This window comes from Nocardioides silvaticus (assembly GCF_003160695.1).
GTDB lineage: Bacteria > Actinomycetota > Actinomycetes > Propionibacteriales > Nocardioidaceae > Nocardioides > Nocardioides silvaticus.
Genome location: NZ_QGDD01000001.1, coordinates 454,719 through 908,565, shown reverse-complemented (window position 1 = coordinate 908,565; position 453,847 = coordinate 454,719). Strand labels below are relative to the sequence as shown.

Annotated in this window: 427 protein-coding genes, 2 tRNA genes and 1 riboswitch (2 of these 430 only partly in view); of the genes, 257 read left to right on the top strand and 172 right to left on the bottom strand. The window is 71.5% G+C overall.

Annotation, left to right across the window (positions count from 1 at the left end; translation table 11 throughout):
- The 3 genes from DJ010_RS04180 to DJ010_RS04170 all read left to right on the top strand — a co-directional run.
- Positions 1 to 1,053, top strand: partial view of an aldehyde dehydrogenase gene (locus tag DJ010_RS04180; protein WP_109692319.1) — the 3' portion only. Its footprint begins 378 nt before the window's first position; only the last 1,053 of its 1,431 coding nucleotides appear in the window; its start codon lies off the left edge, out of view; it ends in the stop codon at positions 1,051 to 1,053.
- Between the two features lie 76 nt (positions 1,054 to 1,129).
- On the top strand, positions 1,130 to 2,893 hold the full coding sequence (locus tag DJ010_RS04175) for a DUF2207 domain-containing protein (RefSeq protein ID WP_109692318.1): 1,764 nt from the start codon (positions 1,130 to 1,132) through the stop codon (positions 2,891 to 2,893).
- 82 nt (positions 2,894 to 2,975) lie between these two features.
- Entirely contained in the window at positions 2,976 to 3,536 is a 561-nt protein-coding gene (locus DJ010_RS04170; protein WP_109692317.1) for a LemA family protein, read from the top strand.
- Here the strand turns inward: DJ010_RS04170 and DJ010_RS04165 are convergent.
- Positions 3,533 to 4,156: an alpha-ketoglutarate-dependent dioxygenase AlkB gene (locus DJ010_RS04165; RefSeq protein WP_245927177.1), complete on the bottom strand. Its 624-nt coding sequence runs from the start codon at positions 4,154 to 4,156 to the stop codon at positions 3,533 to 3,535. The genes DJ010_RS04170 and DJ010_RS04165 overlap by 4 nt on opposite strands.
- A 133-nt stretch (positions 4,157 to 4,289) precedes the next feature.
- Here DJ010_RS04165 and DJ010_RS04160 point away from each other — a divergent pair, with 133 nt between their 5' ends.
- Positions 4,290 to 5,012, top strand: a complete 723-nt coding sequence (locus tag DJ010_RS04160; protein ID WP_281271111.1) for a GntR family transcriptional regulator — start codon at positions 4,290 to 4,292, stop codon at positions 5,010 to 5,012.
- Positions 5,013 to 5,036: 24 nt separating this feature from the next.
- Here DJ010_RS04160 and DJ010_RS04155 read toward each other — a convergent pair whose 3' ends face one another.
- Positions 5,037 to 5,402, bottom strand: a complete 366-nt coding sequence (locus tag DJ010_RS04155; RefSeq protein ID WP_109692314.1) for a DUF8819 family protein — start codon at positions 5,400 to 5,402, stop codon at positions 5,037 to 5,039.
- A 93-nt stretch (positions 5,403 to 5,495) separates the two neighbouring features.
- On the opposite strand from DJ010_RS04155, the gene DJ010_RS04150 reads away from it, so the two are divergent.
- From DJ010_RS04150 to DJ010_RS04140, 3 genes are read left to right on the top strand one after another with little or no spacing between them, the layout of a single operon-like run.
- Positions 5,496 to 5,816, top strand: coding sequence for a hypothetical protein (locus DJ010_RS04150; RefSeq protein ID WP_146207256.1), 321 nt, complete (start codon positions 5,496 to 5,498; stop codon positions 5,814 to 5,816).
- A gap of 1 nt (position 5,817) precedes the next feature.
- Positions 5,818 to 6,585: a hypothetical protein gene (locus DJ010_RS04145; RefSeq protein WP_109692312.1), complete on the top strand. Its 768-nt coding sequence runs from the start codon at positions 5,818 to 5,820 to the stop codon at positions 6,583 to 6,585.
- 29 nt (positions 6,586 to 6,614) lie between these two features.
- On the top strand, positions 6,615 to 6,887 hold the full coding sequence (locus tag DJ010_RS04140; protein WP_109692311.1) for a DUF4031 domain-containing protein: 273 nt from the start codon (positions 6,615 to 6,617) through the stop codon (positions 6,885 to 6,887).
- On the opposite strand, the gene DJ010_RS04135 is transcribed toward DJ010_RS04140, so the two are convergent.
- The gene (locus tag DJ010_RS04135; protein ID WP_109692310.1) at positions 6,870 to 7,487 is read right to left on the bottom strand and encodes an HD domain-containing protein; all 618 of its coding nucleotides are present in this window, start codon (positions 7,485 to 7,487) and stop codon (positions 6,870 to 6,872) included. The genes DJ010_RS04140 and DJ010_RS04135 overlap by 18 nt on opposite strands.
- A 50-nt stretch (positions 7,488 to 7,537) precedes the next feature.
- On the opposite strand from DJ010_RS04135, the gene DJ010_RS04130 reads away from it, so the two are divergent.
- Positions 7,538 to 7,843 carry a chorismate mutase gene (locus DJ010_RS04130; protein ID WP_109692309.1) on the top strand — a complete coding sequence of 102 codons (306 nt, stop codon included), beginning with the start codon at positions 7,538 to 7,540 and terminating at the stop codon, positions 7,841 to 7,843.
- A 4-nt stretch (positions 7,844 to 7,847) separates the two neighbouring features.
- The gene (locus tag DJ010_RS04125; protein ID WP_245927174.1) at positions 7,848 to 8,129 is read left to right on the top strand and encodes a DUF2087 domain-containing protein; all 282 of its coding nucleotides are present in this window, start codon (positions 7,848 to 7,850) and stop codon (positions 8,127 to 8,129) included.
- Here the strand turns inward: DJ010_RS04125 and DJ010_RS04120 are convergent, their stop codons facing one another.
- Positions 8,130 to 9,785, bottom strand: a complete 1,656-nt coding sequence (locus DJ010_RS04120; protein WP_109692308.1) for a DNA repair helicase XPB — start codon at positions 9,783 to 9,785, stop codon at positions 8,130 to 8,132.
- Between the two features lie 157 nt (positions 9,786 to 9,942).
- Positions 9,943 to 12,204, bottom strand: coding sequence for a helicase-associated domain-containing protein (locus DJ010_RS04115; protein WP_109692521.1), 2,262 nt, complete (start codon positions 12,202 to 12,204; stop codon positions 9,943 to 9,945).
- A gap of 30 nt (positions 12,205 to 12,234) precedes the next feature.
- Here DJ010_RS04115 and DJ010_RS04110 point away from each other — a divergent pair, with 30 nt between their 5' ends.
- Positions 12,235 to 13,056 carry a PP2C family protein-serine/threonine phosphatase gene (locus DJ010_RS04110; RefSeq protein ID WP_109692307.1) on the top strand — a complete coding sequence of 274 codons (822 nt, stop codon included), beginning with the start codon at positions 12,235 to 12,237 and terminating at the stop codon, positions 13,054 to 13,056.
- Complete coding sequence (locus DJ010_RS04105) at positions 13,053 to 14,768, top strand: hypothetical protein (protein ID WP_146207255.1); 1,716 nt, start codon at positions 13,053 to 13,055, stop codon at positions 14,766 to 14,768. The genes DJ010_RS04110 and DJ010_RS04105 overlap by 4 nt, the downstream gene beginning before the upstream one ends.
- A gap of 24 nt (positions 14,769 to 14,792) precedes the next feature.
- Here DJ010_RS04105 and DJ010_RS04100 read toward each other — a convergent pair whose 3' ends face one another.
- Positions 14,793 to 15,383: a GNAT family N-acetyltransferase gene (locus DJ010_RS04100; RefSeq protein WP_109692305.1), complete on the bottom strand. Its 591-nt coding sequence runs from the start codon at positions 15,381 to 15,383 to the stop codon at positions 14,793 to 14,795.
- Positions 15,380 to 17,509, bottom strand: coding sequence for a S8 family serine peptidase (locus tag DJ010_RS04095; RefSeq protein WP_158282920.1), 2,130 nt, complete (start codon positions 17,507 to 17,509; stop codon positions 15,380 to 15,382). The genes DJ010_RS04100 and DJ010_RS04095 overlap by 4 nt, the downstream gene beginning before the upstream one ends.
- A gap of 166 nt (positions 17,510 to 17,675) precedes the next feature.
- On the opposite strand from DJ010_RS04095, the gene DJ010_RS04090 reads away from it, so the two are divergent.
- Positions 17,676 to 18,071: a cold-shock protein gene (locus DJ010_RS04090; protein WP_109692303.1), complete on the top strand. Its 396-nt coding sequence runs from the start codon at positions 17,676 to 17,678 to the stop codon at positions 18,069 to 18,071.
- Between the two features lie 162 nt (positions 18,072 to 18,233).
- On the opposite strand, the gene DJ010_RS04085 is transcribed toward DJ010_RS04090, so the two are convergent.
- Entirely contained in the window at positions 18,234 to 19,712 is a 1,479-nt protein-coding gene (locus DJ010_RS04085; protein WP_245927173.1) for an MFS transporter, read from the bottom strand.
- A gap of 77 nt (positions 19,713 to 19,789) precedes the next feature.
- Here DJ010_RS04085 and DJ010_RS04080 point away from each other — a divergent pair, with 77 nt between their 5' ends.
- A complete protein-coding gene (locus DJ010_RS04080; RefSeq protein ID WP_245927172.1) occupies positions 19,790 to 20,566 on the top strand; it encodes a DUF3027 domain-containing protein in 777 nt (258 codons plus the stop codon).
- A 58-nt stretch (positions 20,567 to 20,624) separates the two neighbouring features.
- On the opposite strand, the gene DJ010_RS21960 is transcribed toward DJ010_RS04080, so the two are convergent.
- The 3 genes from DJ010_RS21960 to DJ010_RS04065 are packed head-to-tail and all read right to left on the bottom strand — an operon-like array spanning position 20,625 to position 22,085.
- Positions 20,625 to 21,185, bottom strand: coding sequence for a SecDF P1 head subdomain-containing protein (locus tag DJ010_RS21960; RefSeq protein WP_158282919.1), 561 nt, complete (start codon positions 21,183 to 21,185; stop codon positions 20,625 to 20,627).
- Positions 21,182 to 21,799: a class I SAM-dependent methyltransferase gene (locus tag DJ010_RS04070; protein WP_109692301.1), complete on the bottom strand. Its 618-nt coding sequence runs from the start codon at positions 21,797 to 21,799 to the stop codon at positions 21,182 to 21,184. Before DJ010_RS04070 ends, DJ010_RS21960 begins: the two co-directional genes overlap by 4 nt.
- Positions 21,792 to 22,085 (bottom strand): DUF2530 domain-containing protein, encoded by a 294-nt coding sequence (locus tag DJ010_RS04065; protein WP_245927171.1) that lies wholly within the window; start codon positions 22,083 to 22,085, stop codon positions 21,792 to 21,794. Before DJ010_RS04065 ends, DJ010_RS04070 begins: the two co-directional genes overlap by 8 nt.
- An 84-nt stretch (positions 22,086 to 22,169) precedes the next feature.
- Here DJ010_RS04065 and DJ010_RS04060 point away from each other — a divergent pair, with 84 nt between their 5' ends.
- The 10 genes from DJ010_RS04060 (at position 22,170) to trmB (ending at position 31,667) form a co-directional block, all read left to right on the top strand.
- Positions 22,170 to 22,619 (top strand): MarR family winged helix-turn-helix transcriptional regulator, encoded by a 450-nt coding sequence (locus DJ010_RS04060; protein ID WP_245927170.1) that lies wholly within the window; start codon positions 22,170 to 22,172, stop codon positions 22,617 to 22,619.
- A 1-nt stretch (position 22,620) separates the two neighbouring features.
- Entirely contained in the window at positions 22,621 to 23,922 is a 1,302-nt protein-coding gene (locus DJ010_RS04055) for an MFS transporter (RefSeq protein ID WP_109692299.1), read from the top strand.
- Between the two features lie 12 nt (positions 23,923 to 23,934).
- Entirely contained in the window at positions 23,935 to 25,404 is a 1,470-nt protein-coding gene (locus DJ010_RS04050) for an NCS2 family permease (protein WP_109692298.1), read from the top strand.
- A gap of 225 nt (positions 25,405 to 25,629) precedes the next feature.
- On the top strand, positions 25,630 to 26,004 hold the full coding sequence (gene rpsL / locus DJ010_RS04045; RefSeq protein ID WP_109692297.1) for a 30S ribosomal protein S12: 375 nt from the start codon (positions 25,630 to 25,632) through the stop codon (positions 26,002 to 26,004).
- A 1-nt stretch (position 26,005) separates the two neighbouring features.
- Positions 26,006 to 26,476 (top strand): 30S ribosomal protein S7, encoded by a 471-nt coding sequence (gene rpsG / locus DJ010_RS04040; RefSeq protein WP_109692296.1) that lies wholly within the window; start codon positions 26,006 to 26,008, stop codon positions 26,474 to 26,476.
- Positions 26,477 to 26,555: 79 nt separating this feature from the next.
- Entirely contained in the window at positions 26,556 to 28,670 is a 2,115-nt protein-coding gene (gene fusA / locus DJ010_RS04035) for an elongation factor G (RefSeq protein WP_109692295.1), read from the top strand.
- An 85-nt stretch (positions 28,671 to 28,755) separates the two neighbouring features.
- On the top strand, positions 28,756 to 29,949 hold the full coding sequence (gene tuf / locus DJ010_RS04030; protein WP_109692294.1) for an elongation factor Tu: 1,194 nt from the start codon (positions 28,756 to 28,758) through the stop codon (positions 29,947 to 29,949).
- Positions 29,950 to 30,181: 232 nt separating this feature from the next.
- Positions 30,182 to 30,610: a DUF4190 domain-containing protein gene (locus DJ010_RS04025; protein WP_211318642.1), complete on the top strand. Its 429-nt coding sequence runs from the start codon at positions 30,182 to 30,184 to the stop codon at positions 30,608 to 30,610.
- Complete coding sequence (locus tag DJ010_RS04020) at positions 30,607 to 30,930, top strand: DUF4190 domain-containing protein (protein WP_109692293.1); 324 nt, start codon at positions 30,607 to 30,609, stop codon at positions 30,928 to 30,930. Before DJ010_RS04025 ends, DJ010_RS04020 begins: the two co-directional genes overlap by 4 nt.
- On the top strand, positions 30,927 to 31,667 hold the full coding sequence (gene trmB, locus DJ010_RS04015; RefSeq protein WP_245927169.1) for a tRNA (guanosine(46)-N7)-methyltransferase TrmB: 741 nt from the start codon (positions 30,927 to 30,929) through the stop codon (positions 31,665 to 31,667). The genes DJ010_RS04020 and trmB overlap by 4 nt, the downstream gene beginning before the upstream one ends.
- Here trmB and DJ010_RS04010 read toward each other — a convergent pair.
- Entirely contained in the window at positions 31,639 to 32,376 is a 738-nt protein-coding gene (locus tag DJ010_RS04010; protein WP_109692292.1) for a tetratricopeptide repeat protein, read from the bottom strand. The two genes, trmB and DJ010_RS04010, sit on opposite strands and share 29 nt — an antisense overlap.
- A 227-nt stretch (positions 32,377 to 32,603) precedes the next feature.
- On the opposite strand from DJ010_RS04010, the gene phoH2 reads away from it, so the two are divergent.
- From phoH2 to DJ010_RS03980, 6 genes are all read left to right on the top strand, one after another.
- A complete protein-coding gene (gene phoH2 / locus DJ010_RS04005) occupies positions 32,604 to 33,971 on the top strand; it encodes an RNA 5'-3' helicase PhoH2 (RefSeq protein WP_109692291.1) in 1,368 nt (455 codons plus the stop codon).
- A gap of 202 nt (positions 33,972 to 34,173) precedes the next feature.
- Positions 34,174 to 34,836, top strand: a complete 663-nt coding sequence (locus tag DJ010_RS04000; RefSeq protein ID WP_109692290.1) for an aggregation-promoting factor C-terminal-like domain-containing protein — start codon at positions 34,174 to 34,176, stop codon at positions 34,834 to 34,836.
- A 299-nt stretch (positions 34,837 to 35,135) separates the two neighbouring features.
- Positions 35,136 to 35,450 carry a GlsB/YeaQ/YmgE family stress response membrane protein gene (locus DJ010_RS03995; protein ID WP_109692289.1) on the top strand — a complete coding sequence of 105 codons (315 nt, stop codon included), beginning with the start codon at positions 35,136 to 35,138 and terminating at the stop codon, positions 35,448 to 35,450.
- Positions 35,447 to 35,944: an HIT family protein gene (locus tag DJ010_RS03990; protein ID WP_109692288.1), complete on the top strand. Its 498-nt coding sequence runs from the start codon at positions 35,447 to 35,449 to the stop codon at positions 35,942 to 35,944. The genes DJ010_RS03995 and DJ010_RS03990 overlap by 4 nt, the downstream gene beginning before the upstream one ends.
- Positions 35,945 to 35,985: 41 nt before the next feature.
- Positions 35,986 to 36,186, top strand: coding sequence for a hypothetical protein (locus DJ010_RS03985; RefSeq protein ID WP_109692287.1), 201 nt, complete (start codon positions 35,986 to 35,988; stop codon positions 36,184 to 36,186).
- Positions 36,187 to 36,216: 30 nt separating this feature from the next.
- The gene (locus DJ010_RS03980) at positions 36,217 to 37,062 is read left to right on the top strand and encodes an ERCC4 domain-containing protein (protein WP_146207254.1); all 846 of its coding nucleotides are present in this window, start codon (positions 36,217 to 36,219) and stop codon (positions 37,060 to 37,062) included.
- A 10-nt stretch (positions 37,063 to 37,072) separates the two neighbouring features.
- Here DJ010_RS03980 and DJ010_RS03975 read toward each other — a convergent pair whose 3' ends face one another.
- The 11 genes from DJ010_RS03975 to DJ010_RS03925 all read right to left on the bottom strand — a co-directional run bounded on the left by DJ010_RS03975 (position 37,073) and on the right by DJ010_RS03925 (position 50,500).
- Positions 37,073 to 38,461, bottom strand: coding sequence for a class II fumarate hydratase (locus DJ010_RS03975; RefSeq protein WP_109692285.1), 1,389 nt, complete (start codon positions 38,459 to 38,461; stop codon positions 37,073 to 37,075).
- Positions 38,462 to 38,513: 52 nt separating this feature from the next.
- Positions 38,514 to 39,515: a hypothetical protein gene (locus DJ010_RS03970; RefSeq protein WP_146207253.1), complete on the bottom strand. Its 1,002-nt coding sequence runs from the start codon at positions 39,513 to 39,515 to the stop codon at positions 38,514 to 38,516.
- Between the two features lie 13 nt (positions 39,516 to 39,528).
- Complete coding sequence (locus DJ010_RS03965; protein WP_109692283.1) at positions 39,529 to 41,454, bottom strand: hypothetical protein; 1,926 nt, start codon at positions 41,452 to 41,454, stop codon at positions 39,529 to 39,531.
- A gap of 41 nt (positions 41,455 to 41,495) precedes the next feature.
- Complete coding sequence (locus tag DJ010_RS03960) at positions 41,496 to 41,789, bottom strand: TFIIB-type zinc ribbon-containing protein (RefSeq protein ID WP_109692282.1); 294 nt, start codon at positions 41,787 to 41,789, stop codon at positions 41,496 to 41,498.
- A gap of 67 nt (positions 41,790 to 41,856) precedes the next feature.
- Positions 41,857 to 43,023, bottom strand: a complete 1,167-nt coding sequence (locus tag DJ010_RS03955; RefSeq protein ID WP_109692281.1) for an amidohydrolase family protein — start codon at positions 43,021 to 43,023, stop codon at positions 41,857 to 41,859.
- Positions 43,024 to 43,110: 87 nt separating this feature from the next.
- On the bottom strand, positions 43,111 to 43,755 hold the full coding sequence (locus DJ010_RS03950; protein ID WP_109692280.1) for a response regulator: 645 nt from the start codon (positions 43,753 to 43,755) through the stop codon (positions 43,111 to 43,113).
- Entirely contained in the window at positions 43,752 to 44,924 is a 1,173-nt protein-coding gene (locus tag DJ010_RS03945; RefSeq protein ID WP_109692279.1) for a sensor histidine kinase, read from the bottom strand. Before DJ010_RS03945 ends, DJ010_RS03950 begins: the two co-directional genes overlap by 4 nt.
- Before the next feature lie 3 nt (positions 44,925 to 44,927).
- On the bottom strand, positions 44,928 to 46,985 hold the full coding sequence (locus DJ010_RS03940) for an MMPL family transporter (RefSeq protein WP_245927168.1): 2,058 nt from the start codon (positions 46,983 to 46,985) through the stop codon (positions 44,928 to 44,930).
- Positions 46,986 to 47,202: 217 nt separating this feature from the next.
- Complete coding sequence (locus tag DJ010_RS03935) at positions 47,203 to 49,212, bottom strand: hypothetical protein (protein WP_109692277.1); 2,010 nt, start codon at positions 49,210 to 49,212, stop codon at positions 47,203 to 47,205.
- A gap of 113 nt (positions 49,213 to 49,325) precedes the next feature.
- On the bottom strand, positions 49,326 to 50,210 hold the full coding sequence (locus DJ010_RS03930) for a homocysteine S-methyltransferase family protein (protein ID WP_211318641.1): 885 nt from the start codon (positions 50,208 to 50,210) through the stop codon (positions 49,326 to 49,328).
- On the bottom strand, positions 50,207 to 50,500 hold the full coding sequence (locus tag DJ010_RS03925) for a virulence factor (protein ID WP_109692276.1): 294 nt from the start codon (positions 50,498 to 50,500) through the stop codon (positions 50,207 to 50,209). The genes DJ010_RS03930 and DJ010_RS03925 overlap by 4 nt, the downstream gene beginning before the upstream one ends.
- Before the next feature lie 220 nt (positions 50,501 to 50,720).
- Here DJ010_RS03925 and DJ010_RS03920 point away from each other — a divergent pair, with 220 nt between their 5' ends.
- Together DJ010_RS03920 and DJ010_RS03915 are read left to right on the top strand one after the other, a co-directional pair.
- A complete protein-coding gene (locus DJ010_RS03920; protein ID WP_245927167.1) occupies positions 50,721 to 52,115 on the top strand; it encodes an alkaline phosphatase PhoX in 1,395 nt (464 codons plus the stop codon).
- A 35-nt stretch (positions 52,116 to 52,150) separates the two neighbouring features.
- The gene (locus DJ010_RS03915; protein WP_109692274.1) at positions 52,151 to 52,792 is read left to right on the top strand and encodes a class I SAM-dependent DNA methyltransferase; all 642 of its coding nucleotides are present in this window, start codon (positions 52,151 to 52,153) and stop codon (positions 52,790 to 52,792) included.
- 63 nt (positions 52,793 to 52,855) lie between these two features.
- Here DJ010_RS03915 and DJ010_RS03910 read toward each other — a convergent pair whose 3' ends face one another.
- On the bottom strand, positions 52,856 to 53,347 hold the full coding sequence (locus DJ010_RS03910) for a hypothetical protein (RefSeq protein WP_109692273.1): 492 nt from the start codon (positions 53,345 to 53,347) through the stop codon (positions 52,856 to 52,858).
- 66 nt (positions 53,348 to 53,413) lie between these two features.
- Positions 53,414 to 55,099, bottom strand: a complete 1,686-nt coding sequence (locus DJ010_RS03905; RefSeq protein ID WP_109692272.1) for a fumarate hydratase — start codon at positions 55,097 to 55,099, stop codon at positions 53,414 to 53,416.
- A 28-nt stretch (positions 55,100 to 55,127) separates the two neighbouring features.
- On the opposite strand from DJ010_RS03905, the gene DJ010_RS21745 reads away from it, so the two are divergent.
- Positions 55,128 to 55,376 (top strand): hypothetical protein, encoded by a 249-nt coding sequence (locus DJ010_RS21745; RefSeq protein ID WP_146207252.1) that lies wholly within the window; start codon positions 55,128 to 55,130, stop codon positions 55,374 to 55,376.
- Positions 55,377 to 55,425: 49 nt separating this feature from the next.
- A complete protein-coding gene (locus tag DJ010_RS03900) occupies positions 55,426 to 56,499 on the top strand; it encodes an NAD(P)-binding domain-containing protein (RefSeq protein WP_109692271.1) in 1,074 nt (357 codons plus the stop codon).
- Between the two features lie 13 nt (positions 56,500 to 56,512).
- Here DJ010_RS03900 and DJ010_RS03895 read toward each other — a convergent pair whose 3' ends face one another.
- Genes DJ010_RS03895 through DJ010_RS03885 form a run of 3 tightly spaced genes read right to left on the bottom strand, consistent with a single transcriptional unit; the run spans position 56,513 to position 57,834 of the window.
- Positions 56,513 to 56,854, bottom strand: a complete 342-nt coding sequence (locus tag DJ010_RS03895) for an ArsR/SmtB family transcription factor (RefSeq protein WP_109692270.1) — start codon at positions 56,852 to 56,854, stop codon at positions 56,513 to 56,515.
- Entirely contained in the window at positions 56,851 to 57,336 is a 486-nt protein-coding gene (locus tag DJ010_RS03890) for an SRPBCC domain-containing protein (RefSeq protein ID WP_109692269.1), read from the bottom strand. The genes DJ010_RS03895 and DJ010_RS03890 overlap by 4 nt, the downstream gene beginning before the upstream one ends.
- 33 nt (positions 57,337 to 57,369) lie before the next feature.
- Complete coding sequence (locus DJ010_RS03885; protein WP_109692268.1) at positions 57,370 to 57,834, bottom strand: SRPBCC family protein; 465 nt, start codon at positions 57,832 to 57,834, stop codon at positions 57,370 to 57,372.
- Positions 57,835 to 57,965: 131 nt separating this feature from the next.
- Here DJ010_RS03885 and DJ010_RS03880 point away from each other — a divergent pair, with 131 nt between their 5' ends.
- Entirely contained in the window at positions 57,966 to 58,268 is a 303-nt protein-coding gene (locus tag DJ010_RS03880) for a DUF1905 domain-containing protein (protein WP_109692515.1), read from the top strand.
- Here DJ010_RS03880 and DJ010_RS03875 read toward each other — a convergent pair.
- Positions 58,240 to 58,644, bottom strand: a complete 405-nt coding sequence (locus DJ010_RS03875; protein ID WP_109692267.1) for a VOC family protein — start codon at positions 58,642 to 58,644, stop codon at positions 58,240 to 58,242. The genes DJ010_RS03880 and DJ010_RS03875 overlap by 29 nt on opposite strands.
- 23 nt (positions 58,645 to 58,667) lie before the next feature.
- Here DJ010_RS03875 and DJ010_RS03870 point away from each other — a divergent pair, with 23 nt between their 5' ends.
- Positions 58,668 to 59,483, top strand: a complete 816-nt coding sequence (locus DJ010_RS03870) for an arylamine N-acetyltransferase family protein (protein WP_211318640.1) — start codon at positions 58,668 to 58,670, stop codon at positions 59,481 to 59,483.
- Here the strand turns inward: DJ010_RS03870 and DJ010_RS03865 are convergent.
- The 5 genes from DJ010_RS03865 to DJ010_RS03845 form a co-directional block, all read right to left on the bottom strand.
- Positions 59,480 to 60,676 (bottom strand): ABC transporter ATP-binding protein, encoded by a 1,197-nt coding sequence (locus DJ010_RS03865; RefSeq protein ID WP_109692266.1) that lies wholly within the window; start codon positions 60,674 to 60,676, stop codon positions 59,480 to 59,482. The two genes, DJ010_RS03870 and DJ010_RS03865, sit on opposite strands and share 4 nt — an antisense overlap.
- Positions 60,677 to 60,680: 4 nt before the next feature.
- The gene (locus tag DJ010_RS03860; protein WP_109692265.1) at positions 60,681 to 61,511 is read right to left on the bottom strand and encodes a carbohydrate ABC transporter permease; all 831 of its coding nucleotides are present in this window, start codon (positions 61,509 to 61,511) and stop codon (positions 60,681 to 60,683) included.
- 4 nt (positions 61,512 to 61,515) lie between these two features.
- Positions 61,516 to 62,472, bottom strand: a complete 957-nt coding sequence (locus DJ010_RS03855; protein WP_109692264.1) for a carbohydrate ABC transporter permease — start codon at positions 62,470 to 62,472, stop codon at positions 61,516 to 61,518.
- On the bottom strand, positions 62,469 to 63,803 hold the full coding sequence (locus tag DJ010_RS03850; protein ID WP_109692263.1) for an extracellular solute-binding protein: 1,335 nt from the start codon (positions 63,801 to 63,803) through the stop codon (positions 62,469 to 62,471). Before DJ010_RS03850 ends, DJ010_RS03855 begins: the two co-directional genes overlap by 4 nt.
- A 79-nt stretch (positions 63,804 to 63,882) precedes the next feature.
- Positions 63,883 to 64,842, bottom strand: coding sequence for an alpha/beta fold hydrolase (locus DJ010_RS03845; protein WP_109692262.1), 960 nt, complete (start codon positions 64,840 to 64,842; stop codon positions 63,883 to 63,885).
- Positions 64,843 to 64,901: 59 nt separating this feature from the next.
- Here DJ010_RS03845 and DJ010_RS03840 point away from each other — a divergent pair, with 59 nt between their 5' ends.
- Complete coding sequence (locus DJ010_RS03840; RefSeq protein ID WP_109692261.1) at positions 64,902 to 65,732, top strand: esterase/lipase family protein; 831 nt, start codon at positions 64,902 to 64,904, stop codon at positions 65,730 to 65,732.
- A gap of 147 nt (positions 65,733 to 65,879) precedes the next feature.
- On the opposite strand, the gene glpX is transcribed toward DJ010_RS03840, so the two are convergent.
- The 5 genes from glpX to DJ010_RS21740 form a co-directional block, all read right to left on the bottom strand.
- On the bottom strand, positions 65,880 to 66,890 hold the full coding sequence (gene glpX, locus DJ010_RS03835) for a class II fructose-bisphosphatase (RefSeq protein WP_109692260.1): 1,011 nt from the start codon (positions 66,888 to 66,890) through the stop codon (positions 65,880 to 65,882).
- 62 nt (positions 66,891 to 66,952) lie between these two features.
- A complete protein-coding gene (locus DJ010_RS03830) occupies positions 66,953 to 67,927 on the bottom strand; it encodes an ABC transporter ATP-binding protein (protein ID WP_245927166.1) in 975 nt (324 codons plus the stop codon).
- The gene (locus DJ010_RS03825) at positions 67,924 to 68,730 is read right to left on the bottom strand and encodes an ABC transporter permease (protein WP_109692258.1); all 807 of its coding nucleotides are present in this window, start codon (positions 68,728 to 68,730) and stop codon (positions 67,924 to 67,926) included. The genes DJ010_RS03830 and DJ010_RS03825 overlap by 4 nt, the downstream gene beginning before the upstream one ends.
- Complete coding sequence (gene modA / locus DJ010_RS03820) at positions 68,727 to 69,470, bottom strand: molybdate ABC transporter substrate-binding protein (protein WP_158282918.1); 744 nt, start codon at positions 69,468 to 69,470, stop codon at positions 68,727 to 68,729. The genes DJ010_RS03825 and modA overlap by 4 nt, the downstream gene beginning before the upstream one ends.
- Positions 69,467 to 69,862, bottom strand: a complete 396-nt coding sequence (locus DJ010_RS21740; RefSeq protein ID WP_158282917.1) for a TOBE domain-containing protein — start codon at positions 69,860 to 69,862, stop codon at positions 69,467 to 69,469. The genes modA and DJ010_RS21740 overlap by 4 nt, the downstream gene beginning before the upstream one ends.
- Before the next feature lie 124 nt (positions 69,863 to 69,986).
- Between DJ010_RS21740 and DJ010_RS03810 the strand changes: the two genes are divergently transcribed.
- Entirely contained in the window at positions 69,987 to 70,565 is a 579-nt protein-coding gene (locus tag DJ010_RS03810) for a DUF4245 family protein (protein ID WP_158282916.1), read from the top strand.
- A gap of 31 nt (positions 70,566 to 70,596) precedes the next feature.
- Here the strand turns inward: DJ010_RS03810 and DJ010_RS03805 are convergent, their stop codons facing one another.
- Genes DJ010_RS03805 through DJ010_RS03795 form a run of 3 tightly spaced genes read right to left on the bottom strand, consistent with a single transcriptional unit; the run spans position 70,597 to position 73,787 of the window.
- Positions 70,597 to 70,830 carry an exodeoxyribonuclease VII small subunit gene (locus tag DJ010_RS03805; protein ID WP_109692255.1) on the bottom strand — a complete coding sequence of 78 codons (234 nt, stop codon included), beginning with the start codon at positions 70,828 to 70,830 and terminating at the stop codon, positions 70,597 to 70,599.
- Entirely contained in the window at positions 70,820 to 72,058 is a 1,239-nt protein-coding gene (gene xseA / locus DJ010_RS03800; RefSeq protein WP_109692254.1) for an exodeoxyribonuclease VII large subunit, read from the bottom strand. Before xseA ends, DJ010_RS03805 begins: the two co-directional genes overlap by 11 nt.
- Before the next feature lie 25 nt (positions 72,059 to 72,083).
- A complete protein-coding gene (locus DJ010_RS03795; protein WP_109692253.1) occupies positions 72,084 to 73,787 on the bottom strand; it encodes an NAD(P)/FAD-dependent oxidoreductase in 1,704 nt (567 codons plus the stop codon).
- A 36-nt stretch (positions 73,788 to 73,823) separates the two neighbouring features.
- Here DJ010_RS03795 and DJ010_RS03790 point away from each other — a divergent pair, with 36 nt between their 5' ends.
- The 4 genes from DJ010_RS03790 to DJ010_RS03775 are packed head-to-tail and all read left to right on the top strand — an operon-like array spanning position 73,824 to position 76,566.
- Complete coding sequence (locus DJ010_RS03790; RefSeq protein ID WP_109692252.1) at positions 73,824 to 74,732, top strand: PfkB family carbohydrate kinase; 909 nt, start codon at positions 73,824 to 73,826, stop codon at positions 74,730 to 74,732.
- A 55-nt stretch (positions 74,733 to 74,787) separates the two neighbouring features.
- Positions 74,788 to 75,606: a tRNA pseudouridine(38-40) synthase TruA gene (gene truA, locus DJ010_RS03785; protein ID WP_109692251.1), complete on the top strand. Its 819-nt coding sequence runs from the start codon at positions 74,788 to 74,790 to the stop codon at positions 75,604 to 75,606.
- On the top strand, positions 75,603 to 76,319 hold the full coding sequence (locus tag DJ010_RS03780) for a class I SAM-dependent methyltransferase (RefSeq protein WP_245927165.1): 717 nt from the start codon (positions 75,603 to 75,605) through the stop codon (positions 76,317 to 76,319). The genes truA and DJ010_RS03780 overlap by 4 nt, the downstream gene beginning before the upstream one ends.
- Positions 76,312 to 76,566: a hypothetical protein gene (locus tag DJ010_RS03775; RefSeq protein WP_109692250.1), complete on the top strand. Its 255-nt coding sequence runs from the start codon at positions 76,312 to 76,314 to the stop codon at positions 76,564 to 76,566. The genes DJ010_RS03780 and DJ010_RS03775 overlap by 8 nt, the downstream gene beginning before the upstream one ends.
- On the opposite strand, the gene DJ010_RS03770 is transcribed toward DJ010_RS03775, so the two are convergent.
- On the bottom strand, positions 76,556 to 77,230 hold the full coding sequence (locus DJ010_RS03770; protein WP_109692249.1) for a maleylpyruvate isomerase family mycothiol-dependent enzyme: 675 nt from the start codon (positions 77,228 to 77,230) through the stop codon (positions 76,556 to 76,558). The two genes, DJ010_RS03775 and DJ010_RS03770, sit on opposite strands and share 11 nt — an antisense overlap.
- A 38-nt stretch (positions 77,231 to 77,268) precedes the next feature.
- Between DJ010_RS03770 and DJ010_RS03765 the strand changes: the two genes are divergently transcribed.
- From DJ010_RS03765 to DJ010_RS03740, 6 genes are all read left to right on the top strand, one after another.
- Positions 77,269 to 77,940 carry an SIMPL domain-containing protein gene (locus DJ010_RS03765; RefSeq protein WP_109692248.1) on the top strand — a complete coding sequence of 224 codons (672 nt, stop codon included), beginning with the start codon at positions 77,269 to 77,271 and terminating at the stop codon, positions 77,938 to 77,940.
- A 57-nt stretch (positions 77,941 to 77,997) separates the two neighbouring features.
- Positions 77,998 to 78,531 (top strand): SigE family RNA polymerase sigma factor, encoded by a 534-nt coding sequence (locus tag DJ010_RS03760; protein ID WP_245927164.1) that lies wholly within the window; start codon positions 77,998 to 78,000, stop codon positions 78,529 to 78,531.
- Between the two features lie 127 nt (positions 78,532 to 78,658).
- Entirely contained in the window at positions 78,659 to 79,693 is a 1,035-nt protein-coding gene (locus DJ010_RS03755) for a hypothetical protein (protein WP_109692246.1), read from the top strand.
- Between the two features lie 127 nt (positions 79,694 to 79,820).
- On the top strand, positions 79,821 to 81,536 hold the full coding sequence (locus tag DJ010_RS03750) for an ABC-F family ATP-binding cassette domain-containing protein (RefSeq protein ID WP_109692245.1): 1,716 nt from the start codon (positions 79,821 to 79,823) through the stop codon (positions 81,534 to 81,536).
- Positions 81,533 to 82,570 (top strand): GNAT family N-acetyltransferase, encoded by a 1,038-nt coding sequence (locus DJ010_RS03745; RefSeq protein ID WP_109692244.1) that lies wholly within the window; start codon positions 81,533 to 81,535, stop codon positions 82,568 to 82,570. The genes DJ010_RS03750 and DJ010_RS03745 overlap by 4 nt, the downstream gene beginning before the upstream one ends.
- The gene (locus DJ010_RS03740) at positions 82,570 to 83,598 is read left to right on the top strand and encodes a GNAT family N-acetyltransferase (protein WP_109692243.1); all 1,029 of its coding nucleotides are present in this window, start codon (positions 82,570 to 82,572) and stop codon (positions 83,596 to 83,598) included. The genes DJ010_RS03745 and DJ010_RS03740 overlap by 1 nt, the downstream gene beginning before the upstream one ends.
- Positions 83,599 to 84,187: 589 nt before the next feature.
- On the opposite strand, the gene DJ010_RS03735 is transcribed toward DJ010_RS03740, so the two are convergent.
- From DJ010_RS03735 to DJ010_RS03720, 4 genes are all read right to left on the bottom strand, one after another.
- The gene (locus DJ010_RS03735; protein WP_109692242.1) at positions 84,188 to 85,378 is read right to left on the bottom strand and encodes a S1C family serine protease; all 1,191 of its coding nucleotides are present in this window, start codon (positions 85,376 to 85,378) and stop codon (positions 84,188 to 84,190) included.
- A gap of 78 nt (positions 85,379 to 85,456) precedes the next feature.
- Positions 85,457 to 86,254: an S-methyl-5'-thioadenosine phosphorylase gene (locus DJ010_RS03730; protein WP_109692241.1), complete on the bottom strand. Its 798-nt coding sequence runs from the start codon at positions 86,252 to 86,254 to the stop codon at positions 85,457 to 85,459.
- A gap of 16 nt (positions 86,255 to 86,270) precedes the next feature.
- On the bottom strand, positions 86,271 to 87,560 hold the full coding sequence (locus DJ010_RS03725; RefSeq protein WP_109692240.1) for a citrate synthase: 1,290 nt from the start codon (positions 87,558 to 87,560) through the stop codon (positions 86,271 to 86,273).
- Between the two features lie 19 nt (positions 87,561 to 87,579).
- Positions 87,580 to 88,467, bottom strand: a complete 888-nt coding sequence (locus DJ010_RS03720) for a bile acid:sodium symporter family protein (protein ID WP_109692239.1) — start codon at positions 88,465 to 88,467, stop codon at positions 87,580 to 87,582.
- 229 nt (positions 88,468 to 88,696) lie between these two features.
- On the opposite strand from DJ010_RS03720, the gene rplM reads away from it, so the two are divergent.
- From rplM to DJ010_RS03695, 5 genes are read left to right on the top strand one after another with little or no spacing between them, the layout of a single operon-like run.
- Complete coding sequence (gene rplM / locus DJ010_RS03715; protein ID WP_109692238.1) at positions 88,697 to 89,140, top strand: 50S ribosomal protein L13; 444 nt, start codon at positions 88,697 to 88,699, stop codon at positions 89,138 to 89,140.
- Between the two features lie 26 nt (positions 89,141 to 89,166).
- A complete protein-coding gene (rpsI, locus tag DJ010_RS03710; protein WP_211318639.1) occupies positions 89,167 to 89,685 on the top strand; it encodes a 30S ribosomal protein S9 in 519 nt (172 codons plus the stop codon).
- A 13-nt stretch (positions 89,686 to 89,698) separates the two neighbouring features.
- On the top strand, positions 89,699 to 91,063 hold the full coding sequence (glmM, locus tag DJ010_RS03705; RefSeq protein WP_109692237.1) for a phosphoglucosamine mutase: 1,365 nt from the start codon (positions 89,699 to 89,701) through the stop codon (positions 91,061 to 91,063).
- Positions 91,064 to 91,105: 42 nt separating this feature from the next.
- Positions 91,106 to 92,011 (top strand): ABC transporter ATP-binding protein, encoded by a 906-nt coding sequence (locus tag DJ010_RS03700; RefSeq protein ID WP_211318638.1) that lies wholly within the window; start codon positions 91,106 to 91,108, stop codon positions 92,009 to 92,011.
- On the top strand, positions 92,008 to 92,796 hold the full coding sequence (locus DJ010_RS03695) for an ABC transporter permease (protein ID WP_109692236.1): 789 nt from the start codon (positions 92,008 to 92,010) through the stop codon (positions 92,794 to 92,796). Before DJ010_RS03700 ends, DJ010_RS03695 begins: the two co-directional genes overlap by 4 nt.
- A gap of 4 nt (positions 92,797 to 92,800) precedes the next feature.
- Here the strand turns inward: DJ010_RS03695 and coaA are convergent, their stop codons facing one another.
- On the bottom strand, positions 92,801 to 93,772 hold the full coding sequence (gene coaA, locus DJ010_RS03690; protein WP_109692235.1) for a type I pantothenate kinase: 972 nt from the start codon (positions 93,770 to 93,772) through the stop codon (positions 92,801 to 92,803).
- A gap of 43 nt (positions 93,773 to 93,815) precedes the next feature.
- Between coaA and glmS the strand changes: the two genes are divergently transcribed.
- The 13 genes from glmS to DJ010_RS22885 all read left to right on the top strand — a co-directional run bounded on the left by glmS (position 93,816) and on the right by DJ010_RS22885 (position 106,146).
- Complete coding sequence (gene glmS / locus DJ010_RS03685) at positions 93,816 to 95,660, top strand: glutamine--fructose-6-phosphate transaminase (isomerizing) (protein WP_109692234.1); 1,845 nt, start codon at positions 93,816 to 93,818, stop codon at positions 95,658 to 95,660.
- A gap of 8 nt (positions 95,661 to 95,668) precedes the next feature.
- Positions 95,669 to 96,022 (top strand): holo-ACP synthase, encoded by a 354-nt coding sequence (locus tag DJ010_RS03680; RefSeq protein WP_109692233.1) that lies wholly within the window; start codon positions 95,669 to 95,671, stop codon positions 96,020 to 96,022.
- Complete coding sequence (locus tag DJ010_RS03675; RefSeq protein ID WP_109692232.1) at positions 96,019 to 97,485, top strand: bifunctional ADP-dependent NAD(P)H-hydrate dehydratase/NAD(P)H-hydrate epimerase; 1,467 nt, start codon at positions 96,019 to 96,021, stop codon at positions 97,483 to 97,485. The genes DJ010_RS03680 and DJ010_RS03675 overlap by 4 nt, the downstream gene beginning before the upstream one ends.
- A gap of 16 nt (positions 97,486 to 97,501) precedes the next feature.
- Positions 97,502 to 98,668, top strand: a complete 1,167-nt coding sequence (gene alr / locus DJ010_RS03670) for an alanine racemase (RefSeq protein ID WP_109692231.1) — start codon at positions 97,502 to 97,504, stop codon at positions 98,666 to 98,668.
- The gene (locus DJ010_RS03665; RefSeq protein ID WP_109692230.1) at positions 98,665 to 99,765 is read left to right on the top strand and encodes an alpha/beta fold hydrolase; all 1,101 of its coding nucleotides are present in this window, start codon (positions 98,665 to 98,667) and stop codon (positions 99,763 to 99,765) included. Before alr ends, DJ010_RS03665 begins: the two co-directional genes overlap by 4 nt.
- Positions 99,762 to 100,709, top strand: coding sequence for a tRNA (adenosine(37)-N6)-threonylcarbamoyltransferase complex ATPase subunit type 1 TsaE (gene tsaE / locus DJ010_RS03660; protein WP_245927163.1), 948 nt, complete (start codon positions 99,762 to 99,764; stop codon positions 100,707 to 100,709). The genes DJ010_RS03665 and tsaE overlap by 4 nt, the downstream gene beginning before the upstream one ends.
- A 159-nt stretch (positions 100,710 to 100,868) precedes the next feature.
- Positions 100,869 to 102,167 (top strand): glycoside hydrolase family 16 protein, encoded by a 1,299-nt coding sequence (locus DJ010_RS22620; RefSeq protein WP_146207250.1) that lies wholly within the window; start codon positions 100,869 to 100,871, stop codon positions 102,165 to 102,167.
- A 43-nt stretch (positions 102,168 to 102,210) separates the two neighbouring features.
- The gene (gene tsaB / locus DJ010_RS03640) at positions 102,211 to 102,858 is read left to right on the top strand and encodes a tRNA (adenosine(37)-N6)-threonylcarbamoyltransferase complex dimerization subunit type 1 TsaB (protein ID WP_109692226.1); all 648 of its coding nucleotides are present in this window, start codon (positions 102,211 to 102,213) and stop codon (positions 102,856 to 102,858) included.
- Positions 102,855 to 103,313, top strand: coding sequence for a ribosomal protein S18-alanine N-acetyltransferase (rimI, locus tag DJ010_RS03635; RefSeq protein ID WP_109692225.1), 459 nt, complete (start codon positions 102,855 to 102,857; stop codon positions 103,311 to 103,313). Before tsaB ends, rimI begins: the two co-directional genes overlap by 4 nt.
- Complete coding sequence (gene tsaD / locus DJ010_RS03630) at positions 103,310 to 104,362, top strand: tRNA (adenosine(37)-N6)-threonylcarbamoyltransferase complex transferase subunit TsaD (RefSeq protein WP_109692224.1); 1,053 nt, start codon at positions 103,310 to 103,312, stop codon at positions 104,360 to 104,362. The genes rimI and tsaD overlap by 4 nt, the downstream gene beginning before the upstream one ends.
- Before the next feature lie 2 nt (positions 104,363 to 104,364).
- The gene (locus DJ010_RS03625) at positions 104,365 to 105,177 is read left to right on the top strand and encodes an acyl-CoA thioester hydrolase/BAAT C-terminal domain-containing protein (RefSeq protein WP_109692223.1); all 813 of its coding nucleotides are present in this window, start codon (positions 104,365 to 104,367) and stop codon (positions 105,175 to 105,177) included.
- Positions 105,178 to 105,271: 94 nt separating this feature from the next.
- On the top strand, positions 105,272 to 105,658 hold the full coding sequence (locus DJ010_RS03620; RefSeq protein ID WP_109692222.1) for a DUF5994 family protein: 387 nt from the start codon (positions 105,272 to 105,274) through the stop codon (positions 105,656 to 105,658).
- Positions 105,655 to 106,146, top strand: a complete 492-nt coding sequence (locus tag DJ010_RS22885) for a DUF5994 family protein (RefSeq protein ID WP_109692221.1) — start codon at positions 105,655 to 105,657, stop codon at positions 106,144 to 106,146. Before DJ010_RS03620 ends, DJ010_RS22885 begins: the two co-directional genes overlap by 4 nt.
- A gap of 83 nt (positions 106,147 to 106,229) precedes the next feature.
- On the opposite strand, the gene DJ010_RS03610 is transcribed toward DJ010_RS22885, so the two are convergent.
- The 5 genes from DJ010_RS03610 to DJ010_RS03590 form a co-directional block, all read right to left on the bottom strand.
- A complete protein-coding gene (locus DJ010_RS03610) occupies positions 106,230 to 107,609 on the bottom strand; it encodes an HNH endonuclease (protein WP_109692220.1) in 1,380 nt (459 codons plus the stop codon).
- A 543-nt stretch (positions 107,610 to 108,152) separates the two neighbouring features.
- A complete protein-coding gene (locus DJ010_RS03605; RefSeq protein ID WP_109692219.1) occupies positions 108,153 to 109,268 on the bottom strand; it encodes a hypothetical protein in 1,116 nt (371 codons plus the stop codon).
- 160 nt (positions 109,269 to 109,428) lie between these two features.
- On the bottom strand, positions 109,429 to 110,664 hold the full coding sequence (locus tag DJ010_RS03600) for a hypothetical protein (protein ID WP_109692218.1): 1,236 nt from the start codon (positions 110,662 to 110,664) through the stop codon (positions 109,429 to 109,431).
- On the bottom strand, positions 110,661 to 111,200 hold the full coding sequence (locus DJ010_RS03595; protein ID WP_109692217.1) for a SigE family RNA polymerase sigma factor: 540 nt from the start codon (positions 111,198 to 111,200) through the stop codon (positions 110,661 to 110,663). Before DJ010_RS03595 ends, DJ010_RS03600 begins: the two co-directional genes overlap by 4 nt.
- Before the next feature lie 92 nt (positions 111,201 to 111,292).
- Complete coding sequence (locus tag DJ010_RS03590) at positions 111,293 to 111,730, bottom strand: Fur family transcriptional regulator (RefSeq protein ID WP_109692509.1); 438 nt, start codon at positions 111,728 to 111,730, stop codon at positions 111,293 to 111,295.
- A 142-nt stretch (positions 111,731 to 111,872) separates the two neighbouring features.
- Here DJ010_RS03590 and DJ010_RS03585 point away from each other — a divergent pair, with 142 nt between their 5' ends.
- From DJ010_RS03585 to DJ010_RS03570, 4 genes are read left to right on the top strand one after another with little or no spacing between them, the layout of a single operon-like run.
- Positions 111,873 to 112,625 carry a hypothetical protein gene (locus DJ010_RS03585; protein WP_109692216.1) on the top strand — a complete coding sequence of 251 codons (753 nt, stop codon included), beginning with the start codon at positions 111,873 to 111,875 and terminating at the stop codon, positions 112,623 to 112,625.
- Positions 112,622 to 113,083, top strand: coding sequence for a phage holin family protein (locus tag DJ010_RS03580; protein ID WP_109692215.1), 462 nt, complete (start codon positions 112,622 to 112,624; stop codon positions 113,081 to 113,083). Before DJ010_RS03585 ends, DJ010_RS03580 begins: the two co-directional genes overlap by 4 nt.
- Positions 113,056 to 113,652 (top strand): DUF3618 domain-containing protein, encoded by a 597-nt coding sequence (locus DJ010_RS03575; RefSeq protein ID WP_109692214.1) that lies wholly within the window; start codon positions 113,056 to 113,058, stop codon positions 113,650 to 113,652. Before DJ010_RS03580 ends, DJ010_RS03575 begins: the two co-directional genes overlap by 28 nt.
- Positions 113,653 to 113,697: 45 nt before the next feature.
- Positions 113,698 to 114,684, top strand: a complete 987-nt coding sequence (locus DJ010_RS03570) for a YihY/virulence factor BrkB family protein (RefSeq protein WP_109692213.1) — start codon at positions 113,698 to 113,700, stop codon at positions 114,682 to 114,684.
- A gap of 18 nt (positions 114,685 to 114,702) precedes the next feature.
- Here the strand turns inward: DJ010_RS03570 and DJ010_RS03565 are convergent, their stop codons facing one another.
- The gene (locus DJ010_RS03565; protein ID WP_146207249.1) at positions 114,703 to 115,524 is read right to left on the bottom strand and encodes a hypothetical protein; all 822 of its coding nucleotides are present in this window, start codon (positions 115,522 to 115,524) and stop codon (positions 114,703 to 114,705) included.
- A 75-nt stretch (positions 115,525 to 115,599) separates the two neighbouring features.
- Here DJ010_RS03565 and DJ010_RS22385 point away from each other — a divergent pair, with 75 nt between their 5' ends.
- Entirely contained in the window at positions 115,600 to 116,193 is a 594-nt protein-coding gene (locus DJ010_RS22385; protein ID WP_211318634.1) for a TetR/AcrR family transcriptional regulator, read from the top strand.
- Positions 116,193 to 117,614 (top strand): cytochrome P450, encoded by a 1,422-nt coding sequence (locus DJ010_RS03555; protein ID WP_109692211.1) that lies wholly within the window; start codon positions 116,193 to 116,195, stop codon positions 117,612 to 117,614. The genes DJ010_RS22385 and DJ010_RS03555 overlap by 1 nt, the downstream gene beginning before the upstream one ends.
- Before the next feature lie 66 nt (positions 117,615 to 117,680).
- Here DJ010_RS03555 and DJ010_RS03550 read toward each other — a convergent pair whose 3' ends face one another.
- Both DJ010_RS03550 and DJ010_RS03545 read right to left on the bottom strand, forming a co-directional pair.
- The gene (locus DJ010_RS03550; protein ID WP_109692210.1) at positions 117,681 to 118,853 is read right to left on the bottom strand and encodes a class I SAM-dependent methyltransferase; all 1,173 of its coding nucleotides are present in this window, start codon (positions 118,851 to 118,853) and stop codon (positions 117,681 to 117,683) included.
- Between the two features lie 12 nt (positions 118,854 to 118,865).
- Positions 118,866 to 121,043, bottom strand: a complete 2,178-nt coding sequence (locus tag DJ010_RS03545; RefSeq protein ID WP_109692209.1) for an MMPL family transporter — start codon at positions 121,041 to 121,043, stop codon at positions 118,866 to 118,868.
- A 216-nt stretch (positions 121,044 to 121,259) separates the two neighbouring features.
- On the opposite strand from DJ010_RS03545, the gene groES reads away from it, so the two are divergent.
- The 4 genes from groES (at position 121,260) to DJ010_RS03525 (ending at position 125,071) form a co-directional block, all read left to right on the top strand.
- Positions 121,260 to 121,559, top strand: a complete 300-nt coding sequence (gene groES, locus DJ010_RS03540; RefSeq protein ID WP_109692208.1) for a co-chaperone GroES — start codon at positions 121,260 to 121,262, stop codon at positions 121,557 to 121,559.
- Positions 121,560 to 121,689: 130 nt separating this feature from the next.
- Positions 121,690 to 123,309, top strand: coding sequence for a chaperonin GroEL (gene groL, locus DJ010_RS03535; protein ID WP_109692207.1), 1,620 nt, complete (start codon positions 121,690 to 121,692; stop codon positions 123,307 to 123,309).
- Between the two features lie 100 nt (positions 123,310 to 123,409).
- Positions 123,410 to 124,168 (top strand): DUF1684 domain-containing protein, encoded by a 759-nt coding sequence (locus tag DJ010_RS03530; RefSeq protein ID WP_109692206.1) that lies wholly within the window; start codon positions 123,410 to 123,412, stop codon positions 124,166 to 124,168.
- Between the two features lie 24 nt (positions 124,169 to 124,192).
- Entirely contained in the window at positions 124,193 to 125,071 is an 879-nt protein-coding gene (locus DJ010_RS03525; protein WP_146207248.1) for a GNAT family N-acetyltransferase, read from the top strand.
- A gap of 27 nt (positions 125,072 to 125,098) precedes the next feature.
- On the opposite strand, the gene DJ010_RS03520 is transcribed toward DJ010_RS03525, so the two are convergent.
- From DJ010_RS03520 to DJ010_RS22610, 4 genes are read right to left on the bottom strand one after another with little or no spacing between them, the layout of a single operon-like run.
- Complete coding sequence (locus DJ010_RS03520; RefSeq protein ID WP_109692204.1) at positions 125,099 to 126,313, bottom strand: ABC transporter permease; 1,215 nt, start codon at positions 126,311 to 126,313, stop codon at positions 125,099 to 125,101.
- Positions 126,310 to 126,972 carry an ABC transporter ATP-binding protein gene (locus DJ010_RS03515; protein WP_109692508.1) on the bottom strand — a complete coding sequence of 221 codons (663 nt, stop codon included), beginning with the start codon at positions 126,970 to 126,972 and terminating at the stop codon, positions 126,310 to 126,312. Before DJ010_RS03515 ends, DJ010_RS03520 begins: the two co-directional genes overlap by 4 nt.
- A 23-nt stretch (positions 126,973 to 126,995) precedes the next feature.
- Positions 126,996 to 128,069, bottom strand: a complete 1,074-nt coding sequence (locus DJ010_RS22615; RefSeq protein ID WP_245927162.1) for a peptidoglycan-binding protein — start codon at positions 128,067 to 128,069, stop codon at positions 126,996 to 126,998.
- Positions 128,066 to 128,611, bottom strand: a complete 546-nt coding sequence (locus DJ010_RS22610) for a hypothetical protein (protein WP_245927161.1) — start codon at positions 128,609 to 128,611, stop codon at positions 128,066 to 128,068. Before DJ010_RS22610 ends, DJ010_RS22615 begins: the two co-directional genes overlap by 4 nt.
- Positions 128,612 to 128,772: 161 nt before the next feature.
- On the opposite strand from DJ010_RS22610, the gene DJ010_RS03505 reads away from it, so the two are divergent.
- The 4 genes from DJ010_RS03505 to DJ010_RS03490 are packed head-to-tail and all read left to right on the top strand — an operon-like array spanning position 128,773 to position 133,106.
- The gene (locus DJ010_RS03505) at positions 128,773 to 129,429 is read left to right on the top strand and encodes a response regulator transcription factor (RefSeq protein ID WP_109692507.1); all 657 of its coding nucleotides are present in this window, start codon (positions 128,773 to 128,775) and stop codon (positions 129,427 to 129,429) included.
- Entirely contained in the window at positions 129,426 to 130,661 is a 1,236-nt protein-coding gene (locus tag DJ010_RS03500) for a HAMP domain-containing sensor histidine kinase (RefSeq protein ID WP_109692202.1), read from the top strand. The genes DJ010_RS03505 and DJ010_RS03500 overlap by 4 nt, the downstream gene beginning before the upstream one ends.
- Positions 130,662 to 130,713: 52 nt before the next feature.
- Entirely contained in the window at positions 130,714 to 132,108 is a 1,395-nt protein-coding gene (locus DJ010_RS03495) for a cytochrome ubiquinol oxidase subunit I (protein WP_245927160.1), read from the top strand.
- A complete protein-coding gene (locus DJ010_RS03490) occupies positions 132,105 to 133,106 on the top strand; it encodes a cytochrome d ubiquinol oxidase subunit II (RefSeq protein WP_109692201.1) in 1,002 nt (333 codons plus the stop codon). The genes DJ010_RS03495 and DJ010_RS03490 overlap by 4 nt, the downstream gene beginning before the upstream one ends.
- Here the strand turns inward: DJ010_RS03490 and zwf are convergent.
- A complete protein-coding gene (gene zwf, locus DJ010_RS03485) occupies positions 133,075 to 134,553 on the bottom strand; it encodes a glucose-6-phosphate dehydrogenase (RefSeq protein WP_109692505.1) in 1,479 nt (492 codons plus the stop codon). The two genes, DJ010_RS03490 and zwf, sit on opposite strands and share 32 nt — an antisense overlap.
- A gap of 55 nt (positions 134,554 to 134,608) precedes the next feature.
- Here zwf and guaB point away from each other — a divergent pair, with 55 nt between their 5' ends.
- A complete protein-coding gene (gene guaB, locus DJ010_RS03480) occupies positions 134,609 to 136,111 on the top strand; it encodes an IMP dehydrogenase (protein ID WP_109692200.1) in 1,503 nt (500 codons plus the stop codon).
- Between the two features lie 66 nt (positions 136,112 to 136,177).
- Here the strand turns inward: guaB and DJ010_RS03475 are convergent, their stop codons facing one another.
- On the bottom strand, positions 136,178 to 136,810 hold the full coding sequence (locus DJ010_RS03475) for a TetR/AcrR family transcriptional regulator (RefSeq protein WP_158282915.1): 633 nt from the start codon (positions 136,808 to 136,810) through the stop codon (positions 136,178 to 136,180).
- Between the two features lie 55 nt (positions 136,811 to 136,865).
- Here DJ010_RS03475 and DJ010_RS03470 point away from each other — a divergent pair, with 55 nt between their 5' ends.
- Positions 136,866 to 138,626, top strand: coding sequence for a hydroxysqualene dehydroxylase (locus DJ010_RS03470; RefSeq protein WP_109692198.1), 1,761 nt, complete (start codon positions 136,866 to 136,868; stop codon positions 138,624 to 138,626).
- A gap of 86 nt (positions 138,627 to 138,712) precedes the next feature.
- Here DJ010_RS03470 and DJ010_RS03465 read toward each other — a convergent pair whose 3' ends face one another.
- Entirely contained in the window at positions 138,713 to 140,029 is a 1,317-nt protein-coding gene (locus DJ010_RS03465) for a choice-of-anchor P family protein (RefSeq protein WP_109692197.1), read from the bottom strand.
- A 101-nt stretch (positions 140,030 to 140,130) separates the two neighbouring features.
- Complete coding sequence (locus DJ010_RS03460) at positions 140,131 to 142,179, bottom strand: AAA family ATPase (protein ID WP_109692196.1); 2,049 nt, start codon at positions 142,177 to 142,179, stop codon at positions 140,131 to 140,133.
- A 70-nt stretch (positions 142,180 to 142,249) separates the two neighbouring features.
- Between DJ010_RS03460 and DJ010_RS03455 the strand changes: the two genes are divergently transcribed.
- Both DJ010_RS03455 and DJ010_RS03450 read left to right on the top strand, forming a co-directional pair.
- Positions 142,250 to 143,356, top strand: coding sequence for a GuaB3 family IMP dehydrogenase-related protein (locus tag DJ010_RS03455; protein WP_109692195.1), 1,107 nt, complete (start codon positions 142,250 to 142,252; stop codon positions 143,354 to 143,356).
- Positions 143,353 to 144,852 carry an MFS transporter gene (locus DJ010_RS03450; RefSeq protein ID WP_109692194.1) on the top strand — a complete coding sequence of 500 codons (1,500 nt, stop codon included), beginning with the start codon at positions 143,353 to 143,355 and terminating at the stop codon, positions 144,850 to 144,852. The genes DJ010_RS03455 and DJ010_RS03450 overlap by 4 nt, the downstream gene beginning before the upstream one ends.
- Before the next feature lie 6 nt (positions 144,853 to 144,858).
- On the opposite strand, the gene DJ010_RS03445 is transcribed toward DJ010_RS03450, so the two are convergent.
- From DJ010_RS03445 to DJ010_RS03435, 3 genes are read right to left on the bottom strand one after another with little or no spacing between them, the layout of a single operon-like run.
- Positions 144,859 to 145,590, bottom strand: a complete 732-nt coding sequence (locus tag DJ010_RS03445; protein WP_109692193.1) for a dienelactone hydrolase family protein — start codon at positions 145,588 to 145,590, stop codon at positions 144,859 to 144,861.
- A gap of 10 nt (positions 145,591 to 145,600) precedes the next feature.
- The gene (locus DJ010_RS03440) at positions 145,601 to 146,731 is read right to left on the bottom strand and encodes a DUF1214 domain-containing protein (RefSeq protein WP_109692192.1); all 1,131 of its coding nucleotides are present in this window, start codon (positions 146,729 to 146,731) and stop codon (positions 145,601 to 145,603) included.
- A complete protein-coding gene (locus DJ010_RS03435) occupies positions 146,728 to 147,366 on the bottom strand; it encodes a TetR/AcrR family transcriptional regulator (RefSeq protein ID WP_211318633.1) in 639 nt (212 codons plus the stop codon). The genes DJ010_RS03440 and DJ010_RS03435 overlap by 4 nt, the downstream gene beginning before the upstream one ends.
- Between DJ010_RS03435 and DJ010_RS03430 the strand changes: the two genes are divergently transcribed.
- The 10 genes from DJ010_RS03430 to DJ010_RS03385 all read left to right on the top strand — a co-directional run bounded on the left by DJ010_RS03430 (position 147,365) and on the right by DJ010_RS03385 (position 160,781).
- Complete coding sequence (locus tag DJ010_RS03430) at positions 147,365 to 148,639, top strand: sulfotransferase family protein (RefSeq protein WP_109692190.1); 1,275 nt, start codon at positions 147,365 to 147,367, stop codon at positions 148,637 to 148,639. The genes DJ010_RS03435 and DJ010_RS03430 overlap by 2 nt on opposite strands.
- A gap of 60 nt (positions 148,640 to 148,699) precedes the next feature.
- A complete protein-coding gene (locus DJ010_RS03425; RefSeq protein WP_109692189.1) occupies positions 148,700 to 149,848 on the top strand; it encodes a phosphotransferase family protein in 1,149 nt (382 codons plus the stop codon).
- A complete protein-coding gene (locus DJ010_RS03420) occupies positions 149,845 to 150,999 on the top strand; it encodes an Rv3169 family protein (protein ID WP_109692188.1) in 1,155 nt (384 codons plus the stop codon). Before DJ010_RS03425 ends, DJ010_RS03420 begins: the two co-directional genes overlap by 4 nt.
- A 77-nt stretch (positions 151,000 to 151,076) precedes the next feature.
- Positions 151,077 to 152,531, top strand: coding sequence for an aldehyde dehydrogenase (locus DJ010_RS03415; RefSeq protein WP_109692187.1), 1,455 nt, complete (start codon positions 151,077 to 151,079; stop codon positions 152,529 to 152,531).
- A 336-nt stretch (positions 152,532 to 152,867) separates the two neighbouring features.
- A complete protein-coding gene (locus DJ010_RS03410; RefSeq protein ID WP_109692186.1) occupies positions 152,868 to 153,866 on the top strand; it encodes a phosphotransferase family protein in 999 nt (332 codons plus the stop codon).
- 4 nt (positions 153,867 to 153,870) lie between these two features.
- Complete coding sequence (locus tag DJ010_RS03405) at positions 153,871 to 154,629, top strand: class I SAM-dependent methyltransferase (RefSeq protein ID WP_109692185.1); 759 nt, start codon at positions 153,871 to 153,873, stop codon at positions 154,627 to 154,629.
- Between the two features lie 79 nt (positions 154,630 to 154,708).
- Entirely contained in the window at positions 154,709 to 156,343 is a 1,635-nt protein-coding gene (locus DJ010_RS03400) for a succinic semialdehyde dehydrogenase (RefSeq protein ID WP_109692184.1), read from the top strand.
- A 1-nt stretch (position 156,344) separates the two neighbouring features.
- Positions 156,345 to 158,075, top strand: coding sequence for a GMC oxidoreductase (locus DJ010_RS03395; protein ID WP_109692183.1), 1,731 nt, complete (start codon positions 156,345 to 156,347; stop codon positions 158,073 to 158,075).
- 473 nt (positions 158,076 to 158,548) lie between these two features.
- Complete coding sequence (gene guaA, locus DJ010_RS03390; RefSeq protein ID WP_109692182.1) at positions 158,549 to 160,120, top strand: glutamine-hydrolyzing GMP synthase; 1,572 nt, start codon at positions 158,549 to 158,551, stop codon at positions 160,118 to 160,120.
- 94 nt (positions 160,121 to 160,214) lie between these two features.
- Positions 160,215 to 160,781 carry a hypothetical protein gene (locus DJ010_RS03385; protein WP_109692181.1) on the top strand — a complete coding sequence of 189 codons (567 nt, stop codon included), beginning with the start codon at positions 160,215 to 160,217 and terminating at the stop codon, positions 160,779 to 160,781.
- Here DJ010_RS03385 and DJ010_RS03380 read toward each other — a convergent pair.
- A complete protein-coding gene (locus DJ010_RS03380) occupies positions 160,778 to 161,221 on the bottom strand; it encodes a MarR family winged helix-turn-helix transcriptional regulator (protein ID WP_245927159.1) in 444 nt (147 codons plus the stop codon). The two genes, DJ010_RS03385 and DJ010_RS03380, sit on opposite strands and share 4 nt — an antisense overlap.
- Before the next feature lie 50 nt (positions 161,222 to 161,271).
- Between DJ010_RS03380 and DJ010_RS03375 the strand changes: the two genes are divergently transcribed.
- Positions 161,272 to 161,688 carry an organic hydroperoxide resistance protein gene (locus DJ010_RS03375; RefSeq protein ID WP_109692180.1) on the top strand — a complete coding sequence of 139 codons (417 nt, stop codon included), beginning with the start codon at positions 161,272 to 161,274 and terminating at the stop codon, positions 161,686 to 161,688.
- Here DJ010_RS03375 and DJ010_RS03370 read toward each other — a convergent pair.
- Both DJ010_RS03370 and DJ010_RS03365 read right to left on the bottom strand, forming a co-directional pair.
- On the bottom strand, positions 161,669 to 162,205 hold the full coding sequence (locus tag DJ010_RS03370; RefSeq protein ID WP_109692179.1) for a gamma carbonic anhydrase family protein: 537 nt from the start codon (positions 162,203 to 162,205) through the stop codon (positions 161,669 to 161,671). The genes DJ010_RS03375 and DJ010_RS03370 overlap by 20 nt on opposite strands.
- 31 nt (positions 162,206 to 162,236) lie before the next feature.
- On the bottom strand, positions 162,237 to 163,586 hold the full coding sequence (locus DJ010_RS03365) for an FAD-dependent oxidoreductase (protein ID WP_109692178.1): 1,350 nt from the start codon (positions 163,584 to 163,586) through the stop codon (positions 162,237 to 162,239).
- Between the two features lie 86 nt (positions 163,587 to 163,672).
- On the opposite strand from DJ010_RS03365, the gene DJ010_RS03360 reads away from it, so the two are divergent.
- The 4 genes from DJ010_RS03360 to DJ010_RS03345 all read left to right on the top strand — a co-directional run bounded on the left by DJ010_RS03360 (position 163,673) and on the right by DJ010_RS03345 (position 168,009).
- Positions 163,673 to 164,635, top strand: coding sequence for a LysR family transcriptional regulator (locus DJ010_RS03360; protein WP_109692177.1), 963 nt, complete (start codon positions 163,673 to 163,675; stop codon positions 164,633 to 164,635).
- Positions 164,636 to 164,659: 24 nt separating this feature from the next.
- A complete protein-coding gene (locus DJ010_RS03355) occupies positions 164,660 to 165,544 on the top strand; it encodes a DUF1295 domain-containing protein (RefSeq protein WP_109692176.1) in 885 nt (294 codons plus the stop codon).
- Positions 165,541 to 166,662 carry an FAD-dependent oxidoreductase gene (locus tag DJ010_RS03350; protein ID WP_109692175.1) on the top strand — a complete coding sequence of 374 codons (1,122 nt, stop codon included), beginning with the start codon at positions 165,541 to 165,543 and terminating at the stop codon, positions 166,660 to 166,662. Before DJ010_RS03355 ends, DJ010_RS03350 begins: the two co-directional genes overlap by 4 nt.
- Positions 166,663 to 166,761: 99 nt before the next feature.
- A complete protein-coding gene (locus DJ010_RS03345; protein ID WP_109692174.1) occupies positions 166,762 to 168,009 on the top strand; it encodes an endonuclease/exonuclease/phosphatase family protein in 1,248 nt (415 codons plus the stop codon).
- On the opposite strand, the gene DJ010_RS21945 is transcribed toward DJ010_RS03345, so the two are convergent.
- Entirely contained in the window at positions 168,002 to 168,148 is a 147-nt protein-coding gene (locus DJ010_RS21945; protein ID WP_158282914.1) for a GPGG-motif small membrane protein, read from the bottom strand. The genes DJ010_RS03345 and DJ010_RS21945 overlap by 8 nt on opposite strands.
- Positions 168,149 to 168,255: 107 nt before the next feature.
- Positions 168,256 to 168,717 carry a DUF5709 domain-containing protein gene (locus tag DJ010_RS03340; protein ID WP_245927158.1) on the bottom strand — a complete coding sequence of 154 codons (462 nt, stop codon included), beginning with the start codon at positions 168,715 to 168,717 and terminating at the stop codon, positions 168,256 to 168,258.
- Between the two features lie 41 nt (positions 168,718 to 168,758).
- Between DJ010_RS03340 and DJ010_RS03335 the strand changes: the two genes are divergently transcribed.
- The 4 genes from DJ010_RS03335 to DJ010_RS03320 are packed head-to-tail and all read left to right on the top strand — an operon-like array spanning position 168,759 to position 173,161.
- A complete protein-coding gene (locus DJ010_RS03335; protein ID WP_109692173.1) occupies positions 168,759 to 169,370 on the top strand; it encodes a DUF4126 domain-containing protein in 612 nt (203 codons plus the stop codon).
- Between the two features lie 25 nt (positions 169,371 to 169,395).
- On the top strand, positions 169,396 to 170,811 hold the full coding sequence (xylB, locus tag DJ010_RS03330) for a xylulokinase (RefSeq protein ID WP_109692172.1): 1,416 nt from the start codon (positions 169,396 to 169,398) through the stop codon (positions 170,809 to 170,811).
- Positions 170,808 to 171,971: a xylose isomerase gene (xylA, locus tag DJ010_RS03325; RefSeq protein WP_109692171.1), complete on the top strand. Its 1,164-nt coding sequence runs from the start codon at positions 170,808 to 170,810 to the stop codon at positions 171,969 to 171,971. Before xylB ends, xylA begins: the two co-directional genes overlap by 4 nt.
- 2 nt (positions 171,972 to 171,973) lie before the next feature.
- The gene (locus tag DJ010_RS03320) at positions 171,974 to 173,161 is read left to right on the top strand and encodes an ROK family transcriptional regulator (RefSeq protein ID WP_158282913.1); all 1,188 of its coding nucleotides are present in this window, start codon (positions 171,974 to 171,976) and stop codon (positions 173,159 to 173,161) included.
- Between the two features lie 17 nt (positions 173,162 to 173,178).
- On the opposite strand, the gene DJ010_RS03315 is transcribed toward DJ010_RS03320, so the two are convergent.
- From DJ010_RS03315 to DJ010_RS03300, 4 genes are all read right to left on the bottom strand, one after another.
- On the bottom strand, positions 173,179 to 174,405 hold the full coding sequence (locus tag DJ010_RS03315; RefSeq protein WP_109692169.1) for an ROK family transcriptional regulator: 1,227 nt from the start codon (positions 174,403 to 174,405) through the stop codon (positions 173,179 to 173,181).
- Between the two features lies 1 nt (position 174,406).
- Positions 174,407 to 175,726, bottom strand: a complete 1,320-nt coding sequence (locus DJ010_RS03310; RefSeq protein WP_170124605.1) for a sugar ABC transporter permease — start codon at positions 175,724 to 175,726, stop codon at positions 174,407 to 174,409.
- An 11-nt stretch (positions 175,727 to 175,737) separates the two neighbouring features.
- Positions 175,738 to 176,547 carry an ATP-binding cassette domain-containing protein gene (locus DJ010_RS03305; RefSeq protein ID WP_109692168.1) on the bottom strand — a complete coding sequence of 270 codons (810 nt, stop codon included), beginning with the start codon at positions 176,545 to 176,547 and terminating at the stop codon, positions 175,738 to 175,740.
- A 108-nt stretch (positions 176,548 to 176,655) separates the two neighbouring features.
- Entirely contained in the window at positions 176,656 to 177,759 is a 1,104-nt protein-coding gene (locus DJ010_RS03300; protein WP_109692167.1) for a sugar ABC transporter substrate-binding protein, read from the bottom strand.
- A 165-nt stretch (positions 177,760 to 177,924) separates the two neighbouring features.
- Here DJ010_RS03300 and DJ010_RS03295 point away from each other — a divergent pair, with 165 nt between their 5' ends.
- A complete protein-coding gene (locus DJ010_RS03295; RefSeq protein ID WP_109692166.1) occupies positions 177,925 to 178,524 on the top strand; it encodes a GNAT family N-acetyltransferase in 600 nt (199 codons plus the stop codon).
- Here DJ010_RS03295 and DJ010_RS03290 read toward each other — a convergent pair.
- The 4 genes from DJ010_RS03290 to DJ010_RS03275 all read right to left on the bottom strand — a co-directional run bounded on the left by DJ010_RS03290 (position 178,521) and on the right by DJ010_RS03275 (position 186,777).
- Entirely contained in the window at positions 178,521 to 181,094 is a 2,574-nt protein-coding gene (locus tag DJ010_RS03290) for a bifunctional FO biosynthesis protein CofGH (protein WP_109692165.1), read from the bottom strand. The two genes, DJ010_RS03295 and DJ010_RS03290, sit on opposite strands and share 4 nt — an antisense overlap.
- A 93-nt stretch (positions 181,095 to 181,187) precedes the next feature.
- On the bottom strand, positions 181,188 to 183,326 hold the full coding sequence (locus tag DJ010_RS03285) for an MMPL family transporter (RefSeq protein ID WP_109692164.1): 2,139 nt from the start codon (positions 183,324 to 183,326) through the stop codon (positions 181,188 to 181,190).
- Positions 183,327 to 183,400: 74 nt separating this feature from the next.
- A complete protein-coding gene (locus tag DJ010_RS03280) occupies positions 183,401 to 185,557 on the bottom strand; it encodes an MMPL family transporter (protein ID WP_109692163.1) in 2,157 nt (718 codons plus the stop codon).
- 179 nt (positions 185,558 to 185,736) lie between these two features.
- Positions 185,737 to 186,777, bottom strand: coding sequence for an LLM class F420-dependent oxidoreductase (locus tag DJ010_RS03275; RefSeq protein ID WP_109692162.1), 1,041 nt, complete (start codon positions 186,775 to 186,777; stop codon positions 185,737 to 185,739).
- 91 nt (positions 186,778 to 186,868) lie between these two features.
- Between DJ010_RS03275 and npdG the strand changes: the two genes are divergently transcribed.
- Entirely contained in the window at positions 186,869 to 187,564 is a 696-nt protein-coding gene (gene npdG, locus DJ010_RS03270) for an NADPH-dependent F420 reductase (RefSeq protein ID WP_109692161.1), read from the top strand.
- Positions 187,565 to 187,960: 396 nt separating this feature from the next.
- Here the strand turns inward: npdG and DJ010_RS03265 are convergent, their stop codons facing one another.
- From DJ010_RS03265 to DJ010_RS03240, 6 genes are read right to left on the bottom strand one after another with little or no spacing between them, the layout of a single operon-like run.
- Positions 187,961 to 188,998 (bottom strand): hypothetical protein, encoded by a 1,038-nt coding sequence (locus tag DJ010_RS03265; protein ID WP_109692160.1) that lies wholly within the window; start codon positions 188,996 to 188,998, stop codon positions 187,961 to 187,963.
- Positions 188,991 to 189,521: a SigE family RNA polymerase sigma factor gene (locus DJ010_RS03260; protein WP_109692159.1), complete on the bottom strand. Its 531-nt coding sequence runs from the start codon at positions 189,519 to 189,521 to the stop codon at positions 188,991 to 188,993. The genes DJ010_RS03265 and DJ010_RS03260 overlap by 8 nt, the downstream gene beginning before the upstream one ends.
- Before the next feature lie 48 nt (positions 189,522 to 189,569).
- Positions 189,570 to 190,481: a hypothetical protein gene (locus DJ010_RS03255; protein ID WP_146207247.1), complete on the bottom strand. Its 912-nt coding sequence runs from the start codon at positions 190,479 to 190,481 to the stop codon at positions 189,570 to 189,572.
- A 4-nt stretch (positions 190,482 to 190,485) separates the two neighbouring features.
- Positions 190,486 to 191,031 carry a YbaK/EbsC family protein gene (locus DJ010_RS03250; RefSeq protein WP_211318631.1) on the bottom strand — a complete coding sequence of 182 codons (546 nt, stop codon included), beginning with the start codon at positions 191,029 to 191,031 and terminating at the stop codon, positions 190,486 to 190,488.
- Positions 191,022 to 191,294: a hypothetical protein gene (locus DJ010_RS03245; protein ID WP_109692157.1), complete on the bottom strand. Its 273-nt coding sequence runs from the start codon at positions 191,292 to 191,294 to the stop codon at positions 191,022 to 191,024. The genes DJ010_RS03250 and DJ010_RS03245 overlap by 10 nt, the downstream gene beginning before the upstream one ends.
- Positions 191,291 to 192,499: a PspC domain-containing protein gene (locus DJ010_RS03240; protein WP_158282912.1), complete on the bottom strand. Its 1,209-nt coding sequence runs from the start codon at positions 192,497 to 192,499 to the stop codon at positions 191,291 to 191,293. Before DJ010_RS03240 ends, DJ010_RS03245 begins: the two co-directional genes overlap by 4 nt.
- Before the next feature lie 144 nt (positions 192,500 to 192,643).
- On the opposite strand from DJ010_RS03240, the gene DJ010_RS03235 reads away from it, so the two are divergent.
- From DJ010_RS03235 to DJ010_RS03220, 4 genes are read left to right on the top strand one after another with little or no spacing between them, the layout of a single operon-like run.
- Positions 192,644 to 193,933, top strand: a complete 1,290-nt coding sequence (locus DJ010_RS03235) for an ATP-binding protein (protein ID WP_109692155.1) — start codon at positions 192,644 to 192,646, stop codon at positions 193,931 to 193,933.
- A gap of 1 nt (position 193,934) precedes the next feature.
- Positions 193,935 to 194,591 carry a LuxR C-terminal-related transcriptional regulator gene (locus DJ010_RS03230; protein ID WP_109692154.1) on the top strand — a complete coding sequence of 219 codons (657 nt, stop codon included), beginning with the start codon at positions 193,935 to 193,937 and terminating at the stop codon, positions 194,589 to 194,591.
- 8 nt (positions 194,592 to 194,599) lie between these two features.
- Entirely contained in the window at positions 194,600 to 195,478 is an 879-nt protein-coding gene (locus DJ010_RS03225; RefSeq protein WP_211318630.1) for a M15 family metallopeptidase, read from the top strand.
- A gap of 30 nt (positions 195,479 to 195,508) precedes the next feature.
- Positions 195,509 to 195,865, top strand: a complete 357-nt coding sequence (locus tag DJ010_RS03220; RefSeq protein ID WP_109692153.1) for a hypothetical protein — start codon at positions 195,509 to 195,511, stop codon at positions 195,863 to 195,865.
- A gap of 44 nt (positions 195,866 to 195,909) precedes the next feature.
- On the opposite strand, the gene DJ010_RS03215 is transcribed toward DJ010_RS03220, so the two are convergent.
- Positions 195,910 to 196,566 (bottom strand): TetR/AcrR family transcriptional regulator, encoded by a 657-nt coding sequence (locus DJ010_RS03215; protein ID WP_158282911.1) that lies wholly within the window; start codon positions 196,564 to 196,566, stop codon positions 195,910 to 195,912.
- A gap of 123 nt (positions 196,567 to 196,689) precedes the next feature.
- Here DJ010_RS03215 and DJ010_RS21730 point away from each other — a divergent pair, with 123 nt between their 5' ends.
- Positions 196,690 to 197,307 (top strand): TetR/AcrR family transcriptional regulator, encoded by a 618-nt coding sequence (locus DJ010_RS21730; protein ID WP_146207245.1) that lies wholly within the window; start codon positions 196,690 to 196,692, stop codon positions 197,305 to 197,307.
- Positions 197,308 to 197,497: 190 nt separating this feature from the next.
- Entirely contained in the window at positions 197,498 to 199,984 is a 2,487-nt protein-coding gene (gene pcrA, locus DJ010_RS03210; RefSeq protein ID WP_109692151.1) for a DNA helicase PcrA, read from the top strand.
- Here the strand turns inward: pcrA and DJ010_RS03205 are convergent, their stop codons facing one another.
- Positions 199,985 to 200,986, bottom strand: a complete 1,002-nt coding sequence (locus tag DJ010_RS03205) for a M23 family metallopeptidase (RefSeq protein WP_211318629.1) — start codon at positions 200,984 to 200,986, stop codon at positions 199,985 to 199,987. It lies immediately after the preceding gene.
- A gap of 278 nt (positions 200,987 to 201,264) precedes the next feature.
- Here DJ010_RS03205 and sucC point away from each other — a divergent pair, with 278 nt between their 5' ends.
- On the top strand, positions 201,265 to 202,431 hold the full coding sequence (gene sucC, locus DJ010_RS03200; RefSeq protein ID WP_109692149.1) for an ADP-forming succinate--CoA ligase subunit beta: 1,167 nt from the start codon (positions 201,265 to 201,267) through the stop codon (positions 202,429 to 202,431).
- 10 nt (positions 202,432 to 202,441) lie between these two features.
- Positions 202,442 to 203,338 carry a succinate--CoA ligase subunit alpha gene (gene sucD, locus DJ010_RS03195; RefSeq protein WP_109692148.1) on the top strand — a complete coding sequence of 299 codons (897 nt, stop codon included), beginning with the start codon at positions 202,442 to 202,444 and terminating at the stop codon, positions 203,336 to 203,338.
- A gap of 71 nt (positions 203,339 to 203,409) precedes the next feature.
- On the opposite strand, the gene DJ010_RS03190 is transcribed toward sucD, so the two are convergent.
- From DJ010_RS03190 to DJ010_RS03170, 5 genes are all read right to left on the bottom strand, one after another.
- Positions 203,410 to 203,775, bottom strand: coding sequence for a VOC family protein (locus DJ010_RS03190; protein WP_109692147.1), 366 nt, complete (start codon positions 203,773 to 203,775; stop codon positions 203,410 to 203,412).
- Positions 203,776 to 203,815: 40 nt separating this feature from the next.
- On the bottom strand, positions 203,816 to 204,544 hold the full coding sequence (locus tag DJ010_RS03185) for a hypothetical protein (protein WP_146207244.1): 729 nt from the start codon (positions 204,542 to 204,544) through the stop codon (positions 203,816 to 203,818).
- A 9-nt stretch (positions 204,545 to 204,553) separates the two neighbouring features.
- Positions 204,554 to 206,602 carry a hypothetical protein gene (locus tag DJ010_RS03180; RefSeq protein ID WP_109692145.1) on the bottom strand — a complete coding sequence of 683 codons (2,049 nt, stop codon included), beginning with the start codon at positions 206,600 to 206,602 and terminating at the stop codon, positions 204,554 to 204,556.
- Positions 206,595 to 207,107: an RNA polymerase sigma factor gene (locus DJ010_RS03175; protein ID WP_109692144.1), complete on the bottom strand. Its 513-nt coding sequence runs from the start codon at positions 207,105 to 207,107 to the stop codon at positions 206,595 to 206,597. The genes DJ010_RS03180 and DJ010_RS03175 overlap by 8 nt, the downstream gene beginning before the upstream one ends.
- Positions 207,108 to 207,270: 163 nt before the next feature.
- A complete protein-coding gene (locus DJ010_RS03170) occupies positions 207,271 to 209,163 on the bottom strand; it encodes a SigE family RNA polymerase sigma factor (protein ID WP_109692143.1) in 1,893 nt (630 codons plus the stop codon).
- 73 nt (positions 209,164 to 209,236) lie between these two features.
- Here DJ010_RS03170 and DJ010_RS03165 point away from each other — a divergent pair, with 73 nt between their 5' ends.
- Positions 209,237 to 210,529, top strand: coding sequence for a cell division protein PerM (locus tag DJ010_RS03165; protein ID WP_109692142.1), 1,293 nt, complete (start codon positions 209,237 to 209,239; stop codon positions 210,527 to 210,529).
- A 3-nt stretch (positions 210,530 to 210,532) separates the two neighbouring features.
- On the opposite strand, the gene DJ010_RS03160 is transcribed toward DJ010_RS03165, so the two are convergent.
- On the bottom strand, positions 210,533 to 210,889 hold the full coding sequence (locus tag DJ010_RS03160) for a hypothetical protein (RefSeq protein ID WP_146207243.1): 357 nt from the start codon (positions 210,887 to 210,889) through the stop codon (positions 210,533 to 210,535).
- A 95-nt stretch (positions 210,890 to 210,984) separates the two neighbouring features.
- On the opposite strand from DJ010_RS03160, the gene purN reads away from it, so the two are divergent.
- The 5 genes from purN to DJ010_RS03135 all read left to right on the top strand — a co-directional run bounded on the left by purN (position 210,985) and on the right by DJ010_RS03135 (position 214,871).
- Positions 210,985 to 211,602, top strand: coding sequence for a phosphoribosylglycinamide formyltransferase (gene purN, locus DJ010_RS03155; protein WP_170124603.1), 618 nt, complete (start codon positions 210,985 to 210,987; stop codon positions 211,600 to 211,602).
- 13 nt (positions 211,603 to 211,615) lie between these two features.
- Positions 211,616 to 211,689: riboswitch (ZMP/ZTP riboswitch) on the top strand.
- Between the two features lie 30 nt (positions 211,690 to 211,719).
- Entirely contained in the window at positions 211,720 to 213,300 is a 1,581-nt protein-coding gene (purH, locus tag DJ010_RS03150) for a bifunctional phosphoribosylaminoimidazolecarboxamide formyltransferase/IMP cyclohydrolase (protein WP_109692140.1), read from the top strand.
- A gap of 27 nt (positions 213,301 to 213,327) precedes the next feature.
- Entirely contained in the window at positions 213,328 to 213,663 is a 336-nt protein-coding gene (locus tag DJ010_RS03145; protein ID WP_146207242.1) for a hypothetical protein, read from the top strand.
- A 12-nt stretch (positions 213,664 to 213,675) separates the two neighbouring features.
- Complete coding sequence (locus tag DJ010_RS03140; RefSeq protein WP_109692138.1) at positions 213,676 to 214,530, top strand: bifunctional methylenetetrahydrofolate dehydrogenase/methenyltetrahydrofolate cyclohydrolase; 855 nt, start codon at positions 213,676 to 213,678, stop codon at positions 214,528 to 214,530.
- A 14-nt stretch (positions 214,531 to 214,544) separates the two neighbouring features.
- Positions 214,545 to 214,871, top strand: a complete 327-nt coding sequence (locus DJ010_RS03135; RefSeq protein WP_245927157.1) for a DUF3017 domain-containing protein — start codon at positions 214,545 to 214,547, stop codon at positions 214,869 to 214,871.
- A 103-nt stretch (positions 214,872 to 214,974) separates the two neighbouring features.
- Here DJ010_RS03135 and DJ010_RS03130 read toward each other — a convergent pair whose 3' ends face one another.
- On the bottom strand, positions 214,975 to 215,961 hold the full coding sequence (locus DJ010_RS03130) for a malate dehydrogenase (RefSeq protein ID WP_109692136.1): 987 nt from the start codon (positions 215,959 to 215,961) through the stop codon (positions 214,975 to 214,977).
- 93 nt (positions 215,962 to 216,054) lie between these two features.
- Here DJ010_RS03130 and DJ010_RS03125 point away from each other — a divergent pair, with 93 nt between their 5' ends.
- Positions 216,055 to 216,753: a hypothetical protein gene (locus DJ010_RS03125; protein ID WP_109692135.1), complete on the top strand. Its 699-nt coding sequence runs from the start codon at positions 216,055 to 216,057 to the stop codon at positions 216,751 to 216,753.
- Between the two features lie 19 nt (positions 216,754 to 216,772).
- Here DJ010_RS03125 and DJ010_RS03120 read toward each other — a convergent pair whose 3' ends face one another.
- Positions 216,773 to 217,807, bottom strand: coding sequence for an MIP/aquaporin family protein (locus DJ010_RS03120; protein ID WP_109692134.1), 1,035 nt, complete (start codon positions 217,805 to 217,807; stop codon positions 216,773 to 216,775).
- A 180-nt stretch (positions 217,808 to 217,987) separates the two neighbouring features.
- Between DJ010_RS03120 and DJ010_RS03115 the strand changes: the two genes are divergently transcribed.
- Entirely contained in the window at positions 217,988 to 220,177 is a 2,190-nt protein-coding gene (locus DJ010_RS03115; protein WP_109692133.1) for an NADP-dependent isocitrate dehydrogenase, read from the top strand.
- Between the two features lie 3 nt (positions 220,178 to 220,180).
- Positions 220,181 to 220,855, top strand: a complete 675-nt coding sequence (locus DJ010_RS03110) for a DNA alkylation repair protein (protein ID WP_109692132.1) — start codon at positions 220,181 to 220,183, stop codon at positions 220,853 to 220,855.
- Positions 220,856 to 220,867: 12 nt separating this feature from the next.
- On the opposite strand, the gene DJ010_RS03105 is transcribed toward DJ010_RS03110, so the two are convergent.
- Both DJ010_RS03105 and DJ010_RS03100 read right to left on the bottom strand, forming a co-directional pair.
- Positions 220,868 to 221,509 carry a ribonuclease FAU-1 family protein gene (locus DJ010_RS03105; RefSeq protein WP_109692131.1) on the bottom strand — a complete coding sequence of 214 codons (642 nt, stop codon included), beginning with the start codon at positions 221,507 to 221,509 and terminating at the stop codon, positions 220,868 to 220,870.
- Positions 221,510 to 221,549: 40 nt separating this feature from the next.
- A complete protein-coding gene (locus tag DJ010_RS03100) occupies positions 221,550 to 222,155 on the bottom strand; it encodes a class I SAM-dependent methyltransferase (protein WP_109692130.1) in 606 nt (201 codons plus the stop codon).
- 45 nt (positions 222,156 to 222,200) lie between these two features.
- On the opposite strand from DJ010_RS03100, the gene DJ010_RS03095 reads away from it, so the two are divergent.
- The 9 genes from DJ010_RS03095 to DJ010_RS03055 all read left to right on the top strand — a co-directional run bounded on the left by DJ010_RS03095 (position 222,201) and on the right by DJ010_RS03055 (position 232,740).
- On the top strand, positions 222,201 to 223,082 hold the full coding sequence (locus tag DJ010_RS03095) for an oxygenase MpaB family protein (RefSeq protein WP_245927156.1): 882 nt from the start codon (positions 222,201 to 222,203) through the stop codon (positions 223,080 to 223,082).
- A gap of 273 nt (positions 223,083 to 223,355) precedes the next feature.
- Positions 223,356 to 223,694: a hypothetical protein gene (locus tag DJ010_RS03090; RefSeq protein WP_109692129.1), complete on the top strand. Its 339-nt coding sequence runs from the start codon at positions 223,356 to 223,358 to the stop codon at positions 223,692 to 223,694.
- A gap of 147 nt (positions 223,695 to 223,841) precedes the next feature.
- Positions 223,842 to 225,062, top strand: a complete 1,221-nt coding sequence (locus tag DJ010_RS03085; RefSeq protein WP_109692128.1) for an MFS transporter — start codon at positions 223,842 to 223,844, stop codon at positions 225,060 to 225,062.
- 49 nt (positions 225,063 to 225,111) lie between these two features.
- A complete protein-coding gene (gene trpS / locus DJ010_RS03080) occupies positions 225,112 to 226,191 on the top strand; it encodes a tryptophan--tRNA ligase (protein WP_109692127.1) in 1,080 nt (359 codons plus the stop codon).
- Between the two features lie 4 nt (positions 226,192 to 226,195).
- Complete coding sequence (locus tag DJ010_RS03075) at positions 226,196 to 226,708, top strand: 2'-5' RNA ligase family protein (protein WP_109692126.1); 513 nt, start codon at positions 226,196 to 226,198, stop codon at positions 226,706 to 226,708.
- Between the two features lie 43 nt (positions 226,709 to 226,751).
- On the top strand, positions 226,752 to 227,810 hold the full coding sequence (locus tag DJ010_RS03070; protein ID WP_245927155.1) for a YihY/virulence factor BrkB family protein: 1,059 nt from the start codon (positions 226,752 to 226,754) through the stop codon (positions 227,808 to 227,810).
- Between the two features lie 102 nt (positions 227,811 to 227,912).
- A complete protein-coding gene (locus DJ010_RS03065) occupies positions 227,913 to 229,754 on the top strand; it encodes an ELWxxDGT repeat protein (protein ID WP_109692125.1) in 1,842 nt (613 codons plus the stop codon).
- Positions 229,755 to 229,846: 92 nt separating this feature from the next.
- Positions 229,847 to 231,700, top strand: a complete 1,854-nt coding sequence (locus DJ010_RS03060; protein WP_109692124.1) for an ELWxxDGT repeat protein — start codon at positions 229,847 to 229,849, stop codon at positions 231,698 to 231,700.
- Positions 231,697 to 232,740 carry a TIGR03032 family protein gene (locus DJ010_RS03055; RefSeq protein WP_109692123.1) on the top strand — a complete coding sequence of 348 codons (1,044 nt, stop codon included), beginning with the start codon at positions 231,697 to 231,699 and terminating at the stop codon, positions 232,738 to 232,740. Before DJ010_RS03060 ends, DJ010_RS03055 begins: the two co-directional genes overlap by 4 nt.
- Here the strand turns inward: DJ010_RS03055 and DJ010_RS03050 are convergent.
- The 3 genes from DJ010_RS03050 to DJ010_RS03040 are packed head-to-tail and all read right to left on the bottom strand — an operon-like array spanning position 232,734 to position 236,260.
- Positions 232,734 to 233,477: a succinate dehydrogenase/fumarate reductase iron-sulfur subunit gene (locus DJ010_RS03050; RefSeq protein ID WP_109692497.1), complete on the bottom strand. Its 744-nt coding sequence runs from the start codon at positions 233,475 to 233,477 to the stop codon at positions 232,734 to 232,736. The two genes, DJ010_RS03055 and DJ010_RS03050, sit on opposite strands and share 7 nt — an antisense overlap.
- An 11-nt stretch (positions 233,478 to 233,488) precedes the next feature.
- Positions 233,489 to 235,510 (bottom strand): fumarate reductase/succinate dehydrogenase flavoprotein subunit, encoded by a 2,022-nt coding sequence (locus tag DJ010_RS03045; protein WP_109692496.1) that lies wholly within the window; start codon positions 235,508 to 235,510, stop codon positions 233,489 to 233,491.
- Positions 235,511 to 235,546: 36 nt separating this feature from the next.
- Positions 235,547 to 236,260: a succinate dehydrogenase cytochrome b subunit gene (locus DJ010_RS03040; RefSeq protein WP_109692122.1), complete on the bottom strand. Its 714-nt coding sequence runs from the start codon at positions 236,258 to 236,260 to the stop codon at positions 235,547 to 235,549.
- A 288-nt stretch (positions 236,261 to 236,548) separates the two neighbouring features.
- Here DJ010_RS03040 and sdhC point away from each other — a divergent pair, with 288 nt between their 5' ends.
- From sdhC to DJ010_RS02985, 11 genes are all read left to right on the top strand, one after another.
- Positions 236,549 to 237,259: a succinate dehydrogenase subunit SdhC gene (sdhC, locus tag DJ010_RS03035; protein ID WP_245927154.1), complete on the top strand. Its 711-nt coding sequence runs from the start codon at positions 236,549 to 236,551 to the stop codon at positions 237,257 to 237,259.
- A 2-nt stretch (positions 237,260 to 237,261) separates the two neighbouring features.
- Entirely contained in the window at positions 237,262 to 239,127 is a 1,866-nt protein-coding gene (locus DJ010_RS03030; RefSeq protein WP_211318627.1) for a fumarate reductase/succinate dehydrogenase flavoprotein subunit, read from the top strand.
- Positions 239,128 to 239,135: 8 nt separating this feature from the next.
- A complete protein-coding gene (locus DJ010_RS03025; RefSeq protein ID WP_211318626.1) occupies positions 239,136 to 239,942 on the top strand; it encodes a succinate dehydrogenase/fumarate reductase iron-sulfur subunit in 807 nt (268 codons plus the stop codon).
- A gap of 91 nt (positions 239,943 to 240,033) precedes the next feature.
- On the top strand, positions 240,034 to 240,588 hold the full coding sequence (locus DJ010_RS03020) for a hypothetical protein (protein WP_109692120.1): 555 nt from the start codon (positions 240,034 to 240,036) through the stop codon (positions 240,586 to 240,588).
- Entirely contained in the window at positions 240,581 to 241,465 is an 885-nt protein-coding gene (locus DJ010_RS03015; RefSeq protein ID WP_109692119.1) for a sulfotransferase family protein, read from the top strand. Before DJ010_RS03020 ends, DJ010_RS03015 begins: the two co-directional genes overlap by 8 nt.
- Positions 241,462 to 243,423 (top strand): delta-60 repeat domain-containing protein, encoded by a 1,962-nt coding sequence (locus tag DJ010_RS03010; RefSeq protein WP_109692118.1) that lies wholly within the window; start codon positions 241,462 to 241,464, stop codon positions 243,421 to 243,423. Before DJ010_RS03015 ends, DJ010_RS03010 begins: the two co-directional genes overlap by 4 nt.
- A gap of 345 nt (positions 243,424 to 243,768) precedes the next feature.
- Positions 243,769 to 244,368, top strand: a complete 600-nt coding sequence (locus tag DJ010_RS03005; RefSeq protein ID WP_211318625.1) for a sugar transferase — start codon at positions 243,769 to 243,771, stop codon at positions 244,366 to 244,368.
- A 13-nt stretch (positions 244,369 to 244,381) separates the two neighbouring features.
- Complete coding sequence (locus DJ010_RS03000; protein ID WP_158282910.1) at positions 244,382 to 245,638, top strand: glycosyltransferase; 1,257 nt, start codon at positions 244,382 to 244,384, stop codon at positions 245,636 to 245,638.
- Between the two features lie 7 nt (positions 245,639 to 245,645).
- Complete coding sequence (locus tag DJ010_RS02995; RefSeq protein ID WP_158282909.1) at positions 245,646 to 246,833, top strand: glycosyltransferase family 4 protein; 1,188 nt, start codon at positions 245,646 to 245,648, stop codon at positions 246,831 to 246,833.
- Positions 246,830 to 248,782 carry a delta-60 repeat domain-containing protein gene (locus tag DJ010_RS02990; RefSeq protein WP_109692114.1) on the top strand — a complete coding sequence of 651 codons (1,953 nt, stop codon included), beginning with the start codon at positions 246,830 to 246,832 and terminating at the stop codon, positions 248,780 to 248,782. The genes DJ010_RS02995 and DJ010_RS02990 overlap by 4 nt, the downstream gene beginning before the upstream one ends.
- Complete coding sequence (locus DJ010_RS02985; RefSeq protein ID WP_158282908.1) at positions 248,779 to 251,025, top strand: flippase; 2,247 nt, start codon at positions 248,779 to 248,781, stop codon at positions 251,023 to 251,025. Before DJ010_RS02990 ends, DJ010_RS02985 begins: the two co-directional genes overlap by 4 nt.
- Here DJ010_RS02985 and DJ010_RS02980 read toward each other — a convergent pair.
- The 3 genes from DJ010_RS02980 to DJ010_RS02970 are packed head-to-tail and all read right to left on the bottom strand — an operon-like array spanning position 251,011 to position 254,211.
- Positions 251,011 to 251,862, bottom strand: coding sequence for a sulfotransferase family protein (locus DJ010_RS02980; protein ID WP_109692112.1), 852 nt, complete (start codon positions 251,860 to 251,862; stop codon positions 251,011 to 251,013). The two genes, DJ010_RS02985 and DJ010_RS02980, sit on opposite strands and share 15 nt — an antisense overlap.
- Positions 251,859 to 253,286 (bottom strand): O-antigen ligase family protein, encoded by a 1,428-nt coding sequence (locus DJ010_RS02975; protein ID WP_109692111.1) that lies wholly within the window; start codon positions 253,284 to 253,286, stop codon positions 251,859 to 251,861. The genes DJ010_RS02980 and DJ010_RS02975 overlap by 4 nt, the downstream gene beginning before the upstream one ends.
- A complete protein-coding gene (locus tag DJ010_RS02970; protein WP_109692110.1) occupies positions 253,276 to 254,211 on the bottom strand; it encodes a sulfotransferase family protein in 936 nt (311 codons plus the stop codon). The genes DJ010_RS02975 and DJ010_RS02970 overlap by 11 nt, the downstream gene beginning before the upstream one ends.
- A 100-nt stretch (positions 254,212 to 254,311) precedes the next feature.
- Between DJ010_RS02970 and DJ010_RS02965 the strand changes: the two genes are divergently transcribed.
- Positions 254,312 to 255,091, top strand: coding sequence for a YveK family protein (locus tag DJ010_RS02965; protein WP_109692109.1), 780 nt, complete (start codon positions 254,312 to 254,314; stop codon positions 255,089 to 255,091).
- Between the two features lie 3 nt (positions 255,092 to 255,094).
- Here DJ010_RS02965 and DJ010_RS02960 read toward each other — a convergent pair whose 3' ends face one another.
- On the bottom strand, positions 255,095 to 256,171 hold the full coding sequence (locus tag DJ010_RS02960) for a beta-galactosidase (protein ID WP_158282907.1): 1,077 nt from the start codon (positions 256,169 to 256,171) through the stop codon (positions 255,095 to 255,097).
- A gap of 72 nt (positions 256,172 to 256,243) precedes the next feature.
- On the opposite strand from DJ010_RS02960, the gene DJ010_RS02955 reads away from it, so the two are divergent.
- The gene (locus DJ010_RS02955) at positions 256,244 to 256,609 is read left to right on the top strand and encodes a VOC family protein (RefSeq protein ID WP_109692107.1); all 366 of its coding nucleotides are present in this window, start codon (positions 256,244 to 256,246) and stop codon (positions 256,607 to 256,609) included.
- 803 nt (positions 256,610 to 257,412) lie between these two features.
- On the top strand, positions 257,413 to 258,792 hold the full coding sequence (locus DJ010_RS02950; RefSeq protein ID WP_109692106.1) for an HNH endonuclease: 1,380 nt from the start codon (positions 257,413 to 257,415) through the stop codon (positions 258,790 to 258,792).
- 169 nt (positions 258,793 to 258,961) lie between these two features.
- On the opposite strand, the gene DJ010_RS02945 is transcribed toward DJ010_RS02950, so the two are convergent.
- Positions 258,962 to 259,417, bottom strand: a complete 456-nt coding sequence (locus DJ010_RS02945; protein ID WP_146207240.1) for a hypothetical protein — start codon at positions 259,415 to 259,417, stop codon at positions 258,962 to 258,964.
- Between the two features lie 96 nt (positions 259,418 to 259,513).
- Between DJ010_RS02945 and DJ010_RS02940 the strand changes: the two genes are divergently transcribed.
- From DJ010_RS02940 to DJ010_RS02890, 11 genes are all read left to right on the top strand, one after another.
- The gene (locus DJ010_RS02940) at positions 259,514 to 261,247 is read left to right on the top strand and encodes a methylmalonyl-CoA mutase family protein (RefSeq protein ID WP_245927153.1); all 1,734 of its coding nucleotides are present in this window, start codon (positions 259,514 to 259,516) and stop codon (positions 261,245 to 261,247) included.
- Positions 261,244 to 263,394, top strand: coding sequence for a methylmalonyl-CoA mutase (gene scpA / locus DJ010_RS02935; protein WP_109692103.1), 2,151 nt, complete (start codon positions 261,244 to 261,246; stop codon positions 263,392 to 263,394). Before DJ010_RS02940 ends, scpA begins: the two co-directional genes overlap by 4 nt.
- Positions 263,395 to 263,401: 7 nt before the next feature.
- Complete coding sequence (gene meaB, locus DJ010_RS02930) at positions 263,402 to 264,385, top strand: methylmalonyl Co-A mutase-associated GTPase MeaB (RefSeq protein WP_109692102.1); 984 nt, start codon at positions 263,402 to 263,404, stop codon at positions 264,383 to 264,385.
- A 142-nt stretch (positions 264,386 to 264,527) separates the two neighbouring features.
- Positions 264,528 to 265,622, top strand: coding sequence for a ScyD/ScyE family protein (locus DJ010_RS02925; RefSeq protein ID WP_158282906.1), 1,095 nt, complete (start codon positions 264,528 to 264,530; stop codon positions 265,620 to 265,622).
- A 91-nt stretch (positions 265,623 to 265,713) separates the two neighbouring features.
- Positions 265,714 to 266,922, top strand: a complete 1,209-nt coding sequence (locus tag DJ010_RS02920; protein ID WP_109692493.1) for an amidohydrolase — start codon at positions 265,714 to 265,716, stop codon at positions 266,920 to 266,922.
- A gap of 136 nt (positions 266,923 to 267,058) precedes the next feature.
- Positions 267,059 to 268,129: a BMP family lipoprotein gene (locus DJ010_RS02915; protein ID WP_211318624.1), complete on the top strand. Its 1,071-nt coding sequence runs from the start codon at positions 267,059 to 267,061 to the stop codon at positions 268,127 to 268,129.
- Between the two features lie 111 nt (positions 268,130 to 268,240).
- On the top strand, positions 268,241 to 269,767 hold the full coding sequence (locus DJ010_RS02910) for an ABC transporter ATP-binding protein (protein ID WP_109692100.1): 1,527 nt from the start codon (positions 268,241 to 268,243) through the stop codon (positions 269,765 to 269,767).
- Entirely contained in the window at positions 269,767 to 271,005 is a 1,239-nt protein-coding gene (locus DJ010_RS02905; RefSeq protein ID WP_245927152.1) for an ABC transporter permease, read from the top strand. Before DJ010_RS02910 ends, DJ010_RS02905 begins: the two co-directional genes overlap by 1 nt.
- Positions 271,002 to 272,339 carry an ABC transporter permease gene (locus tag DJ010_RS02900; RefSeq protein WP_109692099.1) on the top strand — a complete coding sequence of 446 codons (1,338 nt, stop codon included), beginning with the start codon at positions 271,002 to 271,004 and terminating at the stop codon, positions 272,337 to 272,339. The genes DJ010_RS02905 and DJ010_RS02900 overlap by 4 nt, the downstream gene beginning before the upstream one ends.
- Positions 272,340 to 272,347: 8 nt before the next feature.
- On the top strand, positions 272,348 to 272,734 hold the full coding sequence (locus tag DJ010_RS02895) for a cytidine deaminase (RefSeq protein ID WP_109692098.1): 387 nt from the start codon (positions 272,348 to 272,350) through the stop codon (positions 272,732 to 272,734).
- A gap of 24 nt (positions 272,735 to 272,758) precedes the next feature.
- Positions 272,759 to 274,045 carry a thymidine phosphorylase gene (locus DJ010_RS02890; protein ID WP_109692097.1) on the top strand — a complete coding sequence of 429 codons (1,287 nt, stop codon included), beginning with the start codon at positions 272,759 to 272,761 and terminating at the stop codon, positions 274,043 to 274,045.
- A 9-nt stretch (positions 274,046 to 274,054) separates the two neighbouring features.
- Here DJ010_RS02890 and DJ010_RS02885 read toward each other — a convergent pair whose 3' ends face one another.
- The 3 genes from DJ010_RS02885 to DJ010_RS02875 are packed head-to-tail and all read right to left on the bottom strand — an operon-like array spanning position 274,055 to position 277,098.
- Positions 274,055 to 274,675: a hypothetical protein gene (locus tag DJ010_RS02885; protein ID WP_109692096.1), complete on the bottom strand. Its 621-nt coding sequence runs from the start codon at positions 274,673 to 274,675 to the stop codon at positions 274,055 to 274,057.
- Positions 274,672 to 276,759, bottom strand: a complete 2,088-nt coding sequence (locus tag DJ010_RS02880) for a WXG100 family type VII secretion target (RefSeq protein ID WP_109692095.1) — start codon at positions 276,757 to 276,759, stop codon at positions 274,672 to 274,674. Before DJ010_RS02880 ends, DJ010_RS02885 begins: the two co-directional genes overlap by 4 nt.
- A 36-nt stretch (positions 276,760 to 276,795) precedes the next feature.
- Positions 276,796 to 277,098, bottom strand: a complete 303-nt coding sequence (locus DJ010_RS02875) for a hypothetical protein (RefSeq protein ID WP_109692094.1) — start codon at positions 277,096 to 277,098, stop codon at positions 276,796 to 276,798.
- 110 nt (positions 277,099 to 277,208) lie between these two features.
- Between DJ010_RS02875 and DJ010_RS22880 the strand changes: the two genes are divergently transcribed.
- The 3 genes from DJ010_RS22880 to DJ010_RS02860 all read left to right on the top strand — a co-directional run bounded on the left by DJ010_RS22880 (position 277,209) and on the right by DJ010_RS02860 (position 283,642).
- The gene (locus DJ010_RS22880) at positions 277,209 to 281,771 is read left to right on the top strand and encodes an FtsK/SpoIIIE domain-containing protein (protein WP_109692093.1); all 4,563 of its coding nucleotides are present in this window, start codon (positions 277,209 to 277,211) and stop codon (positions 281,769 to 281,771) included.
- 86 nt (positions 281,772 to 281,857) lie between these two features.
- A complete protein-coding gene (locus tag DJ010_RS02865; RefSeq protein WP_109692092.1) occupies positions 281,858 to 283,354 on the top strand; it encodes an MFS transporter in 1,497 nt (498 codons plus the stop codon).
- Positions 283,355 to 283,402: 48 nt separating this feature from the next.
- Entirely contained in the window at positions 283,403 to 283,642 is a 240-nt protein-coding gene (locus tag DJ010_RS02860; protein WP_109692091.1) for a hypothetical protein, read from the top strand.
- A gap of 92 nt (positions 283,643 to 283,734) precedes the next feature.
- Here the strand turns inward: DJ010_RS02860 and DJ010_RS02855 are convergent, their stop codons facing one another.
- Together DJ010_RS02855 and DJ010_RS02850 are read right to left on the bottom strand one after the other, a co-directional pair.
- On the bottom strand, positions 283,735 to 284,094 hold the full coding sequence (locus tag DJ010_RS02855; protein WP_109692090.1) for a hypothetical protein: 360 nt from the start codon (positions 284,092 to 284,094) through the stop codon (positions 283,735 to 283,737).
- Between the two features lie 81 nt (positions 284,095 to 284,175).
- The gene (locus tag DJ010_RS02850) at positions 284,176 to 284,880 is read right to left on the bottom strand and encodes a hypothetical protein (RefSeq protein ID WP_158282904.1); all 705 of its coding nucleotides are present in this window, start codon (positions 284,878 to 284,880) and stop codon (positions 284,176 to 284,178) included.
- 118 nt (positions 284,881 to 284,998) lie between these two features.
- Here DJ010_RS02850 and DJ010_RS21940 point away from each other — a divergent pair, with 118 nt between their 5' ends.
- Positions 284,999 to 285,544 carry an RNA polymerase sigma factor gene (locus tag DJ010_RS21940; protein WP_158282903.1) on the top strand — a complete coding sequence of 182 codons (546 nt, stop codon included), beginning with the start codon at positions 284,999 to 285,001 and terminating at the stop codon, positions 285,542 to 285,544.
- A 78-nt stretch (positions 285,545 to 285,622) separates the two neighbouring features.
- On the top strand, positions 285,623 to 286,534 hold the full coding sequence (locus DJ010_RS02840; RefSeq protein WP_109692087.1) for a glycoside hydrolase family 16 protein: 912 nt from the start codon (positions 285,623 to 285,625) through the stop codon (positions 286,532 to 286,534).
- Positions 286,535 to 286,639: 105 nt separating this feature from the next.
- Here the strand turns inward: DJ010_RS02840 and DJ010_RS02835 are convergent, their stop codons facing one another.
- Positions 286,640 to 286,942, bottom strand: a complete 303-nt coding sequence (locus tag DJ010_RS02835) for a WXG100 family type VII secretion target (protein ID WP_109692086.1) — start codon at positions 286,940 to 286,942, stop codon at positions 286,640 to 286,642.
- 243 nt (positions 286,943 to 287,185) lie between these two features.
- Between DJ010_RS02835 and DJ010_RS02830 the strand changes: the two genes are divergently transcribed.
- The 10 genes from DJ010_RS02830 to DJ010_RS02790 are packed head-to-tail and all read left to right on the top strand — an operon-like array spanning position 287,186 to position 296,012.
- Entirely contained in the window at positions 287,186 to 287,917 is a 732-nt protein-coding gene (locus tag DJ010_RS02830; RefSeq protein ID WP_109692085.1) for an SAF domain-containing protein, read from the top strand.
- Positions 287,914 to 288,693, top strand: a complete 780-nt coding sequence (locus DJ010_RS02825) for a CpaE/TadZ family protein (protein WP_109692084.1) — start codon at positions 287,914 to 287,916, stop codon at positions 288,691 to 288,693. The genes DJ010_RS02830 and DJ010_RS02825 overlap by 4 nt, the downstream gene beginning before the upstream one ends.
- Before the next feature lie 8 nt (positions 288,694 to 288,701).
- Positions 288,702 to 290,018, top strand: a complete 1,317-nt coding sequence (locus tag DJ010_RS02820) for a TadA family conjugal transfer-associated ATPase (RefSeq protein WP_109692083.1) — start codon at positions 288,702 to 288,704, stop codon at positions 290,016 to 290,018.
- Positions 290,015 to 290,884, top strand: a complete 870-nt coding sequence (locus DJ010_RS02815) for a type II secretion system F family protein (protein ID WP_109692082.1) — start codon at positions 290,015 to 290,017, stop codon at positions 290,882 to 290,884. The genes DJ010_RS02820 and DJ010_RS02815 overlap by 4 nt, the downstream gene beginning before the upstream one ends.
- The gene (locus DJ010_RS02810; protein ID WP_245927151.1) at positions 290,881 to 291,798 is read left to right on the top strand and encodes a type II secretion system F family protein; all 918 of its coding nucleotides are present in this window, start codon (positions 290,881 to 290,883) and stop codon (positions 291,796 to 291,798) included. Before DJ010_RS02815 ends, DJ010_RS02810 begins: the two co-directional genes overlap by 4 nt.
- 52 nt (positions 291,799 to 291,850) lie before the next feature.
- A complete protein-coding gene (locus tag DJ010_RS21725) occupies positions 291,851 to 292,039 on the top strand; it encodes a TadE/TadG family type IV pilus assembly protein (protein WP_146207239.1) in 189 nt (62 codons plus the stop codon).
- Between the two features lie 52 nt (positions 292,040 to 292,091).
- The gene (locus tag DJ010_RS02805; protein WP_245927150.1) at positions 292,092 to 292,442 is read left to right on the top strand and encodes a TadE family protein; all 351 of its coding nucleotides are present in this window, start codon (positions 292,092 to 292,094) and stop codon (positions 292,440 to 292,442) included.
- Positions 292,439 to 292,849 (top strand): TadE/TadG family type IV pilus assembly protein, encoded by a 411-nt coding sequence (locus DJ010_RS02800; RefSeq protein WP_109692080.1) that lies wholly within the window; start codon positions 292,439 to 292,441, stop codon positions 292,847 to 292,849. The genes DJ010_RS02805 and DJ010_RS02800 overlap by 4 nt, the downstream gene beginning before the upstream one ends.
- Entirely contained in the window at positions 292,846 to 293,256 is a 411-nt protein-coding gene (locus DJ010_RS02795; protein ID WP_109692079.1) for a pilus assembly protein TadE, read from the top strand. Before DJ010_RS02800 ends, DJ010_RS02795 begins: the two co-directional genes overlap by 4 nt.
- Complete coding sequence (locus tag DJ010_RS02790) at positions 293,253 to 296,012, top strand: AfsR/SARP family transcriptional regulator (protein WP_109692078.1); 2,760 nt, start codon at positions 293,253 to 293,255, stop codon at positions 296,010 to 296,012. Before DJ010_RS02795 ends, DJ010_RS02790 begins: the two co-directional genes overlap by 4 nt.
- Here DJ010_RS02790 and DJ010_RS02785 read toward each other — a convergent pair.
- Positions 296,005 to 296,460 (bottom strand): MaoC family dehydratase, encoded by a 456-nt coding sequence (locus DJ010_RS02785; protein ID WP_109692077.1) that lies wholly within the window; start codon positions 296,458 to 296,460, stop codon positions 296,005 to 296,007. The two genes, DJ010_RS02790 and DJ010_RS02785, sit on opposite strands and share 8 nt — an antisense overlap.
- Before the next feature lie 77 nt (positions 296,461 to 296,537).
- Here DJ010_RS02785 and DJ010_RS02780 point away from each other — a divergent pair, with 77 nt between their 5' ends.
- A complete protein-coding gene (locus tag DJ010_RS02780; protein ID WP_109692489.1) occupies positions 296,538 to 297,617 on the top strand; it encodes an adenosine deaminase in 1,080 nt (359 codons plus the stop codon).
- A gap of 18 nt (positions 297,618 to 297,635) precedes the next feature.
- On the opposite strand, the gene DJ010_RS02775 is transcribed toward DJ010_RS02780, so the two are convergent.
- From DJ010_RS02775 to deoC, 6 genes are all read right to left on the bottom strand, one after another.
- On the bottom strand, positions 297,636 to 298,154 hold the full coding sequence (locus tag DJ010_RS02775; protein ID WP_109692076.1) for a hypothetical protein: 519 nt from the start codon (positions 298,152 to 298,154) through the stop codon (positions 297,636 to 297,638).
- Positions 298,138 to 298,794 carry an ATP-binding protein gene (locus DJ010_RS02770; protein WP_109692075.1) on the bottom strand — a complete coding sequence of 219 codons (657 nt, stop codon included), beginning with the start codon at positions 298,792 to 298,794 and terminating at the stop codon, positions 298,138 to 298,140. Before DJ010_RS02770 ends, DJ010_RS02775 begins: the two co-directional genes overlap by 17 nt.
- A gap of 25 nt (positions 298,795 to 298,819) precedes the next feature.
- Positions 298,820 to 300,592 carry a hypothetical protein gene (locus tag DJ010_RS02765; protein ID WP_109692074.1) on the bottom strand — a complete coding sequence of 591 codons (1,773 nt, stop codon included), beginning with the start codon at positions 300,590 to 300,592 and terminating at the stop codon, positions 298,820 to 298,822.
- A gap of 455 nt (positions 300,593 to 301,047) precedes the next feature.
- On the bottom strand, positions 301,048 to 301,917 hold the full coding sequence (locus tag DJ010_RS02760) for an aldehyde dehydrogenase family protein (RefSeq protein WP_109692073.1): 870 nt from the start codon (positions 301,915 to 301,917) through the stop codon (positions 301,048 to 301,050).
- Positions 301,917 to 303,350: an aldehyde dehydrogenase family protein gene (locus DJ010_RS02755; RefSeq protein ID WP_109692072.1), complete on the bottom strand. Its 1,434-nt coding sequence runs from the start codon at positions 303,348 to 303,350 to the stop codon at positions 301,917 to 301,919. The genes DJ010_RS02760 and DJ010_RS02755 overlap by 1 nt, the downstream gene beginning before the upstream one ends.
- A 2-nt stretch (positions 303,351 to 303,352) precedes the next feature.
- A complete protein-coding gene (gene deoC / locus DJ010_RS02750; RefSeq protein WP_109692071.1) occupies positions 303,353 to 304,321 on the bottom strand; it encodes a deoxyribose-phosphate aldolase in 969 nt (322 codons plus the stop codon).
- 84 nt (positions 304,322 to 304,405) lie between these two features.
- On the opposite strand from deoC, the gene DJ010_RS02745 reads away from it, so the two are divergent.
- A complete protein-coding gene (locus DJ010_RS02745; RefSeq protein WP_109692070.1) occupies positions 304,406 to 304,996 on the top strand; it encodes a hypothetical protein in 591 nt (196 codons plus the stop codon).
- Between the two features lie 6 nt (positions 304,997 to 305,002).
- On the opposite strand, the gene DJ010_RS02740 is transcribed toward DJ010_RS02745, so the two are convergent.
- Positions 305,003 to 306,688: a phospho-sugar mutase gene (locus DJ010_RS02740; protein ID WP_109692069.1), complete on the bottom strand. Its 1,686-nt coding sequence runs from the start codon at positions 306,686 to 306,688 to the stop codon at positions 305,003 to 305,005.
- 64 nt (positions 306,689 to 306,752) lie between these two features.
- Between DJ010_RS02740 and DJ010_RS02735 the strand changes: the two genes are divergently transcribed.
- The 5 genes from DJ010_RS02735 to DJ010_RS02715 are packed head-to-tail and all read left to right on the top strand — an operon-like array spanning position 306,753 to position 311,949.
- Complete coding sequence (locus tag DJ010_RS02735) at positions 306,753 to 307,499, top strand: hypothetical protein (RefSeq protein ID WP_109692068.1); 747 nt, start codon at positions 306,753 to 306,755, stop codon at positions 307,497 to 307,499.
- Complete coding sequence (locus tag DJ010_RS02730) at positions 307,496 to 308,380, top strand: hypothetical protein (RefSeq protein WP_109692067.1); 885 nt, start codon at positions 307,496 to 307,498, stop codon at positions 308,378 to 308,380. The genes DJ010_RS02735 and DJ010_RS02730 overlap by 4 nt, the downstream gene beginning before the upstream one ends.
- Positions 308,381 to 308,402: 22 nt before the next feature.
- The gene (locus tag DJ010_RS02725; protein ID WP_109692066.1) at positions 308,403 to 308,846 is read left to right on the top strand and encodes an SRPBCC family protein; all 444 of its coding nucleotides are present in this window, start codon (positions 308,403 to 308,405) and stop codon (positions 308,844 to 308,846) included.
- Positions 308,839 to 310,431, top strand: coding sequence for a fatty-acid--CoA ligase FadD1 (fadD1, locus tag DJ010_RS02720; protein ID WP_245927149.1), 1,593 nt, complete (start codon positions 308,839 to 308,841; stop codon positions 310,429 to 310,431). Before DJ010_RS02725 ends, fadD1 begins: the two co-directional genes overlap by 8 nt.
- Positions 310,432 to 310,488: 57 nt before the next feature.
- The gene (locus tag DJ010_RS02715; protein ID WP_146207238.1) at positions 310,489 to 311,949 is read left to right on the top strand and encodes a sulfatase-like hydrolase/transferase; all 1,461 of its coding nucleotides are present in this window, start codon (positions 310,489 to 310,491) and stop codon (positions 311,947 to 311,949) included.
- Between the two features lie 65 nt (positions 311,950 to 312,014).
- On the opposite strand, the gene DJ010_RS02710 is transcribed toward DJ010_RS02715, so the two are convergent.
- Positions 312,015 to 312,839: an ABC transporter permease gene (locus tag DJ010_RS02710; RefSeq protein ID WP_109692064.1), complete on the bottom strand. Its 825-nt coding sequence runs from the start codon at positions 312,837 to 312,839 to the stop codon at positions 312,015 to 312,017.
- Positions 312,836 to 313,879: an ABC transporter ATP-binding protein gene (locus DJ010_RS02705; protein WP_109692063.1), complete on the bottom strand. Its 1,044-nt coding sequence runs from the start codon at positions 313,877 to 313,879 to the stop codon at positions 312,836 to 312,838. Before DJ010_RS02705 ends, DJ010_RS02710 begins: the two co-directional genes overlap by 4 nt.
- 61 nt (positions 313,880 to 313,940) lie before the next feature.
- Here DJ010_RS02705 and DJ010_RS02700 point away from each other — a divergent pair, with 61 nt between their 5' ends.
- On the top strand, positions 313,941 to 314,903 hold the full coding sequence (locus DJ010_RS02700; protein WP_211318623.1) for a helix-turn-helix transcriptional regulator: 963 nt from the start codon (positions 313,941 to 313,943) through the stop codon (positions 314,901 to 314,903).
- A gap of 123 nt (positions 314,904 to 315,026) precedes the next feature.
- Here DJ010_RS02700 and DJ010_RS02695 read toward each other — a convergent pair whose 3' ends face one another.
- The 3 genes from DJ010_RS02695 to DJ010_RS02685 are packed head-to-tail and all read right to left on the bottom strand — an operon-like array spanning position 315,027 to position 317,843.
- Positions 315,027 to 315,827 (bottom strand): purine-nucleoside phosphorylase, encoded by an 801-nt coding sequence (locus DJ010_RS02695; protein ID WP_109692061.1) that lies wholly within the window; start codon positions 315,825 to 315,827, stop codon positions 315,027 to 315,029.
- 19 nt (positions 315,828 to 315,846) lie between these two features.
- Positions 315,847 to 317,361 (bottom strand): serine/threonine protein kinase, encoded by a 1,515-nt coding sequence (locus tag DJ010_RS02690; protein WP_109692060.1) that lies wholly within the window; start codon positions 317,359 to 317,361, stop codon positions 315,847 to 315,849.
- 29 nt (positions 317,362 to 317,390) lie between these two features.
- A complete protein-coding gene (locus DJ010_RS02685; protein WP_109692059.1) occupies positions 317,391 to 317,843 on the bottom strand; it encodes a gamma-glutamylcyclotransferase in 453 nt (150 codons plus the stop codon).
- A 34-nt stretch (positions 317,844 to 317,877) separates the two neighbouring features.
- On the opposite strand from DJ010_RS02685, the gene lpdA reads away from it, so the two are divergent.
- The 15 genes from lpdA (at position 317,878) to DJ010_RS02610 (ending at position 332,137) form a co-directional block, all read left to right on the top strand.
- The gene (lpdA, locus tag DJ010_RS02680; RefSeq protein WP_109692058.1) at positions 317,878 to 319,272 is read left to right on the top strand and encodes a dihydrolipoyl dehydrogenase; all 1,395 of its coding nucleotides are present in this window, start codon (positions 317,878 to 317,880) and stop codon (positions 319,270 to 319,272) included.
- Positions 319,269 to 319,835: an HAD family acid phosphatase gene (locus DJ010_RS02675; protein ID WP_109692057.1), complete on the top strand. Its 567-nt coding sequence runs from the start codon at positions 319,269 to 319,271 to the stop codon at positions 319,833 to 319,835. Before lpdA ends, DJ010_RS02675 begins: the two co-directional genes overlap by 4 nt.
- Positions 319,836 to 319,876: 41 nt before the next feature.
- Positions 319,877 to 321,292: an NAD(P)H-quinone dehydrogenase gene (locus DJ010_RS02670; protein ID WP_245927148.1), complete on the top strand. Its 1,416-nt coding sequence runs from the start codon at positions 319,877 to 319,879 to the stop codon at positions 321,290 to 321,292.
- Between the two features lie 26 nt (positions 321,293 to 321,318).
- Positions 321,319 to 321,840: a ribose-5-phosphate isomerase gene (locus tag DJ010_RS02665; RefSeq protein WP_109692055.1), complete on the top strand. Its 522-nt coding sequence runs from the start codon at positions 321,319 to 321,321 to the stop codon at positions 321,838 to 321,840.
- Positions 321,841 to 321,842: 2 nt separating this feature from the next.
- Positions 321,843 to 322,685, top strand: a complete 843-nt coding sequence (locus tag DJ010_RS02660) for an Fpg/Nei family DNA glycosylase (protein ID WP_109692054.1) — start codon at positions 321,843 to 321,845, stop codon at positions 322,683 to 322,685.
- Positions 322,682 to 323,728: a PP2C family protein-serine/threonine phosphatase gene (locus DJ010_RS02655; protein WP_109692487.1), complete on the top strand. Its 1,047-nt coding sequence runs from the start codon at positions 322,682 to 322,684 to the stop codon at positions 323,726 to 323,728. Before DJ010_RS02660 ends, DJ010_RS02655 begins: the two co-directional genes overlap by 4 nt.
- A gap of 55 nt (positions 323,729 to 323,783) precedes the next feature.
- Positions 323,784 to 323,857, top strand: a tRNA-Gly gene (locus tag DJ010_RS02650).
- A gap of 46 nt (positions 323,858 to 323,903) precedes the next feature.
- Positions 323,904 to 323,976, top strand: a tRNA-Pro gene (locus DJ010_RS02645).
- 37 nt (positions 323,977 to 324,013) lie between these two features.
- Positions 324,014 to 325,450, top strand: a complete 1,437-nt coding sequence (tig, locus tag DJ010_RS02640) for a trigger factor (RefSeq protein WP_158282902.1) — start codon at positions 324,014 to 324,016, stop codon at positions 325,448 to 325,450.
- 61 nt (positions 325,451 to 325,511) lie between these two features.
- Entirely contained in the window at positions 325,512 to 326,714 is a 1,203-nt protein-coding gene (locus DJ010_RS02635) for an alpha/beta fold hydrolase (protein ID WP_109692052.1), read from the top strand.
- A 60-nt stretch (positions 326,715 to 326,774) separates the two neighbouring features.
- The gene (locus DJ010_RS02630; RefSeq protein ID WP_109692051.1) at positions 326,775 to 327,257 is read left to right on the top strand and encodes an SRPBCC family protein; all 483 of its coding nucleotides are present in this window, start codon (positions 326,775 to 326,777) and stop codon (positions 327,255 to 327,257) included.
- Between the two features lie 335 nt (positions 327,258 to 327,592).
- Complete coding sequence (locus DJ010_RS02625) at positions 327,593 to 328,198, top strand: ATP-dependent Clp protease proteolytic subunit (RefSeq protein WP_109692050.1); 606 nt, start codon at positions 327,593 to 327,595, stop codon at positions 328,196 to 328,198.
- Between the two features lie 4 nt (positions 328,199 to 328,202).
- A complete protein-coding gene (locus DJ010_RS02620) occupies positions 328,203 to 328,811 on the top strand; it encodes an ATP-dependent Clp protease proteolytic subunit (protein WP_109692049.1) in 609 nt (202 codons plus the stop codon).
- 104 nt (positions 328,812 to 328,915) lie between these two features.
- Entirely contained in the window at positions 328,916 to 330,202 is a 1,287-nt protein-coding gene (gene clpX, locus DJ010_RS02615) for an ATP-dependent Clp protease ATP-binding subunit ClpX (protein WP_109692048.1), read from the top strand.
- A 1,125-nt stretch (positions 330,203 to 331,327) separates the two neighbouring features.
- Positions 331,328 to 332,137 (top strand): methylenetetrahydrofolate reductase, encoded by an 810-nt coding sequence (locus DJ010_RS02610; RefSeq protein ID WP_211318622.1) that lies wholly within the window; start codon positions 331,328 to 331,330, stop codon positions 332,135 to 332,137.
- A gap of 33 nt (positions 332,138 to 332,170) precedes the next feature.
- Here DJ010_RS02610 and DJ010_RS02605 read toward each other — a convergent pair whose 3' ends face one another.
- The 5 genes from DJ010_RS02605 to DJ010_RS02585 are packed head-to-tail and all read right to left on the bottom strand — an operon-like array spanning position 332,171 to position 336,998.
- Positions 332,171 to 332,809 (bottom strand): DUF1638 domain-containing protein, encoded by a 639-nt coding sequence (locus DJ010_RS02605; RefSeq protein WP_109692046.1) that lies wholly within the window; start codon positions 332,807 to 332,809, stop codon positions 332,171 to 332,173.
- Positions 332,748 to 334,700, bottom strand: coding sequence for an ASKHA domain-containing protein (locus DJ010_RS02600; RefSeq protein ID WP_211318621.1), 1,953 nt, complete (start codon positions 334,698 to 334,700; stop codon positions 332,748 to 332,750). The genes DJ010_RS02605 and DJ010_RS02600 overlap by 62 nt, the downstream gene beginning before the upstream one ends.
- Complete coding sequence (locus DJ010_RS02595) at positions 334,697 to 335,572, bottom strand: dihydropteroate synthase (protein ID WP_109692045.1); 876 nt, start codon at positions 335,570 to 335,572, stop codon at positions 334,697 to 334,699. The genes DJ010_RS02600 and DJ010_RS02595 overlap by 4 nt, the downstream gene beginning before the upstream one ends.
- A complete protein-coding gene (locus tag DJ010_RS02590) occupies positions 335,569 to 336,234 on the bottom strand; it encodes a corrinoid protein (protein WP_109692044.1) in 666 nt (221 codons plus the stop codon). Before DJ010_RS02590 ends, DJ010_RS02595 begins: the two co-directional genes overlap by 4 nt.
- Positions 336,231 to 336,998, bottom strand: coding sequence for an IclR family transcriptional regulator (locus DJ010_RS02585; protein WP_109692043.1), 768 nt, complete (start codon positions 336,996 to 336,998; stop codon positions 336,231 to 336,233). Before DJ010_RS02585 ends, DJ010_RS02590 begins: the two co-directional genes overlap by 4 nt.
- A 101-nt stretch (positions 336,999 to 337,099) precedes the next feature.
- On the opposite strand from DJ010_RS02585, the gene DJ010_RS02580 reads away from it, so the two are divergent.
- On the top strand, positions 337,100 to 338,539 hold the full coding sequence (locus DJ010_RS02580) for a trimethylamine methyltransferase family protein (RefSeq protein ID WP_109692042.1): 1,440 nt from the start codon (positions 337,100 to 337,102) through the stop codon (positions 338,537 to 338,539).
- Complete coding sequence (purU, locus tag DJ010_RS02575) at positions 338,539 to 339,432, top strand: formyltetrahydrofolate deformylase (protein WP_109692041.1); 894 nt, start codon at positions 338,539 to 338,541, stop codon at positions 339,430 to 339,432. The genes DJ010_RS02580 and purU overlap by 1 nt, the downstream gene beginning before the upstream one ends.
- A gap of 487 nt (positions 339,433 to 339,919) precedes the next feature.
- On the opposite strand, the gene DJ010_RS02570 is transcribed toward purU, so the two are convergent.
- Positions 339,920 to 340,234 carry a GIY-YIG nuclease family protein gene (locus DJ010_RS02570; RefSeq protein WP_109692040.1) on the bottom strand — a complete coding sequence of 105 codons (315 nt, stop codon included), beginning with the start codon at positions 340,232 to 340,234 and terminating at the stop codon, positions 339,920 to 339,922.
- Between the two features lie 693 nt (positions 340,235 to 340,927).
- Between DJ010_RS02570 and DJ010_RS02565 the strand changes: the two genes are divergently transcribed.
- The 13 genes from DJ010_RS02565 to arfB all read left to right on the top strand — a co-directional run bounded on the left by DJ010_RS02565 (position 340,928) and on the right by arfB (position 357,293).
- Positions 340,928 to 341,698 carry an IclR family transcriptional regulator gene (locus DJ010_RS02565; RefSeq protein ID WP_109692039.1) on the top strand — a complete coding sequence of 257 codons (771 nt, stop codon included), beginning with the start codon at positions 340,928 to 340,930 and terminating at the stop codon, positions 341,696 to 341,698.
- A gap of 82 nt (positions 341,699 to 341,780) precedes the next feature.
- Positions 341,781 to 343,388, top strand: a complete 1,608-nt coding sequence (locus DJ010_RS02560; protein WP_109692038.1) for a BCCT family transporter — start codon at positions 341,781 to 341,783, stop codon at positions 343,386 to 343,388.
- Between the two features lie 144 nt (positions 343,389 to 343,532).
- Entirely contained in the window at positions 343,533 to 345,011 is a 1,479-nt protein-coding gene (locus DJ010_RS02555; RefSeq protein WP_109692037.1) for an aldehyde dehydrogenase family protein, read from the top strand.
- A 22-nt stretch (positions 345,012 to 345,033) separates the two neighbouring features.
- Complete coding sequence (gene betA, locus DJ010_RS02550) at positions 345,034 to 346,737, top strand: choline dehydrogenase (protein ID WP_109692036.1); 1,704 nt, start codon at positions 345,034 to 345,036, stop codon at positions 346,735 to 346,737.
- The gene (locus tag DJ010_RS02545) at positions 346,734 to 347,813 is read left to right on the top strand and encodes a quaternary amine ABC transporter ATP-binding protein (RefSeq protein WP_109692035.1); all 1,080 of its coding nucleotides are present in this window, start codon (positions 346,734 to 346,736) and stop codon (positions 347,811 to 347,813) included. Before betA ends, DJ010_RS02545 begins: the two co-directional genes overlap by 4 nt.
- The gene (locus tag DJ010_RS02540) at positions 347,810 to 349,852 is read left to right on the top strand and encodes an ABC transporter permease (RefSeq protein WP_109692034.1); all 2,043 of its coding nucleotides are present in this window, start codon (positions 347,810 to 347,812) and stop codon (positions 349,850 to 349,852) included. The genes DJ010_RS02545 and DJ010_RS02540 overlap by 4 nt, the downstream gene beginning before the upstream one ends.
- Positions 349,853 to 349,897: 45 nt before the next feature.
- The gene (locus DJ010_RS02535) at positions 349,898 to 350,887 is read left to right on the top strand and encodes an ABC transporter substrate-binding protein (protein ID WP_109692033.1); all 990 of its coding nucleotides are present in this window, start codon (positions 349,898 to 349,900) and stop codon (positions 350,885 to 350,887) included.
- 108 nt (positions 350,888 to 350,995) lie between these two features.
- Positions 350,996 to 351,670, top strand: a complete 675-nt coding sequence (locus DJ010_RS02530) for a hypothetical protein (RefSeq protein ID WP_109692032.1) — start codon at positions 350,996 to 350,998, stop codon at positions 351,668 to 351,670.
- Between the two features lie 144 nt (positions 351,671 to 351,814).
- A complete protein-coding gene (locus DJ010_RS02525) occupies positions 351,815 to 354,325 on the top strand; it encodes a GcvT family protein (protein WP_109692031.1) in 2,511 nt (836 codons plus the stop codon).
- Entirely contained in the window at positions 354,322 to 355,092 is a 771-nt protein-coding gene (locus DJ010_RS02520; RefSeq protein WP_109692030.1) for an electron transfer flavoprotein subunit beta/FixA family protein, read from the top strand. The genes DJ010_RS02525 and DJ010_RS02520 overlap by 4 nt, the downstream gene beginning before the upstream one ends.
- On the top strand, positions 355,089 to 356,075 hold the full coding sequence (locus tag DJ010_RS02515) for an electron transfer flavoprotein subunit alpha/FixB family protein (RefSeq protein ID WP_109692029.1): 987 nt from the start codon (positions 355,089 to 355,091) through the stop codon (positions 356,073 to 356,075). Before DJ010_RS02520 ends, DJ010_RS02515 begins: the two co-directional genes overlap by 4 nt.
- A 142-nt stretch (positions 356,076 to 356,217) precedes the next feature.
- Complete coding sequence (locus DJ010_RS21720) at positions 356,218 to 356,424, top strand: hypothetical protein (protein ID WP_146207237.1); 207 nt, start codon at positions 356,218 to 356,220, stop codon at positions 356,422 to 356,424.
- A gap of 470 nt (positions 356,425 to 356,894) precedes the next feature.
- The gene (gene arfB / locus DJ010_RS02505) at positions 356,895 to 357,293 is read left to right on the top strand and encodes an alternative ribosome rescue aminoacyl-tRNA hydrolase ArfB (protein WP_109692027.1); all 399 of its coding nucleotides are present in this window, start codon (positions 356,895 to 356,897) and stop codon (positions 357,291 to 357,293) included.
- 80 nt (positions 357,294 to 357,373) lie between these two features.
- On the opposite strand, the gene DJ010_RS02500 is transcribed toward arfB, so the two are convergent.
- The 11 genes from DJ010_RS02500 to valS all read right to left on the bottom strand — a co-directional run bounded on the left by DJ010_RS02500 (position 357,374) and on the right by valS (position 366,821).
- Entirely contained in the window at positions 357,374 to 357,865 is a 492-nt protein-coding gene (locus tag DJ010_RS02500; protein WP_109692026.1) for a nucleoside deaminase, read from the bottom strand.
- 73 nt (positions 357,866 to 357,938) lie between these two features.
- On the bottom strand, positions 357,939 to 358,379 hold the full coding sequence (locus DJ010_RS02495; RefSeq protein WP_109692025.1) for a VOC family protein: 441 nt from the start codon (positions 358,377 to 358,379) through the stop codon (positions 357,939 to 357,941).
- A gap of 75 nt (positions 358,380 to 358,454) precedes the next feature.
- Positions 358,455 to 359,048 (bottom strand): GNAT family N-acetyltransferase, encoded by a 594-nt coding sequence (locus DJ010_RS02490; RefSeq protein ID WP_109692024.1) that lies wholly within the window; start codon positions 359,046 to 359,048, stop codon positions 358,455 to 358,457.
- A complete protein-coding gene (locus DJ010_RS02485; protein ID WP_109692023.1) occupies positions 359,041 to 359,616 on the bottom strand; it encodes a putative glycolipid-binding domain-containing protein in 576 nt (191 codons plus the stop codon). The genes DJ010_RS02490 and DJ010_RS02485 overlap by 8 nt, the downstream gene beginning before the upstream one ends.
- Before the next feature lie 37 nt (positions 359,617 to 359,653).
- Positions 359,654 to 360,223, bottom strand: a complete 570-nt coding sequence (locus DJ010_RS02480; RefSeq protein WP_109692022.1) for a dihydrofolate reductase family protein — start codon at positions 360,221 to 360,223, stop codon at positions 359,654 to 359,656.
- 45 nt (positions 360,224 to 360,268) lie between these two features.
- Positions 360,269 to 360,646 (bottom strand): Type 1 glutamine amidotransferase-like domain-containing protein, encoded by a 378-nt coding sequence (locus DJ010_RS22600; RefSeq protein ID WP_245927147.1) that lies wholly within the window; start codon positions 360,644 to 360,646, stop codon positions 360,269 to 360,271.
- A gap of 15 nt (positions 360,647 to 360,661) precedes the next feature.
- Positions 360,662 to 360,931: a hypothetical protein gene (locus tag DJ010_RS22595; RefSeq protein ID WP_245927146.1), complete on the bottom strand. Its 270-nt coding sequence runs from the start codon at positions 360,929 to 360,931 to the stop codon at positions 360,662 to 360,664.
- A 90-nt stretch (positions 360,932 to 361,021) separates the two neighbouring features.
- Positions 361,022 to 362,248 (bottom strand): glucose-1-phosphate adenylyltransferase family protein, encoded by a 1,227-nt coding sequence (locus DJ010_RS02470; RefSeq protein WP_109692021.1) that lies wholly within the window; start codon positions 362,246 to 362,248, stop codon positions 361,022 to 361,024.
- A gap of 76 nt (positions 362,249 to 362,324) precedes the next feature.
- Positions 362,325 to 363,470: an excalibur calcium-binding domain-containing protein gene (locus tag DJ010_RS02465; protein WP_109692020.1), complete on the bottom strand. Its 1,146-nt coding sequence runs from the start codon at positions 363,468 to 363,470 to the stop codon at positions 362,325 to 362,327.
- Positions 363,471 to 363,599: 129 nt separating this feature from the next.
- Entirely contained in the window at positions 363,600 to 364,067 is a 468-nt protein-coding gene (locus DJ010_RS02460) for a pyridoxamine 5'-phosphate oxidase family protein (protein WP_109692019.1), read from the bottom strand.
- Positions 364,068 to 364,199: 132 nt separating this feature from the next.
- Complete coding sequence (valS, locus tag DJ010_RS02455) at positions 364,200 to 366,821, bottom strand: valine--tRNA ligase (RefSeq protein WP_109692018.1); 2,622 nt, start codon at positions 366,819 to 366,821, stop codon at positions 364,200 to 364,202.
- A gap of 60 nt (positions 366,822 to 366,881) precedes the next feature.
- On the opposite strand from valS, the gene DJ010_RS02450 reads away from it, so the two are divergent.
- Both DJ010_RS02450 and DJ010_RS02445 read left to right on the top strand, forming a co-directional pair.
- Positions 366,882 to 368,036 (top strand): SpoIID/LytB domain-containing protein, encoded by a 1,155-nt coding sequence (locus DJ010_RS02450; RefSeq protein ID WP_109692017.1) that lies wholly within the window; start codon positions 366,882 to 366,884, stop codon positions 368,034 to 368,036.
- Positions 368,037 to 368,103: 67 nt separating this feature from the next.
- On the top strand, positions 368,104 to 369,273 hold the full coding sequence (locus DJ010_RS02445; RefSeq protein ID WP_109692016.1) for a calcium-binding protein: 1,170 nt from the start codon (positions 368,104 to 368,106) through the stop codon (positions 369,271 to 369,273).
- Positions 369,274 to 369,885: 612 nt separating this feature from the next.
- Here DJ010_RS02445 and DJ010_RS02440 read toward each other — a convergent pair.
- Together DJ010_RS02440 and DJ010_RS02435 are read right to left on the bottom strand one after the other, a co-directional pair.
- Positions 369,886 to 373,278 (bottom strand): pyruvate carboxylase, encoded by a 3,393-nt coding sequence (locus tag DJ010_RS02440; protein ID WP_109692015.1) that lies wholly within the window; start codon positions 373,276 to 373,278, stop codon positions 369,886 to 369,888.
- Positions 373,279 to 373,283: 5 nt separating this feature from the next.
- On the bottom strand, positions 373,284 to 374,294 hold the full coding sequence (locus tag DJ010_RS02435; protein ID WP_170124602.1) for an AraC family transcriptional regulator: 1,011 nt from the start codon (positions 374,292 to 374,294) through the stop codon (positions 373,284 to 373,286).
- A gap of 120 nt (positions 374,295 to 374,414) precedes the next feature.
- On the opposite strand from DJ010_RS02435, the gene DJ010_RS02430 reads away from it, so the two are divergent.
- The 6 genes from DJ010_RS02430 to DJ010_RS02405 all read left to right on the top strand — a co-directional run bounded on the left by DJ010_RS02430 (position 374,415) and on the right by DJ010_RS02405 (position 381,572).
- Positions 374,415 to 375,890: a DUF1254 domain-containing protein gene (locus DJ010_RS02430; protein WP_109692014.1), complete on the top strand. Its 1,476-nt coding sequence runs from the start codon at positions 374,415 to 374,417 to the stop codon at positions 375,888 to 375,890.
- Between the two features lie 65 nt (positions 375,891 to 375,955).
- The gene (locus DJ010_RS02425) at positions 375,956 to 377,467 is read left to right on the top strand and encodes a long-chain-fatty-acid--CoA ligase (RefSeq protein ID WP_109692013.1); all 1,512 of its coding nucleotides are present in this window, start codon (positions 375,956 to 375,958) and stop codon (positions 377,465 to 377,467) included.
- Between the two features lie 49 nt (positions 377,468 to 377,516).
- Positions 377,517 to 378,107, top strand: a complete 591-nt coding sequence (locus tag DJ010_RS02420; protein WP_109692012.1) for a hypothetical protein — start codon at positions 377,517 to 377,519, stop codon at positions 378,105 to 378,107.
- A 6-nt stretch (positions 378,108 to 378,113) separates the two neighbouring features.
- On the top strand, positions 378,114 to 379,808 hold the full coding sequence (locus DJ010_RS02415; RefSeq protein ID WP_109692011.1) for a PHA/PHB synthase family protein: 1,695 nt from the start codon (positions 378,114 to 378,116) through the stop codon (positions 379,806 to 379,808).
- Positions 379,805 to 380,653 (top strand): poly(3-hydroxyalkanoate) depolymerase, encoded by an 849-nt coding sequence (gene phaZ / locus DJ010_RS02410; protein WP_211318619.1) that lies wholly within the window; start codon positions 379,805 to 379,807, stop codon positions 380,651 to 380,653. The genes DJ010_RS02415 and phaZ overlap by 4 nt, the downstream gene beginning before the upstream one ends.
- 22 nt (positions 380,654 to 380,675) lie before the next feature.
- Positions 380,676 to 381,572: a calcium-binding protein gene (locus DJ010_RS02405; protein ID WP_109692010.1), complete on the top strand. Its 897-nt coding sequence runs from the start codon at positions 380,676 to 380,678 to the stop codon at positions 381,570 to 381,572.
- On the opposite strand, the gene DJ010_RS02400 is transcribed toward DJ010_RS02405, so the two are convergent.
- Both DJ010_RS02400 and DJ010_RS02395 read right to left on the bottom strand, forming a co-directional pair.
- The gene (locus DJ010_RS02400) at positions 381,533 to 381,937 is read right to left on the bottom strand and encodes a type II toxin-antitoxin system PemK/MazF family toxin (RefSeq protein WP_109692483.1); all 405 of its coding nucleotides are present in this window, start codon (positions 381,935 to 381,937) and stop codon (positions 381,533 to 381,535) included. The genes DJ010_RS02405 and DJ010_RS02400 overlap by 40 nt on opposite strands.
- Positions 381,938 to 381,956: 19 nt before the next feature.
- Positions 381,957 to 382,889, bottom strand: coding sequence for an NAD-dependent epimerase/dehydratase family protein (locus tag DJ010_RS02395; protein WP_109692009.1), 933 nt, complete (start codon positions 382,887 to 382,889; stop codon positions 381,957 to 381,959).
- 135 nt (positions 382,890 to 383,024) lie between these two features.
- Here DJ010_RS02395 and DJ010_RS02390 point away from each other — a divergent pair, with 135 nt between their 5' ends.
- A complete protein-coding gene (locus DJ010_RS02390; protein WP_109692008.1) occupies positions 383,025 to 383,726 on the top strand; it encodes a TetR/AcrR family transcriptional regulator in 702 nt (233 codons plus the stop codon).
- 5 nt (positions 383,727 to 383,731) lie between these two features.
- On the opposite strand, the gene DJ010_RS02385 is transcribed toward DJ010_RS02390, so the two are convergent.
- The 3 genes from DJ010_RS02385 to DJ010_RS02375 are packed head-to-tail and all read right to left on the bottom strand — an operon-like array spanning position 383,732 to position 387,524.
- On the bottom strand, positions 383,732 to 385,195 hold the full coding sequence (locus DJ010_RS02385) for a PH domain-containing protein (RefSeq protein ID WP_146207236.1): 1,464 nt from the start codon (positions 385,193 to 385,195) through the stop codon (positions 383,732 to 383,734).
- A complete protein-coding gene (locus DJ010_RS02380) occupies positions 385,192 to 385,686 on the bottom strand; it encodes a PH domain-containing protein (protein WP_109692006.1) in 495 nt (164 codons plus the stop codon). Before DJ010_RS02380 ends, DJ010_RS02385 begins: the two co-directional genes overlap by 4 nt.
- Positions 385,687 to 385,733: 47 nt before the next feature.
- Positions 385,734 to 387,524, bottom strand: a complete 1,791-nt coding sequence (locus DJ010_RS02375) for an acetyl/propionyl/methylcrotonyl-CoA carboxylase subunit alpha (RefSeq protein WP_109692005.1) — start codon at positions 387,522 to 387,524, stop codon at positions 385,734 to 385,736.
- Between the two features lie 168 nt (positions 387,525 to 387,692).
- On the opposite strand from DJ010_RS02375, the gene DJ010_RS02370 reads away from it, so the two are divergent.
- A complete protein-coding gene (locus tag DJ010_RS02370) occupies positions 387,693 to 388,889 on the top strand; it encodes an acyl-CoA dehydrogenase family protein (RefSeq protein ID WP_109692004.1) in 1,197 nt (398 codons plus the stop codon).
- A 94-nt stretch (positions 388,890 to 388,983) separates the two neighbouring features.
- On the opposite strand, the gene DJ010_RS02365 is transcribed toward DJ010_RS02370, so the two are convergent.
- Entirely contained in the window at positions 388,984 to 389,592 is a 609-nt protein-coding gene (locus DJ010_RS02365) for a Maf family protein (protein WP_109692003.1), read from the bottom strand.
- Between the two features lie 95 nt (positions 389,593 to 389,687).
- Between DJ010_RS02365 and DJ010_RS02360 the strand changes: the two genes are divergently transcribed.
- Together DJ010_RS02360 and DJ010_RS02355 are read left to right on the top strand one after the other, a co-directional pair.
- Positions 389,688 to 390,206 carry a sigma-70 family RNA polymerase sigma factor gene (locus DJ010_RS02360; RefSeq protein WP_109692002.1) on the top strand — a complete coding sequence of 173 codons (519 nt, stop codon included), beginning with the start codon at positions 389,688 to 389,690 and terminating at the stop codon, positions 390,204 to 390,206.
- Entirely contained in the window at positions 390,199 to 391,410 is a 1,212-nt protein-coding gene (locus DJ010_RS02355; protein WP_109692001.1) for a hypothetical protein, read from the top strand. Before DJ010_RS02360 ends, DJ010_RS02355 begins: the two co-directional genes overlap by 8 nt.
- A 10-nt stretch (positions 391,411 to 391,420) precedes the next feature.
- Here DJ010_RS02355 and DJ010_RS02350 read toward each other — a convergent pair whose 3' ends face one another.
- Genes DJ010_RS02350 through DJ010_RS02335 form a run of 4 tightly spaced genes read right to left on the bottom strand, consistent with a single transcriptional unit; the run spans position 391,421 to position 395,600 of the window.
- The gene (locus DJ010_RS02350) at positions 391,421 to 392,503 is read right to left on the bottom strand and encodes a DNA glycosylase AlkZ-like family protein (protein WP_109692000.1); all 1,083 of its coding nucleotides are present in this window, start codon (positions 392,501 to 392,503) and stop codon (positions 391,421 to 391,423) included.
- 7 nt (positions 392,504 to 392,510) lie between these two features.
- Entirely contained in the window at positions 392,511 to 394,181 is a 1,671-nt protein-coding gene (locus DJ010_RS02345; protein ID WP_109691999.1) for a DUF885 domain-containing protein, read from the bottom strand.
- Between the two features lie 52 nt (positions 394,182 to 394,233).
- Positions 394,234 to 394,584 carry a DUF4345 family protein gene (locus DJ010_RS02340; protein WP_109691998.1) on the bottom strand — a complete coding sequence of 117 codons (351 nt, stop codon included), beginning with the start codon at positions 394,582 to 394,584 and terminating at the stop codon, positions 394,234 to 394,236.
- A 26-nt stretch (positions 394,585 to 394,610) separates the two neighbouring features.
- Positions 394,611 to 395,600, bottom strand: a complete 990-nt coding sequence (locus DJ010_RS02335; RefSeq protein ID WP_109691997.1) for a helix-turn-helix transcriptional regulator — start codon at positions 395,598 to 395,600, stop codon at positions 394,611 to 394,613.
- An 86-nt stretch (positions 395,601 to 395,686) separates the two neighbouring features.
- On the opposite strand from DJ010_RS02335, the gene DJ010_RS02330 reads away from it, so the two are divergent.
- Positions 395,687 to 396,802 (top strand): epoxide hydrolase family protein, encoded by a 1,116-nt coding sequence (locus DJ010_RS02330; protein ID WP_109691996.1) that lies wholly within the window; start codon positions 395,687 to 395,689, stop codon positions 396,800 to 396,802.
- A gap of 71 nt (positions 396,803 to 396,873) precedes the next feature.
- Here the strand turns inward: DJ010_RS02330 and DJ010_RS02325 are convergent, their stop codons facing one another.
- Together DJ010_RS02325 and DJ010_RS02320 are read right to left on the bottom strand one after the other, a co-directional pair.
- The gene (locus DJ010_RS02325) at positions 396,874 to 397,110 is read right to left on the bottom strand and encodes an acyl-CoA carboxylase epsilon subunit (protein WP_109691995.1); all 237 of its coding nucleotides are present in this window, start codon (positions 397,108 to 397,110) and stop codon (positions 396,874 to 396,876) included.
- Complete coding sequence (locus DJ010_RS02320; RefSeq protein ID WP_109692482.1) at positions 397,110 to 398,723, bottom strand: acyl-CoA carboxylase subunit beta; 1,614 nt, start codon at positions 398,721 to 398,723, stop codon at positions 397,110 to 397,112. Before DJ010_RS02320 ends, DJ010_RS02325 begins: the two co-directional genes overlap by 1 nt.
- Before the next feature lie 76 nt (positions 398,724 to 398,799).
- On the opposite strand from DJ010_RS02320, the gene DJ010_RS02315 reads away from it, so the two are divergent.
- The 13 genes from DJ010_RS02315 (at position 398,800) to DJ010_RS02255 (ending at position 408,288) form a co-directional block, all read left to right on the top strand.
- Positions 398,800 to 399,612 carry a biotin--[acetyl-CoA-carboxylase] ligase gene (locus DJ010_RS02315; RefSeq protein ID WP_245927145.1) on the top strand — a complete coding sequence of 271 codons (813 nt, stop codon included), beginning with the start codon at positions 398,800 to 398,802 and terminating at the stop codon, positions 399,610 to 399,612.
- A gap of 24 nt (positions 399,613 to 399,636) precedes the next feature.
- Positions 399,637 to 400,164, top strand: coding sequence for a PH domain-containing protein (locus DJ010_RS02310; protein WP_109691994.1), 528 nt, complete (start codon positions 399,637 to 399,639; stop codon positions 400,162 to 400,164).
- On the top strand, positions 400,157 to 401,137 hold the full coding sequence (locus DJ010_RS02305) for an adenylate/guanylate cyclase domain-containing protein (RefSeq protein ID WP_245927144.1): 981 nt from the start codon (positions 400,157 to 400,159) through the stop codon (positions 401,135 to 401,137). Before DJ010_RS02310 ends, DJ010_RS02305 begins: the two co-directional genes overlap by 8 nt.
- Positions 401,138 to 401,245: 108 nt before the next feature.
- Entirely contained in the window at positions 401,246 to 401,584 is a 339-nt protein-coding gene (locus DJ010_RS02300) for a winged helix-turn-helix domain-containing protein (RefSeq protein ID WP_109691993.1), read from the top strand.
- Between the two features lie 28 nt (positions 401,585 to 401,612).
- Positions 401,613 to 402,773, top strand: a complete 1,161-nt coding sequence (locus tag DJ010_RS02295; protein WP_109691992.1) for a 5-(carboxyamino)imidazole ribonucleotide synthase — start codon at positions 401,613 to 401,615, stop codon at positions 402,771 to 402,773.
- A gap of 6 nt (positions 402,774 to 402,779) precedes the next feature.
- On the top strand, positions 402,780 to 403,301 hold the full coding sequence (purE, locus tag DJ010_RS02290) for a 5-(carboxyamino)imidazole ribonucleotide mutase (RefSeq protein ID WP_281271109.1): 522 nt from the start codon (positions 402,780 to 402,782) through the stop codon (positions 403,299 to 403,301).
- Positions 403,302 to 403,334: 33 nt separating this feature from the next.
- On the top strand, positions 403,335 to 403,769 hold the full coding sequence (locus DJ010_RS02285; protein ID WP_109691991.1) for a CoA-binding protein: 435 nt from the start codon (positions 403,335 to 403,337) through the stop codon (positions 403,767 to 403,769).
- A 73-nt stretch (positions 403,770 to 403,842) separates the two neighbouring features.
- Positions 403,843 to 405,015: an acyl-CoA dehydrogenase family protein gene (locus DJ010_RS02280; RefSeq protein WP_109691990.1), complete on the top strand. Its 1,173-nt coding sequence runs from the start codon at positions 403,843 to 403,845 to the stop codon at positions 405,013 to 405,015.
- Positions 405,016 to 405,046: 31 nt separating this feature from the next.
- Entirely contained in the window at positions 405,047 to 405,904 is an 858-nt protein-coding gene (locus tag DJ010_RS02275) for an SDR family NAD(P)-dependent oxidoreductase (protein ID WP_109691989.1), read from the top strand.
- Between the two features lie 54 nt (positions 405,905 to 405,958).
- Complete coding sequence (locus tag DJ010_RS02270; RefSeq protein ID WP_245927143.1) at positions 405,959 to 406,735, top strand: class E sortase; 777 nt, start codon at positions 405,959 to 405,961, stop codon at positions 406,733 to 406,735.
- 109 nt (positions 406,736 to 406,844) lie between these two features.
- Positions 406,845 to 407,468 carry an LPXTG cell wall anchor domain-containing protein gene (locus tag DJ010_RS02265; protein ID WP_109691988.1) on the top strand — a complete coding sequence of 208 codons (624 nt, stop codon included), beginning with the start codon at positions 406,845 to 406,847 and terminating at the stop codon, positions 407,466 to 407,468.
- 155 nt (positions 407,469 to 407,623) lie between these two features.
- Entirely contained in the window at positions 407,624 to 408,133 is a 510-nt protein-coding gene (locus DJ010_RS02260; protein WP_109691987.1) for a hypothetical protein, read from the top strand.
- A gap of 11 nt (positions 408,134 to 408,144) precedes the next feature.
- Positions 408,145 to 408,288, top strand: coding sequence for a DUF1059 domain-containing protein (locus DJ010_RS02255; protein ID WP_109691986.1), 144 nt, complete (start codon positions 408,145 to 408,147; stop codon positions 408,286 to 408,288).
- Positions 408,289 to 408,339: 51 nt separating this feature from the next.
- Here DJ010_RS02255 and DJ010_RS02250 read toward each other — a convergent pair whose 3' ends face one another.
- The gene (locus DJ010_RS02250) at positions 408,340 to 409,224 is read right to left on the bottom strand and encodes a crotonase/enoyl-CoA hydratase family protein (protein WP_109691985.1); all 885 of its coding nucleotides are present in this window, start codon (positions 409,222 to 409,224) and stop codon (positions 408,340 to 408,342) included.
- Positions 409,221 to 410,459, bottom strand: a complete 1,239-nt coding sequence (locus DJ010_RS02245) for an LCP family protein (RefSeq protein ID WP_158282901.1) — start codon at positions 410,457 to 410,459, stop codon at positions 409,221 to 409,223. The genes DJ010_RS02250 and DJ010_RS02245 overlap by 4 nt, the downstream gene beginning before the upstream one ends.
- A gap of 24 nt (positions 410,460 to 410,483) precedes the next feature.
- Between DJ010_RS02245 and DJ010_RS02235 the strand changes: the two genes are divergently transcribed.
- Positions 410,484 to 410,993, top strand: a complete 510-nt coding sequence (locus DJ010_RS02235; RefSeq protein WP_109691983.1) for an acyl-CoA thioesterase — start codon at positions 410,484 to 410,486, stop codon at positions 410,991 to 410,993.
- Here the strand turns inward: DJ010_RS02235 and DJ010_RS02230 are convergent.
- Positions 410,982 to 411,881 carry a LysR family transcriptional regulator gene (locus DJ010_RS02230; RefSeq protein WP_109691982.1) on the bottom strand — a complete coding sequence of 300 codons (900 nt, stop codon included), beginning with the start codon at positions 411,879 to 411,881 and terminating at the stop codon, positions 410,982 to 410,984. The two genes, DJ010_RS02235 and DJ010_RS02230, sit on opposite strands and share 12 nt — an antisense overlap.
- Before the next feature lie 64 nt (positions 411,882 to 411,945).
- Between DJ010_RS02230 and DJ010_RS02225 the strand changes: the two genes are divergently transcribed.
- On the top strand, positions 411,946 to 412,890 hold the full coding sequence (locus DJ010_RS02225; protein ID WP_109691981.1) for a threonine ammonia-lyase: 945 nt from the start codon (positions 411,946 to 411,948) through the stop codon (positions 412,888 to 412,890).
- Between the two features lie 154 nt (positions 412,891 to 413,044).
- Complete coding sequence (locus DJ010_RS02220; RefSeq protein ID WP_109691980.1) at positions 413,045 to 414,502, top strand: LCP family protein; 1,458 nt, start codon at positions 413,045 to 413,047, stop codon at positions 414,500 to 414,502.
- On the opposite strand, the gene DJ010_RS02215 is transcribed toward DJ010_RS02220, so the two are convergent.
- Positions 414,499 to 415,299 (bottom strand): inositol monophosphatase family protein, encoded by an 801-nt coding sequence (locus DJ010_RS02215; protein WP_170124601.1) that lies wholly within the window; start codon positions 415,297 to 415,299, stop codon positions 414,499 to 414,501. The two genes, DJ010_RS02220 and DJ010_RS02215, sit on opposite strands and share 4 nt — an antisense overlap.
- 32 nt (positions 415,300 to 415,331) lie before the next feature.
- On the opposite strand from DJ010_RS02215, the gene DJ010_RS02210 reads away from it, so the two are divergent.
- Both DJ010_RS02210 and DJ010_RS02205 read left to right on the top strand, forming a co-directional pair.
- Complete coding sequence (locus DJ010_RS02210) at positions 415,332 to 416,249, top strand: glycosyltransferase family 2 protein (RefSeq protein ID WP_245927142.1); 918 nt, start codon at positions 415,332 to 415,334, stop codon at positions 416,247 to 416,249.
- Entirely contained in the window at positions 416,246 to 417,142 is an 897-nt protein-coding gene (locus tag DJ010_RS02205; RefSeq protein ID WP_109691978.1) for a glycosyltransferase family 2 protein, read from the top strand. Before DJ010_RS02210 ends, DJ010_RS02205 begins: the two co-directional genes overlap by 4 nt.
- Here DJ010_RS02205 and DJ010_RS02200 read toward each other — a convergent pair.
- Positions 417,048 to 418,178, bottom strand: a complete 1,131-nt coding sequence (locus DJ010_RS02200; RefSeq protein ID WP_109691977.1) for a phosphatase PAP2 family protein — start codon at positions 418,176 to 418,178, stop codon at positions 417,048 to 417,050. The genes DJ010_RS02205 and DJ010_RS02200 overlap by 95 nt on opposite strands.
- Before the next feature lie 68 nt (positions 418,179 to 418,246).
- Between DJ010_RS02200 and glf the strand changes: the two genes are divergently transcribed.
- Complete coding sequence (gene glf / locus DJ010_RS02195) at positions 418,247 to 419,431, top strand: UDP-galactopyranose mutase (RefSeq protein WP_109691976.1); 1,185 nt, start codon at positions 418,247 to 418,249, stop codon at positions 419,429 to 419,431.
- A 70-nt stretch (positions 419,432 to 419,501) separates the two neighbouring features.
- On the opposite strand, the gene DJ010_RS02190 is transcribed toward glf, so the two are convergent.
- A complete protein-coding gene (locus tag DJ010_RS02190) occupies positions 419,502 to 420,614 on the bottom strand; it encodes an endonuclease/exonuclease/phosphatase family protein (RefSeq protein WP_158282900.1) in 1,113 nt (370 codons plus the stop codon).
- A 223-nt stretch (positions 420,615 to 420,837) separates the two neighbouring features.
- Here DJ010_RS02190 and DJ010_RS02185 point away from each other — a divergent pair, with 223 nt between their 5' ends.
- The 5 genes from DJ010_RS02185 to DJ010_RS02165 all read left to right on the top strand — a co-directional run bounded on the left by DJ010_RS02185 (position 420,838) and on the right by DJ010_RS02165 (position 426,972).
- Positions 420,838 to 422,166: a phospholipase D-like domain-containing protein gene (locus DJ010_RS02185; protein WP_158282899.1), complete on the top strand. Its 1,329-nt coding sequence runs from the start codon at positions 420,838 to 420,840 to the stop codon at positions 422,164 to 422,166.
- Positions 422,167 to 422,230: 64 nt separating this feature from the next.
- Positions 422,231 to 423,367: a hypothetical protein gene (locus DJ010_RS02180; protein ID WP_146207233.1), complete on the top strand. Its 1,137-nt coding sequence runs from the start codon at positions 422,231 to 422,233 to the stop codon at positions 423,365 to 423,367.
- A complete protein-coding gene (locus DJ010_RS02175; protein WP_109691972.1) occupies positions 423,367 to 424,569 on the top strand; it encodes a hypothetical protein in 1,203 nt (400 codons plus the stop codon). The genes DJ010_RS02180 and DJ010_RS02175 overlap by 1 nt, the downstream gene beginning before the upstream one ends.
- 185 nt (positions 424,570 to 424,754) lie before the next feature.
- Complete coding sequence (locus DJ010_RS02170) at positions 424,755 to 425,741, top strand: endonuclease/exonuclease/phosphatase family protein (RefSeq protein ID WP_146207232.1); 987 nt, start codon at positions 424,755 to 424,757, stop codon at positions 425,739 to 425,741.
- A gap of 31 nt (positions 425,742 to 425,772) precedes the next feature.
- Positions 425,773 to 426,972: a polysaccharide pyruvyl transferase family protein gene (locus DJ010_RS02165; protein ID WP_109691970.1), complete on the top strand. Its 1,200-nt coding sequence runs from the start codon at positions 425,773 to 425,775 to the stop codon at positions 426,970 to 426,972.
- On the opposite strand, the gene DJ010_RS02160 is transcribed toward DJ010_RS02165, so the two are convergent.
- The 3 genes from DJ010_RS02160 to DJ010_RS02150 are packed head-to-tail and all read right to left on the bottom strand — an operon-like array spanning position 426,956 to position 429,928.
- Positions 426,956 to 428,542, bottom strand: coding sequence for a class I SAM-dependent methyltransferase (locus tag DJ010_RS02160; protein WP_109691969.1), 1,587 nt, complete (start codon positions 428,540 to 428,542; stop codon positions 426,956 to 426,958). The genes DJ010_RS02165 and DJ010_RS02160 overlap by 17 nt on opposite strands.
- Entirely contained in the window at positions 428,539 to 429,672 is a 1,134-nt protein-coding gene (locus DJ010_RS02155; protein WP_109691968.1) for a hypothetical protein, read from the bottom strand. The genes DJ010_RS02160 and DJ010_RS02155 overlap by 4 nt, the downstream gene beginning before the upstream one ends.
- 10 nt (positions 429,673 to 429,682) lie before the next feature.
- Positions 429,683 to 429,928, bottom strand: a complete 246-nt coding sequence (locus DJ010_RS02150) for a DUF6752 domain-containing protein (protein WP_245927141.1) — start codon at positions 429,926 to 429,928, stop codon at positions 429,683 to 429,685.
- Between the two features lie 76 nt (positions 429,929 to 430,004).
- Between DJ010_RS02150 and DJ010_RS02145 the strand changes: the two genes are divergently transcribed.
- Positions 430,005 to 430,748 (top strand): phosphocholine cytidylyltransferase family protein, encoded by a 744-nt coding sequence (locus DJ010_RS02145; RefSeq protein WP_245927140.1) that lies wholly within the window; start codon positions 430,005 to 430,007, stop codon positions 430,746 to 430,748.
- 5 nt (positions 430,749 to 430,753) lie between these two features.
- On the top strand, positions 430,754 to 431,800 hold the full coding sequence (locus tag DJ010_RS02140) for an iron-containing alcohol dehydrogenase family protein (RefSeq protein ID WP_211318617.1): 1,047 nt from the start codon (positions 430,754 to 430,756) through the stop codon (positions 431,798 to 431,800).
- On the opposite strand, the gene DJ010_RS21935 is transcribed toward DJ010_RS02140, so the two are convergent.
- A complete protein-coding gene (locus DJ010_RS21935; protein ID WP_109691964.1) occupies positions 431,772 to 433,199 on the bottom strand; it encodes a hypothetical protein in 1,428 nt (475 codons plus the stop codon). The genes DJ010_RS02140 and DJ010_RS21935 overlap by 29 nt on opposite strands.
- 42 nt (positions 433,200 to 433,241) lie before the next feature.
- Positions 433,242 to 434,414, bottom strand: a complete 1,173-nt coding sequence (locus DJ010_RS02130; RefSeq protein WP_109691963.1) for a hypothetical protein — start codon at positions 434,412 to 434,414, stop codon at positions 433,242 to 433,244.
- A gap of 94 nt (positions 434,415 to 434,508) precedes the next feature.
- Between DJ010_RS02130 and DJ010_RS02125 the strand changes: the two genes are divergently transcribed.
- The 4 genes from DJ010_RS02125 (at position 434,509) to DJ010_RS02110 (ending at position 441,043) form a co-directional block, all read left to right on the top strand.
- Entirely contained in the window at positions 434,509 to 436,551 is a 2,043-nt protein-coding gene (locus DJ010_RS02125) for a glycosyltransferase (protein ID WP_109691962.1), read from the top strand.
- Positions 436,552 to 436,708: 157 nt separating this feature from the next.
- Positions 436,709 to 437,626, top strand: a complete 918-nt coding sequence (locus DJ010_RS02120; protein WP_170124600.1) for an ABC transporter permease — start codon at positions 436,709 to 436,711, stop codon at positions 437,624 to 437,626.
- Position 437,627: 1 nt separating this feature from the next.
- Positions 437,628 to 438,398 carry an ABC transporter ATP-binding protein gene (locus DJ010_RS02115; protein ID WP_109691960.1) on the top strand — a complete coding sequence of 257 codons (771 nt, stop codon included), beginning with the start codon at positions 437,628 to 437,630 and terminating at the stop codon, positions 438,396 to 438,398.
- Positions 438,399 to 438,955: 557 nt separating this feature from the next.
- A complete protein-coding gene (locus DJ010_RS02110; RefSeq protein ID WP_109691959.1) occupies positions 438,956 to 441,043 on the top strand; it encodes an FG-GAP-like repeat-containing protein in 2,088 nt (695 codons plus the stop codon).
- A 29-nt stretch (positions 441,044 to 441,072) separates the two neighbouring features.
- Here the strand turns inward: DJ010_RS02110 and DJ010_RS02105 are convergent, their stop codons facing one another.
- Positions 441,073 to 441,795: a TIGR03089 family protein gene (locus DJ010_RS02105; protein ID WP_109691958.1), complete on the bottom strand. Its 723-nt coding sequence runs from the start codon at positions 441,793 to 441,795 to the stop codon at positions 441,073 to 441,075.
- 97 nt (positions 441,796 to 441,892) lie between these two features.
- On the opposite strand from DJ010_RS02105, the gene DJ010_RS02100 reads away from it, so the two are divergent.
- Positions 441,893 to 442,987, top strand: a complete 1,095-nt coding sequence (locus DJ010_RS02100; protein WP_109691957.1) for a mannose-1-phosphate guanylyltransferase — start codon at positions 441,893 to 441,895, stop codon at positions 442,985 to 442,987.
- A gap of 1,394 nt (positions 442,988 to 444,381) precedes the next feature.
- On the opposite strand, the gene DJ010_RS02095 is transcribed toward DJ010_RS02100, so the two are convergent.
- From DJ010_RS02095 to cofD, 3 genes are read right to left on the bottom strand one after another with little or no spacing between them, the layout of a single operon-like run.
- Positions 444,382 to 445,146 carry a DUF3105 domain-containing protein gene (locus DJ010_RS02095; protein WP_109691956.1) on the bottom strand — a complete coding sequence of 255 codons (765 nt, stop codon included), beginning with the start codon at positions 445,144 to 445,146 and terminating at the stop codon, positions 444,382 to 444,384.
- A 53-nt stretch (positions 445,147 to 445,199) separates the two neighbouring features.
- Positions 445,200 to 446,138 carry a coenzyme F420-0:L-glutamate ligase gene (locus DJ010_RS02090; protein WP_109691955.1) on the bottom strand — a complete coding sequence of 313 codons (939 nt, stop codon included), beginning with the start codon at positions 446,136 to 446,138 and terminating at the stop codon, positions 445,200 to 445,202.
- Complete coding sequence (cofD, locus tag DJ010_RS02085) at positions 446,138 to 447,160, bottom strand: 2-phospho-L-lactate transferase (protein WP_109691954.1); 1,023 nt, start codon at positions 447,158 to 447,160, stop codon at positions 446,138 to 446,140. Before cofD ends, DJ010_RS02090 begins: the two co-directional genes overlap by 1 nt.
- 211 nt (positions 447,161 to 447,371) lie before the next feature.
- On the opposite strand from cofD, the gene DJ010_RS02080 reads away from it, so the two are divergent.
- The 3 genes from DJ010_RS02080 (at position 447,372) to DJ010_RS02070 (ending at position 452,081) form a co-directional block, all read left to right on the top strand.
- Positions 447,372 to 447,629 (top strand): WhiB family transcriptional regulator, encoded by a 258-nt coding sequence (locus tag DJ010_RS02080; protein WP_109691953.1) that lies wholly within the window; start codon positions 447,372 to 447,374, stop codon positions 447,627 to 447,629.
- 109 nt (positions 447,630 to 447,738) lie between these two features.
- Complete coding sequence (locus DJ010_RS02075) at positions 447,739 to 450,627, top strand: glycosyltransferase (RefSeq protein ID WP_109691952.1); 2,889 nt, start codon at positions 447,739 to 447,741, stop codon at positions 450,625 to 450,627.
- Positions 450,624 to 452,081, top strand: a complete 1,458-nt coding sequence (locus DJ010_RS02070; protein WP_109691951.1) for a DUF5719 family protein — start codon at positions 450,624 to 450,626, stop codon at positions 452,079 to 452,081. The genes DJ010_RS02075 and DJ010_RS02070 overlap by 4 nt, the downstream gene beginning before the upstream one ends.
- A 353-nt stretch (positions 452,082 to 452,434) precedes the next feature.
- Here the strand turns inward: DJ010_RS02070 and DJ010_RS02065 are convergent, their stop codons facing one another.
- Positions 452,435 to 452,893, bottom strand: coding sequence for a metallopeptidase family protein (locus DJ010_RS02065; protein WP_109691950.1), 459 nt, complete (start codon positions 452,891 to 452,893; stop codon positions 452,435 to 452,437).
- A gap of 51 nt (positions 452,894 to 452,944) precedes the next feature.
- On the opposite strand from DJ010_RS02065, the gene DJ010_RS02060 reads away from it, so the two are divergent.
- Positions 452,945 to 453,313, top strand: a complete 369-nt coding sequence (locus tag DJ010_RS02060; protein WP_109691949.1) for a DUF3499 domain-containing protein — start codon at positions 452,945 to 452,947, stop codon at positions 453,311 to 453,313.
- A gap of 35 nt (positions 453,314 to 453,348) precedes the next feature.
- A protein-coding gene (locus DJ010_RS02055; RefSeq protein ID WP_109691948.1) for a phosphomannomutase/phosphoglucomutase crosses the window boundary here: on the top strand, positions 453,349 to 453,847 show its start. It continues 878 nt past the right edge of the window; the window shows 499 of its 1,377 coding nt (coding positions 1-499); it begins with the start codon at positions 453,349 to 453,351; the stop codon falls past the right edge of the window.

Genomic DNA, 453,847 nt, shown 5'->3' with positions numbered 1-453,847 from the left:
CTGCCGATGGACAGCGGCCACCACGCCTACTCGCTGTTCCAGCCGGCCGGCGTCGTCGCCGCGATCTCGCCGTGGAACTTCCCGTTGATGCTCGAGTCCTGGAAGGTCGCGCCGGCGCTCGTCTGGGGCAACACCGTCGTGCTCAAGCCCGCCGAGGACACCCCGAGGTCGGCGACCCTCCTGGCCCGGCTCGCCGTCGAGGCCGGCCTGCCGTCCGGCGTCCTCAACGTCGTGCACGGCTTCGGCCCCGACTCCGCGGGTGCGGCGCTCACCGAGCACCGCGGCGTCGACCGGATCACGTTCACCGGCGAGTCCGGCACCGGCCGGGTGATCGGCCGCGCTGCCGCCGCGCACCTCACCCCGGTGAGCTTCGAGCTCGGTGGGAAGGGCGCCAACCTGGTCTTCGACGACGCCGACCTCGACAACGCCGTCTCGTGGTCGATCAAGGCGATCTTCACCAACGCCGGCCAGGTCTGCCTCGCGGGCTCGCGGCTGTTCGTCCAGCGCGGTGTGTACGACGAGTTCCTCGCCCGCTTCGTCGCCGCGGCCGAGGCGCTGCGGATGGGTGATCCCAAGGACCCGGCGACCGAGCTCGGCCCGCTGGCGTCCGAGGAGCACTGGAAGAAGGTGAGCGGCTACCTCGACGAGGTCGCTGCGGGTGGGTCCGGGCGGATGGTGACCGGCGGCCCGGCCGACGGGTGGTTCGTGCGACCGACGGTCGTCGTCGACGCGCCCCTCGACGCCCGGGTCGTGTGTGAGGAGGTGTTCGGCCCGGTGGTGACGATCCACCCGTTCGACACCGAGGAGGAGGGCGTCCGGACCGCCAACGACTCGCCGTACGGCCTCAACGCGATGGTGTTCACCGAGAACCTCTCCCGGGCCCACCGGGTGTCGGCGGCACTGCGCGCCGGCACGGTGTGGGTGAACTGCTTCTTCATCCGCGACCTGCGCGCGCCGTTCGGCGGCGTGGGGGACTCCGGCGTCGGCCGCGAGGGCGGCAGCTTCAGCCGCGAGTTCTTCACCGAGCCCAAGGCCGTGGTGATGCAGGTCTGACCGTCCGTCCAGGCTTTACCGACGACGGCTCTCGAGTTCGGGTCGCAGCCCGCGCTGCTGCCCTAGCCTGTCGGCCATGAAGCGCCTTCTCGCCTCGGCGGTCGCGTTCGCCTTCATGGTCGTCCTCCTCTGCATCCCGGCGCTCTTCTACGACATCGACTTCGAGTCGACCGACGTGGCGAGCGAGGACACGACGATCACGTCGTACAAGGCGGAGTTCACGGTCGGCGAGGACGGCGGGCTCGACGTGGTCGAGCGGCTGCGCGTGAACTTCCCGACCGCCGGCAAGCACGGCATCTTCCGGTTCTTCGACCGGGTCGTGCCCTCCGACCCCGACGTCCGCGCGCTGGTCGAGGACTTCGAGGTCACCGCCGACGGCGAGGAGACCGACGTCCAGCACACCGTCGAGCAGGGGCGCTACGACAACTACCGGATCGGCGACGCCGACAGCACGCTGTCGGTGGGCGAGCACGTCTACGTGCTGAAGTACCACGTCGAGGGCGCGCTGACGCCGGGCGGCGACGAGGTGTCCACCGACACGGAGTTCTACTGGAACCTGATCCCCGCCGGCTGGCAGCAGGACATCCTCCAGTCGGTTCTCACCGTGCACCTCCCCGAGCCAGCGGAGGAGGTCCGGTGCTACGTGGGTGTCGGGAAGGTCGAGGACGGCGCCCGTGAGTGCAACGTCCAGGGCGTCGGCACTCGTGACCTCACGGTCCGCACCGACGGTCTCAACTCCCACACACCGGTGACGCTGCTGGCCGGGCAGGACCTGCCGACACCTGAGCAGGCGACGCTGCCGTGGCCGGCCCGCTACGACAACGTCTTCGGCACCAGCGAGTCGACGCTCGGTGCGCTGGCGCTGCTCGCGCTGCTAGCCGGCGGAGTCGGCATGCTGCTCAACTGGCTCGCCTACGAGCGGAAGCCGCGGTTCCCGCTCCAGTACGCGCCGCCGGAGGGGATCGGTCCGGCCCAGGCGCAGTTCATCCTCCAGGAGCGCGTCGACCGGCGCGCCTACGTCGCCAGCCTGATGCACGCCGCCGAGCACGGCGCGGTCGACCTCCAGCGCGGCCAGGACCGGAGCTGGACGATCGCCGACAAGGCCGGCCCGCAGGGCTGGGCCGGCCTCGACCCGGTCACCCTGAGCGTCGCGGGCATCCTGTCCGGCCCCGGCAGCCACTTCGTGGCGCGGCCCAAGGACGTGCAGGGCGGGCAGGTCCTGCAGAGCCAGGTCTCGTCGTTCACCGCGGCGACCAAGCTGTGGGCCACCGCCAACGGCCTGCTCGTGCGGGCCGGGATCGGGGGCCTCGGCGGGCTCCTGGTGCTCGTCGGCTTCGGGCTCGTCGTCACCGCGGTGTTCTGGCGGCCGTTCAACTGGCCGTCGATGGCCGCGCTGCCGATCGCCGCGTTCACCGCGGGCGCGGTGGTCCTCCTCCAGTCCGGCTCCGCCACCAAGCGCACCCACGCCGGCCGTGAGCTGTGGTCGCGGGTGGGCGGCTTCAAGCGACTGCTCTCGACCCCGTCGGCCAAGGACCGGTTCGACTTCTCCGGCCGGCAGGAGCTCTACACGGCCTACCTGCCCTACGCGGTCGCCTTCGACTGCGCCCAGCAGTGGGCCCAGAAGTACCGCGTCGAGACCGGCCAGGAACCGCCGGCGCCCGGCTACTTCTACGCCTCCGGCTACGGCGCCGCGCACTCCGTCGACTCGATGGTCGGCGACTTCGACGGCGCGCTCAGCAGCGCGATCTCCTCCTACGAGGCCACCCAGAGCTCGTCGTCCGGCGGCGGCGGGGGCGGTGGCGGTGGTGGCGGAGGCGGCGGTGGAGGCGGCTCGTGGTGAGCGCCGGCGGCGTCGTACGCGCTCGCGCCGACGACGGACAACGCCTAGATTCCCTGCAACTTCGAGAGAGGGTCCCCAGCCCATGATCTACGTCATCATCGCCATCGCGGTCCTGGTCCTGCTCGGCATCTTCTTCGTCGTCGGGTTCAACCGGCTGCGCAAGCAGGACGTCGGCGCCCAGGAGGCCCTCGGGGGCATCGACGTCCAGCTGACCCGACGGGCCGAGCTGATCCCCAACCTGGTGCAGACGGTCAAGGGGTACGCCGCGCACGAGTCGGACGTCTTCGCGGAGGTCACCAAGGCGCGGGCCGGCCTGGCCGCCGCGGCGGCCGGCGACGACGTGCCGGCGAAGGCCGCCGCCGACGCCGCGATGCAGCAGGCCCTGCTCCGGGTCAACGCGGTCGCCGAGGCCTACCCGGACCTCAAGGCCGACGCGAGCTTCCGCGACCTGCAGGACCAGCTGGCGAAGACCGAGGACCAGATCGCCTTCGCGCGGCAGTACTACAACGACGCCACCGCTCAGCTCAACCAGTCGGTGCGCACCATCCCGTGGATGTTCTTCTCCGGCGTCGCCGGCGTGAAGGAGCGGGAGTTCTACGACGCCCCGACCGAGCACACGGCGGCGCCGGGAGTGGAGTTCTAGAAGACGTTGAGGGGTCGGTACTGCACGGACATCCGCGGACCGGCCGAGGCGACCTTCGGCACGGCGTGCTCCCAGGTGCGCTGGCAGCTGCCGCCCATGACCAGCAGGTCGCCGTGCCCCATCTCGAAGGCGAGCGTCTCGGCACCGTCGGCGCGGTCGCGGGGGCGCAGCGCCAGTCGCCGGGGGTCGCCGATGGAGACGATCGCCACCATGGTGTCGTGGGTGTTGCCGCGGCCGATCCGGTCGCCGTGCCAGGCCACGCTGTCGCGGCCGTCGCGGTAGTAGCAGCAGCCGGCCGTGCGGAACGGCTCCCCGAGCTCGGGCAGGTAGTGCTCGGAGAGCGCCTCGCGGGCGGCGGTCAGGACGGGGTGGGGGAGGTCGTCGCCGATCATGTAGGTGCAGACGAGCCGGGGGACGTCGACGATCCGGTCGTACATCCGGCGTCGTTCCGCGCGCCAGGGCACGTCGGCGACCATCGTCGTGAAGACGTCGTCCGCCTCCGGCAGCCAGCCGCGGGCCACGTCGACCCACGCACCTGAGCCGAGCTCGTGCCGCTCGATCCCGTCGAAGCCGAGGTCCCCCGCCGGGCCGGGGGCGAAGAGGGTGCTTTGGAAGTCCACCCGTCGAGGATACGGCATTCTTCGAACATCTGTTCGCACCACTCGGACGTGTTGTTGCAGACGCCCGCGACGATCTGCGGGGTATTTCACGGTTCCGGGGACGCCCTGTCCCGTGCCGTCCTAACCTTCGAGGGTGGAGACAGTCGACAGGGGGACGGCTGACCGACGCGCACTGAAGCACGTGGCAATTCGGGAGTACGTGCGGGAGCTGGTCTCGGGAAGCGCGCCTGGGACAGCTGCCCCATCAGAGCGGGACCTGGTCGAGCGGTTCGGCGTGGCACGGATGACCGTGCGGCAGGCGTTGGACGCACTGGTGTCCGAGGGAGTGCTCCAGCGCTTCCCCGGCCGCGGGACGTTCGTGGCGCCACCTCGCCGGCAACCGAGCCGGATCGCCAGCTTCACCGAGGACATGACCGCACGCGGCACCGTCGCCGAGAGCCGCACCCTCCTCGCCGAGAAGGTGCGTGCGCCAGCCGGCGTCGCCCGCGCGCTCGCGATCACGCCCCGCGAACCGGTGTTGCGCTGGCGCCGGCTGCGCCTGGCCGACGGCAGCCCGGTCTGCCTCTCCGACGCCTACCTGACTGCGGCCCTGGTGCCCGGCCTGTTCGACGGCCCGGACCTCCCCGACAGCCTGTACGACGAGCTCGCCTCGCGCGGCCGCCGTCCCACCTGGGCCGAGGACTCGCTCTCGGCCGGGGTCGCCACCCCCGAGGAAGCCGCGCTGCTGGAGTGCCCGGAGGGGTCGGTCGTCATCCGGCTCACCCGGCGCGCCCTCTGGGAGGACCGGCCGATCGAGATCTCGCGAAGCGTCTACCGCGCCGACCAGCACACCATCTCCTTCCAGCTCGGCGGCTGAGCGGACCGGACCCACGCGCGGGGCTCAGCCGCCCAGGTGGCCGAGCTGCGCGACGACGGTGCCCGACTCCTCGCACACCCAGGCCGGATCGGGTCCGCCGAGGTCGGGCTCGATGTGCAGCGCGTGCAGGGGCGCGTCGCCGCACTGCCGGCACACCGGCCAGAGGCCGGCCAGGTCGGTGCGGCCGTGCAGGTCGACGAGCGCGTCCTGCACGTCTTGGGCGATCAGCCCGCCGACGTAGTCGACGCCCTCGGCCCACTGCTCCAGCCACCAGCGGCGCTGCGAGCAGGCCTCGTCGAGCGCCGACACGGTGACGGCGTTGGCGACGCCGCGGGCCTGCAGATCGGCCAGCACCGAGGCTCGGGCATCGAAGATCACGCGGTCGTCCACAGGGTCATTGTGCTGCGGTTTGGCAAACCCCCGGGTGCGGGCACCCGACGCGCGACGCTGCGCGGGCGGCGTCGTACCGAAGGGAGCATGCCCATGACCGACCAGATCGACATCACGTCCTGGACCGACCTCGACGGCCTGCCGGCCGACCTCGACGTGCTCGCCGCGCAGGCGCAGCAGGTCTTCACCCACGCGCGCACCTGGGTCTGCCAGCGCGGCGGGTTCGAGCCGAGCCCGGTCTGCCTGCTGGCGCCGCTCGCCGACCTGATGGACGTGGTCGCCCGGGCCTTCACCGAGGTGGAGGAGATCGCGGTGGCGGACTGGCGGTCGATCCGGGACGCGGTGGTGGCGACCACGGCCGACCTCAAGGCCGTGGACGCGCAGGTCGCCGACCGGATGCCGGCGGTGGCCTGACGTGCTGGCCGCGACGCCGCTCGACCTCCCGGCACCCGCGCTGGGCGGGCACACCCGCCCGCACGACGCCGGGTTCGAAGCCCTCGACGCGGCCCTCGGTCGCATCCGCGACATCGCCAACCTCGGCATCGAGGCGCTCAACCAGGCCGGCCTCGGCCTGCGGAAGCTGCCCGAGGGCAGCCTCGAGGAGCTCCTCGTGCTGCCGTTGACCGGCGACTACCGCAGGATCCGGCAGAACGCGCTCGCGACCGGGCAGGTCCGCGACGCGCTCGGCACCTACGCCGACAACGCCACGCTGCTGTCGCTCGCGGCCTCCCCGCGGTGGGACGGCGAGGCCGCCGCCGCGTTCCTCCTCCGCGTCAACGGCCACGCGCTCGCTGCCCGCGGGTTCGGTTTCCTGGTGGCCGAGACCGCGCCGCTCTTCGACCTCGTCGCCGACGGGAGCGAGCGGCTCGCGATCGAGGTGGAGGAGCTGGTGATGGAGCTGGTCGAGGTCGGCGGGCGGCTGGTGCGCAAGCTGCTGTCGCGCGTGGCCGGGCCCGTGGGCTGGGCGACCTGGGCGGCCGAGCTCGCGCTGAAGGGCTTCGACGCCGTCACCGACATCATCGAGGACATCGAGCGGGTCCTCCGGATCGTCGACCGGCTGCTGGAGCTGAAGGGCGAGGTGACGGCCTGGGTCGAGGAGCAGCGTGAGCGGCTGTCGCTCCTGCTCGAGCTCGTCGACCTCGCGCGGCGCGAGCTCCCGGCCGGCGGAGGCGGCTCCTGGTGAGCCCGGGCGGGCGTGGATAGCCTCCGGGGGTGATCCTGATCGACCCGCCGAACGCCGCCGGGCACGGTCGGCTGTGGTCGCACCTGGCGAGCGACGACTCCTACGACGAGCTGCACGCGTTCGCGCGGCTGGCCGGGATCCCCGAGCGCGGCTTCGACCGCGACCACTACGACGTGCCGGCGGAGTGGTACGACGACGTGGTCGCCCTCGGCGCCAGCCCGGTCAGCTCGCGCGAGCTCGTGAGCCGATTGCGGGCGGCGGGCCTGCGGCGACGCCGGCCCCGCTCACGCAGCCAGGACTGACAGCTCGCGCTCGACGTTGCGGCGGGCGTCGTCCTCCCAGTGCGCGAGCGCATAGTCGGTATGGAAGAGCCGCGGCTTGGCGACCAGCTCGCGCAGCACGACCGCCCGGCCGGCGGTGAACACGTCGTCGGGCAGGTGGGCGTACTCGGTGCGCACGGCCGCGGCGTACTCGTCGTACCGCTGGCGGGGCGCGGCCAGGATGCCGAGGTCGGCGTCCGACAGCGCGCAGCCGTTGGCGTCGGTGTCGTCGGGCCGGTGCGACTCGGTCAGCCGCACCAGGCGCGCGACCTCGGCGACGGTCGCGGCGTCCACCAGGCCGGGCAGTGCCTCCTCCGCCCACGCCGCCGAGCGCTCCTCGGCGTCGCGCTCGCCGTCGTAGACCGCGTCGTGGAACCACGCGGCCAGCAGCACCGGCACCCGGTGGTACGACGCGCCCGCCCCGGCCAGCTCCTCGAGGCGCGCCAGCACCTCGCCGAGGTGACGGACGTCGTGGTAGCCGCGCGACTCCTCGCCGTAGGCCGCCAGCAGCGAGTCGCGCAGGTCGGGTGCGTGGGGGAGCGGCCACGGCAACGGGGAGGCCTCGGTCTGTCTGCCGTCCATCGTCCCTGATTGTGGCCCATGCGCCCGTGGATCGGGAGGGTTCGGGAAGGATGGGTGCTGTGACTCCCGACGACGCCCGTGAAGAGCTCCTGCGACTGCGCGCGAGCATCGACAACCTCGATGCCGCCCTTGTGCACCTGCTCGCCGAGCGGTTCAAGTGCACCGAGCAGGTCGGCCGGCTCAAGGCTCACGCCGGCATGCCGCCGGCCGACCCGGAGCGCGAGGCGGTGCAGATCGCGCGGCTGCGCGCGCTGTCGGAGAGCTCCGGCCTGGACCCGCACTTCGCGGAGAAGTTCCTCAACGTGATCATCGCCGAGGTCATCCAGAACCACCGGCAGTTCCTCGACGAGGAGTGAGCCGGTGGCGCGCCCCGTGGACGAGTCCGAGACGCTGCGGCGGTTCTTCTCGGCCGACGGCCGGCTCCACACGATGCCGACCAAGCACGTCAAGCGCCGGTTCGTGCTGGACCACGTCGCGCAGCGGTTCGAGCCGGGCCGGAAGTACGCCGAGCGCGAGGTCGACGCCGTGCTGAAGGAGGTGCACGAGGACCACGCGGCGCTGCGCCGCTACCTCGTCGACGACGGGTTCCTCACCCGGGAGGCCGGCATCTACTGGCGGTCCGGCGGGACCGTCGAGACCTGATCAGGCCCCGGCGAGGTCGACCGCGTCGATGATCCGGTAGGCGTAGCCCTGCTCGGCGAGGAACCGCTGACGGTTCTGGGCGAAGTCGGCGTCGACGGTGTCGCGCGAGACCAGCGTGTAGAACCGGGCGACCTTCCGCTCGCCGTCGGGGCCGGGGTCACCGGGCCGCAGCAGCCGGCCGAGCCGCTGCGCCTCCTCCTGGCGCGACCCGAACGACCCGGAGACCTGAATCGCGACCTCGGCGCTCGGCAGGTCGATCGAGAAGTTCGCGACCTTGGAGACGACCAGCAGGTCGATCTCGCCGTGCCGGAACGCGTCGTACAGCCGTTGCCGCTCGCGGACCGTGGTGTCGCCGGTGATCATCGGCGCGTCGAGCGCGGCGCTGAGCTCGTCGAGCTGCTCGAGGTACTGCCCGATGACGAGCGTCGGCTGGCCCCTGTGCCGCGCGACGAGGTCGCGGGTGACCGCGACCTTCTCGCGGGTGCAGGCGGCGAGGCGGTAGCGCTCCTCCGGCTCGGCGGTGGCGTAGGCCAGGCGCACGGCGTCGGGCAACGTGACCCGCACCTCGACGCAGTCGGCCGGGGCGATCCAGCCCTGGGACTCGATGTCCTTCCAGGGCGCGTCGTAGCGCTTCGGCCCGATCAGCGAGAAGACGTCGCCCTCGCGGCCGTCCTCGCGGACGAGCGTCGCGGTCAGCCCGATCCGACGCCGCGCCTGCAGGTCGGCGGTCATCCGGAAGATGGGCGCCGGCAGCAGGTGCACCTCGTCGTAGACGATGAGGCCCCAGTCCCGGGCGTCGAAGAGCTCGAGGTGCGGGTAGACGCCCTTCCGCTTGGTCGTCATCACCTGGTACGTCGCGATCGTGACCGGCCGGATCTCCTTGACCGCACCCGAGTACTCGCCGATCTCGTCGGCGGTGAGCGACGTGCGTCGTACCAGCTCGTCCTTCCACTGCCGGGCGCTGACGGTGTTGGTGACGAGGATCAGCGTGGTCGCCCTGGCCTGCGCCATCGCGGCCGCGCCGACGATGGTCTTGCCGGCACCGCACGGGAGCACGACGACGCCCGACCCGCCGTGCCAGAACGAGTCCGCCGCCTCCGCCTGGTAGGAGCGCAGCTCCCAGCCGTCGGTCTCCAGGTCGATCGGGTGCGCCTCGCCGTCGACGTAGCCGGCGAAGTCCTCGGCCGGCCAGCCGAGCTTGAGCAGCACCTGCTTGAGGTTGCCGCGCTCGGAGGGGTGCACCGCGACGGTGTCGTCGTCGATGCGGTCCCCGAGCATCCCGGCGACCTTCTTGGCGCGCAGCACCTCCTCGAGCACGGGACGGTCGGTGCTCGCGAGGACCAGCCCGTGCACCGGGTGCTTCTCCAGCCGCAGCCGCCCGTAGCGCGCCATCGTCTCCGCGACGTCGACCAGCAGGTTGTGCGGGACCGCGTAGCGGCTGTAGGTCAGCAGGGTGTCGATGACCTGCTCGGCGTCGTGGCCCGCGGCGCGCGCGTTCCACAGGCCCAGGGGCGTGAGCCGGTAGGTGTGGATGTGCTCGGGGCTCCGCTCGAGCTCCGCGAACGGCGCGATCGCCCGCCGGCAGTCGTCCGCCTGCTCGTGGTCGACCTCGAGCAGCAGCGACTTGTCGGACTGCACGATGAGAGGCCCGTTCATCGGGGTCCCCGCGGAGTTGTTCGACGGGGGAGCGAAGCGGAGGAGTCGAAGAACTCCGTGGGGTGAATGATCACCGCACGAGTTTACGGGGCCGACCTACCGGGGTTTCTTGTCGTGCGATCCCGGAAAGCGCGACAAGATTTCCCGGTGCGACGGGTCACGGAGCGGGGGTGACGCGGGAGATCCGGTGCACGGCGAAGGTGCGGACGTCGTCGGCGGTGCGGTCGTGCGCGGTGAGCTGCCCGCCCTCGACGGAGATCGGGTCGACGGTGCGCTCGCCGACGACACCCTGGTTGTCGGTGAAGCCGATGACGACGGCCGTCCGGCGCTCGATGGCGTCGCGGAGGGCGGACAGGGCGCCGGCGGGGGAGACGGCGGCGGCGGGGCGGACCCGCGCGGCGGCGTCGCCGGCGCGGAGCGAGCGGACGGCGGCGGCGACCTGGGCGGCGTGGCGGGCGTCGTCCTGGGCGGCCACCCGCTGGCGCGGGGTCCGGGCACGCAGCACGTCGGGCCGTCCCACGCGCACCGTGCCGTCGGGACCTTCGACGACCGGTGCGACGCCCAGCTCGCGGAGCCGCACCAGCAGCACGTCGACGGGCGTGGTGCTGACCAGCACGGTGGGCGCGAGCAGCCGGAGCCCGAGCGAGGCCGCCTTCGGGTGGCGGACCAGCGCAGCGAGGGCGGCCTCGTCGTCGGACCGGACGAACGACTCGGCGTAGCCGACCCGCACCTGCCCGAACGTGCGCACCGCGTCGTCGACGAGGTAGGTGAGCGGCTGCGGCACCGGGGTCCGCGAGACCGAGGCGAGGAAGGCGTGCACCTCCGCGGCCGTCCACCCGGCGTCGAGCGCGCGCCGCAGCGAGGACGTGGTGAACCGGTAGACCGTGGCGGCGCCGCGCGACTCGATGTCGGCGACCAGCTGCAGCGACCGGGCGATGCCCGACTCCACCGGACCGGGCGCCACGGCGGTCAGGTCGGCCTGGATCAGCACGTGGTCGACCGGCTCCGGCAGGGCCGCGGCCAGCAGGGGAGTGGGGTCGTCCCCGGCGACCAGCGCCCGGCCGTACGGCGACAGCGCGTCCAACCCGGTCACCCCGAGCGCCGCCGCCTCGGCGAGGGTCCACGCGACCTGGTCGGCGCGGGAGCGCGGCCGCCGTGGGCGCAGCCAGGTCAGCCGGGCGACCAGCGACGGCAGTCCGGTGCCGGACGCGAGGGCGTGACCGGGCGGAACCTCGGCGAGCGCGGCCAGCGTCAGCGCGCGCGTCTCGGGCATCAGCATCGAGGACAGCTCGGGAGTGAGGGCGTTCCACGGCTTGTCGTCGGTGCCGCGGCTGCCGACGAGGCCGGGCAGCCGGGCGCTGGTCAGCCAGGCGCGGGCCAGGGTCGTCCAGCGGGCCGCGGGCTCCGCGTCCAGCCAGGTGTCGAACGCGTCCGTGGGCACCCACACCGGGTTGCCGTCGACATCGGCGCGGGTGGCGACCAGCCCCGCGGCAGAAGCGGTCTCGACCACGAGTGCGGTGTCGGGCTCGGTCAGCTGGAGGTGCGCGGCGGCGGCCTTGAGCTCGCGCACGCCGAGGCCGCCGGTGCGCAGCGCGGTCGCCGGCCGGGTGCTCCACCACTCGAGCAGCAGCTCGGTGCGCCGGCAGAACTCGCCGGCCGCCCCGGCGGCCGCGCTCTCGGTCAGCCGGGACGGGCGCTCGGCGGTGGCGAGGTCGGGGACGAGATCGACCGGCCCGGTCGTCGTACGACCTCCGCGGAGGGCGAGCCCGACCTCGCCCGGCACCACCAGCAGGTCGTCCCGTCCAGGCGTCAGCAGGCCGCGCGACAGCAGCTCCTCGGCCGGGGTGGCGGCGTCCTCGGGCCGGAGGTTGCGGCGAGCGGAGCCGGCGGTGGCCTCACCGCCGGCCGCGACGACGTGGTCGAGGAGCGCCCGCGCCTCCTCCGACAAGGCGTCGAGCCGCTCACGGACGACGTTGAGGGGCGCCGCGTCCGGGGTCCGCGGCCGCAGGCCGCTCACGCCGCCGTCGACGCCGCCCGCGAGGCAGTCGGCCACGCCGGAGAGCGGGCGCAGCCCCTCCGGGGAGTCCCAGGCCAGCGCCAGCGCGCGGAGGCGGGCCAGCGTGGCGGCGACGTACGACGTCTCCGCGTGGACGATCCCCACCAGCTCCTCGTCGGTGGTTTGGCCGGCGACGACCAGGGCATCAAGCACCGAGAGCTCGCCCCGGGTGAGCGAGTCCAGGGCGCGCGCCACCGAGCTGCGGATCGTCGCGCGTGACGCAAGCTGAGAGAAGTCGTGAGGGGCGGGCGTGGTCAGGTCCGGTCGAGAAGTCAGCAGTTCCGCCACCTGGTCGTCGGTCCAGGACCGCAGCTGCTCGGCGAGCGAGCGGTGTCCCGCCGTCCGCGTCGCCTCGTCGCCCACCCGACCAACGCTACCGATCGCGGTCACGCGGTGACCCGGGTCGACCTCGAGTACGGCGCCGCGACCCACGTCGGGCTCGTCCGCACCGACAACGAGGACGCCCACCTGACCGTCCCGCCCGTCTTCGTCGTGGCCGACGGCATGGGCGGTCACGACGCGGGTGACGTCGCGAGCTCGTTCGTCGTCGAGGAGTTCGCCCGGCTCGCGGACGAGGGTCTCGACGCGGCCTCCGCCGCGCGGACCGTCGCCGCGGCGCTGGACGCGGTGCACACGCGGATCGACGAGTTCGACGCCGAGCAGCAGGCCGCCGGAGACCCGTTCTTCAGCACCGGCACGACCGCGGTGGCCGCGGTGCTCGTGGCCGACGTCGACGCGCCGTACTGGCTGGTCGCGAACCTCGGCGACTCCCGCGCCTACCGGTTCGCCGCCGGCGAGCTGGTCCAGGTGACCGTCGACCACAGCCTGGTGCAGGAGCTGGTCGACGCCGGCACGATCGAGGCGGACGACGCGCCCGACCACCCCGACAGTCACATCGTGACCCGCGCGCTCGGCGGCCCGGTCCACCACGAGCCGGATCTCTTCACCGTCCCAGCGGAGGAATCCGGGCGCATCCTGTTGTGCTCCGACGGGGTGAACGGAATGCTCGCCCACGACGACATCGCTCGGATCCTGGGTGAGCACCCGGACCCGGCGACGGCGGCGGACGAGGTGGTCGCGGCCGCGGTCGCCGCCGGTGGTCGCGACAACGCGACCGCCGTCGTGGTGGATGTGGTGGGATTGACCAGGGAGGAGCCGCACGTCGCCGACGTGCAGCGTTCAGCTACGAAGCAGGAGACGGGGGCACACCCATGAGTGCGATGAGCTCGACCGGTGCGGCAGGCGCCTGGTCCTACCGCGTCGGCCCGTGGTTCGCGGCGTTCGGCCCGCGGGTGACGGTGCTGCTGCCCGAGTCGCAGCGCGACCAGGTCGTCGGCGTCTGGTCGCTGGTCGACGGCGGGGCCGGGTTCGACGACGTGCTCGACGCCCTCCTCGCCTCCGGCCTGAGCCGGCTCCCCGGGTTCGTGCTCGTCAGCACCGACGAGGGTCCCACCCGGGTGCTGCTCCGCGGCGCCGGCGTGAGCGCGATCCTGAAGTCCGACGCCGACGAGGTCGCGATCGACGGCAGTGCCAGCGGGACCTGGGTGGAGCGCAGCGTCGACGGCGTCACCTCGCTGTCCGTCGCGCTCGCCGCCGACGATGCCGACGAGTCTTCGGAGGCCGGTGCCGAGCAGCCCGCGACCGACTTCACCGTCGTGACCGGTCTGGTGCGGGTCTCGCGCATCGACCGCCCGCCGTACGTCGAGCCGGCGGCGGCCGAGCCGGCGGCGGCCGAGGAGCCGGCCGCTGCGGCGGTGGCGGACGTGCCGGCCGACGAGGGCACGCCCGAGTCCCTCGACCTCTCCGCCGGCCTGCCTGCCGACCTGTCTGCCGACGCCGAGCCGACCCCGCTGGCCGACGACGCCGCGCCGGCGGAGCTGGCCGACGTGGCCGAGTCCGCCGAGGCGTCGCCGGTCCTGGCCGGCGACGAGCCCGCGATCGACGAGCCTGCCGTGGCGGTCGCCGAGGAGTCGTCGCCGCTGGACGAGGCGGCGCCGTTCGAGGACTCGATGGCGGTCGACAACGCGCCCGCGCCGCTGGACGAGCCGGCGCTGATGGACGAGCCGGGCCCGTTCGCCGCGGCGTCCGCGGAGCCCGAGCTCGAGATGCCTACCGACGGCGACCCGCTCACCGACCCGATGCCGCCGGCTCCCACACCCGCGCCGGCGCCGACCGACTGGGTGACGCCGTGGGACAGCCCGCCGCCCGCGCCGGAGGCCCCGGGTGTCCCCGAGGCGCCGGGGTCGTCGGAGTCGTCGGAGTCGTCGGAGCCGTCGGAGCCGGCGATGGCCGACGAGCCCGGCGGCCTGACCGAGGAGATGCCGGCTCCCGGCGCGGACCCGATGGTCGACAACGCACCCGCACCGGCCGGCGAAACCGAGGTCGCGCCGTCGCCGTACGCCCCGCCCCCGCCGGCGGGTGACGCTCCTGGCGTCGACCTCCCGCCGCCCCCGCTCCCGGTGGGCTCCTGGGAACCCGTCGGCGGCCCGCCGCTGCCCCCGCCGGCCGAGTCGCCCGCGGCCCCCGCCGCCGACTCCGGGATGGTGGACGCGCCGTCGGCCGCTCCCGCGAGTGACGCCGTGGCGAAGCTGATGATCAGCGACGGTCAGCAGGTGCTGGTCGACCGCGTGATCCTCATCGGGCGGGCGCCCGAGGCGCGGCGGTTCACCTCGACCGAGCAGCCGCACCTGGTCACGGTGCCGAGCCGCCTGCACGAGATCTCCTCGACCCACGTCGAGGTGCGTCCGGGCACCGGCGCCGACCAGGGCGCTGCCGTGGTCACCGACATGGGCTCGACCAACGGCACCGTGCTGGTGCAGCCGGGCCTCGGTCCGGAGGACCTCAAGCCGGGGATCGCGGTCCAGCTGGTGCCGGGCGCGATCATCAACCTCGGCGACGGTGTCACCATCCAGGTGACGCGGCCCTGATCCGCCGCTGACGCTCGGACGGCGTCAGCCGGCGGTCGGACGCGGCCACTCCTCGCGGAGCAGGCCGTAGAACGCTTCGTCGGTCCAGGTGCCGTCCGGCTCCGGCCAGCTCTTGCGCAGCAGCGCCTCGCGGGTCATGCCCAGCCGCTCGCACAGCGCTGCGGACCGCAGGTTGCGCGGGTCGAGGTGGGCGATGAGCCGGTGCAGCGGGTAGTGGCTGAAGGCCAGGTCGATGAGGGCGGTGGCGGCCTCGGTGGCGAAGCCACGACCGGCGTGCTCCGGCGCGAACGCCCAGCCGATCTCGCCGACCGACGGCGCGGTGTCCTCGTCGGCGCGGGTTCGCAGCCGCAGGATCAGGTCGCCCACGAGGACGTCGTCGTGGACGACCGCGAGCGAGAGCACGTCGTCCGGCTCCGACGGCGCCAGCCGCTCGGACATCCGCTGCACCCGGGCGGCGAGGGCTTCCTCGTCGGCGGCCGGGAACGGCAGGTAGCGGCACACCTCGGGGTCGGTGTAGTAGCGCAGCGCGTCGAGGTCGTCGAGGGTGACGTAGCGCAGCACCAGCCGCTCGGTGCGGATCGGGAGCGGCGGCGGGTCGAGCCGGGGCGCGGTCATCGGGTGATCACCACGGCCAGGCGGGTGCGGTCGCCTTGGGCGCTGTGCCAGACGACGGTGCCGGTGTCGGTCGCCAGTGGCGCCGAGCCCAGGCTGAGCCGGAAGGTGAGCGTCCGCCCCGGGCGGACCAGTGCCGCCGACGGGCTCACCCGCACCGGGCTGTCGAACCCGTTGAGGTGGGCGGTGAGCCACAGCGGGCGGTTGCCGGTGTTGGTGATCGTGCGGCGTACGACGAGCCGGCCGGTGCGCATCAGGGCCTGCGGCAGGTCGAGGTCGGACCGTCGTCCGGTCAGCCAGCCGCGGTAGTGACGAGGATCGACGAGGTAGGCCATCGGCGGCACCCGCCGGACCTGCACCTGTCCGGTCCCGGCCCGGAGCCCGGCCCGGTGCCCGATCGGCGCGGTCGAGGTGAGCAGGGCGGACCGGACCTCTGCGGCGTCGTTCCGCGGGTCGCCGATCAGCACGGCGGCGACCCCGCTGGCGTGGGCGGCGGCCGCCGACGTACCGCTGACGACGTCCCAGCCGCCCGCCGTCGCCGCGAGCACGCCGGTGCCCGGCGCCACGACGTCGGGCTTGATCACCGACCAGGTCGGGTCGCCGCCGCTGCTGAACCGCGCGACCCGGGCCGGAGTGCGCTCGCGGCCGCGCGACTCGAGCCGGACCTCGGCGCGCGGGTGCTGACGCGCCCAGGCGGTGAGCGCGCGACCGTCGGCGGCCGACAGGTGCACGGTCGGCACCTCGTGGAGGTCGGCATCGGTGGAGCCCGCACGCCGGTTGACGAGCACCATGCCGGCGCCGTCGGCGAGGCGGACCGTGCGCGACTTCGTCAGGCGGGGCAGCCGGCCGCGCTCGCACAGCACGACCGCGCCGTGCACGGCACGGACGTCGAGGCTGCCGGGGGCGCAGACACGGGCGTCGTCCGTGGACGCGCCCGGCGCCGCGGCGTCGGCCCCGACCACCAGCCGGGCCGGACCGACCGGCGCGGTCGCCGCCATCGCGCCCTCGAGCCGCGGACCGCGGCGGGCGACCACAGCACCGACCCGGCGTGCCGAGGTCGAGGCGCCGACGGTGACGACCCAGGGGGAGGGGTGCGCGGCGTACGCCTGCGTGCCCTCGTTGCCGGCTGCCGCCGTGACCACGATCCCGGCCTCGGTCGCGCCGAGGAGCGCGCGCTCGACGGTGTCGACGGTGTCGGCCGGTCCGGCGACGGACAGGTTGAGGACGTCGACGCGGTCGGCGGTGGCGCGGTCGATGGCGGCGACCAGGTCGGCGGTCGCGCAACCGTCGTCGACGGGGTCCGGCGCCGACCAGCACGCCTTGTAGACGCCGATCCGCGCCTGCGGTGCGACGCCGGAGAACCGACCGAGCGCGTAGCCGCGCGCCCGCACCGCGACGTTGGTGGTGCCGGCCGCGATCGACGCCGAGGCCGTGCCATGGCCGTCGGTGTCGCGGGGGGAGAGCGCCGCCGTGGACCGGAGGGCGTCGCTGCCGAAGCCGGAGACGAAGTACTCGGCGCCGACGATCTTCGTCGAGCACTCGTCGGAAGACCAGGCCGGGTCGTCGGGGGCGTCGGCGCAGGAGCCGTCGTAGCGGCGTGGCTGCCGGCCGGGGGAGGCGGGCTCGGCGAACGCAGGGCTCGCGGGGTCGATGCCGGTGTCGACGAAACCGATCACGGTGCCCGCTCCGCCTGCTCCACCCGACCACCGGCCGGGCCGGCCCGGGGCGCCGGCCGCCTCGAGCGCGCCGGCGGGGGCACTCGCGACCTCGGCGAGCGGGCGGACCGCGTTCTCCTCGACGAGGGCGACCCGGTCGTCGCCGACCAGCACGTCGTGCTGCTCCTCGGTCAGCTCGACGGCGAACCCGTTGAGTGCGGTCGTCCACTGGTAGACCGGATCGGCGGCGTCGACGTCGTCGAGCACCCGCTCCTGGAGCGCGAGCATCCGCTCCGCGACCTCCTCGGCCGGTGCGGCGCCCCGGTGACCGGCGGTGCCGGGACCGCGCAGGGTGACCAGGTGCAGGGTGGTGTCGCCCTCGCCCCCGTCGTCCGCCTCGCCGAGGGCAGCGGGCGTTGCGGTCAGCGTGGCCACGGCCACGGTGACGGCCGTGGCGATCGCGGCGGCACGCATGGGTCGACATCCTTCCTGCATCCGGAGCCGTTCATTGTGACCCACCGGCCCGGGAGAAACGAAAGCAACGGTAAAGCGGTTCGTGGTCGTCCGGTGCGATCCCCTACGATTTCAGGCTGCGCTCCGGAATCGGCCGGAGCGCGCGTGTGAGAGAAGGGTCGAGACCGTGCCGACTGGCAAGGTGAAGTGGTACGACGCGGAGAAGGGCTTCGGGTTCCTCTCCCAGTCCGACGGGCCGGACGTCTACGTCCGCTCCGATGCGCTGCCCGAGGGCGTCACGACCTTGAAGGCCGGGACCCGGGTCGAGTTCGGCATCGCCCAGGGTCGCCGGGGCGACCAGGCCCTCCAGGTCCGCGTCCTCGACGCTCCCGCCTCGGTCGCGCGCAACCAGTCGAACGCCAAGCGCAAGAAGCCCGAGGAGATGGTCCCGATCGTCGAGGACCTGATCCGCCTCCTCGACGGCGTCGGCGAGGCCTACCGCCACGGCCGCCACCCCGACCGTCGTACGGCCCAGCCCGTCGCCAAGCTCCTCCGCGCCCTCGCCGACGAGCTCGAGAGCTGACCCCCTGACCCGTTGATTCCTCCCTCGTGGCGGGTCGAATCGTCTCTCGTGGCGGGTTGAATCGTCTCTCGTGGCGGGTCGAGTCGTCCCTTGTGGCGGCATCGCCACCATCCACGACTCAACGCGCCAGGACGCAGGAATCAACCCGCCACAACACCCGATTCAACGCGCCACGAGGGACGAATCAACGGGGGGTGCAGGGGGTTTCGGTTTGCCGGAGCGGTTGGCGAGGACGACGAAGGTCCAGGCGCCGAGGAGCACGGCGACGAAGGGGAGGCCGAAGGCGTTGACGGCGGGGTAGGAGAGCACCACGCCGAGGAAGCCGCCGATCACCCAGGCCAGCTGGAGGGTGGTGTCGCCCTTGGCGAAGGCGCTGGAGTGAGCCCGCACCGGGACGTCGGTCTGGATGGTGGAGTCGAGCGAGACCTTGGCGAGGTACTGCATCAGGCCGGCGGTGAGGCCGAGCACGACCAGCGGGACGAGGCTGTAGGCGACCGCCGCGAACAGGACGGCGGCGATGTCGGCGAACAGCGCGACGACCACCATCACCGCCGGGTTGATCTTGCGGGCGAGCGAGGCGACGAGGATGCCGAGGGTGTTGCCGAGGCCGGCGGCGCCGACCACCAGGCCGACCAGGATCGTCGCCCGGGTGGTGCTCTCCCAGCCCTCGAGCGGCTCGGAGGCCAGCACGAAGGTCATGAACATGACCATGAACCCCGACAGCAGCCGGGGACCGCAGTTGGCGCGGAGCGCGAAGGCGACCTTCGGTGGTACGCCGGAGCCCTGCGGCGCCCGGCCCGGGCCACCGCGACGGATCTCGATCGAGTCCTCGCCCGCAGTGGAGTCGACCTTCGCCGGCAGCAGGATCGCCGCGACGGTGCCGAGCACGAACACCAGGAAGGCGTACCGGCAGGCCCACTCCGGCCCGAGCCAGTAGGAGAAGCCGGCCAGCGGCGCCGAGACCGCGGCGCCGACCACGCCGGCTAGGGAGACCCGGCCGTTGGCCTTCACCAGGGTGATCTCGGGTGGGAGCAGCCGTGGAACCGCAGCGGCTTTCGCGACGCCGTACGCCTTGGAGGAGACGAGTACGCCGAGCGCGGCGACGTAGAACCAGGGCGAGCCGCTCGTGAGCGTCCCGGCCAGGACCCAGCACAGGAACGCGCGCAGCGCGAAGGTGCCGCCGATCGCCCAGCGGCGGCCGTGGCTGAACCGGTCGAGGAACGGCCCGATCAACGGGGCGACGATCGCGAACGGCACCATCGTCAGACCCAGGAACAGCAGCACCGGGCCGCGCTCGCCGCTGGTCGCGCCCGCGAAGAAGATGGTGCCGGCCAGGGCGATGGCGAACGCCGAGTCACCCGCCGCGTTGCACGCCGCCAGCTCGATCAGCCGGTTGAGGCCGGAGCGCTCCGCCCCCTGGGCGCCGGCAGCACGCCGCGCGCGGCGGAACGTCGCCCGCCCGAACCGGCCGGTGCCGCGCGCGAACCCGCGCAGCCCGCGCGCGGTGGCGAGCGCCCCGGTGCCGACGCTCTGCCCGACCGTGCGGGTCTGCCCGGCCGCGTCGGCGGGGACCATCGTCGGCGGCGGCTCGTCCGCGCCGGGCCCGCTGGGAGGCGGGTAGTCGGGCGGTGGCGAGGTCACGCGTCTATCTTGCCTGCTCCGACGCCGCTTCATGCCCCGAGGTGACGGCGAGGTCGCGGATGAGCGAGACTTGCCGCGTGACCACCACCGAGCGCAAGGCGAGCGACGCCGTCGCCGTCGCCGCCGTCGACGAGGCGCGTGCGGCCCTCCTCGAGGACGTGGACGCCGCGGACGTCGGCGAGTACCTCGGTCACCAGGTCGACGGCCAGCGGGTCGTCACCCACCTCTTCGGCTGCACCCGCCGCGGCTACCTCGGCTGGCAGTGGGCGGTCACCGTCGCCCGCGCGTCGCGGCAGAAGAAGGTCACCGTCGACGAGGTCGTGCTGCTGCCCGGCCCCGACGCGATCGTCGCGCCGGCCTGGGTGCCCTACCGCGAGCGGATCAAGCCGGGCGACCTGTCACCGGGTGACCTGCTCCCCGTCGCCGACGACGACCCGCGGCTGGTGCCGACGTACTCCTTCGGCGACGACCCGCTCGACTCCGACGCGAAGGCGCAGGTCCGCACCGTCGCCAAGGACCTCGGCCTCGGCCGGGTCCGCACCCTCTCGCCCGAGGGCCGCGACATCGCCGCCCAGCGGTGGTACGACGGCGACGCCGGTCCCGACTCCCCGCTGGCCAAGTCCGCGCCCGAGTCCTGCACCACCTGCGGCTTCCTCGTCCGCCTGGCCGGTCCGCTCTCGGAGATGTTCGGCGTCTGCGCCAACGGCGACGCCAACGACGACGGCCGGGTCGTCTCGTTCGACCACGGCTGCGGCGCCCACTCCGAGGTCCGGCTCAGCAAACGGCACGCGACCGTCCCGCCCGCGCCCCCGGTCGTCGACAACATCAGCCGCGACGACCTCGAGACGTTCTGAGCCCCACCGCGCGAGCGTGTCGCGGTCGACGCGGCCTTCGAGCAGGTCGTCCAGCGTCCTACGGCGCCAGCAGGTCGGCGAGCTCCTCGGCCTCCTCCTCGGTGTAGTCGCCCGCGAGGCGCACCACCCCGTCGTCGACCGGCTCCTGCACGGCGGGCGCGGCGAGAACGACGCCGTCGAGCACGATCCCCATCGGCGCGTAGGTGGGGACCAGCTCAGCGGTCAGCGCGGCGAACGCACGGGTCCCCTCCTCGTCGAGGGGCAGCTCCACCTCCCACTGCGCCGCGCCGTTGCGGTTCCTGACCTCCGCCCCGGCGACGCCGCCGGTGATCTCGGGCGCGCCGAGGAGGAAGGACCGCTCGGCGTCGTCGCCGGTGCCACACGCCATCAGCAGGTCGCCGTCCAGGCCGACGGCCTCGGCCGGGCAGGTGAAGCCCGCCCATGCGGCGCAGGTCGGGGCGTCAGCACGGCAGGCGCCGTCGAGGTGGGAGCTCGTCACCACCTTCCGGAACTCGACCTGCGCCCCGTCGGGCTCCGGCGTGGGGGAGTCGTCACCGCACCCGGCCAGCGGCAGCACCAGGGCGGCGAGCGCCACCGCGAGCAGCCGGGGCGGGCTCATCGCGCCGCGCGGAGGACCCAGACGGCGTAGAGGTCGTCGACGGGCCGCAGGTCGTAGCCGCCGAACCGGTGGTCGACCACCAGCCCCGCCTCCGCGACCTCGGCCGCGAACTCCTCCGGCGTCAACCGGCGCGCGGTCTCGGGGCCGCCCTGCAGGTGGAACCCGACGAGCAGCCGGCCGCCGGGCGCCAGCAGCTCCCCGAGCCGGCGCAGCACGGCGACCTCGGTGCCCTCGGCCACGAACGTGATGACGTTGCCGACGCAGACGACCAGGTCGAACTCGGTCGGCGCGCCGGCCGCGTCGAGCACCTCGTCGGTGAGTCCGAGGATGTCGCTGGTCAGCACCTCCACCTCGGGATAGGTACGACGTGACTGCTCGACCAGCCGCGGGTCCGGCTCCGCCGCCACGACCCGGTGTCCCCGGCCCTGCAGGTAGGCCGCGACCCGGCCCATGCCCGACCCGGCGTCGAGCACCCGGGCCCGCCTGCCGACCAACGCGTCGGCCAGCCGGGCCTCACCGTCGACGTCGGCGCCGGACTCCACGAGCTCGGCGAAGCGCCGGCCGTAGCCGAGGTTCCGCTCGCCGCCCTGCGCCCAGCGCGACTGCTCAGCCATCGACCGGAGCGTGGCGCTCGGTGCGGAAGCGGCGCCGGCGCTTGCAGTACTCCATGCCGAGCAGTCCCAGGCCGACGCCGGTCAGGCACATCCACAGCAACCAGGTGGTGCCCTCGTCCTCCAGCCGGCCGTAGAACGGCAGCAGCCCGAGGAAGCCCAGCAGGAACAGCGCGGTCCCGACCTGGACCGTCCGGACCCCGTCGACGTCGAGGGGCTCGACCGGCGCGATCAGGTAGGTGCGGTTGCCGAACTCGTGATGGGTCGGCTGCTCGTCGCGCAGTTCCACGGCCTCATCGTAGATCGCCGGTGTGCGGGCGGTCACACACCGACCGAGAAATACTTAGCAAAGGTAATGACTTATGCTAACGACATGCCCACCACGGAGAATGTCGTCCGCACCGACGCCGGGCTCGCCAGCGAGCTCCGGCTCTCGGTCATGCGACTCCGTCGGCGACTGGCCGGCGAGCGTCACCCCGACAACCTGCTGAGCATGGGCCAGCTGGCGATCCTCGGCGCGCTGTACCGCAACGGCGACCAGACCGTCGGGGAGCTGGCGGCCATGGAGCGGGTCCAGCCGCCGAGCATGACCCGCACGGTGAACTGCCTGGCCGACGGCGGGTACGTCGAGCGCCGGTCGCACCCCTCCGACGGCCGCCAGGTCGTGGTGACCCTCACCGAGGAGGGTCGGGCGGTGCTGCTGGCCGACCGGGCGCGCCGCGACGAGTGGCTGGCCCGTCAGCTCGCCGGGCTCACCGCCGAGGAGCGCGCCGTGCTGCGCAAGGCGACCCCGATCCTGCAACGGCTGGCCCAGGCCGACTGAGATCTCGACGACTCGATCACCGACATCCGACAAGGAGGACCCCACGAGTCCCACGTTCCGCTCCCTGTCCCACCAGAACTACCGCCGCTACTTCGCCGGCAGCCTGGTGTCGAACGTCGGCACCTGGATGCAGCGCGTCGCACAGGACTGGTTGGTGCTGACCATCCCGGGCAACGGGGGTGCCGCCCTCGGCATCACCACCGGGTTGCAGTTCCTGCCGATCCTGCTGCTCTCGCCGTACGCCGGCGTCGTCGCGGACCGCTTCCCCAAGCGCCGGCTGCTCCAGGTCACCCAGGCCACGATGGCGCTGGCCTCGCTCGCCCTCGGCGTCATCGCCGTGCTCGGCGTGGCGGAGACCTGGCACGTCTACCTGATCGCGTTCGCGTTCGGCATCGGCGCCGCGTTCGACGCTCCGGCCCGACAGGCCTTCGTCTCCGAGATGGTCGGCCCCGACGACGTCACCAACGCGGTCGGCCTCAACTCCGCCGCGTTCAACACCGCCCGCATCGTCGGGCCGGCCCTGGCCGGCGTGCTGATCGGGCTCTTCGGTGGCGGCATGGAGGCGACCGGCTGGGTGATCCTCGTCAACGCGGTGTCCTACGCCGCGGTGATCTGGCAGCTCGAGCGCATGGACACCCGGACGCTGCACTCGCCGAAGCCGGTCGGCCGGAGGCCGGGGATGCTGCTCGAGGGCCTGCGCTACCTGCGTGGGCAGCCCAAGATGCTGATGATCCTCGTCCTGGTCTTCTTCGCCGGCACGTTCGGCATGAACTTCCAGATGACCTCCGCCCTGATGGCCACCGAGGTCTACGGCAAGGGCGCGAGCGAGTTCGGGATCCTGGGCTCGGCCCTGGCGGTCGGGTCGCTCAGCGGGGCGCTGATGGCGGCCCGGCGGCCGAAGGTGCGGATCCGGCTGCTGGTCTTCTCGGCGGCCGCGTTCGGGGTCGCGGAGATCGTGGCCGGCTCGCTGCCGTCGTACGTCGCCTTCGTGCTGTTCTGCCCGCTCATCGGGCTGGCGACGATCACCCTGCTCAACTCCGCCAACGCGACGCTCCAGGTCGAGTCCGACCCCGAGCTGCGCGGGCGGGTGATGGCGATCTACATGACGATCGTGATGGGCGGCACCCCGGTGGGTGCCCCGATCATCGGCTGGATCGGGGAGACGTACGGCGCCCGCTGGACGCTCATCGTCGGTGGGGTGCTCGTGCTCGTGGGGGTCGTCCTGGCGCTGCTCGTGTACCGGTCGACCTCGGCCGCGTCGCGACTCGCCGCGGAACCGCTTCCGGTGCCTGTCCGCTCTTGACATGCTGCCCCCATGAGCAGCGAGGCGACCTCTGGCACCGACAGGTCGGGCACGTCGGGCATCGACCGCTTCTTCCGGATCTCGGAGCGCGGCTCCAGCGTCGGGCGCGAGGTCCGCGGCGGGATCGTCACGTTCCTGACGATGGCCTACATCATCGTCCTGAACCCGATCATCCTGCTCGGCGGCACGGACATGAACGGCGACCTGCTCGCCGGCGGCGACGGGGCGCAGATCGCCGCGGCCACGGCGCTGGTCGCCGGTGTGCTGACCATCCTCATGGGGGTGGTCGCGAACTTCCCGATCGCGTTGGCGACGGGCCTCGGGCTCAACGCGTTCGTCACCTACTCCGTCGCCAGCCAGATGACGTGGGCGGACGCGATGGGCCTGGTCGTGATCGAGGGCCTGATCATCCTGGCGCTGGTCTTCACCGGGTTCCGCAAGGCGGTGTTCGACGCCGTACCGGCGCAGCTCAAGGTCGCGATCGCGGTCGGCATCGGCCTGTTCCTGACCATCATCGCGCTGGTCGACGCCGGCTTCGTGCGCAGCACGGGGATCGGCGCGCCCCCGATCCAGATCGGCATCGGCAACCAGCTGCAGGGCTGGCCGGTGCTGGTGTTCTGCTTCGGGTTCCTGCTCGTGATCGCGCTCTACTCGCTGCGGGTGCCGGGCGCGATCCTGATCTCGATCCTGGTGACGACCGTGGTGGCGATCGTCGTCGAGGCGGTCGCCGAGGTCGGTCCGACGTTCGTCGACCCCGCGACCGTCAACCCGGTGGGGTGGAACCTGAACGTCCCGGCCGTGCCCGACGAGGTGGTCGCAGTGCCCGACCTCGGCCTGCTCGGCGAGTTCAGCCTGCTCGGCTCGTGGGAGAACGCCGGGTTCGTCACCGTGTGCCTGCTGATCTTCACCCTGCTCATCTCGGACTTCTTCGACACGATGGGCACGATGACCGCGATCGGCGAGGAGGCCGGCCTCCTCGGCGAGGACGGCGCCCCGCCGAACACGCAGCGGATCCTCGTCGTCGACTCGCTCGCCGCCGCGGCCGGTGGCGCCGCGGGCGTCTCGTCGAACACCTCCTACATCGAGTCGGCGTCGGGCGTGGCCGAGGGTGCGCGCACCGGGCTCGCCAGCGTGGTGACCGGGATCCTCTTCCTGCTCGCGACCTTCATCGCTCCGGTGGTGGAGGTGATCCCCAACGAGGCCGCCGTGCCGGCGCTCGTCCTGGTCGGCTTCCTGATGATGCAGCAGGTCAAGGGCATCGACTGGGACGACGTCGAGATCGCCCTGCCGGCCTTCCTCACGATCGTGCTGATGCCGTTCACGTACTCGATCTCGGTGGGCGTCGGCGCCGGGTTCGTGACCTACGCCTTCCTCAAGCTGGTGCGCCGGAAGGCCGGCGAGCTGCATCCGTTGCTGTGGGTCGTGGCGGCCCTGTTCGTGGTCTACTTCGCCATCAGCCCGATCACCGGCTGGCTCACCTGATCCGTCAGGTAGTCACCCTGACTTTTTCAGGCGTGCGCAGTTTTGCGCTCGCCTGGGGCGGCCGGTAATCTCGTTCCTTGTGTCTGGACCCCGGACACGTCGCGCGCGCCCTGAGTTCCGCATCGGTTCTCCGACGGCGCATCCCACGGCACAAAGCAGCAACGCATCACCACGTGCCCGGCAAGGTGCTGGGTGCTGAGAGCAGACAGGAAAGGGAACCACCAGGTGCCCACCATCAACCAGTTGGTCCGCAAGGGCCGCCAGGACAAGGTGTCGAAGAACAAGACGCCTGCCCTGAAGGGTTCGCCCCAGCGACGCGGTGTGTGCACCCGCGTCTACACCACCACCCCGAAGAAGCCGAACTCCGCCCTCCGCAAGGTCGCCCGTGTGCGCCTGAGCAGCGGCGTCGAGGTCACCGCCTACATCCCGGGTGAGGGTCACAACCTCCAGGAGCACTCGATCGTGCTCGTTCGCGGCGGCCGGGTGAAGGACCTTCCCGGTGTCCGCTACAAGGTCATCCGCGGCGCCCTGGACACCCAGGCCGTGAAGAACCGCAAGCAGGCTCGCAGCCGCTACGGCGCCAAGAAGGAGAAGAGCTGATATGCCGCGCAAGGGCCCCGCTCCGAAGCGACCGCTCGACGTCGACCCGGTCTTCGGGTCGCAGCTGGTCACCCAGCTCGTCTCCAAGGTGCTGCAGGACGGCAAGAAGCAGGTCGCGCAGCGCATCGTCTACTCCGCTCTCGAGGGCACCCGCGAGAAGACCGGCACCGACCCGGTCATCACGCTGAAGCGCGCGCTCGACAACGTGCGTCCCGCCATCGAGGTCAAGTCCCGCCGCGTCGGCGGTGCGACCTACCAGGTCCCGATCGAGGTCAAGGGCAACCGCGGCACCACGCTCGCGCTGCGCTGGCTCGTGGGCTACGCCCAGGAGCGCCGCGAGAAGACCATGAGCGAGCGGCTGATGAACGAGATCCTCGACGCCTCCAACGGCCTCGGTGCCGCGGTGAAGAAGCGCGAGGACACCCACAAGATGGCCGAGTCCAACAAGGCCTTCGCCCACTACCGCTGGTGACGGCGCCGGGAGGGCGCCGTACGACGGAGCCCTCCCCGGCACGCACCTGCCCACTACTTCCTAAGGAACGCTGACTCACGTGGCAGTCGACATCACGACGGACCTGAACGTCGTCCGCAACATCGGCATCATGGCGCACATCGATGCCGGCAAGACCACCACCACCGAGCGCATCCTCTTCTACACGGGCATCACCTACAAGATCGGTGAGGTCCACGAGGGTGCCGCGACGATGGACTGGATGGAGCAGGAGCAGGAGCGCGGCATCACGATCACGTCGGCCGCGACGACCTGCTGGTGGAAGAACCACCAGATCAACATCATCGACACCCCCGGCCACGTGGACTTCACGGCCGAGGTCGAGCGCTCGCTGCGCGTCCTCGACGGCGCCGTCGCGGTCTTCGACGGTGTCGCCGGCGTCGAGCCGCAGACGATGACCGTGTGGCGGCAGGCGAACAAGTACTCCGTGCCCCGGATGTGCTTCGTCAACAAGCTCGACCGCACCGGCGCTGACTTCTTCCGCTGCGTCGACATGATCGTCGAGCGCCTCAACTCCACCCCGCTGGTCCTGCAGCTGCCGATCGGCGCCGAGTCCGACTTCATCGGCGTCGTCGACCTGGTCGAGATGAAGGCCAAGGTCTGGCGCGGCGAGACCCAGATGGGTGAGGACTACGTCGTCGAGGACATCCCCGCCGACATGCAGGCGCAGGCCGAGGAGTACCGCGAGAAGCTCGTGGAGACCCTCGCCGAGGCCGACGACGACATCATGGAGGTCTACCTCGAGGACGGCGACACGTTCGACGTCGCGACCCTCAAGGCCGCCATCCGTCGCGCCACGCTGGCCGACAAGGTCAACCCGGTCCTGTGCGGCACCGCGTTCAAGAACAAGGGCGTCCAGCCCCTGCTCGACGCGGTCGTCGACTACCTGCCCTCGCCGCTCGACATCGAGGCGATCGTCGGCCACAAGCCGGGCGACGAGGAGACCGCGATCGAGCGGAAGCCCTCGGACAGCGAGCCGTTCTCTGGCCTCGCCTACAAGATCGCCTCCGACCCGCACCTCGGCAAGCTGATCTACGTCCGCGTCTACTCGGGCAAGCTCGAGGCCGGCGCGACCGTGGTCAACTCGGTCAACGGCCGCAAGGAGCGGATCGGCAAGGTCTACCAGATGCACGCCAACAAGCGTGAGGAGATCGCGTCGGTCGGCGCCGGCCAGATCGTCGCCGTCATGGGCCTCAAGGACACCCGCACGGGTCACACCCTGAGCGACCCCAACAACCAGGTCGTCCTCGAGTCGATGACGTTCCCGGCCCCGGTGATCGAGGTCGCGATCGAGCCCAAGACCAAGAGCGACCAGGAGAAGCTCGGCACGGCGATCCAGCGGCTCTCCGAGGAGGACCCGACCTTCGTCGTCAAGACCGACGAGGAGACCGGCCAGACCATCATCGCGGGCATGGGCGAGCTCCACCTGGAGATCCTCGTCGACCGCATGAAGCGCGAGTTCCGCGTCGAGGCGACCGTCGGCAAGCCGCAGGTCGCCTACCGCGAGACCATCCGCGGCACGGTCAACAACCACTCCTACACGCACAAGAAGCAGACGGGTGGTTCCGGCCAGTTCGCGAAGGTCGTCGTCTCCCTGGAGCCGAACAAGGACCCCGAGACCGGTCTCGGTGCGGGCTACGAGTTCGCCAACAACGTCACCGGTGGTCGTGTGCCGAAGGAGTACATCCCCTCGGTCGACCAGGGTGGTCAGGAGGCCATGGAGTTCGGCGTGCTCGCCGGCTACCCGATGGTCGACGTGAAGTTCACCCTCGAGGACGGCGCCTACCACGACGTCGACTCCTCCGAGCTCGCGTTCAAGATCGCTGGTCTGCAGGCGTTCAAGGAGGCCGCGCGCCAGGCGCGCCCGGTGCTCCTCGAGCCGATGTTCGCCGTCGAGGTCACCACGCCCGAGAGCTTCCTCGGCACGGTGATCGGTGACATCAACAGCCGACGCGGCCAGATCCGCGCGCAGGAGGAGCGTCACGGCGACATCGTCGTGGCCGCCCTTGTGCCGCTGTCCGAGATGTTCGGGTACGTTGGCGACCTGAGGTCCAAGACCTCCGGCCAGGCTTCGTACTCGATGGAGTTCGACTCGTACGCCGAGGTTCCCACGAACATCGCCGACGAGATCATCAAGAAGGCCCGCGGCGAGTAGTTCGGCTGAACTACGACGAGCACGGCCCTCGGCAACACCCCTTTAGTACGAGTCAAGTAACACACCAAACCAGGAGGAGCCCCCAGTGGCTAAGGCGAAGTTCGAGCGGACCAAGCCGCACGTGAACATCGGCACGATCGGTCACATCGACCACGGCAAGACGACGCTGACTGCAGCGATCTCGAAGGTGCTGCACGACAAGTACCCGGACCTCAACGAGGCGTCGCCGTTCGACTCGATCGACAAGGCTCCCGAGGAGCGCCAGCGCGGCATCACGATCTCGATCGCGCACATCGAGTACCAGACCGAGGCGCGCCACTACGCGCACGTCGACTGCCCCGGTCACGCCGACTACATCAAGAACATGATCACCGGCGCGGCCCAGATGGACGGCGCGATCCTCGTGGTCGCCGCCACCGACGGCCCGATGCCGCAGACGCGTGAGCACGTGCTGCTCGCCCGCCAGGTCGGCGTGCCGGCCCTGGTCGTGGCGCTCAACAAGTGCGACATGGTCGACGACGAGGAGCTCATCGAGCTCGTCGAGATGGAGGTGCGCGAGCTCCTCTCCGAGTACGAGTTCCCGGGCGACGACGTGCCGGTCGTGCGCGTTGCTGCCTTCCCGGCGCTGAACGGCGACGAGAAGTGGGGCGAGTCGGTCGCCGAGCTGATGTCGGCCGTCGACGAGTACATCCCGACCCCCGAGCGTGACACGGACAAGCCGTTCCTCATGCCCGTCGAGGACGTCTTCACGATCACCGGTCGCGGCACCGTGATCACCGGCCGCATCGAGCGGGGCATCGTGAAGGTCAACGAGGAGGTCGAGATCATCGGCATCCGCGAGGGCTCGCAGAAGTCCACCGTCACCGGTGTCGAGATGTTCCGCAAGCTGCTCGACGAGGGCCAGGCCGGTGAGAACGTCGGTCTGCTCCTCCGCGGCACCAAGCGCGAGGACGTCGAGCGCGGCATGGTCGTGATCAAGCCGGGCACGACCACCCCGCACACCAACTTCGAGGCGTCGGTCTACATCCTCTCGAAGGAGGAGGGCGGCCGTCACACGCCGTTCTTCAACAACTACCGTCCGCAGTTCTACTTCCGGACGACCGACGTGACCGGCGTCGTGACCCTCCCCGAGGGCACCGAGATGGTCATGCCGGGCGACAACACCGAGATGGCCGTCGAGCTCATCCAGCCCATCGCGATGGACGAGGGCCTGCGGTTCGCCATCCGTGAGGGTGGCCGCACCGTCGGTGCCGGCCGGGTCACGAAGATCACGAAGTGACCTTCTGAACCAAACAGAAAGCCCCCCGAGCCCGCTAGGGCTCGGGGGGCTTTCTGCTTTGGTTGCGAGGGTCCCGCGTGACTTCGTAGGAGCCGACCCGGCGGATCCTCTGCGCCGGCGCGAAGCGCCCCCACCCGGAGGATGCGCCGTGTCGGCGACCCCCGCCGACGGCGCGCGGCCCGAAGCGACCTGGCGCGTTTCCGACCGCACCGGGAATGGGATGATTCCGCGCATGAGTGATCTGCCGCCCCCGGGACCGCAACAGCCGTCGCAGGAGCCGGTCCCGCCGGCTCCTCCGTACGGCGCGCAGCCCCCGCCGTACGGCACCCAGCCGCCGCCGAACCCCTACCAGCCGTACGCGCCCGGCTACGGCCCGACGGGGGTGCCGCAGTGGGCGCCGGACCACCCGCAGGCGACGACCGTGCTGCTGCTCGGCATCCTCGGGCTGGCGCTGTGCCAGCTGTTGGCGCCGTTCGCGTGGATCAAGGGCTCGCGGGTCAAGAAGGAGATCGACGCGGCGGGCGGCGCCTACGGCGGTCGCAGCCAGGTGCAGATCGGCTACGTGCTCGGCATCGTCGGCACCGCGCTCCTCGGCATCACCGTGGTGGGCTTCTTCCTCTACATCGTCATCGTCGTCATCGCGGTCGCGAGCAGCGCATGAGCGCCCAGCCGCCACCGAGCGCCTATCCGCAGTACGGCGCCCCGCCGCCGCGCGCGCCCGACCACCCGCAGACCACGACCATCCTTGTCCTCGGCATCATCGGCGTGACGTTCTTCCAGCTGTGCGCGCCGTTCGCGTGGTACCTCGGCTCCAAGGCCAAGCGCGAGATCGAGGAGTCGAACGGGGCGATCGGCGGCATCGGCATGGTCAACCTCGGCCGGATCCTCGGCATCGTCGGCACCCTGCTCGTCGCCGTCAGCGCGCTGATCATCATCGTGGCGATCATCATCATCGTCGCGACCGCGGCCGGATCCGCGTGAACGACGAGCACGGCGTCAACCCCGCGCGGCCGCACCAGAAGCTGACCGCCGACGGCCGGCGAATGCGCGAGGTGCTGACCTACAGCCGGCGCGGCAGCAGGTTCACGCCGCAGCAGGCGGCGGCGTGGGAGACCCACCACGAGGACTGGGTGATCCCCGACGAGGCGGTGGACGAGGCGGGCTTCTCGCTCGACTCGTGGTTCGGCAGGGGACCCGAGGACCGCGAGGGCCTGATCGTCGAGATCGGCTCGGGCGTGGGGGAGGCGACCGCGGCGCTCGCCGCGCAGCGGCCGTCGTACGACGTGCTGGCGCTGGAGGTGTGGCGCCCCGGTGTCGCAGCGACGCTCGGGCGGTTGGCCGAGGCCGGGGCCGGCAACGTGCGGCTGTGCGGCGTCGACGCGGTCTGGTCGCTCGAGCACCTGCTCGGCCCCGGCAGCGTCACGGAGCTGTGGACGTTCTTCCCGGACCCGTGGCACAAGAAGCGGCACCACAAGCGGCGCTTGGTGACACCGGCGTTCGCCGCGCTGGCGGCGGCCCGGCTCCTGCCGGGCGGCGTGTGGCGGCTGGCGACGGACTGGGAGGACTACGCCGAGCAGATGGTCGAGGTGCTCGACGCCGAGCCGGCGTTCGAGGGCGGCGTCGTGGAGCGGTGGGCGGAACGGCCGGTCACCAAGTTCGAGCGGAAGGGCGTGGCCGCCGGTCGCGCGATCACGGACCTGGCGTACCGGCGTCGCTGACGCCCGTGAGGATCGCGATCTCCTCGTCGACGTAGGGGTCCTCCTCGCCGGCCTCGATGAGCTCGGCCTGGAGCTGACGCTGGATCTCGAGCGCCTGCTCGGTGCTGCCGAGGTTGCGCAGCGCCCAGGCGACCATCCACCGGGCGATGCGGATCTCGCCCGGCGTCCCGGTCGCCCGGCGGGCGTCGAGCGCGTCCTCGAACGCGGCGAGCGCCTCGCCCCAGGCGCCGGCGTCGGCATGGACCATCCCGACGTTGTTCTGCAGGGAGGCGACCCAGCGGCGAGCGCGGGGGTCCTCGGCGGCCTTCGCCACGACGAGCGCGGCGTAGGTCGCGTCGAGCCGCTCGGCCCCGGGCACCACGAGCGCGACCATGTGCAGAGCGTCGACGTGGAGCTCCTCGAGACCCTCCCGCAGCGCGGTGGTCGCCGCCTCCTCGAAGAGCGGCCGGGCCCGGTCCGCGTCGCCCGCGGAGCGGTGGAGGCGACCCCGTTCCAGCACCAGCCGTACGGCGACCTCGGGGGGCTGCTCCGGGGCCAGCTGGTCGAGCACGGCGTGCCCCTCGTCGTACCGCTCCTGGAGGCCGAGCGCCCGCGCCACCTGGGTCAGCCAGATGCCGCGCTCGGGGCCGGCCGCGGAGTCCGCCGCGTCGCGGAACCGCTGCTCCGACCCGGACGGGTCGTCGAAGTCCCAGAGGTCGCTCGGGTGCACGCTGCGATCCTCCCACCGTCCCCCGGGGGTCACAGAACGTTCACACCCCCGTTCGGGCGTGTCGCCCTGAACGGGGGGTGGGGCGGCGTACTTTCACAGGCACTGGCGGGTGGGGAAGCCCGCCACATCGGGAGGCCCGACGTGACCCACCACGGCTGCGCAACCCGGTCCCTCTTCAACGAATAGGGCCGGGCGCGGCAGACGCGTGCGGTCCGGTGAGGTGCGAAGTGCCTAACCAGAAGTCCCGTGCCGCCGTCGGCCCCGACACCACCACGTCCACCGCTCCTGCTCCGGCGTCCGGTCGCCGGACCTACGTCCTCGACACCAGCGTGCTGCTCGCCGATCCCGGCGCGCTCCGCAGGTTCGCCGAGCACGAGGTGGTGCTGCCCGTCGTGGTGATCACCGAGCTGGAGGGCAAGCGGCACCATCCCGAGCTCGGGTACTTCGCCCGCAGTGCGCTGCGCATGCTCGACGAGATGCGGATCAGCCACGGCCGTCTCGACACCCCGGTCCCGGTGGGGGAGGAAGGCGGCACCGTCCGCGTCGAGCTCAACCACACCGACGTCGCGTCGCTGCCCTCCGGTTTCCGGTTGGGGGACAACGACACCCGGATCCTCGCCGTCGCCCGCAACCTGGCCGACGAGGGCCACGACGTCACGCTGGTCTCCAAGGACCTGCCGCTGCGGATCAAGGCCTCCGCGGTCGGCCTCAACGCCGAGGAGTACCGGGGCGAGGTCATCCACGACTCCGACACCGGCTACTCCGGGCTGGCGGAGCTCGACGTGGCCGCCGAGGAGCTCGACGAGCTCTACGACGACGGCACGCTCGACCTCGAGGTGGCGCGGGACCTGCCGTGCCACCAGGGGCTGGTCCTGCTCTCCGACAGGGGTACGGCGCTCGGCCGCGTCGGTTCCGACAAGCAGGTGCACCTGGTGCGGGGCGACCGGGAGGCGTTCGGCATCCACGGCCGGTCGGCCGAGCAGCGGATCGCACTGGAGATGCTGCTCGATCCCGAGGTCGGCATCGTCTCGCTCGGCGGCCGGGCCGGCACCGGAAAGTCGGCGCTGGCCCTGTGTGCCGGGCTCGAGGCGGTCATGGAGCGGCGCCAGCACAAGAAGGTGGTCGTCTTCCGGCCCCTGTTCGCCGTCGGTGGTCAGGAGCTCGGCTACCTGCCCGGCTCGGAGTCGGAGAAGATGTCGCCCTGGGCCCAGGCCGTCTTCGACACCCTCGGCGCGCTGACCTCCAACGACGTGATCGAGGAGGTGCTCGACCGCGGCATGCTCGAGGTGCTCCCGCTCACCCACATCCGCGGCCGCTCGCTGCACGACTCGTTCGTCATCGTCGACGAGGCCCAGTCGCTGGAGCGCAACGTCCTGCTGACCGTGCTCTCGCGGATCGGCGCCAACTCCAAGGTGGTGCTGACCCACGACGTGGCCCAGCGCGACAACCTCCGCGTCGGTCGCCACGACGGCGTCGTCGCCGTGGTCGAGAAGCTCAAGGGCCACCCGCTCTTCGCCCACGTGACGTTGACCCGCTCCGAGCGCTCGCCGATCGCCGCCCTGGTCACCGAGATGCTGGAGAACGTGGTCGTCTGATCGAGCAACAGATCCGCCTCCGCTGTGACGGATGTGAATCCTGTGACGACGAATCCCGATTGCTTCCACAAATGTCGCGGGTTGGTTTGCGACTGCTCGGCAAGTCAGGCAGGGTGTCGGGGGTTGCCACTGGTCCAGGTCCAGCGACCTGGACCTTCCTCGGGGGCAACCTTCACTTGTTGTCGACCACGGATTGCGCCTCTTGTCCTCTCACGCGAAGCCTGCCCCCAAGCACCGCGGGACCCCCAAGCACGCTCACCTCAAGGAAACCCCGAAGCGCGCCGCTCGCAACGCCGTCGTCATGTCCGGTGTCGCGCTCGCCGTCACCGGCATCACCATCGGCGGTGGCCTGCTGAGCAAGGGCGGCACCGAGCTGCCCAGTGCCGCTGCGGACCTCGACTCGGCGGTCAAGGACCTGTCGGTCGACGGGGGGACGTCCGAGCCCCGCGAGCGGGTCGCTGTGATCTCGCGCAACGACCGCCGGGGCGCGGCAGACCCGACCAAGCAGGCGGGCCTGGTCACGGACGAGGCCGCTGCGGTCACCGAGTCGGAGCAGCTGTCGGAGTCCGACCCGCGCGACATCGCACGCGCCCTGATGGCCGACTTCGGCTTCAGCCAGAGCCAGTTCGGCTGCCTCGACTCGCTGTGGACCCGCGAGTCCAACTGGAACCCGTACGCCGACAACCCGACCTCGTCGGCCTACGGCATCCCGCAGTCGCTGCCGGGCGAGAAGATGGCGTCGGCGGGCAGCGACTGGGCGACCAACCCGGTCACCCAGATCAAGTGGGGCCTCGGCTACATCCGCGACCGCTACGGCAGCCCCTGCAGTGCCTGGGGCCACTCCGAGGCCGTCGGCTGGTACTGAGCTGGATGGCGCGAGCGTGTCGCTCCTTCGTCGCGCCACGCTGCCGCGCCGCGGTTGACGCGGTCACAGGCTGAGGCTGCTCGGCGTCCAGTCGTCGGCACGCGGAAAGCGGCATGCCCGGCGCTCCGGTCGCTCGTCCCTCGCTCCCTCCCGCGCCATCGCGCGCCGTTTTCCGCGATGGCCTCCGCGCGGGTCGCCGGCTGGTAGAGCGCCCCCTTCCGCGCGTCCCGCGGCGTGTGGGGCATGATCGAAGCATCTCGGACATGCGCACCCGCGCGTCCCGGTGAAGGAGAACCTTGATGGACGTCCTCTGGCTGATCATCGTCACCGTCATCGGCGGTGCGATCATCGGAACGCTCGGCAAGATGGTCGCGCCCGGCGACCGCGACAAGATCCCGTTCTGGTTGACCGTGGTCTGCGGCATCGTGGGCATGCTCGTCGGCAGCTACCTCTACTGGTGGCTCTTCGGCCACAACAACGGCTCGTTCGACGGCCACGAGGCCACGCCGACCAACGCCACCAACGGCATCGACTGGCTCCGCCACCTGTGGCAGGTCGCCGCCGCAGCGGTGACGGTGATGGTCGCCGCGGTCGCCACGGGCCGCAGCAGGTGACCTCGGGCGGCACCGACTTCCGCTCCGACCGCGTCGGTACGGCGCTCGCGGGCACCAATCCCACGGTGCTCCGGCGGCTGCGTGCCGGCTTCGCCGTGATCGGCGACGTGCAGCACCTGCCGGGCTACTGCGTCCTCATCACCGACACCCCCGGCGCGGACCAGCTCACCGACCTGCCGCCGGAGCGGCAGCTGCACTTCCTCGAGGACATGGCGGTCCTGGGTCGGGCCGTGGCGACGGTCTGCGCCCGGCGCGACCCGGAGTTCCGCCGCATCAACCTCGAGATCCAGGGCAACACCGACGCCTTCCTCCACGCCCACGTCACTCCGCGCTACAGCTGGGAGCCGCCGGAGATCGTGGGTTGGCCCGCCGCGCTCCATCACTGGACCGGCCTGATGACCGGGGGCGAGCCGCCGCTGCTCGGGCCCGACCACGACGACCTCCGCCGCGAGCTCGGGGAGGAGATCGACCGGCAGCTCGCAGCCGTCTCGTGAGCAGCAGGTATGCGGATCGCGACAGTGGGTAGCGACGGCCGGTGAACGAGGCACCGACGAAGTACAGCCGTCAGCAGTTCGTGCGCTACCAGCACGTGATCGACGGCCGACCCAACAGCGAGATGGAGAACGCCGTCACGGCCTACTCCCAGCAGTTCCCCAAGGTCGACCTGGACCAGCTGATGACCTTCGCGCAGTGGATGGACGAGCGCCGCGAGGCGGAGCCCACCGCACCTGCCTAGCCGCTGCTTCACCACGCTGCTGTGACCGACGTGGCTCCGGTCCTGGTCGACCACCGTGAGCGCGGCAGCGTGATCCCGGAGGCGCTGCGGGCCGCCGGCCTCGAGGTGCGGTCGACCGACCTGCCGGTGGGCGACTACGTCCTCGGACCGGGCCTGGCGGTGGAGCGCAAGGGCCCGAACGACCTGGGCGCCTCGATCCGCGACGGACGCCTCTTCGACCAGGCCGTGCGCCTGCAGTCCGCCTTCGCCCAGGCCGTGCTGGTGCTGGAGGGCGAGCCCCGGGGGATCGCCGGCGACTCCTGGCGCGGTGCCGTGTGCCGGCTCATCGAGGACGGTTTCACGGTCCTGCACAGCCTCGACGCCGAGGACAGCGCGGCGTGGATCATCCGGCTCGCCAAGCGAGCCCGTCGCCCCGGACCCACCGCCCCCACGGACGGCCCGCGCCGTTCACCACGCCACCCGTCCGCGCAGGCCGAGGCGATGCTCTCGGTCGTCCCCGGCATCAGCACGACCATGGCACGCAGCCTGCTCGTCGCCCACGGCAGCATCGCCGCCGTGGCCGCCGCGGCACCGGAGGGACTGCTCGCGCATCCCGGCATCGGCCCTGTACGCGCTGCCCGGCTGGCCGAAGCGTTGCACGGCTCGTACGTCCTGCCGCACGACCGGGAGCCGGAGCCCGGCCGCCCGCCTCGCGGCGCTCGCCCGCCGCGTCGGTGGCTCCTCCTCGAGCCCGACGCGACCACGGAGGCCCAGTCCTTCGACCGGCGCGCCATCGCCGTGCGCGCCCTGGCCTCGGCAGTCCCCGGCACGCAGCTGGTCGACGGGCTCACCGGCGAGGTGTCGGCGACAGCCGGCTCCTCGGAGGGTGCCGGCTGAGCCGGACGCCTCAGGGGTGGGTCATGCTCTCCACGTCGAGCGCAGCGTCGAGCTGCTCCATCGTGAGCTCGCCGCGGTCGACGTACCCCATCGCGAGCACCGTCTCCCGGATCGTGGCGCCGTCGGCGAGGGCCTGCTTGGCGATCTTGGCGGCGGCCTCGTAGCCGATGTATCGGTTGAGCGGAGTGACCACCGAGGGAGAGGACTCGGCGTACCGGCGCATCCGGTCGGCGTCGGCGGTGATGCCGTCGATGCAGCGGGCGGCGAGGGTGCGGGTCGAGGTCGACAACAGCCGGACCGACTCCAGGACGTTGCGCGCGAGGACCGGCATCGCCACGTTGAGCTCGAAGCTGCCGCTCGCACCGGCGGCGGTCACGGTGGCGTCGTTGCCGATCACCTGCATGCAGACCATCAGCGTGGCCTCGGGGAGGACCGGGTTGACCTTGCCGGGCATGATCGACGACCCGGGCTGGAGGTCGGGAAGGTGGATCTCGGCGAGCCCCGTGGTCGGTCCGGAGCCCATCCAGCGCAGGTCGTTGCAGATCTTGGTGAGGCCGACGGCGATCGTGCGCAGCACGCCGCTCAGCTCCACCAGCGAGTCGCGGGTGCCCTGCGCCTCGAAGTGGTTGCGCGCCTCGGTGAACGGCTGGCCGGTCTGCTCGGCGAGCGCCTCGATGGCCGCGGCCGGGAAGCCGTCGGGGGTGTTGATGCCGGTGCCGACGGCGGTGCCGCCCAGCGGCAGCTCCCGCACCCGAGGGAGTACGGCGTCCAGCCGCTCGATGCCGTAACGGATGGTGGCCGCGTAGCCACCGAGCTCCTGCCCCAACGTCACCGGCGTCGCGTCCATCAGGTGCGTCCGGCCCGACTTCACCAGGCCGGCGAACTCCGTCGCCTTCGCCTCGAGCGACTCCGCGAGCACGACGAGCGCGGGCTGCAGCTGCTCGACGACGGCGGTCGCGGCCGCCACGTGGATGGCCGTCGGGAAGGTGTCGTTGCTCGACTGGCTGGCGTTGACATGGTCGTTGGGGTGGGCCTCGACGCCGGCCTCGCCGCACAGCGAGGCGATCACCTCGTTGGCGTTCATGTTGGAGCTGGTGCCGGACCCGGTCTGGAAGACGTCGATGGGGAACTGGTCGTCGTACCGACCCGCCGCCACCTCCCGGGCGGCCGCCACGATCGCGTCGGCGACCTCGGCCGGCAGCACGCCGAGCCGACCGTTCGCCGCCGCCGCCGCGGCCTTCACCTGGCCGAGGGCGTGGACCAGTGCGGGCTCGATCGGGGTGCCGCTGATCGGGAAGTTCTCGACGGCGCGCTGGGTCTGGGCCTTCCACTTGGCCGAGGCCGGCACGCGGACCTCGCCCATCGAGTCGTGCTCGACCCGGAAGTCGTCATCGCTCATGGCACCGACAGTACCCACGCGGGGCCGGAGCCTCCGGGGGTCGGCCGACCGGTCACCGCTCGGTCGGGCAGGGCGCGTCGACCTCGTAGACGATGAGCACGCCGTCGCCGGCCTGCACCTGGCCGTAGCCCCCGAAGCCCTCGTTGCCGCGGGTCTGCCAGCCGTAGAAGAACTCGTTGCCTCCCTCGGCCTCGATGCCGGCGTCGAACGAGGCGTCGAGGTAGGGGCACGGGCTGGGCTGGCGGTCGACCTCGACGTAGTCGCCGCCCTCGTCGGCGAGGAGGACGACCTCGACGTCGGTGCCGTTGCGGACCAGCTGGAGGCGCGAGGTCGCCCCGTCGGTCTCGAGGTCGGTCTGGGCGAGGATCTCCTCGTCGCCCGCGGACTCGCCGGCGGTCGCCGTACCCGTGTCGTCGTCGGCCTCGCCTGCGGAGGAGTCGTCGTCGCGCAGGACCAGCAGCGCGATCGCGACGACGGCGACGACGGCGAGGGCAGCGGCGACGGCGAGGAGCAACGGGTTGGCACGGCGGCGCGCGGTCGCGCTCGGCGGCTCGACCGACGGCGTCGGCTCGCTGATGACGTGGGTCGCCACCGGCGGTGGCGGCGCGGGCACGGTGACCGGCGGCGCAACGGGCCGGGTGGGACCGGGGTCGGCCGGCGCGTCGGAGGAGCTCGGTCGCCCGGCCGTCGGCGTCGCCTCCGGGCCGGGCGTCGGCCGGGTGAGCACCAGGTCGACCGGTACGACGCCCAGCGCGTGCGCCAGCGCCGAGAGCGCCCACCGGGCGCCGCTGGTCTCGGTGGTGCCGCGGTCGCGCGCCAGCAGGTCGCCCTGCATCGCGATCGCGGTCGACGGGTCAACACCGAGGTCGAGCTGCTCGACCAACCGCTGCAGGGCGCCCGTCGCGATCGCACCCACGAGGAGGCTCACCTCGCCGGTGGTGGCGGAGCCCTCCGGCACGAAGTCGTCGAAGGCGGCGCGGAACGCGACCGGGTCGTCGAACACTTGTGGTCCGACCTCGGCCCGGAGCTCGACGAGCTCGTCGTGCAGCGCCACAGGGCACAGCATGTCAGAGCGGGAGGCCCCCGGTGGACGTGTAGGCGCGGAGCCGTTCGGCGAGGTACCCGCCGTCGTCGTCGGCCGACGCGGACTTCTTGCCCTGGTCGCCGCCGTTGGTCACGCCGTCCTCGGCGGCGTCGCACGGGCAGGTCATCGACGCCGGGTCGATGTCCACGCCGAAGACGATCCCGATCACGCCCGCGTCCCGCAGCGCGACGAGGTTGGCGAAGGTGTCGTCGGCGAGGATCCACTGCGCCCAGGTGTCGCGGTAGTGGTAGCTGTTGTCGTCCAGCGTCCGGTAGACGGTGTTGCCGACCGGCACGTTGTCGATCACCACCCGGGTGTCGGTCGCGGTCGAGATGCCCTCGACCCAGGTCAGCAGGACGTCGAAGAAGGTCGCGTCGGGCTGGTAGTCCGGGCCCTGCGACCCGCCCTCGGCGTACGTCAGGATCGTGTCGAGGAAGTCGAACCGCGCCCCGAACGTGGCATAGGAGTCGCCGAAGCTCATCGCCCAGGCGGCGACGTCCTCGGCGGCCGGTGGCTCCGGCAGCAGGTCGTGACCGACCTGCCAGGGCGAGACGGTCATGCCAATGCGTACGTCGGGCGCCAGCTCGTCGCGCAACGCCAGCCAGCCCTGCGCCCAGCCGGCGAACGTGTCGGGCAGGCCGTCGAGACCTTCGACACCGGACGAGGCCACGGATGCCGGGATCTCCGAGGCGTCGGCGGTCCCCTGGGACAGGATCTCGCCGGGAGCGTCGGGCTCGACGACGAGCTCGATCGGTCCGCCGGCGCTGCCGAGCCCGGTGAGGAGGTCGCGGACGTTGGTCCAGTACGCCGCCATCAGGTCGACGTCGTCGATCAGGTCGAGCAGCTCCTGCTCGCTCGCCTCACCACCGCCGACCTGGCGGAGGGTGTAGTACTTCACCCGCACCGGGATGCCCTGGTCGGTGAGCGCCTTCACCCGCTGGGCGGTGCGTTCGGGGCCGGTGGCCCGCTGGATGTCGGGATCGGTCGGGTCGCCGCCCCCGAAGATCTCCGTCCCCGTGCCCTCGCCGAACGCGGTGGGCACGGTGGTGTGGAGCGTCGTCGGCATCCGCACGATGAACTGGAACGTGCTCGGGGAGCCCGCTGGGAGCGCGGGCAGCTCGGCAGGCGCCGGCGGGAGCTGCGCGCCACCGCTGCCGGCATCCTCTCCGCCGGGAGAGTCGCCGGCCGCTGCGCTGTCCTGAGCGTCGGTGCTCTCGCCCCCGCTCTTCTCGTCGTCGCCGCCGAGCAGCACGAAGCCGGCGACGACGGCGATCGCGATGACGACGGCGACCGCGAGGACGATCGGGACCAGACCCCGCTTCCTCCCGGGCTGGGACCCGCTCCCGCCCGAGGGCGGAGCCGGCGCCGGGCTCGGCGCGAGGGCGGTCGAGGGCGGGGCCGGCGCTCCCGGCGGCGCGGGCGGCGGCGTCGTACCCGCTGTCGCGGTGGTCGCGGCGTGCGGCGGCACGTACGTCGGCGGCAGGTCCGCCGGCGCCACCGGAGCCGAGGCCGGCGTCGGCCGGGACGGCTCGCGCGCCGCGTCCGGCTGGGCGGGGCGGCCCAGGGCGGTCGGCCGCGTGGCCACGCCGCGGTCGGTGAGACCGCGGGCGTACGCGAGCACCGACAGCGCCCAACGGGCACCCTCGGTCTCCACCGTGCCCCGGTCGCGGGCGAGCCGCTCGGACTCGGCCGCGATCGCGGTCGGGGGGTCGGCATTCAGCTCGAGCTGGCCGACCAGCCGCTGGAAGGCGCCGGTCGCGATCGCGTCGACCAGCAGCCTCAGGTCGCCGGGGGTCGCCGCACCCTCGGGAACGAAGTCGTCGAACGCGCCACGGAACGTGTCCGCATCATCGAAGACGTGCGGACCAACCTGCGTGCAGAGCTCGCGAAGCTCGTCCTGGAGCGGCACGCTCGCGATGCTACTCGCGCGGAACCCGTCCGGTCAGTCCGTCAATCGAACAGTTCGCTGAGCCAGCTCTCCTTCTTGCGCTTCTTGTAATAGCCCTGCTGGGGCGGGTAGCGGTGCTGCTCGCGGCGGTCGTCGTACTGGTCGTACCGCGGCTGCTGCACCGGAGGCGCCTGCGGTGCCGGCGCGGCCGACTGCTCCATCGAGACCGACCGCTCGATGATCTTGTCGAGCTCGCCGCGGTCGAGCCACACCCCCCGGCACTCCGGGCAGTAGTCGATCTCGATCCCGCTCCGCTCGCTCATCACGAGCGTGGCTTCGTCGTTGGGGCAGCGCATCGGGTCTCCTCGCGTCGGGTGCTTCTCCGTGTCCAACGTAGCCACTGCCGGGGTGGTTCCCGTCGCCTCACACTGTGATGCCGAACAAGCTCTCGGCATTGCGGAACGCGATCTTCTCCTTGTCCTCACGGGGGAGGTCGACAGCCCGGAACCAGTCGGTGCCTTCCTTGATGCTCTCGATGAAGGGGTAGTCGGTGGCGAACATCACCCGGTCCACGCTGATGTACTTCAGCAGGAGGTGGAGCAGGTCGTCCTGGAAGAACGCGCTGGTGGTGAACCAGAAATTGTCCTGGAAGTACTGCTCGAAGGGCTTCTCGAGGGACTTCTCGGTCGGCTCGCCCATGTCGTTGGCGATCCGCTCGTAGTAGAACGGGAGGCCTTCGCCCATGTGGCCGACGATGATCTTCAGCCGGGGGAACCTGTCGAAGACCCCGTAGGCGATCATCCGGACGCACTGGATCAGCACCTCTTGGTGCCAGCCGAGCCCAGACCCGCTGAAGATGTAGTCCTGGTACTCCTTCGTGTACTGCGACCGTGTCGTCCTGAAGTACACGTCGTAGACATCGTCGGCCGGATACCCGGGATGCAGGTAGATCGGCACGTCGAGAGCCTCAGCACGCGCCAGCACGGGCTCGAGCTCGGGATGATCGAGGTACTTCCCCGTGATGTGTCCGTTCGTCAGTGCACCCAGGAAGCCGTCCTCGCGGACCGATCGTTCCAGCTCGTCCGCCGCGGCCTCCGGACCCTGCAGGGGCAGGGTGGCGAAGGCCTGGAAGCGGCCCGGGTACTGGGCCATCGGCCCCTCCACGAGCAGCCGGTTGAGGGCATGGGCCATGTCGATCCCCTCCTGCCCGGCGACGTTCTGCACCGACGGCGTGTGTGCAGAGAGGATCTGGACGTCGAGCCCCCCTGCGTCCATGTCGCGGATGCGGCGTTCGCCCAGGTCGGCAAGACCGATCTCCGTGAGGAACGTGATGTGATCCTGGTTGATGGAGTTCAACTCCAGCAGCTCGGAGGTTGTGAAGGTCTCCTCGGTGCCGATGAACTTCAGGTCTTGGTCGCGCAGCGTGAGGTCCTTCTCGGTGAGCGAGACCTCCGAGTGCTCTCGGCTGTCGTCGCGTGCCGCGAGGGCCGTCGCGGTCAGTCCTGCGCCGGCGCCGAAGGCAGCGGCGCCGGCGACGAAACCGCGGCGCCCGAGCAACCGGCGGCCCGAGTCTTCTCTGATCTTCTCCATGCAGATCACTCTTCTGGGTCCGCCCGCCCGGGTCGTCCGCCTACGGCAGACACCTGTCCGTACTCCGCGCGGAGTACGGAGCGCCCGTTAGAGGAGCCCGGCTTCGTAGGCGGCGATCACGAGATGGACGCGGTCGCGAGCGCCCACCTTCGCCAGGATGCGGGCCACGTGCGTCTTGGCGGTCAGCGGGCTGACGACGAGCTCGTCCGCGATCTCCTGGTTGCTCCGGCCGACGGCGACCAGCCGCAGCACCTCGCGCTCGCGTGCCGTCAGTCTCGCCAGCCGCTCGGGCGCCGGGGCCTCCGGGCGGCTCAGCGCCCGGGCGACGACCGCCCTGGTCGCCCCGGGCGACAGCAGCGTCTCGCCGGCCGCCACGATGCGGATGGCGTCCAGCAGCGTGTCCGGGCGGGTGTCCTTGGGCAGGAATCCGCACGCGCCGGCGCGAAGGCCGCGCAGGACGTTGGCGTCGGTCTCGAAGGTGGTCAGGATCAGCACCTTGCTGCCGCTCGCTGCATCGTCAGCAACGATCTGCGCGGTCGCGTCGATGCCGTCGGTGCCCGGCATCCTGATGTCCATCAGCACGACGTCGGGGCGCAGCGCCCGGGCCAGCGTCACCGCCTCCTCGCCGGTTCCGGCCTCGCCGACCACCTCCATGTCGTCCGCGGAGCCGACCAGCAGCGCGAACGCGCTGCGCACCAGGACCTGGTCATCGGCGAGCAGGACCCGGATCACGAGGGCACCCGCCAGCTGTCGGGCAGCGGCAGGCTGGCCGACACCTCGAACCCTCCGGACCTGCCGGGTCCGGCGGACAGCTCGCCGCCGACCGCCTGGGCTCGTCCTGTCATCCCGGCGATCCCGAAGCCTCCCTGCGTCGCCGTCGACTCAGGTCGCGCGGGTCCTTGGTCGAGGACGGCGATCCGCAGCCGGTGGTCGTCCTGGTCGAGCCGGACGGTCGCGCGCCCGGCCGTCGTGTGCCGGATGACGTTGGTGAGCGACTCCTGGATGATGCGGTAGGCCACGACCGACACCGTCGACGGCAGGTCCTCCGGGAGCCGGGTGGCCTCGACGTCGACGCGGACACCGGCCGCCTCGGCCATCTCCACCAGGCGGTGCAGCTCGCCGAGGTGCGGCGCCGGCTCGGTCGGCTCGCCCTCCCCGCCGTGCAGGACGTCCAGCACGGCGCGCAGCTCGTGGAGGGTGGCGCGGCTCGTGTCGGACAGGTCGTGCAGCGTGCTGGACAGCTCTTGCAGCGACGCGTCCTTCTTCGGCAGCTGGTCGATCAGGTGGGCAGCGACGGACGCCTGGACGTTGGCGACGGCGAGGCCGTGGGCCAGGACATCGTGCAGCTCGGCAGCGATGAGGACCCGCTCGTCGGCGACCCGTCGCTCGATCTCGTCGGCACGCTCCTGCTCCAGCCGTGCGGCGACGGCGGCCTTCCAGCTCTCACGGAAGCGGACCGCCAGCCCGGCGAAAAAGGCCATGAAGAGCCAGCCGACGCCGAGGAGGGCATCGCTCAGGGCCCCCGACGTCTCGTCGGCAAGGACCGGCACGGTCACCGCGGCCACCGCCACCAGGGCGGCGACGGGCCGCCGCTGCGGCTCGCTGTAGCGTGCCGCCGCGAACGCCGCGACGAGTGAGGCCGGCATCGTGGCCTCGTGCGGATAGTCGAGGAGGTGGTACGGCGTCGACACGGCGAGCACGACGAGGACGACGAGGATCGGCCGCTGCCGACGAGCCAGCAACGGCACCGACATCGCGCCCAGCAGCACGACCGCCCCCGCGTCCACCCTGCGCTCGCCGTCGAAGTCGACCGCCTGGAGCACGATGGCCGCGACCACGCCGAGCACGAACGCCGCCGCCGCCAGCAGCCGGTCGGCCACTGGCGGGCGGAGCGTCGTCATCGTTCACACGGGTTCATCGACCCGGTCCTCCCGGTCCTCCCGCGTGCGCCAAAGGCTGCTGGGCCACCAGATCCGCGGACCCAGCGACATCGTCAGTGCGGGAACCACGATGGAACGCACCAGCAACGTGTCGATGAGGACACCGACGGCGACCAGTATCCCAATCTCGATGAGCATGACGAGCGGCAACGAGGCAAGCACCGCGAACGTCGCTGCCAGTACGACGCCGGCCGACGTGATCACCCCACCGGTCACCGCGAGGCCGCGCTTGGTGCCCTCCACGGTCCCGTGCCCCACCACTTCCTCACGGACCCGGCTCATCAAGAAGATGTTGTAGTCGACGCCGAGCGCGACCAGGAAGAGGAACCCGATCAGGGGCACCGACGACTCCCAGCCGCCGAACCCGAGCACCCGGTCGAACAACAGGTTGCACAGTCCCAGGGCTCCGAAGAACGACACCACGACGGTGGCCACCAGCACCAGCGGCGCCACGACCGCGCGCAGCAGCAGCCCCAGGATCACGAGCACGACCAGCAGGATCAGCGGCATCACCCGGTTGCGGTCACTGGTGTTCGTCTCGTCCGTGTCCAGCAGCTCGGCACTCGGTCCGCCGACCAGCGCAGCGTCACCGGCCACCTCCTCGAGGTTGCCTCGCAGCCGCTTGATCGTGGCCGTCTCGCCCGCGCTCTCCGGCGAGTCGACCGGGATCGCCGAGATCTCCACCCAGTCCTCGCCGGCCCGATCGATCTCGGCGCTGACAACCCCGGACGTGTTCCGGACGGCGGCGAGGACTTCATCGCTCGTGTCCGGTCGGCTCATCACCGTGACCGGCTGGCCGCCCTGACCGGGGAAGTGATCGTCGATCAGCTTCGCACCGGTCACGGAGTCCGGTGAGGACCGGGCGAACTGATCCAGCTGCGGCAGGGAGCCGCTCGCACCTATCAGGCCCAGCGAGAGGGCGCCGAGGACCACCAGCGGCACGGCCCAGCTGACGACCCGACGACGATCGACCAGCTCGCCCAGCCGCGCCCATCGAGAGCCCGCTGCCTGCGGCTCAGCACCGAGTCGCGGCACGAACGGCCAGAAGACCCTGCGCCCGAGCACCACCAGCAGGGCCGGGAAGAAGGTGAGCATGACCAGCAGCGAGACCGCGATTCCCGCCGCACCCACGGGGCCGAGACCGCTGGTGCTGTTGAGGTCTGCCACCAGCAGGCACAGCAGGCCGGCTGCGACGGTCCCCGCGGAAGCGGCGATGGCCGGGGCGGCCGCCCGCAGCGCCGCCTGCATCGCGTCGACCGGCCGCTCGTGGTGGTGCAGCTCCTCGCGGTAGCGCGACACCAGCAGCAAGGCGTAGTCGGTCCCGGCGCCGAAGACCAGCACGACAAGCAGCGCCGAGCTCATGCTCGTGATCGTGAAGTCGAAGACCTGGGTGAGTGCATACACCGCACCCATCGACATGACCGCCGCGACCCCGACCGAGACGAGCGGGACCAGCCATAGCAACGGACTGCGGTAGGTCAGGATCAGCAGGAGCGCCACCACGAGGGTGGTCGCCAGCATCAGCTTCGCGTCGACGGTGTCGAACACCTCGTCCATGTCGGCGCCGATCGCAGACGGACCGGTCACGTAGACGTTCAGACCGTCCGGCCGGTCGGAGAGAAGCTCACGGGCATCGGCCACCGAGGTGGCCTCGGCCTCGTCGGTGACCCACGTGCGGTCCAGTGGTAGCCCGAAGACCAGCGCCGTGCCGTGGGAGGACTCGACGATCTCCGGACGTACGGCAGGGTCGTTGCCGAAACGCTCCGCCAGCTCGGCGTAGCCGCGCGCGGCCGCCTCCCGATCCGCCGGCCCGATGCCCTCGGCTCGTTCGTACACGACCACGAGCAGGCCGTCCCCACCACCGGGCAGGCCGGCTTCGGCTTGGAGCACCTTGGTCGACTGAGCACTGACCGGCAGGTAGTCGGCCTGGTTGTCGCGCGTCACCGAGTCGAGCTTGCCGGCCAGCGAGAAGCCGCCCACCACCAGCCCGATCCACACAGCCAGCATGAGCCACGGCAGCACGGACCTGGTCCGTGATCCTCGTGGCCCGGTGTCGAATCCTGGAGGGCTTGGCACCCGTAGCTCAGTCGTCATGATGACCAGGCTTCCAACCCAGCGGGGTTGAGGCGTCCGGCCGCGGCAGACACTTCGCCGTACTCCGTGCGGAGTACGGGCCTCCCGCAGGCGCTGCTGAGGCTGAGGGTTCCGCCCAGGTCCCAGGCGGGGGAGCAGGGTCGAGCTACCCCCGTGCTTGTCGCCGGCGGGCGCGTCCGCGAAGCAGCGCGCGGCCGAGCAGTGCCACGCCTGCCAGCAGCACCAGCCCGCCGGCGAGGAGACCTCCACCCACGGACGTGCTCCGCTCCGCGGCGTCGGACGCCTCGCCCGCTGCGGTCGTGGCGCCGTCGAGGTCTCCCTCGGCCAAGAGGTCGTCGGCCGCGGCGGCCTTGTCGTCGAGATCGAGCACGAGGGCACCGAGGGCCGCCACAGGGTTGCGCGACTCGGCTGCGGCCGCGTCGGCTGCCCCTACGGCCTCGACCGCCTCAGCCGCCCTCGGCAGGGTGTTGGAGAGCTCGTCGTACGCCGCCGCGCTCCCGGCGTCCTGGTAGAGCGCAACCAGCGACTCCGGAAGCTCCATGTCGTGGCGCTGGGCAGCCTCCTGGACCTCGAGGACGGCCGGTCCGAGGTCGGCAACCTGGGTGAGGGCCTGCTGGGCCTGCTCGAACTCCCAGTCGGTCATCGTCGCACGCACCCCGAGGGGCGGGGCCCACGGGCCGTCGGCGTCGTCGACGTCCTGGTAGTCCGCGAGGGCGCGACGGCGGTTCTGGAGGACTTTGCGTTCCCCTGGAGTGAGCGCCCACGTGCTGAAGACCCGGGGCGCCCCCTCGTCGCGGCCCAGCACCTGCACCAGGTCGAGGAACCGCTGCCATCCGGTGCGGCTGGCAGCGAGACGAGTCTCGCCGGGGACGGCGTAGGCGCTCTGCCCGGCGATGGCCGCGGCGAGCACCGTGCTGCGGGTGTCGTCGTCCAGGCCGTCGAGCAACGCCTCCATCGCCCGGTACGACGCGGGGTAGCCGTAGCCGTCGGTCGGCTGCGCGCGTCCACCCGCATCGCCCCAGGTGTTGAGCGGCACGGCCTGCTTGCTCGTGGCTGTGACCGGCCTCGGCCGGGCCGGCTCATCGCCCTGGATCTCGACAGCCCGAGCGGCGAGGTACTGGGCGATCCCTTCGTAGAGCCACCGCTCCTCGAACGAGGTCGACGAGACCCAGGCGTGCAGGAGCTCGTGGTAGAGCAGTTCCTGGTCGAGGCTCTCGCCGATCACGATGGAGCCGTCGGAGCTGTCGAACCAGCCGTCGTAGCCGCGGACGTTGACGGACAGGTCCTCGCGGACCGTCGTGAGCCCGCCCGGCCACGGGGTGCCGACCAGATCCGCCAGCACCGGGACCCCCGACGTCATCCGCGAGGCGACGAAGCGCAACCAGCGCTTGTCGTCGCTGAAGGCCTGAACCTCGACGTCCTGGTCGCCGAGTTCCACCGTCCTGGTGCGCGCGATGTCGAGGTCGCGAGCCGAGACCACCTCCCAGAAACCGTCCCCGGCCTCGGCCGTCGCGGTGTAGGTGACGGTCCCGCCGCCCGTGCCCTTGCCGTCGTCGAAGGCGTCGGTGGTCGCGTCGAAGCTCATCGATGCCGGCAGCACCACCTGGACGGTGTTCTGGCCGGGGTCGCCGCGTCCGTACACAGCGAACGTCGCATAGCCCGGCCCGACCCGCGTCTGGTTCTTCGAGCGTGGCTCCTCGCCGTCGAGTACGAACGAGACGGTGAGGGTGCGGCTCTGGCCGTAGAGCAGGTTGGAGGGGAAGTCGATGGTCGCGAGCGCCGTGCTCGGGTCCTTCGTGGGCTCCCGGGTCACCGAGAGCGGGGAGCCGTCGGAGACGGCCGTCAGCTGGGCCGCCTCCGTTGGGACCGGGATGGTGATGAAGGGCAGGTAGAAGTACTGGATGTAGTTGCCGGTGCGGTAGCTCGGCCGGTCGTTGCGCACCGTCATCGTCATCGTGGCCCGGACGACCTCCTCCTTGGGCTGGAGGACGTAGCGGCTGGTGGAGTCGACATCGATGCCGTCGTCGGCGTGGGCCGTGGGGGCGGCCAGCGCCACGGTGGCGGCGGCGACCGCGAGGGCGCGACGTCCGCGAGCGGCGTACGTCGTCAGTCCCTGCCGCGGGCAGGCGGACGCCGCCGAGCTGAAGACCCGCATTGAGGTTCCCCCGTTCCTGTGCCCGACCCGGATGGCGACTGGCAGCGAGGTGCCATTGTGCAGGGTCGTCCTCGCGCACGCCCTGGGTCGTCGGTGACCGCTCGGACAGTCGCTCAGGTCGGGATCAGCGTGGCGCTCATGGCGGCGATGTGCGCCGGCGTCGAGCCACAGCAGCCACCGACCAGGTCGATGCCGATGTCCGCCAGCCGGGTGGCGTGTGCAGCCAGGTCGTCGGCGGTGGCGTCGTACTCGAAGTGGTCGCCCACCACCTGCGGGAGGCCGGCATTCGACTGGGCGACCAGGAGCAGGTCGCCGGTGCGGCTCTGCGCCATCTCCGCGGCGATGACCTCCATCTCCTCGGGACCGCGGCCGCAGTTGGCGCCAGCAGCGTCGGCGCCTGCCGCGGCCAGGTGGGCCACTGCGTCGCCCGGGCGGACGCCCATCATGGTGCGCAGGTTGGTGTCGAAGCTCATCGTCACCGCGACCGGAAGGTCGGGCGCGACCTCGCGCGCCGCAGCGAGGGCAGCGTCGGCCTCGCCGAGATCGCTCAGCGTCTCGACCAGCACCAGGTCGATCCCACCCTCGACCAGCGCAGCGAGCTGCTCGGCGAACAGCGCCTGCGCCTCCTCGGGGGTCAAGGTGCCCAAGGGCGCCAGCAGCTCGCCGGTCGGGCCGAGGTCGCCGGCGACCAGCAGGCCGTGCTCGTCGGCCACCGATCGCGCGAGCTGCGCCGCCGTCCGGTTCACCTCGGCCACGCGGTCGCCGAGCCCGTGCATGTCCAGCCGCGGCCGGGTGCCGCCGAAGGTGTTGGTCGTCAGCAGCCGCGCTCCCGCTTCGGCGTACGCCGCGTGTGCCGCGCGGATCGCGTCGGGGTTCTCGAGGTTCCAGAGCTCACCGGGTGCACCGTCCTCGAGGCCGCTGTCCTGGAGCAGCGTGCCCATGCCGCCGTCGAGCAGGACGGGGCGGTCCGCGCCCAGCAGCGCCGCGAGCCGGTTCACCGGCCCAGCCCGTCGAGGTAGCCGGCGATCCGGTCGGTCGGCCACTCCGCGTCGAGCTCGGCGGCGACCCGGTCGAGCACCTCGGCCGGAGTGCCGTCGGCCTCGGTCCAGGGGGACCGGTCCCATCCCGCGAGGTAGTCGTCGGCCCCGGTGTCGCCGAGCCGCATTGCCGCCTCGTCGATCGCCTCCTGGAACCGCGCTGCGAGCTCGGCCTTCACGGTCTCGTCACCCGACCGGGCTGCGACCATCGACGGCAGCTCACGCCACCGGGTCACCTGGTACTCCGTCATGCGTCCGAGCCTAGGTCCGCCGCCGCGGCTCGACGCGCGGGTCCGGCGAGTGAACACCACCGCCAGTCGGCTTGCTGTCGACCATTGCCCCACCTGCACGCGCTGCTTAGTCTGAGGGCTTCACCCGGACTCCAGGCGGGAGCACGCCATGTCAGTGGATCGCAGGACTCTGGTCAGGTCGGCAGCAGCACTTTCTGCGGCCGGCCCCTTCGGCGGGTTGGTGGCGCAGCAGGCCGCGCAGGCGGCTCATGTCGCGCCCCGCGCAGTGGACCTGGTGCCGGTCGAGGACAAGCGCGACGGGAAGGTGCGGCTGCACCTGCCACCGGGGTTCAAGTACCGCTCGTTCCACGACACCGAGGCGCCGGTGGTGCTGCACGACGGCACCGAGCTGCCCGGACGGCACGACGGGATGGGGGCGTTCCGGGGACCGGACGACACCTTCATCCTGGTGCGCAACCACGAGGTCAACAACCCGCGGCCCGCGTTCGGGCCGGGGAAGCCCTACGACCCGATGGCCGGCGGCGGCACCACCACGATCCAGGTCACCAGGCGCGGCGAGGTGCTGCGCAGCTTCACCAGCCTCAACGGCACGATGATGAACTGCTCCGGCGGCCGGATGCCCTGGGGCGCCTGGGTGACCTGCGAGGAGACGGTCAACGGGCCCGACGTGGGGCCCGACTTCACCGGCGCGTCCAACGTGCCGCTCACGAAGCCGCACGGCTACGTCTTCGAGGTGCCGGCGAAGCACCGGCAGAGCGCCGGTCAGTCGACCCGCAAGCCGATCCGCAACGCCGGCCGGTTCGCGCACGAGGCGGTCTCGTTCGACCCGAAGGACGGCTACCTCTACCTCACCGAGGACAACTTCGCCTTCGCCTCGGGCTTCTACCGCTACCGGCCGCCGGCCCACCCGATGAAGGCCGGGCGGCTCAAGGACGGCGGCAGGTTGCAGATGCTCAAGGTGAAGGGCACGCGCAACGCGCACCTCGAGGGACATCAGGTCGAGGGCGCGACGTACGACGTGCAGTGGGTCGACATCGACGAGCCCGACGTCCTCTACCCCTACGAGCCCGGCGAGGTCGCCCCGACGCCGAACGACACCGCACTCACCCACGTGAGCAGCCAGGGCTGGGCCAAGGGCGCGGCGTACTTCTCCCGCTTGGAGGGTCAGGTCTACGACAGGGGTGTCGTCTACTTCACCTCGACCCAGGGCGGCGGGCTGGCCGAGGATGGGTCCCACGACCCGGCCGGGTTCGGCAACGGGTCCGGTCAGGTGTGGGCCTACCACACCCGCTCGAAGCGGCTGCGCGCCCTGTTCCAGTCCTCTGGGCCGCTCCAGCTCGACCTGCCCGACAACATCACCACCTCGCCGCGTGGGACCCTCGTGGTCTGCGAGGACAACACCAACGACAACTTCATCCGCGGGCTCTCGCCGAACGGCCGGATCTGGGACATCGCGCTCAACCGGCTGCGCAGCAGCACCGACGTCGACCGCAGCAACGACGAGTTCGCCGGCTCCACGTTCAGCCCGGACGGCCGCACGCTGTTCGTGAACATCCAGGCCAGCGCGGGCATGACGTTCGCGATCTGGGGGCCGTGGCGCTCGATCGGGGTCTGAGGGCAGCCGTACGTCGTCGTGAAGGGGCCGGGGCGATGAGTGCTGACGAGACCACCAGCGACTGGTTGCTCGAGGGCACGACGGATCCGGACGAGGTCGCGGGCCGGTACGACGCGTGGGCCGAGAGCTACGACGACGACCTCGTCTCCTGGTCCTACCAGGCTCCCGGGGTTGCCGCAGAGGCCGTGATCGCCCACCAACCGGAAGCGCGCACGGTGCTCGACGTGGGCTGCGGCACCGGACTGGTCGGCAAGGCGCTCCGCGCACGGGGCTGCGCGGCGCGGATCGTCGGGCTCGACATCTCGCAGGCGTCCCTGCGCGTCGCTCACCAGACCGGCGCCTACGACGCGCTCGACCGGGCCGACCTGCAGCAGCCGCTCGGCGTCGAGGACGACAGCATGGATGCGCTGGTGTGTGCCGGGGTGATGACCTACCTGCCCGACGTCGAGGCGGTGTGGCGGGAGTTCGCCAGAGTTGTCCGGCCTGGCGGCATCATCGTCGTGACCCAGCGCGAGGACCTGTGGGAGCCACGCAGGTGCCAGGAGGTCGTCGACCGACTGGCGACCGACGACGTGTGGACGGCGCTCGACGTCAGCGGCCCGGCGCCCTATCTCCCCCACGCAGACGGGGGCCTGGCCAGCCTCGGTTGCTACTACCTCCTCGCCCGGGTTCGTTGATCCGGACGACTTTGCGCCCACTCGGAGACCTGGGCCCGCGCGGCGAGGTGCATCCGCTGCTGACTAGGCGGGTGTCAGCTGCCGGTCCGTCTGACGACGGTCGGTGAGGGCCGGGTGGGTGCTGACCAGGAGGAGAGCTGCGGCCAGGCCGAGGAGGATGAACGCGGCCAGGTAGAGGTTCGCGACGTGGTTCAGTTGCCCGGGATCGAGATGGACCCCACCGACGCGCTGGTCGTGCGGGTAGGAGTTGGCGACGAGCCAGACGGAGGGGGCCAGCACTGCGAGGCCGGCGACCGCGCCGACGCCGGAACCCCAGGCCGGCTTCAGCACGAGGGGCAACGACGCCAGCAGGAGGATCGCTGCGGGGGAGAGGACCATCGCGGCGACGAGGATGCCGAGGCTCCAGAGGCCGGCGTCGCCGCCGGCGTCGAAGATCGCGGTCGCCTCGGCGTCGTTGGCACGGACGAAGAAGGCGAAGCCGGCGACCAGTGCCACGAGGGCGAGCAGGCGGAGCCACAGGGCGTGGGGGACGCGCGGGGGAGGACGATCGGTCATGCATCGATCCTCGACCGAGGCAGCACGGATCGCCTGAGTATCCAGGCTCAACTCCCGGCAGGCGGCCTACTCCGCCGAGCGCACCCGGATCCCGGAGATCGGCACGGTGACCGCGCCGGAGGGGTCGGTGAAGAAGTCGTTGCCCTTGTCGTCGACGACGATGAAGGCGGGGAAGTCCTCGACCTCGATCTTCCAGACCGCCTCCATGCCGAGCTCGGGATACTCCAGCACCTCGACCGACTTGATGCAGTCCTGCGCGAGACGTGCGGCCGGGCCGCCGATCGAGCCGAGGTAGAACCCGCCGTACTCGTTGCACGCCTCGGTGACCTGCTTGCTCCGATTGCCCTTGGCGAGCATCACCATCGAGCCGCCGGCGGCCTGGAACGACTTCACGTAGGAGTCCATCCGGCCGGCGGTGGTCGGGCCGAAGGAGCCGGAGGCGAAGCCGTCGGGGGTCTTGGCCGGGCCGGCGTAGTAGACGGGGTGGTCCTTCAGGTACTGCGGCATCTCCTCGCCGGCGTCGAGCCGCTCCTGGATCTTCGCGTGCGCGATGTCGCGGGCGACGACGAGCGGGCCGGTCAGCGAGAGCCGGGTCTTCACCGGGTGCTGCGACAGGGTCGCCAGGATGTCGGACATCGGTTGGGTGAGGTCGATCTTCACCACCTCCCCGCCCTGGATCAGGTGCTGCTCCTCGGTGTCGGGGAGGTACTGCGCCGGGTCGGTCTCGAGCTGCTCGAGGAAGACGCCCTCGGCGGTGATCTTGCCGAGGGCCTGCCGGTCCGCGGAGCACGACACCGCGATCGCGACCGGGCAGGACGCCCCGTGGCGGGGCAGGCGGACGACGCGGACGTCGTGGCAGAAGTACTTGCCGCCGAACTGCGCGCCGATCCCGAACGACTGCGTCAGCTCGAACACCTGTCGCTCGAGGTCGAGATCTCTGAAACCGTGGGCGCTCATCGAGCCCTCGGTCGGCAGGTTGTCGAGGTAGTGCGCGGAGGCGTACTTCGCCGTCTTCAGCGCGAACTCCGCGCTGGTGCCGCCGATCACCACGGCGAGGTGGTACGGCGGGCAGGCGGCGGTGCCGAGCGAGCGGATCTTCTCGTCCAGGAAGCTCAACATCCGCTTCGGGTTGAGGATCGCCTTCGTCTCCTGGAACAGGAACGACTTGTTGGCCGAGCCGCCGCCCTTGGCCATGAACAGGAACTTGTACTCCGGCGTCCCGTCCTTCGCCGGCGTCGAGTAGAGCTCGATCTGCGCGGGCAGGTTGGTGCCGGTGTTCTTCTCCTCGTACGTCGTCAGCGGGGCCAGCTGGCTGTAGCGCAGGTTCAGCTTCGTGTAGGCGTCGAACACGCCCCGGCTGATCGCCTCCGCGTCGTCGGACCCGGTGAGCACGCCCTCGGACTTCTTGCCCATCACGATCGCGGTGCCGGTGTCCTGACACATCGGCAGCACGCCGCCGGCGGAGATGTTGACGTTCTTCAGCAGGTCGAGCGCGACGAAGCGATCGTTCCCCGACGCCTCGGGGTCGTCGATGATCTTGCGCAGCTGGGCGAGGTGGGCCGGGCGCAGGTAGTGGCTGATGTCATGCATCGCCTCGGCCGTCAGCCGCTGGATCGCGGCCGGGTCCACCCGCAGGAACGTCTGGCCGTCGGCCTCGAACGTCGAGACCCCCTCGGTCGTGACCAACCGGTAGGGGGTGTCGTCCTTGCCGGTCGGGAGGAGGTCGGAATACCGGAATTCTGCGTCAGCCACGACGAAGCAGCGTAGCGTCCCTCCTCTGATGAGCCGTAAGCCCGATCCCCTCGGTCCCTACGCCACTCCCGAGGAGCTGGCGAGGGGACAGCGTCGCGCCACCCTGATGCTGGTGATCGGCGCCGCCGCGCTGGTGCTGGCCGTCGTCGCCCGCCGCTACGTCCACGACGAGGCCCTGGTCCGCACCTACCTGTTCGCGGGCGGGCTGCACCTGCTGGCCGCCGTCGGGCTGATCGTCCGCATCTCCCGCACCGGCGACTTCGAGCGGGTGGACTGACCGCAGCGGAGGCGCGGCATAACCGGTCGGCCCGGTTGGTTGACCCATCATGCAGGTGTACGACGCCGTGGTGATCGGAGCGGGCCAGGCCGGCCTCTCCGCGTCGTACCACCTCAAGCGGCTGGGCGTCGACCACGTCGTCCTCGACGCCAACGAGCGCGCCGGGGGAGCGTGGCAGCACCGCTGGGACTCCCTCTCGATGGACGACGTCCACGGCGTCGCGGACCTGCCCGACTCGCCCGCGCCGAGCCGTGGCGAGGACCGCGCCAACAACGTGATCCCGGGCTGGTTCGGCGACTACGAGCGGACCCACGACCTGCCGGTCGTTCGCCCGGTGCGCGTCGACCGCGTCGAGAGGGACGGCGAGCTGTTGGTGGTCCGCGCAGGCGACCGCTCCTGGACGACCCGCACCCTCGTCAACGCGACCGGCACCTGGAGCCAGCCGTTCGTGCCGCACTACCCCGGCATCGAGACCTTCCGCGGCGAGCAGCTGCACACGGCCGACTATCCGGGCGCCGCGCACTTCGACGGCAAGCGGGTGCTGGTCGTCGGCGGCGGCGCCTCGGCCGTCCAGTTCATCGGCGAGCTGGCGCCCCGCACCGACGTGCTGTGGGTGACCCGCCGCGAGCCGGTCTGGCGCGACGACTGGGACGAGTCGGTCGGACGGGAGGCGATCACGCTCGTCCAGCAGCGCGTCGCCCAGGGCCTGCCGCCCGCCAGCGTCGTCAGCGTCACCGGCCTCGGCCTCCGCCCGCAGGAGCAGGAGGCCGCCCGGCTCGGGGCGTACGACGCGCGCCGGCCCATGTTCGAGCGGATCGAGCCCCACGGGGTGCGCTGGTCCGACGGCGCGTTCGAGCCGGTCGACGTCATCCTCTGGGCAACCGGCTTCCGCCCCGCCGTCGCCCACCTCGCGCCGCTGCACCTGCGCAGCCCGCGCGGCGGCATCGCGCTGCTCACCCTCGGCAAGGACGTGCAGACCGCAGTGACCTCGGCGGTCGACCCGCGGGTGCAGCTGGTCGGCTACGGGCCCTCGGCGAGCACCATCGGTGGCAACCGGGCAGGCCGGGCCGCCGCGACCGCCGTGCGCAGCTTCCTGAGCGAGGACGCCCGCGCCCTGGCTTGACGCCGGGAGCGGCTCATTGCTCCTCGGCCGCCCGCTGGATGCGCTCGGCGATCCTCTTGATCCTCCGCAGGCGGTCATCCCAGGCCGCCCCGACCTCGGCCAGCTCGGCCGCGGCGCGGGCGAGCTGGACCTCGTCGACCCGGTAGCGGCGCTCCCGGCCGACCTGGTCGCCGTGGACCAGGCCGGCGCGGTCGAGCACGCCGAGGTGCTTGGCGACGGCCTGCCGGGTCACCGGCAGCTGCGCCCCGAGGCTGGTCGCCGTGCCGCCGCCCTCGGCGAGCAGCAGGTCGAGCATCCGGCGACGGGTCGGGTCGCCGATGGCCGACCACAGCTCGTCGGCGACCGCCGTGGTCACCGGGCCACCCCGACGGCGTACGTCGTGAGCACGCCCAGGAAGTGGTCCCAGCCGTTGCTGTGGTCGGCGTGCACCTCGCGGGCCTTCGCCTCGGTCCAGCCGCGCTCGCGGAAACCGGACTCCCGGAACGAGAGCAGGGTGCCGGTGCCGGACGGCTCCAGCTCGAACACCACCAGGTTGGCCGTCGTCGGCCCGGGCTCGACCCCCTCCTCGTGGGTCCACCAGAAGGAGAACAACCGCGACGGCACGGCGTCCGCCACCTGGAAGCGGACCCGTTTGCCGCCGGTCTCCAGGTCGCCGAAGCCGAGCCAGCCGGGCTCGCCGGCCGCGAACTCCGCGTCGTCGGCCCACCACTCCCGCACGTGCGCCGGGTCGCTGATCACGGCGAACACCACGTCGGGCGAGGCTTCGATGTGGAGCGACCGCTCGATGGTGGCATGCTCCCCGACATCCTCGGCATCCCCGGCTCTGCTGGCGGCCATGGCGGTCAGTCTCCCATCCGGTGCGCACATCGGTCAGTGCCAGTCGCTGATCGTCACATCGCGCGGCGAGGGCGCGCCGGTGCCGGTCTCGACCAGCTGCTTGAGGCTCAGCAGGTAGCTGGCCCACTTGGTGCTGCAGTGGTGGAGGAACTCCACCTCCTCGGTCCAGCCGACGTGCCCGAAGTTGACGATGGTGTAGCCGCCGTCGGCCTCGGTCAGCTCGAACTGCGCCCGGGTGCCGCGCCACTCCGCCGGCTCCTCACCGGTGAACCGCCACACCACCCGCTTGCCCGGCTCGAGCTCCTCGACCTCGAACCGGATCGAGCCGACGAGCTCGCCGGAGTCCCGGCGGAAGGTCACCTCGACCTCGCTGCCGACGGTGTCCGGGCCGCTGGTCTCCTCGGTCCACCACGCCGCGACGCCCTCCGGCGTCGCGATCGCCCGGTAGACCTCGTCGATCGGCGCGACCGCGCCGACCCGGTGCCAGATGTCGATCATGTCCTCGTTCCTCTCGTGCAACCTTTGGTTGCATAAAGGTAGAACATCGAGACCGATTACGCAACCGATGGTTGCGCATTCATCTCCGGTCGAGCCGGTCGGTGTCGCCGGCCGGCTCTACGCTCACCTTCGTGGAGTTCGAGTTCTCGGCGACCGTGATCGAGTGGCGCGGGCCGGCGCCGTACTACTACGCGGTCATCCCGGTCGAGGAGAGCCAGGACGTCAAGGAGTCGGCCAAGGGCCTGGAGTACTGGGGCCAGGTGCCGGTCGCGGCCCGCGTCGGGCACACCGACTTCACGACCGCACTGTTCCCCAAGGACGGGCGTTACCTGCTCCCGCTCAAGGACGCCGTACGACGGGCCGAGGGCATCGAGCTCGGCATGACCCTCGAGGTCGGGATGGACCTCAGGCGGACGGCTCCTCGAACAGGGTGAGGTGCACGTCGGCCGGAGCGTCGAAGCGGGCGTTGATCGACTCCCAGGGCGTCCGGGTCGGCGGCGCGACGCGGATCGCTCCGCCCTCCTCCGCCGCGACCGTCGCGGCCTCGCAGTCGTCGACCTCGAGCGCGACCCGGAAGTGCGGTGCGACCCGTTGGCCCACCTCGACCTCGTCGATGAAGTCGATCTGGGCGTCGTTGCAGAGCTCGAGCGTCGCGCGGCCGGCATCGAGGATGGTCACCTCGGCGCCACCGGGTCCCGAGTACGCCTCGGCGGTCGGCATGCCGAGCGCGTCACGGAAGAAGGCGAGCGCCTGTTCGTAGTCGGTGGCGTGGACGACGAGGCGGAGCTGGCGAACTGTCGGAGCGGTCATGTCCGGCAGCCTACGATCGCCGTGTGACCGAGGACACCTGGCAGATCGACCGGCTCGACCTCGACGGCTATCTCGGACGGCTCGGGGTGGCTCGGCAGTCGCCGACCCGCGAGGTCCTCGACGAGCTGCACGAGGCGCACGTCCGGGCTTTCACCTTCGACAACATCGACGTGCTGCTCGACCAGCACCCCGGCGTCGGCCTCGAGGCGCTCAACGAGAAGTTCGTCGAGCGGGGGAGGGGCGGCTACTGCTTCGAGCACGCCACGATCTTCGCCGCCGCGCTCGAGCGCCTCGGCTACGACGTACGACGCCACCTCGGCCGGGTCGGCGACCCGGCGACCGGCCAGGTGCAGGGACGCACCCACATGACCGTGGAGGTGGTGCTCGACGGCGAGCGGCTGCTCTGCGACCCCGGGTTCGGGATGAGCCTGGTGCGGCCGGTGCCGATCGGCGACGGCGTCGAGAGCGACCAGCGCGGCTGGCCCTACCGGGTGGTCCGCACACCCGACGGCGGCTGGGGCGTCCTCCGGCTGCGCGAGCAGGGGTGGGAGCACGCCCACACCGTCGACGAGCTGCCCGTGCTCCCGGTCGACGTCGTGATGGGCCACCACTTCACGAGCACGTTCCCGACCTCGCACTTCCGGCACGGCCTGATGGTCACCAAGCACACGCCGGGCCAGCACGTCTCGGTCACCGCCACCACGGTGACCACGCGCCGTCCGGGCAAGCCGACCGAGCACCGCGAGCTCGAGGCCGGCGAGCTCGCGACGTGGCTGCAGACGCTCGACGCCGGCCTCACCGAGGACGAGGCCGAGCGGCTGCTCGCCCGCTTCTCCTAAACCGTCGCCTCCGCCTCGGCGATCCGGCCCGCGTTGTCGCGGTCGACGGTGAGGTTCTCCCCCGTCGAGGGGTCGAAGAGGTGGATCTTGCGGGCGTCCACCCAGATCTCGGCCTCGTCGCCCTCCCTGATCCGGCTGGCGCCGTCGAGGTTGATGACCAGCTGGGTGCGCATCGCCTCGCCGTCGAGGTCCTTCTCGAGCTGCTGCAGCTGCGCGGCGACCTCGGGCGGAGCCTCGAACGGGATGTAGGCGTAGGTCTCGTTGCCCAGCCACTCGACCACGTCGACCTTCGCCCGGAACGTCGACTGCGAGCCGCCCTCGTTGGCGATCGAGGCGTCCTCGAAGTGCTCGGGCCGGATGCCGGCGATGAGCAGCCCCTTGCCGGCCGCGCGCTCGGCCTTGTCGGCCGGCAGCTCGACGGTGCCGAACGGCAGCTTGACCTGGTTGCCGCTCACCTCGGCCGGCAGGAAGTTCATCGGCGGGGAGCCGATGAAGCCGGCCACGAAGAGGTTGCCGGGGTTCTCGTAGAGCTCCCGTGGCGTCGCCAGCTGCTGGAGGATGCCGCGCTTGAGCACGGCGACCCGGTCGCCGAGCGTCATCGCCTCGGTCTGGTCGTGGGTGACGTAGACGGTGGTGATGCCGAGCCGCTTCTGGAGGCGGGCGATCTCGGTGCGCATCTGGCCGCGCAGCTTGGCGTCGAGGTTCGACAGCGGCTCGTCGAAGAGGAACGCGTCGGCCTGGCGGACGATCGCGCGGCCCATGGCCACCCGCTGCCGCTGACCACCGGAGAGGTTGCCGGGCTTGCGCTCGAGGTGCTCGTCGAGCTCGAGCGTCGAGGAGGCGTCGCGGACCAGCCGGTCGACCTCGGAGTTGTCCATCTTGGCCAGCCGCAGCGGGAACGCGATGTTTTCGTAGACGGTCAGGTGCGGGTAGAGCGCGTAGTTCTGGAACACCATCGCCAGGTTGCGCTCGCGCGGCGCCAGGTCGTTGACCCGCTTCTCGCCGATGAGCAGGTCGCCGGAGGTGATGTCCTCCAGGCCCACGATCATCCGCAGCAGGGTCGACTTCCCGCATCCCGACGGGCCGACGAGGATCACGAACTCGCCGTCGGCGATGTCGATCGACACGTCGTTGACCGCCGGGAAGCCGTCGCCGTACTTCTTGACGAGGTTCTTGATGGTGATGGCAGCCATGGTGTTATCCCTTCACTGCGCCGGAGGTCAGGCCGGCGACGATCTTGCGCTGGAAGATCAGGACGACGACGATGATCGGGATCGTCGCGATGACGGCCGCGGCGGCCAGCAGGGACGCCGGGCGGTTGAACGGGTCGGAGCCCACGAAGAACGCGAGCGAGGCGGGGATCGGCCGTGCGGCCTCTGTCGAGGTCAGCGAGATGCCGAAGACGAAGTCGTTCCACGCGAAGAAGAACGTCAGGATCGCGGCGGTGAAGACACCCGGCGCGGCGAGCGGGACGATGACCTTGCGGAACGCCTGCCAGGAGGTGGCGCCGTCGACCTGGGCGGCCTGCTCCATCTCCCAGGGGATCTCCCGGAAGAACGCCGACAACGTCCAGATCGCCAGCGGCAGCGTGAACGACATGTAGGGGATGATCAGACCGGGCCAGGTGTCGTAGATCCCGAACGCCCGCCACATGTCGAACAGCGGGCCGACGAGGGACACCACCGGGAACATCGCGATCGCGAGCGCCATCGTCAGCACCAGCTTCTTGCCGGTGAACTCGAGCCGCGCGATCGCGTACGCCGCCAGCGTCGCGACGATCACCGAGAGCACCGTCGCGATCAGGCTGATGCCGATCGAGTTGAAGATCGCGCGCCGGAACTGGTCGTTGTCCCAGACGGCACGGTAGTTCTCCCACCCGGCGAAGGTGCCGTCGCTCGGCAGGAACCCGGGGTTGCCGTTGGTGATCGAGAGCTCGTCCTTGAAGGACATCGAGATGATCCACGCCACCGGGAGGAGGCACCAGACCAGGATCACCAGGACGCCGACAGCGATGCCGAACTTCTTCATCGCTTCATCCCTCCTGCCGGGCTTGCGCCAGGTCGACTCGGAACAGCTTGATGATGAGCCAGGCGATCAGCAGCACGGAGAGGAAGAGCAGCACCGAGAGTGCCGATCCCATGCCGAGCTGGAACTGCTCGATCGTCTGTCGGTAAGTCAGGAAGCTGATGGACTGCGTGTCCACCGCGCCGTTGGTCATCACGAAGATGTTGTCGAAGATGCGGTAGGCGTCGAGGGCCCGGAACAGGATCGCGACCATGATCGCGGCCCGCATGTTCGGGATGATGACCTTCCACAACCGCTGCCACCAGCTCGCGCCGTCGACCTTGGCCGCCTCGATCATGTCCTCGCTCACCTGGGCCAGGCCGGCGAGGAGGAGCAGGGACATGAACGGCGTGGTTTTCCAGATCTCCGAGATGCAGATCGCGATGACCGCCGGCGTGGTCTCGCCGAACCAGTTGAAGTCGTCGCCGATGAACGGCAGCCAGCCGTTGACGAACCCGTTGGTGTAGGAGAACGCGAACTGCCAGGTGAAGCCCGAGACGACGGTGATGATGCCGTAGGGGATGAGGATCGAGGTCCGGACGATCCCGCGTCCGAAGATCACCCGGTGCATCACCAGCGCGAAGATGAACCCGATGACGAGCTCGATGGCGACGGTCACCACCATGTAGAGCACGGTGATGCCGGTCGACTTCCAGAACAGCGGGTCGGTCAGCGCGGTCAGGTAGTTCTGGATCCCGATGAAGTTCCGGTCGTCGGGTGCGGTGAGCGCGTAGTCGAAGGTCGAGAGCCAGATCGCGCGCACCATCGGGAACGCGGTGACGATCAGCATCAGCACGATGGCCGGCGCGACCAGCTTCTGCCCGAGCCGGTTCTCCGCACGGGTCCGGTCGCTGTCGACCTTCTTGGTCGGCTTGTCCGACTTCTGCTCGGGCATGGCCGCCGCGGGCACGTTGGTCGACGTCATAGCAGCGCCTCTCCCTTCAGGACCGCCTCGAGGTACTCCGCGGAGTTGTCGGGAGTCGAGTCGGGGTCGACCGACGTCGGCGAGTGCCATCGTTCCTGGATCGCGCCGGAGATCAGGGCGTAGAACGCGCTCTCCGGGCGGGGCCCGCCCTCGTCGACGCTGGTCCGCCAGAGCTCGACCAGGTCCTCCGGGTAGGAGCCGTCGGAGATGACCTCCTCGTAGGCCGACTCGGTGGAGGGCATCAGGCCGTCGGTCAGCGCGAGCTCCACCTGCGCGTCCTTCTGGGTGATGCACTGCGCCGCTGCCATCGCCTCGTCGGGGTTCTCCGAGTAGGCGCCGACGCCGATGTCGATGCCGCCGACGGGTGGCTTCGACTCCTCGCCCTCGACCGTCTGTGGGTAGCGGGCCCAGCCGAGGTCCTCGAGCTGCTCCGGGGAGACCGTGTCGGCGTAGTTCTTGTAGGCGAAGGTCCAGTTGACCATGAACTCGCCCGGCCCCTCCTCGGGATACATCAGGCCGAGGCTGGTGCCTTCGTTGGAGACGCTCAGATCGGGCTGGGCGGCCTCGGACTCGGCGAGCCGCTGGATCACCTCGGCAGCGGCGCGGCCGGCGTCGGAGTCGATCTCGACCGAGGCGTCGCGTCCCTTCTCGGTGTCGGCCACGATCTCGCCGCCCGCGCCCTGGACGAGCGCGTTGATCCACACGACGTAGGCCTCGTACTTGTTGCCCTGCACGCCCACCGTGCCGCCGTTGTCGGCCGCGGCGTCGATGACCTGCTGCCAGGTGACCGGTTGGCTCATGTCGAGGCCGGCCTGCTCGGCGAGCGTCTTGCGGTACCAGAGCACCTGGGTGTTCGCCCACAGCGGGAGGGCGTAGACCTTGTCGTCCCAGGTGACGGTCTCGGCGGGTCCTTCGAGGACGTCACCCTCGATCTCGCCCCAGTGGTCCTCGGGGATCTCCTGCAGCCAACCGGCGTTCGCGAACTCGGCGACGAACACCGGGTCGAGGTTCATGATGTCGGTCGAGGAGTCCTCAGCAGCGAGCCGTCGGGCCAGCTGGGTCCGCTGCTCGGTCGCGCTGGACGGCAGCAGCTGCACGTCGATCTCGTAGTCGTCGGTGCTGCACTTCTCCGCCCACTTCTCGAAGGTGGCGACGCCGTCGGGGTTGACGTACCAGTTGAGGACCGGCTTTCCGTCGTCGCCGCACGCAGCCAGCAGTGTCGCGGTCAGACCGAGAGCGGCGGCGGTCGCCAGGCCGCGGCGCGCACTGCGTCGAGATCCCCTTCGCGTCGTCGGAGCGAGAGACGCTGGGTCGCCCGAGTGATTCGTCATTGAACCCTCCCGATTGGATGTGACGGCAGCCACACTGCCCCGGAAGTTCAGTTCTTGTCTAGGCCGGTTCGAGCGACGACTACGGGGTAACGCGGTCCGCCGTCCGTCGTACTGCGGAGGCGATCGTCTCGAAGAGCGGCTCCGGGAAGTCGTGTCCCATCCCGTCGATCAGGAGCAGCTCGCTGCCGGGGATCGACATCGCCGTGGACCGACCGCCGGACACGTGGACCATCCGGTCGGCCAGGCCGTGGATGACGAGCGCGGGCATCTTCAGCTGCCGCAGCTGCGCCGTCCGGTCGGGCTGGGTGACGACGGCGACCATCTGGCGGAGCGTGCCCTCGCGGCTGATGCCGCGGTCCCAGGTCTCGTGCCCGCGCCGCTCCAGGTCGTCGGGGTCCTTGGGGAAGCCCGGGGAACCGATGATGGCCCAGACCTTGCGGCTGCCGGCGATGTAGGCCTCGCGGTCCGGGCCGCGGCGCGCGATCAGCGTCGGCAGGAGTGCGGGGCTCTGCCAGCCGACGGTTCGCCGGCCGGTGGTCGACATGATGCTGGTCAACGATCGCACCCGGTCGGGCCGGGCGATCGCCATCGTCTGCGCGATCATGCCGCCCATCGACGCGCCGACGACGTCGGCGGACTCGATGCCGAGGTGGTCGAGCAGGCCGAACGCGTCATCGGCCATGTCGGCGATGGAGTACGGCGCCGCGACCGGCCGGCCGAGGAACGCGCGGACCAGCATCCGCCGGTCGACCCGACCTCGCATCCGCGAGGAGCGGCCGGTGTCGCGATTGTCGTAGCGGATGACGAAGAACCCGCGCTCCGCGAGCAGCTCGCACAGCTCGGTGTCCCACCAGTTCATCGGCCCGCCGAGGCCCATGACGAGGAGCAGCGGGTCGGCGTCGGGGTCGCCGAAAGTCTGGTAGCAGATCTCGACGCCGTTGGCCAGCGGGGCGAACAGCTCCTCCGACACGCGGATGGCGGTGCGGTCGGCGGCGGCGTCGGCGGTGTGGTCGGCGGCGTGGTCTGCTGGGGAACTCATGCGTTCCAGTTTGCCGAATGACTGACAGTTAACGATTCAACATCCCTAGGATCGGGTACATGAGCGACGTGCTGGCGTCCTACCTCCTGCCCGACGGCTTCGGTCGTCCGGCACTTGCCGCCCTCTTGCGCGAGGGCAGCGTCGTCACCGAGGCCGGCAGGTTGGCCGTGCACCGGGGCGCGACGCGACGGACCCGCCGGCGTACGCCGTACGCCTCCCGGAGCGTGGCGCGGGCCGCCGAGCCGGTGCTGCTCGTGCCCGGATTCATGGCCGGCGACTGGACGCTGACCCAGATGGCGGCCGGGCTCCGCGAGCGTGGGTTCCGCACCTACCGCTCGCACATCCACGCCAACATCGGCTGCACGCTCAACGCGGCGGCCCAGGTCGAGGCGCACCTCGAGCGGATCGCCGAGCGGCGCGGCTCGCGGGTGCAGGTCGTCGGGCACAGCCTGGGCGGGATGATCGCCCGCGGCATCGCCGTCCGCCGCCCCGACCTGGTCTCCGGCATCGTCACCATGGGCAGCCCCATGCTGGCCCCGGCCGCCCACCACAAGCTGCTGACCCGCGGCGTCTCCGTGCTCAACCGGCTCTCGGCCGTCGGCGTGCCCGGCGTGATGTCGCAGGAGTGCGTCTCCGGCTCGTGTGCCGAGATCAGCTTCATGGAGTCGCGCCAGTCGCTCCACGAGAGCGTCGCGATGACCAACATCTACTCCCGCCGCGACGGCATCGTCGACTGGCGCGCCTGCATCGACCCCGACGGCGTCGCTGTCGAGGTGCGGGCCTCCCACATCGGCCTCGCCGTCGACCCGCGGGTGATCACCGTGGTCGGCGAGTCGTTGCTCCAGCAGTCGTCGCGGGTCTCGGTGCTCAGTGCGGTGGAGACTGCCTGAGGCCGCCTGTCAGCCGTAACCCCTGACCGCGTCGACTGCGCGGCCGGCAGCGTGTCGGGAGGCTTCGTCGCCGGTTGCGACCTGCAAGCCGACGACGGCCGGCCAAGACCCGGCGACGACGCCGGAGACACGCTCGGCCAGTTGAGGTCAGTCGAAGTCGATCGAGCTGAACTTCCGCAGCTTCTGCAGCTGGTGCTCGCTGGTGATGGTGCGGATGGTGCCGGAGCGCGAGCGCATGACGAGGGACTCGGTGACGCAGCCGCCGGCGCGGTAGCGGACGCCCTTGAGGAGCTCGCCGTCGGTGATGCCGGTGGCCACGAAGAAGCAGTCGTCGCCGGTGACCAGGGTGTCGGTGGTCAGGACGTGGTCGGCGTCGAGGTTGTGGCCGGCGTCGATCGCGCGCTGGCGCTCGGCGTCGTCGACGGGCCACAGCCGGCCCTGGATGGTGCCGCCCATCGCCTTGATCGCGCAGGCGGTGATGATGCCCTCGGGAGTGCCGCCGACGCCGAGGAGGAGGTCGACCCCGGAGTTCGGTCGGGCGGCGGAGATGCCGCCGGCGACGTCGCCGTCGGTGATGAACTTGATGCGGGCGCCGGTCGCGCGGACCTCCTCGACGAGCGTGGCGTGGCGGGGGCGGTCGAGCACGACGACGGTGACGTCGGAGGCCGCGATGCCCTTGGCCTTGGCGACCTGGTTGATGTTCTCGGACACGGGGTAGCGGATGTCGACGACGTCCGCCGCCTCCGGGCCGGCCACGAGCTTCTCCATGTAGAAGACCGCGGAGGGGTCGTACATCGAGCCGCGCGGAGCGACCGCGAGCACGGCGATCGCGTTGCCCATGCCCTTCGCCGTCAGCGTGGTGCCGTCGATCGGGTCGACCGCCACGTCGCACTCGGGGCCGGTGCCGTCGCCGACGCGCTCGCCGTTGTAGAGCATCGGCGCCTGGTCCTTCTCGCCCTCGCCGATCACGACCACGCCGTCCATGCCGATCGTCGAGATCATCACGCGCATCGCGTTGACGGCGACGCCGTCGGCGCCGTTCTTGTCGCCGCGGCCCACCCAACGACCGGCGGCCATCGCGGCCGCCTCGGTCACCCGCACCAGCTCGAGGGCGAGGTTGCGGTCGGGGGCCGGCGGCGGCACGGCGAGAGAGCTCATGGGCCGAACCTTACCGGGCAGTACATTTCGTCCGCATGTCCCGAACCCCGGTGCGGACGGGGTCAGGAGGTCGCGTCGTACGTCGTCACGGCGGTCTCCTTCACCGACAGCCACACCTGCTGTCCCGGCACCAGAGCGAGCTCCCGCGAGGCCGCCGGGGTCACGTCCGCGATCAGGTCGCGGTCACCGCTGACCTGGATGCGGATGGCGTCGCCGTGGGGTGCCGCACCGCGGACCACGCCCTGCCAGCGGTTGCGGGTCGAGTCGGCCGGCGCCTGCAGCCCGACGGTCACCGCGGCCGGCGAGAACGAGCGCAACCGGTCCCCCTCGCGGATCACGTTCAGGCCGACCAGGCGGGCGACGTGCTCGGTGCGGGGCCGGGCCGCGACCTCGTCGGGAGCGCCGTGCTGGACGACCCGGCCCTGGTGGAGGACGGCGAGCGAGGTGGCCAGGGTGAGGGCGTCGAGCGCGTCGTGGGTGACGAGCACGGTGACGCCGCGGAACTCGGCGAGATGGCGGCCGAGCTCGATCCGCAGCATCGCCGCCACACCGACGTCGAGGCCTGTGAACGGCTCGTCGAGGAGCAGCAGGTCGGGGTCGGTGACCAGGGCCCGGGCGATCGCCACCCGCTGCGCCTGACCTCCGGAGAGCTGCGCCGGACGCCGGTCGGCGAGGTCGGCGACAGCGAGCCGCTCGAGCCAGTCGCGCGCCCGGGCCCGCGCCGCCCGGTTGTCGGCGCCGCGGGACCGCAGCCCGAACGCCACGTTGTCGAGCGCGGAGAGGTGCGGGAACAACCGCTGGTCCTGGAAGACCACGCCGACGCTGCGCTCCCGCGGGGTCCGGCCGAGCAGGTCGGCGCCGTCGAGCACCGCCCGACCGGTGGCGGGGACGAGCCCGGACAGCGCGTGCACGAGCGTGCTCTTGCCGGCGCCGTTGGGCCCGACGACGGCGACCACCTCGCCCGGTCCGACGGCCAGCGCGGCATCGAGGCGGTCGGGCACGACCAGGTTCGCGTCCAGGCCGGTCCGGGCGGTCACGGGGCGGCCACCAGCCACTTGTCGCGCAGTGCGACCAGCACCGCGACCGAGACGACGAGCATCACCAGGCTGAGCGCCAGCGCAGCGTCGGCGTCGGACTGCCGGGCGACGTAGATGAGCGTCGGCATCGTCTGCGTGGTGCCCGGGTAGTTGCCGTTGAACGTGATCGTCGCGCCGAACTCGCCCAGCGACCGCGCCCAGCCGAGCACCATCCCGGCCGCGATGCCGGGCAGCGCGAGCGGCACCGTGACCCGGCGGAACGTGGTCCAACGGGTCGCGCCGAGGGTCGCCGCGGCGTCGTCGTACGCCGTGCCGGCAGTCCGCAACCCACCCTCGATCGCGATCGTCACGAACGGCAGCGAGACGAAGACGTGGGCCAGCACCACGCCCCACGTCGTGTAGGGGAACGCGAAACCGGTCGCGTCGAGCAGCGGCTCGCCGAACAGGCCGGAGCGGCCGAACGCGGCACGGAGCGCGACGCCGGCGACGACCGGCGGCAGCACCATCGGCACCGTGACCAGCGCCCGCACCAGCCGCCGCCCGCGGAAGTCGACCCGGGCCAGCAGCCACGCCAGGGGCAGCCCGAGCACGAGGCAGAACAGCATCGCGACCGTCGAGGTCACCAGGGAGAGCCACAGTGCCTCCTGGAGCGGCTCGCTGCCGAGCGCGTCGACCAGGCTGGCGGGGTCGGTCGCCACCACCATCGCCGCGAGCGGCAGCACCAGGAGCAGCACGGCCGCCGCCGCTGGAAGCATCAGCACCAGCGGGGGACGGCCCAGGGTGTCGGTGCTCGTCGTGCTCATGGGGTGGCGAAGCCGGCTTCCTGGAGCGCCTCGCTGCCGACACCGCCGAGCACCAGGTCGACGAACGCCTCGGCCAGGTCGTCGTCAGGCGCCTGCGTCAACGTGGCGATGTAGTACGACGACGGGACGGACTCGGCCTCGGGCACGGGGATCGTCACCACGTCGGCGCCGGCCGCGATCGCGTCGGTGCGGTAGACGAGGGCCGCGTCGGCCTCGCCCGCGATCACCTTGTCCAACGTGGAGCGGGCGTCCTCGTCGAGGCTGTCGGGCTCGAGGTCGAGGCCCACGCTGCTCAGCAGGTCGATCGCGGCGCGTCCGCACGGCACCTCGTCGGCGCACCGCACCCAGGTGGTGCCGGCGAGGTCGTCGAGACCGGTGATGCCCGCCGGGTTGCCGGCCGGGGTCGCCAGCACCAGGACGTTGCCGGCGAAGATCGTGGGCGGGTTCGCGGACCCAGCGTCCTCGGCCACCGCCATCGAGGTCTCGTCGGCGGTGGCGAGCACCGCGCCGGGCGCCCCGTCGGCCGCCTGCTCGGCCAGGGCGGTGCTCGAGCCGAACGAGAGCTCGACGTCGACGTCGTGCTCGGCCTCGAAGTCCTCGGCGAGCTCGGTGAAGACGTCGGTCAGCGACGATGCCGCCAGGACCTGCAGGGTGTCGTCGGCGTCGGCGTCGGCGCCGCACCCGGGGAGCGGGGAGAGCAGGGCGAGCGCGGCGGCCGCGGCCGCCCACCGGCGGCTCACGGTCGCTCCACCACGACGCTGGTCGACTTCACCGACGCGATCGCGCGCACGCCCGGCTCGAGGCCGAGCTCGGTCGCCGCCTCGGCGCTCATCAGCGACACCACCCGGTAGGGGCCGCAGACCATCTCGATCTGTGCCATCACGGTGTCCGTGACCACCCGGGTGACGATGCCGGTCATCCGGTTGCGGGCGCTGACCGACCCGGCGCGGGTGCGGTCCCGCTCGGCGGCGTCGACCAACGACGCGGCGAGGGTCGCGAGGTCCGGGCCGGGGACGACGGTCCGTCCGCCGTCGGCGCGGCTCGGCAGCCGGCCGGCATCGACCCAGCGTCGTACGGTGTCGTCGCTGACGCCGAGGACTTCCGCGGCCTCCGCGATCCGGTAGTCGGTCATGCGGAGAGTATTCCGCATCTGCGGATCAATCGCACGGGATCGCTTCCGCAGGTGCGGAAGCTGCGGACGTACCTCGCGGGCCGACGGGCAGCCTCGCTCAGGGGGCTGGGAGGATGGAGCCGCTATGAGTGCGTCGACCGAGGGCCGTCCGGGCAAGTACGAGCGCTCCGCCGGCGGCCTGGTCATGGCCCTGGTCGTCACCGTGGTCGCGGTCGGCGGGCTGATCTGGCTCCTCGGGCTGTTCCGGCCCGACACCGACAATCGGCCCGAAGAGCTGGCCGACTACCTCGCGATCGTCGAGGAGGCCCAGGACGCCAAGCTCGACCCGATCTACCCGGAGTCGCTGCCGCAGGGGTGGATCACCACCAAGTTCGAGGTCGAGCCGGGCACCGACCCGGCGCTCGAGACCGGGCTGTTCACCGACGAGGAGAAGTTCGTCGGCATCCAGCAGGAGGCGGCCGAGCCCTCCGACCTGGTCCGCCGGCTGGTCGACGAGGACGCGACCGCGACCGACATCTTCACCGCCGAGGGCTCGGTCGCCGAGGCCTGGCAGGGCTACGAGGACGACGGCGGCGACTCGGCGTACGTCGCCGAGGTCGGCGACCAGAGCGTGCTCGTCTACGGCTCGGCGTCGGCCGAGGAGCTGCAGGGCCTGATCGAGCGGCTCACGACCGCCCCGGTCGCCGGCCCGGTGGTGAAGTAGCGGCGAACGACGCACCGAGACGCGCTGACGATCAGCCGTCGTCCTCGTCCTCGTCGCCGACGACCGCGTCGAGCCGGGCGCGCGCACCGTCGAGCCACTCCTGGCAGATCGTCGCCAGCTGCTCGCCGCGCTCCCAGAGCGAGAGCGACTCCTCGAGGGTGGTGCCGCCGGCCTCGAGGCGGCGGACCACCTCGACCAGCTCCTCGCGTGCCTCTTCGTAGGACGGACGCTCCTCAGTCCCCTTCTTCTTGGACTCAGTGGCCATCGGTCTCCTCGAGCAGCTCGGTGCGGGTGGTGGTCACGTGGATCCTGCCGTCGGCCACGCGGACGCTCATCGCCGCCCCCGCGGTGACGCCGGCGGCCGAGGTCACGACGTGGCCGGCGTCGTCCTGGAGCACGGAGTAGCCGCGCTGCAGAGTCGCCAGCGGCGAGAGCGCCCGGGCCCGCGCGCGGTGGTGGGCGATGTCGTCGGCGGCCCGGTCGAGCCGGTGGCCGAGAGTGCGGCGCATCCGGTCGCAGAGGCCGGCGAGCTCGTCGTCACGGCGGTCGAGGAGCGTGCGCGGGTCGGCGAGCGCGGGCCGGGACCTCAGCGCGTCGAGCCCGGCCTGCTCACGGGCGACCTGGGCGGCCAGCCCGCGACGCAGCCGGTCGCGGGCGTGGGCGACGCCGTTGGCCTCGGTGGCGACGTCGGGCACGATCAGCTTGGCGGCGTCGGTCGGCGTCGACGCGCGGACGTCGGCCACCAGGTCGAGCAGCGGGGTGTCGGGCTCGTGACCGATCGCGGACACGACCGGGGTCCGCGCCTTCGCGACCGCGCGGATGAGCCCCTCGTCGGAGAACGGCAGCAGGTCCTCGACCGAGCCGCCGCCGCGGGCGATCACGATCACGTCGACGTCGGCGCGGCCGTCGAGCCGCTCGAGCGCCTCGATGACCTCGAGCGCGGAGCGCTGCCCCTGCATCGCGGCGTAGACGGTCTCGAACGCGACACCTGGCCAGCGGCGGGTGGCGTTCTCGACGACGTCCTTCTCCGCGGCCGACCGGGGCGCGGTGATCAGCCCGACCCGGCCGGGCAGGAACGGCAGCCGACGCTTGCGCTCCTGGGCGAACAGACCCTCGGCGGCCAACAGCTGACGGCGCTGCTCGAGCCGGGCGAGCAGCTCGCCCAGCCCGACCATCCGGATGTCGCGGGCGTAGAGGGAGAAGGTGCCCCGGTTGGCGTAGTACGACGGCTTGGCCTGGATCACCACGCTCGCGCCCTCGACGAGCGGCGGTTGCAGGCCGTCGAACAGGACGCGGGAGCAGGTCACCGGCACCGAGATGTCGGCGATCGAGTCGCGCAGGGTCAGGAACACCGTGCCCACGCCGGGCCGCCGGTTGACCTGGGCGACCTGGCCCTCGACCCACACGACGCCGAGCCGGTCGATCCAGCCGGCGACCGCGTTGGCGATCGTCCGCACCGGCGCCGGCTTCTCCAGCGACGTCTCCAGGGCCATGGCCCGAACCTAGTGGAGACCCCCGTCAGGTCGGCTGGGAGCCGGCGAGGTACCCGTGCACCAGCGGTACGACGGACGACCCCTCGCCGCTCGCGGCGGCCACCCGCTTCATCGAGCCGGAGCGGATGTCCCCGACGGCGAAGACCCCGGGCACCGTCGTACCCAGGCTCGGCGGCGGCACCCCGTCGACCCACTGGTCGGTGGGGACGTCGCGCCCGGTGAGGATGAACCCGCGCTCGTCGCGGGCGACGGCGTCGGGCAGCCACGAGCAGTGCGGTTCGGCGCCGAGCAGCAGGAACAGGCCGCCGGCGGCCATGGTGTCGCTCGTCCCGTCCCGCCGGTCGCGCAGCGTGAGCCACTCGAGGCGTGACGTTCCGCCGCCGTCCACGACCTCGGTGAACGGCCGCACCGAGATCCGGCGGTGATAGCTGATCTCCTTGATGAGGTAGCTCGACATCGTCTCCTCGAGACCGGCCCGCCGGATCACGATCGTCACCGACCGGGCGAACCGCGCCAGGTGGATGGCCGCCTGACCGGCGGAGTTGCCGCCGCCCACGACGACGACGTCGGCGCCCTCCATCTCGCGCGCCACCGACATCGCGCTGCCGTAGTGGACGCCGAGCCCGATCATCGCGTCCAGCGACTCGACACCGAGCTTCCGGTAGCTGACACCGGTCGCGACCACGACCGCCTTCGCGTGGACGTCGCCGCCGTCGGTGTGGACGATGTGCGGCGCGCCGTCGGGTCCCGGTGTGAGCCCGGCGACCTCCCAGCCGGTGAAGAACCGGGTGCCGAACCGGATGGCCTGCCCTCGCGCCCGCTGGGCGAGGCGCATGCCCGAGACGCCGCGCGGGAAGCCGAGGTAGTTGCGGATCATCGAGCTGGTGCCGGCCTGGCCGCCGATCGCCTCGGACTCCACCGCGACCGTCGTGAGACCCTCGCTGGCGCCGTACACCGCGGCGGCGAGGCCGGCCGGACCGGCACCGACGATGCAGAGGTCGACGATCGTGTGCGCGCCCTCGGGGTCGATCGAGTCGGGGCGCCCGTAGATCTTCGCCGCGACGTCGCGGACGGAGGCGGGCGCGATGACGCCCCCACGCAGGTGCCTCACCAAGGGGTACGTCGGCTCCGCGCCGCCACCCTCCGCGCGCCACTGGGCGACGACCGCGGCCCCGATCTCCGACTCGGGGGCGAACGTCGCGCTCGGCATGCCCATCCGCGCGAAGAACTCGCGGATCGACACCGCGAGGGCGTCGCCGGGCTCGGCGACCACGTCGGCCGTCGTCACCTCGGGGGCCGCGACCGTCGAGCCCCAGTCGGACAGGAGCTCGCAGACCGCCGTGTGGAACTCCTCGTCACGAGGGCCGCGGGGGAGCAGCAGGTAGGCGTCGTACTTGCCGGTGGCGAGGCCCGGTCGTAGCTCGTCGGCATCGGCGATGAAGTGGTCCCAGTGCGCGGCGACCAGGCGGCGCGAGGTCGGGACGACCTCGCGCCAGCGGTGCAGCGCGGCGAAGAGCGGGCCGTCGGGCAGCCGGGACTCGGTGACGAACAGCGCGATCGGCCGCCCCTCGGCGACCAGCTGCTCGGCGATGATCTCGGCGTCCTTGGCGGAGGTTGCGGTGCGGAGGTCGTAGTCGCGGGCGTAGCGGCCGAACTCGTCGAGCAGGAAGTCGGTGCGCTCCGGGGAGACGAGGATGATGGCGGGGTGGCCCGGTGGGGACTGGCTCACGCGAAGAAGTATGGCGAGGACTGGCAAGGTGTGGCCATGGACGGCGTCGCGCTCGTGGTCGGTGAGGCGCTGGTCGACGTGGTGGAGTCCCCGGACGGATCGGTCGTCGAGCGGCCCGGCGGGAGCGCGGTCAACGCCGCGGTCGCGCTCAGCCGGCTGCAGCGGCCGGTGCTGCTGGCGACGTCGTTCGGGCCGGACGAGCGCGGCCGGGCGCTGTCCGAGCACCTGGGCGCCAGCGAGGTGCAGCTCGCCACCAACCCGAACCTCGTGCAGCACACCTCGCTCGCCCGGGCCAGGATCGGGGCGGACGGCGCGGCGTCGTACGACTTCGACGTGGTGTGGCGACTCGGACCGGTGTCGGTGACCGACGTCCAGGTGCTGCACGTGTGCTCGCTCGCGCCGCTGCTCGAGCCCGGGGCCACGGTGGTGGCCGAGCTGGTCGAGCGGCTGGCCTCGACGACGACGGTGACCTACGACCTCAACGTGCGGCCGGTCATCACCGGCACCGGGCCGGACATCGTCCGCCGGGTCGAGGAGCTGGTCGCGCGGGCCGACCTGGTCAAGGCGTCCGACGAGGACCTGGCCGCGCTGTGGCCGGACCGGGACGGCGTGGCGCACCTGCTCGGGCTCGGCGCCAAGCACGTGGTCCTCACCCGCGGTGCCGCCGGTGCGGAGTGGGTGAGTGCGGACGGCGAGCGGGTGGCGGTCGTGGCGCCGGCCGCGGAGGTCGTCGACACCATCGGCGCAGGTGACACGTTCGGCGCCGCGGTCCTCGACGCGGTGTGGGACGACCTCGGCGCGGGCCGGTTGGGGGCGCTGACCGACCAGCAGCGGACCGCCGCGCTGCACCACGCCGCCCGGTGCGCCGCGATCACCGTCTCCCGCGCCGGCGCCGACCCGCCCTGGCGCGCCGAGCTCGATCGCAACGGGGAAATTCGTCGTTGACCGCTCGGATCGGGGACGAACTTCCCCGGTGCGTGGCGCGTGGAACACTGACCCCGTGCGGCTCCGGATCGACCTCGCCTACGACGGCACCGACTTCCACGGCTGGGCCGCACAGCCGGGGCTGCGGACGGTGCAGGGGGAGCTGACAGCGGCGCTGGCGACCGTGCTGCGGGTGCCGGCCGGGGAGCTGCAGGTGGTGTGCGCGGGACGGACCGACGCGGGGGTGCACGCGCGCGGGCAGGTGGCACACCTCGACCTGCCCGACGACCACGCTGCGGCCGGCGACGAGCTCGGGCGCTTGGCCCGGCGGGTGAACGGCGTGCTGGCGCCCGACCTGCGGGTGCACCGGGTGACGGTGGCGCCCGAAGGGTTCGACGCCCGGTTCGGCGCACTGTGGCGGCGCTACGCCTACCGGATCGCGGACGCGCCCGAGGTGGTCGACCCGCTGGTACGACGGCACGTGCTGACCTGGCCGCGGCCGCTCGACCTCGGCCTCATGAACACCGCGTCCGGCTACCTGACCGGCCTCCACGACTTCGCGTCGTTCTGCAAGCAGCGGGAGGGGGCCACGACGATCCGCACCCTGCTCGAGCTGTCGTGGAGCCGTGACGAGTCCGGGGTCGCGGTCGGCCTCGTCCGCGCCGACGCGTTCTGCCACTCGATGGTGCGCGCGCTGGTCGGCTGCCTGGTGGCGGTCGGCGAGGGACGTCGGTCGCCGGCGTGGGCGCGCGAGATCCTGGAGGCACAGCAGCGCGACCCCGCGGTCGCCGTGCTCCATGCGCACGGGCTCACCCTCGAGGAGGTCGCCTACCCGCCCGACGCGGAGCTCGCGGCGCGGGTGGAGCGGACGTCGGCGAAGCGAGAACGCCTGTGAGCGAGGACCACTACTTCTCCGCCGACCCGGCGGCGCCGTTCCAGCGGACGGCGGTGCGGGCGGAGGTGTGGGGTGAGGAGCTCGCGCTGACCAGCGGGTCCGGCGTCTTCGCGCAGGGCCGGCTCGACATCGGCACGTCGGTGCTCTTCCGCGAGACCGAGCCGCCGGCGCCCGGGCGGGTGCTCGACCTGGGCTGCGGGTACGGCGTGATCGGGCTGGCCATCTGCGCTGCGTGGTCTCGACAGGCTCGACCAGCAGGAGGCGCTCGACCAGCAGGAGGCGCTCGACCAGCAGGAGGCGCTCGACCAGCAGGAGGCGCTCGACCAGCAGGAGGCGCTCGGCCAGCAGGCACGGTGACCGCCGTCGACGTGAACCGCCGCGCCGTGCTGCTGGCCAACGAGAACGCGGCGGCGCTCGGTCTGGCCGACCGGTTCGCGGCGATGACGCCGGAGGAGGTGCCGGCCGACGCGACGTTCGACGAGATCTGGTCGAACCCGCCGATCCGGATCGGCAAGGCCGCACTGCACGACCTGCTGCTGACGTGGCTGCCGCGGCTGACGCCGGAGGGCCGCGCGACCATGGTCGTCGGCAAGAACCTCGGCGCAGACTCGCTCCAGCGCTGGCTGGGGGAGCAGGGCTACCCGACCGCGCGGCTGGCGAGCGCGAAGGGGTTCCGCGTGCTCGAGACGAGGAGGGCGGGGAGCGATGGCTGAGGAGCAGGTGCCGACGCTGTCCGAGGTGGCGCGGATCCTCGACCGGGACGGGCTGCTCTCCCACGAGCGGGCCGCGGTCCTGCAGCAGGCCGCGGCGCCGGACCGGCCGGAGCGCTACAAGTGCAGTCACGTCGAGCACCGCGGCGGCGGCTGGCAGCACCCGTGGCCGGACGAGGCGATGTATCCGCACGCCTGCTGCCGGATCGACGACCACTGCCCGGCGGAGTGGGGCCGGATCAGGGAGTGACGGCGGTCTCGAGCAGCCGCGCCGCCACCGGATCGTCGACCGGCGCGCGCTTCCACACCGCCAGCAGCAGGTACGACGCCGGGCCGCCCACCTCCGCCACCGGCTCGCCCTCGCCGATCTCGACGGGCGCGGCCTCGTGGTCGGTCGCCCGGAACCGGAGCTTGCCGGCCAGCGGGGCGATCCGGTCGAGCCGCACCTGCCGGGGGTAGAACACGGTCGCGACCTCGTCGACACCGTCCCACGCGAGGACCGGATCGAGGCCGTCCGCCCACGCGGCCCCACGCCCGGCCGAGGCGAGGGCGTCGTAGGTGTGCACGATCGTCTCGTGCACCTGGCGGCGCCGCCAGAACCCGGTCACCTTCGACGGTCCGAACGCCCAGCAGGGCTCGTCGGGGTCGCGGGAAGCGAGCACCTCGACCAAGCGGGCCGCGGCGTCGCGGTACCAGTCGACGAGACCGGCCGGCGCCCCGTCGTACGTCTCGTTGCCGTCCGGCGTCCCGTCGACGACCGCGTGTGCGGCCCACAGGTGGGTCTCGCCGAGGTGGACGACCAGGTCGGCGAGGGTCCAGTCCGGGCACGACGGGACGGCCGCGTCGAGGTCGCCGGCGGCGACGGTGTCGGCGAACCGGCCGGTGGCGTCGCTCAGCAGCGGGATCCAGTCCATGCCGCGGATCCTGCCAGCCGCTGGGCTAGGTTCCGTCCATGACCACCGAGATCACCGTGCGCGGCTCCTACTCGGCGTTCGAGCCGCCCCAGCGCGGCACCGTGCAGGCACGGCTGGCGTTCGAGGGGCCGAAGATGCAGCCGGTCTACGACCGCGTCGTGCGGGACCTCGAAGCGGTGAAGGCGTCGATCGTGCCGCTGCACAACCCCGAGGTCGGGCCGGTGACGTGGTGGTCGACCCAGCACGTGCGCACCTGGTCGCAGCGGCCGTGGAACCAGGACGGCAAGCAGCTCCCGCTGGTCCACCACGCGAGCGTCGGCATCGAGGTGAAGTTCCGCGACTTCGGCGAGCTGGCGCGGTGGGTCGGCCGGCACGTCGAGCACACGGCAGGCTTCAGCCTCGACGGTGTCGCCTGGGCGCTCACCGAGAAGCGCAAGCACGAGCTGTCCCGCCAGGTCCGCGCCCGGGCCGTGCAGGACGCGGCGTCGCGTGCGCAGGAGTACGCCGACGCGCTGAGCCTCGGTCAGGTCCGGCCGGTCGCGCTCGCGGACGCCGGCATGCTCGGCGACGGCCTGCGCCCGACCGGGCCGACGACGGAGATGGCTTTCATGCGTGCCGGGAAGGCGGCCGACAGCGACGCCGTGCTGGCGCTGTCGCCGGACGACATCGAGGTCAGCGCCGTCATCGACGGGCGGTTCGTCGCGGGTTGACCTGACCGCTCGCAACAGGATCCGCCTGACGAGCGTCTGTAGGGCGTGGAGGCAACGGTGGACGAGCTCGGTGCCCGGCAGGCCCTGTCGTCGTTCGACGACTGGGTCGCGGCCCGCGGACCGGCGCTGCTGCGACTCGCCTACGTGCTGACTGGCAACGCCGCCGACGCCGAAGATGTCGTGCAGGACGCGCTGTCCCGGGCACTCCCGCGGTGGGACCGGATCGCGCACGCCGACGACGTCGACGCCTACGTGCGACGGATGGTCGTCAACGCCCACACGTCGTGGTGGCGGAAGTTCCGTCGGCGGGAGTCGCCGGCGGCCGAGGTGCGGCCCGACGGCGCCGATGGCGTGGTCGCGGGTCCGGGCGAGGGGCTGGGGTCCGACGAGCGCGCCCGGCTGTGGGCGGCCTGCCAAGCCCTGCCCGTCGACCAGCGCACCGCGGTGGTCCTCCGCTACTACGAGCAGCTCGACTACGACGAGATCGCCGCGTTGACCGGCGTCCGCGAGGGCACGGTCCGCTCGCGGGTGTCGCGTGGGATCGCCGTGCTGCGGGAGTCGATGGGCGAGACGGGAGAACGTGATGAGTGACTTCGACGAGCGGCTGTCCGCCGTCCTCACGGCGGAGGCGGAGCACGCCCCGCCCGTTGCCGGACTGGCTCGGGAAGCACGGCGACGGCACGTCGTACGACGTCGGCGGCGGGTCGCTGCCGGGACCGTGACCGCTGCACTGGTCGTCGCCGCGCCCGTCGCCCTGCTGGCGGTTGGGGGAGGCGACGACGCCGACGTGGCGAACGATCCGCCCGCCGGGGCGTGGCGGACCGTGACGCACGGCGACGCTCGCGCCGACATCCCGGGCGACTGGACCGACCACACCTGCGACTTCGACGGCTTCACCGCTGAGGTCTATGGACCTGACGAGAAGGCGGCGTGCCAGTTCGAGAGCTACCTCGCCTTCTACGGCAGTGCGACGTTCGATGCCAGGCGCCCGCCCGGGATCTTCGGCAAGCAGGGCTACGTCTATGCGGGTGACTTCGCGGTGTCGGCGGCAACGGAGACCGTCGGGCTGACCCGCCGCCTGCTCGCTTCGGCCCGGTCGGAGAGTGACCCGCCGATCGACGGCTCCGAGTGGCAGACCGTTGGAGCCGTTGGCCTGCGCTACGACGTGCCGGCATTCTGGGGCCTAGGACCCGACGCCGACCTGAGCAACTACGCCGTCTGCGCCGTGACAGGTGATCGTGACGCTCCACCCACGGAACGAGAGGACGAACCGGCAACCTACGGCTCGACAAGCTTCGTCGCTGACCGGTGGATCCAGGTTGTGGCGCCTACCCAGGCGCTGGCCGACCTTGTGACGTCGACCGTCCGGGTGGAGCCTCGTAGCGACGACGTCGGGTGCGTCTCAGGATCGGCGAGCGACGGCGACGAGGGAACGTCCGGGCCGACCGACGACTGGCAGCGGTTTGCCGTGGAGGGCGTCAGGTTCGACGTGCCGGATCCCTGGCGCGAGCTGGACTGCCCGGGTAGCGGCATCTACTTCGGCCCTGACCCGAATCGGTGCGGACGCAACGACTACCTCACCTTCTACGCGCGGGCTTGGTTCGACCCGGCGATGGGCCCAGCTGAGATCGTCTCCGGCCACGAGGGCGGAGACACACTCTGGGCCGGTTACGTGTTCGCCGGCGACTGGGCGGTCTATGTCCGGACGTACGACCCGCAACTGACTCAGGACATCCTCGCGACTGTTCGATAGCAGCCGGTTCCTACCGCCCGCGGAGCGCACCGAACACCGAATGGCAGCGACCGCACCGCGGAGGGAGCGATCGCCCTCCGAATAAACCGGCTGCGGATCGAGAGGCACTGACGGACAATCGCACCTTGTGGGTCACGTAGAGGTTGCCGGAGTCCGGTACGAGCTCCCCGACGGTCGGGTGCTGCTGGACGACATCTCGTTCCGGGTCGGCGACGGCCAGAAGGTCGCGCTCGTCGGCGCCAACGGCGCGGGCAAGACCACGCTCCTGAGGATCATCACCGGCGAGCTCACTCCCCACGCGGGTGCGGTCACCCGCAGCGGCGGGCTGGGCGTCATGAAGCAGATGGTCGGAGCCGGCCTCGGTGCGGAGCCGACGGTGGGGGACCTGCTGCTCTCGATCAGCCCCGAGCGGGTCCGCACGGCGGCGGCCGAGGTCGACCGGTGCGAGCGGGCGCTGATGGAGGTCGACGACGAGAAGACCCAGCTCGCCTACGCCCATGCGCTGTCCGAGTACGCCGACGCGGGTGGCTACGACATCGAGGTCACCTGGGACGTGTGCACCGTGAAGGCGCTGGCGATCCCCTACGACCGCGCGAAGTACCGCGAGCTGCGCACCCTGTCCGGCGGCGAGCAGAAGCGGATCGTGCTGGAGTACCTGCTGGCCGGCCCCGACGAGGTGCTGCTGCTCGACGAGCCCGACAACTTCCTCGACGTGCCCGGCAAGATCTGGCTCGAGGAGCGGATCGCCGGCTCGGACAAGACGATCCTCTTCATCAGCCACGACCGCGAGCTGCTCGCCAACACGGCGACCCGCGTCGTGACCGTGGAGCTGGGAGCGGCCGGCAACTCGGTCTGGACCCACCCCGGCGGTTTCGCGAGCTATCACGAGGCGCGGAAGGACCGGTTCCTCCGGTTCGAGGAGATGCGCCGCCGCTGGGACGAGGAGCACGCGAAGCTCAAGGCACTGGTTCTCCGCTACAAGATCAAGGCGGAGTACAACGACGGCCTGGCCAGCCAGTACAAGGCCGCGCAGACCCGGCTCCGGAAGTTCGAGGAGGCCGGCCCGCCGACCGAGCAGCCGCGCGAGCAGCAGGTCAACATGCGCCTCACCGGCGGTCGTACCGGCAAGCGTGCGGTCGTCTGCGAGGACCTCGAGCTCACCGGGCTGATGAAGCCGTTCGACCTCGAGGTCTGGTACGGCGAGCGGGTGGCGGTGCTCGGCTCCAACGGCTCGGGCAAGTCCCACTTCCTGCGGCTGCTCGCCGGCGGTGGGTCCGACCCCGACGTCGAGCACCGCCCGGTCGGGGTCTCGACAGGCTCGACCACCGAGCAGTCGATCCAGCCGGTGAACCACGCGGGCTCGGCCAAGCTCGGCGCACGCGTCCGGCCCGGCTGGTTCGTGCAGACCCACGAGCACCCCGAGCTCGTCGGACGCACCCTGCTGGAGATCCTGCACCGCGGCGAGGGCACGCCGAACGGCCGGCAGGGCATGGGGCGCGAGCAGGCGAGCCGGGTGCTCGACCGCTACGAGCTCAGCGTCGCCGCGGAGCAGAAGTTCGAGTCGCTCAGCGGTGGTCAGCAGGCGCGGTTCCAGATCCTGTTGCTCGAGCTCTCGGGAGCGACGCTGCTGCTGCTCGACGAGCCGACCGACAACCTCGACGTCGCCTCCGCCGAGGCGCTCGAGGACGGGCTGGAGGCGTTCTCCGGCACCGTGCTCGCAGTGACCCACGACCGGTGGTTCGCGCGCGGGTTCGACCGGTTCCTGGTCTTCGGCGCCGACGGCGGCGTCTACGAGTCCGACAGTCCCGTGTGGGACGAGGGAAGGGTGGCACGAGTCCGATGACCCGTGAGGCACTGCAGATCAAGGTCGTCGACTCGTTCGACGACGACGAGCTCCGCACGTGGCTCGACATCGTCAACGATGTCGACGAGTTCGAGCGCGGTGACGCGTCGACGCCGTGGACGTTCTTCGAGCTGTCCGTCGGTGCGCGAGAGCCGAGCAAGGCGTGGCGCAGGGTCCGGCTGCTCGGCTCGGTCGACGGCACCGCCGTCGCCGCCGGCCAGGTGCAGATGCCGCTGCTCGACAACCTGACCGCGGCCGAGATCGACGTCAACGTGCTGCCCGAGCACCGGCGCCAGGGGATCGGCACCGAGCTGCTCGCCGAGTGCGAGCGGATCGCCCGGCAGGAGGGCCGCACCCGGTTCGACGCGATGACGGCGTGGCCCTACGACGGCCCTGCCGACGGAGCGGGCACGTCGGGTGTCGAGTTCGGTCGGGTGCACGGCTACGTCTTCGGGCTGGGCGACGTCCAGCGCGAGGTGCTGCTGCCGGTCGACGCGGCAGTCCTGGACGCCCTCGAGGCGGAGGCGGCGTCGTACGCCTGCGACTACGAGCTGCGCACCTGGAGCGGCCCGTTCACCGACGACGACCTGCTGCTGAGCTATCTCGAGCTGTCGGCGAAGCTCATGATCGAGGCGCCGATGGGCGACAACGAGTACGAGGAGGAGGCGGTCGACGTCGAGGCGCACCGGATGCACGAGTCGACCGTCGCCAAGCAGGAGCGGGTGAAGTTCACGACCGTCGCGTTGGCACCGGACGGGAAGGTCGCCGCGTTCACCGACCTGATGGCGCCGTCGCACGACGCGACGTACGTCTTCCAGTGGGGCACCCTCGCCGACCGCGCCCACCGCGGCCACCGGCTCGGCCTCGCGGTGAAGATCGCCAACCTCAAGGCGCTCCAGGCCACCGGTGAGTACGACGGACGCCGGCTGGTCACCTGGAACGCCGAGGTCAACGACCACATGATCGGCATCAACCACCGGATGGGCTTCCGGCCCGTCGCGCGGGCCGGCGAGCTCCAGAAGAAGATCGCGTAGTGGCGCTCGAGATCACCGCCGTCGACCCGCTCGACGTCGGTGCCATCCACGCGTGGGTGGATCTCAACACGTCCGTGGTCCGTCACGAGGTCGGGGAGTCGGGCGCGATGTGGACCGCGCCCGAGATGGTCGCCGCGCTCCAGAAGCCGTCGAAGGGCCGGAACGAGCTGATCTACCTCGGCACCGCCGACGGCACGCTGGTCGCGACCGGCTGGATCACGCTGCCGATGATCGACAACCTCACCTCGGCCGACCTCTACGTCGCCGTCGTGCCCGAGCACCGCCGGCGCGGGCTCGGGTCCGCGATGCTCGCCCACCTGGAGCAGGAGTGCGCCGCGCGCGGCCGCACCCGGCTCGACGCCATCACCGACTGGCCCTACGACGGCGCGGCGGACGGCACCGGCGCGCCCGGGGTGGAGTTCGGCAAGGCGCACGGCTTCGCCTTCGGTCTGGGTGACGTGCAGCGGGAGCTCCAGCTCCCGGCCGACGTCGAGGTGCTGACCCGGCTCGCGGCCGAGGCGGCGTCGTACCACTCCGACTACGAGCTGCGGACCTGGTCAGGCCCCATCCCCGACGACCTCGTGCTGAGCTATCTCGAGCTGTCGACCCGCCTCAACACCGAGGCGCCGGTCGGCGACCTCGAACGCGAGGACCAGACGGTCGACATCGAGGCCCACCGCAGCGCCGAGCGGACCCTGGCCGAGCAGCAGCGGGTGCCGTGGCACACCGTCGCCCTCGACCGCGACGGCAATGTGGTGGCCTACAGCGACCTCATGGTCCCCGCCACCGACCCCCACTGGGTCCACCAGTGGGGCACACTCGTCGACCCCGCCCACCGCGGCCACCGCCTCGGCGTCGCGGTCAAGGTCGCGAACCTGCTGGCCTACCAGGAGGCCCACCCCGAGGACCGTCGCCGCGTCATCACCTGGAACGCCGAGGTCAACCGGCACATGATCGCGATCAACGAGCAGATGGGGTTCGTCGCTACCGCGAGGGGTGGGCAGTTGCAGAAGAAGACGCTGCGCTGAGCTTGATGGGTTGCGCCGGTCGGTGCGTGTCGGGCGTGGCCTGCAGGTCGGGCCGGAGCGGGTCGTGGGCCCCGGTCGGCTTCAAAGCCGGGCCTTTTCCGCCGGCCAGATCAAGCAGGGCTCGGTCGCCCGAGTCCACGCAACGCCGGCCGGGCACGCCGAGGCCGACGAGACCGCCTTCGGAGCCGGCGGGGCCCGGACTCGCCCACCGGGGCCCACGCCCCGCACCGGTCAGGGTGGGCAGGCCACGCCCGCGCCACACCCGGCTCCACGACGGGGTGGATGTGGTTGGTCATGTGCCACGCGGCCGGTCACCGGCGAACCCGACAGGTGAGACCCACCCACCCCGAGGGGTCGGTCGTGCTCGCCGGGCGGTGGGGCCGGGAGGTCCAGGTCAAGCGGGAGGGTCGCGCCGGCGGGGCGTGGATGGGTCTGGCTGCGGCGCCCAGCACCGCGGGAGCGAAGCGACCGCGCTGCTGGGGGACGGATGTGGTTGCCCCGCCGGCGCGAGCCCTCCCGCGCAGGCCGAGGACCTCCCGGCACCACCGCCCGACCGACCACGACCCACACATCAAGCCGCGCAGCGGCCCTATGCGTCGGACCCGAGCTGCAGCTCGGTCGTCTGCTGGTCGCCGTCGCGGACGTAGGTGACGGTGACCTTGTCGTCGGGGCGGTAGGAGCGGATGGTCGCGACGAGGGCTCCGGGGGAGTCGACGGGGTGGTCGTCGATGCGGGTGATGACGTCGCCGTCCTGGAGGCCGGCGTCGGCGGCGGCGGAGCCCTCCTCGATCGAGGAGACGGCGGCGCCGGCGACGCCCTCGGGGGCGGGGCTGACCTGGATGCCGAGGCGGGCGTGGGTGGGGGTCTCGCCGGCGCGGAGCTGCTCGACGATCGGCACCACCTCGTCGATCGGGATGGCGAAGCCGAGGCCGATCGAGCCGGCGTCGGGGTCACCGCCGTCCGGCGTACGGATCGAGGCGTTGATGCCGACCAGCTCGCCGGCCATGTTCACCAGTGCGCCGCCGCTGTTGCCGTGGTTGATCGCGGCGTCGGTCTGGATCGCGGGGTAGGCGACGGAGTTGCCCTCTGCGTCGCGCCCCACCTCGACCGGGCGGTCGAGGGCGCTGACGATGCCGCTGGTCACCGTCGAGTCGAGGCCGTACGGCGAGCCGACGGCCACGACCTGCTCGCCCACGTCGAGGTCGCCGGACTGGCCGATCGTCACCGGCGTCAGCCCCGACACGTCCTCGGCCTGCACCAGGGCGGTGTCGGTCAGCGGGTCGGTGCCGACGACGGTGGCGGGCGTGGTCGACCCGTCGGCGAAGGACACCGTCACCTGCGCGGAGTCGGGGTCGATCGAGCCCGCCAGCGAGACCACGTGGTCGTTGGTGAGGATCAGCCCGTCCTCGGTGAGGATCACGCCGGACCCGCTGCCGCCGCTGCCACCGCCGGTCACGTCGAGCGCCACCACCGACGGCAACACCTTCGACGCCACCTGCTCGACGCTCCCGTCGGGCGCGTCTGTGTCGGCAGTGTCGGCGGTGTCGGCGACCTGGAGCGGCGCGGACGCCGGGGTGCCGCTGTCGTCTGAACCGCCGTCGTCGTCGAGCGCGGACCACAGCGCCGCGCCGCCCAGTCCCGCACCTCCGCCGATGACCAGCGCGCCGGCCAGGACCGCAGCTGCGAACCCACCGCGACGCGGACGCGGCTCTCCCGGGGGCGGCGGCGGTGTCAGGGAAGGCGGCGGTGGCTGGTACGACGGAGGTGCGGAGATCGTCATGCAGCCAGGGTGCTCAGCGTGCCTGTGAAGTCTCTGAGACGGCCTTTTGATTTTCCTCAGAGGTCAGGAGCAGCGCCCTCACGTGCCCGGCACCTCGTAGGTCAGCTCGACGTCGTCGGCCCAGGTGGCGCACGAGCATCCTGCCGGGTCCGGGAGGGCCGCCACGGTTTCGGTGAGCAGCCCGGTGAGCCGGTCGAGGTTGGCGCGGAACCGCGCGAACACCTCCTCCTGGCCGACTCCGGCACCGGACTCGGCGCCGGCGTCCATGTCGGTGACGAGGGCGATCGAGGCGTAGCACATCTGCATCTCGCGGGCGAGGGCCGCCTCCGGGCTACCGGTCATGTTGACCAACGTCCAGCCCTGCGCCGCGTAGTGCTGGGACTCGGCGCGGGTGGAGAACCGTGGACCCTCGATCACGACCATCGTCCCGCCGTCGACCAGGTCGGGCCCGCTGGCCAGCACGGCGCCGCGCAGCCGGCCGCAGTAGGGGTCAGCGAACGGGAGGTGGCAGGCGCCGGTCTCGACGTACGACGGCACCCGGCGGAACGTGCGGTCGACCAGCTGGTCGGGCACGACCACGTCGCCCGGGGCGACCTCCGGCCGCAGGCCGCCCACCGCGCACGGGGCGAGCACCTGGCGCACCCCGAGTGACCGGAGCGCCCACAGGTTGGCGCGGTAGTTGATCGCGTGCGGCGGGTGCTCGTGGCGCATCCCGTGCCGCGGGAGGAAGGCCACCTCGCGCCCGGCGACCCGGCCGATGCTCACCAGCGCCGAAGGCGCGCCGTACGGCGTGTCGACGGTGACCGACTCGGCGCCGTCGTCGAGGAACGCGTAGAAACCGGTGCCGCCGATGACGGCGACGTCCGCGGCGCTCACGGCTCTCGCCGGCCGGTCAGGCCCAGCGCTCCTCGCGCGGGGTGAAGGTCAGGCCGCGGTCGCCGGTGTAGATCTGCTTCGGCCGCGCGATCTTCTGGTCCTTGTCGCCGATCAGCTCCTGCCACTGGGCCAACCAGCCCGGCGTCCGGCCGATCGCGAACAGCACCGTGAACATCTCCGGCGGGAACTGGAAGGCCTCGTAGATCAGGCCGGAGTAGAAGTCGACGTTCGGGTAGAGCTTGCGCTTGACGAAGTACTCGTCCTCGAGCGCGATCTTCTCCAGCTCCTGGGCGATCTCGAGCAGCGGGTTGACGCCGGTGACCTCGAAGACGTCGTCGCAGGCCTTCTTGATGATCTTCGCCCGCGGGTCGTAGTTCTTGTAGACCCGATGGCCGAAGCCCATCAGCCGCTCGTTGCCGTCCTTCACCCCGGCGATGAAGTCGGGGATGTTGTCCTTGCTGCCGATCCGGCGCAGCATCCGCAGCACCGCCTCGTTGGCGCCGCCGTGCAGCGGGCCGAAGAGCGCACCGATGCCGGCACCGACCGCGGAGTAGGGGTCGACCTGCGAGGAGCCGACCGAGCGCACGGCGTTGGTCGAGCAGTTCTGCTCGTGGTCGGCGTGCAGGATGAACAGCACGTCGAGGGCCCGGGCCAGCCGCGGGTCCGCCTCGTAGCGGTGCTCGCTCATCTTGAACAGCATCGAGAGGAAGTTCTCGGTGTAGTTCAGCTCGTTGTCGGGATAGATGTACGGCTTGCCCTGGGCGTGGCGGAACGCCCACGCGCCGAGGGTCGGCATCTTGGCGATCATCCGGACGATCTGGATGTGCCGGTTGTCCGGGTCGGCGATGTTCGACGCCTCCGGGTAGAACGTGGACAGGGCTCCCGTCGACGCCATCAGCATCCCCATCGGGTGCGCGTCGTAGCGGAAGCCCTGCATGAAGCTCTTGACGTTCTCGTGCACGTAGGTGTGGTACGTGATCTCGTGGACCCACTTGTCGTACTGCTCCTTGCTGGGCAGCTCGCCGTAGATCAACAGGTAGGCCACCTCGAGGAAGGTGGAGTTCTCGGCCAGCTGCTCGATCGGGTAGCCCCGGTACTCGAGGATCCCCTTCTCACCGTCGATGTAGGTGACGGAGCTGCGGCAGGACGCGGTGTTCACGAAGCCGGGGTCGTACGTCGCGAGGCCGGGCTGGTCGTCGGCCGTCTTGATCTGCCCCAGATCGGCCGCCCGGATGGTGCCGTCGGTGATCGGGATGTCGTACTCCGCGCCGGTGCGGTTGTCTCGTACGGTGAGAGAGTCAGTCACGCCTTGAACCGTAGTCGAGTCATGTTCGAGCCGGTACCCGGTGTCCCGGTTCGTGGTGCAGGCGCCGCAGCAGGAAACCGGCCGCGAGGGCGAGCGGGAACATGAGGACGCCGTACACCGCAGCCGGCACGGCGAGCGCCTCGCTGTCCAACACGCTGATCGCGACCGCGATCGCGAGCGTGCTGTTGTGGATACCGACCTCGAACGCCGAGGCCAGCGCCTGCTGCGGCTCGACCCCCAGCACTCGGGGCAGGACGTAGCCCAGCGTCAGGCTGATCGCGCAGAACACGACGGCGACGACACCGATGTCGGCGAGGTAGTCGGCGAGGTTCTCGCGCTCGGCCAGGAGCGCGCCGGCGATCACCAGGGCCAGCACCACCGCGGAGGCGATCCGCACCGGCTTGTCGGCGCGGTCGGCGAAGGCCGGCGAGGAGCGACGGACGACCATCCCGATCGCCACCGGCACCAGCACGATCGCGAAGACCTGCAGGGTCTTGCCGAGCTGGAGTCCCACGTCGTCGGCGTCGGCCGGGTCGAAGTGGGCGAGTGCGAGGTTGACCACGACCGGCAGCGTGACGACGGCGAGCACGGAGTTGACGGCCGTGAGGGTGATGTTGAGGGCCACGTCGCCGCGGAACAGGTGGCTGAACAGGTTGGCCGTCGTACCTCCCGGGGACGCGGCGAGCAGCATCATCCCGACCGCCAGCAGCGGGTCGAGGTCGACGAGGGTCACGAGCCCGAAGCACACCGCGGGCAGGACCAGCACCTGCGCGGCCAGGGCGATGACGACGGCACGCGGCGACTGCCCGATCCGGCGGAAGTCGCCAACCGTCAACGACAGTCCGAGACCGAACATGATGATGGCCAGCGCGACCGGCAGCGCTACGGTCGTCAGTGCGGAATCCATCGGGCGCCCTCCCCAGGGTCGAGGAGACGTCATAGTCGCACGCCTGAGCATTTGGCGGATACCGCGCGCCGCCCGTAGTCTTGTCCGTCGCGTCTACTGCCGCTCCCGCGCGCGGGGGCAGTCTCCGACCACAGCACCTATGTCTGGGTACGGAGCAGTGTTCGTCAGCAGACGCCGCGGCCGGAGCCTTCGGCCGTGTTCCACACGAACGACAGAAAGTGACGCAGCCATGCGCACCTATGCCCCGAAGCCCGGCGACATCGAGCGCCAGTGGCTCGTGATCGACGCGACGGACGTCCCGCTCGGTCGCCTCGCCACCACGGCCGCCAACCTGCTGCGCGGCAAGCACAAGCCCATCTTCGCGCCCAACGCCGACACCGGTGACTACGTCATCATCGTCAACGCGGAGAAGGTCTCGCTCAGCGGCAACAAGCGGACCGACAAGATGGTCTACCGCCACTCCGGCTTCCCGGGTGGTCTGACCGCGACCCCGATCGGCGAGGTCCTGGACAAGGACGCCCGCAAGGCCGTCGAGAAGGCTGTCTGGGGCATGGTCCCGAAGAACCGCCTCGGCCGTCAGATCGTGAAGAAGCTGAAGGTGTACGCCGGCCCGGCCCACCCGCACCAGGCCCAGCAGGCCGTTCCCTACGAGATCAAGAAGATCTCCCAGTGACTGACTCGACTTCGAAGGACCAGAACGTGGCTGACACCGCCGACATGACTGACAACACCGAGGTCGAGGAGACCTTCGAGTCCGACGAGCAGGGCCTCGCCTACACCAGCGAGTCCACGCCGTCCGAGGCCGCCCTCGCCGCCCGTCCCGCCACCATCGCCCCCGGCGCGGCCACCGGCCGTCGCAAGGAGGCCGTGGCCCGCGTCCGGATCGTCCCGGGCACCGGCGTGTGGACGATCAACGGCCGGACCCTCGAGTCGTACTTCCCCAACAAGCTGCACCAGCAGGTCGTCAACGAGCCCTTCGCCGCCCTCGGGCTCGAGGGTCGCTTCGACGTGATCGCCCGCATCCACGGCGGCGGCATCACCGGCCAGGCGGGTGCGCTCCGCCTCGGTGTGGCCCGGTCGCTCAACGCGATCGACATCGACGCGAACCGGCCGACCCTGAAGAAGGCCGGTCTGCTGACCCGCGACGCCCGCGCCACCGAGCGCAAGAAGGCCGGCCTCAAGAAGGCCCGCAAGGCCCCGCAGTACAGCAAGCGCTGATCCGGGCGATCCGGTGGTCGAGCCTGTCGAGACCCGGATCTTCGGCACCGACGGGGTCCGGGGCCTGGCGAACGGTCATCTGACCGCAGAGCTGGCCCTGGACCTCGGCGTCGCGGCCGCCCGCGTGCTCGTCGAGCACGGCGGGCTCGGCAGCGGTCGCCAGCGGCCCCTGGCCGTGGTCGGCCGGGACACCCGGATCTCCGGGCAGTTCCTCGAGCACGCCGTCGTGGCCGGCCTGGCCTCGGCCGGGGTCGACGTGCTGCGCCTCCGCGTGCTGCCGACCCCCGGCGTCGCCTACTTCACCGACGCCCTCGGCGCCGACGTCGGCGTCGTGATCTCCGCGTCGCACAACCCGATGCCCGACAACGGCATCAAGTTCCTCGCCCGCGGCGGCGTGAAGCTCGACGACGCGCTCGAGCGCGAGATCGAGGAGCACCTCCGCCAGGAGTGGGAGCGGCCGACCGGTGCCGACGTCGGCCGGGTGACGCCGTACGGCCCGACAGCCGAGGAGTACGCCGCGCACCTGGTGGCCACGCTCGACAAACCCCTGGCCGGGCTCCGGGTCGTGCTGGACTGCGCCCACGGCGCGGCGAGCGAGGTCGGCCCGATGGCGCTGGCCGCCGCCGGCGCCGAGGTCATCGCGATCGGCGCCGAGCCCGATGGGCTCAACATCAACGAGGGCTGCGGCTCCACCCACCTCGAGCTGCTGCAGCGGGCGGTCGTGGAGCGCGGGGCCGACGCCGGCTTCGCCGTCGACGGCGACGCCGACCGCTGCCTGGCCGTCGACCACACCGGCACCGTGGTCGACGGCGACCAGATCATGGTGATCCTGGCGCTCGCGATGAAGGAGTCCGGCGACCTCGTCGACGACACCCTCGTCGCGACCGTGATGAGCAACCTCGGGTTGGTCCAGGCGCTCACGGCCGCCGGCGTGACCGTGCGCCAGACCGCGGTCGGCGACCGTTACGTGCTGGAGGACATGCGGGCCGGCGGCTACACGCTCGGCGGCGAGCAGTCCGGGCACGTGATCATGCGGGCGCACGCGACGACCGGCGACGGGCTGCTGACCGCCCTGCACGTGATGCAGCGGATGGTCACCACAGGTCAGAGCCTCCAGCAGCTGGCGGCCGCGATGACCCGGCTGCCCCAGGTGCTGGTCAACGTTCCCGGCGTCGACAAGGACCGCTGCCACGACGCCGAGCTGGTCGCCGCGGTCGCGGCCGCCGAGGCCGACCTCGGCGACTCCGGCCGGGTGCTCCTCCGCCCCTCGGGCACCGAGCCTCTGGTGCGGGTGATGGTCGAGGCGCCGACCGCGGAGCAGGCTCGCTCGGTGGCCGACGGGCTCGCCGGCGTCGTCCGCGCCCGGCTGTCGCTCTGACCCTGCCACCCTTCGGTTCGGGCGGTCTGCAAGGCTCGGCGCATGATCTCTGCGCCGACCCTCGTGGTGGAGGGGCTGACCAAGCAGTTCGGGCCGTTGCGCGCGGTCGACGACCTCAGCTTCGAGGTTCGTCCCGGCGCCGTCACCGGCTTCCTTGGACCGAACGGCGCCGGCAAGACGACCACGCTGCGGATGCTCCTCGGGCTCACCCGGGCGACCGCCGGGCGGGCGCTCGTCGGTGACCGGCCGTACGTCGAGCACGAGCGGCCCGCTCGCGTCGTCGGCGCCGCGCTGGAGGCGTCGAGCTTCCACCCCGGCCGCACCGGCCTCGCCCACCTCCAGGTGTTCGCACCGCAGGTCGGGGTGTCGAAGGCGCGTTGCGCGGAGGTGCTGGAGGCCGTCGGCATGGGTCACGCCGCGAAGCAGCGGGTGGGCAAGTACTCGATGGGCATGCGGCAGCGGCTGGGCCTGGCGACCGCGCTGCTCACCGACCCGCCGGTCATCGTGCTCGACGAGCCGACCAACGGGCTCGACCCCGAGGGCATCGTGTGGATCCGCGGGCTGCTGCGGACGTTCGCCGCCGAGGGGCGCACCGTCCTCGTCTCCAGCCACCTGCTCCGCGAGGTGGAGGCGAGCGTCGACGACGTGGTGGTCATCGCCCACGGGCGGCTGCGGCACGCCTCGCCGCTGGCCGGCCTCCGTGCCCAGGCCACGCCGGCGACGTACGTCGAGTCGCCCCGACTCGATGCGGTGACCGCGCTCGCCGCCGACCGCGGCTGGACGGTCGCGCCGGACGGCGCGGGCCTGCTCGTCGAGGGCGGCACCGCCGCCGAGATCGGCGGGGGCGCACACGCGGCCGGCATCGAGCTGCACCAGCTCGTCAGCAGGGACGCGGACCTGGAGTCGATCTTCCTCGAGCTGACGCGGACGGAAGGGGGCCAGCGATGAGGGCGGCGCTGGTCGCGGAGTACCGCAAGCTCGTCACCACCCGAATGTGGTGGATCCTGCTCCTGGTGATGGGCTGCTACCTGGTCTTCATCGCCGCCATCATCTCGGCGACGTTCGCGCTGGTGCCGCAGGAGGACGCCCCGCTCGTCGGCGAGGACGCCGCGCGGGCCGTCTACTCGGTCGTCAACAGCGTCGGCTACGTGTTCCCGCTGGTGGTCGGCAGCCTGGCGATGACCACGGAATTCCGCTACCAGACGATCACCCAGAGCCTGCTGGTCGAGCCGGACCGCACGACGTTCCTGCTCGCCAAGCTGGTCTCCGTGCTGCCCGTCGGGCTGCTGCTCGGCGTCGTGGGTGTGCTGGCGACGGTCGCGGGTGGCGCGCCACTGCTGGAGCTCGAGGGCGACGGCGCGATGCTCGGTGACGCCGACGTGCTGAGCGGGCTGCTGCTCGGTGTGGTCGTCGTCGCGCTCTGGGCGATGATCGGCGTCGCCTTCGGGGCGCTGGTGTCCAACCAGATCGCGGCGATCGTGATCATCCTGGCCTTCACCCAGTTCGTCGAGCCGGTCGCCCGCCTGGTGCTCTCCCAGGTCGACGCGCTGTCCGCGGTCTCGGCGTACCTCCCCGGTGGCGCCGCCGACTCCCTCATCGGCGCCACCTTCTTCGGCGACCCCGCGAGCGTCGACCTGCTCCCGCGGTGGGCGGCGGTGCTCGTGATGCTGGCCTACGCGGCGGCGTTCGCGATCGCGGGCCGGCTCACCACGCTGCGCCGCGATATCGGCTGACCAGTCAGATCTTCCGCAGCCGCACGTAGCGGACCGAGTGGTCGGCGTCCTTGCGCAGCACGAGCGTCGCGCGGGAGCGGGTGGGGAGCACGTTCTGCTCGAGGTTGGGGCCGTTGATGGTGTCCCAGATCCGGCGCGCCTCGTCGACGGCGACGTCGTGGGTGAGCTGGGCGTACTTGGCGAAGTAGGAGTCGGGGTCGCGGAACGCGGTCTCGCGCAGGCGGAGGAAGCGGTCGACGTACCAGTCGCGGATGTGAGCGACGGCAGCGTCGACGAAGATCGAGAAGTCGAAGAAGTCGGAGAGACCGAGCCCGGCGCGGCCGTCACCGCGGACCCGGGCCGGCTGGAGCACGTTGAGGCCCTCGAGGATGAGGATGTCGGGACGGTTGACGACGATCCGCTCGTCCGGGACGACGTCGTAGATCAGGTGGGAGTACTTCGGCGCGCGCACCTCGTCCTTGCCGGACTTGATGTCGACGACGAACTTCATGAGCGCGCGCCTGTCGTACGACTCCGGGAACCCCTTGCGCTCCAGCAGGCCGCGACGCTCGAGCTCGGCGTTGGGGTACAGGAACCCGTCGGTGGTGACCAGGGCGACGTTGGGGTGGGCCGGCCAGCGCGCGAGCATCTGCTGCAGCACGCGGGCGGCGGTGGACTTGCCTGCGGCGACGGAGCCGGCCAGGCCGATGACGAACGGCGTCCGCGGGGGAGTCGTGCGGTGGAGGAACTCCTCCTGGGCGCGGTGGAGGTTCCCCGCCGCCTCGACCCGGAGGCTCAGCAACCGCGAGAGCGGCAGGTAGACCTGGACGATCTCGTCGAGGTCGAGCTGGTCGCCGAGGCCCCGGAGGGCGACGATCTCGTCCTCGGTGAGCGGGCTCTCGGTCTCCGAGGCGAGGGCGGCCCAGGTGGCGCGGTCGAGCTCGAGGTACGGCGACGACTCGCGTGAGTGGTCGTCGCCGTTCTCGTGGTCGCGCATGGCGACGATTCAATCAGTCGCCCATCTCGTAGAGTTGACTGCCATGTGCGGGATCGTCGGTTACGTCGGGCCGAAGCGGGCCCAGGACGTCGTGATAGACGGCCTGCGACGGCTGGAGTACCGCGGCTACGACTCCGCCGGCATCGCCGTCGTCCACGAGGGAGAGCTCGCCCTCGCCAAGCGCGCCGGCAAGCTCGCCAACCTCGACAAGGTGCTCGCCGACACCCCGTTGCCGCCGGCGCACACCGGCATCGGCCACACCCGCTGGGCCACCCACGGCCGGCCGAACGACGTCAACGCCCACCCGCACACCGGCGGCGCCCGCCGGGTCGCCCTGGTGCACAACGGCATCATCGAGAACTTCGTCGAGCTCCGGTCGCGCGTGGAGGCCGACGACCACGTCTTCCTGTCCGAGACCGACACCGAGATCGTGGCGCACCTGGTCGAGCTCCAGGTGCAGTCGGGTGTCGACCTGCCGACCGCGATGCAACGGGTCTGCCAGCAGCTCGACGGAGCGTTCACCCTGGTCGCCGTGGACGCCGAGGACCCCGACCGGGTCGTCGCGGCCCGGCGCAACAGCCCGCTCGTCGTCGGGCTCGGGGAGGGCGAGAACTTCCTCGGCTCCGACGTCGCCGCCTTCATCGAGCACACCCGGGAGGCGCTCGAGCTCGGCCAGGACCAGATCGTCACCATCACCCGCGACGAGGTGACCGTCAGCGACTTCTGGGGGCGTCCCGTGGAGGCCCAGCGGTTCCACGTCGACTGGGACCTGTCGGCGGCGGAGAAGGACGGCCACGACTGGTTCATGCGCAAGGAGATCTTCGAGCAGCCGCGCGCCGTCGCCGACTCGCTGATCGGCCGCCGGACCACCGGCGGGCTGCTCCAGCTCGACGAGATGCGGCTCGCCGACGAGGAGATCCGCGACCTCGACAAGATCATCATCATCGCGTGCGGCACGTCGTTCTACGCGGGAATGGTCGCGAAGTACGCCATCGAGCACTGGACCCGCACCCCGGTCGAGGTCGAGCTCGCCTCGGAGTTCCGCTACCGCGACCCGATCGTCGACGCCACCACTCTGGTCGTCGCGATCAGCCAGTCCGGCGAGACCGCCGACACCCTGCAGGCGATCCGGCACGCGCGCTCGCAGCGGGCCAAGGTGCTGGCGATCTGCAACACCAACGGCTCCTCCATCCCGCGCGAGTCCGATGCGGTCATCTACACCCATGCCGGTCCCGAGATCGGCGTCGCGTCGACCAAGGGGTTCCTCACCCAGCTCGTCGCGTGCTACCTGCTCGCGCTGTACGTCGCCCAGGTCAAGGGCACCCGGTTCGGCGACGAGATCGACGAGATCATGGTGCAGCTCGAGGCGATGCCCGGCCACATCGAGACGGTGCTCGCGCAGAGCGACGCGGTCTACGAGCTCGCCCGCGCCCACACCTCGACCCGCTCGGTGCTGTTCCTCGGCCGGCACGCCGGCTACCCGGTGGCGCTCGAGGGAGCGCTCAAGCTCAAGGAGCTGGCCTACCTCCACGCGGAGGGCTTCGCTGCCGGCGAGCTCAAGCACGGACCGATCGCGCTCATCGAGGACGGACTGCCCGTGCTCTGCGTCGTACCGCCCCGCGGCCGCGACCAGCTGCACGGCAAGATGCTGAGCGGCATCCAGGAGGTCCGCGCCCGCGGCGCCCGCACGATCTGTCTGGCCGAGGAGGGTGACAGCACGATCGAGCCGTACGCCGACGACCTGGTCCGCCTGCCCCGGGTGCCCGTGCTCCTCCAGCCCCTCGTCGCGATCGTGCCGCTCCAGCTGTTCGCCTGCGAGCTCGCGACCGCGCTCGGGCACGACGTCGACCAGCCGCGCAACCTGGCCAAGTCCGTCACGGTCGAGTAGGCGGCATCGTGGCGGTGATCGGCGTCGGCATCGACGTGTGCGAGCTCGACCGCTTCGCGGCGTCCATCGAGCGCACACCGGCGCTCGCCGTACGTCTCTTCACCGAGGCCGAGCGGACCCTGCCGGTCGCTTCGCTGGCCGCCCGCTTCGCCGCCAAGGAGGCGCTCGCCAAGGCGCTCGGCGCCCCGCGCGGGATGGAGTGGCACGACGCCGAGGTGATCCGCGAGGAGTCCGGCCGGCCGGTGTTCGAGATCCGCGGCACGGTCCGCGCGCAGGCCGATGCCCTCGGCGTGCAGCACATCCACCTCTCGCTCTCCCACGACGCCGGCATCGCCTCGGCGATGGTCGTCCTCGAGTCATGATCCGCGCCCACACCGTCGAGCAGGTCCGGGCAGCCGAGGCGAGGCTGCTGGCCCAGCTGCCGGAGGGTGCGCTGATGCAGCGAGCGGCGCACGGGCTGGCCCACGCGGTGCTCGACCTGCTCGGCGGCGGCTACGGGCGGCGGGTGCTGTTGCTTGTCGGGTCCGGCGACAACGGCGGCGATGCGCTCTACGCCGGTGCGGTGCTCGCGCGGCGGGGAGCGTACGTCGAGGCGTGGCTGCTCTCGGACAAGGCCCATGCCGCCGGAGTGGCTGCGCTCGGACAGGCCGGAGGCGTCGTACGGCGTCTCGATACGTCCTCGGCTAGCGCCTCGGACTACCCGACGACCGAGCAGCCCCGGTCGTCGAGTAGGGAGCGAGCGCAGCGAGCGACCGTATCGAGACGCAGTGACTTCGACGTGGTCGTGGACGGCATCGTCGGGATCGGGGGCCGCCCGCCGCTGCGGGAGGGGGCGGCCGCCGCGCTGGAGGCGGTCGCCGGAGTGCCGGTGGTGGCCGTCGACACCCCGTCGGGGGTGGACGTCGACGGCGGCGAGCTGGTCGGGCCGCACGTGGTAGCGGACGTGACGGTCACGTTCGGCACCCACAAGGTCGCCCACCTCGTCGACCCGGCCTCGACGGCCAGCGGCGTCGTCCACCTCGTCGACATCGGGCTCGATCTGCCCGAGCCCGCCCTCGAGGCGCTGCAGCCCGCCGATGTGGCCGCGCTGGTGCCGCGGCCCGGCCCGCACGCGCAGAAGTACACCCGCGGCGTGGTCGGTGTCCGCGCCGGCTCAGCGGCGTACCCGGGTGCCGCGCTGCTCTGCGTGGCCGGCGCGGAATGCGGGCTTGCGGGCATGGTCCGGTACGTCGGCGATCCCAGCGTCGCCGACCGGGTCCGGGCTGCGCGTCCCGAGGTCGTCGGCGACGGCCGGGTGCAGGCGTGGGTCGTCGGGTCCGGCAGCCACGACGGTGCCGAGGAGGCGCTCCGCGCCGCGCTTGCGGACGACGTGCCCCTGGTCGTCGACGCCGACGCCCTCGCGTTCGCGGACCGGGTCGGCGCTGCCCCGGCGGTCCTCACGCCCCATGCCGGCGAGCTCGCCGCGATGCTCGGCGTCGAGCGCGACGAGATCGAGGCGGCACCGCTCCGGCACGCCCGAGCCGCCGCCGAGAGGTACCGCACCACGGTGCTGCTCAAGGGCCGGCACACGCTGGTCGCGGAGCCGGGCCGCCCGGTCCGGGTCACGACGTCCGGCACGCCGTGGCTCGCCACCGCGGGTGCGGGGGACGTGCTGAGCGGCGTCATCGGTGCGCTGCTCGCCGCCGGCCTCTCGCCGTACGACGCCGCGTCGGTCGGCTCCTGGCTGCACGGCGCGGCGGCGACCCTCGCCTCCCAGGGCGGACCGATCGTCGCCGGCGACGCGGCCCGCGCGCTGCCGGCGGTCGTCGCAACGCTGGTCGGGTGATGGAAGGATCGGTCCCATGTCCGAGGAGCCGGCCGAGATCGTGGTCGACCTGGCGGCGATCCGGCACAACGTCGGTGTCCTCCGCAGGCTGACGGGGGTGCCGCTGATCGCCGTGGTGAAGGCCGACGGCTACGGCCACGGGCTCGAGCAGGCGGCGCGCGCCGCACGCGACGGTGGCGCGGAGTGGATCGCCGTCGCGACCGTTGCGGAGGCGGTGCGACTCCGTGACGCCGGGTACGGCGGGCCGCTGCTCTGCTGGCTGACGGTGCCCGGCACGGACCTGGTGCGGCCGGTCGCCGAGGGGATCGACCTGACGGCGTACTCCGTCGCCGAGCTCGACGACATCGCCGCCGCGGCCGCTACCGCGGGTCGCCGCGCGCGCGTGCAGCTCAAGGTCGACACCGGCCTCAACCGAGGTGGCGCGTCCCGCGCAGCCTGGGCGGAGCTCTTCGCCAGGGCGCGGGACGGTGAGCGCGCCGGCAGCTGGAAGATCACCGGGCTGTTCTCGCACTTCGCGTGCGCCGACGAGCCCCGCCATCCCGCCAACGACCGCCAGGAGCAGGCCTTCCGCGCCGCGGTCGCGCTGGCGGAGGACTCGGGACTCCGGCCGGAGCTGCTCCACCTCGCCAACTCAGCGGCAGCGATCCTGCGCCCCTCGTCGCGGTTCGACGCCGTGCGCTGCGGCTTGGCGATCTACGGCCTCGACCCGGCACCGGGGGAGACGCCGGCGGACCTGGGCCTGGTGCCGGCGATGACCGTGCGCACCCGGCTCGCCCTGGTCAAGCAGCTCGAGCCCGGCGACGCCGTCTCCTACGGGCACCACTGGGTCGCCGACCGCGCGACGACGTTGGGGCTGGTGCCGCTGGGCTACGGCGACGGGGTCCCGCGCCACGCGTTCCAGCCCGGCTCGCCCGGCACCGCGGCGGAGGTCGCCGTCGGCCGCCGGCGCCGGCCGCTGCGCGGCCGGGTCTGCATGGACCAGTTCATGGTCGACCTCGGCGGCGACGCGGCCGCGGTCGGCGACGAGGTGGTGCTGTTCGGTGCCGGCCCCGACGTCCCGACCGCGCAGGAGTGGGCCGAGGCGTGCGGGACGATCAGCTACGAGATCGTCACCAGGATCGGCGGCCGGTCCGGCCGGGTGTACGTCGACACCGGCGACCCGGCCTCTAAGGTCGATCCATGAGCTCCGTGCGCCGGCGGATCGTCGGCTCCCTCGCCGGCGCGGTCGGTGTCGCCGCCGCGGGCGGCGCGGTGGCGCTGCTGCGCCAGCAGCGGTCGATCAGCAGGCGGGTCGGGGAGGAGATCGCATTCGGAGCGCTCCGGTCCGAGCCGGTCACGGTGGTCGCCGACGACGGCGTACCCCTCCACGTGGAGGTCGACGAGCTCGACGACTCCCACACCCTCGACCGCGCCGGCCGGTTCCTGCGGCGCGTGGCCGGAGCGGCTCCCGACGTCACCGTGGTGTTCGTGCACGGCTTCTGCCTCACCCTCGACTGCTGGCACTTCCAGCGCGCCGCCTACCGCAACCTGGTGCGCACCGTCTTCTACGACCAGCGGTCGCACGGTCGCTCCGGTCGGTCCGACCGCGAGCACTCGACGATCGAACAGCTCGGCCGCGACCTCAAGGCCGTCATCGACGCGGCCGCGCCGGAGGGACCGGTCGTGCTCGTCGGTCACTCGATGGGCGGCATGTCGATCGTCGCGCTGGCGGAGGAGTTCCCCGAGCTGATCGGCGACCGGGTCGTCGGCATCGGGCTGATCTCCACCACGGCGGGTGGGCTCGACGTCAGCCGGATCCTGCTGCCGATGCTCCCGGCCAGGCTGAGCGGCCCGTTCACCCATCGCGCGATCCGGACCCTGCACCGCGGCCACCGCACGGTCGACGTGTTCCGCCGGATGGGTCGCACCATCGCCACGGTGGCGACCGACCGCTACGCGTTCGGCAGTGACGTGCCGGCCGACTACGTCCGGTTCGTCGACGAGATGCTCTCCGCGACGCCCTTCGAGGTCGTCGCCGACTTCTTCCCGCTGTTCACGAGCCTCGACAAGTTCCACACCGTCGAGGCGCTCGGTGCGATCCCGACCTCGGTCGTGTGCGGCACGAGCGACAAGGTGACCTCCATCGGCCACTCGCGCAAGCTGCACTCGCGGATCCCCGGGTCGCACCTGCTGGAGTGCGAGGGCGCCGGGCACATGGTGATCTTCGAGCGGCACGACCTCGTCAACGCCGAGCTCGACCAGCTGATCACCGCGGCCACGACAGGAGCGCGCAGCCGGTGACCGCGACGACCAGCGAGCCGGTGATCGAGGTCGTCGGCCCGGAGGCGGCCGACGTCGTGCTCGGCATCGTCCGCGACGCGTTCGCCGACCGGCCGCCGCTCGACCCGCCGACCGACGCGCTGGCGGAGACCGAGGAGACCATCGGCGCCCGGCTCGCCGACGGTGCCGGTCTGGTCGCCCGCGTCGACGGGCAGCCGGCGGGCGCCGTGCTGCTGGACGCCGAGCCGGACGGGCGCACGGTCCACCTGCGCCGGTTCGGGCTCACCCCGGCCGCCCGCGGCCGCGGCGTCGCGGTCGCCCTGGTGCGAGCCGGGCTCCACGCGGCGACCACGCTGGGGGCGGGCGACGCCGAGCGCGCCGTGGTGATCGCGCGCGAGGAGCTGCCCCACACGGTGCGGTTCTGGCGGCAACAGGGCTTCGCCGAGACCGGCCGGCAGACGCCGTACGTCGAGCTCGCCCGTGCGCTGCCCCGCCGGTTCGACGTGCCCACCGCCGAGGACATGCGGGCGCTGGCCACCCGGGTCGCCGGGGTGCTGGTCGCCGGGGACGTGCTGGTCCTGAGCGGCGACCTCGGCGCCGGCAAGACCACCTTCACCCAGGGGCTGGGCGCGGCGCTCCAGGTGCGGGGCGACATCACCTCGCCCACCTTCGTGATCTCCCGGGTGCACCCGTCGCTGGTGGGCGGGCCCGGCCTGGTGCATGTCGACGCCTACCGGCTCGGTGGCGCCGCCGAGCTCGACGACCTCGACCTCGACACCGACCTGGACCGAGCGGTCACGGTGGTGGAGTGGGGCGAGGGGCTCGCCGAGGACCTCGCGGAGTCGCCGCTCGAGGTGCGGATCACCCGCGCCGCCGGCGGCAACGTCATCGAGGACCGCGATCCGCGGACGGTCGAGATCGACCCGCTGGGTGGCCGCTGGCTCGACGTCGACCTCAGGTTCTGACCATCCGGACAGGACGTCCCTAGCCCTTCCGAACTAGCCGAGAAGGCCTTCGCCCAGTACTCCTCGAAGAGGCGTGCACTCCGCGTTTCTTTACCTTTCAATCATTCGTGAGCCGGCCCGTGGAGGGTGGCCGGCTCTCGGATCTTGGAGGGTCTTCTCGTGCGCTTCCGCGCTCTGCTCGTCCTGCTCGCCTGCCTGTTCACCACTGCTGCGGTGGCCGTCGACGTTCCCGCCGCCGACGCCGGTCGTTCCCGCGTCACGCTCGACCCGCCGCGCGTCACCGAGCGCGGGGTCGTCCTCGCCGGTCGCGCGCCGGCTCGCGCGCGGGTGCAGGTCCTGCGCAAGGCGGGACAGCGCTGGCGGCAGGTCCGCGCTGTCCGTGCGGACCGTCAGGGCCGCTACCGGGTCATCATCGCGCACCCGAGCTCCCCGTGGACCGTCCGGGCTGTGAGCCGTCGGCTCGCCAGCAGGACCTGGGTCATCACGCCGGCGGTCGTCGGGGACGGCCCGACGGAGCCGGAGGTTCCCGTCGAGCCGGAGGTTCCTGTCGAGCCGGAGGTTCCCGTCGAGCCGGAGGTTCCTGCTGCGCCGGAGCTCCCTGCTGAGCCGGAGCTGCCGGTCGAGCCGACGCCGCCCGGAGCGCCGGAGCCGCCCGCCGACGCCTGTGGCGAGCGCGTGCTGAAGGCGGACGGCTCGTGGTGGGAGTGCAGCTTCGTGGACGAGTTCGAGGGTGACGCCCTCGACCCCACCCGGTGGATCGCCCAGGACAGCGCGGTCAGCGGGATGGTCAACGGGTTGTACGCCGGATCGGCCTGCTACGTGGACTCCGCGCAGACCGTGACGGTCTCCGGCGGCGCGCTGCACCTGAGCGCGGTGAAGCACGCGGAGCCGATCACCTGCGCGACCCCGTGGGGCAGCCTCCCGACCGACCGGGTCGCGGGGGCGGTGACCACCAAAGGCCGGTTCGCGCAGGCGTACGGGCGGTTCGAGGTGCGGGCCCGGATGCCTCAGACTCGCGTCCAGGGAGCGCACTCGGCGATCTGGATGTTCCCCGACGCCCCGACGTACGGCGCCTGGCCGCTCTCGGGCGAGATCGACATCGCCGAGTGGTACAGCGTCCTGCCCGACCGCGTGTACCCGTCGGTGCACTACTCCGACGGCGACCGCGACGTGCACACCGGGCAGGACGGGTACGTCAGTGACGCCAGCGACTACCACACCTACGCGGTCGAGTGGACCCCGCGCGAGATGCGGTTCTACTACGACGGCGAGCTGACGTTCGAGCACTCGTGGAACGCGCTGGACGCCCTGTTGAACCCGCTGCTGGGCTCCGCGCCGTTCGACCAGCCCTTCAACGTCGTCCTGACCCAGGGCTGGGGCGGGTTCTGGAACGCACCCACGACCGACACCCCCGACCAGGTCACGATGACCATCGACCGGGTGCGGGTCTGGCGCTGACGCCCGGCGCGGGGAGGGTTCGGGCGCTAGTAGCCTCGGCCCCGTGCTCCTCGCCTTCGACACGTCGTCCCCGACCGTGACCGTCGCTGTGCACGACGGCGAGGACGTCGTCGCCGAGCTGGCGTCGAGCGAGACCATGCGGCACGGCGAACAGCTGACGCCGCTGGTCGACGAGGTGCTCCGCCGGATGACCATCACCGCCCGCGACCTGACCGCGATCGCGGTGGGCGTCGGGCCAGGCCCGTTCACCGGGCTCCGGGTCGGTCTGGTGTCGGCCCGGACAATGGCCTACGTGCTGGAGGTGCCGGTCTACGGCGTCTGCTCGCTCGACGCGCTGGCGATCGAGGCGGTCGACTCCGGCACGGTCACCGGGCCGTTCGTCGTCGCCAGCGACGCCCGACGCCGCGAGGTCTACCTGGCGACGTACGACGACGCCGGCCTGCGCGTCTCCGGCCCGGACGTCCAGCGTCCGGCTGACGTCGCCGACTCGATCGCCGGCCGGCCGGTCGTCGGCGAGGGGGCTGCGCTCTACCCCGACGCCTTCCCGGACGCCCGAGGACCGCGGCGACCGTCGGCCGGTTGGCTGGCGCGCTGCGTGACCGAGGAGCGAGTCGAGCTGCTCGACCCCGAGCCGCTCTACCTGCGACGGCCGGACGCCGAGATCCCGCGGGCGCCGAAGCCGGTCTCGTGACCCTCCGGGTGCGCCCGGCCGACCCGGGCGACGCCGACGCGATCGCGGACCTCGAGCAGGTCGCGCTCCCGCTCGACGCGTGGTCGCAGGCGCTGGTCGAGGAGGGGGTCGGTGGCCGACTACCGACCACGCAGTACTTCGTCGCCGAGCAGGGCCTCCTCCTCGCCGGCTACGCGGTCGTCAGCGTCGTGCAGGACGTCGCCGAGCTCCAGCGGATCGCCACCGCACCGGCCGCACGTCGTACCGGCGTGGCGACGGCGCTGCTCGCCGCCGTCGACGCGCACGCCGCGGCCGGCGGTGCGGCGCGGCTGTTGCTCGAGGTCCGCGAGGACAACGGCGGCGCGCTGGCGTTCTACACCGGCGCGGGGTTCGCCGAGCTCGCCCGCCGCCCGGGCTACTACCGCGACGGCACCGACGCCGTCGTCCTCGAGCGGTCTGTGAGGATGGACCCGTGACCGTCGACGAACCGCTGGTGCTCGGCATCGAGACCTCTTGCGACGAGACCGGCGTCGGTGTCGTGCGCGGCCACACGCTGCTGGCCGACGCGGTCGCGAGCAGCGTCGACGAGCACGCCCGGTTCGGGGGAGTGGTGCCCGAGGTCGCCAGCCGGGCGCACCTCGAGGCGATGGTCCCCACGGTCGAGCGGGCCTGCGAGACCGCGGGCATCGCCCTCCACGACGTCGACGCGATCGCCGTCACGAGCGGCCCCGGGCTGGCGGGCGCGCTCCTGGTCGGTGTGGCCGCCGCCAAGTCGCTCGCGCTGTCGCTCGGCAAGCCGTTGTACGGCGTCAACCACCTCGCCGCCCACGTCGCGGTCGACCAGCTCGAGCACGGGCCGCTGCCCGAGCCGTGCCTCGCCCTGCTGGTGTCCGGCGGGCACTCGAGCCTGCTCCGCGTCACCGACGTCACCTCCGCGATCGACCCGCTCGGCTCGACGATCGACGACGCCGCGGGGGAGGCGTTCGACAAGGTCGCCCGACTGCTCGGCCTGCCGTTCCCCGGCGGTCCGCACATCGACCGCGAGGCGCGGTCCGGCTCCTCGGTCGCGATCGACTTCCCGCGCGGCCTCACCAGCCGGCGCGACCTCGAGCGGCACCGGTTCGACTTCTCCTTCTCGGGCCTGAAGACCGCAGTGGCCCGGTGGGTCGAGGCGCGCGAGCGCTCCGGCGAGCCGGTGCCGGTCGCCGACGTGGCCGCCTCGTTCCAGGAGGCCGTCTGTGACGTGCTCGTCCGCAAGGCGCTCGACGCCGCGGCGGCCGAGGGCATCGAGGACCTGCTCATCGGCGGAGGCGTCGCCGCGAACTCCCGGCTGCGCAGCCTGGCCGAGGAACGCGCCTCCAAGCTGGGCATCCGCGTCCGCGTGCCCCGCCCGGGACTCTGCACCGACAACGGCGCCATGGTCGCGGCGCTCGGCTCGTCGATCGTCTCCCGCGGGCACGCCCCGTCGTCGTACGACCTGCCGGCGGACTCCAGCCTCCCCGTCACCTCGGTGCTCGCGGACTGAGGATGGACCTGCCCGACCCGGAGTGGCGGCTGGTCCGCCCGGACCGCCCGACCGGGACGGGCGTGGTGCTCGCGGCCGGCTCCAGCGGGCGGGTCGACGTGGACCGTGCCCGAGTGCTCGCCGACGGCGGCGCGACCGTCCTCGCGATCCGGTGGTTCGGCGGGCCCGGGCAACCGGCCGGGCCGTACGGCGTGCCGCTCGAGACCTTCGTCGGCGCGCTCGACCTCCTCGCTCCCGAGTGCGACCGACTGGCGCTCGTCGGGACGTCGTTCGGCGCCGAGGCCTCGCTCCTCGTCTCGGCAGTCGACCACCGCGTCGCCGCGGTGGCCGCCTTCGCCCCGTCGGCCTACGTCTGGGGCGGCCACGACGGCGACCGCTGGACGTCCCACTGGACCTGGCAGGGCGAGCCACTGCCGTACCTGCCGTTCGTCGAGGACTGGGTGCCCGCCTCCGACCCGCCCGCCTTCCTCGCCTTCTACGCCCGCAGCGTGGCGGCGGCCGCGCCCGTGGTGGTCGACGACGCCACGATCCCGGTCGAGCGGATCCGCGGCTCGGTCCTCCTCGTCGCCGGTGGCGACGACCAGGTCTGGCCCTCCGTCGACTTCGCCCGGGTGGTCGCCGACCGCCGGGCGGCGGCCGGCCTCGCCACCGACGTCCTGACCCACCCCGACGCCGGTCACCGCACCCTCCTCCCGGGCGAGACCGTCGTCGCCGGCGGGCAGCAGATGCTGCGCGGTGGCACGGAGGACGCCGACCGGGCCCTCGGCGAGCTCGCCTGGCGGGCGATCCGCGAGGCCGTCGTCCGGTCGCCGTAGCGGCCGGACCTCGCGGTGCTACCGTCGAGGACACGGACGTCGCCAGCAGCGCCCTGAGGCGCAGCGGTTCAACGGCGCCGGGAAGAGGCCCATCATGGCCGCCCTCGCACAGCCCGCCCTTCGCCTCCAGCCGAAGCACACGAACCGTCCGTACGGCGGCGGCTGGTGGCCGAGCCGGGCGGACCTGGCCACCCAGCTCGGCGACCTCGTCGGGCGCTGGCCCGAAGACCGGCCGTCGATCGTCAGCTACGCCTTCCTGCACGACGACTGGGACCAGAGCGAGGCGGCGGTGCCCGCCCGGCACCTGACCCGCACACTGATCCTCATCCTGAGCGACAGGTCGAGCTGCCGGCTGCTGATGATCCCGGGCCACGCGCGCTCCGACGTCGCCGAGCAGCTTCTGAGCGAGGCCAGCGACCCTCACAGCACCTGGCGACGCATGGACTTCGCCAGCACCGAGCGGCCGGGCGTGGCGCAGTGAGCACGGTGCGTCTCGCGCTGGGATCTGCTGGACTCGGACGCGACCAGCTCGACGGGGGATGGTGGCCCCGCAGCCGCCACCTCGCGACAGAGTTCGCCGACCTCGTCGACCACTTTCCTCCCGAGCACGGACGGGTCGTCAGAGGGCTCTATTCACCCCCGGACTGGGACGACGCGCCGCGGCGGGTCGCCGTGACCGGCCGGTCGGTCAAGGTCGGGATGTTTCCACGCGACGACACCCACGTGATCTATCTGACGACCTCGAACCGCGACGTCTACTGCCTCTTGGTCGTCCCGGCCTCCTTCGACGAGGCCCAGGGGGCGGAGGCACTCCTGGCCGCCACGACCCGGGGCAACCGACACTCTGCCGGTGACCTCCTCGAGGTCGTCACCGACGAGCTTCCGGTCGACCCTGCCAGGCGTTGGTCCGCTGCGAGCGGGACCACGTCCCGGCCGAGAACGCGAGGCCATCGGTCCGCTCGGACGTGAGGGCGCCCTCGGCGGGGGCGCGCGGTCTCGGCGATCAGGGCGTGCCGATGGCCCCGCGGGTGGCGGGGTTCGGGGCTCGGTGGCTAGTGATCAGGTGGGGAGGTGCCGGTGAGCGGGTGGGTGCCGGTGGGGTCGACGAGGTAGGTGCCGGAGTCGAGGGTCCAGGTGTAGGTGCCGGGGTGGAGCATCCGGTAGGCGGCTCGGCCGGCGGTCTTCATTCGGTGGTGGCCTCGACACAAGGGGGCGAGGTTGCACGGACAGGTGACGCCGCCCTCGGCATGGGATTCGAGGTGGTCGAGGTCGCAGCGTCCTGGTCTGATGGTCGAGCCTGTCGAGACCGTGCAGTGGGGGAAGACGCAGTGGTGGTCGCGTTCGGTGACCTGACGGCGGAGGCGGTCGGGGGTCTCGTAGGAGTCCACCGCTTGGTGCCCGTCCAGGTCGACCACGGGCCGGACGAGGACCGTCGTGCCGGAGAGGCCGAGCCAGGTCTTGATCTGCTCCGGTGAGATCGGGGTCTGGGTGTTGCCGAACCTGCCGACGGTCGTGTCGTCGGCGGACAGGTGGAGCACCAGCTCGGTCTTCGGTCCCGGGACGGTGCGGGTGATCTCCCCGGTCTTGGGGTCGACGACGTGCAGGTCGAGCATCAGGTCCTCCCGCGCTATTTCGCCGAGTGCCTTGGAGCGGCGGACATCCAGGTTGTCTTCGTCGCCGAGCTGACCCAGCAGCTTCGCGCGGCGGCTGATGGCGTTCTCCAGGTCGAGGGCGTCAGCAGCATCCAGGGTGGCGGAGAGGTTCGCGGTGCCGTTGAACCCGACCGCGTCTAGACCGGTGTTCACGTGCCGGTGCTCGTGCGCCTGGCGGCGTCGTTCTTCGGCGGCTTCGGGGTCGAACCGGACCAGGGCTTCTTCGACGAGGCGGTCGACCTGGGGCCAGGTGCAGCCCTGGGCGCTGATGGCGAGCTGCCGGTCGACATAGGCGGCGGCGTCCTCGGACAGCAACCTGGTGTGATCGGCGACCCTCAGGGCCTTCCACACCGGCACCTGCCCGTCGAGGGCCCGTTGCCACAGTTGGGGGAGGAGGTGGGAGAGCTCGACGACCTGGCCGACGTAGTTGCGACCGGAGTCCAGTGAGCGGCCGAGGACGGCGTTGAGCTCCATGACGGCGAAGTCGCTGATCAGGGGGGCGCCGGGGCCGGCCAGCGGGAGGCCGGTGTCCAGGCCCCGTCCGGTGAGGGTGGCGGCGTCGGCCTCGTCGTCGACGACGTGCTCGAGCGCCCATTCGGCGATCGCACGGACGGTGGCGATCTCCCGCTCGGCGACGACCGCGCGGTGGTCGCTGATCTCGGCGAGCAACTCCTGGGACCTGGTCAGCGGCACGGGTTCCGCTGCGGGCGCGACCGGCTCGACGGCCTCGACGCCCAGCGGGGCGGGGAGGTCGAAGAGCGGTGCGGTCCCGAGTTCCATGAGGCCTATTCAACATGGGACCACCGACAGTTCGAAGCGGCCGGAACACGCCTGTGGACAGGGGGTTCCCTGCGGTCCGGTTGTGGACGCCAGGTGGCTCGAACCTCTTCTTCAACGGCCCGCGGACTGGCGGCCCGACGGCCGCAGGACGGCTTGCGGCGTCTCGATACGCGCCTCGCGCAGAGCGCTCGGCGCTACTCGACGACCGACGGCCGCGCGCCGACCGTGACCACCCGTCTTTCCGGTCGCGGCCGCAAGCACAGCGAGTACCTCAGGCCTCCCGTCACCGGCGCAGGGCTCGGGGGAACAGTCACGCAACCAACGACGGCGCCCAGCCATGCAGTTCGTCTGTAGCGGCTACCGCCCAAGGCCCGACGGCCGTAGGGCCGCTCGCGGCGTCTCGATACGCGCCTCGCGCAGAGCGCTCGGCGCTACTCGACGACCATTTCGGCGCTACGCGACGACCGGAGCGGGGCTGGTCGAGGACATGAAGGCCGGGCGGCGCCGTGTCGGCGCCGCCCGGCCTGTCTCGTCGCTGCGAGATCAGTGGCGGACCAGGGTGAAGGGGCTGTCGAAGTCCTTGGCCTTGATCGGGTCGGCGATCTCCTCGAGAGCGCCGTCGGTGCTCAGGGCGAAGAGGTGCCAGTTGGCGCCGTCATAGGCGTCGAGGACGACGCGGCCGTCGGTGGACCAGGCCCACGAGCCGATGAAGCCGCCCTCGGGGGCGAACCGGCCGGTCTCCTCGCCGGTCCGGGCGTCGCGGACCGTGATGTCGGTGAGGCCGAGGCCGTCGTAGTACGCCGGGAGGCCGATGATGTGCGCGTTGTCGGGCGCGATCGGGCCGGCCTCGAAGTCGCAGGTCTCCCACACCGGCTTCCGGTCCGCCTTGGACAGGTCGTCCAGCCCGCCGCACGAGCCGTCGTCGTTGATCTTGTCGCGGTAGGTGATGAGGCCCGCGTCGGAGACGTCACCGAAGTCGACGGCGCCGGAGATCGGGTTGTCGACGATGCCGTGGGAGTCGTAGGCCTGCGGGTCGCCGACGCCGGAGTCGAGGTAGACGATGCAGCCGTCCTCGGCCTCGTAGCAGTTCGGGCCGCCGGTGACGGCCGCGACCGAGTAGGCGATGGTCTCGCCGGGGGCGGCAAGGGTGACGCTGCCGATCGAGACCTGGTCGTCGGCCCAGCGCGTCATGATCTCGCCGTCCGTGGCCACCCACGCGATCGTCGTGCCGGTGTCGTTGACCGCGACGGGGGCGGTGGTCTCGAAGCTGTCGACGAGCTTGCCGTCGGCGTCGAAGACGTCGGCGATCGAGAACACCTCGCCGTCCCAGCGGGTGGCGACCAGCTGGTCGTTCCAGAGGACCGCGGAGTCGTAGGCGCGGTCGTTCTTCGGCAGGGCCACCTCGTCGCCGTCGGCCTGGTGCCAGACGCCGTCGGCCAGGTAGTCGATGCCGGCGGCCGGCGCCGTGGTGTCGGTGTCGCCGGCCTGGTCGATCTCGGTCGCGGGGCTGGTGGCGTCGGTCGGCTCCGAGGACGCGGACGTCGGGTCGGACGCCGCCTCGTTGCTGCCGTTGCCGGTGTCGTCGCCGCAGGCGGCGAGGAACGCGAGGGGGGCGATCACCGCTGCGACGGCGATCCGGGAGGGACGCTTGACGGTCATCGTCTTGCTCTTCTCTGTCGGTTGGTGGATATCTGCAAGGGGGACGCGGGCAGACCTGAATTGGTTGCAGAAACCCCCGTAGAAACGGGGAATTCTCGATACGACGAACGCCGGCCCGCCGCGGGAGCGGCGGGCCGGCGTCGTGGTGGGTGAGCGTTCGTCAGTGCTGGACCATCGTGAACGGGCTGTCGAAGTCCGGACCCTTCACCTGTTCGGCGATCTCCTCGAGCGCGCCGTCGGTGCTCAGGGCGAAGAGGTGCCAGTTGGCGCCGTCGTAGGCGTCGAGGATGACGCGGCCGTCGGTGGACCAGGCCCACGAGCCGACGAACCCGCCCTCGGGCGCGAACCGACCCGTCTCCGCACCGGTTCGGGCGTCGCGAACCGTGATCTCGCTGAGCCCGAGGCCGTCGTAGTACGCCGGTAGGCCGATGACGTGCTGGCCGTCCGGAGCGATCGGCCCGGCCTCGATCTCGCAGCCCTCCCACACCGGGGTGGCGTCCGTCCGGCCGAGGTCGATCAGGCCGCCGCAGGATCCGGTGTCGTTGATCTCGTCGCGGTAGGTCACCAGGCCCGTGTCGGACGCGTCGCCGAAGTCGACGGCGTCGGGCACCGGGTTGTCGTTGACGCCGTGGGAGTCGAAGACCTGCGGCTGGCCGTCGCCCGAGTCGACGTAGACCATGCAGCCGTCCTCGGCCTCGTAGCAGCTCGGGCCGCCGGTGACCGCGGCGGCCGAGTACGCGATGCCCTCACCAGAGGCGTCGAGGTCGACCTCGCCCAACGAGACCTGGTCGTCGGCCCAGCGGGTCATCACCTGTCCGTCGGTGCCCACCCAGGCGATGGTGGTGCCGGAGTCGTTCACCACGACGGGAGCAGTGGTGTCGAAGGAGTCGACGACCTCGCCGTCCTCGTCGATGACGTCGGCGACGGAGAAGACCTCGCCACCGAAGTAGGTGGCCACCAGCTGGCCGTCCCAGAGGACAGCGGCGCTGTAGTCCTTCCGCGGCAGCTCGATCTCGTCACCGTCGGCCTGGTGCCACTCGCCCTGGACGACGTAGTCCGGCGCCACGTCGGCGGGCGTCGTGATCGTCGGGTCCGACGTCTCGGCGGCTGTCGGTGACGGGTTGGCGAAGTCCGGCTTGTCCGAGTTGGTGTCGGCGTTGCCGCCGACGACGACGGCGATCGGGGTGATCACGGCGGCGACACCGAGCACTCCGCCGGCGACGGCGGCGCGTCGGTTGCGGCGGATCGTGCGGGCCTTGCCCTTGACGGAGTCGAAGTCCAGCGGTGCCTCGTGAAGGTCGCGGACGCGCGCGTCGAAGTCGCGGCTCATCGCTTCCTCCCATGCTGAGTTGTCGGGGTCGGTGGGGTCGGGGGTGGGGTTCTTCGCGTCGTTCATGACGTGGACTCCTCGCCGTAGCGGGGGTGGAGCTCGGCGGGCACCCGCTCACGGAGAGCGGAGAGGGCCCGGCTGCACTGGGACTTGACGGTGCCGACGGAGATGCCGAGCGCGTCGGCGACCTCGGCCTCCGACATCTGCTCGTAGTACCGGAGCACGACGACCGACCTGGCCTTCGGCGGCAACGTCTGCACCACCTGCCAGAGCTGGTCGTTGGTGCCGTCGTCGTAGGCGTCGTGGTGCGGGGCACCCTCGGGGACCTCGTCCGTGGCGTACTCGCGCTTCTTCCACGCCCGGCGCCACAGCGAGTTGTTCTCGTTGACCATGATCCGGCGGACGTACGCATCGACGGCGCCGCGATCGTGGACCTTGTCCCACGCCAGGTACAGCTTGGCGAGCGACGTCTGCAGGACGTCCTCCGCCTGGTGCCGGTCTCCGGTGAGGAGGTACGCCGTGCGCAGCAGGGTCGGCTGCCGAACGGCCAGGTACTCGGTGAACTCGGCGTCCCGCTGTGCTTCGCGGTCCTTCCGGCCCATCGGCTGACCTCCTTCGTCTCTCGTCGAGCTGGTCCCAGGGGGAACTGTGTCGGGTGGAGGACGCGATCGGTCGGAGAATGGTTGCAATTCCGTCAGGCGTGTCCCGCGCACGCGGCGCAGTCGCCCCAGTAGACGATGTCGATGTGGTCCACCGGGGACCCCGGAGCCAGCTCCGGCCGCGGATCCGGCAGGGCGGCAGCAGCATCGGGGACGTTGCGCACGGCGCCGCAGTGCCGGCAGACGAGATGCTGGTGCGTGCCGCCGGTCCGGACCTCGAAGAGCGCCGGCGAACCGGGGATGTCGACCCTGTCGACCAGACCGGCGACCGTCATCGCCTCGAGGCAGTCGTAGACCGTCTGCGGCGACACCCGACCGAGGATCTCGCGGCTCAGCTCGGCCACCTCCGCGACCGTGAGGTGGGCCTCCTCCGCCCGCGCCCGCAGCAGCACCGCGATCACCGCGAGCCGCGGGCGGGTCACCCGCAGCCCGTGCGAGCGCAGCAGTGCTTCCGGATCCCCCAGGTGCCTCACCACGGGGCAGTACCCGCGCGGTTCTGGAGCGAGTCGTGAACACGCCGGTTCCCTTTGCCTTTTCTTCGCCATTCGCGGCCCGTTGCGGGTGACCGGTCGGACCGGGGGTAATGCGGAGGCCTCTTCACCGGAAGGACGATCAATGACGACTTATGACTATGGGACCGATGCCCCCACCTCAGCAGGGGCGGGCGGGGTCAAGGACCAGGCACAGCAGGTTGCCGGGACCGCCGCGGACGAGGGCAAGCACGTCGCCGACGTCGCCAAGACCGAGGCGCAGTCCGTCGCCGCCGACGCACAGGAGCAGGCCCGCAACCTCATGAGCGACGCTCGCTCGCAGATCGAGGAGCAGTCGCGGAGCCAGCTCGACAGCCTGGTGACCATGCTCCAGGGCTTCGCCGACGACCTCGAGAAGATGGCCCGCGGTGAGGGCGCCGGCAGCGGCCTGGCCCAGGACGTGGTGACCCAGGTCAGCGACAAGGCGAAGGCGTTCACCTCCGAGCTGCAGGGTCGTGAGCCCAGTGAGGTGCTCGACCGGGCCCGGGACTTCGCGCGGCGGCGACCGGGCACCTTCTTGCTCGGTGCACTGGCGGCCGGCGTCGTCGCCGGGCGGGTGGCCCGCGGCGCCAAGGACGCCGGCGGTGGCTCCACCACGGGGTCGACCAGCACTCCGACCAGCACTCCGACCAGCACGCTGACGAGCACGCCGTCCGGCGCCAGCAGCAGCCCCGCTCCGGAGCAGCAGTCCACGCCCACCCAGCCCGGGATGTACTCCGCGCCTCCGCCCCCCGCGTCTGGTGGCACGGCCGCCGACACACCCCTGTCCGGCACCGGAGCGCCGGCAGAGTCCCCGGTCTACCCGGAGGGCGGATCCACCCCTGGAGGCACGCTGTGACCGAGCAGGCGACCGGCGGTACGACGTACGCCGGCGGCGGAGCGGCGACGGGGCCGGCCGGCACCGAGACGTCCGCGGACGGTCGGTCGCTGGGGGAGCTCGTCGGCGACATCGCCAACGACCTCACCACGCTCGTCAAGCAGGAGGTCGAGCTGGCCAAGACCGAGGCCAAGGCCGAGGCCGCGAAGGCGGGCAAGGGCGTGGGCCTGTTCGGGGGAGCCGGCATCGCCGGTCACCTCGCCCTGCTCTTCCTGTCGCTGACGTTGATGTTCCTGCTCGACGAGTGGATGCACGCGGCGCTCGCCGCCCTGATCGTGACGGTCCTGTGGCTGGCCGCGGCGGGCGTGATGGCCATGGTCGGACGCAAGGAGCTGAAGTCGATGAACCCGAAGCTGGAGACCACCCAGCAGACCCTGAAGGAGGACGCAGCATGGGCCAAGCAGCTGAAGAACAACTGACGACGGGGATCGCCGACACGCGGGAGAACCTCTCGCGCGACGTCGACGCGCTCTACGACAAGGTGAGCCCCAGCCGGGTGGTCGAGCGACGCAAGGAGGCCGTGCGCGGCCGGATGTCGTCGATCAAGGAGTCGGTGATGGGCTCGGCCAGCAGCGCGGGAGGCTCGGCGCAGGATGCGGTCGGGTCCGCGAAGGACGCCGCATCCGGAGCGACCTCCGCCGTCGCCGGGTCGGCGCAGTCGGCCGTCGACACGATCGGGCGTCAGGCGCAGGGCTCGCCGTTGGCTGCGGGGCTGGTGGCGTTCGGCGCCGGCATGATCGTCTCCGCGATGATCCCGGCGTCGCAGAAGGAGGCGCAGGCCGCCCAGATGCTCACCGAGACGGTGAAGGACTCCGGGGTGGTCGACGAGGCCAAGGCCGTCGGCCAGCAGGTCGGCGAGCAGCTGAAGGAGACCGCGACCCAGGCGGCGCAGGAGGTGAAGGCCAGCGCCCAGGACAGCATGAGCACCGTCCAGGACGAAGGCCGCTCGGCTGCCGCCACGGTCAAGGACGAGACCCCCGGGACCTAGGGTCCCGATCTCGTTGGCGGGCGGACGGACGGGTACCGCTCCGGCATGACGGCACAGATGACGCGAGAGCGGCTCCCCGGCGAGCAGGCAGACGACCCACGGGAGATCCCGCGCGCGGGGTGGTTCCAGATCGTCAAGCGGGCCTGGGCGGAGGCGAAGTCCGACCAGGTCCCGCTGCTCGCGGCGGGGGTGGCGTTCTACTCCTTCCTCGCGCTCTTCCCCGCGATGATCGCGGCCGTGATGCTCTACGGGCTGGTGCGGGACCCCGAGGACGTGCGGCGGCAGGTCGACGACCTGTCCGCCGCGCTCCCGTCCGACGCCGCGAGCCTGCTGACGACCCAGCTCGAGGCGATCACCTCGACGTCGTCGGGCTCCCTCGGGCTCGGCCTCTTGGTCAGCCTGGTGCTCGCGCTGTGGAGCGCGTCGGGCGGCGTCGGCAACCTCCTCTCGGCGATCAACGTCGCCTACGACGAGGAGGAGACCCGCGGGTTCGTGAAGCGCAAGGGGCTCTCGCTCCTGCTGACCCTCGCCGCGATCGTCTTCGTCGTGGTGACGATCTCGCTGGTCGCGGTGGCGCCGGCCGTCCTCGACAACCTCGCCGAAGGCGGTCCGTTGCGATGGGGGCTGGAGGCCGCGCGCTGGGTGGGGCTCGTTGCCGCGATGACCGTCGCGCTCGCCGTGCTCTACCGGGTGGCGCCCGACCGCGACGACCCCGAGTTCAAGTGGGTGTCGGTGGGGGCCGCCGTGGCGACGGTGGTCTGGCTGGCGGCGAGCCTCGGCTTCTCGCTGTACGTCGACAACTTCGGCTCCTACAACAAGACCTACGGCGCTCTTGCCGGCGTGGTCGTCCTGCTGCTGTGGCTGTGGCTCACGATGTACATCGTGCTGCTCGGTGCCGAGGTCAACGCCGAGGCGGAGCAGCAGACCGCCCGCGACACGACCGTGGGACAGGACCGGCCGCTGGGCCAGCGGGACGCGGTCAAGGCCGACACCCTCCCCGGCGAGCAGCCGCCGCGGCCCGAGCGACCCTGACTCACGCGGACCCCGCCGTCACGGTGAGGTCGCGAACGTGACGCCGAAGAACCCCTCGATCGACGTCCAGTCGACCGCGAGCGACCAGGTGCGGGTCCGGGTGTCGAGGCGGACGACGGCCGCCCGTCCCGCGCGCGGCCGGACGATCGCGACCAGCAGGTGGGTGCGGTCCTCCCACGCTCGCGCCGCCGGCCGGCCGCGGACGGGGAGCTGGACCGGTATCCGTCGCTGACGGGGCGCCGGCACGGCGGGAGCCTCCGGCACGTGGTCACGAGCGTCGAAGCGGAGGATGCGGGACCGGATCTCGCCGCTCGCGACGTCCGCGACGTGGAGGCGCGTCGGGCTGCGATCGGCCGGTGACACCTCGAGCGGCGAGAAGGTGATCCACCGCAGCGTCGAGCCGTCATCGTCGAGCACGGGAGCGCCGGCGACCGTACCCAGCTCGCGCACCAGGTTGCCGCCCGCGTCCAGGAGGAGCACGCCCATGGTGCCCTCGAAGTAGCGGTCGTCGGTGACGAGGAAGCCGTCTCCGAGGCGCGCGAGCGACGTGATCCCCCGGTCGCTCGGCAGCTCGACCACCCGGCCTCCGGGCGCGTGGTAGGTGTGCCCGATGACGTACCCGAGTGCTGGCGGCGGACCGACCTGGAGGCCGTCGGTCCAGGTGGTGTAGCCGATCGGCGGGGCGGTGCCGGGGGACGCGGGCACGACGGAGGTCGGAGCCGCCTCCTCCGTCGCCGCGGTGTCCGCGGGCACGTCTGAGCTGCTCGGGTCTCCGGAGCAGGCCGCGGCCAGCGCGAGCATCGTGCACAGGGCCGTCACCGGGATGCCGCCTCGCCTCATGGCTGTACAACGCGAAGACCCTGGCGGCGGTTGCCCTCTTCCCAGACCGAACTTTCAGTACTAACGTACAGAAACATGGCGGACGGCAGGGCGGCACGCGGGGCCCGGACCCGGGAGGCGATCGTGGACGCCACGATCGCGCTGATCCGCGAGCAGGGTGCGGCGGCCGTCACCCACCGCGCCGTCGCGGCCCGCGCGGGCACGTCGCTGGCCGCGACGACGTACCACTTCGCCACCCTCGACGACCTGCTCGTCGTCGCGTTCGAGCTGCTCACCGACCGCACGGTCGCGGAGGTGGAGCGGTTCCGTGATCTCGTGCTGGCCGGCGACGTCGGCCTGATCGAGGCCGCGCTCGACTTCGTCGAGCAGCTCGACGCCGAGCAGGGGTTCGGCGCCGACGGCATGCTCGAGCTGGCGTACGGCGCGATGCGCAACGAGCGGCTGCGCAAGCCGACCCGGCGGCTGGTCGACCACCTCAGCGCGCCGTTCGCCGACCTGATCGGCACCGACAGCGCGCGGATCCTGGTCCGCGCGCTCAACGGCGTGCTGCTCTACCACCGTGCCGTCGCGCCCGGCCGCCTCGACCACGAGCTGCGCTCCGACGTGACCACCCTGTTCGACACCTTCGGCCTGACCGGCGCCGTGCGCCAACGACTCGAGGAGGACTAGTGAGTGCACCGACGATCCGGGACTTCCCGGGCGACACCCTGTTCGAGGCACTCGGCAGACGGGTGGGCACGACGACGGCGCCGCTCGCCGAGCCGCCGGCGGGCAGCGGGCTGCAGCCGGTGCCCGGGGAGCCCGGCCTGCCGTTGATCGGGAAGTCGATCGAGATGCTGCGCGACGGGTTCATCGCCGGCCGTCGCTACAGCGAGAAGCACGGCCCGATCTTCTGGACCAACGCGTTCGGCCGCAAGATCGTCTGGACCACGAGCCCCGAGGCCGCCAAGGAGGTGCTCACCACCAAGAGCAAGTCGATCTCGCAGGCCGGGTGGCGCTACTTCATCGACGCCTTCTTCTCCCGCGGGCTGATGCTGCTCGACGGCCAGGAGCACCTGCTGCACCGCCGGATCATGCAGGAGGCCTTCACCCGCCAGCGGCTGGCCGGCTACACCGAGCAGTTCACCAAGATCATCGACAACGAGATGTCGGGGTGGCCGGTCGACGAGCAGATGCTCCTGAACCCGGCGGTCAAGGACCTGTCCCTGTCGGTCGCCACGGTCGTCTTCATGGGCGCCGACCCGCACCACTCCGAGCACCTGACCCGCTCCTTCGTCGACGCGGTCCGCGCCGGCACCGGGCTGGTCCGCTTCCGGGTGCCGGGTGCGCCGTGGCTGCGGTGGAACAGGGGCCTCGCCGGCCGGAAGGTGCTCGAGGACTACTTCCGCGCCGAGATCGCCGCCAAGCGCGCGTCGAACGACGACGACCTGTTCGCGGCGCTGTGCCACGCGCGCACCGACGACGGGGAGGAGTTCACCGACGAGGACGTCGTGAGCCACATGATCTTCCTGATGATGGCGGCCCACGACACCACCACCATCACCTCCACGACGGTCGCCTACTACCTCGCGAAGTACCCCGAGCTCCAGGAGCGCGCCCGCGCCGAGTCCGAAGCCCTGCGCGGCGAGCCGGTGACGCTGGAGCTGCTCGACAAGCTCGAGATCGTCGACCGGGTGTTCATGGAGGGCATGCGGCTGGTCGCCCCTGTGCCGGTGCTCGGTCGCGAGGCCACCGAGGACATGGACATCTGCGGCCACTTCGTCCCCAAGGGCACGCTGATCGCGGTCGTCACCGACCCCACCCACCGCAACGAGACCGTCTGGACCGACCCCGACTCCTTCGACATCGAGCGCTTCGTCGCCCCCCGCAACGAGCACAAGGGCCACCGGTTCGCCCACATCCCCTTCGGCGGCGGCGCCCACAAGTGCATCGGCATGGTGTTCGGCTCGGCCGAGGTCAAGGCGATCATCCACCGGATGCTGCTCAACTACCGGATCGAGATCCCGGCGGACTACGAGCTCGAGTGGGACTACACGAGCCTCGTCGTACCCGTCGACGGCTTCCCGGTCACCCTCCGGCCGCTCCACTAGCGACGCAATGGGGAAATTCGTCGCGAACCGCACCAGAACGCGACAAATCTCCCCGGTGCGTCGCGGTCAGAAAGGTACGACGAGCAGGGCGGTGCCGTGGCCGCCGACCCGGGTGAGCACGAGCGTGGCTTCCTCCTCGCCGGCGAGGGCGAGCCGTTTGCGCAGAGCCTCGGGGGCGACGTCGACGCCACGCTTCTTGATCGTGAGGCGACCGATGCGGCGCTCGCGGAGGGCCGCCTTGAGCTGCTTCTCCCGGTAGGGGAGTTGCTCGAGGACCCGATAGCCGCGTGCGAACGGCGTGCGGAAGGAGGAGTCCGAGGTGACGTAGGCGATCTTCGGATCGACCAGCCGGCCGGAGACGCCGGCGGCGACGGCGGTCACCAGGCCGGCCCGGACCACTGCGCCGTCGGGCTCGTAGAGGTAGTCGCCGACCGCGCCGACGCCGACCTCCTCGACGCCCGGGTCGTCCTCGTCGGTCAGGGAGGCGAGCCCCCCGGAGCCGATCACCGTCGCGCGGCGGCGCGCGGTCGCCGTACGCCCGGACCAGAGCGCGGCCTCCTTGACCTCGCCGCCGTCGCTGACCCACTCCGCCTCGACGTCGGCGGGCACCAGCGAGTGGGGGATGCCGGGGGCGACCTTCACGCAGGCGTCCCGGCGGAGCAAATCCTCGACCCAGGTCCACGAGGGCACCCAGTCGTCGACGTTGAAGGTGCGGCCGGCGCCGCTGCGACGGGCGGGATCGGCGAACGCGAGGTCGAACGCGTGGTGGTTGACCTCGGTCGCGTCGGCGACCTGGACCGCGCCGGGGAGGCCGAGGGCGGCCAGGTTCGCCTCGGCCACCGCCACCCGCACCGGGTCGAGGTCGACCCCTGCGCAGACCAGGCCGGCGCTCGACGCGGCGATCAGGTCGCCGCCGATCCCGCAGCCGAGGTCGATCAGCGTGCTCGCCCCGAACACCCGGTAGCGGCTCGCCCGGTGCGTCGCCACCGACAGCCGCGTCGCCTGCTCGAGGGCGTCCGGCGTGAAGTAGAGACGGTCGGCGAGCTCACCGAACTTGGCCCGTGCCCGCTGTCGCAGCTCGACCTGGGTCAGCGCCGCGGCGACGGCGGCGGGCGACGCCGTACGACGCAGCTCGGCCTGGACGTGCAGCTCGTCGCCGGTGCCGGCGAGGCCGGTGGCGCGCACGAGGAGCGCCTGCCCCTCGTCGGTGAGCAGCCACCGGAACGCGTCGAGGTCCACGCCCCGATCCTGTCAGGTCGCGGACTTCTCCTCCGCGGGCGTGTGGAGCTCGCCGTGGTCGCCGTGGTCGCCGTCGCGCGCCTCGTCGCCGTGGCCGGGCCACCACGCGGCGTGCCCGAGCAGCGCAGTGAGCGCCGGGGTGAAGAACATCGACATCACGAACGCGGCGATGAGGATGCCGACCGCGAGCGCGAAGCCCATCGACACGATGAGGGTGTTGCCGCCGAGCATCAGCGAGGCGAACGTGCCGGCGAGGATCAGGCCGGCCGCACCGATGGTCGGCCCGGCGTGGCGGACCGCCCAGGCCGCGGCGTCGCGCGGTGACCTGCCTTCGCGCGCCTCCTCCCGCAGTCGCGCGATCATCAGGATGTTGTAGTCCGTGCCGAGCGCCGTGACGAACAGGTAGATGTAGATCGGCAGCATGAAGATCAGCCCGGACTCGCCGCCGATGTGCTGGAACGCGATCACCGTCGCCCCCAGCGTCGCGGCGAAGCCGAGACCGACCGCCGCCATCAGGAACCACGGCGCGACCAGGCTGCGGAGCAGGAGGGCGAGGATCAGCATGATGACCGCAGCCGCGACCGGGAAGACGACCTTGTAGTCGCGAGCCATCGCCTTCGACATGTCGGCGAAGATCCCGGGCGTGCCGCCGACGTAGGCCTCGGTGCCGTCCGGCGTGGCCTCGTGCGCCGCCTCGCGGATGGGGCCGTCGACGTTGTCCTGGGCCGCGTCGGAGACCGGGTCGTCGGACAGCGTGAGGAAGAGCTGGTACGCCGTGCCGTCCTCCGAGGGCATCGGGTCGGAGACCGCGTCCACGCCCTTCGCCTCCTCGAGCGCGGACTTGAGCCCGGCCAGGTCGTCCGGGCCGACGTCGGCGCCCTCGGCGTCGACGAGCACCGGCACCGGCTCGGCCGCGCCGGCGGAGAAGTGCTCCTGGAAGGTCTCCAGGGCCTCCGTGGACTCGACGTCCTTGGGCAGGCTGGAGTTGAAGTCGAAGGACGGGTTGAACGTCAGCGCGAAGAGCGCGATCACCGCCATCACGCCACCCGAGGCGAGGGCCACGACACCGGGGCGCTTGCCGACCCGCTCGCCGAAGCGGTTGAACACGCCGTGCTTCGGCTCCTTCTGCCACGACTTCGACGGCCAGAACAGCGCCTTGCCGAGCAGGGAGACCAGCGCGGGGACCAGCGTCAACGCGGCGACCAGCGTCACGAACACCGCGATGGCGAGCGCGGGGCCGATGGCGCGGAAGATGCTGAGCGAGCTGAGGACCAGCGCCATGAACGCCACGATCACCGCGCCGCCAGCGGACGCGATCGCCTCGCCGGCGCGGTCGAGGCTGTGCACGACGGAGTCCTTGACGGCGGCGCCCTCCCGCAGCCGCTCGCGGTGCCGGAAGAGGAAGAAGAGGATGTAGTCGGTGCCGACGCCGTACAGGACGACCACGAGGATCTGCTCGACCGACGAGTCCGCCTTGAGGTCGAAGATGTCGTTGGCCCACGCGATGGCGCCGGTCGCGATCATCGAGACCAGCGCGACCGTCACGATCGGCAGCAGGCAGATCAGCACGCTGCGGAAGATCAGCGCGAGCAGGCCGATGATGAGCACGATCGTCGCGATGCCGACGATGAGCAGGGTGTCCTCGCTGGACTCCTGGGAGTCGAGACCCTGCGGCACGGAGCCGGTCGCGCGGATGTCCAGGCCGGTGCCCTCGGAGAGCTCGTCGATGCTGTCGCGCAACAGCTCGGCGTCGTCGAAGGCCTGGGTGTCGAAGCCGGTGGCGTCCTCGGCGAGCGGGATGACGGCGAACATCACGGCACCGTCCTCGGACAGGTTCGGATCGCCCTTCTCGTCCTGCGCGATCACCAGCGGCTGGAAGGTCTTCTCGCCGAGCTCGGGCGTGAGGTCCTCGGCGAACGTGGCGACCGCGGCCTGGTCCTCCTGGGTGAGCTCGCCGCCGTCCTCGCGCTCGATGACGAGGATCGCGCCCGGGGTGAACGCGTCGGAGAACTTCTCCTGCTGGAGGTCGGCCGCCTCGATCGACTCGTAGTGGTCGGGCAGGAACTCCGAGTTGTCCTGCGTCGACTGGAGCGCCGGGGCCGTGGCGCTCACGACCACGGCGAGCACGATCCAGGCGGCGATGACGAACCAGCGGAACCGGGTGACGAAGCGACCGAGTGCACCGAACATGACGAGAAAACTAGTGGGCCGGGGTGCCTCTGGCACTCGTTGCACGAGAGTGCTAGTTTCGTGTTGGCACTCTCCCCTTGAGTGTGCCAGTGCTTGCCGACGAGCGTACGACCCCCGCGACGGCGTACTCCCCAAGGCAAGCCCCAACGTGGGCGGGCGCCAGCCCGTCGAGACACAGCACAACACCCCGCACACAGAAAGTGGAGGTCGATCGACGTGTCGATCAACATCAAGCCGCTCGAGGACCGGATCGTCGTCAAGCCGCTCGACGCCGAGCAGACCACGGCGTCCGGCCTGGTCATCCCGGACACCGCGAAGGAGAAGCCCCAGGAGGGCGAGGTCCTCGCTGTCGGCGCCGGCCGTTGGAACGAGGACGGCGACGAGCGGATCCCCGTCGACGTGGCCGTGGGCGACAAGGTCATCTACAGCAAGTACGGCGGCACCGAGGTCAAGTACGCCGGCGAGGAGTACCTCATCCTCTCCGCTCGCGACGTGCTCGCTGTCGTCGGTTCCTGACGCACCTGGCATCCCGGCTGGCGGCGTTGCCGCCGCTCGACGACCGCTCCGCTTTTAAGGTCGCCTTCGCGGCGGCGCCTTGCCAGCCGGGCGCCAGGCACGTCAGGACCGCCTCAATCAAGGAGAAGCAATGCCGAAGATCCTGGAGTTCGACGAGAAGGCCCGCCGCAGCCTCGAGCGCGGCGTCGACGCCCTCGCGAACGCGGTCAAGGTGACGCTCGGCCCCAAGGGCCGCTACGTCGTCCTCGACAAGAAGTGGGGCGCCCCCACGATCACCAACGACGGCGTGACCGTCGCGCGCGAGGTCGAGCTGGACGACCCGTTCGAGAACCTCGGTGCCCAGCTCACCAAGGAGGTCGCGACCAAGACCAACGACGTCGCCGGCGACGGTACGACGACCGCGACCGTGCTGGCCCAGGCGATGGTGCACGAGGGCCTCCGAGCGGTGGCCGCCGGCGCCAACCCGATGGGCATCAAGCGCGGCATGGACGCCGCCGCGGCGGCGGTCTCCGACGCGCTGCTCGCGTCCGCCCGCGAGGTCGAGTCCAAGGAGGACATGGCCAACGTGGCCACGATCTCCAGCCGCGACAGCCACATCGGTGAGCTGCTCGCCGAGTCGTTCGACAAGGTGGGCAAGGACGGTGTCATCACCGTCGAGGAGTCCAACACCATGGGCACCGAGCTCGAGTTCACCGAGGGCATGCAGTTCGACAAGGGCTACATCTCGGCGTACTTCGTCACCGACCCCGAGCGGATGGAGGCCGTCCTCGACGACCCCTACATCCTGCTGCACCAGGGGAAGATCTCGGCGATCGCCGAGCTGCTGCCGCTGCTCGAGAAGGTCATCGCGGCCGGCAAGCCGCTCTTCATCCTCGCCGAGGACGTCGAGGGCGAGGCGCTCTCGACCCTGGTGGTCAACAAGATCCGCGGCACGTTCAACGCCGTCGCGGTGAAGAGCCCGGCGTTCGGCGACCGCCGCAAGGCGATGATGCAGGACATCGCCGTGCTCACCGGCGGCCAGGTCATCGCTCCCGAGGTCGGCCTCAAGCTCGACCAGGTCGGGCTCGACGTGCTCGGCCAGGCCCGCCGCGTCGTGGTCACCAAGGACAGCACGACGATCGTCGACGGCGCGGGCGACGCGTCCGAGGTCGAGGGGCGGGTCAACCAGATCCGCGCCGAGATCGAGAACGCCGACAGCGACTGGGACCAGGAGAAGCTCCAGGAGCGCCTGGCCAAGCTCGCCGGCGGCGTCTGCGTGATCAAGGTCGGCGCCGCCACCGAGGTCGAGCTCAAGGAGAAGAAGCACCGCATCGAGGACGCCGTCTCCGCGACGCGCGCCGCGATCGAGGAGGGCATCGTCGCCGGTGGCGGCTCCGCCCTCATCCACGCGGTGTCGGCGCTCGACAAGGACCTCGGGCTCACCGGTGACGAGGCCGTCGGCGTCCGCATCGTGCGCAAGGCCGCCGACGAGCCGCTGCGCTGGATCGCCGAGAACGGCGGCGAGAACGGCTACGTCGTCACCACCAAGGTGCGCGAGCTCGGCGTCGGCAACGGCTACAACGCCGCGACCGAGGAGTACGGCGACCTGGTCTCCCAGGGCGTCCTCGACCCGGTCAAGGTGACCCGTTCGGCGCTGCTCAACGCGACGTCGATCGCCGCGATGCTGCTGACGACCGAGACCCTGGTCGTCGACAAGCCCGAGGAGGAGGAGCCCGAGGCGGCCGGCCACGGCCACGGGCACGGTCACTGACCGACACCTGCTCCGCCCCACCGAGCCGGCTCCTGTGCGCAGGAGCCGGCTCGGTGCCGTCTTGCTGTCGATCCCGCCCGGGCTCGGGCAGGATCGAGGCGTGGTTGACGACTTTCTCGGGAAGTGGGAGGCCTTCCGCGCAGCGCGCGAGGAACGGTTGTCCGCACCGCACGGCTACCTGGCGATCACCGGCCTGCACTGGCTCGACGCCACCCCACGGCGGTACGACGGCGCGCCCGGCGCGTGGTCGTTCGGCCCCGACGGGGTCGCGGTCGAGCTCGGCGAGCACGAGTCGCTGACGGTCGACGGCACGGAGATCAGCGGTCTCCACCGCTTCGGCCACCTCGACGAACGCGGCATCCGGCTGCGCGCCGGGGAGGTCCAGCTCGAGGTGGCGCGCCGTGACGACGCGGTGCTGCTGCGTCCGCGCGACCCCGCGCACCCGCTGCGCCTGGAGCACCGGCCGACCCCGACCTACCCGCCCGCCCGAGAGTGGGTCGTCGACGCCGTCTTCACCCGCTCTGACGTCGTGCCGCCCCAGGACACGGCCGGAGAGGTCGCGTTCACGCTCGCGGGACACCCCACCCGGCTCGCGGCGTACGACGACGACGGCGCCCTCTGGCTCGTGTTCGCCGACGCCACGTCGGGACGCACGACGTACCCCGCCGGCCGGCAGCTCTACGCGCCCCCGCCGGACCCGGACGGCCACGTGGTCCTCGACTTCAACCGCACGATCAACCTGCCGTGCGCCTACACCGAGTTCACGACCTGCCCGGTGCCGGTGCCGCAGAACCGGCTGACGTTCGCCGTCGAGGCGGGCGAGCAGAGCCCCGTGTCGATCGCCAGCGCGCAGCAGTGACACCACTCACCCGGGAGATGCGGCATGCTTGAACCCATGCTGTGGAGGGTGCGCACCAACCTGCCGGACCGGCCGGGCAAGCTGGCGCCGCTGGCGAGCGAGTGCGGTGCCGCGGGCGTGAACATCAACGCCGTCCACGTCTTCGAGAGCACCGTTCCCGACACGGTGACCATCGAGCTGGTCATCCGGACACCCGACGAATGGCGAGCGGATGACATTGTCGCGCTCGCCTCCCGCGCGAGCGGGAGCTCGACGGTCGCGCACCGCGTCGACCACCACGCGCTGGACGACCAGGCGACCCGCTACGTGCGGGCCGCGCAGCAGATCCTCGACCACCCCTCGTCCTTCCCGGACGTCGTCGCGCACCTCTTCGACGCCGACGTCGAGCCGTCCCACGGGTCCGAGGACGTGCTGGAGCTGCAGGTCGCCAACGCGGTCATCCAGGTCCGCCGCGAGACGCCGTTCACCCCCGCCGAGCGCAAGCGGGGCGTCGCCCTTGCCGACCTCTTCACCGACATCCACGAGCGGGAGGTCCAGGCCGGCCCGGCGGACGCCGGCCCGACCGAGCCGACCCAGGTCAGCGGTGACGCCGAGGTGTCGCTCCTGCTCGCCGGTCGGGTGGTCGGCCGCGCGTCCTTCAAGCAGGGCGCCACCGAGGCCGACCCGTGGCCGGTCGACATGTGGATCGACCCCTCCTGGCAGCGTCGCGGGCTCGGCACCCGGCTGCTCGGAGCGATCGCTCGCAAGGCGCGGGGCGCCGGGGCCGACGAGATCGTGCTGACCGCGCCGGCCGACAGCCAGGCCGTGCTCCCCATGGTGCTGTCCGCCGGCCTGCGCGGCCGGATCCGGATGGCCGGCGAGACGCTGTCGGTGCGGATCTCGGTGGCCGAGCTCCGGGTCTGACCGAAGGCCCGCCGGCAGGCGCCGGTCTCACGGGGCGGCCAACGCCTCGGTGGGGGAGAGCCGCGAGGCCCGGATCGCCGGGTAGAGCCCGGCGAGACCACCGATGGCCACGGTCGCGCCGAGACCGGCCAGCACCGTCCAGGCCGGGACGACGGTCTCCCAGGACTGCGTCGTCGCGTACCCCAGGGTCACGGTCGCCCCGATCGCGGCTCCCGCCACGCCGCCGAGCAGGGACAGCAACAGCGACTCGGTGAGGAACTGCGTGCGGACCTGACCTCGCGTCGCTCCGAGCGATCGCCGCAGCCCGATCTCGGCGCGACGCTCGAGGACGGAGATCACCATCGTGTTGGCGACCCCGATGCCGCCGACGAGCAGCGCGACGGCGCCGACCCCGAGCAGCAGGCTCGTGAGTGCCTGGTCGGCGGCCTGCTGCGCTTCGAGCGCGTCCGACGGCTGGGCGACGTCGACCTCGTTCGGTGCCTCCGGGTTGGCGGTCGCGGCCAGGACCGACTGGACCGCCTCGACGTGGTCCTCGTCGGCGCGGGCGTAGAGCGTCGTGGGGTGACCGTCGAAGCCCAGCTCGTCGCGGGCGACCGGCCAGCCCACCAGCGCGGCGCTGTCGAGCTCCGGTGTCAGCTCCGCCGGCTCGAGCACCCCGATCACGGTGAAGCGCCGGCCGTCGATGACGACCTGGGTGTCGGGGCCGGCCGACCCGATCCCGAGCCGCTCGGCCGCGAGCGAGCCCAGCACGACGGCGGGATAGTGCGCGGTGGCGTCGTTGAGCCAGGTGCCGCTCGCCACCTCGGTCCCGGTCGCGTCCAGCAGGCCGGCGCGGGCGGCGTAGGTCACCAGCCCGTTGGTCTCGGCCACCGGGATCTTCGAGGTCCGGTACACGCCGGCGTCCGGGATCCGTCCGACGGCGGTCACCTCGTCCACCGGGGCGATCCGGTCGACCATCGCCTCGGCGGCGAGCGGCATCGACGCCTCGTCGCCGAACATCGTGCTGCCGTTCTCGGCCGTCAGCAGGTTGGTGCCGAGCGTCTCGAGCTGGGCGTCGAGGTCGGCACGGGAGGACGAGGAGATGCCGACCACGGCCACCATCGCCGAGATGCCGATCGCGATCCCGAGCGCCGAGAGGAGGGCGCGGACCGGTCGGGTGCGGAGTCCCACTGCGCCGGTCCGCAGGACGTCGGGCACGGCGAGCCGGGCCGGCCGCAGCCGGTCCCGCGTTGGACCGCTCATCGCTCGTCATCCACGATCCGACCGTCGCGCAGCCGGATCCGTCGCGGCAGGCTGTCGGCGATGTCGTGGTCGTGGGTGATGACGACGACCGTCGTGCCGTCGCGGTTGAGGCCGCGCAGGAGGGCCATCACGCCGGCGCCGGCCGCCGAGTCCAGGGCCCCCGTCGGCTCGTCCGCCAGGAGCAACGGTGGGTCGCCGGCCGTCGCCCGGGCGATCGCGACCCGCTGCTTCTCGCCGCCCGACAGCTCGTGCGGCCGGTGGCGCATCCGGTGGCCGAGGCCGACCCGCTCCAGGGCCAACGCCGCGCGGCGGCGGCGTTCCCCGATCCGCTGACCGGTGTAGAGCAGGCCGTCCGCGACGTTGTCCACGGCGGACCTGCCGGCGGCGAGGTGGAAGTGCTGGAACACGAACCCGACGTAGCGCGAGCGCAGCGCGGAGAGGCGGGCGTCGGAGAGCCGCCCCACCTCGTGGCCGGCGACCCGCACGGTGCCGGAGGTGGGCCGGTCCAGGGTGCCGAGGGCGTGCAGCATCGTCGACTTCCCGGACCCGGACGGGCCCACGATGCCGACCAGCTCGCCCCTCCGGATCAGGACGCTCACCCCGGCCAGCGCCTGCACCCCGCCGGCGTAGTCCTTGCGCACGTCGTCGAGCTCGATCATCGGCTCCGGGCCGCGGGAGCCGATCATGCCGGGACCCCCACGACCGTGCCCTCGGTGATCCCGTCGCCCGACACCTCGACCCTGCCGCCGGAGAAGAGGCCCACGTCGACGGCGACGTAGTGGGTCGCCCCGTCCTGCACGACCTCGAGGCCGAAACCGCCCTCGCCCAGCGCGACGAGCGCCGCCACCGGGACCGTCAGGACGTTCCGCCGACGACCGGCGGTGAACGTCACGTCGACCGCCGCGGCGTCGTACTCCCGGGCGCGGGCACGCGCCTCGCGACCCCGGACCTCGGCGACCACGACGAGGGTGGTCGTCGCCTCGGCCTCGGGCTCGTCGGTGCCGGAGCCGCTGACTTCCGTGGAGACCTCGACCACCTCGACCCGCGCGGTCGAGCCGTCGGGCAGGGTGGCCTCGGCCTCGGTGCCCACCTCGACCAGCCGCCGGTCGCTCGGGTCGAGCTCGACGGTCGCTGAGGGGACGGTTCCCGTGACCGTGAGGACCGAGGCGCCGGGTGTCAGGACGTCGCCGGGCGTGGCCGACACCGTGGCGATGCGAGCCGCGTCGTCGAGGTAGACCACCCGGGACCGTTCCAGCACCCCGGTCTCGTCGACGCCGAGTTCCTCCTGCCAGTCCTCGACCGCGAGCGCGGTGTAGGAGGTGAACTCGCGGTCGACCTCGAAGCCCCGGTAGCCCAGCTGCCACAGGTTCCGCTCGAGCTGGAGCACGTCGCGACCCTCCGCTCCCGGGGAGAGGTCGCGCCAGGCCGGCACCTCGCCGTACAGCAGTGCGACCGGGTCGGCGTCGACCGCGTAGAGGGTCCCGCCCCGCCGCACCACCGTGCCCTCGGCGGGAAGCCAGGTGACCGTGCCGGCGAGCTGGCCGGTGACCGTCCGCTCGACCCCGTAACCGAGGGTGCCGCCCTCGGTGGCGGAGTCGGTGAGCGTGCCGCGGGTGACCTCGGTGGTCGCCGGGGGCCCGCTGCTGTCCTCCGCCGCCGACGCGCCGTCGTCGCGCGTCACCACCGCGACGGCTACGACTCCGGCCACCGCCGCGACGACGAGGCCGCCGGCGACCACCCGGCCGCGCCCGCTCACGCGCCGCCCCCGGGCGCCAGGTCGCCGAGGATGTCCTTGCAGGCCTCCTGGGCGGCCTCGAAGTCGGGATCCTCGGCGATGTCGCGGTCGATCATCATGCCGCCCTGGTCCGGGTCGGGGTCGGGGAAGGCCTCGACGCCGTTCGCGCGCATGCACTCGGCGAACTCGAGCATCGTCTCGCTGTCGATCCGGCCGCCGCCCGGCCCACCCTCCGGTGCGAACTCGCGGCACGCCTCCATCGCCGCCTCGACCGTGGCGCGATCGGTCTCCGGACCGAACTTCAGCTGCAGCCCCTCGCCCTCGGCCGGGTCGTCGACGTCGAGACCGTTGTCGCGCAGGCACCCGGCGAAGGCGAGCATCCGGTCGCGGTCGTCCATGCCAGCGGGGTCGGCGGTGTCGCCGGACGCGGAGGCGTCGCCGCCGGCGCTGGCCACTCCGCCGTCGTCCTCCTCGTCGCCGCAGCCGCTCAGGGTCAGGGCGAGCAGCACCACTGCAGGGGCGACCAGGCGGCGCAGTCCTCCACGGGATCGGTTGGCGATCACATCTCCTCCTCGGGGCTCGTGGTCCGGCCGGGCCGCGTGGCCCGGCCGGCGGACCCATCGAAGGCGCGCGGGCGTTTCCCGGCCGTTCGGCGATGGCTAACGTCGGGGAAACGCGAACGGCGGCAGGCTGGGCGCGCGCCGGAGTCGAGGGGAACGTGCGGATGCGGGTGTTGGTGGTGGAGGACGAGCCGCAGCTCGCGGCCGCGGTCGCCGAGTGGCTGCGCCAGGAGGCGCACGCCGTCGACGTGGCGTACGACGGGGGCGAGGCCCTGGAGCGGGTCGGCGTCAACGAGTACGACGTGGTGGTGCTCGACCGCGACCTGCCGGTCGTGCACGGCGACCGCGTCTGCCGGGAGATCGTCGCGAGCGGCGCGGACACCCGGGTGCTGATGCTGACCGCCGCGACCGAGGTGACCCAACGGGTGGAAGGCCTCGCGCTCGGAGCCGACGACTACCTCACCAAGCCGTTCGCCTTCCCGGAGCTGGCGGCTCGGGTGCTGGCCCTCGGCCGGAGGTCCCGGCCGGCCGTGCCGCCGGTCCTCCGGCGGGGCGAGATCACCCTCGACCCGGCCCGGCGCGAGGTGTTCCGGGGCGCGCGGTACGTCCCGCTCGCGCGCAAGGAGTTCGCGGTGCTCGCCGAGCTGCTGATGGCTGACGGTGCGACCGTCTCGGCCGAACGCCTGCTCGAGAAGGTGTGGGACGAGCACGCCGACCCCTTCACCAGCGCGGTCCGGCTCACCGTGCACAAGCTCCGGCGCAAGCTGGGCGAGCCGCCGCTGGTCGAGACCGTCACCGGCGTGGGCTACCGCCTCCCATGAACGCGCGACTCCTGCCGAGGCGGCTGACCCTGCGCGCGCGGCTCACCGTCATCTACGGCGGCCTCTTCTTCGCCGCGGGCGTGGTGCTCCTGACCGCGACCTACTTCCTGTTCCTCCAACAGCTCCAGCCCTCGGGCGGGCGGGTGCTGTTCGAGAGTCGGATCGCGTTGCCGGTCGAAGAGGGGCCGACGACCGCTCCCGACGAGATCGTGGTCCGCACGCCGGGGGGCGACGTGCTCACCGGCCCCGACGCCCGGAGGTGGGTCGCCGAGCAGGAGGACTCGCTGCGCGACGCAGCCGGCCAGTCGCTGCTCGTGCAGGGCGGTGTCGCACTGCTGGTGGTCGGTGGGGTCGCGACCGGCATGGGGTGGCTCGCCGCCGGTCGCGTGCTCTCGCCCCTGCACCGGGTGACGGCCACCGCGCACCGGATCTCGTCCGCGCCCGCGGCCGACATGGGGCTGCACGAGCGGATCGGGCTGCAGGGTCCCGACGACGAGGTGAAGGAACTGGCGGCCGCGTTCGACTCGATGGTCGAGCGGCTCGACCGGTCCTTCGCCGGCCAGCGGCGGTTCGTCGCGAACGCCTCCCACGAGCTGCGCACCCCGCTCACCGTCAGCCGGGCCATGGTCGAGCTGGCGATGCACCGTCCGGACGCGTCGGACGACCTCCGCGCCCTCGGGGCGGACCTGCTCGTCCTCAACGACCGCCACGCACGGCTCATCAGCGGTCTGCTCGACCTCGCCGGTGCCGAGAACGAGACCCTCGACCGGCAGCCGGTCGACCTGCGCGACATCGTCGAGCACGTGCTCGAGCTGACTGCCGCGGAGGCCGCCGAGGCCGAGGTGGAGGTGGCCGAGGAGTCCGTGGAGGCGACCACCGAGGGCGACGCTCTGCTCCTGGAGCGGCTGGTCGCCAACCTGGTCGAGAACGGCATCCGGCACAACGCTCCCGGCGGGTGGGTGCGCGTCGTGAGCGGGCCGGGCGCGGACGGCGGCGTGCGGGTCGAGGTCTCGAACACCGGCCCGGTGGTGTCGTCGTACGACGTCGCGGGACTGTTTCAGCCGTTCCGCCGCCAGACGGGGGACCGCCTCGTGGTCGACCGGGGCGTCGGTCTGGGGCTCTCGATCGTCGAGGCGATCGTGCGGGCGCACGACGGGTCGGTCGAGGCACGCCCGCGCGAGGGAGGCGGCCTGGTCGTCACCGTCCGACTGCCGTCGACCACTCTCTCGTGAAAACGTTCACAAAGTGGTGGTCCATGACTGACGGGGGCGTAGCGTCGGGGGCGTGGTGACGCCGCTGATCGCCGAGGCCCTCCAGACCGTGATGACCGATCCGGAGGGGCTGCTGCCCGCGCGCCAGCAGATGGCGCTCTCGCTCGGTTGGCACATCGTGCTCGCCTGCTTCGGCGTCGCCTTCCCTGCGATGATCTTCGTGATGCACCTGCGCGGCATCCGCCGCGACGACCAGGTCGCGCTCGGGCTCGCGAAGCGGTGGGCGAAGGTCTCCGCAGTGCTGTTCGCGATCGGCGCCGTCTCGGGCACCGTCCTCAGCTTCGAGATGGGCCTGCTCTGGCCCGGGCTCATGGGCACCTACGGCGACGTCCTCGGCCTGCCGTTCGCGTTCGAGGGCCTGTCGTTCTTCGTGGAGGCGATCTTCCTCGGCATCTACCTCTACGGGTGGGGGCGGATGCCACCGCGGCGGCACCTGTTGATGGTCGTCCCGATGGCGGTCGCCGGCGTGGTCGGCACGTTCTGCGTCATCTCCGTGAACGCCTGGATGAACGCGCCGACCGGGTTCCGGGTGGAGAACGGCGAGGTGGTCGACGTCGACCCGTGGCGAGCGATGTTCAACGACCTGGTGGTACTCCAATTCGGCCACATGTGGATCGCCGCCTACATGGTCGTGGGCTTCAGCATCGCCGGCGTGTACGCCTTCGGCATGCTGCGCGGCCGCCGCGACGCCCACCACCGGCTCGGCTTCCTCGTCCCGTTCGTCTTCGCCACGGTCGCCGCCCTCGGCCAGCCGTTCGTCGGCCACCTCCTCGGCGGCAACCTCGGCGACCGGCAGCCGGCCAAGCTCGCCGCGTTCGAGCTCGCCGAGACCACCGAGAGCCCGTCACCGCTGCGCATCGGCGGCTGGTACGACGACGGCGAGGTCAGCGGCACGATCGACATCCCCTACCTCGGCTCCCTGCTCGCGCAGAACAGCTTCACCGAGCCGGTGCGCGGCCTCGACACCATCCCCGCCGACGAGCACCCGCCGATCAACATCGTCCACTGGGCGTTCCAGTCGATGGTCGGCATCGGCGTGCTGCTCATGCTGGCCGTCCTGCTCTTCTGGGCGGCGCGCTGGCGCCGGCGCGACCTGCTGGAGAACCGCTGGTTCCTCCGGTTCTGCGTCGTCGCCGGCCCGCTCGCCGTCGTCGCGCTCGAGGCCGGCTGGATCGCCACCGAGGTCGGCCGGCAGCCGTGGATCGTCTACGGGTTCATGCGGACCTCCGAGGCGGCCGGGAGCTACTCCGGGTTGTGGTGGCTCCTCGGCAGCACCGCAGTCGTCTACGCCGGGATGACGGTCGGCGCCGTGGTCGTGCTGCGGTCGATGGCACGTCGATGGCGCGCCGGCGAGGAGGACCTGCCCAGCCCCTACGCGCCCGAGCCGGCAGGGGAGGAGCGCCGATGAGCCTCGAGGTGGCCGTGGCCGCCGCCCTGTTCGTCGGCGTGGTCGCCTACGCCGTCTTCGGCGGTGCCGACTTCGGTTCCGGGTTCTTCGACCTGACGGCCGGCGACGCCCGGCGCGGCGCGGAGCTGCGCACGCTGGTCGACCACAGCATCGGGCCGGTGTGGGAGGCCAATCACGTCTGGCTGATCTACGTGCTCGTGATCTGGTGGACCGCGTTCCCCGAGTCGTTCGCCGCCGCGATGACCACGCTCGTCGTACCCCTCCTGCTGGCGCTGCTCGGGATCGTGCTGCGCGGTGCCAGCTTCGCGTTCCGCAAGTTCTCCGCGACCCTCGGTCAGGCGCGGCTCTTCGGCGTCCTGTTCGCGGCCTCCTCGATCCTCACGCCGTTCTTCCTCGGCACGGTCGCGGGTGCGATCGCGTCGGGACGGGTCCCGGCCGACGGCTCGGGGGACCGCTGGTCGTCCTGGATCAACCCGACGTCGCTGTTCGGCGGAGCGATCGCGGTGGGCACGTGCGCGTTCCTGGCCGGGGTCTTCCTCGCCGCCGACGCCAGCCGCGGCGACCGGCAGCAGCTCGCGGAGGTCCTGCGCGTCCGGGCCGTGGCCGTTGGCGCGGTCACGGGCGCGGTGGTGCTCGGCGCCCTGGTGCCGATCCTCGACGACGCCCCGACCCTCAGCGACGGCCTGACGGGGCGGGCGGCGCCGCTCGTCGTCCTCTCCGCGCTCGCCGGAGCGGCGACCCTGTGGCTGGTGTGGACCCGTCGCTACGCCGCCGCGCGGTGGCCCGCGGTCGTGGCGGTGGCGTCGGTCGTCTCGGGGTGGGGCGTGGGCCAGTACCCGTGGCTGCTCGTCGACGAGACGAGGATCGTGGATGCCGGCGGGGCCGAGGCGACGCTGCAGGCGCTGCTCGTCGCCGTCGGGCTCGCAGCAGTCGTGGTCGTCCCGCCGTTGGTCTACCTGTTCCGGCTCACGCAGAGCGAGGAGTGGTCCCGCCACTGAGCGAGCGGTCCGGCTCGTGGTTGCCGAGCCGCCACCCGCCCAAGGGCAGGTCGATCGCGTCCTGCGGTCCCCAGGAGCCCTGCTCGTAGGGCTGGCAGGGCGGGCGCCGGTCGAGCACCGGCTGGCAGATCTCCCAGAGCCGCTCGACCTCGTGGGAGCTGATGAACAGCGTCCGGTCACCGCGCATCACGTCGAGAAGCAGCCGTTCGTAGGCCTCGAGCGGGTCGGAGTCGGGCACGTCGCAGACCAGGTCGAGGCGGAAGACGCCCTCGACGATGTCCATGTCCGGGCCCGGGCGCTTGGCCCGCACGTCGATCGCGATCCGCGGCTGGTCGCCGAGCTCGATGACCAGCTCGTTGGGCGCGGGAGCGCCGCCGTCGGCGGGCTTGAGCCACCGGTGCCGCGGGTCGGTGAAGCGGATGGTGATCGTGCGCCGTCCCTCCGCCATCGCCTTGCCGGTGCGCAGGTAGAACGGCACGTTGCGCCACCGGTCGTTGTCGATCCACATCTCGATCGCGACGAGGGTCTCGACGTCGGAGTCCCGGGCGACGTCGGGCTCGTCGGTGTAGCCGTCGTACTGGCCGAAGACGACCCGGTCCGGGTCCAGCGGACGCACTGCAGCGAACACGGCGGCCTTGGCCGCCCGCAGCGCGGACTCGCGGTAGGCGTGCGGGTCCTCGAGCGCGACGAACCCGAGCAGCTGGCACAGGTGGGTGGTCACCATGTCGCGCAGGCAGCCGGTGCCCTCGTAGAAGCTGCCGCGGCCCTCGACGGTGAGCTTCTCGGGCACGTCGATCTGCACCGACTCGATGGTGTGCCGGTTCCACGCCGGCTCGAAGAGGCCGTTGGCGAACCGCAGCGCCAGGATGTTCTGCACCGCCTCCTTGCCGAGGAAGTGGTCGATCCGGAAGATCTGGCTCTCCTCGAAGGCGTTGCGCAGCACCACGTCGAGCGCGCGGGCGGTGGCGTAGTCGGTGCCGAACGGCTTCTCCGCGACCAGCCGCGCGCGGTCGACCAGCTCCTCCTTGGCCAGCATCTCCACGGTGCCCTCGACGGCCGACGGCGGGATCGAGAGGTAGAGCAGGCGGCGTACGTCGGACAGCAGGCAGTCCGCCTCCTCCAGCAGTCGGTCCTCGGCCTCGCGCACCGCCTCGGCGAGCGCCGCGCCGTCGTCGGCCGAGGACGGGACGAACGAGATCCGCTCGAGCAGCGGGTCGGCGATCGCCCCGTCGACCTCCCCGACGAACTCGGCGAGCGCGCCCCGGACGTGCTCCCTGAACTCCTCGTCGGTGCCGGGGGAGCGGCGTCCGCTGCCGATGACCAGGAGGTGCTTCGGCAGCCGGCCGGCGGCAGCCAGCCGGTAGAGGCCCGGGAACAGCTTGCGGGAGGCCAGGTCGCCGGTCGCGCCGAACAGGACCAGGACGTGCGGCGGCAGGTCGGGGGTCACCGTCACAGTCTGTCCCGGTTCTGGTGAAGGCCGCGACCCCACGTAGGATTCCGTCATGGAGGTCCCCGAGAAGTTCGCGTCCCTCGGTCTCACCTACGACGACGTCCTGCTGCTGCCCGGTCACTCGGACCTGGCGCCCGACGACATCGACACGACCTCGCGGCTGACCCGCGAGATCTCGCTCAAGGCGCCGCTCGTCAGCGCCGCGATGGACACCGTCACCGAGTCGCGGATGGCGATCGCGATGGCCCGGCAAGGCGGCATCGGCATCCTGCACCGCAACCTGTCCGCCGACGAGCAGGCCTACCAGGTCGACCTGGTGAAGCGCACCCAGACCGGGATCATCTCCAACCCGGTCACCATCGGGCCCGACGCGACGCTCGAGGACCTCGACCGGATCTGCGGGGAGTACCGCGTCTCCGGGCTCCCGGTCGTCGACGCCGACAACCGGCTCCTCGGCATCTGCACCAACCGCGACCTGCGGTTCACCCCGGTCGCGGAGTGGGCGACCACCAAGGTCGACGAGGTGATGACGCACATGCCGCTCATCACCGGCCCGGTCGGCATCGGCCGCGACGAGGCCAACGCGCTGCTGCGCAAGCACAAGCGCGAGCGGCTGCCGCTGGTCGACGAGCAGGGCCGGCTCGGCGGACTGATCACCGTCAAGGACTTCGTGAAGTCCGAGCAGTTCCCCGACGCCTCCAAGGACGCCCAGGGCCGGCTGATGGTCGGCGCCGCGATCGGCTACTTCGGCGATGCCTGGCAGCGCGCGACCGCGCTGATCGAGGCGGGCGTCGACGTACTCGTCGCCGACACCGCCCACGGCCACGTCACCCTGCTCCTCGACATGGTCAAGCGGCTCAAGACCGACCCGGCCACCCGGCACGTGCAGGTCATCGGCGGCAACGTCGCCACCCGAGAGGGGGCGCAGGCCTTCGTCGACGCGGGGGCCGACGCGGTGAAGGTCGGCTTCGGCCCGGGCTCCATCTGCACCACCCGCGTGGTCACCGGCTGCGGCGTGCCGCAGGTGACCGCGGTCTACGAGGCGTCCCTCGCCGCCGGGCCGGCCGGCGTGCCGGTGATCGCCGACGGCGGTCTCCAGCAGTCCGGTGACATCGCCAAGGCGATCGTCGCGGGCGCGGAGTCGGTGATGATCGGCTCGATGCTCGCCGGCTGCGAGGAGTCGCCCGGCGAGGTGATCTTCGTGCAGGGCAAGCAGTTCAAGGCCTACCGCGGCATGGGCTCGCTCGGCGCGATGTCCTCGCGCGGCAAGAAGTCCTACTCCAAGGACCGCTACTTCCAGGCCGAGGTCATGAGCGACGACAAGATCGTCCCCGAGGGTGTCGAGGGCCAGGTCGCCTACCGCGGCCCGCTGTCAGCGGTGGCGCACCAGCTGCTCGGTGGCCTCAACCAGTCGATGTTCTACGTCGGCGCGCGCACCATCCCCGAGCTGCAGGAGAAGGGCCGGTTCATCCGGATCACCCAGGCCTCGCTCAAGGAGAGCCACCCCCACGACGTGCAGATGACCGTCGAGGCGCCCAACTACCACGGCTCCTGAGGCCGACGCACCGGGGAGATTCGTCGTGATCGGCCGCTGATCACGACGATTCTCCCCGTTGCGTCGCTAGGGGTCGCCCGCGCGCGGCAGGCCGTTCCAGAGCAGCCGGGCGGCGGCGTCGACGACGTCGTCGAACGGCGCCTCGGGGTGCAGCGCCCACCACTGGGCGAGCCCGTCGGCCGCGCCGCTGACGACCGCGACCATCACCGGCAGGCTGGTCGACTCGAGGTCGACGCCGGCGTTGGCGAGGTCGGTCGCGAGCAGGCTGCTGATGGCGCGGCTGCGGTCCTCGAGGAAGCCGCGGATGACCGCGTCGAGCTCGGGATCGCCGGAGGGGATCGGGTCGAGCAGCAGTCGTCGGGCCTCGGGATGCTCGTGCGTGAACCGGAGGTACGACGCCAGCGTGGCCCGCACCCGTTCCCGCGGACCACCGTCGCTGGTGATCCCGCTGGCGATCTCGCCGAGCATCAGCTCGTGCTGGGTGGCGATGACGTGCAGGAACAGCGCGCGCTTGTCGGGGAAGTGGTCGTACATCACGGTCCGGGTGACTCCGGCCGCGGTCGCCACCTCGCCGAGCGACGTCGCGTCGTACCCCCGCCGGGCGAACGTGACCACGGCCGCAGCCTCGATCCGGCTGCGGCGCTCGGCTCCGCGCAACCGACGTCGGGGTCGGTTGACGGGGGCGGTGACGTCGGACACAATCGCAGCCTAACCGACACCAGTGTCGGTTATCCAGGAAGAAGAGGACAGGCACATGGGGACGGTTTCTCGACGCAACGTGCTGCGCGGGTCAGGTGCCGCAGCAGCCGCTCTCGCGGCGACATCGGTGGGGCCGATCTCGCCCGCGCTCGCGGTCGAACGCCGCCGGGTCGCGGTGCTCGGCGGCGGCATGGCCGGACTGGCCGCTGCCCACGAGCTCATCGATCGCGGCTTCGAGGTGACGGTGTACGAGCGCAAGGCGCTCGGCGGCAAGGCGCGCAGCTTCCCCGTGGCCGGCACGGCCGCGGGCGGGCGTCGTCCGCTGCCGGGTGAGCACGGCTTCCGGTTCTTCCCGGGCTTCTACAGCCACATCCCCGACACGATGGCGCGGATCCCCTTCGGCACCAACGAGAACGGCGTCTTCGACAACCTCGTCAGCGCGGGCGTCCCGCTGTTCCCGCGGTCCGGCGGCCGCAACGACATGAACCTGTTCGGCCTGATCCCGGACCCCCGTCACCTCGCCCGACCGGCCGACCTGAAGCGGTTCATCGTGCGGGAGCTGCTCCGCGGCTCGATGGTGAAGCCGTTGGACGCGACCTACTTCGCGACCCGGCTCGTGGTGTTCCTCAGCAGCTGCGACGAGCGCCGGCACGGACAGTGGGAGAGCACGTCGTGGTGGGACTTCGTGCGAGCGTCGAAGCGCAACAAGGAGTACCAGACGGTCGCCGCGCGCGGCCTGACCCGCTCTCTCGTCGCCGCCAAGGAGGAGATCGCCAGCACCCGCACGATCGGCAACATGGCCGAGGCGTTCCTCTACTCCTTCGCCGGCGTCGGCACCAACGGGCGGCCGCCGGACCAGATCCTCAACGGTCCGACCAACGAGGTCTGGATCGACCCCTGGGTCACCTACCTGCGCGGCCGCGGCGTCCGGTTCGAGAACGGGACGACGATCACCGGGCTCGCCGTGGCGTCGGGCCGGATCACCGGTGCCCGGGCCACCACGCCGACCGGGCCGTCGACGATCGAGGCCGACTGGTTCGTCTCCGCGATGCCGGTCGAGCGCGTCGTACCCCTGCTCTCGGCCGGGGTGCTGGACGCCGACCCCAGCCTGGAAGGGCTGAAGGGGCTGGTCACCGACTGGATGAACGGCATCCAGTTCTACCTGAAGCGACCGGTCGACATCACCGCCGGCCACATCGCCTTCATCGACTCGCCCTGGTCGCTCACCGGCATCTCGCAGGCCCCGCACTGGACCAACGACTTCGCTGCGACGTACGGCGACGGCAACGCGGTGGACTGCCTCTCGGTCGACATCTCCGACTGGACGGTGCCGGGCATCGTCTACGGCAAGCCGGCCAACCGGTGCACCCGTGAGGAGATCTTCACCGAGACGTGGGCGCAGATGAAGGCCTCGCTGGAGGACACCGGCCGCTCGGTGCTGCCCGACGACGTGCTGCACTCCTGGCACCTCGACCCGGCGATCGCGTGGGACCCCAGCCGCCAGGCCAACACCAACGACGAGCCGCTGCTCATCAACACGATCAACTCCTGGAAGCTGCGCCCGACCGCGCGGACCGGGATCAGCAACCTGTTCATGTCCGGCGACTTCTGCCGCACCAACGTCGACCTCGCGACGATGGAGGGCGCCAACGAGTCCGGACGCCAGGCCGCCAACGCGATCCTGGCCGAGTCCGGGGTCGGCGGCTCGCCGGCGCCGATCTTCAAGCTGCACCGGCCGCCGGAGTGGGAGGCGCTGAAGGTCATCGACAAGCGTCTCTACAAGGCCGGCAAGAAGAACCTCTTCGACCTCGGCTGACGCAGGCCGTCGAGAACGCGAAGGAAGCACTGACGCCCGGGCGGTCCGCCCGGGCGTCAGTGCTTCTCAGCTGGTTCAGGCCGGCGTCAGGGCCGGACCCAGGCCGCCGCGACGCCGAGCTCGATGTCGATGCCCGCGATGTCCTCGGGCGCGTCGGGCAGGGCGATCACGTGCAGTGCCCGCACCGCGAGACCGTCGTACGGACGACGCTTGAGCGGGGTGTGCTCGTTGATGACCACCTTCACCAGGCCGGGGACCTTGATGACGGTGTTCTTCCGGACGCTGATGTCGACCGGGTTGCCGGCGATCGTCAGACCGACGATCTTCGCGTTCCCGGTCTTCCGCGTCTTCTTGCCCTTGACCTTCACCACCCGTGCCGTGGACGTCACGGCGTCGAGCGTGATCAACCCGCCGAGCAGGTCGACGGCCCCGATCTTGGCCTGCATCTTCGCGACCGTCTTGCGGCTGGTGACGGTGGCGTCGGCGTAGTTGCCGAGACCCCGCGCCTGGACGATGCCGGGCAGGACCGCGCGAGCGGCGGCGTTCTCCAGCGGGACGCCGGAGGTGCCGCCCGCCGGGCAGATGACGATCGAGGTCGGCGCGGACATCACGTTGACCTCGTCGCCGACGTGGGCGGCGACCCGCGAGGAGTAGGCGTAGCCGAAGGCCGGCTCGCCGTCGATCGGCACCGGCAGCAGGATCCGGGCCATCGTCGGGGTGAGCTCGATCGAGGCGCCCTGGCGGAGGCCGTCGCGCGACTCCAGGAGGGTGATCCGCAGGCCGGTCGCCTGGGACTTGATGAGCGCGTCGCCACCGATCTGACCGCGCACCTCGTTGACGACGACCTTGATGACGCCCGGGATCGTGATCCCGGTGTTCTTCGGGACGTTGAGCGGGATGTTGGTGTCGCCGACCTTGACGCCGACGAACTTGGTGCGGCCCTTGCGGGACACGTCGTCGCCGCGGATCGTCGCGGTCGCCGTGGTCTCGATCGCCTTCGCGGTGATCAGGCCGTCGAGGAGGCTGACGCCGGCGATCCGGGAGTAGGAGGTGACCTCGACGCCGCCGAGGACCTTCTTGGTGGAGTTGCGGGTCTGGATGGCCTCGGCCTCGAGCACGCCCTTGAGGACGTTGGCGTCGGCGGTCTTGTTGTCGACCGTGCGCGGGGCGTTCTCGACGCGCAGCGAGCTGGCCGCGGTGAGACCGGACTGGACGGCGCCGGCGACCTGGATGCGGGAGCCGCCGCTGACGGCGTGGTAGACGGGATCGCTCGTCGCTGGCGCGGCCGCGGCATGAGCAGGAGTCGGGCCGACGAAGCCGGCGAAGGTGAGAAGGGCAGCGATCAGGGCTGTAACGAGACCGAGAATGCCGGTACGCAGAGCCCTCGGGAGTCTGAGGGACATATCAGAAAAGGTATCGGTTGTCGTCCAAATGTGGAACGCCCGCCCCGGATCGGGCGTAGCGCGCGGTCTCGCGACGACGTCGTACGACGTCGCCCGGCGACTCAGAGGTAGAGCCCGGTGCCGGTGCTCCTGTCGTCGGGAGGGGCGCTCGCGGGGAGGTCCTGCCAGCGCAGCATCCGGATCTCCTCGGGCACGGTGGTGCCGTCGCTGACGATGCGCTGGGCCTGCCGGGCGACGGTCTCCTCGAAGACGTTGCGGACGAACCGGCCGTTGCCGAACCCGACCGGCCGCGGCCGCGGGAGCAACCGTTGCAGCTGCGCGGTGAGGTGCTCGTCGAGGGTGTAGCCGGCGCGGTCGCGAAGCAGCTCGAAGATCGCGACCAGCTCGTCGTCGGCGTAGTCGGGGAACGCGATCGTCGTCGGGAAGCGGGACGTCAGGCCGGTGTTGGCGCTCAGGAAGCGCTGCATCTCGCGCGGGTAACCGGCGACGATCACGACCACCTCCTCGCGCCGGTCCTCCATCAGCTTGAGCAGGGTGGCGATGGCCTCGTGCCCGAAGTCGCGGTGGGAGTCGGGCGGCACCAGCGCGTAGGCCTCGTCGACGAACAGCACGCCGCCGGAAGCACGGTTGAAGGCCGCCGTGGTGCGCGGCGCGGTCTGGCCGATGAACTCGCCGACCAGGTCCTGGCGGGTGACCTCGACCAGGTGCCCGTTCGCGAGCACCCCGAGCTGCGCGTAGACCCGCGCGAGCAGCCTCGCGACGGTGGTCTTCGCAGTCCCGGGGTTGCCGAGAAAGACCATGTGTCGCGACCGGTCGGACGGCGGCATGCCGATCTCGCGGCGCAGCTGCTCGGCCCTGACCTCCGCCACCAGCCGCTGCACCTGCTCCTTGACGGCCCCGAGACCGATCAGCTCGTCGAGCTCTCCCAGGGGGTCGCCGATCTCGACCGGCTCCGGTGGCGCGTCGTCGACGTCGCCGTCGGCTGTCGCCCGCAGCCGCTCAGCGGCGGGCGGGACGTCCGTCGCGTCGACGACGGGTGCCCGCGCCTGCAGGCGCGCCGTCACGGGGTTGGTGATCTTCGGGGTCGGACGGAAGACAGCGCGCAGGTCCTCCCAGAACCCGTAGCGGCTCGGGAAGGTGGCGTTGAGGTCGGGGTTGCCGAGGCGGACGGTGAAGGAGGCGACGTGGGTCGCCATCGCCAACCAGATCCGGGCGGCGTCGACCTCGCCACGCACCATGGCGCGTGCCAGCCAGCCGCGGTTGTCGCCCACCCAGTCGGCGGCGTCGAAGCCGGACCGGCGCCGGTCGACGGACGCGCGCAGCTCCTGGAAGCGGGCCGGCCCGAGCGCGGCGCTCACCGGCGCGGGCAGCTCGTCGATGGTCTGGTGCAGCACCACCGACGCCAGCAGCTCGACGAACGGCTCGGCGGCACCCACCCGGGCCGTCAGATGGTCGTGCGCGACCTCCAGCCCGCTCAGGCTCCAGGCCATGAGCGACGACCACCCGCGCAGCTCGGGGAGCACGGCGGCGTCCTCGTCGGTCACCAACGTGCGGTCCTGCTGCCAGCGCTGGTCGACCTCGGCCCAGCGAGGTGCCGCGATCGCGGCGACGAGCGCGTCGTCGGCCTCGGCCCGGCGGAGCACCCGCGCCCCGGCGACGGCGCGCTCCCGGTGGAGCGGGGAGGTGGCGAGGACGTCGCAGATCTCGGCCGAGACGCCGAGCGCCTCACGGACGGCGTCCGCTCCCTGCTCGCGGGCGAAGTAGGCGAGGTCCGCGAGCCAGTCCCAGCGGCGGGCGGCGTAGGTGAGCACGACGGCCGGCGGGTTGAGCCGCTCGGGCTGGTAGTAGGGCTCGAGCAGTGTCTGCCCGAGCTCGGTGGGCTCGCCGACCCACACCGGAGCCGGCGCGGGGAGGTAGGTGATCGCGGACCAGGTGAAGGGCACCGTGTTGGGGTGTCCCGGGCCGTACGGCGACCCCGCCTCGCCGAAGCGGGAGGCCGGCACCCGCTCGATGATCGCCCGCAACGCCTGCTGCGTCTCCTCCAGCCAGCGGTCGGGGTAGGCCCAGGGGTCGGCCATGCCGATCACGTCCAGGAACGGCCGGTCGTCGAGGAGCGGCGCGAGGTGCGGGGGCAGGACGAGCTGGTTCATGGTGGGTCCGAGTCTGCCCACCGCGCCCTCACGAATCCATCGTCGGGAGCGGGCGTCCTAGACTGCCGCAGTGACCGACATCGAGATCGGCCGGGCCAAGCGGGCCCGCCGGGCCTACTCCTTCGACGACATCGCGATCGTGCCGTCCCGGCGCACTCGCGATCCCGAGGAGGTCAGCGTCGCGTGGCAGATCGACGCCTACCGCTTCTCGCTGCCGATCCTGGCGGCGCCGATGGACTCGGTGATGTCGCCGTCGACCGCCATCGCGTTCGGTCAGTACGGCGGGCTCGGCGTGCTCAACCTCGAGGGCATCTGGACCCGCTACAGCGACCCCGACCCGCTGCTGGAGGAGGTCGCCGGTCTCGAGGGTGACGCGGCCACCCGCCGGCTCCAGGAGATCTACGCCGAGCCGATCAAGCCCGAGCTCATCACCGAGCGGCTGCGCCAGGTCCGCGAGGCCGGCGTCACCGTCGCGGGCTCCCTGTCGCCGCAGCGCACCAAGGAGTTCGCCAAGGTCGTCACCGACGCCGGTGTCGACCTGTTCGTCATCCGCGGCACGACGGTCAGCGCCGAGCACGTCTCGAGCCAGGCCGAGCCGCTGAACCTCAAGGAGTTCATCTACGAGCTCGACGTGCCGGTCATCGTCGGCGGTTGCGCGACCTACCAGGCCGCGCTGCACCTGATGCGCACCGGAGCCGCGGGCGTGCTCGTCGGGTTCGGCGGGGGCGCTGCCCACACGACCCGCTCCGTGCTCGGCGTCGCCGTGCCGATGGCCTCGGCGGTCGCCGACGTCGCCGCCGCCCGCCGCGACTACCTGGACGAGTCCGGCGGCCGCTACGTCCACGTCATCGCCGACGGCTCGATCGGCCGCTCCGGTGACCTCGCCAAGGCCATCGCCTGCGGCGCGGACGCCGCGATGGTGGGCTCGCCGTTCGCCCGCGCGACCGACGCACCGGGGCGCGGCTTCCACTGGGGCGCGGAGGCGCACCACCCGGCGCTGCCGCGCGGCCAGCGGGTGCAGTTCGAGCAGATCGGCACGATCGAGGAGATCCTCTTCGGGCCCAGCCGGGTCGCCGACGGCACGATGAACCTGGTCGGCGCGCTCAAGCGCGCGATGGCCACCACCGGCTACACCGAGCTCAAGGAGTTCCAGCGGATCGAGATCGTGGCGGAATGACCACCGCCGCCGCAGGTGAGGCCGCCCTCCGGATGGGCAGCGCCCGCGGCCGGTGGGTGCTCCTGACGACGGTGCTGGGCTCCGGCCTGGCAATGCTCGACGCCACCGTGGTCAACGTCGCGCTCGGACGGATCGGCGAGGACCTCGACGCCGGGTTCGCCGGCCTGCAGTGGACGATCAACGCCTACACGCTCACCTTGGCCGCCCTGATCCTGCTGGGCGGGTCGCTGGGTGACCGGTTCGGCCGCCGGCGGATCTTCGTCATCGGCGTCGTGTGGTTCGCGCTCGCGTCGCTGCTGTGCGGCATCGCGCCGGACATCGACACCCTGATCGCAGCGCGTGGTCTCCAGGGCGTCGGCGGCGCGCTGCTGACGCCGGGCAGCCTGGCGATCATCGCCGCGTCGTTCCACGCCGAGGACCGGTCGGCAGCGGTCGGGGCGTGGTCGGGCCTGGGCGGCATCGCCGCCGCGATCGGCCCGCTGGTCGGCGGCTGGCTGGTGGAGTGGCACTGGCGGCTGGTGTTCCTCGTCAACGTGCCGGTCGCCGTCGTGATCGTCGCGGTCGCAGCGAAGCACGTGCCCGAGAGCCGCGACCCCGACGCGGCGGGCCGGCTCGACGTGCTGGGCACCGCGCTCGCCGCAGGCGGGCTCGGTGCGTTGACCTTCGGGCTCACCCGCGCCGGCGACGACGGGTTCTCCGCGCCGGTCCTCACGATCGTCGGTGCCGGTCTGGCGGCGCTGGTCGCGTTCGTGGTCGTCGAGGCGAGGTCGCGTTCGCCGCTGGTGCCGCTGGAGCTGTTCCGCAACGCGCAGTTCAGTGCGGCCAACGTCGTGACGTTCCTCGTGTACGCCGCGCTCGGCGTGATCTTCGTGCTGCTCGTGCTGCAGCTGCAGGTGGTCGCCGGGTGGTCTCCGATCCTCGCCGGGTCGGCGATGCTGCCGGTCACGCTCATCATGCTCGCCTTCTCCTCGCGCGCGGGCGCGCTGGCGCAGCGGATCGGGCCCCGGCTGCCGATGACGCTCGGGCCGCTGCTGTCCGCGGGCGGCATCCTGTGGCTGAGCACGGTCGGCGCGGACGCGTCGTACGGCGTCGACGTGCTGGCGCCGGTCGTGCTGTTCGGGTCCGGGCTCGCGCTGATGGTCGCGCCGCTGACCGCGACCGTCCTGGACTCGGCCGAGGACCGGCACGCCGGCATCGCGTCGGGCGTCAACAACGCGGTCGCCCGCACCGCGGGGCTGCTCGCGGTGGCGGTCGTCCCCGTGGCCGCCGGGATCGCCGGGGCCGACTACACCGACCCGGTCGCCTTCGACGACGGCTACGGCACGGCGATGGTGATCAGCGCCGGTCTCATGGTCGCCGGCGCCGCACTGGCGGCGCTGTTCATCCGGAAGCCGCTCGCCGCCGAGGAGGACGACCAGCGGGTGCACGTCGAGAGCTGCACGCACTGCGGGGTCTCCGGGCCGCAGCTGCACCCGTCCTGCCGCTCCCCGGAGTGAGCGGGCTCAGACCGCCAGCTTCTCCTTGAAGAAGGCCAGCACCGCGTCGACCGCCTCCTGCTGGCGGTGCAGGGTCAGCGTCGAGTGCTTGATGCCGGGGAACTCGACGGCGATGAAGTTGTCGCCGAGCTCCTCGCGGAGGGTGTCGAAACGGCGGCCGACGGCGAGGTCGTTCTGGTAGCGCAGGCCGAGGACCTGGCAGCCGGCGCTGACCTTGTCCTTGACCGAGTCGAGGTCGGCAGGGCTCAGCCCGAGGTCGCGCCCGCGGCCCGGCGTCACCGCGAACGGCGCCGACGGCTGTGCCAGCACGGGCGCCGCGATCGGCGCGCCCGCCAGCATCGCGAGCGCGTAGCCGCCGGTGAAGCACATGCCGACTGCGCCGACACCCGGCCCGCCCAGCTCGGCGTGCAGGTCCTTGGCCAGCGCACGCAGCCAGGTGGCGACCGGCGTCGTCGTACCGGTGGCGAGACGGAGGAACTCGCGGCTGACGCAGATCTGCTTCGCGGCCTGCGCCATGGAGCGGGGCCCGACCTTCGCTCCCGGCGTGCCGAACAGGTGCGGCATCACCACGGTGTGCCCCTGCTCGACGACCTCCTCGGCGAACGCCCGCACCTGCGGGGTGATGCCCGGGATCTCGTGGATGACGATCACGCCGGGACCCTCGCCCCTCCGGTAGGTCCCGTGGGTCACGCCGTCGGCGGTGAACTCGCTGCGGGTCCAGCCCTCGAGGTCGCTCATGGGGCCGAGACTAGGACACCGCGACGGGCGCGTCGGCCGCCCCCACCAGCCGGACCTCCGGCTTGGCCGGCACCCCGTCGGCGAGGAACCAGCGGAACGCCAGGTTGCCGCGCGGGTAGCCGACGGTCGACACCGCGTTGGGATGATCGAGCCGGCGCCGCGCCACCACGATCGTCACGGTGCCGTCGGCGTTCGGCACGGCCTGGGTGCCGTTGACCGAGCACCGGTCGTCGCCGGCGTCGTGGGTCGCCATGAACTGGTTCCAGACCACGAAGTTCCAGAACCGGCAGCGCGGCGGGCGGGAGGTGATGACCAGCGCCTCGTCGTCCTCCAGCACGAAGCTGCCGAAGGAGTACGACGCGTCGCGGGCCGACCAGCCGAAGTTGGCGTCGCCCACCTGGTAGGGCTCCCCGAAGTCGTTCGCGAGCTGGGGCGTCTCGTGGCCGATCGTGTGGGCGTCGTCGCTGCGCACGCCGACGGTGAGCGGGATGATGGCGAACATCGTCCGCAGCCAGGCCGCACTCGCGCGGAGTGCGGCCGCGGTCTCCTCCGACCCGTGCTGGATGGGATCGGGCTCGTCGTACGCCTCGATCTGCCAGTCGATGCGGCGTCCGGTCAGCGGGTCGGCCTGGTAGTCGCGGGCGAGGAGGACGGCGACCTCCGGGAGTGGACCGAGGTCGAAGCTGAAGCCACCGTCGGCGTCGTACTCCAGGTCGGTGTCGTTGATGATCGCGACCACCTTGTCCGACCAGGCGCCCGGCGCCGGCTCGTTGTAGGCGGTGACGGAGAAGTAGACGCTGTCGCCGCGGTTGCCGCTGATGCGGTAGCGGCGGGTCGGGTCGACGGTGCACAGCGCGTAGTAGGCGTCGGTGTTGTCGCCGCCCCAGCGGCGGTCGCGGCGGAACGGGGTGTTGACGTCGACGAACCGCGGCCGGCTCGGCTCGACGAAGAGGTAGGTGTCGAGAGCGACGCCGAGCGTGGTGAGGAGCTGCCGGTAGCCGTCGGCGACGTGGCGGTCGTCGGCGACGGCGCGGTCGCCCTCGAGGAAGCTGCGGTCGAGGTCGCGCAGCGTGTCGAGGAGCTCGCGGAAGGCCTCGGTCGCGGGGCCGACCGCGCTGCTCGGGACGGTCGGGTCGGTCATGCGCGGACTCCTTCGAGCAGGATGGTGGTGATCCGGTCGGCCCAGGCGTCGTCGAGCGCGTCGGGCTCGAGCATCACCCCGAGCAGGACCGACCCGATCATCAGGCGCATCAGGTCCTCCGCGCGGGCGTCCGACCGGACCTCGCCGGCGGCGACAGCCTCGCGCAGCCGGTCGTCGACGGCGGTGAAGACGGGCGCGAAGCGCGCGAGCAGCGCTTGGTGCAGCGCCGGGTGCGAGGTGAACTCGGCGAGCAGTCCGGGCAGCGCGGCCGCGGCCTCGGGGGTGAGGAACGCGTCGCGGGCGCCGAGGACGATGCTGTGGACGTCGGCGCGCAGGTCGTGGCCGAGATCCATCCGGGACAGGAGCTCGTCGGGGAACGCGGCCTCGTAGACGAGGTGGGGCAGCGAGGGCCAGCGACGGTAGAGGGCGGGCTTCGTCGTACCTGCCCGGCCGGCGACGGCGGCAACGGTGAGGCGCTGGTAGCCGACCTCGACCAGCAGCTCGCGGGTCGCGGCGAGCGCCGCCTGCTCGATGCGGGGGTCGCGCGGCCGGCCGGCGCTGCGCTGGACGTCGTCGTTCCTCGGCATCATCGGGCCTTCCGCTATTTCGTGACCGAGGGTAACGTAATCGCGCATGCGGGGACAGGGTGCCGGAGTGCGGGTCGTGCTGGACGACCTGGCCGAGCCCCGTTTCGGCCCCGCGGGCCAGGAGCTGCTGGCGGCGATGGCGCAGGTCGCCGAGCTCTGCCCGCTGGACAGCGCGAGGATGCACGTGCAGGCCTCGGCCGAGCTGGGACTCGACGACTTCGGCCCGCAGGACTACCGCGAGCGGCTGGACCTGCTGCTCGACTGCTACCGGTCGGTGCCGGGCCTCTCGGCAGCCGGCCAGGTCGGTCTCCACGCCCAGCTGGTCCAGCTGCTGAAGAACCGGTTGCTGCTCACCGACCTGCTCCGGCGCGAGCCGGAGGTCCTCGACGTCGAGCTGGTGCCGCCGCTGGTGATCGCCGGGCTGCCCCGCACCGGCACGACCCACCTCCAGCAGCTGCTGGCCGCGACCGGGCTGTTCCGGACGCTGCCCTACTGGGAGAGCCTCGAGCCGTTCCCGCTCCCCGGTGAGCGCGAGGTCGAGCCCGACCCGAGGATCGGCCGCACGATCGCCTCGCTCGAGGCCCTGCACACGACCGTGCCGCACCTGACGCTGATGCACGAGATGGAGAGCCCCGAGCACGCGCACGAGGAGATCGCGCTGCTCGCCAACGACTTCTCGACGATGTTCTTCGAGACGCTCACCGAGGTGCCGCGCTGGGGCGACCACTACGTCGCCCACAGCCAGGTGCCGCACTACGCCTACCTGCGGCTGCAGCTGCAAGCGCTCCAGCACCTGCGTGGCGGCCGGCGTTGGCTGCTGAAGTCGCCGCAGCACCTCGAGCAGCTGCCGGTGCTGGCCGAGGTGTTCCCGGGTGCGACGGTGGTGGTCACGCACCGCGACCCCGCCCACGTCGTCACCTCGCTCGCGACGATGGTGGCCTACACCGAGCGGATGTTCCGCGAGCCGCCGCTCGACCCCCACGCGACCGGACGGCGATGGGCGGACCGGCTCGGACTGATGCTCGACGCGCTGCTCCGCGACCGCGACGTGCTCGGGGCGGAGAGCTCGCTGGACCTGCCGTTCGACGTGCTCCTCGGCGACCAGGAAGGTGCGCTCGAGCGGGTGCTGGCGCTCGCCGGGGAGGAGCTCACCCCTGCGGCGCGGGCGGGCGCGGCGTCGTACCTCGCCGGTCATGCGCGGGGCCACCTCGGCACCGTCGACTACCGCCCGGAGGACGTGGGGCTCGATCCCGAAGCCCTCCGCCGGCGGTTCACGGACTACTCGGCCCGCTTTCTCGGAAGCACAGTTGAGAACCTCTAGAACGTGTTCTAGTTTGACCGAAGACGCGGCCGCGGTCGCGCACGATCCCCGGAGGAACCGATGTCGCAGGCAACGCCGCCGACCGAGATGACCCTGCAGCGCTCCAGCCGCGACCCGGACCAGGTCCGGGCCAGGCTGGAGGAGTGGCTGGCGACGGTGCTGCCCGAGGGCTCCGACCCGGCGGTCACCCTGCACGAGGGCATCCAGACCAACGGCATGTCCAGCGAGACCGTGCTCCTGGCGATCACGACGACCGGTGCCGACGGGGAGCGCGCGGCGAAGGAGTACGTCGCCCGCGTCGCCCCGGCCGCCGAGGACATGCCGGTCTTCCCGGCCTACCGGCTCCAGGACCAGTACGACGCGATGCGGCTGGCCGGTGAGCTGGCCGGCATCCCGGTCCCGCCGGTCGGGCTGATCGAGCCGACGGGGGAGGTGCTCGGCACCCCGTTCTTCCTGATGGACCGGCTCGAGGGCGCCGTACCTCCGGACGTGATGCCCTACCCGTTCGGCGACAACTGGCTCTACGACGCGCCGGCCGAGCAGCAGGCCAGGCTGCAGCGCAGCACGATCGAGGTGCTGGCCAAGCTGCACGGGATCCCGGACGCCGGGACCACGTTCGCGTTCCTCGACCCTGCCGTAACCGGTCACGAAGGCACCACGGCGCTCGCGCGCAACGTCGCGAAGACCCGCGCCTGGTACGACTACGCGATCAACGCGGCCGGTGGCAGCCCGCGCTCGCCTCTCATCGAGCGGGCGCTGGCGTGGCTCGAGGCCAACCAGCCGGACGAGGACGCGGCCGTGCTCGTGTGGGGCGACTCGCGGATCGGCAACATCATGTACCGCGACTTCGAGCCGGTTGCCGTGCTCGACTGGGAGATGGCCACGCTCGGGCCGCGGGAGCTGGACCTGGCCTGGCTGGTGTTCGCCCACGCCGTCTTCCAGGAGATCGCCTCGGCCTTCGAGCTGCCCGGAATGCCGGACTTCCTCAGGCCCGAGGACGTGGTGGCCACCTACCAGGAGCTCAGCGGGGTCGAGGTCGGCGACCTGGCCTGGTACCAGGTCCTCGCCGGCGTGATCTGGGGCATCGTCTTCCTCCGCACCAGCGCCCGGCAGATCCACTTCGGAGAGATCGAGCGGCCGGACGACCCGGAGTCCGTGATGCACCACCGGCCGCTGTTCGTGCGGCTGCTCGAGGAGGTCGGCGCATGAACCACGGCCTGCACGGGGAGTACGTCGGCCTCGGGCCGCTCGACGAGTACCCGATCCACCAGCTGCCCCGCCCCGTCGCCTGGGCCGGCAGCAGCGACCGCAACTTCTACGACCGCTGCTACCTCAACGCCCACGACCGCACCGGCGACCTGTTCCTCATCACCGGCCTCGGCTTCTACCCGAACCTCGGCACCAAGGACGCGTTCGTCCTGCTGCGGCGCGGCGACGAGCAGACCGCCGTCCACCTCGGCGACGCCGCCGACCCGCGGGGCGCCGACCGGATGGACCAGCGGGTCGGTGCGTACCGGGTGGAGGTGGTCGAGCCGCTGCGCAAGCTGCGGCTGGTGCTCGAGGAGACCCACGGAATGGCGCTCGACCTGACCTGGGAGGGCTCCTTCGACGTCGTGCAGGAGCTGCCGCACGTGATGCGGCAGGGCGCGAGCACGATCCTCGACGCCCAGCGGTTCGCCCAGGTCGGCACGTGGGAGGGCACGATCTCGGTCGACGGCGAGGACATCGCGGTCGCTCCCGACCGGTGGGTCGGCTCGCGGGACCGGTCGTGGGGCATCCGTCCGGTCGGCGAGGCCGCTCCGGCCGGCAAGCCGGCGGACCCGGCGTTCGAGGGCATGTGGTGGCTCTACGTGCCGATGCGGTTCGACGACTTCGGCATCGTGCTCATCATCCAGGAGACGCCGGACGGCTACCGCACCCTCAACGACTGCACGCGCATCTGGAAGGACGGCCGGGTCGAGCAGCTCGGCTGGCCGCGCGCGGAGATCCACTACGCCTCGGGCACCCGGGTGCCGACCGGCGCGACCATCACCTGCCAGACGCCCGAGGGCAAGGACCTCGTGCTCGAGGTGACCTCGAAGCTGCCGGTGCCGATCCACGTCGGCGGCGGCTACGGCGGTGACTCCGACTGGACGCACGGCATGTGGAAGGGGCCCGGCTTCACCGAGCGGTTGACCTACGACATGAACGACCCGGCCGTCGCCGGCCGGGTCATGTTCGGCGTGATCGACCACGTCGGGCACGCGATCGCCCACGGCCCCGGCGCCGACGGTGCGGAGGGCTGGGGGCTCTTCGAGCACGGCGCCCTCGGCCGGCACGACCCCAGCGGCTTCACCGACTGGTTCGACCTCGCCCCCTGACCGTTCTCGGTGGTCGCGTAGTCCGAGCCGGTGGGCGAGGACGTATCGAGACCCCGGCACCTGGAAGGAAATTCCCCATGACTCTCGACCGCGACGCACTGTTCATCGGTGGTGCTTGGTCCAAGCCCGCCACCGACTCCGTCCTGGAGGTGGTCTCCCCGCACACCGAGCAGGTGGTGGCGCGCGTGCCCGAAGGCTCGACCGCCGACATCGACGCGGCGGTCGCAGCGGCGCGGAAAGCGTTCGACGAGGGCCCGTGGCCGCGGATGAGTCCCGCGGAGCGCATCGACGTCGTACAGAACCTGTCGGGGTTGTACGCCGCCAAGCTCGGCGAGATGGCGGAGATCATCTCGACCGAGATGGGCTCGCCAATCTCCTTCAGCAACCTCGCGCAGGCGCCGGCGCCGTGGATGCAGATCGAGGCGTTCCTCGGCATCGCCCGCGAGTTCCCGTGGGAGTCGATGCGGCCGGGCGTGCTCGGCTCCGACGTGATGGTGCGGCACGAGCCGATCGGCGTCGTCGCCGCCATCCCGCCGTGGAACGTCCCGCAATTCACGGTGATGTCCAAGCTGGTGCCGGCGCTGCTCGCCGGCTGCACGGTCGTCGTGAAGCCGGCCCCCGAGTCGCCGCTGGACTGCTACCTGCTCGCCGAGCTGCTGCAGGAGGCCGGCGTCCCCGAGGGCGTCGTCAGCATCGTCGCCGCCGGCCGCGAGGTCGGCGAGCACCTGGTCTCGCACCCCGGTGTCGACAAGGTCGCCTTCACCGGCTCCACCGCCGCCGGCCGCCGGATCGGCGCGATCTGCGGCGAGCAGCTCAAGCGCTGCTCGCTCGAGCTCGGCGGCAAGTCCGCGGCGATCGTCCTCGACGACGCCGACCTCGCCACCACGCTCGAGGGCCTGAAGTTCATCGGCGTCATGAACTCCGGGCAGGCCTGCGTCGCCCAGACCCGGGTCCTCGTCAGCCGGGACCGGCACGACTCGTTCGCCGCCGCCCTTGCCGAGACCGTCTCAGGCATGAAGGTCGGCGACCCGATGGACCCCGCCACCGAGGTCGGCCCGATGGTCGCCCAGCGCCAGCAGGAACGCGTCGAGAAGTACATCGCGCTCGGCCAGGAGGAGGGCGCTCAGCTCGTCACCGGTGGTCTCGGCATGCCCGACGGCCTCTCGACGGGCTGGTACGTCCGGCCGACGGTCTTCGCCGGCGTCGACAACCGGATGCGCATCGCCCAGGAGGAGATCTTCGGCCCGGTGCTCTCGGTGATTCCGTACGACGACGTCGACGACGCCGTCCGGATCGCCAACGACTCCGAGTACGGCCTCGCCGGCACCGTCTGGACCGCCGACGAGGCGGCCGGCACCGACGTGGCCCGACGGATCCGCACCGGCACCATCGGCGTCAACACCTACACGATGGACTTCGCCGCCCCCTTCGGCGGCTACAAGGCCTCCGGTGTCGGCCGGGAGTTCGGCCCCGAGGGCCTGGCCCAGTACACCGAGCTCAAGTCGGTGTACCTGGGTGCGCCGGAGATGTAGGAGTTCATCCGGCCCCGCGGGCGATCCTTCGGTCGTCGAGTAGCCCGCGCCGCTTTCGGTCGTCGAGTAGCCCGAGCCGCTTTCGGTCGTCGAGTAGCCCGAGCCGCCAGGCGAGGGCGTATCGAGACGCCTTTCGCTGTGGTTGCGGTCGGCGTGCGGGTTGCGGCGTCTCGATACGCGCCTCGCGCAGAGCGCTCGGCGCTACTCGACGACCAAAGCGGGCTGCTCGACGACCGAGGCGAGGGCTGCTCGACGGCCGGGAGCGGCTGCAATCCGCCTGCAACCCGGCCACGGGATGCTCGGGAGTGCCACGATGGAGCAGCCCGAGGAGAAGCCATGCCCGATCGCCGCCCTGTGCTCGCCTCCGTCGATGCGTTGGTCGCCGGCGCGACCAGTCGCGAGCCGCTCGACGGGCCGGGGAAGTCGGGGGCGGTGCTGGAGCGGGTGACGATCGACGGGGCGTCGTACGTGCTGAAGCACCTCGACAGCGAGGGCGACTGGACGCTCCGGGCGGCGGGCATCCCTGGCAGCGCGTCGGTCGAGCTGTGGCGGCAGGGGGTCCTCGACGACCTGCCGGACTGCTTCAACCAGCCGATCGTCGCAGTGGCGTACGACGCGCACCGACCCACCCGGTCGGCGCTGCTGATGCGGGACGTGGGGGAGCACCTGGTCCCTGTCACCGACGACCCGATCACGGCCGACCAGCAGGACCTGCTCCTCGACCACATGGCCGCGCTGCACGCAGCGTTCTGGGAGAAGGCGCCGAGGATCGTTACCCCGACCGACCGCTACCTCGAGCTGTCGCCGCGGATGGCGGAGGCCGAGGCGGCACTCGGGTCCGACCACCTGGTGCCGCGCCTGGTGGCGCAGGGGTGGCCGCTGCTGGAGGAGGTCGCGCCGGCGCTGGCCGGCGTCGTCGTACCCCTCGTCCACGACCCCACGCCCCTCGTCGACGCCCTCGCGGCGACGCCGTCCACCTTCGTCCACGGCAACTGGAAGCTCGACAACCTCGGCATCGACGACCGCCGGCGCACCGTGCTGCTCGACTGGGAGCTGCCGGGGGAAGGAGCGCCGCTGAGCGACCTGGCGTGGTACCTCGCGATCAACTGCCGCCGACTGCCGGCCACCAAGGAGCGGGCGGTGGAGACCTATCGCGCCGCGCTCGAGAGCCACGGCGTCGACACCGGGGCGTGGTGGGAGCGGCAGCTGGGGCTGTGCCTGGTCGGGGCGATGGTGCAGTTCGGTTGGGAGAAGGCGCTCGGCGGGTACGACGACGAGCTGGCCTGGTGGGAGGCGCGGGTCACCGAGCACGCGCACCTGGTGGTGGCATCCTGAGCCGGTGGACGACATCGGTGCGGCGTACGACGCCGCGGCCGCTCTCTGGCGGACCGGACCCGAGCGGATGTACGCGCGGCTCTCCGAGGCGATGGCCGACCACGCGCCGGTCGATCTCGAGGGGGCGCGGGTGCTCGACGCCGGCGCCGGCACCGAGGTCGCCGGCGAGGCGCTCCGGCGACGAGGTGCTGGCTCGGTCGTCGCGGTGGATCTCGCCCACGGCATGCTGCCGCGGCCGCCGGCGCTCTCCGCCGTCGGTGACCTGACCCGGCTGCCGTTCCCCGACCGGGCCTTCGACCTCGCGGCGGCCGGCTTCTCGCTCAACCACTTCGAGGACCCCATGGCGGCCATGGTCGAGCTGCGCCGGGTGGCCGGTGCCCTGCTCGCCACCGTGTTCGCGCCCGAGTGGGACCACCCGTGCAAGGAGGCCATCGAGGCGGTACTGGCGCGCGACGGGTTCGAGCCGCCCGCGTGGTACCGGACGTTCAAGGCCGGCAGCACCTGGGAGCTGGGTGCGGCCGGGCTGGAGCAGTTCGCCCGTGCGGCCGGCTACGACCGCGCCGAGGCGAGGATCGCCGACGTCGCGACCGGCATGGACACCCCGGCAGACCTGGTCGACTGGCGGTTCGGGATGGCCCACACGGCGCCCTACGTCGCCGCGCTGCCGCCGGACGTGCGGGCGCGCGTGCGCCGCGAGGCCGAAGAGGCCGTGGCCGGCCTGCCGCCGTTGGTGGTGTCGATGGTCGTGCTCGCCGCGGCTTGACACCGGAAGCGGATGTGTAAAGGGACACATCGGCTACTCATCGGTAGCCGGGAGTGACGGCACTCACTACCCTCGATGCATGAGCGCTTCGAACCCCGGCCACCCCGAAGGCGTCGGCGGCGGTCCCCTCGTCGAGGGCCCGCACGACCCCGAGCACGACCCGCGGGCGTCGTACGTCCTCGAGCCGGAGTACGTCGAGACCCTCACCCGTCGCGTCCTGGCGACGACCGGCACCACGGTGCCGCTCACCTCGCCACTGACCGGGGCGCCGCTGGCGAACATCCCGCAGTCGAGCACCGACGACGTCGCGGAGGCCTACCGCCGGGCGCGGGTGGCACAGGCGCAGTGGGTGCGGGTGCCGATGGCCGAGCGCGCCGCGATCATGCTGCGCCTCCACGACCTGCTCCTCGACCGGATGCCCGAGCTGCTCGACATGATCACGCTCGAGAACGGCAAGGCCCGCAAGCACGCGTACGACGAGGTCGCCCACACCGCGCTCACCGCCCGCTACTACGCGCGGATGTCCGGGAAGCACATGGCGACCGAGCGGCGGGGCGGGGTCATCCCGCTGGCGACGCGGATCGACATCAACCACGTCCCGAAGGGCGTCGTCGGCATCATCTCGCCCTGGAACTACCCGCTGACCATGGCGCTCTCCGACGGCCTGCCCGCGCTGATGGCCGGCAACGCGGTCGTCTCCAAGCCGGACGCGCAGACCATGCTCACCGCGCTGATGGGCCTGAAGCTGATGGACGAGGCGGGTTTCCCGCGCGACCTGTGGCAGGTCGTGGCCGGCCCGGGCCGTGAGCTCGGCGGGCCGATGATCGAGCGGTCGGACTACATCTGCTTCACCGGCTCGACCGCGACCGGCAAGCTGATCGCCGCCCAGTGCGCCGAGCGGCTGATCGGCTGCTCGCTGGAGCTGGGTGGCAAGAACCCGCTGCTCGTGCTCCGCGACGCCGACGTCGAGCGCGCCGCCGAGGGTGCGGTGCGGGCCAGCTTCTCCAATGCGGGACAGCTCTGCGTGTCGACCGAGCGGCTGTTCGTCGCCGACCAGGTCTACGACCGGTTCGTCGAGCGGTTCGTCGCCCGGACCAAGGCGATGAGCCTGGGCGCGACCCTCGACTGGGAGGTCGACATGGGCCCGCTCATCTCCGCCGACCAGCTCGACACCGTCGTCGCCCACGTCGACGACGCCGTGGCCAAGGGTGCCCGGGTCCTGGCCGGCGGCCGCGCCCGGCCCGACCTGGCGCCGTACTACTACGAGCCGACGATCCTCGAGGGCGTCACGCCCGACATGACCTGCTTCGGGCACGAGACGTTCGGCCCGGTGGTGGCGCTCTACCGGTTCCACGACGAGTCCGACGCGATCGCCCGCGCCAACGACGGGGAGTACGGCCTCAACTGCGCGATCTTCAGCCAGGACGGCGCCCGCGCTCGGGCCATCGCCCGGCAGATCAAGTGCGGCACCGTCAACATCAACGAGGGCTTCGGCGCGACCTTCGGCAGCCTGGCGGCGCCGATGGGCGGCATGCGCGAGTCCGGCATGGGCCGGCGCCAGGGCGCCGAGGGCATCCACCGCTACACCGAGACGCAGTCGGTCGGGACGCAGCGGTTCCTCAAGCTCTCGCCCCAGTTCGGGTTGAGCTCGGAGCAGTACGCGAAGGTCCAGGTGCTGGCACTCAGGGTGATGAACAAGCTGGGACGGGCCTGACATGGGCGGCAGCGACGTGGACAACGGGTTCGACTACGACGTCCTGATCATCGGGTCGGGCTTCGGCGGCTCGGTCTCCGCGCTGCGGCTGACGGAGAAGGGTTACAAGGTCGCCGTGCTGGAGGCCGGCGCGCGGTTCGAGGACGAGGACTTCGCGGACACCTCCTGGGACCTCAAGCGCTACCTCTTCGCGCCGGCAGCCGGCTGCTACGGCATCCAGCGCATCGACGCCGTCCGCGACTGCATGATCCTTGCGGGCGCCGGGGTCGGCGGCGGCTCCCTGGTCTACGCCAACACGCTCTACGAGCCGCTCGACCCGTTCTACCGCGACCCGGCGTGGTCGCACATCACGGACTGGAAGTCCGAGCTCGCGCCCTACTACGACCAGGCCAAGCGGATGCTCGGCGTCGTCGAGTACCCCAAGATGACGCCGTCGGACCTGGTGATGAAGCAGGTCGCCGAGGAGATGGGACGGGGCCACACGTTCCGCCCGACGCCGGTCGGCGTGTTCTTCGGCGGCCCGACGCAGGAGCCGGGTGAGCTGACGGACGACCCGTACTTCGGCGGCGCCGGGCCGCAGCGGAACGCCTGCCTCAACTGCGGCGAGTGCATGACCGGGTGCCGGCACAACGCGAAGAACACCCTGGTCAAGAACTACCTCTACCTCGCCGAGCAGAACGGCGCGGTGGTGCATCCGCTGACGACCGTGACCCGGGTGCGGCCGCTCGACGGGGGCGGCTACCGGGTCGACGCGCGCTGGACGAAGGCGAAGCTGTCGCGTCGTACGGCGACGCGCACCTACACCGCCCAGCACGTCATCTTCGCTGCCGCTGCCCTCGGCACCCAGAAGCTGCTCCACAAGCTCAAGGCGACCGGCGACCTGCCGCGGATCTCCGACCGGCTGGGGCTGCTGACCCGGACCAACTCCGAGTCGCTGCTCGGCGCCATCAGCCCCAAGGACTGGGGCGAGGACTTCAGCCAGGGGGTGGCGATCACCTCGTCCTGGCACCCCGACGAGGTCACCCACATCGAGCCGGTGCGCTACGGCAAGGGCTCCAACGCGATGTCGCTCATGCAGACCGTGCTCACCGACGGTGACGCGAAGGCGCCGCGGTGGCAGGGCTGGCTCAAGGAGATGTGGAAGGAGCGACGCAACATCCTCGACCTCTACGACGTCAAGCACTGGTCCGAGCGGGTCGTCATCGCGCTGGTCATGCAGACGGTCGACAACTCGATCACCACCAAGCCGGTGCGGACGCCGTTCGGGTGGTTCCTCAACTCCAAGCAGGGCCACGGCACGCCCAACCCGACCTGGATCCCAGTCGCCAACGAGGCGGTCCGGCGGATGGCGGCAGCGGTCCAGGGGAAGCCCGGCGGCAACATCGGCGAGCCGTTCAACATGCCGCTGACCGCGCACTTCATCGGCGGGTGCACCATCGGCGACAGCCCCGAGACCGGCGTCGTGGACCCCTACCACCGGGTCTACGGGTACGACGGCCTCCACATCGCGGACGGCTCGACGATCTCGGCGAACCTCGGCGTGAACCCCTCGTTGACGATCACCGCACAGGCCGAGCGGGCCATGGCGTTCTGGCCCAACAAGGGCGAGGTGGACACCCGGCCGGCCCCCGGATCGTCGTACTCGCGGCTCCAACCGGTGGCCCCGAAGCAGCCCGTGGTGCCCGACGGCGCGCCCGGGGCGCTGCGCCTGCCGATCGTGGGCGTCTCCTGACCCCTCCTTCGGTAAAAAAATTCCTCCACAAGGAGCAGTAACCGGGCGTAACCCGCCCCGTGAGCCGTCGTTGATCGAGACGAGCCCGGAGATTCACGCTCCCTCCCGAAAGTCCGGGCTCGGTTCAGGCACTGTCCAGCAGCTGCTTGGACGATCAGGGCCCGACCACCCTCCCTCCCCGGTCGGGCCCTGGTGCTTTTTCACGGCCCTTCGCCTGAGCTTGCGAAGGCGAAGATCCGGGCCGGGAGGTCGAGTAGCCGCGCCCGCGGGAGCGAAGCGACCGCGGGCGACCGGCGTATCGAGACCGGTAGATCAGGGTTCAAGCTCGACCGGACCCTCGTCAGTCGAGCGGGCGGGCTGATCTGGCTGTCGGCGCGCTGGGGAAATCTGTCGTGATCGTCGCCGAACCACGACAAAATTCCCCGGTACGACGCCCCGCCCGACCAGCCCGTCAGGCTCGATAGGATCCGCCCATGACGGCGCCCGAGCACGATCTGGTCCTGGTGGTCGACTTCGGGGCGCAGTACGCCCAGCTGATCGCGCGGCGGGTGCGGGAGGCGCGGGTCTACTCCGAGATCGTGCCGCACGAGATGCCGGTGGCCGAGATGATGGCCAAGGAGCCGAAGGCGATCATCCTGTCCGGTGGGCCGTCGTCGGTCTACGCCGAGGGGGCGCCGAGCCTCGACCCGGCCATCTTCGACGGCGACGCGGCGGTCTTCGGCATGTGCTACGGCTTCCAACTGATGGCGCAGGGGCTGGGCGGCACGGTGGCGCACACGGGGGCACGGGAGTACGGACGCACCCGCGTCCACGTCGGCCACGCCGGCACCCTGCTCGGCGGCGTGCCCACCGAGCACAACGTCTGGATGTCCCACGGCGATTCCGTGACGGCGGCGCCCGACGGGTTCGAGGTGCTCGCGTCGACCACGGTGACGCCGGTGGCGGCGTTCGAGCACGTCGACCGCGGGTTCGCGGGGGTGCAGTGGCACCCGGAGGTGCTGCACACCGAGCACGGGCAGCGGGTGCTCGAGCACTTCCTCTGGGACATCGCCGGCTGCCGCCAGACGTGGACCGTCGGCAACATCGCCGACGAGCAGATCGAGCGGATCCGTGAGCAGATCGGTGAGGACGGCCGGGCCATCTGCGGCCTCTCCGGCGGCGTCGACTCGGCTGTGGCCGCGGCCATCGTGCAGAAGGCGATCGGTGACCGGCTCACCTGCGTCTACGTCGACCACGGGCTGATGCGCAAGGGCGAGACCGAGCAGATCGAGCGCGACTTCGTCGCGGCGACCGGCACCCGGCTGGTGGTGGTCGACGCCGAGAAGCAGTTCCTCGAGGCGCTGGCCGGCGTCAGCGACCCGGAGACGAAGCGCAAGATCATCGGCCGCGAGTTCATCCGCACCTTCGAGGCGGCCGAGGCCGACATCATCAAGAGCGCCCCTGAGGGCAGCAAGGTGAAGTTCCTCGTCCAGGGCACGCTCTACCCCGACGTGGTCGAGTCCGGCGGGGGAGCGGGCACCTCCAACATCAAGTCCCACCACAACGTCGGCGGGCTGCCGGAGGACCTCGAGTTCGAGCTGGTCGAGCCGCTGCGCACGCTCTTCAAGGACGAGGTCCGCCTCGTGGGCGAGCAGCTCGGCCTGCCGCCCGAGATCGTCTGGCGCCATCCGTTCCCCGGTCCCGGCCTCGGCATCCGGATCATCGGCGAGGTCACCCGCGAGCGCCTCGACATCCTGCGCGAGGCCGACGCGATCGCCCGTGCCGAGCTGACCGCCGCCGGCCTCGACCGCGACATCTGGCAGTTCCCCGTGGTCCTGCTGGCCGACGTCCGCTCGGTCGGCGTCCAGGGCGACGGTCGCACCTACGGCCACCCGGTCGTGCTCCGCCCCGTCACCTCCGAGGACGCCATGACCGCCGACTGGGCGCGCGTGCCGTACGACGTGCTCGAGCGGATCTCGACCCGCATCACCAACGAGGTCCGCGAGGTCAACCGGGTCACGCTCGACATCACGAGCAAGCCGCCCGGCACCATCGAGTGGGAGTGACCCCGCTTCGCCGGTAGCGATAGTTGACATTGTTCGAAGACGAACTCCACACTTCCCGCAACTGTTCCATCACGAACGCTCGGGAGGTAGCTGCATGGACAAGGAGCTCGTCAAGGACATCGTCGGACGGCCGAAGTGGTGGCTGGTCGCGGCGCCGTTGATCGTCCTCTTCCTGGTGGCGGCGGCGCTGCTGGTCCCCAAGGCCGCCGACGGCGCGACGAACGCCGAGGCGGTGCCGGTGGCGACGCGTACGACGCCGAGGACCTGCCCGTCGATGGAGTGGTCGTGCTACACCGCGCGCCACTACGGCCGGGACTTCCGGCGCGAACGGCTCCGCAACTCGCGCGGCGTCGAGTTCACGCCGCGGGTCAAGCGGATGATCCAGCGATCGCTGTCCGCCAAGGGCTACGACGCGCGCGGCGACGGCTCCTGGTGGCGGGACACCCTGGGCATCACCGCCTGCATGGCCGGACCGCGCTGGACCGGGGTCTGCCGCAGGGGCCAGCAGTGGGTCAACCGGCTGCTCAGCGAGACGATCCGCGTCACCGCGTTCTGCGCCGGCGCGGCCGTGATCGGCACGCTGGCGGGCGGGGGCGGCTGGGGCGCCGGCAAGGGCGCGCTGGGCTGCCTCTGGTCGCGGGCGATGGGCCTGTGGGACTAGGAGATCGCGTCGAGCCCGGAGAGCAGCCGGTCGAGGAGGGCCCGCAGCTCCCGGGCGTCCGACACCTGCAGGCCGGTGTCCGCCCAGACCCGCTCGGGCACGTCGGCGACCCGGCCGCGAAGGGCCTCGCCCTCGGGTGTGGTCCGCACCAGGACCCGCCTCTCGTCGGCTGCGTCGCGCTGCCGCGCGACGTAGCCGGCGTTCTCGAGCCGCTTGAGCACCGGGGTCAGCGTGCCCGAGTCGAGGTGCAGCCGCTCGCCGATCTCGCCCACGGTGAGCGGGCCGGGGGCGTCCCAGAGCGCGAGCATCGTGGCGTACTGCGGATAGGTCATGCCCTCCGCGCTCAGCACCTCGGCGTAGCGACGGGTGATCCCGCGGGCAGCGGCGTACAACGGCAGGCAGAGCTGCTCGGCGAGGGCCAGCTGCGGGCGGTCGGTCACGCGGCAAGCGTACCTTGCGCAAATAGATTGTGCACAATATAGTTGTGTACATGGAAACTCTCTACACCGCCACCGCAGTGGCCTCCGGCGACGGGCGCAACGGCCACGTCCAGTCCACCGACAAGCTCATCGACGCCGACGTGCGCGTCCCCAAGGAGATGGGCGGCACCGGCGGCGCGACCAACCCCGAGCAGCTGTTCGCGGCCGGCTACGCCGCGTGCTTCCACTCCGCGCTCAAGCTCGTCGCGAGCCGGGCCAAGGCGGACACCACCGACTCCGAGGTCGTGGCCGACGTCTCGATCGGTCCGAACGGCTCCGGTGGCTTCGGCCTGGCCGTCCAGCTCGAGGTGGCGCTGCCGGCGCTCGACCGCGAGGAGGCGCAGAAGCTGGTCGAGCAGGCCCACCAGGTCTGCCCCTACTCCAACGCGACGCGCGGCAACATCGAGGTCACGCTGTCGGTGGCATGACCGTGATGCCGGCACGGTGCCGCTGGGCGAGGTCGCTGTAGTAGTCGGCGTTGCTCTCCACCCACAGCTCGGCGTTGGTGCCGGAGATCGGCTTCTTCGGCGCCGCCGGTGCGCCCGCGGCGAGGACCCCCTCCTCGACCCGGGTGCCCGGGGTGAGGACGGATCCCGCCGCGACCAGGGAACCCGCGCCGATCGAGGCGTGGTCGAGCACGACGCTCCCGTTGCCGAGCAACGCCTTCTCGCCCATCGTGTCGCCGTGGAAGACGCACGAGTGCGCGATGGTCGCGTTCGGGCCGATCTCCACCGTGACGTCCGGGGCAGCGTGCACGACCGAGTTGTCCTGGATGTTCGACCCCTCGCGCACGATGATCGTGCAGATGTCGGCGCGCAGGACGGCCCCGTACCAGATGCTCGCGCCCTTCTCGACGCGCACGTCGCCGATCAGAGTGGCGGTCGGCGCGACGAACGCCTCGGGGTGGACCTGGGGCCGACGGCCCTCGAACTCGAAGAGCTGCACGCGGCAACGGTAGGGCAACCGCCCGGAGCGATCAGCCGCGCCCGGCCTCGAGCATCGCCTCCCGCTCGGCGACCTTGACCCGCTCGCGTCCTTGGGCCTCGCCCAGGGCGACCTCGTGCCGGTCGAGCCGCTCCCAGTGCTCGAAGGTCGTGACGTCGACCCCGCGCTCGGCCAGGTAGGCGTCGACGTCGGCGGGCTCGCGGAGGGTCGCGGTCGGCCCGGACGCGGCCAGGTCGGCCAGCAGGTGGCCGACGGTCTCGGCGGCGTCGCTCTTCGTGTGGCCGATGAGGCCAACCGGACCGCGCTTGATCCAGCCGGTGACGTAGGTGCCGGGGATGGCACGGCCGTCGAGGCCGAGCACCCGACCGCCGTCGTTCGGGATCACGGCCGCGCGGTCGTCGAACGGCAGCCCCGGCAGGGCCGTGCTGCGGTAGCCGACCGCGCGGTACACCGCCTGCACGTCCCAGTCGGTCACCTCGCCGGTGCCCTCGACGTTGCCGTCCCCGAGCGGACGGGTCCGCTCCGTGCGCAGCGTGGTGACCTTGCCGTCGGCACCGCGCACCTCAACGGGCGCCTGGGCGAAGTGCAGGTGGATGCGGTGCGGCTTCCCGACCGGCTCGCGACCGACCCAGTTGGCGAGCGTGTCGAGCACCATCTTCTGCGCCTTGTGCTTGCCGATGTGCTCCATGCCGTGGTCGTCGACGTCGAACCCCTCGGGGTGCACGACCACCTCGACGTTGGGGGAGTGGTTGAGCTCGCGCAGCTCCATCGGCGAGAACTTCGCGTACGCCGGACCGCGGCGGGCGAACACGTGGACATCCGTCGTGGTCTTGGACCACAAGCCGTAGTGCACGTGCGAGGGGATGTCGGTCGTCAGCATCTCGTCGCCCGTCTTGGCGAGCACGCGAGCGACGTCGAGCGCCACGTTGCCGACCCCGATGACCGCGACGCTGGTCGCGTCGAGCGGCCAGTCCTGCGACACGTCCGGGTGTGCGTCGTACCACGAGACGAACTCGGCGGCGCCGTACGTCAGCTCCTCGCCGGGGATCCCGAGGTCGCGGTCGGCCATCGCGCCGGTCGCGACGACGACGGCGTCGTAATAGGTGCGCAGGTCCTCGAGCTTGACGTCGACGCCGTACTCGACGTTGCCCAGCAGCCGCACCTCCGGCTTCGCGAGCACGCGGTGGAGCGCCTTGACGATCTCCTTGATCCGCGGGTGGTCGGGCGCGACGCCGTAGCGGACCAGCCCGAACGGGGCGGGCAGTCGCTCGAGCAGGTCGACGGAGACGGGCGTGCCGGTCTCGGCGCTGGACTTGGTGAGGATGTCGGCGGCGTAGATGCCGGCGGGGCCGGCGCCCACGATCGCAACGCGGAGAGTCATGTCCTCCATCCTGGACACGAACTGCTCGCCACAGAACGAGGTTGTGGTTGTGGGGTCACAAGGCAGCCTTGGGATAGCGTGTCCTCGTGCTGGGACCTCACGTGCCGGAGCTGCGCGCTCTCGAGCTGCTGACCGTGGTCTCCCGCACCGGCAGTCTGAGCGCGGCGGCGGCCGAGCTCGGCGTCACCCAGCAGGCGGCGTCGTCGCGGGTGCGGACCATGGAGTCGTTGGTCGGTACGGCGCTGCTCGACCGGTCCCGGCGGGGATCGGCCCTGACGCCGACCGGTGAGCTCCTCGTGCAGTGGGCGGCGGGCGTGCTGGAGGCGGCCGGGCAGCTCGACGCCGGGATCGCCGCGCTGCGCGCGGACCGGCGCGGGCACCTGACCATCGCGGCCAGCCTCACCATCGCCGAGCACCTGCTCCCCGGCTGGCTGGTCGCCCTCCGCGCCCGGCAGGTGCAGCTCGGCCAGGCGCCGACCGAGGTCACCATGACCGCGACGAACAGCGAGCGGGTGGCCGCCCTGGTGGCGGCCGGCGACGTCGACCTCGGCTTCGTCGAGGGGCCCGACGCCCCCGAGGACCTCCGACACCGGCTGGTCGGCACCGACACGCTCGTCGTGGTCGTCGGCCCCGGGCACCCGTGGGCCCGGCGGTCGGGCCGCCGGGTCACCGCCGCCACCCTGGCCGCGACGCCGCTCGTCGTCCGCGAGCGCGGGTCCGGCACCCGCACCGTCCTCGACCGCGCGCTCGAGGGCCTGGAGACGGCGAGCCCGGCGCTCGAGCTGTCGAGCACGGCCGCCGTCCGGTCCGCGGTCGCGGCCGGTGCCGGCCCCGCCGCCCTCGGTGCGCACGCGATCCGCGACGACCTCGCGACCGGTCGGTTGGTCGAGATCGAGGTCGGCGGGCTCGACCTCACCCGACGGTTGCACGCGGTGTGGCGCGGTGGCGCCCACCCGCCGGAGGGCCCCGCTCGCGACCTGGTCTCCTGGGCGGCCGCGCAGACCGCGCCGGGCCCGACGAGCACCAGGTCGAGAAGGACGAAAAACTAGAACACGTTCCATTACTATCGTCCGATGAGCAAGGGGGAGTCGCTGGCCCGCGTGGCCGCGTCGTACGTCGTCGCCTTCGGTGCCGCGACGGCCTGGCTGGTCTGGGGGCCGGACACCGACCACCTGTGGCTGGACGGGCTGATCGCCGACGTGATCGCCACGCTCGTGGTGTTCGTCGCGAGCCGCTGGCACCGCAACTCCAGCTTCTACGACGCCTACTGGAGCGTGCTGCCGCCGTACCTGGCCGGCTACTGGGTGCTCGCCAGCGACGGCGCCGGCGACGACGTCCGCACCTGGCTCGTGCTCGGCGTCATCACGTTCTGGGCGGTCCGCCTGACCGCCAACTGGGTGATCGGGTTCCCCGGCCTGCACCACGAGGACTGGCGCTACCCGATGGTCCGCGAACGCGCCGGCCGGCTGGAGCTGCTCGCCGACCTGTTCGGGATCCACCTGATCCCGACGGTCCAGGTCTTCCTCGGGATGGTTCCGGTGTACGTCGCCGTCGCGCTGCCCGGGCGGGACCCGGGCTGGGTCGACGCGGTGGCCCTGGTCGTCGGCGTCGGGGCGGTGCTGCTCGAGCTGGTCGCCGACGGGCAGATGCGCCGGTTCGTCCGCGAGCGGAGCGACGGAGCGGTGATGGACCGCGGGCTGTGGGGCTGGTCGCGGCACCCCAACTACTTCGGCGAGATCAGCTTCTGGTTCTCGCTCGGCCTGTTCGGGATCGCGGCCTCGCCGGGCGACTGGTGGTGGCTGCTGGTCGGCGGGGTGGCGATGCTCGCGATGTTCCTCGGCGCCAGCATCCCGATGATGGAGGGGCGCAGCCTCGAGCGGCGACCGGCCTACCAGGAGGTCGTCGACCGGGTGCCGATGCTGGTGCCGCGGCCGCCGCGCCGCCGGGTCGCTCCTTGACCACGCCGCGGGTGGTGGTCGCCGGCCTCGGAGACAGCGGCCTGCTCACCGCCGTCCACCTCGCCCGGCCCGCCGGCCGGTTCGACATCGTCGGCATCTCCTCGAAGCCGGGGCTGGTGAGCGGCCAGGAGCTCGGCCTGCGGTTGACGAGGCCGGAGCGTTGGAGGACCCAGTACTGGACGCCGTTCGACCGCTACCGCCGGCTCGACCGGCTGCGGGTCGTCCACGGCACGTTGACCGCGCTCGACGCCGACCACCGCCGCGTGTCGGTCGCCCTGCCGGACGGGACCACCCGCACCGAGCCGTACGACGTGCTCGTCGTCTCCACCGGGGTGACGAACGGGTTCTGGCGGCGCCCTCAGGTGCAGACGGTCGAGCAGGTCGACGCCGACCTGCGGGCGGCGCACGACCGGCTCGCCGCGGCGGACTCCGTCCTGGTCGTCGGCGGGGGAGCGGCCGCCGTCAGCTGCGCGCTCAACGTCGCCACCCGGTGGCCCGACAAGCAGGTCGACCTCTGCTTCCCGGGCGAGCGGGCGCTGACGCAGCACCACCCGCGGGTCTGGTCGCACGTCCGGAAGCGACTGTCCGCGGCCGGCGTCGCCCTGCGCCCCGGTCACCGCGCCGAGCTGCCCGAGGACGGCGCCCTCGACCGGATCGGCACCGGTCCGGTCACCTGGTCGACCGGTCAGGAGCCGACGCCCGCCGACGCCGTCCTGTGGACGGTGGGCCGGGTCCGTCCCAACACGGCGTGGCTCCCTGCGGAGCTGCTCGACGAGGACGGGTTCGTCCGGGTCCGGCCGACGCTGCAGACGGCCGCCCGGCCGGAGATCTTCGCCATCGGGGACGTCGCGGCGACCGACCCGCTCCGCTCCTCGGCGCGCAACCGCGCCGACCACCTGCTCGCGGCCAACATCCGCGCCCACCTGGGCGGGAAGCCGCTCGGGACCTTCGAGGCGCCACGGTCCCGGTGGGGCTCGGTCGTCGGTCCGCAGCACGACGGGCTGCAGGTGTTCGCCCCCTCCGGGAAGCCGTTCCGGCTCCCCGACTGGTTCGTGTGGCGGGTGATGTACCCCGGGATCGTCCGGCGCGGGATCTACAAGGGCGTCCGGAGGGGCTGAGCGAGCCGGCGTTCACCCGACCTTCATCCTGCGCGGTGGCGGATGTCCGCGCGCCGACCTAGGGTCGGGTCCTCGGAACCGTCCTGCTCGGAGGCCGCCATGCGTCGTACCCCTGTCCTCGCCCTTGCTGCCGCGGTCGCCCTGACCGGCGCGCTCACGGCCACAGCCGCCCCCGCCCCCGCGGACCCGAAGGGCGGCGGCCCGGGGCACGGGCCAGGCCACGGGCACGGCCACGACACCGTGCGCTTCGCGACCTTCAACGCCTCGCTCAACCGCAACGCCGAGGGGCAGCTGGTCGCCGACCTCTCGACCCCCGGCAACCAGCAGGCGCGCAACGTCGCCGAGACCATCCAGCGGGTCGACCCCGACGTGGTGCTGATCAACGAGTTCGATTACGCCCCCGAGGCCGTGGACCTGTTCCGCGAGAACTACCTCGAGGTCGGGCAGAACGGCGCCCGCCCGATCCGGTTCCGCCACGCCTACATCGCGCCGTCCAACACCGGCGTGCCGAGCGGGTTCGACCTCAACAACGACGGGACCGTCGGTGGCGGTGACGACGCGTTCGGCTTCGGGCTGTTCCCGGGCCAGTACGGCATGGTCGTCTACTCGAAGTTCCCGATCCTCGCGAGCAGGGCGCGGACCTTCCAGCACTTCCTGTGGAAGGACATGCCCGGCGCGATGCTGCCCGACGACCCCGCCACGCCGGGACCGGCGGACTGGTACTCACCCGCGGAGCAGGCCGTCCTGCGGCTCTCCTCCAAGTCGCACTGGGACCTGCCGATCAAGGTCGGCAGGAAGGTCGTGCACTTCCTCGTCTCGCACCCGACCCCGCCGACCTTCGACGGCGCCGAGGACCGCAACGGCACCCGCAACCACGACGAGATCCGGTTCTGGGCCGACTACGTCGGCGGTAAGCGCCGGTCGTCGTACATCTACGACGACCAGGGTCGACGCGGTGGCCTCGGGCGCGGCGAGCGCTTCGTGATTGCGGGCGACCAGAACGCCGACCCCTACGACGGCGACTCGGTCGACGACGCGATCCTGCAGCTCCTCGACCACCCGGCGATCGAGGAGACCAGGCCGAGGTCCAAGGGCGCGCCCGAGGCCAGTGCCGCACAAGGCGGGGCCAACACGACCCACGCGGGCGACCCGGCGTACGACACCGCGGACTTCTCCGACACGGCGCCGGGCAACCTGCGGGTCGACTACGTGCTGCCGGCCCGGCGGCTAAGGACGGTCGGCGCGGGCGTCTTCTGGCCGAGGGCGGCGGACCCGCTCTCCCGGCTCACCGGGACGTTCCCGTTCCCGACCTCCGACCACCGGATGGTGTGGATCGACGTCAGGTGAAGATGCTGACGCCGCCGGGGCCGACGAGCAGGCCGACGACGATGAGCAGGACGCCCCAGAGCACCTCGCCCCGGAACAGGCTGACGATCCCGCTGACGACGAGCACGACCGCGATGAGCCACAAGATAAAGCTGATCATTCCGCTACCTCCTTGTTGGACCCCCAGCCGCATGCCATCGACGAGGTACCCGCGGCGGGGGGTCTCAGACCCCGTCGGTGACGCCGCGGGTCGTCGCTAGGCGTCAGTCAGGCGTCCTCGTCGGGGACGATGTGCATGGCGGCCTCCTCGGCGCTGGCGGCCGCGCCGTCGATGCCGACGTCGGTGCCGACCAGGCTGGCCTCGGTGTCCTCGTGAGCCCCCTCGTCGGGGTCGACCAGCCGTCCGGCGCGCTCGTCGCCGACCTCGCCGTCGTCGGAGTCGCCGTCGACGATGTCGTCGGGGCCGCGGTCCGCCTCGGCGTACGGGTCGGGCTCCGGGATCTCCTGGGCGACCCGTTGCTCGAGGGTCTCGCCCTGCGCCTCCTCGGCGGGGGTGTTGCCGAAGCCCTGCCCGGCGGAGTAGCGCTCGGGCGGGGAGTAGCCGCGGTCGAGCGCATCCTCGACGTCCGGGTCGTCGAGGGTGTCGATCGGCTGGAGCTGGTCCTCCTCGTCGGTGCTGTAGTCGTCGTCGTAGCCGGCGGGGTCGGGCATCGCGTCGTTCTCGCTCATGAGAGGGCGTTACCCGGTCGCCGAAGCACTAGCCTGCGAAGGTGGAATCCCTCGCGATGGCCTTCTCGAGCGGGTGGGCCAGCGGCGTGAACGCCTACCTGGTCGTGCTGGTGCTGGGCATCGCCGACCGGGTCGAGGACTTCGAGCAGATCCCCGACGAGCTCGGCCGGTGGGAGGTGCTGGCGGTCGCGGCGCTGATGTACGCGTTCGAGTTCGTCGCCGACAAGGTCCCGTACGTCGACAGCGTGTGGGACGTGGTCTCCACGCTGATCAGGCCGCTGGTCGGTGGCGTCGTCGGCGTCCTGCTCGCGGGCGACTCGACCGAGATCAGCGGCTTGCTCGGTGGCAGCGTCGGTGGCGCCAGCGCGTTGGCCTCGCACGCCGTGAAGGCCGGCACCCGGCTGGCGGTCAACACCAGCCCGGAGCCGGCCAGCAACATCGGGGTCAGCATCGGCGAGGACGTCGTCGTGCTGGCGCTGGTGTGGTTCGCGATCGAGCACCCCTACATCGCCGCCGGCATCGCCGGGGCGTTGCTGCTGATCGGCCTCGCCGTCCTCTACTTCGCGATCCGCGCGATCCGGGCGGGTTGGCGCCGGCTGCAGGCTTGGCGCACCCGCCGGAGGGCACGTCGGGAGACGGAGCACTTGACTTAGTTCAAGTCTCGTACAAAATGGGTGGGTGCCGCTCGCCCTCGGGGTGGACTCCTCCACCCAGTCGACCAAAGCCGTCCTCGTCGACGCCGACGACGGCACTGTCGTCGCCCAGCAGTCGGCACCGCACCCGCCCGGCACCGAGGTCGACCCGCGGGCCTGGCTGGAGGCCGTCGACGCGGCGACCGCGGGACTGCTGGAGCGCGCCGACGCGGTCGCGGTCGCCGGACAGCAGCACGGGATGGTGGCGCTCGGCAAGGACGGTCGGCCGGTCCGCGACGCGCTGCTCTGGAACGACACCCGGTCCGCCCGGGCCGCGGCCGACCTGATCGCCGAGCTCGGCGGACCCCAGCCCTGCGCCGACGCGATCGGCAGCGTGCTCGTCGCGTCCTTCACCAGCACCAAGCTCCGCTGGCTCCGCGACGCGGAGCCGGAGCACGCGGCGCGGGTGGCCCGCGTGCTGTTGCCGCACGACTACGTGTCCGCACACCTCGCAGCACCCGGCACCCCGCTGTTCACCGACCGCGGCGACGCGTCCGGCACGGGCTACTTCGACGCCCGCGCGGTCCGCTGGCGCCACGACCTGCTCGAGAGCGCGCTCGGCCACGACGCCGAGCTCCCTGACGTGGTCGCGCCGGGCGCTGCGGCCGGCCGGACCGTGGGCGGTGCGGTGCTGGCCGCCGGGACCGGCGACAACATGGGTGCCGCGCTCGGCCTCGACCTCACCCCCGCCGACGTGCTGGTGTCGATCGGCACCTCGGGGGTCGCCTCGACCGTGGCCACCGACCCGGTCGCCGACGGCAGCGGCACCGTCACCGGCTTCGCCGACGCCCGCGGCGGCTACCTGCCGATGGTCACGACCATGAACGCTGCCGGGATCCTCGACCTCCAGGCCCGCTGGCTCGGGGTGGACCACGACGAGCTGGCCAGGCTCGCGCTCGCCTCGACGCCCGGAGCTGGCGGGGTCATCTTCTCGCCGTACTACGGCGGGGAGCGGACGCCCAACCGGCCCGACGCCGCCGGCACCTGGACCGGGCTGACGCCGCGGACCACCCGCGAGGACCTCGCCCGCGCCGCGTTCGAGGCGCTGCTCTGCTCCCTGGCCGACGCCGTCGACGCGCTCGTCGCGCGCACCGGCACGGAACCGGTCCGGGTCTTCCTCGTCGGGGGCGCGACCCGCAGCCCGGCCGTCCGGGCGCTCGCACCCGTGATCCTGGGCCGCGACGTCGTACTCCCCGAGGAGGGGGAGTACGTCGCCCGCGGCGCCGCCCGCCAGGCCGGGTGGGCCTTGTCCGGAACCGACCAGCCACCGGCTTGGCCGGTGCCGACCGCGGGGACGCTGACCGGCGCTCCCGACCCGACCGTGCGGGAGCGTTACGCCGCCCTCCGCGACGGTCTCGAGAAGCTCGACCACCGCGTCGCCCATCAAGGAGGAAACCGATGACCCGTCCCGTCCCCACCCCCGAGGACAAGTTCTCCTTCGGTCTGTGGACCGTCGGCTGGGAGGCGCGCGACCCGTTCGGCGACGCGACCCGACCGCCGATGGACCCCGTGCACGCGCTCGAGCAGCTGGCCGCGCTCGGCGCCTACGGCGTCAACTTCCACGACGACGACCTGATCCCGTTCGGCAGCGACGACGCGACCCGCGACGCGATCATCGAGCGGTTCAAGAAGGGCCTCGCCGAGACCGGGCTCGCGGTGACGACCGCGACCACCAACCTGTTCACCCACCCGGTGTTCAAGGACGGCGCGTTCACCTCGAACAACCGCGAGGTGCGCCGGTTCGCGATCCGCAAGGTGATGCGCAACATCGACCTCGCCGCCGAGCTCGGCGCCAAGGTCTACGTCGCCTGGGGCGGTCGCGAGGGTGCGGAGTACGGCGCCGCCAAGGACGTGCCGGCCGCGCTCGACCGCTACCGCGAGGCGTTCAACGTGCTCGGCGACTACGTGGCCGACCGCGGCTACGACCTGCGCTTCGCCATCGAGCCGAAGCCCAACGAGCCGCGCGGCGACATCCTGCTCCCGACGGTCGGGCACGCCCTCGCCTTCATCGAGACCCTCGACCGGTCCGAGATGGTCGGCGTCAACCCGGAGATCGGGCACGAGGAGATGGCCGGCATCAACGCAGCGGCGGGCTACGCGCAGGCGCTGTGGCAGGGCAAGCTCTTCCACATCGACCTCAACGGCCAGAACGGGCCGCGGTACGACCAGGACCTGCGGTTCGGCGCCGGCAACGTGCGCGGCGCGTTCTGGGTCGTCGACACCCTGCTGGCCGGCGGGTACGACGGGCCCGTGCACTTCGACTACAAGCCGGTGCGGCCGGAGACCGAGGCCGGGGTCTGGGCATCGGCCAAGGCCTGCATGGACAACTACCTGATCCTCCGCGACAAGGTGCGCGCCTTCCGGGCCGACCCCGAGGTGCAGGCCGCGCTCGAGGAGGCCGGGCTCCCCGAGCTCGCCACGCCGACGTTGGCGGAGGGGGAGGGCTGGCAGGCGATCCTCGACGACCCGCAGCCCGACGTCGACGCGCTCGCCGCGCGCGAGGTCGCGATGGAGAAGCTCGACCAGCTCGCGCTCGAGCACCTGTACGGCGTCCGCGGCTGACCGTGAGCCGGCCGGTGGAGCCGGGCGGAGCCGAGTCGCTGCGGCGACGCAACGCCGCTGCCGTCGTACGCGCGCTGCGGGAGGGGGGCCCGGGCAGCCGGGCCGACCTCGCGGCGCGCACCGGGCTCGCCAAGGCGACCGTCGGCACCATCGTCGGCGGGCTGGAGGAGCGCGGCGTCGTCCGTGACCTGGAGCAGGTGCGCAGCGGCGAGCGCGGCCGGCCCGGCCAGCTGGTGACCCTCGAGGACGGCCGCCCGGTCGGCGTCGGCTTCGAGGTCAACGTCGCCTACGTCGCCGCCGTGGTGCTCGACCTCGGCGGTGTCGTCCGACGTGAGGTCACCCGACCGGTCGCGAACGACGGCGACGTGCTGACGGCCCTCGCGGCGACCGCCACCGAGCTGGCGGCCGACCTCGACGCGAGCGGCCTCAGGCCGCTGGGTGCGACGGTCGCGCTGCCCGGGCTGGTCGGCGGTGACGACCGCACCGCCGTCTGGGTGCCCAACCTCGACCTGGCCGGGCGCGGGCTGGTCGACGCCGTCGACGCGGCGTTCGGCTGGACCGGTCGTGCCCGGGCCAGCAACGACGCGGACTGTTCCGCCCTCGCGGAGCTGCACCTCGGCGCCGGCCGCGGCGCGGACCACCTGCTCTACCTCACCGGCACGGTCGGCATCGGTGCCGGCATGATCGAGAGCCGCCGGCTGCTGCGCGGTGCCCGCGGGTTCGCCGGCGAGGTCGGCCACCTCCCGATCGGCGAGGCGGGAGCAGCCTGCGGGTGCGGTCGCACCGGCTGCTGGGAGGCGTCGGTCGGCCTGCACGCCCTCCTGGCCGCGGTCGGCCTCCCCGAGGCCGGCACCCCGCACGAGACCGCCGCCGAGGTGGCCCGGGCCGCCGAGAGCTCGGCCGAGGTCCGCGACGGCATCGCCTCGGTCGGCCGCTGGCTGGGCCGCGGCCTGGCCGTCGTCACCGGCATCCTCGACCCCGGCGCCGTCGTGCTCGGCGGGTACTTCGTCCCGCTCGGCGACCTGATCCTCGAACCCGCTGCCGACGAGCTGGTCCGCACCCTCGCCAGCGGCGAGCTCGGCCCGCCCGACCTCCGTCTCGGCCGGCTCGGCACCGCGTCGGCCGCCTGCGGCGCCGCCGAACGCGCGCTCGAGGAGACCTTCGCCGGCGCCGTCGACCTGCTGGCCTGACGCCGAGAAGCGACGTGTCAGCCGGCGAGGCGGGCGGAGGCGTCGGTGACGGCGCCGGCGAGGCTGGCGACCGGGTCGACGAAGACGGGCTCGAGGGCCATCTCGGCGGCGCCGAGGAGGACGGAGTCCTTCCCGAGGCCGGGGAGGGTCAGCCGGACGGAGTCGCGGGCGGGGACCAGGGCGCGTTCGGCCAGGCCAGCGGTCACCTCGGCACGGCAGAGCCGGAACAGCGGGAGGAAGTAGCCGCCGAGGATCACGATGCTCGGGTTGAAGATGTTGACGACGGCGGCGAGGCCGCGGCCGAGGTCCATCGCGATCGGGCGCAGCTCGCGCGGGGCGGTGCTCATCTCGTCGAGGATGTCGCCCAGCCGCGGCACCTGGTCGGCGGAGCAGCGCAACGCCTCGGCGATCGCGGGAGCGCCGACGACGGTCTCCCAGCAGCCCCGGCTCCCGCAGTGGCAGGGCCCGCCGCGCGGGTCGTGGTAGAGGTGGCCGACCTCGCCGGCGTACCCCGCGACGCCCTCGAGCCGCCGGCCACCGGACATCACGCCCGCACCGACACCGACGTTGCCCGAGATGTAGACCAGGTCGCCGACGCCGACGGCCGCGCCGCGCCGCTGCTCGGAGAGCGCGCCGAGGTCGGCGTCGTTGCCCAGCGCGATCGGCACGTCGAGGGACAGCGCGGCGAGCACGATCGAGCCGAACGACACGTCGTGCCAGTCGAGGTTGGGCGCGTGCCGGATCAGGCCGTCGCTGCGCCGCACCAGACCGGGTACGGCGACGCCGATCCCGAGCAGCGCGGCGTCCGGACCGGTCGTCGTCACCACCTGCTTGACCAGGCCCGCGATCGTCGCGCCCACCTGCCAGGCCTCGGGCTCGGGCGGGATGGTCGCGGTCGCGCGGTCGAAGACCCGGCCGCCCAGGCCGACCCGGGCCACGGTGGCGCGGTCGACGCCCAGGTCGACGGCGACGACGTACGGACCGTCCTCGCGGATCCGGACGCCCGCCGACGGCCGGCCGGCGCTGCGCCGTCCCGTGGCCGGGGAGGCGTGCTCGATCAGCGCCAGCTCGTCGAGCTCGGTCACCAACCCGGCGATGGTCGAGCGGTTGAGCCCCATCCGTCCCGTCAGCTCGGCGCGGGACACCTCGCCGGAGTCGTGGACGTGCCGCAGCAGCGTCCCGAGGTTGTGGCGACGAACGGCCTCCTGGTTGGTCCCCGTCCCCGCTCGCGGTGCGCCGGTCACCTTAGACCCCCGCGGCCGAACGACGGCGGCGTGAGATCGCGTCGACGCTGGCAGCGAGCAGGAGCACCCCTCCGGTGACGAGGAAGTTGATGTAGCTCGCCTGGTTGAGCAGGCCGAGCCCGTTCGGGATGGTCGCGATGACGAGGCCGCCGACGACCGCGTCGATGGCGCGGCCACGGCCGCCGAAGAGGCTGGTGCCGCCGATGACCGCCGCGCCCACGGCGTACAGCAGCTCGTTGCCGCCGCCGGAGCCGGGCGAGACCTTGCCGGTGTACGACGCCGCCATCAGCCCGCTGATCGCCGCCATCGACGAGCAGATGACGAACGCCGCGATCTTCATGCGGAGGACGCTGATGCCGGCTCGACGCGCGGCCTCGGCGTTGCCGCCGACCGCGTACAGGTGGCGACCGAACCGCGTCCGGGTCAGCACGAACGTCCAGAACAGCAGGAGCGCGATGACGACCGGAGCGACCCAGGGGATCCCGCTGATGTTGAAGGCGAGCGGGTTGACGGCGCGGTTCTCGCTGAGCAGCGCGGTGAGGCCCAGCACGATCGTCGCCAGCAGCACGATCCGCAGCACGACGAGTGAGGTCGGCTTGTGGACCAGTCCCTTGCGGATCCGGGAGCGGTGGCTCCAGAGCGAGAGCCCCGCGTAGCCCACCACGATCGCGATCGCGGCGATCCAACCCGCCGTGACCGGCACGTTCTTGATCGACAGCCCCCGCAGCACCTCGTCGTTCCACCGCAGCGAGCCGCCCGCGCCGATCAGCTTCAGCGGCACGGCCTGCAGCGCCAGGAAGAACGCAAGGGTGACGACGAACGACGGGATCCCGAGCGCCGCGACGAGGGTCCCGATCGCGAGCCCGATCACCGCGCCGGCGGCGAGGCCCGCGAGCGTCGCCAGCCACCAGACCCAACCGTGGTCGATCATCATCAGCGCGATGATCGTCGCCGAGGCGCCGCCTGCAACGCCCGCGGACAGGTCGATCTCGCCGAGCAGCAGGACGAAGACCAGGCCCATGGCCAGCACGCAGATGGAGCCGGCCTGGACGACCAGGTTGGCCATGTTGTAGGTCGTGAGGAACCCGTCGTGGAGGGACGAGAACACGATGAAGAGCGTGACCAGGCCGAGGATCGCGGGGAGCGAGCCCATGTCGCCACCCTTGAGACGGCCGAGATAGGCGGTTCCCTCCTCCGCCAGCAGCCGGCGTTCCTGCACGAAACCGCGCCGGACCGCCGCCTTGACCCGTGCCATCCGGGAGCCGCCGTCGGAGGGGGGCGCCGGGGTCTCCGTCGCGCTGTGGTCGGGCTTGATGCTCATCCTTGCGCCTCTCAGATCGTGGCCGAGGCCACGTCGCGGATACCGAGGTCGCCGGACCGGCCGGCCGTGATCAGCTCGACGATCTGGCTGTGGCTCACGGACTCGGCGGGGACGTCGGCGGCGACCCGCCCGAGGTAGAGCGCGGTGATGCGGTCGGCGACCTCGAGCACGTCGTTCATGTTGTGCGAGATCAGCACCACGCCGAGGCCCCGATCGGCCAGTCGGCGGACCAGGTCCAGGACCTGCCGGGTCTGGGCGACGCCCAGAGCCGCGGTCGGCTCGTCGAGGAGCACGATCCTGGAGTTCCAGAGCACCGCCTTGGCGATCGCCACGGTCTGCCGCTGACCGCCGGAGAGGCTGGCGACGCTCTGGCGGACCGACTTGACGGTGCGGACCGAGAGGGAGGCCAGGGTCTCGCGGGCCTTCTCCTCCATCGTCAGGTCGTCGAGGGTGATCCCGTTGCGCAGCTCGCGGCCGAGGAACATGTTGTCGACGATGTCGAGGTTGTCGCAGAGCGCGAGGTCCTGGTAGACGACCTCGATGCCGAGCGCGGAGACGTCACGGGGGCCGTGCACGTTCACCGGCGCGCCGTCGAAGAGGTAGTCGCCGCTGTCGCGACCGTAGATGCCGGCGATCACCTTGACCAGCGTCGACTTGCCGGCGCCGTTGTCCCCCACGAGCGCGGTGACCTGCCCGGGGTAGACGGCGAAGTCGACGTCGTGAAGGACGTGGACCACGCCGAAGCTCTTGTTCACGCCGCGCAGCTGCAGCAGCGGCGCGGGGTCGGGCACGGAGCCCGGGTACGCCGGGATCTCGGACATCGTGGGCTCCCTCTGGGAAGACGTCAGTGCGGCCGGAGTGGCCGAGGATTGTTGTGGCGAACAACGAACGGGGCACCCGCGCTGGAGCTGCGCGGGTGCCCCTCGTCGTCAGGGCGTGATGCCGGCGTCCGCGCAGAGCTGCTCGAACTCACCGGTGCAGACGTCGTCGTACGTCATGCTGCCGTCAGCGAAGACGTTCTGGATCTCCTCGGCGATGTTGTCCTTGGTGATCGCCACCGGGTCCAGGATGACGGCCGGGACGTCCCGGCCGCCCTCGGCGTCCTCCACCGTGCCCGTGGTCTCCGGCTCCTCGCCGTTGGCGAGGGCGATCGCGGCGTCGGCCAGCGCCTGGGCCTCACCGACGGACGACTTGAAGACGGTCATGCACTGGGTGCCGGCGAGGATGTTCTGCAGACCCTCGACGGTCGCGTCCTGACCGGTGACCGGGACCTTGCCCGCCTGGCCGTTGCCCTCGAGGATGCTGATCGCGGCGCCGCCGAGGCCGTCGTTGGCAGCGAGGACGCCGTCGACGTCACCACCGGCATCGGTGTACATCTGCTGGAAGATCGTCGCCGCCTCCTCGTTGTCCCACTCGGGGACGGCCTGCTCGCCGACCACGTTGTAGTTGCTCATGCCGTCGAGCACGTTGTGCGCGCCCTCCGCGAAGAGGGTGGCGTTGTTGTCGGTCGGGGAACCGTTGAGGTAGACGATGTTCGCCTCCTTGTCGCCGAGGCAGTCCGCCAAGCCCTGGCCCTGCAGCTCACCCACCTTGACGTTGTCGTAGGAGATGTAGACCTCGGCAGAACCGCCGAGGGTGAGGCGGTCGTAGTCGATCGTGAGGACTCCGGCCTCCGCCGCCTTCTCCTGGATGGCAGCGCCCGACGCGGAGTCGAGGTTGACGATCGCGAGCACCGTCGCGCCGTCGCCGATCATGCTGTCCGCAAGCGCGGTCATCTTCTCCGCGTCGCCCTCGGTGTTCTGGATGTCGTACTTGATGCCCGCCTCCTCGAACGCCGCCTCCATCGCGGGACGGTCGGCGGCCTCCCACCGCACCGAGGACTCCGTGTCGGGCAGGATCACGCCGATCTTCGCGTCGCCGGCTCCGCCGCCGCCACTTCCGCCGTCGCCGCCGCCGTCGTCGTCGCCGCACGCCGAGAGCGAGAGCGCGAGCACCACACCCGCAGCCGCCAGCGCACCGTACTTGCGCTTCACATCAACCGCCTCCTCGCGATTCCGCCCCTCGCTGACGTCGACTCTCGGCGTCCGTGGCGCGGTATATATGTTGTTCGGGACAACATATGGAGTGACAGTGGTCACGTAAAGAGGCGGACGGAAAACTTTTCCTGCGAGGGACGTCGGGCTGGCAGGGTGAGCCACGTGGAGATCCGACCCGCGACCGAGGCCGACACCGACGCCATCGCCGGCGTGATCACCGCCGCGTTCGGCGACGAGGGACCGAAGGTGGCCGCGATCTGGCGCGACGTCGTCGCGGGTGGCCTTGACCGGGCCAGCCTGGTCGCGACCGAGCGGACCGACCGCTCCGAGGGGTTCGAGGACGGGGTCGTGGGCCACGTCGGTCTCAGCCACGGCTGGCTCGACGCCCGCGACCGGCTCGTCGACATCTTGGTGCTCAGCCCGTTGAGCGTCCGGCCGGACCGGCAGGGCGCCGGTATCGGCACCACGCTGCTCGCGGCCGCCGTGGAGGCGGCCCGGTCGACCTCGGCGCCCGCCGTCTTCCTGGAGGGCGACCCGCGCTACTACGGCGCCCGCGGTTGGCAGCCCGCCGACGCGCACGGCATCGAGGCGCCGTCACGGCGGACACCCGGGCCCGCATTCCAGGTCGTGCCGCTTGCCGGGTCGCCGCTGCCTTCGGGTCGTGTGGTCTACCGCGACGTCTGGTGGGTCCATGACTCCGCCGGCCTGCGCGACCCGGCGCTCGCCGAGGTGGAGGCCGCGCTCGGGAGCGGTCGTTCCTAGCGGGCGGGCGGCACGCCGTACGTCGTCGTGCGCTCGCGCACCGGGCGCCCGATGCCCGCGCCGATCTCGGTCAGCTCGGCGACGGTCTTGGCGGAGCCGTGCTCGGAGCCGGCCATCCGGGAGATCGTCTCCTCCATCAAGGTCCCGCCCAGGTCGTTGCAGCCCGCGCGCAGCATGGCGCGGGTGCCGTCGACGCCGAGCTTGACCCAGCTGGTCTGGATGTTGTCGATGCGGCCGTGGAGCAGGATGCGGGCCATCGCGTGGACGGCGAGGTTGTCGCGCATCGTCGGCCCGGGACGCGCCACGCCGGCCAGGTAGATCGGCGCGGAGGTGTGCACGAACGGGAGCGGCACGAACTCGGTGAACCCGCCGTGGCCGTGCTCGCGGGCCTGGTCCTGCACCTTCGCCAGCACCCGCAGGTGGCCGACCCAGTGACGCGGGTTGTCGACGTGGCCGTACATCATCGTCGACGTCGTCGGGATGCCGAGCCGGTGCGCGGTGCTGACGACCTCGATCCACGTGCGGGTGGGCAGCTTGCCCTTGGTGAGCACCCAGCGAACCTCGTCGTCGAGGATCTCCGCGGCGGTGCCGGGCAACGACCCGAGGCCGGCCTCGCGGGCCTTGATGAGGAAGTCCTCGATCGACAGCCCGGTGCGGGCGGTGCCGTTGACGACCTCCATCGGCGAGAACGCGTGCACGTGCATCTCCGGTACGCGCGACGTCACCGCCTGGACGAGGTCGAAGTAGGCCGTGGCCGGCAGCTGCGGGTCGATGCCGCCCTGCATGCACACCTCGGTGGCCCCGAGGTCCCAGGCCTCCTGAGCGCGGTCCGCCACCTCGTCGTACGACAGCGAGTAGGCGTCCGCATCCGTACGCCGCTGCGCGAACGCGCAGAACCGGCAACCGACGTAGCAGACGTTGGTGAAGTTGATGTTGCGGTTGACGACGTAGGTCACCTCGTCGCCCACGACGTCCCTCCGCAGGTCGTCCGCCAGCCGCACCACCTCGCGCAGCAGGTCGCCCTCGGCCGTCATCAACGTCAGCGCGTGCTCGTCGGACAGGCCGCCGGGGTCCTGCTCGGCAGCGCGCAGGGCGGATAGTCCCTGACGAAAAGCACCTGAATTGCCGCTGGAGACGTGCTTTTCGTCAGGGACTATCGCGCTGGCGGCGGTCGACCGGGCGGCGGCAGCGACCTCGTCCCAGTCGCCGTAGACGCTGGAGAAGTCGCTGCGGCGGTCGTCGGTGCGGCCGTCGGTGTCGACGGCAGCGTGGAGGTCGGTGCGTCCCGCGGACTCGAAGCCGCCGTCGGGCTCCTGCCAGGGCAGGCCGGCGGGGCGGATGCCGGGGACGGCGAGGCCGTCAGGGCCGGCGAGGGCGGCGACGTGGCCGGCGACCCGGGGGTCGAGCCAGGGCTCGCCGCGCTGGAGGGCGCCGACGACGTACTCCGGGTGCACGGTGAGCCGGGCCTTGAGCTCGAAGCCGCATTCCGCCGTCAGCTCGCGGAGCCGGTCGAGCGAGGGCCACGGCCGCTCGGGGTTCACGTGGTCGGGGGTGAGCGGCGAGACGCCGCCCCAGTCGTCGACCCCCGCCTCCAGCAGCAGCCGGCACTCGGTGAGGTCGACCAGGTTGGGCGGCGCCTGCACCCGCGCCTTCGGACCGAGCACGAGGCGGGTCACGGCGATCGTCGCGCGGTACTCGTCGAGGCCGAGGTCGTCGACGTGCCGCATCGCGGTGTCCGGCTTCGCGCGGAAGTTCTGGACGATCACTTCCTGGATCGCGCCGTAGGCCCGGGACGTACGACGCAGCGCGAAGATCGTGTCCGCACGCTCCTCGAGCGTCTCGCCGATGCCGACGAGCAGCCCGGTCGTGAACGGGATCGAGTGCCGCCCCGCGTCCTCGAGCACTCGCAGCCGGACGTCGGGGTCCTTGTCGGGCGACCCGTAGTGGGCCGCGCCCTTGGTCTCGAACAGCCGGCGCGAGGTGGTCTCGAGCATCATCCCCAGCGACGGCGAGACCGGCTTCAGCCGGTTCAGCTCCTCCCACGACATGACGCCGGGATTGAGGTGGGGGAGCAGTCCGGTCTCCTCGAGCACCCGCACCGCCATCGCCCGCACGTAGGCCAACGTCGAGTCGTAGCCCTGCTCGTCGAGCCAAGCGCGCGCCTCGGGCCAGCGCTCCTCGGGCCGGTCGCCCAGGGTGAACAACGCCTCCAGGCAGCCCAGCGCGGCACCCTCGCGCGCGATCGCGAGGATCTCGTCGGGGGAGAGGTACGGCGCCCGCCCGTCGCGCGCGGCCTGCTTCGGCGTCTCCACGAACGTGCAGTAGTGGCACTTGTCGCGGCACAGCCGGGTGACCGGGATGAAGACCTTGGGGGAGTAGGTCAGCACCCCCGGCCGGCCGGCGGCGACGAGCCCCGCGTCGCGCACCTTGGCCGCTGCGGCGGTCAGGCGGTCGAGGCCCGCGCCGGTCGCGGCGAGCAGCACGGTCGCCTCGTCGGGATCGAGGGCGGCGCCACGCTCGGCGCGCGCGAGCGCACGGCGGACCTGCTGGGGGGTGGGCAGCTCTGACATCGCTGCAAATCGTAACGGACCACCCGCGAAACTAGAACACGTTCTAGTCCGGGGTGGTCCGTTACGGGGGACGGTTCGGCCCCGTCCGGACGGTCAGTCCAGTGCGGGCACCTTCTCGCGCTCCGGCTCGCCGCCGCTGCTGTCGACGGACGCGCCGGGTCGGTCGAGCCGGCTCGGCCACCAGATCCGGCCGCCGAGGTCCAGGTTGATCGCTGTCACCAGCACCGACCGGACGATCATCGTGTCGAGCAGCACGCCGAGCGCGATGGTCGTGCCGATCTGCAGCGCGAACGTCATCGGCATCGTCGCGAGCATCGCGAACGTCGCCGCGAGCACGAAGCCTGCCGAGGTGATCACGCCACCCGTGGACGAGAGCGCGATCAAGGACCCCTTCCTCGTGCCGTGGTTGACGGTCTCCTCGCGCACCCGGGTCATCAGGAAGATGTTGTAGTCGATGCCCAGGGCGACCAGGAACACGAAGGCGAACAACGGGAACCCGGGATCGACGTGGTTCAACCCGAAGATGAAGTCGAACACCAACCCGGAGATGCCGAGCGCCGCGCCGAAGGACAGGACCACTGTGCCGATGAGCAGCAGCGGTGCGAGCAGGGTCCGCAGCAGGACGATCAGGATCAGCAGGACCGCCACCAGGACGATCGGGATGATCACCTTGTTGTCCCGCTCGGACGCCTCCTCGATGTCCATCGTCAGGGCCGTCCACCCGGTGACCTGCGCGTCGTCGGACACCGCGTGCACCCGGTCGCGCACCTCGAGGACGGCGTCCTTCGACAGGTCGGAGACCGAGTCGGTCTGCAGCGATGCCTGGACGAGCGCGACGTCGCCGTCGATGAACGGCGGCAGCGGGGCGTCGAGCCCGTCGATCCCGGTCATCGCCTCGGCCACCGCGTCGGCCTCGTCGGCCCGGACGACGACCTGGACCGGCGTGCTCGCATCGACCAGCTCGTGCTCGTTGAGCAGCTCCTGCCCGACGACCGAGTCGACCTCGTCGCCGGCGTAGATCTCGTCGGCCGGGACGCCGGAGGTGTCGAGGCGGAAGACGCCGAGGCAGAGGGCGCCGAGCACCAGGGCGGTACCGATCCACACGATGCGCGGCCGCTTCTCGATGCTGCTGCCGACCCGGGCCCAGAGACCCGAGGCGGTGGGCTCCTCGGTGCCGAAGTGCGGCACGAACGGCCAGAACACCCAGCGGCCGAAGATCACCAGCAGGGCCGGCAGCAGCGTCACCATGACGACGAACGTCACCGCGATCGCGACCGCGTTGGCGGGCCCGAGGCCGGCGGTGGAGTTGAGCTCGGCGAACATCAGGCAGAGCAGGCCGACGACCACGGTGGCGGCGCTGGCGAGGATGGCCGGTGCGGCGCGGTGCAGCGCGAACGCCATCGCCTCGTGCCGGTCCTCGTGCCGGCGCAGCTCCTCCCGGTACCGGGCGACGAGCAGCAGCGCGTAGTCGGTGCCGGCGCCGATCACCAGCACCATCATGATGAACTGCGTCTGGCCGTTGATGGTGAGGCCGGCGTACTTCGCCAGGAAGTACAGCAGTCCCATGGAGATCCCGAGACCCATCACCGCGGTGACGATCGGGAGGAACCAGAGGATCGGGCTGCGGTAGCTGACGAGCAGGATGAGGATCACCGCGAGCAGCGTGATCAGGAGCAGCCGGCCCTCGAACCCCTCGAACGCGGCGGCCTGGTCGGCGGTCTGGCCGCCGGCGCCGGCGACGTAGACCTCGACGCCGTCGGTCTCGGTCAGCTCGCGGATGTCCTCGGCGACGTCCGGCATCTCGTACCAGACCTCGTCGCCGCGGTTGATCGTGAAGTCGAGCTTGGCGACCTGGCCGTCCTCGGAGACGTAGGGCATCGGGATGCCGGCCTCCTGCGCGCGGGCCGGGGTGAGCACGTCGGTGACGCCCTCGATGTCGTCGATCTCGGCCGCGTGCTCCTCGATGGCGGCGAGCTGGGCCTCGGTCAGGCCGTCCTCGTTGTAGTAGACGACGGTCGTGCCCATGTCGTTGGGGTCCTGGAACGCATCGAGCCGTTCGATGGCCTGCGTCGACTCCGCACTCTCGGGCAGCCAGGACGAGATCTCGTTGTCCTGGACGTCGAGCAGCTTGCCGGCGAAGGAGCCGAACCCGGCGGCTGCTATGACGACGACGACCAGGACGATCCACTTGGTGATGGGGCCGGTGAGCTTGCCGGCGATCTGACGGTGCATGCGACCAGCCTCCCAGGGACCGGGGACACCGGTCATCAGACTTTTTACCTACCCGGTCCCTGGACGGCTGCTGCCTACCTCAGAGCGCCTACCTCAGAGGGCTCCGGCTCGGCGCCTGGCTCCTCGCCGGGGCCGAGCGGCCGGTCCTCGCTGTCGAGCCTGCTCGGCCACCAGACCTTTCCGCCGAGGTCGAGGTTGAGCGCGGTCACCAGGACCGAGCGGACGATCATGGTGTCGAGCAGCACCCCGAGTGCGACCGCGATGCCGAGCTCGGCGAGGAACACCAGCGGGATCGAGCCGAGCACCAGGAACGTCGCCGCGAGCACCAGACCCGCCGAGGTGATCACCCCGCCCGTGGAGGAGAGCGCGATCAACGAGCCCTGGCGGGTGCCGTGGTTGACGGTCTCCTCGCGGACCCGGGTCATCAGGAAGATGTTGTAGTCGATGCCCAGGGCGACGAGGAACACGAACGCGAAGAGCGGGAAGCCCGGGTCCGCGCCGGCGAAGCCGAAGACGTACTCGAAGAGCAGCGTCGAGAGACCGAGCGCCGCGCCGAAGGACAGCACGACCGTCCCGATCAGCAGGATCGGTGACAGCACCGCCCTCAGCAGCACCATGAGGATGAGGAACACCGCCACCAGGACGATCGGGATGATCACCTTGTTGTCCCGGTTGGCCGCGGTCTTCGTGTCGAGGTAGAACGCGGCTCCGCCACCGACGAGGGCGTCGGCGCCGTCGACGTCGTGCACGGCGTCGCGGGTGGCCTCGACGATGTCGAACGCCGCGGTCGAGGAGATGTCGGCGCGGATCGTGGCCTCGAAGTACGACCGGCCGTCGCTCACCGGCGAGGCCTCGCCCGGGTCGCCGAGCCCGTCGACGCCGGCGACCGCCTCGCGCACCGCGTCGATCGCGTCCTCGTCGGCCACGACCTGCACGGTGTTGGAGTTGTCGCTCAGGTCGTGCTCCTCGAGCAGCTTCTGACCCTTGATGGAGTCGAACTCCTTCGTGTAGGTGTCCTCGGTCGACAGTCCGGCCGTGTCGAGCTTGAACAGGCCGAGGCAGGCGATCAGCAGCAGGCCGGCGGTGACCGACCAGACCAGCCGCGGACGCGGGCGGATCGCGTTGCCGACCCTGGCCCACAGGCCCGACAGGGTGGGCTCGGCGGCGTCGAAGTGCGGACGCTTGGGCCAGAAGATCCACCGGCCGACGATCACCAGCAGCGCCGGGAGGAGCGTCACCATGACCAGCACGGTCACGGCGATGCCGACCGCGAGGACCGGACCCATCCCCGCCGTGGAGTTGAGCTCGGCGAAGACCAGGCAGAGCATGCCGACGACGACGGTCGCGCCGCTGGCGACGATGGCCGGCGCGGCCCGGTGGAGGGCGAACGCCATCGCCTCGTGCCGGTCCTCGTGCCGGTGCAGCTCCTCGCGGTACCGCGCCACCAGGAGCAGGGCGTAGTCGGTGCCGGCCGCGATCACCAAGATGCCGAGGATCGCCTGGCTCTGGCCGTTGACGGTGAGGTCGGCGTACTTCGCCAGGAGGTAGACCACGCCGCCGGAGATCATGTAGGCGACACCGGCGCTGATGATCGGGAGCAGCCACAGCACCGGGCTGCGGTAGGTGAAGAGCAGGATCACGATGACCACGCCGAACGTGATCAGGATGAGGTTGCTGTCGATGCCCTCGAACGCCTCGGACGCGTCGGCGGCCTGGCCGCCGTACCCGGCCAGGTGCACGGTCACGCCGTCGATCTCGGCGATGTCGCGCACCTCGTCGGCGGCCTCCGGCACGGCGTTCCACCCGTCGTCGCCGAAGTTCCAGACGAGGTAGAGGTAGCCGACCTCGCCGTCCTCGGAGAGCAGCGGCTGCGGGGAGCCCGCCTGCTCGGCGGCGTTGGGCGACAGCACGCCCCGGTCGGTCACGCCGTCGGTCTCGGCGATCTCGGCCGCCTGCTCGTCCATGAGGGCGAGGTCGTCGTCGGTCAGCCCGCCGTCGCGGTGGTAGACGACGAGGGTCGGGATGTCGTTGGGGTCGACGGTCTCGGAGAGCTCCTCGAGGACCTTGGTCGACTCCGCCGACTCGGGGAGCCAGGAGGACGCCTCGTTCTCCTGGACGTCGATGAGCTTGGCGTTGAGAGCGCTCATCCCGACCGCCGCTGCCAGGGCGATGACCAGGACGATCCACTTGGTGACGGGGCCGGTGAGGGTGCCGGCGATCTGACGGTGCATGGATTCGAGCCTTCCAGTGAGCACGGAGACCGTGCATCAGGGTTCCGCCCGATCCGACCCTGAATCTCCCTGGGATTCATCGCTGGATCTCGCTGTCGTTCGGGAAAAGCGGGATCGGCCCGGTGCGCATCATGAAGACACGCGACCGGACCGATCTGTGACAGCTCGGAGGAGCTGGGTCAGGAGACGAGCTCCTTCATCCGTCGTACCAGCGCCGGTGCGTCCTCGACCGCCGGCATGATCTGCAGGTTGGTGACACCGGACTCGCGGAACGCGGCGATCCGCTCCTTCACGTAGGACTCCGGTCCCACCAGGTTCATCAGCTCGAGCACCTCGAGCGGCACCGCCGCCTCGGCCTCCTTCTTCTTGCCGTCGAGGTAGAGGTCCTGGATCTCCTTGGCCTCGGCCTCGTAGCCGTACGACACGAACAGCTGGTTGTAGAAGTTCTTGTCGCGCGCGCCCATGCCGCCGACGTACAGAGCGACCAGCGGACGGGCGAGGTCGAGCAGCGCCTTGGTCTCGGGGCCGTCCCCGATCGCGCACAGGGCGCCGGCGACGACCTCGAGCGGCGCGAGGTCGGCGGACCGGTTGGCCCTGCCCTTGGCGAGCGGCTCGGCCCATGCCTTGTCGGCGTGCTCGGGGATGTAGAGGTGCGGGAACCACCCGTCGGCGATCTCCGCGGTCATCTCGACGTTCTTCGCGCCGAGCGCGGCGATGTAGATCGGTACGGCGGACCGCTCGGGGTGGGTGAGGATCTTCAGTGCCTTGCCGAGGCCGGTGACGCCGCCGTTCTCCTTCGTCAGCGGGAGCTTGAAGTGGCCGTCGCTGGTCAGCGGCTCGCGGCGCATGCCGCGGCGGATGATGTCGATGACCTCGCGGGTGCGGCCGAGGGGAGCGGAGTAGGGGACGCCGTGGAAGCCCTCGACGACCTGCGGGCCGGAGGCGCCGAGCCCGAGGATCGCCCGGCCGCCGCTGACGTTGTCGAGGCCGGCCGCGGTCTGCAGCAGGGCGCCCGGCGTCCGGGAGTAGATGTTGAGGATCGCCGAGCCGATCTCGATCGTCTCCGTCTTGGCAGCGAGGTAGCCCATGAGGGTCGGGGAGTCGAAGCCGTACGCTTCGGCCACCCAGATGCTGTCGAGGCCGGCACGCTCGAGCGCCTGGACCTGGTCGGCGGCCTCACGCGGGTTGCCGGCGTACATCAACGAACTGGAGAGCTTCATCGCATCCCTTCCGAGGGTCAGTGGTTCCGACCAACTGTGACAGTATTACTGTCACGGTGTCGAGCGTGTGTGACGAGATCGAGGAGAACAAGTGACGTCAGACGTCAAGTACCGCGTGGCCGTGATCGGCGGCACCGGTCCGCAGGGCAAGGGACTCGGCTACCGCTTCGCGCAGGGCGGGCACACCGTCGTGCTCGGCTCCCGCGCCGCGGAGAAGGGTGAGGCGGTCGCCGCGGAGGTCCGCGAGAAGCTGGCCGGCGCCGCGGGTGCGGGCGAGGTCTCCGGCGCGAGCAACGCCGACGCCGTCGAGCAGTGCGACGTCGTGCTCCTCGCGGTTCCGTACGACGGCCACGACGAGCTGGTCGCCTCGCTCCCGCTGGCCGGGAAGACCGTGATCTCCTGCGTCAACCCGCTCGCCTTCGACAAGCGCGGCGCACACGGCAAGATCATCAACAACGGCGAAGGTTCCGCCGCCGAGTCGGCTCAGGAGCTCGCCCCCGAGGCGACCGTCGTCGGTGCCTTCCACAACGTCTCCGCCGTCGGCCTCTGGGAGGAGCCCGGCCTCCTCGACGAGGACGTCATCGTCGTCGGCGACGTCGTCGAGGCCAAGGAGGTCGCGATGAACCTCGCCGCCTCGGTCACCGGTCGCGTCGGCATCGACGGCGGCAAGCTGCGCCTGGCCCGTCAGCTCGAGCCGTTCACCGCCGTGCTGATCTCGATCAACCGGAAGTACAAGGTGCACTCCGGCCTGCGGATCACGGGACTCTCACCCGACGCGTCGCACTGACCGCTGGTCTCGATACGTCGCTCGCTGCGCTCGCTCTACTCCTCGACGACCAGTTCCCGGAGCTTTCGGTCGTCGAGTAGGCCGAGCGCTCTGGCGCGAGGCCGTATCGAGACGCGGTGAGGTGCGTGCTCGCCGTTGGTGTTCGGCTTGGGGCGTCTCGATACGTCGCTCGCTGCGCTCGCTCCTACTCGACGACCACCTCGCGGAACCCTTCGGTCGTCGTATGGAGACGCGGTGAGGTGCGTGCTCGCCGTTGGTGTTCGGCTTGGGGCGTCTCGATACGTCGCTCGCTGCGCTCGCTCTACTCCTCGACGACCAGCTCCCGGAGCTTTCGGTCGTCGAGTAGGCCGAGCGCTCTGGCGCGAGGCCGTATCGAGACGCCGTGACCGCCTTGTCTCACTGAGCCGCTTCGACGAGCCCGTCGAGGATTGCGACCGCGTCCTTGCTCGGCGCCCAGGCCCTGCCGTTGGGGAGGCGCCAGAAGGCGGTGCCGCACTCGGACGGGATCGCGATGGCGGTGCCGGTGTCATCGGTGCCGACGATCGTCGGCCAGGGCGGCTCCACCCCGCAGCGGAGGACGCCGTCGGTCTGGTTGGTCTTCATGTCGGCGACCAGCAGCTCGAGATCGGCCGCGTCGATCTCGGACGAGAGCTGGGTGCCGTTGCCGTCGTCGATGCAGAGGACCGCCGCGGTGAACGCGACTTCGTAGTCGGCCGGTTGCGCCGGCTCGTCGTACGAGCAGGTGGGCGCGGACGGAGCACCGTTCTCCGATGACCCGCCCTCGGCCTGCCGCTGATCGGCGAGCAGGTCGAGAACGGCCGCCCGCGCGGCGTCGGCGCCGTTGCGGTAGGTGCTTCCGACGACCACCGTGCGACAACCGTAGAGCTGCCCGCTCACGACGAAGGTCGAGCGGTCGTCGTAGCCGAACGCGATCCGGAAGCCCGGACCCAGCTCCTGGGTGCAGAACTGGTCCTCCGGTGCCACGACGAGGCCGTTGACGGCGGCCACCAGGTCGTCGACGCCCCTCACCAAGGCTTCGTCGGGCACGTCGATCGCACTGCCGGGGCCCTGGCAGAGCCGCGCGGACGTCGCATCCTGCGGCACGGCGTCAGCGGCGCCCGGATCGGGCTGGTCGAGCTCGGACCCCTGGGCGAACCCACCCTTGTCGACCTCGATCGGCGGGCACTCGACGACGAAGGCGGGCGCTTCGGAGGTCGGGTCGTTCGCGGAGTCCGGGTCGTCGTCACCCGACAGCAACGTCACGCCCAGCACCGAGACCGCGGCGACGGCACCGGCGGTGCCGAGCACCGCCAGCGTCGTCGTACGACGTCGCCGGCGGGCCAGGCGCTCGGCGGACCGGGCGCGATCGGGGTTGGCCGGCGGCTCGGGGACGGCGTCCGCCAGTCCCTCGCGCAGCCACTGCTCGTCAGTCATCGGTCGGCTCCTCTCGGCGCAGGTGGGGAGAGGAGCGCAGGGCGGTGAGCGCGCGCGAGCACTGGCTCTTCACCGTGCCGGTGCTGATGCCGAGCACGTCGGCGGTCTGCTGCTCGGTGAGGTCCTCGAAGTACCGCAGCACCACGACCGCCCGCTGCCCGCGCGGCAGCTGCGTGAGCGCGGCCACCAGGTCGTTGCGGGCGTCGGTGTCGGGAGCGGCGGCCGCTCGCTCCGGCAGCACCTCGGTCGGCCGCTCGCCGCGCCACTTGCGGCGCCACCAGGAGACGTAGGTCGTGAACAGCACCCGTCGCACGTAGGCCTCGTAGCCGTCGGGACCCACCCGCGACCACGCCCGCCAGCTCTTCGCGAGCGCGGTCTGCACGAGGTCCTCGGCCAGCTGGTGGTCACCGGTCAGCAACCACGCCGCCCGCCACAACGCGTCACCCCGCGCTGCGACGAACGAGTCGAAGTCGTCCGCGGCTTCGTGGGCTGTGTCCAGCGGGCTCACCACCGTTCGCTCCATCGGCCCTCCTCTCACCCTGTCAAAGCGGTCAGGGGGACCGGAAGGTTGTCAGCGTGCTCCGGCGACCAGCCGGCGCACGATGCGCAGCGCCGCGCCGCGGGGGACCCACTCCTCGTAGCCCTCGACGACGAGGCCGAAGCAACCCCGCTGTGCGGTGACCGGGTCGCCCCAGGCGGTGGCGCCGACGATCCAGTACTCCTTGCGGGCGAAGACCGCACAGTCCAGCGATCCCTGGGACGAGGAGGTGTCGGCCTGCATGCTCCGCACCAGGGTCGTGAGCTCCTCGTCCTCGATCGGCACGCGTACGGCGTCCGCGGGGCGGTCGACGACGCCGAAGCAGAGCGCCGCGACGGCGAGGTCGGTGGGTGGGAAGACTGCCACCGCCGGAGCCGGCTGGGAGCAGTCGAGCTCCTCGGCCGTGACCCCCGGGCCGGGCGGCGTGCCGTCGAGCAGCTGGGTGCGCAGGCTCTCCACGAACGTCCGCAGCGGTGGGCGCGCCTTCGCGCGCCGTTCGCTCCCGACGAGCAGCTCCGCGCACCCGCTGAACCGGCCGGCGACGACGAAGCGCGCGCCGTCGGGGTAACCGAACGCCAGCTGGAACTCCGGGACCCGCAGGTCGGCGCAGCCACCCCGCGCGAGCGGCTGGGCGTTGACTGCGTCCACCACCGACGCGACGTCGGTGGTCAGCGCCTCTCCCGGCGGCGCCACCTTGCCCGCGCCGCCGTCGCACAACCGGACCGACGTCGCCCCTGCCGGCACCGCGTCCGGCAGCGCGGGGTCGATCTCCTGGGTGTCGCGCGGGCACTCGACGACCGGACCGGGGTCAGCCGAGGTCGTGGCTGCCTCCGCCGACGTCGACGGGTCCGCCTCCGGGTCGTCCGACGAGCCGCCGTCGCAGCCGGCCAGGAGCAGGAGCAGGACGGCGGCGACCGCCAGGACCGCGCGACGCATCGGGGGCACCGGCTCAGCCTGCCAGGCCCTCGACCACCTCGGCACCCGGCAGCTCACCGAGCAGCGCGCCGGGCAGCAGCAGCTTGGAGCGGCGCACGCCGGACCCGATCACCGCGACGTCGACGTCGAGAACCCGCGGGTCGACGAGCAGCCGCCAGGGGGCGGGGAGCCCGATCGGTGTGATGCCGCCGTACTCCATCGCCGACTCGGTCACGGCCCGCTCCATCGGCAGGAACGACGGCTTCCGCACGTCGATGAGCCGCTTGACGGTGTGGTTGACGTCGGCGCGGGTGTCGGCCCGCACCAGGCAGGCGGCGACCCGCTCCTCGCCCTCGCGCTTGCCGGCGACCAGCACGCAGTTGACGCCGACCTCCATCGGGAGGTCGTACGCCGCGCTCATGGCCGCCGTGTCGGCGAGGTCGGGATCGATCTCGACGACCGCGACGCCGGCCGCCGCCGGCCACGTCGCGAGGGCGGCTGCGACCGGCGGGGCGACCAGCTCCGGGTGGTCGAGCGCCGGCAGCGAGGTCAGGCCGGGGAACGAGGGGATCAGGTCCACCCGGACATCTTGCCCGCCCCGCTGCCGCGCCGCCCGACGTTGCGCAGCACGGTGGCCGCGAGGCCGACCACGCCCGCCACCAGCCAGGGCAGCGGCAGCACCCAACGGGCGTCCACGAGCTCGATGGTGTCGGAGACGACGAGCGCCCAGACGACGAACAGGCCGACGAATGCGGTGCCCATCACCAGGTGCCCCACGTTGACGGGGTGCCGGCCCGAGGGCGGCTTCGCGCGCTCCTCGAGCGGGGTCTCGTGCTCGGTCATCGTCCGGGCTCCTCGGTCAGGACCTCGATCTGGCCGAACAGCATGTCGAGGTCGAGGTTCAGGTCGGGGTCGGCGTCGCCGTTGCCGTAGCTGCGGCGGTCGGAGCCGTCGGTGCGGTTGTCGAAGAGGACGCTCTCGCCGGCGCCGGCGAAGTCGCTGTCGGCGACCACGTCGAGGCCGTCCTCGGGCACCAGCACGCGGATGTGGCCGAGCCGGACGTCGAGCTCGATCGTTCGCCCGTCGAGCTTCTCGAGCTCGGTGGGGCTGAGCTCGCGCAGGTCGAGGAGGATCTCCCCGGCGCCCAGCGCGTAGCGGTCCTTGACGTCGGTCGCGGCCTGCGGGGTGGTGTCGATCTGCCCGGCGAACTGGTCGACGTCGACGTCCTGGATCGCTGTGGTGGCCAGGGTGGCCAGCGCCGCGACCAGCCCGACGAAGATCAGGCCGCCGGCCCGGCCGAAGAACGCCCCGACCAGGAGCATGACGCCGCAGACGGCGAGCACGGTGGCGGGATAGGCGGAGATCGGCGCGTCCCAGCCGGCCAGGTCGAACGTCGCGACCAGCATCAGCCCGACGAGGACGAGCCCCATCGTCGACCAGAACAGCAACGGCCCGCGACGGCGCGTGTCGACCGGCGCAGGACGGGGCGGCTCGTAGCCGGAGTACGTCGCACCGGGAGCGGTCCGCGCGCCCGGCACCGCGCCGGTGGTGCCGGCGGGCAGCCAGCCCGAGCTCGGCAACGGCCCCGGGTGCTGCTTCGGCCGGCTCGCGGCAGCGACGCCGGCGATGAGGAGGCCGGCGATCGCCAGCGGCCACGGGAACTCCCAACCGCCGAACGAGTCGCCCACCAGCGAGAGTCCTGCAACGATGCCGGCGATCGCGAGCAGCACGGTCCGGGTGCGGTGGTCGGTCCTGATCACGCCCTCGTCGCTACCCTCCTCCGGGATCAGCAGCCAGCCGGCGGCGTAGATGAGGAGGCCCCCGCCCCCGAAGAACGCGAGCAGCACCAGACCGACCCGCACCAGGAGCGGGTCCACGTCGAGGTGGCGGGCGAGGCCGCCGGCGACGCCGGCGATCTTGCGGTCGGTGAGGCTGCGGCGGATCCGGCCGAGGTCCTGGGCGTCCTCACGGGACACGCGGGGGCCGGTGGGAGGCTCGGGAGGCGGCTCGGCGGTGTCGCCGGGGGCCTCGGGAGGCGTGGTCGTCATGTGATCAAGGTTGGTCCGTCGTCCGCGTGCACACCATCGGGGAGTGCCCTGATCTTGCCGCATCGCGCGGGGGTCGGTCTCGGGGTCGCGTCAGGGTGGTTCCCGCTGCTCCCGTGGTGCTTGCTGTGTGACGATGGTGGGACCATGAGCACCACCCTGGGCACCGCCGCCGCGACCGCGCCGCCGGCTCCGCGCGACGTACGTCGCGCCTACCGCGACCTGCGTGAGCCGGTCATCGGCGGCGTCGCTGCGGGCCTGGCCGAGCACCTCGGCGTCAGCGTGCTGATGGCGCGGGTCGGCTTCGTGGTGGCTGCGGTCCTCGGCGGGTCCGGCATCGCGGCGTACGCCGTGCTCTGGGCGATGCTGCCGGTCGGCCCGCCGACCTCGGCGATGGCTCCCGGTCTGGAGAGCGCCACCCGCGGCGGCCGGCGACCGGGCCCCGTGCGGCGCATCTTCGACGTCGGGCCGGTCATCGTCCTGGGCGCGCTCGGCATCGGTGCGGTCTTCGTGCTCGAGGGGATCCTCGGCGCAGGCGGCTGGGTCTGGCCGCTCGCCATCGCCATCGCCGGTGTCGCACTGCTCTGGCGCCAGGCCGACGAGGCCCAGCGTGAGCGGTGGGTGGACGCCGGCGGACGGGTCGACCCGGTGCGGATCGTGCTCGGCAACGGCGGGTGGGCGTCGTGGGCCCGGCTCGCGGCCGGCGTCGCCCTCATCGTCGTCGCGATCGTGCTGTTCACCCTCCGCGGCGGTTCGATCACGCTCGCCCGCGACGTCACCCTGGCCGTGCTGCTCGTCCTCGGCGGCCTCGGCATCGTGATCGGGCCGTGGGTCTACCGGCTGGCGGCGGAGCTCAGCGGCGAGCGCGAGGAGCGGGTGCGCACCCAGGAGCGGGCCGACGTCGCTGCCCACCTGCACGACTCCGTCCTGCAGACGCTGGCACTGATCCAGAAGAACCCGGCCGACGCGGCGCGTCTCGCGCGCTCGCAGGAACGGGACCTGCGGGCGTGGCTGTTCTCGACGGAGTCGCTGGACGAGAGCACGCTCGCCAGCGCCCTGCGGGCGATGGCCGGCGAGATCGAGGACGCTTGGGGCCTCACCGTCGACGTCGTCGCCGTGGGCGACTGTGACCTCGACGAGCCGCTGCGGCCGATCGTCGCGGCGGCACGCGAGGCGACCACCAACGCTGCCAAGCACGCCGGGGTGCCGCGCATCGACATCTACGCCGAGATCACCCCGGGGGCCGTGGACGTGTTCGTCCGCGACCGTGGTGCCGGGTTCGACCCGGACGCGACCCCGGAGGACCGGCTCGGCGTACGACGCAGCATCATCGACCGGATGCACCGGCACGGCGGCACTGCGGACATCCGCTCCGCGCCGGGCGAGGGCACCGAGGTGCGGCTGCACATCGGACGGGACCACGAGGGGGAGAGCTGACGTGCCAGTGAAAGTCGTGATCGTCGACGACCACGCGATGTTCCGGCGGGGGGTGACCGCCGAGCTCGAGGCGACCGGTCGCGACGTCATCGAGATCGTCGGGGAGGGCGAGGACGTCGACACCGCGGTGGCGGCGATCCTCGCGCACCACCCGGAGGTCGTGCTCCTCGACGTGCACCTGCCCGGTGGCGGCGGGGTCGAGGTGATCCGCAAGCTGACCGCACAGGTCCAGGGCGACCCGCCGCGCTTCCTCGCGCTGTCGGTCAGCGACGCGGCCGAAGACGTGATCGGCACGATCCGCGGCGGTGCGCGCGGCTACGTCACCAAGACGATCACCGGCCCGGAGCTGGTGAGCGCCATCCAGCGGGTGGCCGACGGCGACGCCGTGTTCTCGCCGCGACTGGCCGGGTTCGTGCTCGACGCCTTCGCCGGGTCGATCGACGTCGCCGACGTCGACGAGGACCTCGACCGGCTCACCGAGCGCGAGCGCGAGGTTATGCGGCTGATCGCCCGCGGCTACTCCTACAAGGAGGTCGCCAAGGAGCTCTTCATCTCGATCAAGACCGTCGAGACCCACATGTCGGCCGTGCTCCGCAAGCTGCAGCTCTCTTCGCGCCACGAGCTCACCAAGTGGGCCTCCGACCGCCGCCTGCTGTGAGGTGACGGGTGCGCCCGGCGTACCTCGTCGTCGCGGCGGTGGTGGCCCTCGCGCTGGCGGGCTGTTCCCCCGGCGAGGACGAAGCCGCCGGCCCGGTCATCTCGTCCGCAGCCTCGCCGGCACCCGCTTCGAAGGAGCCGACGAAGACGGGTCCCACGAAGAAGGGACCGCCGCCGCCGTCGTACTCCGACTGGGAGCTCGGCGCCGCGCGCCTGCCACTGCGGCCCGACGGGCTCGGCGAGATGCGGCCGACGCCGCCGGAGCTGGTCGAGCGCCGGTTTCCGACGGTCGACCTGCTCCCGCCGCCGGAGGACGACCGGTTCCGCTCCACGATCGGGCCGGTGACGCCTGCGATCCGGGAGCGGATGGGGAGGACCTGGTCTTCGCGGTGCCCGGTCGGGCTCGAGGGGCTGCGCTACCTCACGGTGACCTTCCGCGGCTTCGACGACCTCGCGCACACCGGAGAGCTGGTGGTCGCGGCGAGCGAGGCGGAGGACGTCGTCTCGGTCTTCCGGGCGCTGTACGCAGCCGACTATCCGATCGAGGAGATGCGGCTGCCCACGACCGCCGACCTCGAGGCCCACCCGACCGGCGACGGCAACAACACCGCCGCGCTCGTCTGCCGGCCGACGACCGGCGGCACCAGCTGGTCGGCGCATGCCTACGGCCTGGCCATCGACCTCAACCCGTTCCAGAATCCCTACGAGAAGGGAGATGTCGTGCTGCCCGAGCTCGCGTCGTCGTACCTCGACCGCTCGTGGCAGCGCCCGGCGATGATCCGGCCGGGCTCGCTGGTCGTGCGCGAGTTCGCCCGCATCGGGTGGGCGTGGGGTGGCGCTTGGTCGACGCTGAAGGACTACCAGCACTTCAGCGCGACCGGCCGCTGACCGCGGCAGGCAAGGTCCTAGAGTGCAGCCATGGACACGCTCCGCCTGATCCTGCTGGTGCTCCACATCGTCGGCTTCGCCGCGCTCATCGGCGGCCTGCTCGCGCAGGCGGGTGACGAGGAGAAGAAGGTCAACGGCGCCATGCGCGACGGCGTCGGCACGGCGTTCCTCGCCGGCCTGGCGCTGGTAGGGGTGCTCGAGGCGGGCGACGGGGACGTCAACCACGCCAAGATCGGCGTGAAGTTCGCGATCGGGCTGGTCCTGATGGTGCTGGTGATGGCCAACATCCGGAAGGCCTCGATCCCGAAGGGGCTCTGGGCCGGCCTGCTCGTGCTCTCCATCGCGAACGTGTGCGTCGCGGTGCTCTGGTCACCCGTCCACAGCTGACGGGCTGACGGGCTGACGGGCTGACGGGCGACGGGGCTACGGGGCTACGGGGCTGACGGGGCCGAGAGGGCACCACCGATCGAGACCTCGAGGAACCGGACGATCTCGCGCTCGAGCCACCCGGGCGCCTCGGCGTCGCCGCCGTCGAACCGCCGCACCGCGTGCTGGATCAGCCCGTCGCTCAGCGCGTAGCTGGTCTCGGGGGAGTAGACGAGCTCCGCCCCCGCCAGCTCGGCGTGCCGCCGGGTCGCGAGCAGGGCTCCGAAACGGCGTTCCTCGTCGATGCGCCGGATGGTCGCTGCCACCGTGGCCTCGACGCCGGGTTGGCTGCGCAGGTCGTACCAGACGACGTAGCCGCTGGTGTTGTCGCCGACCCCTTGGGCGACGGTCCGGGCCATCGCTGCGCGGAACTCCTCGGCGGTCAGGTCGGCGTGGTTCAGCTCGGAGAGGAACTCCGAGCGCTGCTCGCTGAACATCGTCAGGGCGTGCGCGACCAGCGCCGACTTGTCCGCGAAGTAGTAGTGCAGCATGCCGTGGGAGTACGGCGAGTCGTTGGCGATGTCGCGCAGGCTGGTCTGGGCGAAGCCCCGCCGGGCGAGAGTGGTCAGCGCCGAGCGCGCGAGCTCGGCGCGACGTTCCTCGAGCTTGGAGGCCGAGCGCTCGTGGCTCAGCTGCACCCTGCTCGTGTTCCTGGCGGGCAACGCTGTCCTGCTTCCTCGGTCGTCGTCGGAGCGGTTCCAGAACCGGTAGCAACACCCTAGTGACGTCCCCGAACCCCTGCGTCGTTCCACGGCCGGGCGCCGGCCCGTCCATAGACTCCCGCCATGGGGGAGGAACGATCGGACACTAAGGTCGCGCTGATCCGCGCGGCCGAGGAGGTCTTCGCGCAGTACGGCATCGATGGAGCGCGGGCTGGCGACATCCTGCGCCTGGCCGACCAGGCCAACGAGTCGGCCATCAACTACCACTTCGGGTCTCGCTGGGGCCTGGTCCGCGCGATCATCGAACGACACCTCGCCGAGATGGAGGTCGAACGGGTGGTCCGCCCGGGCGGGCTCCGCGACCTGGTCGCGGATCTTCTGGCGCCGGCGATCGCCCGGCTGACCACCCAGGAAGGCAGGTTCTTCCTGCGCATCGTCAACCAGGTGCTGGACCGCGCCGCCCCGCTCCCGGTCGGTGAGGTGCCGCGTCAGATCGCCGGGACCAAGCTGCTCGACCAGGTGATCGCCGTGCACGCCGCGCTGACCCACCTGCCCGCCGATCGGCGTGCCGACCGGCTCCAGCACTTCGTTGTGTTCCAGAGCGCAGCACTGGCGGCCCGCGCGCGGCGGATCGACGCGGGTGAGGCCGCACTCCTGTCCCACGAGGCTTTCGCCGCGGAGCTCGTGGACGTCCTCACTGCGGCACTTGCCGCCGAGAGCAAAAGTCCGGAGGATCCCTAACACTCTCCATTAGACGTGTGTCACACTGAGGTCCTTGCGCCAATCCCCCTGGAGCAAGTCAGGCGCGTGCTCTTGGAGCGAGCCCGCGCCGCCGGTCGGAAACGGCCAGCGGGCCTTGTCGGCCGACCCATGGCCGGCCGACAAGGCACCGCGCCGGCCCGGGGGTGCCGGCCCGTAGGCTGGACGCAGAATGAGTGATCCGCTGACGCTGCCCGGCCTCGAGGGCATGAGCCCCGCCGAGGAGCCCCGTACGACGAGACGCGGGCCGACCCCCGACGAGCTGCTCGAGGGGCTCAACGGACCGCAGCAGGAGGCGGTGACCCACGCCGGTCCGCCGCTGCTGGTCGTGGCAGGCGCCGGCTCCGGGAAGACCCGGGTGCTGACCCGGCGGATCGCTTGGCTGATCTCCGAGCGCAAGGCGCACCCGGGCTCGATCCTGGCGATCACGTTCACCAACAAGGCCGCCGCCGAGATGAAGGAGCGGGTGTCCGACCTGGTCGGCAACCGCGCCCGCATCATGTGGGTCAGCACCTTCCACTCCGCCTGCGTCCGGATCCTGCGCAAGGAGGCCGAGCACCTCGGCTACGAGCGGCTGAAGTCGAACTTCTCGATCTACGACGCCCAGGACCAGAAGCGGCTGATCACCCTGGTCTGCAACGACCTCGACCTCGACCCGCGGCGCTACCAGCCGGGGCCGGTCCTGCACTGGATCAGCAACCACAAGAACGAGCTGCGCGACCCCGACGAGGTCACAGCCGACGCCCGCAACAGCATCGAGGAGAGCTATGCGGCGGCGTACTCCCTCTACCAGCGGCGGCTGCGCGAGGCCAACGCCCTCGACTTCGACGACCTGATCATGGAGACGGTGCGACTCTTCCAGGGCCACCCCGACATCCGCGAGACCTACCGTCGCCGGTTCCGGCACGTGCTCGTCGACGAGTACCAGGACACCAACCACGCCCAGTACGCCCTCATCCACCAGCTCTGCGGGCAGAGCCTGGAGGAGGGGTACGACGGGGCCTCGGCCGGCTCGACGACCGAGAGCGAGCCCGCGGAGCTGATGGTCGTCGGCGACGCCGACCAGTCGATCTATGCCTTCCGCGGAGCCAACATCCGCAACATCCTCGACTTCGAGCAGGACTTCCCGGACGCGCGGACGATCCTGCTGGAGCAGAACTACCGGTCGACGCAGACCATCCTGACCGCTGCCAACGCGGTGATCGGGCACAACCAGGGCCGCAAGGAGAAGCGGCTGTGGTCCGACGCCGGTGACGGCGAGCGGATCGTCGGCTACGTCGCCGACGACCAGCACGACGAGGCGCGGTTCGTCTCCGACGAGATCGACAAGCTGACCGACACCGGCGCCCGCGCCGGCGACGTCGCGGTCTTCTACCGCACCAACGCGCAGTCCCGGGTCTTCGAGGAGATCTTCATCCGCACCGGCCTGCCCTACAAGGTCGTCGGCGGCGTCCGGTTCTACGAGCGGCGCGAGGTCCGCGACGCGCTGGCCTACCTGCGGATGCTCGTCAACCCCGACGACCAGGTCTCGCTGCGCCGGATCCTCAACACCCCCAAGCGGGGCATCGGCGACCGTGCCGTCGAGTGTGTCACCGAGCTCGCCAGCCGCGAGCAGATCACGTTCTGGGAGGCGCTGCAGCGCGCCGACGAGGCGCCCGGGCTGGCCACCCGCAGCCAGACCAACATCGAGGAGTTCGTCGCGCTGGTGACCGAGCTGCAGTCGATGGTGGAAGCCGGCGAGCGACCGGACGTCGTCCTCGAGACGGTGCTCGACCGTTCGGGCTACCTCAAGTCCCTCGAGGAGTCCGACGACCCGCAGGACGAGACCCGTGTGGAGAACCTCGGCGAGCTGGTGGCGGTGGCCCGCGAGTTCGCCGAGGACCCGGTCGCCGGTCCCAGCGCCGACCCGGCCGACGTCGACGCCGGCCTCGTCGAGCCCGGTCTCGCCGACTTCCTGGAGCGGGTGGCGCTGGTCGCCGACACCGACCAGATCCCCGACGCACCCGCCGACGGCGACGATCCGGACGCCCCGCCGGACCCGGGCGTGGTCACGCTGATGACGCTGCACACCGCCAAGGGCCTCGAGTTCCCGGTGGTGTTCCTGACCGGCCTGGAGGACGGGGTGTTCCCGCACTCCCGGTCGCTCGGCGACCGCCCGGAGCTGGAGGAGGAGCGCCGGCTCGCCTACGTCGGCATCACCCGGGCGCGGGAGCGGCTCTACGTGTCCCGCGCCGTGGTCCGGTCCTCATGGGGCGCTCCCGCCCACAACCCGGCGTCCCGTTTCCTCGGCGAGCTGCCGATCGACCTCGTCGACTGGCGCCGCACCGAGGCGGACCAGACCCGCTGGGCCCGGCCCACCTTCGCCTCCGACGCCGAGGACGGCGGGTCGTGGGGCGGCAACCGCCTCGGCGTCCCCAACGCAGCCGGCCGACGCAATTTCACGGCCTCCGCGGCCCGCGCCGACGCCGCCGCGAAGGCGAAGCCGAGCCGCCCGATCCCGGTCCTCGAGCCCGGCGACCGGGTCACCCACGACAGCTTCGGCCTCGGCACCGTCGTCTCGGTCGAGGGCGTGGCCGACAAGTCGGTCGCCTCGATCGACTTCGGCACCGAGGGCGTCAAGCGGCTGCTGCTGCGTTACGCCCCCGTCGAGAAGCTCTGACTACGGGCGCACGCCGTTGACGACCAGCGCGGCGTAGGGGTCGACCGGGTCACCGCCACCGGGGCGGACCTCGAGGTGCAGGTGCGGGCCGGTCGAGTTGCCGGTCGAGCCGACGGTGCCGATCTGCTGGCCGGCCACGACGGTGTCGCCGACGGCGACGGTGATGGAGTTCTGGTGGTTGTACCAGACCTCGGTGCCGTCCTCGAGCGTGATGATGGTCTGGTTGCCGTAGGCGCCCTCGTAGCCGACATCGGTGACCACGCCGTTCGCGATCGACTTGATGGGCGTGCCGGTCGGAGCCGCGAAGTCGAGGCCGGTGTGATAGCCGCTGGACCAGTACGGCCCCGCCTGGCCGAACTCGGCGGAGAGCCGGTAGCCGGCAACCGGCAGCACCCACTGGTTGGCGTTGATGTTCTCGGCTTCCTTCTCGGCCTGCTGCGCCAGGTCACCGAGCGCCTCGTTGCGCTGCTCGGCCTGGATCTCGACCTCCTGGACCAGCGTCGCCTCGCTGGCGTCGTCGAGCGCGTCGCGGTCGGAGTCGCGGCTGACGACCGGCTCGCGGCCGACCGCGCTGTAGCTGCCGCTGCCGATCACGCCGGAGGCGGCGTTGGGCGCGGCCACCCGTGCCGAGTCGTGGGCGGCCAGCTGCGGGCCGTTGGTCTGGAGCACGCCGCCGGCGGCAACGGCCAGGACGGCGACACCGGCCAGGACCGGCATCGACGGCAGGCCGCGGACCCGCGACCGGGCCGACTTGGCCGCGCGGCGCTTGCCCGGGACGGCCGGGCTCAACGAGCCCGTCGTCGTGGCGGTGAAGACCGCGGGGAGCTCGACGGTGACCGGCTTCAGCTCGGGAGCGGCGGCCTGCGTCTCGGAAGCCAGAGACGTGTGGACCGGCTGGGCCGGGGTACTACGTCCCGCGACCCGGCGTCCGACGTACGGCGTCTCAGCGCGTTCCGAGCGGCCTCGCGACGACGCGCGTCGTGCCCCTCGGTGATTCCCCATCGGTTCGCGTGTCCCCATGTCGACGACTGGTCACGTTCGGCCCCACCCGAACAATCCGGACGACCTTAACGGATGGATCGGCGTCCCCGAAATCCTTCCCCAGGAAGAAGTAGGACATTTGTCCCTGAGCCCGAGCGTCGTCTTCCCGCCCGATCGCGCGTGTTACCCAGGTCACGCTGCGGATGGGCACCCTCGTCGGGCACCGGCGGGGCCGACTAGTGTGCCCGAGGACCCGCAGTGCAGCGCGGCCCACCCCCGACCAGCAAGGACATGAGTCAGTGGACCTGATGGAGTACCAAGCGAAGGAGCTCTTCGCGAAGCACGGTGTGACGACCACCCTCGGAGTCGTCGTCGAGACGGCTGAGGAGGCGAGGGCCGCCGCGGAGCAGCTCGGTGGCGTGACCGTCGTCAAGGCGCAGGTCAAGGCCGGTGGCCGTGGCAAGGCCGGCGGCGTCAAGCTCGCCAAGACCGCGGACGAGGCCTTCGAGCACGCGAGCAACATCCTCGGCATGGAGATCAAGGGCCTCACGGTCAACCGGGTCCTGATCACTCCCGCGACCCCGCCGGAGGAGGAGTACTACTTCTCCTTCCTGCTCGACCGCTCGAACCGCCAGTACCTGTGCATCGCCTCGGTCGAGGGTGGCGTGGAGATCGAGGAGGTCGCCAAGACCAACCCCGACGCCGTCAAGAAGGTCGCGATCGACCCCGGCGCGGGCGTCGACGCCGCCAAGGCACGTGAGATCGCCACCGAGGCCGCCTTCCCGGAGCCGGTGTTCGAGCAGGCCGTCACGATGATCGAGCAGCTCTTCAAGGTCTTCGTCGAGGAGGACGCGACCCTCGTCGAGGTCAACCCGCTCGCCCGGCTCGAGGGCGACAAGCTCGAGGCCCTCGACGGCAAGGTGTCGCTCGACGACAACGCCTCGGAGGTACGGCACCCCGACCACGAGCAGTTCGTGATCCGTGAGGAGGCCGACCCGCTCGAGGCGAAGGCCAAGGACCTCGGTCTCAACTACGTCAAGCTCGACGGCCAGGTCGGCATCATCGGCAACGGCGCGGGTCTCGTGATGAGCACCCTCGACGTCGTCGCGTACGCCGGAGAGGACCACGGCGGCGTCAAGCCGGCCAACTTCCTCGACATCGGCGGCGGCGCCAACGCGGAGGTCATGGCCAACGGCCTCGACGTGATCCTCAACGACGAGCAGGTGAAGTCGGTCTTCGTCAACGTCTTCGGCGGCATCACTGCCTGCGACGAGGTCGCCAAGGGCATCGTCGGTGCACTGGAGCTGCTCGGCGACGCGGCCAGCAAGCCGCTCGTCGTACGTCTCGACGGCAACAACGTGGACCTGGGTCGCCAGATCCTCGCCGAGGCCAACCACCCGCTGGTGACCCTCGTCGACACCATGGACGGCGCGGCCGACAAGGCCGCCGAGCTGGCGAACGTCTGAGAGGGACGACATGAGCATCTACCTGAACAAGGACTCCAAGATCATCGTCCAGGGCATCACCGGCGGCATGGGTGCCAAGCACACCGCCCTGATGCTCGAGTCGGGCGCGACCATCGTCGGCGGGGTCAACGCCCGCAAGGCCGGCACCACCGTCACCCACAAGGACGCCAACGGTGCCGACGTCGAGCTCCCGGTGTTCGGAACGGTCGCCGAGGCGATGAAGGAGACCGGCGCCGACGTGTCGGTCCTGTTCGTGCCGCCGGCGTTCACCAAGGACGCCTGCATCGAGGCCATCGACGCCGAGATGCCGCTGATCGTCGTGATCACCGAGGGCGTGCCGGTGCAGGACACCGCCGAGGTGTGGTCCTACCTGCAGGGCAAGTCCACCCGGATGATCGGCCCGAACTGCCCCGGCATCATCACGCCGGGCGAGTCGCTCGCCGGCATCACCCCGCACACCATCACCGGCTCCGGCCCGGTCGGCCTCGTGTCGAAGTCGGGCACGCTGACCTACCAGATGATGTTCGAGCTGAAGGACTACGGCTTCTCGACCGCCATCGGCATCGGCGGCGACCCGATCGTGGGCACCACCCACATCGACGCGCTCCAGGCCTTCGAGGAGGACCCGGACACCAAGGTCATCGTCATGATCGGCGAGATCGGTGGCGACGCGGAGGAGCGGGCCGCGGCGTACATCAAGGAGAACATCACCAAGCCGGTCGTCGGCTACGTCGCGGGCTTCACCGCCCCCGAGGGCAAGACCATGGGCCACGCCGGCGCCATCGTCTCCGGCTCCTCCGGCACCGCCGCGGCGAAGCAGGAGGCCCTCGAGGCCGTCGGCGTGAAGGTCGGCAAGACGCCGTCCGCCACCGCCGCCCTGGCGCGGGAGATCCTGCAGAGCCTCTGACCTCCCGGAGGTCGAGCAGACCAAGGGCCGCCACCCGCTCGGGTGGGGGCCCTTCGTCGTCCGCGGCGCCGTCAGCCCTGGTGGCAGACGGCCTCGATGTTGTTGCCATCGAGGTCGCGGACGAAGGCGCCGAAGTAGCGCTCGTGGTACTCCGGGAACAGCCGCGGCGCGTGCAGCGACTCCGCGCCGAGGCTGACCGCGGCGTCGTGGAACGCCTCGACCGCCGCCGGGTCGGCGGCCTGGAACGCGACGTGGACCTCGCGCTGCGGCGGCATGTCCTCGTACCGGCTCAGCCAGAAGTCGGGGGAGTCCTTGCCGTAGCCGACGGCCTCGTCGAAGTCCATCACCCGCGAGTAGCCGAGGGTGCCGAGCACGGTGTCGTAGAAGCGCTTCGCGGCCTCGAGGTCCGCACAGTTGATGCCCAGGTGATCGATCATGGCGCGATCCTGGCAGTGGGCTCCGACAGTCATGATCGGGTCAGCAGCCGGTGGTCGAGAAGACGCACATCGCGTCGATCACGTCCCTGGCCTCGGCGACAGGGCGCGCGACGTTCTCCTCGAGCGAGCCCGGCGGGCCGAAGCCGCCCTCGTTGTGGTCGACGGTGACGAGGACCGCCTGTCCGACCCGCACCAGGTGCCGGACTCCGAGGTAGCTGGTGCGGTAGCCGTCGAAGGTCTCGGTCGCGGTGACCGACCACGAGGCGTCGCCGTACGACGTCTGCTGGAGCACGTAGCCGACCCAGGAGGGGCCGTCGAAGCGCTCGGGACAGTGCCGGTAGACCTCGATGATCGCCTGCAGCGCCTCCTCCGCGTCCTGCTCGGAGCGATAGACGGTGAGCTGCCGCGACCGGTCGTCCTCCACGTCACCCCAGTCGGCGCGCCGTCTGTCGCGAAACGCCGGATCGGCGGCCACGACGTCGCACGGCTGGTGGTCGATCGCGGGGAGCTCACGATCCGGACCCTGCAGACCCAGGTACCCGGGCTCGCCCGGGCGCGGGGGCCAATCGGCTGCGAGGGGGAAGTCGTCCGGGATTGCGGACGCCGGGTCGACGGTCGCGGCGGCCGCGCTCGTCGGATCGTCGACACTCGCGGTCAGCGGATCGGTCGCGACCGGTTCCTCAGCGGGGCCCTCGCCCCGGCACGCTGTGATGCCCGCGACGAGGACCAACGCCGGGACGACCAGGAAAGGACGCGGACGGCCTTGCACGGCACGGCCTCAGCACCAGGCCGCTTGGAACACGCACATCTCGGCGGCGATGAGCTTGGCGAGCTGCACCTGGTCGGGGGCGAGGTCGATCTGGGACTGGGCGCTGCCCTCGCTGCCCCACTCGAGCCCGAGGATCGCGTTGCCGACCCGCACGACGGTGTAGAGCTGGCCCGCACTCGCGGCCTGGAACTCGGTCGCCTCGTAGGTCCAGCCGAACGTGACGGACTCGTAGCCGGTGTCGGAGCTGTGCGACTCCCAGAGCCGGGCGGACAAGCCGTCCCCCTCGTCGTCCCGCTCACAGCCCTGGAGCTGCGCGCGGAGCTGCTCCATCCGGTCCAGCGCGTCCTGGACGGTCGGATAGGTCTCGAGGGTGCGGCCGTCATAACCGCCGATGGTCGAGACCGAGTAGCCCAGCCGGTCCGCCGGGTCGCCGCGGCCGGGCATCGACAGCGGCTCGCCGCAGGCGGTCTGCGGACGGACCCCGTCGACCGTCCCGTCCGGTCCCGCGACCTGGGTGTCGCTGTCCGCGACCGGCGGCTCGTCGAGCGCGCGGTCGAGCGGGAAGGCGTCGGGGATGGTGGTGGTCCCGGCCGGAGCGCTCAGGTCGGGGCCGGGGTCGTCCCCCGGGGTGCCGCCCTGCAGGTCGTTGACGGCGGCGACGACGTCGGCGAGGTTCTCGCTGGTCTCGACGGTGAGGCTGTCGATGTCCGCGGCAAGACCCTCGTCGCTCGTGAGGTCGACGACCACCGCGTTGCCGATGCGCACCACGTTGATGACCGTGCGGTAGATCTCCTCGCCCACCCTGGTGATCACCACCGACTCCTCGCCGATCGCGCCGTCGCTCACCTCGGTGGTGAACGTCGGCGTCGTCCCGTCGGTCGGACAGGCGCCGAAGAGCTGGCGGAGCTGGTCGACGTAGGAGGTCGCTTCCCGGTCGGAGGGGAACAGCTGCAGCTCGCGGACGTAACCGTCCGTGGCGTAGGAGAGCCGGGTCGTCAACCGGGCGGTCGCGCCCGGATCGGCGGGCGAGAACAGGCACGCGTCGAGCTCGCCGGCCGGGATCATCGCCTGGTTGTCGGCGCTCGGGGCGTCGAGGCGGTACTCGTCGTTGCCGTCGTCCTCGGGCCAGCCGGAGTCGAGCGGGAAGCCAGCGGGAATGGACGTCGGCCAGTCGACGCCCGGCGTCGGCTCCGCAGTCTGGCCCTCGTTGCCCAGCGCGAGCTGGGTGGCGGCGTCGGGAGCCATCTGGAAGACAGGCGTGCCTTCGGGCCAGTTGTAGTCCTGGCCGTGGATGAGCTGGGTCAGCACAGCGATCCGGTCGTCGATCTGCACCAGTCCGGTCTCGAGGTACCAGCTCTCCTCGCCGAAGGGGTCGATCTCCTCGTCGACCGGCCCGTACGACGAGACCTGGACCTCCGCCGCCCCCACCAGACCGACCTCGCCGATCGGCACGTCGGAGAACTCGCCGGCGCGGTAGGACTCCGAACCCGTGGGCCGGCAGTCGTCGTACCAGCCCCGGATCTCGGTGTAGGCCGCTTCTGCCTCGCGCACGCTCGGGAACTCGGCGATCACCTCGTTGAAGTGCAGCGTCGTGGCCACCTCCCCCGTGTCGGTCGACACGAACTCGAAGTCGCGCTGGAAGACCGTCCCGGCGCCCAGCCCCTTCATCGTGCTCTGCTGACACGGGGAGGCTGCTGCCTGCCCGTCGCCCTCGGAGGTCCCGGCCGCGCGCCAGTCGGCACCGCCGTTGGGGTAGATGGCCTGCTCGTCCGTCAGCAGGTTGCTCTGGCTGAGCGACGCGGACGTCGGCGCCGGCACGGGGTCACTGACCGAGTTGTCGACCGGTGGCGCCTCCTTGGCGTCGTCGCCGTCGAACGTGAACGCCATGACCGGGACAGCGACGGCGGCCACGACGGCGGCACTGGCGCCGGCGAGGACGGCGTGACGGCGGCGGCGGATCCGGTCGCCACGGGCGCGGATCTCGGAAGCGGGAAGTGGCATGGGTGCGCCCTCCAACGCGTCTCCGAGACCGGTGAGCTTCTCGATCGGGTCAGACATGGCTCATTCCTCCAGCCAGGCCGCCGGGGGCCTCGTCCGTCAGCAGCGCGGCGAGCGCGGTGCGGCCGCGGCTCAGCCGGGCCTTGATGGTTCCTTCGGGAACGCCGATCTCCGCGGCGATCTGGTGGATCGGCAGGTCGGCGATGTGGTGCAGCACCAGCGCCTGGCGCTGCGCCTCGGGCAGCTGGCGGAGGGCGGCGACCAGCGCGACGTGCGACTCGTCGACGGCGGCCTGCTGGGTCGCGGCACCGACGGCCCGGTCGGTGGGCCGCTTCGCCAGCTTCGTACGCCGCCAGCGGCTCACCGCGAGGCGGTAGGCCGTCGTCCGCACCCAGGCCTCGGGGTACTCCGCCTTGTCCAGCTTCCGGCGGTGCGCCCAGGCGCGTGCGAAGGCCTCCTGCACGCACTCCGTCGCCTCGTCGAGGTTGCCGATCATGGCGTAGACCTGACTGGTGATCCGACGGAACGACGCGGCATAGAGCTCGTCGAACTCGGCTGCCTCCACGGCCGCCCCCTCTCGATCCCGAGTCCGGAGGCTGGGTGGCAGCGCCCCGGAGGTTCTGATGTCGATGGTGGTACGCCCGGGCACACCGGACGGTTGCATCCGCCCGGCGATTCTCGTCCGGAGGCGAGGACGAGGCGTCGGTCAGCGGTCGGTCAGCGGTCGATCAGCGGTCGGGGTACGACGGCAGCTGCGGCAGCCGCTGGAGGGCCCGCTCGGTGAGCTCGACGAACTGCGCGTCGCTCATCCGGGCGCCCGGCGCCGACACGAACACCAGCTCGGAGACCGCGTCGCCGTCGCGGAGGAACGCGACGGAGTACTCGATGGTGCGTTCTCCGGGCAGTCGGGTGCTCAGGTGCCAGGCGGTGTAGGAGCGGGCGCCCTCGTCCGACGTCTCGAGGACCCGGACCTCGGTGCCGGCGCTCGCGTCGCGGTCGGGGCAGGCGTTGATCGCGTTGCGGAAGTCCTCGAGCAGGGCGCCGGCCGTCTTCTTCGGCAACGAGGCCACGCCCTGGGTGAGCCCGAACTCGGCGGGCAGGCTCTTGTCGACCTTGACGAAGGTGCGGAGCACGTCGTTGCGGAACTTCCGGCCGTCGAACTCCCCGGTCAGCGGCGGGTGGAGGCAGCCGAGCACGCCGAGCTCGGTGCGCGCATCGGTGATCTCCCGCGCCGGCGTGCCCATCCACGGCCGGGCCGGGTCGCCGACGAACGGCAGGTCGACGGGCGCCAGCAGGGCGGGGACGTCGCCGGCAGGGAACGGCGCGACGGGCTCGAGCGCGGTCCTGCCGGTGCACCGGCCCGCGTCGGGCAGCGTGCAGAGCCGGTCGACCGCGGCGCCGAGCAGCTTGGCGATGCCGGCCCCGTCCGCCGTCTCGGGGCCGACGTCGGTCTCCAGGGCGACGGCGGTGGTGAAGAGGCCGGTGCGGGCGATGCCGACGACGTACGTCGTGGGCTCGGGGTGCTGGTCGTGGAGGACGACGAGCGCGGAGGAGTCCGCCAGGTCGGGACTGGTGGCCGTCGAGACCAGTCGTACGCCCGGGGTGCCGCAGTCGGCGACCCAGCTGCGCACCCGCTCGAAGGTCTTCTCCGCCCGCTTCCTGTCCCGCGAGGCTTCGATCAGCTCGGTCACCTTGCGCCCGGCCTCGCCCGCCGGCCCGTTGCGGAACGTCCGCACGTAGGCGGCGGTGCCCCGCGCGTCGGCGTAGCGCTCGCCCTCCGGCTGGCACGGCAGCACGACTCCGTTGCCGACCGAGTTGTCATGCGTGCGTCCCTGCTGCCACTCGCCGACGAGCGTCTGCTGGACGTCGTCGACCGGGAGCAGAGTGGTGTCCGGCAGGACGATCTCCGGACCCGGGGCGGCGCTGCTGTTGCCGCCGGCGGCAGTCTGCTGGTCGCGGTCGAGCGTCGGCCGCACGCCCGTCGCGTCGGTGACGGCCGCGCCGCTGGCGACGAGGGCGGCGACGACGACGCCGGCGCCGACCACGGTGTGCATCCGCCGGCGGGCGGCGCCTGCGCGACGGATGATCGTCACCCGCGGCCAGGTCACGTCGGTGGTCGCCGCGGCCAGCGCGGTGAACGCCATCGGGATCGATGCCGCCGGGATGTTCTTCTGGGTCGAGAACTGGGCGGCCGCGCTCTGCAGCTCGCGCTCGGCGACGTCGCCGGGGATGCCGATCTCGCGGGCCATGTCGGCCATCGAGACCGCGGCGAGCTGGGTGAGCAGCAGCGCCCGGCGCTGGTTGCTGGTCAGGGCCGCGAGCGCCTCCAGGGTCGCCCGGTCGTCGGGATCGAGGCCCTTCTCGCGGTGCCACGGACGCACGGACGCGCGTCGTACGGCGTGCCGCCAGGCGTGCGGGCGCACCGACGACTCGGGGTCCTCGAGGCGCGAGGTCTTCCGCCAGTGGTGCCACGCGACGACGAACGCGTCCCGGACCGCGCTGCGGGCAGCGCCCAGGTCACCGGTCAGCGCGTAGGTCTGGAGCAGCAGCCGGTCCCGCGCAGCCTTGTAGAAGGCGTCGAACTCGGCGGTGGGGTCGGGCGGGTGGGCGGTGTCGTGCATGTCCGCACCAAGGTACGACCCCGCGGCGTGGCACCGCGGATCGGGGCGGGTCGCGCGTGAGGATGAACGGGCCATGACGTCGCTGCTCTCGCCCCACGCACGGACGAACGCGCGCCAGGAGCCTCGCCAGGAGGCCGAGCTCCGCCAGGCGCTCGTGACCCGCCGGCCGCTGGTGCCGACCGCGACCATCGGCGGCGCGCTCGCGGCGGGCGGCCCGCTGCTCGTGTGCATGGCCGTCGCCGTCGTCGGGTGGTTCGTGACCGACGCCGGCGGCCACGGCACGCCGAGCGGCGCGCTCCGCGTGGGTGCGTTCGGCTGGCTGGTCGCGCACGGCGCCGGCGTGACCGTCGAGGGCGTGCGGCTCACCGCCGTGCCGCTCGGCATCACGCTGCTCTGTGTGTGGTCGGCCTGGCGGGTGGGTCACCGGGTCGGTGAGTCCGTCTCCGGCCACGGGCCCGACGCGGACCGGATCGCCGACGGCGAGCGCGACTGGACGGTCCCGGTCGCGGCCGGGCTGTTCACCGTGGCGTACGCCGTCGTCGGCGTCCTCGCCACCACGCTCGCCTCGACCGTCGAGACCGGCCCTTCCGCGGGACGCGTCGTGCTCTGGTCGGTCCTCGTCGCGGCGGGTGCCGGCGTCCCGGCCATCGCCCGTGGGTCCGGCCGCGCGGCGATCTGGGTCCCCGCGATCCCGGCCGCCGTCCGTGACACCGCCGTGCTCGTCCGGTGGGTCCTCCGCGCCTGGCTGGCGGTGGCGCTGGCGGCGCTGGTGGTCGCCCTGGTGCTCGACTTCTCGACCGCAGCCAACATCGTCAGCCAGCTCGGGACCGACGCGGGCGACACCGCGGTGCTCGGCCTGCTGACCCTGGCCGTGGTGCCCAACGCCACCCTGTTCAGCAGCGCCTACCTGATGGGGCCCGGATTCACCGTCGGCACCCACACCCTCGTCTCACCGGGCGCGGTGGTGCTCGGGCCGCTGCCGTTGTTCCCGCTGCTGGCAGCGCTGCCGGACGCCGGTCCGACCCCCGGCTGGACCGGCTGGCTGATGGCCTCGCCGGTGCTCGTCGCGTTCGTCGCGGCAGCGCTGGCCCACCGCGCGCGGCCGGCGGCCGCGTGGGACCAGGCGGCGATCCGCGGCTGCGCGGGAGGGCTGGTCGCCGGGCTGCTGCTCGGGCTGCTGACCACCTTCGCGGGTGGTGCGGTCGGCCCCGGTCGGATGGCCGACGTGGGGCCGTTCCAAGTCGACGTGCTGCTGCACGCGGTCACCGCCTTCGGCATCGGCGGGCTGCTGGGCGCCCTCGCCACGACCTGGTGGCAGCGCCGCGGAGGTGCGCTGGTGCGGGCGGCCTGGGGCCGGATCCGCTAGCCGTCAGAACGTGTCGGCGACGCGGACCTCGTCGAAGTCCTCGTGCTCGTCGGCCGAGAAGCAGTCCGCGGTGGCGCTCTCCCGCGGACCGAGCGCGTGCGTGCAGCTGATGTAGGCGATCACGTCACCGTCGCTATAGACGGTGAACTCGAGGTAGATCGATCGGACCCGGATCGTGGGGTTCTTGACCGTGAGGCCCTCGATGGCGAAGTCGCCGTCGCGCTCGGTGATCTCCCAGCCGTCCTCGATGGTGAACCCGTCGTGACGGAAGCCGACGCCCGGCTCGACCTCGGAGGGGGAGTTGTTGGCGCGGTCCTGGACGGCGCGCAGGGCGAGCAGCATGCCAGCGGCCGCGCACACGAGTGCGAGGCCGCCGAGGATGCTGAGGATGATCTTGAGCCGGGTGCTGATGCCCGGAGCCTAGCGAGGCCTCCGAGCCGCATAGACTCCGGCGCGTGCCCGCCGCCCCTGCACGCCTCGTCGTGCTCGTCTCCGGAGCCGGCACCAACCTCCAGGCGCTGCTCGACGCGTGCGCGGACCCTGCGTACGGCGCCGCGGTGGTCGCGGTCGGCGCCGACCGCGAGGGCATCGAGGGGCTCGCCCGAGCGGACCGGGCCGGCATCCCGACGTTCGTGGTGCGGCTCACGGACCACGACTCCCGCGACGCGTGGGACCGGGAGCTGACCGACCGGGTGGCGTCGTACGAGCCGGACCTGGTGGTGCTCGCGGGCTTCATGAAGCTGGTGGGCTCGTCGTACCTCCCGGTGCTGGGGCGCCGCACGGTCAACACCCATCCCGCGCTCTCGCCCTCGTTCCCCGGGATGCAGGGACCGCAGGACGCGCTGGACTACGGGGTGAAGGTCACCGGGTGCACGCTGTTCGTCGTCGACGACGGCGTGGACACCGGCGCGATCGTCGCCCAGCGAGCGGTGCCGGTCGAGGACGACGACACCGTCGAGACGCTGCACGAGCGGATCAAGGTCGCCGAGCGGGCGATGCTCGTCGAGACCGTCGGCCGGATGGCCCGCGAGGGCTGGACGGTTGACGGCCGGCGGGTTCGGCTCGGAGGCTGAGCCCCGGATAGAGTGAGGGTCAACGACTGGCGTGGGTGGGCAACCACCGGGGAGTGTGAGCCGGCATCGACCGCCTGGGTGCCCTCATCGTGATCACCGACCGATGAGGAGAACCCTGTGACCGACCGGATCGAGATCAAGCGCGCGCTGGTCTCCGTCTACGACAAGACCGGCCTCGACGCGCTGGTCCGCGGGCTGGCCGAGGCGGGCGTGGAGCTGGTCTCGACCGGCGGCTCGGCGGCGCTCATCGAGTCGCTCGGACTAGCGGTCACGAAGGTCGAGGACCTGACCGGGTTCCCCGAGTGCCTCGACGGCCGGGTCAAGACGCTGCACCCCCGGGTGCACGCCGGCATCCTCGCCGACCGGAGGCTGCCCGAGCACGTCGCGCAGCTCGAGGAGCTGGAGGTGGCGCCGTTCGACCTGGTGGTCGTCAACCTCTACCCGTTCACCGACACCGTGATGTCCGGCGCCTCGGTGCAGGAGTGCATCGAGAAGATCGACATCGGCGGCCCGTCGATGGTCCGCGCCGCGGCGAAGAACCACGCCTCGGTCGCGATCGTGACCGACGGCGCCGACTACGGCCGGGCGCTCGAGGCCGCCCGGGCCGGCGGCTTCACCCTGCCCGAGCGGGAGGCGCTGGCCGCCAAGGCGTTCGTGCACACGGCGACCTACGACGTGCACGTGGCCTCTTGGATGGGCAACGTGCTCACCGACACCTCCGACGGCTCCGGTTTCCCGGCCTGGGTGGGGGCGACCTGGGACAAGAGCGCGGTGCTGCGGTACGGCGAGAACCCCCACCAGCCCGCCGCGCTCTACCGGTCCGGCTTCGGTCCCGGCGGGCTCGCCGCGGCCGAGCAGCTGCACGGCAAGGAGATGTCCTACAACAACTACGTCGACACCGATGCCGCCCGGCGCGCGGCGTACGACCACGGCGAGCAGCCGACCGTCGCGATCATCAAGCACGCCAACCCCTGCGGCATCGCCGTGGGCGCCGACGTGGCCGAGGCGCACCGGCGCGCGCACCAGTGCGACCCGGTCTCGGCGTTCGGCGGCGTGATCGCCACCAACGTCCCGGTGTCGGTCGAGATGGCCCGGCAGGTGGCCGAGGTGTTCACCGAGGTCATCGTCGCGCCGGCGTACGACGAGGGCGCGGTCGAGGTGCTGCAGGCGAGGAAGAACATCCGGATCCTCCTGGCCGAGCCGCCCTCGGGTGCTGGCGCCGAGATGCGGCCGATCAGCGGCGGGCTGCTGATGCAGCACACCGACACCTTCCAGGCCGAGGGCGACGACCCGTCGGGATGGACGCTCGCGACCGGGGAGACCGCCGACGAGTCGACGCTGGCCGACCTCGCGTTCGCCTGGCGCGCGGTGCGCGCGGCGAAGTCCAACGCGATCCTGCTCGCCGCCGACGGTGCCGCCGTCGGCATCGGCATGGGCCAGGTCAACCGCGTCGACTCCTGCCGGCTCGCCGTGGAGCGGGCCAACACGCTCGCCGACGGCGTCGAGCGGGCGCGCGGCGCGGTTGCGGCGTCCGACGCGTTCTTCCCGTTCGCCGACGGCGCCCAGGTGCTCATCGACGCCGGCGTCCGGGCGATCATCCAGCCGGGCGGGTCGGTGCGCGACGAGGAGACCATCGCGGCCTGCGAGGCTGCCGGGGTGACGATGTACTTCACCGGCACCCGGCACTTCGCCCACTGAGCGATGCCGGGTCAGACGGTCGGCACCGTGATCAGCGGCCGGTACGACGACGACGCGCACCGGACCCACGTGCTGGTCGAGACCGAGGGGCGGGAGATCCGGTTCGACGTCGTCGACATCCCGGACGACACCTACGGCTACTCGCGCGCGGACCGGGAGCTGGTCGCTGCCGGCGCGCCGGCGTATGCCTCCCAGCCGGACGGCCGGGTGGGCCTGTGGGCCCGGCCCGGCAGCTATCGGTGGTTGGTGGAGCGGTTCGCCGAGGCGGGGGTCGGCGACGCCGAGGCGTCGCGGGTGCTGGCCGCGGTGCGCTCGGGGATGGGTTCGAAGGAGTTCCGGTTCGTCTACAAGCGGACCGCTTGAGAGGATGGGCGAGTGACGGCACAGAAGCTGGACGGCTCCGCGACGGCGGCGGCCATCAAGGACGAGCTCCGGGAGCGCATCGCGAAGCTGGCCGAGCAGGGGATCACCCCCGGGCTCGGGACGGTGCTGGTCGGTGACGACCCAGGGTCGCGGTGGTACGTCAACGGCAAGCACAAGGACTGCGCCGAGGTCGGCATCGCGTCGATCCGCGTCGACCTCCCGGAGACCGCCACCCAGGAGGAGATCGAGGAGGCCGTCGCCCGGCTCAACGCCGACCCGGCGTGCACCGGCTACATCGTGCAGCTGCCGCTCCCGCGCGGCCGCGACGAGAACCGGGTGCTCGGGCTCATCGACCCCGCGAAGGACGCCGACGGGCTGCACCCGACCAACCTCGGCTGGCTGGTCCTCGGCAACGAGGCACCGCTGCCGTGCACGCCCTACGGCATCGTCGAGCTGCTCCGGCGTCACGGTGTGGCGATCGCGGGTGCCGAGGTCGTCGTGGTCGGCCGCGGGATCACCGTCGGCCGCCCGCTCGGACTGCTGCTGACCCGCCGCTCGGAGAACGCGACGGTCACCCTGTGCCACACCGGCACCGTCGACCTGGCCGCGCACGTGCGCAAGGCCGACATCGTCGTCGCCGCGGCCGGGGTGCCCGGCATCGTCACCGGCGACATGGTCAAGCCGGGTGCGGCCGTGCTCGACGTGGGCGTCTCCCGGGTCGACGGCAAGATCGCGGGCGACGTCGCCGACGAGGTGTGGGACGTGGCCGGATGGGTCTCGCCCAACCCCGGCGGCGTCGGCCCGATGACTCGCGCGATGCTGCTGGCCAACGTCGTCTCGATGGCGGAGAAGCAGGTGTCGCGCTGAACGACGACTCCCTGGTGCCACCGGAGCCCTCGCCGCTCCCGGTGCCCGCGCAGCCTCCCCGGCGGAAGTTCCCGTCGACGATCGGCGGCGTGCTCTACATCCTGGTGCTGATCGGCATGGGGACCGGCATCGGCATCACCTGGGCGAGCCACGACTGGCGGCTCGGGATCCGCGTCGTCGCCGGCGCCCTCGCCGCCGCGGCCGCCCTGCGCCTGGTGCTCCCTCAGCGCGACGCGGGCATGCTCGCCGTACGCCCGCGGCTGGTGGACGTCTTCATCGTCGGCGCCGTCGCCGCCGTCCTCCTCGTCCTCGTCCACAACATCCCCGACCAGCCGACCTAGCCCGACCCGTCGCAAACTCACGCCGAGAACACGCCGACCCGTCGCAAGCTCGCACGAAAAATGCGCCGACCCGTCGCGAAGCTCGCGACGGGTCGGCGGGTGGTCAGATCAGGCCGAGCTCGGTGACCGCGTCCCGCTCCTCGGCGAGCTCGGCTGTCGAGGCGTCGATCCGGGCGCGGGAGAAGTCGTCGATCTCCAGGCCCTGGACGATCTCCCAGTCGCCGCCGGCGGTGGTGACGGGGAAGGAGGAGACCAGGCCCTCGGGGACGCCGTAGGAACCGTCGGAGACGACGGCCATCGAGACCCAGTCGCCGGCGGGGGTGCCGTGGAGCCAGTCGCGGGCGGCGTCGCAGGTGGCGGACGCGGCGGACGCGGCCGAGGAGGCGCCCCGGGCGTCGATGATCGCGGCACCGCGCTTGGCGACGGTCGGGATGAAGTAGTCCTCGACCCACCCCTGGTCGCCGACGACCTCGGCGGCGTTCTTGCCGGCGATCTCGGCGTGGAAGATGTCGGGGTACTGGGTCGCCGAGTGGTTGCCCCAGATCGTCATCTTCTTGATGTCGGAGACCGCGGCGCCGGTCTTGGTGGCCAGCTGCGAGATCGCGCGGTTGTGGTCGAGGCGGGTCAGCGCCGAGAACCGCTCCGGCGCGATGTCGGGGGCGTTCTTCAGGGCGATGAGGGCGTTGGTGTTGGCCGGGTTGCCCGTCACGCCGATGCGTACGTCGTCCGCCGCGACCTTGTTGAGAGCCTTGCCCTGCGCGGTGAAGATCGCGCCGTTGGCCTCGAGCAGGTCGCCGCGCTCCATGCCCGGACCGCGCGGGCGCGCGCCGACGAGGAGGGCGAGGTTGACGCCGTCGAAGATCTTCTCCGGGTCCGCGCCGATCTCGATGCCGGCCAGGTTCGGGAACGCGCAGTCGTCGAGCTCCATGACGACGCCCTCGAGAGCCTTCAGCGCCGGCTCGATCTCGAGCAGGCGGAGCTCGACGGGACGGTCGCCGGCGATCGCGCCGCTGGCGATGCGGAAGAGGAGGCTGTAGCCGATCTGACCGGCGGCGCCGGTGACGGCGACCTTCAGAGGCGTCTCGCTCACGGGTACTCCTTCGATGAGTGGCTCGGTGCGATGGACGCTAGCAGCGGGCGGACCGGTGCCCGCACCCAGCCTTGCGTACGAGACGATGCCGCCATGCGCCCGTTCGCGCGGCTGGCCGCCGCCGCTGCTGTGTCGACCCTGGCCCTCACCGGCTGCGGCAGCGCGTCGGAGCCCAGCCCGCCGACCGGCGTCGACCAGCTGGTGGTCCCGACCCCGACCCTGGACCCGGCCGACTTCGTCGCAGCCATCGACAACCCGTGGCTGCCGCTGGCCGTGGGCAACGAGTGGCGCTACGCCGACCCGGCTGGCGGCCGCACGGTCACCGTGACCGTCCTCGACGAGCCGCGCGAGATCCAGGGCGTCACCGGCACCGCCGTCCGCACGACGACCACCGACGTCGGCAGCGCTGCCGACGAGCAGACCATCGACTGGTACGCCCAGGACGACGACGGCAACGTCTGGCTGCTGGGGGAGGGAGGCTCGTGGGAGGCAGGTGTCGACGGCGCGGAATCCGGGCTGGCGATGCCTGCCGAGCCGCGCGTCGGTGACGGTTGGCGCAAGGAGTACGCCGAGGGCGTGGCTGAGGACCAGGTGCTGGTGATCGATCGCGAAGGCTCCGCCTCCGTGCCGTACGACGACCTCACCGACCTCCTGGAGACCGAGGACACCTCGGCCCTCGATCCCGGCGTGGTCGAGCGCCGGCTCTACGCGCGCGGGATCGGGCTGGTGCGCGCTCAGACCGTCGCCGGAGGCGACGAGCTGCTGGAGCTCGTCGCCTTCAGCGAGGACTGACGACGCGTGCGGGGTCGGCTCAGGCGTCCGGCGGCCGGACCACGGTCTGGTCGCCCGGCGGCGGTGCCCAGCCACCCTGCTGCGGGGGCTGCTGCGCCTGCGGCGCCTGGGGTGCGGGCGGCTGGTGCTGCTGGGCCGGGATCCACTGCTGGGCTGCCGGGTCCCACTGCCAGCCGTCCTGGATGATCGGCTGCTGCTGGTCGACGGGCACCTGCGCGGCGGCGACCCCGCCCGACTGCTGGGCCCACTGCTGCTGGAAGGCGTCGCCCGCCCCCTTGAAGTCGAGGCCCGAGCCCGGCACCTGGGTGCCGTCGCGACCGAAGAGCAGCGGGTGCAGGAGACCGGCCGCCGCGGCGCCGAGCACCGGCGCGATGAGGAACAGCCACTGGTACTTCATCGCGTCGTCCCAGTTGAAGCTGAGGATGCCGGGACCGATCGAGCGGGCCGGGTTGACCGAGCAGCCGGTGATGCCGATGAGCAGCAGGTGGCACAGGGTCAGTCCGAGCCCGATCGCCACCGGCGCGGGGATCTTCTCCGACGCGCGGCGGCGGTCGGTGACGGCGAGGATCATGAAGACGAAGACGAAGGTGCCGATCAGCTCGGCCAGGAAGGCGCCGAGGAAGGCCGCTCCGTTCGCGGCGGGGCCGGTGTCCCACTTGTTCGAGACTGAGGCGAGCACGTCGCCCCACTCGGCGCCGTCGTACAGGAGGACGGCGATGATGGCGAGCATCCCGGCCGCGACGAATGCGGCGATGAACTGCACCGCGATGTAGACGGCCGCGGTCGCCCAGCTGACCCGTCCGGCCAGCGCGGCGCCGATCGACACCGCCGGGTTGAAGTGGCCGCCCGAGAGGTGGCCCACGGCGTACGCCATGATCAGCACGGTCAGGCCGAACGCCAGCGCGGTCGCGACGTAGTCGCCTCCGCTCGCGAAGGCCGTGCCGGCCCCGAAGAACACCAGCACGAACGTGCCGATGGCCTCGGCGACCAGCTTCTGCATCTGGCTCGGAGGCGTGGTGTCCGCCGCCGGCATCTGTGCGGTCGTCTCGCTCATGGTGAGAACTCTCCTTCGTAGGTCCCCGGGAACCCGCCAGGTATCACCCCGCACCCTAGCCGTGTTGCCGCCTCCTGCCGGGGATGCGAGGCTGGCACGGCCCGCGCGCCCACGCTCGTGGCCCCATGAGATATCTTGACGTCAAGCAAAACTCAACGTCCCAGGAGCGCTGCCCCCACCATGTCGAGCATCATCTACACCCACACCGACGAGGCGCCGCTGCTCGCGACGTTCTCCTTCCTCCCGATCGTCGAGGCGTACGCCGCCAAGGCCGGCGTGAACATCGAGACCCGCGACATCTCGGTCGCCTCGCGGATCCTCGCCCAGTTCGGGCTCGCCGACGACGCGCTGGCGGAGCTCGGCGACCTGGCGAAGACGCCCGAGGCCAACATCATCAAGCTGCCGAACATCTCGGCGTCGATCCCGCAGCTGAAGGCGGCCATCAAGGAGCTGCAGGAGAAGGGCTTCGACATCCCGAACTACCCGGAGTCGCCCTCCACCGACGAGGAGAAGGAGATCCGGGCCAAGTACGACAAGGTCAAGGGCTCGGCCGTCAACCCAGTGCTGCGCGAGGGCAACTCCGACCGCCGCGCGCCCGCGTCGGTGAAGAACTACGCCAAGTCGCACCCGCACACCAACAAGCCGTTCGCCGAGGGCTCGAAGACCGCCGTCGCGACGATGGGCGCCCACGACTTCGCGAGCAACGAGAAGTCCGTGACGATGCCGGCCGACGACACCCTGTCGATCGTGCTGGAGACCTCCGGCGGCGACACGATCGTGCTGAAGGAGGGCCTGCAGGTCCTCGAGGGCGAGATCGTCGACGGCACCAAGATGGAGGTCGCCCATCTGCAGGCGTTCCTCCACAACGCCATCGCGAAGGCCAAGGCCGACGACGTCCTGCTCTCGGTCCACCTCAAGGCCACGATGATGAAGGTCTCCGACCCGATCATCTTCGGCCACGCCGTGAAGGCGTACTTCGCCGACGTCTTCAAGCAGTACGGCGACGACCTCGCCGCCGCCGGTCTCTCGGCCAACGACGGTCTCGGAGGCATCCTCTCCGGTCTCGACGCGCTCCCCAACGGCGCGGAGATCAAGGCCGCCTTCGAGGAGGGCCTGGCCAACGGCGCCCGTCTGTCCTACGTCAACTCCGACAAGGGCATCACCAACCTGCACGTCCCGAGCGACGTCATCATCGATGCGTCGATCCCCGCGCTGGTCCGCAACGGCGGCCGGCTGTGGGGCGCCGACGGCAGCGAGGACGACACCCTCGCGGTGATCCCGGACTCCTCCTACGCCGGCGTCTACCAGGCCGTGCTCGACGACGTGAAGGCCAACGGCCCGCTCGACCCGGCCACGATCGGCACCGTGCCGAACGTCGGCCTGATGGCGCAGGCGGCCGAGGAGTACGGCTCGCACGACAAGACGTTCGAGATCCCCGCCAACGGCACGGTCCGCGTGCTGAGCTCGGCGGGCGACGTGCTCATCGAGCACGACGTGGAGACCGGCGACATCTGGCGCGCCTGCCAGACCAAGGACGTCCCGATCCAGGACTGGGTGAAGCTTGCGGTCGGCCGGGCCCGCGCGACCGGCTCGCCGGCGATCTTCTGGCTCAACGAGACCCGCGCCCACGACGTGGAGCTGATCAAGAAGGTCAACGCGTACCTGCCCGAGCACGACACCGAGGGCCTCGAGATCAAGATCCTCGCCCCGGCCCTCGCGACGTCGTACTCCCTGGCGCGGATGCGCAAGGGCGAGGACACGATCTCGGTGACCGGCAACGTGCTGCGCGACTACAACACCGACCTGTTCCCGATCCTCGAGCTCGGCACCTCGGCGAAGATGCTGTCGGTCGTGCCGCTGATCGCGGGCGGTGGCCTCTTCGAGACCGGCGCCGGCGGCTCCGCGCCGAAGCACGTGCAGCAGCTGGTCGAGGAGAACTACCTGCGCTGGGACAGCCTCGGCGAGTTCTTCGCGCTGGTGCCCTCGCTGGAGAAGTACGCCGACCAGGCCGACGCTCCCGCCGCGAAGGTGCTCGCCGACGCGCTCGACCGCGCCACCGGCACCTTCCTCAACGAGAACCGCTCGCCCGGCCGCAAGCTCGGCACGACCGACAACCGCGGCTCGCACTTCTACCTCGCGCTCTACTGGGCCGAGGAGCTCGCCCAGCAGAGCGACGACGCCGCTCTCGCCGAGGCGTTCGCGCCGCTCGCCAAGACGCTGCGCGAGAAGGAGTCGACGATCGCCGAGGAGCTGCTCGCCGTGCAGGGCAAGCCGGCCGACATCGGCGGCTACTACGCGGTCGACGACGAGAAGACCTCCGCCGTCATGCGGCCGAGCAAGACCTTCAACGAGGCGCTCGCCGCGTTCTAGCGGGTGGTCGACCTGACGGTCGCGGTCCGCAGTGCGCTGCGGGCCGCGGCCGACCCGTCCCGGGCGCCGGGTCAGCAGGCGTACATGAAGTCGGCGATGCCGTTCCTCGGCGTCCGGGTGCCCGAGGTACGACGCACCACCCGCTCCGTCGTGAGCGACCTCGACGTCCGCGACACCGGAGTGCTGGTCGCTGCTGCCACCGGGCTGTGGGACGGCGCGACGTACCGCGAGGAGCGGTACGCCGCGACCGCGCTCCTCGGCCTGCGCCCGTTGCGAGGCGACATCTCACTGGCGCCGCTGATCGAGCACATGGCGCGCACCGGCGCCTGGTGGGACCACGTCGACGAGCTGGCCCACCGGGTCGCCGACCTTCACGACGCCCACCCGACCGAGACGGCGGCCCTCGTCCGCGGCTGGGCCACCGACGACGTCCTCTGGGTCCGGCGGCTCGCGATCCTCGGTCAGCTCGGCCGCAAGGAACGCACGGACGTCCGGCTGCTGGCCGAGGTCGTCGAGCCCAACCGCGCCGACCCGGAGTTCTTCATCCGCAAGGCCATCGGCTGGGCGCTGCGCGAGGTGGCGTACGTCGACCCCGGCTGGGTCCGTGCCTACGTCGCCGAACACGAGCTCAGCCCGCTCACCCGCCGGGAGGCGCTCAAACGGATCGGGTCGAGCTAGGCCCGGTCCGGCTCAGTACTCGCCGCGCACGCTGGTGAACGCTCCCTCGAGGCGGTCGACGCCGTCCAAGGTGGGGCGCGGCCAGGCGGGGTCCGGCCGGAAGGTCTCCCACCCGCCGTCGAAGGGCGGTCCCCACTCGCCGACCAGCTGCTCGATCGCGTCGGCGACGGCGGTGATGCCGTCGGCCTCGGCCCGGGTGTACCGCCCCTGGGCGACAGCGAGCTCGAGCTCGTCCTCGTCCTTGCGCTCGTGGCTCCGGTCCGGCTCCACCCACACGTCGAGGACGTCGTCCCTGGACCAGGTGGTCCGGTCGTGCCGTTCGTGGACGGCCTCGATGTTGCAGTAGTAGCCCTCGAAAGCGGCCGTGGCGCCGTCGAAGAAGAACCAGGTGGACCAGCGTTGCCCCGGTCGGTAGACGCGCAGCACGTCGTAGTCGGTCCAGGTCCGCTCGCACTGCCGGCGGGGCGCGGTGAACAGCGTGCTCTTGTCGGCTCGCTTCTCGAGCCCGTCGACGCGTTCGAAGTCGAGGATCGGGGTGTTCTTGGCCAGCCACGCCACGAGCTGCTCGGGCCCGTCCTCGACGACCGTCATCGGGTGCACGACGGCATCGCCGTACCGCCACAGGATCTGGTCGCCTGGTCGCCAGTGCTCCACGCGGCCACCCTAGGCAGCGGATCCAATCGCCCGAGCCGACCTACGCCGTGCCGAGCACGCAGATCAGGAGCCGGTGCTCGCCGTGCGCCCACCACGTGTGGTCGGCCAGCCGCAGGCCGTGCGGCGCCGCTGTGGCGGCCATCCGGTCGGGGCTGCGGAACGGCTCGTGGTTCCTCACGAAGCCGCCGCGACCGGGACCCGCCGACTGCTCGTCTGTCGGGTCGAAGGTCGCGGTGATCGCCGCGCCGCCCGGTGCCAGGACCCGGGCCCACTCGGCGAAGGCCGCGACCGGGTCCTCGAGGAGGTGCAGGGCGGTCACGCACGCGACGGCGTCCGCCGAGCGATCGGCCACCGGGAGCGCGGCGACGTCCGCCCGCAGCAGCCGGGCACCGGGCAGCGCCCGCGCGGCGGCCTCCAGCATCCGCAAGGATCGGTCGAGCCCGATGGTCACCCGGTCGTCCCGGCGTCGCGCCAGCGCACGCAGCAGGAGCCCGGTGCCGCACGCGACGTCGAGGAGGACGGACGCGTCGGCGAGAGCCGGCAGGCCGGCCACGACCTCGACCAGGTCGCGGTGGAGCGCGTCCTCGTCGTAGGTGGCCGACCGGTCGTCGTAATGGGCGACCACCGCGTCGACGTGCTCGCTCATGACGAGGGAGGCTAGCCGGTGGGTGCCGGTCGGTACCGTCGAAGCGTGCGCACGCTCCCGCTTCCCTTCGGACCCGACCTGGGCGTGCTGCGCGAGCGGCTCGGCGAGGCGATCTTCCACCGCGTTGCCGGTCCCGACGGGGCCCGGCACCGCGACCGGATCCACCTCACCCCGGGGCCGCGGCTGTTCGAGGCGGGCAGCCCGATCACGCGGGTGCACGGCGACGCGTCGATGTTCGTCGGAGGGATCCGGGCGCTGCTGGTGCAGACCCTCCACCCGGTGGCGATGCAGGCGGTCTCCGAGCACTCCGGGTTCCGGGGCGACATGTGGGGCCGGCTCGCCCGGACCAGCCGGTTCCTCGCCGTCACGACGTTCGGCACCGAGGACGACGCGTTGCAGGCCATCACTGCGGTCCGTGCGATCCACGAACGCATCACCGGCACGACGCCCGAGGGCGCGCCGTACGTCGCCTCCGACCCCCACCTCCTGCTCTGGGTGCACGTCGCCGAGGTCGACAGCTTCCTGCTCGCGCACGACGTCTACGGCGACCGCCCGCTCGACGCGGAGGAGCGGGACGAGTACGTCGCGCAGGCCGCCGTCGTCGGACGCCTCCTCGGCGTGGTGGACCCGCCGACCACCGTCGCCGAGCTGCGCGACGTCCTGACGGGGTTCCGCCCCGAGCTGCGCGGCACTCCGCAAGCCCGCGAAGCAGTCCGCTACCTGCTGGTGAAGCCGCCGCTCCCCATCGCCGCCCGGGCGCCGTACGGCGTGCTCACCTCCGCCGCCATCGGTCTGATGCCCGTCTGGACCCGCCGCCACCTCCGCCTCCCGTGGCTCCCCGTCACCGAGCGCACCGTCGTCCGCGGCCTCGGCGGCGCCGCCGTGGGCGCCATCCGCTGGGCGATGACGCCTCCCGACGCCGCCTAGCGCCCTCGGTCGTCGTCGAGCAGGCCGAGCCTTCCGGTCGTCGAGTAGGCCGAGCGCTCTGGCGCGAGGCCGTATCGAGACGCGGTAACGTGCGTGCCCACCGTCGGCACTCGGCCTGCGGCGTCTCGATACGTCGCTCGCTGCGCTCGCTCCTACTCGACGACCGGACCAGCGTCTCGATACGTCGCTCGCTGCGCTCGCTCCTACTCGACGACCGGGCCGCTCCCACCGCCGCACCTACGCCGACGGATGCGCACTACCTAGAGTCGGCTCATGCCGATCGTCGAGGTGACGTACTCACCGAGCGTCGAGCAGGAGCAGCTGCAGCGGCTCCTCGACGCCTTGCCTCACGCCGTCTCCCTCGCAGTGGAGTGCCCGGAGGAGCCCTACGACGGCGACCTCCAGCCCGGCGACGTCGAGATCCGCTCTCGCGCGGTCGGCGAGAACGACAGGAGCGGGTTGGACTTCGTGGTCGAGGTCCGGTCGAAGTGGTTCGAGAGCCGGGCACGCGACCGCCAGGATCGTTGCGACCGCCTCTGCGCGTCCCTCGGCGAGGCTGTCGGCACGCGGAGCCTCGGCGTCTACCTGGGCACCACCTACGGCAGCCACTGACCGACGCCGACGCCACCGCCGTCTCCGCCCGTCGCGGAGCGGCGGTGGCGTTGCATTTGGGCCGGAAAGGAACGAGGGTCACGGAATGCGCCGACGGCTCCCGGGGTTGTGCCCTCACGTGACTCCGACGCCCCTGAGCCCTGCCCGATGACCTCCGCAGAGGTCGAGACGGCGACCGAGCCCGAGGTGCGGACCGCGCGTCCGGCGCTGGCGATCCTGGCACTCGCGGTGGGCGGGTTCACGATCGGCACGACCGAGTTCATGACGATGGGCGTGCTGCCCGAGATCGCGGACGGCGTGGACGTGTCGGTGCCGACGGCGGGGCACATCATCTCGGCCTACGCCCTGGGTGTCGTCGTCGGCGTGCCGATCCTCGCCTTCTTCGGTGCCCGGCTGCCGCGGCGGGCGATGCTCGTCGGCCTGATGGGGGCGTACGGCGCCTTCAACCTGATCAGCGCGGTCGCGCCGGACTTCCGGGTGCTGACCGCCGCACGGTTCCTCGACGGACTGCCGCACGGCGCGTTCTTCGGGGTGGCCAGCCTGGTGGCGGCCAGCCTGGTCACGCCGGCCCGGCGGGGGAGGGCGGTCGCGAGCGTGATGCTCGGGCTGTCCGTCGCCAACGTGGTGGGCGTGCCGCTGGCGACCTGGCTCGGGCAGCAGGCGGGCTGGCGGGCGACGTACCTCCTGGCCGCCGTGCTCGCTCTCGTCACCGCCGCCGGCGTCCTCGCCGCGGTCCCGTCCGTCCCTGGCGACTCCGGGACCAGCGGCCGCAAGGAGGCACGCGAGTTCTTCGGCAGCCTCCAGGTCTGGCTGACGATGGCCGCCGGCGCCATCGGCTTCGGTGGCATGTTCGCCGTCTACTCCTACATCGCCAAGACCGTCACCGTCGTCGGGGACCTCGAACGCGGCACGGTGCCGTTGTTCGTGCTCGCGCTCGGCCTCGGCATGGTGGTCGGCACCCCGCTGGCCGGTGAGCTCGCGGCGTGGTCGGTCTACCGCAGCCTGCTGCTCTCCTCCGGGTTCGGGGCGCTCGTGCTGATCGCCTACTTCCTCGCCGCTCCGGGCGGCTGGTGGCTGCTGCCGGTCGCCTTCCTCGTGACGGCCACCGGCTCGGTGCTGGTCGTCAACCTCCAGCTGCGATTGATGGACGTCGCCGGCGACGCGGTCACCCTGGGCGCCGCGATGAACCACGCGGCCCTCAACGTGGCCAACGCCCTCGGCGCCTGGCTGGGCGGCCTGGTGATCGCCGCGGGCTACGGCTACCGCGCTCCCGCGGTCCTCGGGGCGGGCCTGAGCGTGCTCGGCCTGCTGATCCTGCTCTGGTCCGCCGCGGCCCACCGCAAGGCGCAAACGGCCCCTGTCTCCTGAGGGAGAGCCGCGTTCCGGCCGGACGCCCGGGCCTGCGAGAATCGGCGCCATGTCCGCGACGACCGAGCGACCGCTGCCGGAGACCGCGCAGCCGGAGACACCGGAGGGCGGCGCCCGCCCCCGCGTGCTGTCGGGGATCCAGCCCACCGCGGATTCCTTCCACTTCGGCAACTACCTCGGTGCCCTGCGGCAGTGGGTCGACCTCCAGCGCGACCACCAGCCGTTCTTCTTCATCGCCGACCTGCACGCGATCACGGTCGAGCAGGACCCGAAGCTCCTGCGCGAGCGCACGCTCCGCGCTGCCGCGCAGCTGCTGGCGATGGGCATCGACCCCGCGCGCTCGTCGATCTTCGTGCAGAGCCAGGTGCCGGAGCACGCCCAGCTCGCCTGGGTCCTCAATTGCCTGACCGGCTTCGGCGAGGCCCGCCGGATGACGCAGTTCAAGGACAAGTCGGCCAAGCAGGGGGAGGGAGCCGCGTCCGTGGGCCTGTTCACCTACCCGATCCTCCAGGCCGCCGACATCCTGCTCTACCGCCCGCACTTCGTGCCGGTCGGGGAGGACCAGCGCCAGCACCTCGAGCTGACGCGGGACCTCGCGCAGCGCTTCAACAGCCGCTACAAGAAGACCTTCCGCCTCCCGGAGCCCTACATCCTCAAGTCGACCGCCAAGATCGCCGACCTCCAGGAGCCCACGGCAAAGATGTCGAAGTCGGCGTCCTCGCCCAGCGGCATCATCGAGATGCTCGACGACCCGAAGGTGAGCGCGAAGAAGATCCGCTCGGCGGTCACCGACTCCGGCTCGGAGATCCGCTTCGACGTCGAGGAGAAGCCCGGCGTCAGCAACCTGCTCACGATCTACTCGGCGCTGAGCGGGGAGCCGATCGCCGCCCTGGAGGAGCAGTACGCCGGCAAGGGGTACGGCGCGATCAAGGGCGACCTCGCCGACCTGGTGGTCACCTTCGTGACCCCCTTCCGCGAGCGGACCCTCGAGCTGCTCGACGACCAGGCCTACCTGTCCGCGGTGCTGCAGCAGGGCCGCGAGACCGCGGGCGCCGTCGCCGAGGCGACCCTGCGCGACGTCTATCAGCGGGCCGGCTTCGTCGCCCCCACCCGCACCCCCGGGGCCTGACGGCGTGCCGACCATCGGCGTCGCGATCGCGATCCCCGAGCCGTGGGCGACCCAGCTCCAGGACTATCGCGCGGCGATCGGCGACCCCACCGCCGACGGGGTGCCGAGCCACATCACGCTGATCCCGCCCCTCGAGGTCGACGACGACCTCTCCGAGATCGAGGCGCACCTGGAGCGCGCGGCGCAGCTGCACGACTCGTTCTGCGTGCACCTGCGCGGAACGGGTACCTTCCGGCCCGTCTCGCCGGTGGTGTTCATCGGCCTAGCGGAAGGGATCTCCCAGTGCGAGCAGCTCGCTGCCGACGTACGTTCCGGCCCCTTGGGCCTCGACCTGGAGTTTCCCTACCACCCGCACGTGACCGTGGCGCACCATCTCGGGGACGAGGAGCTCGACCGGGCGTTCGACGACCTGGCCGGCTTCGAGTGCTCGTTCGACGTCGAGGACTTCCATCTCTACGTCCACGCGGGCGAGCTCGGCTGGCAGTCGAGCCGCACCTTCCCGCTCAGGAGCTCCTGAGCCGCCCTGAGCTCCACGACCCGACCCGGACGGGGTGATCCGGGTGCCGGCCATCGTCGACAAGGTCAAGCGGCGCGTCGCGGACGCGCGCGAGCACCGCCCGCTGCTGGACCAGGCCGTCCGCACCGTCGAGCACTACGGCAACGTCAAGGGCAACATCCAGGCCGGTGCGGTCACCTACTTCGCCTTCATCTCGTTCTTCCCGATCCTCGCCCTGGCGTTCGCGATCATCGGCTTCGTCGCCCGGGTGTACGACGGCGCCGAGAGCGATCTCGTCGACGCGATCAACTCGGTCCTGCCCGGATTGGTCGGCGAGGGCGAGGGGCAGATCTCGCTGCGCGACATCCGCGACTCCGCGCCCGGCATCCTGTCCGTCGGCATCGTGGTCGTGCTCTACTCCGGTCTCGGCTGGCTGTCGAGCATGCGGGACGCGCTGATCGTCATGTTCGAGCTCCCCGAGCGGGAGCAGCCGAGCTTCGTGGTCGGCAAGATCCGCGACCTGGTCGGACTCGCCACGCTCGGCCTCATCCTCATGGTGGCCGTCGGCGTCTCCGGTGTCGTCCGCGGGCTCTCGGAGGAGATCCTCGAGTGGATGGGCCTCGGCTCCGGGTTCGGTTGGCTGCTCGGGGTCATCGCCGTCGTCGTCGGCCTGGCCGCCAACGCACTGCTGTTCTTCGCGTTCTTCAAGGTCCTGGCCGACCCGGAGCTGCCCGCGCGAGCGCTCTGGTCGGGCGCGCTCCTCGGCGCCATCGGGTTCGAGGTCCTCAAGCAGGTCTCGCAGCTGCTGCTGCAGTCGACGGCGAACTCCCCGGCGTTCCAGGCCTTCGGCATCGCCCTGATCCTCGTGGTCTGGATCAACTACTTCTCGCGGGTCGTCATGTACGCCGCGGCGTGGGCCTACGTGCACCCGACCTCCCGGGCGCTCCGCCCCGAGGGCGCGGCGCCGGTGGAGGGGCCGCCCTCACCGCCGTTGCCGTGGCGGGAGCGGTTGGAGGCCGATCGCGAGAACGAGTCGCCGGCCTCCCGCGCAGCCGTACCGTTCGCGGCCGGGAGCGCGGCCACGCTCGCCCTCGTGGCCCTTCTCCGCCGAGGGGGCCGCTGACCCGCCCGCTCCGGAGCCGGTGCAACCGAGTCGCAGCGGCGTGCGTCTCTAAGATCAGTGGACGGCACCCCGGCCGCTCACGGGATCGACGGAGGTACGGCCATGAGCCGACGCCAGCGCACCGACCGGAAGAGGACGACCCGATCGCGGGTCGCCCGGGCGAAGGCGCTGCGGCGCCACGCGCGAGCCCGCCGAGCGGCAACGGCCGCTGTCACGGCCGTCGCCGTGACGGGCGCGGGGGCGCTCGCCCTCCCCGCAGGCGCTCCTGCCGCCGCGGCCCTGACCCGGTCCTCCGCTGCCGCCGTGCCCGGACACTGCGAGGGGGCCACGACGCCAGGCAGCCACCCGCGCCACCTGACCGACGTCGACGGCACCCTCTACTTCGCGGCGACCGACACGGAGGGCACCAGCCTCTGGCGCACCGACGGGAGCGAGGCGGGGACGGTCCGGCTCAAGCTGATGGAGACGGGCCGCTACTACGGGGACGAGCCGCAGGTCCTCGCCGCGGTCGGCGACGCGGTGTTCTTCCGGGTCGAGGCCGGCCTGCGCGACGAGCTGTGGCGCACGGACGGCACGCCGGCCGGCACCGAGCGCGTGAAGCGGTTCACCGGGGAGTGGCGTGGCACGTCCCTCGACGACTTCACCGCAGTGGGCGACGCCCTCTTCTTCACGACGTCCGACGAGAAGCACGGCGACACGCTCTGGAGCTCGGACGGCACGTCGGCCGGCACCGTGCTGGTGAAGGACGTCCTCCCCGGGGGCCGCGAGAGCTACTACGACTACGGGCCGAGCTACCTGACGCCGGTCGGCGACGCGCTGTTCTTCGTGGCCGACGACGGCAAACGGGGGCTCGAGCTGTGGCGCTCCGACGGCACCACCGCCGGCACGACCATCGTCGAGAACATCCGGCCGCAGTCCGACGGCAGCTATCCCCGCGACCTGACCGCGGTCGGCGACACGCTCTTCCTCACCGCCGACGACGGCGCCCATGGCCGGGAGCTGTGGCGCTCGGACGGGACCGCGGCGGGCACCACGCTGGTCGAGGACGTCCGGCCCGGCAAGAAGTCCGCTCACCCCGCTGCGCTCACCGCCACGGGCGATCGACTCTTCTTCTCCGCGGTCGACGGAGGCACGGACCGCGACCTCTGGGTCTCGGACGGCACGACGGAGGGGACGGTGCTGGTCAAGGAGCTCGCGACCGGCGATGACGACGAGTCCGGCCTCTACGCGATGGCGGCGTTCGGGGACGGCGTGGTGTTCGGCGGACCGGACGCGGACCACGGCAACGAGCTGTGGACCTCCGACGGCACCGCTGCCGGCACCGTCCTGGTCGAGGACCTGTTCCCCGGAGAGGAGAGTGCCTTCCCGAGCTCCTTCGTCGAGCTGGCCGGCACGGTGTACTTCGTGGCCCGCGACGGCGTCACCGGTCGGGAGCTGTGGCGGACCGACGGCACCGGGGCCGGCACCTTCCTGGTGAGGAACATCAACGCGAAGGGCCGCTCGTCCGACCCCGACGAGCTGACCGTGTCGGGCGACGGGCTGTTCTTCCGCGCCACGGAGCGCGCCCACGGCAGCGAGCTGTGGATGTCGGACGGCTCCGAGGCCGGGACCGTCCTGACCCTCGACCTGAACCGGGGCGGCGCCTTCTCGGTGGCGAGGGACGCGACAGCCACCCCGACCCTGGACGCGGTGCGGGTCCGGGCTTCGTCCGACTCCTCCGGCACGCTCGAGGTCGCCCCGTCCGGCAGCGGTGGGGTCACGGCGTCGATGCACGACCTCAGCGGCACCGGCGCCGTCCGACAACGACTCACCCTCGACCTGACCAGGGCGGCCAAGCGCACCCTGCGCCGGACCGGGAAGGTCGTGGTCGGAGCGACCTTCACGTTCACCTCGTGCGGTGGTGGCACGAGCACCGCGACCCGGACCTTCACCGTGAAGAAATAGACGACCCGCGCGCAACCGATCGCGATTGCCGGACGTCGTACGGTCAGTGAGCCATACTCAGCGCTCACCCAGAGACCGATGGAGGTCCGCCGATGAGTCGACGCCAGCGCAGTGAGCGGGAGAGAGCGGTCCGGTCCCGGGTCGCCCGGGCGAAGGCGCTGCGGCGACGCGCGCGGGCCCGACGAGCAGCGACAGCGGCAGCCACCGCTGTCGCCGTGGCGGGGGCGGGCGGCATCGCGTCACCGGTTCTCGCCGCGTCCGCCTCCCCGGCGCGGGCCTCGGCCGCCGCTCTGGTGGAGTGCGACGGCGCGACGACCCCCGGCAGCGAGCCGAGGAACCTGACCGACGTCGACGGGACCCTCTTCTTCACCGCCTACGACGCCGACGGCAACGCCCTCTGGCGGTCGGACGGCACCGAAGCAGGGACGGTCCTCCTCAAGCGCTTCAGCAACGGGGAGTACTACGACGAGGGTCGTCACGACCTGGTCGCGGTCGGCGACGCCCTCTTCTTCGCCGTCGACACCGGACGGCGCGCCGAGCTGTGGCGGTCGGACGGCACCAAGTCCGGCACCGTGCGGGTCAAGCGCTTCGCCGCGGACGACGGCGAGTACGGCAGCAGGCTCCGCAACCTCACGGCGCTGGGCAACACGCTGTTCTTCACCGCTGCCGACGAGGAGCACGGCACCGAGCTGTGGACCTCCGACGGCACTGCCGGCGGCACGGTGCTGGTCAAGGACATCGGCACCGACACCAGCTCTGGCTACTACGACTACGGCCCGTCGAACCTGACGGCCGCGGGCGACACGTTGTTCTTCACCGCCGACGACGGCACGCGAGGACAGGAGCTCTGGCGCACCGACGGCACCGCCGGCGGCACGACCTTGGTCAAGGACATCCGGCCCGGCGCCTACAGCAGCTATGTGAACAGCCTCGTCGCAGCGGGCGACGACGTGTTCTTCCAGGCGCGGGACGGCGTGCACGGCCGCGAGCTGTGGACGTCGGACGGCACTGCGGACGGCACCACCCTGGTCGAGGACATCGTTCCCGGTGGTGGGTCGTCCCGGCCCTCGGCGCTGACCGCAGCCGGTGACGAGCTCTTCTTCACCGTGCGGGACGAGAGCTTCGGTCGTGACCTCTGGTTGTCCGACGGCACCGCCGACGGCACCGTCCTCGTCAAGGACTTCGCCTGGACCGGTGAGGACTACGACGAGTACGACTACCCGCTCTACGACCTCGAGGTCGTCGGCGACGCCGTCTACTTCGCGGCCCCGGACGAGACCCACGGCACCGAGCTGTGGAGGTCGGACGGCACCACGGCCGGCACCGCACTCGTCAAGGACATCCGGCCCGGCGACTACGGCAGCGGCCCTGCTCTCCTCACCGAGGCCGGGGGGCACTTGTACTTCGTCGCCCGGGACGGACAGAACGGCCAGGAGCTCTGGCAGTCCGACGGCACCGCGGCAGGCACGACGCTGGTCGAGGACATCGCCGCCAACGGTGGCTCCAACCCGCGCGAGCTGACCGCATCCGATGACGAGGTCTACTTCCGGGCCGACGACCGCGCCCACGGCGCCGAGCTGTGGCGCTCGGACGGCACGGAGGCCGGCACCGGCCTGGTGACCGACATCAACCTGGGCGGAGCGTTCCAGGTGTCGAGCCGGCACTCCTTCGACCACGACGAGGGGACCCTACGGGTGCGTGCCTACTTCGCCGGTTCCGGCACGGTCGAGGTCGAACCGTCGGCCAAGGGCGGGATCAAGCGCCTCGAGCGCGAGGTGACCGGCTCGGACGTCGTACGCCTCTACCTCACGTTGGAGCTGACTCGCGCAGCCAAGCGCACCCTCCGGCGCACCGGGAAGGTCGTCATCGGTGCCCGGTTCACCTTCGACTCCTGCGGAGGTGCCTCGAACAGCCTGACGCGGACCTTCACCGTGAAGAAGCGGTGACCGAGGCGACGGAGGTCCGGTTCCAGCACAGCACCAGCCTCCCGGAGGTGCTGACAGCCGCCGACTGTGCGCTGCTGGTCTCCACCTACCAGGCGGGCCAGGTCGCCGCGGTAGGAGTGGCGGACGAGGCGGTGACCTTCTCGTTCCGCCGCTTCGACAAGGCGATGGGGATGGCACTGGGCCGACCCGGCCTGGCGGTCGCGGGGAAGGACCAGGTCTGGCTGCTGCGCGACCACTCCGAGATCGCCCCGGCGCTGCCCCCGGCGGGCCGGCACGACCGGTGCTGGCTACCGCGCTCGTCGTGGGTGACCGGCAACGTCGCGAACCACGAGATCGCATGGGGGACCGGCCCGGACGGAGCGCCGGACCTGTGGGTGGTCAACACCCGGTTCTCGTGCCTGGCCGGGCTCGACGAGCGCTACAGCTTCGTCCCACGCTGGCGGCCGCCGTTCATCTCCGGGCTGGCTCCCGAGGACCGCTGCCACCTCAACGGCCTGGCGCTGCGGGACGGCTCACCGGCGTTCGTCACGGTGATGGCCGCGTCCGACACCGCCGGCGGCTGGCGCGAGCGGCGCAACGAGACCGGCACCGTGCTCGACGTGGCCAGTGGCGAGGCGGTGACCACGGGCCTCGCGATGCCTCACTCGCCGCGTTGGCACGACGGTCGGCTCTACGTCCTCAACTCGGGCTGGGGCCGCCTCGAGACGGTCGACGTGAGCACTGGTGACCGGGCGGTGGTCGCGACCTTCCCCGGGTACGCCCGAGGCCTGGCGATCCACCGTGGTCTCGCCTTCGTGGGGCTGTCGCGGATCAGGGAGACGAGCACGTTCGGCGGCACCCCGCTGGCGCCGTACCACGACCGTCTCAAGTGCGGGGTCGGCGTGGTCGAGCTCGCGTCCGGTACGACGGTGGCGACGCTCGAGCTCACCACCGCCGTCGAGGAGATCTTCGACGTGCAGGTCGTGCCGGGTGCTCGCTCCCCGTCGTTCGGTGACGACGCGGAGAGCGACGACGTCTGGGTGCTGCCGCAGCCTCAGTGACCGTGCCGCATCGCGGTGCGGAGGTCCTTGTTGAGCTGGCTGATGACGTCCAGCGGGATCTCCTTGGGGCAGGCCGCCGTGCACTCGCCGATGTTGGTGCAGCCGCCGAAGCCCTCGTGGTCGTGCTGCGCCGTCATGTCCACGACCCGGCTCCACCGCTCCGGCTGGCCCTGGGGCAGCTCGCCGAGGTGGGTGATCTTGGCGCCGAGGAACAGCGAGGCCGAGCCGTTCGGGCAGGCCGCCACGCAGGCACCGCAGCTGATGCAGGTCGCCACGTTGAACGCGCGGACGGCGTTGTCGCGGGGGACCGGCACCGAGTTGGCCTCGGGCGCAGAGCCGGTGTTGGCCGAGATGTAGCCACCGGACTGGATGATCCGGTCGAACGCCGACCGGTCCACGACGAGGTCCTTGATGACGGGGAACGCGGCCGAGCGCCACGGCTCGATCGTGATCGTGTCGCCGTCCTTGAACGAGCGCATGTGCAGCTGGCAGGTCGTGGTGACCTCCGGGCCGTGGGCCTCGCCGTTGATCATCAGCGAGCACATGCCGCAGATGCCCTCGCGACAGTCGGAGTCGAACGCGATCGGCTCCTCACCCATCTCGTTGAGCTGCTCGTTGAGGACGTCGAGCATCTCCAGGAAGCTCATGTCCTGGGAGATCCCGGACACCTCGTAGGTGTGGATGCCGCCCTTGTCGGACGAGCCGGCCTGACGCCAGATCTTCAGGGTCAGGTTCATGTTGCCGTCGCTCACTTGTAGCTCCGCTGCTTCATCTCGATGGCGGTGTAGACCAGGTCTTCCTTGTGCAGGACCGGCGGTTCGTCCTCGCCCGCCCACTCCCAGGCCGCGACGTAGGCGAACTCGTCGTCGTGGCGGAGCGCCTCGCCGTCCTCGGTCTGCGACTCGGCGCGGAAGTGTCCGCCGCAGGACTCGCGCCGGTTGAGGGCGTCGATGCACATGAGCTCGCCGAGCTCCAGGAAGTCGGCCACGCGGCCGGCCTTCTCCAGGCTCTGGTTGAGCGAGTCGGCGGTGCCGAGCACCTTGAGGTCGGTCCAGAACTCGCGGCGGAGCTCCCGGATCATGTCGATCGCCTTGCGCAGGCCCTCGGCGCTGCGCTCCATGCCGCAGTACTCCCACATGATGTTGCCGAGCTCGCGGTGGAAGCTGTCGACGGATCGGTTGCCGTTGATCGAGAGCAGCTTGTCGATCCGTGCCTGCACGGACTCCAACGCCTCGGCGACCGCGGGGTGCGACTCGTCGATCGACTCGAACGGGCCGTCGGCGAGGTAGTCGCGGATGGTGTGCGGCAGCACGAAGTAGCCGTCGGCGAGACCCTGCATCAGCGCCGACGCACCGAGCCGGTTGGCGCCGTGGTCGGAGAAGTTCGCCTCGCCGGTGACGAAGAGCCCCTTGATGCTCGACTGCAGGTCGTAGTCGACCCAGAGGCCGCCCATCACGTAGTGCACGGCGGGGTAGATCCGCATCGGGACCTCGTAGGGGTTCTCGCCCGTGATCCGCTCGTACATGTCGAAGAGGTTGTCGTACTTCTCGCGGACCGCGTCCTCACCGAGCCGCGCGATCGCATCGGCGAAGTCGAGGTAGACACCGCGGCGGAAGTCGCCGACCATCGGGCCGACGCCACGGCCCTCGTCGCACATGTTCTTCGCCTGACGGGACGCGATGTCGCGGGGGACCAGGTTGCCGAAGGACGGGTAGATCCGCTCAAGGTAGTAGTCGCGGTCCTCCTCCGGGATGTCCCGCGGGTCCTTGGTGCAGTCCTCGGCCTTCTTGGGCACCCAGATCCGGCCGTCGTTGCGCAGCGACTCCGACATCAGCGTCAGCTTCGACTGGTGGTCGCCGGAGACCGGGATGCAGGTGGGGTGGATCTGCGTGTAGCAGGGGTTCGCCATGTAGGCGCCCTTGCGGTGCGCGCGCCACGCGGCGGTGACGTTGGAGCCCATCGCGTTGGTCGACAGGTAGAAGACGTTGCCGTAGCCACCGGAGGCCAGTACGACGACGTCGGCGAGGTGGGTCTCGATCGCGCCGGTCACCATGTTGCGGGCGATGATCCCGCGGGCCTGGCCGTCCGCGACGATGACCTCGAGCATCTCGTGACGGGTGTACTCGGTGACCGTGCCGAGCTTCACCTGGCGCTCCATGGCCTGGTAGGCGCCGATCAGCAGCTGCTGGCCCGTCTGGCCGCGTGCGTAGAACGTGCGCGAGACCTGGACGCCGCCGAACGAGCGGTTGTCGAGCAGGCCGCCGTACTCACGGGCGAACGGGACGCCCTGCGCGACGCACTGGTCGATGATGTTGGTGGACACCTCGGCGAGCCGGTAGACGTTCGACTCGCGCGAGCGGTAGTCGCCGCCCTTGACGGTGTCGTAGAAGAGGCGGTGGACGGAGTCGCCGTCCTCCTTGTAGTTCTTCGCCGCGTTGATGCCGCCCTGGGCGGCGATCGAGTGCGCCCGGCGCGGGGAGTCCTGGTAGCAGAAGGACTTCACGTTGTAACCGGCCTCGCCGAGCGTCGCGGCGGCGGCGCCACCGGCCAGGCCGGTGCCGACGATGATGATCGAGAGCTTGCGCCGGTTGGCCGGGTTGACCAGGCGGGCCTCGAACTTGCGGGTCTGCCAGCGCTCGTCGATCGGGCCGTCGGGAGCCTTGGTGTCGGCGATCGGGTCGCCCGCGACGTAGTAGCCCGCGGCGTCGTCGTACTGCCCCGGGGAGGGGCCGTCGTGGCTGCGGTCACCGGTCAGGGTGGTGTCCGGCATGTCGGTCATGTCAGTGGTCCTCTGCTTTTCCGCTGATCAGTCGATAACGCCGGCGAGGACGAAGATCGGGACGAGTGAGAAGCCGCCGGCGATGAGGATCGCGATGGCGAACGAGATCGTCTTCACCCGGGCGCGGGCCTCGGCGGTGCCGGTCAGACCGAGGGTCTGCATCGAGCTCCAGACCCCGTGGTGCAGGTGGGCGCCCAGCATGGCCATCGCGACCAGGTAGATCAGCGTCATCCACCACACGTCGAAGGTGTCGACGAGCAGGTTGTAGGGGTCGTCGGTCTCGCCGCCCTGCACGTTGACCTTGCCGAAGGTGAAGTTCACAAGGTGCCAGACGATGAAGAGGAAGAGCGTGAGCCCGCCCCAGCGCATCAGCCGGCTGGCCGGGATGGCGCCGGTGTGCTTCTTGACGACGTACTGCACGGGCCGCGCCTGGCGGGCCCGGCGCGTCAGCTCGACGGCGGCCGCGACGTGGACGATGAGCGCGACGAGCAGGCCGACGCGCATGATCCAGATGAACCCCATGTGGGGGAGGAGGGGCTCGCCGAGCTCGCGCAGGTGGTGCGCGTACTCGTTGAAGGCGTCGTGACCCGAGAAGGCCTTGAGGTTGCCGTACATGTGCCCGACCACGAAGCCGACGAAGGCGAGGCCGCTGACGGCCATCAGGAGCTTCAGCGAGATCGTGGTGCGCGATGCCCTCGCTCCCTCGACGAGGGTGGGCCTGGTCGTTGCGGGGTCTGCCACAGATGATCACGCTACCCCGCAGGGAGACCCCTCGAAGAACCGACCCGGTGTGACCTTGGTCCGGTTAGGTGTCCCTTACCTGATTTCGGGCCTTCCGCTCGCAACCGCATTGATGTGGCTCATTTCACACGGCGGTGTGGCCCCTTTCACAAAGTCGGCCGAGTGTGCAGACTCAGGGCTCGTTCCGTTCCGAGCGTGACACCGGAGGTACAGGTGACGACTGGCGTGCATGGGCCTGGTCGAGCAGAGATCGAGGAGCGCACGCTCCGCACGGACCGTTGGTGGCTGATGCCCCTGGGGACGTTCCTCGGGTTCAGCGCGTTCGTCGTCTACGCGACCATCCGCGCCTTCATGGGGAGGGACTACTACGCCTCGCCGTACCTGTCACCCTTCTACTCACCGTGCCTGGGTGACTGCGTCTCGGGTGCGTCGGACTTCGGGCAGCCGTTCGAGTGGTGGCCGCTGTCGGCAGCGCTGATCATCCTGGTCTTCCCGCTGGGCTTCCGGATGACCTGCTACTACTACCGCAAGGCCTACTACCGGGCGTTCTGGTTCTCGCCGCCGGCCTGCGCGGTCGCAGAGCCGCACGGCTCGTACTCGGGCGAGACCCGGTTCCCGCTGCTCCTGCAGAACCTGCACCGCTACTTCTGGTACGTCGCCGTGCTGTTCGGCTTCATCCTCACCTTCGACGCGATCCTGGCCTTCCGCGACGAGCACCACGAGTGGGGCCACATGGGCCTCGGCACGGTGATCCTCCTCGTCAACGCCGCGTTGATCTGGCTCTACACCCTTTCCTGCCACTCGTGCCGCCATGTCGTGGGCGGCCGGCTCCGGCACTTCTCGAAGCATCCGGTCCGCTACCGCCTGTGGACCTGGGTCTCACGGCTGAACGGCTCCCACGCGAAGTACGCCTGGTACTCGCTGGTCTCCATCGCAGTGGCCGACCTGTACGTGTTCCTGGTCGCGAACGGGACGATCGACGACGTGAGGTTCTTCTGACGATGAGCGACAGCAGCACCCGTCACCCGATGACGGGCAACGAGATGTCCGCCGCCGCCGAGGGCGGCATCGAGCGCCACCAGTACGACGTGATCGTGATCGGGGCCGGTGGGTCGGGCCTGCGGGCCGCGATCGCCGCCCACGACTCCGGCGCCAAGGTCGCGGTGGTGTGCAAGTCGCTGCTCGGCAAGGCGCACACCGTGATGGCCGAGGGCGGGGCGGCCGCCGCGATGGGCAACCTCTACCCCGAGGACAACTGGCAGGTGCACTTCCGCGACACCATGCGTGGCGGCAAGATGCTCAACAACTGGCGGATGGCCCAGCTCCACGCCCAGGAGGCTCCCGAGCGGGTCATGGAGCTCGAGGACTGGGGGGCACTCTTCGACCGCACGGCAGACGGCCTGATCAGCCAGCGCGACTTCGGCGGTCACCGCTACGCGCGGCTCGCCCACATCGGTGACCGCACCGGCCTGGAGATGATCCGCACGCTGCAGCAGCGGCTGGTCGCGCTCGGCATCGACGTCTACATGGAGTGCACGGTCACCGACCTGCTCAAGGCTCCGACCGACTCCGGGGCGGACAGGATCGCCGGCGCGTTCGGCTACTGGCGCGAGACCGGCCGCTTCATCGTCTTCGAGACGCCCGCCGTCGTCCTGGCGACCGGCGGGTTCGGCAAGGCCTGGAAGGTCACGTCCAACTCCTGGGAGTACACCGGCGACGGCCACGCGCTCGCACTCCGGGCCGGCGCCACGCTCATCAACATGGAGTGTGTGCAGTTCCACCCGACCGGCATGGTGTGGCCGCCGTCGGTGAAGGGCCTGCTCGTCACCGAGTCGGTGCGCGGCGACGGCGGCGTCCTCAAGAACTCCGAGGGCGAGCGCTTCATGTTCAACCACATCCCGGAGTACTTCCGCGCCGAGACGGCCGACACGATCGAGGAGGCCGACCGGTGGTACGAGGACAAGAAGAACAACCGGCGGCCTCCCGAGCTGCTCCCGCGTGACGAGGTGGCGCGCGCGATCAACGCGGAGGTGAAGGCCGGCAGGGGGACGCCGCACGGCGGTGTCTACCTCGACATCGCGTCGCGTCGTACGCCGGAGTTCATCAAGAAGCGGCTGCCGTCGATGTACCACCAGTTCAAGGAGCTGGCCGACGTCGACATCACCAAGGAGCCGATGGAGATCGGCCCCACCTGCCACTACGCGATGGGTGGCGTCGAGGTCGACCCCGAGACCGAGATGTCGGTCGTCCCGGGTCTCTACTCGGTCGGCGAGTGCTCCGGCGGCATGCACGGCTCCAACCGGCTGGGCGGCAACTCGCTGTCCGACCTCATCGTCTTCGGCAAGCGCGCCGGTGACGCGGCAGCGGCCTACGCGGCGTCCAACGGCATCCCGAGCGTGAGCGAGGACGACGTCGAGCAGGCCAAGCGGTCGGCGCTCGCGCCGTTCGAGCTCGAGGGCGGCGAGAATCCCTACGCCATCCAGTCCGACCTGCAGCAGACGATGCAGGACCTGGTCGGCATCATCCGCGAGGGCGCGGAGCTCGAGGAGGCCATCAGCCGGATCGAGACCTTCAAGCAGCGGATCGCGCAGATGACCGTCGAGGGGCACCGTCAGTACAACCCGGGCTGGCACCTGGCGATCGACCTGCGCAACATGCTGCTGGTCAGCGAGGCGGTCGCGAAGGCCGCACTGGCGCGCCAGGAGTCGCGGGGCGGGCACACCCGCAACGACTTCCCGGGGCCGGACCCCGAGTGGGGCAGGAAGAACCTCGTCGTCAGCCTCGACGCCGAGGGCACCGGCGTCGACCTCCGAGAACAGGCGCTGCCCGAGATGCCCGACGACCTGAAGAAGTTCTTCGAGGAGTGAGGCGACCCATGACTGAGCTGACCGAAGCGAGCACGAGCAGCGGCTACCAGCTGAAGATGCGCATCTGGCGCGGCGACGCCGATGGCGGGTCCCTGGGCGACTACACGGTCGAGGTCTCCGAGGGCGAGGTCGTGCTCGACGCGCTCCACCGGGTCCAGGCCACCCAGGCGGGCGACCTGGCGATCCGGTGGAACTGCAAGGCCGGGAAGTGCGGGTCCTGCAGCGCCGAGATCAACGGCAAGCCGCGGTTGTTGTGCATGACCCGGCTGTCGGACTTCGACCCGGCCGAGACGATCACGGTCACCCCGATGCGGTCGTTCCCGGTCATCCGCGACCTCGTCACCGACGTCTCCTACAACTACGAGAAGGCGCGCGAGCTGCCCGGCGTCGAGCTCGGCCCGCGCGACGCCGACGGCAAGCGCCGGATGATGCAGGTCGACGTCGAGCGGGGCCAGGAGTTCCGCAAGTGCATCGAGTGCTTCCTCTGCCAGAACACCTGCCACGTCGTCCGCGACCACGAGGACAACAAGCCGGCGTTCGCGGGTCCCCGCTTCTTCCTCCGGTACGCCGAGCTGGACATGCACCCGCTCGACACCCGGGACCGGCGCGAGACCGTGCGGGACCAAGCCGGCATCGGGCTCTGCAACATCACCAAGTGCTGCACCGAGGTCTGCCCCGAGGGCATCAAGATCACCGACAACGCGATCATCCCGATGAAGGAGCGCGTCGCCGACAAGAAGTACGACCCGCTCGTCTGGCTCGGCAACAAGATCGGCCTGCGCAACAAGGACAACGACGGCCGTACGGCGACCTGACGCTGCGGTTCCGGACTCATCCCACCCCGCCAGCGGGTATCGTGCGCGGGTCCCGCTGCTCCGACTGGGGCGAGAAGGGGGTGGGGACGTCATGGCACCGTCGACGGCGCGACTCCTCGCCGGGACGGCGCTCGGCGCTGCCCTCCTCAGCGGGTGCGGCATCGACGCCCTGTCGCCGGAGGAGCCCCGGGTCGAGGCACCACCGACCGAAGCCGCGGACCCCTATCCGGACGCCCTCTCCGTCGGCGACACCCACGAGGGCGAGGTCCGGACGACGGTGATCGCGATCGCCGAGGGCGGCGCGCCGGCGTGGCCGACGGCCGGCGCGGGCTACGAGTGGTGGTGGGTCAACGTGCGCACCTGTGCGCCCGCGAGCGGCGCACCGACCGAGATCGGGTGGTACCAGTGGGCCGTCACTGACAGCGAGGGCGGCTGGTACGGCGCCGACCTCGACTACGGCAGCCGCCGCCCGACCAACCAGCTGCCCCGGCTGCTGGAGCTGGGCCCTGGTGACTGCCGCGAGGGGCGGGTCCTGATCCCGGTCCCCGACGAGGCCGAGGTGGTCGCCGTCGTCAACGCCGACCGGTCCGGCCAGCCGCAGGGCACCTGGCTGTACGACGACCCCGAGGAGGACGACGGTGAGTGACCAGCCTCGGATCGGCTTCGTGATCGGGACCGGCCGCTGCGGGTCGACCCTGGTCCACGAGATCCTCGCCCGCCACCCGGAGAACGGGTTCGTGACCAACCTCGACGACAAGGGGGTGCGGACCAGCTCGCGGCTCGACAACCAGCTGTGGCGCCGCCTGCCCGCATCGGTCACCACCAAGGGCCGGTTCCGGTTCGCCCCGTCGGAGGCCTACCGGGCGCTGGAGCGCGAGGTGAGCCCGGTGCTGGTCGACCCGGTGCGCGACCTGGTCGCCGCCGACGCGACGCCGTGGCTGGCGGGCCGGATGCAGGCGTTCGTCGCCACGCGCACCGCGCGGCTGCAGTCGGAGGTGTTCCTGCACAAGTTCACCGGCTGGCCACGCACGGGGTTCCTCGAGGCCTGCTTCCCGGGGGCGACGATCATCGAGATCGTCCGCGACCCCCGGGCGGTCGCCAGCTCCTGGCTGCAGATGCCCTGGTGGCACGGCCACCGCGGCCCGGGGGAGTGGCACTTCGGTCCGCTGCCGACGGACCAGCACGACGTCTGGGAGCGGCACGGGCGCTCGTTCCCCGTCCTGGCCGCACTCGCCTGGCGGCTGCTGATGGACGCCTCCGACGCGGCCCGCAAGGAGGTGCCGGCCGACCGCTGGCTGACGGTGCGCTACGAGGACGTCGTCGCCGACCCGCGGGGCCGGATCGGCGCGATGCTCGCGCACCTCGGCCTGGACTGGACCCCGGAGTTCGAGGCGGGGTTCGCCCGCTACTCCATCGAGTCGGCGCGCACTGACGCGTTCCGCCGCGACCTGTCCCCGGCCGACCTCACCGCGATGGAGGACGCCCTGGCCGGCTCGCGCGCCTACGCGGAGCTCTACTCATGACCCGACGGAGGTACGGCGCCGCGGTCGCGGCCGCGGTGCTCGCCCTCGGCCTCGCGGTGGGTGTCGGCGCGCCCGCCCCGGCCCGTCAGGACGTCGTGGTGTCGCCGACACCCGAGGCCAAGCACCCACGGGTCTTCGACGGCCGGATCTACAGCATCGCCAGCGCGGGGCCGAAGGTCCTCGTCGGCGGCACCTTCACGACCATCCGCAACAACGCCTTCGACGCCGCCAAGATCCAGCAGCCGCGGCTGTTCCGCTTCGACACCTCGACCGGCCTGATCGACGAGTCGTTCCGCCCGCGGATCAACGGCGACGTCGAGGCCGTCACCTACACCGCGGACGGCACGTCGATCCTGATCGCCGGCAGCTTCACCAAGGTCAACGGACGCCCGGTCGAGCGGATCGCCCGGCTGACCCTCGACGGCACCCTGGTCACCAGCTTCCAGGCCCGCGCGTCCCGACCGGTCAAGGACTTCGCGCTGGTCGGCAACCGGCTCTACGTCGGCGGCGAGTTCGGCAAGTTCAACGGCAAGGAGATCCGCGGCCTGGTCGCGATCAACGCCACGACCGGCGCACTGGTCCCCTCGTTCACGCTGCCCCTGGCGAGGTCGCGCGACCGGTTCCCGCCCTACGTCCAGGAGCTCGATGTCTCGCCGAACGGTCGCTGGCTGGTCATCGGTGGCAACTTCCGGAAGGTCGGGAGGGCCGAGCGCACCCAGGTCGCGGTGATCGACCTGGCCGGCGCGAAGGCGAGGGTCGCCCCGTGGTCGACGCGACGGTTCGTCGGCGACTGCGCGAAGTCCTACGAGGACACCTACATCCGAGGCATCGACATCTCCCCGGACAACAAGTTCTTCGTCGTGAACACCACGGGGGCCTACATCGGCTACGACCGGATGTGTGACTCCACCTCCCGCTGGGAGCTGCCGCCGGGGTCGTCCGGGAGCGGGCGGCAGCCGACCTGGGTGAACCACACCGGCGGTGACACGTTCTGGGCGGTCGAGGTCACCGAGTCGGCGGTGTACGTCGGCGGCCACATGCGGTGGCTCAACAACCCGCGCCCGTCCCCCGAGCCGAAGGGTGACAACGACGGGCCGGGCGCAGTGTCGCGGCCGGGCATCGCGGCGCTCGACCCGTGGTCCGGCGTACCGCTCTCGTGGAACCCGGGCCGCGACCGCGGGCGCGGTGTCGAAGCCCTGCACGCGACCGACGACTACCTGATGGTCGGCAGCGACACCCCCTACTTCGCCGGCCAGCTGCGGCAGCGGCTGGCACTGCTGCCCGTGACCGGCGGCAGGCCCAACCCGGCGCCCCAGCAGCTGCGCCTGCCGGTCCGGCTCTTCCTCGTCGTCGGCGACAGCGTCCGGTCGATGCGCTTCGACGGCACGGCGTTCGGCCCGGCGACCACCGTCAGCGGACCTGCGACCGACGGCGTCGACTGGTCGGGCAACCGGGACGGCTTCGTCCAGCACGGCCGGCTCAGCCACTTCGGCCGCGGCAAGGCGTTCTGGCGGCGCTCCTTCACCGCGGGCACGGTCGGCCAGTCCGAGACCAACCTGTCCGCGTCGGTCGGCTACGTCGACCACGACCGTGACATCACGCCCTTCGACCAGCCGTACGGCGTCGCCGAGACCCGCACTGCGGCGTTCACCGACGGCCGGGTCCTCTACACCAAGTCCGGCGACTCCCGGCTCTTCCATCGCGGCTACTCCCTCGAGAGCGGGATCCTCGGCGGGTTCGAGTCGGTGGTGTCGACGAAGGACTGGCGGGGCGCGCGGTCGATGGAGATGGTCGGCGACGACCTCTACGTCGCGTGGAAGGACGACCGTCTCTACCGGTTCGCGGCCCCCGGCGGCAGGCCGCGCTGGTCCACCCGCACCGTCGTCGACGACGGTGCGGTCTCCGGTGTCCCGTGGGCGCAGACCGAGGGTCTGTGGGCCGTGGCCGTCAGCCCGTGACCGTTTCCGACGCCGGTCATTTCGGTTCCGACAACGTAACCGGTCGGATTTCGTGATCAGATCCGCTAATTCCGCCGTCCGACGTAATCGGATCTGCGAATTTGCGCACCCTTGTGTGCTTCCACCTTCTGTTTGAATCGGTGACGACCTTCGTGCGTCCAGCTCCAATGGCCGCCTCGGGCGGAGGTCAACGGGTCGGCTCCAAATTCAACGGCCCGCCAGTGGTCTGAGTTGGGGAACCCAGGCCCGGGGGAAAGGTAATTCCGCGTGGCGTGGGGGACGCTTGATCGTGCAATTGTCGCGTGCGAGATAGGCACGCTGGACCTGCCGGGGACGACCCGTCGGGTGAGTCGGTGCGTCAAGGCCACCGTCGACCTCGTCGGCGCTGCGGTGTTGCTGGTCCTGGTCGCTCCGCTCCTGCTGGTGCTGATGATCGGGGTCCGGCTCGACTCACCGGGCCCGGCGATCTTCCGGCAGGCGCGGGTCGGCCGGGACGGCCGGCTCTTCTCCGTCTACAAGCTCCGCACGATGGTCGACGGGGCCGACGACCTCAAGGCCGCGCTCCTCGCTGACAACGAGTACGACGGCCTGCTCTTCAAGATGCGTCGCGACCCGCGGGTCACGCGGTTCGGCGCCCTGCTGCGGCGCTCGTCGCTCGACGAGCTGCCGCAGCTCGTGAACGTCCTCCGCGGCGAGATGTCGCTCGTGGGACCACGGCCCTCGTTGCCGGAGGAGGCCGAGGCGATGGACCCGGCGACCCGGCGCAGGTTCGCCGTACGCCCCGGCATGACCGGGCTCTGGCAGGTCAGCGGCCGATCGAACCTCGGGTGGGACGACGCGAAGGCACTCGACACCTACTACGCCGACAACTGGACCGTCGCCGGCGACGTCCGGATCCTCCTGCGCACCGTGAAGGCCGTGGTCTCGGCCGACGGTGCCTGCTGAGACGGGGTCACGAGTGCGCATCCTCCACGTCAACAAGTTCCTCTACCGCCGCGGCGGTGCGGAGGGCTACCTGCTCGACGTCGCCGAGCTCCAGCGCGGACGCGGGCACGACGTCTCGTACTTCGCGATGGAGCACCCCGACAACCAGGCCGACGACAACGCCGACCTGTTCCCGCCCCGGATGGAACTGAACCCGCCGCCGAGCGGCCTCGCCGCCCGGGCGCGGACCTCGGTCGACATCGTCTACCGACGCAGCGCCCGCACCGGGATGGAGTCCGTGCTCGACCGGGTCCGCCCCGACGTCGTGCACCTCCACAACATCTACCACCAGCTCTCGCCGTCGATCCTGCGGCCGATCGCACGCCGCGGGATCCCGACGGTGATGACGCTGCACGACTACAAGCTGGCCTGCCCGACCTACCAGTTCCTCGACGACGGCAAGATCTGCGAGGCGTGCCTGCCGCGGAAGTTCCACAACGCGGCCCGGCGACGCTGCAACAACGGCTCGCTCGCCGCCAGCGTGCTCTCGTCGGTCGAGCTCGCGGCCCACACGTTCACCGGCGCCTACGACCCGGTCGACGTCCTCATCTGCCCGAGCGACTTCATGCTGCGCAAGATGCGGGAGGCCAAGGTCTACCCCGACCGGCTCACCCACCTGCCGCACTTCTGCGACCTGTCGCAGATCGCCCCGGCCACGGTGCCGGGCGAGGGGATCCTCTACGCGGGCCGGCTCTCCTCGGAGAAGGGCGTCGACGTGCTGATCGACGCCGCGGCCCTGCTTCCGGCAGGCCTGGACGTGACGATCGCCGGCGACGGCCCGGACCTCGAGGCGCTCCGCGCCCGTGCGGCGGCCGCGGGCGTCGCCGACCGCGTGCGGTTCGCGGGACGGCTCCCGTCCGGGGAGCTGCACGACCTGATGCGGGCGAGCGCGGTCGTCGTCGCTCCGTCCCGCTGGTACGAGAACCAGCCGATGGTCGTGCTCGAGGCCTTCGGGTGCGCTCGGCCGGTCGTCGCCAGCGACCTGGGCGGCATGCCCGAGCTGATCCAGCACGGGGTGTCCGGCCTGCTCGTCGAGCACGACGACCCGGCCGCGCTGGCCAAAGCGCTGATCGAGCTCGCCACCGACCCGGTGCGGGCTCACGAGATGGGGGTCGCAGCTCACCGCAGCGCTGTCGACCGGTTCGCAATCGATCGTCATCTGGACGGCCTCGACCAGGCCTACGCCCGGGCGGCGATCAACAAGGGAGAGGTCCTCCGCCATGGGTCTTAGGATCGCGATGCTGGGCACCCGGGGTGTCCCGGCCACCTTCGGAGGGGTCGAGCGCCACGTCGAGGAGGTCGGCCGGCGACTGGTCGACCGGGGTCACGAGGTGACCGTCTTCGCGCAGAGCAGGTACCTCGGCGAGACGCGGGTGCGTGAGCACCTCGGGATGCGCGTGGTCTGCATCCCCACCGTGCCCAGCCGCAGCCTGGAGGCCATCGCGCACTCGGCGATGTCCACAGCGGTGGCGATGACCGGCGGCTACGACGTCGTCCACTACCACGCGGTCGGTCCCGGCCTGGTCGCGCCGCTGCCGCGCTACCTCGGCCGCGCGCGCGTCGTCCAGACCATCCACGGCCTCGACGGCGAGCGCGCCAAGTGGGGCAGGGTCGCGCAGACCATCCTCAACGCCGCCACCTGGCTGAGCGCCCGCGTCCCGCACGAGACGGTGACGGTCTCCTCGGCGCTGGCCGACCACTACCGGGTGCGCTACGGCCGCGACTGCGCCACGATCGTCAACGGCGTCACGCCGCGGCCCGCGCGTCCGGCCGACATCATCCGGACCAAGTACGGTCTCGGCGAGGACGACTTCTCCCTCTTCGTCGGCCGGCTGGTGCCCGAGAAGCGGCCCGACCTCCTCATCAAGGCGTACGGCGAGCTCGACACCGACAAGCGGCTCGTGATCGTCGGCGGGTCCAGCTACACCGACGACTACGTCGAGGAGCTGCACCGCCTCGCCGCGCGCGACGACCGCATCGTGATGCCCGGCTACGTCTACGGGGACGAGCTCGACGAGCTCTTCACCAACGCCCGCTCGTTCGTCCAGCCCTCGGCCCTCGAGGGACTCCCGCTCACGCTGCTGGAGGCCATGGGCTGCGGCCGGCCGATCATCGCCAGTGACATCCCGCCGCACCGCGAGGTGATCGGCCGCAGCCGCACCGGCGCCCGCCTGTTCGCCGAGGGCGACCTCGACAGCTTGGTCGAGGCCTTCCAGTGGAGCGAGAAGGACCCGGAGTCCGAGCGGCGTGCCGCCCGGCTGGAGGCCCGCTACGTGGCGCGTGCCTACAGCTGGGACGCCTGCGTCGACCGGCTCGAGACCGTCTACGCAGGACAGAGCGTCCCGCCCCTGACCCCCACGTTCGAGGTCCACCGGACGCCCGTGCCCCTCGACTACCCGATGATCGCAAAGGAAAGCGCAGCATGAAGCAGCAGCACCGACGGGGCCGGCGCGTGTTCGCGGCCGTCCTTCTCGCCTCCACCGTCGCTGCCGGCCTCGTGGTGGGGTCGGGCTCGCCCGCGCCGGCCGAGCAGAACGTCGTGGTGTCACCGCACCCGGACAAGAAGCAGCCGCGGATCATGGACGGCCGCGTCTACACGATCACCAGCTCAGGCCCGAACGTGGTGGTGGGCGGCACCTTCACCACGGTGCGCGTCGGCAACTCGAGCCAGCCCAAGTGGGAGCAGCCGCGCCTGTTCCGGTTCAACTCCAACACCGGAGCGATCGACACCTCGTTCACGCCCGACATCAACGGCGACGTCGAGGCGGCGACGTACACCCCCGACGGCAAGTCGATCCTCATCGCCGGCAACTTCACCACCGTCAACGGGCAGAAGGCCGTGCGGGTGGCGAAGCTGCGGCTCGACGGCAGCCTGGACACCAGCTTCAACGTGGTCGCCGGCTCGACGGTCAAGGACTTCGCGCTGGTCGGCAACCGCCTGATCCTGGGTGGCAAGTTCGGCAGGATCAACCAGGTGCCGGTGCGGGGGCTCGCCGCGGTCAACGCGACGACGGGTGCGCTCGACACCTCGTTCGACATGCAGGTGGCCGACCCGCGCAGCTCGGTCAGCCCCTACGTCCAGGAGCTCGACGTGTCCGCGGACCGCCGGTGGCTCGTGATCGGCGGCAGCTTCGGGCGGGTCGGCGGCGAGGTCCGCCACCAGGTCGCGGTCATCGACATCTCCGGTTCCAGCCCGGTGGTCGCGCCGTGGGCGACCGACCGCTACCAGCGACAGTGCGCGTCGGTCTACAACGACACCTACATCCGGGGCATCGACATCTCCCCGGACAGCAAGTACTTCGTGGTCAACACGACCGGCGCCTACATCGCCTACGACACGATGTGCGACAGCGCCGCCCGCTGGGAGCTCCCGCCGGGACAGACCGGCTCCGGACTCCAGCCGACCTGGGTCAACCACACCGGCGGCGACACGTTCTGGGCGGTCGAGATCACGGAGTCCGCCGTCTACGTCGGCGGCCACCAGCGGTGGACCAACAACCCGCGCCCCTCGCCCGGCGGCGACAGCGACGGGCCGGGCTCGGTGGTGCGCTACGGCATCGCGGCGCTCGACCCCTACTCGGGCGTCCCGCTCTCGTGGAACCCGGGCCGGGACCGCGGTCGCGGTGTCGAGGCGTTCCTGGCGACCGACGACTACCTGATGGTCGGCCACGACACGACGCAGTTCGACGGACTGCTGCGGCAGCGGCTCGCTGTCCTCCCGACCGCGGGCGGCACCACCAACCCCGCGCCACAGGACGTCGAGCTCCCGGTGCAGCTCTTCTACACGACGAGCGGCAGCAGCCTGACGACGATGACGTTCAACGGCAGCAGCTTCGGACCGCGGTCGACGGTCTCGACGCCGGTCAGCTGGTCCGGGACCCGCGACGGCTTCGTCCAGCACGGCCGGCTGAACTACTTCGGCCCGTCGCAGGCGTTCTACTCGCGCGAGTTCACCGGCACCACGATCGGCAGCTCGGCGACCAACCTGTCCTCCTCCGTGGGCTACGTCGACACCTCGCACAACATCACGCCCTACGACCAGCCGTACGGCGTCGCCGAGACCCGCACCGCAGCGTTCAAGAACGGCCGCGTCTACTACACCAAGAGCGGCAGCAACGCTCTCTACTACCGCGGCCACTCGCTCGAGAGCGGGATCCTCGGCGGGTTCGAGCACCTCGCCTCCACCAGCGACTGGAGCGGTGCCCGCGCCCTGGAGTTCATCGGTGACTACCTGTACGCGGCGTGGAGCGACAACCGGCTCTACCGGTTCCACGCTCCGAACGGCACGCCCGACTGGGGCTCCCGCACGCTGGTCGACAGCGGCAGCTCGGGCATCCCGTGGTCGTCGATGACGGGGCTCTGGGCGACCAAGTGACCAAGCAGCCGGGGACCGGCAGCCTCGCCGTCGATGGACGGCGCAGCATCGTCGGTGCCGTGATCAGCAACGCCGCGACCCTGCTCGTGGCGCTGCTGGTCGCGCGCCTCTCCGGTGAGGCACTGCTCGGCGCGTTCGCCATCCTGTTCGCGTTGCGGGCGATCATCGCGCTGGTCTGCGGGCTGGGCATGCGGATCGCGATGACGAAGTTCGTGGCGGCGAGCCGCGCCCGGTCCGACCACGCGGGGCTGCGCGGCGCCGCCCGGATCGGTGTCGGCGCGCCGGTCGCGACAGCCGTGGTCGCCGGTGCGGTGCTCGCCCTGCTGGCACCGGTGCTGTCCGAGGACGTGTTCGGCCTGCCGTCGATGACCGGGCCGATGCGGGTGGTCGCCCTGAGCCTGCCGTTCGCGGTGCTCCAGGACGTCACCCTCGCCGGCACCCAGGGCTTCCAGTCGATGCGGGCGTTCGCCCGGATCGGGATGATCGTGGAGCCGTTGTGCCGGCTCGGTTTCGCCGCACTCTCGCTCGTCGCGGGGTGGGGGCTGATGGGTCTCGCCGGCTCGTTGCTGGCGGCGAGCACGATCGGCGGGCTCGCCGGTGCCGCAGCGCTCGCCCGCCGGGTCCGGGCGCTCCCGGCCGGCCCCTCGTCGTACCCGTGGCGAGCGCTGGCGGGCTTCGCCGGCGTCAGCTGGGTGGCCTCGATGGCGACCCAGGGCATCCTCTGGGTCGACGTGGTGCTGCTCGGTGCGCTCGTAGCCGCCGAGGACGTCGGCGTCTACCAGGTGGCCACCCGGGCGGTGCTGGCCTGCATGATCGTCATCACCCCGCTGACGGCGGCGATGGCGCCCCGGATCGCCCACTACTGGGAGACCCGCGAGGTGGACCGGGTGAGCGACAGCTACGGCGGCGTCGTGCGCTGGACCTGGCGGCTGTCGATCGTCCCGCTGACGCTGGTGTTCGCCGCCCCGGCCGCGGTGCTCGCGATCTTCGGCTCCGGCTTTCACGAGGGCGTCGCGGTGGTGCTCATCCTCAGCGGCGGCGCGCTCGTCGAGTCGCTCGCCGCCCCGTCCGCCGTGCTGCTCAACCAGATCGGCCGCAACCGCCTCAACATGGTCATCAACCTCAGCGCGCTGGTCGGTAACATCGTGCTGAACCTCGCGCTGATCCCGCCGTTCGGGATCGCCGGCGCGGCCGTGGCCTGGACGCTGACGCTGCTGGTGCCGGGACTCGTCCGCATCGCCGTCGCCCGGCGGCTCGTGACCCACGAGTGGCCGCTGCGCCGCCCGCACCTGGTCTCGATCGCCGCCGCAGCCGTTGCCTTCCTCCTCGTCCGGGCGCTGCTGTGGGCCACCGACCTCCCGGACCTGCTCGACCTCGTCGTCGCGGGTCTCGTCGTCGTGCTGGTCTACCCGGCGATCGTGCTCAGGGCCGGGCTGGTGCCCGCGGAGCGGAAGGCGGTCCGGTCGGCCGCCGTACGCGCGCGTCGCGAGCTCAGCGTGCGGGTGCCGGTGCTGCGCCGGTGGGTCAACCGCTGGCGGGTTCGCCGGCTTCGTCCCGGCACCGAGCGGATCCCCGTCGACCGGCTGCTCAGCCCGCACCGCGCGGACATCCTGGCGCGGATGTCGATCTTCGACCTCGCTGCCGACCATCGCGACATCCTCGACACCGAGGAGTTCTTCGAGCTCGCGACCCGGAGCCCCTACGGGGTGTGGTTCCGCACGATCGTCGTGCCCGGGCTTGGCCTGGCGGGCGTGTCCGAGCAGGAGCAGGACACCCTGTTCCGCCAGGCGGTGTCGCGCGCGACGCACCTCTTCGAGAGCTTCGAGGCCCGCGGCTTCGACAACCAGCACCCCATCACGGTGGCTCGGGTCCCCGCCGACACGTTGGTCGGCGGCCGCTCCCTGGCCGAGGACCGGTGGGTGCCGGTCGACGGCAACCACCGGCTGGCCCTGCTGGTGCGGTCGGGTCAGTCGCACATCGAGGTCGACCAGTACGTCGTCGACCCCGACGGCGACCGGCGCCACAATACAGCGACGATGCGGGACGCGCTCGGGCAGTCGGAGGCCGAGGCCGTCGCGTTCCTCGCCCGGGGGCTGTGCCCGCCGGGCCGCGTCGTCACGACCTGGTCGGAGCTGCTCGACGAGCTCGCGCTGCCCGCGAACCGCGCCCACCTCGAGCAGTGGCCCGAGGCCCGGCTCTGGCCGAGCGACGCGGCGGTGCCCGCAGGGTCAGTCAGCCCATGACGGCGGCTGGTCGAGCAGCTCGGCCAGCCGCGCGACGTCGTCGGCAACGGCCCGGCGGATCACCGCAGCCGCCTCGGCAGGCACCTCGCTGGCCGCCTGTCCCTTGAACGTCTCGTACGACGCGCGATGCACCGGCTCCAGTGAGAGATGTGCGAACACGCGCACCATCGTGGCCTGCGGCTCGCTGAAGAGCCGCTCGCTCTCGACCACCAGCACCTGCTCGGGGTCGAACGCCGCTCGCAGCCGGACCAGCTGCTCGGCGTACCGGCTGCGGTCGGCGTAGCTGAAGTGGCGATGAGCGTGGGCACGGCGCTGCTCGTCGGGGTCCGCTAGCCGCTCGGTCTCCCTGGCGAACGCCTCGGCCCAGTCGAGCGTCTCGAACCCCCGCGCCACCTCGTAGCGGTAGTGCGACCACGCCCGTTCCACCGGGTCGCGGAGCACGAGGATCAGTCGCGCGCCCGGCACGTCCTTGGCGATCCGGCCGGGCGACTCGGGGTGGTAGGCGTAGTAGGGGCTGGACTCGCCGATGATCGGCCGCGCGCCGAGCTTGCGCTCGAGCCGGTCGACCTCGGCCACGGGCAGCAGCTGCTGGCGGAACCAGTCCGGACCGCGGTGGTAGTTGACGTCGTAGTAGCGGCAGCCCTTCTCCACCAGCCCGCGCAGCACCAGCGGGTGCGCGTTGATGTACTCGTCGAGCGAGGTGGTGCCGGCGCGCTTGGCGCCCACGATGAAGTACGTCGGGAGCTCGCGCGGTCCGGGACGCAGCCGGTAGCCGGCGCGGCGTACCAGGTGCAGCGCACGACGGTGCCGCGGCGCGAGGAGCGTCGAGCCGCTCATGAGGACACCAGCCTTTGCGAGAGACGGGCACGCAGAGCGCCGGGCGTGCGCCGGGCGCGGGTCAGCGCCAGCCGCTGCGCGTGGGCGACCCAGGAGACCGCGGCGAGCGCGGGCAGCACGACCCAGAGCGTCGTGACGTTCTCGAGCAGGTTCTCGCCCAGCGAGGCGACGGGGAACGCGATCGCGTAGCCGAACAGCGCCACCGTGACGCCCTGGACGACGGGCTCGACGGGTAGTCGTGGGTCGATCACGCGGCGCGTGGCGCGGAACCCGGTGCGGATCGCGGCGCCGAGGAACCAGAGGTAGACGAGGATGCCGACCACGCCCATCTCGACGAGGACGAGCAGGAAGTCGTTGTGGGGCTGCTTGCCGGTGCGGCGCTGGGTCTCGTCGAGCCCCACGCCGGTGACGGGCGACTCCTCGACCATCGGAAGCACGTCGACCCAGTGCTCGAACCGCCACGTCAGCGAGCTCTCCGTGCGGGTGTCGGCCGGGTCGGGCAGCGTCGAGGTCACCCGCTCCGTCACCGACGGGACGGCCGCGACGAGCAGCAGCGGCGCCACCAGCGCGCCGACCAGCAGCCGTCGGTCGAGGACCGCGCCGACGACCAGGACCCCCACCAATGCGGCGATCCAGGCTCCGCGGGTCTCGGTCTCGATCAGCTCGACGGTGAGAGCGAGCGCGACGACGTAGAGCGCGAGCCGGGCCCGTCCCCGGGCCTTGGTGGCCATCGAGAACGCGACGAGGATGAACGGCACCAGGAAGTGCCCGAAGTTGTTGGACAGGAAGAACACCGACTTGAGCGCGGCGATGCCGTCCTTCTCGTGGCTGACGGTGACGCCGAGCAGGCCCATCAGCGGGAACAGCACCGGCACCACCGCACTCGTGGCCAGGGTGCCGATGAGGTGGACCACCGACATCCGCCCGGTCGTGAGCAGCACGACGAGCACCAAGTAGACCACGGCCCCGGCCGCGATGCCGGTCGCGGTCGGCAACGACTCCATCGGGAGCGGGCTGCTCAGCGTCGACAGGCAGGCCACCGCGACCAGGCCGAGCACGGGGAGCGTCAACGGCTCGCGGAGACGGGGTGCCAGCTCCGCGCGGTGGATCACCAGCCAGCCGGTGCAGATGACCAGCACCCCGACGCCCATCACCTCGGGGATCCCGACGCCGTCGCCCGCGGTCAGGTCCGCGACCGGTCGCAGCACCAGGGCCGCGGAGATGAACCACGCGAAGGAACGGCGTGCCACCGCGGCCGCGGCGGCACCCAGCGTCAGGCCGAGCACGATGATCGCGGCGGTCTTCAGCTCTCCGAGGCCCGACACCAGGCCGGCCAGGGCGGCCACGGCGAGCGCCACGAGCAGGGTGATGACACCGGCCCGGCTCCGGGTCGGCGTCGCGGGGGCGGCCTGCTCAGTAGCCATGGGCCCGCCGGTGCGTGGTGGTGACGGCAGAGACGACCAGCCGGTCACGGGTCCTGAGCTCCGACTTCCACGCCGTGTCGGCACGGAGCGAGACCGGGCCGGAGCGCATCCGGTTGGGGTTGCCGGCGACCGCGTGCGACGTGCTGAGGTCCAGCGCGCCGTCGCGCACGAATCCGGTGTCGGCCGGGAGGCCGGCGAACTCCGCGATCCGGCGCAGGACGGCTGCGGGATCGCTGACGAAGTCCTCGTAGCGGACGTCGAGGACGGACCTGCCGCGCCGCGAGAACGTCGTACCGACGCTGATCGTGGAGTGCAGCCACATCGCCGCCGCCTTGCCGGCGTGGAACCTCTCCATCTCGCCGTCATAGCCCTCGACGGCCTGCGAGGCGACCTCGCGCTGCCAGGAGTAGGCCACGGCGCGCGGGTCGCGCACCAGGTGCACCGGACGTACGTCGAGCAGCGGGCTGCGGCTCAGCAGCGCACCGAACGTGGCGATCTTCGAGGAGTCGACGATGGTCGTCGCGCCGCTCGTCTCGGCCAGGTTCGCGAGCAGCCGACCGTGCAGGTCGCCCATCTCCTCCGCCTCCGGGCTGGTGCCACCGGCGGCCCACCACCGGACCCGGCGACGGCGGGTCAGCGCGGTGAGGGTCGCGTCCATCCGGCGCACCTCCTCGGGCCCCGGCACCGCGCCGAACGTCTTCTCCAGGGCAGGACGCCACACCGGGCAGTCGGTCACCAGCTCGCGGCAGCCGCAGCGGCCGCCTTCGGCGAGACCGCGCCGCAGCAGGAACCGGACCTCGCCCACGCTGATGGCGCCGGGGAGGCTCCCGACGGCGTTTCCGAGCAGGGTCGAGCCACTGCGGCCGGTGCCCGTCAGGTAGATCACCCGGACCGGCGCACGACCGGAGCCGTCGGCGCGGGCCATCCTGCCCCCCCATCGCAGTGCTGTCGTCGCTTCGCGGACCGGTCCGCGACGCTCGCTGTACTCTAATCCGGACGCGCCATCCGCACATGGGGGAGTACGAATGCCGAAGGCTCAGTCTGCGCCGGGCCTCAGCTCGGCCATCGGGCGTCTGTGGTGGGTCATCCTGCTGGCGGCGATCATCGGCGGTGCCGTGTCCTACGCCGTCGCCGACCGCAGCACCACCGAGCGGATCTACGGCGTCGTCAACATCCGTCCAGTGGCGACCCTCGCCAACGACCGCGTCGACCTCGTCGAGGACCTCGACGCGGCCCTCACCCTCCCGTCCGTGCTCAGCGGTCCCGCCGAGGACGCCGGCCTCGAGGTCGACGAGCTGCGACGCGACCTGACCGTCGCGCCGGTGGGGGAGACCAGCTTCGTCCGGGTCAGCGTCGCCGTGCGCGACGGCGACGAGGCCGCGGCCGAGGACGTCCTCCGGGCGGTCGTCGCCTCCGCCGCGGAGTTCATGTCCGGCGACGACCCGACCGCGATCTCCGACGACACGCTCGCCCAGCAGCTGAAGTTCGTCGACCAGCGCATCGCCGCGCTCGACGTCGCGGTCGCCGAGGCGACGTTCGGGACCCCGCGCCACACCGAGCTGGTCGCCGAGCGCAAGGCCGTCCGCGAGGAGCGGGTCGCCGTGCAGCAGCAGGCCGCCCTCGCCGAGGACGAGCGCGAGTCGCGGCGCGTGGTGCTGCCGTTGACGATGCAGGGCGAGGACCTCACCACTGGCGGCTCCGACACCCAGCTGCGTCGCGCAGCCGCCGGCGCCGCTGTGGGCGGCCTGGTCGCCGCTGTGCTGATCATGGGCTTCAGCCTCGGCGGGCGCCGTCGTACGCCGTAGGGCTCAGTCCTCGCAGTTCGCCAGCAGGGCGTCGTGGACCTCGCGCCGCTCGTCCTCGGACAGCTGCTGGAACGCGGCGTACTCCAGGTAGCAGGCGCCCATCCGCACCCCCGCCCACACGGCGTCGCTCATCGAGCCGTCGTTGAGCGTGAGCTGCCAGCCGTGCGGGGTGTCCTCAGGGGCGAGCCCCGCCAGGTAGCAGTGCCAGCTCTCCGCCGTCCCCGCCGGCTCCCCGGGTGCGGGGCACACCTCGTCGTCCGGCCCGAGCCCGTGGTCCTCCAGCACCAGCCGGTAGGGGTAACGCGCACGCAGCCGGTTGAGCAGGTCGCGCTCGGCGACCCACGAGGAGTCACGCGTCATCTCCCAGGTGCCGTGCCCGGCCAGCGAGATTCGCGTCCGCTCGAAGCTCGTCATCATCGCGTCGGTCGACCCGGTGATGCAGTCCTCGTGCTTGGCCGTGGTCAGGCCGGCCTCCTCCAGCAGCACCAGGGACGCAGCGTCGACCCCCAAGATGAACGGCTCGGCGTACGCCGTCGAGCAGGCGCTGTTCGCGACGTCGACCACCTGGGCGTCGTCCTCGTACCGGCGCGCGACCTCCTCCATCAGACCCGTGTAGTGCTGCAGGAAGCGCGGGTGCCAGAACTTCGCGACGCAGCCGGTCGCGCCGTTGGCCGTCGACGGGTGCACGGTGATGCAGCCGTCGGTTGCCTGCTTCAACCAGTACGGCGCGTCGCGCCCGGTGCGGATGCGGAGCCGGAACCGGACGTCGGGGTGCTCCTCGAGGATGCTGTCGATCGCGTCGAAGTCGAAGCTGCCGCGGGCCGGTTCGACCTCCTTCCACGTCGTCGTGATCGTCCCGAAGTCGGCGTACGGCACGGTCGCCAGCGCGCGCGGCTCGACCACGACCAGGCCCGCGAGGGCAGGCTTCAGCGGCGGCGGCTCATCGGTCAGCGTCGGTTCCGGCCGCTGCGGCCGGTCGCCGTCGGTGCGCTCGGGGTCGCCGCTGCACGCCACGACGAGCGCGAGGACAGCGGCCAGCGCGGCGAGGCCCGCAACGGGCCGCGGCTTCGGCTTCCCCAAGGTCGATCCTTCCGCTCGGGGGCCACGGTAGACGGTCGTCCGATGTCGGTGGGCGCCCCTAGGTTGAGGCGCATGGAGATGAAGCTCGAGCTGGTGGTCGTGCCCGTGAGCGATGTGGATCGGGCCAAGGAGTTCTACGTGCAGGCGGGGTTCGTGCTCGACCACGACCACACCGTCAGCGACGAGGTGAGGTTCGTGCAGCTCACCCCACCCGGGTCCGGCTGCTCGATCGCGATCGGCAAGGGCTTGTCCGGCATGACCCCCGGCTCCGTCGAGGGCCTCCAGATGGTCGTCGCCGACGCCGACGAGGCCCACGCCGACCTCTCCGGCCGCGGCATCGACGTCAGCCCCGTCGACGACCAGCCCTGGGGCCGGTTCGTCTACTTCGCCGACCCCGACGGCAACCGCTGGGCCCTCCAGCAGATCACCACCCGCTGACCCTCCGGTCACGGTCGAGCAGCCCGTTTAGGTCGTCAAGTAGCCCGCTTTGGTCGTCGAGTAGCCCGAGCCGCTAGGCGAGGGCGTATCGAGACGCCCTTCGATACCCGCGGCCGTCGGACCGTGGGTAGTAGCCGCTACAGTCGAATTGCCTGGCTGGGCGCCGTCGATGGTCGCGTGACTGTCCCCCCTTGCCCTGCCCCGGTGACGGGAGGCCTGGGGTACTCGTTGTGGTTGCGGCCGCGACAGGGAGGACGGGTGGTCGCGGTCGGCTTGCGGGTGCGTCCGGTCGTTGGTCGTCGAGTAGCCCGCGTCGGTCGTCGAGTAGCGCCGAGCGCTCTGCGCGAGGCGCGTATCGAGACGCCGCAAGCTACCCGCGGCCGTCCGACCGTGGGTAGTAGCCGCGACAGACGAATTGCATGGCTGAGCACCGTCGTTGGTTGCGCTGCTGTCCCCCTTGCCCTGCCCCGGTGACGGGAGGCCTGAGGTACTCGCTGCGGTTGCGGCCGCGACAGGGAAGACGGATGGTCACGGTCGGCACGCGGCTTGCGGTCGTCGAGTAGCCCTTGCCTGTCGGTCGTCGAGTAGCCCTCGTGTTGGTCGTCGAGTAGCCCGAGCCGCTAGGCGAGGGCGTATCGAGACGCCGCAAGCCGTCCTGCGGCCGTCGGGCCGCCAGTCCGCGGGCCGTTGAAGAAGAGGTTTCGAGCCACCTGTCGTCCACAACCCGACCGCAGGGAATCCCCCGTCCACAAGCGAGTTCCGGCCGCTTCGAACTGTCGGTGGTCCCATGTTGAATAGGCCTCATGGAACTCGGGACCGCACCGCTCTTCGACCTCCCCGCCCCCTTGGGCGTCGAGGCCGCCGAGCCGGTCGCACCCGAAGCAGAGCCCGTGCCGCTGACCCGGTCCCAGGTGTTGCTCGCTGAGATCCGTCAGGACGAGCAGGTCATCCGAGACCGTGAGATCGCCAAGATCTGCCACATCGCCGAGTGGGCGCTCGAGCACGTCGTCGACGACGAGGCCGACGCCGCCACCCTCACCGAACGCGGCCTGGACACCGGCCTCCCGCTCGCCGGCCCCGGCGCACCCCTGATCAGCGACTTCGCCGTCATGGAGCTCAACGCCCTCCTCGGCCGCTCCCTGGACTCCGGTCGCAACTACGTCGGCCAGGTCCTCGAGCTCTCCCACCGCCTCCCCCAGCTGTGGCAGCGGACCCTCGACGGGCAGGTGCCGGTCTGGAAGGCACTACGCATCGCCGATCTCACCCGCTCCCTCTGCGATGAGGCAGCGGCCTACGTCGACCGGCAGCTCGCCATCAGTGCCCAGGGCTGCACCTGGCCCCAGGTCGACAGGCTCGTCGAAGAAGCCCTCGTCCGGTTCGACCCCGAGGCCGCCGAGGAACGCCGCCGCCAGGCGCACGAACACCGTCACGTGAACACCGGTCTGGATGCGGTCGGGTTCAACGGCACCGCGAACCTCTCCGCCACCCTCGACGCTGCCGACGCCCTCGACCTGGAGAACGCCATCGCTCGCCGCGCCAAGCTGCTCGGTCAGCTCGGCGACGAAGACAACCTCGACGTCCGCCGCTCCAAGGCCCTCGGCGAAATAGCGCGGGAGGACCTGATGCTCGACCTGCACGTGGTCGACGCCGAGACCGGGGAGATCACCCGCACGGTGCCCGGCCGGAAGACCGAGCTGATCCTGCACCTCAACCCCGACGAGATGACCGTGGGTCGGTTCGGCAACACGAAGACTCCGATCTCACCGGAGCAGATCAAGACCTGGCTCGGACTGTCGGGCACGACGGTCCTCGTCAGGCCAGTCGTGGATCTCGCCGGGCACCAGCCGGTCGACTCCTACGAGATCCCCGACCGCCTCCGGCGTCAGGTCACCGAACGCGATCACCACTGCGTCTTCCCCCACTGCACGGTCTCGGCAGGCTCGACCGTCAGACCAGGGCGCTGCGACCTAGACCACGTCGAACCCCATACCGACGGCGGCGCTACCTGTCCGTGCAACCTCGCCCCCTTGTGTCGCGGGCATCATCGGATGAAGACCGCCGGTCGCGCCGCCTACCGGATGCTCCACCCCGGTACCTACGTCTGGACCCTCGACTCCGGCACCTACCTCGTCGACCCCACCGGCACCCACCGGTTGACCGGCACCCGCCCGCCCGACCACTAGCTGCCGAGCTCCGAACCCCGCCACCGGCGGGGCCATCGGCGTGCCTGCGACCCCTCGGTCGTCGAGTAGCGCCGAGCGCTCTGCGCGAGGCGCGTATCGAGACGCCGCAAGCCGCACGCCGACCGCAACCACGGCGAAAGGCGTTTCGACACGCCGTCAGCGGCTCGGGCTACTCGACGACCGAGGGATCAGCCGGCTCGGCACCCTCGCCGAGCGTGCGGGGCGGGAGGTCGCCACGGGAGATCGACTCGGTGATCCGGCGGATCCGGTCGCGGCTCTGCTGCCAGTCGCCGGCGTGCATCTCGTAGTAGGGCTCGAAGCCGCGCCGGACCTCGACGATCCAGTGCCGACCGAAGAAGACCCGGCCGAGGGCGACGACCGGGATCAGCAGCAGGATCACGGCGAACTCGACGGCGGCGACGATCGTCAGCACCAGTGCCAGCAGGATCACCGGGGCGAAGATGACGAGGAAGACCAGCGCGATGATCCCGCTGATGGGGTCGGCGCCTCCTGCAGGGATGCTCGGCACCAGGTCCCACGCATCGCCGACGCCCTTGGTCCGCCGGCGCCAGGGGACCCAGCGGCGGGTCACCCGCCACGTCGTCCCGTCATGCTGAGCCTTCACGGCGAGGATGATGCCTCAGAGCGGCCTTGCAGCGTGACGAATCACACGGCTGGGACGCTGAAACGTGTTCCCGTGCCTCGCCGTATCCTGCGAACCGTGACGACTGGCGATACGAGCGCGGCAGCGGGGACGCCCCTTGCCCTCGCGCAGCCCGAGGACCGGCACAGCCGGCAGGAGTGGGAGGCTGCGACCGCGGCCGTCCTCCGCAAGGCACGCAAGCTGACCGACGAGGACCCGGACTCGGGGGTCTGGGACCGGTTGACGCGTACGACGCTCGACGGCATCGCGATCACCCCCCTCGGCACGCCCGACCTGCTCGACGGGCTGCAGACCTCCGGCCGCCCAACGCGGGCCGGGGCGTGGGACGTGCGGGCCCGGATCGCGGGGGCGGACGAGAAGCTTCTCAACGAGCACGCGCTCGTCGACCTCGACGGCGGCGTCACCTCGCTGTGGGTACGGGTCGACGACGACACCGACCTGCCCGTGGTGTTGGACAAGGTCCTGCTCGACCTCGCGCCCGTGGTGCTCGAGCCGACAGGTGACGCGGTGGCCGCGGCACGGGCTCTCCTCGACCACGCGTCCTACGTCGACCTGCACCCGGCCACCAACCTCGGCGCCGACGCGGCGACCGCCTCCGGCGACGACCTGGCCACGATCGCGGGCCTCGCCCAGGACGCGGGAGTGTTGGCTGTCGTCGTGGACGGGACGGCCGTCCACGACCAGGGCGCCTCCGACGTCCAGGAGCTCGCGGTCTCGCTCCTCAACGCGGTCGCCACCCTCCGCATCCTGACCGCGCGCGGATTCAGTGCTGCCGACGCTGCTCGACTCATCGAGTTCCGCTACGCCGCCACCGACGAGCAGTTCCCCACGATCGCGAAGCTCCGCGCCGCCCGCCGGCTTTGGGCACGCGTCCTGGAGCTCTCGGGCGTCACCGGGGTCGACCAGCGTCAGCACGTCGTCACCAGCCGTCCGATGATGAGCAAGTACGACCCTTACGTGAACATGCTGCGCACCACCGTCGCCGCGTTCGCCGCCGGCGTCGGCGGGGCCGACGCGGTGACCGTGCTGCCGTTCGACAGCCCGCTCGGCCAGCCCGACGCCTTCAGCCGGCGCATCGCGCGCAACGTCTCGCACCTCCTGATGGACGAGTCCCACGTGCACGAGGTCGCCGACCCGGCGGGCGGTGCGTACGCGGTCGAGAAGCTCACCGACGACATCGCGGTCGCCGCGTGGGAGCTCTTCGGTCGGATCGACGTCGATGGCGGCGGCGACATCAACCCGCTCATCGAGGAGACCGTCGCGAGGCGCGAGGCCGAGATCGCCAAGCGCAAGCGTCCGATCACCGGCCTCTCGGAGTTCCCGAACCTCACCGAGAACCTGCCGGCGCGCGAACCGGTGACCGGCGAGCAGGAGGTCCGCCGCTACGGCGCCTCGTTCGAGGCGCTGCGCGACGAGCCGGCCGCGAACCCGGTCTTCCTCGCGACCCTCGGCCCGATCGCCCAGCACACGGCCCGCGCGACGTTCGCGAGCAACCTGCTCGCCGCCGGCGGCATCGCCGTCGAGGTCGCCGGCCCGACGAGCGGCGTGGACGACCTGGTCGCGGCGTACGGCGGACAGGCGGTCGTCTGCCTGGCCGGCACCGACGCCGCCTACGAGGAGTGGGGGAGTGCCGCGGCTGCCGCCCTCCGCGAGGCGGGAGCCCGACACGTGATCATCGCCGGGGTCTCGACAAACTCGACCGCCGAGGTCTTCGACGCGGTCGACGCGAGCTGCGCGATGGGCGTGGACGCGCTGGCGTTCCTGCACCAGACCCGGGAGGCGCTCGCATGAGCATTCCGAAGAGCTTCGCCGGTCTCCCCCTGACGGGGGACGCCGCGTCCGCCGTACCCGTGCACGGCGACCTCGAGTCCTGGCACAGCCCCGAGGGCATCGAGATCAAGCCGTCGTACGACGCGAGCGACCTCACCGGTCTCGACGCGCTGGACACCTGGCCCGGACTGAGCCCGTTCCTGCGCGGCCCGTACCCGACGATGTATACGACTCAGCCCTGGACGATCCGGCAGTACGCCGGCTTCTCCACGGCCGAGGAGTCCAACGCGTTCTACCGGCGCAACCTCGCAGCCGGCCAGAAGGGCCTGAGCGTCGCGTTCGACCTGGCCACCCACCGCGGCTACGACTCCGACCACCCACGGGTGCGTGGCGACGTGGGCATGGCGGGCGTGGCGATCGACTCGATCTACGACACCCGCACCCTGTTCGACGGCATCCCGCTCGACCAGATGAGCGTGTCGATGACGATGAACGGCGCGGTGCTGCCGGTGCTGGCGCTCTACATTGCTGCGGGCGAGGAGCAGGGGGTGAAGCCGGAGCAGCTGTCGGGGACCATCCAGAACGACATCCTCAAGGAGTTCATGGTCCGCAACACCTACATCTACCCGCCCGCGCCGTCGATGCGGATCATCTCCGACATCTTCGCGTTCACCAGCCAGCGGATGCCGCGGTTCAACTCGATCTCGATCTCCGGCTACCACATGCAGGAGGCCGGGGCGACCGCCGACCTGGAGCTCGCCTACACGCTCGCCGACGGCGTCGAGTACATCCGCGCCGGCCTCGAGAGCAGCCTCACCATCGACCAGTTCGCGCCTCGCCTCAGCTTCTTCTGGGCGATCGGCATGAACTTCTACATGGAGGTCGCCAAGATGCGCGCCGCGCGCGCCATCTGGAGCCGGCTGGTCCGCCAGTTCGACCCGCAGAACCCGAAGAGCCTGAGCCTCCGCACGCACAGCCAGACCTCCGGCTGGAGCCTCACCGCCCAGGACGTCTTCAACAACGTCGGGCGCACCTGCATCGAGGCCATGGCGGCGACCCAGGGCCACACCCAGTCGCTGCACACCAACGCGCTCGACGAGGCGATCGCTCTGCCGACCGACTTCTCCGCGCGGATCGCCCGCAACACCCAGCTCCTGCTGCAGCAGGAGAGCGGAACGACGTACACGATCGACCCCTGGGCCGGCTCCTACTACGTGGAGAAGCTGACCCACGACCTCGCGCAGCGCGCGTGGGCGCACATCGAGGAGGCGGAGGCCGCCGGCGGGATGGCGGCCGCCATCGAGCAGGGCATCCCGAAGATGCGCATCGAGGAGGCGGCGGCACGCACCCAGGCGCGCATCGACTCGGGCGCGCAGAAGGTCATCGGCGTCAACACCTACCGGCTCCCGGCGGAGGACCCGCTCGAGGTGCTCAAGGTCGACAACGACGACGTCTACCGCCAGCAGGTCGCCAAGCTCGAGCGGCTGCGCGCCGAGCGGCACCAGGGCGACGTCGACGCGGCGCTCGAGGCGCTGACCCGCAGCGCCGACACGGGCGAGGGCAACCTGCTCGAGCTCGCCGTCGACGCGGCCCGTCACAAGGCGACGGTCGGGGAGATCTCCGACGCCCTGGAGAAGGTCTACGGCCGGCACCAGGCCGTGATCCGTACCATCTCCGGCGTGTACCGCGACGAGGCCCAGGAGGCCGGTGACACCCTGCTCGGCCAGGTGCGCACCGCGACCGACGAGTTCGCAGACGCCGAGGGCCGTCGTCCGCGGATCCTCGTCGCGAAGATGGGCCAGGACGGTCACGACCGTGGGCAGAAGGTCGTCGTCTCGGCCTTCGCCGACATGGGGTTCGACGTCGACGTGGGCCCGCTGTTCTCCACGCCCGAGGAGGTCGCCCAGCAGGCGATCGACGCCGACGTGCACATCGTCGGTGTCTCCTCGCTGGCGGCCGGGCACCTCGCGCTGCTCCCCGCGCTCAAGGAGGCGCTCGCGGAGCACGGCCGGGAGGACATCATGGTCGTGATCGGCGGCGTGATCCCGCCCGACGACGTGCCGATCCTCAAGGACATGGGGGCGGCCGCGGTGTTCCTGCCGGGCACCGTGATCGCCGAGTCGGCGCTCGACCTGCTGGCGAAGCTCCGCGAGCAGCTCGGGCACTGACAGGTCGATGGTGGACGTAGCGGAGCTGCTCGAAGGCATCCGGGAGGGCCGCCGGGCGCAGGTCTCGCGCGCCATCACGCTGGTCGAGTCGACCAGCTCGAAGCACCGCGACCAGGCGCGCGAGCTGCTGACGGCGCTCCCCGGCCCCGACCAGCCGGAGCACCGGCGGGCGGTCCGCGTCGGCATCTCCGGCGTGCCCGGCGTGGGCAAGTCGACGTTCATCGAGGCGCTCGGCAGCCGGCTCACGGCCGAAGGACACCGGGTCGGCGTCCTCGCGGTGGACCCGTCCAGCGTGCGCACCGGGGGCTCGGTGCTCGGCGACAAGACCCGGATGGCCCGCCTGTCCGTCGACCCCGACGCATTCATCCGGCCCAGTCCGTCGGCCGGCACCCTCGGCGGCGTGGCCCGGGCGACCACCCAGGCGATGGCGGTGCTCGAGGCCGCCGGGTACGACGTGATCCTGGTCGAGACCGTCGGCGTGGGTCAGTCCGAGATCACCGTCGCCGGCATGGTCGACACCTTCCTCTTCCTCACCTTGGCCCGCACCGGCGACCAGCTCCAGGGCATCAAGAAGGGCATCCTCGAGATCGCCGACGTCATCGCGGTCAACAAGGCCGACGGCGACCGCGAGAAGGAGGCCAGGGGGGCGGCGCGCGAGCTCGCCGGCGCCCTGCGCCTGGTGCGCGGCCACGACGAGTGGGCGCCGCCCGTCGTCACCTGCTCCGCGCTCGAGGACGTCGGCGTCGACGACGTCTGGCAGCGCGTGCTCGACCACCGCGAGCACCTCGGCGCCGGCGGGCTGACGGCCAAGCGCGCCGAGCAGCAGCTCGACTTCACCTGGGCGCTGGTCCGCGACGAGCTCGACCAGCGGCTCCGTCACTCACCCGGGGTGCGCGCGGTGCAGGACGAGGTGCGCGCTGCCGTGCTGTCCGGCGACCTGACCGCACCGCTCGCGGCCGACCGCATCCTCGCGGCGTACGACGCCGACTGACCCCGCACGCGCGGTCGTCTCCTGCTCTGGGAGGGTCCCGATCAGTCCTGAGGATGATTTCTTTACCAACAACGGGGTGCGGCCCGGATCGCTGACGTAGCGTCCGCGGCTCGATGCATCAAACCCCCGAGAGGTGAAAATCGTGTCTCCATCCATCCCTGCTCGACGTCTCGTCGCCGCCGGAGTGGCGGCCGCCGCGGCGCTCGCGGTGACGGTCGCACCCGAGGCGACCGCCACGTCCGCCGCGCCGGGTGCTCCGAACGCCGTCGCGAAGAAGCTGCTGTCGCCGCTGAGCGTCGACGTCACCGCGAAGGACGCCGTCGTCTACAGCGCCAACTTCGCCGGCACCCTCTACCTGAAGAAGCCCGGCAAGAAGGCCGAGGTCATCTTCCAGTCCGCCAAGCAGCGCGAGGTCGGCGCCATCGCCGTGGATCGGACCGGCGCCTGGTTCGTGCACGGCGCCACCTTGATGCGCCGGACCTGGAAGGGCGAGCGCAGCGCGGTCGCCAACCTCGGCAAGTTCGAGAAGGCCGAGAACCCCGACGGTGACGTGACCTACGGCGCCCCGACCGTGTCGGAGGAGTGCGCATCCCAGTTCCCGACCGGTGAGGGCACCCTGCCGCCGCAGTACGAGGGCATCGTGGAGTCGCACCCCTACGGCACCGCGGCCGTCGGTCGTCAGGCCTACGTCGCCGACGCGGCCGGCAACACGATCCTCCGCGTCGGCCGCAACGGCTCGGTCGAGTCGGTGGCCGTGCTGCCGCCCATCCCGGTGGAGATCACCGCAGAGGTCGCCGAGGGACTCGGCTTCCCCGAGTGCTCGGTCGGCCACGACTACAACTTCGAGCCGGTGCCCACCGACGTCGAGATGGGCCCCGACGGGCTGCTCTACGTCACCAGCCTCCCGGGCGGTCCCGAGGACGGCACCGTCCCCGGTGGGGTGTTCACCGTCGACCCGGCGAGCGGCGAGGTCGCTGAGGTCGCCTCCGGCCTGGTCAGCGCGACGGGCCTCGACGTGGCGCCGAACGGCGACGTCTACGTGTCCGAGCTGTTCGCCGGCAAGATCACGCGGATCCCGGCCGGTGGCGGCGAGCCGAGCACCTACCTCGAGGTGCCGCTGCCCGCGGCCGTCGAGATCAAGGGTCGCCACCTCTACACCACGGAGAACGTGCTCACCGGCCTCTCGGGCGAGCCGGGCGACGTCCCCGCAGGCAAGGTGGTCCGCTACAAGCGCTGACCCAGCACACCCTGCAGCACCCGCGCGTGGCCCGTCCGGATCCCTCCGGGCGGGCCACCCGCAGGTCGGCAGGACTAGGCTCGTGCGTGAGATGACCACTCCCGACCCCAACGCCGTGGACAGCGCCGAGCGCGTGATCAACACCGTCGTCGAGAAGCACGCCGACGACCTGGTCGACCTGCGCCGCGACCTGCACCGGCACCCCGAGCTGTCCTGGGAGGAGCGTCGTACGACGGACCGGGTGGTCGAGGTCCTCGGCCACCTCGGCTTCCGGGTCACCGTCTCCCAACGCAGCGGAGCGCTCGCCGAGATCGGCGAGGGGGAGCGGGTGGTCGCCCTGCGGGCGGACCTCGACGCGCTCCCGGTCCACGACCTGACCCAGGACCCGTGGACGAGCACCGTCCCCGGCGTCGCCCACGCCTGCGGGCACGACGTCCACACCTCCGCGCTCGTCGGCGCCGCGCACGCGCTCGCCGAGCTGCACGACCGCGGACAGCTGCCCGGCCGGGTGCGGCTGCTCTTCCAGCCCGCCGAGGAGGTCATGCCCGGCGGGGCGGTCCACCTGGTCAACCACGGCGCGCTCGAGGAGGTCGAGCGGATCTACGCGCTCCACACCGAGCCGGCGGTCGACGTCGGCACGATCGGCGTCCGCACCGGCCCGATCACCAGCGCCGCCGACCGGATCGAGGTCCGGCTCGAAGGCACCGGCGGCCACACCTCGCGCCCGCACCTCACCGGCGACCTCACGTTCGCGCTCGCCAAGATCACCAGCGAGCTGCCCGCGGTGCTCAGCCGCCGGATGGATCCGCGCGCCGGCGTCAGCGTGGTCTGGGGCGTGCTCCGCGCGGGCGCCGCGCCCAACGTGATCCCCGACCAGGGCATCGCGGCCGGCACCGTCCGCATCCTCGACTCCGTCGCGTGGGCCGGCGTCGAGGCCGTGGTCCGGGAGGCCGTCCTCGACATCGTCCGGCCCTACGGCGTCACCGCGGCGGTCGACTACCTCCAGGGCGTCCCGCCCGTGGTCAACGACGCCGCGAGCGCCCGGATCGTCAACGCCGCGGTCGACGCGGTGCTCGGCCCGCACCACCGCACCGAGGTGCCCCAGAGCCTGGGCGGCGAGGACTTCGGCTGGTACCTCGCCGGGGTGCCGGGAGCGATGTTCCGCCTCGGGACGCGCACGCCCGGCGGGCCGACGTACGACCTGCACCAGGGCGACCTGCGCGTCGACGAGCAGTCCGTGGCCATCGGGGCACGCGTGCTGGCCGCTGTGGCCGTACGCACCCTGGTCACCGCTCGGTAACAACCTCAGAAATTTCCGTTGCAAGTGCCCCTCGCACCGAAACTCGCCGTTAGGGTGCTCGGGATGCCCCGCCCTGGGGCGTGACGAGGATTGAATCCAGGAGGACGCCGTGAAGAGAACGGCTCGAATCGCTGCGGTGGGGATCATCGCGACGCTCGCCCTGACGGCGTGTGGTGACCGCGAGGACGACGGGGACGACAACGAGGGCGGCACTGCCAGCGACTCGCCGAGCGTCACCGAGGAGTCCAGCCCGACCGAGGCCGCTGAGCAGTACCCCGACTTCAAGGCCTGCATGGTCTCCGACTCGGGCGGCTTCGACGACAAGTCGTTCAACCAGACCTCGCACGACGGCCTCGAGTCCGCCGCCGAGACCTACGGGGTCCAGACCGCGGAGGCGGAGTCCACCGACCCGTCGCAGTTCGAGGACAACATCCAGTCGCTCGTCGACGAGGGCTGCAACCAGATCACCACGGTCGGGTTCCTGCTCGGTGACGCGACCCTCGCTGCCGCCAAGAAGTCCAAGAACGTCGACTTCGCCATCGTCGACTTCGCCTACGAGAAGGCTCCGGCCAACCTCAAGGGCCTGACCTTCAACACCGCCGAGCCGTCCTTCCTGGCCGGTTACCTCGCCGCCGCCAAGTCCGAGTCGGGCGTCGTCGGCACCTTCGGTGGGCTCAACATCCCGACCGTGACGATCTTCATGACCGGCTTCCTGCAGGGTGTCGAGCACTACAACGAGGAGAACGGCGCCGACGTCCAGGTCCTCGGCTGGGACGGCACGGACGGTTCGTTCACCGAGTCCTTCGAGGACAAGACCGTCGGTCAGTCGCTGGCCGAGGAGTTCATCAACCAGGGCGCCGACGTGATCTTCCCGGTCGCCGGTCCTGCCGGCCTCGGTGGCCTCCAGGCCGCCCAGGACGCGGGCGTCTGGGGCATCTGGGTCGACACCGACGGCTGTGTCTCGGCCGCCGAGTACTGCGACTCGCTGCTGACGTCGGTCGTCAAGGGCATGGACGTCGCGGTCGACCAGGCGATCCTGGACTCCGCCAGCGGCGGGTTCAGCAACGAGCTGTACAGCGGCACGCTCGAGAACGGCGGAGTGAGCCTGGCGCCGTACGGCCCGCAGGCTGACATCGACGAGGAGCTCTCCGCGAAGATCGAGGAGCTCAAGGCGGCGATCATCAGCGGTGAGATCAGCGTCGGCTGATCGCCACTAGATTGAACGGCAGGTCGGGGTGGAGCACTCCTCCCCGACCTGCCGTCTTTGCTCGCCACCGAGCAGCCAGCCGCCCGTGACCAGCGTCGGACAGGGGACCCCATGCGACTCGAGATCAAGGGTCTGACCAAGAGGTTCGGATCCTTCACCGCCAACGACAGCATCGACCTGGTGGTCGAACCGGGTGAGATCCATTGCCTGCTCGGGGAGAACGGCGCCGGCAAGTCGACGCTGATGAACATGCTCTACGGGCTGCTGACCCCGACCGAGGGCGAGATCCTGCTCGACGGTGAGCCGGTCACGTTCGACGGTCCCGGCGACGCGCTCGCGGCCGGGATCGGCATGGTCCACCAGCACTTCATGCTGGTGCCCGTCTTCACCGTGGCCGAGAACGTCATGCTCGGGCACGAGCAGACCCGCGGCGCCGGTGTGCTCAACCGGCGCGCCGCTCGCAAGCAGGTGCGGGAGCTCTCCGACCGCTACCGCCTCCACGTCGACCCCGACGCGCTGGTCGAGGACATCCCCGTCGGCGTGCAGCAGCGGGTCGAGATCCTCAAGGCCCTGGCCAGCCACGCCAAGATCCTCATCCTCGACGAGCCGACTGCCGTGCTGACGCCGCAGGAGATCGAGGAGCTGATGGGCATCATGCGTGAGCTCAAGGCTCAGGGCACCTCCATCATCTTCATCACCCACAAGCTGCGCGAGGTGAAGGAGATCGGCGACAAGATCAGCGTCATCCGGCGGGGCAAGGTCGTCGGCACCGCCCCACCCTCGGCGAGCGAGAACGAGCTGGCCGAGATGATGGTCGGTCGCGACGTGCAGCTGGTCGTCGGCAAGGAGGCCGCGAACGTGGGCGAGCCCGTGCTGAAGGCCGAGGGCATCAGCGTCGTCGACCCGCGCGGCCACCTCGTCGTCAAGGACGTGTCCTTCGAGGCGCGTGCCGGCGAGGTGCTCGGCATCGCAGGTGTCCAGGGCAACGGCCAGACCGAGCTGATCAAGTCCCTGCTGGGACTGGTCAAGCCCGACGCCGGCCGGATCTCGCTCAACGGCAAGGACATCAGCAGGCACGGCCCGCGCCAGAGCCTGGAGGAGGGCATCGGGTACATCCCCGAGGATCGCTCGCACGACGGGTACGTCGGCACCTTCAGCGTGCGCGAGAACCTGGTCCTCGACCTCTACCGGACCGACGAGTTCTCGTCGGGACCTGCACTCAAGCTCGACAAGATCGCTGCGAACGCGAAGGCGCGGATCGAGGAGTTCGACATCCGCACCGAGTCGGCCGACACGCCGGTCGCCTCGCTGTCGGGCGGCAACCAGCAGAAGGTGGTCGTCGCACGGGAGTTCTCACGACCGCTGAAGGTGCTGATCGCCTCCCAGCCGACCCGCGGGGTCGACGTGGGCTCCATCGAGTTCATCCACAAGCGGATCATCGCCGAGCGGGACCGCGGCACCGCGGTCGTCATCGTCTCGACCGAGCTGGAGGAGATCTACGCGTTGTCCGACCGGATCGCGGTGATGTACGACGGCCGGATCGTGGCGACGGTCTCGCCCGAGACCCCGCGGGAGCAGCTCGGCCTGCTGATGGCCGGCGCTGTGCCCGGAGGGCCCGACGGAACGGAGGTGGCGTGATGGCGGCGATGTCACCGACCCCGGATGCAGTCGTCCCCGAGACCGAGGAGGAGCCGAAGGGACGGGACCTCCGGTCCTGGCTACCGACGGTCCGCGACACCGCGCTGGCGATCGTGCTGGCGCTGCTGGTCGGAGCGTTCCTCATCGCGATCTCCGACGACGACGTCATCGAGGCGCTGGACGGCCTGTTCAGCAACCCCGGTTCCTTCTTCGTCTACGCAGGCGACGTGATCCGGCACTCGTTCGGAGCGGTGTGGGACGCCTACACCGCGCTGGTCCGCGGTGCGGTGGGGTCCGGCTCCGCCCTCGAGCGCACCCTCGAGCGCTCGGCGCCGCTGATCTGCGCCGGTCTCGGCGTGGCGCTCGCGTTCCGAGCCGGGCTCTTCAACATCGGCGCGACCGGTCAGATGCTGGTCGGTGCCCTCGCCTGCGGATACGTCGGTTTCACCTACGACCTGCCCCCGGGCATCCACCTGGTCGTGGCCGTCGCCGCGGGCATGGCCGCCGCCGCGATCTGGGGCGGCATCGTCGGCGTCCTCAAGGCCCAGACCGGCGCCCACGAGGTCATCACCACGATCATGCTCAACCAGATCGGCCGGTTCACCGTTCTGTACTTCCTGGCCAAGGAGTCGTTCCAGCGGCCGGGCAGCGACAACCTGCTGAGCCCGCCGCCTGCGGAGAACGCGACGTACCCCACGATCGCGGGGCTGCACCTCGGCATCCCGCTCGCACTGCTGGCCGCGCTCGGCGTGTGGTGGCTGTTGGAGCGGAGCCGGCTCGGCTTCGAGATGCGGGCGGTCGGCGCCAACCCCGAGGCCTCCCGAACCGCCGGCATGAGCGTCGCGAAGGTCTACATCGCGACGATGGCGATCGCGGGTCTGCTGTCCGGCCTCGCCATCACCATGACCCTCCTCGGGCTGCAGCAGTCGGTCACCGACCAGGTGGTCGGCTCGGTCGGCTTCGACGCGATCACGGTCGCGTTGCTGGGTCGCGCGACACCGCTCGGCACGGTGCTGGCAGGCCTGCTGTTCGGTGCGCTGTCCGCCGGCGGCCTCGGCATGCAGACTTCGGCCGGCGTGCCGCCCGAGCTGATCCAGGTGGTGCAGGCGCTGATCGTGCTCTTCGTCGCCGCACCCGCTCTCGTCCGCGGTCTCGCCCGGGTCCGACGGCGCCGGAACGGCGACAAGCCCGAGCGCGCCGAGCAAGCAGCCGCCGAGGCGAAGGGAGCCACGGCATGACCGACGTCATCGAGACGCCGACGCCCGCCGCGTCCGAGCCCGAGCCGAGGGTGCGCGACCGCGCCGACGTACGACGGCAGATCAAGCTGATCGTCGTCCTGGCCCTGGTCCTCCTCGCCGAGGTCTGGTTCAAGCTCGAGATCGACGACCCCACGGTCGCCCACCTGTTCAAGGGGCCGCGCACCAAGGACAACCCGCCGGTGGAGTTCGACGGCAGCATCGTCTCGTGGGTTGCCGTCGGCCTGACCGCTGTCGCGCTCCTGCTCGCGGTCGCCAACCTCTATCCCCGCGGCTGGAAGGGCGTCCTGATCGCCGTCGTGGTCGGGCTCGGCTTCTACGGCGCGTTCCTGATGTGGGCCTACGCGGATCCGAGCGGTGCGTTCGCCCCGGCCATGACCAACCCGATCCCGGGCACGATCCGGATCGCCACCGCGCTGGTGTTCGGCGCCCTCGCGGGTGTGCTGTGCGAGCGTGCGGGCGTCGTCAACATCGCGATCGAGGGTCAGTTCATCGCCGGCGCCTTCTTCGGGTCGGTGTTCTCCAGCTTCGCGGTCGTCTCGCTCGCGGCGATCCCGCTGTTCTGGTGCCCGGTGTTCGGCCTGCTCGGTGGTGTCCTGGCGGGGGTGGGCGTCGCGGCGATGCTCGCGTTCTTCTCGCTGCGCTACCACGTCGACCAGGTGGTCGTCGGCGTCGTGCTGGTCGCCTTCGGCTACGGCATCACCAGCTTCCTGCTCGGCCAGATCCCCAACGACCGCAACGACCAGTTCAACAACCCCGAGCTGCTCCAGTCGGTCGACATCCCCGTCCTCCACGAGATCCCCTACATCGGCGAGGCGCTCTTCGGGCAGACGCTGCTGGTCTACCTCGCCTACCTCTCGGTGCCCGCGGTCTGGTTCCTGCTGTTCCAGACGCGGTGGGGCCTGCGGGTCCGCTCGGTGGGCGAGCACCCCAAGGCGGCCGACACCGTGGGCGTGGACCCGATCCGCATCCGGTGGCAGGCCGTGCTGCTCGGTGGCGTGTTCGCCGGACTGGGCGGTGCGTCGTTCACGCTGAGCACCGGCGCCTTCGACAAGGAGATGACCGCCGGTCTCGGCTTCATCTCGCTCGCCGCCGTGATCATGGGCCGTTGGCACCCGATCTACGCCGCACTTGCCGCGGTGATGTTCGGGTTCCTGCGCAACCTCAAGGACCAGCTGAGCATCCTCGACGAGAAGGTGCCCGGCGACCTGCTCTCCGCTCTGCCCTACATCGCCACGATCATCGCGGTGGCCGGGTTCGTCGGCCGGGTCCGCGCTCCGGCGGCCGACGGGCAGCCCTACCAGAAGACGGACTGAGGACGCCGATGAGCGTGGACTGGGCGGCCCTCCAGCAGGCCGCGACCGAGGTGTCGGCGCGCGCCTATGCGCCGTACTCCAACTTCCGCGTGGGTGCGGCGGCGCTGGCCGACGACGGCCGGCTGCTGGTCGGCTGCAACGTCGAGAACGCGGCGTACGGCGTCACGCTGTGCGCCGAGTGCGGGCTGGTGTCCTCGCTGCACGCCACCGGCGGTGGCCGGCTGACCCACTTCGTCTGCGTGAACGGCGACGGCGAGGTGATCATGCCCTGCGGCCGGTGCCGGCAGATCCTGTTCGAGGCCGGCGGCCCCGACCTCGAGCTGATGACGCCGGAGGGCGTCTGGTCGATGGCCCAGGTGCTGCCCCAGGCGTTCGGCCCCGACGACCTGGCCTAGCGCCACGGCTGATAGGAACACCGGATGAGTGCGCACGACGCCGTCGAGGTCATCTCCACCAAGCGGGACCACGGCACCCTGAGCCGCAGCCAGATCGAGTGGGTGGTCGGCGCCTACACCAAGGGTGTGGTGGCCGACGAGCAGATGTCGGCCCTGGCGATGGCGATCCTGCTCAACGGCATGGACCGCCGTGAGATCGCCGACTGGACCGCCGCGATGATCGCGTCGGGGGAGCGGATGGACTTCTCCGCCCTGTCCCGCGGCACCGCCGACAAGCACTCCACCGGCGGCGTGGGTGACAAGATCACGCTGCCGCTGGCGCCGCTGGTCGCGGCCTGCGGCGTCGCCGTGCCGCAGCTGTCGGGGCGCGGCCTCGGCCACACCGGCGGCACGCTCGACAAGCTCGAGTCGATCCCGGGCTGGCGCGCAGCTCTCTCCAACGCGGAGATGATGGCGCAGCTGGAGTCCGTCGGCGCGGTCGTCTGCGCCGCCGGCGACGGGCTCGCCCCCGCGGACAAGAAGCTCTACGCGCTGCGGGACGTGACCGGCACCGTCGAGGCGATCCCGCTCATCGCGTCGTCGATCATGAGCAAGAAGATCGCCGAGGGCACCGGCGCGCTGGTGCTGGACGTCAAGGTCGGCTCCGGCGCGTTCATGAAGGACGTCGACCGCGCCCGTGAGCTGGCCGAGGTGATGGTGGGTCTCGGCACCGACGCCGGGGTCAACACCGTGGCGCTGCTGACCGACATGGACGTCCCGCTCGGACTCACCGCCGGCAACGCGATCGAGGTCGCCGAGTCGGTCGAGGTGCTGGCCGGCGGCGGACCGGCCGACGTGGTCGAGCTGACCCTCGCGCTGGCCCGCGAGATGCTCACCGCCGCCGGTGTCACCGACGCCGACCCCGCCGACCGGCTCGCCGACGGCTCGGCGATGGACGCCTGGAAGGCGATGATCCGCGCCCAGGGGGGCGACCCGGACGCCACGCTGCCGACGGCCGAGGAGTCACACGTCGTCACCGCCGACGCCGATGGTGTCCTGACCCGGCTCGACGCACTGTCCGTCGGCGTCGCTGCCTGGCGGCTCGGCGCCGGCCGCGAGCGCAAGGAGGACCCGGTGCAGGCAGGCGCCGGGGTCGTCTGGCACGCACGCCCCGGCGACAGTGTCACCGCCGGTCAGCCGCTGTTCACGCTGCTGACCGACACCCCGGAGCGCTTCGACCGGGCGCTCGCCGCGCTCGACGGCGGCTACCGCGTCGATCCGCCCGGAACGTCGTACGACGCACGCCCGCTCATCATCGACCGCGTCAGCTGAGCGGTCCGGTCAGCCCGCCGCCTCCTCCCGCGCGGCGGCCACCTGTTCCTGGAGTGCCCTGATCTCCGCCGCCTCTTCCTGCTCCGGCGACCCGGGCCCGTGGCCCTCGAGCCAGTCGAGGTAGAGCGACGGTCCGCTGACCGGGTCGGCGTCGGGCACCGAGGCCTGCGCCTCGGCGTCCTCCGACCACTCCTCGTAGAACGCGGAGCGGCCTTCCTGATGACGGATCGCGACGGCCACCAGCTCGTCGAGGGCGCCGCCGGCCACCTTCGGCTCGTCCGGGTCGCCGCCGGCACGGGCGAGGGTGCCGGCCGTGCGCGCAGCGTCCTCGGCGGTCTCGGCCGTGTGCGCGACCCAGGCGGCCAGGGCGGCTGCCAGCTCCTCGGTCGTGAACACGTCGGACAGCAGGTCGCGCTGCTCCTCGACCTCCAGGCTGGTGACGCAGTCGAGCGCCCTGGGGTCGGCGAACGCGTCCGCTCGCGCCTCCGGCGAGTCCAGCTCGCCAGGATCGGCGCCGGCTTCGGTCAGGCAGTCGCGGAAGGCGTCGGAGTCCGGCAGGTCACCGCCGTCGGAGCAGCCGGGAAGGAGCAGCGTGGCGGCGGCGACCGCCGCAGCGGCGGCCCGCCTCACTTCCGCGCGCCTTCGATCTGCTGCTGGAGGTTGCGCAGCTCCTGGGCGAGGTCGTACTCCTCCGTGCCCGGACCGTGGTCCTCCAGCCAGTCCAGGTAGAGGGACGCGGGAGCCAGCGGATCCGCGTCCGGTACCGAGCTCTGCGCGCCCTGGTCGTCCAGCCAGTCCTGGTAGGAGGGCGGAGCGCCGTTGTTCTGCAGGTAGATGAGCCAGGCGAAGTTCTCGTGGACGGCTTCCTCGCTCCAGGAGTCGCCGAAGTTCTCGCGACGCTCCTGCGCCTCCGCGCTCTGCGACGAGAACGCCTCGAGGATGGCGATGGCATCCTTGATGTAGGGGAGCCGGGCGGCCCACTTCGTGTTCTCGGCGGCGGTCTCGACCAGCGTCTCGAGATGGCCGCGGGCCTGCTCGACGGCGGTGTCGAGCACGGCGGCCATGTCGTAGTCGAAGTCCGCAGCCTCGGCCAGGCCGAGCAGGTAGCCGACGTTGCGCGCCGTGACCTCCATTCCCGCGCCCGCCTCGGCGTCGCGGATGATCAAGCCACGGATGAGGTCGTTCATGTCCTCCTCGTCCACGAAGTCCTCGAAGATCTCCGCGACGAGCGCCTGGTCCATCGTCTCCCGCAGCTTGGCCAGGACGTCGAGGGTCTTCGGGTCCTTGAGGAAGCCGCTGATGTCGATGGGGTACATGTCGGCGTTCAGCTGGTGGTCGTAGCGCTGCAGGTGCTCCAGCAGCCCCTCGAGGGCGGCCGGCTGCTCGTTGTCCCGCGCGGCCTCGAGGATCGACGGGACCAGCTCGCTGATCCGGCGGTTGAGGTCGGCATCGCGGGCGCCGCGGTGGTCGGCGGCGTGGTGGTCGAGCAGGGCGCCGATCCAGGCGTTGCGATCGTCCTCCGACATCTCGTTGAGGAGCCGCGCCACCAGCTCCGGGTCGGCGGCGTCGGCGAACCCGTTGACCATGTCCTCGTAGGAGAGGTCGCCGGTGGCGAGGTCCTGGATGCGACGGGCCAGGTCGACCCCGTCCCAGTCGTCGTTGGGCAGGTCGTAGCGCATGTCGTAGCTGAGGGCGAGCGCGAGCGCCTTGATGCGGTCGTCGGCGTGGTCGGAGCCGGTGATGGCACCGATGATCGGCGCCCACTCCGGGGCGTCGAAGTTGCCGACGAACTCGCCGAGCTCGTTGTCGTCGAACCTGCTCAACCCGTTGGCCATCAGGTCGTTGAGGGCGAGCAGCCCCTCCTCCCAGTCCTCGGGTGTCGTCTCGCCGGTGCTGGCGAAGTAGTTGGCCGAGTCGTAGATCCGCTTGACCGCCGCCGGACCCAGCTCGTCGAGGAACGCCTCGGCGTAGATCGGGTCGTCGGCGTTGCCGCCGTACTCCTCGAGCAGGCGGCGGATCTCCTCGCTGCTGTCGGTGTCGAAGTCGTCGGTGTCGACCAGCTCGCGCAGTCGCTCGGCGTCCTCCCTCGCCTGCCGGCGTGTCTCCTCCTGCTGCTTGAGCAGGTCGTGCCGCTGCTCGGTGAGCGAGAGCAGCGGCAGCAGGAGGTCGACGCTCGTGGTGTAGCCCAGGGTGGACCCGGAGTAGCCGCGGTAGCCGATCGGCGAGCTGACGGCCAGGGCCTCACCGCACTCCCTGACCCGCGCGCGCACCCATTCCTTGAGGGTGTCGAACTCGGTGTCGGTCGCACCTTGGAGGCGGGTGCGGCGCTCGCCGGCGGTCTCTCCGCCGCCGTCGGGGTCGTGGTCCCCGATGGGCGCGTCGTCGTACTCGGTCTGCGCGGTGTCCCACCGGGTGTTGAGCGCGGCGAGGTCCTCGTTGGCGGTGTCGAAGTGCCCCGCAAGGGTCGTGAGCGCCTGCTCCGCCTCCCCGAGCCGGTGGGAAAAGCTGTCCTGGCCGCCGGTCATCACGCCGCCGAGCGCGTCCATCTCGGCCTTGATGGCAGTGGCGGCTTGACCGGTCCACTGACCGCCGATCTCCTCGGCCGTGCCGCCGGCCTGGGTGCCCTTCGTGCGCAGGTGCTCCTCGGCCTCGCCGAGGAACTTCGCGACGTTCCGCAGCTGTTGGGGGTCGAGGTCGAGCGTGTAGTGAGCCATGTGTCCGAGCTGTCCGTCCCGAGAAGTACGTGTCGATCAGAGGGTGATGGGTGTCTGGTGCGAGGCGTCGCGGTCGACCTTCTCGAGGTCGACCTGGAGCTGGTTGGTGTTGCCGGCGATGAGGCCGGCGCACTCGGACCCGATGTCGAAGGTCTTGGTCCAGCCGTTCTCGAAGTTGGGGGTGTAGGCCTGCATGTCCGCTGCGAACGTCCCGCAGGCGCTCTCGACGGTGTCCCGCGCGGTCCCGATCAGCCGGCTGAGGTTGAAGAAGTCCTGGGAGAGGTTGTCGAACCGGTCCTCCACCTGGGCCGCCACCTCGGGGCTCATCCTGATCGCCATGCGTGGCCACCTTCCCGATCGTCCGCCCGTCAAACGCTTGGGTGCGAGGCAGGCGGGGTAGGGGTCCTACGATCGGCTCATCCCGCTCGGGCGGACAGAAGGGTTTCTCGGTGCGTTTCAGTCTCAGTGTCGTCAACGGCGCGACCGGCGTGCGACGTGACGTCCTCGTCGACGCCGAGCCCGAGGCCTCGGTCGAGGAGCTGCTGCCGCCTCTGCTGCACGCCACCGACGGCCGGATGCACCCCGGCTTCGCACGGCAGGTCGCGGTCTGGGTCGACGGGCAGCCGGTCGACAAGGACCTGACGCTGCACGAGGCCCGCGTCGGCCCCGGCTCCGTGATCGCGCTGCACGAACCGGACGGGTACGACGCCGCGCTGCCGCGCGGGGTCGTGGAGGTGCGCGTCGTCTCCGGGCCCGGCGCGGGGCGGATCCACCGGTTCGGGATCGGCGAGCACCAGATCGGCAACGGCGCCTCCGGCATGAGCCTGCCCGACCTGTTCCTGCCGGCCGACGCCCTGCTCGTCCGGGTCACCGCGGACGCGGAGGTCGAGATCGTCGAGCGCACCCGCAGCGTCCGCATCGACGGGCGGGACCCGGCCGGGCCGGATCCCGAGCACGACGAGGAGGACGTCGCCGCCGTCGAGACGCTGCCGGTCGAGGCGCTGACCCGCCGCGAGCGGAAGTCGCGCAAGCGACGTCTGCGCAAGGAGCGCAGGGCCGAGCGACGGGCGCTGCGCAAGGGCCGACCGGTCGAGGACGACGAGCCGGAGGACGACTTCTCGCCGTACGACTGGCCGGAGGGCGCCGACCTGCGGATAGGGGAGTCGCTGCTGCAGTGGCACCGCGTCTGGGTGCCCGACGCCGATGCCTCGCGCAGCGAGGAGGTGCTCGGCGTCGACTTCAACCGCCCGCCCCGGCTGCTGCGGCCCGAGCGGGAGAGCTCGTTCGTGCTGCCGGCCGAGCCCATCAAGCCACGGCGGCAGACGATCCCGTGGCCGGTCGTGTTCGCGCCGATGTTTATGGCGGTGCCGATGTGCCTGCTCTTCGGCAGCTGGCGGTTCCTGCTCTTCGGCCTGATGTCGCCGGTGCTCGGGTTCTTCAACTTCTTCTCCCAGCGCAAGGGCACCGCGGTGGAGTACCGGAGGCAGCTGATCGAGTTCCGCGAGGACACGATCTCGGTCCGGCGTCGGCTGGCCCGTGCGCAGCGGCTGTTCCGCGAGGACCTGCGACGCGACCGCCCCGATCCCGCGCGGGTCCTGCTGGACGCGGTCGGGCCCGGGCAGCAGCTGTGGATGCGCCGACGGCCGGATCCCGACTACCTCGAGCTGCGCGTCGGCGTCGCCGACCGGCCGTCGCCGATCCGGGTGACCGACCGCGCGCGCAAGGAGACCGAGGAGCCACCCGAGCCCGAGGTTCTCGGCGACGTCCCGGTGTCGATCTCGATGCGCGACCTCGGCGTGATCGGTGTGTGCGGCGAGGGCGCCGGCGTCGACTCCCTCGCGCGCTGGCTGGTCGGCCAGGTTGCCGTCCTGCACGCGCCGGGCGACCTGGACCTGGTGGTGCTCACCGGGGCCGACCGGGAGCCGCAGTGGGGCTGGACCCGCTGGCTCCCGCACTGCCGACGACCCGGCGAGCCGGTCGCGGCCGTGCTCGGCACCGAGCAGCAGTCGGTCTCACGCCGGCTGGCGGAGCTCGGCCAGCTGATCGCCGACCGGTCGCCCGACGACCGCAGGGTGGCGTTGCCCGGCGACGCCACCCCGCGCCCCGACGTTCTCGTCGTCGTCGACGGCGCCCGCCGGCTGCGCGCCCTGCCCGGGCTCGTCACCCTCCTGCGGGAGGGACCGGCCGTCGGCGTCACCGTGATCTGCCTCGACGAGGACGTCCGGCTCCTCCCCGAGGAGTGCCGGGCCGTGCTCGACGTCCAGGAGGGCCTGGTGGAGCTGCGCCGGACCGGGTCGGAGTCGGTCGCGCGGATCCGTCCGGACCTGGTCGAGGCCGGCTGGGCGACCCGGATCGGGCGGGCGCTGGCGCCCGTCCGGGACACCACGCCGACCGTCGAGGTGTCCGGGCTGCCGTCCTCTGCGCGGCTGCTGGAGTGCATCGGCCTCGAGGATCCGACCCCCGACCTCGTCGCGCGCCGCTGGGGACCGGAGGCACGCACGGACGTCGTCATCGGCGAGGGCTTCGACGGGCCGTTCCGCCTCGACATCCGCAAGGACGGGCCGCACGCCCTCATCGCCGGTACGACGGGCTCGGGCAAGTCCGAGCTCCTTCAGACCATCGTGGCGTCGCTCGCGGTCGTCAACAGCCCCGAGCACCTGACGTTCGTGCTCGTCGACTACAAGGGCGGGTCGGCGTTCAAGGACTGCGCCCGGCTCCCGCACACGGTCGGCATGGTCACCGACCTCGACACCCACCTGGTGGGGCGGGCGCTCACCTCGCTCGGCGCCGAGCTCAAGCGCCGGGAGCACCTGCTCGCCGTACCCGGTGCGAAGGACCTCGAGGACTACTGGGCCCTGCAGAGGCGCGATCCGTCACTGCCGACGATCCCGCGGCTCGCGATCGTGATCGACGAGTTCGCGAGCCTGAAGGCCGAGCTGCCCGACTTCGTGACCGGATTGGTGACCATCGCCCAGCGCGGCCGGTCGCTGGGCATCCACCTGGTGCTCGCAACCCAGCGGCCCTCGGGCGTGATCTCCAACGACATCCGTGCCAACACCAACCTGCGGATCGCGTTGCGCGTGACCGACGCCAACGAGTCCAAGGACGTCATCGACGCCGCCGAGTCCGCGACGATCGGCCCGGACCAGCCCGGCCGCGGCTACGCCCGGCTCGGGCACTCCTCGCTGCTGCCGTTCCAGGCCGGCCGGGTCGGGGGCGCCCGGCCCGCTGCGACGCCGGCCGAGGACGTCGTGCGCGAGGCGCCGCTGGTGTGGCCGGTCGACTGGGCGGTGGTCGGCCACCCGGCGCCGGGCCGCCGAAAGGAGGAGGGCAAGCAGACCGACGAGGGCGAGACCGACCTGTCGGTGCTCGTCGAGGCCATCGCCGGCGCGACCGGACTGCGCGGCATCGCGCCGCAGCACTCGCCGTGGCTGCCGGAGCTCCCCGCGCCGGTCACGCTGGCCGCGCTGCGCGACCTGGTCGACGCCAAGCCGGACGAGTCGCGGGTGACCGGCTGGTCGACCCCGTGGGTCCTCGAGGACCACCCTGCGGACCAGGCCCAACGTCCCCGCGAGTTCACGCTCGGCACCTCGGGCCACCTCTACATCGCCGGCGGCGCGCGTTCCGGGCGCTCGACCGCGCTGCGCACGATCGCCGTCGGGCTGGCCGAGGTCACCCGCTCCCGCGACCTGCACCTCTACGGGCTCGACTGCGGCAACGGCGCACTGCTGCCGCTGGCCGCCCTGCCCCATACCGGCGCGGTGGTCCAACGCACCGAGGTCGAGCGCGCGAGCCGGTTGCTCGAGCGGCTCGGCGACGAGGTGAAGCGTCGCCAGGACGTGCTCGGCCGGGCCGGCTACGCCGACATCGACGAGCAGCGTGAGGCGGCGGCGCCCGACGAGCGGCTGCCGTACGTCGTGCTGCTGCTCGACCGCTGGGAGGGCTTCGTCTCCGACCTCTCCGAGGTCGACGTGGGACGTCTCAACGACCGGATGCTCGGCCTGCTGCGCGAGGGCGCCAGCGTCGGCATCCACGTGATCGTCTCCGGCGACCGGTCCCTGCTGTCGGGCCGGGTGGCGTCCTTGGTGGAGAGCAAGCTGCTGCTGCGGCTGCCCGACCGGAGCGACTACTCCAGCGGTGGGCTGAAGGCGAAGGACGTGCCCGAGGACCTCGCCGACGGCCGCGGCCTGTGGGCGGAGTCCGGCATCGAGGCCCAGGTCGCCGTGCTCGGCGACGACGTCGCGGGCGCCGCGCAGAGCGCGCTGGTGCGCGAGCTCGGGGCCCGGCTGGCCGCGGCCGAGGCCGAGGAGGGCACGATCCCGGAAGCACTGCGCCCGTTCGGCATGGCCGCGCTGCCGGCCGAGGTGGCGGCGGCCGCGGTGCTGGAGAGCCCGCTGTCGGTGCCGGACGGCCACCTGCCCGTCGCCATCGGCGGGGACCGCCTCGAGGTGGTCACCGTCGACGCGGCCAACAGCCCGATGCTCGTGCTCGGACCGCCGTCCAGCGGCCGCACCAACACCCTCCGGTTCGTCGCGCGGTGGGCGCGGGGCGAGGGCCGGCAGGTCCTGGCGTTCACCCCGAGCGCGAACCTGCTCAGCCAGGACCTCGGCAGCGACGCCCTGGTCGGCACCGACCACGCGCAGGAGGAGGTGGTCGAGCGGCTCCGTGCGCTGAGGAGCGGCTCCGTCGTGCTCATCGACGACGGCGAGCGGCTCAAGGAGGGTCCGCTCGCGCCCGTGATGGGCGCCCTGGTGCGGCAGGCACGGGACCGCGGGTTCCACGTCGTCCTCGGGGGCGGGATCAGCGAGCTCAGCAGCGGCTTCTCCGGCTGGGTCGTCGAGGCGCGCTCCGGCCGCAAGGGGGTGCTGCTGTCACCGCAGGAGGCGCTGCAGGGCGACGTCTTCGGGGGCCGGGTGTCCCGCACGTCGCTCGTGGCCCGCGTGCAGCCCGGCCGCGGCGTGGTCTTCCCGGGCACCGGTGAGCAGGTCGGGGTGCAGGTGCCGCTGGTATGACCCGTCTACCTCGCGGGTAATTCCGGGAGGTCGAGCGGACCGCTCCACGCGCGTCGCCGACACGGACGAAGGCGAGGCGAACGACGATGTCCCACGGCGTTGAGACCGGACGCATCACGACCGACATCCCGGCCCGGATGGACCGGCTGCCGTGGAGCCGCTGGCACTGGCTGGTCGTGCTCGGTCTCGGCACCGTCTGGATCCTCGACGGCCTCGAGGTCACCATCGTCGGCTCGATGACCGATGCACTCGCCGACCCGAAGACCGGGCTCGGCATGAGCAGCTTCGACGTCGGCCTGGCCGGAGCGATGTACGTCGCAGGTGCCTGCGCGGGCGCGCTCTTCTTCGGCCAGCTGACCGACCGCTTCGGGCGGAAGAAGCTGTTCCTCATCACGCTGGGCGTCTACACCGGTGCGACGGTCCTGACGGCGTTCTCGATGACGCCGCTGTGGTACTTCGTGGCCCGGTTCATCACCGGAGCCGGCATCGGCGGCGAGTACGCCGCCATCAACTCTGCGATCGACGAGCTGATCCCTGCGAAGTACCGCGGCCGCGTCGACGTCGCGATCAACGGTTCGTTCTGGGTCGGCGCGGCCGGTGGCGCGCTCCTGACCATCCCGCTGCTCGACCCCACCAAGGTCGACCAGGAGTGGGGCTGGCGGCTCGCCTTCGGGCTCGGCGCGATCCTGGCGATCGGGATCCTCATCGTCCGCCGCACGGTGCCGGAGAGCCCGCGCTGGCTGTTCATCCACGGCCGCGAGGACGAGGGCGAGGAGATCGTCCGCGACATCGAGCAGAGGGTCACCAGCGAGTCCGGCAAGGACCTGCCGTCGGTGTCCGACACGATCACGATCCGGCAGCGGAAGACGATCAGCCTGGCGCTGATCGCGAAGACGGTCTTCACCATGTACCCGAAGCGCACGGTCCTGTGCTTCTCGCTCTTCGTGGGACAGGCGTTCCTCTACAACGCGTTCTTCTTCACCTACGGCGACACCCTCATCGAGTTCATGGACGTGAAGCAGACCGGCTACTACATCGCGGTCTTCGCGGTCAGCAACTTCATCGGCGCCCTGTTCCTCGGGCCCCTGTTCGACAGGATCGGACGGGTCAAGATGCTGACCGGCACCTACGTGCTGTCGGGCGCGCTCCTCACCTACACCGGGATGACGCTGGACTCCTACTCGGCCGTCAGCCTCACCGCGATGGGGTGCCTGATCTTCTTCGTGGCCTCGGCGGGGGCGAGCGCGGCGTACCTCACCGCCAGCGAGGTCTTCCCGATGGAGACCCGTGCGCTGTGCATCGCGTTCTTCTACGCGATCGGCACCGCCGCCGGCGGAATCGCCGGACCGCTGCTGTTCGGCAAGCTCATCGAGGACGCGGTCAACGGAGGCGAGGGGATCTCCGCCATCGCTGTCGGCTACTACATCGGCGGTGCGCTCATGATCGCCGGCGGCATCGTCGCAGCGTTCCTCGGCGTGAAGGCCGAGGGTCGGTCGCTCGAGAGCATCGCGAAGCCGCTGACCGCCGAGGACGACGCGGAGCCGACCGACGACGAACGGCGACGCAGCCCGCAGCCGGCCTGACTTCTGACGAGACCTGCTGCGACCTACCGAGAGGAAGAGGAGGACACCGTGCCGATGCCGCCGCCGAAGGCAGCCACGGAGGGCCCTCGCGACCGTCAGGTCTTCCACGAGATGGGCCAGATCGTCCGGGCCCTCGAGGACGCGGGGCCGTGCGCGCCCGACACACTCGCCGAGCTGATCGGCGCCCGCTACTGGGAAGTGGGCCGCTTCGACCGGGCCCTGGCCTTCGCCGTCGCGGACGGGCTGGTCGTGCGCGGTCCTGACGACGTCCTGCAGCCGTCCGGCTGAGGAGGTCGTTTCGCAGGGAAAAATCCGGTCGGGGCGTCCGGGACCGAGATGTGGGGTGCGGTCCGGACGCCCCGACCGAGATCGTGGGGCTGTCAGCCGGCGAGGCAGGCCTCGAGGCGCTCCGTCGCCTTGGCGAGACGCATCTGCTGCGCCTTCTTCTCCTTGGCAGCGTCGGCCTTGCGCTCACGCGCCTTCTGCAGGGCGGCCTTGGCCTTGGCCTGCTTGACCTTCGTCTCGGCGCGCTCGAGGGCGGCCTTGGCGTTGTCCACCTTGTCCTTCTGACGCTCGAACACGGCGGTGACGCGGGCCAGGGCGTCCTCGGCGCGGTCGACGCGGACCTGCTGGGCGGCGCAGGGCTCGTCCTCGGCGGACGCCACGGTCGGCTGCGACAGGACGACGCCCAGGGCCAGCGCCGGCGCGAACCCGGCGGCGATGCGGAATGCCTTCTTCATACGATTGATCTCCCTCTGGTTGTGAGGGCCACGGGATGCCCGCGGCCTTGCACTGATTGATGTCGTGACCGCGGCCGGGCGTTACGAGCGATCCGGACGATTTCCGCTGGCATTGCTGTGCGGCGGGGCCTGGCTGCCGGGTCGGTCCCGCTCCTTGTCGGGCCGCTGGCCGTGCCCGTTGCCCTGCCCGTTGCCCTGCCCGTTGCCCTGCCCGTTGCCCTGCCCCTGGCCCTGCTGCTGGCCCTGGGAGCCCGGGTCGTCCGGACGGCCGGGCGCGTCGTCCTGGTTGGAGTGGTCGGGGTTGCCGCCGGGACCGTGACCCTGGCCGTTGCCGGTGCCCTGTCCGGGCGTCGTCTCCGGTGGGACGACGGGGGGCGGTGCGCCCTCGTCCGAGGACGGACGGTCTGTGGGGCGACCGCCCTTCCCGTCGTCGGAGCGAGCGCGGTCACCCGAGGGGGACGACTCGGGGGGCGCGTCGCTGGTGGGGCCGGCGCCGGGGACATCGGTGCTGTCGCTGCGCTGCCCCGGCGCCGGGGTCGAAGGAACGTGGACCGGTTCGGTCGGCCGGTCCGGAGGGGACCACGGGGCCTCGATGACCCCGGCGGCGTACGAAGCGCCGACCCCGCCGGCAAGCACGGCACCGAACACGGCGGCGGCTGCTCCATGCCGCCACCAGGGTGCGGAAGATGGGCCGGCGGGGGCGGCCGCTGCGAGCGCGGCGAGACGCTGGATCTCGACCGCTGGCGGCGTGGAACCCGTCACGTCCGCCCTCAGGGCACGGCTCACCTCGGCACGCGTCGGTCGACGAGGAGAGTGGCCCATGACCTCAACATGTCGCGAGCCGCCCGAGTCGTTACATCCGGTTCCGACCTCTAAGGTGTCGCCCTCAGACGAGGGGGTGGCGATGGCAAGGTCGGACGACGACGTCGTCATCCGCGCGCGCCGGGGCGACGAGGACGCCTGGCGTGAGCTCTACGTCGCCCACGGGCGCCGCCTGGTGGTCTGGCTCGGCGCCGCGCGCGACCTCGACGCCGCGACCGGGGCGGAGGACGTCGCCGCCGAGGCATGGACCGTCGCTGCGACGAAGATCGGCGAGTTCGAGGGCTCGGTCGACGACTTCGGCGGCTGGCTGATCTCGATCGCCCGCAACCTCGTGCTCAACAACCGGCGCCGCTCGCAACGCCGGCAGACCTACGCCACCGAGGACGCCGGCGTCCACCTCGAGGACCTCGGGATGACGCCCGAGGCCAGGGCCGTCGAGGACGACGCCACCCGGTGGCTGCTGGCGCAGCTGAGCCGCCGCGAGGCGGAGGTCATCGCGTGCATCGACGTGGTCGGTCTCGACGTCGCGACCACGGCGCGAGCCCTCGACATGTCCGCGACGGCCGTGCGGGTCGCGCGACATCGCGGGCTGGGTCGACTCCGGACCATCCTCGGCGAGTCGCCCTAGCCCAGTTTGTTAAAACCCTCTAACTTCGTGCCCCGTGGTGGGGGCCGCGTAACCGCGACGACCCACCAAGGAGAAGTCATGCACGCCTCTCTCGGCTCCGTGCGCGCCATCCTCGCGAGTGCCGCCCTGATCGGTCTGGCTGGTCTGGCGGGACCGGCGCCGGCTGGGTCGGCGACCGGCGCGCCGCAGCCCGCAGCCGCCGCCCAGGACGCGTGCGGGGAGGTCCGCGCGAAGGCGGACGGCTCGACCTGGCACTGCTCCTTCGTCGACAACTTCGACGGACGCGAGCTCAACCTCGACAAGTGGATCACCCAGGACACCTCGGTGACCGGCTTCCGCACCGGGGTCACCTGCTTCACCACGGCGAGGAAGAACATCCAGGTCTCGCAGGGAGCCCTGCGGCTGACCGCGCGGAACGAGAAGGGCACATTCCTCTGCCAGACGCCGTCGGGGGTGTTCACGACCACCTACACCGGCGGCATGGTCGGCACGCGGACGAAGTTCTCCCAGACCTACGGTCGGTTCGAGGTGCGGGCCAAGCTCCCGACCGCCCGCAGGGGCGGCGTCCACGGCGGCTTCTGGATGTTCCCGCTGAACCTGAGGTACGGCATCTGGCCGGCGTCGGGGGAGATCGACATCGCGGAGTGGTGGTCCAACAGGCCCACCTCCGTGATGCCCTCGCTCCACTACGACGGTCGTGACCCTCAGAAGGACTCCGGGTGGGACTGCGGTGTCAGCACGCCCAGCGCCTACCACACCTACGCCCTGGAGTGGCTGCCCTCCGGCCTCAAGTTCTTCATCGACGGCAAGCTGTGCTTCTCGCGCACGCCGGAGCCGGCCGCGCCACTCGTCGCCCCGCAGCCCTTCGACCACCCGTTCAGCATGATCCTCAACATGGGAGTGGGGCCCGCGTTCGGAAACAACGCGGTGTCGCCCTCGACACCGTTGCCGGCGACGTACGTCGTCGACTACGTGAAGGCCTGGCACTGACCTCGCGCGCCTCTGACCTGCGGAAACACGACGGCCCGGCACCCTCGAGGGCGTCGGGCCGTCGTGACCGGGTCGTGCTGCGGCGTCCTGAGCGCGCCGCGGCGGTCACAGCTTGATCGTGAAGGCCTGGTCGACCTCGGAGAAGGCGGCCGACGCCTTGCCGAGGTAGGTCACGAACTCGTCGATGACCGCGAACAGGTCGCCGGACTCCTTGTTCCAGCGGGCGAAGATCTCCTGGAACGACGTACCGGACAGACCCTTGAAGGCGCCGGAGTCGTAGAGGCTCTGGATCTGGCCGCTGGTGGTCTGCACCGCGTTCTCCAGCTCGTTCTTGAGATCTCCGAGGTTCCGGGCCTGGGCCTCGATGGAACCGTGATCGATGGAGATGCTGCCGTCGGGACCTGCCATGTCGAACTCCTGAGATAGTCGAAACGCTGACGGGGTCCGGCCTACCCCGGCTGTCCGGCCCCGCAAACCTCCGGAGTCAAGATCGTCGAGGTCCGCGGTTACGATGCTGGCTGACCCACCTGCAGACGGCGATTTTCGTGCAGCCGAAGAGGTTCGTGGTGCGTCGATGGGGGTAGGCGGGCTGCTGCAGGCCCGAATACACGGGTCTCTCGGTATCTCGGAACATCTCGGAGGACGAACGTCGTGAGCACCGACATCAGCGGTAGCGTCGCCGACCGTCAGCGCAGCCGCGCCGGCCGCCGCGCGGCGACCCCCAACGCGGCGGGCCAGATCGCGCCGCCGCGCCAGCGTCGCCCAGCTCTCGCAGCCCTCGCGTTGCTCCTCATCGTCGGCGGAGCGCTGGTGGCGGGCCTGCTCGCGGTCCGGATGGACAGCCGGGTCCCGGTGCTGGTCGCTCAGCAGGCCATCGAGCCGGGTGCGGAGATCACCGCGGACGACATCGGCGTGGTGCGGGTGGCGAGCGACAACATCGGCCTCATCGGCGAGGAGTACGCCGACGACGTGGTCGGTGCCTACGCGACCACGCGCATCGAGCCGGACACCCTTCTCACCGAGAACAACGTGTCGAGCGAGACCCCGATTCCCGACGGCCGCGCCATCGTGTCGGTGCCGCTCGAGGGCAAGCTCGCGCCGACGTCGACCGTGCGGTCCGGTGACCTGGTGCAGGTCGTCCGCGCTACTGCTTCGAGCGGCGGGACCGAGGACGCGAAGGTGCTCGGGACAGCATTCGTCCTCGAGGTGACCGAGCCGGAGGTCGACGACCTCGGTGGTCCCGGTGAGGTACCGACCGCGAGCCTGCTGGTGCTCGACGACGTCGCCCTCGAGGTGATCGACGCCGCCAGCGCGGGCGAGGCCGGCCTCGCGATCCTCCGATCCGGACAGGAGCCCGACGTCGAGCTCGAGGGCGCCAAGTGACGGTCTACGCCTTCGCCTCCGCCAAGGGCTCGCCCGGCGTCTCGACGGCCGCCGCTGCCATCGCGCAGTCCTGGCCGGTTCCCGTCGTCCTCGCCGACGTCGACCCCGCCGGTGGTGACCTGCTGTGGCGCAGCCGGACGGCGACCGGAGGCGCGCTCGACCCCGACCGAGGACTGCTCTCGCTCGGTGCCGCCGTACGACGAGGAGCCGCGCAGGCCGACCTCACCGAGCACCTGCAGCAGACGGCCCTCGGCACCGACGTGCTCGTGGGCATCACGTCTCCCGACCAGCTGCCGGGTCTGGGCGCGGCCTGGGGCCAGCTGTCGACCGTGTTCGGCCAGCACCGCAGCGACGTACTGGTCGACTGCGGACGGATCGTCCCCGGCAGTGCGGCGATGCCGGTCTTCGCCGGTGCCGACGTCGTCGTCCTGGTGACCCGCCCGGACATCTCCGGCACCGCGCACCTGCGCGAACGGCTGCGGTCGCTGCGCACGACGCTGGGGATCGGCGGGCCCGGCGGCAAGCCGGTCGGCATCGTCGTCCGGACGCCGTACCGCGACACCCGCAGTGCCGCCGACCTCCAGCAGCTGCTCGACGCCGAGCGGATGGGCGTCACCGTGCTCGGCATCGTCGCCGACGAGCCGAAGGCGGCGCAGGTCCTCCACGGGGAGCGCATGGGCCAGCTGCGCCGGACGCTGCTCGGTCGCTCGGCCGCGCAGCTCGCGCAGCGGCTGGTCGGCGTCCAGCGTCCCGCCGACCTCGCGAACGGGCGGTGACCGGAGTCATGGACCAGCAGCTGGTGCGCGGTCTGCGCGAGCAGGTCGCCGACATCGTCTCGCGGCAGCGTCGCGAGGACGCGGACAACCATCTGCCGCCGATGTCCGCGGAGGACGAGCGACAGTTCGCCCGCGCCGTCATCGCCCGCGTCCTCGACCAGTACGCCCGCGAGGAGGTCCGCGCGGGCCGTACGCCGCCGACGCCGACCGAGGAGCAGAACCTCGCCGACGGCATCCACGCGGCGCTGTTCGGCGTGGGCCGGCTCCAGCCGCTGCTGGACGACCCCGACGTCGAGAACATCGACATCAACGGCTTCGACCAGGTGTTCGTCGGCTACGCCGACGGCCGCGAAGAGCGGGCCGAGCCGGTCGCGGAGTCCGACGACGAGCTGATCGAGCTGGTGCAGACGCTCGGCGCCTACTCGGGCCTGACCAGCCGGCCTTTCGACACCGCCAACCCGCAGCTCGACATCCGGCTGCCCGACGGTTCACGACTGTCGGCGGTGATGGGCGTGTGCCCGCGGCCGTCGATCTCGATCCGCCGGGCCCGACTCTCGCGGGTCTCGCTCGACACCCTCGTCGACTACGGCACGATGTCGCCCGACCTCGCCGCGTTCCTCTCCGCAGCCGTGCGGGCGCGCAAGAACATCATGATCGCCGGCGCGACGAACGCCGGGAAGACGACGCTGCTGCGGGCGCTCGCCAACGAGATCGAGCCCTCGGAGCGGCTGATCACCGTCGAGCGCGCGCTGGAGCTCGGGCTCGGCGAGTTCCCCGACCTGCACCCCAACGTCGTCGCCTTCGAGGAGCGGCTGCCCAACGCCGAGGGCGTCGGGTCGATCTCGATGGCCGAGCTGGTGCGGCGGTCGCTGCGCATGAACCCGAGCCGGGTCATCGTCGGTGAGGTGCTCGGCGACGAGATCGTCACGATGCTCAACGCCATGAGCCAGGGCAACGACGGCTCGCTGTCGACGATCCACGCGAACTCCTCCTCGGAGGTCTTCAACCGGATCTGCACCTACGCCATCCAGAGCGCTGAGCGGCTGCCCTCCGACGCGACGATGATGCTGATCGGCGGCGCCATCGACTTCGTGATCTTCGTTGAGCGCGTCAACGAGTTCGCCGAGGGCGGCACCTTGCGACGCATGGTCACCTCGGTGCGCGAGGTCAACGGTGTCGACGGCCGAGTGCTCTCCAGTGAGGTCTTTGCGCGCGGTCGCGAGGGCTTCGCCGTGCCCGCCGCCGCGGTGTCCTGCCTCGACGACCTCGAAGCGGTCGGCTACGTCCCTGGCGCGGCCTCCACCTGGGTGGAGCGGGCCGGATGACGCTCAGCCCTACCACCCTCCTCATCGTCCTGCTCGGCGCCGTCGTCGGCGGGGGGATCGTGCTGCTGGTGCGGTCGCTGGTGGGCTTCCCGGTCGACGACCGGGTCGCGGAGCCCACCGCTTCGCTCACCCAGCGGATCGAGGCGGCCGGGCGGCGGGTGCCGTTCGCGGTCGGCGCGTTCCTCCTGGTCCTGCTGCTGACCCGCTGGCTGGTCGTCGCGATCGCGTGCGCGCTGCTCGTCCTGTTCTGGAACAAGCTCTTCGGCGGTGCCCGCGAGGCCCGCCGTGGCATCGCCCGGCTGGAGGGCCTGGCTGCCTGGACCGAGTCGCTGCGCGACACCGTCGCGGGCGCGGTCGGCCTGGAGCAGGCGATCCCCGCGACGGCGTACGCCGCCTCGCCCGCCATCCGGGAGGACCTCACCACCCTCTCCGACCGGCTGCGGGTGCGGATGCCGCTGCCGGAGGCCCTCAAACGGTTCGCCGAGGAGGTCGACGACGCCGGCGCCGACCTCATCATCGCCGCGCTGATCCTCAACGCCCGGCTCCGCGGTCCCGGCCTCCGGGACGTGCTGACCTCGCTCGCCCGCTCGGCGCGGCTCGAGCTCGAGATGCGGCAGCGGATCTACGCCAGCCGCGCGTCCACCCGCCGCAGCGTCACCATCGTCGTCGCGATCACCGTGGCCGTGGTCGTCGGGCTCCGCGTCCTCAACCCCGGTTTCGTCGCGCCCTACAGCACGCCCTTCGGTCAGCTCGTCCTCGTGGGGATCATGGTCATCTTCACCGCAGGCATCCTGTGGCTGCGGAGCCTGGCCAAGGACGACACCCCGGGGCGGTTCCTCCACTTCCGAGCGGAGCCGGTCCGGTGACGTTGACCCTGATCATGCTCGCCGGCGCCGTCGTCGGCGCGGGTGTGCTGATGGCCGCCTGGCTGGTGGTGCAGCCCTCGACCTCCGGGCCGGTGGCGCTCGCCCTGCTCGATGCCCGGCTCGCCCGGGGCCGTCGCGAGGTCTCGCTGACCGCCGATCGCCGGCACACGGAGGAGTCGCCACGGATGCGCCGCTTCGGGGCGCGGGTCGACGACCTGCTGGAGAGCCAGGGTTACCCGCTGCCGCGCAAGCTCGTCGTCGACCTCGGCATGGTCGGCCAGTCGCGGGAGATGTTCCTGGCCCGCACGGCGGGCGGTGCCCTCCTGGGGGCGGTGCTGCCCAACGCGGTGCTGGTCCCGTGGGCGCTGCTGGGCCTGGTCGGCTTCGCCATCCCGCTGTGGCTGGTCCTGCTCGGCGCACTGATCGGCGGTCTCGTGCCGTACTCCCAGCTCCGCAAGGACGCCCAGGAGAAGCGGCGCGCGTTCCGGCACATGGTGAGCGCCTTCCTCGACCTGGTCGCGATGAACCTGGCCGGCGGGCGCGGCGTGCCGGAGGCGCTCCAGGCCGCGTCCACCGTCAGCGACAGCTGGGGCATGGTCCGGATCCGCGACACCCTCGAGGCCGCGCGGCTCCAGGGCAACACCCCGTGGGCCGCTCTCGGGCAGCTCGGCGAGGAGGTCGACGTCGACGAGCTGCGCGACCTCTCGGCGGCGCTCGCCCTGGTCGCGGAGGACGGCGCGAAGGTCCGGGACTCGCTCACCGCCCGTGCCTCCTCGATGCGGCACCGGGAGCTCGCCGACGCCGAGGCCAAGGCCGAGGAGCGCTCGCAGTCGATGCTCATCGCCCAGCTGGTGCTCTGCGCCGGGTTCCTGCTCTTCCTCGTCTACCCCGCCGTCGCCCGGCTGCTCGGTTAGGGCGTGCGGAGGTGGGAACGGTGTATCCAACGAAACGAAAGGACGATCTCGGATGAGTCCAGAATTCCAGTACCTGAGGATCCTTCTCGGTGGTCACCTCGACCGCGTGCGGAACGACCAGCGGGGGGTGTCGGCGGTCGAGTGGGTCATCATCACGGTCCTGCTGATCGGCATCGCCGGGGCGGTCGGCGTCGCTGTCTCGACCGCGGTGGACCGGAAGTCCAGCCAGATCAGCCTCTGACATGGTCCGTCGGCCCCGTCGTCGCGCGCGGGACGAAGCAGGCGTCAGCAGCGTGGAGCTCGTGCTCTACACACCGCTGCTGATGTTCATCATCTTCGTCGCCGTGCAGTTCTCGCTCGTCTGGTTCGGCAACCAGGCCGCGAGCGCCGTGGCGCGCGAGACCGCGCGTCAGGCACGGGTCTACGACGAGGGTCGCGCGATCCAGGAGGGGCACCGCTACGCCGGCAACATCGGCAAGGGCGTGCTCGAGGACGTGACCATCAAGATCGAGCGGGTCGGCGACAACCGGGTCCGGGTCACGGTGACGGGGAAGGCGCAGGAGCTCTCCCCGATCGGGGTGCCGACGGTGAGCCAGACCGTGGAGGGCCCGATCGAGGAGTTCGTGGACGAGGCGGCGCCATGACGAAGGTGGTCCGTCACCTTCGGGACGAGCGCGGCTCGATGGCGGTCGAGGTCGTCATCCTCGCGCCGTTCCTCATGATGTTCGTGATGCTGGTCGTCGCCGGTGGGCGCTACGTCGCCGTCCAGGGGGACATCGAGGCCGCGGTCCGCGACGCGGCCCGCGCCGCGGCGCTGGAGGACACCCGGGGCGAGGCCGAGCAGGCGGCCCGAGCCACCATCGCCGCATCGCTCGACGGCTCCGACTGCCGGGTCGGCTACAACGCCGACTGGCGGCCCGACGGCTCGGTCAGCGTCCGGCTCACCTGCGACATCCCCTACGGCGACCTCGCCCTGATCGGGCTCCCCGGCCACGTCACGATCGACGCCGACTCCTACGTCCGGCTGGACCCCTACCGGAGGCTCGAATGACCCGCACCCGGCGCGACGAGCGCGGAGCCGCCTCCGCCTTCGTGCTCGGCATGGCGATCACCCTCCTCGTCGTCGCCGGTCTCGTGGTCGACGGCGGTGGGGCGCTGAACGCCCGGATGACACTGGCCGACGACGTCGAGGCGGCGGCTGTCGCCGGCGCCCAGGCCACCGACGAGCTGAGGCTCCGCGCGGACGACGTGCTCGTCATCGACCCCGCCGAGGCCCGCGAACGGGCGGCCGCCGTGCTCGCCGGCCGAGGCTACGAGGGGATCCGGATCGTGGTGACGGACGAGTCCGTGACCGTCACCGCCCGCGACCGGGTCCCGACGTTGATGCTCAACCTGATCGGCATCAACGAGTTCGACATCGAAGCAACTGCGACCTCGGAAGCCGAGATCCTGCAATGAGCACCGCCAACCAGACCGACCAGTCCGACCCGACCCGTCGCGGCCCCGCGCGCTTCTCCGCGCCGCCGCCCGGCGCCCGCCGGTCCACCCCGAGGTCCTCGCCGTTCGCGGTGATCGGCGCCGTGCTCGCGCTGCTGGTGCTGCTCGTCGGCATCCCGGTGGGCCTGGTGCTCTGGCAGGGTGCGCCGCCGTTCCCGACCGGTCTGCCGTCGCGCGACGACCTGACCCAGCCGCTGACGTTCGACGCCCTGGTCATCGTGCTCCTGGTCGTCGTCTGGCTGGCCTGGCTGCAGTTCACGATCTGCGTGGTGGTCGAGGCGATCTCACTGCTGCGGGGTGGCGTCCTGCCGCGACCGGTGCCGCTGTCCGGGCGCTCGCAGGCGCTGGCGCGTGCGCTGGTCGGCACCGTCCTGGTGGGCGCGTCGGTCATCGGCACCGGCGGAGCCGCCTCGGCCGACGACGCGGGTCGCCAGCAGCGGGAGGCGACGTCCGCGATCGCGACGCCGGACGGGCAGGGCCGGCCGATGGAGAACGTCGCGCCCGACGGCTTCACCGCGCCCGCGCTGTTCACCGAGACCAAGGAGAAGCTGGCCGAGGTGGCCGACGCCGCCGGCGCGTCCCTCGGCCGCAAGGTCGTCACGGTGAAGCCGCCGGAGGGTCGCTACCACCACAACCTGTGGGACATCGCCGAGGAGCACCTGGGCGACGGCCGTCGGTGGAAGGAGATCTTCGAGCTCAACAAGGGCCGGCCACAGCCGGACGGGGGCGAGCTCGTGATCGGCCGGCTGATCCAGCCCGGCTGGGTGCTGGTGCTTCCCGACGACGCCGTGGGCGCCGACCGGGTGGACCGCGTCGAGCAGGCCGAGCGGGCAGGGGACCGGCACGAGGCCGCCAACGACGACCGCCGCGAGCGGATGCCCGCCGTCGAGGTCGCCGAGGAGCGGGCCGACGCCGTCGAGGCGACGTACGACGGCCTGGCCGGTGACCTGCTCGGCGGTGGTCTGCTGGCCGCCTCCCTCGCCGGCGCGATCGCCGCGGAGCGGCGCCGGCGCCGCGGCGCGGACCTGTCCGCGGCCGACCTCGACACCGAGGTCGCGCTGCTCGTCGGCGCCGACCTGGACCGCGCCGAGCGGGTCGACCGGGCGCTCCGCCGGCTCGCCGTGACCGCCCCCGCCGAGGGCATCGCCCTGCCGCCGGTCTACGCGCTCACCGTCGACGACGCCGAGATCGAGCTGCGCATCGCCCCGGCCGCGCCGCGCCCGCCGGCGCCGTGGATCGCGCTCAAGGAGGGACGGCGGTGGCGGCTCGACCGCGAGTCCGCCGAGGTCGACCAAGGCCCGCTCGGCAACGCGCCGTACCCCGGTCTGGTCTGCATCGGCCGTGACGACGCCGGCGCCGACGTGCTCATCGACCTCGAGGCCGTCGGCGGCCCGGCGTCGGTCTCGGGTGCCGACGCCGTGGCGCGCGAGGTGGTCTCGGCCCTCGCCGTCCAGCTGGTCACCTCGCCGTGGTCGGACGACCAGCGGGTGCACGCCCACGAGCTGTCGCCGGTGCTCGCCGACATCGCCGACAGCAGCTTCGGCGTCGTCGACGACCTGTCGGCGCTGGTCGCGGACTTCGAGAGCCACCGCCCGGACCGCAACGGCTCCGACGTGCTGTCCGGGCGGGTGGGGCGCCGGCCCGACCTGACGCCGCAGTACCTGATGCTCGGTGCCGTGCCCGGCGACGACCTCGTCGAGCGGCTGCAGCCGATGATCCGCACCGGCGACCGCGGCCTGGGTGTCGTGGCGGTCGGCAAGCTGCCGGGGACCCGGTGGCACCTCACCGTGGACGAGTCCGGCCACCTCGCCCTGCCACTGCTGGACCTGTCGGTCTCGGCGGTCCGGCTGACCGAGCGCAGCGCCGTGCAGCTCGCCGCGCTGTTCGCCAAGGCCCGCGAGCAGCGCTCGCCGGCCATCGACGGCAGCGTCCTCATCCCGCGGGCGCCGCGGCCGGGCGACGACGCGCACTGGGCGTCGGCGGCCGTTCGGGTCGGCGTCCTCGGGGCGCACGAGGTGAAGGTCCCGGGCACGATGGACGAGGTGCGGCTCGGTCTCGCGAGGGAGGTGGCGACGTACCTCGCCCTCCAGACCGCACCCGTGCACCCGAGCGTGCTCGCCGCGTCGGTGTGGCCGCGCGGCGTCACGGCCGAGGTCCGGAACGCGACGATCGAGCGCGTGCGCGAGTGGCTCGGCCAGGCGGCCGACGGCACCTACCTGCTCCGCGAGAACGACGAGGGCCGGCTGTTCCTCGCCGACGACGTCGCGGTCGACTGGCACGCGTTCTGCACGCTGGTGCAACGCTCTCGCGGAGCGGCGGTCCGCACCGAGAAGGAGCTGCTCCGCCGCGCTCTCCAGCTGGTCCGCGGACCGTTCCTCGACGGGCGCGAGCGCGGCCGCTACAGCTGGCTGGCGCGCACCCGGCTCGACACCACGGTTGCCGACTCCGTCGAGGCGACGGCGCACCGGCTGGTCGAGCTGTCCACCGACGACCCCGACGGGGCGGCGGGCGCGGCCCGGGCCGGGCTCCGGCTGGTGCCGCACTCCCAGCTGCTGTGGCGCGACCTGATGCGGGCGGAGTTCGACGGACCGGGTGGTCCGGCCGCGATCGCCGTCGTCGACGAGATGCGGTTGATGCTCGACTCGCGCGACGTGCAGCTCGAGGCGGAGACCGAGGCGCTGGCCGAGGAGCTGGTGCCGGGAACGCTCGTCAGCTAGGCAGCAGCAGGACGACGGTTTCAGCGACGCAGGCCGGCTTGTCCTGGCCCTCGATCTCGATCGAGTGCTTCACGGTCAGCTGCTTGCCAGTCGGCAGGTCGGCGACGTTGGCGATCGTGACGTGGATCCGGATGCGGGAGCCGACGCGCAGGGGAGTGGGGAACCGCACCTTGTTGATGCCGTAGTTGAGCTTGGCGCCCGGCGTGGCGAGCTTGAAGACCTGGCTGCCGAGCCACGGGATCAGGGCCAGGGTGAGGTAGCCGTGGGCGATGGTGCCGCCGAACGGACCCGCCTTGGCGCGCTCGACGTCGACGTGGATCCACTGGTGGTCACCGGTGGCGTCGGCGAACTGGTTCACCCGCCGCTGGTCGATCGTCACCCAGTCACTCGTGCCGATCTCCTGACCGGCGGCGGCCTCGAGCTCCTCGAACGTGGTGAAGACCCGCATGCCCTCTCCTTGCTTGTCGTGCTGCCGTGTGGTGCTTGTCGTGTGCGCCGGTTGGCCACGGTGGAACAATGCTCGGCATGGAACCTACACGCGTGCCCACGGTCGATGAGTTGAGGTCCGCGCCGAAGGTGCTCCTGCACGACCATCTGGACGGTGGCCTGCGGCCGGCGACGATCGTCGAGCTCGCTGCCGAGTCCGGCCACGAGCTGCCGGCCAGCGACCCGGAGTCCCTCGGCGCGTGGTTCGCCGAGTCGGCCGACTCGGGCTCGCTGGTCCGCTACCTCGAGACGTTCGAGCACACCGTCGGCGTGATGCAGTCGGCTCCGGCGCTGACCCGGGTCGCCCGGGAGTGTGCGGAGGACCTGGCCGCGGACGGCGTCGTCTACGCCGAGATCCGCTACGCCCCCGAGCTGCACGTGCAGCAGGGGCTGACGCTCGACGAGGTGGTCGGCGCGGTGGCCGAGGGCTTCGCGCAGGGTGTCGAGGCGAGCGGCGGCCGGATCGTCGTGCGACAGCTGCTGACCGCGATGCGGCAGGCCGCGCCGTCGCTGGAGATCGCCGAGCTCGCGATCCGCTACCGCGACCACGGTGTCGCCGGCTTCGACATCGCCGGCCCGGAGGCGGGCTACCCGCCGACCCGGTTCCTCGACGCCTTCGACTACGTCCGCCAGGAGAACGGCCACGCCACCTGCCACGCCGGCGAGGCGTTCGGGCTGCCGTCGATCTGGGAGGCCGTCCAGTGGTGCGGCGCCGACCGGCTCGGTCACGGCGTCCGGATCATCGACGACATCGCCGTCGCCGAGGACGGCACGGCGAAGCTGGGACTGCTCGCGTCGTACGTCCGGGACAAGCGGATCCCGCTGGAGATGTGCCCGTCGTCGAACCTGCAGACCGGCGCCGCCCCCTCGATCGCCGAGCACCCGATCGGCCTGCTGGCCGACCTGCGGTTCCGGGTGACCGTCAACACCGACAACCGGCTGATGAGCAGCACCTCGATGACCCGCGAGCACCAGTTGCTCTGCGAGGCGTTCGGGTGGGGACTCGACAAGGTCGAGTGGCTGACCGTCAACGCGATGAAGTCGGCGTTCCTGCCGTACGACGAGCGCTACCGGCTGATCATGGACACGATCAAGCCCTGGTACCGCGAGCACGCCTGACGGGACGCGCCGGCAAGATCAGACGACGAACCAGAGGTGGGACCAGCCGGCGACGCCGACCCGGTGGGTGACCCACCGCTCCTCGGGGACGTCGACGACGGCGCCGCGGGCGGGGTCGAAGAGGCGGACCTCCTCGCCACGGGCCGCGAACGCGAGCACGACGTGGCGAGGGAGCCAGCGGTTGCCGACGTAGACGGCGACGGGCCGGGTGCGGACCTGCTCGACGAGGATGTCGAAGCCGACCGCCGCCCGCGGCCGCGCGTTGACGGTGGCGACCCGCTCGCCGGTGATGCTGGTGAGGGCGTTGGCGACCGCCCACGGAGGAGTGCCGAACCGGCGCGGCCAGGGCATTTGCATCCGGTCTCGCGCGCTGCGGGACGACGTCAGCCGTCGGTGCTCCTCGCGGGCAGCGGCGGCCGGGTCCTCGGGGCGGTCGCCCTCGACGAGCGCGCGGGCGACGACGACGCTGACCGCGCCGCAGCTCACCCGGTCCGGTTGCTGCAGTGCGCGCGGGTCGAGGTCAGCCGGCCAGTCCACGCTTGGACGCCGAGCCGGAGCGGGTGGCGGGGCCGAGGTGACCGGCCACGATCTCGTCGTACGCGGCATCGCCGGTGGCGACCCGGCAGCCGGCGTCCACGGCGCGTCGTACGACGTCGCGCTGCGCGCGCGCCAGCGCCAGCCCCCGCCGGAGGAGGACCAGGGGCGGCTTGCGGTGCTCGCGCAGGTCGCGGGTCAACCGACGCCAGAACGTGACCGCGCGGTGCTGGGTGACGCAGTAGGCGGCCTCGAGCACGCCCGCCTCGCGGCACGCCGCGACGACCTCGGGTGCGAAGATCCCTTCCGCGCAGAACACCGGCGCGCCGCCGAGGTCGAGCCGCTGGGCGCCGGTGCGCCGGCTCTCCGAGAGCGAGTAGACCGGCACGTCGGCGGCACCCGTGCGGCAGAGCTCGAGCAGCGCGGCGACGGCGTCCTCGCGGTGCCAGGTGCCGGGGTGGTCCCAGTCCACGAGACCCGCGTTCGCGCCGTCCACGATCCTCGGCAGGTCCGCCTCGTCGCCGTCGCGGTAGAAGTCGTCGAGACGGAGCGTGGGCCAGCCGAACCGGTGGCCCAGCCGCTCGGCGAGCCGGGACTTCCCGGCGCCGGAGGGTCCGGCGAGCACGATCACGCGGGCGGGCACCGAACCACTCTAGTGCGGCTCCCGGTCAGCGCTTGATGTGGACCCGGACTGCGTCCGCGCGGGAGTACCGCAGGCTCGACGTCGGCAGGAACCGCACCACCAGCTTGTGGCTGCCGTGTCGCATCCGGTGCAGCCGCACCTTCGCCCTGCCGTCGTGCAACCAGGCCTTGCCGACCCGGCGGCCGTGGCTGGTCACGACGACCTTGCCCCAGGCCGGGCCTGCGTCGGTGAGCACCTGGACGGCCACCTTCGGGCGGTGCGAGTGGGTCCGGGCTCGCGGCAGCCGGGCCGTCGTCCGCGTGTCGAGCTTCGCCACGCGCACCTTCTCGCTGACCGCCTCGCTGGGGGCGTGGGCGGACGCGGCGGCGGTGACCTTCACCTTGATCCGGTCACCCGCGTCACGGAGGCCGACGACGTACGTCGCCTCGGTGGCGCCCGCGATCGGGCGGCCGTTGCGCAGCCACTGGTAGGTGATGGTCTCCGGTGCCGGCGACCAGGTCCCGGGGTGCGCCGTGAGCGGCTGGTCGACCGCCGCCTCTCCGTCGACCGTGGGCGGCACCTCGTTGACCAGCTCCGGGCCCGTGGGGTCGGTGGGGTCGGTGGGTTCGGTCGGGTCGGTCGGGTCCGTGGGATCGGTCGGGTCCGTCGGATCGGTGGGGTCCGTGGGGTCCGTCGAGTGGTCGTCGCAGTTGTCGATCAGCTGCTCGTGGACCGCGCGGCGCTTGGTCTCCGACAGCGCCTGGAACGCGGCGAACTCGAGGAAGCACGCGCCCATCTCGACCCCGGCGTCGGCGGCCTCCTCCATCGACCCGCCGTTGAGCGTGAACTGCCAGCCGTACGTCGTCGAGCCCGTCCTCGACAGGCCTGCCATGTAGCAGTACCAACTGGTCGCGGTGGCCAGGGGCTGCCCCGGCGCCGCGCACATGGCGTCGTCGGGGCCGAGGCCGTGGTCGTCGAAGACGAGCTGGCTGCCGTACCGGCCGGACAGCTCGTTGAGCATCGACCGCTCGTCCTCCCAGGAGGAGGCGAACGTGCCGTCGCCGTAGCCGCCGGGCCCGGGGACGATGAACTGCCACTTCGAGTGGCCCGCGAGGGAGATCCGCGTGGTCGGGAACAGGTTCACCAGGGTGTCGGTGGAACGGCGCAGGCACTGCCCGTGCAGGGCCTTGTTGTAGCCGGCCTTCCAGAGGCGGTCGACCGAGGCGCTGTCGGCGCCGAGGATGAACGGCTCCGCGTAGATCGTCGTGCACTCGCTGTTGGCGATCTCGACCACCTGTGGGTCGGCCTCGTAGCGGTTCGCGACCGCCCGCATCAGGGCGGTGTAGTCGGCGTGGAACGCGTCGGTCCAGTAGCGCGGGACGCAGCCGGAGTTGCCGTTGGGCGAGTCGGGCCGGACCTCGACGCAGCCGCCCGAGCGCTCCTTGACCCACTGCGGCGCGTGGATGCCCGACATGAACCGCAGCCGGAACCTCTGACCGGGGTTGTCGCGCAGCACCTTGTCGACGTAGGAGAAGTCGTAGCGACCCGGTGCGGTCTCGATCGTGTTCCAGGGCAGCTTCACCGAGGCGAAGGTGGCGTAGGGGACGGTCTTGATCGCGTCCGGCTTGGTCACGACCAGGCCCTGCAGGCCGGGCTTGAGGCTCGACGAGGAGGCCGCCGCGGTGGGGCTGGTGCTCTCCGTGGCCTCGGCGGAGGTCGAGACGACGCCGACGGCGGCGAGCAGCGGGGCCGCGAGCAGCAGGGCGGTGGCGATCGGGCCGCCCAGGCGGCGGGCGGACGAGGGGGACGTGCGGGTCATCAACGGTCCGAGATCCAGGGGTGAGGAGAGGTGACGATCCATCTCATCCGATTCCGCCGCGGACCTCTTGGCCCCCTGGGCCACACTTCGCGGGCGCTCTTGGACCTCAGTCCAGCGACCGTCGCCGGGGCGCGCGGGGACCCCGTCCCGTCGTCGCCAACGCAATCTGAGCACCATGGACCCCCGTCATAGGCCGGCCAAAAGCCGAGAAAACTTCTCTCAACCAGTGGTCGGGCGGCAGGAGCGGCGCCCGGTCACGTGTATCAGTACCGATATCGTTCCACACCTGCATCAGGTGTGACAACGGCACTACGAGAAGTTTGACCTGCCGCAGCGGCGCGGCTCCACGGTCGAACGGCCTGGTGCGGACTAGTCACAACGAGGGGGTCGGCCGCCGATCGGACAGCCGAGCCACCCCCACGCCGCTTACGGCGGTAAGCGGCGCCGCGCGGACGTCACACCCCGATCGGGTGCCAGACGGTCTTGATCTCCAGGAAGTCCGTCATCGTCGACAGGGCCGGGGCGGCCGTCCAGTCCGGCTCGGCGGCCGGGGCGCGGCGGACCCGCTTGAGGTTGTCGGCGGCGGCGACCTCGAGCTCGGTGGTGACGGCGTCGTCACCGGCGAGGCCGCAGAGGTCGATGGCGTTGACGTCCATGTGCGCGGCCAGCCAGGGCCCGAGCGACGCGGCGTCGCCGGTCAGCAGGTTCACCACGCCGCCGGGGACGTCGGAGGTCGCGAGCACCTCGGCGAAGGTGACGGCCGGCAGCGGCCGGGAGTACGACGACACGACGACCGTCGTGTTGCCGGTGACGATGACCGGGGCGACCACGCTGACCAGACCGAGCAGCGACGACGACTGCGGCGCGAGCACGCCGACGACGCCGGTCGGCTCGGGCGCGGAGTGGTTGAAGAACGGCCCGGCCACGGGGTTGGCGTTGCCGACCACCTGGGCGAGCTTGTCGGCCCAGCCTGCGTACCAGACCAGGCGGTCGATGGCCTCGTCGACCTGGCGCCCGGCCGCGGCGGCGCTGCCCCCCTCGGACTGCTGCACGGCCTGCACGAACTGCGGGCGGCGGTCCTCCATCACCTCGGCGATCCGGTAGAGGATCTGCGCCCGGTTGTAGGCGGTGCGCCCGGACCAGCCGGGGAACGCCTTGCGGGCCGCGACGACCGCGTCCCGCACGTCCTTGCGCGACGCCTTGGCGGCGTTGGCCACGAACTTCCCCTTGCTGTCCTGCACCTCGTAGGAGTGACCGGACTCCGAGCGCGGGAACGCCCCGCCGATGTAGAGCTTGTAGGTCTTGCGGACGTCGATGCGCGCCATCAGGCACCAGCCTTCAGGTAGGCGGAGAGGCCCTGGCGGCCACCTTCGCGGCCGTAGCCCGACTCCTTGTAGCCGCCGAACGGGCTGGCCGGGTCGAACTTGTTGAACGTGTTGGCCCAGACCACGCCGGCGCGGAGCCGGTCGGCCATGAAGAGGATCCGGGAGCCCTTCTCCGTCCAGACGCCGGCGGACAGGCCGTAGGGCGTGTTGTTGGCCTTCTCGACGGCCTCGGCGGGCGTGCGGAAGGTCAGCACCGAGAGCACCGGCCCGAAGATCTCCTCGCGGGCGATCCGGTGGGCCTGGGAGACGCCGGTGAAGACGGTCGGCGGGAACCAGTAGCCGGCCGACGGCAGCTCGCACGGCGGCGACCAGCGCTCGGCGCCCTCGTCCTCGCCGATCTCGGCGAGCGCGCGGATCCGGGCCAGCTGGGCGGCGGAGTTGATGGCGCCGATGTCGGTGTTCTTGTCGAGCGGGTCGCCGACGCGCAGCGTGGCCATCCGGCGCTTGAGCTTGGCCATGACCTCCTCGGCGACCGACTCCTGGAGGAGGAGCCGGGAGCCGGCGCAGCACACGTGGCCCTGGTTGAAGAAGATCCCGCCGACGATGCCCTCGACGGCCTGGTCGATCGGGGCGTCGTCGAAGACGATGTTGGCGGCCTTGCCACCGAGCTCCAGAGTCGCCTTCTTGTCGGTGCCGGCGATCGAGCGGGCGATCGCCTTGCCGACGCCGGTGGAGCCGGTGAAGGCGACCTTGTCGACGTCGGGGTGCGTCACGAGCGCCTCGCCGGTCGCGCCGGCACCGGTGACGATGTTGACGACCCCGTTCGGAAGATCCGCTTGCTGACAGATCTCGGCGAACAGCAGCGCGGTCAGCGGCGTGGTCTCGGCCGGCTTCAGCACCACGGTGTTGCCGCAGGCGAGCGCGGGCGCGATCTTCCACGCGAGCATGAGCAGCGGGAAGTTCCAGGGGATGACCTGGCCGGCGACCCCGAGCGGCTGCGGGTTGGCGCCGAGGCCGGCGTGCTCCAGCTTGTCGGCCCAGCCGGCGTAGTAGAAGAAGTGCGCGGCGACGATCGGGACGTCGACGTCGCGGCTCTCCTTGATCGGCTTGCCGTTGTCGATCGACTCCAGCACGGCGAGCTCGCGGCTGCGCTCCTGGATGATCCGCGCGATCCGGTAGAGGTACTTGGACCGCTCGCGGCCGGGCATCCGTGACCAGCCGCGGAACGCCTTGCGGGCGGCCTTGACGGCGCGGTCGACGTCGGCGGCGTCCGCCTCGGCGATCTCGGCGAGCGTCTCCTCCGTCGCCGGGTTGACCGACTTGAAGGCGGTGCCGTGGCCGTCGACGAAGTCGCCGTCGATGAAGAGGCCGTAGGACGGCTTGATGTCGACGATCGCCCGTGACTCGGGCGCCGGTGCGTACTCGAAGTTCATCGTCAGTCCAGGGTGAAGTAGTCGGGACCGCTGTAACGGCCGGTGGCGAGCTTGGTGCGCTGCATCAGCAGCTCGTTGAGGAGGGTGGACGCGCCGAAGCGGAACCAGGTCGGGGTCAGCCAGTCCGGGCCGGCGACCTCGTTGACCATCACGAGGTACTTGATCGCGTCCTTGGCGGTGCGGATACCGCCGGCGGGCTTCACGCCGATCTGGACGCCGGTGGCCTCGCGGAAGTCGCGGACCGCCTCGAGCATCACCAGGGTGACCGGCAGCGTCGCCGCCGGCTGGACCTTTCCGGTTGAGGTCTTGATGAAGTCGGTGCCCGCGAGCATCGCCAGCCAGGAGGCGCGTCGTACGTTGTCGTAGGTCTGGAGCTCGCCGGTCTCGAAGATCACCTTGAGGTGGGCGCTGCCGCACGCCTCCTTGACGGCGACGATCTCCTCGTAGACCTGGAGGTAGCGGCCCGCGAGGAACGCGCCCCGGTCGATCACCATGTCGATCTCGTCGGCACCGGCCGCGACCGCCTCGCGGGTGTCGGCCAGCTTGACCTCCATCGAGGCCCGACCGCTCGGGAACGCGGTCGCCACGGCCGCCACGTTGACCTTGTCGCCGACGACCTCCTTCACGACCCCGACCATGTCGCCGTAGACGCAGACGGCGGCGACGGCGGGGCAGGTCGGGTCGGCCGGGTCGGGGCGCAGCGCCTTGTTGGCGAGCGCGCGGACCTTGCCGGGGGTGTCCTGGCCCTCGAGCGTCGTGAGGTCGACCATCGTGATGGCGAGGTCGAGCGCCAGGGCCTTCGCGGTGGTCTTGATCGAGCGGGTCCCGAGCCCTGCGGCACGAGCCTCGGCGCCGACCTGGTCGACGCCCGGAAGGCCGTGGAGGAACCGGCGGAGCGAGGCCTCGCTGGCGGTGACGTCGGCGTATGCCGAGAGCCCCGGGGACGGGGCCGTGGAGGCGGTGACTGGCATCAACCCAGCATAGGCTTGGGAGGTTGTCGGACGACAACTGTCGAGCACCAGCCAGCAACGATCCGAGGAGAGGGCGGACCCCAGGTGACGCAAGAGCGGGACGAGCGGTTCACGACATGGGGCGGCCGGGTCCTCGGCGGCCTGGGCCTGGCGCTCGTCGGGCTCGTCGTGGTGCTGGGGATCCCGGGCATCGGGCAGGCCTACCCGCCCGTGGTCTACGCGTGTTGCGGGCTGGCCGCGGTCGGCATCTGGGTCGTGCTGATCCGGCCCTCCGTCGCGATCGAGGGGGACCGCCTCGTCCTCCGCAACCCGGTGAGCACCTCGCGGGTGCCGCTGGCAGCGATCGAGCAGGTCGTGGTGCGGCAGTGGCTGGCCGTGAGCGCCGGCGCGCGGCGGTTCACCTGCTCCGGGGTCAGCCGCAGTATGTGGCAGGCGCGCCGCGACGACCAGCGCGGGGCGGTGACGGGCGCCGAGATCGGGAAGCTGTCGTACGGCGCCATCGTCGAGCGCCGCATCGACAAGCGGGCCGAGGACGCCCGGGCCCGGCAGGGGGTCGAGCGCTACTCCGACGAGCAGCAGGTGCTGGCCGAGGAGGCGGTCACCGAGCGGGCCTGGCCCGAGATCGGCCTGCTCACGGGCTTCGGTCTCGCGGTCGTCGTGACCGCGTTCCTCTGACCGCTGCTACGGCGCGATGCCGGCGGCAGCCGCGACGTCGGCCTTCATCGCCTCGAGGGTGGTGCTCGCCGCCGCCCGGGCCGCGGCGACGTCGCCGTCCGCGACCGGGACGACCACCTCGAGGTAGCACTTCAGTTTGGGCTCGGTGCCGCTCGGGCGCACGATCACCCTGGCGCCGTCGGCCAGCCGGTAGCGGAGGCCGTCGGTCGGGGGCAGGTCCGCGCTGCCCGTGCTGAGGTCCTCGGCCTGCTCGACCGCGAGCCCGCCCAGCTCCTGCGGTGGCGTCTCGCGGAGCCGGGCCATCGCGGTCGCGATCTCGCCGAGGTCGGTGACCCGCACCGACACCTGGTCGGTCGCGTGCAGCCCGTGCTCGACCGCGATCTCGTCGAGCAGGTCCTGCAGGCCGAGGCCGTCGGCCTTCGCGGCGGCGGCGAGCTCGCAGAGGAGCAGCAGGGCCGAGACCCCGTCCTTGTCCGCGACGTGCTCGGGGTCGACGCAGTAGCCGAGCGCCTCCTCGTAGCCGAAGGCCAGTCCCGGCAGCCGGCCGATCCACTTGAAGCCGGTCAGCGTCTCGACGTGCTCCTGGCCGGCGGCCGCCGCCAGCTTGCCGAGCAGCGAGGAGGACACGATCGAGGTGGCGTAGGTGCCGCGCTTGCCGCGCCGCAGGAGGTGGGAGGCGAGGAGGGCGCCGACCTCGTCGCCGCGCAGCATCCGCCAGCCGTCCGGGCCCGGGATCGCGGCAGCGCACCGGTCGGCGTCAGGATCGTTGGCCACCACGAGGTCGGCGTCGTTGCTCTCGGCGAGCGCCAGCGCGAGGTCCATCGCGCCGGGTTCTTCGGGGTTGGGGAACGCGACGGTCGGGAATTCGGCGTCCGGCTGCTCCTGGGCCTCGACCACCTGCGGCGAGGAGAAGCCCGCGGTCTCGAGCACCTGGACGACCGAGGTGCCGCCGACGCCGTGCAGCGGGGTGTAGACGACCGCGAGGTCGCGCGGGCCGTCGTCGGCGAGCGCGGCGACGGTGTCGAGGTAGGAGTCGACGATGCCCTCGTCGAGCACCCGGCCGCCGGTCGCCTTCAGGGGCTCCCGCGGCACGGACGCAAGGGTGCCGACGGCCGCGATCCGGGCCGCGATCTCGGCGTCGGCCGGAGGCACGATCTGGCTGCCGTCGCCGAGGTAGACCTTGTAGCCGTTGTCCTGGGGCGGGTTGTGGCTGGCCGTGACCATCACGCCCGCGACGCAGCCGAGCTCGCGGATCGCGTAGGCCAGCAGCGGCGTCGGGAGCGGCCGCGGCATGAGCAGCGGCGTCAGCCCGGCCCCGCTCATCACCTCGGCGGTGTCCTGCGCGAAGACGTCGGAGTTGTGGCGCGCGTCGTATCCGATGACGACGGGGCTGCCGGCGGCGGCGCCGTTGTCCATGAGGTACGACGCCAGGCCGGCCGCCGCGCGGATGACGACGACCCGGTTCATCCGGTTGGGACCCGCGCCGAGGGCGCCCCGCAGGCCCGCAGTGCCGAACTCGAGGGTGCCGCGGAACCGGTCGGCCAGGTCGGCGACGTCATCGGCGGCGTCGCCGGCGTCGTCCTCGATGCGGGTGATCAGGTCCTGGAGCTCCGACCGCGTGCGCTCGTCCGGGTCCTCGGCGACCCAGGCGCGTGCCTTCGAGAGGAGGACGTCGACGTCGGGCGTTGTCATGGACGGCAACGTTAGTGCCCGAAAGGGTGCAGGGAACCCGAGGGACGTCCTAGATTGCAGGGCGATGAAGATCTCGATGCGGCGACGTCCGGCGTCCGTCCTCCTCTGGTTCCCGGTGGCCGCGATCGTCGGCGCCCTGTTCCTGCTGCCCAGTGGGTCGGGGGCGGCAGCGAGGGCCGGGACATTGACGGTCACCCCGTACACCTCCTACTCCGACGGCCACACCACTGGCGGCCAGCTGCTGCACTTCTCCGGCGACGTGGGCAAGGGCGGGGTCAGGCTGTTCATGGAGCGCCGCGGCAACAAGACCTCGCCCTGGGTCCGCGTCCCGGACCCCCGCACCGGTGAGGACTTCAGCATCGTCACCCGACCGGACGGCAGCTTCGACTTCGACTTTCCCGCACCTGCGATGAACAACCCGTGGTTCCAGCTCGCGGGCGGCGGTGTGGACACCGAGGACTACCAGTTCCACTCCGTGTTCCCGGACGTCGAGGTCACCGGACCCACGTCGGCAACGGTCGGCAGCCTCCTCGTGCTGGGCGGGGACACCCGGCTCCGTCCGCAGGACGACCGCCCGATCATCGAGGGGCGCGGGGCCGCGCTGCAGGTCCGCGACGACACGGGGGAGTGGGAAACGGTCCGGACCGGCACGGTCGACGCCGGGGGCCAGATCACGTTCTCGGGCATCCTGGTGACCACCCCAGGCACCCTGACCTACAGGATCCGGCTGGACGACTGGCAGCAGGGCGGCGACGACATCGGGTGGCACCAGTCGCACCCGTTCACCGTCATGGTGGAGGTCCTCCGATGAGGGGCTCCACGCTGCGGCTCCTGGTCCTGGCGACCGCGCTCGTCGTCGGGCCGGCGACCCTCGCACCCGTCACCGCGGAAGCGCCCGGCCCCGTGGCGGCGGCCCGGGCGACCGACGGGACGACGGCCGCCAAGCGCTACGGCTGGGGCGAGGCACAGTGGGACTTCGGGTGGGAGTTCGGTGAGTCCCTGGGAGACGGGGCCTACACGGGCCGCAAGTTCGGACTCGGCTCCTGGTCCGACGACTCCACCGGCACCGGCCGGGTCGTGAAGTACGGCGGCGGGCTCGAGTTCCACAGCGGCGAGGTTGCGCAGTCCACCAACGCCCCGGATCGCGGGACCACCACCCTCCGGCTGGAGGGACTCCCGGCGAAGCGCGGCCGGTGGGAGCTGCGGGAGCGGATCCACTTCTACCCGGACCGGGACGCCCCCGGCGGGAAGCCCTACCGGTTCGTCGTCGAGCTGGTCCCCGAGGACCCGGCGCAGTACGACTGCGGCAGGCACAACATCACCGTCGCCGACACCGTGGTCGGCGGGTCGACGGTGAAGATCCAGGCCAATGCCGGCGGCACCTCGTGGCGGAAGACGCTCAAGGGTTTCGGTCGCAAGGGGGACGAGGACGACCGGTTCTACGGTCTCCAGATCACCAAGAAGCGGATCACCTGGTTCGTCAACGGCACCGCGGTCGCGTCGTTGGCGGCCGCCGCGGCACTGCCGAAGACCCCGATGACGGTGCGGATGAGGCTCGTCGGTGAAGGGAACGACACCGAGATGAAGAAGACCGACATTCGGATCGACTGGGTGCGCGGCTTCGACCTGGCTCGCGGGAAGAAGACCCCGAAGGGGGCGTCTCTCACGAAGGGCCGCGGCGTCGCCTGCTGACCCCTTCCCGGATGATGGGCGGGTGCGGACGTCGTACTCCTTCGCTGCGTCGTGGGTCACCGAGGCTCCCCTCGACGACGTGGCCGCGACCGTGCTCGACCTCGAGCGCTACCCGGAGTGGTGGCCACAGGTGCGGGCCGTGGCGCGGATCAGCGACGACAGCGCGCGGGTGCTGTGCCGCTCGGCGCTGCCGTACACGCTCGACCTGGTGCTCGACGCGCTCTCACGGGAGGCTCCGGTGCTCGAGGTGGCAGTGACCGGCGACCTCGACGGCTGGGTGCGCTGGACGCTCACTCCCGAGGGCCCGGACCGGACGAGGACCGACTTCACGCAGGCAGTCGCGGTGGACGGCGCGCTGGCGCTGGCGTCGTACGTCGCCCGGCCGCTGTTGAGCTGGAACCACCACCGGATGATGCGGGGCTGTGAGAACGGCTTGCGGGCCCGGTTGGGGGGCACGCGTGGCTGAGACGATGCGCGACCTGCTGCTGGCGCATGCCGGCAGCGACCGGGTGGGGTTGGCGTTCGAGGACCGGCGGTGGACCTGGCAGCAGGTGCTGAGCGCGAGTGCCGCGCGGGCGCGTGTGCTGCGCGACCTGCTCGAGCCGGAGCGGCCGCCCCACGTGGGCGTGCTGATGGAGAACACGCCCGAGATGGCGATGGCGATCCTTGCCGGTGCGCTCGGTGCGCACGTCACGGTGGGCATCAACGCGACCCGCCGCGGCGAGGCGCTCGCTGCCGACGTCCGCCGGGCGGACTGCCAGCTCCTGCTGACCGACGCCGACCACCGAAGGCTCCTGGACGGCCTCGACCTCGGCGGGATCCCGGTCGTGGAGGTCGACACCGACGCGTGGGCCGCGCAGGTGGCCGAGGCCGACGGCGGCCTCGACGGGTTTCCAGCGTCGGCCGCCGACGACCTGTTCATGCTCATCTTCACCTCGGGCACGAGCGGCGACCCCAAGGCGGTGCGGCTGACCCACCGGATGCCGGTGTTCGCCGGCGAGATGCTCGTCGACCGGTTCTCGTTGACCGCCGCCGACGTCTGCTACTGCTCGATGCCGCTCTTCCACAGCAACGCCGTCGCCGCGTGCCTGGCGCCGGCGGCCGCCGCGGGCGCGACGCTGGCGCTGGCGCGGCGGTTCAGCGCGAGCGGGTTCCTCGCCGACGTCCGGCGGTACGGCGCGACGTACCTCAGCTATGTCGGCAAGCCGCTCGCCTACGTGCTGGCCACGCCCGAGCGACCCGACGACGCCGTCAACCCGCTGCGGGTGGCGTTCGGCAACGAGGCGTCGGACCGTGACATCGCGGAGTTCGGGCGTCGGTTCGGCTGCGTCGTGGCCGACGGCTTCGGCTCGACCGAGAACGCGGTGGTGGTGAGCCGGGTGCCGGGCACGCCGCCGGGGTCGATCGGACAGCCGGCGCCGGGTGTCGCCGTGCTCGACCGCGAGACGGGCGCGGAGTGCCCGCGGGCGGTCGTCGACGGCAGCGGCGCCGTCACCAACCTCGACGCGTGCGTCGGCGAGCTGGTCAACACCACCGGAGCGGGGTTCTTCGCCGGCTACTACAACGACGACGAGGCGACCGGCGAGCGGATGCGGGGTGGCCAGTACTGGTCGGGCGACCTCGCCTACCGCGACGAGGACGGGTGGGTCTACCTCGCCGGCCGCACCTCCGACTGGCTGCGGGTGGACGGGGAGAACCTCGCGACGGCGCCGATCGAGCGGCTGCTGCTGCGGCACGAGGCGATCAGCCAGGCGGCGGTCTACGCCGTGCCCGACCCGCTCGTCGGAGACCAGGTGATGGCCGCAGTGGTGCTGCGCGACAGCGCGAAGCTGTCGCCCGACGAGCTCGAGCGGTTCCTCGCCGGGCAACCGGACCTGTCGCCGAAGGCGTGGCCGAGGTTCGTCCGCATCGCCGCGGCGCTGCCGAGCACCGCCACCAACAAGGTGCTCAAGCGCGAGCTGGCCGCCGAGGCCACCGCGACGTCGGACCCGGTCTGGGTGCGGGAGGAGCGGAGCACGTCGTACGACGTGATGGACGCCCCGTTGCAGTGAGGCAGCGACTTCCGAGAACCGCCTGGATGACCGCCTCTCCTCGGCTAGTTTCTGCGCGTGAGAGCTCGGGGAGTGGTCGCTGCTGTGGTGCTCGTGCTCGTCGCGATGGCGATGAGCACGCTCGCCGGCGTCGGCGTCCCCAGCGTGTCGGGCTCGGTCGAGGAACGGGCCGGCCGGCGGGCCCCGGCGCCCAACATCGTCGTGTTCCTCACCGACGACATGCGGGCCGACGAGCTGCGGTTCCTGCCGAAGACCCGCAAGCTGCTGGTCCAGCAGGGCGTGCGCTTCACCAACGCCATCTCGCCGCACCCGATGTGCTGCCCGGCCCGGGCCGAGCTGGTCACCGGCCAGTACGGCCAGAACAACGGGGTGCGCCACAACACCGGGCGCTGGGGTGGCGCCAAGAGCCTCGAGCGGCCCGACCAGAACGTCGGGCGCTGGCTGTCCGCCGCGGGGTACCGCACGTCGTACCACGGGAAGTACCTCAACGGCTACGAGCGGATGCAGCCGCGCCGTGAGCCGGCCGGATGGACGTTCTGGGACGCGCAGGTCAGCGGGATCTACACCTACCAGCGCGGTCGGTTCTTCAACGGTGACCGGGTGCGCAACGAGTACGTCACGACGACGATGACCCGCCGTTCCCACGAGACGCTCGGCCGGTTCGCGAAGGGGCGGGCGCCGTTCTTCATGGTCGTCAACCACGTCGCACCGCACGGGACGCTCACCCGACCGCAGCTGCCGCGGTGGCAGGCGAAGTACCGGAGGGCCTACCTCCGGGTGCGCCCGCCGTCGTTCGACAAGCCGTCGTTCAACGAGCAGCGGATCGGCGACCTGCCGCGCGGACTGCGGACGGGCAAGGTCAGCCGGGCCCGGATGAGCCGGCTCTTCCACGCGCGGGTGCGGGCGCTGCGGTCGGTCGACGACTCGATCGCCGCGACCGTACGACGCCTCGCCCGACTCGGTGAGCTGGACGACACCTACCTCGTCCTCACCTCCGACAACGGGTTCGCCCTCGGGGAGCACCGGCTGGCATCGAAGAACTACCTGTTCGACGAGATCCTCGACGTCCCCCTCGTCGTCCGCGGCCCCGGCTTCGAGCCCGGCACCACCGACGACACGCCGGTCACGCTCGTCGACCTGGTCGCCACATTTGTCGACTGGGCGGATGCCCGCCCCGGTCGCCGGCTCGACGGAGTCAGCATCGAGCGGCTGCGCGGCCGCCGCGGCGTGCGCGACACGATCCTGGTGCAGACCGGCGACCAGAAGGCCGACCGCACGCCGGGGTGGGACTACCGCGGCGTCACCACCGACCGCTACCTGTTCGGCCTGCGGGCCGGCTCCCGCAACGTCGGCATCCTCTTCGACCGCGAGCGCGATCCCTACGCCCTGCGGAACCGGTTCTGGGACCGCGACTACCGCGCCGTCCGCCGCGAGCTCACCCGTCGCACCCGCACCCTCTCCCGCTGCTCCGGCGCGGCCTGCAACCAGGTCTTCGGTCCCGTCCCCCCGCCGCGCTAGCCCCGACCCCGCTCGAAAAAGACGCCGACCCGGCTCGTTCGAACGAGCCGGGTCGACGCGCTGCTTCAGCTGGCGGCCTTCATCGCCTTGACGCCGATCCAGAGACCGAGGACGCCCACGACCAGCGAGCCGGCGGCGCCGGAGAGGACGACGTCGACGGGGAAGTCGCCGGCGAAGAGGGCGCGCTCGGCGTCCACGATGTAGCGCAGCGGGTTGAGGTCGGAGGCCGTCTGGAGCCAGCCGGGGGCGCCGTCGAGGGGGAGCAGGACGCCGGCGAGCAGCAGGAACGGGAAGATGACCGTCTGCTGCACGGTCCAGAACACCCAGGCCTGGTCCTTCGCGACGACCGCGAGGGCGAGGCTGGCCGCACCGAGGCCGACGCTGAACGGCACCAGCACGACGATGCCGACGACGATCCCGACCAGGTGCACGTCGAACGCGAACGGGGCGACGGCGACCACGATGACCAGGGTCTGCAGCACCAGCGGCACCATCTCGCGCAGCGACTTGCCGATGAGCAGCGCCGAGCGCCGCACCGGCGAGACGAGCAGCCGCTCGAAGGAGCCGCTGATGATCTCCTCGCTGAGGTTGGCGCCGGTGAACGAGGCGCTCATCAGCGCGGTCATCGAGACGATGCCGGGCACGAACCACTGCAGCGCCGACCCGGTCGGGGTCTCCGGCAGCAACGGCGCGAACAGCGCCAGGAAGACCAGCGGCTGCACCATCGCGAAGAGGACCGAGGCCGGGTTGCGGAGCACCGGCATCAGCTCGCGGAGGAACACGTTGCCGATGTCGGCGAGCAGGCCGACCGGCTTCGCCGCGACAGGGGTACGACGGACGGTGGGCGCCGTGGCGACCGACTCCGGGGTCTGGTTGATGGCGATGGTCATGCTGCCTCTCCTTCGAGCTCGTTGCCGGTCTGGTCGGTCTGGTCGCTCTGGTCGGTCTGGTTGGTCTCGCGCAGGCTGCGGCCGGTCAGGTTGAGGAAGACGTCGTCGAGGGTCGGCCCGACGACCTCCATCCGGGTCACCGGCGTCCCCGCGGTGGCGAGGTCGGCGACCAGTCCGGGAGCGGCGTCCCGGCCGAACGGCGCGCGGAGGTCGACCCGCGTGCCGGTCACCGAGACCTGGGCGCCGGGGAGCCGGTCGGCCCGGCGGGCGGCCGCCAGAGCGTCGTCCGGGCTCGCGAGCTCCAGGCTCACCAGGTCGCCGAGCGCCGACTTGAGCGCTGCCGCGGTGTCGTCGGCGATCATCCGGCCGTGGTCGATGACGATCACGCGGCCGGCGAGGGCGTCGGCCTCCTCGAGGTAGTGGGTCGTGAGGACGATCGTCGTGCCGAGGTCGGCGTTGAGCCGGCGCACCTGCTCCTGCAGGTTCACCCGGTTCTGGGGGTCGAGACCGGTCGACGGCTCGTCGAGGAACAGGATCGTGGGCTCCTGCACCAGGCCGATCGCGACGTCGAGGCGACGCCGCTGACCGCCGGAGAGCCGGGAGACAGGGCGGTCGGCGTGCTCGGTGAGGTCGAACGCCTCGAGCAGCTCCTCGGTCCGTGCCCGGGCGTCGCGACGCGACAATCCGTGCGCGCGGGCCTGGGAGAGCAGCTCGTCCCGGCCGCGGTACTGGTGGCCGGCGGCGTTGCCCTGGCCGACGTAGCCGATGGAGCGTCGGACCGCGGCCCGGTCCTTCGTGACGTCGAAGCCGGCGACCTCCGCCGTTCCCGACGTCGGCGCGATCAGCGTCGTCAGCATCCGGAGCGTCGTCGACTTGCCGGCTCCGTTGGGACCGAGGAAAGCGACCAGCTCGCCGGGCGCGATCTCCAGGTCGAGACCGCGCACGGCCTCGATCGTCTGCTTGTTGCGGGTGTAGTGGCGGGTGAGCCCGACGGTGCGGATCACCGGCCCGGTGGCGGGAGAGGTGTGGTGGTTGCTCATGACGACAACGTTAGGAACCAATCCGGTCAGTTTCTGTCCTGATTCGAAATAGACTGGAGACATGAGCACGAGTGCCCGGATGCTGCGCCTGCTGTCCCTCCTCCAGACCCACCGCTTCTGGTCGGGGATCGAGCTCGCCGACCGGCTCGAGGTGAGCGACCGGACGTTGCGGCGGGACGTCGACCGCCTCCGCGACCTGGGGTACGACGTCGACGCCGTCCGGGGTGCCGCCGGCGGCTACCAGCTCCGCGCCGGGTCGAACCTGCCGCCGCTGCTCCTCGAGGACGAGGAGGCGGTCGCGATCGCGGTCGGGCTCCGGTCGACCGCCGGTGGCAGTGTCGGCGGGATCGAGGAGACGTCGGTCCAGGCGCTGACCAAGGTGATCGCGCTGATGCCGCCCCGCCTGCGGCGGCGGATGGACGCGTTGAAGACGCAGACCGACGCGACGCCCTGGTCGGGCGGGCCGGTCATCGACGCCGGTGTCCTCACGGCGCTCGCGCAGGCCTGTCGCGACGACGAGGCCGTGGCGTTCGACTACACCGCCGCCGATGGCACCGCGTCGGGTCGGCGGGTCGAGCCGCACCGGCTGGTCAACCTCGGCCGCCGGTGGTACCTCGTCGCCTACGACCGCGACCGTCAGGACTGGCGGACGTTCCGGATCGACCGGGTCTCCGGCGCGCCGAGGCCGACCGGCCAGCGGTTCCGCCCGCGCGAGCTCCCGCTCGGGGACGCGGTGGCGTTCGTGAAGTCCGGCCTGCGGACACAGCCACAGCGTCACGAGGTCCGGGTGCGGGTCGCGGCCCCGGCCGAGCAGGTCGAGGCGGTGATGGGTCGCTGGGGCACCGTCGAGCAGGTCGACGGTGCGGACGGGGAGGTGTGCCGGATGGTGCTCAACACCGACACCCTCGACTGGCCGGTGCTGGTCCTCGCCAACCTCGACTGCGACTTCACGGTCGAGGGTCCGGACGAGCTGTCCGAGCTCCTGACGCGCCTCGGACGGCGGATCATGAAGGTCGTCGAGTAGGAGCGAGCGCAGCGAGCGACATATCGAGACGCCGCTTTTCGCGCGACGGCGTCTCGATACATCTTCGCTCGTGCCTCACGACAGATCGCGCTGGCGCGCTCGGGCTGCTCGACGACCGAGAGCCTAGATCTTCGGGACGACCCTGGTCAGGAGCTCGCCCATCCGGGTGGCCGCCGCGCGCCCGGCCTCCAGCACCTCGGCGTGGTCGAGCGGCTCGCCGCTCATGCCCGCGGCCAGGTTGGTGACCAGGCTGATGCCGAGGATCTCCATGCCCGCCTCGCGGGCGGCGATCGCCTCGAGCGTGGTGCTCATGCCCGCCAGGTGGCCGCCGATCGCGCGGACCATCCCGATCTCGGCGGGCGTCTCGTAGTGCGGCCCGGGGAACTGCACGTAGACGCCCTCGTCGAGCGAGGGGTCGATCTCGCGGCAGACGGCGCGCAGCCGCGAGGAGTAGAGGTCGGTGAGGTCGACGAAGTTCGCGCCCACGATCGGCGACTGGCCGGTCAGGTTGATGTGGTCGCTGATCAGCACCGGGGTGCCGGGCGTCCACGTCTCCTTCAGGCCGCCGCAGCCGTTGGTGAGCACGATCGCGCGGCAGCCGGCCGCGGCCGCCGTACGCACGCCGTGGACGACGGCGGCGACACCCCTGCCCTCGTAGTAGTGGGTGCGGCTCAGGAAGACCAGCGCCTGCTGGTCACCGACCCGCACCGACCGGATCTTGCCGGAGTGCCCGGCGACCGCCGCGGCGCTGAAGCCGGGCAGGTCGGTGGTCTCGATCTCGGCCGTCGTCTCGCCGAGCATCTCGGCGGCGGGCAGCCAGCCCGATCCCAGCACGAGCGCGATGTCGTGGCGGGCGACGCCGGTGAGCTCGGTGAGGCGGGCGGCGGCCTGGGTGGCCAGGTCGTACGGCGAGGGCTCGGTCACGCCGCACACCCTAGTTCCACTAGGGGAGGAGGCCGCTCTCGACGTAGCCGTGGCGCACCCGCTGCGGGTGGTTGCCGACCGGCAGGTAGGCGAGCTGCTTCTTGGTCTCGGTCGAGAGCACGGCGACCGCGTCGTTGTCGGAGAGCGAGACCCAGCAGGTGTCGTCGAGGCCCTCGGTCACCCAGTAGGGCTTGCCGTACTTCTTGCCGGTCGTCCGCGCGTCGAAGTACTGCGCCGCTCCCGTGTCTGCGTCGACGAGTGCCGCGTAGTTGTCCATCGTCCCGGCCACGCAGAGCGTCTCGCCGTCCTCGCTGATCGCGATGCCGTGGTGCGCGGAGTCGTTGACGTACTGCTCGTAGGGCATGCCCGGCACCCGGTTCTCCAGCTGGACGACCCCGGTCACCGCGCCACGGGCAGGCTCCGACTTCGTGCCGAGCGTGTAGTCGGTGGTGCCGTTGAGGTCGGCGGCCTCGGTGTCGAACTCGACGTAGCCGTGCAGGAACGAGACCTGGAGGTAGAGCCGACGCCCGTCCGGGTGCAGGGCGACGGGCCGGACCGCGCTGCTCATGCCCGGGAACCCGGCCTCGGCGAGCTCGTGCTTCATGTCCCAGCGCTCGAGGACCTCGAAGGAGTCGGTGTCGACGTACTGCAGCCAGCGATCGGCCTTGACTGCCTCGTCGAGCACGTCCCAGGGCAGCTTGGCGACCAGCTTGTCCAGCCGGAACCGACTGATGCCGAGACGGGTGAGGGGCACCCCGAGCAGGCGGCCGTCGACCGGGTCGGTGTCGTCGAGCGGCGTGTAGACGCGGCCGATCGACGCGTGCAGGATGCGCTCGCCGTCGAGGGTGTAGTTGCTCTCGTGCGGGGTCTCGCCGGACTCGAAGGTGCGCAACCGGTCGCCGAGCTTGACCACGGTGCCGTCGGGGAGGGTCTCGTCCACCATGGAGTACTCGATGACCTGCCGCGCGGTCGAGTCCGAGACCAGGAGCCGTCGGCCGTCGTTGGAGACCTGCATGTGGTCGGTGCGGTACCCGTCCATCTGCTGCTCGCGCACGATCGCGCCGGGGAGGCCGCGCACCGCCTTGCGGATGTCGATCCAGACCACGTCGGCGAAGCTGGGGCGGGACACCGCGAGGTACTTCCCGTCCAGGGTGGTGAACATGTCGTCGACGTACTGGTTGTGGCCCTGGCCCGCTGTGGCGGCAACGGCGAGGAAGAACACCAGGCCGACCGGGTCGGTGAGGAGGTCGCGCGTCTCCTGGACCTTGTCGGGGATCAGATTCACGCCGCGCTTGAGGACGTTGAACGTGTGCGCGTCGACGATGCTCGCGGTGCCGTCCCAGTTGTTGCCGACCCACATCACGTCGCGCAGCCCGGTGGGAGCCGCGCGGACCGCGATCGGCGCCTCGATGGACTCGATCGACCCGCGGTCGGACCGGTCGGACCGGTCGGCGTCCGGGGCCGCTGCAACGCTGCCGCAGGCAGCGGTCGCGGCGGCGAGGGCAAGGGTGACGAGAGCAGCAGCAGTACGCACGACCTGCTAACGAGGGGAGGGCCGTTGCGTCACAGTCCGGTCGAGCGGCACGGCCGGCGGCGCAGCGCCGCGACGTAGTCCGCCGGAGCGTCGGCCGCCTCGGCGGCGTCGGCCAGCACGCCCAAGTACGACGCCGAGGGCAACCCGCCCTCGTAGGCGTCGAGCACGTAGGTCCACGCCACCACCGACCCGGTGAGCGTCGCGACCCGCACCTTGGTCTTCCGGTAGAGGCCAGAGTCGGCCGACTCCCACTCGTCGAGCAGCGGCTCGTCCTGCGGGCTGACGTCGTAGAGCGCGACGAAGACCTGCTCGAAGGGGTCTTGCACGATCGTCGCCAGCGCGCCGTCCCAGCCGTGCTCCTCGCCCCCGAACGTGAGCCGCCAGCCGGTCAGCCAGCCGGTCGTCTGGAGAGGGGAGTGGGGGCACCGCTCACCCATCCGCAGGGGGTCGAGGTTCGTCCCGTAGGCGGCATAGGTCGGCACGGGGTCAGGTTAGACGGCTGAGTAGGCTCGGTGCGTGACCCACTTCGATGTCCTCGTCCTCGGCGCTGGCCCCGGTGGCTACGTCGCCGCCATCCGCGCCGCCCAGCTCGGCAAGTCCGTTGCCGTGGTGGAGGAGAAGTACTGGGGCGGCGTCTGCCTCAACGTCGGGTGCATCCCGTCGAAGGCGCTGCTGCGCAACGCCGAGATCGCGCACATCATCACCAAGGAGAAGGACACCTTCGGGATCTCCGGTGAGCCCACGATGGACTTCGGCGTCACCCACGCTCGCAGCCGCAAGGTGGCGGAGGCGAGCGCCAAGGGCGTCCACTACCTGATGAAGAAGAACAAGATCACCGAGATCGACGGCTGGGGCACGCTGACCGGTCCGAAGGAGATCGACGTCGAGAAGGACGGCGAGAAGTCGTCGTACACCTTCGACAACCTGATCATCGCCACCGGCGCCACCGTGCGTCTGGTGCCCGGGGTCGAGCTCAGCGAGAACGTCGTGACCTACGAGGAGCAGATCCTCACCGACCAGCTCCCCGGGTCGATCATCATCGGCGGCTCGGGCGCGATCGGCGTCGAGTTCGCCTACGTCATGAAGAACTTCGGCGTCGACGTCACCATCGTCGAGTACCTCGACCGGATGGTGCCCACGGAGGACGCCGACGTCTCCAAGGAGCTCGCCCGGCAGTACAAGAAGCTCGGCGTCAACGTGCTGACCTCGACCGCGGTGAAGAAGGTCGAGGACACCGGCTCGGGCGTGAAGGTGACCGTCGCTCCCGCCGACGGCGGCGACGAGGAGGTGCTCGAGGCCGACAAGTTCCTCGCGGCGTTCGGTTTCGCCCCGCGGGTCGAGGGCTTCGGGCGCGAGGCCGCCGGCGTCGAGCTGACCGAGCGCGGCGCGATCGCGGTCGACGCGCGCGGGCGCACGAACGTCGACGGCGTCTACGCCATCGGCGACTGCACCGGCAAGCTGATGCTGGCCCACACCGCGGAGGCAATGGGCGTGGTCGCCGCCGAGACGATCGCGGGCGCGGAGACCATGGAGATCAACTTCGACATGATCCCGCGGGCGACCTTCTGCCAGCCGCAGATCGCGTCGTTCGGCTACTCCGAGGCGCAGGCCAAGGAGAAGGGATACGACGTCAAGACGGCCTCGTTCCCGTTCTCGGCCAACGGCAAGGCCCGTGGCATGGCCGAGGGCGTCGGCTTCGTGAAGATCATCGCCGACGCCGAGCACAACGAGCTGCTCGGCGCCCACATGATCGGGCCGGAGGTCACCGAGCTGCTCCCGGCGCTGACGCTGGCGCAGCAGTGGGACCTGACCGCCGACGAGGTCGCGCGCAACGTGTTCGCCCACCCCACGCTCTCGGAGGCGATGAAGGAAGCCATCGAGGGCATCGCCGGCCACATGATCAACCTTTGACCCGGGTCGTCGCGCTCCTCGTCGCCGCCGTCCTGGCGCTGGCGGCGCTGACCGCGCTGACCACGTTGCCGGCGGCTCCTGCTGCGGCGCACCCGCTGCCGAGCAAGAAGGAGTGGCTCGCCGACGTCCGGGAGGCGATGAGCGGGTCGCACCGGTGGCTGGAACGGCGCGCGGACCGCGGAGGCCGCACGGCCGTCGTGCTCGACATCGACAACACGGCGATCGCCAGCCACTACGCCTTCCCGCGGCCGGTGCGCCCGGTGCTGCGGTTCGCCCGGCACGCCCGCGAGCTGGGCGTCCAGGTCCACTTCGCGACCGCCCGCCGGCAGTCCGAGCTGGAGGGCATCACCCGGGTGCTGCGCCGGGCCGGCTACCGGTTCACCGACGTCTGCGGCCGGCACCGCGGCGAGTCGATCGAGCACGGGAAGCTGCGCTGCCGCCGCGCGCTGGAGCGGGACGGACGCGCGGTGATCGCCATGGTCGGCAACCGGTCGACCGACTTCCGCGGCGGTCGCTGGGAGCGGGCGTTCCGGCTGCCCAGCTATCGCGACCGGCTGAACTGACCCGGACCGACCGGGGAGAGAGGACTGCAACAATGACGGCCATGTCTCGCGTGGTGATCATCGGCGGCGGTCCCGGCGGGTACGAGTCGGCGCTGGTCGCCGCCCAGCTCGGGGCCGAGGTGACCGTCGTCGACACCGACGGGCTCGGCGGGTCCGCGGTGCTCACCGACTGCGTGCCGAGCAAGACGCTGATCGCGACCGCGGAGCTGATGACCGAGATGGCGGACGCCGCCGAGCTCGGCATCGAGTCGCGCGACCACCAGGGCGACCCGAGCACCACCCTCGAGGTCGACCTGGCCACGGTCAACGCGCGGGTGAAGCGGCTCGCCGCCGACCAGTCCGCCGACATCGCCCGCCGGCTCGAGCGCGACGGCGTCCAGGTCGTCCGCGGTCGCGGCCGGCTCGACGGCCCGGGCACGGTCGCCGTCGAGCTCGCCGACGGCCCCTCGACAGGCTCAGGAGAGTCCGGCACCGACACGATCACCGCCGACGCCGTGCTGCTCGCGACCGGCGCCGCGCCCCGGACGCTGCCGAGCGCGGTGCCCGACGGCGAGCGGATCCTGACCTGGGAGCAGGTCTACGACCTCACCGAGGTGCCGACCGGGCTGATCGTCGTCGGGTCCGGCGTGACCGGCGCGGAGTTCGCGAGCGCCTACCTCGCCCTCGGCATCCCGGTGACGCTGGTGTCCTCCCGCGACCGGGTGCTGCCCGGCGAGGACGCCGACGCCGCGCAGGTGCTCGAGGACGTCCTCACCCGCCGCGGCATGAACGTGCTCGGTCAGTCACGGATGGAGTCGGTCACCAGGGACGGCGACGTCGTCACCGTGCGGCTCACCGACGGCCGCGAGGTCCAAGGGTCCCACTGTGTGCTCGCGCTCGGCTCGGTGCCCAACACCAGCGACCTCGGGCTCGAGGAGGCCGGGGTCATCACGGACGACGGCGGCTTCGTCAAGGTCGACCGGGTCTCCCGCACGTCGGCACGGGGTGTCTACGCCGCCGGCGACTGCACCGGCGTGCTGATGCTGGCCTCGGTCGCCGCGATGCAGGGCCGGATCGCCATGTGGCACTTCCTCGGCGACGCCGTCGCCCCGCTCGACCTCAAGCAGGTCGCCTCGAACGTGTTCACCGCACCGGAGATCGCGACCGTCGGCTGGTCCCAGCGCGCGATCGACGCAGGCGAGATCCAGGCCGAGACGGTGATGCTGCCGCTCAAGGGCAACCCGCGGGCCAAGATGCAGGGCGTCCAGGACGGCTTCGTGAAGCTGTTCTGCCGGCCCGGCACGGGCATCGTCGTGGGCGGTGTCGTCGTCGGCCCGCGCGCCAGTGAGCTCATCCACCCGGTGTCGCTCGCCGTCGCCGAGTCGATCACCGCCGACCAGCTCGCCCAGGCCTTCACGGTGTACCCGTCGATGAGCGGATCGGTCGCCGAGGCCGCCCGTCGTCTCCATCATTTCTGACGTGCCGGTCTGCAAGGATGAGCGCCATGCGCGTGCATCTCGGATGTGACCACGCCGGTCTGGAGCTCAAGAGCCACCTGACCGGCTGGCTCGTCGACCACGGGTACGAGCCGGTCGACCACGGACCCTTCGTCTACGACGCCGTCGACGACTACCCGGTCTTTTGCCTGCGCGCGGCCGAGGGTGTCGTCGCCGACCGGGCCGCCGGCCTCGACAGCCTCGGCGTGGTCATCGGCGGTTCCGGCAACGGCGAGCAGATCGCGGCCAACAAGGTGAAGGGGATCCGCGCCGCGCTCGCCTGGTCGGAGGAGACCGCGGCCCTGGCGCGCGAGCACAACGACGCCTGGGTCGTCGCCGTCGGCGGCCGCATGCACACGCTCGACGAGCTGACCCGTCTGGTCGAGGTCTTCCTCGGCACGCCGTTCCCCGGCGACGAGCGGCACGTGCGCCGGATCGGCCAAATGGCGTCGTACGAGAGCACCGGCGAGCTCCCGCCGCTACCCGCATCGGCCCAGGCGGTCACCGCCCCTGCCCCCGACGACGCCTAGCCATGCCCGAGGGCCACACCCTCCACCGGCTCGCCCGCGAGATCTCCGAGGTGTTCGGGGACCGGCAGGTGCGCGTCGGCAGCCCGCAGGGGCGGTTCGCCGACAGCGCCGCCCGGATCGACGGCGCCGAGGTCCGCGGCGCCGACGCCTGGGGCAAGCACCTGTTCATCGACTTCGGTGACGACCGGTTCGTCCACGTGCACCTCGGGCTGTACGGCGGGTTCGCCGTGCACGACCTGGTCGAGGAGGTGCCGCCGCCGGTCGGCGAGGTCCGGCTGCGGCTGGTGCGCACCGACGGCAAGGCGTACGCCGACCTGCGTGGCGCGACGACCTGTGCGCTGGTCACGACGGCCGAGCGCGACGCCGTCGTCGCGCGGATCGGTCCCGACCCGCTGCGCGCCGACGCCGACCCCGCCCTCGCCTGGGCCCGGATCAGCAGGAGCTCCGCGCCGATCGGCACCCTGCTGATGGACCAGTCGGTCGTGGCCGGCGTCGGCAACGTCTACCGCGCCGAGCTCCTGTTCCGGCACCGGATCCACCCGCTGCGGCCGGGCCGGACGCTCCGGGCGGGCCAGTGGCAGGCGATGTGGGACGACCTGGTCGTGCTCATGAACGAGGGCGTTCGCACCGGTGTCATCGACACGGTCCGGCCCGAGCACACCCCGGAGGCGATGGGCCGCGCGCCGAGGGCCGACGACCACGGGGGAGAGGTCTACGTCTACCGCCGCACCGGCCAGCCCTGCCACGTCTGCGGGCGGGCGGTCCGCACGGAGGTGCTCGGCGGCCGCAACCTGTTCTGGTGCACCCGGTGCCAGCCGGTCTTCCGGTCGAGGGCCGCCTCATGAGAAGCCGCCGGGTCCTCAGGCCGTCCCCGGAGCAGCTGCTCGTCGTCGGCCTCGTCCTGCTCGCCGGCGGCGTCGTCGTCGGGGTCGCCCTGATGCCCGACAACTTCCCGTTCACAGCCCTCAACGTGCCGTTGCTGGTGGGCGCTCTCCTGCTCCGGCCGCGGACCCTGGTCTGGTTCGTCTCGTTCGTCATCGTGATGGTCGCGGCCTCGGCCGCGCTCCAGGACGAGTACACGACGCGCACCGTCGCCGCGCTGGTCGTGCTCGGCGCCGTCTGCGTCTTCGTGATCGTGATCAGCGCGCGCCGCAGCGTCCTGGGCATCGGCGGGCGGCGTGGGGAGTCGATGCTGGTCGACCTCCGCGACCGGATCCTCGCCCAGGGCACGATCCCGGTCCTGCCCGACAGCTGGCTGGTCGAGTCGGCGATGTCCTCGGCCGGCGGCTCGCCGTTCGCCGGCGACTTCGTCGTCGCGACCACCCGTGACGACGGGCAGCGGTTCGAGGTCGCGGTGGTCGACGTGTCCGGCAAAGGCGAGGCGGCCGGCACCCGGGCGCTGCAGCTGTCGGGCGCGATGGGCGGCCTGCTCGTCGAGCTGCCGCCGCACCGGTTCCTCGAGGCCGCCAACCACTACCTGCTCCAGCGCGACTGGGACGAGGGCTTCGCCACCGCCGTGCACCTCTCGGTGGACCTGACCACCGGCTCCTACGAGGTGCGCACGGCCGGCCACCCGCCTCCGGTGCACCGCTCCGCGGGGTCGGGACGCTGGCAGGTGATCCGGAGCGAGGGCCCGGTGCTCGGCCTGATCGACGGGGCGACGTACGAACCGGTCCAGGGGCGGCTCGCCTCGGGCGACGTGCTGCTCCTCTACACCGACGGCATGGTGGAGGAGCCGCGCCGCGACATCGAGCTCGGCATCGACGAGATGCTGGGCGTCGCCGAGCACCTGTTCCGCAACTCGTTCGACGGCCTGGCCGAGCGGCTGGCCGCCAAGGTCGGCTCGCGCGACGACGACCGCGCGCTGCTGCTGGTCCACCGACGGTGACGGTTGGGGAGCGCACGCCTTGCTGTGGCACGATGACACCCGCGTTTGCACGCGCGCGGATGTAGCTCAATGGTAGAGCCCCAGTCTTCCAAACTGGCTACGCGGGTTCGATTCCCGTCATCCGCTCCAAGGAGCATCCGGCGACCCTGAACGAGGGCCGTCGGGGGCCTCTTGGCGGGGCGTAGCGTAGTGGCTAGCGCGCCTGCTTTGGGAGCAGGAGATCGCAGGTTCGAGTCCTGTCGCCCCGACGCACCACCTGACATTCATCTGAAGGAGAACAAGCCTGTGAAGAGCGCCGTCGAGACCTTGAGCCCGACCCGGGCCAAGCTGACCGTCGAGGTGCCCTTCGAGGAGCTCAAGCCGAGCCTCGACGCGGCGTACCAGAAGATCGCGCAGCAGATCAACATCCCCGGCTTCCGCAAGGGGAAGGTGCCGCCGCAGATCATCGAGCGGCAGTTCCCCGGCGCGGCGCGCGAGGAAGCCCTCAACGACATCCTCGGCAGCAAGTACGTCGAGGCGCTGCAGGAGAACGACCTCGTGCCGCTGGCGCAGCCCGACGTCGAGGTCGTCAAGTACGACGACGAGGGCCCGCTCGAGTTCACCGCCGAGGTGGACATCAAGCCCGAGATCTCCCTGCCCGAGAACACCGAGGGCCTCGAGGCGTCGGTCGACGACGTCGAGGTCACCGACGAGGACGTCACCGAGCAGGTCGCCGCGCTGCGGGGCCGTTTCGGCACGCTCATCGACGTCGAGCGTCCCGCCCAGGAGGGCGACTTCGTCGTCATCGACCTCAAGGCGGTCAAGGACGGCGAGCCCGTCGAGGGTGGCGAGGTCACCGGCTTCTCCTACGAGGTCGGCCGCGGCGGCATGATCGACGGTCTCGACGACGCCCTCGCCGGCCTGTCGGCCGGCGAGGACAAGACCTTCACCTCCCAGCTCGTCAACGGCGACCTGGTCGGCGAGGACGTCGAGGTCTCGGTGACCGTCCACCAGGTCCAGGAGCAGGAGCTCCCCGACCTCGACGACGACTTCGCCCAGATGGCCTCGGAGTTCGACACCTTCGCCGAGCTCGAGGCCGACGTCCGCGAGCGGCTCCAGCGCGGCAAGCGGCTCGAGCAGGCGGCCGCCGCGCGCGACGCCGTGCTCGAGGCGCTGCTCGACAAGGTCGAGGTCCCGCTGCCCGAGAACCTGGTCACCGAGGAGCTCAACGCCCGCCGCCAGAGCGTCGAGCAGCAGCTGGCCTACGCCGGGATGACGCTGGAGGCGTACCTCGAGGACGAGGGCCAGACCCAGGAGGAGTTCGAGGCCGACCTCGAGCGTCGGGTCCGCGACGCCGTCGCCGCCCAGTTCCTGCTCGACGAGATCGCCGACCGCAGCGAGATCGGCGTCGACCAGGCCGAGCTCACCCAGCACATGGTGCGCCGCGCGCAGCAGTCCGGCCAGGACCCGCAGGAGTTCGTCAACCACATGCTCGAGCACAACCACGTGCCCGAGATGGTCCAGGAGATCCGCCGCGGCAAGGCGCTTGCCGAGCTGGTCGAGAGCGCGGTCGTCAAGGACGCCTCCGGCAACCCGGTCGAGCTGAAGAACCTCCGCCCCGACGGCACCATCGGTGACCCCGAGGACGAGGCCGCCGAGGCCGACGAGGCCGCCGAGGCCGCTGAGGCCGCTGAGGCCGCCGAGGCGCCGGCCGACGAGGCCGCCGAGTCCACCCAGGACTGAGCACCGACACGCCGATGGCCCTTCAGTGCACACCTGTGCACTGGAGGGCTATCGTGCGTCCATGGACACCGCGACCGCCCCGCCGGCGCCCGGCCCCACCCTCGTCGACGCGCTCTCGCTGCTCGCCGAGGTGGCCGACGAGCTCGTCGTCGGCAGCGCACGGGACACCCACGAGGCGGTCACCCGCCGGATCCACGGCGTCCTCCGCCTGGGGCTCGGCTCGACGGCGACGCCGGTGGAGGTCGCGCACCGCGGCATCGCCGGCGCGGTCTACGGCGGGCTGGGCCTGGCCCTGCGCGGGGCGAGCTCGGGCCTCGACCGGCTGGCAGCCGCCGGGATCGGTGGCCCGCGGCTCGAGGACGGCGCGCGCGGACGGTTCGTCACCTCCGCCGTCAACGGGCTGATCGGGGACCAGCTGCTCCGCGAGCGGCCGCAGCTGGCGCTGCCGATGACCGTCCGGGCCGGTGGGCGCGACGTCCTCCCCGAGCCCGACGCGCTGGCGGCGTCGTACCCCGACGCCACCGGTCGAGTCGTCGTGTTCCTCCACGGCCTCTGCGAGAACGAGTCGTACTGGAGCCTCCACCGCGAGCGCACCGGCACGACGTACGGCGAGGCGCTGACCGGCCTCGGCTGGACCCCCGTCTACCTCCGCGCCAACACCGGCCTCCCGATCCGCGAGAACGGCGTCGCCCTTGCCGCCCTGCTGCGCGACCTCGTCGCCTCCTGGCCGGTCGACGTCGAGCGGATCGCGCTCGTCGGCCACTCGATGGGCGGACTGGTCATGCGGGCTGGGCTCAACGTGCTCGCGCTCGCCTCGGCGGACCAGCTGACCGCCACCTGGACCGACCGCGTCACCGACGTGGTGACGCTCGGCTCCCCCCACCGCGGCGCCCCCATCGCGTGGGGCATCGGCCACGGCAGCCGGCTGCTGGCGCTGCTGCCCGAGACCTCCGCCTTCGGCCGGGTCCTCGACAAGCGGTCGGAGGGCGTCCGCGACCTGGTCGACGGCTACGTCGACGAGCTGCCACCGCTCAAGGAGGCGCGGTACCGCCTGGTCGCGGCCACCGTCACCTCCTCCGCCCGGCACCCCGTGGGCTCCTACGTCGGCGACTACCTGGTCCGCCCGCACTCCGCGGTCGGCCGCGACAAGCGCGGCGCCGAGCTCTTCCCCGACGCCGAGACCCTCCACGTCGGCCGCACCGACCACTTCGGCATCCTCAACCACCCCGAGGTGCTCGCCGCGCTGAAGCGCTGGCTCGCCTGACCGGTGCTCTCCTGACGAACGGCCCGAGCGGTCGGGCGGCCGTTCTGCCACCATCGCCCTGTGACTGGAACCAGTGCAGAGCGCGAGCTGCGGGCCGAGGCCACGGTCGAGGCGCCGCCGGAGCGGGTGTGGGAGCTCCTGACCGACTTCTCCAACATGGCCGAGTGGAGCCCGGAGACGGTGAAGATGCTGCCGCTCAAACGGGGTGGCCTGCGGGTCGGCCAGTGGTACCTGGGCATCAACCGCCGCAAGGCCGTCGTCTGGCCGACCCGTTCGGTCGTCGCCGCGGTCGAGCCCGGCCGGCGGCTGGTCTGGGACACCAGGTCGAGCGGTGCGCAGTGGGTCTGGGAGCTGGAGGCCGACGGCACCGGCACCCGCGTCGTCCACCGCCGCCCGGTGCCGAAGGGCGCGACCCTGTCGAGCAAGCTCTTCGCCCCGGCCTTCCTCGGCGGCAACGAGGGCCACGCGGACGAGCTCGAGCAGGGGATGGCGCGCACCGTCGCCGGGCTCAAGGCCGCCGCGGAAGGCTTGGTCGTCGACTAACCCTGGTCGTCGAGTAGCCCTGGTCGTCGAGTAGCCCTGGTCGTCGAGTAGCCGCCGCGAGGTACGAGCGGCGGCGTATCGAGACGCCGTACGTCGAGCTGCGGCCGTCCCCACCGCGGGCGGGCACGTCACCGGGTCTCGAGACGCGCCGTCGCGAGCTCGTTCCTCGCTCGCGGGCGCTCCTCGACCTGCGCGCCTTTTCGGCGTCCGTCCTCGTTCCTCGGACGGCGCGCCGGGCGCTTCCGCTGTCGGCGAACAGGGCCCGAGATCCCGTGGTTCCGGGGCCCCGGACGGCTAGTGTCGCCACCGTGACTCAGATTCCCAGCGGCCCCGCGATGAACGGCGCGCCCGGACTCAACCTGCTCGACGACAACATCTACAGCCGGCTGCTCCGCGAGCGGATCGTGTTCCTCGGCTCCGAGGTGCGCGACCAGAACGCCAACGCGATCTGCGCCCAGCTGCTGCTGCTGTCGGCGGAGGACCCCGAGGCCGACATCTTCCTGCACATCAACAGCCCCGGCGGCTCGGTGGACGCGGGGATGGCGATCTACGACACGATGAACTACATCCCCAACGACGTCGCGACCGTCGGCATGGGGCTTGCGGCGTCGATGGGCCAGTTCCTGCTCTGCGCCGGCACCAAGGGCAAGCGCTACGCGCTGCCGCACGCGCGGATCATGATGCACCAGCCGTCGTCCGGCATGGGGGGCTCGGCGTCCGACATCAAGATCCAGGCGCAGCAGTCGCTGCACATCAAGAAGGTGCTGCTCGAGCTGATCTCGGCGCACACCGGCCAGTCGGTGGAGCAGGTCACCACCGACGCCGACCGCGACCGCTGGTTCACCGCCGACGAAGCCCTCGAGTACGGCCTCGTCGACAAGGTCATCAAGAGCGCCCGCGAGGCCACCGACGAGGGCCGGCCCGCCCACAAGAAGGACTGAGCACATGAACTACTACATCCCGCAGTGGGAAGAGCGGACGTCGTACGGCTTCCGGCGCATCGACCCCTACGCCAAGCTGTTCGAGGACCGCATCATCTACCTCGGCACGCCGATCTCCGATGAGGTCGCGAACGCCGTCATCGCGCAGCTGCTCTGCCTGCAGTCGATGAATCCCGACCAGGACATCAGCATCTACATCAACAGCCCCGGTGGCTCGTTCACCGCGCTGACCGCGATCTACGACACGATCCAGTTCATCAAGCCAGACGTGCAGACGGTGTGCATCGGCCAGGCGGCCTCGGCGGCCGCGATCCTGCTCGCCGCCGGCACCCACGGCAAGCGGCTGGCGCTGCCGAACAGCCGGATCCTCATCCACCAGCCCTACACCGAGGGCACGTTCGGCCAGACCTCCGACATCGAGATCCAGGCCAACGAGATCCTCCGGATGCGGGAGATGCTCGAGCGGATGATCAGCGACCACAGCAACAAGTCGATCGACGAGGTCAGCCGCGACATCGAGCGCGACAAGATCCTCACCGCGGAGCAGGCGATCGAGTACGGTCTCATCGACTCGGTGCTCGCCTCGCTCAAGGGCACGCCCGCGCTCGCCTGACCGCCAAATGTTCCACTCCGACCCGCCGCTCGTGTCCGCTCCCCCGGGAGGGGCGCGACGGGGTACGGTCGGGGAAGTTCGTATGACTGTGAGGAGTACCGCCCGTGGCACGCATCGGTGACGGAGGCGACCTGCTCAAGTGCTCTTTCTGCGGGAAGAGCCAGAAGCAGGTCAAGAAGCTGATCGCTGGCCCCGGCGTCTACATCTGCGACGAGTGCATCGATCTCTGCAACGAGATCATCGAGGAGGAGCTCAACGAGGGCGCCGAGGTCGGCCTCGACGAGCTGCCGAAGCCGAAGGAGATCTTCGACTTCCTCAACTCCTACGTGATCGGCCAGGAGCAGGCGAAGAAGTCGCTGGCGGTGGCGGTCTACAACCACTACAAGCGGGTCCAGGCCGGCGTGCAGCCGGGCATCGGCGACGGCAAGGGCAAGCACGCCAAGGACGAGCACGTCGAGGTGGCGAAGTCCAACATCCTCGTGATCGGCCCCACCGGCTGCGGCAAGACCTACCTCGCGCAGACGCTGGCCCGGATGCTCAACGTCCCGTTCGCGATCGCCGACGCCACCGCGCTGACCGAGGCCGGCTACGTCGGTGAGGACGTCGAGAACATCCTCCTCAAGCTGATCCAGGCCGCCGACTACGACGTCAAGAAGGCCGAGACCGGCATCATCTACATCGACGAGATCGACAAGGTGGCCCGCAAGGCCGAGAACCCGTCGATCACGCGCGACGTCTCCGGCGAGGGCGTCCAGCAGGCGCTGCTGAAGATCATCGAGGGCACTACCGCCTCGGTCCCGCCGCAGGGCGGCCGCAAGCACCCGCACCAGGAGTTCATCCAGATCGACACGACGAACATCCTGTTCGTCGTCGGTGGTGCCTTCGCCGGGCTCGAGCACATCATCGAGCAGCGGGTCGGCAAGAAGACCCTGGGCTTCACCGCGGAGGTCCGCGGCAAGGAGGAGAAGGAGGCGGAGGACCTGCTCCAGCTCGTCCGCCCCGAGGACCTCACCAAGTTCGGCTTGATCCCCGAGTTCATCGGCCGGCTCCCGCTCATCGCCAGCGTCTCCAAGCTCGACCGTGAGGCACTGGTGCAGATCCTCACCGAGCCGCGCAACGCACTGGTGAAGCAGTACAAGAAGCTCTTCGAGCTCGACGGCGTCGACCTCGAGTTCACCGAGGACGCCATCGATGCGATCGCCGACAAGGCCATGGAGCGCGGCACCGGCGCCCGCGGCCTGCGCGCCATCATCGAGGAGGTCCTCCTCCACGTGATGTACGACGTCCCCTCCCGCGGCGACGTCGAGAAGGTCGTCGTCACCCGAGAGGTCGTCGACGACGACGTCGCGCCGACACTCGTGCTGCGCGAGAAGAAGAAGAAGTCCGCCTGAGGCAACCGGTCGTCGAGTAGCCGTCGCGAGGAACGAGCGACGGCGTATCGAGACCCAGCGACGTGCCCACCCGACGGTGGGAACGGCTGGCGTCGTGGCGACGGGCCCTTCGATACGACGGCTTCGCGGCGCCGGCTCCGGTCGTCGAGTAGGAGCGAGCGCAGCGAGCGACGTATCGAGACGTAGTGACGTGCCCACCCGACGGTGGGGACGGTTGGCGTACGGCCGCAGGGCGTCTCGATACGGCCTCGCCTGGCGGCTCGGCCTACTCGACGACCGGCGGCGCTGGCCACGGTCGTCGAGTAGGAGCGAGCGCAGCGAGCGACGTATCGAGACGTAGTGACGTGCCCACTCGACGGTGGGGACGGTTGGCGTACGGCCGGGGGGCGTCTCGATACGGCCTCGCTTGGCGGCTCGGCCTACTCGACGACCGAAGGGTTCGGCCTACTCGACGACCGAAGGGCTCGGCCTACTCGACGACCGGAGGCGCTGGCTTCGGTCGTCGAGTAGGAGCGAGCGCAGCGAGCGACGTATCGAGACGTAGTGACGTGCCTACTCGACGGTGGGGACGGTTGGCGTACGGCCGCAGGGCGTCTCGATACGGCCTCGCCTGGCGGCTCGGCCTACTCGACGACCGCAGGCGCTGGCTCTGGTCGTCGAGTAGGAGCGAGCGCAGCGAGCGACGTATCGAGACGTGGTGACGTGCCTACCCGACGGTGGGACGGTTGGCGTACGGGTGTGGGCGTCTCGATACGGCCTCGCCTGGCGGCTCGGCCTACTCGACGACCGCAGGCGCTGGCTCTGGTCGTCGAGTAGGAGCGAGCGCAGCGAGCGACGTATCGAGACGTAGTGACGTGCGCACCCGACGGTGGGACGGTTGGCGTTGTGGCGGCGGGCGTCTCGATACGGCCCCGCCTGGCGGCTCGGCCTACTCGACGACCGAAGGGCTCGGCCTACTCGACGACCGAAGGGCTCGGCCTGCTCGACGACCGAAGGGCTCGACCTACTCGACGACCGATTCCCTCTTTTCGGCACGCCCGCCGAGGTCTACGCTGGTCCTCATCCGGTGCGTATCACGAAACGAGTTGTGTCATGCGCAACAAAGATGTTGCCACGGTACGGCGCTTGCTGGAGCACGCCCGCTACGAGGTGCTCCCGACTCCGACCATCGAGGACAAGGTCCTCACGTCGGTGCCGACGTCGGTGCCGGTGACCGTCACCGCCTCGCCCTCGATGGGGCTCGAGCGGACGATCAGCACGGCGGAGCGGTTCGCGGCGGCGGGGTACACCGTCGTGCCGCACCTGGCGGCGCGCATGGTGAGCGGGCGGACCGAGCTGGAGGAGCTGGCGGCCCGACTCGGTGAGGCCGGGATCACCACGATCTTCGTGCCGGGCGGGGACGCCGACCCGGTCGGGGACTACAAGGACGCGCTGTCGATGCTGGAGGACCTCACCGCGATCGGCAGCCCGTTCGCCGAGGTCGGGGTGACCGGCTACCCGGAGAGCCACCCGACGATCCACGACGACCTGACCGTGCAGTCGATGTGGGACAAGCGGAAGCACGCGACGCACGTCGTCAGCAACCTGACCTTCGACCCGGGCGTGATCAAGGACTGGCTGCACCGGATGCGGTTGCGCGGCATCGAGCTGCCGGTGCTGCTGGGAGTGCCCGGCCCGGTCGAGCGCACCAAGCTGCTGGGCATGGCGACCAAGATCGGGGTCGGCGACTCGACCCGCTTCCTCTCCAAGCAGAAGGGGCTGATGGCCCGGCTGGTCGCGCCCGGCGGGTTCTCCGGCGAGTCGTTCATCGAGAAGTGCGCCCCGACCGTCGGCGAGGCCGAGATGCGGGTCACCGGGCTGCACCTCTACACGTTCAACCAGGTCGCCGAGACCGAGGCCTGGCGCCAGGACTGGCTGCAGCGGTTGGCACGTTGAGGTCTCGATACGCTCGCTCGCTGCGCGAGCTCACTACTCGACCAGCGAGCGGAGTGCGGCCTCCAGACCGGTGTGCCCGGTGTCGACGACCGTGAGCGGCAGGCCGAGCGCGGCGGCGGCCTCCTCGGCCAGCCCGTGCAGCTCGTCGTCCGGCTCCTGCGCCAGCCAGACCACCCGGGTGTAGGACCCGAAGTAGTCGTCGCGCAGCTCGGGGTGCCGGTCGAGACCCAGCTCGCGCAGCACCGTGCGGGCGAAGGAGCGGACGAGGAAGTCGGTGAGCACGTAGGTGCCGGGCTGCTCCTCGAAGAACGCCGCGAGCCGCTCCGGACCGGCGAACACGTCGTAGCAGTGCAGGCCCGGCAGCCGCTGCAGACCGAGGTCGTCGCAGACGGCGTCGAGCGCGCCGTACGTCCCGCAGTCGGCGTAGCCGACCGCCACCCGGCGGCCCTCGCCGAGCAGCCGCTCGGCCAGTCCCCGCACCTCGCCGGCGATCAGCTGCGGCTGGTTGTGCAGCAACGGCGGCAGCGGATGGACCGTGACCGGCCAGCCGTGGCGCTCGGCGATCTCCGCGGCGGGCTGGCTGAGCGCGCCGCACGCGATCAGGGCGAGGTCAGAACCCGAGCTGGTCGACGAACCGGTCGTTGAAGTCGGCGCGGTCGGAGAGCTCGACATAGGTCACCTCCTCGAGCAGCGCCGCCGCACCGGCCCGCTCGCGCACGGAGAGCAGGGCCATCTTCGCGCCCTCGCCGGCCACGTTGCCGGCCGAGACGATGCGCAGCACGGGGAGCTTCGGCACCAGCCCGATGCGTACGGCGGACGCGGGGGAGATGTAGCTCCCGAAGGACCCTGCCATCAGCACCTGCTGCACGTCGCGCGCCTCGAGCCCGAGCTCCTCCAGCAGCAGCGACCAGCCCGTGGAGATCGCCGCCTTCGCGAACTGCAGCTCCCGCACGTCGCGCTGGGAGAGGACAACGCAGTCCTCGGGACCGGCGTCCGGCCATGGCCGGTGGAGCACGAAGACCCGCTCCTCGCCCAGCTTGGTGAGGCGGTCGGCGAGCTTGGGGGCGATGTCGACGGCCTGCTCGTCGGGCACGAACCGTCCGGTCCCGTCGAGCAGCCCGACCTTGACCAGCTCGGCCACCGCGTCCACGAGCCCGGAGCCGCAGAGCCCCTTCGGCTCCACGTCGCCGATCACACCGAGGTCGACGACCCCCTCGGGCGTGTCCAGCCGGATCGTCTCGATGGCACCGTCGGCCGCACGCATGCCGCAGCGGATCGCGCCGCCCTCGAACGCGGGCCCGGCCGGAGCCGCGGTCGACACGATGCGGTCGCCGTCGCTGAGCACGATCTCGCAATTGGTGCCGACGTCGATCATCAACCGGGTGCGCTTGTCGCGGTCCATGCCGGTGGCGAGCATGCCCGCGACGATGTCGCCACCGACGTAGGCGCCCAGCGCCGGGAAGAAGTAGACGTGCGCCCGCGGGTGCAGGTCGAGGCCGACCTCGGCTGCCAGCAGGGCGGGCGGCTGAGCGGTGGCGAGCACGAAGGGCGCGACGCCGAGCGGCTCGGGATCCATGCCGAGCACGAGCGCAGTCATCGTGGCGTTGCCGGCGATCGCGACCTCGTAGACCTGTCGCGGGTCGACGCCGCCCTCGCCACAGACCTGGGACGCGAGCTCGGCGAGCGTGTCGGCGGCGGCGCGCTGCAGCCGCGGCAGCGCTTCCGGGTCGAGCATCGTGGCGCTGATCCGGGTGATGACGTCGCCGCCGAACGGCTGCTGCTTGTTGAGCACCGACGCGACCGCGATCGGGGTGCCCAGCGTCAGGTCGAGCAGCGTCGCGACCACGGTGGTCGTGCCGAGGTCGTAGGCGATCGCGTAGCGCTGGTCGGTGGTGTCACCCGGTTCCACGTCCACCAACACCTCGTCGACGACGACCGCGGTCACCTTGAAGTCCGCCTCGCGGAGCACCTTCGGCAGCCGGCGCAGGGCGTGCAGGTCCGGCGCCGGCTCGAGGTCGTCGATCGCGGCGAGCAGCCGGTCGACGTCGGGCCGCTGGTCGGCGAGCGTGGGCTCGTCGAGCTCGACGTACCGCTTCTGGACCGCGGGCCGCAGGATCACCTGGCGACCGACCCCGACGGTGGCGGCCTTCGGTCGCGTCGTCAGCGGGGGTACGTCGACGGCGAGGTCGCGCGTGGCCTGCACCAGGCACGCCAACCGCCAGCCGTTGTCGAGCTGCTCCCGGCTGAACGTCTTGACGTCGTGGCGGGTGATCGGCGTCGGGCCCTCGACCCGCACCTTGCACTTGTGGCAGGTGCCGTGACCGCCGCAGGTGGAGTCGATCGCGATGCCGTTCCACGACGCGGAGTCGAAGACCGTGACGCCGGGCGGGACCCGGACCGACCGCTGCGCGGGCGGAGCGCCACCGTCGTCAGCGCCGGTCTCGACGGTGAACGAGAGCTCGACCCGGCCGGTGCCGTCGTGCTGCGCCTGGCCGGTTCCCGGGGTCGGGAGCAGGCCCTCGCGCCGGACGGCGTCGAGCGAGAACTCTTCGTCCTGGGTCACGCCGATGCGGCCTGCCTCGCCCGGTGGGCCGCGATCCAGGCGCCGCCCCACTCGTCGTGCCCGAGCAGCAGGTCGGCGGCCTTGACGGCCTCGACGATCTGGGGGGTGCGGGTGTCCATGATCGCCGAGGTGAGGCCGGCCAGCATCGCCATCGGCAGGAAGGTCGCGCCGAGGGCGTGCCGCGACGGCATGCCGAAGGAGACGTTGGACGCGCCACAGGTCATGTTGACCCCGAACTCGTCGCGGATCCGGCTCATCGTCTCCAGGACGGTCACGACGACGGTCTGGTCGGCGCCGATCGGCATCGCGAGCGGGTCGATCACGATGTCGGCGGCGGCGATGCCGTACTCCTTGGTCGCGACCTCGATGATCTTGCGGGTCAGCTCGACCCGCTTCTCGACCTCCATCGGGATCTCGTCCTCGTCGTTGGGGAGGGCGATGATCGCGGCGTCGTGCTTCTTCACGAGCGGGAGGATCTGCGCGAGCCGGTCGTCCTCGGCGGTGACCGAGTTGACCAGCGCGCGGCCCTGGTAGACCGACAGTCCGGCCTCCAACGCCTCGACGACCGAGGAGTCGATGCAGATCGGCTTGTCGGTCAGCTCCTGGATCATCGTGATCGCCTTGGCGAGCAGGTCGGCCTCGTCGGTCAGCGGCACCCCCATGTTGACGTCGAGCACGTCGGCGCCGCCCTCGACCTGGGCCTGGACGTCCCGCGCGATCGCGGACAGGTCACCGGCGCGCAGCTGCTCCTGGAAGACCTTGCGACCGGTGGGGTTGATCCGCTCGCCGATCAGGCAGAACCGGCGGTCGTGACCGATCACGACCTCCTGGCTGGCCGACCGCAGGACGGTCTCGAGGCGCGGGGCGCTCATGCAGGCACCATCGAGCGCTTCTCGTCGAGCAGGGCCTTGGCGCGCTTGACGGTCTGCGAGGCGTCGGCCGCGTAGCCGTCGGCACCGACCGCGTCGGCGTACTCCTGGGTGACCGGGGCGCCGCCGACCATGACGATCACGTCGTTGCGCATGCCGGCCTTCTCGAGCGCGTTCATGTTGGCCTTGAACATCGGCATCGTCGTGGTGAGGAACGCCGAGAACCCGACGATGTCGGGCTGGTGCTCCTCGATGGCCGACACGAACTTCTCCGGCGCGACCTGCACGCCGAGGTCGATCACCTCGAAGCCGGCGCCCTCGAGCATGATGTTGACGAGGTTCTTGCCGATGTCGTGGACGTCGCCCTTGACCGTGCCCATCAGGAACTTGCCGATGGTCTGCACGCCGGTCTCGGCGAGCAGCGGGCGCAGCCGCTCCATCGCGCCGGCCATCGCCTTGCCGGCGATGAGCATCTCCGGCACGAAGAAGTCGCCGCGCTCGAAGCGGGCGCCGACCTCCTCCAGCGACGGGATGAGTGCGTCGAACAGCAGGGTCTGCGGCTCCATCGAGGCGGACAGGCCCTCCTCGGTGAGCTCGAGCACCCGCGGCCCGTTGCCGACCAGCGTCTCGTCGTACAGGCCCTGAAGGATCTCCTCGGGTGTCATGCGGCGCCCTCTCTCTTGGTGCGTCGTCGGAGCAGCGCGGACAGCTGCTCCGCTCGTTCGGTCAACAACCGGCCGACGTCGTCGCGTCGTGCCTCCAAGCGCTGGCTGGGACCCGAGATGCCCAAGGCAGCGACCACGTCCCCCTCGACCCCGCGGACCGGAGCCGCGACACCGCTGAGGCCGATCTCGAGCTCGTCGACGGTGCTCGCCCAGCCGCGGCGGACGACCTGCGCGAGCTCGCGGCGCAGTGCCTCACGGTCGACGATCGTGTGCGGGGTGAGCTGCTCCAGCCCGCCCTCGGGCACGGCGAGCACGCCGTGGGCGAGCAGCACCTTGCCGAGCGCCGAGGAGTGCTCCGGCACGTCGACCTGGGTCCAGTCGCGGCTTCCGAGGAGGTACGTCGAGTCGACCTGCGCCACCTGCACGACCCGGTCGCCACGGGCGACCGAGAGGTGCACGGTCTCGCCGGTGTCGGCGCCGACCTTCTCCAGCGTCGGGCGGGCGAGCCGGGTCAGCTCCTCCCACGGGTCGTGCCGGGTGGCGTAGAGCCAGAACAGGGGACCGGCGACGTAGGAGCCGGCATCGTTGCGCTCGATCAGCTCGGTGCGCTCGAGCGCGGTCAGCAGGCGGGAGGTCGTCGACTTGGGGAGCCCGCTCTCGTCCTGGAGCTCGCCGAAGGACAACGGCTCGTCCGCCCGCACGACCGAGGCGACCAGCGCTGCCGCGCGGTCGATCGCCTGGGTGCCGGTGTTGGGGGTAGCCACGAGGTCCTCCGATGTTCCATGATGTGGAACCGATGTCCCACAAAGGGAGGCTAGGATGCCGACCGACCGTGGGTCAAGCACCGTCAAGCGCAGGAGGCGCGATGTTCCAGAACCGGATGCCCCGCTACGAGGTCCTGTCGCAGGACGCGATGGCCACCCTCGACAAGGGTTGGCGCCGGCTGATGACCGAGATCGGCATCGAGTTCATGGACGACCGTGCGCTCGACCTGTTCCGCAAGGCGGGGCAGCGGGTCGAGGACCGCACCGTCTTCCTCGACCCCGACTTCGTGCTGGAGCAGGTCGCCAAGGCGCCACGGGAATTCGACGTCCAGGCCCGCAACCCGGAGAACAGCATCCACATCGGCGGTGACTCGATGGCATTCGGCGCGGTCTACGGCCCGCCGTTCGTGCGCGAGGGCGAGGTCCGCCGCGACGCGACGATGAACGACTTCCGCCAGTTCACGCAGCTCGCGCAGTCGTCGTCGGTGCTCGACTCCGCCGGCGGCGTGATCTGCGAGCCCAACGACACCCCGCTCGACAGCCGGCACCTCGACATGACCTACGCGCTGCAGACGCTGACCGACAAGGTCTACATGGGCAACGTGGTCTCGGGCGTCAACGCCGCGGACACGCTGGCGATGACGTCGATCCTGTTCGGGTCGCGGGAAGCGATCGAGGAGACGCCGGCGACCATCTCGCTCATCAACTGCAACTCGCCGCTGCGGTGGGACGACCGGATGCTCGAGGCGCAGTTCGAGTACTCCGCGGCCGGGCAGCCGGTCGTGCTGACGCCGTTCATCCTGATGGGCGCGATGTCGCCGGTGACGATCCCCGCCGCACTGGTGCAGCAGATCGTCGAGGCGTTGTCCGGCATCGCGCTGTCGCAGCTGATCCGCCCGGGCACGCCGGTGATCTTCGGGTCGTTCCTCTCCAACATCGACATGCAGTCGGGCTCGCCGACGTTCGGCACGCCGGAGTCGGGCATCGGCCTGCTCTGCACCGGTCAGATCGCGCGGCACTTCGGGCTGCCGTTCCGCACCGGCGGCGGCCTCACCTCCTCGCAGGTGGCCGACGCGCAGGCCGGCTACGAGGCGCTGATGACGCTGCTGCCGACCTTCCTGGCCGGCGCGAACTGGGTGATGCACTCCGCCGGCTGGCTCGAGGGCGGACTGGTGGCCGGCTACGAGAAGTTCATCGTCGACACCGAACTGGTGCAGATGCTCCAGCACGAGTTCACGCCGATGGAGATCGACGAGGCGTCGATGGCGTTCGACGCGCACGAGGAGGTCGGGCACGGCGGTCACTTCCTCGGAGCCATGCACACCATGGAGCGCTTCCGCACCTGCTTCTACCGGCCGATGCTGTCGTCCTCGGACAACTACGAGCGCTGGATGCGCGGCGGTGGCAAGGACGCCAACACCCGGGCCGGCGAGATCTATCGCAAGCAGCTGGAGGACTACGAGGCGCCGCCGCTGGACGACGCGATCCGCCAGGAGCTGGAGGAGTACGTCGTACGCCGCCGGGCGGAGCTGGGGGACTGATGTCGTTCGCCACCACCGAGACCAGCCCGCTCGCGACCACGCCCGCGGGCGACTACGTGCTCGTCCTGACCTGCCCGGACCGGCCGGGCGTCGTGCACGCCGTCTCCGGCTTCCTCGTCGACCACGGCGGCAACATCATCGAGAGCCAGCAGTTCGGTGACCGGCTCACCGGCCGGTTCTTCATGCGGATCGACTTCTCCGTGGCCGGCGCGACCAGCGCGGAGGAGCTGCGCCGGGACTTCGCGGCCGTGGCCGACCCGTTCGGCATGACCTTCGAGATCTGGGCCGCGCGGGCGCCGTACCGCACGCTGATCATGGTCTCCAAGCACCTGCACTGCCTCAACGACCTGCTGTTCCGTCACAGCACCGGCGCGCTGCAGATCGAGATCCCCGCCGTCGTGTCCAACCACCTCGACGCCGAGCCGCTGGTGCGCGCACACGGGCTCGACTTCGTGCACGTGCCAGTGACTCCGGAGACCAAGCCGTGGGCCGAGGACCAGCTGCGCGAGCTCATCGAGAAGCACGGCATCCATCTGGTCGTGCTGGCGCGCTACATGCAGGTGCTGTCCGACGAGCTGTGCACCGAGCTGTCGGGCCGCGCCATCAACATCCACCACTCGTTCCTGCCGAGCTTCAAGGGCGCCAAGCCCTACCACCAGGCCTTCGACCGCGGTGTGAAACTGGTCGGCGCCACCGCCCACTACGTCACCGGCGACCTCGACGAGGGCCCGATCATCGAGCAGGACGTCCTCCGCGTCGACCACAACTTCAACCAGGAGCAGCTCGTCACCGCCGGCCGCGACGTCGAGGCCCAGGTCCTCTCCCGCGCGGTGCGCTGGCACTCGGAGTCCCGCGTCCTGCTGAACGGCCACCGCACCGTCGTCTTCCGCTGACGTCGCTCGCTGCGTCTCGAATAGGCCGAGCCTCTCGGTCGTCGAGTAGGTCGAGCCCCTTGGTCGTCGAGTAGGCCGAGCCGCTAGGCGAGGCCGTATCGAGACGCCGTAACTGTTCGTGCTCACCGTGGTTCTCTCGGGTTCGGGCGTCTCGATACGTCGCTCGCTGCGCTCGCTCCTACTCGACGACCGATACCGGCGCCTTCGGTCATCGAGTAGGCCGAGCCGCTAGGCGAGGCCGTATCGAGACGCCGGAACGTGCGCGCTCGCGGTGGGCGTTCGGCTCGCTGCGTCTCGATACGCCGTCGCTCGTTCCTCGCGACGGCTACTCGACGACCGATGCCGGCGCGCCCTCGGTCGTCGAGTAGGCCGAGCTCCTCGGTCGTCGAGTAGGCCGAGCCGCTAGGCGAGGCCGTATCGAGACGCCGCAACTGTTCGTGCTCACCGTGTTCTCTCGGCTCGCTGCGTCTCGATACGTCGCTCGCTCCTACTCGACGACCGGGGGCGTACGGCGCTTCGTGAAGTCCTTCTTCGACAGTCCTGGCAGCGCCTCGAACTCGCCCCTGATCAGCGCCTGTCGCTTCGCACGAGACCAGCCCTGCAGCTGCTTCTCGAACGCGAAAGCCTGTGCGATGGTCGCGTACTCGTGCGCCCACACGAGGACCACCGGGCGACGTCCCGGTCGCCGGGTGTACGCCGACCCCAGTCCCTCGTTGTGCTCCCACAAGCGTCGTTCGAGATCCGGCGTGCTGCCGACGTAGTACGACCCGTCCGCGCACCGCAGCATGTAGGTGTAGGGCATGCGGCAACCGTGCGACGAAGCTGCGTCCTTGTCGAACGGCTCTCCACAGGCGCACCCGGTCGTCGAATACGCCGTACGCCGAGCCCCTAGGTCGTCGAGTAGGCCGAGCCGCCAGGCGAGGGGGTATCGAGACGCCGCAACTGTTCGTGCTCGCCGTGGGTCTTTCGGGTCCTGGCGTCTCGATACGTCGCTCGCTGCGCTCGCTCCTACTCGACGACCGATGCGGGCGCCTCCGGTGGTCGAATACGCCGTACGCCGAGCCCCTCGGTCGTCGAGTAGGCCGAGCCGCTGGGCGAGGCCGTATCGAGACGCCGTGACGTGCGCGCTCGCGGTGGGCGTTCGGCTCGCTGCGTCTCGATACGCCGTCGCTCGTTCCTCGCGACGGCTACTCGACGACCGGTGCCGGCGCCTTCGGTCGTCGAGTAGGCCGAGCCGCTGGGCGAGGCCGTATCGAGACGCCGTGACGTGCGCGCTCGCGGTGGGCGTTCGGCTCGCTGCGTCTCGATACGCCGTCGCTCGTTCCTCGCGACGGCTACTCGACGACCGGTGCCGGCGCCTTCGGTTGTCGAGTAGGCCGAGCCGCTGGGCGAGGCGTATCGAGACACCTGACTGTTGGCGTGTTGGCTCGCTCCTGCTCGACGACCGAGGGATCGACGGATGGGCAGCGTTGCGTGATTCGGCTACCGTTGCGCCATGAGCAACGCTGACGGGGCGGCCGGGGTGCAGTCCGTCGATCGGGCGCTGACCATTCTGGAGCGGTTGGCGCGGAGCGGGGAGGCGGGGGTCACCGAGATCGCGAGCGAGCTCGGGGTGCACAAGAGCACGGCGTTCCGGTTGGTCGCAACGCTGGAGGCGCACCGGCTCGTCGAGCAGACAGAGGACCGTGGGAAGTACCGGCTCGGCGTGGGGCTGCTGCGGCTGGCCGGCGCGACGACGGCGCGGCTCGACCTGGTGCAGGAGGCGCGGCCGGTGTGCCGGCAGCTGGCGTCGGAGACGGGGGAGACCGTCAACGTCGCGGTGCTCTCGGAGAGCTCGGCGCTCTACCTCGACCAGGTCGCGGGCTCGTCGGCCCTGCAGCCGCACAACTGGGTCGGGCAGCACATCCCGCTGCACGCCACCAGCAACGGCAAGGTGCTGCTGAGCGGGCTGAGCCGACAGGAGTGCGACGCGGTGCTCAGCAAGATGTCGGCCTACACCCCGACCACGATCACGACGAAGGCCAAGCTGCGGGCCGAGCTCGACCAGGTCCGCGAGCAGGGTTATGCACTGGCGGTCGACGAGCTCGAGGTCGGCCTGACCGCGGTGGCGGCGCCGATCCGCAACGTGCACGGCGACGTCGTCGCCTCGATGAGTGTGTCGGGTCCGACGTTCCGGATCGGTGCGGAGCGCGTCGAGGAGATCACCGGCAAGGTCGTGGAAGCCGCCGAGGAGGTCTCCCACCGGCTGGGTTGGGGCCACCGCTAGCCGTCTGGTTGAGTGTGGGATCGGGCACACTGCTCCCAGAGAGCTCCGAACTCGGGGCCGACCACCAGCACGGAGGACGGCGATGACGGACATCAAGCAGGCTGAGACCTCGCACGAGGCGGCCGACAAGCCGATCAACAGGACGGTCTTCGGGATCGCGGCGGCGCTCGCGGTCGCCTTCGTGGCGATCGGCGTGATCTGGCCCGACCAGATGGGCGAGGAGACCACCGAGGCGCTGGCCTGGGTGACCTCGAACTTCGGTTGGATGTTCGTGCTCACCAGTGCCGCGTTCGTGCTGTTCTCGGCGTACCTCGCGCTCAGCCGGTACGGCGGCATCAAGCTCGGTCTGGACGACAGCGAGCCCGAGTTCTCCACCGTCTCCTGGGTCTCGATGATGTTCGCGACCGGCATGGGCATCGGCCTGATGTTCTGGGGCGTCGCCGAGCCGCTCACGCACCTCAACACCCCGCCGCTCGGCGGCGCCGAGCCCGGCTCCGCCGAGGCGGCGGCGCTGTCGATGCAGTGGTCCTTCTTCCACTGGGGCTTCCACCCGTGGGCGATGTACGCCGTCGTCGGGCTCGCCATCGGCTACTTCGCCTACCGCAAGGGCGCCGGCAACACGGTGTCGGCGACGTTCGGCCCGCTGCTCGGTCGCCGCGCCAAGGAGGCGCCCGGCAAGGCGATCGACGTGATCGCGATCTTCGCGACCCTCTTCGGCTCGGCCACCTCGCTCGGGCTCGGCGCGCTGCAGATCACCGGCGGCATCGACGACGTGTTCGGCGAGGGCGGCGGCAGCAAGACGCTCGCGGTCGTGGTGATCGCGGTCCTCACCCTCTGCTTCGTGCTGTCGGCCGTGTCGGGCGTCGAGCGCGGCATCAAGTACCTCTCCAACGCCAACGCCGTCGCCGCCGCCCTGCTGGTCTTCTTCCTGTTCGTGGTCGGCCCGACGGTCTTCATCCTCGGCACGTTCACCCAGACCCTGGGCGACTACCTCACGCACCTGCCGAGCATGGCGTTCGACACCGGCGTGTACGACGCCGAGGCCAGCTCCTGGCTCGGTGGCTGGACGATCTTCTACTGGGCGTGGTGGATGTCGTGGACGCCGTTCGTCGGCATGTTCGTCGCGCGGATCTCGAAGGGCCGGACCATCCGCCAGTTCGTGGTCTACGTGATCCTGGTCCCGAGCCTGGTCTCGTTCGTCTGGTTCGCGATCCTGGGCGGCACCGCGATCGATCTCCAGCTCAACGAGGGCTGGGACCCGCCGACGGACGACAAGGGCTCCATCGCCCTCGAGGCGTCGCTCTTCGACACCCTCCGCGAGTTCCCGCTGGCCACCGTCACCGTCGCGCTTGCGGTCTTCCTCGTCGCCATCTTCTTCGTGACCGGCGCCGACGCCGCCTCCATCGTCATGGGGATGCTCAGCCAGCACGGCACCGAGGAGCCGAACCGGTTGCTGGTCGTGTTCTGGGGCGTCGCCACGGGCGCTGTCGCCGCCGTGCTGCTCTGGGCGGGCGGGCTGTCGGCGTTGCAGACGTTGTGCATCCTCGTGGCGGGACCGTTCATGCTGATCCTCATCGGAATGTGCGTCTCGCTGGTCAAGGCGCTGCGCCAGGAGGACTACGACTCGACCCTCCACCTGCGGATCCGCAGGGCGGTGGAGCACGCGCAGCGGTACCCTGACGGCCCCTGAGCGGTGCGCGCGAAGGTCACGGAATGGGCCGAAGTGCTTGACGCCGCGCGCGGACCCCACCATTGTCAGCATCGGAGACGGTTGCGTTAGAGGCGATTCGTTGCGTGATTCGCAACGCTGCCGTCCTGGGACAAGGGGTGCTGCGTGCCGGAGCTCTACGTGGACGGACAGTGGCGGTCCGCCGCTGACGGTGGTCGCCGCGAGATCAGGTGCCCGGCCGACGGTTCCCTCGTCGCCGAGGTGGACGAGGCGACGGCGTCCGACACCGAGGCCGCGATCGACGCCGCCCACCGCGCGTTCCACGAGGGACCGTGGCCCACGACCTCCGCGCGCGAGCGCGGCGACCTGCTCCTGCGCGTCGCCGACCTGCTGGTCCGCGACAAGGATCAGGTCGCGCGGATGGAGTCGCTCGACACCGGCAAGCGGCTGGTCGAGTCGGAGTACGACGTCGACGACATCGTCTCCGTGTTCCGCCACTACGGGCACGTCGCGTCCGAGGACGCCGGCCGGGTGGTCGACACCGGCAACCCCGACGTGGTCAGCCGGATCGTCCACGAGCCGATCGGTGTCTGCGGCCTGATCACCCCCTGGAACTACCCGCTGCTCCAGGTCTCCTGGAAGGTCGCGCCCTGCCTGGCCGCCGGCAACACCTTCGTCCTCAAGCCGAGCGAGCTCACCCCGGCCACCGCGATCCACCTGATGAAGCTGCTCGAGGAAGCCGGCCTGCCGGCCGGTGTCGGCAACCTGGTGCTCGGCACCGGGCCGGACGCCGGCGCGCCGCTGTCGACGGACCCGCGCGTCGACCTGGTCTCCTTCACCGGCGGGCTCCAGACCGGTCGGACGATCATGGCCGCCGCGGCCCCCACCGTGAAGAAGGTGGCGCTGGAGCTCGGCGGCAAGAATCCCAACGTCGTCTTCGCCGACGCCGACTTCGAGGTCGCGCTCGACTACGCGCTCACCGCGGTGTTCCTCCACTCCGGCCAGGTCTGCTCCGCCGGAGCCCGGCTGATCGTCGAGGAGTCGATCCACGACCGGTTCGTCGACGCCCTCGTGGAGCGGGCGGGCACCATCCGCCTCGGCGGGCCGTTCGACGAGAGGGCCGAGACCGGACCGCTCACCAGCGCCGCACACCGTGACAAGGTCGAGGCGTACGTCGCAGCGGGGATCGCCGAGGGCGCCGTACTCCGGTGCGGAGGACGTCGCCCCGACGCCACCGAGCAGCCGGAGCTCGCCGACGGCTTCTACTACCTCCCCACCGTCCTCGACGGCTGCACCAGCGACATGTCGGTCACCCAGGAGGAGTCCTTCGGGCCGGTGCTGACGGTCGAGACCTTCCGCGGCGAGGACGACGCGGTCGCGACCGCGAACGACAGCATCTACGGCCTGGCCGGCGCGGTGTGGACCCAGGACGCCGGCAAGGCCCAGCGGGTCGCGGGCCGGCTGCGGATGGGCACGGTCTGGATCAACGACTACCACCCCTACGTGCCGCAGGCCGAGTGGGGCGGCTACAAGCAGTCCGGCACCGGGCGGGAGCTGGGACTGGCCGGGCTCGACGAGTACCGCGAGACCAAGCACGTCTGGCACAACATCCGACCGGCCGAGCAGCGCTGGTTCGCCGGGTAGGGGACAGGGAGACAGGGGAGTCATGGGTGCCGAGCGGTTCGACTACGTCATCGTCGGTGGCGGCTCCGCAGGCTGTGCCCTGGCCAACCGGCTCTCCGCCGACGCCGGCACCTCGGTCCTTGTGCTCGAGGCGGGCCGCTCCGACTACCGGATCGACCCGTTCATCCACATGCCCGCGGCGCTGCCGTTCCCGATCGGCAGCCGGTTCTACGACTGGAAGTACGAGACCGATCCCGAGCCGGAGCTCGGCGGCCGCAAGGTCTACCACGCCCGCGGCAAGGTGCTCGGCGGCTCCAGCAGCATCAACGGGATGATCTTCCAGCGGGGCAACCCGTTGGACTACGAGCGCTGGGCGCGCGAGCCGGGGCTGGAGGAGTGGGACTACCTCCACTGCCTGCCCTACTTCAAGCGGATGGAGACCTGCGTCGCCGGCGCCGACGACTGGCGCGGCGGCGACGGCCCGCTCAAGCTCGAGCGCGGCCCGGCGACGAACCCGCTCTTCGACGCGTTCTTCAAGGCGACGGTCGAGGCCGGCTACCACCTCACCGACGACGTCAACGGCTACCGCCAGGAGGGCTTCGCGAAGTTCGACCGTAACGTCTACCGCGGTCGCCGGCTCTCCGCCGCCCGCGCCTACCTGCACCCGGTGCGGAACCGGAAGAACCTCACCGTCCGCACCCGCGCGCTGGTCACCGGCGTCCGCTTCGACGGCAAGCGCGCGGTCGGCGTCGACTACCTGCGGGCGGGCCGGCACCGCGCGGTCGAGGCGGGCGAGGTCCTCCTCTGTGGCGGCGCGATCAACACCCCGCAGCTGCTGCAGCTCTCCGGCGTCGGTGACGAGACGCTGCTGAAGGAGCGCGGTGTCCCGCTGGTCCACCACCTCCCCGGGGTGGGGGAGAACCTGCAGGACCACCTCGAGGTCTACATCCAGTACGCGTCCAAGGAGCCGGTCTCCATCGCACCCGGCCTGGCCTGGCACCAGCGGCCGAAGATCGCCTACCAGTGGTTGTTCCAGCGCAAGGGCCTCGGCGCCACCAACCACTTCGAGGGCGGCGGCTTCGCACGCAGCAACGAGGACGTCGACTACCCCAACCTGATGTTCCACTTCCTCCCGATCGCGATCCGGTACGACGGCAGCTCGCCGGTCGAGGGCCACGGCTACCAGGTGCACATCGGTCCGATGTACGCCGACACCCGCGGCTACGTGCGCATCCGGTCGCGCGACCCCCGCGAGCACCCGGCGATGCGCTTCAACTACCTGTCGACGCCCACGGACCGGAAGGAGTGGGTGGAGGCGATCCGCGTCGCCCGCGACATCCTCAACCAGCCGGCGTTCGCGCCGTACAACGACGGTGAGATCTCGCCCGGGCCGTCGGTCGAGACCGACGAGGAGATCCTCGAGTGGGTGCGCAAGGACGCCGAGACGGCGCTGCACCCCTCGTGCACGGCCAAGATGGGCACCGACGAGATGTCGGTCGTCGACCCCCGCTCGATGAAGGTGCACGGGCTCGAGGGTCTGCGCGTCGTGGACGCCTCGGTCTTCCCCTTCGTCACCAACGGCAACATCTACGCCCCGGTGATGATGGTCGCCGAGAAGGCCGCCGACCTGATCGCCGGCAACACGCCGCTCCCGCCCGCCGACGTGCCGTTCTACCGCTACCGCGAGGGCGACCCTCTCTACCCACCCGGCGACCCGCGCAACGTCGCCAGCAAGGAGCCGTCATGACCGCCGTCGTCGACCAGCCCGAGCAGACCGGCGCCGCCACCACCGACGCCGCGCTCTCGGTGCGCGGCCTGTGGAAGATCTTCGGCAGCGGGGCCGAGAAGATCATCGGTACGCCGGACGCCGAGCTCTCCCGAGCCGACCTCAAGCAGAAGACCGGCTGCGTGGTCGGTGTGAAGGACGTCAGCTTCGAGGTTGCACCCGGTGAGGTCTTCGTCGTGATGGGACTGTCCGGGTCCGGCAAGTCGACCCTGGTGCGCTGCCTGACGCGGCTGATCGAGCCCACCGCGGGCGAGGTCGTCATCGACGGGCGTGACATCACGAAGGCAGGTGCCGGCGACCTGCGCGAGCTGCGTCGTACGCACACGTCGATGGTGTTCCAGCACTTCGGGCTGCTGCCGCACAAGCAGGTCATCGACAACGTGGCCTTCGGCCTGGAGATCCGTGGCATCTCGAAGAAGGAGCGCCGCGCGAGGGCGGGAGAGATCGTCGACCTGGTCGGCCTGACCGGTTTCGAGCAGTCCTACCCCGACCAGCTCTCCGGGGGCATGCAGCAGCGGGTCGGCCTGGCCCGCGCGCTCGCCAACGACCCGTCGCTGCTGCTCTTCGACGAGCCGTTCTCCGCGCTCGACCCGTTGATCCGGCGGGACATGCAGAACGAGGTGATCCGGCTCCACCACGAGCTCGGCAAGACGATGGTCTTCATCACCCACGACCTGCAGGAGGCGCTCAAGCTGGGCGACCGGATCCTCATCATGCGGGACGGCGAGATGGTCCAGGTCGGCGCGCCCGACGAGGTGGTGGCGGCCCCGGCCGACGACTACGTCCGCGACTTCGTCAGTGACGTGCCGCGCTCGCACGTGCTCACCCTCAAGTGGGTGATGCGCGACCCGCGGCCCGACGACTCGATGGACGGCCCGGTGATGAAGGCCGACACGATCGTGCGCCAGGCCGCCAAGGCCGCGCTCGCCTCCGACCACCCGGTGCGAGTGGTCGACGAGAACGACCGGGTCGTCGGCATCGTCGACGACGACGCGATCCTGCGGGTCGTCGTGGCGGAGGAAGAGGCACCGGCGTGACCGCCACCCTCGCCCCGGCGCCGCCTGAGCCCGACGCCCCGCCTCCCGAGGAGCCGGTCGCTCGCCGTGGGCTGCCCCGCTGGGCGTGGGCGCTGATCGTCATCGGCGTCTGGGTGGTCGTCTACGCCTTCACCAAGGGTCAGGACACCCTCGTCCTGCCGGGGCGGGAGCACACCGACCTGCACGACACGCTGACCGGCTTCCGCGACGACGTGCTCGCGAGCCGGGACAGCAACCCGATCATCCAGCTCACCTACGCCGTGGGGGAGCGGTTCGTCGCGGTCGTCGAGTGGGTCCAGACGCTGATCTCGGTGCCGGACTTCCCGCGGCCGGTGCCGCAGGTCGGCTGGCTCGGGGTCACCGCCGTCGCCGCGTGGGTCGGCCTGGCGCTGGCCGGCTGGCGGATCGCGCTGCTGGTCGCCGCTTCGTTCGTCTCGTTCGGGTTCTTCGGCTACTGGTCCGACGCGATGGACCTGCTGATCGTGACGTTCGTCGCGGTCGCGGTCTCGGTGCTGGTCGGGATGCCGCTCGCGATCTGGCTGGGTACGACGAGGAACCGCTACGTCCTCGCGGCCATCAACACCACGCTCGACATCCTGCAGACGATGCCGACGTTCGTGTACCTGCTGCCGATCGTGCTGTTCGTCGGCATCGGACCCTCCGGCGCGGTCGCCTGCACCCTTCTCTACTCGCTGCCGCCGATCATCCGGATCGCCGGGCACGGGATCCGGGGTGTCTCCACGACGACGCTGGAGGCCACCGACTCCGCGGGACAGACCAGGTGGCAGCGGCTGCTCAAGGTCCAGCTGCCGATGGCGCGCCGCACCATCGTGGTCGGGCTCAACCAGACGATCATGGCCGCGCTCGCGATGGCGACGCTGGCGGCCTACGTCAACGGTCCGGGCCTGGGCAAGCCGGTGCTGGCTGCCCTGCAGTCCAGGGACGTCGGCGGTGGGTTCGTGCCCGGCATGCTCATCGTGGTGATGGCGGTGATGCTGGACCGCACCACCACCGCCGCCAGCGAGGCGCCGGAGAAGCGCATCCGCGACGGTGCCGACCCGAAGATCCGTCGGATCGTGCTCGGGGTCACCGGTGCGCTCGCTCTTGTCGCGGTCTACCTCTCACGCGAGCAGATCGACCTGGCGCGGTTCCCCGAGAACGACGTACGTCGTACCGTGGCGGACGGCGTCAACGACCTCGTCGACTGGTTCACCGACACCTTCGGCGGGCTCACCGGTGGGTTCAAGGACGTCATCAGCTACGGCCTGCTCAACCCGCTGGAGTCGTTGCTCGCGGAGTCCCCGTGGTACGTCGTCGCGGTCGCCATCCTCGCGTTGTCGGCTGTGCTCGGTGGGGTCCGGGCACTGCTCCCGACGGTCATCTGCCTGGCCGGGCTGTGGTACTTCGACCTCTGGCACGACGCCATGGTCACCCTCAACATGACGCTGGTCGGGACGATCCTGGTGATGGCCTTGGCGCTCGTGCTCGGGGTGTGGATGGCGCGCCGGCCCCGTGTCGACCTGGTGCTCCGGCCGGTCCTGGACGCCGGTCAGACCATCCCGCCCTTCGTCTACCTGATCCCGATCCTCGGCCTGTTCGAGGCGACCCGGTTCACGGCGATCGTCGCCGGTGTGATCTACGCGGCCCCGGTCGCCATCAAGCTGGTCGCCGACGGCATCAAGGGCGTCTCGCCCGCGACGCTGGAGGCCTCACGGGCCACCGGGAGCACCACCTGGCAGGAGATCACCAAGGTGCAGCTGCCGATGGCGCGCGGCTCGCTCGTCCTGGCCGCCAACCAGGGACTGCTCTACGTGCTGTCGATGGCGGTCATCGGCGGCATGGTCGGGGCCGGCGCACTCGGCTACGACGTGGTGCTCGGCTTCTCCCGGTCGGAGGAGTGGGGCAAGGGCGCCGCCGCCGGCATCAGCATCGTCCTGCTCGGGATCCTGATCGATCGGATCTGCCGGGCCGCTGCCCACCGCGACCCGGTGACGCACGACCCGTCCAAGCGCCCCTGGTGGCGCGCGGCGTCGATCTGACCACTGACTCGGATGCACACACGCACACAACCAAGGAGAGAGAAGTTGCGGACATTGAAGAAGCGCGGCGGAGCGGTCGCGGTCGCGGCGTGCGTGGTGCTCACGCTCGCGGCGTGCGGTGACAGCTCCATCGACGACGAGACGGAAGCCAACGAGGAGCGCGCCGAGGAGCTCGGGGACTGCGGCGAGATCAACATGGCGATCAACCCGTGGGACGGCTACCGGGCCAGTGCCTACGTGATCGGCACCGTCGCCGAGCAGGAGCTCGGGTGCACGGTCAACTACAAGGACCTCAAGGAGGACGTCTCCTGGCAGGGCTTCGGCACCGGCGAGGTCGACGTCATCATCGAGGACTGGGGTCACCCCGACCTGGAGAAGAAGTTCTTCGAGGGCGAGGGCGACGGCAGTGCCATGGACTTCGGTCCCAACGGCAACGTCGGCATCATCGGCTGGTTCGTGCCGCCGTGGCTGGCCGAGGAGCACCCGGAGGTCCTCGACTGGGAGGGCCTCAACGAGTTCGCGTCGGAGTTCGAGACCTCCGAGTCCGGCGGCAAGGGCCAGTTCCTCGGCTCCGACCCGTCGTTCGTGCAGTTCGACGAGGCGATCGTCAGCAACCTCGGGCTCGACTTCGAGGTGGTCTTCTCCGGGAGCGAGGCAGCGAGCATCTCCGCCTTCGAGAAGGCCGAGGAGAACAAGGAGTTCGTGATCGGCTACTGGTGGGAGCCGCACTACTTCAACGCCGAGGTCCCGATGCAGCGGGTCGCCCTGCCGCCGTACGAGGAGGGCTGCCAGGACGACCCGGCGAAGGTCGCCTGTGACTACCCGGAGACGCCGCTGAAGAAGATCGTCTCCACCTCGTGGGTCGACGAGGGCGGTCCGGGTGTCGAGGCGATCCAGAACTTCGAGTGGACCAACGAGGACCAGAACCTGGTGGCGAAGTACATCGCCGTCGACAAGATGTCGCCGGAGGACGCCGCGGCCCAGTGGATCGAGGACAACCCCGACAAGGTCGAGGCCTGGTTGCCGACCAGCTGACGCTGGCCAGTGCCGTCGCGATCGGGCCGGTGTCGTCGTACCACCGTTGACACCGGCCCGCTCGTGGCGCACGATGCCTGCTCCCTAGACTCGGATAGGAGAGCAACCATGCTCAAACGTGTCGCAGTCGTCGTCACTCTTCTCGGCCTCGTGGCCGGCCTCACCGTCGCAACCTCTCCCGGATCGTCCGCCGTCGCGGACCGCGAGGCGACGATCGCCGTCGATACCGCCGCGCGCGGCCCGGTCCTCGGCGAACGCTGTCGCAACGCAGGCAAGCACGTCTACCGCCTGATCGGCGTCAAGGACCAGGTCAAGGTCGCCTACGCGCGGTCCGTGGTCCTCGAGCCGGGCGGGGTCAAGCGGGTCATCCGCAACGTCCGGAAGGACATGGACCTGCGTGCCACCATCAACACGAGCGCGGGCGGCGAGCTCGGGGCGAAGGGGCTGAGCAAGCTGCTGGCCAAGGCCGAGATCCGGTTCAGTGCCGAATTCGTGGGCTTCGCCAAGGTCTATACGTCGCGGACCACCACGGTGAAGCAGCGGATCAAGAACACCGCAAGCACCAACAAGGAGTTCATCGCGTTCAAGGCCACCCGTGAGTACGGCGGCAAGTACAAGGACTTCTTCTGCACCAAGCACCCGGTGATGAGGCACCCCGAGTGGGTCCTCTACTCCAACGGCACCTGGCGCACGCACAAGGCGCTCGAGTCGGGGACCATCCGCTGCGGCGCGGGCACCCCGACCGAGATCACCGCGGTGGTCTCGAACCGACACTGCGGCTAGCTCTTCGCCCTCATTCGCGCCCGGTCGGGGGATTGACACCCGGCCGGGCGCGAGCAATTCTTAGGTGTCTCGCATTGTGCGACCGGTTGCGTATTAAGCAACGCAAGGTCGTCAAGCTCAACCACCGCGTGAAAGTAGGAGCCCATGGCCACCGTCCCCAGCTCGGCCAAGGTCGTCGTCATCGGAGCCGGCATCGTCGGCAACAGCCTCGTGCACCACCTCGCGAAGCTCGGGTGGCGCGACATCGTGCAGATCGACCAGGGGCCGCTGCCCAACCCGGGCGGCTCCACGGGCCACGCGTCGAACTTCATCTTCCTCACCGACCACTCGCGCGAGATCACCGACCTCACGCTGGACTCGGTCGAGCAGTACAAGGAGATGGGCGTCTTCACGAAGTCCGGCGGCTTCGAGCTCGCCCGCACCGAAGAGCGGATGGAGGAGCTGCGGCGCCGGATGTCGAGCGCGAAGGCGTGGGGCATCGAGGGCGAGATCGTCTCCCCGGAGTTCGTGAAGGAGAAGGTCCCGTTCATCGAGACCGACCAGTTCATCGGCGCCTTCTGGCAGCCCGACGTCGGCGTCGTCGACTCGCTGCGGGCCGGCACGATCATGCGCGACGGCGCGATCGAGGCCGGCGCGCTCACCACGGTGCCCAACGTCGAGGTGACCGGTCTCGACGTCGAGGAGGGCCGGATCCGCCGGGTGCGCACCGACCAGGGCGACATCGAGACGGAGTACGTCGTCATCGCCTGCGGTGTGTGGAGCCCGAAGATCGGCGACATGGCCGGCGTGAGCATCCCGCTGACCCCCGCCGTGCACCAGATGATCAGCGTCGGCCCCTGCCCGCAGCTGGCCGAGCAGGAGGGTGAGATCACCTTCCCGATCGTGCGCGACATGGACACCTTCTGCTACGAGCGCCAGCACGGCGCCGACATGGAGGTCGGCTCCTACGCCCACCGCGCGATCCTGCACGAGCCGGAGGACATCCCGACCATCGAGCAGTCGAAGCTGTCGCCGACGGAGATGCCGTTCACCTCCGACGACTTCGACCCCCAGCTCGAGCAGGCCTACGAGCTGATGCCGGAGCTGCTCGGCGCCGAGGGCGCGGAGATGCGCTACGCGATCAACGGCCTGCTCTCGCTGACCTGCGACGGCTGGCCGATCCTCGGTGAGAGCGAGGTCAAGGGCCTCTGGACCGCGGCCGCCGTCTGGATCAAGGAGGGCCCGGGCGTCGGCCGCGCGGTCGCGGAGTGGATGACCTACGGCCACTCCGAGATCGACATCGCGCACAGCGACATCGCCCGCTTCCACGAGCACCAGAAGCGCCGCGAGCACACCCGGCTGCGCACGACCGAGTCGTTCATCAAGACCTACGGGATCATCCACCCGGCCGAGCAGTACGAGTCCGACCGCGGCCAGCGGCTCGCCGCCATGCACGAGTCCCAGAAGAAGCTCGGCGCGTTCTTCTTCGAGACCGCAGGCTGGGAGCGGCCGCACTGGTACGAGTCCAACGCCGACCTGCTCGAGGTGTACGGCGACGCGGTGATGCCGCGCGAGCACGAGTGGGACTCCCGCTGGTGGAGCCCGATCATCAATGCCGAGCACCTCCGGATGCGCGAGGCGGCGGGTGTGATCGACCTGTCGGCGTTCCAGATCTTCGACATCGTCGGCCCCGGCGCGCTCGACACCGTGCAGCGCACCTGCGTCGCGCAGTGCGACGTCGCGCTCGGCAAGGTGATCTACACCCCGGTGCTCGACGCCGCGGGCGGCTTCATCTCCGACCTCACCGTGATGCGGCTGGGCGACGACCACTTCCGCGTCGTCACCGGCGGCGCGCACGGCCCCGTCGACCGCAAGACGTTCCGCGACCAGCTGCCGGCCGACGGCGGCACGACGCTGACCGACGTCACCGACTCCGTCTCCACGATCGGTCTCTGGGGACCGAAGGCACGTGACATCCTGTCCTCGCTGACCTCCGACGACGTGTCGGACGAGGGCTTCGGGTTCCTCACGTGCCGGGAGATCTCGGTCGACGGCATCTCGGTCCTCGCCTCGCGGATCTCCTACGTCGGCGACCTCGGCTGGGAGCTCTACGTCGCGTACGACGACGCTGCGGCCCTGTGGGACGCGGTGCTCGCAGCCGGCGAACCGCACGGCGCCCGTCCGGTCGGCATCGGCGTCTACGGCACCACCGGCCGGATCGAGAAGGGCTACCGGGCCTACGGCTACGAGCTCGACTCCGAGCGGACCATCGTCGAGGCCGGCATGCAGCGGCCGAAGGTGAAGGCGGCTGAGTTCGTCGGCAAGGAGGCCTACCTCAAGCAGCGCGAGGAGGCGCCGAAGGCGGTGCTCTGCACGCTGACCGTCGACGACCACACCTCGGCGTCGGGGACGAAGCGCTACATGCTCGGCGGCGAGCCGATCCTCACCCTCGACGGCGGCACGCTGACCGACGGCCACGGCCACCACCCCTACGTGACGACCGCCGGCTCCGCACCGTCGCTCGGCAAGCACGTGCTGATGGCCTACCTGCCGCCCGACCAGGCCGTGATCGGCAACGAGCTCGCCGTGTCCTACATGGAGGAGCTCTACCCGGTCACCGTCGGCTCGGTCGACGCGACGCCGCTGCTCGACCCCGAGAACGAGCGTCTGCGATGACAAACGTCCTGGTCTGCGTGAAGCGGGTCGTCGACAGCTCCGGCGAGGTGGTGCTGACCGAGGACGGCCAGTCCGTCGACGGGAAGTTCGCCGGCTACACGATGAGCAACCACGAGGAGTGTGCGGTCGAGCTGGCCGTGCAGGCGACCGCCGCGACCGGAGGCACGGCGACCGTGCTCACCCTCGGTGAGCCCGAGGCCGTCGAGCAGCTGCGTGCCGCGCTCGCGGTCGGTTGCACCGCCGCGGTCCACGTCGAGGCCGACGCGGGCGCGTTCGGCCCCTCCGACGTCGCCCGGGAGATCGCTGCTGTGGTGAAGGAGCACGAGGCCGCCGGACGGCCGCACGACCTGGTGCTGCTCGGCAACGACGCCGCCGACAGCGGCGACTTCCAGGTCGGCATCCGGCTCGCCTACGAGCTCGGGCGGCCGGTGGTCAACGGCGCCGCGCGGGTAACGGTCGAGGACGGCCACGTGGTCGCCGGCGTCGAGGCCCCGACCGGCTACGAGACCTACCGGGTGCCGCTGCCCGCCGTGGTCACGGTGCTGGAGGGCGGCGTCGAGCCGCGCTACCCGACCGTGCCCGGCCGGATGAAGGCCAAGAAGGTCGAGGTCGAGACCCGTTCGCCGGCCACCGAGCCGCGCGGCGCGAAGCGGGTGCGGCTGCTGCTGCCCCCGCCGCAGCCCAGCTCCGTCCAGATCCTCGGCAAGGGCGCCGACGCCGCTCCCGCCGTGGTCGACCTCCTCGAGCAGCTCGGAGTGACCCGATGATCCTGGTACTGGTGGAGACCGACGCGTCCGGCGCGGACGAGGTCTCCCGCGAGACGATCACCTTCGCGCGCAACCTGTCCGCGGCGGGCGGAGGAGTGCCCATCGACGCCGTCGTCATCGGTGACCTTCCGGTCCCCGCCGAGAGCCTGACCGACCAGCTGGCGTCGTACGGCGTCCGCGACGTGCACCACGTGACCGGCGACGCGTTCTCGGCCTACGGCGGCGCCTCCTGGGCCAGCGCGGTCGTGTCGGTGCGCGAGACCACCGGCTCGGTCGTGGTGACGGCCGGCGGCACGCCGCGGGGCATGGAGGTGCTTGCCCACCTGGCGGCGCGCAAGGGCGTCGCGATGGCGGCGAACGTGGTGTCCTTCGGAGGCCTGTCGCCGTTCACCGTGACCCGGCAGGTCGTCGGCGGCGCGGTGCTCGAGGAGATGGTCCTCGACGAGCGACCTGCGGTCTTCACGGTCGCGGGCCACGCGGTCGAGGCCTCGCCTGCCGAGGCTCGCGGCGACGGGCGTCTGGTGTCGGTCAACCCCGAGGTCGACACGGCCGACCTGGTCGCCCGGGTGGTGTCGTCCGACCCGCCCGCCGCCGACCTCTCGGGCGGTCTCAAGTCCGCGCGGGTCGTGGTCGGCGCGGGTCGCGGTGCCGGTGGCGCCAACAAGTTCGACGACCTGCTCGAGCTCACCTCGCTGCTCGACGGCGAGCTGGGCGTCTCGCGCGTGGTCACCAGCCTCGGCTGGCGCCCCCACCACGAGCAGATCGGCCAGACCGGTTCGCGAATCTCACCCGACCTCTACGTCGCCTGCGGCATCTCCGGCGCCATCCAGCACTGGGCCGGCTGCTCGTCCGCGAAGACGATCCTCGCCATCAACACCGACGCCGAGGCGCCGATGGTCTCGAAGGCGCACTACGCCGTCATCGGCGACCTGCACGAGGTGGTCCCCGCCATCAACGAGGAGATCAAGCGACGCCGCGGGTGACCGCTGGTCGTCGAGTAGCCCGGACCGCTCTCGGTCGTCGAGTAGGAGCGAGCGACGTATCGCGACGCCGCTCGCCCGGTCGTCGAGTAGCCCGAGCCGCTAGGCGAGGGCGTATCGAGACGCCGCAAGCCATACTGGACGCATGACTGACAAGGGTTTCGGTTCGGACCTCTGGAAGAACATGCAGGCCCTGAAGCTCAACAAGCACGGCGCCATCGAGGCTCCGATCCGCGCCAACGGCAAGGACGGCATCGTGGTCGGCGTCGACGCGGTCAAGCGGGCCGAGACGGGACACGCACCTGCCTCAACGACGCGTCCATGGTGGAAGCGGCTGCTCCGCCGCACCTGACCCGTGGAGTCGGCGCTTCCGCCTCCAGTAGGCCAGCGGGCGACAGTGACCAGCCCCAGCGGGGTGAGCCAGGGGTGCCCGTAGTAGACGACCTCCAGGAGACCTTCGCCGCCGCCGCTGGTCGCCATCGAGAGGCCGTAGAACCAGATGGTCACCACCCAATCGCCGACGACGCTCCCGACAATCGCGAGGCCGGCGATCCCGATGGCGAAGCCCGTCCCGTTCAGCCGCGCGACGCCGAGCGCAGCCATCACGAGCACGAGCGAGATGCCGGCCGCGATGAGCAACGCCTCCGCCGCAGTGGGGTACATACCGATCAGCGTCCCGAACCTGGCTGATGCCCACCTGAGCACCGATACTCATTCAACGCCGGACCGGCTGCCGCGTCGTGTGGTGGCGCGGCCGACGGCAGTGGACTTGGGGAGTACGAGCGGCAATCGGCGAGCTCGAAACGTCGGCATGATGAACCCGTGCTGACAGTCCGCGGGTACGTCATCCCCGATGCCGACCTGACCTGGAGCTTCTCCCGGTCCTCGGGACCCGGTGGCCAGCACGTCAACACCACCGACACGCGGGTGCGGCTGACGTACGACCTCGCCGGGTCGGCCGCGTTCCCGGACGACGTGAAGCAGCGGCTGCTCGCTCGCTTCGGCGCCGAGGTCGTGGTGGTTGCGGCGGAGCGACGCTCCCAGCTCCAGAATCGCCGCGCCGCCGAGGACCGTCTCGCCGACCTGCTCGAGGAGGCGCTCAAGCCACCGCCTCCGCCCCGCGTCAAGACCAAGCCGTCGAAGAGCGCGCAACGGCGGCGCCTGGAGCAGAAGAAGCGGCGCAGTGAGACCAAGCGGCTGCGCGGCAAGTCCTTCGACTGACGTCAGTGCGGAGGATCCGATCAACCAGGTTGATGCGATCCTCCGCGATCACGTCAACCGTGGTCGGTTGGAGTGGGGCATCAGCCCCGGCGGGCAGCCGCGTCCTGATGGATCGGCATCATCAGCTCGTCGTACGGGCTGACCGGGCCGACGACCGTCGTACCGGGAAGCACGGCGGAGGCCGGGATCGAGGCGACGGGCGAGTCCGGCAGCCCCCACGACGCCCGCCACGTCGTCAGCTGCGCCGACGACGCCGCGAACACGATCGGCCCCAACCCGACCCAGCCGTGGGCGGCAGCGCACATCGGACAGTGCTCGCCGGAGGTGTAGACGGTCGCCGCCGCGCGCTCGTTGGTAGAGAGGTTGCGGTTCGCCCAGATCGCGAGCTCGAGCTCGGGGTGGGCCGTCGGGTCGGCCGCCGTCTGCTCCTTGTTGCGCGCCTCGGCGAGTACGACGCCCGCGCCGCTCACCAGCACCGACCCGAACGGGTCGTCGCCGGCGTCCAACGCTTCGCGCGCGAGCTCGACGCAGCGGTCGAGGAACGGGCCGTGGTCAGTGGACTGCTCGGTCATGGGCCCATGGTCCCCCATGCTCGCGGTCGTCCTCGCCAGCGTGACCCATAGGCCGCAGTGGCAATGACGACCCTCAGCCGATCCGCTCGGTGAGCGAGACGACGATCCCCTCGGGCCCGCGGACGTAGGCCATCAGCCACTGGTCCTCGTAGCGGCCGATCCCGCCGACCAGCCCGTAGCCCTCCTCGGCCAGCCGCTCGACCTCCTTCTCCAGGTCGGTGATCTCGAAGCAGACGTTGCGGAGGCCGACCTCGGCGGCCATGGCGTCCGGGTTGCCGGGGGTCATGTCGGGCCGGACGAACCGGGCGAGCTCGAGCCGGCACCCGCCGCCGGGAGGCACCAGCATCGCGACTTCCGTCCTCGCGTCCGGGATGCCGCAGACCGTGTCGAGGAACACGCCCTCGACGTAGGTCCGGCCCTCGAGCTCCAGCCCGAGCCGCACGAAGAAGTCGACCGCCGCGTCCAGGTCGGCGACAGTGACCCCGATGTGGTCGAAGTTCTTGATCTGCGCCATGTCTCTCATCCTCCAGGTTTCCGGGTGCTGTGGACCTGGGACGGAGCCGCTCCACCGTTCTCGACATCGACCTGGTCAGGCAGGACCGTCCGGTCGTCGTCGTACCACCCGGCGCCGCAGCGTGGGGGAGGCCACGACCTCGTAGCCGGCCTCGAGGAAGACCTGCAGCAGCCCGACGGAGGCCTCGTCCCAGATGACCGTCTTCCCCTCGGGCGGCTGGATCGGGTAGCCCTCCAGGACGGCGGCGCCGGCCGCGCGGCCGTAGTCGACGGTGGCGGCGGCGAGCTCGTACATCAGCCCGGTGTGGCGCCATTCCTTCCGTACGACGAAGCAGGTCACCGCCCACACACCTTCCAGGTCGGGATCCATCCGCATCCACGGCTGCTTCCGAGCCCAGATCCGCGGGTAGTTCGCGCGCGGCTCGACGGCCACCCAACCGGCAGGCTCGCCGTCGACGTACCCGATGAGGCCGGAGGTCGGACCCTCCGTGCCGCATGCCGTCTGCTCGAGCAGTGCCGCGTCCCGCTCCTCCTGGGTGGTGTCGCGCCAGATCCAGCCCGGCACCTTCAGGGCCTGGCAGCGGCACTTGCGGGCGCCGCTGGTGTCGAAGACCGCGTCCACGTCCTCCACCGCCGCCCGGTTGGCCGGTAGCCAGGTGAACTCAGGCATGCCGCGACCCGATGCCGGGGTAGTCGACGACGAGACCGGCGGAGTCGAAGACCAGGCGACAGGCGAAGTCGAAGGTCGTGCTCGAGTAGTCGAAGGTCGTCCGAGCGGGGCCGTGTTCGAGGCACAGGTAGGTCTGCTCCATCCGCTCGACGCGCAGGTCGTCGGCGCGGACGAACGCAGCCGGCACCTCCATCGGTCTCCCCGGCGTGAGGTCGATGCGGTGGACCGCGAGGGTGTTGGTCACCAGGGAGCTTTCGAAGTCGATGTCGACGCAGCCGTCGAGGTCCGGTCGCAGCTTGCCATCGACCCACCAGCGGCCGTCCCGCGTCTCGGCGGTCATCGTGTGGTGTCCCGAGGGCGAGACGCCGGTCGCTTCGACGTACGTCGTGCGCCACGCGTCGTCGACCGCGACGCGGTACTGCACCGACCACGGCACGCCGTCCTCGACTGCCGCCGTGCCACCCTCCAGCCGGAACCGCTCGCTCTCCGGCCGGAAGCACACCGCCTCGAACCCGTCGCGCACCTCCGCGTGCCTGAACAGCGCGGATGAGGGGAGCGGCGCGAACATGAGGACGACGCTAGGCGCGACCGCCGACAGGGCAACATCAGTCGTGCGCGGGTGGCCCGTCCAGCACGGTCGGCAGGTACTCCATCATTTGCAGCCGTCCGTCGAAGGTGCGGTGCTGGACCGTGTCGAGCGCGACGTCCGGCCACCCGGCGTAGAACGGGTCCTGGCCGGTCCTGCCGGTGACCACGGGAAACACCACGGTCCGGAGCTTGTCCACCAGCCCGGCGGCCAGCAGCGACCGGCACAGGGTCGGGCTGCCGATGGTGCGCAGCGGCTTGTCGCCGTCCGCCTTCATCTCCCGGACCGCGTCGACCGCGTCACCGGTCACGAGGCGGGTGTTCGCCCAGCTCAGCGGCTCAGCCAGCGTGTTGGAGAACACGACCTTGTCCATCGCGGTCAGCTCGCTGAGGTCCTCCTCCCCGGACTCCTCGAAGCCGGCGAACAGGCGGTACGTCGTCGCGCCCATCAGCGTCGTGAACCGGCCGGCCGAGTCCTCGCCCAGCCATTCGAAGTACTCGGGTCCGCCCATGCCCCAGAGCCCGGGCCAGCCCTCGGCTGCGCTGTACCCGTCCAGCGAGGTGATGACGTCGACCATGAGATCCGGCATGTGCTTCCTCCTCGGTTGATGAGCTCGTCCTGCCGTACGTCGTGGTCAGGCCTCGAACCTTCGCCACTGCCCCTCGGAAATCACCTCGACTGAGCCGTCGACGGCCTTGATCGCGGTGTCCTCGTCGATGGCGTACGACGGCCCGCCGAGCTTCGCCGCCCACTCCTCCGCGGCCTCCATCGTGTTGGTCTCGAAGAAGCCGAGGTGGGGGAAGATCGAGAAGTCCACGACCCCGAGGGTCCGGTCGTCCGGTGCGCCCGACCAGTCGACGAACTCCTCGCCGATCCGCGGCGTCATCACCATGCTCCCGGCGCTGACCCCGACCCAGACCTTGTCGTCGAGCGACGGCAGCAGGTCGGCAAGGCCGGACTCGCGCATCCAGTGGCAGAGGTACGTCGCCTCGCCGCCGTCGGCCAACAGCACGTCGGCCTCCCGGACTCACGGCTCCCACCGCTCCTGCCCGACGCTCGGCAGCGCGGTCAGCTCGAGCAGGCCGAGCGACGCCCAGCCCTGCCCCGTGAGCGCCGTCCACCTGCCCTCCGCGGCGACCACGCCGCGCGCGGACTGCGGACTGCACGCTGGCTGGCCCCACTGCGCGGTCGGGATGACGAGCGCGTGTGCTTCCTCGAGCGGCTTGCCGAGCAGCTCGACGAGCGCTGCGCGGATCGTCGGGTTGGTGATGCCGCCGGACGTGAGCAACAGCTTCAAGAGTGGCTCCAATTGTGGTCACAGAAGGGTCCGTGGACTATGACCAGTTCCGGCCCCGAAACTCACCGGTGCGCTAGCGAGCACCCTTCGTCAAGCGCTGCTCCCCGGCTCGAGGCGGGCGCCCGCGGCCAGCTCTGTCCCTGGTCCGAGGCGGGAGCCCCGTCCGATGAGGACGACGCCATCCGGGTCGTCGATGTCCGTCGCAGGCGCGCCGACGGCGGCGTTGCGGCCGAGCACGCAGTCGCGGTCCACGACCGCCCAGTCGAGTCGAGCGCCGGCCTCGATGACGGTGTCGGCGAACACGACGCTGTCGCGAACGACAGCACCGGCTTCCACCGTGACACCTGGACCGAGCACGCTGCGCACGACCTCGCCCGAGACCCGGCAGCCGGGACTGACCATGCTGTCGATGACGCGACCGTGCTCGAGCACCCTGGCCGGCACCCGTTGCGGCTGCCGGGTGAGGATCGGCCACCGGCGGTCGTCGAGGACGCCCTGGTCGTCGACGAGGACGTCGCGGTGCGCTCGGAGGTACTTGTGCGGCTCGCCGAGGTCGCGCCAGTAGCCCGTCATCGGATGGGCCACCACGCGGTGCCGCTCGACGAGTCGCGGCAGGAGGTGGTCGCCGAAGTCCTCGAGTCCGGAGTCGCCCTCGCCGCTGTCGGCGGCCAGCTCGCGGTGCAGCTGCTCGAGGGTCTCGACCAAGGTGCTCGGCCGGTAGACGAAGATCTCAGTTGCGACCGTCGTACTCCGCGGCTCGTCGGGCTTGTAGGCGAAGTCGGTGACCGTGCCCTCCTCGTCGACCTCGACGACCGCGTGGTCGGACGCCTCCTCCAGCGAGACCTCGCTGGTCACGACCGTGCAGTCCGCATCCTGCTCGCGGTGGGTCGCCAGGGCATCGTTGAAGTCGAACTTGTAGACGTGGTCGGCGCTCATCACCAGGACGTACGCCGGGTCGGCTGCGCGGATCTGGTCACGCAACCGGTAGAGCTCGTCGGCGTTGCCCTTGGCGAAGCCCTCCTCGTCCGTCGACCCGGTGCCCTCCTGAGGCATCAGGAGACGGAGGCCACCTGTCGTGCGGTCGAGGTCCCACGGCCGGCCGTTCGCGACCTGCTCCTCCAGCGAGGACCCCTGGAACGAGACCGAGAGCCACACGTCGCTGATGCCGCTGTGGGCGAGGTTGGACAGCGGGAAGTCGACGAGCTGGAAGACACCCGCGAACGGCAGCGCGGGCTTCGCTGTCTCGCGCGTCAGGACGTCCATCCGGCCGCCCGCGCCGCCGGCCTGGATGATCGCCAGGACCCGATCCTTCGACATCTCGAGATCCTGTCACAGGACTGGTCAGGTCTCCTCCAGCGCGAGGCAGCCGGCCCACGACAACGACGCCGTCAGGTCACCTCAGCACGAGGCGACGAGGCTGCCTCGGAGCAGCGCCGGCGGGGGTCGCGGACACCTCGATCGACTTCGCCGAGGCGTTGCCGCTGCTGTCCACGCTCGTGACCGCGAACCAGTACGTCGTGCCGTTCTGGAGCGACGTGATCTCCACGCTCTGGGAGGGGGTCGAGGTCACGAGGGTCCAGGTGGTGGTGTCGGTGCGCAGGTACACGTCGTGGCGGGCGAAGTCCGGGGTGAGGTTGCGCGACCAGCTGAGCTGGACCGTCGCGTCACCGGGCGTGGCCACGAGGTTGAAGGGCACCGGCGGAGGCGTCACGTCGGCGGCGGTGACCGTCTCGGTGTCGGAATGCGCCGGCACTGCTCCCTTGAAGCGGAGCACGACGGCGCGATAGGCGTTCTGGCCGAGCTCGGGCTTGACCGTGAAGCTGGCCCGGCCACGACGGTTCAAGGTGCCGGTCCTCACCGTCTCCCACGTGCCGGCGGTCCGTTTCTGCAAGGTCACCGGCCGATCTGTCCGCACGGGGCTCGCCTGAACGGAAGCCTGGACCTGGTCGCCTTCGGCGACATTACGGTCGTCGAACGACAGCTCGACCAGCTGACGCTGGATCGAGAGAGTGCGGGCCTTGCTCATCGCGGCCGAGTACTTCTTGTTGCCCTTCGTGACTGTCTGCACGGTGGCGCGATACGTCACCTTGGCCTTCGGCGCCTCGAGAGCTTTCGAGAACTTGCCGGCACGGCTGGTGGTCCCTGAAGCGAACGACTTCCAGCGGCCGTTCACCTTCCGCTGGATGGCGACCTTTCGGCTGATGGCGGGTTTGACCGTGACCTTCAGCCGGTAGGACTCGCCGGTGATCCGCTTGCCGGGGTCCAGGCTGAGCTGGACGGTGGACTTGACGGCGGTCGGCCCCGGTGGCGGGTTGTCACTTCCGCCGCCCGGAGGCGTGGTGCCGTAGTAGTACGGCGCGGGGTTCGTCTCGCACGCGATCCCGTCGCCGTCGCTGTCCAATCGGTGCGGGTCCGAGCGCGGTCCACCGTGGTTCAGGAAGAAGATCTGGGCAGCACGCTGGCTCGCGAAGTCGCTGCAGTCACGATCTGCGGCCGATGCCGGAGGCGACGCGACCAGCGAGCAGAGCGCGCCCAGCATGACGGTGAGTAGACCGAGAACGAGCCGACGATGCACGAGATCCTCCAGGTACGGGTGTCACACGAGGCTGGGACAGTACGTCGGAATGGAGGGCTTGTCTGGCGATTGCCGTGAACCGGGCGAGTGTTGTCAGAACTGGATCGGAACCCGTCGGTCCGTACCGGTGCCGTCGCCGAAATCGCGTCCGCGCACGTGGACCTCCGCTGCCGTGATGTGAGCGCGGTAGAGGACGAACGGCTCCCACTGCAGGCTCTCGGCGGTGTGGGAGAGGGATTCGTCCACGTCGCGGAACGCTTCGGCGCACGCGGCCTCCAGCTCCGCGCTGGGGACTCGTTCGGCTGTGGCCTCGAGGTACACCGCCTGGCCGGTGTGCGGAGCGGCGCTGGAGTCGAAGACCACAATGCTCACGTCTGGGCGGAGCTCGATGTTCTGGGAGTGGTGGGCGTCGGGCGAGGACAGCCAATAGACCGTCCGGTGGTTCACGAGCGAGAACCAGACAGGAGACACCCGCGGTCGGCCTGACGGGTCGACGGTCCCGAGCACCATGAACCTGTTCTTGGCGAGGGTGGTGCGGGCGAGGTCCGCGAGGTCGGTCATCGGACGATTCTGACGGTTCGCGCTGTCGGCGGGTACGTCACCGGGTCTCGATACGGCCTCGGCTAGCGCCTCGGCCTACTCGACCACCGATGGTCTTGGTCTCGACAAGCTCGACCGACCAGGCCGAGCGAGCTACTCGGCCGGCGGCGGGGCGATCTCCGCCTCGACCGTCAGGTCGGTCCTCTCGTCGGAGATGGTGAAGACGAGGTCGCCGGTGATCTTGCCGGCGGCGCGGAGGTCGGTGGTGGCGAGCTCGGCGTGCTTGATGAGCGCTTCGGGGCCGGTGATCTCGACCCGGGACAGCTCGGTGCGCATGCTGACCTTGGCGGTCGACTTGGCGCCGCGGATGCCGGCGAGCGCAGCGGCGACGGCGTCGATGGCGGAACCGTCGGCGGCGCTGGCGGAGCCGAGCTCGGTGACCGTCGGCCAGGAGGCGCGGTGGACCGAGCCCTCCTGCCACCACGACCAGACTTCCTCGGTCACGTAGGGCAGGAACGGGGCCAGCAACCGGAGCTGGACGTGCAGTGCCAGGGCGAGGGTGGCCTTGGCGGAGGTGGAGGGGAGCGAGGCGGCGTCCTCGCCGCCGTACGCGCGCTCCTTCACCAGCTCCAGGTAGTCGTCGCAGAACTCCCAGAAGAACTTCTCGGTGACCTCGAGGGAGGTGGTGTAGTCGTAGGCCTCGAACGCCTCGGTCGCCCGGTTGACCACCGAGGCCAGCCTGCCCAGGAGAGCGGTGTCGACGGGCTCGCTGACCGCGGCAGGCGAGAACTCCACAGCACCGACCGAGCCGAGCACGAACTTCGAGGCGTTGAGGACCTTCATCGCCAGCCGGCGCCCGACCTTCATCTGGGTCTCGTCGAAGGGCGAGTCCAGGCCGGGGCGAGCGATGGCGGCGCGCCAGCGGACCGCGTCGGCGCCGTACTTGTCGAGGATCTCGTTGGGCACGACCACGTTGCCCTTGGACTTCGACATCTTCTTGCGGTCGGGGTCGACGATGAAGCCGGAGATCATCGCGTGCGACCACGGGACCGTGTGGTTCTCGAAGTGGGCGCGGACGACCCGGCCGAACAGCCAGGTGCGGATGATGTCGTGGGCGTGGGTGCACAGGTCCATCGGGAAGACCCGGCCCCACAGGTCCTCGTCGTCGAGCCAGCCGCCGGCGATGTGCGGGGTGAGCGAGGAGGTGGCCCAGGTGTCCATCACGTCGGGGTCGCCGATGAAACCGCCCGGCTTGCCGCGCTGGTCCTCGGTGTAGCCGGCAGGCGCCTGCGTCGACGGGTCGACCGGCAGGTCGGCCTCGGTCGGCAGCAGGAGGTTGCCGTAGTCGGGCTCGCCCTCCGCGTCGAGCGGGTACCAGACCGGGAAAGGGATCCCGAAGAACCGCTGCCGCGAGATCAGCCAGTCGCCGTTGAGGCCGCCGACCCAGTTGTCGTAGCGGTGCCGCATGTGCGGCGGCAGCCACTCGATCTCCGCGCCGCGCGCGATCATCTGGTCGCGGACGGATGCATCGCGGCCGCCGTTGCGGACGTACCACTGGCGGGTGGAGACGATCTCGAGCGGCTTGTCGCCCTTCTCGTAGAAGTTCGCCATCCGCTGGGTCGGGGTCGGCTCGCCGTCGAGGTCGCCGGTCTCGCGCAGCTTGGCGACCATCGCCTCGCGGGCGGAGAAGACGGTCTTGCCGGCGAGGTCGGCGTACGCCGCCGAGGCGGTCTCGCTCGACAGCCACTCCGGCGTCTCCCGGTGGAGGCGGCCGTCACGGCCGATGACGGTACGGACCGGCAGGTTGAGCTCGCGCCACCACTGGACGTCGGTGAGGTCACCGAACGTGCAGCACATCGCGATGCCGGCGCCCTTGTCCATCTCGGCGGCGGGGTGCGCCAGGACCGGGATCTCGACGCCGAAGACCGGCGAGGTGACCGTGGTGCCGAACAGCTCCTGGTAGCGCTCGTCGTCGGGGTGCGCGATCAGCGCGACCGCGCTGGCGACGAGCTCGGGTCGCGTCGTCTCGACGTACACAGGGGAGCCGTCAGCGCGGTGGTAGGCGATCCGGTGGTAGTGGCCGGCGTAGTCGCGCGCCTCGAGCTCGGCCTGCGCGACGGCGGTCTGGAAGGTGACGTCCCAGAGGGTCGGCGCCTCCTGCAGGTACGCCTCGCTGCGCGCCAGGTTGCGCAGGAACGCGCGCTGGCTGACGGCCTGCGCCTTCGGCCCGATGGTCGTGTAGGTCGCGTCCCAGTCGACCGAGAGGCCGAGCGTGCGCCACAGCGACTCGAAGACCTTCTCGTCCTCCTCGACGAGCTGCTCGCACAGCGCCACGAAGTTGGGGCGGCTGATCGGGATCTGCCGCTTGGCGTCCGGCTTCTCCGGCGGGGTGAAGTCGGGGTCGTACGGCAGCGACGGGTCGCACCGAACGCCGAAGTAGTTCTGGACCCGGCGCTCGGTCGGCAGGCCGTTGTCGTCCCAGCCCATCGGGTAGAAGACCGACTTGCCGGTCATCCGCTGGTAGCGGGCGATCAGGTCGGTGTGCGTGTAGGAGAAGACGTGCCCGACGTGCAGGCTGCCGCTCACCGTCGGCGGCGGCGTGTCGATCGAGTAGACGTTCGCGCGCGGCTGCGAGCGGTCGAAGGCGTACGTCGAGTCCGCCTTCCACCGCTCGGCCCACTTCTCCTCGAGACCCTCGAGGGCAGGCTTGTCCGGTACCACGACGGCACCGGGCTCGGTGCTCGTCGGGTCAGGGGCCTGCTGGATCTCGGTCATAGCCAACAAGACTATTCCGCTCGCGCCACGGGTTTGAATTGAGGCACTAGTCTCGGGCGGATGCGCAGGGCTCTCGGACTCCTCCTCACAGTCTCACTGCTGGGGATCGCTGCGCCGCCTGCGCAGGCCCGGCCCACCGAGACCCGGCGCGGACCGGCGGCCGTGGACCTCGAGGGTCGCGGCTTCGGCCATGGCCGCGGCATGTCGCAGTACGGCGCGCAGGCGGCCGCCTCGAAGCACGACAAGACCTACCGCCAGATCCTCCGGTTCTACTACCCGCGCCTCGAGATCGGCACCGCCCGCGGCAACATCGAGGTGCTCATCTCCTCCGACACCGGCGACGACGTCATCGTGCAGCAGGCGACGGGGCTGTCGGTGCGGCAGCTGTCGACCGGCAAGACGTGGAAGCTCGGCGACGTCGCCCCGCGGGCGACCCGCTGGCGGCTGACCGCGGCCGACGGCGGAAGGTCGACCCGGGTGTCGTACTTCCTCGAGCGGTGGCGCTCCCACAAGGTCGTGGCCGGCGAGGCCGAGTTCTTCGGCAAGAAGCCGCTCTCGCTGATCGACCCGGCCGGCACCCGCCGCTACCAGGGCACGCTGCGCTCGGTGACCTCGCCCGAGGGTGACCGCGACACGGTCAACGTGGTGGCGCTCGAGGCCTACCTCCGCGGCGTCGTGCCGCGCGAGGTGCCGGCGAAGTGGCACCCGGAGGCCGTGCGGGCGCAGGCGGTCGCAGCGCGCACCTATGCCGACCACGCCCGCGACCACCCGCGCGCCTACTACGACATCTGCAGCTCCACGTCCTGCCAGGTGTACGGCGGCATCGGCGACAGCCACCCGGCCAGCGACGCCGCGATCCGGGCGACCGCCGGCGAGGTGCTGCTGAGCGGTGGGAAGGCGGCGTTCACCGAGTTCTCCTCGAGCAACGGCGGCTGGACGGTCGCCGGTTCGGTGCCCTACCAGGTGGCGAAGCAGGACTCCTGGGACCCGGTGAACGGGTGGAGCTACCGGCTGCCCGCGACCAAGATCGAGGCGAGGTTCCCCGGCATCGGCGACTTCCAGCGGCTCGAGATCCGCAAGCGCGACGGGCACGGCGCCTGGAACGGGCGGGTGCTGAAGATCCGCATCGTCGGCAGCCGGGGATCGGTGACCCGGACCGGTGAGGAGTTCCGCTTCGACTTCAGCCTCCGGTCGAGCTGGTTACGGAAGGCTTGATCCGTCTCAGCTGGCGGATGGGTAAAGAACGGTCGGCACCTGAGCACGGTCGCGTCGTTGACCGGGCATGCGTCGTACTCTCGCAGCCCTCGTCCTGGTCGCACCCGCCTGCGCCCTCGTTCCCACTCTCACCGCGCCGGCGGCCGCGGGCGGGGAGACCTGCCTCGGCCAGACGCCGACGATCACCGGCACGGACGACGACGACGTCATCAACGGCACCCTGCTGCCGGACGTCGTGATCCTCGGGGCGGGCGACGACAAGTTCTACGGCAAGGATGGCAACGACGTCGTCTGCGGCGGCGCCGGCAACGACCGGATCTTCGGCGGCCCGGGCGACGACCGGATCGACGGCGGCAAGGGCAAGGACAAGCTCTACGGCTACCTCGGCGACGACGAGCTGCGGGGCGGCGGAGGTGACGACATCCTGCGCGGCGAGGCCGACAACGACACCCTCCGCGGCGGCGGCGGCCGCGACGTGGCGCTCGAGAGCGCGGGCGACGACCTGGTGACGGGCGGCCCGGGCAAGGACGCCGTCAGCTACGCGGAGGCAGAGGCGGCCGTCACCGTCAACTGGGCCACAGGGGTGGTCGACGGCGCCGGCCACGACACGATCGGCAACACCGAGCGGTTCGTCGGCAGCCCGTTCGCCGACACCGTCAACGGCAGCGACAAGACCGACGACCTGGACGGTGGCGGCGGCGCCGACGTCGTCGACGGCCGCGGCGGCGACGACCTGTTGCGGGTGAGCTCCGGCGAGGCGCAGGGCGGACCCGGCAACGACATCTTCATCGTCCGCAAGACCGGCGTGGCCGTCGGTGGGGGCGGCAACGACCGGTTCGTCATGCGCGGCGGCACCTCGCGCGGCGGTTCCGGCAAGGACCTGTTCCAGGTGCTGACCAAGGGCGGCGGCCACGCCGACGGCGGGAAGTCTGCTGACATCCTGACCTTCGAGAAGGTGAAGCGCGGGGTGAAGGCGAGCCTGCGCGGCGGCAAGGCGACCTGGGGCGACCGGGTGGTGACCATCGCCTCGGTCGAGGTCATGAAGGGCACCCGCAAGGCGGACGTGCTCGAAGGCACGAACAACGGCGACTTCCTCAACGGCCTCGGTGGCAACGACCGGCTCAAGGGACTCGGCGGCAACGACCTGCTGCTCGGCGGCAAGGGCTTCGACGTCGGCGACGGCGGCGCGGGTGGGGACGTGTGCGTGACCGAGTCCAAGCCGCGGTGTGAGGCGTGAGGCCGTAGGTACGTCACGGTGTCTCGATACGCCCTCGCGCTGGCGCGCTCGGGCTACTCGACGACCGAGGGGCTTCGGTCGTCGAGTAGGAGCGAGTGCAGCCAGCGACGTATCGAGACGTGGTGAGATGCGCGCGCGACGGTGGGTGGGCACAGTCGGTGCGTCTCGATACGCCCTCGCGCTAGCGCGCTCGGGCTACTCGACGACCGAGGGGCTCGGGTTACTCGACGACCGAGGGCGTTGGTCGTCGAGTAGGAGCGAGTGCAGCGAGCGACGTATCGAGACGCGGTGAGGTGACCGCTCGACGGTGGGTGGGCACAGTCGTTGCGTCTCGATACGCCCTCGCGCTAGCGCGCTCGGGCTACTCGACGACCGAGGGGCGGCTACTCGACGACCGAGGGCGTTGGTCGTCGAGTAGGAGCGAGTGCAGCGAGCGACGTATCGAGACGTGGTGTGAGGCGTGAGGCCGTAGGTACGTCACTGCGTCTCGATACGCCCTCGCGCTAGCGCGCTCGGGCTACTCGACGACCGAGGTGCTCGGGCTACTCGACGACCGAGGTGCTCGGGCTACTCGACGACCGAGGGGCTCGGGCTGCTCGAAGGAGCGAACGACTATTCCGCGAGGACGAGCACCAGGTCGCCGCCCTCGAGGGGGCGGGTTCCGGTGAAGCCGGTGCGGGCGACCTTGCCGGAGCGGGGGGCGGTGATGGAGGCCTCCATCTTCATCGCCTCGATGGTGGCGAGGGTCTGGCCGGCTTCGACCTGGTCGCCCTCGGCGACGACGATGGTGACGGCGCCCTGGTAGGGGGCGGCGACGTGGTCGGGGTTCGCCGGGTCGGCCTTCTCGGCGCCCTCGGTGTCGGCGTTGATGCTGAGGTCGCGCACGGGGACGGCGCGCATCTGGCCGTTGAGGGTGCAGAGGACGGTGCGGTAGCCCTTCTCGTCGGGCTCGCCGATCGCCTCCAGCCCGAGGAGCAGCCGCTTGCCCTCGTCGAGGTCGATGGCGTGCTCCTCACCGACCCGGAGCCCGTAGAGGTACTCCAGCGTGGGGAGGATCGAGACGTCGCCGTACGTCGACCGTGCGGACTCGTACTCCTTGGTCGGTCCGGGGAAGAGCAGTCGGTTGAGGGTCGCGCGGCGGTCCTTCTCGAGGCCGTCGCGCTCGTCCTCGGTGAGCTCCCCTGCAGGCGGGGTCCAGTCGCGGCCCTCGAGAGCCTTGCTGCGGAACGGCTCGGGCCAGCCGCCGGGCGGGTCGCCGAGCTCGCCGTGGAGGAACCCGATGACCGAGGCGGGGATGTCGTACTTGCTCGGGTCGGCCGCGAACTCGTCCGGGTCGGCGCCGAGCCCCACCAGCGCGAGCGCGAGGTCGCCGATCACCTTGGAGGAGGGGGTGACCTTGGGGATGTTGCCGAGGATGTCGTTGGCGGCGGCGTACATGTCCTCGACCTGCTCGAACCGCTCGCCGAGGCCGAGTGCGATGGCCTGCTGGCGCAGGTTGGAGAGCTGGCCGCCGGGGATCTCGTGGCGGTAGACGCGGCCGGTGGGGGAGGCCAGGCCGGACTCGAAGGGGGCGTAGACGCGGCGAACGGCCTCCCAGTAGGGCTCGAGAGCGCTGACCGCGGCCAGGTCGAGGCCGGTCTCGCGGCCGCCGATGTCGGCGGAGTGGTCGGTCGCGGCGACCAGCGCGGTGAGCGAGGGCTGGGAGGTGGTGCCCGACATCGACGCGGCGGCGGCGTCGACGGCGTCGACCCCGGCATCGATGGCAGCCAGCAGGGTGGCCAGCTGGCCGCCCGGGGTGTCGTGGGTGTGCAGGTGCACGGGCAGGTCGAACCGCTCCCGCAGCGCGGTCACCAGCCGGCGGGCGGCCGGCGCGCGGAGCAGTCCGGCCATGTCCTTGATCGCCAGCACGTGGGCGCCGGCCTCGACGATCTGCTCGGCCAGCCGCAGGTAGTAGTCGAGCGTGTAGAGCTGCTCGCCGGGGTCGGAGAGGTCGCCGGTGTAGCAAAGCGCGACCTCGGCCAGCGCGGTCCCGGTGGAGCGGACCGCCTCGATCGCGGGCCGCATCTGCTCGACGTCGTTGAGGGCGTCGAAGATCCGGAACACGTCGAGCCCGGTCGCGACCGCCTCGTCGACGAACGCGCTCGTGACCTCGGTGGGATAGGGCGTGTAGCCGACCGTGTTGCGGCCGCGCAGCAGCATCTGCAGGCACACGTTGGGCATCGCCTGGCGCAGCGCGGCCAGTCGCTCCCAGGGGTCCTCGGAGAGGAAGCGGAGGGAGACGTCGTACGTCGCGCCGCCCCAGCACTCCACCGACCACAGCTGCGGCGTCATCCGGGCGACGTGGCCGGCCACGCCGAGCAGGTCGAAGGTGCGGACCCGGGTCGCGAGCAGGCTCTGGTGGGCGTCGCGGAAGGTCGTGTCGGTGACCGCGACCTGCTCCTGCGCGCGGAGCTGGCGGGCGAACTCCTCCGGGCCGAGCTTGAGCAGCTGCTGGCGCGTGCCGTCCGGGGCGGGCACGTCGAGGGACAACGGCGGGAGCTTGGAGGCGGGGTCGAGGGTGACCGGCGGCTCGCCGTACGGCTTGTTGACGGTGGTCTCGGCCAGGTAGCGCAGCAGCTGTCCGCCGAGGTCGACGCTCTTGCGGGCGCGCAGCAGGTGGGGGTGGGTCTCGATGAACGACGTCGTCACGCCGCCGGCGGTGAAGTCGGGGTCGGTGAGGACCGCCTGCAGGAAGCCGAGGTTGGTGCGCACACCGCGGATCCGGAACTCCGCGACCGCCCGCTGTGCCTTCTGCACCGCCTCGTCGAACGTGCGGCCGCGGCAGGTGAGCTTGGCCAGCATCGAGTCGAAGTGCGGGCTGACCTCGGCGCCGTTGTAGATCGTGCCGCCGTCCAGTCGGACGCCGGGGCCGCCGGGGGAGCGGTAGGTGGTGATCTTGCCGGTGTCGGGGCGGAAGTCGTTGGCGGGGTCCTCGGTGGTGATCCGGCACTGCAGGGCCGCACCGCGCAACCGCACGGTGTCCTGGGAGAGCCCGAGGTCGGCCAGCGTCTCACCGGCGGCGATCCGCAGCTGGGACTGGACCAGGTCGACGTCGGTGACCTCCTCGGTCACCGTGTGCTCGACCTGGATCCGCGGGTTCATCTCGATGAAGACGTAGCTGCCGTTCGGGTCGAGGAGGAACTCCACGGTGCCGGCGTTGCGGTAGCCGATCGCCTTGGCGAACCTCACCGCGTCGGCGCAGATCCGGTCCCGCAGGTCCGGGTCGAGGCGGGGGGCCGGCGCGATCTCGACGACCTTCTGGTGGCGGCGCTGGACCGAGCAGTCGCGCTCGAAGAGGTGGATGACCTCGCCGGTGTCGTCGGCCAGGACCTGGACCTCGATGTGGCGGGGGTCGACGACGGCCTGCTCCACGAACACCGTCGGGTCGCCGAACGCGGCCTCGCCCTCGCGCATGCACGCCTCGATGGCTTCGCGCAGCTTCGCCGGGTCGTCCACCCGCCGCATGCCGCGGCCACCGCCGCCGGCCACCGCCTTCACGAAGACCGGGTAGGGGAGGTCCGCAGCGCCTGCGACCAGCGCGTCGACGTCGGTCGACGGCTCGATCCCGGCCAAGGTCGGCACCCCGGCCTCCTTCGCCGCCGCGATCGCCCGGGCCTTGTTGCCGGTCAGCTCCAGCACGCTCGCCGGCGGGCCGACGAAGGTGATGCCCGCGTTGACGCACGCCTCGGCGAGATTGGGGTTCTCCGACAGGAAGCCGTAGCCGGGATAGACGGCGTCCGCGCCCGCCCGCACCGCGACCTCGACGACCGCCTCCGGGTCCAGGTAGGCCCGCACCGGGTGGCCGCGCTCACCGATCTCGTGGGCCTCGTTGGCCCGCAGCCGGTGCTCCGACCACCGGTCCTCGTAGGGGAAGACGGCGACCGTGCGCGCACCCATCTCGTACGCGGCGCGGAACGCCCGGATCGCGATCTCGCCGCGGTTCGCCACCAGCACCTTCGAGAACATGGGCGTCAGCCTAGAGGCGCTGTCACGTTGCCTCTCCTGACTTCTGTCGGTGAGGTCCCGAACCAGCGCCGGCTCGCCCGCGAGAGCGCGCTCTGCTCGCTGAACCCGAGGACGCCGGCGAGCTGGGAGAGCGGCATCGCCGTCTCCCGCAGGTAGCGCTCGGCCTCCTCGCGCCGTACTTCGTCGACCAGGGTCGCGAAGCTGGTGCCACGACCGGAGAGCTGGCGCTGGAGGGTACGCGGGTGCAGGGCGAGCTGGTCGGCCACCAACCTCAGGTCCGGCCCGCCGGTCGCGAGCATCCGCCGGATCAGGCGCACGACCGGCTCGGTGCCGGCCTCCGCCGGCGGCGCGATCGAGCCGAGGTAGTCGCGCACGACGGCGTGGACGCTGCTGTCGGACGACAACGGTCGCTCGAGGGTCGTTCGGTGGAAGCTGAACCCGTAGCCCGGCTCGCCGAAGCGGACCGGACACCCGAAGTAGTCGCCGTGTGCGGTGGCGACGGTCGGCTGCTCGTGCCGCAGCTGCACCGTCACCGGCCGGAAGTCGTCGCCGGCCAGCAGCCGGAAGACGCGGACCGAGACGCCGAGGGCGAGCTCCGCGGACTGACGGTGCGGCGGTGGGCGGTCGGCGACGATCCGCCACTCGAAGTGCGCGAGGCGCTCGTCAGGCGGAGCCGCCACCCGCACCGCGATGGCCGGGCTGTAGACCGCCATGTACTGCTCGATCGCTGCCAGCGCGGCCCCGACGCTGGCGGCCGTACGGGCGGCGACGCCGAGGGGACCGAGGATGTCGAGACCCTGGCGCAGCGCCAGTCGGCGGCCGAAGTCCTCTGCCCCGGTGGCTGCAGCGGCCGCTTCGAGGACGGTCACCACGCCGCGGTAGCTGACGAAGCTGTCGTGGTCGCCGATCGCCGCTGGCGGGAGGTGCGCGTCACGCAGCAGGGCCTCGGGGTCCCCGCCCAGCTCGACGACGAGCTCGGAGAACCCTTGGAGGGAAGTGCCTCGAATCAGCGACATGTCGTCCAGTGTCAAGAAGTTGTCGTCCCGGGTCAAGTATTGAGCGGGGTGGGTTGCGACCGTTGTCCGCATCGCTTCTCGACCAGGACCCGCTCGGAGGTCCGCACGAAAGGACCTCCTATGCGCCGCACCACCCCGCGCCGGTTTGCGATCGCCGCCGCGATCGTCGCGCTGTCCGCCGGCTTGGCCGGAACCGCGTCAGCAACGACGACGGCGGAGCCGAGGCAGCCCCGGCAGGCCGAGCAGTCCGACGTTTTCGAGCACGGCTACGAGCTCGGCCTCGCGGCCTACCGCTACGGGCTCCCGCTGGTCACGACGCAGAAGACGTTCCGGCACCAGACGAGCGTCGACGTCCCCAACGGACGCGGCTTCGGCCCGGCCAACCGGTTCAACCCGGTGCGCAGCTTCACCGACCCCGACGACCGGTCGGTCGTGGCGCCGAACCTCGACACCCTCTACTCCATCGCGTGGCTCGACCTCAGCAAGGAGCCCCGGGTCATCCACGTCCCGCGGATCAAGAACCGGTACTTCGTGATCCCGCTGATGAGCCCCTACACCGAGAACTTCTCGAACATCGGGTCGGTGCGGCGCACGCCGCCGGGGGACTATGCCGTCGTCGGCCCGAAGCATGCCGACGTCCGGCTGCCGAAAGGGGTGAAGAAGGTCCGGTCGCCGTACGACCGGGTCTGGATCATCGAGCGCGTCTACGCCGACAACGGCAGCCGAGCCGACCAGCGCGCCGTGCACAGGATCCAGAACGCCATCACGACGGTCCCGCTGAGCAAGTACCCCGACACCGACTGGAAGCCGCGCCGGCCGCGCAACCCCGACACGACGGTGGACGAACCCGCGCTGCCCACCGGCATGGCGTTCTACGACCAGCTCGGCCGGCTGCTCGCGAAGTTCCCGCCGCCGAAGGCGGACCGGCCTCTGCTCGAGCAGCTCGCCGAGATCGGCGTCGGACCGGGCAAGCGGCCGTCGACCGACGCCTCGCTCGACCCCGAGCTGGTCGCCGGGATGGAGGCAGCGGTCGCCGACGGCCCGGCAACCGTCCTCGCCGACGCCCAGGCGTTGTACGGCCAGGGCTTCGCCACCTACAACGGCTACCTGGTGACGCCCACCGGCCGGTACGGCACCGACTACCGGCTGCGGGCCGTGGTGACCCAGGTCGGACTCGGCGCGCTCCAGCCGGAGCAGGCGATCTATCCGCTGGCGCTGGTCGACCGGACCGGCGCGCCTCTCACCGGGGCAAAGAAGTACGTCATCCACATCCCCGCCGGCGACCTGCCGCCGGTCAGCCGCACCGGGTTCTGGTCGCTCACCATGTACGACAACGACGGGTTCCTCGTGCCGAATCCCGTGCGGCGCTACGTCATCAACGACCGCAGCGAGCTCCACTACAACGAGGACGGCTCGCTCGACCTCTTCGTCCAGGCCACCCAGCCCGCTGACCGGGAGCAGGCCCAGAACTGGTTGCCGTCGCCCGCCGGCGGATTCCGGATCCTGTGGCGGCTCTACGCCACGCAGGCCACGCAGATCCCCGGCGTCCTCGACGGCAGCGGCTGGAAGACGCCGGCCATCCTCCCGGCCGGCTGAGCCGCGCTGACACGAAGCACGAAGGAACGAAGGAACGAAGGAACGAAGGAACGAAGGAGTCGATCATGAGCAACCTCGCGGACAACCTCGTCCGGACCGCGCAGCAGCGACCGGAGCACCCGGCGATCCGGCTCGGCGACCAGGTGTTGACCTACCGGGGCCTGCTGCACAGCGCTGCAGGCGTGGCCGGGTGGCTGGGCGACCACGGCGTCCAGCCCGGCGACCGGGTCGCGGTGATGATGCCGAACGTCCCGGCGTTCCCCGTGCACTTGTACGGCGCCCTGCTGGCCGGCGCGGTCGTCGTGCCGATGAATCCGCTGCTCAAGACGCGCGAGGTCGAGTACTACCTGCGGGACTCGGGAGCCCGGGTGCTGTTCGTCGCGGAGGGCGTCGGCGACGAGCCGGCCAAGGCGGCCGCGGCGGTCGGTGTCGACCTGGTCGAGGTCGGGGTGCTCGGGCGCGAGCCCGGTGGCGGGGCCGGTGACGAGCTGCCCTCGGCGCAGCCGCGCGACCCCTCGGACACCGCGGTGATCCTCTACACCAGTGGGACGACCGGGCAACCCAAGGGTGCTGAGCTCACCCACGCGAACCTCGCCACCAACGCCGCGACCACGGCAGCCACGTTGACGGGGATCGGTCCGGACGATGTGCAGATGGGCTGCTTGCCCCTGTTCCACGTCTTCGGCCTCACGTGCGGCCTGAACGCCGGCGTCGTCGCCGGCGCGTGCCTGACCCTGCTCCCGCGCTTCGACGCGGCTGCTGCGTTGCGGACCATCGCCGAGCACGGCGTCACGGTGTTCCTCGGCGTGCCGACGATGTATGCGGCGATGCTCCAAGCCGCAGACGGCGCAGACGTCGCCGACGTGGACGTCTCCGGCCTGCGCACCTGCGTCTCCGGAGGCGCCGCGCTGCCGGTCGAGGTGCTGAAGGCGTTCGAGTCGACGTTCGGGTGCGCGATCCTCGAGGGTTACGGGCTGTCGGAGACCTCGCCGGTCGCCTGCTTCAACCACCCCGACCGTGAGCGGAAGCCCGGGTCGATCGGCACGCCCGTCGCAGGTGTCGAGCTGCGCCTGGTCGCCGCCGACGGCGGCCCCGTGCCCGTGGGGAGAGTCGGGGAGATCGCGATCCGCGGCGAGAACCTGATGAAGGGCTACTGGGGCAAGCCGGACGCCACAGCCGAGGCGGTCCCCGACGGCTGGCTGCGCACCGGCGACCTCGCCCGGCAGGACCAGGACGGCTACTACTACATCGTCGACCGCAAGAAGGACCTCATCATCCGGGGCGGCTACAACGTCTACCCCCGCGAGGTCGAGGAGGTGCTGTACGAGCACCCCGACGTCCTCGAGGCGGCCGTGATCGGGATCGACCACGACGACCTCGGCGAGGAGGTCGCCGCCGCGGTCGCGCTTCGGCCCGGTACGAGCACCACGCCGGACGAGCTGATCATCTTCGTCAAGGAGCGGGTGGCGGCCTACAAGTACCCGCGCCACCTCTGGCTCGTCGACGCGCTGCCCAAGGGCGCCACCGGGAAGATCCTCCGCCGCGAGGTCGCCCCGCCCACCTGCCTGCTGACCTGAACGACCACGACCCACGACTTCACATTCCCGACGACCAGAAGGAAACACGATGAGCCGATTCGACATCACCCGGACCAACGCTGCGGTCGAGCGCCTGCTCGAGACCACCGAGAACCCGCGACACCGCTACCTGCTGCACGCCTACAACCGGCACCGCTACCTGGAGATGGCCGGCCGCTGGAAGGAGATCTTCGCGCCCGAGATGACGGTGGACCACCCCGTCTACCACTTCAACGTCTTCGGCATCAACACGGTGCTGGAAGGCGCGGAGGCGGTCCAGGCGGTCTACGACGAGTGGTCGCGCACGGGCCAGTGCGTCTTCTACACCGAGGACGAGAAGCTCGCGGTCGGCGACAACATGATCTGCTCGACCGCAACCATCTACCAGCAGACGCCCGGTGCCCTCCTCGTCGAGGCGGGAGCGCCGGTCGACCCGGACGCCCACTACCTGGTGGCCAACGTCGAGCACATGATCTGGCCGTACGACGACGAGGGCAGGCTGGTCGGCGAGGACGTGTGGGAGATCGACGAGAGCAAGCGCCAGGTCATCCCGCTCGAGCCGCACGAGGTGCTCACCGTCGAGCAGACCGGCGTCCTCCTCGACCCGCTCATCCTGCCGCTGCCGCAGCGGCCGTTCTGACCGGAGATGACGACCGCGACCGCTGCCACCGACCAGGCGGCTCCCCTCGACGTCCTGCTCGTCGATGCTGCGCTCGGGCCGGCTCGCCGCCTGCTGCCCGACCGGTCCACCGCGCGGTGGGCGGTTGCCCTGGCCCGTCAGCCAGGCGTGCTGACCCGCCGGCTGGCCGGGTTGGGCGCCGAGACTGCCCGGATCCTCGCCGGGTCCTCGGCTGTCGCACCCGCCCGCGGAGACCGGCGGTTCCAGGACGCCGGCTGGAGCGACAACCCGGTCCTGAGGCGCGCCCTGCAGCTCTACCTCGTCACCGCTCGGGTCGCCGACGAGCTGGTGCACGACGTCGACCTGGAGCCACGCGACCAGCAGCGGGTGCGGTTCCTCGTCGACAACCTCGTCGCCGCGGCCGCCCCGAGCAACCTCCCGCTGGTCAACCCGGCGTCGGCCAAGGCGGCGATCGACACCGCCGGGCTCAGTCTGGTGCGGGGCGGTGCGCAGCTGGCGCGGGACCTCGGATCTGCGCCGCGGGTGCCGGAGATGGTCGACGGCAGCGGCTTCGCCATCGGTGAGAACATCGCGGCGACGCCCGGAGCCGTCGTCCTGCGCACCGAAGTGCTGGAGCTCATCCAGTACCAGCCGCAGACGGCCACGGTCTCCGAGGTGCCGCTGGTCATGGTGCCGCCGACGATCAACAAGTACTACGCGATAGACCTGGCGCCCGGCCGGAGCCTGGTGGAGCACGGCCTCCGACAGGGCCGCCAGGTGTTCGTCATCTCCTGGCGCAACCCCGACGCGCGGCACGCAGCCTGGGGCTTCGACACCTACGTCGAGGCGATCCTGCGGGCGCTGGACGCGGTCGAGGAGATCACCGGCAGCGGCAGCACGATGCTCGGCGGCGTCTGCTCGGGCGGCATCCTGGCGAGCATCACCGCGGCGTACCTCGCAGGGATCGGCCGGCAGGACCGGCTCGCAGGGCTCTTTCTGGCCGTCACCGTCATCGACAACCACGACGCCGGGACGCTCTCCGCGCTGACCAGCCGGCGGCTGGCGACGCTGGCGAAGCAGCGCTCCGCCCGCCAGGGCTATCTCGACGGCAAGGTGCTCGCGGAAGTATTCGCCTGGCTGCGGCCGGGCGACCTGGTCTGGAACTACTGGGTCAACAACTACTTGCTGGGCAAACGGCCACCCGCGTTCGACATCCTCTTCTGGAACGCCGACACGACCCGGATGACCGCTGGGCTGCACGCCGACTTCGTCGACCTGGCGGTCGAGAACGCCCTCACGCGACCGGGCGGCCTCACCGTCCTGGGCGTGCCGATCGATCTCGGGAGGGTCACGGTCGACAGCTATGTCGCGGCCGGGATCGCCGACCACATCACGCCGTGGGAGAACTGCTACCGCACCACGCAGCTCCTGGGGGGAGCGACGAGGTTCGTGCTGTCGACCAGCGGGCACGTGGCGGCGCTGGTGAACCCGCCGGGCAACCCGAAGGCCACGTTCCACGTCAACGACGGTGAGACCCGCACCGCCCGCGACGCACGCACGTGGCTCGCCGGCACGGAGCAGCGGCAGGGGACCTGGTGGGCCGACCTCGACCGCTGGCTCGCCGACCGGTGCGGCGATCAACGGCCGGCGGCCGACCAGCTGGGATCGGTCCGGCTCCCCGTGCTCGCGCCGGCACCGGGCACCTACGTCTTCGACAGGTGAGGGCCCCGACGACCGACCGACTGCGCACGGCCACCGTCCTCGGGCACGACGTGCGCGTGTCGGTGCGTCCCGGCACCGACGGTGGACCGCCGCTGCTGCTGTGCAACGGCATCGGCGCCAGCCTCGAGGTGCTGCAGCCGTTCGTCGACGCGCTCGACCCGCGGATCGAGGTGATCCGCTTCGACGTCCCGGGCGTAGGCGGCTCCGGGGCCGCGCGGACGCCGTACTCCTTCGCGATGCTGGCGTTCTTCGTCGCGCGGATGATGGCCGGTCTCGGACACGAGCGGTTCGACGTGCTCGGGATCTCCTGGGGCGGAGGGCTCGCGCAGCAGGTCGCGTTCCAGCACCCTCGCCGCTGCCGTCGGGTGGTGCTGGCCGCGACCGGGACCGGGAGCCTGATGGTCCCGGCCCGGTGGTCCGTGCTCAGCAAGATGCTCACCCCGCGGCGCTACCGCGACCCGGCGTACGCACGGCAGGTCGCGGGCGAGTTGTACGGTGGCCGGCTCCGCGCCGACCCGGCGCTCGCCGCGCGGCTGCTGCACGAGGACACCCGGGCCGGCTCCGGGCGCGGCTACCTGCTGCAGCTGCTCGCCGGCGCCGGCTGGTCGAGCCTGCCGGCGCTGCCGTTCGTCCGGCAGCCGGTGCTCGTGCTGGCCGGTACCGACGACCCGATCGTCCCGCGTCTCAACGGGTGCATCCTGGCTCGGCTCCTCCCGCACGCGGTGCTGCACGAGTACGACGATGGGCATCTCGGTCTGGTCACGGCCGCCGCGGAGCTGGCGCCCGTGGTGACGGAGTTCGTCCGTCCGGCGTGGGACATCGGGACGGGCCGGGTGCAGCCGTAGTCTCGTTGGCCGAGGAGGCAGGATGCGCGGACGCGCGGTGCTCGCGGCGGCGGTGGCGCTCGTCGCTCTCGCGGCCCTGGCCGCGCTGTTCGGCGTGTCCGGCTCCGACGACGACCCGACCGAGGGCGAGCTCGCCGCGAGCGGTGCGAACTGCGAAGGCCTGCCGGCCACCATCGTCGGCACCGACCGGCCGGACACGATCGAGGGCACATCGGGCCCGGACGTGGTCGTCGCCCGGGGCGGCAACGACGTCATCCGCGGGTACGGCGGCGACGACGTCATCTGCGGCGGCCCCGGCGGCGACAAGATGATGACGGGCGCCGGTGCGGACACCGCGATCGGGGGCCCCGGCAACGACTGGGTGACCAGCACGGCCGGAGCCGACACGGTCGTCGGCGGCCCCGGCGGCGAGACGGTCGACCTCACCACCTCCTCCGCGGCCCCGGTGACGCTGGTCGGTGACGACGGCCTCGACCTGCTGACGCTGACCGTCACCGGCACCGAGCCGGTGCTGGTCGACCAGGCCGAGCAGGTGCTCATCCTCGGCGCGGAGCCGGAGCACGAGCCCGGCGCGGTCTCGGGCTGGGAGGTGGTCTGGCTGAAGGGCGACCACGCCTGGACCTACGTCGGCACCGACCTGAGCGACAGCGTGATCGCGGCCGACGGCAGCCTGAGCGCCTCGACGTACGGCGGCAACGACGTCGTGTCGGCCGGGTCCGGTGACGACATCGTCAACGGGGGCGATGGCGGCAAGGACGTCGCCGCCGTCCTCGGCGGCGCCAACAGCTGTGCCCAGACCGAGTGGGGCGACTGCGACCCGACGGTCGCGGTGCCGGGCGTGCGGCCGGTGCTGCTGCCGGGTCCGCCGGGTTCGCCGGGTCAGCCGAGGGCGGCCCGGGCGGCCAGCACCTCGGCGTAGGTCCCGGGGTCGAGAGCGGCGCCCTCGCGTCGTACCTCGGTGTCGCGGAGCAGCACGACCCGGTTGAGCCGGACCTCGCTCGCGCGCCCCTCGCTGTCCCAGGCGCCGGTGCCGACGTCCATCCAGTAGCGGCCGGCGGCGGCCTCCTGGGCCTCGTCGCGGTCGTGGTCCTTGCTGGTCATCACCAGGCAGGCGTAGACCAGCGCGCCCTCGTCGTCGGTGGTCTCGCCGATGACGAGCACCGGCCGGTCCTTGCCCTGGCTCGGGTCGTCCTCGTAGGGCACCCACGCCCAGCACACCTCGCCCGGGTCGGGCCGGCCGTCGGCCTCGGCCCGGTACGCGGTGGGGTCGGTCGCGTCGCTCACGACGGCCACGCTAGCCGGGTCAGGCCTGCTGCGAGCGCCACCAGTCGACGGTCTCCTGCACCGCGACGTCGAAGTCGGTCGGCTTGAGCCCGAGTCGCTCCTCGCTGCGGCGGGAGTCGAGCACGAACGGAGCGGTGAACTGGAAGCTCATCTCGGCAAGCTCGCGGGTGTCGCGGTGGACGACACCGACAGCGCGAAGCACGCCGGGCGAGATTGCCCTGACCCGGGGGACGGGCACACCGCCGGCCACGGCGAAGGCGGCGATCAGCTCGCGCTGCGTCACCGGCGCCGCGGTCGGTGCGTGGAGGAAGCTGTTCCACAGCGAGCGTTCTGCCGCGGCCCGGATCATTGCCGCTGCCAGGTCCGGCACGTAGGTGAACGAGTGCGGCTGGTCGAGGCTGCCCAGCACGCGCATCGTCCGTCCGGCGAGGATCGTCGGCACCATCCGCTCTCCGGCGTGGGAGCTACGGACGAGCGGTCCGAAGAAGTCCGAGGCGGCCACGCTCACTGTCGACGTCGACGATGCTTCGCGGGCGCGGAGCAGCTCGGTGCGGACACCTGGCTTGCCGGCGGTCGCCGTGCGCGGAAGATCCTCGGTCATCGGACCGTCCACAGCGCCGTACGCGTAGAGACTCTCGGGGAACACCACCACGGCACCGGTCCGACCGGCCGCCTCCAGGACGGACCGCTCGGCAGGGATGAGCTCGGCACGCCAGGTGCGGGCGTCGTACCGCGAGCCGTGGGCGCAGTGGTGGACCGCGCTGGCGCCGGCGACGGCGTCCGTCAGCTCCGCGATCTGCGACGCATCGACCCGACGCCGCTCGACCAGCGGGTGGTCAGGGCCGCTGCCGGGGCGGGTGAGTACGCGGACCCGCTGACCCTGATCGGCGAGCTGGAGGGCGACGGTGCTGCCGACGGGGCCGGCGCCCGTGACGACGTGGAACTGGTCCATGGGGTGTCCTTCGGGAGAGTCTGGATGAAAGAGAGAGCACTGCTCTCTATGACGACGGAACCACAAAGCACATCCGAAATCAAGAGCAGTGCTCACATTTGAGAAAACTGTTCACGGATGTGACACGATGCGGTCATGGCTGGCACTCCGAGAGAACGCGCTCGTGCGCGCACGATGGAAGACATCACCCGTATCGGGCGCCAGCACCTCGCTGAGTACGGCGCCGCCGCCCTCTCGCTACGGGCCGTGGCCCGCGACCTCGGCGTGGTGTCGTCGGCGGTCTACCGTTATGTGAAAAGTCGCGACGACCTGCTGACGCTCCTCGTCGTCCACGGGTACGACGAGCTCGCCGACTCGGTCGCAGGTGCGGTCGCGGAAGTGCCGAAGGAGCACCACCGCGACCGTTTCCTCGCCCTCGGCCGAGCGATCCGCCGGTGGGCGCTGACCGAGCCGGCGACGTACGCACTGCTCTACGGCTCGCCCGTCCCCGGTTACCGGGCGCCTGCCGAGCAGACCACGGAACCGGGCACCCGGGTGGCGCGGATCGTCCTCGAGCTCGCGTCGGAGGCGCACGCCGCCGGACGGCTGGAGCTGCCGACGGAAGCGGACGCGCCGACAACGCCGGAGCTCGCGGCCGGGCTCGAGGGGATCCGCACGCAATTCGCCGTGACGCTCCCCGACGAGGCCCTCTCCCGCGGCGTCCTGACCCTGGCAAGCATCTTCGGCTGCATCAGCTTCGAGGTGTTCGGGCAGTACGGGCCGGACGGCCTCGGCGATCCCGAGGCGCTGTTCGAGCAGCACCTCCAGGTGCTGGCCGACCAGGTCGGCCTGCACTGACCCGGTCAGCGGGTGGGCGACGCCAGGAACTGGCCGACCAGCTCGGGGGTGAGGTCGTGGGCGACCTCCACCGCCCGCTCGGCCGGCAGGTCGAGCGCTTCGACCTTGCCCTGCCCGCCGGCGGTGGTCGCGGCCAGCGTGGTGAGCCCGGCGCGTCGTTGGAACCAGGTGTCGGTGGTGGTCCAGCCGATCACGTGGCCCGACGCGAGGGCGTCGCGGTGCCGGAGGAGCGAGCCCGACCGGGTGACGAGGTAGCCGTCGACGACCGCGTGCCCGAGCGAGCGCACCCGGTCGGCGGCGAGCGCGGCCGCGCCGGCGAGCAGCAGCACCGGCAGGACGAGGAGGGGCGCCGGGGCGCCCGCGACCACGGCGGCGACCAAGTAGATGGCGGGGACGGCGGCCGGCAGGAGGGCGCGCGCCCAGCGGCGGCGTACGGCGGCGCGGCCGTGCTTCTCCAGCGGCCCCGAGACGGGCCGGTCGGTGCCGAGGACGCCAGCCGCCGCGCGTCGTACGACGGCGTCGGGCGCCGGTGGGACGAGGACCGCGGACCCGCTCTGGCCCTTGTCGAGGCCGGTGACGATCGCCGAGAGCCGTGCGCCGCGGGCCAGGCGCAGCCCCGGCGGCTCCGAGACCGAGACCCCCGCCAGCCGGTCGACGTCCAGCGTGGTCTCGCGGGTGGTGAGCAGGCCGCGGCTGACGTGCCAGGTGTCGGGGTGGCGCTGCAGCGTGAACTCCCAGTTGGTGACCAGGTAGCCGAGCACCGTCAGTGCCAGCACGATGAGGCCGAGTGCGACGACGGCGGCGAGGACCACGACGGTCGCCTGCGCGGCCAGGTCCTCGGCGATCGCGTCGGCGTCGATGTCGATCTCGCCGAGGAACTGGGTGCCGCCGCCGACGACGCCACCGAAGATCACGATGCCGGTGCTGGTGAACGGCGCGAACCTCAGCCAGCGGTGCTCGTAGGCCGCCGCGGGCGGTGGCAGGCCGGGGAGCGTCGCGCCAGCGTCGTCCTCGGTCTCCTCCGCGGCCACAGCGGAGTCGGCCAGCAGGAGGGAGCGGAGCTGCTGGGCGTCCCCGGCCTCGAGCCCGTCGAGCTTGAGGTTGTCGCTGAGGCCGCCGCCACCGGTGCCGATCGTCATCGTGGTGAGGCCGACGAGGCGGTGGATGGGCGTGGACTCGAGGTCGATCGTGCGCACCCGGTCGATCGGCGTCGAGAGCAGCTGACGGTTGAGCAGGCCGCGACGCAGCTCGACGCGGCCGTCGGCGATCCGATAGCTGGTGGTCAGGTAGCGGACCACGCCGAGCCCGAGCGGGATGCCGACCGCGGCCAGTGCGAAGAGCGGGTTGCCGCCCTGGGTGGCGCCGAAGACGGCGGCGGCCAGCAGGGGGACGACGTACTTGCGGATCTCGTCGATCGGGTGGACGAGCAGCATCCGCGGGTCAAGGCGCAGCCACTGCCCGTCGCTCACGTGGCGTCGCCCCCGGCCGCCTCTGCGTTGCGGGTCAGCCGCTCGGACAGCTCGAGCGCCAGCGGGCGGTCCAGGCCCTCGATCCGCAGCGGGCCGGCGGCAGACGCGGTCGTGACGGTCAGCGTCGACAGCCCGAACAGCCGGTCGATCGGACCCTGCGCGAGGTCGACGGTCTGCACCCGTGACATCGGCGCGATCCGCCGCTCGCGCGCCCACCAGCCGCGCTGGGTGTAGACCGCGGTGTCGGTGATCTCCCAGCGGTGGACGGCGTAGCGCCAGCGGGGTACGACGACCGCGTACGCCGCTCCCACGAGCACCGCGGCGCCGAGGACCCACCAGCGCGCGTCGTACTCACGCCAGACGAGGGCGCCCACGAGCAATCCGATCACGCCGATCCCGGCGGTCAGGCCGCACTGCAGCTGCCAGAGGGTCCGAGCCTTCGGGCTGACGCGGTGCGCCGGGTCGCGGAGCACGAACGCGGGCTCGGTCACGGACCGAACCTATCCAGGGCGTGGCTGGCTCCGATGAGCCGGGCTGGTCAGCCCTTGAGCTCGCAGATGACCTCGCCGTTGCCGACGGTGGCGCCGACCTCGGCCCTGAGGCCGGTGACCGTGCCGGACTTGTGGGCCTTGAGCGGCTGCTCCATCTTCATCGCCTCGATGACCACGATGGCGTCGCCCTCGGCGACCTCCTGGCCCTCCTCGACGACGACCTTGACCACCGTGCCCTGCATGGGGGAGGTGACGGAGTCGCCGCTGGCCGCGGCGCCGGCCTTCCGGCCGCCGGAGCGCTTGGGCTTCTTCGCGCCACCGGCGCCGCCGGTGGCGGTCAGCCCGCCGAGACCGGCCGGGATGACGACCTCGACCCGCTTGCCGCCGACCTCGACGACGACCTTCTGCCGCTCGCCCTCGTCCTCGGACTCGCCCGGTGCGCCGCCGTAGGGCGTGATCTGGTTGTCGAACTCCGTCTCGATCCAGGTCGTGTAGACGTCGAACGAGCCCTCGCCGGTCGGGTTCGAGGCGCCGACCCAGGCCGGGTCGTCGACGATGACCTCGTGGAACGTGATCGCGGTCGGCATGCCGTCGACCTCGAACTCGCTCAGCGCGCGGCGCGAGCGCTCGATGGCCTGGGTGCGGTCCTTGCCGGTGATGATCAGCTTGGCGACCAGTGAGTCGAACGCGCCCGGCACGGTCTCGCCGACCTCGTAGCCGCCGTCGAGGCGGACGCCGGGCCCGGCCGGGGGGCGCCAAGCGGTCAGGGTGCCGGGCGCCGGCATGAAGTTGTTGCCGCCGTCCTCGGCGTTGATGCGGTACTCGATCGAGTGGCCGCGGATCTCCGGGTCGCCGTAGCCGAGCTCCTCGCCGGCCGCGATGCGGAACATCTCGCGGACCAGGTCGATGCCGGTGACCTCCTCGGACACGCAGTGCTCGACCTGGAGGCGGGTGTTGACCTCGAGGAAGGAGATGGTGCCGTCGGCGGCGACGAGGAACTCACACGTGCCGGCGCCGACGTACCCGGCCTCCTTGAGGATCGCCTTGGAGGAGTCGTAGAGGCGCTGGACCTGGTCGTCGCTGAGGAACGGCGCAGGGGCCTCCTCGACCAGCTTCTGGTGGCGCCGCTGGAGCGAGCAGTCGCGGGTGGAGACGACCACCACGTTGCCGTGCTGGTCGGCAAGGCACTGGGTCTCGACGTGCCGCGGCTTGTCGAGGAACTTCTCGACCAGGCACTCGCCGCGGCCGAACGCACCGACGGCCTCACGGACCGCGGACTCGTAGAGGTCGGGGATCTCCTCGAGGGTGCGGGCGACCTTGAGGCCGCGGCCGCCGCCGCCGAAGACCGCCTTGATGGCGACCGGCAGGCCGTTCTCCTTCGCGAACGCGACGACCTCGTCGGCGTCCTTGACCGGGTCCTTCAGGCCCGGGGCGAGCGGGGCACCCGCCTTGAGGGCGATCTGCTTGGCCTTGGCCTTGTCGCCGAGGGCGTCGATCGCGTCGGGGGAGGGGCCGATCCAGATCAGGCCCGCGTCGAGGACGGCCTGGGCGAACTCGGCGTTCTCGGCCAGGAAGCCGTAGCCGGGGTGGACCGAGTCGGCGCCGGACTGCTCGGCCGCCCTGATGATCTTCTCGATGTCGAGGTAGGAGTCGGCGGGGGTGGCGCCGTCGAGCGCGTAGGCCTCGTCGGCGAGCCGGACGAAGAGCGCGTCGCGGTCGGGGTCGGCGTAGATCGCGACGCTTCCGATCCCGGCGTCCTTGCACGCACGGATCACTCGGACCGCGATCTCCCCGCGGTTGGCGATCAGGACCTTCTGGAGCGGCTTTGCCTCGGTCACGCGAATCTCCCCTGTCGTCCGGAACGCTCGGCAGTCTAGGGCTCACCGGGACCGGTCCTTCACCGGGCGTTCAGTTCTGGGACCGGACCTGTGATCGCCCGGTTGGCTACCGATCAGTAGGCGTTCTCGTGGTTAACAATCGTTAACCTGCGGGCTACGATGCGTGCCATGACGTTCGAGCTGTCCCGTGAGCACGAGGAGTTCCGCCGTACCGTCCGTGACTTCGCGGAGGCCACGATCGCGCCGCACGTCGCGCAGTGGGACAAGGACCACCACTTCCCGGCCGACGTCGTGCAGCAGATGGGCGACCTCGGGCTGTTCGGGCTGGTCGCACCGGAGGAGTACGGCGGCGCCGGCCTCTCGCCGGAGGACGGCCCGTTCACCTCGTTGTGCCTCGCCATCGAGGAGCTCGGTCGCGTCGACCAGTCGCTGGGCATCACGCTCGAGGCGGGCGTGGGGCTGGGGATCAACCCGATCCTGACCTACGGCACCGAGGAGCAGAAGAAGGCGTGGCTGCCGGACCTGGTGGCCGGGCAGCGGCTCGCGGCCTTCGGCCTCACCGAGCCGGGCGCGGGCTCCGACGCCGGTGCCACCCGCACCAAGGCCGTCCTCCACAACGACGAATGGGTCGTCAACGGCAGCAAGCAGTTCATCACCAACTCCGGCTCCGACCTGACCTCGCTGGTGACCGTCACCGCGCGCACCGGCACGCGGGAGGACGGGTCGGCGGAGATCTCGGCGATCGTCGTGCCCGCGGGCACGCGCGGCTTCACGGTCGAGCCGGCCTACGACAAGCTCGGCTGGCACATCTCCGACACCCACCCGCTGTCCTTCGAGGACTGCCGGGTGCCCGCCGACCACCTGCTCGGGGAGCGCGGTCGCGGCTACGCCCAGTTCCTCGCGACCCTCGACGACGGCCGGGTCGCCATCGGCGCGCTCGCGGTCGGCCTGATCCAGGCGTGCGTCGACCTGTGCGTCGAGTACGCCGGGGAGCGGCAGACCTTCGGCGGCCCGATCGGCCGCAAGCAGGGCGTGGCGTTCCAGGTCGCCGACCTCGAGGTGATGCTCCACGCCTCCCGGCTGCTGGTCTACCGGGCCGCCGCGATGAAGGACGCCATGGGCACTCCCGGCGGCCCGTCGATGAAGGACTTCAAGCACGCCGCCTCGATCGCCAAGCTCTACTCCTCGGAGTCCGCGGTCACCGCCACCCGGATCGCGACCCAGGTCTTCGGCGGCTACGGCTTCATGGAGGAGTACGCCGTCGCCCGCTTCTACCGCGACGCCAAGATCCTCGAGATCGGTGAGGGCACCTCCGAGGTGCAGCGGATGCTCATCGCCCGCGGGCTCGGCCTGCCCGTCGAGTAGCCGACCCGGCTCGAACTCGCACAGCAGAAGTGCCGAGCCGTCGCAAACTCGCACGTCCTCTGCGAGTTTGCGACGGGTCGGCGGGTCTTGAGCGTCAGTTTGCGACGGGTCGCCAGAGGTCGGTCCAGGCGTGGCCGAGCTCGAGGACCAGGTCGCGCAGGAGGGGGAGGCTGACACCGACGACGTTGTGGTGGTCGCCCTCGATGCCGGTGACGAAGCCGCCGCCGAGACCGTCGACGGTGAAGGCGCCGGCGACGTAGAGGGGCTCGCGGGTGGCGACGTAGGCGTCGATCTCCTCGTCGCTGACGTCGGCGAAGAACACGGTGGTCGACGCGGTGGCGGCGGCGACCTGGCCGGAGGCGGTGTCGCGCAGGCAGTGGCCGGAGTGGAGGACGCCGGAGCGGCCGCGCATCGCCCGCCAGCGCCGTACGGCGTCCTCGGGGTCGGCCGGCTTCCCGAGCGCCTGGCCGTCGAGCTCGAGCACCGAGTCGCAGCCGAGCACGAGTGACCCCGACGGGACCTCTTCGCGTCCTTCGACCGCGGCGCACTTGAGCTCGGCGAGCTGCAGCGCCATCTCGAACGGAGGCAGCCCGTCGGCCACCGACTCGTCGACCCCGGACACGATGACGGTCGGGTCGATGCCTGCGCTGCGGAGCGTGGCGAGCCGGGCGGGGGAGGCGGAGGCGAGCACGAGATGCGGCACGTCAGGAGACTATGCGGCGATCGCGGCAACCTTCGCGGGGGCTCGTGGGTCGAACCCACGAGACGACCACGACGGGCCACGAAGGAGGAGGTGCGATGCACGCGGAACCTGCGGATGCGATCCAGCGCTGCTTCGACGCGTCGTACCGACGCCTCGTCGGCCAGCTGTACGGCGTCTGCGGCGACCTCGCGGAGGCCGAGGACGCCGTGGCCGAGGCGTTCGCCCGGGCGGTGAGCCGGCGCCGGGCGTTCGAGCGCCTCGACAACCCCGAGGCCTGGCTGCGGACGGTCGCGGTCAACGTCGCCCGCTCCCGCCATCGCCGGCGAGCCCTCGGCGAACGCCTGCTCGGCAAGACACCCGCTCAGGGCGAGGGCCGGCAGCCGGACCTCAGTGAGGACCGGATGGCGCTCGTCACCGCACTCCGCACGCTGCCCGACCACCAGCGCGAGACCCTCGCGCTCCACTACCTCGCCGACCTGCCGATCGCCGAGGTCGCCGCCACGCTCGGCGTGCCGCTCGGCACTGTCAAGGCCCGCCTCAACCGGGGCCGGGCCGCCCTCGCCATCGCTCTCGGGACCGACGCCGCCGAAGTGTTCGGAGGATCCCATGCATGACATCACCCAGCGGGCCGCCGAGGCGGCTCACGTGCCCAGCTTCGACGACGTGCTCGCCCGCGGGCAGCGCCGTCGCAGGATCCGCAACGGCGCGGTCGCCGGCATCGCCGCGACAGCCGTCGTGGCGATCATCGGTGGCGTCCAGCTCGTCGACCCCGGCGGCGGCAACATCCCGCAGCCCGCGCCGTCGGTCCCGACCCCCACCCCGACGCCGACCGACGAGGAACCGACCGAAGCCACCGACGCGAGCGAGCTGGACCAGCTCGTCGACGACCCGGGCGCCCTCGTCGTCGACGCCGCGGTGACCGGGAACGCCGCGACCGCCGTGCTCTGGCAGGTGACCGGCCGCGACCAGTCGGGACTGGCGATCAGCGGCGACGGCTACGCCACCCGCCACCTCCAGAAGCTGCCGATTCCCGGCGAGGTCGTCTCCGCCGGCGACGCCTTCCTCGTCCGCGACCAGACGATGTCGAAGGCCTGGGTGGCCGGCCCGGACGGCTCCTGGACCCGGGTCGTGGTGGCGGGGCCGGAGGCTCCCGTCACCGAGGGCGAGATCCCGCTGGCGATGAGCAGCGGTCTGATCGCCGTCGACCCGGCGACAGCCCGCGCGCACCCGGTCGACGCTCCGGACATGGCGTGGGAGATCGACTTCTACGGGGGACGTTTGACGGCGGTCACCACCGTCATCGACGGGTCCGGCACGGAGGAGGTGACCTACCAGTGGTCGGACGACGGGGGCGCGAGCTGGCAGTCGGCCGGCTTCGACCGGGAAGCGATGTCGACCGAGGTGGTCGTCCCGACCGCCGCCGGCACCCCGCACGTGATCGCCCTCAACCGAAGCGGCGGCGTCGCGCCGCTGGACTCCGTGCTGACGATGCCCGCCGAGGGCGGCGGCTTCACCGAGACGTCGTACGACGGCGAGCGGGCGACCATCTCCGGAGCCTGGGCCGTCGACGGGGAGATCCACTTCCTCGGCGACCTCTGGGGCGAGAGCGCACCGCGCGAGTCCGGTGTCTACCGGTGGGACGACGGCAGCCTGGAGCTGGTCCCGTCCTCCGCGCCGGAGGCGACCGACGCCGACCGTTCGGTGCTGGTCGACGTCGCGGACACCCGTGGCGGACCGACCGTGCTGATCGCCGTCGAGGACCGGCTGTTCCGCTCGACCGACGGCGGCGCGACGTGGGAGGAGATCGCCGGCCGCTGAGGCGAGCACGTCAGCTCCGTACGACCTCCATCCCGAGCCAGGCGGCGAGAGCGTCGATCTCCGCGTCGACGGCGTCACCGATCTCGGGGTCCCACGGGAAGTCCTCGTGCACGGCGAAGACCCGGAGCACGCCGTGCTTGCGGTCGGCCTTCGCGTCCAGCTTCCCGACCAGCCGGTCGCCGTGGAGGATCGGCAGCGCGAAGTAGCCCCACCGCCGCTTGGCGGCAGGCTTGTACATCTCCAGCACGTACTCGAAGTCGAAGAGCGCCAGCGCGCGGTCGCGGTCGTAGACCAGCCGGTCGTACGGCGACAGCAGGGCGGTCCGCGGCTCGAACGGCTCCTCGGCCGCGGCGAGGGCGTCCGGATCGGCCCGCCAGTCGCCGGCCACGCCGTCGATCTCGACCGGCTCCCCGAGCCCGGCAGCGCCGATCTCCTCGCCCATCACCTTCGAGGTGGTGCGGGCGATCCCGAGCGAGGTGAGCCGCCGCGCATCGAGGAGCGCCCGCGCCTCGTCGTACGACGGCACCTCGAGGTCGGCCGGGTAGACCCGATGGGGGACGTCCCAGGTGCGGAGCTTTCCGCGCCGGCCGCTGATCGCCACCTCACCGGTGCGGCAGAGCAGCTCCAGCATCCGGTCGACGTTCTTGTCGTTGGTCCAGCCCGAGGACTGCCACGGCACCTGCGCGGTGTCGGGGATCTCCGCCGCCGTGAGCGGTCCCTCGGCGGCCAGCAGCCCGATGACGTCGTCGCGGAAGCGGGCGTTGGCCTCGATCCACGCGTACCCGCTCGGGTGCATGCGGTCCGGCGCCGTCGCGAGCACCAGGCCGATGTCGTCCATCGGCCGGATGAACGAGGAGTGCTCGACCAGCGAGCGTTCCTCCTCGACCGCGAACCGCAGGTCGGAGTGGTCGTAGGTGCTGCCGAGCCGTGACCACGCGACCAGGTCGACGTTCGGTGCGATCGCCGCGGTCGGGTCGACCTGGAGCAGCGTGAGGTGGTCGACCGTCGCGACCAGCGACTCCGGGCGGTAGGCGTCGAGCAGCTGCGCCCGGACCGCGATCCGGCGCGCCTGCTCGCGGTCGAGCGTGGTCACGCGCCCGTCACAGACGACCGAGCGCAGCCTTCAGCGGGTCGAGCCCGATCGAGCCGAGGTCGAGCGCGGCGGTGTGGAACTCCTTGAGGTCGAAGGCCGCGCCCTTGCGGGCCCGCACCTCGTCGCGCGCCTGGAGCCAGATCCGCTCGCCGACCTTGTACGACGGCGCCTGGCCCGGCCACCCGAGGTAGCGGTTGACCTCGAAGCCGAGCTGGCCGTCCTCCATCCGGGAGTGCGCCCGCATGAACTCGAAGACCTTCTCCCCGTCCCAGACCTCGCCGGGCCGCCAGCCGAACGGGTTGTCCGCCGGGATGGTCAGGCCGAGGTGGACGCCGATGTCGACGATCACCCGCGCCGCCCGGAACCCCTGCATGTCGAGGAAGCCGAGCCGGTCGCCCGGGTCGTCGAAGTAGCCGAGCTCGTCCATCAGCCGCTCGGAGTAGAGCGCCCAGCCCTCGCCGTGACCGCTGACCCAGCACAGCAACCGCTGCCAGCGGTTGAGCAGGTCGGCGCGGTGGACGACCTGGGCGCACTGGAGGTGGTGGCCGGGCACGCCCTCGTGGAAGACGGTCGTGGTCTCCCGCCACTTCGAGAAGATCTCGTGGTCGTCGGTGAACGAGAACCACATCGTGCCCGGGCGGGAGAAGTCCTCCGAGGGCGGCGTGTACCAGGCGCCGCCGTCGTTGATCGGTGCCACCTTGCAGGCGATGGTGCGGATCGGCTCGGCGATGTCGAAGTGCACGCCGTCGAAGCTGGCGAGGATCGTGTCGGCCTTCTCCTGCATCCAGGCCTCGAAGCCCTCGCGGCTGCCGCAGTCGCGGGCCGGGTCGAGGTCGAGCGCCTTGACCGCGTCGTCGATCGAGCCGCCGGACACGATCCGTTGCGCGGTCGCGGTCATGTCGTCCTCGATGCGCTTCAGCTCCTCCCAGCCCCACCGGTAGGTCTCCTCGAGGTCGACCTCCGCGCCCAGGAAGTAGCGCGACTCCAGCGCGTAGCGGTCGCGGCCGACGCCGTCGGCATCACGTCCCTGCGGCGCCAGGTCGGTCTCGACGAACCGCCCGAAGTCGGCGTACGACGCCGACGCCGCTGCCGCCACCGAAGCCAGCCGGTCGCGCAGCCCTTCGGGCGCCTCGGCGACCAGGTTGCCGAAGTAGTCGCCGGACGCGCCCTCCTGCCCGGTCCAGCCGCGGATCTGGCTGGCCACCTCGACGTACTGCCGGCGCGCGGACACCCGGCCCGCGGCGGCCTCGGCCTCGAGCGTCTCCCGGTAGCCGGCGAGCGCCGTTGGGACGGCGGCCAGCCGGTCGCCGACGGTCTGCCAGTCCTCGTCGGTCTCGGTCGCCATCAGGTCGAAGACCTCGCGCACGGCGTGGATGCCGCTGCTGATCACCGAGAACGCCGAGCGGTCGAAGCCCGCGTCGATCTTCTCCACCTCGAGGCCGGTGCGCTCGACGAACGCCTCCTTGGCGACCCGCTCCCGCTCGTCGACCGGCTCGATCGCGGCGACCTCCGCCAGCGCGCGGCGCTGCAGCTCGTCGCGCGCGTCGAAGCCCGCGGGGGAGAGGTCGGGGAGCCGGTCGTCGTGACCGGCGATGCCGGCGAACGTGGCGGTGATGGGGTCGAGGGCGACGACGTCCTCGACGTACTGGTCGGTCCGAGCATCCACGGGTCGCGTCATGCGGTGACCCTATGTCGGCGCGCGGACAGCGCGCACCGGAGATTCGCGGCGGCTAGGTCCGCGCCTGCCGGGCGCCCACCAGCAGTGCGGCAGCGATCGCGGACTCGAGGAGGATGAAGCCCGCCATCTTCGGGCTCGGCGGTCCCTCGAACACTGCGGACGCGGCCCGGCCCGCGGCCATGCCGGCGGTCGCGATGCCGACGGCCGTCGCGGACGACGGCGCAGCCACCAGGCTGGCGGCCCACGCGAGCGGCAGGCCGCCGTACACCGCGCGGATCTCGGTGCGCGAGTCGGCGTTCGGCGCCGTGCCGCCGATGACGGCGGGCACGACGGCGGGCTTGAGGAAGGAGGCCAGGCCGAGGCCGGCGTACGACGCGGCGCCGAAGGCGATCAGACGGTTCATGACCCGATCCTGCCCGGCCGCAAGGGTCAGGGCATCCGACCGCGGTCGGATCCTGCGACCGCGCCGGCGTAGCGGTCGGCCAGCACCCGGAGGTGGTCGACCAGGGCTTCGGGGGACTCGACCGTGAAGTCGATGCCGAGCATCCCGATCCACACGGCGACCACCTCGAGGCTGTCGCCGCCGGTGACGAGCACGCTGCGGCCTCCGGGGAGCGGCTCGACGGTGCCGACAGCAGGGTTGATCCGCGCGAGCACCTCCTCGGCGGGTGCGTCGATGACGAGCCGGGCGTGGACCGCCCAACCGGTGCGCGCCACCTCGCGGACGACGAGCTCGGTCAGGTCGCTGGGGGGATCGACCGGCCGGAAGCTCCGACCGCCCGGGGTGCGGAGGGTGAGCCAGTCGACCCGGTACGGCGACCAGTCGTCCGCGGCCGGGTCCCGGCCGACGACGTACCACCGACGCTGCCAGGCCACCATCCGGTAGGGCTCGATCTCGACGCGGTCCTCCTCGGCCGAGCCGGGGACCGCGTAGAACGCCCGCAGCCCGCGGTGGTCGCGGATCGCCGCGGCGATCTCGGTGAGGACGGCGGGGTCGACCTCGGGGTCCTCGACGTTGGAGTCGGTGTTGACCGGCCCGGCGCTCGTCGCGTCGCGCAGCGCGGCCAGCTGGCGGCGCAGCCGGTCGGGGAGCACGTGCTCGAGCTTGGTGAGCGCCCGACCGCCGCTCTCCTCGAACCCCGCCACCCCGGTGACCGTGCGCAGGCCGACCGCCACCGCGACCGCCTCCTCGTCGTCGAGCAGCAGCGGCGGCAGCTTGGCGCCGGCGCCGAGCCGGTAGTGACCGGCGCGGCCCGGCGTGCCGTGCACGGGATAGCCGAGCTCGCGGAGCCGTGCGACGTCGTTGCGCACGGTGCGGTCGGTCACGCCGAGTCGCGCGGCGAGCTCGGGTCCGCTCCAGTCGACCCGCGCCTGCAGGAGCCCGAGCAACTCGAGGACGCGTCCGGACGTAGGTTTCATGAGGTTGTTTTATCAGGAATGAACTGTTCCTAGATCGTTCCTAACGTGGGCCTCACCAAGAAAGGCCACGACGAAAGGCACACCCCATGTCCGAGCAGATCACCCCCTTCGCCATCCACGTCTCCCAGGCCGAGCTCGACGACCTGCAGGCCCGCCTCGCCCGCACCCGGTTCGCGCCGGCCGTCCCGGGCGACTCGTGGGACTACGGCACCCCCGAGTCCTACCTCCGCGACATGGTCGAGCGGTGGCAGTCCTTCGACTGGCGCGCGGTGGAGGAGCGGGTCAACGCGTTCCCGGGCTTCGTCACCGACATCGACGGCCAGCGGATCCACTTCCTGCACGTCCGGTCGAAGCACGAGGACGCCACCCCGCTGATCCTCGCCCACACCTACCCGGGCTCGATCCTCGACTTCCTCGACGTGATCGGCCCGCTGGTCGACCCCGAGGCCCACGGTGGCAAGGCGGAGGACGCGTTCCACGTGGTGGTGCCCTCGATGCCGGGCTTCGGCTGGTCCACCCCGGTCGTCGAGACCGGCTGGACGATGAAGCGGGTCGCCGAGGCCTACGACGTGCTCATGCGCCGCCTCGGCTACGCCTCCTACGGGATCCACGGCTCCGACGGCGGCGCGATGATCGGCCGCGAGCTCGCGGTCCTGCAGCCCGAAGGCTTCCTCGGGGCCCACGTGCTGCACCTCTTCTCGTTCCCGTCCGGCGACCCGAGCGAGTTCGAGGGCTTCGGGCCCAAGGAGTACGCCGCCCTCGAGCACATGCAGTGGTTCCAGTCGGTCGGCGGCTACAACTCGATGAACGGCACCCGTCCGCAGACGGTCGCCGCCGGTCTGGCCGACTCGCCGGTCGCCGTCCTCGCCTACAGCGAGCTGTTCGAGAACTTCGGCAACGGCACCAGCCTGGTCCGGCCCGAGCAGGTCCTCGCCCAGGCGACGTTCTACTGGCTGACCAACACCTACGGCTCGGCCGCCCGCTACCACTTCGAGGAGCAGCGCTCGGGCGCCGAGCCGGTCGTCAGCCAGGGCCGGATCGGCGTCGCGGTCTTCAAGGACGACTTCCAGACCATCCGGTCGCTGGCCGAGCGCGACAACGCCAACATCCAGCACTGGTCGGAGTTCCCCCGCGGCGGCCACTTCGCCGCGATGGAGGTCCCCGAGGACGTCGTCTCGGATCTGCGGGTGTTCTTCGCCTGATCGCCCCGCGCAGCCGCGGACGTCATCCGCCTCGCACCTCGGAAGGTGCGAGGCGGATGACGTCCCGCTGTCTAGCGTCCGCCGCGGGCGCTGGCCTGCCAGGCACCCCGGTGGTGCTGGAGCGGCTGGCGCATCCGGCGGGCGGGGGCGGCCCACTCCGAGCGGGGCTTCTCGGGAGCCGCCTCACCGCCACCCATCGCTGCGAAGACGGCCACGATCGCCGCGACCTCCTCAGGAGTGGCGTCGGGGGTGATGACCTTGAGCAGGGGCTGCTGCTCCGGCTGGTCGGGGGTGATCTCCTCGGCCATCAGAGCGGGATGTTCCCGTGCTTCTTGGGCGGAAGGGTCTCCCGCTTCGTCTTCAGCAGTCGCAGCGCGCGGACGATCTCGACCCGCGTCTCGTGCGGCTGGATGACGGCGTCGACGTAGCCGCGCTCGGCGGCGATGTAGGGATTGGCGAGGGTGGTCTCGTACTCGTCGATGAGCTCGGCGCGCTTGGCCTCGACGTCGCCGCCCTCGGCCTCGACGGCCGCGAGGGTCTTGCGGTGCACGATGTTGGCGGCGCCCTGGGCGCCCATCACCGCGATCTGGCCGGTGGGCCAGGACAGGTTGATGTCGGCGCCGAGGTGCTTGGAGCCCATGACGTCGTAGGCGCCGCCGTAGGCCTTGCGGGTGATGATCGTGACCAGCGGCACGGTCGCCTCGGCGTAGGCGTAGATCAGCTTCGCGCCGCGGCGGATGATGCCGAGGTGCTCTTGGTCGACACCCGGCAGGAAGCCAGGCACGTCGACGAAGGTCAGCACGGGGATGTTGAAGGCGTCGCAGAACCGCACGAAGCGGGCGGCCTTCTCCGAGGCGTCGATGTCGAGCGTGCCCGCGAACTGCATCGGCTGGTTGGCGACGACGCCGACCGACTGCCCCTCGACCCTGCCGAAGCCGACGATCATGTTCGGCGCGAAGAGCGGCTGCACCTCGAGGAACTCGCCCACCCCGTCGTCATCCGTGTCGAGCACCGTCGCGATGACGTCGTGCATGTCGTAGGGCTGGTTCGGGGAGTCCGGGATCAGCGTGTCGAGCGCCAGGTCCTCGTCGGTGAACGCGAGGTCCGCGACCTCGTCGTACGACGGCGCCTCGTCCATGTTGTTCTGGGGGAGGAAGCCGATGAGCGCCTTGACGTACTCGATCGCGTCCTCCTCGTCGGTGCCCATGTAGTGGGCGTTGCCCGACTTGGTGTTGTGGGCCCGGGCGCCGCCGAGCTCCTCCATCGTGACGTCCTCGCCGGTCACGGTCTTGATGACGTCGGGACCGGTGATGAACATCGCCGAGGTCTGGTCGACCATGATCGTGAAGTCGGTGACGGCGGGGGAGTAGACGTGGCCGCCGGCGCAGTTGCCCATGATCAGGCTGATCTGCGGGATGACGCCGGAGGCGTGCACGTTGCGGCGGAAGATCTCGCCGTAGAGGCCGAGCGAGACGACGCCCTCCTGGATGCGGGCGCCCGCACCCTCGTTGATGCCGATGATCGGGCACCCGATCTTGATCGCCAGGTCCATGACCTTGCAGATCTTCTCGCCGTAGACCTCGCCGAGGGAGCCGCCGAAGATCGTGAAGTCCTGGCTGAACACGCAGACCTGGCGGCCGTCGATGGTGCCGTAGCCGGTGATGACGCCGTCGCCGTAGGGCCGCGACTTCTCCAGGCCGAACGCGGTCGAGCGGTGCCGGGCCAGCTCGTCGAGCTCGACGAAGGACCCCTCGTCGAAGAGCATCTCGATCCGCTCGCGGGCGGTCTGGCGACCCTTCGCGTGCTGCTTCTCGACCGCCTTCTCGCCGGCCGCGTGGACCGCCTCGTCGAGCCTCTTCTCGAGGTCCGCCAGCTTGCCGGCGGTGGTGTGGATGTCGGGGGTCTCGACAGGCTCGACCACCGGGTTGCCGGGGTCCTCGGTCGCTTCGGCACTCACGATGTTTCCCTCCTTGGAGTTGTAGGGAAGGGTAGTGGCCGTGACGGGACACTCGGACCAGCGCCCACCCCTCGACGCCCACGTGCTCGCCGATGAGATCGGGCTCACACCCGACCTGACCCTGGAGCTGCTCCCGGAGAGCGCGTCGACCAACCAGGTCGCTGCCGACCGCGCGCGCGAGGGCGCACCGGACGGCCTGCTCGTGGTGGCCGACCACCAGACCGCCGGCCGCGGCCGGCTCGACCGCACCTGGGAGACGCCCCCGGGTGCGGCCGTCACGTTCTCGCTCCTGCTCCGGCCGACCGTGCCGGCCGCGGCGTGGCCCTGGCTGCCGCTGCTCACCGGCCACACGGTCGCCAAGGCGCTCACCTCGTTCGGCTACGACGCCAAGGTGAAGTGGCCCAACGACGTGCTCATCGACGGTCAGAAGGTGGCCGGCATCCTCGTGGAGCGGATCGAGACCGACGCCGGACCGGCTGCAGTGGTCGGTGTCGGCATCAACGTGACGACCGACGCCGAGGAGCTCCCCGTGCCGACGGCGACCTCGCTTGCGCTGGCGCACGACGACCGCACCCCGACCCGCGAGGGCGTGCTGCTGGGCGTCGTGGCCGCGGTGCGCGAGGGGTACGACGCGTGGCAGGCCGGCGGGTCCGAGGCGGCGGCGCGGCTCGCGTCGTCGTACGTCGCCCACTGCGCGACGGTCGGCCAGGACGTGCGGGTCGACCTGCCCGGCGGCACCTCCCTCTCGGGGCGGGCCGTCGACGTGGACCTCGACGGGCGGCTGGTCGTGGAGACCGCTGGCGGAGTCGAGAAGGTCGGTGCGGGCGACGTGGTGCACGTCGTTCCGGAATGACCGACCTGGTGGGATGATCCTCGCGTGGCCATCTCAGAGAAGCTGCTGAACCCTGGCGAGAAGCTGTACATCTCCACACGCCAGCACCCCAAGGCGCTGTTCCTCCCGATCCTGGCGCTGGTGGTCTTCCTCGCCATCGGCGTGGCGGTGCAGGTGCTGCTCGGCGACGGCGACGGCGCGACGTGGGCCTCCCGTGCCGTGTGGGTGCTCTGCGCCCTCGGCATCCTCTGGTACACCGTGCGGCCGTTCTTCGTCTGGCTCACGACCGTCCACGGCATCACCGACCGCCGGCTGATCACGCGCCGCGGCATCATCACCCGCAAGGGTCACGACATCCCGCTGGCCCGGATCAGCGACGTCCAGATGGAGGTCAACCTGATCGACCGGCCCTTCAACTGCGGCACGCTCGTGATCGCCGACGCGTCGACGTTCGGCGAGGTGCGCCTCAACGACATCCCGCACGTCGAGGCCACCCAGCGCCAGATCAACGAGCTCCTGCACGCGATCCACGGCGGCAACGCCCACCGGCGCGGCGCCGACGAAGGTGTCTGACGGGGATCCCGGCGGTCGCTTCGCGCCACCCCAGCTCGACCTCGAGCCGACCCTGACCGCGGCCGAGGTGGCCGACCGGGTCGGGATGCCGCTCGAGCAGGCCCGCCGGCTGTGGCGCACCCTCGGCTTCCCCGAGCGCGGTGACGAGAAGGCCTACTCCGAGGAGGACGTGATCGGCCTGACCGCCATCGCCGACGTGATGCGGGACGGGCTCGTCGACTTCGACCGCGCGCTCAACGTCGTCCGCGGTGCCGGCCTCAGCATGGCCCGGCTCGCGGACTGGGAGATGGGCGCGCTGATCCAGCCGATCGAGGACCAGTACGCCGACAACGGTGCCCCGCCGAGCACACCGACCGAGGCGACCGCCTGGGCGCTGGAGCGGTACGGCGACCGGTTCGAGGTGGTGCTGCTCTACGCCTGGCGTCGCCACCTCGCGGCCGCCGTCGCCCGGCTGGAGTCGATGCGCGCGATCGCCGCCGACCCGCACACCACCGACCTGACGGTCGGGTTCGCCGACATCGTGAGCTTCACGGCGCTCTCCAACGAGCTGACCCGGGAGAAGATCGGCGACCTGGTCGAGGTGTTCGAGGCGCGGTGTGGCGACGTGATCGCGGTCAACGGTGGCCGGCTGGTCAAGAGCATGGGCGACGCCGTGCTGTTCGTGAACGAGGACGCCCTCCGCGCGTTCGCCACCGCCGAGGGGATCATCAAGGTCGTCGGCCGCGACAAACGGATGCCGGACGTCAGGCTGGGGCTCGCGACCGGGTCGGTGGTGCTGCGGCTGGGCGACGTCTACGGCCCGCCCGTCAACCTCGCCGCCCGGCTCACGCAGGTGGCCCGTCGCAACCGGATCATCGTCGACCACGACACCGCCGGGCGGCTCCCGGCCGACCAGTTCGAGACCCGCCCGCTACCAGCGCGACCGATGCGCGGGTTCGGCGTGATGGAGCCGCTGACGGTCCGCCGGATCTGAGGCCAGGAACCGTCTGGTTCTCTCATCCGATAATGAAAAGTCTCGACCAATTGCAAAATTTAACGGGATCCCCCACGACGAGGGTGCGCTCATTCCTACGTTGTGCGTGTGTTCGAGGTGCAGGACGTGCGGCTCGACCCGGCGAGCCGCCGTGCGTGGCGTGGGGACCGGGAGGTTCGGCTGTCCCGCAAAGAGTTCGATCTCGTCCACGCGCTCATCTCCAGAGCGGGCTCGGTGGTCACCCGGGACGAGCTGATGCGAGAGGTCTGGAACGCCACGTTCTGGACCTCTTCCAAGACCATCGACGTCCACCTCGGCTGGGTGCGCCGCAAGCTCGGTGACGACACCCGCCACCCCACGCTGATCACCACCGTCCGCGGCCAGGGGCTGCGGTTCGAGACCGGCGCGCTGGCCGGACCGCCCGCCGAGGTGCCCGTCAAGGCCTAGCCCCGAGCGCGCTCGGTAGGGTGCGGGCGTGCCCGATCCCGCTCCTCGCATCGCCGTCATCGGGGGCGGCCAGCTGGCCCGGATGATGGCGCAGCCGGCGATCGCCCTCGGCGTACCGCTCCGCCTACTGGCCGAGGCCGACGGCGTCTCCGCGGCCCAGGTGATCCCCGACCAGCTGGTCGGCGACTACCGCGACCTGCCGACGTTGGAGCAGGTGACCGACGGCTGCGCCGTCGTCACGTTCGACCACGAGCACGTGCCGACCGAGCACCTGCACGCCCTCGAGGACGCCGGCATCGCCTGCCGGCCCGGGCCCGAGGCGTTGGTGCACGCCCAGGACAAGATCGTGATGAGGGAGGCGATGGCGCGCCTCGGCGCACCGCAGCCGCGCTGGGCCGTGGTCGCCACAGCCGCCGAGGTCGAGGAGTTCGGCCTGCCGTGCGTGCTCAAGGTCAGCCGCGGCGGCTACGACGGCAAGGGCGTGTGGGTGGTCCGCACGTCCGACGACATCGCCGAGCCGCTCGCCGCGGCGGAGCGCTCCGGCGTCCGGCTGCTGGCCGAGGAGCTGGTCGACTTCCGGCGGGAGCTGTCCGCACTGGTGGCCCGCTCGCCGAGCGGCCAGGCGGCGGCGTACCCAGTCGTCGCCACCACCCAGCTCGACGGCATCTGTCACGAGGTCGTCGCACCGGCGCCCGACCTCGACCCCACCCGCGCGGCCGAGGCGCAGCAGCTCGCGCTGCGGATCGCCGGCGAGCTCGGCGTCACCGGCATCCTCGCCGTCGAGCTGTTCGAGGCCCCGGACGGCGGGATCCTCATCAACGAGCTCGCGATGCGCCCGCACAACACCGGCCACTGGTCGCAGGACGGCGCCGTCACCTCGCAGTTCGAGAACCACCTGCGCGCGGTGCTCGACCTGCCGCTCGGCTCGCCCGCGCCCCGCGAGCAGTGGACGGTGATGGTCAACATCCTCGGCTCGCCGCGCCCCGACGTCGGCCACCTCTACGACGGCTATCCCCACGCGCTCGCCCGCGACCCGCGGCTGCGGGTGCACCTCTACGGCAAGGAGCTGCGTCCGGGACGCAAGGTCGGCCACGTCAACGCGTACGGCGACGACCTGGACGACGTGCTCGAACGCGCGCGCCATGCGGCAGCATGGTTCCGCGGTGACCTCGGCAACGAAAGCGAGTGACTTCTGGTGGTTGAGCCTGTCGAAACCCGCGTCGGCATCGTGATGGGCTCCGACTCGGACTGGCCGGTGATGAAGGCCGCCGCCGAGGCGCTGGCGGAGTTCGGCATCGAGTACGAGGCCGACGTCGTCTCCGCGCACCGGATGCCCGAGGAGATGCTCGACTACGGCAAGAACGCCGCCGGCCGCGGGATCCAGGTGATCATCGCCGGCGCCGGGGGAGCGGCCCACCTGCCCGGGATGCTCGCGTCGGTCACGCCGTTGCCGGTGATCGGGGTCCCGGTGCCGCTCAAGTACCTCGACGGCATGGACTCCCTGCTCTCGATCGTGCAGATGCCGGCGGGCGTCCCGGTCGCCGCGGTCGCGGTGGGCGGGGCGCGCAACGCCGGCCTGCTCGCCGTCCGCATCCTGGCGGCGGGCGACCCCGCCCTCCAGGACCGGATGACGGCCTTCCAGGCCGAGCTCAAGGCCGCTGCCCGGGCCAAGGGCGCCGCGGTCCGTGACGCCGGGCTGCCGCCGGTGATCGAGTAGGAACAATCGGCGCCCGCTGGGTATTGACCAGGTATGGGCAAGCCGTGGACCGACCGGGAGACCATCGACCGGATGCTCGACGAGGGCGAGACCTGGGCGATCGTGGGCCTGGGTCCCAACCCGTGGCGCACCGCCTACTCGATCGCGAGAGAGCTGCAGGAGCGCGGGAAGCGGATCGTGCCGATCCATCCCAGCGCCGACGGCGAGCTCACGGTGCTCGGTGAGCTGGTCTACTCGGACCTGGCGAGCGTGCCGTTCCCGGTCGACGTGGTCGACGTGTTCCGCCGCTCCGAGCACGCCGGCGAGTTCGCGGACCAGGCGGTGGCGATCGGCGCGAAGGGCGTGTGGTTCCAGATGGGCGTCGTCGACGAGGACGCGTTCCGTCGTACGACGGAGGCCGGCGTGCCGATGGTGATGGACGTCTGCCCCTCCCAGCAGTGGTACCACCGCGAGCGTCGGCTCGCGTGAGGTCGCTCACAGACCTGCCCGAACCGGCCGCCCCGAGTCGGCGGAAAACCCTAGGACGTCCTACTATCTCGGCGTGAACAAGGACTTCCCGTACTACGGCCTCTCCGAGGAGCACCAGGCGATCCGCGAGGCGGTGCGGGCGATCTGTGACGACAAGGTCGCGCCGTACGCCACCGACGTCGACGAGCAGGCCCGGTACCCCCAGGAGGCCGCCGACGCGCTGCTGGCGGCGGACTTCCACGCGCCGCACGTGCCCGAGCAGTACGGCGGCGCCGGTGCCGACGCGCTCGCGACCGTGATCGTGATCGAGGAGGTTGCGCGCGCCGACGTGTCGGCCTCGCTGATCCCGGCGGTCAACAAGCTCGGGTCGTTGCCGGTGCAGATCGGCGGCTCGGAGGACCTCAAGGCGAAGTACCTCGGCGCCCTGGCCCGTGGCGAGGGCGGCTTCTCCTACTGCCTGTCCGAGCCCGACGCCGGTTCCGACGCAGCGAACCAGAAGACCCGCGCGGTGCGCGACGGCGACGACTGGGTGCTCAACGGCGTCAAGCGCTGGATCACCAACGCCGGCGTCTCGGAGTACTACACGGTGCTCGCCACCACCGACCCCGACGCCCGCAGCAAGGGGATCTCGGCGTTCGTGGTCGAGAAGTCCGACGAGGGCGTCTCCTTCGGGGCGCCCGAGAAGAAGCTCGGCATCAAGGGCAGCCCGACCCGCGAGGTCTACCTCGACAACGTGCGGATCCCCGGCGACCGGATCATCGGCCAGGCCGGGCAGGGCTTCGAGATCGCGATGAAGACCCTCGACCACACCCGGATCACCATCGCCGCCCAGGCCGTCGGCGTCGCCCAGGGTGCGCTCGACTACGCACTGGCCTACGCCAAGGAGCGCGAGCAGTTCGGCCGCCCGATCGCCGACAACCAGGGCCTGCAGTTCCTGCTGGCCGACATGGGTATGAAGGTCGAGGCCGCCCGCCAGCTCACCTACGCCGCGGCCGGCCGCTCCGAGCGCGGCGATGCGGACCTGACGTTCTTCGGCGCCTCCGCGAAGTGCTTCGCCTCGGACGTGGCCATGCAGGTCACCACCGATGCGGTGCAGGTCCTCGGCGGCTACGGCTACACCCGCGACTACCCGGTCGAGCGGATGATGCGCGACGCCAAGATCACCCAGATCTACGAGGGCACCAACCAGGTCCAGCGCATCGTCGCCGCCCGCCAGCTGCTGGCCGGGGTCCAGTCCGCGATCTGACCCATTCTCCGGGCATGGGAGGGTGGCGCCCATGACGGCCCTGACAGGCATCCGGCGCCGGGTGGCACGGCTCTCGCTGGACCCGCTGCCGAACCCGGCCACCCTCCTGCCCGGCCGTGGCGAGCCCGTCGACGGCAAGCGCATCCTCGTCACCGGGGCGTCGTCGGGGGTCGGCCGCGCGGCCGCCGTCCGGCTCGCGGTCGAGGGCGCAACCGTGCTCGCGGTGGCCCGACGCGAGGACGAGCTCGACGAGCTGGTGCTGGAGATCAAGGGGAGGGGCGGCACGGCGTACGCGCTGCCGTGCGACCTCACCGACACCGACGCGATCGATGCGCTGACCGACGACGTCTTGACGCGGTTCGGCGGGGTTGACGTGCTCGTCAACAACGCCGGCCACTCGATCCGGCGGTCGGCGGCCGACACCGCCGAGCGGCCCTCCGACCACGACCGGCTGATGCGGCTCAACTACCACGCGCCCGTGCGGCTGGTGCTCAACCTGCTGGACTCGATGCGGGAGCAGGGCGGCGGGCAGATCATCAACTCCTCGACCTGGGGCGTGCCCGGCGGGCTGATGCCGATGTTCACGGCCTACCACGCCTCGAAGGCCGCGCTCGCGGCGTTCTCCCGCAGCCTTCAGGCGGAGGAGCGGCAGCACGGCATCGTCGTCACCTCGCTGCACTTCCCGCTGATGCGGACGCCGATGATCGCGCCGACGAAGAAGTACGACGGCCTCCCCGCGCTCGAGCCCGAGGACGCGGCCGGATGGGTGGTGCACGCCGTACGCCACCGGCCGACGGAGGTGATGCCGGCGTACGCCTCGGTGCTCGACGCGGTGAAGCTGGTGTCGCCGCGGCTCGCGGAGCGCTTGGTGATGTCAGCGCGCCCGTAGCCGGACCCGAGGACGCCGGACGTGGGCTGGAGTACAAAGGTTCCTGCGTGACCCGTGCGCGGCGTGCCGCGTTGGTTCACTGACAGCGACCAGGAGGGCAGCGCCATCACCCAGACCGACGAGGCGTGGACGTCGGACCTCGACGTCGAGCGCCAACGCGTGCGCCGCCGCCGTCCCCGGCAGAAGCGGTCGAAGTGGCTCAGCTACACCGGCTACGGGCTGATCCTGGCCGGGGTGGCCGTGCTGGCGTGGGTGGCGTGGCAGTTCTGGGGCACCAACTGGGTCTCGGAGCGCCGTCAGGAGCAGGTCGCCGAGGAGCTGCAGCAGGGCTGGGCCGACGGCAGCGACTCCGTGCGCACCGACTTCGGCAAGGCGAGCGCGATCCTGCACGTGCCGCGGTGGGGCGACGACTACGCCGTCCCGGTGCTGGAGGGCTCGAGCGACGAGGTGCTCGCCGCCGGCATCGGGCACATGGAGGACACCGCCGGTCCCGGAGAGGTCGGCAACTACGTGCTGGCCGGTCACCGGGTGACCCACGGCGAGCCGTTCGCGAAGTTTCCCGAGCTGAGGGAGGGCGACCTGGTCTTCGTGGAGACCCGCGAGGTCACCTACGTCTACGAGCTCGACATGGACGGCACCGACCTCGAGGTTCCGTTCACCGACGACTGGGTGCTCGCGCCGTTCCCCAAGAACCCGGACGGCGGTGTGCAGGCACCCGAGGGCGTCGGCAAGCGGCTCATCACCCTCGTCAGCTGTGCCGAGATCTTCCACACCGACCTGCGATCGGTGGTCTTCGGGCACTTGGTGGCGTCCGAGCCGGCGGAACGGTGAGCTCGGACCCTAGACAGCGTTTCCGTACCCCTCCGCGCACGTGGGGCCCGGAATCGCTAGAGTCAGCGCGTCACCTATTGGAACGTCAAACTATGGGGAGCGTTTCCACATGAGGATTTTCGGCCGGATCGCGACTGCGGTCGCGACCTCCGTCGTCGTGGGCTCGGTGTTCGCCGGCTCCGTCCAGGCCGCTCCCAGCGCGCCCGACCCGTACTCGTCGAAGATCAACACCACGACCACGGTGACGACTCCCTCGCCGATCCGGGTGGGCACGAACGTCGACATCTCGGTGAAGGTGACCGCCAACAGCCCCCAGCAGCCGACCGGCAAGGTCACGCTGACGCTGCACAGCTCGCCGGGCGGCGCGGGTCAGGCGCTGGTCGCCGCGGCCGGACCTGACGGCTGGACCCGCACGATCAGCTACGACGGTGGCACCGAGACCGTTCGCGGCCCCTCGTTCCCGAAGGTCGGCACCTGGCTGGTGACGGCCGTCTTCCGTCCGGCCGACACCAGCACCTTCCGCGGCTCGCGCGACGCGACGACCTTCAAGGTCATCGCCGGCGACGGCGGTCCGGACGACGACGGTGACGACGACAACGGCGGCCTGCTGCCCGACACCGGCGGCCCGGCGCTGCTGTGGCTGCTGCTCGGCCTGGCTCTCGTCGGCGGCGGTGCCGGCGCGGTGGTCGTCTCGCGACGCCGTCGCGACGCCACGCCGCAGCCCGCGATCTGAGCGTTCTCGCCCCGCGCGGACGCCCCGCGTGGTTGGATTTGCAAGGAAATCTCGCTCACCAGGGTGACCTGTCCCCGAGTAGGACGTTGTCCCGGGTGAACAAAGGGGCTGATATGCGCGTATCTCTTGGAGTTGCCGGCGCTTTTCTCGGAGCGGTGGCGTTGGTCGGTGCGCCCGCGAACGCGGCGACCGCACCCGATCCGTACTCCGGGAACATCGACACCTCCTGCACCGTCGAGGTGCCGGCGGTCGTCGAGCCGGGCAAGAGCGTCGCCGTCAAGGTGACGGTGTCGGCCAACAGCCCGAAGACCCCGAAGGGCAAGGTCTCCGTCACGCTCAGCAAGGCCGGCGGCGAGGCGGTCTGGACCCGGACCGTGGCCTATGACGGCGGCACGAAGACCATCACGGGTCCCGTGCTGCCGAAGGCCGACTACGTCGCCAAGGCGAGGTTCAAGCCGAGCGGCAACCGCTTCGACGGCAGCTCCTGCAACGACCAGTACGCCGTGGACCAGCGCGACGGTGAGGAGCCGGAAGGTCCCGGCGGGCTGCTGCCCGACACCGGCGGTCCGGCACTGCTCTGGCTGCTCCTCGGCGTCAGCCTGGTCGGCGGTGGCGCCGCGACCGTGGCCCACGCCCGGCGCCGCTCGGCGACCCCGGCGACCTGATCGGAGCCCCGATGCGCTCGCTGCGCTGCCCGTGCTCGACCCTCATCCGTGGCGCGGACGACGACGAGCTGGTCGCGAAGGTGCAGGAGCACCTCGCTGCCGAGCACCCCGGTCGGGAGTACTCCCGGGAAGAGATCCTGTTCATGGCGATGTGACGTCTCGACGTCCTCGCGGGTCTCGATACGCCCCCGCGCAGAGCGCTCGGTCTACTCGACCACCGAGTGCGGGTAGATCCGCGGCAGCTCCGACGCCTTCCCGGTGAACTCCGGCGTCCGCTTCTCGAGGAAGGCCGCGACGCCCTCCTTGCCGTCGGCGATCGAGGTGAAGTACATCGCCAGCGAGTCGGACAGGTGCGCCTCGAGCGGGTGGTCGGCGGCGCCGTTGCGGTAGAGCATCTGCTTGGCCAGGCCCAGGGCGACGGGGGACCGGTCGACCACGAACGACCGTGCCAGCTCGAGCGCGGCGGGCAGCAGGTCGTCGGGCTCGTGCAGGCTGCGGACCAGCCGGCCCGCGTGCGCCTGCTCGGCGGTGAGGATCTCGGCGGAGTAGACCCACTCCAGGGCCTGCTGGATGCCGACGATGCGGGGCAGGAACCACGAGGAGCACGCCTCGGGGACGATGCCGAGCCGCCCGAAGACGAACCCGATCCGGGCCCTGGTCGACGCCATCCGGATGTCCATCGCCAGCGTCATCGTGGCGCCGATGCCGACTGCGGGGCCGTTGATCGCAGCGATCACGGGCTTGGGCAGGGCGTGGATCGCCAGCGTGACCTTGCCGCCGGTGTCGCGCAGGCCGTCGTCGTACGGCGGCTCGTCGTACCGCTCCCGGAACTCCTCCGGGGTCGGGGCGAGGTCCTCGTCGAGACCGAACACGTTGCCGGCGGCGTTGAGGTCCATGCCGGCGCAGAACGCCCGCCCGCTGCCGGTCACCACGACGGCGCGGACCGCGTCGTCCCGAGCGTCGGTCAGGAAGACCCGCTCGAGCTCGCGCGCCATCGTCAGGTCGAAGGCGTTGAGCGCGTCCGGCCGGTGCAGCGTCAGCACGGCGACGCCGTCGTCGCCGACGGTCCAGTCGAGGGTCTGGTAGGTCATGAACCGGCCACTCCTGCCTGGGTGCACTGCTTCTTGGTGATGTCGTCGGTGCGATCCTCGATGATCGCGTCGAACAACGGGTCCGCCCGGTCGCGGTCGATCGTGTTGGCCGAGCCGTCGGTGACCGGCATGGTGCAGGTCAGGCCGCCGTCGCCGATCTTGCCGAGCGCCAGCGCCCAGCGGGCGACGTCGAGCTGGCCGGTGCCCTCCCCGAACGCGAAGAAGTCCGGGATGGCCTGGTTGAGCTGCCACCAGCGCACCGGGTTGACGACCGACCAGGGGGAGAGCACCTTCTCGCCGATCGCGGCGACGACCTCGCGCTGCCGGCCGACGCGGTCGAGGTCGCCACGGGTCGTGGCGCGGGTCCGCGCGTAGGCGAGCGCGACCTCGCCGTCGGCCTCCTGGCAGCCCTTCTTCTCCAGGTCCAGCCCGGCCTTGGGGTCCTTGATCTTCTCCTTGGGACAGATCTCGATGCCGCCGACCGCGTCGACCACGCCGGCGACGCCGCCGAGCCCGATCTCGACGTACTCGTCGATGCGGATCCCGGTCTGCTGCTCGAGTGCCTTGACCAGCTCGGTCGGGTCACCCGGGTCCCAGTAGCCGTTGATCTTGCGGCCGTCGACGATCCAGTCGCGCGGGAACGAGAGCAGCACGTCCTTCTCGGAGCCGGTGTGGAGCACGAGGATGGTGTCGGCCAGCGAGCTCGAGGGGTTGCCGGTGGCGTACTTCTTGCGCTCCTCCTCGGTCAGCCCGGCCCGGGAGTCGTTGCCGACCATCAGGTACGTCGTGCCCGGCTGGTCGTCCGGGCGGTCGCCGTCGGGCTCGAACGCGATCTTGTCGACCTTCGTCCAGGTGAAGATCGGCACCGCGACGATGTAGACGACCCACAGCAGCACGAGCGCGAGGACCAGGAAGATCCAGGTGCGCGGGCGCTTCCACCTGCTGCGCCGGCCGCTGCCCGTCGAGCGCGGCGGCTGCTGCCCCGGAGGGCCGTACGGCGGCGGCTGCTGCCCGCCCGGGGGAGGGGGCCCCTGCGGCGGCTGCACCGGCAGGACGCGCGTCGGCTCCGGGCCGCCCGCCGGCGTCGTCGGCCGCTGCGCCTGCGGGGGCTGCGGCCGCTGCGCCCGCGGGGGCTGCGGCCGCTGCGGCGGCTGCTGCGGTGTCGGGCGGGTCGGTGGCGACCCGGCCGGACCCTTGCCGTACATCCAGTCGAAGTCGCGGTCGTCGCCTGCCATGGTGGACGACGCTACCGTCATCCCGTGAGCACCTCGGCGACGGCACGCACGCCCAGCTACTCCAGGATCGAGCTCGCGACCGTGACCTCGCGGGCGCAGGCCAACCTGCTCGGCAACATCCACGGCGGTGAGGTCGTCAAGCTCGCCGACTCCGCCGCGGGTGTCGTCGCCCAGCGCCACAGCGGCGGCCCGGCCGTCACCGCGGCGCTGGACGAGATGGCGTTCCTCGAACCGGTGCGGGTCGGCGACATCGTGCGCACCTTCGCCCAGATCAACTGGGCGGGCCGCTCGTCCATGGAGATCGGCGTCCGGGTCGAGACCCAGCCGTGGGACGACCCCACGCGCGACAGCCTGCACGTGGCGTCGGCGTACTTCGTGTTCGTCGCCATCGACGGCGCGGGTGCGGCGCGGCTGGTGCCCCCGCTCGAGCCGGAGACGCCCGAGGACGAGCGGCGGATGCGGGAGGCCGGCATCCGTCGGGAGCACCGGCTGGCCAGCCGGGCCGCGATCGAGGCGGGCCGCTCACCCGGCTGAGGCCGCTCCAGCGGCCGAGACGTCGGCCAGCACGGCCGCGACCGCATCGACGGACGCGGGGTGGGGCAGGGCGCCGTACGTCGTCACCTGGATGCGCCGGGCCGCGCCCGGCACCTGCCTCCGCTCGACGCCGGGGTGGCAGTGCGCGCGCAGCGCGAGACCGGGCAGCACGGTGACGCCGATGCCGCTGGCCACGAGCGACTGCACCGCGACGTAGTCGTCGCTCGCGAACGCGATGTCGGGTGCGAAGCCGGCGTCGGCGCAGAGCGCCAGCAGCTCGCTCCGGCACCGCTGGCAGCCGGTCACCCAGCGGGTGCCGGCGAACCGGGCGAGGTCGAGCGGCCCGTCGCCGGAGTCGACGCCGCGTGGGGCGACGAAGTAGAGCGGGTCCTCGAGCACGACCTCGGAGGTGAGGCCTTCGGGCTCGGGCTGGTCGGGGTAGGCGAAGGTCAGCGCGAGGTCGACCGAACCGCCGCGGAGCAGCTCGGAGGCCTCGGGCGGCTCCGCCTCGACCAGGTCGAGGGCCAGGCCCGGGTGCCGCTCGTGGAGGACGGTGACCGCGGCCGGCACCAGGGTCGCCGCGGCCGACGGGAAGGCCGCCAGCCGGACCACGCCGGCCTGCAGGTTGGTCGACGCGGCCAGCTCGGCCTCGGCTCGGCCGAGCAGCGCCAGGATCTCCTCACCGCGGCGGGCGAGCCGCTCGCCGTCCGGGGTCAACCGGACGCCGCGGCCGACCCGCTGCACGAGCACGCTGCCCGTCTCGGCCTCGAGCCGGCGCAGGTGGTGGGAGATCGTCGGCTGTCCGTAGTGGAGCTCGGCGGCCGCAGCCGACACCGTCCCGGTGCGGTGCAGGGCGACGAGGGCCTCGAGCCGTCGGACATCGATCATGTCGATCATTATGCGCCAAAAGATCTATTGGACCGATCTGTGGTGCACGGTGGAAGGTGGAGCCATGCTGAGTCACGCCGCGATCGCCGCCGCCGGGAAGGTCGTCGCGCGCGAGCTCGCCGCCACGCCGCTGGTCAGCCACCCGCTGCTCGACCGCGCCGTCGGCACCGAAGTGCTCGTCAAGCACGAGCACGTGCTGCCGACCGGGTCGTTCAAGGTGCGCGGCGGAGTCCACCTCGCCGCCCGCCTCACCGACCGGGAGGCATCCAGCGGACTGGTCACCTGCTCGACGGGCAACCACGCGCAGTCGGTGGCGTACGCCGCCCGGCTCGCCGGCTGCCACGCGACCGTCGTGATGCCGGCCTGCGCGCCGCAGGTGAAGCGCGACGCGGTCGAGGCGCTCGGCGCCACCGTCGTCATCCACGGCGCCGGCCTCGGTGAGGCCGCGCAGCACGCACGGGCGCTCGCGAGCGGGGCCGGCGCGCCGTCGTACATCGACACCACCGACGAACGGATCATCCTCGGCCACGGCACCGCCTACCTCGAGCTGTTCCAGCAGGCCACCGAGCTCGACGCGGTCTTCGTGCCGATCGGGAGCGGCACCGGTGCCGTCGGCGCCTGCCTGGTCAGGGACGCGCTGATGCCGGGCTGCCGGGTCGTCGGCGTGCAGTCCGAGGCGGCGCCCGCGGTCTGGCGGTCGTGGCGGTCGGGCGAGATCGAGACCGCCCCCGCGCGGACCCGCGCGTCCGGGCTGGCGACGACGAGCGGCTACCCCTCGACACTTCCGGTCCTCCGCACCGGGCTTGCCGACTTCGTGCTGGTGGGCGACGACGACATCGACCACGCCGCGCGCCTGCTCGCCGAGCGGGCGCACACCCTCGCCGAGGGAGCCGGTGCCGCCGCCCTCGCCGGCCTGCTCGCCTCGGCCGACCGTCCCCGCCGGGTGGCCGTGGTGTGCACCGGGGCCAACGCCTCCGCGGACGAGATCGCGCGCCTCACCGCCGCCTGACCCCCGACGCACCGGGGGATTTCGTCCTCGATGGCGTGATGGGGGGACGAATTCCCCCGGTACGACGTGCGCGGCGCGTCGGGCGCCTGTGACGGGTGTGACTGGTGATACTGGGCGGGTTCACTGCACCTTCCCCGGCAGGAGACACGTCCGCATGGCCGACCTGATCGCGCCGACCCCGCTCAGCCAGACGAGTGGCGCGTCGCGCTCCGTCAGCGTCGCCGACCGGGCCGCCCGGGTCAGGTTCCGGCGAGCGATCGCGCTGATGTCGATGACGCTGGTCGCGCCCGGTTCGGCCCAGTTGGTCGCCGGCAACCGGAAGGTGGGCCGGATCGCGCTGCGGATCTGGCTCGGGACGCTGCTGGTCGGTGCGGTCGTGCTCGTCGCGGTGCTGCTCGACCGCCGGATCGCCTTCCGGCTCGCCACCGACGTCAACGTCCTCCTCCTGCTCTGGCTGGCGATGATCGCGGGCGCGATCGGCTGGGCAGCCCTCTTCGTCGACGCGTGGCGGATCGGCCGGCCGCTCAGCCTGCGCATCCAGCACCGGCGAGCGGTGGTCGGCCTCAACGGCCTGCTCTCCCTCTCGGTCGCCGGCACCCTGCTGTTCGGCGCCCACCTGGTCGACGTGCACCGCGACTGGGTGATCGCGGTGTTCGGCGACGGCGCCGTGACCGATGCCCACGACGGGCGCTACAACGTGCTCCTCCTCGGCGGCGACTCCGGCGCCGGGCGCTGGGGCCTGCGGCCCGACTCGATGACCGTCGCCTCGATCGACGAGGAGACCGGCCGCACCGTCCTCATCGGTCTCCCGCGCAACATGGCCAACTTCCCGTTCGAGGAGGGCTCGGTCATGGCGAAGGAGTTCCCCGACGGCTTCGACTGCGACGGTTGCTACCTCAACGGCGTCAGCACCTGGGCCGAGGACCACACCGACCTGTTCGGTGACGCGGAGAACCCGGGCGTCGACGCCACCGTGATGGCGGTCGAGGGCATCACCGGCCTGGAGATCAACTACTGGGCGATGGTGAACCTGTCCGGCTTCAAGCAGCTCGTCGACGCCGTCGGCGGCGTGACGATCAACGTCCGGCAGCCGATCCCGGTCGGCGGGCTGGGGTCCGACGTCACCGGCTACATCGAGCCCGGCAAGCGCAAGCTCAACGGCTTCGAGGCGCTCTGGTTCGCTCGCGCCCGCGAGGGCTCCGACGACTACTCGCGGATGGCGCGACAGAAGTGCGTCATGAACGCGATGCTCCAGCAGATCAGCCCCGAGAAGGTGCTCACGAACTTCGAGGCGCTGACCAAGGCGTCGGCCGACATGTTCTCGACCAACCTCCCGCCGTCGGAGGCGAGCCGGTTCATCGACCTCGCACTCAAGGCTCGCAGCCAGAAGATGTCGACGCTCTCGCTGGTCCCGCCGCTGGTGAACACCGGCGACCCCGACATCGACCTGATCCACGACAAGGTGGGCCAGGCCATCGACCGCGCCGAGGGCGACGGCCCGCCGCCGGAGAAGCGGAAGAAGAAGAGCGGTTCGGTGACCGGTGGGTCGATCGGCTCGCTGGACGAGGGCTACGCCGCCAACCAGGCCGACGACCTGGCGGCGGCCTGCTAGCGCCTGACACCGTCGGCGAGCGCGGCCACCACGGCGTCGTACGTCGTCCGGTCGGGGGCGCTGACCAGGCCACCGCCGAGCGCCTGTGGGCTGAACGCGGTGCCGTCCTTGCCGCCGATCCAGCCGCCGGATTCCTGCACGAGCAGCGAGCCGGGCACGTGGTCCCACGGCTTGCTGTGGTTGTAGACCAGCGCCCGGGCGTCGCCGGCGATCAGGTGTGGGTAGTCGACGCCGCAGCAGGCCCAGGTCAGCTGCAGCGTGCCAAGGCCAGGCAGCTCGCGACCGACCCACTGCCGCCGCGCCGTGCGGTACGGCGGCTCCGGCTCGCCGTCGCCGGTGGCCAGCGGCGGGACGACCATCGTCAGCCGCTCGCCGTTGAGGAACGCGCCGGCGCCGCGCTCGGCGACGTACGCCGCACCGTGCTGCGGCTGCCAGATCCAGCCACGCACCACCTCGCCCGAGCGTGACTCGCCGATCATCACGGCGTGGTCGGGCGAGCCGTGCACGAAGTTCTTGGTGCCGTCGACCGGGTCCACGGTGAACCCGTGCTCGGCCGCGTTGAAGCGGTCGAGCAGCGAGGGGTCCTTCTCGTGGGCCTCCTCGCCGAGCACGACCGCGTCGGGGTAGGCGGCGGTGAGCGCCTCGGTGAGGAGCACCTCCGACTCGTGGTCGGCGACCGTGACGAGGTCGCCGGGGTTCTTCTCCGAGACCTGGTCGTCGCCCAACGAGCGGAACCGCGGGTTGATCACCTGCTCGGCCACGTCCTGCATCAGTGCGAGCACGGCGTCGGTTTCCACATCCTCACGCTATCGCCCGTAGGGTTGCCGCCGTGCGGATCGTGGCGGTGGTGGTGACCTACAACCGCCTGCCGCTGTTGCAGGTCCTCGTCGAGCGGTTGCTCACCGTCGACGCCGTCAGCAGCATCCTCGTCATCGACAACGCGTCGGTCGACGGCACGGCGGAGTGGCTCGCCACCGCCGACGTGCGCCACCGGACGCTCGACCGCAACCGCGGCGGCGCCGGTGGTTTCGAGGCTGGGCTGCGGACGGCCGTCGAGGAGTACGACGCCGACCTGGTCTGGCTGATGGACGACGACGGACTCCCCGAGCCCGGCTGCCTCGACCGGCTGCTGGAGGAGGAGGACCCTTCGACAGGCTCAGGGCGGCGCCTCGACTTCTGGGGCCCGCTCGTCGTCGATATCGACGACCCCGACCGGCTGGTCTTCCCGATCCGCCTGCCCGGCGGCACCCGCGTCGTGCAGGACCGCGCGTCGGCCGCGGCGGCCGCGACCGACGGCGTCCTCGACGGCATCGTCATCCCGTTCAACGGCGTGCTGGTGACCCGCGCGCTCGTCGAGCGGATCGGCTACCCGCGCGCGGAGTTCTTCATCTGGGGCGACGACCACGAGTACCGGCTCCGCGCCGAGGCCGCCGGCGCCCGCATCGGCACCGTCGTCGACGCGATCGTGCAGCACCCGTCCGTGGGTGACCTCGGGACGCCGATGATGTTCGGGCGCACGACGTACAACCACACGCCGAGCGACCTCAAGCACTACTGCATGGCCCGCAACAACACCCTCAACCTGCGCCAGTACCGCGGTTGGCCGCACGTGCTGCTCTTCTGGCTGAAGACCGTCTGGTTCTACCTCTTCACCAAGCCGCAACCGGGCCGGATCGTCATGAGCGTCCGCGCCGGCCTCGCCGGGCTGCGGGGCGACTTCACCGGTCACGAGAGGTACCTCGAATGACGGACGAGAGGGTGGCCGTCGTCGTCGTGACCTACAACCGCGCCGACCTGCTCGAGCGGATGCTGGCGGGCCTCGACGAGCTGGAGCGGCGACCGGAGGCGGTGATCGTGGTCGACAACGCGAGCACCGACCACACGCGGGACGTCCTGGAGCGGTCGACGAACCCGGACCTGCTGGCGATCCACACCACCGAGAACCTCGGCGGCGCCGGCGGCTTCCACCTCGGGGTCAAGACCGCCTACGACCAGGGCTACGACGTGATGTGGCTGATGGACGACGACGTCGTCCCTGCCCCCGACTGCCTGACCCGGCTGCTCGAGGTCGACGCCAGCTGCCTGACCGCCGTGCGCGAGGACCGCAGCGGCGCGCTCGTCGAGAAGGCGGCGGTGCACTTTGACCTGCGCAACCCGCTGGCGATCCGCCCCAAGAAGGCGAGCGTCGACTCGGCGTACGCCGACCGCGCGAGCATGCCGGCGACGGTGCCGGTCGACAACGTCTCCTTCGAGGGGTTCCTGGTCCGGCGCGCGGTGATCGACGCGATCGGGCTGCCGGACCCGTCGTACTTCATCTTCTACGACGACGTGGACTTCGCCCTCCGCGCGCGGCGCGCCGGCTTCGCGATCCTCGCGGTGCGCGACGCGGTGCTGGTTAGGCAGCTCGACTTCGACCAGCAGCACGACCTCAGCAGCTGGAAGGGCTACTACATGTACCGCAACATGTTCGCGGTGCACTTCCGGTACGGCGAGAACGTGCTGGTGCGGCTCAAGCCGTGGCTGGTCGCGCTCGTGGTGGTGCTGCTCAGTCCGCTGCGGGGTGGTCGGGCAGAGGCCGGGAACGTGACACGAGCTCTTCGTGATGCGCGGGGGATGCGGAGCCTGCCGACCCGGAGCTGAGCTGGACCCGCCAGCCGACCCGGTTGCCGGTCGCGAGACCGGCGAGCCAGACCGCCACCGCGCCGAGCGCCAGGCCGCCGAACACGTCGACGACGTAGTGCCAGCCGAGGTAGACCGTCGCCACCACGGTCAGGGCGAGGAAGATCCAGCAGGTGCGCTGGATCCAGCGCGGCAGCCCGACCAACCGCGCCACCAGGCAGATCGTCATCATGATCCCGACGTGCAGGGACGCGAACGCCGCGATCGTCTGCAGGGTGTCCGCCGCCCACGGGTCCGCCATCACGGCGACCCGGTCGGTCCAGAGCCCTTCCTGGAGCGTGGTGTTGTAGGTGTGGGGCAGGTCCGCGAACTGGCCGGGGTCGGCGTAGATGGGGCCGAGCGTCGGCAGCAGCAGGTAGAGCACGCACCCGATGCACCAGTCGAGGGCCACGGCGGTGACGTACCAGGCGCCGGCGCTCGTGTGGCGGGTCCAGACGAGCGCGACGGCGATCGAGGTCGGGATGAGGGCGATCCAGAGGATGTAGACGGCCGACATCAGGTAGGTCATGACGTCGGTGCCGAACCAGGCGTGCAGCACCCCGGCCGGGTCGTGGCCGGCGAACAGGAACCGGTCGATGTCGGCCATCGCGTCGTCCCAGTCGGCGCCGTTGACGTGCGGCGCCATGCTCTTGATGTTCCGGAACGTGGCGTAGGTCAGGTACCAGGCGATCGCGCCGTTGATCGCGAACCACCAGTGCGACGCCGGCCAGCGCTCGGCGACCACCTCGCGCCACAGTCCACCCAGGGCGCGTGGCGCCCAGGTGGAGCGGAGCCGGGCGCGGTGGAGGACCCGCGGGAGGATGTCGGCCAGGATCGCCGCGAACACGATGAGCGGCATCCGGATGTAGCTGGGGAGCAGGTCGTCGTCGGGGTCCCGGACCGGGAGGTCCTCGATGACTGCCAGGACCACCATGGCGACGGCCATCGCCGCGCCCACCACCCAGGCCAGCCAGAACTGCCGCGCGGCCTGCCGGAGCGCGCCGTACCCGTTGCTCACCCCGACAGGATAATTCGACAACGCCAGCGAATTCGGCACCAGGGTGCCTCACGGTAGGATCGCCCCTCGTGTCGAACCCTGATCTCGTCGTTGTCGGCTCCGGCTTCTTCGGTCTCACGATCGCCGAGCGGTGCGCCTCCGAGCTGGACCTGAAGGTCCTCGTCCTCGAGCGTCGCTATCACCTCGGCGGCAACGCCTACAGCGAGTTCGAGCCCGAGACGGGCATCGAGGTCCACAAGTACGGCACCCACCTGTTCCACACGTCGAACGAGCGGGTGTGGGAGTACGTCAACCGGTTCACCGAGTTCACGAACTACCAGCACCGGGTGTTCGGCAAGTACCAGGGGCAGGTCTACTCGCTGCCGATGAACCTGGCGCTCATCAACAGCTTCTTCGGCAAGAGCCACACCCCCGACGAGGCGCGGGCGCTGATCGCCGAGCAGGCGAGCGAGATCGACACCAAGGACGCCAAGAACCTCGAGGAGAAGGCGATCAGCCTCATCGGGCGCCCGCTCTACGAGGCGTTCATCAAGGGCTACACCGCCAAGCAGTGGCAGACCGACCCGAAGGAGCTGAGCGCGGACATCATCACGCGCCTCCCGGTCCGCTACAACTTCGACAACCGCTACTTCAACGACAAGTACGAGGGCCTCCCGAAGGACGGCTACACGGCCTGGCTCGAGCGGATGGCCGACCACCCGAACATCGAGGTCCGCGTCGAGGTCGACTTCTTCGACGTCGCCGACGAGTACAAGGGCAAGGTCCCGATCGTCTACACCGGTCCCGTCGACGAGTACTTCGGCAACTGCGAGGGCCGCCTGTCCTGGCGCACCGTCGACCTCAAGTCCGAGGTCCTCGACGTCGACGACTACCAGGGCACCGGCGTGGTGAACGCCAACGACCCCGAGGTCCCCTTCACCCGCGAGCTGGAGTTCAAGCACCTCCACCCCGAGCGAGCGGAGAACTACACGAAGGGCAAGACCGTCGTCGTGCGCGAGTTCAGCCGCTTCGCCGAGGAGGGCGACGAGCCGTACTACCCGATCAACACCGCCGAGGACCGCGAGAAGCTGCTCAAGTACCGCGACCTCGCCAAGAAGGAGCCGATGGTGCTGTTCGGCGGTCGCCTCGGCACCTACAAGTACCTCGACATGCACATGGCGATCGGCTCCGCCCTGTCGATGTTCGACAACAAGATCAAGCCGCACTTCACCGAGGGCGCTCCGTTCGCGAGCGGCGGGGTCGACGGGGACTGAGCGTCGACGATCTGTCGGCCGCCACGGACCTCACGGGTGCTGCGGTCGCTGCCGGGGTGGTCGACCGCCCCTACGGCTCGAGGTAGGGGGCCTCGCCGGTGAGGGTGACGTCGGCGAAGATCAGCGGGTGGTCGGAGACCCGGTTGACCAGGCCGCCGTCGATGCGGTGGTAGTTGCTGAAGGTGACGCCGGGGGTCGAGCCGAAGATCCAGTCGATGCCGTGGTTGGACGGCAGGCGGCAGGGGGAGCGGGTGCCGCCGTTGGCCGCCTGGGCGTTGGCGTTGGCGGTGACCCGGCAGAAGGCCTCGGACTTCTCGTTGAAGTCGCCCATCAGGAAGGTGGGGACGCCGAGCTTGCCAGGTGACTCCGGCGCCTGGAGCTGGTTCATCAGCGCGATCTCCTTGGCGGTCGCGGCGTCCCGCCAGTGCTGCGCCGGGCCCCGCGTGCTGGCGGGGTTGTGGATGTTGATGAACCACGCGAGCCGGCCCGTCGCCCGGTGCTTGAGCTGGATGTACGGCATCGGCACCAGGTTGCCGTGGAAGTAGGGGATCGGGATGGTGTGGGCCTGGACCAGCTCCCACACGGCGTTGTTCCAGCTGATCGAGTTGCGCACACCCTTGTTGCCGACCTGGAGGCCGGGGTAGACGCCCCAACCTCCGCCGGTGAGCCGGCTCCAGGTGGCGTGCTGGCTCTTCTCGTACTCCTGGAGGCCGACCACGCTGACGTTGTTGCCGCGGATCAGCTGGAGGGCCCAGCCGGTCCGGGAGGTCCCGCCGGCGTAGCCCTTCTTGTTGCCGCCGGGGGCGGTGTGGGAGGCGCCGAGGATGTTGAAGCTCGCGAGCCGGAAGGTGGCCTCCGCGGCCGGCAGGCCGTCGGCCGCCATCTGGACCCGGTTGCGCAGGATCCGCTTGCGTCGCTTCTCGGCCTTCGACTCGCCGGTGTTCTTCTTCGCGGACTTGTTCTTCTCGGGCTTGTCGCGCTTCTTGTCGCGCGGGGGCTCGGTGGGTCCGGTCTCGGTGTCGTCGGAGGCGCTCTCCGTCGGGATCTCGGCGGTGGCGTCGGTCGCTGTGGTCTCGTCGTTGGCGGTTGCGAACCGGCCGACGGCCAGCAGTGCCGCGACCAGCACGAAGATGCCGAGGACGGGCAGCAGGCGTGAGCGACGTGGTAGTTCGTGCTTGCCCACTTCTCCTGGCTTCCCTCCCGTGTCACCGCGGTGGTGCGGTGCTGTGTCCAACCTTACTCGACACCAGGGGCTACGGCCGATTGTTCGAGCGTGCCGGGGCGACACGTCCCACCAACATCAACAGCCCCAAGGTAAAGGGTTATCCTGCTGGGCGAACCGCCTTCTGCGAGACCGACCTGCCGCCTACCCCGGGAGATCCGTGCGCCGCGTAACGCTGCTGCTGGTGACCGTCCTGTCCGCCTCGTTCCTCCTCGTCCCCGCATCGGCCGTCGGCCCGAACGGCGGCGCGGTCTTCAACACCCCGCGTCCGTACGCCGGCGACAAGGGGAACTACAAGATCGTGCGGACGGTGGAGAACGCGATCCGCAACACCGTGCGTACGAAGAAGCACCCACGCCCCGTCATCCACATCTCCACCTACCTCCTCGACCGGCCGAAGACGGTGAAGATGCTCATCTCGGCCTGCCGCCGCGGGGTCCAGGTTCGGGTCCTCCTCGACGAGGACATCGCGAGCCGGCCGTCGCGCAAGCTGATCACGGCGCTGAATGCCGACAACGTGCGCGGCCACAACGCCGACCCGAGGGCCGGCCGGTGCAACCGCCCGCTGCGGGCGGACCACGGTGGCCTCCGGACCAAGGTCGGCGCCGACGCCCAGGCGCTCGAGACCTTCACCGCTCGTGAGGCCGCGCGCAGCATCGCGGCGCCCAGCAAGGACTCGGCGACCTGGGGCAAGGACGGGAGCTACGTCAAGAAGTGCGAGGGCAGCTGCCGCGGCAAGGGCGGCAACATGCACAGCAAGTTCTACCTCTTCAGCCACACGAAGAAGTCCCACCACGTGGTGATGGTGAGCTCCTCCAACCTGAACCGGGGCGGCGCCCGGCTCGGCTGGAACGACATGTACGTCGCGAAGAAGCGCAAGAAGCTCTACCGCGGGTTCAAGGCCATGCACCGGCTGATGACCGACGACGTCAGGTCCGACGGGCGCAAGGTCGAGGTCAAGGACGGGCCGTACGTCGCCCGCTTCTTCCCGATGCGCAACGCCGGCAAGAAGAACGACCCCACGCTGCAGGACCTCAACCGGATCAGGTGCAAGAGCGGGTTCGGGCGGACCCAGGTCCACGTCTCGATGTTCTACTGGAAGGGCAAGCGCGGCGACTACCTGCTCGACAAGCTCGCGTCGCTGGCCCGCAACGGCTGCAAGGTGCGGATCGTCTACGGCGCGCCGTCGCGGGCGCTCGCCAAGCGGATGCGCGCCATGGCGAAACGGCACCTGATCGACCTCTGGGACAGCCGGTGGGACTACAACGACGACGGCTGGAGCGAGGTCCGCACCCACGCCAAGTACGTGCTGGTCAAGGGCACGATCGGCAAGGACCGGAAGGCGCACGCGGTCTGGACCGGGTCGCAGAACTGGGTCGGCGGCTCGCTCTCCATCAGCGACGAGACGACGCTCAACATCAGGATGAGGTCGGCGTACGAGAGCTACCGGAAGAACTGGGTCAAGATCAAGAAGCACTCCCGGCGGCTGCCGTACAGCCAGTACCCGCGCTGACCGCCGCGCGGGCGCGGCGTCGGCACCAGGGTCCGACGCCGCGGCTACTAGAGTCTGCCCGGACATGAGCATGACCGGTTCTCCTGATGCAGCACCGCGGGTGGTGCTGCACGTCGGCACCCCGAAGAGCGGCACCACCTTCCTCCAGCGGGCCCTGTGGCGGCACCAGGAGGAGCTCGACGCGGTCGGGGTCACCTGCGCCGGCCGCCGGCACTTCGAGATGTTCCACGCCGCGATCGAGGTCCGCGGCTCCTACGCGTTCTGGGGACGCAGCCAGGAGGAGCTCGAGGGCACCTGGCAGCGGCTGTGCGACGAGGCCCGTGGCTACCCGGGCACGACGATCATGAGCCACGAGCTGCTCGGTGCCGCCCGGCGCGAGCAGATCGACGACGCGATGGCGGCGCTCGAGGGGCTGGACGTGCACCTGGTCGTCACCGCGCGCGACCTCGCCCGTCAGGTCACCTCCGACTGGCAGGAGCGGGTCAAGAACGGCAACGCGACGACGTTCGAAGCGTTCGCGTCGAGCGTCGGTGAGCAGAAGCCGAGCGGGTTCTGGCGCAACCAGCACCTGGTCTCGATCTTCGACCGCTGGACCCGCTACGTGCCGCCGGAGAAGGTGCACCTGGTCGTCGGGCCGCCGTCCGGCGCAGCCCCGGACGTCCTGTGGCGCCGCTTCGGCGAGGCGGTCGGCTTCGACGCCGGAGCGTTCGACCCGACCTCGGTCGAGGCGCCCGCCAACCAGACGCTGGGTGCCGTCCAGGTCTCGGTGCTGCGCCGCGTCAACGAGGTGCTCGACGGCCGGATCCCGCAGCCCACGTACAGCCGGGTCGTCAAGCGGGTCTTCGCCCAGTCGATGCTGGCCGCCCAGTCCTCGCCGCCGGCCCAGTGCCCTCCCGAGCTCGTCGAGAAGCTCGCCCAGATCGCGAAGCGCCAGAACAAGCGGATCGCCGAGCGTGGCTACCGGGTGCACGGCGACCTGGCCGAGCTGGTGCCGGCGCCGCCCTCGGGGGCGTGGATCGATCCCGACGCGGTCGACCCCACGCAGGAGACGGCCGCCGCGGTCGCGGCGATCGCCGACCTGCTCGTCGAGCGGGCCGCCCCGGACCCCGAGCCCGAGCCCGGCCTGGTGCCGACCGCCCGCCGCGTCGGCGGCCGGGTCCGCCGGCGGCTCACCCGCAACCGCAACACGAAGGTCGACTGATGGCGAGCACGAGCGCACGGCCCCGGGTCTTCCTGCACGTCGGCAGCCCGAAGACCGGCACGACCTTTCTCCAGGACGTGCTCTGGTCGCAGCGGGAGAGGGCGGCCGAGCACGGCCTGCGGCTGCCCGGCGAGCGGTTCCACGACCACTTCCTGGCCACGCTCGACGTGCGGGGGCTGGCCGACGATCCGGCCTACCCCGAGCGCGCCCGCGGCATGTGGGACCGACTGGCGGCCGAGGCGCTCTCCAGCGACGGCAACGTGCTCATCTCCCACGAGCTCTTTGCGGGCGCGAACGCCGAGCAGGCCCGGCGTGCAGTCGCGCGACTGTCGGGCGGGGCCGAGGTCCACGTGGTGGTGACGGCGCGTGACCACGTGCGGCAGATCAGCGCCGAGTGGCAGGAGCACGTCAAGCACCGCTCCGCGGCGTCGTTCGGCGGCTTCGTCGAGGGCGTGCGCAACGACACGGCTCGCACGAGCTGGTTCTGGCAGGTGCAGGACTATGCCGGCGTGCTCGAGCGGTGGGGCGCGGACCTGCCACCGGAGCGGCTGCACCTCGTCACCGTCCCGCCGTCCGGCGCCGACCCGACGATCCTGTGGGACCGGTTCGCCCGGACGATCGGCCTCGACCCGGCCGCCCTGGACACCGAGCTCGAGCGGTCCAACAGCTCCCTCGGCGCGGAGCAGGCCGAGCTCCTGCGCCGGGTCAACCTCGAGCTGGGGGAACGGCTGCCGCTCCCGGGCCCTTACCCGCTCGTGGTCAAGAACGTGCTCGCGCACCGGATCCTCGAGGCCCGCAGCGGCACCCGGCTGGCGCTCGCCGCCGAGGACCAGGAGTACGCCGTCGCGGAGTCCCGCGCGGTCGCGGACCGGCTCGGCGCGATGGGCGTCGACGTGGTCGGCGACCTCGCCGACCTGGTGCCGACGACGGGCTCCGGAGCCGCGACCGACACCGACCCCTACGCCGTGCCGCCGGACGCAACGCTGCTCGCCGAGGGCGTGGCGACCATCGCCGACCTGCTCGTCGTGCTCAACGAGCGGCGGGCGGCCGTGCAGCGTGCCGACGACCTGGCGACGACGGCGCAGGAGAAGCCGGTCCGGTTCGCGCTGGTCCAGGCAGCCGAGAACCGGCCGGTGCTGCGCAAGCTGCGTAGCGCCTACCGCCTCGCCAAGGCCCGCCGCCGCGGCGAGCAGCCGGACTGACCTGCCTCACGCACCGCCCCGAACGGACCGTCCGACCCCATCCGTTCGGGCCAGTCGGCATGCACCAAAGGGACCCCTGTGACTACAGGGGCTTGCGGGATCGGAGTCACTGGTGTGAAACTCACATCCTCACATGCACTGCGCTGCAGCTTCCGTAGCGACACGCCGACCAGGAGGAAATCTCCGTGTGGAATCCCCGACGCCTGCCTGCCGCCCGTCTCGCGGCTCTCGGACTGGTGGGCGCGCTCGCGTTCTCGCTGAGCCCGGCTGCTGACGCCCAGCCCTCGCGTGCCGCGGCGGGACCGAACCAGCCGGTCGCCAGCACGGTCCGCATCGCGACCTTCAACACCGCGGCGATGTCATCGACGCGCGAGGGCTTCAGTGACGTGAAGAACCTGCTCGCCGCCGGGCCGGACATCGTCGCGCTGCAGGAGATGTCGAGCTGGAAGAAGCGAGAGAAGGTCCGCATCCAGCTGCTCGACTGCGAGACCTGCCAGTGGGACGGCTGGATCCCGGTCCCGGCGGTCCAGGGCGGGCTTCCGATCCTGTGGCGTTCGGACAAGTTCACGATGCTCGGCCGCGACTGGATCCAGGTCGCGCCGGAGACGTACGTCGGCCCGAAGGGGGCCGGACCCTCGAAGATGAACGCCAAGTTCATCGTGCGAGTGCGCCTGCGCGACAACACGACCGGGCGGACGATCTGGATCCTCAACACCCACTTCGTGCCGACGGTGCAGGCCTCTCACGGCGGCCGCAACAGCAACCGCAAGCGGATCCAGCTCTACCAGAAGCACATGGTCGGCCTGCAGTCCGTCATCGACCGGATCGCCAACGACGAGGGCGGCGGCCTGGTCTTCGTCACCGGTGACTTCAACGTCAACTACCGCAAGGACAAGATCCGGCAGGACCCCGTCTTCCCGTACGCCGCGCTCGGGGCGAAGAAGTTCCGCGCCAGCTACAACAAGCTGGGGGAGCCCGGCACCGGCACCCACGTGCTGCGCAACGGCTTCGACAAGCGGCTCATCGACTACGTCCACTACAAGCCGACCCGACGCGTGATCGCGCTCGGTCAGCGGATCGTGACGGGGATGAACTCCGACCACCGGCCCCTGGTCGTGGACTTCAAGGTGACCGGAAAGGGCTGCTACGAACGCGGCCAGCTCATCTGCTGAGAACGGCGCGGCCCCTGCTAGGTTTGCCGACGTGTCGCAGGGGAGCCAGAACGAGAAGCAGCCGACCATCCACCTGGTCTCGACGGCGGGCCACCCGAACTTCGGCGACGAGTTCATCGCCGCGTCGTGGCTGCGGTTCCTGGCCGAACGACAGCCGGACACCGACGTGGTGCTCGACTGTCCCGAGCCGGGGCTCGCGGCGTTCCTCTTCGAAGGGCTCCACCCACGGGTCAAGTTCACCAACCTGCTCTGGCGCGTCAGCTGGCTGACGATCGACGTCGACGACCCCGACGAGGGCGACCGGATCGTCGACGGCGTGATGCGGGACCTCGGCAGCCCGCTCTTCGACTACGGCCTGCTCGAGCTGCGCCGGGCCACCACCGTCCACCTCGTCGGCGGCGGCCACGTCACCTCCAACTGGCTGCACCATGGCCGGCTGGTGCGGGCGGCGCGCCGGCTGGCCGAGCTCAGCGACGCCCGGTTCGTGGCGACCGGTCTCGGCCTGATGCCCGCGATCGACCCCGAGCGGATCCGCGACGACCTGGCCGCGGCCGACCACGCCACCACCCGTGACGCGGAGAGCGCCGAGATGGCCGGCGTGGAGAAGGGCCTCAACGACGCCTTCCTCGGTCTGCCCTCCATCCCGGGCTTCGGTGCCCGGCCGGACCCCACGGGCAAGCCCGGCGACGTCTGGATCAGCCTTCAGAGCGACCTCGCCGAGCCCGAGGTCTTCGAGGCGACCGTGTCCGCCGTGCGCGCCATGATCGAGAGCGGCCGGTTCGAGGGCCGCACCCTGCGCTACCTCGAGTCGATCCCCGGACGGGACCGGGACCGGCGGGCCTACGACCTGCTCTCGGACCTGATCCCCGAGGAGAACTTCATGTCGTTCGTCCAGCTGTGGCACGAGGGCTTCCCCGGGCGCCCGCTGCAGACCTGGATCACCACGCGCTACCACTTCCACCAGCTGGCGGCGGCGGTCGGTGCCGAGGGCATCGCGATCGAGATCGACGACTCCTACTACCGGACCAAGCACCAGTCGCTCGCCGAGCTGGGCACCGGCTTCGCCGTCGCCCCGGTGGGCTCGACGAAGCTGCCCGAGCCTGCGAGCGACGAGGGCTACCGGCTCCAGGCCGGACGGCTGCACCGGGCCAAGGTGGAGGAGGCCGAGGCGCTCTACCCGCGCCGGCGCCCCGCTGCGCCGCCGCGGGAGTCGGTCATCCGGCCCAGGTAGCAACCATCCGGCACACGTGCGGGTCCTCGTCGCGGAACGCGGCCAGCCCGGTGCCGGACTCCTGGTGGACGACGCGGCCGCCGTGCGCCTCGATCTCGGCGGCCACCTCCGTGGGGTCGAGGAACCGCCGGCCGGCCTGCTGGAACACCTTGGGCCGGCCACGGTCCTGGTGCGTGCGGAACTCGAGGAACAGGTGACCGCCGCCGCGCAGTGACATCGACGCGAGTCGCCAGAGGTTCTCGCGGCCCAGGTCCTCCAACGCGTGCAGGAGGAACCGGGCGTAGAGGTCGGCCGGCGTCTCCAGGCGGCTGAGCCGCACCCCCAGCGTGAGCACCTCGCGGGCGTCGTACAGGTTGAGGACCTGGAACGCCAGCGGCAACGCGTCGGACGTCCGGCGCTGGGCCCGCATCAGGGCGCCGATCGTGTAGTCGATGGCCGTGACCTCCCGGCCGCTGCTCCGGGCGAACCAACGGGCGTCGCGGGCGTTGCCGGCGCCGATGTCGTAGAGCGGCCGGTCGCTCGGGTAGGTCTGCGCCACCCACTGGGCGAACGGCGACGGCTTGTTGGGCAGCTCGCCCTTGTGCGCGCCGTAGAAGACGTCCCACTGCTTGCGGTGGGTGCGTAGGCCGCCGAACCAGCCGCCGATGCGGCGCGAGAGCCACCGTGGCGTCTCGTAGCGGAACGACGGGTCGGGGGTGCGCCAGCCAGGGCCGTACGTCGCCGCCAGCAACCGTTCGTAGTCGGCCGGCGCCGGGAGCCGGCGGCCGAGCAGCTCGACGGTGGTGAGCGGCAGCATCGTCTCGCGGGGCAGCTCGAAGCCGGTGTCCTGCGGGATGTAGAGGACGCCCTCGACCCAGTGCGCGGTGAACACGTCGACGAAGCGGGTGGTGTCGTCGGAGAGCCGGATCCGGACGTTCATCCGCGCGCCCGACCCGCGGCGCACCGACCAGCCCTCGGCGAGCAGCACCCGCTCGATCCGGTAGGCCTCGCGGATCACGTCGACGGGGTTGGCATGGTCGCTGAGGTAGGCGATGTCGAGGTCGTTGTCGTGGCCGATCAGCCGGCCGTTGCGGACCGCGCCGAGCAGCGTCCCGTAGGCGATGAAGGTCGGCACGCCGGCCTTGTCGCGGAGGCAGGCGATGAGCTCCTCGACCTGGTCCATCAGCTCACCGAGGGTGTCGGCTCCTTCGGTGGAGAGCGGGCGGGTGAGCTTGCCGTACTTGTCGATGAAGAGCGGGTTGCCGCCCTTGTCGACGACCTCGACCCGCTGGTCCTCCGCGCCCTTGAAGACGTGGTCGGCGGTGGCGACGACGTCGCCGCTGACGTGCTCGCGCAGCACCACCTCGGCCCGGCCGACCAGGTAGCGGTCCAGCGACGAAGGCCAGCGCGCGACCAGGCCGCCGCGGCCGGGCTTGGTGTCGATCTGCGGCTGGAGCGACCACACGTGGCGGTCGTTCAGGAGCACGTCGTACGTCGACCCCGGGTCCAGGTCGGCGGGCAGCACCAGCCGGGCGTCGCGGACACGGAGGGTCCGCGACCCGGTCTCGTCGGGCTCCTCGGTCGCGGTCACTTCCGGAGCGCTCTCTTGATCCGCCCGGCCACGGCCCGCGCCCCGCCCACCGGCTGGTGGGTCGCCTTCCGGCGCAGCCGGGCGCGGAGCTTGTCGCGCTCCATGGTGAGCTCACGGACGTCGCGGATCATCTGCTCGATCGCCCGTGCCGCGACGTCGACCAGCTCGCGGTCGGTGACGTCGCCGGGGTGGGTGCCGTCGGGGACGGCGGTGGACAGCAGGTCGTCGAGGTCGCCGACGACGCCGAAGCCCTGCTCCTCGATCCAGTCCTTCGCGGCCGCCGAGCGGGTCGCCAGCTCGGCGACGTGGTGCGGCCGCGGCCCGAACCGCTCACCGCGCTGCGGGACCAGGACCTCGTGCCCGAAGTACTTGCGCACCCAGCGGTGCCGGACGGTGCCGACCTCGAGCGGCCCGGACAGGTGCGGCTTCACGCGCTCGAGGAGCGCGGCCTGGGCCGCGCCGAGCGACTCGTTGGCGTAGCTGACGTCGAGGTCGAAGGCGCTGTCGTCGATGCCGATCGCCTCCCGCCAGCGATCCCAGAGCAGGCCGCGCGGCGCGCCGGGCGGCGGCACCGTGACCACGGTGACGCGGTCGGCTGGCACGGCCTGCGCCCAGCTGCCGAGCACCTTCGGGATGTCCTGGGACTGCCAGCTCCATCCGCCGCGGAGGCCGCCGCGCTTCCCGGGTCGCTCGGCCAGGGCCTTGTCCATGAACGCGTCGAACCCGAGGTCGGAGTTCATCTTCAGCGCCTCCTGCCACACGGCGGGGAACTGCAGCACGTAGGACCGGACCGTGACGACCAGGTGCACCTCGGCCGGGGCCAGCGCCGCGACGGCCGCCTTCGCCTGCTCGGGCGTCGCCATGCTCATGAACTCGTGCGAGACCAGACCGTCGCCGTCCCAGGCGGCGAGCTCGTCGACCAGCCGCTGCCAGACGCCCGCGTTGCCGCGCATCCGGGCGGGCGACGCGCCGCGGACCTCCTGCGAGGCGTGGTAGTGGTCCATCCGGCTGCTGCCGGGGTAGAGGAACCGCTGCTGGCGCAGGGCGCGTCGGTTCTCCCACATCGTCGTCTGGAGGAACGTGGTGCCGGTCTTCGGCAGACCGATGTGGAAGTGGACGGTGCGGGCCATCAGCAGGCCATCAGGGCGCGACGGAGTGCGCGTCGAGGAAGGCCTTGACCTTCTCCTCGTCGCGCAGGGTCAGCGGCACCAGCAGCTCCTCGACGACGTCGAGGAGCTCGGCCACGCGTCGGTTGAGCCGCCGGGCCTCCTGCACCTCCGCCTCGAGCTCGGACACGCGCTGGCGGAGGTCGGCGACCTCCTGACGGGTGGACCCCGGCGCCACTCGCCCGAGACGGCGGCCGGCGCCACGCAGTCGGTCGTTCATGCTCGGCAGGATAGCCTTGCGCGCTGTCGACCCCCGCACCTGCGGGGGTGTCACGAAGGGGAGAACTTTGATCGGGATGGTGTTGGCCGCCGGTGCGGGCCGGCGACTCAGGCCGTACACGGACACGCTGCCGAAGGCGCTGGTGCCGGTGCGTGATCGCGCGGACGGCGACGGGGAGGACACCATCCTCGACATCGCCCTCGGGAACCTCGCGGCCGTCGACCTGCGCGACGTCGTGATCGTGGTCGGCTACGCCGCCGGCGCGGTCGAGGAGCGGCAGGCCGCGCTGGAGCAGCGGTACGGCGTCCGGATCACCCTCGTCCACAACGACAAGGCCGAGATCTGGAACAACGCCTACTCGATGTGGCTCGCCTGCGACCACATGAAGGACGGCGTGCTCATGGTGAACGGCGACACCGTGCACCCGGTGGCGGTCGAGGAGACCCTGCTCGCCAACCGCGGGCCCGACGTGCTGCTCGCGATCGACGCCGAGAAGAAGCTCGCCGAGGAGGAGATGAAGATCCAGGTCTCGGAGGACCGCGCGCTGACCCGGATCACGAAGCTGATGGACCCCGCGACGGCGTACGGCGAGTACATCGGCGCCACGCTCATCGAGTCCGCCGCCGTGCCCCGGCTCGCCGACGCGCTGCAGGCCACGTTCGAGCGCGACCCCGACCTCTACTACGAGGACGGCTACCAGGAGATGGTGAACCGCGGGGAGCGCATCGACATCGCCCCGCTGCCCGCTGACACCTCCTGGGTCGAGGTCGACAACCACGAGGACCTGGCCAAGGCCAGGGAGATCGCATGCCGCTACTAGCGCGGATGCTGGCGAGCCCGCTCCACCTCGACATCCGGGCGGGCGCCGTCGACAACCTCGCTGCGCTCCTCCACGAGCGGGCGATCACCAGCGGCGGCACGGTCATGGTCGCGGTCGGCACCGGCCACGGCCAGGAGATCTGGGAGCGGATCAAGCCGACGCTGCCCAACGCGACGATGTTCGACGTGTGGGAGGCCAACCTCGCCTCGGCGGGCGCGCTCCAGGAGGCGCTCGGCCAACAGGGCTACGACGCGGTCGTCGCGATCGGCGGCGGTAAGACCATCGACGTGGCCAAGTACGCCGCCACCCGGGCCGCGCTGCCGATGGTCGCCGTCGCGACCAACCTCGCCCACGACGGCATCTGCTCCCCCGTGGCGTCGCTGGAGCACCAGCACGGCAAGGGGTCGTACGGCGTAGCACTGCCGCTCGCGGTGGTCGTCGACCTCGACTACGTCCGCAACGCGCCGCCCGAGATGGTGCGCGGCGGCATCGGCGACGCGATCAGCAACCTGTCGGCCATCGAGGACTGGCTGCTCGCCCAGCGCGAGCGCGGCGAGGCGGTCGACGGCCTCGCGCTGGCCTTCGCCCGCACGGCGGCCGAGGCGATCCTGCACCGCACCGACACGATCGAGGACGACGAGTTCCTCATCGCGCTCGCCGAGGCCCTGGTGCTCTCGGGCATGGCGATGTCGGTCGCCGGCACGTCGCGGCCGTGCAGCGGCGCCTGCCACGAGATCGTCCACGCGATCGACCAGATCTACAACGTCTCCAACCACGGCGAGCTCGCCGGGCTCGGCGCCCTCTTCGCGACCTTCCTCCGCGGCGACGACGTGCGGTTCACCCAGATCGCCGCCGCCCTGGCCCGGCACGGTCTCGCGACCCGGCCCGACCAGATCGGGCTGACCGAGGAGCAGTTCGTGACCGCCGTGCTGGCGGCCCCGTCCACGCGGCCGGACCGCTACACGATCCTCGAGCACCTCGCGCTCTCCGAGGACGAGGTCCGGGAGCGGGTGGCGGCGTTCGTCAGCCGGCTGCGCCCGACCGGCTCCTGAGCCGCGCGAGCTCGGCACCCAGCGGCATCGCCTGCCGCACCAGTCCGACGATCTCCGTCAGCGCGCGCCCGACCTCCGGCGAGCGGTCCTTGAGCTGACGCTCGAGCATCGCCCGGCGGTCGAGCCCGGCGTCCTCAGGGTCGTCGTCGACGCCGTCCTCGTCGCCGCTCTCGTCGCCGCTCTCGGAGCCGCTCGGGTCCTCGGAGTCGCGCGCGTCGTCGTACGACTTGTCGTCCGGGTCGTCCGGGCCGTCCGGGCCGTCCGGGCCGTCGGGGTCGTCCGCGTCGCCCTGCAGCCGGGCGACCCGCTCCTCCAGGGACGAGATCGCGTCGACGAGCCCGGTGCGCGCCCAGCCCGCGGCGAGGAGCAGCTCCTCGTCGGTGGGGGAGGGCAGCTCGGTGGAGACGTCCTTGCCGACCTTCCCGACGGGCAGGTCCTCGACGCTGCCGACCAGGTCGACCCCGCCGGCCGTGACCGCCCCGCGGATCCGGTCGTTCCAGCGCGCCGAGAGGTTGCGGCCCGCGCGATTGAGCGTGACCTTGCGCTCCTGGGCGGCGCGCTCGCCGAGGATGTCGCGGGCGAGGAGCGCCTTCATCGTGCGGAGGTACTCGGTGCGGGTCACCTCGCCGAGCTCGATGTTGAGCAGCCGCATCAGCTCGCTCGAGGGCAGGCCGAGGGAGGCGTTGCTCTCGACCGCGCGCTCACGGCACTGCGCGGGGTCGATGCCGACCACGCCGGCGAACCGCTTCCACAGGAGGTCCGGGTCGTCGCTGCGGAGCGGGACGGTGACCACGTGCACCCGGTCCGCCCCGACGAGCGGCACCCACGTGTCGAGCATCCGTGGGACGCCCATGGCCCGGTCGATCATCCGTTCGGGGCGGCTGCGCGGGTCCTCCCGCTCGACGACCTGCCGCAGACCCCAGATCATCCGCCGCAGCGGGACCTCGGCGCCGTTGCGGCAGTTGGTCTGCCACTGCGACCGCAGCACGGCGGCGGTGTCGCGCACGGTCAGCACGACGTGGACCTCGGCGTCGCCGAGCGAGGCGACGATCCGCTCGGCGGCGGCGGGCTTGGCCCAGCAGAGGAATTCCATCGACAGGACCGTCGCCCGGCCGCGGTGGGCGGTCATCTCGGCGGCGAGGTCGTCCCACCGGCCCCCTGCGGCGCGGGTGAGGTCGGTACGGCCGATCGCCTCCGGGCGGCCGAAGCTGAGCGCGTCGTGGGTCGCGAGCACGACGTCGCGCCAGGTCTGTCCCGGCAGCAGGAAGCCGGCCTCCGCGAGCGTGTCGCCGTTGGCGGCCATCAGCTTCTGGAGGTACGTCGTGCCGGTGCTCGGGCCTCCGATGTGGAGGTAGACGGGTGCGGGCCGGTCGCGTCGGTCCAGCCCTCGCAACGCCATGCGGCGGAGATTACCAAGGCCCCCGCGGCGGCCTTCCGCTGCTCAGGAGCGCCCGCGCCCCCGGGCCTTCCGTGCAGCCGTGAGGTCGACGCCGGAGACCTCGCGGATCATCGCCGCCAGCTCGTCGACCGCCGCCTCGACGGTGTCCGGGGGGTGGGGCGCGGGCGTCGCGCCGAGGCCGACCAGGCCGGCGCGCGCGGTGTCCGCCGCGGCGAGCAGCTCACCGGGTCGGGGGCGGTGCGCCGCCTCGGCAGGCACCGCCTCCTCGTCAGGCAGGTCGGCGAGGTCGCCGACCACCGCGACCCCGGACTCGGTGATCGCGGTGCGGGTCCGTCTGTTCCAGGCCGCCGCGACGTCGCGACCGCGGCGGTCGAGGCGCACCGGCGGCTCCTCGCCGGAACGGGTCTCGAGGTCGGGGGCGACCACGGCACGGATCACCCGGGCGGCGCCGTCCGGAGGGGAGTCGCCGAGCACCTCGTTGACCCGGCGGAGCAGCTCGCAGGACGGGTGGCCGAGCGAGGGGTTGCGCCGGACGTCCGGAGCGACGACGACGCCCGCGTCGATGCCGGCGGCCTCGGCGAACCGGCGCCAGAGCAGCAGCGGGTCGGCGCCGGACCGGGGCACGGTCACGACGCGGACCCGGTCGGTCCCCGCGACGGCGGTCCAGGTGTCGAGCATCTGCGCGACGTCCTGGGTACGCCGGAACAGCCGCGCCGGCCGGTTGTCGCGACCCTGGTCCAGCCAGGCGCCGATGCCGCGGGCGAAGCGTGGCCAGGGGAGGGTGCTGCCGTTGCGGCAGGTGGTCTGCCACTGCGCCGGCATCGTCCGGGCGGCGTCGCGGACCGTGAGGACGACGTCGACCTCGGTGCCGGCGGACCCGCCCAGCGTCGCGATCAGGCGGCCGGCGTCGGCGCGGTCGAGGAAGCTGAGGAACTCCCAGGACACGACCGACTCGCGTCCGTCGTACGCCTGGAGGGAGCGGAGGAAGCGGTGCGCGACGCGGTCCCGCCGGGTGGCGGCGTCGGCGGCCGGGCTGCCGTTGAGCACGCCGCGCAGCGCGAGCGCTTGGTCCCGCGGCACCTGGAAGCCCTGTTCTGCGAGCGGGGCGCGGTGGTCGGCCAACAGCTGTTGCAGGAAGGTCGTGCCGGTCTTCATCGCCCCGATGTGGAGCACGATCCGAGCGGCTCCGGAGCCGGGCTGTGACGCATTCGGCACCGGCGCACGCTAGCAGAGGATTCGCGGTCCTCCGGTGCCCCGCTGATACCTTGGCTTCCGTCCCCCAGCAGGTCGAACGAAGGAACACGCCCACGTGAGCGAAGCCGCCACTGCCGCCTCCCCGTCGTCCGTCGAGGACGGATTCCGGGTCGTGCAACGGCTGGTCCTCCCGGCTGACCAGGAGCTCGACGTCCAGTCGCTCTACGTCAGCGGGATCACCAGCTTCTCCTCGGGCGGTGACTCGATGTCGCGCCAGTCCGGTGGCGACTACGAGCCGACCGACGCCAAGGACGCGGACGACGACGATGACGACTCCTCGTCCTCCGAGGGCGGCGCGCCCGGCATGTCCGGCTTCGGCCGGATCACCGACGGCGCCGGTGTGGCGGTCGACCCGCACCGGCGGGTGACGCTCGGCACCTACTTCAACGCGTTCCCCGCCAGCTACTGGCGCCGGTGGACCGAGTTCGGCACCGTCCGGCTCACCGCGCGGGTGCGCGGCCACGGGTCGGTCATCGTCTACCGGTCGACGGCCAAGGGCCACGTCGTCCGTGCCGACTCCTCGCGCATCGACAGCGAGGAGCCGACCACCCTCACCTTCGACCTGCCGCTCAAGCCGTTCATCGACGGCGGCTGGTACTGGTTCGACCTCGAGGGCGGCCACGGCGAGTTCGTGCTCGAGGACGCCCACTGGGGCTTCGAGACCGACAAGGTGCGCAGCGGCCGGATCACGATCGGCATCACGACGTTCAACCGGCCGGACTTCTGCGTCCCGCAGCTGGTCAACCTGGCGTCCAACCCTGCGGTGCTCGACATCATCGACGAGATCGTCGTGGTCGACCAGGGCACCAACAAGGTCGTCGACGACCCGGGCTACGAGGCGGCCGCGGCCGGTCTCGGCAACAAGCTGCGGATCATCGAGCAGCCCAACCTCGGCGGGTCGGGCGGCTTCTCCCGGGCGATGAACGAGGCGATCTCGATGGGCGCCTCCGACTACGTGCTGCTGCTCGACGACGACGTCGTCTGCGAGCTCGAGGGCATCATCCGGGCCGTCGCGTTCGCCGACCTGGTCAAGACGCCCTCGCTCGTCGGTGGCCAGATGTTCAGCCTCTACGACCGCTCGGTCATGCACGCCTACGGCGAGGCGATCGCGAAGTACCGCTGGTTCTGGGGACCGGTGGCGCCGAGCGTCCACGGCCACGACTTCTCCAAGAAGTCGCTGCGCCAGACCAGCTGGATGCACCGCCGGATCGACGTGGACTACAACGGCTGGTGGATGTGCCTCATCCCCACCCAGGTGATCCGCGAGATCGGCCTGTCGCTGCCGATGTTCATCAAGTGGGACGACGCCGAGTTCGGTCTCCGTGCCGGCGCCCACGGCTACCCGACCGTCACCCTCCCCGGTGTCGCCGTCTGGCACGTGCCGTGGACCGAGAAGGACGACACGCTCGACTGGCAGGCCTACTTCCACGAGCGCAACCGGCTCGTGTCCGGCCTCCTGCACTCGCCGTACCCGCACGGCGGCAAGCTGGTCCGCGAGAGCCTCGAGAACCACGTCAAGCGGCTGATGTCGATGCAGTACGGCACCGGCGAGACCATCCTGCTCGCGCTGCAGGACGTGCTCGACGGCCCGGACCGCATGCACCACGACATCCTGCACCGGCTGCAGGAGGTCCGCGCGCTGCGCGACGACTACGACGACGGCAAGTCCGAGCCGGAGCTCGACGCCTTCCCGGCCCCGCGCCGGAAGAAGCTCGAGAAGCGCGGCAAGGGCATCCCCGTCCCCAGCACGACCATCGGCAAGGCGAAGATGGCGGCGACCGGTCTGGTGCGCCAGGCCCTGCCGACCCGCGACCTCGCCGGCGAGCACCCCGAGGGGATCGTGCCGCACGTCGACCAGCGCTGGTACCGGCTGGCCCACTTCGACTCCGCGATCGTGTCGTCGGCAGACGGCGTCGCGGCCTCGTGGTACCGCCGTGATCCCGGCCAGTTCCGGGACCAGCTGCGCCGGTCGCTGAAGATGCACGCCCAGCTCTACAAGGAGTGGGACGAGCTGGCCGAGCGCTGGCGCTCCGCCCTGCCCGAGCTCACCTCGCCGGAGCGTTGGAAGCTGACCTTCGAAGGCCTCGACGACGAATGATCGCGGGATGAGGCTGGGCGGTCGGCGTCGCGCGGCTGGTCGGCACGCAGGAGGACGCAGCCGCGACCGTCGGGCTTCCCCGGAGGCGCCACCGACGGTCGCCGCGCCTGCGCCTGCTCCTGCTCCTGCTCCTGCGCCCGCCGAGGACTACCCGACCGTGGAGCGGCCGGCGGTCGCCGCGGAGCCGGTCGCCGTCGCGGCGCACCGGGACCTTTCCGGCGTACCGCTGACCCCGCCGACGGCCGGCAACGGCCTGCACGCCGTCTTCAAGAAGCGCTACCTGCTCAAGCTGCTGGTCAAGCGCGAGCTGAGCGCGCGCTACCAGGGCTCGTTCCTCGGGCTGCTGTGGTCCTACATCGGGCCGCTGTGCCAGTTCTTCGTCTACTGGTTCGTGATCGGGACGATCCTCGGGCTGCACGACAACGTGCCGAACTTCGGCGTCCACATCTTCTGCGGGCTGGTCGTCGTGCACTTCTTCACCGAGACCTTCGGCGCCGGTACCCGGTCGATCGTGCGCAACAAGTCGATCGTCGTGAAGCTGCCGATGCCACGGGAGATGTTCCCGGTGGCGTCGATGCTGGTCTCGCTGTTCCACGTGTTCCCGCAGCTGGTGATCCTGACGATCGCCTGCCTGGCCTACGGCTGGACCCCGGACTTCGTCGGGATGGTCGCGCTGCTGCTCGGCCTTCTCATCGCGATGCTGCTCGGCACCGCCGGCGCGCTGCTCTTCAGCGCGGCCAACGTGTTCTTCCGCGACTTCAGCAGCCTGGTGAGCATCATCCAGATGTTCATCCGGTTCAGCGTCCCGATGATCTACCCGTTCAGCTTCGTCGACGACCGGTTCGGCGCGGCGGCCAGCTACTACCTGTTCAACCCGCTCGCGGACTGCGTCCTGCTCGTCCAGCGGGCCTTCTGGGTCGGTTCGACCCCGCACCCCGACGAGGTCGCGAAGACCGACCTCCCACCCGACCTGCTGATCTGGGGCCTGGCCATGACCGGCGCCGGGCTCGTCCTGCTCGCGATCGGTCAGCTGGTGTTCAGCCGGCTCGAGGCGAAGATCCCGGAGCGGCTCTGACATGACCACGTCGATCGTGCTCGAGGACGTCACCAAGACGTTCAAGCTGCGCTACCACCGCACCATCAAGCAGGTGTCGTTCGCGAAGATGCGCGGCCAGGAGACCAGCAGCGTCTTCAAGGCCGTGGACGAGGTCTCGTTCAAGGTCGAGCAGGGCGAGGCGATCGGCCTGATGGGCCTCAACGGCTCCGGCAAGAGCACGTTGCTGAAGATGATCAGCGGCGTCATGAAGCCCGATGCGGGCCAGGTGTTGACCCGTGGCCGGATCGCCGGCCTGATCGCCACCGGCGCCGGCTTCCACCCCCAGCTCACCGGCCGCGAGAACCTCTACCTCAACGCCGCCATCCTCGGGATGAGCGAGCGCGAGACCAACCGCAAGTTCGACGAGATCGTCGAGTTCGCCGGCCTCGGCCACCGCCTCGACACCCAGGTCGGCCACTACTCCTCGGGCCAGAACGCCCGCCTCGGCTTCGCCATCGCGGTCCACGTCGACTCCGACATCTTCCTCGCCGACGAGGCGCTCGCCGTCGGCGACAAGCCGTTCAAGCGCAAGTGCCTCGCCAAGATGCGCGAGATCCGCGAGAGCGGCCGCACGATCTTCTACGTCAGCCACGCCGCCGGCCAGGTGCGCCGGATGTGCGACCGGGTCATCGTCCTCCAGGACGGCCGGCTCGCCTTCGACGGGGGAGTCGAGGAGGGCATCCACTTCCTCCACTACGACGGCGACGACGAGGAAGAGCTCGCGGACGAGGAGACCGGCGACGACATCTGAGCTTGATTGCGCGAGCGTGTCGCAGATCGTGCCGCACCGCACGGGCGCTCGCTTCGCTCGGCCCGCGGGCGCCGCACGATGCGGCTTCGCCGCTGTGCGACACGCTGCCGCGCCGCAGTTGTCGTAGCTCTTGGTGACGGCTGCTTGGCGGCGAGACGCGGAGTCGGCACGGGCTCTGCCCGCGCCGCCGCATGCGCGCCGCCAGAACCGTTCGGGTGTGGTTCTGAGTTGATTGCGGAGGATCTGATCAACCTGCTTGATGCATTCCTCCGCAATGATCTCCGAGACGACCTGGAGGTCGAACGCGACGCCCGACCCGCCGCCCTCCTCGCTCGTCCAAAGCCCTTTCGGTCGCAACCCCAACCCGCCCGCGCCCGCGCCGATCAACCCGGGAACATTGCCCCGCGACCGGACTTGACAAATCTTGGGTGCCCCGGCGTGTCGGCTGGTAATTACAACTTTGTAGTTACTCAGAACCTCTTCCGCGTGCCTGTGACGCATGTGAAAGTTGCTACCCGTGTGACTCCTTCCTCGCACACGACTGGAGCGAATTCACGATGCTTGCGAGCCCGAACGAGAGCGGCGACGCCCGACGGAGCCGGTACGTCACGGTTTGCCAGCAGCTGCTGGCGCTGGCGTTGGTGCTGGCCGCGCTGACGCCGGCGGCGCAGACGATCACGATGGACGTCCGGCCGGTCTCGCCGAGCGCCGGCGAGCACGCCGGGACCCGGCTGCACGAGGCGGCGGCGACGGTGCCGACGGCGCCGGTCGACCCGGAGGTCGAGGAGTACAGCCTCACCGCGCCGCAGGGGGCGCGACTGGCGCCGGGTGCGCTGCGCGCGAGCAGCCGTCGTACGACGGCCGGTGGCCAGCAGCTCACCAGCGACGCCGTCCCGGTCGACGGGTACGGCGCCATCGGGGTGACCTGGCAGCACGGGGCGGAGCTCGAGCACGACGCGATCACCGTGACGGCGCGGACCTACGACGACGGCGCCTGGTCGGGCTGGACCGACGTGGAGTACCACGACGAGCACGGCCCCGACCCCGGCAGCGACGAGGCGCTCCGGGCCCGGCCCGGCACCGAGGCGCTGCTGGTCGGAGACGTCGACGAGGTGCAGGTGCGGATCGCGACCGAGGCGGCTGCACCGGCGGACATGAAGCTGGCGGTGGTCGACCCGGGCGAGGCGCGGACCACCACCCGTGAGAAGCCCGCGATCGACACCAGCACTCTCGACACCGACGAGAACGCCGGTGTGATCGAGAGCAGCGAGGGCGACCTGACCCAGCGCGCTGCGGTCACGGCCACGAAGCCGAAGATCTTCTCCCGCGCCCAGTGGGGTGCCGACGAGAGCATCCGCGACAAGGGGTCGCTGCACTACTACGAGGTGCACGCTGGCTTCGTGCACCACACGGTCAACGCCAACGACTACACGCGCGCCCAGGTGCCGTCGATCATCCGCGGCATCTACGCCTACCACGTGCGGTCGCGCGGGTGGAGCGACGTCGGCTACAACTTCCTGGTCGACCGGTTCGGCCGGATCTGGGAGGGCCGGGCGGGCGGCGTCGACCGACCGGTCGTCGGCGCTCACACCCTCGGCTACAACGACAACGCGTTCGCGGCCTCGGCGATCGGCAACTTCGAGACCGCGCGGCCGTCGAAGGCGATGATCAAGGCCTACGGTCGGCTGTTCGCCTGGAAGCTCTCCTTGCACGGGGTGAGCGCGAACGACGCGAAGCAGTACGTCAGCTCGCGCAACTTCAAGGCGATCAACGGGCACCGCGACGCAGGCTCCACGGCCTGCCCGGGCATCAACCTCTACAACAAGATCGGGCGGATCCGGACGCTGGCGACCGAAGCCCAGCAGGGGTGGAGGGGCCGCGAGCTCGAGTCGAGCCTGATCGGCAACGCCCGGCCCGACCTGGTGCTGCGCCGCGCCTCGGACGGAAAGGTGTTCCTCCGCCAGATCGTCCCGGCCAAGGACGGCAGCGGCTACCGGCTCGGCAAGAAGGTCGCGACCAACTTGGTGCTGCCCGACGCAGGCATGATCCTCAAGGCCGGCGACTGGAACCTCGACGGCTACGGCGACCTGATCGCGAAGCAGGGCGGGGACCTGTGGCTGTACGCCGGCCAGGGCCGCGGCAAGTTCGCCGCGCCCACGCGGCTCGCCACCGGCTTCGGCCAGGTCGCGAAGCTCGCCGCGGTCGGCGACTTCACCGGCGACGGCAAGCCCGACCTGATGGGCCAGCCGAAGGGCGGGTCGATGCGGATCTACCCGGGCAACGGGGCTTCGGGGCTGAAGGCGTCCTACGCGGCGTACTCGCCGATCAAGGGCACCAAGCAGATCCCGGCCGGACGCTGGGACGGCGACGGTGCACCGGACACGTTCGTCCGCACGCGGTCGGCGCTGACGCTGTACCTCGGCAACGGGCCGGGCGGGCTCACCACCAAGAAGTCGATGTCGCTGGCGATCGGCTCCTACAACTGGCTGCTCGGCGTCAGCGACGTCGACCTGACCGGCCACGGCGACCTGGTCGCCCGGACGAGGAGGACCGGCGAGCTGTGGGTGATCCCGGGGACGACCTCCGGGTTCAAGGCGCCGGTCTCGATCGCCGGCAGCGGGGCGGAGTACGACCTGGTCGGCTGAGGCCGACGGAGGAGAGGAGCGCCTGGTGCTCAGGCGGGGAAGCGGGCAGTGGTGTGCTCGGAGGCGGCGATCGCCTCGAGCCGCTCCGGCTCGGCCCGGGTCACCAGGACGAGTGAGCCGCCCTTGAGGAGCGGCTCCGCGAAGGTCGCGGGTCCCGGTGGGGAAGCCGGGTCCGCGGCCACCAGGAGGCGGCCGCCGTCGCCGACGAGGATCCCGGCGGCGGCCGCCTCCCACAGCTCCGCCTGGGTGGCGCTGCCCTCGCCCAGCTCGACCGCCGGGTCGTCGGCGGTCGGCGGGTCCCACGGCGCGAACGCGTCCGGCTGGGACCAGATCTCGATGCCGACGTCGTGCACGCCCGGCGGCACCGGCTCGGCGAAGCGCACGCCGAGGGGCCGCAGCGCGCTCGCGAGCACGACGCGCTGGGTCGCCTCGCTCGCCCAGCGGTCCAGGCTCTCCGGGCCGCACACGACCGCGGCCGGATCGTCGGCGTCGGTGACGAGCAGGCCCGCGCTCCACGCGGCGCCGAGGAAGACCGGGACCAGCCAGTGCGGTGGCAGGTCGATGCGCAGGGTGTCGCCCCGTTCGAGGCCGAGCTCGTCGACGAGGAGCGACCCGGCCTTGGCGACCCAGTTGGCGTAGGTCGTCACCGACAGCTCGACCCGCTCGCCCGTGGCGTCGTCGTAGAACGTCAGGAGCGGCCGCCCGGGGTCGCGCTTCAGGCGGTCGGCGAGCACGGCGGCGAACGTCAGCACGGTGCCGAGGATAGGAGGCGGTACCGCGCGCGCCCGTTCGGGCTCGCCTGATCTAGGGTGGCCGGGTCCGCGTTTCCAACACTGTGGGGGTCATGACGTGGTGGGCAGCGCGATCGAGGCGTTCTGGGCGGTGGTGCCCGCCGGAGGAGCCGGCACCCGGCTGTGGCCGCTGTCGCGCTCGTCGTCGCCGAAGTTCCTCCACGACCTCACCGGCGAAGGCCGCAGCCTGCTGGAGCAGACCCACGACCGGCTGACGCCGCTGGTCGAGGAACGGTTCCTCGTGGTGACCGGCCGCGTGCACGAGGAGGCCGTGCGTGGGCAGCTGACCGCGCTCGGCCAGGACGCGGTGCTCGCCGAGCCGACCCCGCGGGACTCGATGGCGGCGATCGGCCTCGCGGCCGCGGTGCTGGAGCGCCGGGCGGAGGAGGCCGGCGAGGACGTCGTGATGGGGTCCTTCGCCGCCGACCACGTGATCTCCGACCCGGCCGGGTTCCACCGGACGGTCGAGCACGCCGTCGCCGCCGCGCGGGACGACTGGCTGGTGACGATCGGGATTCGGCCGACGTTCCCGAGCTCGGCGTTCGGCTACATCCGTCAGGGCGACGGCCTGGACGGGCACGCCGAGGCCCGCGTCGTCGACGCGTTCGTCGAGAAACCCGCGGTGAGCGTCGCCGAGGAGTACCTCGCGACCGGGCTCTACCGCTGGAACGCCGGGATGTTCGTCGTCCGGCCGCGGGTCCTGCTCGACCTGCTCGCCGAGCAGAACCCCGACTTCGCCGCGTCGCTGCGCGCCATCGCGGCTGCTCCCGAGCGGCTCGAGGAGCTGTGGCCGAGCCTGCCGAAGATCGCGATCGACCACGCGGTGGCCGAGCCCGCTGCCGCCGCCGGTCGGGTCGCGACCGTACCGGGCAACTTCAGCTGGGACGACGTCGGCGACTTCGACTCCCTCACCGGTCTGCTCGGCGACGCCGAGAAGTGCAACGTGCTCGGCGACTCCGGCCTGGTGCTGTCGCAGGAGTCGACCGGGCTGGTGGTGCCCGCCTCCGGCCGGGTCATCGCCGTCATCGGCCTCGATGACGTCGTCGTCGTCGACACCCCCGACGGTCTGCTCGTCACCTCACGCGAGCGCGCGCAGGACGTGAAGGCGGTCGTCGCCGCGTTGAAGGACCAGGGCCGGCCGGAGCTGACCTGAGCCGACCCGAGCTTTCGGCTCACCGGATCTCGATACGCCGTACTGCGGCTTCGTGCCTGCGGGCACGGACAGTTGCGGCGCAATTCCCGTCGGTCGTCGAGTAGCCGTCGTGAGGAACGAGCGGCGGTGTATCGAGACGCAGCGAGTGACGCGCTTGCGGCGGGCGCGGATGGTTGCTGCGTCTCGATACGGCCTCGCCTGGCGGCTCGGCCTACTCGACGACCGGGGGCGCTGGCACCGGTCGACGTATCGAGATGCAGTTCCCGTCGGTCGTCGAGTAGCCGTCGTGAGGAACGAGCGGCGGTGTATCGAGACGCAGCGAGTGACGCGCTTGCGGCGGGCGCGGACGGTTGCGGCGTCTCGATACGGCCTCGCCTGGCGGCTCGGCCTACTCGACGACCGGGGGCGCTGGCGCCGGTCGGCGTATCGAGATGCAGTTCCCGTCGGTCGTCGAGTTGCCGTCGTGAGGAACGAGCGGCGGCGTATCGAGACGCAGCGAGTGGCACGCTTGCGGCGGGCGCGGACGGTTGCTGCGTCTCGATACGGCCTCGCCTGGCGGCTCGGCCTACTCGACGACCGGGGGCGCTGGCGCCGGTCGGCGTATCGAGATGCAGTTCCCGTCGGTCGTCGAGTAGTCGTCGCGAGGAACGAGCGGCGGCGTATCGAGACGCAGCGAGTGACGCGCTTGCGGCGGGCGCGGACGGTTGCGGCGTCTCGATACGGCCTCGCCTGGCGGCTCGGCCTACTCGACGACCGGAGGGTGCCGGCGCCGGTCGGGGTATCGAGTCGGAGTTCCCGTCGGTCGTCGAGTAGTCGTCGCGAGGAACGAGCGACGGTGTATCGAGACGCAGCGAGTGACGCGCTTGCGGCGGGCGCGGACGGTTGCTGCGTCTCGATACGGCCTCGCCTGGCGGCTCGGCCTACTCGACGACCGGAGGGTGCCGGCACCGGTCGGGGTATCGAGTCGGAGTTCCCGTCGGTCGTCGAGTAGTCGTCGCGAGGAACGAGCGACGGTGTATCGAGACGCAGCGAGTGACGCGCTTGCGGCGGGCGCGGACGGTTGCGGCGTCTCGATACGGCCTCGCCTGGCGGCTCGGCCTACTCGACGACCGGGGGCGCCCGGCGCCGGTCGGGGTATCGAGTCGGAGTTCCCGTCGGTCGTCGAGTAGCCGTCGTGAGGAACGAGCGACGGTGTATCGAGACGCAGCGAGCTGGCACGCTTGCGGCGGGCGCGGACGGTTGCGGCGTCTCGATACGGCCTCGCCTGGCGGCTCGGGCCTCCTCGACGACCGGCGGGCGAGGCCTCCTCGACGACCGGCGGGGTCGGGCCTGCTCGACGACCGAGGTCAGCCGCGGCGGCTACTCGATCTTCGCGGCCGACGGCGACCTGGTCGTCACTGTCCGACGTAGCCGCCGATCGGCTCGGGGGCGTCGTAGTAGGGGTAGTCCTTCATGAACTGCTCGAGCGCCTCACCGCTGGGCTCGGAGCAGTACTGCCAGACGCCCTCGGAGTCGCCGGTGGTCGGGTCGGAGCTCCAGTGGGTGAAGGCGATGTGCTGGCCGTCGGGGAAGTCCCCGCCGTCCTCGCTCGTCCAGGGGGCGGCGATGAACGACAGCCGGTTGTTGGTGTCGCTGTCGTTCAGGCGGTCGGCGATGGCCTTGATCTCGCCGATGGTCGCGCCGTCGTCGGCGGCGGTCTCGTCGTACCAGAGGATCGTGAAGCCGTGCTCGAGGTTGTGCACCAGCGCCTCGAGCTCGGGGCGGGAGTCCTTGGTGTAGTAGCGCTTCTCGATCGACACGGGAGCGACGCCGCCCTCGTTCCAGTGCGGGCCGAAGGCGACCGGGGCGTCGTCGTACTCGATCTGCTCGCCGGTGGGCCGGTGGTCGTTGCTGCCGTTGGCCTTCTTGGTGGTCACGTCCTGGCACACCGAGGCGGAGGCGCCGATCTCGTCGAGCGGCTTGCCGTTGTACTTGATCTGCTCCCACTGCGGCTTGAAGACGTAGAGGTACGCGGGGATGCCGACGATGACCAGGCCGACGGCGATCGCCGCGCCGACGATGGCGCGTCCCTGACGCTGCTCGGCGCTCTTCTGCTTGCGCCGGATGTCGTCGATGACCTTCTGGCGATCAGACTTCTCTGACTTGGTGGTCTTGGCCACGGTGCGGCTTACCTCGGTGTCGTGGGACGGTGCGGGGGCGAATCGCGGTGAGTCTACGGACTCGACGGCCGCAACCGCAGATCGGTGCCGTCGGGCGCGTGCTCGACGCCCCAGCCGTGGGCGAAGGCGACGGCGGCCACGGCGTCCTCGCGCGCCGTCGTGCAGCGCAGTCCGCCGGCTTCGGCGACGGCCGCCACGCCGCACCGCCGCAGCGCCTCGACCAGCTCGTCGGCAGCCACCGGAGCACCGAACGCGACCGCGTCCGCCGGGTCCCGGGTCACGGCGCGGAGCACGGCCTCGCGCGCGCCGTACCCGAACAGGTCGCCACCGTCCGCCCTGATCAGCGACCGCGCTCCCGGGCCGTCCTCGCCCGGCGGCAGCACCAGGTCGGAGCGCCCGCGGACCACCGCGAACGGGCGGGCGCCCAGCTTTCCCTGCGCGAGCTCGGCGACCGACGCGATCTCGTCGGCCACCGCGGGCGCGGTCACGGCGAGCTCGTTGCCGTGCTGGTCGAGGCGGCCGGCGAACGACTCGAGGACGATCAGGCCCGCCGCGCCGATCGCGATGTCGGTCTGGCCCTCACGCCAGGCGCGGCCGGCGGTGTCGGTGACGATGACGCCGACGTTGACGCCGGCGCGCTCGGCGACCGCGGCGCGCAGCCGGGCGGCAGAGGCGTCCGGGTCGAGCGGCAGCAGCACGACGGACCCGGCCGTCACGTTCGAGGCGTCCACCCCGGCCGCGGCCATCGTCAGCCCGAGCCGGTTGCGCACGATCCGTGTCGGTCCGCGGCGCGCGACCAGCCGCTCGGTCTCGGCGGTGATCCACTCCTCGCGGTCGCCCTCGACCACGCGGCCCTCGACCTTGCTCACGACCTTGCTGGTCACGACCACGACGTCACCGTCGGCGAGGTCGACCAGCGGCAGCAGCAGGTCGGCCAGCTCGTCGCCCGCCCGCACCTCCGGCACGCCGTCGGGCGCGGTGACGGTGAGCATCAGCCGGCGACCAGGCCGATCGCCGCCGCGGCCATCGCCGCGGTGGCGTCGTGGTCGATCATCATCAGCGGTACGGCGGCGCAGCGGATCCCCGCCTGCTCGAGGCCCGCGACCTGGTCGGCGTCGCGCTCGTCGACCAGCCAGCCGTCGAGCAGCCCGGCTGCACCAGCCGCGCTGCGGGCGCCGTAGTGCCGGCCGACGCCACCGGCGCTCACCTCGACCCCGATGGACGCGAGCATCTGCTCGGCCATGCCGCGCACGTGGGCACCGCCGACGATGGGGGAGATGCCGACGACGGGGGCGTCGGTGCGGCGGATCGCGTCGCGCAGGCCGGGCACGCCGAGGATGGTGCCGACCGAGACCACCGGGTTGGACGGCGGCAGCAGCACCAGGTCGGCCCCGGCGATCGCGTCGAGCACGCCGGGTGCGGGGGACGAGTCGTCGAGCCCGACGAAGACCAGGGTCTCGGCCGGCACCTCGGCGCGCAGCCGCACCCAGTACTCCTGGAAGTGGACGACACGCTTGCCGCTCGGCGAGTCGGCGTCGCTGATCGCGACGTGCGTCTCGACCCGGTCGTCGGTCATCGGCAACAGCCGCACCCGGTCGCCCCAGACCGGCGTGAGCCACCGCCGGCAGAGCGCCTCGGTCACCTTCGACAGCGAGTAGCCGGCGTCGATCAGCTGAGTGCGGACCAGGTGGGTCGCGATGTCGCGGTCGCCGAGGCCGAACCAGGTGGGCTCGACGCCGTACGCCGCGAGCTCCTCCTTCGCGCTCCAGGTCTCGTCCCGCCGTCCCCAGCCGCGGTCGAGGTCGATGCCGTCGCCGAGCGTGTACATCACGGTGTCGAGGTCGGGGCAGACCTTGAGCCCGTGGATCCACCAGTCGTCGGCGGTGTTGGCGACGACGGTGACCTCGGCGTCGGCGTCCACGCCGGGCAGCGAGCCCGCCGTGATCCCGTGCAGCAGGCCTTGGAGGAACCGCGCTCCGCCCATGCCACCGGACAGCACCGTCAGCTTCTTCATGGGCGCAACTCTGCCCCGTGCGGCGCCCCGACCCCGCGCCGGGGCGTTCGCTCCCGCGTGATAACGCACCGCGTATAGCAGACTGAGGCTTGACTATGTGGGTATGACATGCGTGTAATTCCACTAGTGTCGTTAAAGACACAAGTGGGGTCGAAGGAACAGCAGCACCAAGGCAGGACCACGCAGTACCAATGGGGTTAGGGGCAGCACGGTGAGAGAACTATTCCTGGTCGAGGATGTGGACACCGAGGACCTGGGCTGGCAGGAGCGTGCGCTCTGCGCACAGACGGACCCGGAGGCCTTCTTCCCGGAGAAGGGCGGGTCGACGCGGGAGGCCAAGAAGGTCTGCCAGACCTGCGAGGTCCGGGTCGAGTGCCTCGAGGCGGCGTTGATGAACGACGAGCGCTTCGGCATCTGGGGCGGACTGTCCGAGCGCGAGCGGCGGAAGCTGAAGAAGCGAGCGGTCTGAACTGAATTGCGCGAGCGTGTCGCCGTCGAGGTAGGAGCGACGAACCGCTGGTGGGCGGCGAAGGGCGGGCATTCGGAGTGATGCCGGAGCGTCGGTAGGCTCGCTCCCCGTGTCCGACGTCTCCGTGGTGCTCGTCAGCCACGACGGGGCGTCGTGGTTGCCGGCGGTGCTCGAGGGCATTCGCGCGCAGACCAGCAGGGTGTCCGGCGTGATCGCCGTCGACACCGGCAGCAAGGACGGCAGTGCCGACCTGGTCGAGGCCGCGCTCGCTGCCGAGCCGGCGATCCCGGGGGCGGTGCTGCGGGAGAGCGGGCGCACGTCGTACCCCCAGGCGGTCGCGCTCGCGCTGCGCACCCTGGCCGAGCACGGCATCGAGACCGAGTGGGTCTGGCTGCTGCACGACGACAGCAACCCCGCCCCGGACGCGCTCGAGGTCCTGCTCGCCGCCACCGCCGCGCGGCCGGACGCCGACTTCGTCGGCCCCAAGCTGCGCGAGTGGCCCTCGCTCAAGCGGCTGCTCGAGATCGGGGTGACGATCAGCGGCACCGGACGCCGGGAGACCGGCCTGGAGCGTGGCGAGTACGACCAGGGGCAGCACGACACCGTCCGTGAGGTGCTGGCGGTCAACAGCGCCGGTCTGCTGGCGCGCCGCGAGGCGCTCGAGGCGCTCGGGGGGTACGACGAGCACCTGCCGATGTTCGGCAACGACGTCGACCTCGGCTGGCGCGCGGCCGCCGCCGGCTACACGACGATCGTGGTGCCGCGCGCCGTGGTCTTCCACGCCGAGGCCGCGCACCGCGGCATCCGGCGCACCCCGCTGACCGGCCGGCACACCCACTACCAGGAGCGCCGCGCGGCACTCTTCACCCTGCTCGCCAACTGCCGCACCGCGGCGCTGCCGTTCCTCGCGCTCCGGCTGGCACTTGGCTCGCTGTTGCGGATGCTCGGCTTCCTCGTCGTCCGTTCGGTCGGCGAGGCGCTCGACGAGCTGGCCGCCGTGGTCTCGGTCTACAGCCGCCCGGGCCCGCTGCTGGCCGCGCGACGCGAGCGGCGTGCCCGCGGCCTCGACAAGGCCGACCACCAGCGGGTGCGACAGCTGCTCGCGCCCTGGTGGCTGCCCTACCGGCACGGGCTCGACTTCGTCAGCGACCTCGCGGCCGCCGCCACGAACCAGGCCGCCGATGTCGCCGAGCGGCGGCGGGCCGCGGCTGCCGAGCGCGACCCGTCGCCCCCGGTCGCGCGGCACCGGACCGACGACGACGAGGACTTCGAGGACACCGGGATCGTCGCTCGCTTCCTCACCAACCCGGCGGCCGTCGCGCTCACGGTCACGGCGATCGCGTTCGTGATCGGCGCCCGCGACGCCTTCGGCGCGGTCAGTGGCGGCGCGCTGTCGCCGGTGCCGCAGGCGGCCGCCGACTGGTGGCGCCTGCAGTACGAGAGCTGGCACCCGATCGGCCTCGGCAGCGCGGTGCCCGCGCCGCCGTACGTCCTGCCGCTCGCGGTGCTCGGCTCCGTCCTCGGCGCCGAGGGCGCGATGACGTTCCTGCTCGTGGCCGCGGCGCCGATCGCGCTGTTCGGTGCGTGGCGGTTCCTGCGGGTCGTCGGCCGCCTCGTCAGCAGGTACGGCGCTCCGCGCTGGCTGCTGGTGTGGGGGTCGGTCAGCTACGCGTTGGTGCCGCTCGTCTCCGGCGCCTGGGGCGCGGGACGGTGGGGCGTGGTCGTCGCGGCGGCCGTGCTGCCGTGGCTCGCCCATGCCGCGCTCGGGTTCGCCGAGCCGGAGGCGTCCCGGCGGTGGCGCGCGGGCTGGCGGGTCGGGCTCCTGCTCGCCGTCGTCACCGCGTTCGCCCCGGTCATGTGGTGGCTGTGCGCGGTGCTCGGCGCGGTCGTGCTCGCGATGGCGGCGCTGGTCGTCCGCGCGGCCGTCCGCGACCGTTCGGCCTGGGGCCCACCGGCGATCGCGCTCGGCGTGCCGGCGGTGCTGCTGGCGCCGTGGTGGCTGCCCGCGCTCCTCGAGGGAGCCGGCGGCGCGCTGTTCCTCGACGTCGGCCGCTGGCCGACCCCGACCACCGACGGCGTCGACCTGCTCCTCGGCCGCTTCGGTGACCTCGGTGCGCCGTGGTGGCTGGGCCTGGTCGTCCCGGTGCTGGCCGTGCTCGCGCTGCTGCCGCGAGCGACGCGGATCGGCGTCGTCCTGTGCTGGCTGGTCGCGGCCGTCGCTGCGCTCGTCGGCGTGCCGCTCGGCCTCGCCGTCGTCGACCTGACCGGGGCGGCCGAGCAGCAGCCGGGTCTCGGCCCGGTGCTCCTCGTGGTCCGCGCGGCGTGGATCACCGCGATCGTCCTGGGCGGGCTGGCGCTGACCGACCGGTCCCCGTCGCCGGTCGTGCTGCCGCGGGTCGCGCAGGGCGCGGCCGCGCTGGTCGGCCTTGTCGCCGCGGCGGTCCCGGTGGCGGGCCTGGTCTGGTTCGCCGGCTGGGGCGGCGACGAGCTGCAGTCCGACCCCGACAGCGACATCCCCGTCTACATGGCGCTGGAGTCCGAGGAGTCGCCCGAGAACGGGATCCTCGTGATCCGCGGCAGCGTCGCCACCGGGCTCACCTACGAGGTCGAGCGCGGCGCCGGCGCGACCCTGGGGGAGGACGAGATCGCCGCCCTGACCGCGGAGGACCCCGACGCCACCGCGCTCGTCGGCGAGCTGGCCACGACCCCGTCGCCGGAGGCCGTGGACGAGCTGGCTGAGCGCGGCATCCACTACATCGTGCAACCGGCGCCCGCCGACGGCGAGGTCGGCACCCGCCTCGACGCCACCGCCGGCCTGGTCGGCGCCAGTGCCGAGGACCGCTCGACCCGGGCCTGGCTCGTGATCCAGGAGCCACCCGCCGACGCGATCGAAGGTCCGCGGTCCTGGCTGCGCGTCGGGCTGCTCGTGGTGCAGGCGCTCGCGCTCCCGGTGATCGCGGTGCTCACCCTGCCGACGTTGCGGAGGGGGCGACCATGAGCGACGAGCAGACGCCGACCGCCGGCCGGCGCGCCGACCGGGGAGCCGCCTCCGCGCCGGGGCGGCGCGGCGTCGTACGACGGCGCCGGCTGGACGCGCTCGCCGCGCTCAGCCTGCTGCTCCCGGTGGTCGCCGGAGCCGCGTTCGCGGTCACCCGCGCCGACGACCCGGCGCCCGCACCGGACGTGCCGCCGACCTCGTCGCGGCTCACCGACGCCTCGCTGGTCTGCGCGTCGGCGGCGAGCCGGACCGCCGGTCCGGTCCGGCTCTCCCGGGTGCCGGGCCTGGAGGGCGGCAACGTCACCGTCCGCGTCGCCGGCCCCGACGCCACCCCGCTCCGCGAGCAGGGCCGGGTGCGGGTGCAGCCGGACCAGCTGACCTCGGTGACGACCGACGGCGACGTCGCCGTCACCGGCACCGACGCCGCCGCTCCCGGCCTGGTCGCCGGTCGCACCGGCGCCGCCCGCGCGGCCGCGGAGTGCCGGGCACCGACCTTCGACGAGTGGTACGTCGGCATCGGCGCGGCTGCCCGCCAGGCCTCGATCATCGAGCTCGTCAACCCCGATGAGGGACCGGCGGTCGTCGAGGTCGTGCTCTACGGACGCCACGGTCCGGAGCCCATCGACGAGCAGGACCTGCGCGGCATTCGAGTACCCGGCCACGAGGTGGTCCGGCTGGACCTGTCCCGGATGGCCCCGCGCCGCGGCACGCTGGCCGCCCACGTGACGGTCGTGCGCGGCCGGGTCACGACCACCGTGCGCCACACCTACGACCCGCTCGGGAGCAGCGCCCCTCGCATCGACTTCCTTCCCGCCCAGGCCGCCCCGCTGACCAGCAACCTGCTCCTCGGTGTGCCGGCGGAGGGTTCGGGTGTCGTGCACCTCTTCAACCCGGGCGCCGACGAGGCCCGAGCGACCGTGCGCGTGGTCTCGGGCTCGGCCGTGTTCACCCCGGCCGGCCTCGACGACGTCGTGGTCCCCGCCGGCAGCGTGCGCCAGGTGGAGCTGTCCCGGGTCCTGACAGAGCAGGCCGCCAAGGGCGCGCTCGGTCTCGAGGTCGTCTCCGCCGAGCCGCTGGTCGCCTCGGTCCGGCTGCTCGACGACGACCTCGGCCTGGTCGCCCCGTCGACCACGTTCGACGCTGACGAGCCGGTCGCCTCCGTCGTGCCGGAGGGCCCCAAGACCCTCGTGCTCGCCGGCGCCACCCGCTCCGGCACCGTGCGCGTCACCGCCATCGACGCCGACGGCGGGCGCCTGCTCGACGAGAAGCGGGTCGAGGTCGGCGCCGACCGCGGTCACAGCCTGAAGCTGCCCGACGAGGCGGTCCTCGTCGTCGTCGAGTCGGGCAACACCGCCATCGCCGGCACCGTGATGCTGACCGGCGACCGCCTCGGCGTGCTGCGGCTCCGGCCGGCCGAGGTGGACGCGGACATCCCGGACGTCCGGCCGGAGTAGGACGGTCTCGTTCGGGGTTGGTGGGGTGCCCGCGCGCTCAGCCGGTCGCGTCTCGGCGTCAACGATGCCTTCGGCCCCGCTTCGCGGCGGCCTTCGGCCGTCCTTGACCCCGAGCCTCGCGCGACCGGCTTGACGGCGCACGGGGCGGCGGGCTTCGCCGCGCCGCCCGCGCAAGCGCGGGCACCAGGGGCCGGCTGACCACTGTGCGTGGGATCGCAGTCACCTGGTGACTGCGATCGGACGGACTATGGCTCTGCGGTGCGATCTCGCGTCACCTGGTGACGCAGGATCCAACGCCAGCCGGTCGACTACGAGCGCGGCCGCCACACCGACCCCAGAACGAGATCGACCCTTCAGTCCAGGTCCTCCGGGTACCGCGCGTCCACCTGGGACGGCGGGATGCCGAGCAGCTCGGCCACCTGCTCGACGACGACGGTGAGGACCATCGCCTCGAGGTCGGCGCGGTCGTGGGCGCGGTGCTCGAGGGGACGCCGGAAGACGACCAGACGGGTGGGCGTCGTACCGGAGCCGCGGACCAGCGAGGAGAGGGGCACCGAGCCGGGCTCCCAGTCGTCCGGGACCTGGGGGGCGTCCTCGACGGCGTACTCGACGAGGCCGAGCCGGTCCGACCACCGGGCGTCGATGTCGGTGACGATGTCGAGGACCAGGTTGTCGAAGGACTCGCGCCGCGCGAACGGGCGTGGTGGTCGGCCGAAGTCGGGGTGGCCGAGGGCGGCCGGGCCGCGGATGCCGCGGCCGCGCCGGTCCCGGCGGGACCGCCGGGCGGTCGGCGCCGGTCGGGAGTCCTCCACGAGCCGCGAGCCTATCCGGCAGGTCGGCGATCAGGGGGTACCGTCTGCGGCGTGAGTCTCGCTCGGCGCTGTTCGCGCACCGCCTGCGCCCGCCCCGCGGTCGCCACGCTCACCTACGTCTACGCCGACCAGACCGCGGTGCTCGGCCCGCTGGCGACGTACGCCGAGCCGCACGCCTACGACCTGTGTGAGTTCCACAGCGACCGGCTCTCCGCACCGCGCGGCTGGGAGGTGCTGCGGCTGGCGCTCGACCAGACGGTGCCCGGCCCGACCGAGGACGACCTGCTGGCCCTGGCCGACGCCGTCCGTGAGGCCGCCCGGCCGCCGGCGACGACCGCGACCGCGGTCCTCGACGCCTCACAGGAGACCGGCCGCGAGGTCGCGCGCCGGGGCCACCTGCGGGTGCTCACGACCGACTGACCCACGCGCCCGGACCATCGACTAGGTTTGCGGCCATGTCGACGCTCTCGCCTGACAACGTCAACGCGGTGTTCAAGGCCTACGACGTCCGCGGGACCGTGCCGGACCAGCTCGACGAGGACCTGGCGCGCGCCACCGGTGCGGCGTACGTCGAGGTGCTCGGGGTGACGTCGCTGGTGATCGGCTACGACATGCGGCCGAGCTCGCCCGACCTCGCCGGTGCCTTCGCCGACGGCGCGACGGCCGCGGGTGCCGACGTCACGATGATCGGCCTGGCGTCGACCGACCAGCTCTACTTCGCCTCCGGCCACCTCGGGCTGCCGGGCGCCATGTTCACGGCGAGCCACAACCCGGCCCAGTACAACGGCATCAAGATGTGCCGCGCGCACGCTCAGCCGGTCGGGCTCGAGAGCGGCCTCGCGGAGATCCGGGACCTGGTGGCCTCCGGCTCGGCGGGACAGAAGGGCGCGGACCGGAGCGGGTCCATCTCCAGCCACGACGTGCTGCAGGCGTACGCCGCGCACCTGCTCTCGC

Excerpts from the sequence above, each read along its gene's own strand:
- DJ010_RS04175 (WP_109692318.1), top strand. The coding sequence starts at position 1,130 with ATGAAGCGCCTTCTCGCCTCGGCGGTCGCGTTCGCCTTCATGGTCGTC.
- DJ010_RS04170 (WP_109692317.1), top strand. The coding sequence starts at position 2,976 with ATGATCTACGTCATCATCGCCATCGCGGTCCTGGTCCTGCTCGGCATC.
- DJ010_RS04150 (WP_146207256.1), top strand. The coding sequence starts at position 5,496 with ATGACCGACCAGATCGACATCACGTCCTGGACCGACCTCGACGGCCTG.
- DJ010_RS04135 (WP_109692310.1), bottom strand. The coding sequence starts at position 7,487 with ATGGACGGCAGACAGACCGAGGCCTCCCCGTTGCCGTGGCCGCTCCCC.
- DJ010_RS04130 (WP_109692309.1), top strand. The coding sequence starts at position 7,538 with ATGGGTGCTGTGACTCCCGACGACGCCCGTGAAGAGCTCCTGCGACTG.
- DJ010_RS04120 (WP_109692308.1), bottom strand. The coding sequence starts at position 9,785 with ATGAACGGGCCTCTCATCGTGCAGTCCGACAAGTCGCTGCTGCTCGAG.
- DJ010_RS04105 (WP_146207255.1), top strand. The coding sequence starts at position 13,053 with ATGAGTGCGATGAGCTCGACCGGTGCGGCAGGCGCCTGGTCCTACCGC.
- DJ010_RS04100 (WP_109692305.1), bottom strand. The coding sequence starts at position 15,383 with ATGACCGCGCCCCGGCTCGACCCGCCGCCGCTCCCGATCCGCACCGAG.
- DJ010_RS04095 (WP_158282920.1), bottom strand. The coding sequence starts at position 17,509 with ATGCGTGCCGCCGCGATCGCCACGGCCGTCACCGTGGCCGTGGCCACG.
- DJ010_RS21960 (WP_158282919.1), bottom strand. The coding sequence starts at position 21,185 with ATGAGCCCGCCCCGGCTGCTCGCGGTGGCGCTCGCCGCCCTGGTGCTG.
- DJ010_RS04070 (WP_109692301.1), bottom strand. The coding sequence starts at position 21,799 with ATGGCTGAGCAGTCGCGCTGGGCGCAGGGCGGCGAGCGGAACCTCGGC.
- DJ010_RS04060 (WP_245927170.1), top strand. The coding sequence starts at position 22,170 with ATGCCCACCACGGAGAATGTCGTCCGCACCGACGCCGGGCTCGCCAGC.
- DJ010_RS04050 (WP_109692298.1), top strand. The coding sequence starts at position 23,935 with ATGAGCAGCGAGGCGACCTCTGGCACCGACAGGTCGGGCACGTCGGGC.
- rpsG (WP_109692296.1), top strand. The coding sequence starts at position 26,006 with ATGCCGCGCAAGGGCCCCGCTCCGAAGCGACCGCTCGACGTCGACCCG.
- DJ010_RS04025 (WP_211318642.1), top strand. The coding sequence starts at position 30,182 with ATGAGTGATCTGCCGCCCCCGGGACCGCAACAGCCGTCGCAGGAGCCG.
- DJ010_RS04020 (WP_109692293.1), top strand. The coding sequence starts at position 30,607 with ATGAGCGCCCAGCCGCCACCGAGCGCCTATCCGCAGTACGGCGCCCCG.
- DJ010_RS03995 (WP_109692289.1), top strand. The coding sequence starts at position 35,136 with ATGGACGTCCTCTGGCTGATCATCGTCACCGTCATCGGCGGTGCGATC.
- DJ010_RS03975 (WP_109692285.1), bottom strand. The coding sequence starts at position 38,461 with ATGAGCGATGACGACTTCCGGGTCGAGCACGACTCGATGGGCGAGGTC.
- DJ010_RS03960 (WP_109692282.1), bottom strand. The coding sequence starts at position 41,789 with ATGCGCTGCCCCAACGACGAAGCCACGCTCGTGATGAGCGAGCGGAGC.
- DJ010_RS03955 (WP_109692281.1), bottom strand. The coding sequence starts at position 43,023 with ATGGAGAAGATCAGAGAAGACTCGGGCCGCCGGTTGCTCGGGCGCCGC.
- DJ010_RS03945 (WP_109692279.1), bottom strand. The coding sequence starts at position 44,924 with ATGACGACGCTCCGCCCGCCAGTGGCCGACCGGCTGCTGGCGGCGGCG.
- DJ010_RS03935 (WP_109692277.1), bottom strand. The coding sequence starts at position 49,212 with ATGCGGGTCTTCAGCTCGGCGGCGTCCGCCTGCCCGCGGCAGGGACTG.
- DJ010_RS03925 (WP_109692276.1), bottom strand. The coding sequence starts at position 50,500 with ATGACGGAGTACCAGGTGACCCGGTGGCGTGAGCTGCCGTCGATGGTC.
- DJ010_RS03915 (WP_109692274.1), top strand. The coding sequence starts at position 52,151 with ATGAGTGCTGACGAGACCACCAGCGACTGGTTGCTCGAGGGCACGACG.
- DJ010_RS03910 (WP_109692273.1), bottom strand. The coding sequence starts at position 53,347 with ATGACCGATCGTCCTCCCCCGCGCGTCCCCCACGCCCTGTGGCTCCGC.
- DJ010_RS21745 (WP_146207252.1), top strand. The coding sequence starts at position 55,128 with ATGAGCCGTAAGCCCGATCCCCTCGGTCCCTACGCCACTCCCGAGGAG.
- DJ010_RS03900 (WP_109692271.1), top strand. The coding sequence starts at position 55,426 with ATGCAGGTGTACGACGCCGTGGTGATCGGAGCGGGCCAGGCCGGCCTC.
- DJ010_RS03890 (WP_109692269.1), bottom strand. The coding sequence starts at position 57,336 with ATGGCCGCCAGCAGAGCCGGGGATGCCGAGGATGTCGGGGAGCATGCC.
- DJ010_RS03885 (WP_109692268.1), bottom strand. The coding sequence starts at position 57,834 with ATGATCGACATCTGGCACCGGGTCGGCGCGGTCGCGCCGATCGACGAG.
- DJ010_RS03875 (WP_109692267.1), bottom strand. The coding sequence starts at position 58,644 with ATGACCGCTCCGACAGTTCGCCAGCTCCGCCTCGTCGTCCACGCCACC.
- DJ010_RS03865 (WP_109692266.1), bottom strand. The coding sequence starts at position 60,676 with ATGGCTGCCATCACCATCAAGAACCTCGTCAAGAAGTACGGCGACGGC.
- DJ010_RS03860 (WP_109692265.1), bottom strand. The coding sequence starts at position 61,511 with ATGAAGAAGTTCGGCATCGCTGTCGGCGTCCTGGTGATCCTGGTCTGG.
- DJ010_RS03855 (WP_109692264.1), bottom strand. The coding sequence starts at position 62,472 with ATGACGTCGACCAACGTGCCCGCGGCGGCCATGCCCGAGCAGAAGTCG.
- DJ010_RS03850 (WP_109692263.1), bottom strand. The coding sequence starts at position 63,803 with ATGACGAATCACTCGGGCGACCCAGCGTCTCTCGCTCCGACGACGCGA.
- DJ010_RS03845 (WP_109692262.1), bottom strand. The coding sequence starts at position 64,842 with ATGAGTTCCCCAGCAGACCACGCCGCCGACCACACCGCCGACGCCGCC.
- DJ010_RS03840 (WP_109692261.1), top strand. The coding sequence starts at position 64,902 with ATGAGCGACGTGCTGGCGTCCTACCTCCTGCCCGACGGCTTCGGTCGT.
- glpX (WP_109692260.1), bottom strand. The coding sequence starts at position 66,890 with ATGAGCTCTCTCGCCGTGCCGCCGCCGGCCCCCGACCGCAACCTCGCC.
- DJ010_RS03825 (WP_109692258.1), bottom strand. The coding sequence starts at position 68,730 with ATGAGCACGACGAGCACCGACACCCTGGGCCGTCCCCCGCTGGTGCTG.
- DJ010_RS21740 (WP_158282917.1), bottom strand. The coding sequence starts at position 69,862 with ATGACCGACTACCGGATCGCGGAGGCCGCGGAAGTCCTCGGCGTCAGC.
- DJ010_RS03810 (WP_158282916.1), top strand. The coding sequence starts at position 69,987 with ATGAGTGCGTCGACCGAGGGCCGTCCGGGCAAGTACGAGCGCTCCGCC.
- DJ010_RS03805 (WP_109692255.1), bottom strand. The coding sequence starts at position 70,830 with ATGGCCACTGAGTCCAAGAAGAAGGGGACTGAGGAGCGTCCGTCCTAC.
- xseA (WP_109692254.1), bottom strand. The coding sequence starts at position 72,058 with ATGGCCCTGGAGACGTCGCTGGAGAAGCCGGCGCCGGTGCGGACGATC.
- DJ010_RS03790 (WP_109692252.1), top strand. The coding sequence starts at position 73,824 with ATGGACGGCGTCGCGCTCGTGGTCGGTGAGGCGCTGGTCGACGTGGTG.
- DJ010_RS03775 (WP_109692250.1), top strand. The coding sequence starts at position 76,312 with ATGGCTGAGGAGCAGGTGCCGACGCTGTCCGAGGTGGCGCGGATCCTC.
- DJ010_RS03770 (WP_109692249.1), bottom strand. The coding sequence starts at position 77,230 with ATGGACTGGATCCCGCTGCTGAGCGACGCCACCGGCCGGTTCGCCGAC.
- DJ010_RS03765 (WP_109692248.1), top strand. The coding sequence starts at position 77,269 with ATGACCACCGAGATCACCGTGCGCGGCTCCTACTCGGCGTTCGAGCCG.
- DJ010_RS03745 (WP_109692244.1), top strand. The coding sequence starts at position 81,533 with ATGACCCGTGAGGCACTGCAGATCAAGGTCGTCGACTCGTTCGACGAC.
- DJ010_RS03735 (WP_109692242.1), bottom strand. The coding sequence starts at position 85,378 with ATGACGATCTCCGCACCTCCGTCGTACCAGCCACCGCCGCCTTCCCTG.
- DJ010_RS03720 (WP_109692239.1), bottom strand. The coding sequence starts at position 88,467 with ATGGATTCCGCACTGACGACCGTAGCGCTGCCGGTCGCGCTGGCCATC.
- rplM (WP_109692238.1), top strand. The coding sequence starts at position 88,697 with ATGCGCACCTATGCCCCGAAGCCCGGCGACATCGAGCGCCAGTGGCTC.
- DJ010_RS03700 (WP_211318638.1), top strand. The coding sequence starts at position 91,106 with ATGATCTCTGCGCCGACCCTCGTGGTGGAGGGGCTGACCAAGCAGTTC.
- DJ010_RS03695 (WP_109692236.1), top strand. The coding sequence starts at position 92,008 with ATGAGGGCGGCGCTGGTCGCGGAGTACCGCAAGCTCGTCACCACCCGA.
- coaA (WP_109692235.1), bottom strand. The coding sequence starts at position 93,772 with ATGCGCGACCACGAGAACGGCGACGACCACTCACGCGAGTCGTCGCCG.
- glmS (WP_109692234.1), top strand. The coding sequence starts at position 93,816 with ATGTGCGGGATCGTCGGTTACGTCGGGCCGAAGCGGGCCCAGGACGTC.
- DJ010_RS03675 (WP_109692232.1), top strand. The coding sequence starts at position 96,019 with ATGATCCGCGCCCACACCGTCGAGCAGGTCCGGGCAGCCGAGGCGAGG.
- alr (WP_109692231.1), top strand. The coding sequence starts at position 97,502 with ATGTCCGAGGAGCCGGCCGAGATCGTGGTCGACCTGGCGGCGATCCGG.
- DJ010_RS03665 (WP_109692230.1), top strand. The coding sequence starts at position 98,665 with ATGAGCTCCGTGCGCCGGCGGATCGTCGGCTCCCTCGCCGGCGCGGTC.
- DJ010_RS03625 (WP_109692223.1), top strand. The coding sequence starts at position 104,365 with ATGGACCTGCCCGACCCGGAGTGGCGGCTGGTCCGCCCGGACCGCCCG.
- DJ010_RS03620 (WP_109692222.1), top strand. The coding sequence starts at position 105,272 with ATGGCCGCCCTCGCACAGCCCGCCCTTCGCCTCCAGCCGAAGCACACG.
- DJ010_RS03610 (WP_109692220.1), bottom strand. The coding sequence starts at position 107,609 with ATGGAACTCGGGACCGCACCGCTCTTCGACCTCCCCGCCCCGCTGGGC.
- DJ010_RS03605 (WP_109692219.1), bottom strand. The coding sequence starts at position 109,268 with ATGACCGTCAAGCGTCCCTCCCGGATCGCCGTCGCAGCGGTGATCGCC.
- DJ010_RS03600 (WP_109692218.1), bottom strand. The coding sequence starts at position 110,664 with ATGAACGACGCGAAGAACCCCACCCCCGACCCCACCGACCCCGACAAC.
- DJ010_RS03595 (WP_109692217.1), bottom strand. The coding sequence starts at position 111,200 with ATGGGCCGGAAGGACCGCGAAGCACAGCGGGACGCCGAGTTCACCGAG.
- DJ010_RS03585 (WP_109692216.1), top strand. The coding sequence starts at position 111,873 with ATGACGACTTATGACTATGGGACCGATGCCCCCACCTCAGCAGGGGCG.
- DJ010_RS03575 (WP_109692214.1), top strand. The coding sequence starts at position 113,056 with ATGGGCCAAGCAGCTGAAGAACAACTGACGACGGGGATCGCCGACACG.
- DJ010_RS03570 (WP_109692213.1), top strand. The coding sequence starts at position 113,698 with ATGACGGCACAGATGACGCGAGAGCGGCTCCCCGGCGAGCAGGCAGAC.
- DJ010_RS03565 (WP_146207249.1), bottom strand. The coding sequence starts at position 115,524 with ATGAGGCGAGGCGGCATCCCGGTGACGGCCCTGTGCACGATGCTCGCG.
- DJ010_RS22385 (WP_211318634.1), top strand. The coding sequence starts at position 115,600 with ATGGCGGACGGCAGGGCGGCACGCGGGGCCCGGACCCGGGAGGCGATC.
- DJ010_RS03545 (WP_109692209.1), bottom strand. The coding sequence starts at position 121,043 with ATGTTCGGTGCACTCGGTCGCTTCGTCACCCGGTTCCGCTGGTTCGTC.
- groL (WP_109692207.1), top strand. The coding sequence starts at position 121,690 with ATGCCGAAGATCCTGGAGTTCGACGAGAAGGCCCGCCGCAGCCTCGAG.
- DJ010_RS03525 (WP_146207248.1), top strand. The coding sequence starts at position 124,193 with ATGCTTGAACCCATGCTGTGGAGGGTGCGCACCAACCTGCCGGACCGG.
- DJ010_RS03520 (WP_109692204.1), bottom strand. The coding sequence starts at position 126,313 with ATGAGCGGTCCAACGCGGGACCGGCTGCGGCCGGCCCGGCTCGCCGTG.
- DJ010_RS03515 (WP_109692508.1), bottom strand. The coding sequence starts at position 126,972 with ATGATCGAGCTCGACGACGTGCGCAAGGACTACGCCGGCGGGGTGCAG.
- DJ010_RS03505 (WP_109692507.1), top strand. The coding sequence starts at position 128,773 with ATGCGGGTGTTGGTGGTGGAGGACGAGCCGCAGCTCGCGGCCGCGGTC.
- DJ010_RS03500 (WP_109692202.1), top strand. The coding sequence starts at position 129,426 with ATGAACGCGCGACTCCTGCCGAGGCGGCTGACCCTGCGCGCGCGGCTC.
- DJ010_RS03490 (WP_109692201.1), top strand. The coding sequence starts at position 132,105 with ATGAGCCTCGAGGTGGCCGTGGCCGCCGCCCTGTTCGTCGGCGTGGTC.
- guaB (WP_109692200.1), top strand. The coding sequence starts at position 134,609 with ATGGAGGTCCCCGAGAAGTTCGCGTCCCTCGGTCTCACCTACGACGAC.
- DJ010_RS03470 (WP_109692198.1), top strand. The coding sequence starts at position 136,866 with ATGGGGACGGTTTCTCGACGCAACGTGCTGCGCGGGTCAGGTGCCGCA.
- DJ010_RS03465 (WP_109692197.1), bottom strand. The coding sequence starts at position 140,029 with ATGTCCCTCAGACTCCCGAGGGCTCTGCGTACCGGCATTCTCGGTCTC.
- DJ010_RS03460 (WP_109692196.1), bottom strand. The coding sequence starts at position 142,179 with ATGAACCAGCTCGTCCTGCCCCCGCACCTCGCGCCGCTCCTCGACGAC.
- DJ010_RS03450 (WP_109692194.1), top strand. The coding sequence starts at position 143,353 with ATGACCACCGCCGCCGCAGGTGAGGCCGCCCTCCGGATGGGCAGCGCC.
- DJ010_RS03445 (WP_109692193.1), bottom strand. The coding sequence starts at position 145,590 with ATGAGCGACCTCGAGGGCTGGACCCGCAGCGAGTTCACCGCCGACGGC.
- DJ010_RS03440 (WP_109692192.1), bottom strand. The coding sequence starts at position 146,731 with ATGACCGACCCGACCGTCCCGAGCAGCGCGGTCGGCCCCGCGACCGAG.
- DJ010_RS03430 (WP_109692190.1), top strand. The coding sequence starts at position 147,365 with ATGCGGGGACAGGGTGCCGGAGTGCGGGTCGTGCTGGACGACCTGGCC.
- DJ010_RS03435 (WP_211318633.1), bottom strand. The coding sequence starts at position 147,366 with ATGCGCGATTACGTTACCCTCGGTCACGAAATAGCGGAAGGCCCGATG.
- DJ010_RS03425 (WP_109692189.1), top strand. The coding sequence starts at position 148,700 with ATGTCGCAGGCAACGCCGCCGACCGAGATGACCCTGCAGCGCTCCAGC.
- DJ010_RS03420 (WP_109692188.1), top strand. The coding sequence starts at position 149,845 with ATGAACCACGGCCTGCACGGGGAGTACGTCGGCCTCGGGCCGCTCGAC.
- DJ010_RS03415 (WP_109692187.1), top strand. The coding sequence starts at position 151,077 with ATGACTCTCGACCGCGACGCACTGTTCATCGGTGGTGCTTGGTCCAAG.
- DJ010_RS03410 (WP_109692186.1), top strand. The coding sequence starts at position 152,868 with ATGCCCGATCGCCGCCCTGTGCTCGCCTCCGTCGATGCGTTGGTCGCC.
- DJ010_RS03400 (WP_109692184.1), top strand. The coding sequence starts at position 154,709 with ATGAGCGCTTCGAACCCCGGCCACCCCGAAGGCGTCGGCGGCGGTCCC.
- DJ010_RS03395 (WP_109692183.1), top strand. The coding sequence starts at position 156,345 with ATGGGCGGCAGCGACGTGGACAACGGGTTCGACTACGACGTCCTGATC.
- guaA (WP_109692182.1), top strand. The coding sequence starts at position 158,549 with ATGACGGCGCCCGAGCACGATCTGGTCCTGGTGGTCGACTTCGGGGCG.
- DJ010_RS03385 (WP_109692181.1), top strand. The coding sequence starts at position 160,215 with ATGGACAAGGAGCTCGTCAAGGACATCGTCGGACGGCCGAAGTGGTGG.
- DJ010_RS03375 (WP_109692180.1), top strand. The coding sequence starts at position 161,272 with ATGGAAACTCTCTACACCGCCACCGCAGTGGCCTCCGGCGACGGGCGC.
- DJ010_RS03365 (WP_109692178.1), bottom strand. The coding sequence starts at position 163,586 with ATGACTCTCCGCGTTGCGATCGTGGGCGCCGGCCCCGCCGGCATCTAC.
- DJ010_RS03355 (WP_109692176.1), top strand. The coding sequence starts at position 164,660 with ATGAGCAAGGGGGAGTCGCTGGCCCGCGTGGCCGCGTCGTACGTCGTC.
- DJ010_RS03345 (WP_109692174.1), top strand. The coding sequence starts at position 166,762 with ATGCGTCGTACCCCTGTCCTCGCCCTTGCTGCCGCGGTCGCCCTGACC.
- DJ010_RS21945 (WP_158282914.1), bottom strand. The coding sequence starts at position 168,148 with ATGATCAGCTTTATCTTGTGGCTCATCGCGGTCGTGCTCGTCGTCAGC.
- DJ010_RS03340 (WP_245927158.1), bottom strand. The coding sequence starts at position 168,717 with ATGAGCGAGAACGACGCGATGCCCGACCCCGCCGGCTACGACGACGAC.
- xylA (WP_109692171.1), top strand. The coding sequence starts at position 170,808 with ATGACCCGTCCCGTCCCCACCCCCGAGGACAAGTTCTCCTTCGGTCTG.
- DJ010_RS03310 (WP_170124605.1), bottom strand. The coding sequence starts at position 175,726 with ATGAGCATCAAGCCCGACCACAGCGCGACGGAGACCCCGGCGCCCCCC.
- DJ010_RS03305 (WP_109692168.1), bottom strand. The coding sequence starts at position 176,547 with ATGTCCGAGATCCCGGCGTACCCGGGCTCCGTGCCCGACCCCGCGCCG.
- DJ010_RS03290 (WP_109692165.1), bottom strand. The coding sequence starts at position 181,094 with ATGTCAGAGCTGCCCACCCCCCAGCAGGTCCGCCGTGCGCTCGCGCGC.
- DJ010_RS03285 (WP_109692164.1), bottom strand. The coding sequence starts at position 183,326 with ATGCACCGTCAGATCGCCGGCAAGCTCACCGGCCCCATCACCAAGTGG.
- DJ010_RS03280 (WP_109692163.1), bottom strand. The coding sequence starts at position 185,557 with ATGCACCGTCAGATCGCCGGCACCCTCACCGGCCCCGTCACCAAGTGG.
- DJ010_RS03275 (WP_109692162.1), bottom strand. The coding sequence starts at position 186,777 with ATGAAGCTCTCCAGTTCGTTGATGTACGCCGGCAACCCGCGTGAGGCC.
- DJ010_RS03265 (WP_109692160.1), bottom strand. The coding sequence starts at position 188,998 with ATGACTGACGAGCAGTGGCTGCGCGAGGGACTGGCGGACGCCGTCCCC.
- DJ010_RS03260 (WP_109692159.1), bottom strand. The coding sequence starts at position 189,521 with ATGGAGCGAACGGTGGTGAGCCCGCTGGACACAGCCCACGAAGCCGCG.
- DJ010_RS03245 (WP_109692157.1), bottom strand. The coding sequence starts at position 191,294 with ATGACCGAGCACGAGACCCCGCTCGAGGAGCGCGCGAAGCCGCCCTCG.
- DJ010_RS03240 (WP_158282912.1), bottom strand. The coding sequence starts at position 192,499 with ATGACGACCACGCCTCCCGAGGCCCCCGGCGACACCGCCGAGCCGCCT.
- DJ010_RS03235 (WP_109692155.1), top strand. The coding sequence starts at position 192,644 with ATGAGCACCACCCTGGGCACCGCCGCCGCGACCGCGCCGCCGGCTCCG.
- DJ010_RS03220 (WP_109692153.1), top strand. The coding sequence starts at position 195,509 with ATGGACACGCTCCGCCTGATCCTGCTGGTGCTCCACATCGTCGGCTTC.
- DJ010_RS21730 (WP_146207245.1), top strand. The coding sequence starts at position 196,690 with ATGGGGGAGGAACGATCGGACACTAAGGTCGCGCTGATCCGCGCGGCC.
- pcrA (WP_109692151.1), top strand. The coding sequence starts at position 197,498 with ATGAGTGATCCGCTGACGCTGCCCGGCCTCGAGGGCATGAGCCCCGCC.
- DJ010_RS03205 (WP_211318629.1), bottom strand. The coding sequence starts at position 200,986 with ATGGGGAATCACCGAGGGGCACGACGCGCGTCGTCGCGAGGCCGCTCG.
- sucD (WP_109692148.1), top strand. The coding sequence starts at position 202,442 with ATGAGCATCTACCTGAACAAGGACTCCAAGATCATCGTCCAGGGCATC.
- DJ010_RS03190 (WP_109692147.1), bottom strand. The coding sequence starts at position 203,775 with ATGATCGATCACCTGGGCATCAACTGTGCGGACCTCGAGGCCGCGAAG.
- DJ010_RS03180 (WP_109692145.1), bottom strand. The coding sequence starts at position 206,602 with ATGTCTGACCCGATCGAGAAGCTCACCGGTCTCGGAGACGCGTTGGAG.
- DJ010_RS03170 (WP_109692143.1), bottom strand. The coding sequence starts at position 209,163 with ATGCACGACACCGCCCACCCGCCCGACCCCACCGCCGAGTTCGACGCC.
- DJ010_RS03165 (WP_109692142.1), top strand. The coding sequence starts at position 209,237 with ATGACGTCGCTGCTCTCGCCCCACGCACGGACGAACGCGCGCCAGGAG.
- DJ010_RS03125 (WP_109692135.1), top strand. The coding sequence starts at position 216,055 with ATGCGCCCGTTCGCGCGGCTGGCCGCCGCCGCTGCTGTGTCGACCCTG.
- DJ010_RS03120 (WP_109692134.1), bottom strand. The coding sequence starts at position 217,807 with ATGAGCGAGACGACCGCACAGATGCCGGCGGCGGACACCACGCCTCCG.
- DJ010_RS03115 (WP_109692133.1), top strand. The coding sequence starts at position 217,988 with ATGTCGAGCATCATCTACACCCACACCGACGAGGCGCCGCTGCTCGCG.
- DJ010_RS03100 (WP_109692130.1), bottom strand. The coding sequence starts at position 222,155 with ATGAGCGAGCACGTCGACGCGGTGGTCGCCCATTACGACGACCGGTCG.
- DJ010_RS03090 (WP_109692129.1), top strand. The coding sequence starts at position 223,356 with ATGCCGATCGTCGAGGTGACGTACTCACCGAGCGTCGAGCAGGAGCAG.
- DJ010_RS03085 (WP_109692128.1), top strand. The coding sequence starts at position 223,842 with ATGACCTCCGCAGAGGTCGAGACGGCGACCGAGCCCGAGGTGCGGACC.
- trpS (WP_109692127.1), top strand. The coding sequence starts at position 225,112 with ATGTCCGCGACGACCGAGCGACCGCTGCCGGAGACCGCGCAGCCGGAG.
- DJ010_RS03065 (WP_109692125.1), top strand. The coding sequence starts at position 227,913 with ATGAGCCGACGCCAGCGCACCGACCGGAAGAGGACGACCCGATCGCGG.
- DJ010_RS03060 (WP_109692124.1), top strand. The coding sequence starts at position 229,847 with ATGAGTCGACGCCAGCGCAGTGAGCGGGAGAGAGCGGTCCGGTCCCGG.
- DJ010_RS03050 (WP_109692497.1), bottom strand. The coding sequence starts at position 233,477 with ATGAACCTGACCCTGAAGATCTGGCGTCAGGCCGGCTCGTCCGACAAG.
- DJ010_RS03045 (WP_109692496.1), bottom strand. The coding sequence starts at position 235,510 with ATGCCGGACACCACCCTGACCGGTGACCGCAGCCACGACGGCCCCTCC.
- sdhC (WP_245927154.1), top strand. The coding sequence starts at position 236,549 with ATGCCCCTGGGGACGTTCCTCGGGTTCAGCGCGTTCGTCGTCTACGCG.
- DJ010_RS03030 (WP_211318627.1), top strand. The coding sequence starts at position 237,262 with ATGAGCGACAGCAGCACCCGTCACCCGATGACGGGCAACGAGATGTCC.
- DJ010_RS03025 (WP_211318626.1), top strand. The coding sequence starts at position 239,136 with ATGACTGAGCTGACCGAAGCGAGCACGAGCAGCGGCTACCAGCTGAAG.
- DJ010_RS03020 (WP_109692120.1), top strand. The coding sequence starts at position 240,034 with ATGGCACCGTCGACGGCGCGACTCCTCGCCGGGACGGCGCTCGGCGCT.
- DJ010_RS03010 (WP_109692118.1), top strand. The coding sequence starts at position 241,462 with ATGACCCGACGGAGGTACGGCGCCGCGGTCGCGGCCGCGGTGCTCGCC.
- DJ010_RS02995 (WP_158282909.1), top strand. The coding sequence starts at position 245,646 with ATGCTGGGCACCCGGGGTGTCCCGGCCACCTTCGGAGGGGTCGAGCGC.
- DJ010_RS02990 (WP_109692114.1), top strand. The coding sequence starts at position 246,830 with ATGAAGCAGCAGCACCGACGGGGCCGGCGCGTGTTCGCGGCCGTCCTT.
- DJ010_RS02980 (WP_109692112.1), bottom strand. The coding sequence starts at position 251,862 with ATGAGCGGCTCGACGCTCCTCGCGCCGCGGCACCGTCGTGCGCTGCAC.
- DJ010_RS02975 (WP_109692111.1), bottom strand. The coding sequence starts at position 253,286 with ATGGCTACTGAGCAGGCCGCCCCCGCGACGCCGACCCGGAGCCGGGCC.
- DJ010_RS02970 (WP_109692110.1), bottom strand. The coding sequence starts at position 254,211 with ATGGCCCGCGCCGACGGCTCCGGTCGTGCGCCGGTCCGGGTGATCTAC.
- DJ010_RS02965 (WP_109692109.1), top strand. The coding sequence starts at position 254,312 with ATGCCGAAGGCTCAGTCTGCGCCGGGCCTCAGCTCGGCCATCGGGCGT.
- DJ010_RS02955 (WP_109692107.1), top strand. The coding sequence starts at position 256,244 with ATGGAGATGAAGCTCGAGCTGGTGGTCGTGCCCGTGAGCGATGTGGAT.
- DJ010_RS02950 (WP_109692106.1), top strand. The coding sequence starts at position 257,413 with ATGGAACTCGGGACCGCACCGCTCTTCGACCTCCCCGCCCCCTTGGGC.
- scpA (WP_109692103.1), top strand. The coding sequence starts at position 261,244 with ATGAGCATTCCGAAGAGCTTCGCCGGTCTCCCCCTGACGGGGGACGCC.
- meaB (WP_109692102.1), top strand. The coding sequence starts at position 263,402 with ATGGTGGACGTAGCGGAGCTGCTCGAAGGCATCCGGGAGGGCCGCCGG.
- DJ010_RS02920 (WP_109692493.1), top strand. The coding sequence starts at position 265,714 with ATGACCACTCCCGACCCCAACGCCGTGGACAGCGCCGAGCGCGTGATC.
- DJ010_RS02910 (WP_109692100.1), top strand. The coding sequence starts at position 268,241 with ATGCGACTCGAGATCAAGGGTCTGACCAAGAGGTTCGGATCCTTCACC.
- DJ010_RS02905 (WP_245927152.1), top strand. The coding sequence starts at position 269,767 with ATGGCGGCGATGTCACCGACCCCGGATGCAGTCGTCCCCGAGACCGAG.
- DJ010_RS02900 (WP_109692099.1), top strand. The coding sequence starts at position 271,002 with ATGACCGACGTCATCGAGACGCCGACGCCCGCCGCGTCCGAGCCCGAG.
- DJ010_RS02895 (WP_109692098.1), top strand. The coding sequence starts at position 272,348 with ATGAGCGTGGACTGGGCGGCCCTCCAGCAGGCCGCGACCGAGGTGTCG.
- DJ010_RS02890 (WP_109692097.1), top strand. The coding sequence starts at position 272,759 with ATGAGTGCGCACGACGCCGTCGAGGTCATCTCCACCAAGCGGGACCAC.
- DJ010_RS02880 (WP_109692095.1), bottom strand. The coding sequence starts at position 276,759 with ATGGCTCACTACACGCTCGACCTCGACCCCCAACAGCTGCGGAACGTC.
- DJ010_RS02875 (WP_109692094.1), bottom strand. The coding sequence starts at position 277,098 with ATGGCGATCAGGATGAGCCCCGAGGTGGCGGCCCAGGTGGAGGACCGG.
- DJ010_RS02865 (WP_109692092.1), top strand. The coding sequence starts at position 281,858 with ATGTCCCACGGCGTTGAGACCGGACGCATCACGACCGACATCCCGGCC.
- DJ010_RS02855 (WP_109692090.1), bottom strand. The coding sequence starts at position 284,094 with ATGAAGAAGGCATTCCGCATCGCCGCCGGGTTCGCGCCGGCGCTGGCC.
- DJ010_RS21940 (WP_158282903.1), top strand. The coding sequence starts at position 284,999 with ATGGCAAGGTCGGACGACGACGTCGTCATCCGCGCGCGCCGGGGCGAC.
- DJ010_RS02840 (WP_109692087.1), top strand. The coding sequence starts at position 285,623 with ATGCACGCCTCTCTCGGCTCCGTGCGCGCCATCCTCGCGAGTGCCGCC.
- DJ010_RS02835 (WP_109692086.1), bottom strand. The coding sequence starts at position 286,942 with ATGGCAGGTCCCGACGGCAGCATCTCCATCGATCACGGTTCCATCGAG.
- DJ010_RS02820 (WP_109692083.1), top strand. The coding sequence starts at position 288,702 with ATGGACCAGCAGCTGGTGCGCGGTCTGCGCGAGCAGGTCGCCGACATC.
- DJ010_RS02815 (WP_109692082.1), top strand. The coding sequence starts at position 290,015 with ATGACGCTCAGCCCTACCACCCTCCTCATCGTCCTGCTCGGCGCCGTC.
- DJ010_RS21725 (WP_146207239.1), top strand. The coding sequence starts at position 291,851 with ATGAGTCCAGAATTCCAGTACCTGAGGATCCTTCTCGGTGGTCACCTC.
- DJ010_RS02800 (WP_109692080.1), top strand. The coding sequence starts at position 292,439 with ATGACGAAGGTGGTCCGTCACCTTCGGGACGAGCGCGGCTCGATGGCG.
- DJ010_RS02795 (WP_109692079.1), top strand. The coding sequence starts at position 292,846 with ATGACCCGCACCCGGCGCGACGAGCGCGGAGCCGCCTCCGCCTTCGTG.
- DJ010_RS02790 (WP_109692078.1), top strand. The coding sequence starts at position 293,253 with ATGAGCACCGCCAACCAGACCGACCAGTCCGACCCGACCCGTCGCGGC.
- DJ010_RS02785 (WP_109692077.1), bottom strand. The coding sequence starts at position 296,460 with ATGCGGGTCTTCACCACGTTCGAGGAGCTCGAGGCCGCCGCCGGTCAG.
- DJ010_RS02780 (WP_109692489.1), top strand. The coding sequence starts at position 296,538 with ATGGAACCTACACGCGTGCCCACGGTCGATGAGTTGAGGTCCGCGCCG.
- DJ010_RS02765 (WP_109692074.1), bottom strand. The coding sequence starts at position 300,592 with ATGACCCGCACGTCCCCCTCGTCCGCCCGCCGCCTGGGCGGCCCGATC.
- DJ010_RS02760 (WP_109692073.1), bottom strand. The coding sequence starts at position 301,917 with ATGGCGCGCATCGACGTCCGCAAGACCTACAAGCTCTACATCGGCGGG.
- DJ010_RS02755 (WP_109692072.1), bottom strand. The coding sequence starts at position 303,350 with ATGAACTTCGAGTACGCACCGGCGCCCGAGTCACGGGCGATCGTCGAC.
- deoC (WP_109692071.1), bottom strand. The coding sequence starts at position 304,321 with ATGCCAGTCACCGCCTCCACGGCCCCGTCCCCGGGGCTCTCGGCATAC.
- DJ010_RS02740 (WP_109692069.1), bottom strand. The coding sequence starts at position 306,688 with ATGACAACGCCCGACGTCGACGTCCTCCTCTCGAAGGCACGCGCCTGG.
- DJ010_RS02735 (WP_109692068.1), top strand. The coding sequence starts at position 306,753 with ATGAAGATCTCGATGCGGCGACGTCCGGCGTCCGTCCTCCTCTGGTTC.
- DJ010_RS02730 (WP_109692067.1), top strand. The coding sequence starts at position 307,496 with ATGAGGGGCTCCACGCTGCGGCTCCTGGTCCTGGCGACCGCGCTCGTC.
- DJ010_RS02710 (WP_109692064.1), bottom strand. The coding sequence starts at position 312,839 with ATGACCATCGCCATCAACCAGACCCCGGAGTCGGTCGCCACGGCGCCC.
- DJ010_RS02705 (WP_109692063.1), bottom strand. The coding sequence starts at position 313,879 with ATGAGCAACCACCACACCTCTCCCGCCACCGGGCCGGTGATCCGCACC.
- DJ010_RS02700 (WP_211318623.1), top strand. The coding sequence starts at position 313,941 with ATGAGCACGAGTGCCCGGATGCTGCGCCTGCTGTCCCTCCTCCAGACC.
- DJ010_RS02670 (WP_245927148.1), top strand. The coding sequence starts at position 319,877 with ATGTCTCGCGTGGTGATCATCGGCGGCGGTCCCGGCGGGTACGAGTCG.
- DJ010_RS02665 (WP_109692055.1), top strand. The coding sequence starts at position 321,319 with ATGCGCGTGCATCTCGGATGTGACCACGCCGGTCTGGAGCTCAAGAGC.
- DJ010_RS02660 (WP_109692054.1), top strand. The coding sequence starts at position 321,843 with ATGCCCGAGGGCCACACCCTCCACCGGCTCGCCCGCGAGATCTCCGAG.
- DJ010_RS02655 (WP_109692487.1), top strand. The coding sequence starts at position 322,682 with ATGAGAAGCCGCCGGGTCCTCAGGCCGTCCCCGGAGCAGCTGCTCGTC.
- DJ010_RS02635 (WP_109692052.1), top strand. The coding sequence starts at position 325,512 with ATGGACACCGCGACCGCCCCGCCGGCGCCCGGCCCCACCCTCGTCGAC.
- DJ010_RS02625 (WP_109692050.1), top strand. The coding sequence starts at position 327,593 with ATGAACGGCGCGCCCGGACTCAACCTGCTCGACGACAACATCTACAGC.
- DJ010_RS02620 (WP_109692049.1), top strand. The coding sequence starts at position 328,203 with ATGAACTACTACATCCCGCAGTGGGAAGAGCGGACGTCGTACGGCTTC.
- DJ010_RS02605 (WP_109692046.1), bottom strand. The coding sequence starts at position 332,809 with ATGTCGAGCTCTCCGACCGCGCCGACTTCAACGACCGGTTCGTCGACC.
- DJ010_RS02595 (WP_109692045.1), bottom strand. The coding sequence starts at position 335,572 with ATGAGCGCCCCGCGCCTCGAGACCGTCCTGCGGTCGGCCAGCCAGGAG.
- DJ010_RS02590 (WP_109692044.1), bottom strand. The coding sequence starts at position 336,234 with ATGACACCCGAGGAGATCCTTCAGGGCCTGTACGACGAGACGCTGGTC.
- DJ010_RS02580 (WP_109692042.1), top strand. The coding sequence starts at position 337,100 with ATGTTCCAGAACCGGATGCCCCGCTACGAGGTCCTGTCGCAGGACGCG.
- purU (WP_109692041.1), top strand. The coding sequence starts at position 338,539 with ATGTCGTTCGCCACCACCGAGACCAGCCCGCTCGCGACCACGCCCGCG.
- DJ010_RS02570 (WP_109692040.1), bottom strand. The coding sequence starts at position 340,234 with ATGCCCTACACCTACATGCTGCGGTGCGCGGACGGGTCGTACTACGTC.
- DJ010_RS02565 (WP_109692039.1), top strand. The coding sequence starts at position 340,928 with ATGAGCAACGCTGACGGGGCGGCCGGGGTGCAGTCCGTCGATCGGGCG.
- DJ010_RS02560 (WP_109692038.1), top strand. The coding sequence starts at position 341,781 with ATGACGGACATCAAGCAGGCTGAGACCTCGCACGAGGCGGCCGACAAG.
- betA (WP_109692036.1), top strand. The coding sequence starts at position 345,034 with ATGGGTGCCGAGCGGTTCGACTACGTCATCGTCGGTGGCGGCTCCGCA.
- DJ010_RS02545 (WP_109692035.1), top strand. The coding sequence starts at position 346,734 with ATGACCGCCGTCGTCGACCAGCCCGAGCAGACCGGCGCCGCCACCACC.
- DJ010_RS02530 (WP_109692032.1), top strand. The coding sequence starts at position 350,996 with ATGCTCAAACGTGTCGCAGTCGTCGTCACTCTTCTCGGCCTCGTGGCC.
- DJ010_RS02525 (WP_109692031.1), top strand. The coding sequence starts at position 351,815 with ATGGCCACCGTCCCCAGCTCGGCCAAGGTCGTCGTCATCGGAGCCGGC.
- DJ010_RS02520 (WP_109692030.1), top strand. The coding sequence starts at position 354,322 with ATGACAAACGTCCTGGTCTGCGTGAAGCGGGTCGTCGACAGCTCCGGC.
- DJ010_RS02515 (WP_109692029.1), top strand. The coding sequence starts at position 355,089 with ATGATCCTGGTACTGGTGGAGACCGACGCGTCCGGCGCGGACGAGGTC.
- DJ010_RS21720 (WP_146207237.1), top strand. The coding sequence starts at position 356,218 with ATGACTGACAAGGGTTTCGGTTCGGACCTCTGGAAGAACATGCAGGCC.
- DJ010_RS02500 (WP_109692026.1), bottom strand. The coding sequence starts at position 357,865 with ATGACCGAGCAGTCCACTGACCACGGCCCGTTCCTCGACCGCTGCGTC.
- DJ010_RS02495 (WP_109692025.1), bottom strand. The coding sequence starts at position 358,379 with ATGGCGCAGATCAAGAACTTCGACCACATCGGGGTCACTGTCGCCGAC.
- DJ010_RS02490 (WP_109692024.1), bottom strand. The coding sequence starts at position 359,048 with ATGCCTGAGTTCACCTGGCTACCGGCCAACCGGGCGGCGGTGGAGGAC.
- DJ010_RS02485 (WP_109692023.1), bottom strand. The coding sequence starts at position 359,616 with ATGTTCGCGCCGCTCCCCTCATCCGCGCTGTTCAGGCACGCGGAGGTG.
- DJ010_RS02480 (WP_109692022.1), bottom strand. The coding sequence starts at position 360,223 with ATGCCGGATCTCATGGTCGACGTCATCACCTCGCTGGACGGGTACAGC.
- DJ010_RS02470 (WP_109692021.1), bottom strand. The coding sequence starts at position 362,248 with ATGTCGAAGGATCGGGTCCTGGCGATCATCCAGGCCGGCGGCGCGGGC.
- DJ010_RS02465 (WP_109692020.1), bottom strand. The coding sequence starts at position 363,470 with ATGCTGGGCGCGCTCTGCTCGCTGGTCGCGTCGCCTCCGGCATCGGCC.
- DJ010_RS02460 (WP_109692019.1), bottom strand. The coding sequence starts at position 364,067 with ATGACCGACCTCGCGGACCTCGCCCGCACCACCCTCGCCAAGAACAGG.
- valS (WP_109692018.1), bottom strand. The coding sequence starts at position 366,821 with ATGACCGAGATCCAGCAGGCCCCTGACCCGACGAGCACCGAGCCCGGT.
- DJ010_RS02450 (WP_109692017.1), top strand. The coding sequence starts at position 366,882 with ATGCGCAGGGCTCTCGGACTCCTCCTCACAGTCTCACTGCTGGGGATC.
- DJ010_RS02445 (WP_109692016.1), top strand. The coding sequence starts at position 368,104 with ATGCGTCGTACTCTCGCAGCCCTCGTCCTGGTCGCACCCGCCTGCGCC.
- DJ010_RS02440 (WP_109692015.1), bottom strand. The coding sequence starts at position 373,278 with ATGTTCTCGAAGGTGCTGGTGGCGAACCGCGGCGAGATCGCGATCCGG.
- DJ010_RS02435 (WP_170124602.1), bottom strand. The coding sequence starts at position 374,294 with ATGTCGCTGATTCGAGGCACTTCCCTCCAAGGGTTCTCCGAGCTCGTC.
- DJ010_RS02430 (WP_109692014.1), top strand. The coding sequence starts at position 374,415 with ATGCGCCGCACCACCCCGCGCCGGTTTGCGATCGCCGCCGCGATCGTC.
- DJ010_RS02425 (WP_109692013.1), top strand. The coding sequence starts at position 375,956 with ATGAGCAACCTCGCGGACAACCTCGTCCGGACCGCGCAGCAGCGACCG.
- DJ010_RS02420 (WP_109692012.1), top strand. The coding sequence starts at position 377,517 with ATGAGCCGATTCGACATCACCCGGACCAACGCTGCGGTCGAGCGCCTG.
- DJ010_RS02415 (WP_109692011.1), top strand. The coding sequence starts at position 378,114 with ATGACGACCGCGACCGCTGCCACCGACCAGGCGGCTCCCCTCGACGTC.
- DJ010_RS02405 (WP_109692010.1), top strand. The coding sequence starts at position 380,676 with ATGCGCGGACGCGCGGTGCTCGCGGCGGCGGTGGCGCTCGTCGCTCTC.
- DJ010_RS02395 (WP_109692009.1), bottom strand. The coding sequence starts at position 382,889 with ATGGACCAGTTCCACGTCGTCACGGGCGCCGGCCCCGTCGGCAGCACC.
- DJ010_RS02390 (WP_109692008.1), top strand. The coding sequence starts at position 383,025 with ATGGCTGGCACTCCGAGAGAACGCGCTCGTGCGCGCACGATGGAAGAC.
- DJ010_RS02370 (WP_109692004.1), top strand. The coding sequence starts at position 387,693 with ATGACGTTCGAGCTGTCCCGTGAGCACGAGGAGTTCCGCCGTACCGTC.
- DJ010_RS02360 (WP_109692002.1), top strand. The coding sequence starts at position 389,688 with ATGCACGCGGAACCTGCGGATGCGATCCAGCGCTGCTTCGACGCGTCG.
- DJ010_RS02355 (WP_109692001.1), top strand. The coding sequence starts at position 390,199 with ATGCATGACATCACCCAGCGGGCCGCCGAGGCGGCTCACGTGCCCAGC.
- DJ010_RS02345 (WP_109691999.1), bottom strand. The coding sequence starts at position 394,181 with ATGACGCGACCCGTGGATGCTCGGACCGACCAGTACGTCGAGGACGTC.
- DJ010_RS02340 (WP_109691998.1), bottom strand. The coding sequence starts at position 394,584 with ATGAACCGTCTGATCGCCTTCGGCGCCGCGTCGTACGCCGGCCTCGGC.
- DJ010_RS02335 (WP_109691997.1), bottom strand. The coding sequence starts at position 395,600 with ATGAAACCTACGTCCGGACGCGTCCTCGAGTTGCTCGGGCTCCTGCAG.
- DJ010_RS02330 (WP_109691996.1), top strand. The coding sequence starts at position 395,687 with ATGTCCGAGCAGATCACCCCCTTCGCCATCCACGTCTCCCAGGCCGAG.
- DJ010_RS02325 (WP_109691995.1), bottom strand. The coding sequence starts at position 397,110 with ATGGCCGAGGAGATCACCCCCGACCAGCCGGAGCAGCAGCCCCTGCTC.
- DJ010_RS02285 (WP_109691991.1), top strand. The coding sequence starts at position 403,335 with ATGGGCAAGCCGTGGACCGACCGGGAGACCATCGACCGGATGCTCGAC.
- DJ010_RS02275 (WP_109691989.1), top strand. The coding sequence starts at position 405,047 with ATGACGGCCCTGACAGGCATCCGGCGCCGGGTGGCACGGCTCTCGCTG.
- DJ010_RS02265 (WP_109691988.1), top strand. The coding sequence starts at position 406,845 with ATGAGGATTTTCGGCCGGATCGCGACTGCGGTCGCGACCTCCGTCGTC.
- DJ010_RS02255 (WP_109691986.1), top strand. The coding sequence starts at position 408,145 with ATGCGCTCGCTGCGCTGCCCGTGCTCGACCCTCATCCGTGGCGCGGAC.
- DJ010_RS02250 (WP_109691985.1), bottom strand. The coding sequence starts at position 409,224 with ATGACCTACCAGACCCTCGACTGGACCGTCGGCGACGACGGCGTCGCC.
- DJ010_RS02245 (WP_158282901.1), bottom strand. The coding sequence starts at position 410,459 with ATGGCAGGCGACGACCGCGACTTCGACTGGATGTACGGCAAGGGTCCG.
- DJ010_RS02230 (WP_109691982.1), bottom strand. The coding sequence starts at position 411,881 with ATGATCGATGTCCGACGGCTCGAGGCCCTCGTCGCCCTGCACCGCACC.
- DJ010_RS02225 (WP_109691981.1), top strand. The coding sequence starts at position 411,946 with ATGCTGAGTCACGCCGCGATCGCCGCCGCCGGGAAGGTCGTCGCGCGC.
- DJ010_RS02220 (WP_109691980.1), top strand. The coding sequence starts at position 413,045 with ATGGCCGACCTGATCGCGCCGACCCCGCTCAGCCAGACGAGTGGCGCG.
- DJ010_RS02205 (WP_109691978.1), top strand. The coding sequence starts at position 416,246 with ATGACGGACGAGAGGGTGGCCGTCGTCGTCGTGACCTACAACCGCGCC.
- DJ010_RS02180 (WP_146207233.1), top strand. The coding sequence starts at position 422,231 with ATGAGCATGACCGGTTCTCCTGATGCAGCACCGCGGGTGGTGCTGCAC.
- DJ010_RS02175 (WP_109691972.1), top strand. The coding sequence starts at position 423,367 with ATGGCGAGCACGAGCGCACGGCCCCGGGTCTTCCTGCACGTCGGCAGC.
- DJ010_RS02155 (WP_109691968.1), bottom strand. The coding sequence starts at position 429,672 with ATGGCCCGCACCGTCCACTTCCACATCGGTCTGCCGAAGACCGGCACC.
- DJ010_RS02150 (WP_245927141.1), bottom strand. The coding sequence starts at position 429,928 with ATGAACGACCGACTGCGTGGCGCCGGCCGCCGTCTCGGGCGAGTGGCG.
- DJ010_RS02145 (WP_245927140.1), top strand. The coding sequence starts at position 430,005 with ATGGTGTTGGCCGCCGGTGCGGGCCGGCGACTCAGGCCGTACACGGAC.
- DJ010_RS02140 (WP_211318617.1), top strand. The coding sequence starts at position 430,754 with ATGCTGGCGAGCCCGCTCCACCTCGACATCCGGGCGGGCGCCGTCGAC.
- DJ010_RS21935 (WP_109691964.1), bottom strand. The coding sequence starts at position 433,199 with ATGGCGTTGCGAGGGCTGGACCGACGCGACCGGCCCGCACCCGTCTAC.
- DJ010_RS02115 (WP_109691960.1), top strand. The coding sequence starts at position 437,628 with ATGACCACGTCGATCGTGCTCGAGGACGTCACCAAGACGTTCAAGCTG.
- DJ010_RS02110 (WP_109691959.1), top strand. The coding sequence starts at position 438,956 with ATGCTTGCGAGCCCGAACGAGAGCGGCGACGCCCGACGGAGCCGGTAC.
- DJ010_RS02090 (WP_109691955.1), bottom strand. The coding sequence starts at position 446,138 with ATGCTCACCGTCACCGCGCCCGACGGCGTGCCGGAGGTGCGGGCGGGC.
- cofD (WP_109691954.1), bottom strand. The coding sequence starts at position 447,160 with ATGAAGAAGCTGACGGTGCTGTCCGGTGGCATGGGCGGAGCGCGGTTC.
- DJ010_RS02070 (WP_109691951.1), top strand. The coding sequence starts at position 450,624 with ATGAGCGACGAGCAGACGCCGACCGCCGGCCGGCGCGCCGACCGGGGA.